341 protein-coding genes, 3 tRNA genes, 2 other RNA genes, 18 pseudogenes and 1 CRISPR repeat array (2 of these 365 running past the window's edge) are annotated in these 461373 nt (G+C 34.5%); of the genes and pseudogenes, 169 read left to right on the top strand and 195 right to left on the bottom strand.

The window, feature by feature from the left end; genetic code table 11:
• From P5P89_RS02045 to P5P89_RS01995, 11 genes are all read right to left on the bottom strand, one after another.
• A protein-coding gene (locus tag P5P89_RS02045) for a fibronectin type III domain-containing protein (RefSeq protein ID WP_278010521.1) crosses the window boundary here: on the bottom strand, positions 1 to 1558 show its start. It extends 3809 nt beyond the left edge of the window; 1558 of the gene's 5367 nt are visible here — the first part of the coding sequence; it begins with the start codon at positions 1556 to 1558; the stop codon falls past the left edge of the window.
• 56 nt (positions 1559 to 1614) lie between these two features.
• The gene (locus P5P89_RS02040; protein WP_278010520.1) at positions 1615 to 4071 is read right to left on the bottom strand and encodes a TonB-dependent receptor; all 2457 of its coding nucleotides are present in this window, start codon (positions 4069 to 4071) and stop codon (positions 1615 to 1617) included.
• 83 nt (positions 4072 to 4154) lie between these two features.
• Positions 4155 to 6242 (bottom strand): T9SS type A sorting domain-containing protein, encoded by a 2088-nt coding sequence (locus P5P89_RS02035; protein WP_278011974.1) that lies wholly within the window; start codon positions 6240 to 6242, stop codon positions 4155 to 4157.
• Between the two features lie 23 nt (positions 6243 to 6265).
• Positions 6266 to 10474: a SprB repeat-containing protein gene (locus P5P89_RS02030; protein WP_278010519.1), complete on the bottom strand. Its 4209-nt coding sequence runs from the start codon at positions 10472 to 10474 to the stop codon at positions 6266 to 6268.
• Positions 10425 to 10697: a hypothetical protein gene (locus P5P89_RS02025; RefSeq protein WP_278010518.1), complete on the bottom strand. Its 273-nt coding sequence runs from the start codon at positions 10695 to 10697 to the stop codon at positions 10425 to 10427. The genes P5P89_RS02030 and P5P89_RS02025 overlap by 50 nt, the downstream gene beginning before the upstream one ends.
• Positions 10698 to 10784: 87 nt before the next feature.
• Positions 10785 to 11750 (bottom strand): hypothetical protein, encoded by a 966-nt coding sequence (locus P5P89_RS02020; RefSeq protein ID WP_278010517.1) that lies wholly within the window; start codon positions 11748 to 11750, stop codon positions 10785 to 10787.
• Positions 11751 to 11855: 105 nt separating this feature from the next.
• Positions 11856 to 12449: a hypothetical protein gene (locus P5P89_RS02015; RefSeq protein WP_278010516.1), complete on the bottom strand. Its 594-nt coding sequence runs from the start codon at positions 12447 to 12449 to the stop codon at positions 11856 to 11858.
• Between the two features lie 3 nt (positions 12450 to 12452).
• Positions 12453 to 14147, bottom strand: a complete 1695-nt coding sequence (locus tag P5P89_RS02010; protein WP_278010515.1) for a hypothetical protein — start codon at positions 14145 to 14147, stop codon at positions 12453 to 12455.
• Between the two features lie 54 nt (positions 14148 to 14201).
• Positions 14202 to 16271 (bottom strand): fibronectin type III domain-containing protein, encoded by a 2070-nt coding sequence (locus tag P5P89_RS02005; RefSeq protein ID WP_278010514.1) that lies wholly within the window; start codon positions 16269 to 16271, stop codon positions 14202 to 14204.
• 2 nt (positions 16272 to 16273) lie between these two features.
• Positions 16274 to 21064, bottom strand: a complete 4791-nt coding sequence (locus P5P89_RS02000) for a hypothetical protein (protein ID WP_278010513.1) — start codon at positions 21062 to 21064, stop codon at positions 16274 to 16276.
• A 303-nt stretch (positions 21065 to 21367) separates the two neighbouring features.
• Positions 21368 to 21985, bottom strand: coding sequence for an alpha-ketoglutarate-dependent dioxygenase AlkB family protein (locus P5P89_RS01995; RefSeq protein ID WP_278010512.1), 618 nt, complete (start codon positions 21983 to 21985; stop codon positions 21368 to 21370).
• 86 nt (positions 21986 to 22071) lie between these two features.
• Here P5P89_RS01995 and P5P89_RS01990 point away from each other — a divergent pair, with 86 nt between their 5' ends.
• Complete coding sequence (locus P5P89_RS01990) at positions 22072 to 22839, top strand: XRE family transcriptional regulator (protein WP_278010511.1); 768 nt, start codon at positions 22072 to 22074, stop codon at positions 22837 to 22839.
• Between the two features lie 32 nt (positions 22840 to 22871).
• Here P5P89_RS01990 and P5P89_RS01985 read toward each other — a convergent pair whose 3' ends face one another.
• Positions 22872 to 23051: a hypothetical protein gene (locus tag P5P89_RS01985; protein WP_278010510.1), complete on the bottom strand. Its 180-nt coding sequence runs from the start codon at positions 23049 to 23051 to the stop codon at positions 22872 to 22874.
• A 396-nt stretch (positions 23052 to 23447) separates the two neighbouring features.
• Here P5P89_RS01985 and P5P89_RS01980 point away from each other — a divergent pair, with 396 nt between their 5' ends.
• Entirely contained in the window at positions 23448 to 25049 is a 1602-nt protein-coding gene (locus P5P89_RS01980) for a Na+/H+ antiporter (RefSeq protein WP_278010509.1), read from the top strand.
• Between the two features lie 67 nt (positions 25050 to 25116).
• Here P5P89_RS01980 and P5P89_RS01975 read toward each other — a convergent pair.
• The 3 genes and pseudogenes from P5P89_RS01975 to P5P89_RS01965 form a co-directional block, all read right to left on the bottom strand.
• Positions 25117 to 27566 (bottom strand): annotated as a pseudogene (locus P5P89_RS01975) (AAA family ATPase).
• A gap of 6 nt (positions 27567 to 27572) precedes the next feature.
• The gene (locus P5P89_RS01970) at positions 27573 to 27926 is read right to left on the bottom strand and encodes a hypothetical protein (protein ID WP_278010508.1); all 354 of its coding nucleotides are present in this window, start codon (positions 27924 to 27926) and stop codon (positions 27573 to 27575) included.
• 77 nt (positions 27927 to 28003) lie between these two features.
• The gene (locus P5P89_RS01965; protein WP_278010507.1) at positions 28004 to 28624 is read right to left on the bottom strand and encodes a PKD domain-containing protein; all 621 of its coding nucleotides are present in this window, start codon (positions 28622 to 28624) and stop codon (positions 28004 to 28006) included.
• A 305-nt stretch (positions 28625 to 28929) separates the two neighbouring features.
• Between P5P89_RS01965 and P5P89_RS01960 the strand changes: the two genes are divergently transcribed.
• The 33 genes from P5P89_RS01960 (at position 28930) to P5P89_RS01800 (ending at position 58067) form a co-directional block, all read left to right on the top strand.
• Entirely contained in the window at positions 28930 to 29571 is a 642-nt protein-coding gene (locus tag P5P89_RS01960) for a C40 family peptidase (RefSeq protein WP_278010506.1), read from the top strand.
• 1 nt (position 29572) lies between these two features.
• Positions 29573 to 30499 (top strand): type VI secretion system baseplate subunit TssG, encoded by a 927-nt coding sequence (locus tag P5P89_RS01955; protein WP_278010505.1) that lies wholly within the window; start codon positions 29573 to 29575, stop codon positions 30497 to 30499.
• Between the two features lie 2 nt (positions 30500 to 30501).
• Positions 30502 to 31452 (top strand): TssN family type VI secretion system protein, encoded by a 951-nt coding sequence (locus P5P89_RS01950; RefSeq protein WP_278010504.1) that lies wholly within the window; start codon positions 30502 to 30504, stop codon positions 31450 to 31452.
• Positions 31453 to 31476: 24 nt separating this feature from the next.
• Positions 31477 to 32550 carry a LysM peptidoglycan-binding domain-containing protein gene (locus P5P89_RS01945; protein WP_278010503.1) on the top strand — a complete coding sequence of 358 codons (1074 nt, stop codon included), beginning with the start codon at positions 31477 to 31479 and terminating at the stop codon, positions 32548 to 32550.
• A gap of 81 nt (positions 32551 to 32631) precedes the next feature.
• A complete protein-coding gene (locus P5P89_RS01940; RefSeq protein ID WP_278010502.1) occupies positions 32632 to 33126 on the top strand; it encodes a DUF4280 domain-containing protein in 495 nt (164 codons plus the stop codon).
• A gap of 12 nt (positions 33127 to 33138) precedes the next feature.
• Positions 33139 to 35814, top strand: a complete 2676-nt coding sequence (locus P5P89_RS01935) for a peptidoglycan-binding domain-containing protein (RefSeq protein ID WP_278010501.1) — start codon at positions 33139 to 33141, stop codon at positions 35812 to 35814.
• Positions 35801 to 36703 (top strand): hypothetical protein, encoded by a 903-nt coding sequence (locus P5P89_RS01930; RefSeq protein ID WP_278010500.1) that lies wholly within the window; start codon positions 35801 to 35803, stop codon positions 36701 to 36703. Before P5P89_RS01935 ends, P5P89_RS01930 begins: the two co-directional genes overlap by 14 nt.
• A 298-nt stretch (positions 36704 to 37001) precedes the next feature.
• Positions 37002 to 37364 carry a PAAR-like protein gene (locus P5P89_RS01925; protein WP_340696538.1) on the top strand — a complete coding sequence of 121 codons (363 nt, stop codon included), beginning with the start codon at positions 37002 to 37004 and terminating at the stop codon, positions 37362 to 37364.
• A gap of 33 nt (positions 37365 to 37397) precedes the next feature.
• A complete protein-coding gene (locus tag P5P89_RS01920) occupies positions 37398 to 37754 on the top strand; it encodes a hypothetical protein (RefSeq protein ID WP_278010499.1) in 357 nt (118 codons plus the stop codon).
• A 119-nt stretch (positions 37755 to 37873) separates the two neighbouring features.
• A complete protein-coding gene (locus tag P5P89_RS01915) occupies positions 37874 to 39853 on the top strand; it encodes a lysozyme family protein (protein WP_278010498.1) in 1980 nt (659 codons plus the stop codon).
• Positions 39854 to 39888: 35 nt separating this feature from the next.
• Positions 39889 to 40239, top strand: coding sequence for a hypothetical protein (locus P5P89_RS01910; RefSeq protein ID WP_278010497.1), 351 nt, complete (start codon positions 39889 to 39891; stop codon positions 40237 to 40239).
• 10 nt (positions 40240 to 40249) lie between these two features.
• A complete protein-coding gene (locus tag P5P89_RS01905; RefSeq protein WP_278010496.1) occupies positions 40250 to 41167 on the top strand; it encodes a hypothetical protein in 918 nt (305 codons plus the stop codon).
• A gap of 83 nt (positions 41168 to 41250) precedes the next feature.
• Positions 41251 to 42414, top strand: a complete 1164-nt coding sequence (locus P5P89_RS01900; protein ID WP_278010495.1) for an XAC2610-related protein — start codon at positions 41251 to 41253, stop codon at positions 42412 to 42414.
• Positions 42415 to 42570: 156 nt separating this feature from the next.
• Positions 42571 to 43731, top strand: coding sequence for a tetratricopeptide repeat protein (locus P5P89_RS01895; protein WP_278010494.1), 1161 nt, complete (start codon positions 42571 to 42573; stop codon positions 43729 to 43731).
• Between the two features lie 29 nt (positions 43732 to 43760).
• Complete coding sequence (locus P5P89_RS01890; protein ID WP_278010493.1) at positions 43761 to 44930, top strand: hypothetical protein; 1170 nt, start codon at positions 43761 to 43763, stop codon at positions 44928 to 44930.
• Positions 44931 to 44952: 22 nt separating this feature from the next.
• On the top strand, positions 44953 to 45465 hold the full coding sequence (tssO, locus tag P5P89_RS01885) for a type VI secretion system TssO (protein WP_031457441.1): 513 nt from the start codon (positions 44953 to 44955) through the stop codon (positions 45463 to 45465).
• A gap of 54 nt (positions 45466 to 45519) precedes the next feature.
• Positions 45520 to 45969, top strand: a complete 450-nt coding sequence (locus tag P5P89_RS01880; RefSeq protein ID WP_278010492.1) for a hypothetical protein — start codon at positions 45520 to 45522, stop codon at positions 45967 to 45969.
• Positions 45970 to 45988: 19 nt separating this feature from the next.
• Positions 45989 to 47365: a DUF5458 family protein gene (locus P5P89_RS01875; protein ID WP_278010491.1), complete on the top strand. Its 1377-nt coding sequence runs from the start codon at positions 45989 to 45991 to the stop codon at positions 47363 to 47365.
• 94 nt (positions 47366 to 47459) lie between these two features.
• A complete protein-coding gene (locus P5P89_RS01870; RefSeq protein ID WP_278010490.1) occupies positions 47460 to 47990 on the top strand; it encodes a hypothetical protein in 531 nt (176 codons plus the stop codon).
• Between the two features lie 75 nt (positions 47991 to 48065).
• Positions 48066 to 48458 (top strand): type 2 periplasmic-binding domain-containing protein, encoded by a 393-nt coding sequence (locus P5P89_RS01865; protein ID WP_278010489.1) that lies wholly within the window; start codon positions 48066 to 48068, stop codon positions 48456 to 48458.
• Positions 48459 to 48472: 14 nt separating this feature from the next.
• Positions 48473 to 48778 carry a hypothetical protein gene (locus tag P5P89_RS01860; RefSeq protein ID WP_278010488.1) on the top strand — a complete coding sequence of 102 codons (306 nt, stop codon included), beginning with the start codon at positions 48473 to 48475 and terminating at the stop codon, positions 48776 to 48778.
• A gap of 11 nt (positions 48779 to 48789) precedes the next feature.
• Complete coding sequence (locus P5P89_RS01855; RefSeq protein ID WP_278010487.1) at positions 48790 to 49221, top strand: GPW/gp25 family protein; 432 nt, start codon at positions 48790 to 48792, stop codon at positions 49219 to 49221.
• A gap of 98 nt (positions 49222 to 49319) precedes the next feature.
• Positions 49320 to 49706 (top strand): type VI secretion system tube protein TssD, encoded by a 387-nt coding sequence (gene tssD, locus P5P89_RS01850; RefSeq protein ID WP_110345063.1) that lies wholly within the window; start codon positions 49320 to 49322, stop codon positions 49704 to 49706.
• Between the two features lie 128 nt (positions 49707 to 49834).
• Positions 49835 to 50230, top strand: a complete 396-nt coding sequence (gene tssD, locus P5P89_RS01845) for a type VI secretion system tube protein TssD (RefSeq protein ID WP_223682522.1) — start codon at positions 49835 to 49837, stop codon at positions 50228 to 50230.
• A gap of 28 nt (positions 50231 to 50258) precedes the next feature.
• Positions 50259 to 52061 carry a type VI secretion system Vgr family protein gene (locus P5P89_RS01840; protein WP_278010486.1) on the top strand — a complete coding sequence of 601 codons (1803 nt, stop codon included), beginning with the start codon at positions 50259 to 50261 and terminating at the stop codon, positions 52059 to 52061.
• Between the two features lie 2 nt (positions 52062 to 52063).
• The gene (locus P5P89_RS01835; protein ID WP_278010485.1) at positions 52064 to 53413 is read left to right on the top strand and encodes a hypothetical protein; all 1350 of its coding nucleotides are present in this window, start codon (positions 52064 to 52066) and stop codon (positions 53411 to 53413) included.
• Positions 53414 to 53517: 104 nt separating this feature from the next.
• The gene (locus tag P5P89_RS01830) at positions 53518 to 53760 is read left to right on the top strand and encodes a hypothetical protein (protein ID WP_278010484.1); all 243 of its coding nucleotides are present in this window, start codon (positions 53518 to 53520) and stop codon (positions 53758 to 53760) included.
• Positions 53761 to 53788: 28 nt separating this feature from the next.
• Entirely contained in the window at positions 53789 to 54070 is a 282-nt protein-coding gene (locus P5P89_RS01825; RefSeq protein ID WP_278010483.1) for a hypothetical protein, read from the top strand.
• On the top strand, positions 54048 to 54749 hold the full coding sequence (locus tag P5P89_RS01820) for a hypothetical protein (protein ID WP_278010482.1): 702 nt from the start codon (positions 54048 to 54050) through the stop codon (positions 54747 to 54749). Before P5P89_RS01825 ends, P5P89_RS01820 begins: the two co-directional genes overlap by 23 nt.
• Positions 54750 to 55000: 251 nt before the next feature.
• Positions 55001 to 55189 (top strand): hypothetical protein, encoded by a 189-nt coding sequence (locus P5P89_RS01815; RefSeq protein ID WP_278010481.1) that lies wholly within the window; start codon positions 55001 to 55003, stop codon positions 55187 to 55189.
• Positions 55190 to 55251: 62 nt separating this feature from the next.
• Positions 55252 to 55380, top strand: coding sequence for a hypothetical protein (locus tag P5P89_RS01810; RefSeq protein WP_278010480.1), 129 nt, complete (start codon positions 55252 to 55254; stop codon positions 55378 to 55380).
• A 202-nt stretch (positions 55381 to 55582) separates the two neighbouring features.
• Positions 55583 to 55762, top strand: coding sequence for a toxin-antitoxin system YwqK family antitoxin (locus P5P89_RS01805; protein ID WP_278010479.1), 180 nt, complete (start codon positions 55583 to 55585; stop codon positions 55760 to 55762).
• 466 nt (positions 55763 to 56228) lie between these two features.
• Positions 56229 to 58067, top strand: a complete 1839-nt coding sequence (locus P5P89_RS01800) for a type VI secretion system baseplate subunit TssF (protein ID WP_278010478.1) — start codon at positions 56229 to 56231, stop codon at positions 58065 to 58067.
• A gap of 89 nt (positions 58068 to 58156) precedes the next feature.
• Here the strand turns inward: P5P89_RS01800 and ypfJ are convergent, their stop codons facing one another.
• The 8 genes and pseudogenes from ypfJ to P5P89_RS01760 form a co-directional block, all read right to left on the bottom strand.
• Entirely contained in the window at positions 58157 to 59002 is an 846-nt protein-coding gene (ypfJ, locus tag P5P89_RS01795; RefSeq protein ID WP_278010477.1) for a KPN_02809 family neutral zinc metallopeptidase, read from the bottom strand.
• Between the two features lie 86 nt (positions 59003 to 59088).
• Complete coding sequence (locus tag P5P89_RS01790) at positions 59089 to 61200, bottom strand: ATP-binding protein (RefSeq protein ID WP_278010476.1); 2112 nt, start codon at positions 61198 to 61200, stop codon at positions 59089 to 59091.
• Between the two features lie 23 nt (positions 61201 to 61223).
• Positions 61224 to 63002, bottom strand: a complete 1779-nt coding sequence (locus P5P89_RS01785) for a PAS domain-containing protein (RefSeq protein ID WP_278010475.1) — start codon at positions 63000 to 63002, stop codon at positions 61224 to 61226.
• Positions 63003 to 63170: 168 nt separating this feature from the next.
• Positions 63171 to 63962, bottom strand: coding sequence for a hypothetical protein (locus P5P89_RS01780; protein WP_278010474.1), 792 nt, complete (start codon positions 63960 to 63962; stop codon positions 63171 to 63173).
• A gap of 122 nt (positions 63963 to 64084) precedes the next feature.
• Positions 64085 to 65412: pseudogene (locus P5P89_RS01775) on the bottom strand (aldehyde dehydrogenase).
• 75 nt (positions 65413 to 65487) lie between these two features.
• Positions 65488 to 66177 carry an RluA family pseudouridine synthase gene (locus P5P89_RS01770; RefSeq protein WP_278010473.1) on the bottom strand — a complete coding sequence of 230 codons (690 nt, stop codon included), beginning with the start codon at positions 66175 to 66177 and terminating at the stop codon, positions 65488 to 65490.
• Between the two features lie 181 nt (positions 66178 to 66358).
• Positions 66359 to 67177 carry a 3-methyl-2-oxobutanoate hydroxymethyltransferase gene (panB, locus tag P5P89_RS01765; RefSeq protein WP_278010472.1) on the bottom strand — a complete coding sequence of 273 codons (819 nt, stop codon included), beginning with the start codon at positions 67175 to 67177 and terminating at the stop codon, positions 66359 to 66361.
• A gap of 86 nt (positions 67178 to 67263) precedes the next feature.
• On the bottom strand, positions 67264 to 68691 hold the full coding sequence (locus P5P89_RS01760) for an L-serine ammonia-lyase (RefSeq protein ID WP_278011972.1): 1428 nt from the start codon (positions 68689 to 68691) through the stop codon (positions 67264 to 67266).
• A 299-nt stretch (positions 68692 to 68990) separates the two neighbouring features.
• Between P5P89_RS01760 and P5P89_RS01755 the strand changes: the two genes are divergently transcribed.
• Positions 68991 to 71138 carry a cation:proton antiporter gene (locus tag P5P89_RS01755; protein ID WP_278010471.1) on the top strand — a complete coding sequence of 716 codons (2148 nt, stop codon included), beginning with the start codon at positions 68991 to 68993 and terminating at the stop codon, positions 71136 to 71138.
• Between the two features lie 13 nt (positions 71139 to 71151).
• On the opposite strand, the gene P5P89_RS01750 is transcribed toward P5P89_RS01755, so the two are convergent.
• From P5P89_RS01750 to P5P89_RS01700, 11 genes are all read right to left on the bottom strand, one after another.
• Positions 71152 to 71841 (bottom strand): 2'-5' RNA ligase family protein, encoded by a 690-nt coding sequence (locus P5P89_RS01750; protein WP_278010470.1) that lies wholly within the window; start codon positions 71839 to 71841, stop codon positions 71152 to 71154.
• A gap of 6 nt (positions 71842 to 71847) precedes the next feature.
• Positions 71848 to 72231, bottom strand: coding sequence for an iron chaperone (locus P5P89_RS01745; protein ID WP_278010469.1), 384 nt, complete (start codon positions 72229 to 72231; stop codon positions 71848 to 71850).
• Between the two features lie 18 nt (positions 72232 to 72249).
• Positions 72250 to 72717: an SRPBCC family protein gene (locus tag P5P89_RS01740; RefSeq protein ID WP_278010468.1), complete on the bottom strand. Its 468-nt coding sequence runs from the start codon at positions 72715 to 72717 to the stop codon at positions 72250 to 72252.
• A gap of 19 nt (positions 72718 to 72736) precedes the next feature.
• Positions 72737 to 73423, bottom strand: a complete 687-nt coding sequence (locus P5P89_RS01735; protein ID WP_278010467.1) for a DUF2490 domain-containing protein — start codon at positions 73421 to 73423, stop codon at positions 72737 to 72739.
• Between the two features lie 95 nt (positions 73424 to 73518).
• On the bottom strand, positions 73519 to 74100 hold the full coding sequence (locus P5P89_RS01730; RefSeq protein ID WP_278010466.1) for an LOG family protein: 582 nt from the start codon (positions 74098 to 74100) through the stop codon (positions 73519 to 73521).
• 64 nt (positions 74101 to 74164) lie between these two features.
• Positions 74165 to 74719, bottom strand: coding sequence for a GNAT family N-acetyltransferase (locus P5P89_RS01725; RefSeq protein ID WP_278010465.1), 555 nt, complete (start codon positions 74717 to 74719; stop codon positions 74165 to 74167).
• Between the two features lie 18 nt (positions 74720 to 74737).
• A complete protein-coding gene (locus P5P89_RS01720; RefSeq protein ID WP_278010464.1) occupies positions 74738 to 75865 on the bottom strand; it encodes a lactonase family protein in 1128 nt (375 codons plus the stop codon).
• Positions 75866 to 76045: 180 nt separating this feature from the next.
• On the bottom strand, positions 76046 to 77143 hold the full coding sequence (locus tag P5P89_RS01715) for an MBL fold metallo-hydrolase (RefSeq protein ID WP_278010463.1): 1098 nt from the start codon (positions 77141 to 77143) through the stop codon (positions 76046 to 76048).
• 5 nt (positions 77144 to 77148) lie between these two features.
• Complete coding sequence (locus tag P5P89_RS01710) at positions 77149 to 77574, bottom strand: DUF1801 domain-containing protein (protein ID WP_340696509.1); 426 nt, start codon at positions 77572 to 77574, stop codon at positions 77149 to 77151.
• A 4-nt stretch (positions 77575 to 77578) separates the two neighbouring features.
• Positions 77579 to 78619: a serine hydrolase domain-containing protein gene (locus P5P89_RS01705; protein ID WP_278010462.1), complete on the bottom strand. Its 1041-nt coding sequence runs from the start codon at positions 78617 to 78619 to the stop codon at positions 77579 to 77581.
• 61 nt (positions 78620 to 78680) lie between these two features.
• The gene (locus P5P89_RS01700) at positions 78681 to 79049 is read right to left on the bottom strand and encodes a nuclear transport factor 2 family protein (RefSeq protein WP_278010461.1); all 369 of its coding nucleotides are present in this window, start codon (positions 79047 to 79049) and stop codon (positions 78681 to 78683) included.
• A 457-nt stretch (positions 79050 to 79506) separates the two neighbouring features.
• Between P5P89_RS01700 and P5P89_RS01695 the strand changes: the two genes are divergently transcribed.
• Positions 79507 to 79833 carry a transposase gene (locus tag P5P89_RS01695; protein WP_278010460.1) on the top strand — a complete coding sequence of 109 codons (327 nt, stop codon included), beginning with the start codon at positions 79507 to 79509 and terminating at the stop codon, positions 79831 to 79833.
• A 453-nt stretch (positions 79834 to 80286) separates the two neighbouring features.
• On the opposite strand, the gene P5P89_RS01690 is transcribed toward P5P89_RS01695, so the two are convergent.
• The 3 genes from P5P89_RS01690 to P5P89_RS01680 form a co-directional block, all read right to left on the bottom strand.
• On the bottom strand, positions 80287 to 80868 hold the full coding sequence (locus tag P5P89_RS01690; protein WP_278010459.1) for a hypothetical protein: 582 nt from the start codon (positions 80866 to 80868) through the stop codon (positions 80287 to 80289).
• A gap of 203 nt (positions 80869 to 81071) precedes the next feature.
• On the bottom strand, positions 81072 to 81800 hold the full coding sequence (locus P5P89_RS01685; protein WP_278010458.1) for a hypothetical protein: 729 nt from the start codon (positions 81798 to 81800) through the stop codon (positions 81072 to 81074).
• Positions 81800 to 81991 (bottom strand): hypothetical protein, encoded by a 192-nt coding sequence (locus P5P89_RS01680; protein ID WP_278010457.1) that lies wholly within the window; start codon positions 81989 to 81991, stop codon positions 81800 to 81802. The genes P5P89_RS01685 and P5P89_RS01680 overlap by 1 nt, the downstream gene beginning before the upstream one ends.
• A 936-nt stretch (positions 81992 to 82927) precedes the next feature.
• On the opposite strand from P5P89_RS01680, the gene P5P89_RS01675 reads away from it, so the two are divergent.
• Together P5P89_RS01675 and P5P89_RS01670 are read left to right on the top strand one after the other, a co-directional pair.
• Positions 82928 to 83761: a tyrosine-type recombinase/integrase gene (locus P5P89_RS01675; protein WP_278010456.1), complete on the top strand. Its 834-nt coding sequence runs from the start codon at positions 82928 to 82930 to the stop codon at positions 83759 to 83761.
• Complete coding sequence (locus P5P89_RS01670; protein WP_278010455.1) at positions 83746 to 84855, top strand: IS91 family transposase; 1110 nt, start codon at positions 83746 to 83748, stop codon at positions 84853 to 84855. Before P5P89_RS01675 ends, P5P89_RS01670 begins: the two co-directional genes overlap by 16 nt.
• 209 nt (positions 84856 to 85064) lie before the next feature.
• Here P5P89_RS01670 and P5P89_RS01665 read toward each other — a convergent pair whose 3' ends face one another.
• On the bottom strand, positions 85065 to 86186 hold the full coding sequence (locus tag P5P89_RS01665) for a hypothetical protein (RefSeq protein WP_278010454.1): 1122 nt from the start codon (positions 86184 to 86186) through the stop codon (positions 85065 to 85067).
• A gap of 322 nt (positions 86187 to 86508) precedes the next feature.
• Here P5P89_RS01665 and P5P89_RS01660 point away from each other — a divergent pair, with 322 nt between their 5' ends.
• Together P5P89_RS01660 and P5P89_RS01655 are read left to right on the top strand one after the other, a co-directional pair.
• On the top strand, positions 86509 to 87342 hold the full coding sequence (locus tag P5P89_RS01660) for a tyrosine-type recombinase/integrase (protein WP_278009934.1): 834 nt from the start codon (positions 86509 to 86511) through the stop codon (positions 87340 to 87342).
• Positions 87327 to 88436: an IS91 family transposase gene (locus P5P89_RS01655; RefSeq protein ID WP_278009935.1), complete on the top strand. Its 1110-nt coding sequence runs from the start codon at positions 87327 to 87329 to the stop codon at positions 88434 to 88436. The genes P5P89_RS01660 and P5P89_RS01655 overlap by 16 nt, the downstream gene beginning before the upstream one ends.
• A 226-nt stretch (positions 88437 to 88662) precedes the next feature.
• Here the strand turns inward: P5P89_RS01655 and P5P89_RS01650 are convergent, their stop codons facing one another.
• The 34 genes and pseudogenes from P5P89_RS01650 to truA form a co-directional block, all read right to left on the bottom strand.
• On the bottom strand, positions 88663 to 89532 hold the full coding sequence (locus P5P89_RS01650; protein ID WP_278010453.1) for a restriction endonuclease: 870 nt from the start codon (positions 89530 to 89532) through the stop codon (positions 88663 to 88665).
• 153 nt (positions 89533 to 89685) lie between these two features.
• Positions 89686 to 90084, bottom strand: a complete 399-nt coding sequence (locus P5P89_RS01645; protein WP_278011970.1) for a tyrosine-type recombinase/integrase — start codon at positions 90082 to 90084, stop codon at positions 89686 to 89688.
• Positions 90085 to 90207: 123 nt separating this feature from the next.
• Positions 90208 to 90729 (bottom strand): site-specific integrase, encoded by a 522-nt coding sequence (locus P5P89_RS01640; RefSeq protein WP_278010452.1) that lies wholly within the window; start codon positions 90727 to 90729, stop codon positions 90208 to 90210.
• 264 nt (positions 90730 to 90993) lie between these two features.
• Positions 90994 to 91188, bottom strand: coding sequence for a hypothetical protein (locus P5P89_RS01635; protein WP_278010451.1), 195 nt, complete (start codon positions 91186 to 91188; stop codon positions 90994 to 90996).
• Positions 91179 to 92132, bottom strand: coding sequence for an IS110 family RNA-guided transposase (locus tag P5P89_RS01630; RefSeq protein ID WP_278010450.1), 954 nt, complete (start codon positions 92130 to 92132; stop codon positions 91179 to 91181). The genes P5P89_RS01635 and P5P89_RS01630 overlap by 10 nt, the downstream gene beginning before the upstream one ends.
• Positions 92133 to 92469: 337 nt before the next feature.
• The gene (locus tag P5P89_RS01625) at positions 92470 to 92853 is read right to left on the bottom strand and encodes a DUF5367 family protein (protein WP_278010449.1); all 384 of its coding nucleotides are present in this window, start codon (positions 92851 to 92853) and stop codon (positions 92470 to 92472) included.
• Positions 92850 to 93698, bottom strand: a complete 849-nt coding sequence (locus tag P5P89_RS01620) for a Rossmann-fold NAD(P)-binding domain-containing protein (protein WP_278010448.1) — start codon at positions 93696 to 93698, stop codon at positions 92850 to 92852. The genes P5P89_RS01625 and P5P89_RS01620 overlap by 4 nt, the downstream gene beginning before the upstream one ends.
• A 72-nt stretch (positions 93699 to 93770) precedes the next feature.
• Positions 93771 to 94649 (bottom strand): helix-turn-helix domain-containing protein, encoded by an 879-nt coding sequence (locus P5P89_RS01615; RefSeq protein ID WP_278010447.1) that lies wholly within the window; start codon positions 94647 to 94649, stop codon positions 93771 to 93773.
• Positions 94650 to 94699: 50 nt separating this feature from the next.
• Positions 94700 to 95032 (bottom strand): hypothetical protein, encoded by a 333-nt coding sequence (locus P5P89_RS01610; RefSeq protein WP_278010446.1) that lies wholly within the window; start codon positions 95030 to 95032, stop codon positions 94700 to 94702.
• 176 nt (positions 95033 to 95208) lie between these two features.
• Complete coding sequence (locus tag P5P89_RS01605) at positions 95209 to 95808, bottom strand: nitroreductase family protein (protein ID WP_278010445.1); 600 nt, start codon at positions 95806 to 95808, stop codon at positions 95209 to 95211.
• Between the two features lie 351 nt (positions 95809 to 96159).
• A complete protein-coding gene (locus P5P89_RS01600; RefSeq protein ID WP_278010444.1) occupies positions 96160 to 96576 on the bottom strand; it encodes a hypothetical protein in 417 nt (138 codons plus the stop codon).
• 180 nt (positions 96577 to 96756) lie between these two features.
• Positions 96757 to 97401 (bottom strand): suppressor of fused domain protein, encoded by a 645-nt coding sequence (locus P5P89_RS01595; RefSeq protein WP_278010443.1) that lies wholly within the window; start codon positions 97399 to 97401, stop codon positions 96757 to 96759.
• A gap of 11 nt (positions 97402 to 97412) precedes the next feature.
• On the bottom strand, positions 97413 to 98162 hold the full coding sequence (locus P5P89_RS01590) for a DUF2314 domain-containing protein (RefSeq protein WP_278010442.1): 750 nt from the start codon (positions 98160 to 98162) through the stop codon (positions 97413 to 97415).
• 281 nt (positions 98163 to 98443) lie between these two features.
• Positions 98444 to 98845 (bottom strand): hypothetical protein, encoded by a 402-nt coding sequence (locus P5P89_RS01585; protein ID WP_278010441.1) that lies wholly within the window; start codon positions 98843 to 98845, stop codon positions 98444 to 98446.
• 61 nt (positions 98846 to 98906) lie between these two features.
• Positions 98907 to 99371: an RNA polymerase sigma factor gene (locus P5P89_RS01580; protein WP_025572586.1), complete on the bottom strand. Its 465-nt coding sequence runs from the start codon at positions 99369 to 99371 to the stop codon at positions 98907 to 98909.
• Between the two features lie 309 nt (positions 99372 to 99680).
• Positions 99681 to 100814, bottom strand: coding sequence for a DUF4932 domain-containing protein (locus P5P89_RS01575; RefSeq protein WP_278010440.1), 1134 nt, complete (start codon positions 100812 to 100814; stop codon positions 99681 to 99683).
• 403 nt (positions 100815 to 101217) lie between these two features.
• On the bottom strand, positions 101218 to 101763 hold the full coding sequence (locus P5P89_RS01570) for a hypothetical protein (RefSeq protein WP_278010439.1): 546 nt from the start codon (positions 101761 to 101763) through the stop codon (positions 101218 to 101220).
• Between the two features lie 193 nt (positions 101764 to 101956).
• Complete coding sequence (locus P5P89_RS01565; RefSeq protein WP_278010438.1) at positions 101957 to 102436, bottom strand: hypothetical protein; 480 nt, start codon at positions 102434 to 102436, stop codon at positions 101957 to 101959.
• A 329-nt stretch (positions 102437 to 102765) separates the two neighbouring features.
• Complete coding sequence (locus P5P89_RS01560; RefSeq protein ID WP_278010437.1) at positions 102766 to 103722, bottom strand: DUF6620 family protein; 957 nt, start codon at positions 103720 to 103722, stop codon at positions 102766 to 102768.
• Positions 103723 to 103746: 24 nt separating this feature from the next.
• On the bottom strand, positions 103747 to 104685 hold the full coding sequence (locus tag P5P89_RS01555) for a hypothetical protein (protein ID WP_278010436.1): 939 nt from the start codon (positions 104683 to 104685) through the stop codon (positions 103747 to 103749).
• An 11-nt stretch (positions 104686 to 104696) separates the two neighbouring features.
• Positions 104697 to 104939 carry a hypothetical protein gene (locus P5P89_RS01550; protein ID WP_278010435.1) on the bottom strand — a complete coding sequence of 81 codons (243 nt, stop codon included), beginning with the start codon at positions 104937 to 104939 and terminating at the stop codon, positions 104697 to 104699.
• On the bottom strand, positions 104939 to 105892 hold the full coding sequence (locus tag P5P89_RS01545) for an SPFH domain-containing protein (RefSeq protein ID WP_278010434.1): 954 nt from the start codon (positions 105890 to 105892) through the stop codon (positions 104939 to 104941). The genes P5P89_RS01550 and P5P89_RS01545 overlap by 1 nt, the downstream gene beginning before the upstream one ends.
• Positions 105893 to 106109: 217 nt before the next feature.
• A complete protein-coding gene (locus tag P5P89_RS01540; RefSeq protein WP_278010433.1) occupies positions 106110 to 106643 on the bottom strand; it encodes a hypothetical protein in 534 nt (177 codons plus the stop codon).
• Positions 106644 to 106934: 291 nt separating this feature from the next.
• Positions 106935 to 107720 (bottom strand): hypothetical protein, encoded by a 786-nt coding sequence (locus tag P5P89_RS01535; protein ID WP_278010432.1) that lies wholly within the window; start codon positions 107718 to 107720, stop codon positions 106935 to 106937.
• Between the two features lie 272 nt (positions 107721 to 107992).
• Positions 107993 to 108688, bottom strand: a complete 696-nt coding sequence (locus P5P89_RS01530) for a hypothetical protein (protein ID WP_223682471.1) — start codon at positions 108686 to 108688, stop codon at positions 107993 to 107995.
• A 331-nt stretch (positions 108689 to 109019) separates the two neighbouring features.
• A pseudogene (gene lpdA, locus P5P89_RS01525) lies at positions 109020 to 110407 on the bottom strand (dihydrolipoyl dehydrogenase).
• 318 nt (positions 110408 to 110725) lie between these two features.
• Complete coding sequence (locus tag P5P89_RS01520) at positions 110726 to 111310, bottom strand: NUMOD4 domain-containing protein (protein ID WP_278010431.1); 585 nt, start codon at positions 111308 to 111310, stop codon at positions 110726 to 110728.
• A 220-nt stretch (positions 111311 to 111530) separates the two neighbouring features.
• Positions 111531 to 112295 (bottom strand): LytR/AlgR family response regulator transcription factor, encoded by a 765-nt coding sequence (locus P5P89_RS01515; protein WP_278010430.1) that lies wholly within the window; start codon positions 112293 to 112295, stop codon positions 111531 to 111533.
• Positions 112296 to 112471: 176 nt separating this feature from the next.
• On the bottom strand, positions 112472 to 113791 hold the full coding sequence (locus P5P89_RS01510; protein WP_278010429.1) for a RagB/SusD family nutrient uptake outer membrane protein: 1320 nt from the start codon (positions 113789 to 113791) through the stop codon (positions 112472 to 112474).
• Positions 113792 to 113803: 12 nt separating this feature from the next.
• A complete protein-coding gene (locus P5P89_RS01505) occupies positions 113804 to 117142 on the bottom strand; it encodes a SusC/RagA family TonB-linked outer membrane protein (RefSeq protein ID WP_278010428.1) in 3339 nt (1112 codons plus the stop codon).
• Between the two features lie 21 nt (positions 117143 to 117163).
• Positions 117164 to 119758 (bottom strand): zinc-dependent metalloprotease, encoded by a 2595-nt coding sequence (locus P5P89_RS01500; RefSeq protein ID WP_278010427.1) that lies wholly within the window; start codon positions 119756 to 119758, stop codon positions 117164 to 117166.
• Positions 119759 to 119842: 84 nt separating this feature from the next.
• On the bottom strand, positions 119843 to 121423 hold the full coding sequence (locus tag P5P89_RS01495) for a histidine kinase (protein ID WP_278010426.1): 1581 nt from the start codon (positions 121421 to 121423) through the stop codon (positions 119843 to 119845).
• Positions 121424 to 121449: 26 nt separating this feature from the next.
• On the bottom strand, positions 121450 to 123204 hold the full coding sequence (locus P5P89_RS01490) for an ABC transporter ATP-binding protein (RefSeq protein ID WP_278010425.1): 1755 nt from the start codon (positions 123202 to 123204) through the stop codon (positions 121450 to 121452).
• A gap of 88 nt (positions 123205 to 123292) precedes the next feature.
• Positions 123293 to 124033, bottom strand: a complete 741-nt coding sequence (gene truA, locus P5P89_RS01485; protein WP_278010424.1) for a tRNA pseudouridine(38-40) synthase TruA — start codon at positions 124031 to 124033, stop codon at positions 123293 to 123295.
• Positions 124034 to 124496: 463 nt separating this feature from the next.
• On the opposite strand from truA, the gene P5P89_RS01480 reads away from it, so the two are divergent.
• On the top strand, positions 124497 to 126419 hold the full coding sequence (locus tag P5P89_RS01480; RefSeq protein WP_278010423.1) for an SPFH domain-containing protein: 1923 nt from the start codon (positions 124497 to 124499) through the stop codon (positions 126417 to 126419).
• A 170-nt stretch (positions 126420 to 126589) separates the two neighbouring features.
• Positions 126590 to 127087, top strand: coding sequence for a metallophosphoesterase family protein (locus P5P89_RS01475; protein WP_278010422.1), 498 nt, complete (start codon positions 126590 to 126592; stop codon positions 127085 to 127087).
• 56 nt (positions 127088 to 127143) lie between these two features.
• Here P5P89_RS01475 and P5P89_RS01470 read toward each other — a convergent pair whose 3' ends face one another.
• Together P5P89_RS01470 and P5P89_RS01465 are read right to left on the bottom strand one after the other, a co-directional pair.
• The gene (locus P5P89_RS01470) at positions 127144 to 127665 is read right to left on the bottom strand and encodes a sensor histidine kinase (RefSeq protein ID WP_340696537.1); all 522 of its coding nucleotides are present in this window, start codon (positions 127663 to 127665) and stop codon (positions 127144 to 127146) included.
• 331 nt (positions 127666 to 127996) lie between these two features.
• Positions 127997 to 128884, bottom strand: coding sequence for a hypothetical protein (locus tag P5P89_RS01465; protein ID WP_278010421.1), 888 nt, complete (start codon positions 128882 to 128884; stop codon positions 127997 to 127999).
• A gap of 161 nt (positions 128885 to 129045) precedes the next feature.
• Between P5P89_RS01465 and P5P89_RS01460 the strand changes: the two genes are divergently transcribed.
• Positions 129046 to 129195, top strand: a complete 150-nt coding sequence (locus tag P5P89_RS01460; protein WP_278010420.1) for a hypothetical protein — start codon at positions 129046 to 129048, stop codon at positions 129193 to 129195.
• Between the two features lie 86 nt (positions 129196 to 129281).
• Here the strand turns inward: P5P89_RS01460 and P5P89_RS01455 are convergent, their stop codons facing one another.
• From P5P89_RS01455 to P5P89_RS01445, 3 genes are all read right to left on the bottom strand, one after another.
• The gene (locus P5P89_RS01455) at positions 129282 to 130409 is read right to left on the bottom strand and encodes a sensor histidine kinase (protein ID WP_278010419.1); all 1128 of its coding nucleotides are present in this window, start codon (positions 130407 to 130409) and stop codon (positions 129282 to 129284) included.
• Between the two features lie 740 nt (positions 130410 to 131149).
• Positions 131150 to 131815 carry a response regulator gene (locus tag P5P89_RS01450; protein ID WP_269236795.1) on the bottom strand — a complete coding sequence of 222 codons (666 nt, stop codon included), beginning with the start codon at positions 131813 to 131815 and terminating at the stop codon, positions 131150 to 131152.
• Positions 131816 to 131980: 165 nt separating this feature from the next.
• Entirely contained in the window at positions 131981 to 132394 is a 414-nt protein-coding gene (locus P5P89_RS01445) for a DUF4293 domain-containing protein (RefSeq protein WP_278010418.1), read from the bottom strand.
• Between the two features lie 184 nt (positions 132395 to 132578).
• Here P5P89_RS01445 and rho point away from each other — a divergent pair, with 184 nt between their 5' ends.
• Entirely contained in the window at positions 132579 to 134408 is a 1830-nt protein-coding gene (gene rho, locus P5P89_RS01440) for a transcription termination factor Rho (RefSeq protein ID WP_278010417.1), read from the top strand.
• A gap of 127 nt (positions 134409 to 134535) precedes the next feature.
• On the opposite strand, the gene P5P89_RS01435 is transcribed toward rho, so the two are convergent.
• The 4 genes and pseudogenes from P5P89_RS01435 to P5P89_RS21590 all read right to left on the bottom strand — a co-directional run bounded on the left by P5P89_RS01435 (position 134536) and on the right by P5P89_RS21590 (position 137925).
• Positions 134536 to 135552: a M28 family peptidase gene (locus P5P89_RS01435; protein ID WP_278010416.1), complete on the bottom strand. Its 1017-nt coding sequence runs from the start codon at positions 135550 to 135552 to the stop codon at positions 134536 to 134538.
• A gap of 9 nt (positions 135553 to 135561) precedes the next feature.
• A complete protein-coding gene (locus P5P89_RS01430; RefSeq protein WP_278010415.1) occupies positions 135562 to 136533 on the bottom strand; it encodes a DUF3667 domain-containing protein in 972 nt (323 codons plus the stop codon).
• Between the two features lie 33 nt (positions 136534 to 136566).
• Positions 136567 to 137340, bottom strand: a complete 774-nt coding sequence (locus P5P89_RS01425; RefSeq protein WP_278010414.1) for a dienelactone hydrolase family protein — start codon at positions 137338 to 137340, stop codon at positions 136567 to 136569.
• Between the two features lie 133 nt (positions 137341 to 137473).
• Positions 137474 to 137925 (bottom strand): annotated as a pseudogene (locus tag P5P89_RS21590) (Lrp/AsnC family transcriptional regulator).
• 150 nt (positions 137926 to 138075) lie between these two features.
• Between P5P89_RS21590 and rocD the strand changes: the two are divergent.
• Both rocD and P5P89_RS01405 read left to right on the top strand, forming a co-directional pair.
• Positions 138076 to 139328: pseudogene (gene rocD / locus P5P89_RS01410) on the top strand (ornithine--oxo-acid transaminase).
• Positions 139329 to 139522: 194 nt separating this feature from the next.
• On the top strand, positions 139523 to 139975 hold the full coding sequence (locus P5P89_RS01405) for a DUF1810 domain-containing protein (RefSeq protein ID WP_278010412.1): 453 nt from the start codon (positions 139523 to 139525) through the stop codon (positions 139973 to 139975).
• A 126-nt stretch (positions 139976 to 140101) separates the two neighbouring features.
• On the opposite strand, the gene P5P89_RS01400 is transcribed toward P5P89_RS01405, so the two are convergent.
• From P5P89_RS01400 to P5P89_RS01380, 5 genes and pseudogenes are all read right to left on the bottom strand, one after another.
• Positions 140102 to 142000 carry a family 2A encapsulin nanocompartment cargo protein cysteine desulfurase gene (locus tag P5P89_RS01400; RefSeq protein WP_278010411.1) on the bottom strand — a complete coding sequence of 633 codons (1899 nt, stop codon included), beginning with the start codon at positions 141998 to 142000 and terminating at the stop codon, positions 140102 to 140104.
• Positions 141984 to 142904 (bottom strand): family 2A encapsulin nanocompartment shell protein, encoded by a 921-nt coding sequence (locus tag P5P89_RS01395; RefSeq protein WP_031455760.1) that lies wholly within the window; start codon positions 142902 to 142904, stop codon positions 141984 to 141986. Before P5P89_RS01395 ends, P5P89_RS01400 begins: the two co-directional genes overlap by 17 nt.
• A 131-nt stretch (positions 142905 to 143035) precedes the next feature.
• Positions 143036 to 143943 (bottom strand): annotated as a pseudogene (gene cysK, locus P5P89_RS01390) (cysteine synthase A).
• A gap of 242 nt (positions 143944 to 144185) precedes the next feature.
• Positions 144186 to 145010, bottom strand: coding sequence for a serine O-acetyltransferase EpsC (gene epsC, locus P5P89_RS01385; protein ID WP_278010410.1), 825 nt, complete (start codon positions 145008 to 145010; stop codon positions 144186 to 144188).
• Positions 145011 to 145599: 589 nt separating this feature from the next.
• Positions 145600 to 147398 (bottom strand): annotated as a pseudogene (locus P5P89_RS01380) (glycoside hydrolase family 15 protein).
• An 81-nt stretch (positions 147399 to 147479) separates the two neighbouring features.
• On the opposite strand from P5P89_RS01380, the gene P5P89_RS01375 reads away from it, so the two are divergent.
• Positions 147480 to 149684, top strand: coding sequence for a bifunctional alpha,alpha-trehalose-phosphate synthase (UDP-forming)/trehalose-phosphatase (locus P5P89_RS01375; RefSeq protein WP_278010409.1), 2205 nt, complete (start codon positions 147480 to 147482; stop codon positions 149682 to 149684).
• Between the two features lie 118 nt (positions 149685 to 149802).
• On the opposite strand, the gene P5P89_RS01370 is transcribed toward P5P89_RS01375, so the two are convergent.
• The 11 genes and pseudogenes from P5P89_RS01370 to P5P89_RS01320 all read right to left on the bottom strand — a co-directional run bounded on the left by P5P89_RS01370 (position 149803) and on the right by P5P89_RS01320 (position 168478).
• Positions 149803 to 151458 (bottom strand): arylsulfatase, encoded by a 1656-nt coding sequence (locus P5P89_RS01370; RefSeq protein ID WP_278010408.1) that lies wholly within the window; start codon positions 151456 to 151458, stop codon positions 149803 to 149805.
• A 48-nt stretch (positions 151459 to 151506) separates the two neighbouring features.
• Positions 151507 to 152964, bottom strand: coding sequence for a RagB/SusD family nutrient uptake outer membrane protein (locus P5P89_RS01365; protein ID WP_278010407.1), 1458 nt, complete (start codon positions 152962 to 152964; stop codon positions 151507 to 151509).
• A 12-nt stretch (positions 152965 to 152976) separates the two neighbouring features.
• The gene (locus P5P89_RS01360; protein ID WP_278011968.1) at positions 152977 to 154665 is read right to left on the bottom strand and encodes a SusC/RagA family TonB-linked outer membrane protein; all 1689 of its coding nucleotides are present in this window, start codon (positions 154663 to 154665) and stop codon (positions 152977 to 152979) included.
• A complete protein-coding gene (locus tag P5P89_RS01355) occupies positions 154571 to 156025 on the bottom strand; it encodes a SusC/RagA family TonB-linked outer membrane protein (RefSeq protein ID WP_278010406.1) in 1455 nt (484 codons plus the stop codon). Before P5P89_RS01355 ends, P5P89_RS01360 begins: the two co-directional genes overlap by 95 nt.
• 678 nt (positions 156026 to 156703) lie before the next feature.
• Complete coding sequence (locus P5P89_RS01350) at positions 156704 to 157966, bottom strand: YeiH family protein (RefSeq protein WP_278010405.1); 1263 nt, start codon at positions 157964 to 157966, stop codon at positions 156704 to 156706.
• Between the two features lie 67 nt (positions 157967 to 158033).
• A complete protein-coding gene (locus P5P89_RS01345; RefSeq protein ID WP_278010404.1) occupies positions 158034 to 158753 on the bottom strand; it encodes a thioredoxin domain-containing protein in 720 nt (239 codons plus the stop codon).
• A gap of 4 nt (positions 158754 to 158757) precedes the next feature.
• Positions 158758 to 159819: a sterol desaturase family protein gene (locus tag P5P89_RS01340; protein WP_278010403.1), complete on the bottom strand. Its 1062-nt coding sequence runs from the start codon at positions 159817 to 159819 to the stop codon at positions 158758 to 158760.
• 230 nt (positions 159820 to 160049) lie between these two features.
• Positions 160050 to 161972 (bottom strand): arylsulfatase, encoded by a 1923-nt coding sequence (locus P5P89_RS01335; RefSeq protein ID WP_278010402.1) that lies wholly within the window; start codon positions 161970 to 161972, stop codon positions 160050 to 160052.
• Between the two features lie 294 nt (positions 161973 to 162266).
• Positions 162267 to 163833: pseudogene (locus P5P89_RS01330) on the bottom strand (arylsulfatase).
• Between the two features lie 27 nt (positions 163834 to 163860).
• Positions 163861 to 165333: a RagB/SusD family nutrient uptake outer membrane protein gene (locus tag P5P89_RS01325; protein WP_278010401.1), complete on the bottom strand. Its 1473-nt coding sequence runs from the start codon at positions 165331 to 165333 to the stop codon at positions 163861 to 163863.
• 19 nt (positions 165334 to 165352) lie between these two features.
• On the bottom strand, positions 165353 to 168478 hold the full coding sequence (locus tag P5P89_RS01320) for a SusC/RagA family TonB-linked outer membrane protein (RefSeq protein WP_278010400.1): 3126 nt from the start codon (positions 168476 to 168478) through the stop codon (positions 165353 to 165355).
• Positions 168479 to 169392: 914 nt separating this feature from the next.
• Between P5P89_RS01320 and P5P89_RS01315 the strand changes: the two genes are divergently transcribed.
• The 9 genes from P5P89_RS01315 (at position 169393) to moaA (ending at position 176748) form a co-directional block, all read left to right on the top strand.
• Positions 169393 to 170565: a molybdopterin molybdotransferase MoeA gene (locus tag P5P89_RS01315; RefSeq protein WP_278010399.1), complete on the top strand. Its 1173-nt coding sequence runs from the start codon at positions 169393 to 169395 to the stop codon at positions 170563 to 170565.
• A 130-nt stretch (positions 170566 to 170695) separates the two neighbouring features.
• A complete protein-coding gene (locus P5P89_RS01310; RefSeq protein WP_278010398.1) occupies positions 170696 to 171442 on the top strand; it encodes a sulfite exporter TauE/SafE family protein in 747 nt (248 codons plus the stop codon).
• Positions 171443 to 171472: 30 nt separating this feature from the next.
• The gene (locus tag P5P89_RS01305) at positions 171473 to 172045 is read left to right on the top strand and encodes a molybdenum cofactor guanylyltransferase (RefSeq protein ID WP_278010397.1); all 573 of its coding nucleotides are present in this window, start codon (positions 171473 to 171475) and stop codon (positions 172043 to 172045) included.
• Between the two features lie 6 nt (positions 172046 to 172051).
• Entirely contained in the window at positions 172052 to 172840 is a 789-nt protein-coding gene (gene cobA, locus P5P89_RS01300) for a uroporphyrinogen-III C-methyltransferase (protein WP_278010396.1), read from the top strand.
• 2 nt (positions 172841 to 172842) lie between these two features.
• Positions 172843 to 173079: a MoaD/ThiS family protein gene (locus P5P89_RS01295; RefSeq protein WP_278010395.1), complete on the top strand. Its 237-nt coding sequence runs from the start codon at positions 172843 to 172845 to the stop codon at positions 173077 to 173079.
• 10 nt (positions 173080 to 173089) lie between these two features.
• Positions 173090 to 174166: a HesA/MoeB/ThiF family protein gene (gene moeB / locus P5P89_RS01290; RefSeq protein WP_278010394.1), complete on the top strand. Its 1077-nt coding sequence runs from the start codon at positions 173090 to 173092 to the stop codon at positions 174164 to 174166.
• Between the two features lie 240 nt (positions 174167 to 174406).
• On the top strand, positions 174407 to 174838 hold the full coding sequence (locus tag P5P89_RS01285; RefSeq protein WP_278010393.1) for a molybdenum cofactor biosynthesis protein MoaE: 432 nt from the start codon (positions 174407 to 174409) through the stop codon (positions 174836 to 174838).
• A 1-nt stretch (position 174839) separates the two neighbouring features.
• Entirely contained in the window at positions 174840 to 175754 is a 915-nt protein-coding gene (gene moaCB / locus P5P89_RS01280; RefSeq protein WP_278010392.1) for a bifunctional molybdenum cofactor biosynthesis protein MoaC/MoaB, read from the top strand.
• Complete coding sequence (gene moaA / locus P5P89_RS01275; protein WP_278010391.1) at positions 175741 to 176748, top strand: GTP 3',8-cyclase MoaA; 1008 nt, start codon at positions 175741 to 175743, stop codon at positions 176746 to 176748. Before moaCB ends, moaA begins: the two co-directional genes overlap by 14 nt.
• 188 nt (positions 176749 to 176936) lie before the next feature.
• Here the strand turns inward: moaA and P5P89_RS01270 are convergent, their stop codons facing one another.
• The 3 genes from P5P89_RS01270 to P5P89_RS01260 form a co-directional block, all read right to left on the bottom strand.
• A complete protein-coding gene (locus P5P89_RS01270; protein WP_278010390.1) occupies positions 176937 to 177518 on the bottom strand; it encodes a hypothetical protein in 582 nt (193 codons plus the stop codon).
• 356 nt (positions 177519 to 177874) lie between these two features.
• The gene (locus tag P5P89_RS01265; protein WP_278010389.1) at positions 177875 to 179152 is read right to left on the bottom strand and encodes a DUF2130 domain-containing protein; all 1278 of its coding nucleotides are present in this window, start codon (positions 179150 to 179152) and stop codon (positions 177875 to 177877) included.
• 167 nt (positions 179153 to 179319) lie between these two features.
• A complete protein-coding gene (locus P5P89_RS01260; RefSeq protein ID WP_278010388.1) occupies positions 179320 to 180201 on the bottom strand; it encodes a LysR family transcriptional regulator in 882 nt (293 codons plus the stop codon).
• A 204-nt stretch (positions 180202 to 180405) separates the two neighbouring features.
• Between P5P89_RS01260 and P5P89_RS01255 the strand changes: the two genes are divergently transcribed.
• Positions 180406 to 181113 (top strand): class I SAM-dependent methyltransferase, encoded by a 708-nt coding sequence (locus P5P89_RS01255; protein ID WP_278010387.1) that lies wholly within the window; start codon positions 180406 to 180408, stop codon positions 181111 to 181113.
• Between the two features lie 47 nt (positions 181114 to 181160).
• Here P5P89_RS01255 and P5P89_RS01250 read toward each other — a convergent pair whose 3' ends face one another.
• The 3 genes from P5P89_RS01250 to P5P89_RS01240 form a co-directional block, all read right to left on the bottom strand.
• Complete coding sequence (locus P5P89_RS01250) at positions 181161 to 181439, bottom strand: putative quinol monooxygenase (protein ID WP_278010386.1); 279 nt, start codon at positions 181437 to 181439, stop codon at positions 181161 to 181163.
• Positions 181440 to 181441: 2 nt separating this feature from the next.
• Positions 181442 to 182047 carry an NAD(P)H-dependent oxidoreductase gene (locus P5P89_RS01245; RefSeq protein ID WP_278010385.1) on the bottom strand — a complete coding sequence of 202 codons (606 nt, stop codon included), beginning with the start codon at positions 182045 to 182047 and terminating at the stop codon, positions 181442 to 181444.
• Positions 182048 to 182405: 358 nt separating this feature from the next.
• Positions 182406 to 183392: an aldo/keto reductase gene (locus P5P89_RS01240; RefSeq protein ID WP_278010384.1), complete on the bottom strand. Its 987-nt coding sequence runs from the start codon at positions 183390 to 183392 to the stop codon at positions 182406 to 182408.
• 113 nt (positions 183393 to 183505) lie between these two features.
• On the opposite strand from P5P89_RS01240, the gene P5P89_RS01235 reads away from it, so the two are divergent.
• The gene (locus P5P89_RS01235; protein WP_278010383.1) at positions 183506 to 184351 is read left to right on the top strand and encodes an AraC family transcriptional regulator; all 846 of its coding nucleotides are present in this window, start codon (positions 183506 to 183508) and stop codon (positions 184349 to 184351) included.
• A 147-nt stretch (positions 184352 to 184498) separates the two neighbouring features.
• On the opposite strand, the gene P5P89_RS01230 is transcribed toward P5P89_RS01235, so the two are convergent.
• The 3 genes from P5P89_RS01230 to P5P89_RS01220 form a co-directional block, all read right to left on the bottom strand.
• The gene (locus P5P89_RS01230; protein ID WP_278010382.1) at positions 184499 to 185560 is read right to left on the bottom strand and encodes an SMI1/KNR4 family protein; all 1062 of its coding nucleotides are present in this window, start codon (positions 185558 to 185560) and stop codon (positions 184499 to 184501) included.
• Positions 185561 to 185599: 39 nt separating this feature from the next.
• The gene (locus P5P89_RS01225; protein ID WP_278010381.1) at positions 185600 to 186361 is read right to left on the bottom strand and encodes a C40 family peptidase; all 762 of its coding nucleotides are present in this window, start codon (positions 186359 to 186361) and stop codon (positions 185600 to 185602) included.
• A gap of 66 nt (positions 186362 to 186427) precedes the next feature.
• Positions 186428 to 187606 carry an acetyl-CoA C-acyltransferase gene (locus P5P89_RS01220; protein WP_278010380.1) on the bottom strand — a complete coding sequence of 393 codons (1179 nt, stop codon included), beginning with the start codon at positions 187604 to 187606 and terminating at the stop codon, positions 186428 to 186430.
• 240 nt (positions 187607 to 187846) lie between these two features.
• Between P5P89_RS01220 and P5P89_RS01215 the strand changes: the two genes are divergently transcribed.
• From P5P89_RS01215 to P5P89_RS01205, 3 genes are all read left to right on the top strand, one after another.
• A tRNA-Ser gene (locus tag P5P89_RS01215) sits at positions 187847 to 187930 on the top strand.
• Positions 187931 to 187943: 13 nt separating this feature from the next.
• Positions 187944 to 188018: transfer RNA gene (locus P5P89_RS01210), tRNA-Pro, on the top strand.
• Between the two features lie 30 nt (positions 188019 to 188048).
• Positions 188049 to 188122 (top strand) — tRNA-Arg (locus tag P5P89_RS01205).
• An 82-nt stretch (positions 188123 to 188204) separates the two neighbouring features.
• Here P5P89_RS01205 and P5P89_RS01200 read toward each other — a convergent pair.
• A complete protein-coding gene (locus P5P89_RS01200) occupies positions 188205 to 188468 on the bottom strand; it encodes a hypothetical protein (RefSeq protein ID WP_278010379.1) in 264 nt (87 codons plus the stop codon).
• A gap of 767 nt (positions 188469 to 189235) precedes the next feature.
• Between P5P89_RS01200 and P5P89_RS01195 the strand changes: the two genes are divergently transcribed.
• The 3 genes from P5P89_RS01195 to P5P89_RS01185 all read left to right on the top strand — a co-directional run bounded on the left by P5P89_RS01195 (position 189236) and on the right by P5P89_RS01185 (position 194414).
• A complete protein-coding gene (locus P5P89_RS01195) occupies positions 189236 to 192556 on the top strand; it encodes a LodA/GoxA family CTQ-dependent oxidase (protein WP_278010378.1) in 3321 nt (1106 codons plus the stop codon).
• Entirely contained in the window at positions 192456 to 193550 is a 1095-nt protein-coding gene (locus P5P89_RS01190) for an NAD(P)/FAD-dependent oxidoreductase (RefSeq protein WP_278010377.1), read from the top strand. The genes P5P89_RS01195 and P5P89_RS01190 overlap by 101 nt, the downstream gene beginning before the upstream one ends.
• 570 nt (positions 193551 to 194120) lie before the next feature.
• Complete coding sequence (locus P5P89_RS01185; protein ID WP_278010376.1) at positions 194121 to 194414, top strand: AAA domain-containing protein; 294 nt, start codon at positions 194121 to 194123, stop codon at positions 194412 to 194414.
• A gap of 228 nt (positions 194415 to 194642) precedes the next feature.
• Here P5P89_RS01185 and P5P89_RS01180 read toward each other — a convergent pair whose 3' ends face one another.
• Positions 194643 to 195209, bottom strand: coding sequence for a DUF417 family protein (locus P5P89_RS01180; RefSeq protein ID WP_278010375.1), 567 nt, complete (start codon positions 195207 to 195209; stop codon positions 194643 to 194645).
• A gap of 69 nt (positions 195210 to 195278) precedes the next feature.
• The gene (locus tag P5P89_RS01175) at positions 195279 to 196133 is read right to left on the bottom strand and encodes a helix-turn-helix domain-containing protein (protein ID WP_278010374.1); all 855 of its coding nucleotides are present in this window, start codon (positions 196131 to 196133) and stop codon (positions 195279 to 195281) included.
• A 204-nt stretch (positions 196134 to 196337) separates the two neighbouring features.
• Here P5P89_RS01175 and P5P89_RS01170 point away from each other — a divergent pair, with 204 nt between their 5' ends.
• Positions 196338 to 198437 (top strand): alpha-L-fucosidase, encoded by a 2100-nt coding sequence (locus P5P89_RS01170; protein WP_278010373.1) that lies wholly within the window; start codon positions 196338 to 196340, stop codon positions 198435 to 198437.
• Between the two features lie 145 nt (positions 198438 to 198582).
• On the top strand, positions 198583 to 200496 hold the full coding sequence (gene nagB, locus P5P89_RS01165; RefSeq protein WP_269236716.1) for a glucosamine-6-phosphate deaminase: 1914 nt from the start codon (positions 198583 to 198585) through the stop codon (positions 200494 to 200496).
• 115 nt (positions 200497 to 200611) lie between these two features.
• Here the strand turns inward: nagB (P5P89_RS01165) and P5P89_RS01160 are convergent, their stop codons facing one another.
• Positions 200612 to 201325 carry a LytR/AlgR family response regulator transcription factor gene (locus P5P89_RS01160; RefSeq protein ID WP_278010372.1) on the bottom strand — a complete coding sequence of 238 codons (714 nt, stop codon included), beginning with the start codon at positions 201323 to 201325 and terminating at the stop codon, positions 200612 to 200614.
• A gap of 66 nt (positions 201326 to 201391) precedes the next feature.
• Positions 201392 to 202448, bottom strand: a pseudogene (locus tag P5P89_RS21750) (sensor histidine kinase).
• Between the two features lie 122 nt (positions 202449 to 202570).
• Between P5P89_RS21750 and P5P89_RS01150 the strand changes: the two are divergent.
• From P5P89_RS01150 to P5P89_RS01055, 19 genes and pseudogenes are all read left to right on the top strand, one after another.
• Positions 202571 to 204811: a GH92 family glycosyl hydrolase gene (locus tag P5P89_RS01150; RefSeq protein WP_278010371.1), complete on the top strand. Its 2241-nt coding sequence runs from the start codon at positions 202571 to 202573 to the stop codon at positions 204809 to 204811.
• Between the two features lie 153 nt (positions 204812 to 204964).
• Positions 204965 to 206842, top strand: a complete 1878-nt coding sequence (locus tag P5P89_RS01145; protein ID WP_278010370.1) for a sodium:solute symporter family protein — start codon at positions 204965 to 204967, stop codon at positions 206840 to 206842.
• 284 nt (positions 206843 to 207126) lie between these two features.
• Positions 207127 to 208092 carry a glycoside hydrolase family 130 protein gene (locus P5P89_RS01140; RefSeq protein ID WP_278010369.1) on the top strand — a complete coding sequence of 322 codons (966 nt, stop codon included), beginning with the start codon at positions 207127 to 207129 and terminating at the stop codon, positions 208090 to 208092.
• Between the two features lie 8 nt (positions 208093 to 208100).
• Entirely contained in the window at positions 208101 to 209168 is a 1068-nt protein-coding gene (locus tag P5P89_RS01135) for a carbohydrate-binding family 9-like protein (protein WP_278010368.1), read from the top strand.
• Between the two features lie 50 nt (positions 209169 to 209218).
• Entirely contained in the window at positions 209219 to 210364 is a 1146-nt protein-coding gene (locus P5P89_RS01130; RefSeq protein WP_278010367.1) for a glycoside hydrolase family 18 protein, read from the top strand.
• A gap of 2 nt (positions 210365 to 210366) precedes the next feature.
• Complete coding sequence (locus P5P89_RS01125) at positions 210367 to 211446, top strand: putative glycoside hydrolase (RefSeq protein WP_278010366.1); 1080 nt, start codon at positions 210367 to 210369, stop codon at positions 211444 to 211446.
• Between the two features lie 31 nt (positions 211447 to 211477).
• Positions 211478 to 212506 (top strand): isoaspartyl peptidase/L-asparaginase family protein, encoded by a 1029-nt coding sequence (locus P5P89_RS01120; RefSeq protein WP_278010365.1) that lies wholly within the window; start codon positions 211478 to 211480, stop codon positions 212504 to 212506.
• Positions 212507 to 212866: 360 nt separating this feature from the next.
• Positions 212867 to 215179: a beta-N-acetylhexosaminidase gene (locus P5P89_RS01115; RefSeq protein WP_278010364.1), complete on the top strand. Its 2313-nt coding sequence runs from the start codon at positions 212867 to 212869 to the stop codon at positions 215177 to 215179.
• 135 nt (positions 215180 to 215314) lie between these two features.
• The gene (locus P5P89_RS01110) at positions 215315 to 217168 is read left to right on the top strand and encodes a glycoside hydrolase family 35 protein (RefSeq protein WP_278010363.1); all 1854 of its coding nucleotides are present in this window, start codon (positions 215315 to 215317) and stop codon (positions 217166 to 217168) included.
• Between the two features lie 55 nt (positions 217169 to 217223).
• Complete coding sequence (locus tag P5P89_RS01105; RefSeq protein WP_278010362.1) at positions 217224 to 218702, top strand: alpha-L-fucosidase; 1479 nt, start codon at positions 217224 to 217226, stop codon at positions 218700 to 218702.
• Positions 218703 to 218713: 11 nt separating this feature from the next.
• On the top strand, positions 218714 to 220960 hold the full coding sequence (locus P5P89_RS01100; protein ID WP_278010361.1) for a GH92 family glycosyl hydrolase: 2247 nt from the start codon (positions 218714 to 218716) through the stop codon (positions 220958 to 220960).
• A 155-nt stretch (positions 220961 to 221115) separates the two neighbouring features.
• Positions 221116 to 223632 (top strand): glycoside hydrolase family 3 N-terminal domain-containing protein, encoded by a 2517-nt coding sequence (locus P5P89_RS01095; protein ID WP_278010360.1) that lies wholly within the window; start codon positions 221116 to 221118, stop codon positions 223630 to 223632.
• A 257-nt stretch (positions 223633 to 223889) separates the two neighbouring features.
• Positions 223890 to 227219 (top strand): SusC/RagA family TonB-linked outer membrane protein, encoded by a 3330-nt coding sequence (locus tag P5P89_RS01090; RefSeq protein WP_278010359.1) that lies wholly within the window; start codon positions 223890 to 223892, stop codon positions 227217 to 227219.
• 30 nt (positions 227220 to 227249) lie between these two features.
• Positions 227250 to 228839: a SusD/RagB family nutrient-binding outer membrane lipoprotein gene (locus P5P89_RS01085; RefSeq protein ID WP_278010358.1), complete on the top strand. Its 1590-nt coding sequence runs from the start codon at positions 227250 to 227252 to the stop codon at positions 228837 to 228839.
• A gap of 138 nt (positions 228840 to 228977) precedes the next feature.
• Positions 228978 to 230674 (top strand): annotated as a pseudogene (locus tag P5P89_RS01080) (PNGase F N-terminal domain-containing protein).
• A gap of 2 nt (positions 230675 to 230676) precedes the next feature.
• The gene (locus P5P89_RS01070; protein WP_278010357.1) at positions 230677 to 231765 is read left to right on the top strand and encodes a sialidase family protein; all 1089 of its coding nucleotides are present in this window, start codon (positions 230677 to 230679) and stop codon (positions 231763 to 231765) included.
• 147 nt (positions 231766 to 231912) lie between these two features.
• On the top strand, positions 231913 to 232806 hold the full coding sequence (locus tag P5P89_RS01065; RefSeq protein ID WP_278010356.1) for a M20/M25/M40 family metallo-hydrolase: 894 nt from the start codon (positions 231913 to 231915) through the stop codon (positions 232804 to 232806).
• A gap of 247 nt (positions 232807 to 233053) precedes the next feature.
• Positions 233054 to 237472 carry a type II CRISPR RNA-guided endonuclease Cas9 gene (cas9, locus tag P5P89_RS01060; protein WP_278010355.1) on the top strand — a complete coding sequence of 1473 codons (4419 nt, stop codon included), beginning with the start codon at positions 233054 to 233056 and terminating at the stop codon, positions 237470 to 237472.
• A gap of 97 nt (positions 237473 to 237569) precedes the next feature.
• Positions 237570 to 239712: direct repeats of the CRISPR family, unit length 36 nt; unit sequence GTTGTGGTTTGATTAAAGATTAGAAAACACGATATT.
• 494 nt (positions 239713 to 240206) lie between these two features.
• The gene (locus tag P5P89_RS01055; RefSeq protein ID WP_278010354.1) at positions 240207 to 240812 is read left to right on the top strand and encodes a transposase; all 606 of its coding nucleotides are present in this window, start codon (positions 240207 to 240209) and stop codon (positions 240810 to 240812) included.
• Here P5P89_RS01055 and cas2 read toward each other — a convergent pair.
• Positions 240809 to 241138 carry a CRISPR-associated endonuclease Cas2 gene (gene cas2 / locus P5P89_RS01050; protein ID WP_269236691.1) on the bottom strand — a complete coding sequence of 110 codons (330 nt, stop codon included), beginning with the start codon at positions 241136 to 241138 and terminating at the stop codon, positions 240809 to 240811. The genes P5P89_RS01055 and cas2 overlap by 4 nt on opposite strands.
• Complete coding sequence (gene cas1 / locus P5P89_RS01045) at positions 241114 to 242028, bottom strand: type II CRISPR-associated endonuclease Cas1 (protein ID WP_278010353.1); 915 nt, start codon at positions 242026 to 242028, stop codon at positions 241114 to 241116. Before cas1 ends, cas2 begins: the two co-directional genes overlap by 25 nt.
• A gap of 263 nt (positions 242029 to 242291) precedes the next feature.
• Between cas1 and P5P89_RS01040 the strand changes: the two genes are divergently transcribed.
• Complete coding sequence (locus P5P89_RS01040; RefSeq protein ID WP_278010352.1) at positions 242292 to 244601, top strand: PAS domain-containing protein; 2310 nt, start codon at positions 242292 to 242294, stop codon at positions 244599 to 244601.
• Between the two features lie 200 nt (positions 244602 to 244801).
• Positions 244802 to 245545 (top strand): sensor histidine kinase, encoded by a 744-nt coding sequence (locus P5P89_RS01035; RefSeq protein WP_278010351.1) that lies wholly within the window; start codon positions 244802 to 244804, stop codon positions 245543 to 245545.
• A 120-nt stretch (positions 245546 to 245665) separates the two neighbouring features.
• Here the strand turns inward: P5P89_RS01035 and P5P89_RS01030 are convergent, their stop codons facing one another.
• From P5P89_RS01030 to P5P89_RS01010, 5 genes are all read right to left on the bottom strand, one after another.
• On the bottom strand, positions 245666 to 247117 hold the full coding sequence (locus tag P5P89_RS01030) for an FAD-dependent oxidoreductase (RefSeq protein WP_278010350.1): 1452 nt from the start codon (positions 247115 to 247117) through the stop codon (positions 245666 to 245668).
• Positions 247118 to 247213: 96 nt separating this feature from the next.
• Positions 247214 to 249331, bottom strand: a complete 2118-nt coding sequence (locus P5P89_RS01025; protein ID WP_278010349.1) for a cation:proton antiporter — start codon at positions 249329 to 249331, stop codon at positions 247214 to 247216.
• Between the two features lie 3 nt (positions 249332 to 249334).
• Positions 249335 to 249910, bottom strand: coding sequence for a hypothetical protein (locus P5P89_RS01020; RefSeq protein WP_223680571.1), 576 nt, complete (start codon positions 249908 to 249910; stop codon positions 249335 to 249337).
• 270 nt (positions 249911 to 250180) lie between these two features.
• Positions 250181 to 252226 (bottom strand): transketolase family protein, encoded by a 2046-nt coding sequence (locus P5P89_RS01015; RefSeq protein ID WP_278010348.1) that lies wholly within the window; start codon positions 252224 to 252226, stop codon positions 250181 to 250183.
• A 50-nt stretch (positions 252227 to 252276) separates the two neighbouring features.
• The gene (locus P5P89_RS01010) at positions 252277 to 254898 is read right to left on the bottom strand and encodes a glycoside hydrolase family 3 protein (RefSeq protein ID WP_278010347.1); all 2622 of its coding nucleotides are present in this window, start codon (positions 254896 to 254898) and stop codon (positions 252277 to 252279) included.
• Positions 254899 to 255143: 245 nt separating this feature from the next.
• Between P5P89_RS01010 and P5P89_RS01005 the strand changes: the two are divergent.
• From P5P89_RS01005 to P5P89_RS00955, 11 genes and pseudogenes are all read left to right on the top strand, one after another.
• Positions 255144 to 256174 (top strand): annotated as a pseudogene (locus tag P5P89_RS01005) (LacI family DNA-binding transcriptional regulator).
• A 293-nt stretch (positions 256175 to 256467) separates the two neighbouring features.
• On the top strand, positions 256468 to 258633 hold the full coding sequence (locus tag P5P89_RS01000; RefSeq protein WP_278010346.1) for an alpha-glucuronidase family glycosyl hydrolase: 2166 nt from the start codon (positions 256468 to 256470) through the stop codon (positions 258631 to 258633).
• 195 nt (positions 258634 to 258828) lie between these two features.
• Positions 258829 to 259857: an endo-1,4-beta-xylanase gene (locus P5P89_RS00995; protein ID WP_278010345.1), complete on the top strand. Its 1029-nt coding sequence runs from the start codon at positions 258829 to 258831 to the stop codon at positions 259855 to 259857.
• Positions 259858 to 260307, top strand: coding sequence for a glycoside hydrolase family protein (locus tag P5P89_RS00990; RefSeq protein WP_278010344.1), 450 nt, complete (start codon positions 259858 to 259860; stop codon positions 260305 to 260307).
• 589 nt (positions 260308 to 260896) lie between these two features.
• On the top strand, positions 260897 to 263986 hold the full coding sequence (locus P5P89_RS00985; RefSeq protein WP_278010343.1) for a SusC/RagA family TonB-linked outer membrane protein: 3090 nt from the start codon (positions 260897 to 260899) through the stop codon (positions 263984 to 263986).
• A gap of 12 nt (positions 263987 to 263998) precedes the next feature.
• Positions 263999 to 265942: a RagB/SusD family nutrient uptake outer membrane protein gene (locus P5P89_RS00980; protein WP_278010342.1), complete on the top strand. Its 1944-nt coding sequence runs from the start codon at positions 263999 to 264001 to the stop codon at positions 265940 to 265942.
• Positions 265943 to 266330: 388 nt separating this feature from the next.
• The gene (locus tag P5P89_RS00975) at positions 266331 to 267557 is read left to right on the top strand and encodes an SGNH/GDSL hydrolase family protein (protein ID WP_278010341.1); all 1227 of its coding nucleotides are present in this window, start codon (positions 266331 to 266333) and stop codon (positions 267555 to 267557) included.
• Positions 267558 to 267591: 34 nt separating this feature from the next.
• Positions 267592 to 269067 carry a sialate O-acetylesterase gene (locus P5P89_RS00970; protein WP_278010340.1) on the top strand — a complete coding sequence of 492 codons (1476 nt, stop codon included), beginning with the start codon at positions 267592 to 267594 and terminating at the stop codon, positions 269065 to 269067.
• Entirely contained in the window at positions 269042 to 270298 is a 1257-nt protein-coding gene (locus P5P89_RS00965; protein ID WP_278010339.1) for an alpha/beta hydrolase-fold protein, read from the top strand. Before P5P89_RS00970 ends, P5P89_RS00965 begins: the two co-directional genes overlap by 26 nt.
• A 38-nt stretch (positions 270299 to 270336) precedes the next feature.
• Positions 270337 to 272862 (top strand): glycosyl hydrolase 115 family protein, encoded by a 2526-nt coding sequence (locus tag P5P89_RS00960; protein WP_278010338.1) that lies wholly within the window; start codon positions 270337 to 270339, stop codon positions 272860 to 272862.
• Between the two features lie 51 nt (positions 272863 to 272913).
• A complete protein-coding gene (locus tag P5P89_RS00955) occupies positions 272914 to 275625 on the top strand; it encodes a T9SS type A sorting domain-containing protein (protein WP_278010337.1) in 2712 nt (903 codons plus the stop codon).
• 292 nt (positions 275626 to 275917) lie between these two features.
• On the opposite strand, the gene P5P89_RS00950 is transcribed toward P5P89_RS00955, so the two are convergent.
• The 18 genes and pseudogenes from P5P89_RS00950 to P5P89_RS00865 all read right to left on the bottom strand — a co-directional run bounded on the left by P5P89_RS00950 (position 275918) and on the right by P5P89_RS00865 (position 306840).
• A complete protein-coding gene (locus P5P89_RS00950) occupies positions 275918 to 278080 on the bottom strand; it encodes a beta-glucosidase (RefSeq protein WP_278010336.1) in 2163 nt (720 codons plus the stop codon).
• A 341-nt stretch (positions 278081 to 278421) separates the two neighbouring features.
• Positions 278422 to 279978, bottom strand: a complete 1557-nt coding sequence (locus P5P89_RS00945; RefSeq protein WP_278010335.1) for a vanadium-dependent haloperoxidase — start codon at positions 279976 to 279978, stop codon at positions 278422 to 278424.
• A gap of 1 nt (position 279979) precedes the next feature.
• Positions 279980 to 280885 carry a hypothetical protein gene (locus P5P89_RS00940; protein ID WP_278010334.1) on the bottom strand — a complete coding sequence of 302 codons (906 nt, stop codon included), beginning with the start codon at positions 280883 to 280885 and terminating at the stop codon, positions 279980 to 279982.
• A gap of 43 nt (positions 280886 to 280928) precedes the next feature.
• Positions 280929 to 282377, bottom strand: a complete 1449-nt coding sequence (locus P5P89_RS00935) for a RagB/SusD family nutrient uptake outer membrane protein (protein WP_278010333.1) — start codon at positions 282375 to 282377, stop codon at positions 280929 to 280931.
• 15 nt (positions 282378 to 282392) lie between these two features.
• Complete coding sequence (locus tag P5P89_RS00930; RefSeq protein WP_278011966.1) at positions 282393 to 285164, bottom strand: SusC/RagA family TonB-linked outer membrane protein; 2772 nt, start codon at positions 285162 to 285164, stop codon at positions 282393 to 282395.
• Positions 285110 to 285541: a carboxypeptidase-like regulatory domain-containing protein gene (locus P5P89_RS00925; RefSeq protein ID WP_278010332.1), complete on the bottom strand. Its 432-nt coding sequence runs from the start codon at positions 285539 to 285541 to the stop codon at positions 285110 to 285112. Before P5P89_RS00925 ends, P5P89_RS00930 begins: the two co-directional genes overlap by 55 nt.
• A 47-nt stretch (positions 285542 to 285588) precedes the next feature.
• Positions 285589 to 286149 (bottom strand): hypothetical protein, encoded by a 561-nt coding sequence (locus P5P89_RS00920; RefSeq protein WP_278010331.1) that lies wholly within the window; start codon positions 286147 to 286149, stop codon positions 285589 to 285591.
• A gap of 9 nt (positions 286150 to 286158) precedes the next feature.
• On the bottom strand, positions 286159 to 287364 hold the full coding sequence (locus P5P89_RS00915; RefSeq protein ID WP_278010330.1) for a hypothetical protein: 1206 nt from the start codon (positions 287362 to 287364) through the stop codon (positions 286159 to 286161).
• A gap of 472 nt (positions 287365 to 287836) precedes the next feature.
• Positions 287837 to 289534, bottom strand: coding sequence for an FG-GAP-like repeat-containing protein (locus tag P5P89_RS00910; RefSeq protein WP_278010329.1), 1698 nt, complete (start codon positions 289532 to 289534; stop codon positions 287837 to 287839).
• Positions 289516 to 291132 carry an FG-GAP repeat domain-containing protein gene (locus P5P89_RS00905; protein WP_278010328.1) on the bottom strand — a complete coding sequence of 539 codons (1617 nt, stop codon included), beginning with the start codon at positions 291130 to 291132 and terminating at the stop codon, positions 289516 to 289518. Before P5P89_RS00905 ends, P5P89_RS00910 begins: the two co-directional genes overlap by 19 nt.
• Positions 291133 to 291225: 93 nt before the next feature.
• The gene (locus tag P5P89_RS00900) at positions 291226 to 293436 is read right to left on the bottom strand and encodes a CRTAC1 family protein (protein WP_278010327.1); all 2211 of its coding nucleotides are present in this window, start codon (positions 293434 to 293436) and stop codon (positions 291226 to 291228) included.
• 31 nt (positions 293437 to 293467) lie between these two features.
• Positions 293468 to 294943 (bottom strand): vanadium-dependent haloperoxidase, encoded by a 1476-nt coding sequence (locus tag P5P89_RS00895; protein WP_278010326.1) that lies wholly within the window; start codon positions 294941 to 294943, stop codon positions 293468 to 293470.
• A 170-nt stretch (positions 294944 to 295113) separates the two neighbouring features.
• A complete protein-coding gene (locus P5P89_RS00890; protein ID WP_278010325.1) occupies positions 295114 to 295656 on the bottom strand; it encodes a hypothetical protein in 543 nt (180 codons plus the stop codon).
• Positions 295657 to 295909: 253 nt separating this feature from the next.
• Positions 295910 to 297394, bottom strand: coding sequence for a RagB/SusD family nutrient uptake outer membrane protein (locus P5P89_RS00885; RefSeq protein WP_278010324.1), 1485 nt, complete (start codon positions 297392 to 297394; stop codon positions 295910 to 295912).
• A gap of 13 nt (positions 297395 to 297407) precedes the next feature.
• On the bottom strand, positions 297408 to 300410 hold the full coding sequence (locus P5P89_RS00880; protein WP_278011965.1) for a SusC/RagA family TonB-linked outer membrane protein: 3003 nt from the start codon (positions 300408 to 300410) through the stop codon (positions 297408 to 297410).
• Between the two features lie 649 nt (positions 300411 to 301059).
• Positions 301060 to 305196, bottom strand: a complete 4137-nt coding sequence (locus P5P89_RS00875) for a hybrid sensor histidine kinase/response regulator transcription factor (protein ID WP_278010323.1) — start codon at positions 305194 to 305196, stop codon at positions 301060 to 301062.
• A gap of 179 nt (positions 305197 to 305375) precedes the next feature.
• Positions 305376 to 306137 (bottom strand): MFS transporter, encoded by a 762-nt coding sequence (locus tag P5P89_RS00870; protein ID WP_278010322.1) that lies wholly within the window; start codon positions 306135 to 306137, stop codon positions 305376 to 305378.
• 29 nt (positions 306138 to 306166) lie between these two features.
• A pseudogene (locus P5P89_RS00865) lies at positions 306167 to 306840 on the bottom strand (MFS transporter).
• 282 nt (positions 306841 to 307122) lie between these two features.
• Here P5P89_RS00865 and P5P89_RS00860 point away from each other — a divergent pair.
• The 9 genes and pseudogenes from P5P89_RS00860 (at position 307123) to P5P89_RS00815 (ending at position 321644) form a co-directional block, all read left to right on the top strand.
• A complete protein-coding gene (locus P5P89_RS00860; RefSeq protein ID WP_278010321.1) occupies positions 307123 to 309237 on the top strand; it encodes a thioredoxin domain-containing protein in 2115 nt (704 codons plus the stop codon).
• 626 nt (positions 309238 to 309863) lie between these two features.
• Complete coding sequence (locus tag P5P89_RS00855) at positions 309864 to 312455, top strand: glycoside hydrolase family 31 protein (RefSeq protein ID WP_278010320.1); 2592 nt, start codon at positions 309864 to 309866, stop codon at positions 312453 to 312455.
• Positions 312456 to 312509: 54 nt separating this feature from the next.
• A pseudogene (locus P5P89_RS00850) lies at positions 312510 to 313468 on the top strand (glycoside hydrolase family 43 protein).
• Positions 313469 to 313582: 114 nt separating this feature from the next.
• Positions 313583 to 314875 (top strand): family 8 glycosyl hydrolase, encoded by a 1293-nt coding sequence (locus P5P89_RS00840; RefSeq protein WP_278010317.1) that lies wholly within the window; start codon positions 313583 to 313585, stop codon positions 314873 to 314875.
• 24 nt (positions 314876 to 314899) lie between these two features.
• Entirely contained in the window at positions 314900 to 316024 is a 1125-nt protein-coding gene (locus P5P89_RS00835; RefSeq protein WP_278010316.1) for an alpha/beta hydrolase-fold protein, read from the top strand.
• A gap of 188 nt (positions 316025 to 316212) precedes the next feature.
• A complete protein-coding gene (locus P5P89_RS00830) occupies positions 316213 to 317376 on the top strand; it encodes an alpha/beta hydrolase-fold protein (RefSeq protein ID WP_278010315.1) in 1164 nt (387 codons plus the stop codon).
• A 65-nt stretch (positions 317377 to 317441) separates the two neighbouring features.
• Positions 317442 to 319625 carry a TonB-dependent receptor family protein gene (locus P5P89_RS00825; protein WP_278010314.1) on the top strand — a complete coding sequence of 728 codons (2184 nt, stop codon included), beginning with the start codon at positions 317442 to 317444 and terminating at the stop codon, positions 319623 to 319625.
• Positions 319626 to 319831: 206 nt separating this feature from the next.
• Positions 319832 to 320935 (top strand): fatty acid desaturase family protein, encoded by a 1104-nt coding sequence (locus tag P5P89_RS00820; protein ID WP_278010313.1) that lies wholly within the window; start codon positions 319832 to 319834, stop codon positions 320933 to 320935.
• A gap of 46 nt (positions 320936 to 320981) precedes the next feature.
• Positions 320982 to 321644 carry a M15 family metallopeptidase gene (locus P5P89_RS00815; protein WP_223680497.1) on the top strand — a complete coding sequence of 221 codons (663 nt, stop codon included), beginning with the start codon at positions 320982 to 320984 and terminating at the stop codon, positions 321642 to 321644.
• A gap of 3 nt (positions 321645 to 321647) precedes the next feature.
• Here P5P89_RS00815 and P5P89_RS00810 read toward each other — a convergent pair whose 3' ends face one another.
• The 8 genes and pseudogenes from P5P89_RS00810 to tsaD form a co-directional block, all read right to left on the bottom strand.
• Positions 321648 to 322211 (bottom strand): hypothetical protein, encoded by a 564-nt coding sequence (locus tag P5P89_RS00810; RefSeq protein ID WP_278010312.1) that lies wholly within the window; start codon positions 322209 to 322211, stop codon positions 321648 to 321650.
• A gap of 2 nt (positions 322212 to 322213) precedes the next feature.
• Complete coding sequence (locus P5P89_RS00805; RefSeq protein ID WP_278010311.1) at positions 322214 to 323398, bottom strand: THUMP-like domain-containing protein; 1185 nt, start codon at positions 323396 to 323398, stop codon at positions 322214 to 322216.
• 2 nt (positions 323399 to 323400) lie between these two features.
• Positions 323401 to 324492, bottom strand: a complete 1092-nt coding sequence (locus P5P89_RS00800) for an AI-2E family transporter (protein ID WP_278010310.1) — start codon at positions 324490 to 324492, stop codon at positions 323401 to 323403.
• A 107-nt stretch (positions 324493 to 324599) separates the two neighbouring features.
• A complete protein-coding gene (locus P5P89_RS00795; RefSeq protein WP_278010309.1) occupies positions 324600 to 325559 on the bottom strand; it encodes a zinc metalloprotease in 960 nt (319 codons plus the stop codon).
• 156 nt (positions 325560 to 325715) lie between these two features.
• On the bottom strand, positions 325716 to 326210 hold the full coding sequence (locus P5P89_RS00790; protein ID WP_278010308.1) for a TrmH family RNA methyltransferase: 495 nt from the start codon (positions 326208 to 326210) through the stop codon (positions 325716 to 325718).
• 10 nt (positions 326211 to 326220) lie between these two features.
• Positions 326221 to 326859 carry a DUF4159 domain-containing protein gene (locus P5P89_RS00785; protein WP_278010307.1) on the bottom strand — a complete coding sequence of 213 codons (639 nt, stop codon included), beginning with the start codon at positions 326857 to 326859 and terminating at the stop codon, positions 326221 to 326223.
• 17 nt (positions 326860 to 326876) lie between these two features.
• Positions 326877 to 327591: pseudogene (locus tag P5P89_RS00780) on the bottom strand (16S rRNA (uracil(1498)-N(3))-methyltransferase).
• Positions 327592 to 327593: 2 nt separating this feature from the next.
• Entirely contained in the window at positions 327594 to 328616 is a 1023-nt protein-coding gene (gene tsaD, locus P5P89_RS00775) for a tRNA (adenosine(37)-N6)-threonylcarbamoyltransferase complex transferase subunit TsaD (protein ID WP_278010306.1), read from the bottom strand.
• A 191-nt stretch (positions 328617 to 328807) separates the two neighbouring features.
• Here tsaD and P5P89_RS00770 point away from each other — a divergent pair, with 191 nt between their 5' ends.
• The 5 genes from P5P89_RS00770 (at position 328808) to P5P89_RS00750 (ending at position 336976) form a co-directional block, all read left to right on the top strand.
• On the top strand, positions 328808 to 333304 hold the full coding sequence (locus P5P89_RS00770) for a translocation/assembly module TamB domain-containing protein (RefSeq protein ID WP_278010305.1): 4497 nt from the start codon (positions 328808 to 328810) through the stop codon (positions 333302 to 333304).
• A 248-nt stretch (positions 333305 to 333552) separates the two neighbouring features.
• Positions 333553 to 334539: a 6-phosphofructokinase gene (pfkA, locus tag P5P89_RS00765; RefSeq protein ID WP_278010304.1), complete on the top strand. Its 987-nt coding sequence runs from the start codon at positions 333553 to 333555 to the stop codon at positions 334537 to 334539.
• Between the two features lie 72 nt (positions 334540 to 334611).
• A complete protein-coding gene (gene gap, locus P5P89_RS00760) occupies positions 334612 to 335616 on the top strand; it encodes a type I glyceraldehyde-3-phosphate dehydrogenase (RefSeq protein ID WP_278010303.1) in 1005 nt (334 codons plus the stop codon).
• 124 nt (positions 335617 to 335740) lie between these two features.
• The gene (locus P5P89_RS00755; RefSeq protein ID WP_269236644.1) at positions 335741 to 336592 is read left to right on the top strand and encodes an N-acetylglucosamine kinase; all 852 of its coding nucleotides are present in this window, start codon (positions 335741 to 335743) and stop codon (positions 336590 to 336592) included.
• A gap of 9 nt (positions 336593 to 336601) precedes the next feature.
• Positions 336602 to 336976, top strand: coding sequence for a methylglyoxal synthase (locus tag P5P89_RS00750; protein ID WP_278010302.1), 375 nt, complete (start codon positions 336602 to 336604; stop codon positions 336974 to 336976).
• Here the strand turns inward: P5P89_RS00750 and P5P89_RS00745 are convergent.
• On the bottom strand, positions 336957 to 337337 hold the full coding sequence (locus P5P89_RS00745) for a RidA family protein (protein WP_278010301.1): 381 nt from the start codon (positions 337335 to 337337) through the stop codon (positions 336957 to 336959). The genes P5P89_RS00750 and P5P89_RS00745 overlap by 20 nt on opposite strands.
• A 28-nt stretch (positions 337338 to 337365) precedes the next feature.
• The gene (locus P5P89_RS00740) at positions 337366 to 340080 is read right to left on the bottom strand and encodes a putative LPS assembly protein LptD (protein WP_278010300.1); all 2715 of its coding nucleotides are present in this window, start codon (positions 340078 to 340080) and stop codon (positions 337366 to 337368) included.
• An 81-nt stretch (positions 340081 to 340161) separates the two neighbouring features.
• On the opposite strand from P5P89_RS00740, the gene P5P89_RS00735 reads away from it, so the two are divergent.
• From P5P89_RS00735 to P5P89_RS00700, 8 genes and pseudogenes are all read left to right on the top strand, one after another.
• Positions 340162 to 341292, top strand: coding sequence for an N-acetylmuramoyl-L-alanine amidase family protein (locus tag P5P89_RS00735; protein WP_278010299.1), 1131 nt, complete (start codon positions 340162 to 340164; stop codon positions 341290 to 341292).
• Positions 341293 to 341343: 51 nt separating this feature from the next.
• Positions 341344 to 342309, top strand: a complete 966-nt coding sequence (locus P5P89_RS00730; RefSeq protein WP_278010298.1) for an MlaD family protein — start codon at positions 341344 to 341346, stop codon at positions 342307 to 342309.
• 5 nt (positions 342310 to 342314) lie between these two features.
• Positions 342315 to 343643, top strand: a complete 1329-nt coding sequence (locus tag P5P89_RS00725) for a 4Fe-4S dicluster domain-containing protein (RefSeq protein WP_278010297.1) — start codon at positions 342315 to 342317, stop codon at positions 343641 to 343643.
• A gap of 73 nt (positions 343644 to 343716) precedes the next feature.
• Positions 343717 to 344507, top strand: a pseudogene (locus P5P89_RS00720) ((Fe-S)-binding protein).
• 5 nt (positions 344508 to 344512) lie between these two features.
• Positions 344513 to 345112 carry a hypothetical protein gene (locus tag P5P89_RS00715; protein WP_278010296.1) on the top strand — a complete coding sequence of 200 codons (600 nt, stop codon included), beginning with the start codon at positions 344513 to 344515 and terminating at the stop codon, positions 345110 to 345112.
• 45 nt (positions 345113 to 345157) lie between these two features.
• A complete protein-coding gene (locus P5P89_RS00710; protein ID WP_278010295.1) occupies positions 345158 to 345640 on the top strand; it encodes an ABC transporter ATPase in 483 nt (160 codons plus the stop codon).
• A gap of 374 nt (positions 345641 to 346014) precedes the next feature.
• Complete coding sequence (bshA, locus tag P5P89_RS00705) at positions 346015 to 347151, top strand: N-acetyl-alpha-D-glucosaminyl L-malate synthase BshA (RefSeq protein WP_278010294.1); 1137 nt, start codon at positions 346015 to 346017, stop codon at positions 347149 to 347151.
• 21 nt (positions 347152 to 347172) lie between these two features.
• Positions 347173 to 347598, top strand: a complete 426-nt coding sequence (locus P5P89_RS00700; RefSeq protein WP_278010293.1) for a protease complex subunit PrcB family protein — start codon at positions 347173 to 347175, stop codon at positions 347596 to 347598.
• A gap of 51 nt (positions 347599 to 347649) precedes the next feature.
• On the opposite strand, the gene P5P89_RS00695 is transcribed toward P5P89_RS00700, so the two are convergent.
• Together P5P89_RS00695 and P5P89_RS00690 are read right to left on the bottom strand one after the other, a co-directional pair.
• Positions 347650 to 348147 carry a hypothetical protein gene (locus tag P5P89_RS00695; protein WP_223680451.1) on the bottom strand — a complete coding sequence of 166 codons (498 nt, stop codon included), beginning with the start codon at positions 348145 to 348147 and terminating at the stop codon, positions 347650 to 347652.
• A 151-nt stretch (positions 348148 to 348298) separates the two neighbouring features.
• Positions 348299 to 349123, bottom strand: coding sequence for a UDP-2,3-diacylglucosamine diphosphatase (locus P5P89_RS00690; protein ID WP_278010292.1), 825 nt, complete (start codon positions 349121 to 349123; stop codon positions 348299 to 348301).
• Positions 349124 to 349309: 186 nt separating this feature from the next.
• On the opposite strand from P5P89_RS00690, the gene aroC reads away from it, so the two are divergent.
• Positions 349310 to 350368: a chorismate synthase gene (gene aroC / locus P5P89_RS00685; protein WP_223680447.1), complete on the top strand. Its 1059-nt coding sequence runs from the start codon at positions 349310 to 349312 to the stop codon at positions 350366 to 350368.
• A gap of 49 nt (positions 350369 to 350417) precedes the next feature.
• Complete coding sequence (locus P5P89_RS00680; protein ID WP_278010291.1) at positions 350418 to 351701, top strand: dicarboxylate/amino acid:cation symporter; 1284 nt, start codon at positions 350418 to 350420, stop codon at positions 351699 to 351701.
• Positions 351702 to 351746: 45 nt separating this feature from the next.
• Here P5P89_RS00680 and P5P89_RS00675 read toward each other — a convergent pair whose 3' ends face one another.
• Positions 351747 to 352997: a DEAD/DEAH box helicase gene (locus P5P89_RS00675; protein ID WP_278010290.1), complete on the bottom strand. Its 1251-nt coding sequence runs from the start codon at positions 352995 to 352997 to the stop codon at positions 351747 to 351749.
• A gap of 134 nt (positions 352998 to 353131) precedes the next feature.
• Positions 353132 to 354169: a formimidoylglutamase gene (locus tag P5P89_RS00670; protein ID WP_269236629.1), complete on the bottom strand. Its 1038-nt coding sequence runs from the start codon at positions 354167 to 354169 to the stop codon at positions 353132 to 353134.
• Positions 354170 to 354265: 96 nt separating this feature from the next.
• Here P5P89_RS00670 and P5P89_RS00665 point away from each other — a divergent pair, with 96 nt between their 5' ends.
• A complete protein-coding gene (locus tag P5P89_RS00665) occupies positions 354266 to 355144 on the top strand; it encodes a hypothetical protein (RefSeq protein ID WP_278010289.1) in 879 nt (292 codons plus the stop codon).
• 49 nt (positions 355145 to 355193) lie between these two features.
• Here P5P89_RS00665 and hutI read toward each other — a convergent pair whose 3' ends face one another.
• Both hutI and P5P89_RS00655 read right to left on the bottom strand, forming a co-directional pair.
• The gene (gene hutI, locus P5P89_RS00660; protein ID WP_278010288.1) at positions 355194 to 356432 is read right to left on the bottom strand and encodes an imidazolonepropionase; all 1239 of its coding nucleotides are present in this window, start codon (positions 356430 to 356432) and stop codon (positions 355194 to 355196) included.
• Positions 356433 to 356532: 100 nt separating this feature from the next.
• Positions 356533 to 357585, bottom strand: coding sequence for a glutaminyl-peptide cyclotransferase (locus P5P89_RS00655; RefSeq protein ID WP_278010287.1), 1053 nt, complete (start codon positions 357583 to 357585; stop codon positions 356533 to 356535).
• Between the two features lie 88 nt (positions 357586 to 357673).
• Between P5P89_RS00655 and ffs the strand changes: the two genes are divergently transcribed.
• From ffs to fsa, 4 genes are all read left to right on the top strand, one after another.
• Positions 357674 to 357771, top strand: an RNA gene (ffs, locus tag P5P89_RS00650) — signal recognition particle sRNA small type.
• 150 nt (positions 357772 to 357921) lie between these two features.
• A complete protein-coding gene (locus P5P89_RS00645; protein ID WP_278010286.1) occupies positions 357922 to 358725 on the top strand; it encodes an SDR family oxidoreductase in 804 nt (267 codons plus the stop codon).
• Positions 358726 to 358728: 3 nt separating this feature from the next.
• A complete protein-coding gene (locus tag P5P89_RS00640) occupies positions 358729 to 358929 on the top strand; it encodes an ATP synthase subunit B family protein (RefSeq protein WP_278010285.1) in 201 nt (66 codons plus the stop codon).
• A 145-nt stretch (positions 358930 to 359074) separates the two neighbouring features.
• Positions 359075 to 359731 carry a fructose-6-phosphate aldolase gene (gene fsa, locus P5P89_RS00635; RefSeq protein WP_163399817.1) on the top strand — a complete coding sequence of 219 codons (657 nt, stop codon included), beginning with the start codon at positions 359075 to 359077 and terminating at the stop codon, positions 359729 to 359731.
• 145 nt (positions 359732 to 359876) lie between these two features.
• Here the strand turns inward: fsa and P5P89_RS00630 are convergent, their stop codons facing one another.
• The 3 genes from P5P89_RS00630 to P5P89_RS00620 all read right to left on the bottom strand — a co-directional run bounded on the left by P5P89_RS00630 (position 359877) and on the right by P5P89_RS00620 (position 363261).
• Positions 359877 to 361346 (bottom strand): MFS transporter, encoded by a 1470-nt coding sequence (locus P5P89_RS00630; protein ID WP_278010284.1) that lies wholly within the window; start codon positions 361344 to 361346, stop codon positions 359877 to 359879.
• Positions 361347 to 361517: 171 nt separating this feature from the next.
• Positions 361518 to 362219, bottom strand: a complete 702-nt coding sequence (locus P5P89_RS00625) for a LytR/AlgR family response regulator transcription factor (RefSeq protein ID WP_278010283.1) — start codon at positions 362217 to 362219, stop codon at positions 361518 to 361520.
• Positions 362209 to 363261, bottom strand: coding sequence for a sensor histidine kinase (locus P5P89_RS00620; RefSeq protein WP_278010282.1), 1053 nt, complete (start codon positions 363259 to 363261; stop codon positions 362209 to 362211). Before P5P89_RS00620 ends, P5P89_RS00625 begins: the two co-directional genes overlap by 11 nt.
• 262 nt (positions 363262 to 363523) lie before the next feature.
• On the opposite strand from P5P89_RS00620, the gene P5P89_RS00615 reads away from it, so the two are divergent.
• The 6 genes from P5P89_RS00615 to P5P89_RS00590 all read left to right on the top strand — a co-directional run bounded on the left by P5P89_RS00615 (position 363524) and on the right by P5P89_RS00590 (position 375575).
• Positions 363524 to 366559, top strand: coding sequence for a SusC/RagA family TonB-linked outer membrane protein (locus tag P5P89_RS00615; protein WP_278010281.1), 3036 nt, complete (start codon positions 363524 to 363526; stop codon positions 366557 to 366559).
• Positions 366560 to 366570: 11 nt separating this feature from the next.
• Complete coding sequence (locus P5P89_RS00610; protein ID WP_278010280.1) at positions 366571 to 368139, top strand: RagB/SusD family nutrient uptake outer membrane protein; 1569 nt, start codon at positions 366571 to 366573, stop codon at positions 368137 to 368139.
• A gap of 103 nt (positions 368140 to 368242) precedes the next feature.
• A complete protein-coding gene (gene nagB, locus P5P89_RS00605; RefSeq protein WP_278010279.1) occupies positions 368243 to 370180 on the top strand; it encodes a glucosamine-6-phosphate deaminase in 1938 nt (645 codons plus the stop codon).
• Positions 370181 to 370325: 145 nt separating this feature from the next.
• On the top strand, positions 370326 to 372389 hold the full coding sequence (locus P5P89_RS00600) for a beta-N-acetylhexosaminidase (RefSeq protein ID WP_278010278.1): 2064 nt from the start codon (positions 370326 to 370328) through the stop codon (positions 372387 to 372389).
• A gap of 521 nt (positions 372390 to 372910) precedes the next feature.
• Positions 372911 to 373684, top strand: a complete 774-nt coding sequence (locus P5P89_RS00595) for a TlpA family protein disulfide reductase (protein ID WP_278010277.1) — start codon at positions 372911 to 372913, stop codon at positions 373682 to 373684.
• Positions 373685 to 373955: 271 nt separating this feature from the next.
• Positions 373956 to 375575, top strand: coding sequence for an ABC-F family ATP-binding cassette domain-containing protein (locus tag P5P89_RS00590; protein ID WP_278010276.1), 1620 nt, complete (start codon positions 373956 to 373958; stop codon positions 375573 to 375575).
• A 66-nt stretch (positions 375576 to 375641) separates the two neighbouring features.
• On the opposite strand, the gene P5P89_RS00585 is transcribed toward P5P89_RS00590, so the two are convergent.
• The 4 genes from P5P89_RS00585 to P5P89_RS00570 form a co-directional block, all read right to left on the bottom strand.
• Positions 375642 to 375812 carry a hypothetical protein gene (locus tag P5P89_RS00585; RefSeq protein ID WP_167343461.1) on the bottom strand — a complete coding sequence of 57 codons (171 nt, stop codon included), beginning with the start codon at positions 375810 to 375812 and terminating at the stop codon, positions 375642 to 375644.
• 105 nt (positions 375813 to 375917) lie between these two features.
• Positions 375918 to 376550 carry a class I SAM-dependent methyltransferase gene (locus tag P5P89_RS00580; protein WP_278010275.1) on the bottom strand — a complete coding sequence of 211 codons (633 nt, stop codon included), beginning with the start codon at positions 376548 to 376550 and terminating at the stop codon, positions 375918 to 375920.
• A 446-nt stretch (positions 376551 to 376996) separates the two neighbouring features.
• The gene (locus P5P89_RS00575; RefSeq protein WP_278010274.1) at positions 376997 to 377392 is read right to left on the bottom strand and encodes a VOC family protein; all 396 of its coding nucleotides are present in this window, start codon (positions 377390 to 377392) and stop codon (positions 376997 to 376999) included.
• Positions 377393 to 377443: 51 nt separating this feature from the next.
• Positions 377444 to 377830 carry a helix-turn-helix domain-containing protein gene (locus P5P89_RS00570; RefSeq protein WP_278010273.1) on the bottom strand — a complete coding sequence of 129 codons (387 nt, stop codon included), beginning with the start codon at positions 377828 to 377830 and terminating at the stop codon, positions 377444 to 377446.
• A gap of 382 nt (positions 377831 to 378212) precedes the next feature.
• Between P5P89_RS00570 and P5P89_RS00565 the strand changes: the two genes are divergently transcribed.
• The 8 genes and pseudogenes from P5P89_RS00565 to P5P89_RS00530 all read left to right on the top strand — a co-directional run bounded on the left by P5P89_RS00565 (position 378213) and on the right by P5P89_RS00530 (position 384792).
• Positions 378213 to 379409 carry a DUF418 domain-containing protein gene (locus tag P5P89_RS00565; protein WP_278010272.1) on the top strand — a complete coding sequence of 399 codons (1197 nt, stop codon included), beginning with the start codon at positions 378213 to 378215 and terminating at the stop codon, positions 379407 to 379409.
• Positions 379410 to 379476: 67 nt separating this feature from the next.
• Positions 379477 to 380016, top strand: coding sequence for a bifunctional pyr operon transcriptional regulator/uracil phosphoribosyltransferase PyrR (pyrR, locus tag P5P89_RS00560; RefSeq protein WP_223680401.1), 540 nt, complete (start codon positions 379477 to 379479; stop codon positions 380014 to 380016).
• 30 nt (positions 380017 to 380046) lie between these two features.
• A complete protein-coding gene (locus P5P89_RS00555; protein ID WP_278010271.1) occupies positions 380047 to 380688 on the top strand; it encodes a DUF6891 domain-containing protein in 642 nt (213 codons plus the stop codon).
• Between the two features lie 84 nt (positions 380689 to 380772).
• Positions 380773 to 381699, top strand: a complete 927-nt coding sequence (locus P5P89_RS00550) for an aspartate carbamoyltransferase catalytic subunit (protein ID WP_278010270.1) — start codon at positions 380773 to 380775, stop codon at positions 381697 to 381699.
• A gap of 284 nt (positions 381700 to 381983) precedes the next feature.
• A pseudogene (locus P5P89_RS21570) lies at positions 381984 to 382315 on the top strand (ribonuclease Z).
• Positions 382316 to 382446: 131 nt separating this feature from the next.
• Positions 382447 to 383367 (top strand): ribonuclease Z, encoded by a 921-nt coding sequence (locus P5P89_RS00540; protein WP_278010268.1) that lies wholly within the window; start codon positions 382447 to 382449, stop codon positions 383365 to 383367.
• 120 nt (positions 383368 to 383487) lie between these two features.
• Entirely contained in the window at positions 383488 to 384132 is a 645-nt protein-coding gene (gene pdxH, locus P5P89_RS00535; protein ID WP_278010267.1) for a pyridoxamine 5'-phosphate oxidase, read from the top strand.
• A gap of 162 nt (positions 384133 to 384294) precedes the next feature.
• Positions 384295 to 384792 (top strand): CAP domain-containing protein, encoded by a 498-nt coding sequence (locus P5P89_RS00530; protein ID WP_278010266.1) that lies wholly within the window; start codon positions 384295 to 384297, stop codon positions 384790 to 384792.
• A gap of 122 nt (positions 384793 to 384914) precedes the next feature.
• Here the strand turns inward: P5P89_RS00530 and P5P89_RS00525 are convergent, their stop codons facing one another.
• From P5P89_RS00525 to P5P89_RS00515, 3 genes are all read right to left on the bottom strand, one after another.
• Positions 384915 to 386840, bottom strand: a complete 1926-nt coding sequence (locus tag P5P89_RS00525) for an OmpA family protein (protein WP_278010265.1) — start codon at positions 386838 to 386840, stop codon at positions 384915 to 384917.
• A gap of 11 nt (positions 386841 to 386851) precedes the next feature.
• On the bottom strand, positions 386852 to 387769 hold the full coding sequence (locus P5P89_RS00520; protein WP_278010264.1) for a PorP/SprF family type IX secretion system membrane protein: 918 nt from the start codon (positions 387767 to 387769) through the stop codon (positions 386852 to 386854).
• Between the two features lie 145 nt (positions 387770 to 387914).
• On the bottom strand, positions 387915 to 393932 hold the full coding sequence (locus tag P5P89_RS00515) for an HYR-like domain-containing protein (protein ID WP_278010263.1): 6018 nt from the start codon (positions 393930 to 393932) through the stop codon (positions 387915 to 387917).
• Positions 393933 to 394508: 576 nt separating this feature from the next.
• On the opposite strand from P5P89_RS00515, the gene P5P89_RS00510 reads away from it, so the two are divergent.
• The 6 genes and pseudogenes from P5P89_RS00510 to P5P89_RS00485 all read left to right on the top strand — a co-directional run bounded on the left by P5P89_RS00510 (position 394509) and on the right by P5P89_RS00485 (position 399806).
• Positions 394509 to 394994, top strand: a complete 486-nt coding sequence (locus tag P5P89_RS00510) for a SixA phosphatase family protein (protein WP_278010262.1) — start codon at positions 394509 to 394511, stop codon at positions 394992 to 394994.
• Positions 394995 to 394999: 5 nt separating this feature from the next.
• Positions 395000 to 397077, top strand: a pseudogene (gene ppk1 / locus P5P89_RS00505) (polyphosphate kinase 1).
• Between the two features lie 39 nt (positions 397078 to 397116).
• Positions 397117 to 398007, top strand: coding sequence for a Ppx/GppA phosphatase family protein (locus P5P89_RS00500; RefSeq protein ID WP_278010261.1), 891 nt, complete (start codon positions 397117 to 397119; stop codon positions 398005 to 398007).
• A gap of 13 nt (positions 398008 to 398020) precedes the next feature.
• Positions 398021 to 398602, top strand: coding sequence for a TMEM175 family protein (locus tag P5P89_RS00495; RefSeq protein ID WP_278010260.1), 582 nt, complete (start codon positions 398021 to 398023; stop codon positions 398600 to 398602).
• Between the two features lie 6 nt (positions 398603 to 398608).
• Entirely contained in the window at positions 398609 to 399169 is a 561-nt protein-coding gene (locus P5P89_RS00490; RefSeq protein WP_278010259.1) for a Crp/Fnr family transcriptional regulator, read from the top strand.
• A 58-nt stretch (positions 399170 to 399227) separates the two neighbouring features.
• On the top strand, positions 399228 to 399806 hold the full coding sequence (locus P5P89_RS00485) for an NAD(P)H-dependent oxidoreductase (RefSeq protein ID WP_278010258.1): 579 nt from the start codon (positions 399228 to 399230) through the stop codon (positions 399804 to 399806).
• A 42-nt stretch (positions 399807 to 399848) separates the two neighbouring features.
• Here P5P89_RS00485 and P5P89_RS00480 read toward each other — a convergent pair whose 3' ends face one another.
• The 3 genes from P5P89_RS00480 to P5P89_RS00470 form a co-directional block, all read right to left on the bottom strand.
• Positions 399849 to 400553 carry a DNA polymerase III subunit gamma/tau gene (locus P5P89_RS00480; RefSeq protein ID WP_278010257.1) on the bottom strand — a complete coding sequence of 235 codons (705 nt, stop codon included), beginning with the start codon at positions 400551 to 400553 and terminating at the stop codon, positions 399849 to 399851.
• On the bottom strand, positions 400534 to 401607 hold the full coding sequence (dnaX, locus tag P5P89_RS00475) for a DNA polymerase III subunit gamma/tau (protein WP_278010256.1): 1074 nt from the start codon (positions 401605 to 401607) through the stop codon (positions 400534 to 400536). The genes P5P89_RS00480 and dnaX overlap by 20 nt, the downstream gene beginning before the upstream one ends.
• A 62-nt stretch (positions 401608 to 401669) precedes the next feature.
• The gene (locus tag P5P89_RS00470) at positions 401670 to 402323 is read right to left on the bottom strand and encodes a hypothetical protein (protein WP_278010255.1); all 654 of its coding nucleotides are present in this window, start codon (positions 402321 to 402323) and stop codon (positions 401670 to 401672) included.
• A 272-nt stretch (positions 402324 to 402595) separates the two neighbouring features.
• Here P5P89_RS00470 and P5P89_RS00465 point away from each other — a divergent pair, with 272 nt between their 5' ends.
• Positions 402596 to 402757 (top strand): hypothetical protein, encoded by a 162-nt coding sequence (locus P5P89_RS00465; protein ID WP_278010254.1) that lies wholly within the window; start codon positions 402596 to 402598, stop codon positions 402755 to 402757.
• Between the two features lie 173 nt (positions 402758 to 402930).
• Here P5P89_RS00465 and P5P89_RS00460 read toward each other — a convergent pair whose 3' ends face one another.
• Entirely contained in the window at positions 402931 to 403161 is a 231-nt protein-coding gene (locus tag P5P89_RS00460) for a hypothetical protein (RefSeq protein WP_278010253.1), read from the bottom strand.
• A gap of 218 nt (positions 403162 to 403379) precedes the next feature.
• On the opposite strand from P5P89_RS00460, the gene P5P89_RS00455 reads away from it, so the two are divergent.
• The gene (locus P5P89_RS00455; protein WP_278010252.1) at positions 403380 to 403859 is read left to right on the top strand and encodes a BON domain-containing protein; all 480 of its coding nucleotides are present in this window, start codon (positions 403380 to 403382) and stop codon (positions 403857 to 403859) included.
• Positions 403860 to 403865: 6 nt separating this feature from the next.
• Positions 403866 to 404237, top strand: coding sequence for a LysM peptidoglycan-binding domain-containing protein (locus tag P5P89_RS00450; protein WP_278010251.1), 372 nt, complete (start codon positions 403866 to 403868; stop codon positions 404235 to 404237).
• Positions 404238 to 404344: 107 nt separating this feature from the next.
• Here P5P89_RS00450 and P5P89_RS00445 read toward each other — a convergent pair whose 3' ends face one another.
• A complete protein-coding gene (locus P5P89_RS00445) occupies positions 404345 to 404638 on the bottom strand; it encodes an SH3 domain-containing protein (RefSeq protein WP_223680356.1) in 294 nt (97 codons plus the stop codon).
• A gap of 124 nt (positions 404639 to 404762) precedes the next feature.
• Between P5P89_RS00445 and rnpB the strand changes: the two genes are divergently transcribed.
• Positions 404763 to 405090: RNase P RNA component class A (gene rnpB / locus P5P89_RS00440), an RNA gene on the top strand.
• A gap of 30 nt (positions 405091 to 405120) precedes the next feature.
• Positions 405121 to 406368, top strand: coding sequence for a cation:dicarboxylate symporter family transporter (locus P5P89_RS00435; RefSeq protein WP_278010250.1), 1248 nt, complete (start codon positions 405121 to 405123; stop codon positions 406366 to 406368).
• Between the two features lie 104 nt (positions 406369 to 406472).
• Here P5P89_RS00435 and P5P89_RS00430 read toward each other — a convergent pair whose 3' ends face one another.
• Positions 406473 to 406667 carry a hypothetical protein gene (locus P5P89_RS00430; protein WP_223680352.1) on the bottom strand — a complete coding sequence of 65 codons (195 nt, stop codon included), beginning with the start codon at positions 406665 to 406667 and terminating at the stop codon, positions 406473 to 406475.
• 178 nt (positions 406668 to 406845) lie between these two features.
• Between P5P89_RS00430 and P5P89_RS00425 the strand changes: the two genes are divergently transcribed.
• Positions 406846 to 407394, top strand: a complete 549-nt coding sequence (locus P5P89_RS00425; RefSeq protein ID WP_278010249.1) for a hypothetical protein — start codon at positions 406846 to 406848, stop codon at positions 407392 to 407394.
• Positions 407395 to 407510: 116 nt separating this feature from the next.
• On the opposite strand, the gene P5P89_RS00420 is transcribed toward P5P89_RS00425, so the two are convergent.
• Positions 407511 to 408116, bottom strand: a complete 606-nt coding sequence (locus P5P89_RS00420) for an RsmD family RNA methyltransferase (RefSeq protein ID WP_278010248.1) — start codon at positions 408114 to 408116, stop codon at positions 407511 to 407513.
• Positions 408113 to 408934 (bottom strand): DUF3822 family protein, encoded by an 822-nt coding sequence (locus P5P89_RS00415; protein ID WP_278010247.1) that lies wholly within the window; start codon positions 408932 to 408934, stop codon positions 408113 to 408115. The genes P5P89_RS00420 and P5P89_RS00415 overlap by 4 nt, the downstream gene beginning before the upstream one ends.
• Positions 408935 to 409274: 340 nt before the next feature.
• On the opposite strand from P5P89_RS00415, the gene P5P89_RS00410 reads away from it, so the two are divergent.
• From P5P89_RS00410 to kdsB, 4 genes are all read left to right on the top strand, one after another.
• The gene (locus P5P89_RS00410) at positions 409275 to 410684 is read left to right on the top strand and encodes an ATP-dependent DNA helicase (RefSeq protein WP_379680525.1); all 1410 of its coding nucleotides are present in this window, start codon (positions 409275 to 409277) and stop codon (positions 410682 to 410684) included.
• 88 nt (positions 410685 to 410772) lie between these two features.
• Complete coding sequence (locus tag P5P89_RS00405; RefSeq protein WP_278010246.1) at positions 410773 to 411264, top strand: hypothetical protein; 492 nt, start codon at positions 410773 to 410775, stop codon at positions 411262 to 411264.
• Complete coding sequence (gene ygiD / locus P5P89_RS00400; protein ID WP_278010245.1) at positions 411261 to 412091, top strand: 4,5-DOPA-extradiol-dioxygenase; 831 nt, start codon at positions 411261 to 411263, stop codon at positions 412089 to 412091. The genes P5P89_RS00405 and ygiD overlap by 4 nt, the downstream gene beginning before the upstream one ends.
• A 149-nt stretch (positions 412092 to 412240) precedes the next feature.
• On the top strand, positions 412241 to 412975 hold the full coding sequence (gene kdsB, locus P5P89_RS00395; protein ID WP_278010244.1) for a 3-deoxy-manno-octulosonate cytidylyltransferase: 735 nt from the start codon (positions 412241 to 412243) through the stop codon (positions 412973 to 412975).
• A gap of 170 nt (positions 412976 to 413145) precedes the next feature.
• Here the strand turns inward: kdsB and P5P89_RS00390 are convergent, their stop codons facing one another.
• The 4 genes and pseudogenes from P5P89_RS00390 to P5P89_RS00375 all read right to left on the bottom strand — a co-directional run bounded on the left by P5P89_RS00390 (position 413146) and on the right by P5P89_RS00375 (position 420617).
• The gene (locus P5P89_RS00390) at positions 413146 to 415557 is read right to left on the bottom strand and encodes an alpha-ketoacid dehydrogenase subunit alpha/beta (RefSeq protein ID WP_278010243.1); all 2412 of its coding nucleotides are present in this window, start codon (positions 415555 to 415557) and stop codon (positions 413146 to 413148) included.
• 188 nt (positions 415558 to 415745) lie between these two features.
• Positions 415746 to 418494, bottom strand: a pseudogene (locus P5P89_RS21745) (gluzincin family metallopeptidase).
• 270 nt (positions 418495 to 418764) lie between these two features.
• A complete protein-coding gene (locus P5P89_RS00380; protein WP_223680337.1) occupies positions 418765 to 419493 on the bottom strand; it encodes an LOG family protein in 729 nt (242 codons plus the stop codon).
• A 230-nt stretch (positions 419494 to 419723) separates the two neighbouring features.
• Positions 419724 to 420617, bottom strand: a complete 894-nt coding sequence (locus P5P89_RS00375) for a dienelactone hydrolase family protein (RefSeq protein ID WP_278010242.1) — start codon at positions 420615 to 420617, stop codon at positions 419724 to 419726.
• A gap of 138 nt (positions 420618 to 420755) precedes the next feature.
• Between P5P89_RS00375 and P5P89_RS00370 the strand changes: the two genes are divergently transcribed.
• From P5P89_RS00370 to P5P89_RS00355, 4 genes are all read left to right on the top strand, one after another.
• A complete protein-coding gene (locus P5P89_RS00370) occupies positions 420756 to 422201 on the top strand; it encodes an ATP-binding protein (protein ID WP_278010241.1) in 1446 nt (481 codons plus the stop codon).
• Between the two features lie 57 nt (positions 422202 to 422258).
• Positions 422259 to 422690 (top strand): response regulator, encoded by a 432-nt coding sequence (locus P5P89_RS00365; RefSeq protein WP_278010240.1) that lies wholly within the window; start codon positions 422259 to 422261, stop codon positions 422688 to 422690.
• 103 nt (positions 422691 to 422793) lie between these two features.
• Positions 422794 to 429150: a HAMP domain-containing protein gene (locus tag P5P89_RS00360; RefSeq protein WP_278010239.1), complete on the top strand. Its 6357-nt coding sequence runs from the start codon at positions 422794 to 422796 to the stop codon at positions 429148 to 429150.
• A 6-nt stretch (positions 429151 to 429156) separates the two neighbouring features.
• Positions 429157 to 430401, top strand: a complete 1245-nt coding sequence (locus P5P89_RS00355) for a hybrid sensor histidine kinase/response regulator (RefSeq protein ID WP_278010238.1) — start codon at positions 429157 to 429159, stop codon at positions 430399 to 430401.
• A gap of 65 nt (positions 430402 to 430466) precedes the next feature.
• Here the strand turns inward: P5P89_RS00355 and P5P89_RS00350 are convergent, their stop codons facing one another.
• Positions 430467 to 430856, bottom strand: a complete 390-nt coding sequence (locus P5P89_RS00350; RefSeq protein ID WP_278010237.1) for a hypothetical protein — start codon at positions 430854 to 430856, stop codon at positions 430467 to 430469.
• 267 nt (positions 430857 to 431123) lie between these two features.
• Here P5P89_RS00350 and P5P89_RS00345 point away from each other — a divergent pair, with 267 nt between their 5' ends.
• Positions 431124 to 431570, top strand: coding sequence for a response regulator (locus P5P89_RS00345; protein ID WP_278010236.1), 447 nt, complete (start codon positions 431124 to 431126; stop codon positions 431568 to 431570).
• Positions 431571 to 431609: 39 nt separating this feature from the next.
• Here P5P89_RS00345 and P5P89_RS00340 read toward each other — a convergent pair whose 3' ends face one another.
• From P5P89_RS00340 to P5P89_RS00285, 12 genes are all read right to left on the bottom strand, one after another.
• Entirely contained in the window at positions 431610 to 434879 is a 3270-nt protein-coding gene (locus tag P5P89_RS00340; RefSeq protein WP_278010235.1) for a CheR family methyltransferase, read from the bottom strand.
• A 122-nt stretch (positions 434880 to 435001) separates the two neighbouring features.
• Entirely contained in the window at positions 435002 to 435394 is a 393-nt protein-coding gene (locus P5P89_RS00335) for a response regulator (RefSeq protein ID WP_278010234.1), read from the bottom strand.
• 497 nt (positions 435395 to 435891) lie between these two features.
• A complete protein-coding gene (locus P5P89_RS00330) occupies positions 435892 to 436572 on the bottom strand; it encodes an SRPBCC family protein (protein WP_278010233.1) in 681 nt (226 codons plus the stop codon).
• A 197-nt stretch (positions 436573 to 436769) separates the two neighbouring features.
• The gene (locus tag P5P89_RS00325; RefSeq protein ID WP_278010232.1) at positions 436770 to 437153 is read right to left on the bottom strand and encodes a hypothetical protein; all 384 of its coding nucleotides are present in this window, start codon (positions 437151 to 437153) and stop codon (positions 436770 to 436772) included.
• A 324-nt stretch (positions 437154 to 437477) separates the two neighbouring features.
• Positions 437478 to 437960, bottom strand: coding sequence for a CinA family protein (locus tag P5P89_RS00320; RefSeq protein WP_278010231.1), 483 nt, complete (start codon positions 437958 to 437960; stop codon positions 437478 to 437480).
• A 101-nt stretch (positions 437961 to 438061) separates the two neighbouring features.
• The gene (locus tag P5P89_RS00315) at positions 438062 to 438502 is read right to left on the bottom strand and encodes an adenylyltransferase/cytidyltransferase family protein (RefSeq protein WP_223680308.1); all 441 of its coding nucleotides are present in this window, start codon (positions 438500 to 438502) and stop codon (positions 438062 to 438064) included.
• A gap of 336 nt (positions 438503 to 438838) precedes the next feature.
• A complete protein-coding gene (locus P5P89_RS00310; RefSeq protein ID WP_278010230.1) occupies positions 438839 to 439342 on the bottom strand; it encodes a DNA-deoxyinosine glycosylase in 504 nt (167 codons plus the stop codon).
• Between the two features lie 95 nt (positions 439343 to 439437).
• Entirely contained in the window at positions 439438 to 440037 is a 600-nt protein-coding gene (locus P5P89_RS00305; RefSeq protein WP_278010229.1) for a YciE/YciF ferroxidase family protein, read from the bottom strand.
• A 17-nt stretch (positions 440038 to 440054) separates the two neighbouring features.
• On the bottom strand, positions 440055 to 442196 hold the full coding sequence (locus P5P89_RS00300) for a catalase (protein WP_278010228.1): 2142 nt from the start codon (positions 442194 to 442196) through the stop codon (positions 440055 to 440057).
• 236 nt (positions 442197 to 442432) lie between these two features.
• A complete protein-coding gene (locus P5P89_RS00295) occupies positions 442433 to 443089 on the bottom strand; it encodes a DUF6766 family protein (protein ID WP_278010227.1) in 657 nt (218 codons plus the stop codon).
• A 147-nt stretch (positions 443090 to 443236) separates the two neighbouring features.
• Positions 443237 to 443482 (bottom strand): hypothetical protein, encoded by a 246-nt coding sequence (locus P5P89_RS00290; RefSeq protein WP_278010226.1) that lies wholly within the window; start codon positions 443480 to 443482, stop codon positions 443237 to 443239.
• Positions 443479 to 444069 carry a DUF6934 family protein gene (locus P5P89_RS00285; protein WP_278010225.1) on the bottom strand — a complete coding sequence of 197 codons (591 nt, stop codon included), beginning with the start codon at positions 444067 to 444069 and terminating at the stop codon, positions 443479 to 443481. The genes P5P89_RS00290 and P5P89_RS00285 overlap by 4 nt, the downstream gene beginning before the upstream one ends.
• 532 nt (positions 444070 to 444601) lie before the next feature.
• On the opposite strand from P5P89_RS00285, the gene P5P89_RS00280 reads away from it, so the two are divergent.
• The 6 genes from P5P89_RS00280 (at position 444602) to P5P89_RS00255 (ending at position 449800) form a co-directional block, all read left to right on the top strand.
• Complete coding sequence (locus P5P89_RS00280) at positions 444602 to 445123, top strand: RNA polymerase sigma factor (protein ID WP_278010224.1); 522 nt, start codon at positions 444602 to 444604, stop codon at positions 445121 to 445123.
• Between the two features lie 45 nt (positions 445124 to 445168).
• Positions 445169 to 445384: a hypothetical protein gene (locus P5P89_RS00275; RefSeq protein WP_278010223.1), complete on the top strand. Its 216-nt coding sequence runs from the start codon at positions 445169 to 445171 to the stop codon at positions 445382 to 445384.
• Between the two features lie 5 nt (positions 445385 to 445389).
• A complete protein-coding gene (locus P5P89_RS00270) occupies positions 445390 to 446232 on the top strand; it encodes a FecR family protein (RefSeq protein WP_278010222.1) in 843 nt (280 codons plus the stop codon).
• Positions 446233 to 446418: 186 nt separating this feature from the next.
• Positions 446419 to 446664: a hypothetical protein gene (locus P5P89_RS00265; protein WP_278010221.1), complete on the top strand. Its 246-nt coding sequence runs from the start codon at positions 446419 to 446421 to the stop codon at positions 446662 to 446664.
• Positions 446665 to 446699: 35 nt separating this feature from the next.
• Positions 446700 to 448952 (top strand): TonB-dependent receptor, encoded by a 2253-nt coding sequence (locus tag P5P89_RS00260; RefSeq protein ID WP_340696555.1) that lies wholly within the window; start codon positions 446700 to 446702, stop codon positions 448950 to 448952.
• 5 nt (positions 448953 to 448957) lie between these two features.
• Entirely contained in the window at positions 448958 to 449800 is an 843-nt protein-coding gene (locus P5P89_RS00255) for a DUF4249 domain-containing protein (protein WP_278010220.1), read from the top strand.
• An 83-nt stretch (positions 449801 to 449883) separates the two neighbouring features.
• Here the strand turns inward: P5P89_RS00255 and P5P89_RS00250 are convergent, their stop codons facing one another.
• The 8 genes from P5P89_RS00250 to P5P89_RS00215 form a co-directional block, all read right to left on the bottom strand.
• A complete protein-coding gene (locus P5P89_RS00250; RefSeq protein WP_278010219.1) occupies positions 449884 to 451188 on the bottom strand; it encodes an ATP-binding protein in 1305 nt (434 codons plus the stop codon).
• Between the two features lie 31 nt (positions 451189 to 451219).
• Complete coding sequence (locus P5P89_RS00245) at positions 451220 to 451720, bottom strand: hypothetical protein (protein WP_278010218.1); 501 nt, start codon at positions 451718 to 451720, stop codon at positions 451220 to 451222.
• On the bottom strand, positions 451707 to 452699 hold the full coding sequence (locus tag P5P89_RS00240; protein WP_278010217.1) for a tetratricopeptide repeat protein: 993 nt from the start codon (positions 452697 to 452699) through the stop codon (positions 451707 to 451709). Before P5P89_RS00240 ends, P5P89_RS00245 begins: the two co-directional genes overlap by 14 nt.
• 22 nt (positions 452700 to 452721) lie before the next feature.
• Entirely contained in the window at positions 452722 to 456732 is a 4011-nt protein-coding gene (locus P5P89_RS00235) for an eCIS core domain-containing protein (RefSeq protein ID WP_278010216.1), read from the bottom strand.
• Between the two features lie 45 nt (positions 456733 to 456777).
• A complete protein-coding gene (locus tag P5P89_RS00230) occupies positions 456778 to 457497 on the bottom strand; it encodes a DUF6402 family protein (protein ID WP_278010215.1) in 720 nt (239 codons plus the stop codon).
• A 551-nt stretch (positions 457498 to 458048) separates the two neighbouring features.
• Positions 458049 to 459284, bottom strand: a complete 1236-nt coding sequence (locus tag P5P89_RS00225) for an eCIS core domain-containing protein (protein ID WP_278010214.1) — start codon at positions 459282 to 459284, stop codon at positions 458049 to 458051.
• A gap of 3 nt (positions 459285 to 459287) precedes the next feature.
• On the bottom strand, positions 459288 to 460748 hold the full coding sequence (locus P5P89_RS00220; RefSeq protein ID WP_278010213.1) for an eCIS core domain-containing protein: 1461 nt from the start codon (positions 460746 to 460748) through the stop codon (positions 459288 to 459290).
• Positions 460749 to 460761: 13 nt separating this feature from the next.
• Positions 460762 to 461373 carry the 3' portion of a contractile injection system tape measure protein gene (locus P5P89_RS00215; protein WP_278010212.1) on the bottom strand. It continues 876 nt past the right edge of the window, so the window shows 612 of its 1488 coding nt (coding positions 877-1488); its start codon lies off the right edge, out of view — the gene reads right to left on this strand; the stop codon is at positions 460762 to 460764.

Raw genomic sequence — 461373 nt, 5'->3', positions numbered from 1 at the left:
CATATGCTAACTTGCCCTCGATAGGCTTACCGTTACTTCCTGCAATATCATTAGTAATTTTATCGACATCAAGCATTTTATCCCAGTTATCTTTATCATAACTAGCCACAATTTCACCCGAAATCAATTTGAAATCGGTATTGACGCCAATATTATTGAAAGTAATTTTGATACGGGAGAACTGACCAATATTGATCTTTTCACCTCCAAGGGCATCAGCAGCATCAATCAGCTTTCTGAATTTCTCTAAGAAGGGAAGCGTTACATAACCGTCTCCGGTAAAAGTTCCGTTGCTACCGGTACTGTGCAGGACAACTATAGGAAAATCACCTGCCGTAACAACATCATTTGCAAAAAGTTCCTGAAGCGGATTTTTATTGGCTAAATCTGCTGGATCCGGTTTAATGCCGCATCCCTGAAAAGCAATTTCGTCTTTAACAAGGGTTGTAAATTCCTTAATCGTGCTATGGGTATATTTTCCAACTTCACAGGATGCTCCTACGGTGTATTCGTAAACAGCATTTGGTTTTAGATTGCTAAGCGTTATATTTTCTCTTGGAGTAACGAGTTTATACCATTCTGAATCAGCATTTTTTTCACGATAATTCACCTGATAATCATAATTGTCAATATTACCACTCCATGTTATTTTGGCCTGGTTCTCACTGACTCCTGAAGTAGCTATGGCAAGTGGGGCGGTACAATAAGCTTCATAATCGAAAGAAAAAATTTCGCTGTATCCGTTATTTTTGAAAACACCTATTTCTTCGGCACCAAAAATTGCCTTCGCTTTGACACGCCATGCGTATTTTTTTCCGGGAATCAACTGCGGTTCATTAATGCCATATTGCAGTGTTGTGTTTCTTGTGGTAGTAGTATATAATGGGGGAGAGTAGGCAAATGCATTTTGAATGGGAGTATATTTGTCCCAGATTTCTACTAGTGAGAATTCGTATTCTACATTGCTTACATTGATGCTTCTTGGCGTCCAGCCGAAAACTATATTCTGAATATTTTGCTGCATAAAAGAAGCATTATTCAAAGGCAGATTTAAAAATGGAGGATCGTTCTGAAAAATAATAGTATTCGTGCCAGTTTTATTAGAAAGCTTTCTGCCGGTAGCAAAATCATAGACTTCGACATAAATATTATAAAGTCCTTCCGGTAAAGGCTGCGCATATTGATTAGGAGTAAGTCCCAGTAGATTCTGATATTCAAAATAAGGAGCCAGATCTACATTGGTTAACTGTAACGGAACTCCTCCTTCTAGATACAGCGGACGGGCACCTGCAACAAAATCATTGGTATTAAACGATATTCCGTTGCCCTGAAAGTAAATTTTCAGTTTTACCTGTCGGTTCGAAATGGTTAAATCGTTTAAAACAATCTGAATTTTTATCGGACTGTTAATTGTAGACGCATCGGCATAATGGCTTAGATAAATAGGAGAGGGCTGCTTGATTTGTGTTGATACCGATATGGGATAACTCTGTGCATAGCTCTCAAAACTAACAAAGGAGCTTAACAGCAAAATCAACAGATATATTTTTTTTAGCATTTTAGGTAAGTTAGGCTTGTCCATTATTTTGGCGGTTTAATATCCTGGGATGTACTTTATTTTTGAATATATTTTAAATCAATTTCATCATTTGAGGCATTTTTAACTGCCAGATCATAATAAAACGGAATTATTTTTAGTTCGATGGCTTCCACTATTTCGGATGCATTCTTTTTTTCTTTGATCAATTTAAAAATGGCTTCAATATTTTGTTTGCTGAATTCGGCTGCATTTTCATTTTGCTGCATTTCTTGTGAAGGGATTTTAGAAAGTACTGCCATTTCACGCAGCATCCATCGGTGGTTTTTTAGTTGGTTGCGGCTGTTGTTGCTTCTTTCTACCAGTTTTAAATATGAGTTATAGCTGTTTCTGTCAGTAATATCGGTTTCATTTATATTATGAAGCTGGTGACTGTTTACTCTTCCAATAGCTGCTGTGTAAGCATTTTCAAAACCTTCATCTTTTTGGCTCATTTCTTTTTCCAGTTTCTGGGCAGTTTCAGCTAAATAAGTGTTGTATTTTTCTGAATTATCTTTTTCTTCGGTAAATGCTTCCAGATAATCCAGCACTTTTTCTTTCAGTTCCTTATCGTCAGGCGTAAGGGAAGGCAGTGTTATTAAATGCTCTAAACGCTCTTTTTCGGCTATTGGCAAAGAATTTAAAGAAAGTTGTTTTTCTTTCAGCTGGGCTATAATATCTTCACGGGTTCCTTCAAATAGCTGATTCTTAAAATTAATTTTTAAGACAGGTGCAGAAGCTGTTTTATCCTGATTTTCAGAAAGAGGTTCTCTCTTCGGACGCATTTTAATTTTATCAAAGGAATACGTATAGGCTAAGGTTGCTGTAAGATCATTATTCTTTTGGGTTGCTGAATTGCTGAATAAAGCAATTACACCCATATTGAAATTGTGGTTTTGAAGATAAATATAAGATCCGTTTAACCTGAAATTGATGATGTCATTTTGTTTATCTCCATTGTTATAACTGGTATTGTAGCTTGTAGAAGCATTGGTGGTCAGTTTTTTGTCAAAAAAGAGTTTTGACGCACCAATTGTTGGCCCAATGATGAGGTTTTTTCCGGAATCAGTCTTACCGTAAGTATTATTTAAGGATCCTGTAAAATTCAAATCTTTGTCAGGATAACCTACCGTATAGGCAATACCCGAGTTGTAGTAAGTTGAAGCACCACCTTCAATTGTTCTTCCCTGTTGTTGGTTTACGGCGTCCTGCATAGAAAAATTAGCATTTATGGCTCTTTTCAGATGCTTGTCGTTCTTTATGAGATAATTGATGTTTAAAGCTGCATTTTGATTGACCTGTCTGAAGTTTAAGGTATCCAGATAGTCATAATCAGAAACCTGATTGATGTAGTCAAACTGGTTTCGGCTGTTGGTATAAGACTGAAAATTAGAGTAGTTTATATTCAGGTTTAGTTTTTCATTCGGTCTGAAATCGGCAGTAACAGAAGATACCACGCGTTTCATCTGGCTTTGTTTTTGTTTGTCCAGATTGTCTTTTTGGAGACCCAGGTTTAAGGCTAATGAAACTTTATCCTTTACTATATTCTGGGTTGCATTTACGGTAATGTTTTCCAGATCATTGTTGAAATAATAACCTCCTAAAGTTCTGTAGTTAGGATCAATTCTTTCGTATCCGAGTCCAAGGGTTCCTTTCCCGGCAGGATAAGTAAGCTGACCTTTAAAAGCATCGTAGCTGCTTGTAGTGCTGTTTTTATTTAAGAAGAAAGAGGAGAGGCTATTTCCTGTTCCATTGCCATCAGCACGTAAGTCTTCCGTAATGCTGCTGTTGGCATATTCAGCAAAAACCTGCATTTTTTTTAGTATTTTAAAAGAAGATTCAATACTTATAGCGGCATTGTCTTTTGGAGTTAGACCTAATTCAAATGGAACAGGGTTAAATAATGATCCTGCTTCATCTTTTGCTTTAAAAAAGGTAACACCCAGATTTACTTTTTCAAAAGCGTATGATGTTTTAAAACCATATCCTAACCTTTTATAAGTTGGAACAATTTCCGGATAAAGATTGTTATACTCGCTGCTTTTTAATAAACGTCCGTACATCGCACTAATCTTAAAGTTGCCTTGTGGAGTAAGGTCAACACCTACTCCTGAAAATTGATGTCCGCTCAGGGTGTAAGGAGAAAAAGTCATGCTTACATCTCCAATGTGCCCGGTAATCCATTTATAAGACGGATGAATACTCAAACGATTCATCAGTACCGGTTTACCATAGCCCAGCTTTTGATTGGTGTATGAAAATGAAAAAGGTAAATTGTATAAACCTGCTATATTTACATTAATGTTTCCGTTCAGAAAATAACTGAAAGGTTCTCTTGCAGCATTCCCTGAATAGAAAACAGTATTGGCAGATGCACCACCGCTAACATTGATTAATTTGGCTTTGCCCAGTTCCTGTACATTAAAGTTTTGCGAAAAACCAAATGCACTTAGTAAGAGCAGGTAAGTATTAAATAATATTCTTTTTAAAGTCATTCTTTATAAGCTGTGAGCATCGAATTCGAAAATCCGCTCTTTTTCATTATTAAATTGATGTTTGTTGCCAGATCAGTCTAAGATTACTGAATAATGATTTTTCTTAGTTTACTTCCTTGCTGAGATTCAAACAGTACAAAATAAAGTCCTGGTGGCAATCCGCCTAAATTAAAGTTGAACAGGTAATTGTCTTTTCCTTCTTCGGTTTTAGAATCAATAAGCAGGTTGTTATTTAAGTTATACACCTTCACGTGAGCCGGCATAATTTTATCCAGTGTTACATCAACTGTAAAAATTCCCTGTGATGGGTTCGGATAAATTTTCAGGTCAAATTTTTTCTCTGTAATAGGACCCTCGTCAGGATTTTCTTCATATTCTCCTTCAGTAACCAAAATTTGTTTAGTCTGGAAAGCGGTACAATTTCCTTTTTTAGTGTTTAAAGTAATTTCATACTCTCCGGTTTCACTAAAACTGATTTCAGCATAATCCTTATTTTTAGTCACAATGTTTGCTTTAGCCGGTAAAATCCATTCAATTTCATCAGCTTCAGGGTTACTGATATCCACAATTATAATTTTTTCATTTTTGAATACCTGGCTTGACATTGCAAATTCAGCGCTAATAGCTGTGTTTTGACTCAATATCTGAATGGTATCTGTAGCTTCGCAGCCTAATTTATTGGTAACAGTTACAGTGTAATTAGCAGGCTCAGAAACAGTAATCATAGCTTTATTGCTGGAAAAACCTTTATCAGATTTCCATGAATAAGTTGCTTTGTCATCGTCAATCGTAGCATTAATGGTCAAAGTCTGATCAAAGCATAATGTTACGTCTTTACCAAGATCTATAACATCTTTTGGAGGATTTACAATTGAATAAGTTCTTGAAATAATACAGCCTTTAGCATCTGTAATTTCAATTGTATAGTCACCTGCTGACGCATTGCTTAAAGTGTTTGTTTTTTCTCCGGTATTCCATGCATAAGTATAGGGTGCGATTCCGGCTATAGGAGTTACTACTATTGTAGCATCAGAACCTCCATAGCAGGTTGGAATTTTTATATTTTCTACTGCATCCAGATGAGCCGGTGCTGTTGTAGTAATGGTTTTTGTAATTGTACAACCACGGCTGTCGGTTACCACTGCAATATAATTTCCGGGAGGAACGTTTTGTATACTGGCTGTTTTAGCTCCTGTATTCCATGAATAATTATACGGCTGGGTACCACCGGACGGTGTTGCATTTATAGTCCAGTCATTATAATCTCCGCATAATACATAATCAGATGTCAGGATATTGGTTAAAATTGCAGGTTCTGTTACAGTCAAAACTTGACTTGTAGCCTTATTACCATTAGAATCAGTAGCAATTACATAGTAAGAACCTTTACCAATACCGCTTAAAATTGCAGTTGATGCAAGGGTGGTTGGATTTCCGTTTTCAAACCACTGATAAGTGTAATTTTCTCCGGACTTTAAGAATCCTCCTATTGTCGTTGGTTTTAAGCTTCCGTTTTTATCACCATTACACAAGATAACATTTTGAACTGCAATACTTGTTTCCAGTAATGGCGGTTCTGTTATTTCTAATAATTCAGAAATCAATTCACAGCTTTTTGAGTCTGAAACTACAACATAATATTTGCCTGCAGCCAAGTTTGCTGCTGTATTTGTATTTTGATTGCTATTGGTATTATCACTTTTAAACCATTTATAGGTATAGTTGCCGTTACCGCCCTGAGCAGTAATTGAAGCAGATCCGTTGCTTAAACCCTTTCCTGTAGCGGCAGAGGTGACAGCAGTTATGCTTAATGCTGTTGGAGTAGTAATTTTTACAGTCGTATTTGCACTACTACATCCCTGAGAATCTTTTACATCAATTATATAGTCTCCTTCCGCTAAATCTGAAATAGTTGTATTTGTTGCATTGGTAAAATTTTGCCAGTCTTTAACTAGTAAACCTTTATGAAAATAGCGATAGCTGAAATTTCCATTTCCTCCAGAGGCTGTCACAGTTATTGTTCCGTTGCTGTCTCCGAAACATTTTACAGGTTCCTGTGTTGTTGAAAATACTAACGGATCAGGCTGTGTAACAACGATTGTATTGCTGGTTACTTCTACTTTTTTGGAATCTTTTACAACAACATAATAACTACCCGGTTTTGCATTCACCAAAACATCTTCGGTTTCGTCAGCTAATAAAATAGAATTGCGGTACCATGAATATTTTTTTGACCAAATCCGCCAGCTGCATTTGCTCCTATAATACCGTTGTTTGCATCATAACAGCTAATATTTTGAGTCTGGTTTACACTTATAGTTAAAGGATTGTCCCTGAAATCAAAATCAGCATATTTGATACATCCGGTTGCATCTTGGGCAGAGATATAATAATGATCCTTTGTTAATCCGGAAAAATCAGCTGTCATTAAGGGGCTGTTGGAAATCGTTTGTATTATTGTTTCTGCGCCTGCACTATTTTTTGTATAAAATTTATATTCATAGTTAGCTTTTCCACCTGTGATTTCAAAGTGCAGACTACCATCATTTCCATTTAAAGCAGTAGGGTTGCTGTACGTTATTTTTTCGATATCAAAACCAAAATCGGCAGGTTGCGTAATTTCGATGTTTTCTAAAACACCAATACAATGAGTAGCATCGCCAATATTATAATTTGCATCACGAACTTCAACTGCATAGATACCTGCTGGGAAAGTATTTAATGACGTTGGGGTAAAGTTTTCGTAAATAGAGTTGGAGAGGTTTTTCTTTTTCCATTGGTAACTGTATTCTGGCGTTCCGTTTACTATTAATGGCGTTCCGCCTGATGCAGAAAGAACAATTGCTCCGTCTTTATCTCCAAAACATCTTACGTTTGATTTTGAAGCTAATGAAACAACAATCGGCGTAGGTTGTTTAAAAACAATATCAATACTATTAGATTGAATTCCACTTGCATCAGTTGCAGTAAGTGTATAATCTCCATCAGCTATGTTAGCAAAGTTTGCTGTATTTCCGTTAATGCTGATAACGGCAGCCGTCGCTTTATTTTTTAAATTATAGGTGTAAATTTTATCCGCCTGATTTTGATTATAAGTTGCCCCGCCATTGGCTGTAGCAACTAGCGAACCTAATAAGCCATTACATTTAGCCTGCAGATGTGTTTCAGTAAGTGCAGGTTTCGTAGGCTGCTCAATTATATATGTTTTTGAATCAAAACAATGATTAGAATCGGTTACCGTAACACTGTAAATACCAGCAGGAGCATTAGAAAGCACAGGATTGTTTGTACCCACAATTGTCCCTGCATTATTTTTCCATTGGTAGGTGTAAGGTAATGTTCCTCCCACTGCGCTTATTTCTATTTTTCCAGTTGATAAACCAAAACCCGTAGTTGGTGTAACTGTTGCATTATCTTCTATAATTACGGATTTAGCAGGCTGGGTAATCTGAATAGTTTGTTCAACAGGTCCGCAAAGATTTTTGTCAGTTACTCGTATTGTGTAAGTTCCTTCAGAAAGTCCTGAAATGATTCCGTTCTGATAATCTACAGTTCCTCCAGTGCTAATTATAGAATAGGGTTTTGTGAGGTCAGTATCTTTTGTTCCTCCAGTTATATGGAGTGTAATCGTTCCGTTATTTCCTCCAAAGCAGGAAACATTTTCTTTTGTGTATGTAAAAGCCAATTGATCTGGTTCAGTAATAGTAAAAGTATTGGTGCCAAAAAGAGCATTGCTATTTGCATCTTTAACAGTAACCACATAACTGCCTGCACCTAACCCAGAAGCTTTTGAAGATGTTGAAGCAGCAGAAATGATCTCGGTAGAAGTATATTTTATTCCGGTTGTAGTGTTGATCCATTCAAAACTATATTCTTTAACACCACCTTTTACAATCATTGTATATTCTCCTGAAAAATCTCCCTTACAAAGAATATTTGTAAAAGGAGTCTGGATTAAACTAACCACTTCAAGTTTATCAGGCTGGGTAACAGTATAATCAATTTGAGGTAGTGTACAGCCATTAGCATCTTTTACAATTAAGTGATAGATGCCGGCGCTCAGATTAGCTATTGACGCTCCAGTACCAATTATTGAAGCTGCACTGCCTTTTCTCCATTCGTAGCTATAATTTGGTTTTCCACCGGTAACAGTAACGGATATACTTCCATCATTGGTTTCAAAACCTTTTAGATGTACAGGTCCCGGAGTTGAAACCTGAAGTGGGGCAGTGGGTTGGGTAATTTTGACTGGCTGGCTAAGAGTTGCAGTACATTCATGTCCAATTGCATCTTTGACAATTACATTATATTCACCAGCTTCAAGCGTATTTAAGTTTCCTGTATAACTTGTGCCATCTTTTGTCCATTGCTGGGTGTAAGGTGCAGTTCCTCCTTCAATTGCAATTTCGATTGCGCCTGTTGCCTCACCAAAGCATAAAACATTGGTTTGTTTAGCAACTGATACTTTTAAAGCGTCAGGCTGTGCTAATGTAAAATTGATTTGTTGCGCAGAGGCAAATGGTCCCGGATCAGGGTTTGCACTGTCAGTTACATAAACACTGTAGTTGCCAAATCCTATACCTGAGAGGCTTGCGGAATTTTCTCCGGTTAATGTAGTTCCATTTTTTTCCCATCTGTATCTATAAGGAGCTACTCCTCCTGTAACTTCTGCAATCAGCTGACCATTAGAGTCCCCGTTACATTTAATAAAAGCAGATTCTTTAATAAGTACTTCAAGTTTGGTTTTTTCCAGAACCGTAAAATTGTATTGTACAGACTGACATAAGTTTTTATCGGAAATAGTTAAGTAATAAATTCCTGCCCTGACTCCGTTTAAATCTCGTATACTTGCTGTAAAGCCATTATTGGATGTCCATTTGTATGTATAGCCGCCATTACCCCCCACAGAACCTGATGGGAAAATGACAGATCCTGTACTTTGGCCATTAATCGCAACATGTGTTAGAGACGGGGATGAAATAGTTATTTTAGTCGGATCTGTAATTATAATATCAGTAAGGCTTTGTGTACATCCGTTTGCATCTGTAACAGTTACAGAATATGTTCCCGCTGATAGTCCGTATCGGTCTTTGCTGACAGGTCCGTCATTCCATTTATAAGAGTATGTTGGAGTACCACCGCTTACGTTAATTTCTATTTTTCCATCACTTCCCCCATTACACGAAACATTTTGCTGCTGGGTTGCAGCATTACTTGTAACGGATAACGGCTGTAATGGTGATGTAATAGTATAAACAGCCGAGGCCACAGGTACCATTTTGTCATCCATTACCTGAACAGAGTAAGAACCTCCTACGAGATTATGTATTGTTGCATTTGTTTCGTTATCTATTTTAGTGGCACCTTTGTACCATTGATATTGGTAAGCAGAGGTATTGGCAAGAGTTCCTCCTGATGCCTGTACAGTTATTGTCCCTGTATTTTCTCCGTGACATTTTACATTTTGCTGGCTGACAAAAGTTACCGCTAATGCTTCTAATTTTGCTACAGAAGGTAAAGAAGTACAATTGTTACTGTCTTTTACCACAACCTCATAAGTACCATTTTCAAGATTGGTAATGATATTGTTACTATGTGAGGATGTAACTCCGCCTTTCGTAATGAAATAGGTATAAGTACCAGTACCTCCTGAAGCAGCAATAGTTATTTTTCCGTCAGTGCTATTCGTGCCGGATGGCTGCGTTGTTGTTAAAGAGGTAATACTTATCAGAGAAGGAGCTGTGATGATGATGTCATCAGTACTGTTATAGGTACAGCCATTTGCATCGGTAATAGTATAATAGTAATTTCCTGGAGGTAAACCTGTTCTGTCTGGTTGTCCTGCGATATGGGTTGTGGTAAAGGTACCATTCCAAAGAATTGAATACCCTGGAGTACCACCATTAATATTTAGTGAGATAGTACCATTATTGCTGCCATTACAGGTTACGTTAGTTTGTGTTTCTGCAACAGATATAGCGGCTACAGGCTGCGAGATATAGAATTCATTAGACCATTCTGAATTTTTGTCAGGGTAGGCGCTGTCGGTAATTTCTACCTTATAAGTTCCTGAATATAAGTCATTAGTAATTGATTCTCCCCTTAAACCAGTATCCTCAAAAGTAGTTCCATTACTTTTGAACCATTTATAAGTATAACTTCCAATTCCTCCTGATTTGTTAGTTACATAAAGCTCTCCGGTATTTTTACCATGACATAAAATGGCTTTGCCAGCAATAGTAACTTCAAGTTTACCAGGCTGCCCGATTGTAAAAGGATATTCCACACTTTCACATACACCATTTTTATCTTTTGCTTTTATAGTGTAGTTTCCATATGCTAATTTTGACCAGTCAGATACAGCTGTAATCAATGAACCATCTTTTTCTCCAGATATAGTCATAAGTGCCAGTTCCGCCTTTAAAGACTACAGTCAATGTACCATTTGCCAGACCGAAGCCTGTCGCATCTGTTTTGTTGAGTACTCCATCAATCTCAATAGGAGCAGGATTAACAAAAGTTACAGTTCTGGCACCGTCAACAGCATTCGGGGTAACAGTAGCCAGAGTTTGTGAATAACCCCAAAAACTTGTGATAAGCAATAATAATAGTAAATGTTTTTTCATAATTTTTATCTTAGGATTATTGCTCAATACAGTTATTTGAATCTGTTACTTTGATGTTGTACTCTTTTAGTTCTGCCTGTTGTATGGTTACAGTTTTTTTATTTTTGTCAGATGGATCAAACTGAATTTTTTTACCTGTGTTACTCCGTTGATAATTTCAGTTTCTCCATTTAGGTTATTATAAAAATAAGGAGGAGTGCCGCCATCGGCTTCAATAGTTAGATCTACTTTGTCGTTATTACATTTTGGATTGTAAGCTCTAACATTAAAAGTAAGTGGCATAACAGCATCAATTGTAAAGTGGTCACTATTGTTGTCACTAAAAGGGGTAGGGTTGCCTTCTTGAAATGTTTGGTAACGTAAATAAAAAGTTCCTGAATCTAAACCAGTAAAGCTAATTTTTCGATCTATATAGTTGTCTTTGTAAACATATTTGACTTGTGGTGGTACAGGAGTACTATTTGCTGTTATAGTCATTAAATTCAATAAGAAATATTCGTTGGTTTGTAGATCCCTGTCAAATAAAAATGTAACTTTTGCATCATGGTTTTCAAAACAAGTTGATTTTGATGTAATCGGTACACTAGCTAAATGAGGCGAACACGGAATTATATAATAATATTGCGTTGGTATTCCTATACGTCGAAAATTGCATGGGATTGGTTTATTGGGGGGAGTTTGGGCTATTTGTTTTTCGCAGTTATCAACTAATAAATTAGGATTAGGATGTGAGCCTACATTTGTTAATGCTTCACCTTTTATGTAAAGAGGCCCCACATACGGTGATACACTATCATCATCAACAGATATAAATCCTCTAATATCGTCTTTGACAGTAAATATTAATCCCTCTCTATACTGTTCCTGTGTGTGGTTGAATAAGTTCCAATTTAATCCATCAAAACTATAATAATACAATACTAAATCATTTGAGCCTGGAAAAGATCTTATGTCGTCAATCTTTATAATTTCACAATCACCTTTGGTAGTATTAATTTGGCCATAGGTAAGTGCATCAATAATTAAAAAAAGTATGATGAGATGTTTTTTCATGATTTTTCTTTAAAGCTTATTATTGTTCAATGCAATCATTAGCAGCAATTACTTTTATGTTGTATTCTTTACACTTTAATTGTTTTATGGTAACAGTCTTAGTATTTATGTTTGATGAATCAAACGGAATCTTTTTATCTTAGTGAGCATTTCAGTTTCTTCATTTAGGTCATTATAAAAATGGGGAGGCTTACCCCTGCCGGTTTCAATGGTTATATCTACTTTAGCCTTATAGCATATTGGATTATCAGCTTTGATTTTAAAAGGCAGAGGAGGCAACGTATCATACGAAAAGAAGTTGCTAATTCCTGAGACCCTTGGTTTATTATTTTTAAAAGCCCAATACTTTATTTGATAATTTTCATTTGGAAATAATGTAGTTTCGCTGTATAAAGACATATACTTTAATTCTTCTTCTTCCAAATCTCGATCGAAAGGTATTTTTATTTCTTTAATTTTTTGATAATAACAAATTGGAGTTTTTAGCCTGATATCGCCGTAAACAATAGGTTCGCATGACAAGTATAGAACACCATAATCAAGACTTGCATATGAAGTATTAGCTTGGTAATAATAACCTGTGTCGGGATCATTCAAAACTATAGGAATATTATAATTAAATTGAAAAAAGATTATTTTATTATAATAATCATTATGATTTTCATCAGTAATTTCTTCTATAAAGTAAAGCTTTTTCATAAACTAAAGCGATTTTTCAATACAATCATGTTCATCGGTTACTTTTATTTTGTAACTCTTTTTGGTATCGGAAACAGATAAGTTTAAGGGCTGACTTGCACTTCGGCTTATAGTTGTAATATTGTTAGTAGTGGTTGAAGTTTCAGCTGTTGTAACGGTAAAGGGAATTTTGGTTCCTTCGTCTAAAGAATAAAAATATTTCCCAGAACCTCCTTTAACGTTTATAGTCAAACCTCCTTCTTCATTATGGCATAATGGGTCTGTAGGATCTATAGTAAATGTTAAGGGCTCAGGATCCTGATATACAAAAGGTTGTTCGGAAAGGAGATAACCTCTGCCAACTCCATTAACCATGCCTTGATATTCAACTGCATAGCTGGTATTATTTATAAGTTTGTTATTGATGGTTGTAATGATGAAGGAATGTTTGTATTTTCCTTTTATTGGATCATAAACCAGATTGGTTACCACATCTTGTGACAACTTAGGCTGGTCTTGGGCTATTTTAGGATAACGAATAATTTGAAGAGGCCATATTGACTCTCCAGGTTCTAATTTTCGGTCAAAATACACATCAAGACTTGTTACAGCATCACCACTGCATTTAGGGGCTACATATTCTACTCCCGTTACCACTGGTGCTCCGGCTTTATAGTTAAAGTGTAGGATATTGGTAAAAGTTCTGTTTCCGGTTCCGTATCCAAGCCTGAAAGCGATAGGGCCAAAAACACTAGTATGTGCATCACCAAGCATTTCCTGCATCGTAAAAACAGTATTGTTAGTTTTGTTTATTTTAAGACCGTTAACCAACTTATCCGGTACACTTTCCCATGAAATTCCTCCATCCGTACTGTATTGCCAGTTGTACACAAAATCTGGAAATAAACTTGTAGTATGTGCAGTGGGAGTGGTGGCTTGTAAACGTATTTGTTCGCCTGCCAGTATGTCTGTTGAGGCCTTGTCCATTCGGGTAATCAAAAGGTCGTTAGGAAAAAAATTTTGTATTGTAATATGACCGTCTGGAGTATCATCAACACCATCATAAGCAATGCCTCCTGTAATAATAGAACATTCTATACAATAATCACGATCAAGAGGATCGCTTGCAATTGTATTTTCATTTCCCTGATAGGGAATACGGCTATAACAATTTGAACCGGATACTCTGGAAAATGGTATTTCCACAAATAAATCATCATAAGTATCTGTATCACCTAAACGATTTGATCCGCGATATCTAACTTCATAATTCCAGTTAATATATCGATCCTGATAAAAAATACGACCTTTCGCTTCGCCATAATATAGATCAGAATGTGGATTTGGATATTGTCCAGGCCAGTAATAACGACTGTATTGTGTTTCTGCATTTCTTCCAGGGAATTTATCCCCTATAGGATTAAAAGAATTATCATAATCATAATGATATCTCAGAATAAAATCATCATTGATAGGTATAGTATAAGTTCCTTTTATAGGTGTATCCCTTCGGCCTCGAAAATCCTCAGTAGAACCAAAACTCCAAAAATAGGAATTAAAGGTTTCACTACTATAGTACCAACTACCTGAAGTTGAATTAGGCGAACAATAATTAGAAGATAGTCCGCAAGCATAATACTCCACATCAAATGTATAGGTAAGCTGTCCAAATGTCCAGTAAGAATTTATAAAAACAAAAAGGAGTAAAAGTTTTTTCATATTCGATTTCATAGTATCATTGGGTAATGATTTCAAAAAGTTGTTAGTCGGGGCTTAGAATTTTAAACTAAAAAAATCCATTTTAGAAGTCCTCCCATCTTTAAATACCGCCCTAATCCCATATTTATAATTGGTATTAATAGTAATCGTAGGATCAGACAAACGTTTTATTTTTCCATTCAGCACCTGAATCAACTGTAAAGCTTCAGTATCTGATGCCTTATAAATTTCAAAACTGTTTACCTCGGTATTCGCATATTCCCATGACAAATCAATAGTATTGGTAGTTTTGTTTACTTGTGCAAAAAAACCTTTGATAGCAGGCATTACTGAATATTTAGGCACGAACATGGCTACTTCTGGGGATGCTTTAGAAGTTAAATTACTCTCATCCTTGGCAAAAATGGCATAGCGATAGGTATTACCTTCAACAACGGTTTTGTCCTGAAACTTTTCTTCCTTGTTTTTGGTATCCAGAATAAGCGTCCAGTCTTTCTGGTCGTTTTCTTTCCTGTATATCTGATGGCTGACCACATCTTCGCTCTGGCTATTAACCCATTCCAGGAAAACTGCTCCCTCTTTTATTTCGAAATTTGAAAATATAGGAGAAGTAGGAGGGATTACATCAGGTTTCTTGATGATTAGTACTTCTGAAAAATCCGACATATTATAGCGGTTATCTACTGCAATTATTTTATAATATACCTTAGGGTTTAAGTTTTTAATTTGTACTTTATCTTCGTAAGTAATAGATTCGTGTGGGCTCACTGTAATCTGAGTGAATTCTTCGTGAGGAGTATTTCCTTTGTAAATACGGTACCCTAACAAATCCTTTTCTTTGTTTGCAGTCCAGGTTAGCTTTACTATGCCTAAACTGTCAATTACACCTTTTAATCCGATAGGTTTTGAAGGTGGTATAGAATCTACAGGCTGTACGAGCATGGGAAAAGAAGTTCTATTACTCCCTTGCTTACCAATGGCAGTAATAGTAAAATAATTTGTTGAAGAAAGTTTATTATACGTCACCGAACGGTTTTTTGCAGGTATATTTTTTATTACGGTAGTATAGTTGATATCATCGCTGTCAGAACGGTTTAATTCAAACCCGGAAATTTCAGCATCGCCTTCTACCGGGAATTCCCATGTTAAGGTAACAGTTGTATCATCTTTAAAATCCTTAACTTTTAGATGAGGCACAAATTTCAAAATGGTAGTTCCTTTTCCGGTAATAACTTCAGAATAAGGGCTTAGTTCGCCAAATGGAGAAATTCCCTGTATTCTGTAGCTGTACGGTTTATTGTTGGCAATAGAATCGACATAAAAAATACGGTTGTTATTTGCATTTTCCTGATTTAGGGATGTATAGGGCTTATCAGTAATTCTTTCAAAAGTCTTCTTATCTGTGGAGCGTTCTATATAATAACTTCCATACACTTGTGATAAGGTTTTAAAATTCCAGCTAAGCATACTGCTTTTATCCGTAAAGTGAACAGTAAAATCAAGTGGTTTTGGTAGGGGTTCATATTCTTTAAGCCCCACGAATATTCCGCCATAGTCTATATTTAGTTCATTTTCAGGAACATTTGAAACTACTCTGTAGGCATATTTTTCATTTATTTTGGCTGTTTTATCTTCAAATCCCAGACCAGCTTTTCTGGCAATTTCAAAATCTTTATCGGCACTAAATAAGGCAAATGTAAAACGTTGTTCATTCTCTTCAGAAAGGTTTACAATGTTTTGAATAGTACCACCTCCTTCTACAGCAAAGCTCTCACCATAAATAGCCTGTGCAATAATAGCGGCATTATCATTATTTTCAATAACTTTTTCCCATGATTCTAGCGGTTCAGGCTTTATAACTTTGGCAAGAATCAATTTTTCAGGTTGCGTTAAGGTTTTATTGTCACGTGTCACGGTATATCTTTCTAATCTATAACCATAAGTATTTAATTTTTTCCAGGCAATTGGGGTCGTAACAGCCCATCGCAATAAGATCCTGTCTTTTTGCACTCTGGCTATAACTTGAATTTCGGGTTTCTTTTCAGTTATAGTATCTTCTTTACTTTGGGAAAAACTGGTAAAACCTATTGTAAAAAAGAATAGGATTAAAAATAGGGATCTCATGCTTAATTTGATTTGTTGAAAGTAAAAATAGAACTCGTTCCTGCCTGACCTCCGGGAAGTGTATAATTCAGTTTAATGTTGTAATTGCCTTTTTTTAAATATGGAAATTCACCGTTAATGATATAATTATATTTCGCTATCATAGCCTGATTTGAGGTATTCAGATATTTATTTACGATTTTATATCTTAAATCAATAAAATCATTTTTATAGTAAAAAGGCAGGTTGTAGCGATAAGGCAGATATTCTTTAATCATGAAACTTGTAGGGTTGTTAAAAATATAATCCTGATACCAGGCCATCGTTTCTACACCTTTTACTGGAGGGACGCCCAAAGCAATATTGCTGCTTTTATTCAGTTTTAAATCAGCTTCCAGAGGATATCCCTGATAAATAAGAGGATAAATCTCATTGTTGTAATAACTGTTGTCTAAAATAGCTTCTGTGCTTACAAGTGGTTGAAATAAAGTTTTCGAATTACCAATAAGTTCTGCTTCATCAAAAGGTTCAGTAGAACTGTTTAAGGATTGTAAAGCATGTACATCAGAATAGATAATTTCCACTAATGTTTGTTTAGGTTTTTTTGCAGCCATTTTTTCCTGAAAAGTATTGTATTGGCTGGTGTTAAAGTTGTATTGTACCAACTCAATAGCTTCTGCACCGGAAACCACTTCTTTAAGTTCATTGTCTTTTACATCCACATTGTTATCGTCCGCCAGATTTTGAGTCTGGTAATTTTCGGTTAAATTACCATTGGCTTCATTTTGTTTTTCTAGTGTCATTAACGATAAATTGTAAGGCTTTGCCTGTTCTAACACAGGTAAGTCAACAATTACTTTTTTCAAATCAGAATTATATCGGATAGCGGTGTTGGTTGTTTTATTTCCGGTTTTATAAAAGGCTTGTTGGGATTGACCAGGTTTTAATTCAAATAAATAAGTCTGACCTTGTTTCAATACGATATAAGCTTCCTTACTTTCATTTTGATATACATATTTCTGATCAAATACAGGATAACTGTAAGCAATATTGTTTACCGGGATGTTTTTAGGTGCTACACCTGTAGTAAAGTTTCGAACCTCATTTTCCATAGCAACCTGGCCTTCATCCATAATGGTTTTCCACGTACCGTTTACATTTTCCTGGAAACTTACTTTTGCAGTTATCATTAAATTAGAGTTCTGAGGTAAAACTTCACTGGAATTAAAACTTAATAAGTCTTTTGTACTATTCCAGCTTATGGTACCAATAACCGGAACACCATCTTTTTTTATTGTGTATTCTTCAAGTTTGAGTCGGTATGTTTTTGTTCCTTTATCATCTTCGAGTGTAAAGTTTTTATCTACAGGCATATTAAAGGCAACTTGCGGAATCGCAAAAACATCTACATCTTTTGATCCTTCAGTTGGCGTAATGTCAGCAATAGATTTTAATCCTGCCAATGGATCTGCATTTATAAATTCACATTCTTTTCCAAACTGTAATTTAAATCGAAAACTACCTCGTATCGCTCCTCCAAGAATACTAAAATTACCGGCCATGTAACCGCGTATCCATAAAGGGTTTGGTAGTTTGGCCTGTAGTAAAACAGCGCCTCCTCCCTTTATGATAGATATTTTCTTGCGTACGAAAAACAATTTGATATTAATGCCCAGTTCCCCTTGAAGGTATGCATAAGATTGCCCATTTGCATACCAACCGTTTAAGCCAATTTGTCCGGAACCCTTACATTCAGCGTCTCCGTAATCTTTTACCATAATATCGAATCCAAATCCGGCTTGAAAATTAGCGTAAAACATTAAAAAGCTTAAATTCCCTGTTTTTATGCTAAAATCTGCACCAAACGCAAATCCTCTTCCTGCATCAATCATATTTTCATTACGCATGTAATCCAGTTTGGAAGCATCTACTCCCAAAAGCTGTGCAACAATAGCAGGTGGCGGCGGACTTCCCGGAATATCGTCACCCAGCATGAAGTAACCACCGGCTTCCACTTCAATTGATCCTATGGCTAATTTAATACCTAATCGGTCGGTCGGTTTTCCCATATGGATGTACCATTTATCAGGGCCAAAATGTAAAACAGCCCATCCGGCTCTATTTCCGGATGCTCGACCTTTTATAAAACCACCGGGTGTATCAATATATAGATCAAATGAGCCATGTAAAGTTTTGGCTCTGAAGTCATATTCAATAGCAGCAAAAGCATTGATTCCCATAGAACTTTTTACATCATTCGGATACAACGTAGCCGCAGCTTCTGATAGATTTGATGTTTTTAGAGCTTCTAAAGCTACTTTTGACATAAGGCTTTCATTTTCTGCGACAGCTTTTAAAGCGCCTTGCAATTCTTCTGCACCCGGTATCTCAAATGGCTGCATTACATGGCCTTCACCATAAATACTGATTCTGTTAAGACCGCCATGATTGTTAAAAGCGATTTCAAAACCGGCACCTCCCCAAAAAGCATCGGCAGTAGCAGTTCCGGCAAATTTAATCATGGCTTTTACCCCAAGACCGGATTCGGAATCTGGAACATAATTAGAGCCTGAAGCAGCAAATCGGTTGCTAAAACCGTCTTTTTTCATTCGGTAATAAGCACCTCCGCCAAAGCCTTTAAAAGTTATCGCACCTGCAGGAATATTCAGGTTATCCACCATAGCATCTACATACCAGTACCTGAAAGTGGTAGAACCAAAAATAGCATTGGCTTCAACAGATATTCCTCCTGAAAAATCAGCTTTTAGCGATCCTTTAAAACCTTTGCCGTAAACAGGGTCATTGTCCATTATCTCAATGCTTCCCTTGAATTTCATACCGCCTAAGTCAGCAGCAATGTCTACACGTTCAAATTTTAAATGAGAAAATTTCCACTTTTGTATGCCGTCGTCTTTTCCAAATTTACCTACGACATTAAATCTTGTTCGCCCGCTAAATTGATCTTTCATCAAATTAACAGACAAATCTATTTTTAGGGATGCGGATGCATCATCAGCTATAAGTGCAATCTCATGGATCGTGATTGGGAAATTGGCTACTTTAGAAGAATTAGGATCGGTTTCAGCCTCATTTTTATAGCCAAAGTATTTCGCTTTGAAAATGGGGGTTACCGTTTGTAATTCTAAATCCTGAAATAAGATGCCCTGAAAAGCAACGGCACCTTTTTCATCTTCATCTTCATCTACTGTTTGAACTGGAGTTGGAGTTGTTGTAGTGGTTTTAGTTTGTGTGGCTTGTGCCATCGGTAGCCCCATTGAAGATAATGTAGGCCCGGAAGCTTCCGGTTCCTGATCAGCATTTGGCTTATTACTTCCTTTTATGGTAATGCTTCCATTTAAAAAAGCTTTCGGTAAAAACTTGCCTTCTTTTACCTTTAACTCGATGTAAGATCCCTTATCAAATCGAGCGGTAGCTTTAAACGCCTGAAAGCAGACATTTTCGCTTACTTCCGCTTTTAATAAATATTCATCGTCAACAGGATTAATAAGGGCATTATACGCAATTTCACCACGTGTTTTAGCTGCGCATTTTTTGGATTTATCAGACAACGGTAAAACAATAGCTCCGTTAAATTTGGCATGCATTAGTGAATTTGCCCTGAATTCCATTTCAATATGATCAACAGAAAATTGCCATCCTGCAGCACTGCCTTTTCCTAAATCCAGAACATTGTCGGCAGAGAAATTTCCGGAAACACCCATTCGGTCTATTAACAGATTGGTTGCTTTAAATGTAAGTCGGTTATCGGTTCCTTTCTCCTTGAATTGGGAAGGAAGGACTACTTTTAACGAACTTACAAATAATCCTCTCCATAAATTTTCATTTCCAGGCACCAGATAATCTTTTTGATAATCTTTGGGCCAGACAATAGAACTGGAATTATGAAGGTCGCTGAAATCAATTACGGCTTTGTTAAGTTCAAAACAGGTTCCTTTATAATTGGTCAGTTGAAAAGTAGGCAGTGATATTTCTACTAAAATATCATTCCAGTTCGATACAATAGTTTTAAAAGAAGCCTGAACTCTTTTTTCAGCAGGAAGAGGATTGTAACTGGCATCGACAGGCTCTAATAAATTTCTCGAAAAAACAACATCAGCTTCCAGTCCCAATTCCTTAAAGCCGTTACAATCTATAGTTACATAAGTTTTATTCTTTACTTCGCCGGTCGACATTTCCATGCCGCCTTTTAAAATCAGCAACAAATTCTCACCATTGATTTTTATAGGGACATCACCAAGTAAAACCAGATTAGTAGCACCAACTAAGCCGCCTTTATGGGAAAGTTTGATATTATTGGCTCCAAAAAATAACTGCTTTTGTTTCCCTGTTTCATCAGTTTGAGGAAGAGTAATCCTTACAAAAGCGGTCAGTTCAGTATATTCCGGAGTAAATTTGGCATTGCTGATTCCTAAAAGGTATTGTATGCCGCCAATAGTTTTTTTGATTCCTAATGGCAGTGTCGAAAGCTTTTTGGGCTCCAGAAAATCCGTCAGGAGGCTCATATTCTTGTCAATTTCTTCACAGGTAGACATCGCCTTGCCTAGGTCATTGCTGGTTTGGGTCGTAATTGGGAAATGGCTTTGAATAAAAGAACTGGTAAATTCACTTTCTGCTGGTGCCGATATCGAAAACGGACTAAGGGAAGGAATCTCTTTTTGCGATATATTTTTTAATAAAAGAGATTGTTTTTTTTGAGCAGTAATAGTATCATTTGCATGGGCAAAAGTGCCAGAAATGATAAATAAAATAATATAAAAAAAGAAATAAGTGAACTTTGGGGTAGTTTTTTTCAATTGCAAACAGGTTAAGTGATATCAAGTGATTCTTTGAACAATATGTTTTGTAGAGAAAGACTTATTATAATAGATTTTACGGCGGTCAAATATAAAATAAATTTAACAGGAAAAAATAGAGAATTTAAACTTTTTTTTAACATGTTTTTTAATATTAATAAAAGGGTATAAAAATGCTATTATAGAGTGTTATATCATAGAATACAGCAGTTTTATGAGGTGTAAATGGAAGTTATAAACATTTATTTCTTTACTGGAGTATCGTCAAAAGTAGAGCTTTAGTAAGGTTTTTGTGTGCCTTAATTATTTAAGAATCCTCCTGAAAGTAAGGTTAATTCTAGGTAGTACATCTCTGGAGGTTTTAGGAACCTGATGCTGCCAGAAACTGTTTGTAGTGCCTGTCATCATTAAAAAGGTGCCATGATGCAGCGGAATCTCAATTTGCGGAATCTCTTTTCTAAACTTGTGTCTCAGTCTGAACATTCTGGTTTCTCCAAAGGTAACAGAGGCAATGTCCATGTCCTTGTTGCTGCTTTTTGTCTTGTCGCTGTGCCATCCCACACCATCTTTTCCGTTACGGTAAAGATTAAGCAGTACGGCATTAAACAGTATATGGGTTTCTTTTTCTACACGTTCTCTGATGACTTGCAGTTCACTCGGCCAGCTTTGACTGGATTCAGTTGCATCTAAATTAACGTCGCTGTACCACGAAATCATTCTGGGGGCGGTAACTACTTTATCATACATAGGCATATCATATTCACGCCATTGCGTTTGATGAAGTAAGGTAGTGTAATAATAATCAGACTCTTCTTTCGAAAAAAAATTGTCGATTAAAAGCAGGTCAGCATCAGGAACATCAAACTGTTTTTTGCCTCCTGTACCGCTCGAAAACAATTCGGTATCATTGAAAAGCGTCATTTTCATTGTTTTTGGAATATACAAAATTAATACAGATAATAACAATTTTTTCTATATTTGTGGTTATAAATTGTAACAAATAGATTATGTCCTTATTTTCAGATAACATCAGGGTTTTAAGGGTTAGGCAAAAAATCTCGCAGGAAAAATTAGCAGAGAATCTTCAGATTACCAGAGGCAGATATGTTAAATATGAAGATGGTACTTCTGAGGCTCCGTATGAAATCTTAAAGAAAATAGCCCGATATTATCACATGAGTATTGATTTACTGCTTTCGGTCGATATCCGAAAAATCGATATGCAGCAGTTACTGAAACTCGAAAGCAACAGATTGGTCTTGCCGATTCTCGTAGATCATGGAGGGGAAAATTTTATTGAAATCGTAACACAAAAAGTAAAAGCAGGCTATCTTAATGGATACGCGGATCCGGAATATATTGAAAGCCTCCAGCAGATTTCGCTTCCTTTTCTCGGGCCGGGCAAACACAGGGGGTTTCCTGTTGAAGGAGATTCAATGCCACCGCACGAAGACGGAAGTATTATTGTAGGACGTTATGTAGAAAGGCTGGGAGATGTACAGGATGGCAAAACGTATATACTCATTACTAAAAATGAAGGAATGGTATATAAACGCCTCAATAAAAATAAAAAAAACGCTTTGGTTTTAGAATCAGACAATAATTTCTATCCAAATTATGAAGTCAGACTCTCAGATATTATCGAAATCTGGGAATACCGCTGCAATATAGGGCGCACAGACAAAAAACAGGAATTGAATGAAATTCAAGACCTGAAAGAATTAATTTTAGATGTAAAGAGAGAAGTAAACGAAATACGGAAGAATAAAGGATAAGTAGATGATGTAAAGCAGAATTTTACTTCGGGTTACTCAACTGCCGCTACAAGTACAGATTCCATAAATTTTCCGGTTATGATAGTCCCTTCCTCATCTTCCCATTGGGTAATAACATTTTCAATCAATTCAGGTTCAAAGCCAATTACCTTCATGACAGGACCGCCAAACTCTTGGCGTACTTCCTGATTTTTTTTAAAAGTGGAGTTCATATAATGTATCTTTAATTTGACAGTTGTATTTTAAAAACATTTTACGTTGATTTCATTAATTAAATTGACCAACTCTGGAAATTCAAAAATAACAGCAGCAGTACTAAATCATTTATAAGATAAGGTTGTTTTTGTTATCAAATTATAAGGTAAAGGAAGGAGTAATAAATGAATTCTATTAAAACAGAACTAATCTGGAAAAAATGACCCAGAATAATACATAGGGGAGTATTCCCGGCGAGTTGTAAATACTGAACGTCAGTTAACATACGAAATCACATAGATGCATTACTTTATTTTACAAATTATCTTCTTAAATAAAATTTTGAACGAATAGTGCCCAAAGTTTTAAAATAGTATATTCGTGCTCTTAAATAATACACCAACAACAGTAAAATGGAAAATATTACCATAATTATTATGCTACTATTTGGGGTTGCATTCTTGAGCCTCATAAGCAAAAGATACAATTTCCCCATTCCTATTGTACTGGTAATTTGTGGGCTTATTATTAGTATCATCCCCGGGCTTCCGGTAATTGCCCTAAGTCCTGAAGTCGTTTTTATTATCTTTCTTCCGCCACTTTTATATCATGCGGCATGGTACACCAGTTGGTCTGATTTTAAAGGAGCCATTCGGCCTATTACTTTGGCTGCAGTGGGTTTAGTACTTTTTACAACCGTTGCGGTAGCAATTGTTGCCCATATGCTTATTGATGATATTTCCTGGCCGTTAGCTTTTCTTTTAGGAGCAATTGTTTCTCCTCCTGATGCGGTTTCAGCAACTTCAATCACAAAAGGACTGGGTTTACATCCCAGATTGATTGCAATACTTGAAGGTGAAAGTCTTTTAAATGATGCCAGCGGTCTGGTGGCATACAAATACGCGCTGACAGCTATTACAGCCGGGAATTTTGTATTATGGCAGGCAGGATTGAATTTTGTCGTGATGGCTGTTCTGGGAATCGCTATTGGTTTGCTTGTGGGGTACATAATGAGTTTTATTCATAAAAGGTTTGTGTGCGATGAAGTTATCGAAGCTACTTTAACATTACTGACGCCCTTTGCTTCGTATTTAATTGCAGAACATTTTAAAGCTTCGGGGGTTCTGGCAGTAGTAGCAACCGGGCTTTTTCTTTCCGCAAGATCGGGTACGATTTTCTCGCATGAAAGCAGGATAATGACAGGAACAATCTGGAATGTTTTAACCAATATTTTAAACGGATTGATTTTTGTCTTAATTGGTTTGCAGTTGCGCCAGATTATGTCAGGAATTCAAGATTATTCCGGCTGGTCGTTATTTGTATGGGGCTTTCTGGTGAGTGTCACCGTGATTGTGGTGCGTTTTTTATGGGTGATTCCCGCAGCTTTGCTTCCCAGGATAATTAGTAAAAAGATTCGTCTTCAGGAAGAATTCGATTACCGGAACATGATTATTTTCGGCTGGTCAGGGATGCGGGGTGTGGTATCGATGGCAGCTGCTTTGGCACTTCCGCTGATGATGAACAAAACAGATGAATTTCCTTTACGCAGCCTCATTATTTATCTGGTATTTTGTGTCATACTTTCTACTTTAGTTATTCAGGGATTTAGTTTGCCATGGCTGATAAAAAAATTGAAAATTGAAAAATACTCCATTCTTGCAGAAGAATATGAGGTTCGAAATATAATCGTTTCTCAGACCATTACCCATATCGAAGATAATTTCTCACTGATCAATGACGACTTACTCCACAATATTAAAAGTAAATATGAAGTAAAATTCAATCGTCTCCAGAAAACGGAACTTCCTGCCAACTTTTTCGGAAAAGGAAATCTGATAGGAGGTGAGATCTTCAATGATTTTACGAAGCTTCAAATCGATTTGCTGAATGTAGAAAGGAATAAACTGGAGTCGATGCATAAATCAGGTGCTGTCAACGAGGAAATTTTCAGAAAAATTGAAAAAGAACTGGATTTGGAAGAAACGAGATTATGGATGGAGATGTATGAAGAGTAGTCGGTGCTGGCTATCTTTAAAATATTTAAATAAAAAAGCATGATTTTAGAAACCATGCTTTAAAATTTTATACTATCAAGATATCTTCTTTAACCCATTTGACTTCTCCATTTTCCATAGCAACAATCATTTTATCTCCATCTTTCACTTCACCAGAAATTATTTTCTTTGCCAAAGGTCTTCGCAAATGACTTCTGATGATGCTTTTTATGGGTCTTGCGCCGTATTTCGCATTATATCCGTTTTCAGCAAGATAGAGTTTAGTTTCCATCGGGATTTCAACTTCGATTTTCATGTTTTGAAGTAAATCAGAAAACTCTTTTTTGAGGTGGATTTCAAATATTTTTAAAGCATTTTCTTTACTGATAGGCGCAAAAGGTACAATTTCAGTTAATCGTCCTAAAAATTCCGGTCTAAAATAATTAGCCATGATTTCCATTAGCGAAGATGAACCCGGAATCTGACCATTATTGAAATTTTCTACAATATGATCTGACCCAATGTTTGAAGTAAAAAGAATAATGGCATTTGAAAAATCGCCTTCTTTTCCAAGGCGGTCATGTAATTTTCCTTCGTCCATAATTTGAAGGAAGACATCATAAACAGAGGCATGCGCTTTTTCGATTTCATCAAATAAAACAATAGAATACGGTTTTTGCCTGATTTTATTTACCAGTAATCCGCCTTCTTCATAACCTACATATCCCGGAGGTGCTCCATAAAGCAAGGCTGCTGAATGTTCTTCCTTAAATTCAGACATGTCAAAACGGATAATCGCATTCTCATCCTGAAAAAGAAACTCCGCCAGACTTTTGGCCAATTCTGTTTTCCCCGTACCTGTCGGTCCTAAAAAGAAGAAGGATGCAATAGGCTGTCCTGCTTTGCTCAATCCGGATCTAGATTCTAAAATTGATCCTGCAACTGTTGCAATGCAATGGTCCTGACCAATTACCCTGCGATTTAGGACTTCTTCAATGTTGTTCAGTTTTTGTTTTTCTTCTTCTTTTAATTTACCGGCAGGAATACCGGTTTTTTGAGCAATTATAAGCGATAAATCAAAAGCCTCAATATGGATACGTTTATCAAGTGCTCTCTCTTCAAGGATATTGATAAGGCCTTCAATATGTTTAAGGATAGCTTCAGAAGTTTGAAAAGTTTGTGGTTCATTTTCATCATCTGCAATCATTAAAAATGTTGTTTTACGAGTCAGATCAGAAAGAAACCATTGGTATTCTTTTAGCAACTGCTCTTCAGGTAAATCATTGTCATTCTGTTTCAAAAGCGATAATTTATCCAAAAGGGATTGTTTTTCTTTTAAATAAGTTTCACCTGATGTCTTTAGAACGGACATGGTATGATCAATAAGGTTTATGGCAGATTCCGGCAGGCTTTTCTCTTTTAAATACCTTCTTGATAATCGGATTGATTCTGTAATGGTCTCGTTATCAATTTGAATTTTATGATGCTCCTGATAGGGTTTTATCGATTCGCGAATCATTCGGAATAACGTTTCATCATTAGATTCTTCTAATTTTACAATTTCAAACATTCCGGAAAGTCCCTGTTCTTTTTCAATTCTCTTGGAATATTCTTCAATTGTAGAAGTAGCAATGATATTTAATCCTTTTGATAATTCGCCTTTCAACACGTTGGATACACCCGAGTCTCCTCCGTTTTTATCCAGTAGAGTATGGATTTCTTCGATAATTAATATTGCTTTAGGAAATTGTTTTAATTCCTGAATACAATTTTTTAAGCGGTCTTCGATTTCTCCTTTGTAAGATGCACCTGCAATTAGTGTGGATAAATCCAATTCAAAAAGCTGCACTTTACTTAACACCTCAGGGACCTGGTTTGTAATTACATTTTGAACAAGTGTATCGATTAAAATTGATTTTCCGATACCTCTGTCACCAATTAATAAAATATTAGGCTTAGAAAATCGGCACAGGATTTCCTTCATTGTATTTAACTCTGTTTCGCGGCCAATCGCCAAAATCCTTTTCTTTTTTCAGCATTTTTGTGGATACAATATTTACTCAGGAAACCTTTTTTTACTTCCTGATGAGGAATGTTAACGCTAGGTTCAGCTATTGCAAGATTTTCTAATAATTCGTTTCTGGAAATAGGATACGTCTTCATTTGGTCGAAATTAAAACCAACTCCCGGCGAGCTCAAAGCGACCAATATCGCATAAAGACTAATGTCATCTTCATTTAAAAGTACACGTACCGATTCTGCTTCTTTTATAATTTCATCAATCAGATCACTTGGTTCAGAATCAGATATATTTGTTGTTTTTGGTTCATCCTCCATACGGACTTCTGCCCATTCATCAAGATAGTAAACATCCTTGCCTATAGCCTCAAGACGTTTTAATAGAGATAAATCCCGGTTCAGGATGGCTTTTAGCAAATGTGATGCAGAGTAAAATTTATTTGAATTGTTTTTAGCAATTTTTTTAGCAATTTCAAATGCACTGAGTAATTCTTTACTGAAAATATTTTTTTCTTCCATCCTTATTTAATCTTTAGACCAGATCAGGTATTTTTTTACTTTATAACTAATATTTAATCCTTTGATGCAATTATTTTGTTTGTCTTTGTTAAGACGAATAGATTCGATTCTTATTTTTTTTCCTTTAATGGAGGCACATAGTTGAGAAAATGTCAATAAATCTGTGTCGTTTTTCACAATTGGAATGTCTAAATCATCGCATAAATATTCTGAAAAATCATCTTTTACTTTACTTCCTTCGGCCACTTTGTTAAGTAAGATTTCAAATTGGTCTTCGGATATTTTAGGTGCTTTTTTAATTGCTATAACACTGTCTTTTTGTGTTCTGGTTTTAGGAGCTACGGGTACATATTGCAGCATGTCTTCAAGAGGGTCTTTTTTTGCAGCACCTCGAGGCAGTGAAAAAGCTTCTGCTTTTTTTTCGAATTCGTAAGAAGTTATATTAAGAGGATTTGTTTTTTTATTACTTTGGGATGTACATAAATTATCTTCTTAGCAACTGTACCAAAGTTTCCGTTAACAACAAGGGTAACTGTTTTTTCACCTGGTGTAGAAAAGGTGTAAACAGGATTAGCAGAGGTATCATCAATGCCTTTATTTTCTCCAAAAGCCCATTCCCAGGTTTTAGCATCTTCAGATTCTGAATTGAAATAGGTAGGCTGTCCTGCAGTAATAATTTTAGAAACAATAATTTTAGGAGTTCCTATTTTATCAGTTAAGTATTTATCTTTAATTGTAATTTCTTTATTATGGATGCATTCCCCATTTATGGTTAAGGTAATTAGGTATTTACCCGGTTTTTTATAAACGTGAAAGGTATGTTTTCTTACATCGGATTCTGATCCATCCCCAAAATCCCATTTCCATGATTTTGCATTTGGTGTCTTATCAAAAAACTCAATCGATTCCTCGGTCCTTGGGTTTTCTGCCAAAACATAAAACCGTACATCTTCACAGTCAACGTGGTTAAAAAATTGAATTAAAAAAGCAATAATTCCAATTAATAGTAGGATCACAAAGAAAAACACAACCCTGATATCGATATTTTTTTTATTCATCTTTTTTTTAGTGGCTAATAATTAAGTAAGATATTTTTTATAAAGACGCTGGCAAAAATAGTTTTTATTATTTTAAAATTGTAAAAAAAATACCGTAAATTTTTATAAATTTCATAACAATTCTTACAAAATAATTTCTTAGGTTTGCGACCTCAATATTTGTGAAAGGAATTATTTCACGATTAAAAAAACATATCAACTGACAAATACCACTTCAGTCAGTTCCTGATCCGAAAAGATTAATAAGTTAAAAATGATTTTATCATTGCCATCAATTACATGGCATAACAATAAGTATTTTTTTTATGAATAAAACAATTGTATTAGTGCTCATAATACTGTTTGGTATAGGATGTAGCAGTAAGAAATATATTTCTCAGGTTCCTTTTAAATATGATTATTCTTTGGAAGCATTGAAAAAGCAAGCTAAAATGGAGGATTCAGGTTTGAGCAATAAAACAGTTGTAAATGATAATTCAGAAAATTTAAGTGATGCTACATTGGCTTTAAAAGAAAAATATTCTATAGTGCTGGGCGTAATACCAAATAAGATTACGAATTACAAATTATATTCATACATAGATCCTTGGGTAAATACGCCTTATAAAGAAAAAAGTTTTTCCAGCACAGGCGTTGATTGTTCTTATTTTGTTCAGTCACTGTATAGTGAAGTTTATAAAGTTACGCTTCCTAAAGACCCAGCCGGTATGTGGAAATCAAAATCAATACAGATTTTTACCGGAAGAAGCTTTTTGGCAGAAGGAGATTTGGTTTTTTTCAGATACGATAAGGATCATCCAATTTCAGATGTTGGGATATACCTCCATAATGACAGGATTTTGGCATGTACAAGCAAGGGAATGGCGATTTACAATTTTAACGACGAATATTTTCAGTTGCGATATATAGGAGCAGGAAGAATCAATGAGGACACAAAGAAAAAATAATATGAATCTTGAAGATCTTGTTCGGCAAATAGAGAATATTTCAGACGATATAAGGGCTGAGGTTATCGCTAATGAGCTTTTGGAAAATACTGCTGTTGCTCAGGACGAAATTATGATTTCTAATCAGGGGCAGTTTTCACGGGCTTTCAGAAGTGATATTTTAGGAGCAGGGATTAAGGATGATAATTACGATAAACGTGAATATCTTACTATACTCTTGTCGAGAGACAGCATTTATGATACGCTGCCCGAAGGATATATTCATAGTTTAAAAGAGAACAACGCTGATAAATCTGTTCAGCAGATGATCAGGGAACATAAACATCAGAAAAAGCAGGAAGCTGAAGCACGTAATTTTTTTAGCCCTTTTGAGAATGAAATTTTTCATTACAAAACCAAAATAGAAAGTGTAGAAAGAGATTTTTTATATAAACTTAATTCAGGTAAGTCGTTAGAGTTTTTCTATGATTTTTGGGGTCTGCCACATATTTATCCGGCAGTGTTGGTTTCAAAATTTATTCGGCTTTTGCCTTATGCGTATAAAATTGTTGGCGATATTGATTTGGCATGTAAATGTTTATCAATGATTATAGAAGAAAAAGTGAATTTTGAAACCACAACATCAAAAGAACTTAGTGAAGAAGGAGAGCAGATTATATTAGGCGAAAACAGATTAGGAGTCGATTTTATCAGCGGAAAAAATTATACGGATTATTCTATGAATGTAACCATAGAAATTGGACCGATAGTTAATAAACCCTTTCATAATTATATTAATGAAGGAGATATAAAAAAGTTTATAGACTGCTTTTGCGAACATTTTTTTCCGATGGAAGTAGAGGTAAAAATAGTATTGTTGATAAACAACGAAACAGAAAAGTTTAATTTTAATAATGAGCCTGTGTTGGGCTATTCAACACGATTGTAGAAATGGTAAAAAAGCATTTAGGAGCACTTATTGACGTCAGGCTCATTGTATTTTTGGTTGTAATTATAGCCGTAAGTATTTTGCTTACAATGGTTTTTAGTGATAAAGTAAAAGAATTTGCAGTAAAATATAAAAAGAAATTTTATATCTATATTTTCTCAGCTGTACTTATTTATGCTTTGGTTGGTTTTTTAGGCTACAATAAATTATTTACTGAAGTATCAGATGAATTCCTTTTTTACCAGATAGCTTCTTTACTATTCGGAACGCTTCATGTTTACTTGTACCGCATTTATTTTAATGAATTTAATCAAAAGCTGGTTGCTAATGAATTGTTGTTTGCATGTTTGATCATGCTTTATTCAAGCGTATTGTTCATTATCATTTATACAGCATTAAGCGGTATTGGACTTACTTTTTTGATGTGTTCACACTTTCTGGTTTTTATAGTTCCAACTGGCGTTTATGCAGTGTTCAATTATATGCTGCAGATTCCGCCAAAAGAATACGTTACCTGGAAAATTCCGGAAAGAGAAAACCCTTTTCCGGTTATAGAGAATGTCGAAATGAAAGACCTTTTACTGATTACTTTATTGATTCAAAAAGATGCTGATAGTGAAACCTACACTTCACTTAGATCAAAAGGGCCGGTAAGAATTGATTTTGGTGCTTTGTTTTATCATACCGTTACCGGATACAATAAACACAATGCCGAGAGTAAGATACAATTGAAATATAAAGGAGAAAATTGCAATTGGGTATTTTTTCTTCAGCCAAAATGGTATCAGGCAGCCCGATACGTAGATGCAAAATATACATTAGGAATGAATGGTATCACAGAGAACTCGGTTATTATCTGTAAAAGACAAAAAGAAAAGAAGGTTGAAATAACCAAAAAAGATAAAACAGAAGAACCTGAATTTGTATACGGTGCAAATGCAGGAATGAATTGATAAAATTTAGATGTATCTGAACAAATGTATTATATAGAAGAAGCAGAAGTTTCATTTCACGGCAGGCACCGTACTTATAAAGTTAAAAAAGGAGATACTCTGGAGAGTGTTTCCCTTGAACTTGGTATTGCTGCCAGTGAACTCAGACGGTATCATAATATATATTGTGAAATTCCTGATCTAATCGAAGCAGATTTTAAAAGACATTTGGAGTTTTTGATTTTGGCTCCGGAAAAAAGTGAAGCTGAAATATTAGAGGCAGAAGTAAAAACAAAACAAAAAGTTAGTTTAGGTAAAGAGTATAAATTACCCTTTCTGCCTCAGGAAATTAGTAAAGAATACAAAGTACAATATACCACTGAGGTTGGTGATCAGATTGACACTATTGAAATGGAGGTAGGTGTAAAATGGCTTGCATCGGATAAAAATAAATTTCATCTGTTTGAAATAAGAAGGCAGTCTATCCATATCAATAACGAAATACCGGATACTGTTATGGATGAACTTGCAGCAAAAACAGCGGAAGTTTTATATCCTTTGGAAATAGTGGTTGACGAGTCTGGTAAATGGATTGATGTTCATAACTATAGTGAAATTATAAACCGTTGGGAAGGAGTAAAAACAGAAATTCTGGATTATTATGAAGGTGAAGTAATTCAAATTTATATTGACCATACGGAATGTGCATTAGAAAATATAGATACATTGTTGAAGTCACTGGCTTCAGATTATTTTTTGAGAGTTTTTTTTAATGCTATACATATAGGTTACACAGCCAATTATGAATTTAAAAACAATGTTTCCTTTCCGTTAGAAAAAGATGAGGAATCATTATTTGAAGTCGAACAAAAGATTGATCCCTTTTTAGATGAATCTTATTTAGTGAAGGTGGAACAAAAAGGAGATTATAAAGACAGTGAATCTGAAGCCAATTTTGGATACGATCCTAGGAAAGGATATTATAATGCAACATATCTTTTGGACAAGGATTCATATTGGATTGAAAAGATAAAAATGGAATGCAGTATTGACTATGATGATCTAATAAAGATTTCAATATCGGTAGAGTCTTTAGAAAAACAAAAAGAATTAAATTGATAGTTAAATGTAATAAACATTAGAGAATAGAATAGGTAAAGGAATTAAGAACGACATTTAATATTTCAAAAAGGTAAAGCCATGAGTGAGAAACACCTAGTAGTACAAGGGGCTACGTTAAAATGTAAGTTTAGTGTTGAACCAAAAAAAGATACACTAAAGGTAAAATCTCAGCAGAAACATTATGCAAATGATAAAGATGCAGCAAATAAACTCATTGCAACAGACAAAGAAATTGGACAAACGCTTGAGAAAAATACTTTTGGTAAATGTAAAATGCAGCCCAACGGAAGCGGCGATTACCTGCCGTGTCAGGCAGTAATTACAAAATGGAGTAGTTTTTATGAAAAAGTTACCTTGTCTAATAAAGGAAAAATATTATTGGAAGACAGCAAAGCAACCTGTCCTATTGGAGGACCGGATTGTATAGAAGTAGATAAACACGGGCAGAAAGCAGGGGCAGGCAAAGGAAATGCAAAAAAAGCGAAACCGCAGGTAAGCAACCAGATAAATCCTTTGGTTAATACAGGTGAATTTCAAGAGAGTTTAGAAGAGAGTGATTCTATTTGTAAATAAAATAAAAATAGTATGTCAGAATTTAAAATAATTGGAAATCCGGATCCTATTGTAGGAAAGGAAGAATTTTATTATGTAAATAGTTATTTACCGAATATTTTGCCTTTTCAAAATTCAGCTTCTAATAATAGTTTTGAGCAGCTTGTAAAATGGGAAATATATATTCTAGAAAATGGGAGATGGCGCAAGACAAAAGAAAATGATAAAACAGGAAAAAAAATATCATATACCTTTTTTCAGAAAAGTTTAGATAGAAAAGGTATCCGTATTTTAGCAAGAAGAGGAGATGAGGTAGCTCGTCTAAATATAAAATCACATCCGGCCGAAAAACCAAAAATAGATAGTATTGAATTACTGGATAAAAACGGTAAAAAGCCTCAAAAACCGTTATCGTATGGGCAAACGCTTAAGGCGAGAGTTCACTGTCTGCACATGGAGAAACGTAAAGTAAACGTTACGCTTTGGGAGGATGATGCAGTTGGTAGCGGACATGATAAAGCAAATACAAAAAATATAATAGAAACACTTTCAGGTGTTGTAAAAAATGGAAAAGCAGATGTCAATTTTCTATTAAGACCCAGTATTGCAGAAATTGCAAGAAAGAGTAAAGATGAAGGTAAAGTACATGAATATTATGTAACAACAGATTTTAATAAAGAAAAAATTGCGAGTAATAATGTTAATGTAAATGATCTGGAAGTACCTGTAGCACCGTATAAGAGGAAAATACCTGTACAACAGCCTGCACAGCCCAAAACAGCGGTACAAAAACCTGTACAGGAAAAGACTAATACATCAGGTTCTTCCGCGCAGCCACCAAAAACGAAGGCAGAAATTACGAATGTACATCTTACAGATACTGCCGGACATAAAATACAAGGGACTTTTAAGGAAAAGCAAATTAAGGTTTGGATAGATTCTAAAGGGTTGATTGGTAAAGAAATTCGCTTGAAATTATATGATGAAGACGGGATTTCAGATGATGAATTATTCAATGATAAATTCATTATTAGGTCAAACATATATTCTGTAGTAATAGATCTTAATAAAATCCCGAGAAGTAAAGGTGGAGGTTATTGGGGAGAAGGCGCAGAACAGGAAGTATATGCAGATGTTGAAGTAATACAAACTAAACAAACTAAACCAAGTAAAATTGTTAATGTTGATGCTACTGTGTTTAAGCCAGATCCAATTGAAGTTACTAATAAGGTTGCGAAGATTGGTAGCGGAAGTGGTAATGAAGGGAAAAATTGTGGAGAAAAATTTTGTATAAAAATAGGATCTCCAAATAGTGAACTTATAAGAGAAATAAATATTCGTTTAGCGGGATTTGGCGGGAATGTACCTACTGATAAGTTTACAGATCGTACTGAAAAAATGATCAAACAATTTCAGCGAGATTATATGAAAGTTCCTGAAACTGGTAAAGTCTGTGGTAATGTTTTAAAAGCTATTGATGAATTTCAAAAAAAATATCCTATAAATTTTGAGGAGATAAAATGTAAATGTGGTACTTGTACTGGGTATGGCAATGGAAGAAATTCAGATGAATATCAGAATAGTTCTGTTTTAGAACCATACAGAAAATATGAGTATCCAGGAATTCACAGAAGCTTAGTTTGTGCTTATCGGGCTTCTATTTTTTACATTAATAGAGATAAACATTTAGATTATAAAACAAAATGGATAGATTCTGGTTATAGATGTCACAATCACCCCATTTACTTATCTACAAAAACGACAAATCATTGTGGAAAAGCTTTAGATATTCATTATAACTTTATAAGTACCGGACAACGAGCAAGAAGTATTCCAGATGTTGAAAGAATACGGGAGAAAATTTTTAATAAATATTTAGGAGCGAAATGGGACTGGAAACCTGGTCAAAATGATATTTTTAATTTAGAATCAACTGAGAAAGGCGCAGTATCATGGGTTCATGTTGATGTAAGGGAGTTTTCTCAAAAATATTTAAAAAATGAATACTTCATAAAGACTTTAAGTCAATTAGATGGTAAAAGTATAGTACAATTGGCAAAGGATTTAGGTTTTAAAGATACTTGTAATTGTTTACGAGGATCGAAGAATAATGAGCAAAATAAAAGTACTGTCAGCAAATATAAATGGTCACACAGTGAATTTGGAAATTTAATTGCGAACCATGAATCAGGCAATAATTACAATAAATGCAATCAAACTAAAGGAGGATTAAAGGTCATAGATAATGTGAAAGTAGTAGATCTTACTATTAAAGAGATTCAAGATAAACAAGAAAATAGAGATGTTTTTGCTGTAGGTAGATATCAATTAATACCAATTACTCTAAATGATGCAATTACTCGTTTATCTTTAGATATAAATCTTAAATTAAATGAAGAAATGCAAGATAAAATTTTCGATGAATATCTGATTAATCTTAAGAGACCTAAAATTATTGCCTATCTTGAAAAAAGTGGAGAAGTAGAAGATGCAATGTATGATTCGGCAAAAGAATGGGCGAGTATAGGTGTAGAGGTAGGAAAACGTATAAGTGATAAAACAGTTAAAAAAGAAGGGAAGACTATCATTGTTAAAAGATACGCTAAAGGAGGAGAATCATATTATGCGGGCGATGGTCTAAACGAAGCACATATCAGTCCTGAGCAAATAAAACAAACATTAATAAATTCAAAAAATGCAAACAAATAAAAAAATTATAACTTCTATTCTATTATTGTCAATATTTATAATAGGATGTAAAAAGAATGAGCCCAAAATAGAAATAGCATCTATTAAGGATACTACTAAAATTGTACAGAAAAAAGAAGTTGTTTCAGCTCCATTAAATGAACGAAATAGGTATACTAATGAATCATTTGTGATAAGTTGTGGCTCAGGCTGTGCAATGAATTACGCGCCAGAGGATGTAACAAAACAAGATAAGACAATAAAAGTAAAATTTAATGTAAAAATGTATATTAATGAAGCATTGTCAGATACTTATTATGAAACTTATATTTTTTATTATGATAATGACAATAAATTAGATAATATAAAATTTGAAGGAAAAAGTGAAGATATTTTAAAAACACTTATGCCTGATGCTCAGGATTCTTTTAAAAATTTTGGAGCTATCATTAATAATGACCTTATTCCTAGTAATGATTTAAAGATTAGTTGCTTTCAAATGAGTAAAGTGAAATTACCTTATAATGAGGTGATTAATATTAAAACAGTGAAATATAATCTTCTTAATTGTAATTCAATTAAAGGAATTGAAAAATACAATTGTGGAGAAAATAAGCTTAGATATTTATCGCTTCCAAATAAAGGGGATGTTACTATTATTTTAGTGCCTCAAGATTGTGGAGATTTTAATTATAGATATTATTTAATAAGTGTTAAAAATAATATTGTCATGGGAGAATTATATGTTGAAGGAGAATGGTATGAACCAGAAAATTTTAATGAAAAAGAAGTAACATCATTTTCAATTGATGAAGGATATAATATCATAGTAAAAACCATAAGCTCTAAATCTACTTTAAAAAATAGCTATATTTTAGAGAATGATGGAAAAATAGTTAAAAAGTCCTAATAAAATAAAACCCATTGATATACAATTCTCATTTATAATCTAATGAAAAGGATAGAAAAATATTCAAACTAGAAGCAGCTAAATAAGAATAAGAAGAAAAAAATTTAAAAATGATGAAGATAATTGAAGATTATAATTCTGAAACAATCTTAGAAAAATGTAATAAGTAAATTCACTTTCATAGTGATTTGTAATAATACTTATAAATAATCAGTTCCTTGACGTATTGAAAAGAAAAGCCTCAGTTAGCAAGAATGGAGATGTTCTTGTTAGCTGAAGGAATGCAGCAAATAAACTCATAGCAACCGATAAAGAAATTGGACAGACATTAGAGAAAAATACTTTTGGTAAATGTAAAATGCAGCCCAACGGAAGCGGCGATTACCTGCTGTGTCAGGCAGTAATTACAAAATGGAGTAGTTTTTATGAAAAAGTTACCTTGTCTAATAAAGGAAAAATATTACTAGAAGACAGTAAAGCAACCTGTCCTATTGGAGGCGCTGATTGCATTACTGTTGACAAACATGGACAAAAAGCAGAAGTAAGTGAACAGAATGTAAAGAATGCCAAACCGGAAGTCCAAAATCAAATAAACCCGATGGTAGATATAGAAAATCTATTTGCAAGGGAGCATACAGACGAAGGAATATTATATAGTTAAAAAGTAATTTCATTATTTTTTAAAAACATAGAAATGGCAAAAGGGGTAAAAAAAATAAAGAAGTTATCAAACAGCTTGGAATTTGACCATTATTATAATAGTGGCGATATAATTTGTATAAATCCAAATCAAGAGGCTTCTTTTGTCGTTGGCGAATGGTTTAATGAAACTACTGAGGAAGAAAGAAGAAATATCAACTGGCTGTGGATGGATCATAATAAGATAAAAAGTTTTAAAGAAACAAGAAAACCAGCAGGAGAACCTTATGGCCTTACCTTTCCTAAAAAACTATGTGGGAATTATGCCTACTACTTAGAAACCAGTTTATCTGGTGAACATGATCCAAGAAATACTGGGGTATATGTATTTGGTAAATGTGAAAAAAAATAACTTCTGCCTCTTGGAGTAAAAAACAAAATACAGCAGATCATAGTGAAATAAATTATGGACAGGACTTATTTATTACATTAGAAACAGAGGGTTTAAATGGTGATACATTAAAATTAGAATTGTATAGTCAAAAAGGTTCTAAACTTATAGATACTATAAAAGAAAATTGTACTGATGGAATTTTCAAAGGGAAGTTCAAAATTAAGTCCTTTTATAGGGAATTCCCAGGATTACCTGAAACTTTAGAAAATTTTTATGTAAAAGTAATTAATATTGAAAATGAGTATATTAAAAATGCAAGTGGAAGTGACAAAATACTTTCGTTTAAAATAATAAAAAGGAACAGTATAATTACGATACCAGAATTTGAAATACCAACTAACACAGCTCCTTTAACAGTGGCTGAAATCCCTGCAGTAGAAGTAGTGAGAACAGAAGGTATTTTTGCTGCTTATTTTGCTAAAGAAGAATTTACAAAAGAAACCACAGTGATTGATGGCCAGCACGAGTATAAATTTGCCAATCCTAATATCAAATATGATAAGAATAAAATTGCGGGTATCATTAAGAGTAAAGTTGACGAACTAGTCAAAGCAGATAAAAAATATGCAAAACTTGATGATATTAAAAATGCTCTTGTAGAAGAATCGTATGAAAAAGATGCTACCATAACATTTAATTTATGCAAATTAGGAGCTGAATACAAAAAAATCAATAGTGCACCACTGGAAGAGGAAGTATATGTGGTTGCAAAAACATTTTTATTAGATGGAAAAGAAGTATCGATTCAAATAAAAGAAAAAGATGCTGTTTTAGGTGAAACCGATGCAGATTTGACTGTCTTAGAAGCCAAAGAAAATGGAGAAGAACTTACCATACTAAAAGCAACTGTTGAAAACGGCATCGCAAAGGTAAAGGTAAAATTGCGCCCCAAAGCCGATGAAGATTTAAAAGTATGGAAAGAAAAACTGCTTAAAGGAAAAAAAGAAGAAGCTTATACCTATACATTTAAAAGTGAAAAAACAACTATTACAGATGACAACAAAAAGAAATTTGCAGCAATAATACTAAAAAATGCAAAAGAAGGAAAACAAGGCAATACCAAAATAGCAGCCGGAAAAACAGCCTTTGCAGACGATGTAGAAAAAGCGTTAGTAAGCAAAGATTACATTAGTGGTGACACGATTAGTTTTGATACTTACAAAACACAAGCCGAAAGTCTTTGGTTAAAAGCCGAATGCCAGGGTGATACTTTAAAACACGAAAAGGAATTTTTGAAAAGAGATGGGGAATATTTTGTGATTGGGAAGAAATGTGAATGCGAAGCACGAGTAAGAGCGTTTATGAGAATGTTGAGAGTAGGTGAGGGAACAGGAGAATTAATAAAATCTTATGATTACAATAAAAAAGAAACAATATATATTCCTCATGATTTCGAGCAAGCATATACTACAGCGTATAATAATCATAAAATAACGGATTTGAGTACACACCCTCAACTAATATATGATGGAGATTCATCTGCGGCGGGAGCATACCAAGTCATGCGATATGTATGGTGGGAAATATCTGGATTTGAAGTTGTAAATAAAAGGAAAACAGGTAAATATACTGAGAAGTTTGACATTTTAAAAAAGCATAATATTTCTAACTACAATGCTGAATCACAAGATAAAATTTGCCTCTTAATTGCCAAAAAGCAGCGACCAAATTTATTAGAAAAGATTATAAAAAATGATATAAAAAAGGCAATTCAAGAAGATGGGTGTTTCATATGGGCAAGTTTACCCGAAGACGAAACACATAGTCATTATAAATTAAATGGAGAATTGCAATCTGCAACTCCAATTGTTGATTGCTTAGAACATTATAATAAATTTTTAAAAGAAGAATTGGCTGACAAAAGCCCACTTCATTTGAAGAAAGGATTTCTACAAGAGCTTGGATATAATTGTTGTGAAGAAAGTGAAAAACACGGACAAATTTGTTCAGTGTGTAATGAAAATCATTATGATATTGCAAAATCGGAAAATTGGATTCACCAAATCCGAGTGAATGTTGGCAAGCAAGTATTGACATACTTGCAAAATATGGTTTGAAAAATAACAGTGGTTATCCTCAGAATAGAATTATTATGGCAGATCAAGAGAATACTTCTTTAGTAGCAAAAGATACTCAAAAAGGATTGGATTATCTTGACTCACAGTTAAAACTAGGAAATCCAATTGTGGTAGGACTTGACGATAATTTAAGAAAGAGCACATATAATACACATAAAGCTACAGAACATTTTTTTGTAATTGTTGGAAAAGGTTGTGAGAAAGGCCAAGTTTATTATCGTTTTTTTGATGTAGGATCTAAAGCATTAGACGAGGGAACAGCTGAAAAAAATAAATTATATTTATTAGAGAACAAATTATTATCAGGAAAGAGCTTTGGAGGGATGCATGATTATACTGTTACAGAAATAAGAAGAAATTATTAAATTATACAAAATGAAATTAAAAGTTATATTCAACATAATATTATTATCTATTATAATTTCATGCAAGGATAAAATCGATAATAAAAGCATTGGGAATGAAAGTGAAATTATAAAAGAATATTCTAAAATCGATGTTGAGGGGCACACATTTTTTAAAGTTACTGAAACTGATTCTGGGAAAATATTATTTAAACCTTGCGGAGCAAATTTTGAAAAATATGTAATGTTTGGTGATAGTATTTTTCATCATTTAGGTCAGGAACATTTTATGTTTAAAATTACTTCCAAAGAAATTTCAGAAAATCAAATTATTTATAAATTAATTTATAAATATAATCTTGAAGTTCCAGATACTGCAGATAGTCTTATAAAAATAATTCCATTAGATAAAAATCAAAAATATTGGAAAATAAATAATGATATATTCATAGATAGTATTTTTTCTAATACTATTCCAATACATAAAGAACTGCCATGTGATGAAGTTTGTTATGATTGTCCAATTATTGATAATTTAAAAGGGAATAAAAAAATTACAGGTACTTGGAAAGTTAATTGTGAAAATGGAAATGCTAGTATTAAAATTGAAGAAGGTAGTGCATTTTTAGAGATTATGTTTAATCAAATTTATATTGACATGATTGAAATTAAAGGCAATAATTCTGAGAAAGAAATAAGATACAAACTTAAAGAGAAACCAGAAGATTTGGGGAGTTTTGCAACAAAAATGGATTGGGAAAATTTTGTTAATGATAAACCAATCGCTACCATTAAAGAGATAAATGAAAAAACAATATATTTTTATTGGTATGGGTTTTATAATAGTAAAACAAAAAAGAGAGAATTTACCGAATGTGAGTTTCAACAAGAAATTAATGAAAAAAATGAAGGCAATATCGTTTTAGTAAAATGTAAATCCGACCAATGAATAGGTTTATTTTTTAATCAATCATAGTAATTGAATAGGAATGGATTACAATCCACGCTATCGGGTCAGTAAAATTTACAATTATGAAATACATTAAATACATTTTTTTATTAATTATTTTATCCTCTTGCAAAAAGGATAAAATGAATTCTGTATCAAGTTTGTCTAAAGCTAATATTAAAGCGATAAATAGCAAATTGATTAATTCAAGTTATTCACAGATCCCAATAAATTGTGATGATGAACAATTTTCTCCCACGAATTGTGGGAATAATGAAAAGAATTTATTTTATAAGTTTTCAGTTATTAATAATAAATCAGTTATTGAGTTTAAATATAAAAACAAAACTTTTAATCATTCACTCACTGAATCCATCTCAGAGTTAGGTATTAATAGTTTTCTCTTTGAAAATGAGTCAAAAATGATTTTAATTATAGATTCTTTTTTAGAATATGGACATACTTTTTATGTTTATCAATTAGATATAGATAGTATAAAATATATTGGTAGTAAAAGTTTTGATGTGAAACTTGATAAAAATGAAATAGAATTAAAATACAATTTCAATTTATCAGAAACAAATAATAAGTTAATATTAAAACTAGGTAGTGGATACGATGATATAAATTTCATTATAAGTAATTCCATCATATTGTCTATAAAAGACAATATTTTACCAGATGTAGATTCAAAAACCGAAAATAGAACCTTGTTCAAAAAATTTATTTTTAAGTTTTCAATATCAAAAATTGTAAATGAAGACGGAAATGAAACAAAAAAGATTAGGATAAACCTCAAAAATAAGGAAACAGATAAAGTTCAGCAAATAGATTTTGTCCCCGGGTCATTAATGACAGAGTTTGATGTAAGCTCATCAAGTACTGTCTCATATTTTGATATGGAAAAATCGATTATAAATAGTTATCAGGAAATAGAAGGGGGTAATATGCTAATAGCTTTAGATGTAAACTTTGATGGATTAGAAGATTTTGCAATAATAAATTATCAAGGAAGTAATGGAGGTCCACAATATGCTTATTATGTTCAAACAACAAATCAACAATTTGTATTAGATTCATATTTGACTGATATAGTGAGGTTTTGTCCCTCCGAAATCAATAAAAATAAAAAGACATTGACAATTACACATCCCTCAGGATGTTGTCAAATACAGACATATAAGTTTCAGATTCAACGTAATGGGGAATGGAAAGAAATCTATTCAAACTTAGAAGATATTAAATAAGATAAGAATAAGGCTTTTGAATATGATTCTAATAATTTGCATAATCTAATTTTTTTAAGATTAAACTTGTTTAATTTAAAAAATTAACCCAATAAATCTTTAAATAAAATATTTAATGTAGATATCAACACAGGTAATTTTAATAAAAGAGTATAAATGAAATTTAAATTAGTAATCCCTTTTTTAGCACTTGTTTTTAGTAAAAATGTAAGCGCACAAAACATATCTGTACAAGTATTATCAGCAGTCGAAAAAGATAAAGTGATTAGTAATGCAGAAGTAATGATTCAGAGAAATGGCGAATCATCAGCAAAGAGCTTGACAAACAATCAAGGGAGAACCACAATTAATAGTGGATTTCCGGATGATTCAAACACATTATTAATTATCAAAAAAGACAACTATTCGAGTTTGGTGGTAAAATGTCCATGCAACGATATGACGTATGCGTTGAGTCCGTATATGAAAAATTTAGACGGAATGAGAATCGTATTGAACTGGGGTAAAAATCCGTACGATTTAGATTCGCATTTAACTTTTCCGGGGAATCACATCTTTTTTCAGCATCAAATAGGATCTTCCTCTAATCTGGATGTAGATGATACTGATAGTTACGGACCGGAAACGATAACAATTGAAAACAAAAGATTTGGAGAAACCTATCATTATTTTGTTCACGATTTCAGCAATAAGGATGATCTCAACTCAACTCAACTATCAGCGAGTGATGCAAAAGTCTTTGTATACGTAGGACAATCGTTAGTAAAGACGTATTACATTCCTAAAAATAAGACGGGTAACGTTTGGAATTTATTCAAAATAAATGAAAATGGAGAAATCATAGATATCAATACGGTTATTTCGAAGACTACAAAAGATATTGGGATCAATGACGGTGATAATGATGTTGAAGAACAAGTATACGTTTCAAATGAAGATAAGAAGAGAGCACTGCAGTTAAACAGAAAAGGCGATCAGGCCTATCAAAATAAAGATGTTGATGCAGCTTTAGAATTTTACAAGCAAGCGATAGAATACTATCCAACATTTGGTCAGGCATACGGAAATTTAGGTCTTATGTATATCAAAAAAGGGTATAAGGCAGAAGCGATTTATGCAAACAGGAAAGCGATAACATATGCATCGGGCAATTCAATAAACACTACAAAAGCCAGTGCTTATTACAATATTGCTAAAATTTTTGAAAACGAAAATGATTTTGAAGAAGCGTTAAACCACTACAAACTCGCTAAAGAATTAAAAGAAAATACGGTTTATGATAACGCCATTATCAGAGTTAAAGGTAAAATGCAATAAAGCTTTGTTAAAAGAAATACATAAAAGATATGATAGAAAAATTAAATCATTTTCCCGTAAACTGGATTGACGGGATGAAAATAAACAAAAGCCATTTCTTATCTATGCAGAACAATGTTTCTGAATTGGTAAATGATGCAATAGGAATTCATACCACACCCATGAGTTATGGATTACTAGATTCAGGAAATCAAAATAAGGAGGCTACAAAAATTACACTCGGAATCGATAATCACAAATTATTGCGCGTACGGGTAGAAGAATGTCATGCGATTACTCCAAACGGATCCAGAATTGAAATCAGCAGGAGCAGTACAGACACATTAGACCTTCAGGTTCCATATCCGGAAGATACTTATGAAATTAAGGATGGAGAACAATTAGTATTGCTGGCATGTATATCGGTTAATTCTAAAAAAAGAATTCCGTTTGGAGAGCCCGATCCTGAGGAAGTTCCGCCAAGATATCCATACACGCAACCCGAATATAAACTTCATCTGATTAAAGCAGAGGAGTTTCGTTCCGGAATAGGCTACGGAGGTTTTTATCTGGCTATCGGTAAAGTTTTAATTGGGGATAACACAATTCTTGACGAAAACTATATTCCGCCATCAGTAACTGTTTCCTGTCATCCAAAACTGGTTGATATGCACGCACAGATCGCACGTACATTTGGTCAGATAGAAATTTATTCGGTTCAGATTTCTCAAAAAATTAACCGTATTCAACAATCTGGAGTTTTGCCTCAGACTGTAATTCAGTTAACAGATACGACGAGTTACTATTTAGGAAGTTGTCTTACACAGTTTCGTTGGTTCGCTTTGCATCAGCATCCTGCAGCAATGCTGACTACTGTAGTTTCATTTGCAAGGGTCATCAAAAACTTTATTGATTCAAAATCGGGAGCGGGTAAAGAGGAGCTGCTGAACTATTTCGCTGAATGGTGCGATATATCACAAGGAGAGTTAGAAATACTTTTTACATCTCTTATTAACTCAGGATACGATCATGTGCATATTGATAAAACAGCAACATTGGTCATGAATTTCCTTGTTAAGATTGAAAAATTATACGAAACCCTAAACAAACTGGATTACATAGGTAAGAAGAAAGAAAATATTGAATTGTTTGTTGCCGAAACAGATCAGAAAGATATTGTTCATACTTCTAAACGACACAGTTTCTTTATAAAAGATTAAAAAATAATTACGAATAATAAATATGGAAGTATTAAATAAACAAGAACGTCAAAAAGCATTTATAGCTTTTTTAATAGCCTTTATCCTCACTTTTTCAGTGATGTTAATTGCAGTATCCTTTAATTTTTATATGCCAAAAGCAGAAAATAAATTGCTTAAGGCAGAAAACGAAATGATGAAAAGGGAATACGATTATCAAACCAATTTTTCGGTAAAAATTGACAGTATCAGAATGACAATTGATTCGATCAATTCACCAAAAGTAGATAACGATTTTCAGCAGCGTTTGGCGAATGTTATGATTGCCAATATGTATCAGAAAATTCCAAAAGATACTACAGACAATAAAAAGCTGTATAACAATATCATTCTCGCATACAAGAATATTATCGATTATAAAAAGCAGATCAGAAGCCTTACGCATAATTCACACCTTATAGACAGTTTGAATCAATCAGCAAAAACATATAAAGAGGAGCTGGAAAAAGTAAGCAGGGATCTGGATGTCTGCCGTCAGATTTATCAAAATCAATAAATAGAATTTAGAGTAAAAAAGAATTAATAGAATAATCACTAAAAATTAAAAATTATGTTATCAAATTATGGAATTGGAGGTAATGAAGTTAAATTAGATGCTGATGAAGCAATCATTGCGATCCCTCAAAACAGAACACTTGTTGCTCAGAAATTAACAGTTGATGCACCTATTAAACCAGAATTGGTTGAAGGAATTACAAGTATCGAAAAAGCATTTGAACACTTTAAACCACAAGTAAAGGTGAATTTTGAAACTGCTGAAGGAGCAACAAAAGTGGAAGCCTTAAATTTTAAAAACCTGGGAGATTTTGGAATAAAAGGAATTACATCACAAAGTAACTTTTTATCTGAACTGGAAACAGAAAAAGACCAGTATCAAAAAATCATCCGTCAGTTAAAATCTAACAAAATCCTGAAAGCGGCTTTAGAAGACGGAGAAGCAAAAAAAGCTTTATTAGAAAGTCTTGGAACGCTTATCAATGAATTAAAACAAAATAAATAAAATTTTAAAATACGAAGAGATGTCAAATAAAGAAGCATATAAAAATAACGACGGCGATACTGCAGTATTAGAACCTAGAGTAATTGCCGGAGCAGGTTCAATTGAAAAAAATGTTGAAAAACTGGCTAAGTACGGCGGTTTTGATTTATTGGAAATGTCAATTGAAGGAATTCAGAATCTTAATCCTGAGAGAAAAGCAAGAAGAAAAATCTTCCTTGGAGAAGTAAACAAAGCAAAAGAAAGAGAAACACTTTTAAAGACTTTAGAATTATGGTCTTCAGTTTTAAGCAACAATGAAGCTTTGACTGATATGGTGGCACAAAGTGAAGACAAAAGCAAAGAGTCTGAAGCATTGTTGAAAAAGAATCTTGCGAAAGCAGTTGAAGATACAAGAGAAATCGAGGCAGCTTACAGAACAGTTGCATTGTTCTTCAAGAACACTGAAACCGATAAAGTAAAAAATGTAACGATTGTAAATGCTGATTTAGAGCAATTAAAAGATCTTGATAACACACGTTTTATCGATGCAATTCATTCAGAACTGGTTGACAATTACGATCGTTTAGACCTTAAAAACAACTACGGTATTTTGGTAATTCCAGGCTATTTAGGTTCAAATAAAGTAATCGAAAAATGGGCAAAAATTGCACATGAAAATAAAGTAATGCTGGTTACCGATTTCGAACACCTTGACGAACCGGATGATGTAATGGAAATGTTTGATGCGGCTTCTTTAACAGGTGGAGATGTGTACCGTTCTAATGTAATTATGACTTGTAACTGGTTAGTAGGACGTGGCAGATTTGACCAGATTGGTGAAAATGAAGACTTACACATAGCTCCTTCTGCAGCACTTGCCGGAAAAATTTACAAAACGTTGATGTCTCAGGTTACAGCTGGTAAAAAATTCGGTGGAATCAATGAAGTTGACGGAGTAAAATTTGATCTTAAGAAAAGTGAAATTGCGAACCTTGAAAACTTAGGACTGGTTCCTATGGTAAACGAGTACGGAAAAGTAATGGCTTTCTCTGCCAAAACATTATTCAGCGGTGATAATTTAGGATTACAGACCTATTCAGTTGTTCGTGTTTTTGATTATGTGACCAAAGTATTAATGGATTTCCTTAATCGTCGTGCTTTCGAAAACTTTACAGCAAAAACGCGTAAAGAAATCATGAATCAGATTGTAGCTTTCCTTGACGGAATCACAGGTCCTGATAAATTGATTGAAAATTTTGAAATCCGCAGATTCGAGCAGGATCCAATTCAGAAAGACAGAATTTATATGGATATCCATATGAAACCTTATTTCCCGGCAAAAAACTTCCTGATCAAAATGGATGGACACAAAGGAGATGACGGAACTGAATGGGATACTGATTACGAGCAAAAATAATAGTAATAGCTCTATAAAAAGGAAACATATTTTATGTTTCCTTTTTAAACAAAACATTGATCTTTTGAATGGTCAAACCAAATAATTCAAATTTATGAACCTACTTAAAATTTTCCTTGCAATCATTGTATTGTTAACAGCTTCAAATTCGGTTAAAGCTCAAAAAATACCTGTACTAAGTGAAATAAACTGCCCTGTTTCGCAAAATGATTTGTTGCTTTCGGGGAAACTTTTTGCAAGTGCACCTCCAATTTTGTTGAGAGTTTTTAATGAAGATTCTGAATACGCGGTATTGCAGCTTGGGAAAAGAAAAGGTAGTTTGTATCTATACTTTAAAATATTTACAGATAATGTTTGTGTAAAGCAGGAACAACCATTAGAACTTTATTTCAAAAATGGAGATATGTATATTTTAAAGAATTCATTTTCAGTAAATTGTGACGGTACAGCTGTTATGGAACTCACAGGTGCAGATATAAAAAAGCTTAATGCTAACACCATTAATTCGATAAAATTTTACACGCTTAAAAGAGATTATGAATTTAGTCCGAGTGCTGTCGATAATGAGAATTTCAAACATTATCTCAATTGTTTGAAAGTATATAAGATTAGAAAAAAGAGTTAGCTTAAAATTTCAGATAGTTTATAGATAAGCTTTCTTTTTTATAAAATTAAAATTCATCACCTAAATAGCTAAAATATGCCATTTCCAGAATTAAATCTTTCATTAGGACTTACAGACAATAAAGGTTCTGTTTTTTATGCCGGCAGCGGAGAAGGGGATGTGGTTGTCAGAACAGATTCAGCTTTAAAGAAGCATACGATCAGTATCATAATTTCAGAGCAGGAAGTGGGAACAGTAAATCTCAAAACATTTTTTGAAAGCTCTGAAATTCCTGTAGAAATTGAAGTTCCAACATATCAAATGATTGTAACCGATGATAAAACCAATGAAAAAGAAATATATAAAGTTACACGTGATACATTTTTTTATAAAGAAAAAACCACAAAAAAAGGAATTTGGAGTTTTTTTGGACTGAAATTTTTAGCTCCAAAGAATTTTCTTTTGAAAATATCCCTTTTGAACCTTTAAAAGAAGAAATAGAAGTGTTTGATATTTCGAAATTCAGAAAATTAAATGACGAAGAACTCTGGTATACTTTTCAAAAAGAGAATCAAAATATTCAGCTTTTTGCAGGAGATATCAATACACTCAAAATTGAAAAAGGAACAAGTTATTTTATTGTTGTTGACGAAAATAAAGGCAAACGTTTTATTGGTGATATTTTGTACCGGGAGAAATTTTTGAAACTTACACCAAAAGTAACACTTAGTATTATTAAGAGGAAAAAAGTTTCTAAAGCTATAGAAACAGGATATAATGGAAAAACAGACAGGGTAATTTATATTTAATTGAGGAAGATATGAAAGGAGCTTTTTATAAACTGCCGATAGATTTTAATGCCATCATTCAGAAAAAAGAATTAGAAAAAACATCCATTGAACATTCTATTGCCCAACAAATAATTTTGCTGGCTACAACTACATTTGGCGAATGTAAATTTGATGAAACTTTTGGATCTAAAATATGGGAGATCGATTTTGATTTACTTATGAATGAAAATACGCTTAAAGAAATAATATCGAAAACCATGAAACAATCTTTGCTTTTACATGAGGGCAGGATTAAACTTAATGATCTCAGGGTAGAATTGTCAGAAGAAACTTTTTTTGTAGATGATATGAGCAGGGCAAAGAAGAAGGTTGACATTATAATAGATGCCACAATAAAAAGTACCAATAGAATTTTCGATTTTAAGGGATACTTTTTTGTAGGCCCATTATCTTATAAATAAAAAAGTAAATAAAATAGTGTTAATTTATTTTTAATTGTAAGAATTATTTTTATATTTGCCCTATGAATAAATAAATTAATAATTAAAAAAATTTTATTATGTCGTTTTTAACATCGTTGTCAGTAGCCGGAAAGGATTACAAAGTATTGAATGTGAGTTATGATTTAGCTCAGGAAACAGATGCTTCAGGGCGTCCATCCACAGTAACTCGTGGAGGAAGAATTATGCTTGAAGTAGAATCTACAGGAAGTACTGAATTGTTTGAGTGGATGACCAATAATTTCGAAAGAAAAGATGGTTCTGTAAAGTTCATCAAACGTGATTCGAATGCTACTTTAAAAGAGCTAAAGTTTACAGAGGCTTACATGGTTAAGTACAAAGAAAACTTTGATCATAACAGTGATACTCCTTTAACGGAGACTTTTATGATTTCAGCACGCAAAATTTCGATGGGCGGAGGGGAATTTGATAATGCTTGGGTATAATCCTTTGGACTTTATCAAACTTTTTTAAGCTTGAAACTATTAAAGGGAGTCCTGCTATGGGACTTCCTTTTTTGTTTAATCAGCACTAAATCTATTTCAAATCTTTTAATAACCTAACAAATCTACAAATGAGTTTTTTATCTAAATTAAATATAGACGGAGAAGAATATAATGTCCTTGAATTTAATGTAAGTTTCAGACAGGAAATTGATAATACAAGTAAACCTACAGGAAATGCGAAAGGCGGAATTATTAAAATGATAATTGAGGCCACTCAAAACAGTAATTTTCTATCCTGGATGTTAAACGGTGATTTAACAAAAGATGGTAAAATCATTTTTTACAGAAGAGATGCTATGAGCAAAATGAAAGAGCTTACGTTTACGAAAGCATTTTGTATTGGTTATGACGAACAATTTACGAGTACTACCGAAGTGCCTATGAAAATTACTATAGAATTAGTGGCTAAAGAATTGACTTTTGGCGATGCGAAATTTTCTAACAACTGGATTGCCTTAAGCTAATTGTAAAGAACCAATAAATAATAGTATTATGGGACATTTTTCAGAACAGGTTCATATCAGCATAGGGAGTTTTACCCAAAACGTCGTTTATCATAATTTAGAACTGTCACAAAAGATGGCCGATCACCATCATTTTTCTTTTGTATGGCAATACACAGGCAAGGCGATCATCAATCCGGCAGATCAGGCAAAGGCATTGCGAACGTATCTTGGAGATGAAGTTATCTTTACCTTTAAAAGCCTTACCGGAATCAGGTTGATGAGCAAAGGAATCATTACAGAACTTTCTTCTATAGATCTTCATGGCAGCGCCGAAGGATTGCATGTAAAAGGTATCAGCCATACTATTGTTCTGGATGACATGAAAAAATCGAGAACCTACCAGCAAAGAAGTATGAATGATATCGTGCTGGATATTTTAGCCGAAGGTCCTGGAGAGTTTTATGAAAGAGATGCTATAAAATCTACCTATCTTCAGGAGTTCAAATACATGGCCCAGTATAATGAAACCAATTTTGATTTCTTAAAACGATTGGCCAGACGTTACGGACAATGGTTTTATTTTGACGGAATGCGAATGCAGTTTGGACAGACCAAAACCAGTAAAATAAAACTCATCAACGGGTCTTCGCTGCATGGTTTTAAAATCCAGACCAATATGGCTTCCCATAAAATTTCTTTGGGAGGGTATGATTACAATGGAGCATCCAATATTCGTAATTCGGCAGCAAGAACATCCTCAGGAAGTAAAGACAGTTTCTCTGCCGTTGTAGGACACAATCAGGGAACCGTTACCCAAAACGATTTGAATAATGGAGCTTACACGACCAATGCCCAAAGCAGTGAAGAAATCGAAGAAATGGTCAGACTGCAAACAGCAGGCAGCGACGCCAATAGTGTGTATTACAGCGGAACCTCTTATTTTCCGTTAGGACTTGGACAGGTTTTCAGCATCATAAACCAGACTGTAGAGCATGAACTGATTGTGACAGAAGTAACACATATTTCTCAGGTCCATGGAAATTATTCCTGTAATTTCAAAGCCATTCCGGCAGACGTTGCAGCCCCTCATTATACAGAGGTAAATGTATTTGCAAAAGCAGAAACACAGCCTGCCAAAGTAAAAGACAACAATGATCCGGAAGGATTAGGGCGTGTAAAAGTACAGTTCAACTGGGCAGGCGGAAACAATTCAAGCGAGTGGCTAAGAATGATACAGCCACATTCAGGCTCAGGAAAAGGATTTTACTTTATTCCGGAAATCGATGAAGAGGTTTTGGTAGGTTTTGAAGGAAGTAATGCACAGAATCCGTATGTTTTAGGGACTCAATACAATGGAAGTGCTACCAGCGGTTATGCAGACGGTCAGAATAATGTTAAGGCGATTCACACGCGTTCAGGAATCAAATTTATTTTGAACGACGGTGATGGAAGTATTTTAATTGATGATCCGAGTGGTAATACATGGAAAATGGATGGTCAGGGAAATATTGATGTAAATGCGCCAAAAACTTTTTCTGTGAATGCTTCTGATATTAATTTGTCAGCAAGTAAAAATATTAGTGTGAACGCTGGAATGAATATTTCTGAAAGTGCAGGCGGTGACAAAACTACTACTGTCGGCTTGATGCATACCTTATCAATTGGAGTGGATTATATGGTTAATGTGAAAGGACAATTATTTGAAATTGTTACAGGCGAAAGAAAGTCTCAGGCAAAGAAGGCTGTAAATAATCACGAAAGCCACGAAATGAATGTTGAAAAAGATAAAAATATTCATTCAGAAGGAGAGTTCAAAATTAATTCAACTGAAAAATCTAACATGTTTTAATTATGACAATCTACAGATCATCAGGAAAGAACACAGAAATTTACGAGGAATATGAATTGTACACCAGAGAATATACGGAAAATGTAGGTGGTAAATCTACTTTCACAGCTAAGGGAGGTACAGCTTTTGGTGATGAACCAGAAACTGCAAAACCTTTGGAAATAACAAATCTATATGTAAAAGTAAGATTAAATGACAATTACAATGGAGAATTCGGTTTTGACTGGGTCGATGTAAATCCAGAAACAAAAGAGATAGAGAAAATGCAGGATGTTCCTTTCTCTGAGGTGGAATATTTTTATAAAAAAGACCCTGCCAACCCTTTGGGAGGAGATATAGTAGAAAAAAGTACGGATGAAATTGGAGCAAAACACGCAATACAGGATCATTATAAATTTAATCCTATTAGTAAACATGTTGATATACCGTATGTTTTAATTAAACCGGGACAAAGTATAACGTTAAGTGCTGAAATAATGCTTTGGCAAGCTGAAATAACAGATGATGTTATTGCTATTACGGGAGACGAATTTTATGAATTTGAAATCGTTGGTGGAGAAAAAGAAGGCAAAACAGCTAAGAAAAAGTTGACCGAAGCAGGAAAGCTTGATTTAAAAATAACATGCTTAAAAGCTGGGTCTGAAAAGACGTATGATTTCAATCACAGTAATTCAACGACAGGTTCTCATGCCGTAGGTGGACTAACAATGATGGAAAATAAAGTATTGACTTTAAAATTTAGAGTTATTGCTTTAGTTTCTGCTGATGGTACTCCAAATGAAAAAGCTAAAGCTTTATTTCAAAAATTTAAGGATAACGATATCAAGAAATATTTAAACGAAAAATCTCTTAATCAGGCAGGTTATGAAATAGAAATAGAAAATCAGTTAATGTTTGATCAGCTTGATAGTACAGATCTTGATGATTATTTCTATGCATTTGATAAGGAGGAATGGGGAAAGAAGGAATTGTTTAAAGAAAACCATGTTAAGACTAGAAAAAAATTACAAATTTCATATACTAAAGATGGAAAAGAAGTTAGAACTGAAACAGAAATACAAGAGATTAAAGATGTAATAAGCGAAGATACGATTGATTATACAACAATTAATTTATATAAGGAAAAGCTAAAATCGAAATCACAAATCTATAATAAAGCATTAATTGTTTTAGCAGATTATGAATGTGAAAAAGATAAAGTAGGTGCATTCAGTAGAACTTTCCCACTTGATCATAATGCCCTGTTTGTTTATTCATCGAATAAAGATGGTGGAACTTATGCTCATGAAATTGCGCATATGCTTGGATTAACTCACACATTTATAAGAGAGAAAAACAAAAAGAGTTTCTAGATAGAAAAGATTATATCGAAAAGTATAAAAAAGAGACTATCGACGCATGTATTGAAAAAATTAAAAATGAGTATCAAAACAATATTGATAAAGTATCAAAAAAGTTGAAATCATTATTAGCAAGATCATATTCAACTAGTCAATTTACAGAGTTTCAAATAAGAAAAGGTACTTTGATTAAATGTATTGATAATTCAAATTTATATTATGAGGCTAGGATAAAAGATTATAATAGTAGAATTAATGACAAAACTTTGTATTCTTCATATTCTTGGGGTGGTAAAGTTGTTTCTAAAGATATATATATAGAAAACTGCAAAACAGAAAAAAAGAAATACGGATTATAAAAAATATAACTTAGAAGCTAAAATTAAATTGCAGGAAATTGTAAATGAAAAAATATTTAATTTTAAAGAAAAGTTTAACTTAATTCAAGAAGACTGTTTAAAATTATATGAAGAAGTATTAAAATATAGTTTAGAAATTGAATATTTGCAATTGATATCAAATTATATTTATTTTAAGGAAAATAGCACTAAAAATACAATGGATTATACTGAGCCGATTTATAATAATGGAAATTGGGAAGTTCAATGTTTTAAGTTTTTACATCATCAAATTAAAATAATGCGTAATGATTACGAAAATAACAAATAGTATTTTTATTATAATTGCTTCGGTAATATTGTTTGGATGCAAAACTAAATATGATACAAAAGAATCTGTAAAAGTTTCAGCAGTCGATGTTAAAATTCAAAATTCAGATAGTTTAAGACAAATTATTTTTAAAGGTATAAGTGCTGAAATAAGTATTGAGAGAGTTATTTACAATTTTTTTGATCAAAAGAATTATTATGTAAAATTTGTAATAAAAAATATTAGTAATAAAAAAATCGGGGTTGATTTAACAAATTCAATAAAACAATTCTATCCAAATCATTATTGTTTTTATTGTTCTAATAGCGAGGGGGTTAAAGAAGGTCGTACTATTCAATCAAATAATGATTATGACCAATTAAAAAATGATTTCAAGAATGGCAGGCTTACTATAATAAATGCGAAAGAGGAATTTCATTATTATAGAAATATTTGCAATTATGATGATGAAAAAATAAATTTTGATAAGATAAAAAGACCAGAGGATTTTTTCAGAATCCGTCTAGATGGACAACTAGTTGTTACAAATGGTAATGAAGTAGAAGAATACAGATTAGATGATAAAACTGTAGATAAAAGACTGGTAATATTTACTATTCCAATTCTAAATAAAGAAATACCCAACACTGAAAAACAATTTGTATATAAGGTTTTAGATGTAAGGCCTCAACCAGATTAAGTTTGTCAGGGAAGAGACTTTTCTTTATATGTTTATTTTTTTAAGTTTAATTTAAATGGAAATAAAAAAAACACCATTTTTTCTTGTTTTAACTTCCGTGATATGTATATCATGCACAACTGTCAATTTTCCAAAACATCCTCAGTGGCTTTGTAGTAAGAAATATGCTTGTTTAAAGTATCCTAGATTTGAAGAACCAATTAAAAGTGAATTTATTGGATTTTATGATAGTTCCATAAATGATAAAGTGTATGAAGATTTTCCCTTATGAAGATACAACTTTTGCTAATGTAGAATACAGAAATTCCATTAGAGAAGGAAAAATTATTAATGGTTTCAAAGAAGGTCTTTGGCAATCGGCAATTGTTAAATATGATACTATTACAAAAACGAAAGAAGTAGAAAGATTATTTACAAAGGAATATTTAAGCATGGCTTAAGAGATAGCATTTTCAGACAGTATGACAATAAAGGTAATATTATTTATTCTACTTATTTCAAAATGGGAACAGGTCTCTGGAAAGAAGTTCATAGCAATGGAACAATTTATTTTGAAATAGAAACTAAAGATGGATATTTCACAGATACTTTGAAATTATATAATGATAAAGGCAGGTTAATTGAAAAATGATTTTATATAAAAGATTCTCTTGTAGATACTAAAAACTTAATTATGGATGAAAATACAATGGAAAACAAAAATTGATTATTCATATCATAAAAAAGATAATGGAATCATGATAGTATCATTAGAAAATTGAATGGGCATATAAGTTTGGTCTTTGGTAAAGACACTAGTTGTTTGGAAATAAATAACGAATGCCAAGTTTTAGATGGTATTACAATTATTTATTCCAGGAGACGATAATCCTTCTTTTGTTCCTTATATTTATGCAGAAGGAGAATTTTCAGAAGGAAAATATAATGGAGTTTGGAAATTTTATGATGAAAACAGTAAAGTAATTAAAATTGAAAACTGGAGTAATGGTATTTTAATTAAGACTAAAAATTAATTTAAAACATAGGAGAGAACCTTTAATGATATAGAAGCTGCAGAAGTCAAGGAAAAAAGAGATTAAAGCAACTCAAAAAAAAGATACTATTGAGCATTTTGATAAAAAGATTAAGAAGGCTTAATGAAAAATCCACAGTTCGCTTCTAATGGATATTATTTTGATAATAATAAAGATAAGATTCAAGTTTATTCGAATAGTACAAAAGGTTTTACTAAAAGGATAAAAAAATAGTTCGCCATATACACAAATACACTCTTTTTATGAAAATGGAAATTTATAATTTGAAGGATTGCAATTTTATGTTTTTTGGGTAGGCATTGATAAAGAATATAATGACATAGGAAAATTAATTAAAGAAACTAACCATGATTTGTTTTGTGAATTTTCAATAGAAGATTTGAGAGAAAAAATAAAAAGAGAATATAAAAATGCTGAAGACTCTAAGTTTAAGACAAAATAAATTATGAGACAAGAACGAATAAAAGACAGGGTATTAAAAAGAGCAGCCAGATCATGGGGTTTTTCAGATGTGGAAATGGAAACTTCATTTGATCCTGTTGTGTCCATGATGCTAAATGCATTATCGTATGAATTAGAAAAAGTGGCACATGAACTTGAAGACTCTAAAACACGGGTAGTCGAAAGAGTTCTGGAAATTATGTTTCCTGAAGTTGCTGCCGGTGCTAAACCGGCCAGAGCAATCATGTATGCTTTGCCAATAGATAATAATATGAAAATTTCTCTGCAGAACCAAATGACGGTGAGCAGAAGGCTGCACAATATTTATAATCCTTTGGCACCTATTACTAAAGAAATTGTTCTTTCGCCAACCCTGGAAGTAAAATTATCTTCTTGTGAGGTTAGATATGTAGCGTACGAAAGAAATCTGTATGAGGTTTCTAATCTGTTTTATAAAGATGCAGTTAGAGATTACAAGCATTCACTGCCCTCCGGAGAAGTATTTTTGGGTATCGAATTAAAAGATGCAAATGTATTTGAGTTGGAGGATTTGATGCTGTATATCGATATTAAAAATATCCACCAAAAAGAAATGTTTTATTATTATCTAAAGCAAATGAAATGCTATCATGATGATATAGAAATTAAAGTAAAAGAGGGGTATAATGTTCCGGTAAATAGTCTTGATATCGAAAACATAATAAACCGCAATTATACACACCTGAGTGAATTGATGCAGGAAGTAAACGAGTTTTATTTTGATAATTTTTATACGCTAAAAGGAGTATTAAAACATAAAAAAATAAACGAATATAATCCTGAATATAAGTTTTTTGAGAATATAACAAATCATAACGGAAGTCCTGTTATTTGGATAAAAATGGTTTTTCCGGAATCTTTAATTCCTCAAATATTAGATAATGTATCTTTTACGGCAAATTGTTTTCCGGTGATTAATAAAAAACGTCATGTGATAAACAAAACTCTTGGAGGGTTTTTGTCGTACGTAGCATTAGATACAGGTAATGATATTTATCTGGATGTAGATGCGATTGTGGATACATATGCAAATCATTATGAAATTAAAGATTTTAGCGATGATGTACTCGAAGAAGGAAATGCGGTATTACGTACAGGAGGAGTTTCGAGATTTGATTCAAGATCAGCTTCAGAACTGCTTCAGAATGTATTGGACTTATTAAAAGATGAAAGTTCTTCTTTTGCCGGTTTAGGAAAAGATTTTATGAATAGTTCTTTGATAGAGATTAATCAATTACTAGCCTCTGTTGAACAGCAAGCCAAAGAAAGTAATTTTTCTAAAAATAATGACCCTTATTTAATGATTAAACCCAAAGTGAATGAATCTTCCGGGAAAACATTTACAATCAGTTATTGGTCAACTTGTGCAGAAGACGGTAATGACATTAAAGCCGGAACAGTTTTGGAGGCCAAAGATGATTTGTTTTTTATGAGTAAGGAAACAATCCTGGTTACCAATACAGTAGGAGGGACAAACAAACAAAATAATAAAGACCGAATTTTAGAATACAGAAATGCTTTGTTGACAAGGGGAAGGATAGTAACTTTTGCAGATATAAAAGCATTTAGTTTTAATCATTTTAAAAGTTATATTAATGATGTTAAAATTGAAAAAGGTACCCGAAAAGAAATTTCAAGTAAAGCAGGTTTTAGCCGCACTGTTGATATTCATATAAAAACCAATCAGGCAGAAAAAGAATCCTTATCAATAACAGAATGGGATTATTTGTGTGAAAGCTATATGAAAAACCTAATAAACAAATCTTCAAATGTATTTCCATATAGATTGTTTATAGAAAATTAGTATCTAAGCAAAGTTATAAGTATTCAAAATAAAAAAAGCATGACGTTAAATCATGCTTTTCTGGTTATTATTGGTTGGTTTTAAAATGATTAAATGTCTTCAAAAGTATTTCCCTGATGAATATCACCGCTGCTAAATCCTTTTTTAAACCAGTACATACGCTGCTCAGAAGTACCGTGTGTAAACGAATCGGGTACAACCTGGCCTTGCATTTTACTTTGGATAGCGTCATCCCCAACGGCATTCGCAGCACTCAGGGCTTCTTCAATATCGCCGGTATCTAGGTTTTCTTTATTATAATGGGTCCATACTCCGGCATAAAAATCAGCCTGTAGTTCCAGGGCAACAGATAATTTATTGGCCTCGGCCTCGCTTTTTCCTTCTTGGGCTTCACGCATTTTGGCTGAGGTGCCTAACAGCGTCTGCACATGATGGCCTATTTCGTGGGCAATGACATAAGCAATGGCAAAATCTCCGCCTTTTGCACCAAACTTGGTTTTAAGCTCATCAAAAAAATCAAGGTCCATATACACTTTCTGATCACCCGGGCAGTAAAAAGGTCCTGATGCCGAAGAGGCACCACCGCAGGCAGTTTGCACAGATCCTCTAAAAAGGACCAGTTTTGGGTTTTTATAAGTCATGCCGTTTTCAGCAAATATTTTACCCCAGATGTCTTCATTATAAGCTAGTGTAACACGTACAAAATCGCCCATCTTTTTATCGGCTGCACTTAACGGGGCTGCCGTCTCAGTTTGTTGCGTACTGCCTTGAAGTTGCTCTAAAGCACTTCCAACAGTTTTTCCGGTTTCACCCCCAAAAACATTCAGCAGTAAAATAATAATCCCGATAACGCCGCCTCCCAGAACAGCTTTTCCTCCGGAGAAACCTCTTCTATCTTCAACATTGTCACTTTGTCTTCTTCCTAACCATTTCATAAAAGAATATAATTTTTAAGTTAATTGGGGAATTTATCCAACACTAATTTATATTTTTTTAAGCAATTGACTAATAAAAAAAGGAATTATTTTAGCCATTTTTTTAAGATTTCTTCTACAGAACCTTTCATAATTGGCTTGGGGATATAATCATTCATGCCTGAGGTAATGCATTTATTGCGTTCTTCTTTTTCAGTACCTGCTGTCACGGCAATAATAGGGACTTGTTGCCCGTTTATGGAATTGCGTATGGCTACTGCAGTTTCATAGCCGTTCATGATAGGCATTTGAATATCCATAAAAATGAGATCAGGGGTGACGTTCTCGAATACTTTTAAGGCCTCGTATCCATTTTCGCACTCATAAATATGGACATTTGGGTACAGATTTTTGATAATGGTTTTAAGCAGTAACATATTGACCTTGTTGTCCTCGGCAATCATAAAAGTCAATTTGGCCGTATGGGTACTGGCAGGAATCTGTACTGCTTTAGTATTAAAATGATTAAAATCGGTATTGTAGTTTTCGTTGGTGTTATGTGCGCTTGTTTTTAGGGTCAGGTCAAAATAAAAAGTGCTTCCCTTTTCTATTTTGCTCTTAAGCTGCAGGCGGCTTTCCATAAGGGCAAGCAGGTGGTTAGAGATGGTAAGGCCAAGTCCGGTTCCCCCAAATTTTCGTGTGGTAGAACTGTCCTCCTGCGAAAAAGCCTGAAAGATTTTCTTTTTGTTTTGTTTTAAGATCCCGATGCCCGTATCAGTTACAGAAAATCGTATGACGCAGATATCATCTTCTTTTTTTTCTAAAACCACAACATCAACCGTAATGGAACCGTGATTGGTAAATTTTACAGCATTAGACAGCAGGTTGATCAGGATTTGCTTAAGCCGTACAATATCAGTCCAGATGTATTGAGGGACGTCCGGGGCAATATGAAGTTTTAAATCCAGTTTTTTTAGGTTAGATTCATATACAATCAGGTCAAAAACCTGGCCTACAATTTTATGGATATCGTACAAATCGATAAACAAATCTAGTTTTCCAGCCTCAATCTTAGAAAAATCCAGGATATCGTTGATGATTTCCAGTAACGAATGGGCAGACTGGTTAATGGTGGTCATATATTTTTCCTGGATTTCCCCAAGTTCAGTCTTCATGAGAAGATCGGTAAAACCAATAATTCCGTTAAGCGGCGTTCTGATTTCGTGTGACATATTGGCAAGAAAATCCGACTTTGATTTACTCGCAGCTTCTGCAAGCTGTTTCGCTTTGATGGCATCCTCAGTTTGTTTTTTATTGGTAATATCAAAATAGATACCGCCAATAAATTCAATTTCATCGCCTTTTTTGATCACATCCCCAAATTCTTCAATCCAGATGTATTCTCCACTTTTGCGCTTAATTCTGTAGGTGTTGTGCAATGCTTTTCCGCTTTGTAGATTTTTAAGCTGGCTGTTGATGACTTCTTTTTTGTCATCAGGATGGATAAGCGAGATAAAAGAAAGGTTATGTTCCAGAAATTCCGCTTTTGAATAGCCGGTAAGGTTAAAAATTTGGTCATTCAGGAATATTTTGGTAGAAAAAGTGTCAAATTTAGAGAGGTAAACCGTACCGGGAATATTATTGGTGATCAGCTTAAATTTCTCTTCGCTTTCGATAATTTTGCTCTGGTTTCGGTTTCTCTCCAAAGCAGAAGAAATATTGTTGGCAAGGGTCTGAAAAATATAGATTTCTTCTTCAGACCACTTGTGTTCAGTATGGCAGTCATCAAAACCGATAAAACCGCTAAAAACATCCTCAACATACAAAGGCAGGATCAGTATCGATTTTATATGATGCGTTTCCAGTAAATTTTTAAAAAACGTATCATCAAGTTGTCGGGTCAGGATATTAAGGATTTTTTTATTTTCTGCCTTTTCGATAATTTCTTTTAAATTTTCTTCTGTAAAATTCTGAAGGATAATGCTTTCATTGGGATTCTCTGTTTTTGACCATTTATATTTTTGGCTAATAGTATTGGTGTCAAAATCTTTCTCGTAATAATAAATATGATCCGCATGTGCGACTTTTCCAATGATATTATAGGTCTCTTTGAACATTTCTTCACTTGTCTTGCTCAGTAAGAATTTTTCGGTACAAAGGGCCAGGGCAGACAATAATTGGCTTTTCAATTCTAATTTTCGTTCGGCCTTTAAACGCATTTGTGATGAGATGGCAAGCGAGATTATGTCAGCAATAGTGCGGGCATAATTAATGTCCTCATTATCCCATTCCCTTTTTTTATTGTACTCTCAAAGCATACTACACCTGCAAGCTTTCCATTAAAAAAAATAGGAACATCCAGCATAGACTGAATTTTGTTTTTGATAAAATAGGCTTTCTGAAATTCAGAGGTTTCCAGTTTATTGAATACGTCGCTTGCGTTAATGACTGTTTTGTTTTCTAACGTCTCAAAATAAATAGGATAGGAGGCCTTGTCCATGACCTCTTTGTAATAAACATCAGATTTGTCCCGACTGTAAATATTTTTACAGATAATGGTATTATTATAATACTTCCAGAAGCTGATTCTGCTGGCTTTTGAAACAGCGGCCTCTTCAATAATGAAATTGATTACGCTGTTTAAGCTTTCATAGTGGCTAAAATCGGTAGTTGATAATTTTTTGGTAGAAAGGGTATAAGCCTCAATTTTTTCAAGCCTGATTCGTTTTTCCTTTTCATTATTCTTAAGCTCGGTAATATCCCTGGCGATACCGGCAAAACCGATAGTGTCTCCCATATCGTTTTTGCGGATGATAACCTTTTGGGATATCCATATGGCATCACCGTTTTTCTTTAAAATAGGAAATTCAATAGTGTCATGATTAAATTCCTTTTCTTCAAGGTTTTTATAAAAATCAGCAACCTTTTTTCGATGAGCAGGGTGGATAAAATTAGCATAATGTTTAGAGATGACTTCTTTTTCGGTATAATGTAAAACAGAAAAGGCAAATTCATTTATAAAAGTGAAATTGCCATCGGTATCAATTTCAAAAATGATATCTGCAGCAGTCTGGATCAGGTTTTTATACTGATCGTGAAGTTTGATCTGCTCAGTGATATCCTGTCCTATACCAATAAATAAGTCTTCAGAAAAACGTTTGTCTTTCCATTGTATGTACTTGTAATCACCATTTTTACATTTTAATTTCCGTGTGTACAAAATATTGTCCTGATATTGGTCCAGAAATTGTTCGCTAATAAAATCAGGGTCTTCTGTGAGCTGCCAGAAACCCATTCCCATAACTTCATCAGGCGTATAGCCCAGGATTTCCAATATGGATTCGCTGCAGAAAATGAGTTCACCTTTTTTGTTTGAAGCGATAGTCAGGGAGCTTCCTTTATGCACAATCTCATTGGTAAACCTGAAATTGTCACGGGTATTCAGAAAAATAGCATATTTTACCTGATTAATCACAAAAATGACTAGGGAATAGGTAAGAAGTAAAACAGAAGATTTCATCGGAATGAAATCAAAAGCCAGATTGATGATATGAAAAAGAAATAGAGCCCCGGTATAATACCAGTAAATTTTGATAGGTCTCAGAACACTGTACGAAAAATAAAAAGTAATTAAAAGTGCAATAATAGGAACAATATCATGGGGCTGAATGATAATGTTATGTGCAATGTGTCCCGTGAATAATATGAATATGGAAATAAAAAAGACTGAAATCTTATTTCTCAGATATTCAATTTTAATCGCCAGATAATAAAATAACAAAATCAATCCGCCAATCGTTAAATTGACATACAAAAGACTGTGGGGGCGTAATTTAAAAATTTCATTAATGATTTCGATTACAATAATAGTAATACTGAAAAACAAAAGATACAGCTGATATTCTTTAGGGGAAACTTCTTTTTCCTTATTTTTTTCGATGAAAGAACCAATTTTATTTTTGATATTAAAAAATTGGTAAATGAGAAAACCCATAAAAACAATCAGGCATATCTCTAACATGATTAATTTAGGGTTTTCGTAAAAAATAGAACTGGATTTTAAAAAATAGTGTATACAAAATGATTTAAGACCACTTCCAAAAAGGGACAGCCCGGAAAATAAAAAAATTAAAAAACTACAGCTGGATACCATAGAATTTAAGTCTTGGTTTTTTAAAATAATCTCTATCTATTCCGGATCAGACTGGCCGATGGCATCAATGGAGTCCGGGTTATCAATTTCCAGAATAGCACTGTATATAGCATATTTTACAGAATACGTAATGGGAATGGTAAATACCACACCAATACAGCAACCAATAAAGCCAATTGCTGCACCAATTCCGGCCACTATAAATAGCAGGGCAATAACAAGAGGCTGTTTGCCAACAATGATGATACTGGATCTTATTGAATCTGTTATATTTAAATTTCCAAAAACGATGAGTGGGACAGTCATGGAGGTAAATAATGAAATAATGATGGCAATAATACTATCGATAGCGGGAATTCCAATAAGATTGAATACCACAGAAATACCTCCGCTGATTAGGCCAATCAATAAAGCAGTAATAAAAAGACGTGAAAAATAAGGAGCTTTGTAATACGTAAAAACGGTTGAGAAATTAAAGGTTTCATCCTTGTCAGCACTGTCTGCCATTTTCAAAAATCCTGCAGTAAAAGGTGTCATGAGCGCAGTTATAAAAGTAATAACAAGTGTGTAGATTAGTAGGGATGTTCCCTGTGGCTGATTGTGTTGTAAACTTTCAAAAAATTCTTTGTTGAAGTGTTCAGCTCCGTATAGTGCAACTAATATGCCACCCCCAAGGAAAAAGCATAGTATAGAAACGACTAATAAAATGAGTCCTGCATAAACGGCTATCTTTTTATAATTCTCAAAAGCATGATTAAAAACATTCGAAAAATCTAAAGAATATCCGTTGTTTTTTATGTCTTCGATTTGATTAAGAGTAGATTTCATATTGACTGGAATTGTTTTGTACTTTCAGTGTTATAAATGTATTATTTAAACGTAAATATAGTACTTTTAATCAATTTCATTTCATAATATGTTATAATAGTACAAGTCTGGCTTTAGTGCTTTTAAATCCAGTCTAATAATTTCTTAATCGCCTTTAATTTATCTTTGTAAGGGGCATAACGCATAGGTAGATCAAGCCAGTTGGCTTTTTTAACAATTGATTTGTGATGGGAGAAAATATCAAAACTTAGTTTTCCGTGATAAGCACCCATTCCGCTATGGCCTACTCCTCCGAAAGGCAGCCGTTTATTGTTAAAATGAGCTACAGTATCATTGATGCAGCCGCCACCAAAAGAATAGCGTTTAATCATTTTTTTAGCAAAAGAATCATTTTCGCTGAAAATATAAAATGCCAGCGGTTTTTCATATTGGCGAATTACTGCATCAATATCATTCTCAGATTCATAAACTAAAATCGGCAATATCGGACCAAAAATTTCTTCTTTCATGACAAGACTGTCTAATGCAGGTTCATCAATAAGAGTTGGCGAAATGTAAAAATCATTAGCATCCGATTCTCCTCCAAAAATTAATTTTTCTGAAGCAATCATGCCGGTTAAGCGTACCCAGTTTTTACTGTTGATGATCCGGGCATAATCAGGGAATTCTTTATTTTCTTTCCATAAGCCTGGATAATATCTTCAATCAGATACGTAATAAAATTGATCTTCATGTTTTTTTGGATCAGAATGTAATCCGGGGCAATACAGGTTTGTCCGGCATTGATAAACTTTCCCCAGACGATACGCTTGGCAGCCAGTTTTAAATTAGCGGTCTGATCAATGACACACGGATTTTTGCCACCTAATTCTAAGGTAATGGGCGTGAGATGTTCTGCTGCAGCTTTGGCTACAATTTTGCCAACCGCAACACTGCCGGTAAAGAAAATATAATCCCATCGTTTGGCCAGCAGCTGATCAGAGACTTCAATACCGCCCTGAACAACTTCCACGTGATTGATGTGAAATGATTTTTCGATGATTTTGGTAATGATGGCAGCTGTATTCGGACTAAGTTCTGAGGGTTTTAAAACCACTTTATTCCCGGCAGCAACTGCAGAAATCAAGGGACATAAAGCAAGTTGAAAAGGATAATTCCAGGGAGCGATGACTAATACGTTTCCATAAGGTTCGTTATAAATGAAATCGGTAGAAGGAAAATTGAGCAGGGAAGGAAAAACACGTACGGGTTTCACCCATTTGTCAATATTTTTGATGGTGTTTTTTAATTCTGAAATAACATAATTAGTTTCTGTTAAAACAGCTTCAAATTCTGGTTTTTTAAAATCATCAAACAAGGCTTTCACAATTAAGTCCTCATCCTTCTGAATATTGAAAAGTAATTTTTTAAGCGTTTCTTTTCGGTACTTTATATCGTTTTTATAGTCCATTTTAGTGAAAACTTAAATTTTGGCTATGCAAGTTAACGGATATAAATTGAAAATCTGACAATTAAATCATAAAAATCATACAGCATTCCATATGGTTTCATCCGGAGTGGGTGCTGTTATAATTATGTTTTCTTTTGAAACAGGATGGATGAAAACTAATTTTCGGGCATGCAGGTGAATCCCTCCATCAGGGTTGCTTCTGTCAGCCCCATATTTTAAATCACCTTTTATGGGAGAGCCAATAGCCGATAATTGGGCACGGATTTGGTGATGGCGTCCTGTATGAAGATTAATCTCTAAAGCAGTATAATTTTGGAGCTCTTTAATAATTTTATAATCCAGACTGGCCACTTTGCTGTCCGGAACTTCTTTTAAATGCGCTTTTGAAGTATTGTTCTTTTCGTTTCTTTTTAGATAATGAACGAGTTTGGCTGCTTGTTCCTGAGGTTTGTTTTTTACAACAGCCCAATATGTTTTTTTAGTTTCACGGTTACTGAACAATTCATTCATTCGTGAAAGGGCCTTGCTCGTTCTGGCAAATACCACAATCCCTGTTGTGGGACGGTCTAGCCTATGAATTACACCCAGAAAAACATCGCCGGGTTTATTATATTTGTCTTTGATGTATTCTTTTACAATATCAGATAAAGGTTTGTCGCCTGTTTTGTCGCCCTGAACAATATCGCCTACACGTTTATTGACTACAATAATATGGTTGTCTTCGTGGAGTATTTGCAGGTTGCTTTTATTGGAAAGAATTTTCATTTAGAAATTTTAGATTTTAGAATATCAAGTAAGTTTGGCTAAAGCCTAAAACCGAACTTAAAAAAGACCTCCAGCTAAAGCTGGAGGCAATTGAAATTATTTTGAAAGACTTTGAGTCTTTGTAACTTTATGGTTGAAGAGCTTAACAACTCTGAACCATAGAAACTTATTAGTTCAAAAACTAATACTGTTCCTTCTCATTAGGAAAATCCTTCGATTTTACATCAGCAGCATACTGACCTATTGCTTTGGTCATTTCTTCATACAAATTCAGATAACGGCGAAGGAAACGCGGGCTGAATTCATTGTTCATCCCTAACATATCATGGATAACCAAAACCTGTCCGTCAACACCACCTCCGGCTCCAATTCCGATAACCGGGATGGAAATACTTTTGGCTACTTTTTCTGCTAAATCAGCAGGTATTTTTTCTAACACTACTGCAAAACACCCCACTTTTTCCAACATTTTGGCATCTTCAATCAGTTTTTCGGCTTCTTCATCTTCTTTGGCGCGAACACTGTAAGTACCAAATTTGTAAATGGACTGAGGTGTTAAACCTAAATGGCCCATTACAGGAATTCCCGCATTTAATATTTTCCGGATAGACTCTTTAATTTCCTTTCCGCCTTCAAGTTTTACAGCATGCCCTCCGCTTTCTTTCATGATTCGAATAGCAGAGCGCAAAGCTTCTTTAGGATCAGACTGATAACTTCCAAAAGGTAAATCAACCACCACAAGACCTCTTTCTACTGCACGGACAACTGATGAAGCGTGGTAAATCATTTGATCTAAAGTAATAGGAAGGGTAGTTTCATGTCCTGCCATTACATTTGAAGCAGAGTCGCCTACCAAAATTACATCTACACCTGCAGTATCAACAATTTTTGCCATTGTATAATCGTAAGCCGTCAGCATAGAAATTTTTTCTCCATGGCTTTTCATTTCGATTAACGACTTTGTAGTGATTCTTTTATAATCTTTTTTTGCTACTGACATTGATACTTTTTTTAGTTTTTTTGAATAGTATTAAAGTTGATTTTTCTTTAAAACGAAATTTTTCTGCGAAATTAAGCAATATTATACTAACAATCGGCCATATTTACTGCAATTGCCAAACCGCCTTCTGAAGTTTCTTTATACTTTGAATTCATATCTTTTGCCGTCTCCCACATAGTATTGATTACTTTATCCAGTGGCACTTTCGCATTTTTAGAATCGGTTTCAAGCGCAAGTTCGGCTGCGTTGATGGCTTTTATGGCACCCATTGTATTTCTTTCGATACACGGAATCTGAACCAGACCGCCAATAGGATCGCAGGTTAAACCTAAATGATGCTCCATGGCAATTTCGGCAGCCATTAAAACCTGGGCAGGAGTTCCACCCATTAATTCGCAAAGTGCAGCAGCAGCCATTGAGGACGAAACGCCAATTTCGGCCTGGCATCCGCCCATTGCTGCAGAAATTGTAGAACCCTGTTTGAACAAACTTCCTATTTCTCCGGCTACCATCAAAAACTGTTTGATTTCTTTTTCACCTGCATTATGGTTTTCGATAACTAAATAATACATTAAAACTGCCGGAATTACGCCTGCGCTACCGTTTGTAGGAGCCGTAACAACGCGTCCTAATGATGCATTGACTTCATTAACAGCCAAAGCAAAACAGCTTACCCATTTTAAAATCTGACGAAATTTTACTTCGGTTTTCCTGATTTCTTCCAGCCAAGATTGCGGATTATTATAATTGGATAAACCAATCAGATTCTGATGCATATCAAAAGCTCGTCTGCGAACATTCAGTCCTCCCGGAAGTATTCCTTCAGAGTGGCAGCCAATGTACATACATTCCAGCATAGTCTTCCAGATTCGCATTAATTCGGTATGAATTGCTTCTTCAGAGCGCATTGATTTTTCATTCTCATATACAATTTCAGAAATCTTTTTGTTTTCCTGAATGGTATACTTCAATAAGTCATCGGCATTATCAATCATGAACGGAAAAGCACATTTAATGGCAATCTTATTTATGGCATTGGTGCGTTCTTCTTTCACTACAAAACCGCCACCGATAGAATAGAAAGTAGATTCGTATTCAGCATCATCATTTTTATAAGCTGTAAATTTTAATCCGTTGGCATGGAATGGAAGGAAGTCTTTATTGAAAACAATATCCTGAAGAAAATAAAACGGAATTGTAAGCTCATTGCCCAAAACAATCTCGTTTTTGGTTTCAATTGTTTTGATAATTCCTGAAATATTCTCTACCGGGATATATTCGGGATCCTGACCGCTTAGCCCCAGCATAACTGCTAAATCGGTAGCATGGCCTTTTCCTGTAAGTGAAAGTGACCCGTAAAGATCAACTTTAACTTTAGTGATCTGATTTAAAATGGATTGTTCTCTCAGCTCTTTTAGAAAACGCTCCGCTGCCCTCCAGGGTCCCAGTGTATGGGAACTCGATGGCCCAACACCAATTTTAAGCATGTCGAAAACAGAAATACATTCTTCCATTGTTCCAATTTTATTCAAACAAAGATAATTGAATAATGCAAAGAAGTTTCTTTTTTATTTGTTAATGTTGCGGTTTTGTTAAAAAATATATTAAATAATAATAATTTATCAATGAAATAAAATTAATTAGTTAATATAGGGCTTTGATAAAAAGTTCAGCCCTTTTTTGGGTATTTTTGTAAAGAGAATTTCTCTAAAAAACTCGCTTTTTAGTTTTTTTAAAATTGATATAAACGGCAACTTTGAGTATCTGGTTTGACTTAGAAAGCAATACTATACCCAGCAGCTAAAATTACACTATGATAGAATTTTTCAGGCATTTAATACAAGAATTTGAACTACCGCTTAACAATCCCGTATTAATTTTTTCGTTGATACTTTTCATAATTTTATTAAGTCCCATTTTACTTAAAAAAATTAATATTCCGGGAATTATTGGTTTGATTATTTCAGGTGTGGTAATTGGACCTCACGGACTTAATATTCTGGCCAAAAACTCCGCAGTCGATTTGTTTTCAACTATTGGTTTGCTTTATATTATGTTTATTGCAGGTCTTGAACTCGACATGAATGAGTTTAAAGCAAACCGCAACAAAAGTTTATTATTCGGTTTTTTTACTTTTATTTTTCCCCTTACTATTGGGTTTCCGGTTTGTTATTATTTACTGCAATATGATTTTAACGCCAGTTTTTTAACTGCAAGTATGTTTGCAACGCACACGCTGGTGGCATATCCGATTGTAAGTAAATTAGGGATTGCTAAAAACCAGGCTGTTGCTATAACTGTTGGAGGAACTATTCTGACAGATACTGCTGTTTTGATTATTCTGGCTGTCATTATGGGAAGCAGTGAGGGAAATCTTAATCAGGCTTTCTGGATAAAATTAACCATTTCGCTGGCTATATTTTCAGCCATCATGTTTTTGGTGATTCCAAGAGTGGCAAAATGGTTCTTTAAAAAACTGGAAAGTGAAAAACATGCGCATTATATTTTTGTCCTTTCCGTTGTTTTCTTTGCTGCATTTTTAGCCGAAGTAGCAGGAGTAGAGCCTATTATTGGTGCTTTCGTTGCAGGTTTGGCTTTAAATCCTTTAATTCCGCACTCTTCTGCTTTAATGAACAGGATTGAGTTTATCGGGAACGCTTTGTTCATTCCGTTTTTTCTGATTTCTGTGGGGATGCTTGTTGATATTAGTGTGATTTTAAGTGGTCCAACAGCTCTTATTGTTGCTGCGACTTTGAGTGTAGTAGCTATTTTGGGAAAATGGATTGCCGCATTTTTTACGCAGATTGTTTTTAAATACACGAAAACCGAAAGACAGCTTATTTTCGGATTAAGCAGTGCACATGCTGCGGCTACACTGGCAGTCATTCTGGTTGGATTTAAAGCAAATATTCTGGATGAGAATATATTAAACGGAACTATTATCTTGATACTGATTACCTGTATTGTTGCTTCTTTTGCCACCGAAAAAGCCGCTAAAAAAATTGCGATTTGTGAAGAAGAGATTTCTCCTCAGGATGCTCATAAAGATCAGATTTTAGATGAACACATTTTAATTCCCTTAGCCAAAACATCGGCAACGGAACCTTTACTGGATTTTGCTCTTTTAATCAAGGACAAAAAATCAGCCAATCCAGTTACATTATTAACCATTGTTCCTAATAATGATCAGGCCGAAATTAATATTTTAAAATATAAAAAAGCAGTTGATAAATTTGTTATTCAGGGATCTGCTTCTGAAATTAAGATCAATACCATTGCAAGAATAGATCACAACCCGGCTAGTGGTATAGCAAGGACCTCCAAGGAAATTATGTCTGATATTGTAATCATTGGATGGCCAAGAAAAACAGGTTTTCTCGACAAGATTTTTGGAGAAAATGTTGATTCTATAATTAATAATGTTGATAAAAACCTTTTTATCTGCAGGTTTCAAAAACCTTTTGTTGAAGAGAAAAGACTGGTTTTCATTTGTCCGCCTTTTTCTGAAAGAGGAATCGGATTTCAGCCTTTAATCCAGAAAATATGCAGGTTAGCACAGGAACTAAGCACTCAGATAGTTATTTATGGTGAATATAAAACACATCAGGCAATTCAGCAAATAGTGAATAACCTGAAATTAAATACAAAACTGGCTTTCAAAAGTATTTTAGACTGGGATGATTTTGAAGCTATTTCGGATGAAATTAAACCAACAGATTTGATTGTGTTTAATCTGTCAAGAAAAGGGTCTGTTTCTTATCAGTCTATCTTTGATAAATTGCCACAGAAATTTGAAAAATCCTTCAGTGATAATAACCTGATCCTTGTTTACCCGCAGGATGGACGAAAAGAAAGTGCAATGGATGCTTATGAAGACTTTACCGCAACTCCATTGACAAAAGGTATAGAAGCGATTGAACAGATTGGAAAAGGATTAGGAAATATTTTGAAAAAAGGTTAAAAAGAAAACAAGTCTAAAAATATTTCAGATAAAGATCGCACATATTTACAGTATTTTTTTCACGCTGATACCAGTCGTTAAAAACTAATTCAATTTTATCGACGGTGAATTTTCCAAAATTGTGATTTCTGAATTTTTCAACAATTTCAACAAGCTTTTTTGGGTTTTGTAATTTATTCTGAAAGCGCATAATTGTTGAATGCGCAGCGGTTAAAGTGTAACGGCTGTCCATACTTTGCGGGAGGGAAGATTTTTTAAAGTTTTCGCGTAATTTGTTACGGAAGATATTCAATGAATCGTCAGATGGAAACCCCTGAACCATTATCGCTGAGGGAGATAGCGTAACGCCCCGGTATTCTATCTCTATTTCATTTATATCTACCAGGCTTTTTTCAATAATTTCAATGTATTCTGACGTAGGAAACTGATTCAGTGTAAAACCTTCAGTACACGAAATAATGGATAAAACAGTTATATGAATATCAGCATTTGAATAGTAGTATTGCTCCGGTTCTGCTTTTTTTATTTCTTTTAGGAATGCCTGAATATTATTTTTTATTTCATCATTCGGGCGAATTAGCAAAGTAATGCCAAATCGTTTATCTGAATCATCCCTAATTTTAGAATCTATAGAATAAGTTTCAGATAAAATCAGTTCAGATGATGTTTTGAAAAGCGTATTGTAATGTTGAGATAAATTCATAATTGATTATTTATTTTTACTTTTTACTTTTTCAAGATTTTCCTGTACTCTGAATTTTACAATCCTGGTAATTAAATCGAATGGTATTGGCTGATTTAACGGAAACTGCACAGAACCTTTACCCGATTTGTATTTGGATAGCGCTTCTTTAAATGCTGAATGACCACTTGGTAATGCATAAAGACCAATGTGATTTTTAAATGCTGCAAAGTACACCACGATTCCGTTTTGCTCAAATGCCGGCATGGAGTAACTGATTTTTTCCTTAGCATCAGGAGCTGCCTTATGAATTGTTATTCGGATTTTTTCTAATACTTCCTGAACATTGTTTGGGAATCCTCCAATATATTCATCAATATTTGCAGGTTTAGGAGTAGGTACAGCTGCCATGACGTTATTTTTTGGTGATTAACTCAAACCTTTTGGAAATCTGTCCAAAACTAAATTCAATTGAATATTATGCTCCAAAAAAGCTTTTGCACCGGCTAAAACCAATGTGAAACCTTCAGTAGAATTACGAACTTCAGAGAGTATTGTATCAGCATCGCCTTTGAAATTATAATTAGTGATGCTAACAAAAGTTTCTTTTTCATCCAAAGCATTAAAAATCCATTCTACAATGGTCTCTTCTCCGCTATTTCCCCATTCAATGACAATTCGTTTATCTTCTTCAATTACTTTAGTTAAAACAGTAAGCGAGAAACCATACATTTCCCAGGTCCATTCAGACGATTTTCCTTCTTCTAATTTTTCGGATCCTTTAGTAAACCAGAATTTGCTCGTAATTTCAGGGTTTATAAAAGCCTGAAAAACTTCTGAGACGGGTTTTCTGATCAGCATTTCGGCTTTTGCAAAATTATTATTTACTGTTGCCATATCTACGGATTTTGAAAGGTTATTTACTGCTGTTAAAAGGTATAGTATTGTAAACTGCAATCTGAAATTGATTTCGTCCGGTTTTTTCCTGGATTTGTCTCATAAAACCTGCTTCAACCCTGAAATTCTTATTGATCACATAACCTAATGCGCCATAAACACGGTCTCTGTCAAAAACAGGAGATTCTGCATTTATAAAAATTTCGTTATATGCTGAAAAATAAAAGGCCTTATCTTCCATTTTGGCTTTATTTATTGGGACATTCAAAGCTAAAAAGTAACGAAAACGCATTTGAAAATCATTTTCCAAAAAGCGTTCTTCAACGCGATAACGGTGCTGCAAATAAATCCTTCCAAAATTTTGGCGTGTTATAAACTGCTGGAAAATACGATGTTCGTTATTACCTTTCTTGTCATCAGTTCCGGGAATATAATTTTGTGAATTGATAAAACCGTAACCTAACAAAATATTGTTATTGTTTTCGGTAAGATTGTAGCCAATTCCCGTTCTTAATAATAACTGCTGAGTATCTCCTGCAAAATTATAATTACGGTATTGTACTTCATTATGCCAGTTCCATTTTTTGTTGATGGCCTGATTTCCAAAATACATAAACCAGTTTCCGGTATCAGTATCCTGAGCATTTATTAAATTTACAGATAGAATAAGGGCGAATAGAAGGTAATAGGCTTTTAAATATTTCATTTTGGATAACGGATTTTCAGTTTTTTGGAGCCACAAGATAAGAAAGTTATTCCGGAAATTGTGTTAAAAACTGAAAATCACCCTGTCAAAAGAGACTAAACTTCTTCTTTTTCAATCCATTTTCCAACAGTTGGAGCTTTGTAATTCTTCATTTTATTCAATAAATCATCAATGTTATCACTTACTAAAAGCATCTGCTGATTCACGTCTTTCAACAAGCCTTTGCTCACCATATTTTCAATTAGTTGAATCAGGGAATCATAAAAACCGTTGATGTTTAAAATTGCGATTGGTTTTTTATGCAATCCTAATTGAGCCCAGGTAAGCATTTCAAAAAGCTCTTCAAGGGTTCCAAATCCACCCGGCAGTGCAATGACACCATCACATAAATCATTCATTTTGGTTTTTCTTTCGTGCATGCTTTCAACCAGAATAAGTTCCGTTAATCCCAGATGCGCAATTTCTTTTGATCTTAAAAAATCAGGCAGAACGCCAATTGCTTTTCCACCGTTATTTAAAACGCCATCTGCAACTGCACCCATCAAACCTACATTAGCACCGCCATAAACCAATTCTATATTTTGTTTTGCTAATGTTTCTCCTAATAATACTGCTTGTTCTGAGTAAATTTCTTCAGTACCGAAACTGGATCCGCAAAAGACTGTTATTCTTCTCATTGTTTTTGATTTACAGGTTATAGTCATAAGTTAAGAGGTAAGATCTTAGTACATATGACTGTATTTAGCTGCAAAAATACTCATTTTTAACTTTTTCTTTACGCAATTCATATTCGAAATGAGGTAAATCGACCCCATTATGAGGAAAAAACATTTCGTTTATTTTTACCGCACCCAATTTTAACACAGCTTTTTGAGAACGGATATTTTCTGCGCCAACATGAAAAAGGATAGAACTAACGGTTTCAAAAGCATAATCAATGAGCAGTTTTTTTGTTGCTGCATTATAAGGACCACCCCAGAATTTTCGACCAATAAAAGTATAACCAATCCCTACATTAAATTTTTCAGGATTGTAATCATAGAACCGCGTAGTGCCGATAACTTCGTTTGTTTTTCGGTCTAAAATTAAAAAAGCACCTTTTGAATTTACAGCCGCCTCAAAAAAAGGCATAAATTTTTCTTTTTTATACCGGTCTTTAATGGGATGCTGTTCCCAAACTAAAGGGTCTGAGGCTAATTCATACAAAGCCTCAAAATGATCTTCCTGAAGCGGAATTAATTTTATGGTTTCGTTTTCTAAAATTTCCGGCTGTAAATTAAAATTTGCACTTGTCATTTTTAAGAGTTTTATAGATTATTGTATCTTTTTAATCTGAACGCAGGAAACATTTTCCATTTTTATTTCATTTCCGGTCTTATTGAGTAATCCTGTTTTTGGGTTTCTTTTAAAAACAATTACATTTCCGGAATTTACATTTGTCGCAATCAAAAAATTCCCTGTTTCATCAATGGCAAAAATTCTGGGATGATTTCCAAAAGTTGATTGATAACCGATATTTTTTAAAATGCCGTTTTTGGCAATAGAGAAAATAGCGATGTTATTTTCTTTTCCACGGTTTGAAGCATATAAAAATTTTCCGTCAGGAGAAATGTGAATGTCAGAGCTTTCTAAAACGCCCTTTGTTTCTCCTGAATATGTATTGATGCGCTGTATTTTTGTCAAACTACCGCTTTCATACTGATAAACACTTACGGAACCTGATATTTCTTCAATACAATACCCGTATTTTTGATTGGGATGAAAAGTAAAATGTCGCGGTCCTGCTTCTAAATCTGTTTTGGTAAACGTATTTTTTGTTTCTGTTAATGGTTGTTTGAGCGTTTCATCAAAACGATAACAGCGTATTTTATCAGCACCTAAATCGGGCAAAAGCACATAATCAAATTCAGGAGAAAATATAGCAGAATGCACATGGGAGCGGGTTTGTCTTTCTTTATGAACACTTCCGTCAGTATATTGAAAATTTTGTGCAATCGAATCGATTTTTCCGTTTTCTAATAACGGATGAACAGATACACTGCCTTCTGTATAATTAGCGTTTACAAGCCATTTACCACTTTTATGAACCGAAACATAGACAGGATTTTCACCTCCGCTTCCCTGTTTGTTTAAAAAAGTCAACGATTTATTTTCGGGATTAAATTCAAAACTGCTGACACTTCCTGAATTTGGTGTTTTTGTATCTGTGCAGGCATAAACATATTTTCCGTTTGGAGAAACAGTCAGATAAGATGGATTGATAATATCTTTTGCAGAAGTAATTTTAATTAAATTTCCATTTAAAGAATCCAACTCATAAACCTGAATTGATTCTGCAGTTTTATCTTTATTGTAGGATCCTAAAAAAACATATGTATTTTGCGAAAAAGCATGAAATGAAGTAAGAAATGCAAATGAGAGAAAAGTAATTTTTAATTTCATTTTTTTAGTTTCAGATTTTAGTTCAATCTTGTCATTTAGATGAAGAAGACTCAAGCGATAGCAAATATATCCGTAAGTCTGGAAAGATTGGCGATAGACTTTACTGAGCCTTTAGTATGACTTCTTGCAAAAGGTAGAAATAATAACTTTAAGTTGACAGTTTTACATTTCACAAAATTACTATTTTACTCCTTTCCACCACTGTTTAAATTGTTGTTCGTTATTTTTAAGTTCAACTTTTTCTCCGATGATCGGTGTGATTAAAGGAATCGGATTTTCTGAATTTGCATTCAATTCCGTTATTTTTATTAAAGGCTCATCCCAAGGATGAAGAGACAAGGGAAATTTTGAATTATGTACAGGAAATGCTCTTTTTGCTTTCAGGTCTTTCATTGCATTTATTACATCTTCAGGCATATTGTGAATGTATTTCCACTTTTCATTGTACTGACCGTTATCAAGCAGGACAATATCAAATGGCCCATGTTTCTCTCCAATTTGCGCATAATGAGAATCGTAACCACTGTCTCCGCCCAAATACATTTTGAAATCTTTGCTTTCTAATACAAATGATGTCCAGAGCGTATTACAGCGATTGATACTTCTGCCGGAAAAATGTCTTGATGGTGTTGTATAAAGTGTTAAGTTTTGATCTAATTCTACTTTTTCGTGCCAGTCTTTCTCAATAATATTTTCGACAGGAAATTTCCAAAACTCAAAATGGGAACCAACCCCTAACGGGCAGATCACTTTTCTTGTTTTAGATTTTAAGTCCATAATGGTTTTATAATCAAGATGATCGTAATGATCATGAGTAATTAATAAATAATCAATTTCAGGAAAATCATCTGTTGTATAAATATCTGTTCCTTTGAATGATTTTGTACTGCCATAAACGGGGGAAGCATTGCCGCTGAAAACAGGATCGATTAAAAATCGTTTTCCTTCCAGTTGAATAAAGTAAGAAGAATGACCAAACCAGACCATTATATTTTCCTCAGGAGAAAGTTCTGATAAATTGGTTTTTGTGGAAGGAATAGTATCAGTTGGAATTTTTCGATCTACCTTTTTAAAGAAAAATTCATAAAAAACTTCAAAATAACCATAACCCTCAGCAAGTTCAGGAGTAAAACTGATGTTTTCGAATCTTCCATTTTTAAATTGAGGCGATTTTTTAATTAACGCAAGTCTTTCGCCAGAAGGTTTTTTCCCGAATCGGGGATGTAGTAAGAAATAAAAAAGAATGGCAAGTAAAAGAATACTGATAGTGATAATCATGAGAGTTAATTTGAAGGATATGATTTTTTTAAATAGTCAACCGAAAGCGAAATCATTTGTTTTAAAATCTCAGCATTGATATCGGTTAATTTTTTGATATAAATACAGCCTTTTCCGGCTTTATGTTTTCCGAATTTAGAAAGAAGTTCCTCTTTATTTTCGAAAGAAGAACTAAGGTAAAGTGAAACCGCATCTTTTCTGGGAGAAAAACCTGTTAATGGAGCTTCTCCTTCGTGCCCGCTTTCGTATTTATAATGATAATTTCCAAAACCAATAATACCCGATCCCCACATTTTAGGTTCGAAGCCTGTTACTTCCTGCATTATTTTCAGAAGTTCAAGAGCATCCTTTCTTTTTGCTTCATCAGGAGCGGTGTTAATAAAATCAATAACGCTTCTTTCCGTTTCTGTGGTTTTGTTTTTACCCATCATGGAATTAGTTTTTATTGAAGAGATTACTTTTCAAAAGAATATTTTTGATTTTGAATGCTGATGCATAAAACAAATTAGAATCTTCATTCATCTGATTTTCTAAAACAATCAAACTTATATCACTTTCGGGGAAATACAAATTTACAGAAGAAAATCCATCGCCAAGGCCAGTATGTCCCAAATGTTTTACAGAATCTTTTTCGATAATTCTAATTCCGTAGCCGTAACCTTCTTTTTCTTTTCCGAAGAAATTATGTTGGGATAAAATGGTATTAGTTGTCATCATTTTGTACAACTCAGCCTTTAGAATTTTTCCTTTATGGAGATTGTTGTTCCAGATAGCTAAATCTTCAGCAGTTGAAATTATGCCGTCTGCGCCTAAGTTTTCGGAGTTAATCTGACTGGAATTAACCGGATTCAGAACATTTTTTGCATTGTAATATCCTGTTGCCAGATTTTGAGTTTTATCTTTAGAATAACAAAAAGTATGGTTCATTTTTAATTTTTTAAAAAGTGAATCTGCAACTTCCGAATAACTTTTTTGGGTACTGAATTCTACAATCTTTCCAAGCAGGCTAAAATTTAGATTTCCGTATTTAAATTGTGTTCCGGATTTAAATTCTAAAGGTTTTTGTAAATGAATAATGCCGTGTGAATGATTTAGAAGCTGATGAACGGTAACAGAATCTGCCCAGGGCTGGATAAGTTCCGGCAGATATTTTTTTATTGGAGAATTCAGATCGATTTTACCTCTTTCGACTTCCAATAAAATCAGGACTGCAGCAATTTGTTTGCTGTTCGACATAATTTCAAATTGAGTGTCCGATTTTAATGGCTTTTTGGTTTCAAAATTGCTAAAACCATGAACTTTAGAATATAATTTTTTCCCTTTTTTGGTAATTAGAACGACACCATTAAATTTAGGTTCGGCAAATTTAATTAAACTGTCAATTTGGTTTGTATAGTCTTTTTTTTGAGCGAATGAATTGCAGCTGGACAGAAGAAAAAACAAAGAAAATATAAAGGATATTCTAATTAGCTTCATTACGGTGATTTTGTTTTGATGATTTTTTATTCTGTGTATTCTTTCTATGTTAAAATTTAGTTTAAAACATTCCATTTTCATTAATGCTTTTCTTTGGAATAGGCTGTCCTAAATCCCACAGCTCAATTATTTTATCTGATTCAAAACGAAATATATGAACCACAGCTACACCTGAATCTGTTGAATTTTGTTGAACATGTGAATGCACTGCGACCATATCACCATCACTTAGAATATGATGAATTTTAAAAATCTTATTCGGATTGGTCCTTGCAGATTCTTCCATAGCCAGCATAAGTGTGTCGGCATCACCTTTAAAATAGGCATTATGGTGTTTAAAATCCTTGCTTACATATAAACGAAATGCTTCATGGGAATGCCCTGTCGCAGCGAGCTTTAAGAAGTTTCGGGCTATGGATTTCTTAGTCATGGCATGTCGCTTTAAAAGAAATCTAAGTTATGAAATAAAGTTTTTATAATGTAATAATATTTCCAAAGCTTAAATTTCAGGCAAAATTAAAAGTAGGAGGCTTATAAGTTTCGTATTGTACGGATGTTAACAATAAGAAGCTTATTCATAAACTGAAGTTTTTCGTATTGTTGATGTGGTATTTGAAACCCGTTATCTCCACATTTGCATTAATGTCAATTGCATTTGTCAGTTTTGGTATTGATCAGAAATGGCTCGCAACAAGAACGACTACAATGCCTTAGCAACAATTGCCCTTAAAACCAAAGAGAATCTGGTCATTAAAACTTATACCGCTTAGGCAGACAAAGGCTACCATAACGGCAAACAAATAGAAATCTGCAAACAAGCCAACATCATAACAATTGTGGCACAGCCCGAACAAGGAAAAAATAAGGAAAATATCCATCCCGATTATTTGGTCTCCAAGTTCCAATACGATCAAACTACAGATGCCTATACTTGTCCACAGGGAGAAACGCTCAAAACTACAGGTCATTGGCATAAGAAAACGACAGACAGGGACAGTTATGAGTTTAAAAGATACCGAACCCCAAAATGCAGAGAATGCCCAGCAAAACATTTATGCACAAGCAGGTCAGCAGGCCGTGATATAGACCGCAGCCAATATGCCGATGCAGTTGAAGAGAACAACAAACGCTATGCAGAAAACCCAACTCTACCGCAAGCGTCAGGAAATCAACGAGCATATCTTTGGTACGATCAAACGGCAATGGGGCTATAACCACACCAACTAACGGGACTCGAAAAAGTAAACGGAGAGCATAGCTTAATCATGCTGGTGTATAACATCAAACGCAGTATCAATATACTGGGCGTTGCTGATCTGATAGCCAAACTTCAAAAATGGAACTCACCCTACAAGGCAAAAGTCTTGCTTTTGCTAAAAATGGGTTATTTAAAGCTACATACAACGCGCGATTTTTATCCAATGAAATTTGCAACCTAAAAAAAGAACCTTCTCACAAGGCTTTATTTGAATTGTAGTGTCATTAATTTTTAAGGAAATAATGAAAAAAGGAGGTTTTTTCACAGCCTGACGTTCTGGTACTACAGCGGGTTTGGGGTTAAATTAAGCCCATTTTTCGGATTTGCCAAATCATTCCAAATACAAAACCATTTTTCCATTAAGCCTATTGCCCAAATCCGTTGTAGTAGCTGTTATGCGTTCGGTTTTTTATTTATCCGCCATTATTTTGTTATAATCTTTATATCTTTCGTCAGTTCCTATATATTTTGCTCTAATGAAATTTGTGCAATCTTTTTCAAACTCATTACAAGAATCAAATAAAATCGTACTCCCATTTTCTTTTTGGTTTTGCTTTAGTATTTTATAAATTTCAATTCCGCCAATAGGATCAACACCGAGTAAATCTATTATTATGTTTTTTGTAAAAGTCAATGTTTTGTACAATGACAATAATCTTCTGTAACTGCCTGCAAGAGAATTAATTTTGATTTCAGGTTTCATCCATTCAATCTCATAAATTTTATTCTTGTAAGTTGAATTTTTGTCACATTTTTTTAAATATTGACCAATTGTTGTTGGAAACAATTTATTTAAAAATGAATTTTCTTTAAAATGTTCTACATACTTAATTTCTGAACACATTTCGGTTAAAATTTCAATTAATCTTGATGAAATTTTTTGAAATTCTACGCCGTTTGGAATTTCAAGAATAATAATTTCACCCTCGTTTAATATAAAAGAAGGAATTAGAAAATCTTCAATAATTTGTTCCTTAAAGCTTAATAACATTTTATTTTAAAGTTTGTGAATTTCTATTTCTTTTCGGCACTCTTTTGTTCTAAACTGACGCATAACGTCTTGCTACTAGGCGATGTAGCGGGGTTAAAATTCCTTGTTTTTACTGTTTTTCGCCGATTTTCCCAGTACAAGATTATGTTTAAATTCAAGACCAAAACCGCTATATTGCTTAGTAGCTGTTGTAGGTAGTTGTTTTATGCGGTTTTGTTCTTTTTCTTTTTTGGCTTATTAAAAAGATTAAATACATTTTGGTCATATATACTTGCCGTAAGTATTTCATCTTGCTTTATTGTAATATCAATATCGTAAATATCAAATTTAGGACAATCGGAAGTAAATATCTTTAGTACTTTAAAATATTCTGTTGTTATAGTAAGGTTCTTGGTTTCAGAATCCCTGTAACCACTCATAACAGGTGTTATTTTTAAATAGTTTGTCTTTTTAGGTTCTGGTAATATATCTGTGAAACCTATATAAACTTTATTATTATTTAAAGTGATTTGCATTAACTCTCCTGTTATAGCCGAATCTTTAAATAATTGTTCGATTTCATCTCCTTCTTTTTCGATAGCTTTAGCTAACGTATAAGCTTTCCCTTTGTTTTTGATTATATACCAATTAATTATAAAAGTTAATGATGAAAAAACAACAAGTGTTATAATAGATGTCCATAAATACTGAACTTCTTTTATTGGAAAAAAAGAGTATAACCACTTATAAAGTGTAATTTCAAAATTATTGAAGATAGTTTTTATGATTGCTCTAAATAATAAAGTAATACTTGTAGCAATTAATCCTGCTAAAATAGAGCTAAGAAGAAGTCTTTGAGAGTTGAGTCTTTGATATTTATATTTAAATAAAACAAAATTTATTAATATAATATACCCCGTTAATATTGGAAGTATGAAAATATTATACGGCATTATTTTTTATACTTTCTGTTAATAGCAATATGTGCTTTTAATTCCTTAGATTCCATAACATTTTTCAAAACATTTCTAACATCAGGTCTGCTAAAGAAAACTTTCTTATCGACATACATCTTACCTTGAAATGTAGCTCTTACACCAGTGTCATAACCATCTTTTACAATATGTGCGTCTTTAACTTCCATGATTAAATATATTAATATATCAAATATAGCATAAATTTTATTCCAAAGCATTTTCTTTCGTTGTTTTTTAACGCTTCGGCTCTTTACAATTACCTACAACGTTTCGCGGCTTTGCGAAGTGCCTTCTCTTCGTCGCTCACTAATTAAAGCTAAAATAGCCAAATTTTTTAATTTGTTCTATTTTATCCAAAAGAGCGAAGGCATTTTGCAAAACCGCTGTTGGGAGTAGTTACTGATCTATTGACAATCCAAATTTTTATCAGTAACGGAGTTGGATAGACTACTCGAATCTTTCTTTCAACACAATCAAAATCAATGAAACCAATTATTTATTTTGCTTAGCAAGCCTGCTAGGCGAAGTTAATAATTGGGATTTTGGGGCGCTATTATTTTTGAGATTTTAAGTTAGTAAAACTAAATGCTTTATTCTGCGGTATTGACTTTCTCATTTATTTTTAATAACTTAACCAAGTCTTTTACGTTGTCAAACGTATTGAAAGTGAGCTTTCTACGATTCCCAATCGAAAGACTTGAAGCCTAAATGCTTTATTCTTCCAGAATTCCAAAAAAATATCCCCAAAATTCATTGTGCAAGAAACTCCGTAGTCTACTGCCAATTACGCCCAACGTTCTGGCGCTACAGCGGGTTTGGGACTAAATTAAGCCCTATTCTCGGATTTGCCAAATCATTCCAAATACAAAACCATCTTTCCATTAAGCCAAATGCCCAAATCTGTTGTAGTGGCTGTTGAACTAAACCTTCGGTAGCACTTACCGTGATTTTGTACCTTACGAATATAATTAAATTCGGTAAGATATGACTACAAAAAAAAGAATGTTGAAGAATTAAGAGAAAACAAAATTCTCAACCAGGCTAAACGAGAAGTTCCAGGATTTGAGGAACTCATCAATCGTTTTGAACGTACTATTTCGGTATTGGGCAGAAGTCAAAGTACTTTTAATAATTATTCTCGACATGTTGCTTCTATATCATTGTATTTTGGGAAAATCCCAACGGATTTAGATCCTGAACAAGTACAAGATTACTTGTTTTACCAGCAGAAAAAGTCCAAAACCCCTTCACAAACTTATTTCAAACATTGTGTTTATGGTCTTCGCTTTCTTCTAAAATCAGAAGGCTTGCCTTATGAGTACTTGGGTTTACCGTTCATAAAACACGAGAAAAAACTACCCGTTGTTTTGAGTAAAGAAGAAGTTTGGGGCATGCTTCAAGGGGCTAAATTACTCAAACATCGCATTCTTATTGGATTGCTTTATGGTTGCGGATTGCGTTGTATGGAAGCACGTTCTGTACGATTACAAGATTTAGATTTCGATAGAAAGCAACTCAAAGTAGTGCAAGGCAAAGGCAAAAAAGACCGCTATGTTCCTTTATCGGTTCATTTAATACGAGGGCTCAAAAAATATATCGAAGCCGAAAAACCACAAGATTACCTTTTTAATGGGCAACCTTTGCCTAATGGAGCAGGAGGTGATTTTGACAATCGGTACAGCCAGCGAGGCGTGCAATGGGTAGTGAGGCAAGTGGCCAAGGCATCTGGTGTCAAAAAAGAGGTTCACACGCACACACTTCGGCATAGTTATGCCACGCATTTACTCGAAGATGGCATGGATATTATAACCCTCAAAGACCTTTTAGGACACCAAAACCTAGAAACCACTTTGGAGTATTTACAGATTGCCCAACTCGAGAGCCAACGCATCTTTAGTCCACTGGATACCCTTTTCGAGAAATGCCACCGGAAGTAGCCGATGTACTGCGAAATATTGCCTCAAAAATCGAAAACTACGGCTTGAATACTTGGCAACTGCACACGCTTTCTGCCATCAAAAAATGTCGAACGGCCGATTTGGGCGGTCATATCGATGGGTGTGATGAATGTGGAAATCTGACCATTAGTTACAACTCTTGCAGGAACAGACATTGTCCCAAATGTCAGGGTAACAAGCGAGAGGATTGGATGGAAGCCCGAAGTACAGAACTCTTGCCAGTGCCATACTTCCACGTGGTTTTTACCTTGCCCGACAGTATTAATTCTTTAGCAATACATCAACCAAAAATGGTGTATGACACCCTGTTTGAAGCGACTTGGGAAACGCTTCAAAAATTTGGCAAAGCCAAAGAAATACAACTGGGAATGATTGCTGTTTTGCACACCTGGGGACAGCAGTTGAGCCTTCATCCGCACCTGCATTGTATTGTGCCTGGCGGAGGAATCGATAAAGACGGACAGTGGAAAAACAGCCGAACGGACGGCAAATTCTTGTTTCCCGTAAAAGCTTTATCGAAAGTGTTTAGGGCAAAATATTGCCAGAAACTCAAAGCAAAAGAGCCCATAAAATACGAGCAAATCCGGCAGCATTTATGGCAGAAGTCTTGGGTAGTTTTTGCCAAAAAGCCTTTTGGAAGTCCCAATTCGGTGGTGGAGTATCTGGGGAGATATACCCATAAAATCGCCATCAGCAACCACCGAATCAAAAGCATTGACAACGAAAACGTGACTTTCGATTACAAGGATTACCGAGTGGCGGGAGTCAAAAAGCAAATGACATTGACCCACGGCGAGTTTATCCGTCGGTTTTCGTTGCATATTTTGCCCAAACGCTTTGTCAAGATTCGTCATTATGGCTTTTTGAGCAGCACTTGGAAGCGTGGGAAGCTAAAGCTTTTGCAAGCAAAACTCCAAGTAAAGGTCTTGGAAAAAGTAGCAAAAAAAACATTTTTGCCCAAATGTCCGTGTTGCAAAACGGGCAATTTGCACCCAATAGCGGTTTTTGACCAACGAGGCCCACCTGCTTGGTATCTTGGCGGATGCCAAAACCCAATTCCCCGTGAAAGTTAATTTTACGGGTAAGGGAACTTATGTCCTAAGGTGAAGGAAAACACGAGAAAAACCAATGAAAATCTACTCCAAAAAAAAGAGGCTCAGTTGCCTCTTGTAACTCTCTCTCAAAACTTTACGATAACTCCATAGTGTTGACGGCAGGTACTCCGGTTCCCTTCAACAGGAGTTTCATTGTTCGGCTTGCAGCCGCAACGAAACTCTAGCTGTTAGGCGAAGTATTTGTTCATCTTGTATAAATAGTAAATGCCATCTTTTTTTGCTTCTTTAATTCTAGCGTAGTGCTCTAATCCAACATTTAATCCAACCATACCGGCGCTAATTAACAAAATCATTGAGTTTGATATTTGGTCCGAAAAAGTAAGTAGAAGAGGTGAATAAGATTTAGGGTCTCTCGCTTCTTTAATTAGTTCTTGAATAACTTTGTATTTAGAATTATCTAAAGTATGATTGATATTTTCAATTAGTGGACGAATTTTTAAATCTGCAATTTTTTGAGCATTTGTATTAATATAATTATAATCGTAATTATTTAGTAAATCGAAAGTTAAATTTTCTAATTTTGATTGAAACTCCAATAATTCATCTTTTGAGTTTTCCTTAAATCTTAAGATTTCTTCAGGAGGAAATTTGCCTAAATTTGGAACGCCCAATTTAATAGCTTCAAGAGCAAATGTAGGCGTTACGTTGAATTCATTTTTAAATGCAATTTGAGCATTTTTAAATCTGTCAGTCTTGTTTATTTCTTTGAAAAGATCATTTATATATTTACTAGAGGTTAAAACATCTTTTCCTTGTTCATAATAGTTAACAAAGGTTTTAAAAACTCGAGCATAATAAGATAGTAGTTCATTTACATTATCAGTTTTGTTGAAAAATCTTTCTGAAAGTATTGAAGATTCTTTATTCAACTCTAAGTCGTAACTTAATACTATTCTTCCTTTTTTATCAACTATTTGTTTTTCATTATGCTTTTTTCCGACTAGTTCTGAATGAAAAAGTACTAGGTCATTTATTTGCATATCGCTACTTACTGAACTAATTCCTTTTTCTGGGCTTTGTCCAACGCTATCAATATCAATTTGATACTTTATGTTTTTGTTTTTTTCAAACTCTTTTAAGTGTAATAAAAAATTTTCATCCGTAAAATCATTTGTTGAAATTACTTGAGCTTTCAACTTTCCGTTTTTGTCAGGTTTCGCATTAGTTGGAGCCACAATATGAAGATGCCTTTGTTCGATAATGTTTATTTGGTCAAAATACAATACTAAGGCTTTTATTTCCTCAATATTATCTTCAAGCATATGTGATATGTAGTTTACTGTTTTCATAATATTTCGCCTAACGTTCCGGGGCTTTGCGATGGTGGGGCAATCGAAGCACAAATCTTCAATTTTGTACAACAGTTGAACCGAAGAACTGCCGTTGAACTTTGCAGTTTCGTCCCACTATTGCAAAACCCTTGTTGAACTAAACCTTCGGTAGCACTTACCGTGATTTTGTACCTTACGAATATAATTAAATTCGGTAAGATATGACTACAAAAAAAAGAATGTTGAAGAATTAAGAGAAAACAAAATTCTCAACCAGGCTAAACGAGAAGTTCCAGGATTTGAGGAACTCATCAATCGTTTTGAACGTACTATTTCGGTATTGGGCAGAAGTCAAAGTACTTTTAATAATTATTCTCGACATGTTGCTTCTATATCATTGTATTTTGGGAAAATCCCAACGGATTTAGATCCTGAACAAGTACAAGATTACTTGTTTTACCAGCAGAAAAAGTCCAAAACCCCTTCACAAACTTATTTCAAACATTGTGTTTATGGTCTTCGCTTTCTTCTAAAATCAGAAGGCTTGCCTTATGAGTACTTGGGTTTACCGTCCATAAAACACGAGAAAAAACTACCCGTTGTTTTGAGTAAAGAAGAAGTTTGGGGCATGCTTCAAGGGGCTAAATTACTCAAACATCGCATTCTTATTGGATTGCTTTATGGTTGCGGATTGCGTTGTATGGAAGCACGTTCTGTACGATTACAAGATTTAGATTTCGATAGAAAGCAACTCAAAGTAGTGCAAGGCAAAGGCAAAAAAGACCGCTATGTTCCTTTATCGGTTCATTTAATACGAGGGCTCAAAAAATATATCGAAGCCGAAAAACCACAAGATTACCTTTTTAATGGGCAACCTTTGCCTAATGGAGCAGGAGGTGATTTTGACAATCGGTATTCGCAACGAGGCGTGCAATGGGTAGTGAGGCAAGTGGCCAAGGCATCTGGTGTCAAAAAAGAGGTTCACACGCACACACTTCGGCATAGTTATGCCACGCATTTACTCGAAGATGGCATGGATATTATAACCCTCAAAGACCTTTTAGGACACCAAAACCTAGAAACCACTTTGGAGTATTTACAGATTGCCCAACTCGAGAGCCAACGCATCTTTAGTCCACTGGATACCCTTTTCGAGAAATGCCACCGGAAGTAGCCGATGTACTGCGAAATATTGCCTCAAAAATCGAAAACTACGGCTTGAATACTTGGCAACTGCACACGCTTTCTGCCATCAAAAAATGTCGAACGGCCGATTTGGGCGGTCATATCGATGGGTGTGATGAATGTGGAAATCTGACCATTAGTTACAACTCTTGCAGGAACAGACATTGTCCCAAATGTCAGGGTAACAAGCGAGAGGATTGGATGGAAGCCCGAAGTACAGAACTCTTGCCAGTGCCATACTTCCACGTGGTTTTTACCTTGCCCGACAGCATTAATTCCTTGGCAATGCATCAGCCAAAAATGGTGTATGACACCCTGTTTGAAGCGACTTGGGAAACGCTTCAAAAATTTGGCAAAGCCAAAGAAATACAACTGGGAATGATTGCTGTTTTGCACACCTGGGGACAGCAGTTGAGCCTTCATCCGCACCTGCATTGTATTGTGCCTGGCGGAGGAATCGATAAAGACGGACAGTGGAAAAACAGCCGAACGGACGGCAAATTCTTGTTTCCCGTAAAAGCTTTATCGAAAGTGTTTAGGGCAAAATATTGCCAGAAACTCAAAGCAAAAGAGCCCATAAAATACGAGCAAATCCGGCAGCATTTATGGCAGAAGCCTTGGGTAGTTTTTACCAAAAAGCCTTTTGGAAGTCCCAATTCGGTGGTGGAGTATCTGGGGAGATATACCCATAAAATCGCCATCAGCAACCACCGAATCAAAAGCATTGACAACGAAAACGTGACTTTCGATTACAAGGATTACCGAGTGGCGGGAGTCAAAAAGCAAATGACATTGACCCACGGCGAGTTTATCCGTCGGTTTTCGTTGCATATTTTGCCCAAACGCTTTGTCAAGATTCGTCATTATGGCTTTTTGAGCAGCACTTGGAAGCGTGGGAAGCTAAAGCTTTTGCAAGCAAAACTCCAAGTAAAGGTCTTGGAAAAAGTAGCAAAAAAAACATTTTTGCCCAAATGTCCGTGTTGCAAAACGGGCAATTTGCACCCAATAGCGGTTTTTGACCAACGAGGCCCACCTGCTTGGTATCTTGGCGGATGCCAAAACCCAATTCCCCGTGAAAGTTAATTTTACGGGTAAGGGAACTTATGTCCTAAGGTGAAGGAAAACACGAGAAAAACCAATGAAAATCTACTCCAAAAAAAAGAGGCTCAGTTGCCTCTTGTAACTCTCTCTCAAAACTTTACGATAACTCCATAGTGTTGACGGCAGGTACTCCGGTTCCCTTCAACAGGAGTTTCATTGTTCGGCTTGCAGCCGCAACGAAACTCTAGCTGTTAGCGGTAGTATCTTTCTATATATTCTTGAACCACTCCGATTTAATTTTCACATCTTCCACAAGTTCAACATTAACTCCCAATCGCAAGTCCTTTAGTTTTTCTGCGAATTCATTTCCGTCAATTAAGTCAATTTGTTTTGCGCCATCTCGTTGTGCTTCTTTTTTTGCTTCTCTGCTAAAGCTTCCTGTAGTCATAATCAAACCTTTTTCTGCTCTACCATCCATCGCACCTCTAAAGTCCCTAATAACTGAAGGCGACACTGTTCCTTGGTATCTTTTTGCTTGAAATACTACGTGAAATGATAATACTTCGCCTATTTTTATTATTCCTTTCCCATCAATTCCCCCATCGTTGGATTTTCCGGTTACTTCAACATTAATAAAGCCAAGCTCTCTTAATAACCGTTGACAAAGTCTTTCAAATTGTGCGGGCTCAATAGTTCTGATTGTTTCTAAAAGCCTGTCTTGCCAAGTGAATTCTTCAATCTCTTGCGGTTTGTCATCAATTTTAGGATTGTCTGTTATTGTTTGTTTAGTTGGTTTTTCAAGCCTTTCTTCTCTGTCCTTTTTAACTACAAACCTTTTTACTTTGTCTTTATTAACTTCATCAGATTTTTGTCCTTCTTCAGTTAAAGCCCAAACACCTCGAGAAGAATTTTCTAAAATTCCATATCGCTTTAAGTAATTTCTCGCCCAAGCTAAGCGATAAGTAAGTTTCGTTGTACTTTCTCTATGAATTTCGTTAATAGCATCCTCTGTAAGATTTAAAACTTTAATTACTTCTTCTTCAATTTCTGTAACTGAACCAGAGTCGCCTAAATTTTTAAGTGCTTTAATTGTTGGATTGAATAAATCGTCGTACTTGTATTTAAAATATTTGTCCATTTTCTAGTTCATAAATTTATTGTCGGTTGCGTTGTTGTGATATTACCGCTAACTTACTTATATCAGCCATAAAAGGGCTTAAATATGCTCTTTTTTGTTGGCTTTGTGCCATAAATTGGCTTTTTTATCGAATACTAATATAGAAAATTTTTACTACAAATCATCAAACGGACTTTTTATTTGCTGAAGACTTTTTGTGCTTACATGGGTATATATTTCTGTAGTTCTGCTGCTGCTATGCCCCAAAAGTTCCTGAATAAAGCGTAGATCGGTTCCTGATTCCAATAGATGTGTGGCATAGCTGTGTCTAAGCCAATGCAAGCTTACAGGTTTTTTAATATTACTTTTTGTCAGGGCTTGCTTCAGCACGTTTGATAAGCTGCGGGCATCGTAGGGTTCGTTTTCGTTTCGCCCTTCAAAAAGCCATTTTTTTGGTTTATAACATACATAATAACTTCGCAGCATTTCTAATATTTTTGGGGATAGGGGAACGATGCGGTCTTTTTTGCCTTTGGATTGTTTTATCAGGATTATGTTTCGTTTGGAGTCGATGTCGGCAGGTTTTAAGTTTAATAATTCACTGCGCCTTAATCCGCTAGCTATATATTAATGAAAGCATGGTTTTGTGTTTGATGTTAAAGTGAGCGTTTAATATAAGTTTCACTTCTTCTTTGCTCAATACATTAGGTAATTTTTTTCGCCTTTTGGTCGATGAATGTTTTCTACATACATTTTCTTGTTTTCTAAAGTTTTGAAAAATAATTTAATAGCATTCACAATCTGATTTTGATAGGAAGCCGAAAGGTTATTTTTTAAAATATAATCGTTATTGTATAGTATGATATGCTCATTTGTGATTTCGGAAACAGGAAGTTCCCGATGAAAAACCAAAAAGGACTTTAAAGCTTCAGTATATGTTTTTACAGTATTGGGACTGTAACGTCTGGAAGTAAGCCAATTACTAAATTTTTGGATGGCTAAAATTCCTTCTTCTGATGGTAATGATAAATAGGCAGCGGATATTTTAAAATGAATCCGTTTCTGTTCATTGTCCGGTAAATGCCAGACTTTTAAGGTTTGGCTCCATTTTGCGCCTTCAAATTGTTTGATGCGTGCAATCAATTTTGCATTTTTTTCAAAGTAAATTGCTATTCGGAGTTCTTTTTTATGGAGAATTAATTTGGATGACCAATTCATTTTTTTAAATTAAAATACGGGTTAAATATAAGAATATTCTGCTTTATTTTAATTTGGATTGATGTTTATAAATTTAATTTTGACAACCTTTTTGTATTGAAAAGTGAAGTTTATTATGAAACCAACTGTCGCATGAGGGATAGCAGCGGTATCTCCCGATTTAGAAAAACAAGGCTTTTTAGCCGTAGTTTTTGTTAATCGGGAATTTAGCGAATAGGTACTATCTTGAATTCCAAATTTTATTTTACTTATTTTTTATATTTGTCAAACTATAGAAAGCAGTTCATTTTCAAAAATGAATTGTTTATCTGCTGTAGCCTCAACTTGATTGGGGCTATTTTTTTTAACTGAATTAGCATCTACTATATTGATTATATCCTCTTGAGTTGTTTTCTTTTTTTCTGCGTAATCAGGATCATATGCCTGGTCTTTTTTCCAGATATGATAAATTAAAACCAACAGCTTTTTTGGACTGCAACATAACTCTTCATCTTAATGCCATGTTTCTCAATAGTTCGATTATACAAATCTACTACGGGTTTTTCTTTGTGTTTTACAGCCGTAAAAGCAGGCATAAATAACACTCTGCGGATATGACTATTTCCTTTTTTTGATATTTTTGTTTTCCCTTTACTCATTCCTGATTCTCGCTCAACTACATCAAATCCAGCATAAGACACTAGCTGCTTGTAGTTTTTAAATAATTCAAAACCATTTGTTTCAGCTAAAATTGTTGCTGCGGTAAGCATCCCTATACCTTTTATTTTACAAACATTAGCAAACCTCTGTTTTATAACTTGATCAGAATCGATTAAAGTATTCATTAATTTTTCGAGTTCTTTAAGTTGTTTATCAAACAATTTAAGAGTGTCTTTCTGCTGTTTTATCATGGCTTTGTTTTTAAACATGGAATGTTCTAAGGCATGCAGTTGATTATTAAAGACTGTTTTTTGCTCTTGTAAATTCTCATATTGGCGTGTATATTGGCGCAATACATAGAAAAATCTGCCCATAGGCTGCCATAATTCTAAACATTGTTCTGCTCCCATTTTAGATAGTCCTTTGGCATCAATGCTATCGTTCTTGGATTTTAACCCCAATGAAATCAAATAATGTTTTGCCTTGTTGGCTAAAATTATCGATATTTTATAGTTTCTTTCATGAAAATAAAGTGCACAATTCTCGTGATAAACCCCAGTGGCTTCCATACATAAAACTAGCTGGACATCTTTCTCCTTGTGATTTTTTATAATCCAGCTTTCCATATCTTTAAAACCATTTAGGGTATTTAAAAATGATTTGCTGGATACTACTTTTACGCTTTGATTGCTATTTATTACTGATATGCAAATGTCAATTTTTTTACTAGCAATATCCAATCCTACCGAGTACTTCAAATTCATAATTCTTTTTTTAGGATAACAAAATATTGCACATGCCTTTGCTCATTTTTTATACAACATCTAAACTAAAGTATAGTGCTTAAGTACTTATTGAGGCTTATATGTAATAAAAACAAAGCTGATCTTCCTATCTCGTCAATATCATTATAATGTATCTGGTCGGACCACGATTATGCAACTTTGTTTTGTTATCAATTTTATATTTTCAAAGATACTTACACATTATTTTGTATTCAATACAAAGATATGAGCCCGACCCGCTTTTTCTGCGGGGCATGCCATAAAAAAATCCGATCAGCTTATCGCAAATCGGATTCTTAAATAGTATTTTTTAGTTTCAGTTTATTTTGGTATTTCGCTTTAGATATACATACACTGTAAGAACATTAATGACCGCCAGAATCCATAATATAGGATTGCTGAAAAAGGCCTGATAACTGCTTCCTTTTGGAATTTCGATAAGCGGAACTGTTACTAAAACGTCAAGAACCAATGCGGTTCCGGTAATGACGATTCCCACGAGAAGCCCCGATTTTTTTGCTGCTTTTTTATAATAAAACCAGGCGGCAAACCAGGCATAAAAAATAATGGTAAAAGCGGCAATGAAGGCCTGAGCTGTAGTCGATTTTTTAAAAAAGGGAATGTGTTCCAGAACATAAAAAGTGATCACAACACAAAGCCATGCAATGATACCAGCCAATATGGATCTTGGATAATTCATGGCGTTTCTGCTAATTTTGGTGCATCCCAAATACCTGTTTGTGCTGTTTCTTTTACGTAGTCGGTAAAATCTTTGGCTTTTCGGCCTAAGACTTTTTCAATATCGCTGGTGATGCTGGAATTTCGGCCATCCAGAACTTCAGTAAAAAGATAGTTAACCAGCCATAATTCGTCTTCCGGTACCTGATATTCGCGCAGCATACTAATATATTCGTCTACAGAAAGCGGCTGAAACTGAATTTCCCTGCCTGTAATCTGGGCTATTTCGGCCACGGCCTGTTGAAAGTTAAGCAGTCTCGGACCGGTAAGCTCGTATGTTTTTCCGTTGTGTTTTTCGTTTAAAAGTGCTTCGGTTACCACAGCTGCAATATCATCGGCATCAGTAAATGGTTCTGGTGTTTTAGCACGTGCAATGGCTACGTAACCCGCGAGAATAGGTTCTAAAAAGATGCTTTCGCTAAAATTCTGACTGAACCAGCTAGCTCTTACAATCGTCCAGTTTTTTGCGGTTGATTTTACAATTTCTTCGCAAACCTTCGCTTCTTTTTCGCCTCTTCCGGAAAGAAGTACTATTTTCTGAACACCGTTTTGAGTGGCCAAAGTTGTAAATTTCTGAATGGTTTCCGGCGCTGACGGAATGGCCAAATCAGGCTGAAAAGTAATGTAAACCGTATCAATACCTTCGATTACCTCAGACCAGGTTTCTGGATTTTCCCAGTAAAAAGCAGGGATGCCATTTCTGGATCCGATGTAAACTTCTGTGTTGCTTATTTCTTTTAACAGTTTTGTCACTCTGCGGCCTGTTTTTCCGTTTCCGCTAAGGACTAAAATTTTCTGATTTTCCATGTTATATGATTTTAAGATTAATGATACAGCAAAGTTGCATGGATCATAACCAAATCATTTGTCGGAAAAGAATTAAGATTTGTTTGAAAGGAATTGTTTTTTTACTTCGTTGGGTCTTGAACTAAACTTTTTCTGAAAAGCATTCGAAAACGAACTCAGGCTTTCGTATCCAACTTCCCAGGCCGCTTCCTGAACGGTTTTCTCGGTTTGGGAAAGCAGTTCATACGCTTTGTTCAACCGTTCTTCGTGAATGTATTTGTAAATAGGAATACCAAATAACTCCTTGAAATTCTTTTTTAATTTGGTACTGTTGAGTCCGATAAGTCTTGACAATTCCGAAATAGTAGGAGGTTTTGAATATTGTGCGCTCACGATTTCTTTTGCCTGAAAAAGTTTTTCTTTGTCCTTATCTGTCAATTCTACTTTTTTATCATCAGACAAAAGGGCAAAATAATGTGAAAGTAATTCGTTGACCTGACTTTTTAAGAATAACAGCCTTGTATTGCCGGAGTAGGGGGTATTGAAAATCTTCTGAACAGCAAGCTGCATGTCAAGCGTCATGAAAAAAGTAGGGCCTTTTACAAAATGCTCCTTCGGATTCAATAATTCGGGCAATTGTTTTTCGAAAATTTCTTTTTCAACCTGCGATAACGTATGTAGGTTTTTAAGTTTCGTAAAAATACTAATGGACTGCAGCGGTTTGTCCGGAGCAATTTTATGGGCAAATTCAACTTTTTGATTCCCAAAAAATGAAATTGCCAGTCCGGTTGTATTCGTTAAATATTTTGTCTGATTGTTGTGTTTGATCTCTAACTCAACATTGCCGGAACCATAAAAAGCAAAACCCACCGCATCTCCGTCAATCTCACATTTCTGAACAAAGGTTTTCTCTGCATTTGAATGTTCGATCAGGACGATAAAATTGTTTAGTTCTATGATGTCGGTGGTCATGTAGCGAGTGCTATTTTGTATTGGTAAAATTGTTTTAAATCAAATAATTTTCACTTCTGGTGAATTTCATTAAATTTTACTTTCATTACTTTTGATTTATTATATTGATTATTTTTATCTACTTCAAATAATATTTGTTTATCAGCAATAATGAATTTATCAGTGTTCAGATATTCTTTAAAATCCTCATTTATAAATTCATTGGAGTTTTTTTCGATTATTATTGTATCTCCCGAAATATGATATTTTTCATTTAAAATTATTCCTGTTTTACTATTCCCAACATTAATTTCAATATTTGCTTTGTCTAATAAATCTATTTTACAATAGTCTGTTCCATTTCGGTACTCAGCAGATAGTATTTTATTATTTTTCCTTTTCAAGTTTTCTTTAACAGTTTTTGGATCTTTGCGTCCAACAAAATCAATATTTATAAAAAATATATAAAAAGCACCGAAAAAAAACAAGAAAATGCCAATTACCGTAATCCCAGCTATAGCTGCTCTCCTCATAAATTGATTTCTATTTGTTTGCTATTTTAGTCTGGTCTGTAATTGTTTTAGATACTCTCAATCACACTGTCCAGTAATCTTCTCGATTTTGGCATTACTTCGATTCGGTTAAAATCATCTTCGGCACCATAACCAACTGCCATGGCAAATAAAGGTTTAAAAGCCGACATATTTAGGATTTCTTTGTATTTATCAGATTCAATCCCTTCCATAGCGGTAGAATCCAAACCTAACGCAATACTGGCTGTTAGACCAACTCCCAGAGCGATATATACCTGCTGAGACAGCCATGTTTTTAATTCGGCTTCAGGCTTACTGGCTTTAATCTGATTGTACCAGTTTCTGCGGGCTTCGGGCATTTGGGTATCTACTATTTGCTGAAAAGCATCCAGATCATCGGCAACACTAAAAACCACTACCAGCTGTGCCTGATTTACTTTTTCCTGATTGTGCATCGAAACTGCAGCTAATTGTGCCTTAACTCCCGTATTTTGGACAAATGTAAATTTCCATGGCTGAATATTTATAGAAGAAGGGCTCAGGTATAAAACCTCTTTTAAAGCTTCGATTTTTTCCTGCGGAATAGCTTTGTCTGCATTGTACTTTTTCGCAGAGTATCTTTTTTTCATTAATTCCAAAATATCCATGTTACTGTATTTTAACGTTTTTAGTTTTATAAACTGCAAAGTTAAGCTGATAAGCTGAATATTTCGTCAATTATGATGGGAGTTTTGTAACGGAGTATATTTTATTGTTGGTTTTTCGAACAGTATTATTTGCCAGCACTCAGTTTTCTTTCGTTTTAAAGACAATTTTAGCCTCAATTCGGACAATTTGTGTGATGAATTTTAGAAGCAGAAATATCTTTTTTCATCAGAACTTTTGTCCTGCTCTTCGCTAAATCTCTGCCTGCAAACACTGCAGCCAGAGGATACCGCTTCGATCAGGGCTAGGATAGAGGTTTCGATTTTATAAGGATTTAAAAATGAGAAAAAGCATCATTTTATACGTTCATATTCAGATGTAGAACAATCAACACACTCTTGTCTTAAATAGAGTTTTTTACCAATAATTTCAAAAGACTGGTCAATGAAAGCCTCAGCAGTATCTGAATTCCCTTTGTCGATTATAATTACTTTTCGATTGCCGCCAAAAATTGATGCTTTGATTTGAATAGAAAATTTTTGGATTTTTGAAAGATTGCCATTAATATACGTTTTTAAAGTATTGCCTGAGAATTCAATAATCCGGGTTTGATTTGTTGTTTTAGGGGTTTGTGCGCCTCCTCCAAACCCTCCGGATGATATAAGCCAATTCCATTTGCCATTTAAATTATTTTTAGAAGACACATCATTGTTATCATTACTGCAGGAAATTAGCGACACGAAAATCAATAGTAAAGTAAATTTTTTCATGGGTTACATTTTAAGATAGTTTACTTAAAAAGATATAGATTTAGCTAAAAGGTTGCGTAGTAGCTAATTATAATTACGCATTATACGCTGTGATTTCCTGGCAGTGTCTATGGCTTCTTGTGCAATCCCGCTAGTTTTTTTGGCAGAATAAAATCAAATGTGAATATAATGATTGTGCCATCATTTCCTGTTTAAATCTGTTATTAGTAGTGGATTGTTTTCCTTCAATTTATTTAAAAGTCCTTCCGCTGTTCCGGGGTTCTCTAAAAGTAATTCATATTCTGAATTCGTTATGCCGACGATCTGTAAAAATGAAACTTCTCCGTGAGGCGTTTGTTTTTTAGATATTTCCGGATCTTCAACAAAAACCAAAGCTGTAATTTCAGTGTCGGTCTCCAGTCGGATTGGACCATTGGCGGGCATGAAATGAAATTCTTCAAACCATTTCCCGCTGCTAAAAACGTACTTGGCAATATTCTGCAAAAGCGCAATTGCCCACGAAGGGTTTCCGTTGTCTTTTTCGTAAGGCTTTAATCGAAAAGTAAGTTCAAATCCCCATTTGCTGAATTCGCCTCCTGCTTTTTCTTCATCATAATACAATTCCGAAAATCCATAAGTGACAAAGTGGAAATGGTAAGTTTGTTTTTTACTTTCGTAAACGCTGACGCCATCAAGCGGATTGTCACCTCCAAGCATATAACTTATTGCCGGGGCATAATGTTTAGGTTCCTGTCCGGGATAAAGATGTTCAAACTCTCTGTCTATTTCGAGCCATCCGACAGCATCATCTTCTGTAAATTGCTTTTTGTATTCTTCTAATGTCATATTTAGCTGTTTTAGTTAAAAAGCGGAATCAAATGTTCCCAGTTTAGTTGTTTAGCGTAATCCAGTGCTGTTTTGCCGTTGTTGGTTTTTGTAGTAACATCAGCTCCGGAGTTTATTAAAACTTGCACAGAAGTACTATTTCCTGCTATTGTTTCCCGATGTAAAAATGTATATCCGAAATCATCTTTTTTATTGATTTCCTCCGGATTTGTTTTCAGGAAATCAATCAGGCTCTCTTTCATGTTTATACTCATCGGATGTTCAATTAAATTTTCAGGTTTTTCTTTTTGCTCAGAAACGACCTCAATATCATTGAAATCCCCAAAGTCCATTCCCCATGCGTCATCATGCTCCTGTCTTTCTGATTCAGTCATTTCAGAGCGCATGGCATGTATCGTAAATCCGCCGTATGTTTTGCCCTGGCTTGCGAATAACCAGTCGCTGATTTGATTGAAGGGGATTTCTACTTCATCGCCGTTGCTCACATTCGTTAATTCATTAGGATCATTTACTAAAATGCCATAGATTTTTTCGCCATCAAAGTTGATGTCATTGATCCACATGTGTTCTACAATGGTTTCATCATCAGTTTTCTGTGTAAAAGCCAGCTTTACGCAGGCAACATCCAGTCCTGGAATGATGCGGCGGTATTCCCAGGATAACTCTCTCCAGAAATATTTAAAGTTTTCCTGAGCTTTTTTGAAGGCGTCAATCATTTTCGGGCTTTCGCCGTCTGCAAAAAATATAGGGGTGTTTTCCATTTTAATAATTTTATAATTATATAAATTTATTTTTATTACAGCAAAAAAGCAATTTTCAAGTCATTTAATTAGAGAAGAAGTTTAAATTTTGACAATGTTTTAGTAAAGGTTGACTTAAATTCAGGTTTGCTCGTTTTTCTTACTCAATTTACTACTAACACTTTTTAGTTTTTAGTATACTAATAAAAAGTCTAGAGTGGATTAGTTAAAATTTTCGATTTCGATTTTTAACTTTTCCAGCCAGGATTTCCAAATTCTGGATGACAAAAATAGTAGTTGGATTAGTACAATAATACCAAATAGCAGGATCCATTTTTTTCTCCTCTAAAATTGATTTCAAACCCAAAAAAGAGTAACAGACTAGCAGTGTATATTATTGTAATGCTCAAAGAAATTTTTGAAATAGTCTTTACTTTTTTATAATAAGTGTAAATTGATTCCTTTAAGTTTTCCCCCTGAATTGGTTTTTGAATTACCTGTAAACTCAATAAACCGTTGATAATATATGCAATGGCACTAAAAATAAGAAGAATATTAGCGTAAAGAGGTTTTTTATCACCGTCTAATCCACTGTAATATGTTAGCAAGAAAATGCTAATAGCCAAAGTTTCAATTATAAGTTTTGTTTTTATTTTTTTCAAGACAGGATGATTTTTTATTGAAGTCATTTTTTCTAATTCCATATCATTTTTTGGTAAATAGTTCATTTTACTCCAGTTTGTTTTTAAGTTCTCTAAGTCCATATTATTTTATTTTTAATTTGTTTTTGATTCTGTTCAGTTTGACTCCTACATTATTTTCGGATATCCCAATTATAGTCGCAATTTCTTCATAATTGTAATCTTCGAGATAAAGTGTGATAATAGATTTTTCAATACTATTTAATTTACTAAGAAGTTCAAAAATGCGTTCTTCGTTTTCCGAATATGAATTTTCTAGTGTAGGATGGAACTTTTCGGGAATATTTTTATAGTTAGAAATAGAGATTTTATTTTTTCTAAATGTAACTATTGAGGTATTAAAAGCAACCCGGTATATCCAGGTGCTTATTTTTGATTCTCCTTTAAATTTAGGATATGATTTCCATAATTGATAAACTATTTCCTGAAATAAATCTTCACGGTCTTCATGGCTGTTTCTATATAGCCTGCAAATTTTGTGAATTATATTTTGATATTCATTAATGGATTTTATAAAGTCTTCTTTCATCAATCAAAGTTTAAAGTTATTTGATTATTCTAATAATTTATTAGTTGTCATGTAGATAAAAAAAATTACACTATTTAAAAAAAATCTATAAACAATGTACTTTTAAGTTTCTAACTTCGGCTTTGCCGATTCTGGCGTCAAACCGAACAAAAATTTAGCGAATAACCCAATCCGGCTTTTCTGCTGTGAATGCCCATAAAAAAATCCGGTCTGCAATTGCAAATCGGATTTTGTATATTGGTTGTTTAATTCTTTCAGTACTTGACCTGATGAAAGCATTTTAGAATCATATGGTATAGATACAGCTTTTTATTTTCCGAGTTGTTTAATAAATTCCGGATACCATTCTTCTATTGTTTTGTTTGGGTTTTTAGAACTAACATCAAAAAGAGAGTCTGCGAACTCTTGCATTTTTATAAACCCTCTTTCTGTCATTAAATCGATAATATTTTTAGTTGTCTTTGCGGTTGTATTTTTATCAAAATGGTCTTTGCAATATAATAAAAACACACCATATGTCATGTATTCATCAAAAACTCGTTCAGCATTTGGATAATATTCTGTACCATACTGTTTTGTATTAACCCATTCTTCTCTATTTCCAAGAACTTGATTTATGATATCAATATTGTCTTTCGTTGGTTTTCCTACATAATTGTGGTCAATTTCGGTAAACATTGTTCTTGTATTAAATACAACTTTTTCAGAGTCTGTCATATTTGGTAATTCTTCAAGCGGTGGCAAGACCATCATAATTTGTTTAAAATTATTATCAGTATAACTTGTCGTATAATTCAATCCATTAATCAGAGGTGAACACATTATCGTATAATTATTGACTATTGTAGAAAATTGCTTTTCTAACCAGCTCCATTGTTCTTTAAGATCTGCGAATTCGTTGTAATCTGAAATGATTTTGTTATAATATTCATTATGCTTTTTATAGAACTTTCGAAATCCTGTTTTTTTTGCAAAATTCTCAATCTCTTTTTTGTAAGTTGTAATTGGATTTACTGTGATTGTAGTGTGAGAAGAAACATTCTGAGCTGGAAAAAGATAATATTTATTGGCTACTAATTTGTTTCCTTTGAAATCGTAACTCAAAGCATTACCTGAAAGAAAAATGTAATTTAGCGGATTCGCTTTCATTAAAGAATCAAACTTTGTAATAATCTGTTCATCTTTGAAAGGCTTGAAATCTTGAATAATATCTTTATAATAAGTTCCGGTTTGTGCAACCATATCATCATTTTCTAAACCAACTTCAGTTATTGCTATCATTATATGTATTAATTCCTTGACTTCATTGATTTTAATTTCAGCTTTTCCTTGATTTTCTTTTTTAAATTTTTCGTCGAAGTTTACTTCCTTAAATTTTTCCTGTGCATATATACTCATTGAAGCTAAATTCAATAATACAGCTAATAAGAAATTTTTTCTCATATAATTTTCATTTTTTTGATTACGTGTTCATTTTTAGAATTGTTGCCACATTGTATTTATGTCTGAAAATATCCCATTTATGTACTTCAAATTGGACTATAATATCTATAAAGTATCAGATTTTGTTGCCACCAAATATATAATAATTCTTATGAATCCTCAAAACGATTCTTGATTAGACAAGCTTTTCTGCGGGGCATGCCCATAAAAAATCCGATCTGCAATTGCAAACCGGATTTTGTAGATTGTTTTTGGACAGTGTTTTATTTCGGCCAGTTAGCATATAATAATTCCTGTCGTTGTCTGTTGATTTATTGTGAATAGTGTTTTATAAAATTGGTTGTAATGTTGCAGCATCTGTCTAAGAAAATATTGTAGAGTTACTATGTCTGCAATGGTTTGATTATATCCGAAATTTTTCATTAATTATTCTTGTTATTTCGTTTCCTAATTTTCTTGCCTTTTCGGCATATAAATTATCCATTTGAAACTTCAGAAGAATAATTTCGTTGTTTAAATCCTGAAGAAAATGCGTAACGACAATAAAGTCTGTTCCTATTGTCCCAACACGTTTTATCTTTATTGTTTCTGTTCTCATTTTGATTTCCATACTTCTGCTTAAAGGAAGTGTTGTCTTCTTAAGATTATAACGAAATGAGAAAGTATTATCTTTGATTTTTATTCCATCAGTAAATTGCCGAATTAAAGTCAGGATAGATAAAGCTACCAATAAAAGTCCAATTACAATTCCTAAAATTTTTGCAGTGGTGTCTGAAGTTTTAATAAAAGGTAAAATAATTAGTAAAAGTCCGCCACATAAAAAGAATAGAATACCCCAGGTTGATTTGTCAGCTAAACGTAATTTATGTTTTATTTCGACTTTTTTGTCATCAGCAATTATATTTAAATTGGCGTGGGTTGCAATTTCTAAAATCTCACTATTGACCATTGTTTGTTTTATTTTCTTTTGATTATTTATTAGAATAATATTTTGGTAATCAGTGGTTTTTAAACTAAATAAAGCCAATTCTTCGAATTTGCCACCTGAGCTTTTAACAGATAAAGCAAATCATCAAATACAAAAATATCTTTCCAGTAAGTCAATTATCGCAAATCTGTTGTAGCTGTTGGCAGAAGGACTTTTATTTCTTGGGATATTTAAATGGACAATTTTTATTCATTTCTGAATTCGAGCCAGTCATTATCCAAATATCATAATCTTTAAGAATATAAGTTGGAGCTTTTTCAATTTCACAAATATCCAATATTTTAATTACATCTTCATATTTTGTTTTTTTACTCAATTTTATGCGAATTCCATTTTTAGAATCATTACTTCTAATAATGTTTCTAACATTAGTTTGAATCTGGCTAAAGTTGATTTTATTTTTGTCTGTATTTTGATTTAATTCGAATGATTTAAAATTTCTGAAGCTTAAAAGTTTTTCAAGTGAGCAACCACAAATATCTTCATAGAAATTTTCAGGTGGCAAACTTAAATTAAAGGAATATTCTTTTTCGAAGTTTTTGTTCCTAAGCATAATTAAAATGCAAAGAAGTATCAACAGAAGAGTAAAAGTTGAAATTATTGAGATGACAAATATTTCCTTTTTTGTAGTCATGTTTTTTTAGTCTTTCTGCTAACTTATATATATGTCTGACAACATGAGACTTATTTACCTCAAATTGGGTAGCTATATCTGAAAAGTATAAGTTTAATGTTTTCAAATATATGATAATTTCTTATAAATCCTCAAAAAGAGTCCTTGATTAAGATTGATTCAATTATGAAACCGGATGCCGCATGAGGGATAGCAGCGGTATCCTTTTGTGAAGAGAAACGGAACAAAAGATTTAGCGAATAGCGCGACCCGCTTTTTCTGCGGGACATGCCCATAAAAAAATCCGATCTGCAATTACAAACCGGATTAATTGATGTACTGGAAATAGTTTAGAATTCTACGTCGTCCGCTATATTGCCGCCTTGTTCTGCGGCGAATTTTGCGGCGTATTCTTTTTGTTTTTCCTGCTGGTAATTTGAAAACGCCATTATCTCTTCTGAGTTCCAGTTTTGATTCTGTTCGGTCATCCACTGCATGGCAACCGACTGGAAATCGGCCAGATTGATTCCGTAGTTATCCAGGATCCATTGTGCTCCGTCGATTCCGTATTCGTAAGCTGCCTGTCTCGCTCCGGCAAGTTCCTCGTAGAAATAACGGTCGGTTTTGATTCTTTCAAGATTTGCAACTCCTTCTTCTGAAACCTCGGCTTTGATATTTTCTAATTGCGGAATCGTAACGTTTTCTGCATAATACTGACCGAATAAAGTGGTAACTGTAAACGAAGTATCTTCGCCCATACGCTGTGGCCAAATGGTATTTAATTCTTCCCAGATTACAGATTCAATACCCATTGCTCTGCACACTTCGTTGTAATCTACACCTGCACTAATTTTCAGGCACATGGCTGTATAATCTCTCAATGAAATCCCGTGCACAGGCTCAAGAAACGGATTGTTGTCCTCTACTTTTACAAACCCTGAAGTCTGAACGCCGCTGTATTTTAATGAATTAGCATGCTCAAATCGGATCATTTGATCAGAATCGCAGTTATTCCATTCTTGGTAAACTTGTCGTCTGTAATTGGTATAAATGCTTTTGATGTCGCTTTCCTGTAAATTTTCCCCACTTTCACGTTCATCCTGAATCCAGGCTTCTGCTCTTCTTTCTACTTCATTGTCAAAATCTTCAATAGCGTAATGTGTTCCGTGCAAAGTTTCAGGGTCGTATTCTGTTTCCTGATACTCGTTTTCATAATTATTCTCATAATTATCATTTGAAGTTTGTGCATCAATCTGATTTTCTTGTTTGTTGTCTCCGGTTAGGGAACCAAAAAGTTTTTTAAACATTTTTCTGTTTTTAAGGTTATTAATTTATTTGTAGTGTAATTGATTCTGATACATTTTTTCGTTGTGCTCTTTTAAATCGGGTGTGATTTTGTTCCACTCGTCATACATAGCTCTTAAATACACCTGATGTAATTTTGGTGCATTCTCTATTGCATTTTGTCTTTCGTTTTCCAACTGATCCATTTTGGTATTGATTTCACTCAGGACTTTACTGTCTCTTTCATGGATTTTACTCAGGCTTAATTCATGCCGCTGATGATACAGTTCGCGCTCTTTGTTGTTTTCAGTTTGAAAAGCTTCGTATAAATGAACTGTTCTTTGTTCTGCAAGGCCTCGCGCAATATTTTGCAGCATTCGGGCCTGCGTGCTCGGTGCAAAAGTATTTTGAGACCTGCAGTACGGACATGCAATATAGGTTTCAATTAAAAAAATCTTATCAATAGTGATATTTCCTCCACATTGTTTGCAGCTGAATTTATCTTTAATAGCTTCAAATTCATTGAGAATTTTTTGGTACTCGATTTCCAGGTCACGTTCCTGGGTTTTTTCGATTTGGTCCCTCCAATAGTCAAATTTTCTTTCAAATTCATTATGTCGGTCTGAGCAGACCGTTCTGAAATCATAAAGCAAATAATGATGCTGGTTTAAAACAGAAACCTGAGTGTTGAGGTCGTAATAAAGAGTGTTTATTTTTTGTTCGTAAGTATCTCTCGCTTTTTCCCTGATGTTGTTTAACTGACCATTAACTCCCGATAAAACTCTGTGAAAAGTTCGTTTATAAAGGTCGTCATCGTCCTGTAAGAGCTGCTTTAATTCGGGAATTGCGGCTGTTGCCAGTTCTTCCATTTTGGCTTCCAGTTTTTCCAGAAAAGTAAACCATCTTTCTTTTGATTCCTGAAGTTCTGCATTCCATTCAGGAATTGCAGTTTTTTCATTATTTTGTTTATTGAATAATCCGAACACTTTATTGTTTTTTAAATTGAATTATCTTCCTTTTTGATGTAAAATCCGTCTGTAAGCTTTACCTGTATGAATTCATATCCGCAATAGGCGCAATTTGTTACACCATCTTGTTTTGCTCTTCCGGAACCGCAGTTTGGGCAGTCTCTCAGGCTCATTTGAGCATCCGTAATTTCAGTCTCGCCTCCATAATTAGATTGTTTTTGCGCCTTTTCTTTCAGCTTATCGAGAAACGAAGTCATTTTTTTTTCTTCCATTACAATTGGTTTAATAATTCTGATTTCTTGGCTTTGAACTCATCTTCTTCGATTAAACCGGCATCAAACAATGATTTCAGTTTTTGAAGTTTAGAAGTCAGGTCGTCTTTGGGTTCTTCTTTTGGCGTTTCTTTGTTTTGCTGGATTTGGTTTAAAAGAATTCCCATACTTAAGGCATTTTGGGTGGCATCGTGCATTGCGGTTCCTTTTTCTCCAATTGCCGTTGCGGTATTGAATTTGGTGAATTTATCCATATCGGTTACCATATTCATATTGGTGATTTTGTCGTAGTGGGCGGTAACTTCTTCCGGTAAGGTTACGCTGGTGATGACAAATTGCGTTAATTCGATTCCGAATTGCAGAAAATAGGGTTTGAGATACGGTTCAATCTTTTGGCCCAATTGGGTAATGTTTCCCGCAACATCTGTAATGGTAATGTTTTCATTCGCCAGAACCTCTCCAAACTTTGGGGCTACAAAATCCCTTAATTGGTTTTGGAGTTCAAAAATGGTCAGCTGTTCGAAAGTACCGGCGTATTGACGGAAGAATTTGGCAACATCAATTATCCTTATATCAAAACTTCCAAAAGCCCTTACCCTGATTTGTCCAAATTGTGGGTCATGGAGCAGGATAGGAGCGGGAGTTCCCCATTTGTTGTTGATAAACTGATGTGTATTGAAAAAGTAAACATCCACTTTAAACGGACTTTCAAATCCGTATTTCCATCCTTTGAGGGTACTCAGGATAGGAATGTTTTCTGTTGATAAGGTGTGAAGCCCTGGCGAAAATACATCAGTAAGCTGTCCTTCATTCAACAGCATCACCTGTTGGCTTTCGCGTACGGTTAATTTTGCCCCGTTTTTTATTTCTTTGTCTTCATCATGGAATTTCCACATTAACAAATTTGGGTTGCTTGTGGTGGCTTCAATTATTTCTATAAAGGGTAATTTCATACGGTATTTTTTACTGGACTAAAAATAGGAATTTTAATACAGTGTAGAAATTTTTTTCTATGAAATTTTTACTATTTTTTTGTTAATGATGGGAGTTGTTTGGAAGAAATATTGTTCGGAGAAGATTCGATTGGTTTTTCATGCCGGATTAATTTGATTTAACATAATCAGGTTAATAGTAACTAACGTAATATGAATGTTCAAATAGTTACAGTTTTTACCGGTTGTTAAGTTTTTCTATTTCTTGTCTGTTTTCTTCAATTACTATTTCTAAAATTTTTTGGACTTTTTCTTTCTGATTTGGTAAAAGCTTTTCTAACCATAAAAGACCTGGTTCTGGAGGTAAACCTCCGTAAGGTTCAGCATTCTTGGCTAATATTCTTTTGTCAATAAATTGTTTAACTGTAAACCAATCGATATCATCTCCAATTGAATAAACTATTGCTAATAAAGGACGTTTTAATAATGTTTCGGTTAAATTTGGTCTGAATTGGCAAAGAACAGAAATAAAAGTCCATTCAAGTTCTGCAATAGCAAATGAATTTGATTGCATCTTATCAGAAAAATTAAAGTAAGCATTTAAAATGGCTTCATCTGTTAGATAGTCTTTGTCTTCAAAAAGATTTTCAAATACTTTTTCAAGATAATTGAATCGTTTATCTGAAATTATTTGATCAAAACGAAGTCTGTTTTTTTTCAATAAATTTTCAGATTTACTTTTATAATTAAGTATATTTTTAAAATTTTTCAAAAATATTTTTTGGTTAATTATCCAATAGAACTGATTTGTAATTCGTGATTGCAAAGATTTTTTTTTGTTATAATATTTAGTATTGTTCTCAATCTGGTGTTCGTTTGCAACGAGTATCTGTTTACTTATGGAAATTAAATAAAGCGTTTACAACGCGGCTTTTCAGATAAATTTATAAATAAGGGTTTATAAGAAACTGTTGTTTTATTAGCCGCGTTACAAACGCTACAATTTATCTTTAAATTTATGTAGGTACTCGTTGCAAACGAGCACCAGAGGATGGCAGGCTGTCTACATAATGTCAGCTCGTTTAAGTCGTTCTGTTCTGATTCGTCTAAATGAGTCTGAAAGCCAATTCATCAAGGAGGCAATGTGTCTCATATCAGCGTATAACTCGTCTTGCGGTACAGTTTGACCGTATCTAAATGCAGTTCCTTTTGGGTCTGAATAGTGAAAAGCTTGTATTATATTTTCAAACCATTCAGGAGGAACGACATTAAATTCATTTTTCAAAACCGTTTTAAGCTTTTCCGCTAAGTCCCGCAAGTCATGATTAATTTCTTCACCGATTATCGCTTTGATATACAGCTCTGTCGCATGACGATAATTATAAATTGCCGGTTGGAATAGTTCTCGTTCATAATTTTTATGAGACATTTCAACAAGTTTGTCACCTGCTAATTTAAACGAGTCTGCCGTTGTGAATATATCTCCTAATTGAAACTCACCACCGAAAACCACGCCTCTGCATGTTTCGTCAATGTCTTCTGGCATCACTATGAACAAAGGTGTAATACCCGTTAAAAAATTGTCAATCGTTTCATACTCGAAATGACTATTAGAATTAAGACCATATTTAATGTTTTCCATGTCGGGCTTATCCTCCCAATACATTAGAACATAAGCGAAAACCCGAATATCACTTATCAGAAAATGTCGAATCTTTCCTTTACCAGGATTTGCTTCAGAACTTAAATAGTCTGAGAAAGTATAAGCCCAAGTTTTTATCGTTTCTTTATCCACATTTAATAAATGTGCTGTTTCAGAAACACCATATTTCATTGAGTAGTTAATCATCGGAGAAATTTCTGCTTGCTACTAACGTTCCGTAGCTTCGATGCCAGCGAACGGATTATTTTCTGCTAAAGATAAACGTTTTTCATGAACACATAAAAATAAAAACCAGCAATCGCGCCAAACCACTGTTGTGCAGTTTTATTTAAAGAGATAAAAAAAACTTTTCTAAAAGTGTTTCCTTTCTTTCAATAGTATTTACATTAGCTTCTAGTCTAGTTTGTTATTTACTAGGCTTATCTTTCTTCTTCTTCTTCTTCTTCTTTGCTAGCCTATTATGTTTTCCTCTCCTTTAAAATTTCAAAAAAAGTATTTTTATTTGGTATGTAATAATCCAGTAAATATTCGTTAAGCTGACGAACCAGATGATTTTCAGTTCTATACAGATCAATTTTTGATACTATTTCGTTTAACCCTTTCGCCCAGGCAATGTATTTATTCCTGATATAGGTTTCAGAATCTTTGATTTCATTTGAAACAAAATGAAAAGATGCTGTTTGGTTTTGTAATGTTTTTCTAAAAAATGCATTCATTAAATCGGTAAAGGATTCTGTTCTAACTGATAAATTTTCTCCATCACTTTCATCCCAATATTCACTCATTATCCAAACTGGAGGATTCTCTTCTCCGGTAAAAATTAAAGAAATATAATCACTTCTTCTTTCTGATATTACTAAAAACTCCTTTTTGGGTTTTAAAGAATTATTTTCAAATACTTCCTCTGCAAATTCATTTATATAATCTAAGTCTTCAAATGCCATATCTTCAGCATCCATGAATTCAAACAAAAATTTTTTACCAATATTCCGAAGATATTCCTCATATACAATCGGAAAATTTCCTTTTGTAGACTTAAGGCTATCGATTTCTTCTTCAGAACAACCAACAACTCTTTCATCTTTATCAATGTCAAGAATCGTCAGATAAGATTTTAGCGTCTCAAAATATTCTTTATATATGTTTTTTGTCAATTTTTTTAATTTTTCGGGGTTTGTTTCAGATTTTATGGTTCTCAAATATATGATAATTTCCTATAAATCTTAAAAAAGGATTCTTGCTTGGAACAACTTCTTAATATTAAGGAATAATTCAATCATGAAACCGGATGCCCGCATGAGGGATAGCAGCGGTATCTCCCGGTTTAGAAAAACAAGGCTTTTTAGCCGTAGTTTTTGTTAATCGGGAATTTAGCGAATAGCCCGACCTGCTTTTTCTGCGGGGCATGCCTATAAAAAAATCCGGTCTGTCTGTACAAACCGGATTTCTTAAATTGAAAATTATATGTAACCGTAAAACGGTATTTTACAAGTGAATTACTTCGCCGTAAGCATCTGCAACCGCTTCCATAACTGCCTCGCTCATGGTTGGGTGAGGGTGGATCGATTTCAGGATTTCGTGACCTGTAGTTTCCAGTTTACGGGCTACGACAGCTTCCGCAATCATGTCTGTAACTCCTGCACCAATCATGTGGCATCCTAACCATTCTCCGTATTTAGCATCAAAGATTACTTTTACGAATCCGTCAGCATTTCCGGCAGCTTTTGCTTTTCCTGAAGCTGAGAATGGGAATTTACCAATTTTTAATTCGTATCCTTTTTCTTTAGCCTGTTTTTCTGTTAAACCAACAGAAGCGATTTCAGGAGTTGCATACGTACAACCCGGAACGTTTCCGTAATCGATTGGATCTACGTGTAAACCTTTGATCTTTTCTACACAGTTGATTCCTTCAGCAGAAGCTACGTGAGCCAAAGCCTGACCCGGAGTAACGTCTCCAATGGCGTAATAACCAGGAATGTTGGTTGCATTGAAAGCGTTTACTAAGATTTTATCACGGTCTACAGCAATACCCACTTCTTCTAAACCGATATTTTCGATGTTGGTTTTGATTCCAACTGCAGAAAGTACGATGTCTGCTTCAAGGATTTCTTCTCCTTTAGCTGTTTTTACTGTTGCTTTAACACCTGCTCCTGAAGTATCTAATTTCTCTACAGAAGAGTTGGTCATTACTTTGATACCTGCTTTTTTCAAAGATTTTTCAAATTGTTTTGAGATATCTTCGTCTTCCACCGGTACTACATTTGGCATAAATTCTACAATAGTAACATCTGTTCCCATTGAGTTGTAAAAGTGAGCGAACTCAACTCCAATTGCACCTGAACCTACAATGATCATAGATTTTGGCTGTGTTGGCAAAGTCATTGCCTGACGGTAACCAATTACTTTTACACCATCCTGAGGCAGGTTTGGTAATTCGCGTGAACGTGCTCCTGTAGCAATAATGATATGGTCTGCACTATATTCTGTAACTTTATTGTCTTTATCTGTAACGTCAAGTTTTTTTCCAGGTTTCAGTTTTCCGAAACCTTCAATAACATCGATTTTGTTTTTTTCATCAGGAAAGTAACTCCTTTGCTCATTCCTTCTGCAACTCCACGGCTGCGTTGGATAACTGCAGGGAAATCTTTATCGAATTCAGAAACGGTTAATCCGTAATCAGAAGCATGTTTTAAATAATCAAAAACCTGAGCCGATTTTAGTAATGCTTTTGTTGGGATACATCCCCAGTTTAAGCATACACCACCTAAGTTTTCTTTTTCAACTACGGCTACTTTAAAGCCTAATTGTGATGCTCTGATGGCTGTTACATATCCGCCGGGACCACTTCCTAAAACAATAACGTCGTATTTCATTTTATTTTTGCTTTTTAGTTTTATTATTGAAATTAAGGGTCGTTTTTCCGAAACCCAATTTCAATAATTCACGATTATTTGTGCCTGCGAATTTAAGGATTTATTTTAAAAAACACTTGTAAAATTGTTTTTACGATTGGAAATTTTAATCTTTTCACAGAAAATGAGGGAATTGTTAATTGTAAATTGTGAATTATGAATTGTAAATTAAAATTTTGAATATAAATCTGAAAAATAAAGGCGTTTCAAAAAAAACAAAGTCCAGGAACTTTTACAGCTCTTAGACTTTGGTAATCGTGATATATTAATAATTCACCATTAAATTTTTACATGTCCCCAGTTTTCGCCGCTGGCAATTCTTCTGATCTGCATTTCACTAACCCCAAATTGTTTGGCAATCATTTTAAGGCGTGTTTTTTGCTCGGGACGGGCTAATATTTTTTTGATCAGCATTACTTTGGTAGTAGTCAGTTTTCTGCCGTCTGATTTTATATTGTGTTCAATGAGGTTCTTTTTAGCCTGAATAACGTGTGGGCTTTTACGGCTGTGCGCTATCATTTCTTCTCTCGTAGCCCAGCGCAGGTTGTTCACATGATCGTTGTTTCGTACATAATCCAGATGAAGGACATAGGTTTGTTCTTCAGATTGTTTTGGAAGAAAATAGTGGGCAACTAATTTGTAGAGAAAAAGGTATTTATTGACAATTTTATCATCCTGTCTGATTTTGAAACGAAAAGTAGGATATCCGTCGCTCAGTCCGCCTTTTAAAAGACGTCCGTTTTGTATCTCATCTGTAAAGCTAACTAATCTTCCTTTGTTTGAAATGGCATATCTAAATTGTAAAGACTCATTAATATCTATTTCTTTGAATTCTTCATTTGGATAAAATCTAATCTGTGGCATATTCTTTTGCATTTAATTCTATTATTCCAAAGATACAATTTCAAAGAAAAAAAAGCTATTTGCCTGAATATGAAGTGTAAAATTTATGATTCTTATAACGCTTTTTTAACTTTTACAAAGAATATGGTGCTGTATTTGTCAGTTAAATACAGGAATTAACATAATTAAATGCTTTTTTAGATATATTCCAGTATCTATTTTAGGAATTATATGCCTGATTTTATTGGTCGAGCCAGTTTTTAAAATTATTTATTTCTTTTTTACTAATTATAATAGGATCGTTTTCTATAGCGGGGACAGTAAGAATCAATTCGATTTTCTGATTGGAATGTTTTACAACTTCCTTGATAATTTTTCTGCTTACGATATATTTCCGGTTTACTTTAAAGAATAAAAAAGGATCAAGAGCGTGAATTATATCTGTAAGTGTATTATCGTATAAGTAACTATTTCCCGATTTAGTATAAATAAACAGATGCTTTCCGGAGGCGGCAAAATAAGTGATTTCTGTTTCATTTATCGAAATCAGCTTATAGCCGTAATTCACCAGAAAATGACGTTGTATCTTAGATGTTTCAGGACTTTCTATTGCTACAAGCGACTGCAGGGTTGCATCGGTATTGAAGCTGTCTTTGATTTTTTGGAACTTGATTAAGGCTTCTAAAAGTTCCTGCTCTTCGAAAGGCTTTAAAAGATAATCAATCGTAAAATGCTTAAAAACTGAAATAGCATATGAATCATATGCGGTAATAAAAATAACCGGACAGGAAACCGTGGCTTTCTCGAAAATTTCAAGGCTTTTTCCGTCACCTAGATGAATGTCCATAAAAGCCAAGTCGACATTGTTTTCGTTAAAAAATGCAACAGCTTCTTTTACAGATTTTAAAACGGTAGCCTGAGTTATTGGTAAAACATCCTGCTGCCCTAAAATGGATTGTAAATAACTTGAAGCAAGATGTTCATCTTCAACAATGGCAATTTTCATTCTTTTGAAAGTAAAGTTACTGAAGCTGCAATCCTGAGAAGCTGCTTTTAAATTTTTGCAAATATATTTAGTTAAGGTTTATAATTATTTAAAGTCGAAATATTTTTATTTATTTTAAATTAACAAAAAAGGCCCAGTTTAAAACTGGACCCTTTTGCAAAAACAATAATAGGTAATTATAGATTTGGATTGTTTAATCTCGCGTTTGCCGGGTAAGGAATGGTATAGCGCGGATCGTTTTGTATTAATGTATAATTTTCTCCATTGAAAGTGTGAACGATTTGTTTTTGGGAAGTTCTCCTTAAATCAAACCAGCGTTGTCCTTCAACAGCAAACTCACGGTGTCTTTCTTCTAAAATGAAGTTTGTTAAATCTACAGTATTCATAGCATTAACATTGCTTTCAAGCTGTGCATATGCTGTTGCTGTATATCTGTTTTTGATGAAACTTAAAACAGTTGTTTTAGCATCAGAAATTTTATTCAGTTTTACTGAAGTTTCTGCTTTTGTAAGATATAATTCAGAAGTTCTGAAAGAGCATCTTTGGTCATCGTTGCCCCCTTTTTGAATTCTGTAACGGCTTCCGCTTGCTAAAAAATAAAGAGGAAAACGTAAATCAGTTGTTTTATTGTACGATGCTATTAAATCCGCTGATGCATATACAGTACCTTTTAGATTATTGATTAATCCATCCTCAAGAGCTAAGACAGACTCAACAGAAGTGTATTTTGTAGCCAAAGCAGGAGTGGCTTTTAAGTCAATTAATGCATTATTGATTGCTAAAGCTTTTTCTGCAGCGTCAAACGATTTTTGCCATTGTTGCTGATATAAGTAAATGCGGCTTTCAAAAGCGTATAAAGCTGCTTTCGAAAAACGATAATTTTTACCAGTTGGCTGCGTATTTAAATTGATCATTTCTTCAGCTTTGTTGGTATCTGAAATAATTTGATTGTAAATTACTTCAACACTTTGAGGAACGAAAGCCTGCTCTAAATCAATCTCTAGTGCTAATGGTACCCCCTTATCTGTAGCAGCTGTTGCTGCATTGTAATGTTTTCCGAAAAGGTTAACCAAATCAAAGTAAGCCATTGCTCTTAAAGCATAAGCTTCTCCAATTAGTTGGTTTCTTTCTTCTGACACTTCCAATTTTTTAGAAGCTTCATTGATAATAACATTTGTATAAAAAATTACCGTGTAAAGATCCTGATAATGAAAAGTGGTCGTGATACGATCAGGATTAGCATCTTTCCAGATATAAATATCGCGGTAATAAATTATATCGTCACTAAATTCATTTAAAGCCAATTCATCTGTACGAACTGCTGTTAAAGATTTGTGTTGAGGGTAAGTGTGGTATCCTTTGGTTAAAACTGCACGATATTGATCTAACGTTTCCGGAATAACACGCCCTACCGGTTGGATATCCAGATAATCATCGCAGCTTGTTACAGCCATAGCAGCAACAAAAAGTAGTATATATTTTGAGATTTTTTTCATCTTTAATTGTTATTAGAAAGTTACATTACATCCTAAAGTAAATGACTTAGGAACTGGTTGAGCATAGATGTTTCCGAAAGTTTCCGGGTCAAAATAACCTTTATAGTCAGAACTAATTACGAATAAGTTTCTTGCCTCAACATTAAATCTGATGCTTTGAATATTAAGATAATCTGTAATTGTTTTAGGGAAAGTATATCCCAAACGCATACTGCTCAATCTCATATAACTCATTTCACTTGTCCATGTATCTAAATAATTGTAAGTAGTTATTTGATTTTGTCCTGAATACCACAAATAGGCCATGTAAGAATCACCGGTTCCAGAATCTTTACTTGTAATTCCAGGTAAATTAGATGATGTATTGGTTGGAGACCATGCGTCTAAAATATCCCTGCTGTAATTTTGACCTCTGTCTACGAGTGTTCCGTTGTATGGAGGTGTTTTTGTAACAGTCTGTTTAATATTGAAAGATGCTGCTATGGTTAAGTCAAAATTGCTTACTTTAAATGTGTTAGTAATACCACCTGTAAATTTTGGATCTCTGTCTCCTAAATAAGTAAACAAATTTCTAAATTCACTGGCAGTTAAACTTGATTGTGTAAGTTCTCCAGGGAAAAAGTCAGCAAAAGGATCGAATAATCCAAAAAAGGTCTGTGTATTTACTGTTTCTCCGTTTTTATTTACGAACAAAGGATATCCGTTCTCGTCAATACCGTTTGTTTTAAATCCGAATACTGCATTTACTGGAAGACCTTCTCTGCTTGGCATGTAATCAGTATCACGAACTTCTATACGGTCAACATTACTTTTGTTGTGAGAAAAGTTAATGCTTGTATTCCATTTAAAGTTGGGACGATCAATGTTTTTAGTAGACAAAGTAATCTCGTAACCTTTATTACTTACTTGTGCCCAGTTTAAGTTGCTATATTCAAAACCATTTTCTAAAGGAAGTGCTCTTAATCCTATTAAGTCAGAACTTTTTCTTCCGTATAAATCAGTTACAATGCTGATACGATTATTGAAAAGGCCTATGTCAGCACCAAGGTTAACGTTTTCAGTTTTTTCCCAGCGTAATTTGTCATTAGGCGGACTGTCAATCACAATTACAGGCTCTGTTTGTCCAGGTAGAATTACTGCACTATTATTTCTACCCATTACATAAGGAGAAGTGCCCTTGTCAATGTTACCTTGTAAACCATAAGAAGCACGAAGTCTAAGGTTTGAAAGGGTTAAGTTTTCTTTTAAGAAATCTTCTTCAGATACTGTCCATGAAGCAGATGTTGACCAAAGTGGTAAATATTTATATTTTGGATCTACACCAAATAAATCAGAACCATCATATCTAACACTTCCAAATATACTGTACTTTCTGTTATAAGTATAAGCTGCTGTTGCAAAAAATGAAGCAAATGCATTCTCATTTTCATTTTTTACATAGGTTTTATAAATTTCATACGTAGAAAAATCTGTATTAGGGAATACAATTTGCTGAGTAGTCAAATTATTTTTATCAAAACCAAAACCTTTAGTTCCTACAAATGTTGTGTAACTTCTTCTTAATTCATTACCAACCATTGCTTCAATTTCATGTTTCTCTGCTAAAGTTTTCTTGTAGTTAACCATTGTTTTCAGGTTATATTGGAAGAAGTCTGTGTTGGAATTTTGAATAATACCACCTTCAGGAAGGAAATATTTGTAGGTTCCGTTATTAAAGTAACGAGATCCTTCCTTTTGTTTTCTGGTGTAATACGTGTCTTTATCAGCAAATTTTTCGCTTGAAGAATTGTCTAATTGTAAACCTAACTGTGAAGTAACTTTTAGAGCGTCTGTTATTTTATATTCTGCATCAAATAAAGCTTTTACAGCTCTTGACTTTAAATCATAAGACGTGTTTTGTCTTTCTTCCAGAATGTTAAAAGGAACATAACGGTCAGAGTATCCCGCAATATCCTGATCATATTTATAACTGCCATCAGCATTATATGGAGTTAAATATGGGTTTACGTTTCTTGAGTAATTGGCAGGGTTTGTAAACAAATCTGTATCTGTTAAATAAGATGATGTTTTGCTTTCTGAACCAAAAATTCCAACACCAATTTTAAATTTGTCTGTTAACTCAAAGTTGTTTTTTAAGGTTAAGTTGTAACGCTTGAAACCGGTTCCAACTGTAGTTCCTTTTTCATCATAGTATCCTACAGAAAAATAGTAGTCTGATTTTTCCCCACCTCCGGATAAACTTAAACCATGCTGTGTATTCACCGCGGTTTGATATAATAGGTTACCCCAGTTTGTATTGTTATTTCTTAAATCATTGATAGATTGCTGAGTTGCCGGGCTCAAAGAAGAGAATCCTCCAGATCTGAAGGCTGCTAATTCGTTAGATCCGTTTAAGATGCGGGTAATATCTCCACCGGTATCCCTGTATGTTAAATCCGCACGGCTTGCCATGTCAAGTTCCAAATCAACTTTTTCAGAAGAATTCATCAAATTCAATTTAGAGAAATCAGGTCTTTGTGTGATGAAAGTGTTTGTGTTGAAACTTACGACCATTTTACCTGCCCTACCTTTTTTAGTAGTTACCACAATTACGCCATTTGCAGCACGGGCTCCGTAAATAGCTGTTGCGGCTGCATCTTTTAAAATGGTAATATCTTTAATGTCATCCGGGTTTAAACCAGAAATAGAGTAGTTGCTTAATACGTCGATATTATCCTTATCAAAGTTTTTAGGAACTTCATTTCCTTCTAAAGGCAAACCATCAAGTACCCATAAAGGATCTTGTGTACCATTAAGAGAAGCTGTACCCCTGATTCTGATTCTTGCAGGTGCTCCAGGTGCTCCGGATGGTGTACTTACAGCAACACCGGCAATTTGTCCTACTAATAACTGGTCGATACTGGAAACCCCTGTCTGCTGGATCGCAGCCATATCTATCTTAGAAACCGCAGCAGTAAGTTTTCTTTTCTCGATTTTTTGGTAACCTGTAACCACAACTTCCTGAAGTTTTGCAGTTTCAGACTTTAAATTAATAGTGTAATCTCTCTGTGCAGAAAGGTCTAAAGTATAAGAAACATATCCCATAAAAGTTACTCTCAGGGAAGTTACATTTTTGGCTATTTTTAATTGAAATTTACCATCAAAATCGGTAGTAGTTCCTATAGTTGAACTCTCAATAATTCCAGCCATTGAAGTTTTATTGGAAATCGAATTGTTTTCGACAAAAATAGAAGCTCCCGGAATAGGGGATTTGTCGCTTTCGTCCAGTATTATTCCCGTAATTGTTCGGGTTTCCTGCGAGTATCCTGCGATGGCCAGGAACAGCAGTAAGGCATGTAAAATTTTTTTCATGTTTTTGGAATTGGGTTTGTATTAAAAGGTTGTATTATTTAGGGCTTTTTCGATTCGTTGTATCAAATCGCGGTAATGGTTTTGGGTCGACTGATCTCCTATGCTTCTTTTTGTTCTTAACAATTGAAGTACTTTGCCCAATTCTCCTTTTTTATCAGAAGTTACTTCCGTAACTCTTTTTAAAAAAGACTGATTGATGTTTCTTGCCATATGTTCATCATCAAGAGAACATAAATGAGGCATTTGTAATGTTTCTCGTAAGTCGATTATGTTTTTAGGGTCTGTTTTTTCAAATAATTTATTGGTCGAAATAATTAAAACATCCACATAATTCTTTTGCGTCATACGCTCCAGAATGGTAAGCGATTTGTTTTGAATAGTTCCTAAAAATACACTCTGATGCATTTTTTTAAACAACTCATTTACGGTAAAAACCTTTTCATTGGTTTTATTTCGCTGGTATAATTCGTTTTCTGTCATTCGAAGTAAACGCTCATCACCTAATAATTTATACATGATATCGTATTGTAATTCTCTTGAAAGGGTATAAGGAGTGTACTCATAAGGTCCAAGAGGAGTGTCTTTCAGCGGATTTGTCTTGTCTAAAATGGTATTGAAAAACAACCACTGCGGAATCGTAAGTACATTTTTAACTAAATAATCAGCAGCTTTTTTTTGCATGGCTGCAGGAACCGGAACATAACTTTGTTTGTTATCGCCGTGAACAGTTGGGTTTAAGTAAATACCGCCAATATTGTTCATTACATGACGGTTGTACATTTGCCATTGTCCGATAGCTCCAATATACAGTTTACCTGTTTCGTAGTAAGGCTGGTCTTTATCGTATGTCCAGCTTAAGATATTATCGACAACACGTTTTAAGTTTTTCAAACCGTATTCGCTTGCTTTTACAGCATCATTTCCTAAATCTTCAGACTGTGAACGCGGGTCAATTACCTCGCCCTGCTGTTCACCATAAAAATAAACAGGATCGTTTTGGTGTTTGGCAATCAGAGTGTTTAGTTTAACAGTTTCGTTTTCATTAGGTGGGTACCATCTGTATCCCCATTCAATTGCGTACTTATCGTATTCTCCAATTTTAGGAGTGATAACCGTAACACTATCTTCCGGCTGTGCTACATAATTGTATCTGGCATAATCCATTATAGAAGGAGCAGTGCCGCCCATTTTTGCCGTAAATTCTTTAGACCGTAAAGATTCAACATCATAAGCAAACGAAGATCCCATATTGTGTTTTAAACCAAATGTGTGTCCTACTTCGTGAGACGATGCAAAACGTACTGCTTCTCCCATATGCTCATTACTAAAAGTATTTGCTCTGGCTTTCGGATCAATCGGGCCGGTCTGGATACGCATCCAGCTTTGAAGGGAAGTCATCACATTGTGCCACCATATAATGTCTGCTTCAATAATTTCACCGCTTCTCGGGTCAACAACAGATGGTCCCATAGCATTGGATTTTGGAGATGCTGCATAAGTAATTACAGAATAACGAACATCATCAACATCAAAATCTAAATCATTTTCAGTAGGCTCTTTTGCAATAATAGCATTTTTAAAACCGGCTTTTTCAAAGGCCGTTTGCCAATCGTGAACACCGTCAATAATATATTTTCTCCATTGCTTTGGGGTTGATGGATCAATATAATACACGATTGGCTTTTTAGGCGCTACTAATTCTCCTTTCAAATATCGTTCTTCATCTTCTTTTTTGGGTTCTAAACGCCAGCGGGTAATCAATTCTTTTTCAAGCATCGCCTGCTGTGCATCGGCAAAATACCAATGCTTTTCAGTGAAATATCCAATACGGGTGTCAGAAAAACGAGATTTCATTGGGGTTTTGTCCAATAAAATAATATTACTTGTTACGCCAAGCGTTACTGATGCTGGAATTCCATCTTCCAGAAGAGAAGTCGTTAACTGCGACTTTACAATAATGTTTTTTGGAAATGATTTTGTACTTTCTATATAAGATAAATCAGATTTTACAGAACTGCTTAATCCAACATTGCTTATTAGGTCATTGAAACTCTTCTGTTTACCGTCAAAAATTTTATTTACTTTAATAACAACCGAAGTCGAGTCGTTATTTTTACTTTCAATATCAAAAACCTCAATGATAGACTCCGCAAAATTATCTTTTACAGAAGCTGTTATGGCATCATCCTTAGGAGAAGAAACTTTTGGAAGATAAGACTTCACCCAAACTTTGTTTGCAATTGTATCTTTATAAAAACTGATTACTTTGTTCTCATAATTCATCCCTTTGTTTAAGCCATATTCGTTTATCTGAAAAGGAACCTGTGATACTTTGTTTACAACTAAAAACTCTCTTTTAAATAAACTGTCATGAATTTCAAAATAAACATCAGTTTTAACTTGTATAATATTGAAGAGACCCTTTTTTACAGTTCCTTTTTTTATAAGGTCATTGTATTTTTTTCCTTTTTTGGCGTCAGTAGAATCTTTTTTTACTAGTTCAGTCTCTGCGTCTTTTTTCTTTTTCTTTTGCGAAAGAACCGTAACAGGAATGAATAATAGTAAAATTAATAAGCAGAATAATTTTACATGATGTAGGAATGCCTTTTCCCTCATTGTTGTTAATTTTAGGTTAATTTTAACGCGAAACTATTAGTTTCATGTTCAAATAAAAAAGGAAAGGGAGTGAGTGGCTTATTTTTAGGAGTGAATGGATATTAATGGCAGAATGCATACAAAATTGCCGTCTTTTTCTGAAGTTTCAAAATTGGTTCTGGAATAAAAAGTATAAATACTCGACAGGTATTTTAAGCCAAAATTGGCACCAGGTTCGCTGTGTGTCTTTTTTTGGAGATTGTTACTAATAATGACCTGATCTTTCTGGATTATAATTTGAGTTGTTAAAGGATTTTCCTGTGTTGCCATATTGTGCTTGATCGCATTTTCGACAACAACCTGAAATGCCAGATACGGAATAAATTTTTCCAGTGCAGTTTCGTCTTCAATTTTGATAGAAAAAAATAATTCTTCCTTAAAACGGGTTTGCTGTAAAAAGATATATTTTTCAATAAATAATAATTCGTCCTTCAACGGAACTATATTCTTTTTTGGAGGATCGATCAGATAACGATAAATACGGGATAAGTTCAATGTAAATTTCTGTGCTGTTTTCACATCGGTTCCCACCAGCATATAAAGAGAATTGAGCGAATTAAACAAAAAGTGCGGATTAATTTGCTCCTTTAATTGCTGAAGCTGGATCAGAGCTTTTTCTTTTATAATTTTTTCGTTCTCAACCAGAAGTCGGTTTTTTTCTTTAATAGCGATTCCCTTTTCTCTGTAAGCACGTCTGTTGGCATAAGAGAATAAATAGAAAATCAACAATAACATTACAGTTGTTATAGAATAAATCCAGGTTGAATATTTTTTTATCAGCGTCACATTTTCGTCAATAACATTTTTTGGAAAACTAACACATATAAACCAGTGAGAACCTTTGACATCAAGCCTTTTTGTAAACCGAATCACATCCACTTTCAAGAATTCAGACATCGTAACTCTTTTTACAAAATCCTGCTTTTTAGTAAAAATGGTGTCAATTGATCTGGTAGAAGAAATCTCATAAATATTTTTTCCTATAAAGTTAGATTCCGGATGATAAATACATCTTCCTGATTTATCAAAAATGAAAGCATAATTTGTTGCCGACCTGGACTTATCTACTTTAGAAAAATAATCGTGAAGTTTTTTTAGGCTGATGTCGTAACCAAAACGGACAGTTGTATGATTTTTAGAAATTAGTTTAAAGTAAATCCGCCAGATCCATTCCTTTCCAAAAGGAACAATTTTACTTATATAGTTTGCATTTTTATGTTGAAGAACAAAATTTTCAGTATCATTAATTTCTGCCTGAGTAGCAGTAGAATCAGTTCCAAACTGAATTCTTTCATCATTAATCTGAAACCAGTTATTTACGATCAAAGAATTGGTTGTCTGTACCGATGACAAAACCTTTAAATTAGAAGACAAATTTTCCGGATTGCTAATTTTTAAAACGTGTCTTATTATGTTTTCCTGTTCGAGCAGGTTTGAAAACTCTTGGGACATGAATTCCTGTTTCTTGATAAAATTACGTTGTGCCCCTTCCTCATTTGCTTTTTCGGTAAGATCTGTAATTAAATTACTTAATATGTAAACAGAAGAAACCGTAATGAGAATAGAGACAATCACATAAATTACGAATGCACGGCGTGACGTTATTTTTTTTAATTTAAATTTCAAGTGAACAATATAAAGATACGACTGTTTTAATTAGCAACCGAAAATTGCGAGTCGTACAGATTTTTGTAATAACCATCAGCTTTATTGAGTAATTCCTGATGAGTGCCTTGCTCAACTATCAGACCTTTATCCATCACCACAATTTTATCAGCATTAACAATAGTAGCCAGACGATGTGCAATAACAATAGAAGTACGGCCTTTGGTAATTGTTTCTGTAGCGCGCTGAATCAATTCTTCAGAATAGGTGTCGATTGAAGAGGTAGCTTCATCCAAAATCAAAATACTCGGATTGCTCACATACGAACGTAAAAATGCAATCAGTTGTCGTTGCCCGGAAGAAAGCATAACACCTCGCTCTTTTACATCAAAGTCATAATTATCAGGCAGGTTAATGATAAAATCGTGCACGCCAATTTTTTTAGCGGCATCAATAACCTGTTCACGAGTAATTTCGGGATTGTGTAAAGTAATGTTATTGTAAATGGTATCGGCAAACAAAAAAACATCCTGTAAAACCACCGCAATCTGTTTTCGCAAAGAGGCCAGAGTATAGTTTTCTATATTATTTCCGTCGATAAAAATGCTTCCGCTGTTAATTTCGTAAAAGCGGTTTAGTAAATTTATAATAGTAGATTTTCCGGCTCCCGTCGAACCCACAATAGCGATTGTCTGTCCCGAAGCTACAGATAAATTAATACCTTTTATAACTTCTTCTTCCGGAATGTAACTAAAACGAATGTCTTTAAATTCTATGCTTCCCTGAAAAACAGGTGCCTCGAGGGTTCCGGTGTCCTGAATGTGATCCTGTGTGTCAATAATATCAAAAACACGATTGGCAGCAATCATTCCTAATTGCATCTCATTGAATTTATCCGCAATCTGACGAAGCGGATTAAACAGCATTCCGATGAACATAGTATACGAAAATAAATCCCCGAAAGTCGTAAAGTTATCTCCGTTCAGAATTTTAAATCCACCAAAAACAACAACCAGTCCTAAAGTGATAGACGAAATAATATCGGCAATCGGAAAAAAGATCGAGTTATATAAAATCGTTTTGATCCACGCAACACGATGTTTGTCGTTAATATTTTTAAAGTTTTCTGCTTCGATTTTCTCACGGTTAAAAAGCTGAACTATTTTCATTCCCGTTACACGTTCCTGAACAAAGGAGTTCATATTGGCAATCTGTGTACGGACTTCCTCAAAGGCAACCTGCATTTTACGTTGGAAAATTCGGGTAATATAAACCAGGATCGGCATAGCAACCACCACAATCCAGGTCAGTTTCCAGTTCATATAAAACATAAAAATCAGTACCACCAGCATTTTCATCAAATCACTGATGATCATAAACAATCCCTGACTGAAAATACGTGCAATCGATTCAATATCCGAAACAGATCGGGTCACCAATTGCCCAACCGGAACCAAATCAAAATACTTCATCCTGAAACTCAAAATGTGCTTGAAGAGCTTGTTCCGAATGTCTTTCACAATATCCTGACCCAGCCAGTTTGCCCAAAAAACAAAATAAAACTGAGAGAATACTTCCATAAGCAACACAACTCCCATCAGGATAATGTACATCAACAAGCCGTATTTATCATGTGTTTTAATGTAGCCGTCAACAGTTTGTTTCAGTAAATACGGGCGAAGTGCAGCAAATATCGATAATGACACTGCAAAAAGAATAACGCCGTAATAGCGCCATTTATAAGGTTTGGTATATTTTAGGATTCGTTTAAATAATCCGGTGTCAAATGCTTTTGCTTTCATTTATTTTTAGGAGCTTCTTCCTGCTTTTCACTTCAATCTTTTTTGTTTTTAAAGAAAAAACAAAAAAGGATTTCCATTGCAATCAGGGCTATTTTATAATATAATCGTACTTAATTTCGGTTAAATATAAACCATGTGCCGGAACCGAAAATCCTGCTTTCTCTCTGCTTTTACTTGCAATGATATTCTCAAAATCAGTCAGCGAAATTTTGTGCAGACCAATATTTACCAAAGTCCCAACAATGGCCCGAACCATATTTCTCAAAAAACGGTTTGCCGAAATAGTAAAAATCAGTTTGCTGTTTTCTTTTTTCCAGTAGGCCTCAAAAATCGTGCAATCAAATGTATTCACATCCGTATTTACTTTCGAAAAACACTGAAAATCGGTATGTTTTAATAAAATCTTAGAGGCTTCATTCATTAAATCAATATCTAATTTTTGATTCATATACCAGCTCAGTCCTTCTAAAAACGGATTTTTAACCGTATTGATATGGTATTCATAAGTTCTTTTTGTAGCGTCAAATCGGCAATGGGCATCATCATGAACCACAATAATGTCAAAAACCGCAATATCTTTTGGTAGGTACGAATTGAGTTTGTGGATCAAATTCGGAACATCAATAGACTTTTCAAAATCAAAATGCCCGTACATTTCAGAAGCATGAACTCCGGTATCGGTTCTTCCGGCACCCATTACATTTATCGTAGAATTCAGCAAAACAGAAAGTGCCTTATTTAAAGTCTCCTGAACTGACGATGCATTCGGCTGAAATTGCCAGCCATGATAATGTGTTCCGTTATAAGCAAAGTGAATAAAATATCTCATTTGAAGTGCAGAGGTTCTAAGGTGCAAAGGTACAAAGGTTTTTTCTTTTTACAGGACAAAGATGCAAAGGTTCAGAGATGCAAAGGTTTTTCGTCTCGTTTATTTTGTAGAGAAGCACAGTAGTGCGTCTAACCCCAGATTAGAAAATCACACTTATATAGGTATAATATTTCGATATAAATGAAAATATAGATTAATATGCATCAGAATCAAATCCAAAAACAAAAATGTATAGCCATAGTATTTTAGCATCTCAGAAACTTTGTTAAAATCCTTTAAAACCTAATATGCAAATCATAGTTTGTTTGGCTAAAAATCGTGTCAGAAATTGACAATTCCAACGATATAAGTGAAACCATTTTTTAACATTTTTAAGCATGAAACTCCAAATGTTAATTTTAATTTTTTTTAATTTTAACAGGAAATATTTCTGTTATGTTTGTAGTCTAAATAACTAATAATCATGAATGAAATTACTTCTTACTGGTGGATAATTTTAATTTTATTTGCCATTGTTTTTTACAAATTTATTTTGCGTGTTTTCTTCGGAATGGTTATCGTTCCCGAAGACAGAATTGGTTTAGTGACCAAAAAATTCGTTCTGTTTGGTGCAGACAAATCATTGCCAGATGGACGTATAATTGCCACAAAAGGCGAGGCGGGTTATCAGGCACAAACATTGGCTCCGGGTTTGTACTGGGGAATGTGGATCTGGCAATATTCAATCGATATGACCGGATTTACACTCATTCCGGAAGGTAAAATCGGATTGGTTTTAAGTAAAGACGGAAAGGAAATTCCAACCGGAAGAATCCTGGCCAGAAAAGTAGAAAGTGATAATTTTCAGGATGCTACAGCTTTTTTGAACAATGGAGGTCAAAAAGGGCGTCAGACGGCTTTTATTACCACAGGTTCGTATCGTATTAATACTTTTCTGTTCGAAATTGTAATTGCAGATCAAATCAAGATTTACGAAAACATGATTGGTATCGTAACGGCACTTGATGGAGAGCCGATTCCGCAAGGGCAGATTGCAGGTAAATTTGTCGAAGGGCACAATAACTTTCAGGATTTTGATAAGTTTTTGGAGCATGGCGGAAATCGTGGTTTACAGCCTCAGGTTATGCTGGCAGGTTCTTATTATATCAATACATGGGGAATTTTAATTGAGCAAAACCCAATGACGGATGTGCCGATTGGTTATGTTGGTGTAGTGATTTCGTATATTGGTGAAGATGGTCAGGATGTTACGGGGGACACTTTCAAACACGGAAATATTGTTTCTAAAGGACAGCGTGGTGTCTGGATGGAACCATTTGGACCAGGGAAATATGCTTTAAATAAGTATACCACAAAATTGGAACCCGTTCCCACAACGAATTTAGTATTGAACTGGGCAAATGCCAGAAGTGAATCGCATGACTTGGACAAAAACCTTTCGACCATTACGGTTCGTTCAAAAGATGGTTTCCCATTTAATTTAGACGTGGCACAGATTATTCACGTTCCTGCAGCTGAAGCACCAAAAGTAATTGCGCGTTTTGGAAGCATGAATAATCTGGTTTCTCAGGTTCTGGAGCCTACTATTGGTAACTATTTTAGAAATTCAGCTCAGGACAGTGATGTAATTTCGTTCCTGACAACCAGAAAAGAGCGCCAGGAATCGGCTAAAAACCACATAAAATTAGTTCTTGATGAATATAACGTAAATGCAGTTGATACCTTAATTGGAGACATAGTTCCACCAGATTCGTTGATGAAGACTTTGACGGATAGAAAATTAGCCGAAGAAGAACAAAAGACATATCAAATCCAAAAAATGGCACAGGAACAGCGTCAGGGTATGGAAAAAGAAACTGCGATTGCAGATATGCAGAAAGAGATTGTTCGTGCTTCTCAGAGTGTCGAAATTGCACAAAGAACTGCTGATGCAACCGTGAAAAAAGCAGAAGGAGATGCAACCAGTTTGAAACTGAATGTAAATGCTGAAGCCGAAGCTACAAAAATGCGTGCAAATGCCGAAGCCGAAGCAACAAAGGCCAGAGCAGGAGCGCAGGCCGAAGCAACTAAACTAAATGCCAGTGCAGAAGCTGAAAGAATCTCAAAAACTGGTTTGGCTGAAGCCGAAAAGATTATGGCAATTGGTAAATCAACAGCTGAAGCGTATCAGCTTCAGGTGAGCGCGATGGGTGGAGATAACTTTACCCGTTATAAAGTGACCGAAGAAATTGGTAAAGGAAACATCAAAGTAATTCCTGATGTTTTAATTTCCGGAAGCGGAGGATATGATGGTTCTATCAGCGGTTTATTGGGTTTGAAACTAATGGAAATGATGGATACTAAAGACACGAAAGATCTGAAAGACGTTAAAAAACCAAAGTCCTAAAAACCAATAATTTATATTTAGGATACAATCTAGAGATGCAAAGAAGTGCATCTAACTGAATCGTTGTGGAATATAAAAATCCGATTGTGAAAGCAATCGGATTTTTTTGTTGAATAACATAGTATTGAAAATCTCATTATCTTAGCCTTCCAGAATCTTAGTTTCTCAGAATGAAAAAAATCCTCCTCCTTTCCGATACTCACAGTCATATTGATGATACTATTTTAAAATATGTTGTGCAGGCTGATGAAGTCTGGCACGCAGGGGATATTGGAGATCTGCATGTTACTGATTCTATCAAAAAATTAAAACCGCTTCGTTGTGTTTATGGGAATATAGATGATGCGCAAGCCCGGTTAGAATTTCCGCTTCACAATAGGTTTTTTTGTGAAGAAGTTTCAGTTTGGATTACCCATATCGGCGGATATCCCGGAAAATATAATCCAGCGATTAGAGAAGAAATACAAACCAATCCCCCAAAATTATTCATTTGCGGGCATTCACATATTTTGAAAGTGATGTTTGATAAAAAAAATAACCTGTTGCACATGAATCCGGGTGCAGCCGGTAAAAGCGGTTTCCATCAGGTAAGAACAATGTTGCGCTTTGTAATTGAAGGAGATAAAATAAAAGATTTAGAAATCATTGAAATAGATAAAAGGGTTTAAATATTAGTGACTCAAAACAAAAATAACTAAGAATTAACCACTAAAGACTAAGAAACTCAATCGTCAAGAGGAACTGTTATTTTAATAGAAGTCCCCTCGTTAATCTTTGATTTCACATCAAATTGTCCATTCAGGTTATTTATTCTGGCTTTTATCTGATTAAGTCCAAATCCTTCAACAAAATTAAAATCATTAATATCAAATCCTTTTCCGTTATCTGTGATTTTGATAATCAAATGTTTATGGTTTTCTGTTTCTGATAATGAAACTTCAGCCCGGGTTGCCTTGCTATGTTTTATAATGTTATTGAGTAGTTCAGAAATAATAAAATAGAGTCTGGTTTCAAATTTTTCAGCATATCTTTTTTTACTTGAAATGGTATTCTGATATTCAAAATGTAATGTAGAATTTGAATATTTTTCGCATAAATCATCAAGGGCATATAATAATCCGAAACGAACTAATAAAGTAGGAAGGAGGTCATGTGAAAGATCTCTAACTTTATCATGTGTTTCGTCCAGAATAAATTTTGTTTTTATGATTTCATCAGGAACAGTGCTGTTTTGAGATAAAAACACATTCAAATGCATACCTGCAGATGAGAGTGAGGCACTAATGGTGTCGTGTAAAAATAAGGCAACTCTTTTCCGCTCACTTTCCTGTCCGTCAATACTCGCGTTAATTATATTCTGATGTATTTTATTCTGAATATTTTTTATCCTGTTTTTTTGTTTCAGTTTTGTGTTTTGATAAAAAAAATAAAAAAGAATAGTTATGATGAGAAATAAAACAACAATTATACTGAATACCTTTTTGTGCCGTGATTGTTCTCTTTGTAATATTTGTTGCTTTTTTTTGTATTCAGCCTCTATTTTATCAACTTCTCTTTTAAATTCGTCCAGCTCAAGATTAACCCCGGCAAGTTTTGTTTTTTTGTTTTGCTAAATCAGCAATTTCATTCGTAATGCGATTGAATTCTATTATATTTTCGTAGGCCTTTTTATAATTCTTATTTTTAAATAAAAAAGAAGCATATTTTTGATGGGCTATCGATAAATCAAACTTCTCATCACTTTTATTTCCTAATGCAATTGCCTTCGAGAAATAAAAATTTGCTTTTACGGTATCATTTTTATGATCATAATAAATTCCATTTAACATATTAAAGGCAACCTGGGTTGATTTATCTCCATGTTGTTTAAATTCATTTATATATTTGAAATATTCTAAACTTTCTTTGAAATTTCCTACTTCAAAATAGGCCCAGGTAATATTAAGTTTTCTAAGATATATTTTAGCTTTATCAGATGCTTTATTGCTGTATTCAAGAGCTTTTTTATAATGAAATATACCTTGATTATATTGCTTCTTTTCAAAAAAACAGATATTAGCTAAATTGTTATGGATTTTACTTTTTAAAATATTATTTTCTGTTTTATCAATATAATATAAAGCTTTTATATAAAATGGATATGCTTTATCAAGCATAAGCAAGTCATCAAAATTTACGCCAATTAAATTGTAACAACGTGCAATTAGATAATTATCATTAATGACAATAGCGTTTTTTAAAGCAGTTCTGGATTGTCTCAATGATTTTTCATAGTCATGTATTTTCCAGTTTTTAGTCGCATCTGTTACTAATTTCTCAATCTCATTTTTAGAAAGAATTTTATTTTGAGAATAAAAATTGTTGCTAAAACAAATTAGTAAAATAAGCGATAGAAAAATAACCCGGGTTTGATGCATTTGCAATAGAATTATTTGTGTGGTTTGTTTTACAACATTTTGTTTCAAATTTAATAATTAAATTTATTCTTATTAAAAAAAATAGATTATTATTGTAATGCAATTATTATTAAGTAGTAAGATTGGATTACGTATGAGGTATCAATTAGGAATATCTTGAAATTGTAAAATGAGACTAAAATTTAAATATTAACTAAAACAAACCAATTATGACAAAGAGATTTTTAGAAGTAGAGGAAATTCAAGATTTAGCGGATGAAGAACAAACTACCTATTTTTTTGCAGATGAAGAGGAAACAAAAGAGGAAGAAAAAAATCAACCAGAAGATGATAGAAAAGGCGGAAAAACGGATGCCTAGATAGTTGCAATCTTTAAAAAAATCTTTTTTAAAGATTGCATAACATTAGAGAAATAAAAAAGGCGCTTCATTTTTGAAGCGTTTTTTTAGCTATTTAAAGGTACACTTATATTAATTGATGTTCCTTCATTAATTTTAGATTTGACATCAAATTGTCCATTGAGATTGTTTATTCTAGCCTTTATTTGATGAAGACCAAATCCTTCCACAAAATTGAATTTGTTGATATCAAATCCTTTTCCGTTATCCGTAATTTCAATAATCATCTCGTTATGATTTTCAATCAGGCAAACTAATGCTTTACTGGCATCACTATGCTTTATGATGTTGTTCAAAAGCTCAGAAATGATAAAATAAAGCCTGGTTTCAAATTTTTCGGTATATCTCTTCTTGATTGGAATGGTATTTTGGTATTCAAAATGTAATGTGGAATTTGAATATTTTTCGCATAAATCATCCAGCGCATATAATAAACCAAAACGTGCCAATAAGGTAGGAATAAGATCATGGGAAAGATCTCTGACCTTATCATGGGTTTCGTCTAAAATTAATTTTGTTTTTGTAATCTCAGCAGGCAGGCTACTGTGTTGAGATAAAAAAACATTCAAATGCATTCCGGCCGAAGATAATGAAGCACTAATAGTATCATGCAAAAATAAAGCAATCTTTTTCCGTTCGTTTTCCTGACCGTCAATAGTAGCATTGATTAGGTTTTGATTTATTTTATTCTGAATGTCTTTTATTCTGTTTTTTTGTTTCAGTTTTGTGTTTTGATAAAAAAAGTAAAATAAGATAAGGCTAATAAGGAATAATGATAAGATGATAGTCGTCATCTTGTTTTTGCGGGCACTTTCAGAGTGAAATAATTTTTCCCGTTTTTTACTTTCAATGCCCATTTTGTCTATCTCTCTCTTGTATTCGTCAATTTCGAGATTTATTCCTGCAATTTTTGCTTTTTTTGCTTTATCCTGAAGATTAATTTCGTCGTTTAATTGCTGAAAGGAGCTTAAGTTTTTATAAGCGGCTTCAAAATTTTTATTTTTAGATAAAAATTTTGAATATTCCTGATAGATGTAAGACAAATCAGTTTTCTCATCGTATTTTATGGCATTTTCAATACCCTTTTTGAAATTGTAATCTGCTTTAGGATTATCTTTTATATAACTGTAGTACATGCCATTAAGCATGTTGGTAACGGCGGCTGTGGTTTCCATGCCGTATTTATCGTTGTATTTATTAATATATTTTAGATAAGGATATCCCTCTGAGAAACGTCCAATATCAAAATAAGCCCAGGCTATATTAAGCTTAGTGAAAAAAACTTGTGAAGAATCCTTGGTTGATCTGCTGAAATATAATGATTTAATATAATAGGAAATTCCTTTTTCATATTTTTTTTTATCAAAACAATAAATGTTTCCAATATTGTTGTATAGCCAGTTCTGAAGTTCTAAATCATTTGATTTTTCAGCATATATTAAGCTTTTTTGATAATAAAAAAGGGCTTTGTCTGGTTCTGAGATGCCATCAAAATTAGCTGCAATTGTATTGTATGCTTTTCCTATTAAATTATAATTCTGTAATAAAAGAGAATGATTTAGCAGTAATCTGGATTGTATTAATGATTTTTCATAATCTTCATTGTGAAGATTTATAGTTGCCTGGTTGTAAAGTTTTAATAATTCTTTTTCAGTAAAAACTTTCTTTTGGCCAAATGCAGCGATACAAAAAAATAAGATAAAAAAAGAATTCTAAAATTGCGAAAATCCAACATATTAAAAAATTATTGGATAAAAATATAGCTTATAAAGTTAAAAACAAATTCATAAATAATTGAATGTGTTATTTTTTCTAAAAATGTTTTTTAAAGAACTTACATTATCCAGATCAGGGGACACTCAGGAAGAAGCACTATTTCTTACAGGTATTGTATGAATTTGAGGAGAGGATAGTTTTAGGATTTAATCAAATTGTTTTTGATAGCATATTTTACAAGTCCAATAGTATTTTTTGTCTGCAGCTTTTTCATAATATTTTTGCGATGGGTTTCTACAGTATTGGTGCTTATAAATAATTGTTCACTTATTTCTTTTCCACTATACTCAAGTGAAATTAGAGTTACAATTTCTAATTCCCGGCATGTTAAAATTGAATTTTCAGGAACGATATTTTTTTTATTTAATTTAGGATTGTTTTCAGTAAAAGTATTGAAGATTTTTTCTCTTACAGAGTTGCAAAAATATTCTTGTCCTTCATTGACTACTTCAATGGCTTCGATTATATTTTCACCTGCACATTTTTTAGTCAGATAGCCGCTGGCACCTAAATTCATTACTTCCCTGATTATTTTTAAATCATCATAGCTGGACAGGATGATAACTTTACAAGGATATCCTTTTTGCTGAAACTCTTTTAAAACTTCAATACCATCTTTCTCAGGCATACTAAGATCAAGTACTAGAATATGGGCATTGTTAGTTGTTACTTCATCGAAAATATTCAAGCCATTAGAGGATGAACCTACAATCTCGAATTCAGAAACAGTACTTAATAAATTTATCAATCCATCAATAAGTACTAAATGGTCATCTGCTAGGTGTATTCTTATTTTATGTGCCATAAATAAATTGAAATAACAAAAGCGAAATTATGAAAAATCTACTTACAACATGGTGTTTCTTAAATTTATTTTCTGTTTTTGTTATTAATTGTAGTATGTTTTTCACAAAAAAACCCGAATCATACAATTCGGGTTCTCTTCGCGCAATAAACTAAGTTTATAGGTTTATCTCAAACGGTCAACAGATTTTACAAGATCTTCGTCCTTTTTGATGGCCTTATTAGCTAAAACTAATAACACGATAGCAACAATAGGAAGAAACATCCCAATACCTTTCTCAGAAACAACATTAGTAGTTTCTCCAGATAAATTTAGTGAACGGTAAACAAATAATCCTAATAAAATTAAATTTAATATGATGTTCAGCCTGCCCATGACAAACTGATTTTGTCTTTTTTTATATGATATAATACTAATAATAGTTAACATTGTACTCAAGCCTAATAATATGGTGTAGACCTGATCCTGCATAAAGTAAAAATCTTTTCCGTTTACTGTCCAAAGCGGAACAAAAAAGAGTAAAACTCCGGTTACCAAAAAGGTGAGTAGCAGATATATTGTTTGAATTCGTTGTATCATAACCTAAAATTGTTTTACAAAAATATATTTTCTTTTTTATAAATACTATTGTATGATAAAAATTTATTCGTATTATTGCATCATATTACCGTAAGCACTTCATACTGCGGTTCATTCAAAATAATTATCTACCTATTCTTTTTACAGTATTTTCCTTTAAAATAATTAAATTCATAGAACATTCATGTTTGATATTTCTGCATTAAAAGAAATGAAGCTTTCTGAGCTTCAAGAAATAGCTAAATTAGCTAAAACTATAAAGTTTAATGGTGTCAAAAAAGATACTTTGATCAGTCAGATTTTAGCGCATCAGGAAAAAACGACTTCAGAGCAGTCAATACCTGTTGTTGCAAATGCAGAAATAGAAGATAAGCCAAAGAGAGCAAGAATTGCTCCGGTAAAAAAGGCAGCAGCAATTAAAAATGCTCCTGTTTTAGAATTTGATAAAGTGGAAGAACCACGTGAGGAGATAAAAACTCCGGCTTCAAAACCAAATGCTAAAATCCAGCCAAAGCCAAAAGCAGAGGAAGTTGTTGAAAACAAAGGAGTAGAGGAAAAAGCATTAGATAAAAAAGAACCAAAAATCGTTAAGTTTAATAAATCAGCATACGAGAAAAAGGTTGCTTTGCAGAAAGAGAAAGAAACTGTAAAAGAGGAAAGTGAAGAAGCAGTAGAGTCAGAAACAGGTGTTCCTGCTACTCCCATAGCTGAAAAAGAAGAAGAAACTGTTCCGGTAAAAAAGATTAATCCTAATCAGAATAAAAAACAAAATCCGAACCAGAACCAAACTCAGAATCAAAATCCGAATCAAAACGGGAATGGTAATGGAAATAACGGAAACCAGAATCCAAATCATAAGAATAAAAAGAATAATAATTTCAGGGATTCAGACTTTGAGTTTGACGGAATTATAGAAAGTGAAGGCGTTCTTGAAATGATGCCGGACGGATATGGATTCTTACGTTCATCAGATTATAATTATTTAGCTTCTCCAGACGATATTTATTTGTCAACTTCACAAATCAGGTTGTTTGGACTTAAAACCGGAGATACTGTAAAAGGGGTTGTACGTCCTCCAAAAGAAGGTGAGAAATTCTTTCCTTTGGTTCGTGTTCTTAAAATTAATGGTCACGATCCGCAGGTAGTTCGCGACAGAGTTTCCTTTGAACACCTTACACCGGTTTTTCCTTCTGAAAAATTCAAATTAGCCGAAAAAGGCAGTTCTGTATCAACCCGAATTATCGATTTATTTTCTCCAATTGGAAAAGGGCAGCGTGGTATGATAGTCGCACAACCGAAGACAGGTAAAACCATGTTGTTAAAAGATATTGCTAATGCAATTGCAGCTAACCATCCTGAAGTTTATCTAATCGTTCTTTTGATTGATGAGCGTCCTGAAGAGGTTACAGATATGCAAAGAAGTGTACGCGGAGAAGTTATTGCTTCGACTTTTGACAGAGAACCGCAGGAGCATGTGAAAATTGCCAATATTGTACTTGAAAAAGCGAAACGCCTTGTTGAATGCGGACATGATGTTGTGATTCTTTTGGATTCAATTACACGTCTAGCAAGAGCTTACAATACTGTCCAGCCAGCGTCAGGAAAAGTATTAAGCGGAGGAGTTGACGCTAATGCACTTCAAAAACCAAAACGCTTCTTTGGAGCTGCAAGAAATGTTGAAAACGGTGGTTCATTGAGTATCATCGCAACAGCATTGACAGAAACCGGCTCTAAAATGGATGAGGTTATCTTTGAAGAATTTAAAGGTACCGGTAACATGGAACTTCAGCTGGATCGTAAAATTGCGAACAAACGTATTTTCCCTGCCATCGATCTTACATCATCAAGTACACGTCGCGACGATTTATTATTAGACGAGAAAACATTACAGAGAATGTGGATTATGCGTAAATACCTATCTGATATGAATCCGGTAGAATCTATGGACTTTGTAAATGACCGTTTCAAGAAAACCAGAAATAATGAAGAATTTTTGATTTCGATGAATGACTAGATAAGAAATAAAGGTTCAGAGAAACAAAATGACACAGTTTTTATATCTAGAGTTTTTCAAAAAAATAGCAAAAGGATGAGTTTTAGCTCATCCTTTTTTGTTTGACACAGATATGAAACCTTTGTAACTATTTCTTATCCACTACCGGTCTGTTTTCTCTATTGGCCAGTTCCCACGCAACAACAAAAGCTAATTTTGTTCTTTTTGTTAAAGCATCATATTCGATTTTTTCTGCTATATCGTCTTTGCCATGGTAATCTTCGTGAACGCCATTGAAGAAGAAAACTGCCGGAATACCGTGTTTCGCAAAATTATAATGGTCAGAACGTTCATAAAAACGATTTGGGTCTTTAGGATCATTGAATTTAAAATCAAGATCCATTTTAATGTATTTGTCGTTTTGTGAAATAACTGCATTATGTAAATCCGATGATAATCTGTCGGCTCCGATAACATAGACATAATTGTTTGTTTTAGCATGTTCTGTATCACGGCGGCCAATCATGTCAATATTAATATCAGCAACTGTATTTACTAAAGGAAACAATGGGTTTTCAGAATAATAACGAGAACCATGCAATCCATGTTCTTCTCCGGTTACATGAAGAAATAAAATGGAGCGTTTAGGTCCGTGTCCTTCTTTTTTAGCTTTTGCAAAAACCTTAGCCATTTCTAATAACGCTACTGTCCCGGAACCATCATCATCAGCTCCGTTGTAAACTTCTCCATTTTGAATGCCCACATGGTCGTAGTGGGCTGAGATTACCAAAATTTCATCTGGCTTTTCTGAACCTTCAATGTATGCCCAGATGTTTTCTGAATCAGGTAAGTTTTCGTTATGTCTTGCATTTAAGTACGATGCAGGAATGTGCTGATAGTAATCAGTTGCTCCTTTTGGAAAAGGAATTCCATTTTTTTTATATTGCTCTATCATGTAAAGTCCAGCCTTCTTTTGTCCTTTCGAGCCAGTTTCACGGCCTTCCATTTCATCTGAAGCTATTCTGTAAAGCATTGTTTTTAAATTTGTTTCGGAAATTTTTTCAGTGTATTCAGAAGGATCGGAATTGTCCTTAAAGGCAATATTTTGAGTATTTTTACATGAAAATGCAGAAACAATCAATAACAGAAATGCAATTTTTTTCATTATTCGTTTTTAATGTATGTTGATAAATGTATAGAGAATATACAAGGTTAGCAAAAATAAAATAAAAAGAGAGTTTATAATGAATAACAATACACTTTTAACAAAAGAAACTATTCTTGATTCACCATAAAAACGATGATGAGCCGGATAAAAATAATAACACATCCAGATTGTTCCGACAATGCTGGTAATAGTGGAAATAATATTCAGGGGACTATCTTCACCAAAAAGACCGACAACACGGTCAATAATAAACATTACAAGGAAAATTAATAATAAAAAAGAAAAATAGTGAAGTGTAAAAATGCCATGATCAAAATAATACCATTTTTTTTTATTGTGAAAAAGCCATAAGAAAAAAGCAAAAAATGGCATAATGATAAATAAAATTTTAGGAAGATTATGAAAGAAAGATTCTGTAAATTTTGTAAAAATTTCTTTTTTGGTATATTTTTCACTGATGTGTATTGCTTTTTCAGCAAACCAGTAGCTGGTAGCATTCAGTTTTTCTTCTTGTTTTCCATATTTCTGAATAGAATCAATTTTCTTCATGTTTGAAAAATGGAAGTATTTATTATTTTCTTTTTTGATGTTTAATTCTTGTGTAGCTTTAGCGATTTCGTCATTTATTTCCTTTTCACTTTTATTACTATTTTCGTTGACTTTAACTGGAAACATAGCAATTAATAAAAACGTAATGAAACTGATGAAAATATATAAACGAACCGGAGCCAAATAGGAAAGTCTTTTTCCCGACAGATATTCTTTGGTTAAAGTTGCCGGTTTAAAAAGTAGATTTCGTATCGTTTTCCAAAAGGCATTTTCGTAATGTGTCAGATCTTCAAAAAAGTGGATAAACAAATGATGAAATGTTTTTCTGCTGTCTGAATTCTCTTGTCCACAATTGGGACAAAACTTTTGTTCTACAACATGACGACAGTTAAGACAGGTTTTATCTTCTCTGATTTTATTATGTGACATTGGTTTTTGGTTTAGTTTTGGTTGGTTTGTCGGTTACTTTTTAAGTACCTCGTTCAGGAAAAGCAGTAAATGTTCAAAAGATCGTTTTGCAGCAACCGGATTGTAAGCAGCACCTTTAGAATTGTCATTTCCTGCTTCTGGATTTGTGAATGAATGTACAGAATTTGCATAATAGATCATTTGCCAGTCTGCTTTAGTGTCTCGCATTTCTTGTTGAAAGGCAGCTATTTCTTCTTTTGAAACAAATGGATCGTCTGCTCCATGACAAGCTAAAACTTTGGCTGTGATAGTTTCAGAAGGTCTGGCAGCATCTTTACCTAAACCGCCATGAAATGATACCACACCTTTTACATTTAATTTACCTCGGGCAGCTTCTAAAACTCCGGTTCCTCCAAAACAATAGCCAATAGCCACAATATTATCACCATTTGCACCGGATTTGATTAACTGTTCTAAAGCCAGTTGAATACGTTTTTGATATGCCTCATAATTTTTTTTGTAAAAACCGGCTTGTTTTCCTGCTTCAGATGTGTTTTTAGGATAATTTCCTTCACCATAAATATCGGCTATAAAAACAGTATAGCCCAGCTTGGATAAATTTTCTGCTATTTCTTTTGAAGCATTGTCAATTCCAAGCCATGCAGGCAAAAGTAATATACCTGGATTCTGACTACTTTTTTTTGCAGCTTTAATTGATAGTCCGTTTAAAACCTGATTTCCATCGCTGTATTTTACTGCTTTTAATTGTGCGTTCATGGTGTTGAAATACAAGGAAATAGCTAAAATTAAGAGTGTTGATTTTTTCATGATTTTTTACAATTTTAAACAAATATCTGAAATATAATCGTACAAAAAAATCTCAAAGCTTTTTTCTTTTGAGGTTTGTCTATAGGAATTAAATTATTGAAAACTAAAATTTTAAATTTAAATATGCAAAACTTTAAAGTGTAATATTTCTTTTAAAAGCACATCCCAGTTCTACAATTGAATCGGTTTTGGCGATGCCTGAAATCCGGTCTATTTTTTCGTAAAGTACATTTCTCATATGTTCGTGGTTTTTAGCTATGATTTTGATGTAAAGCGTAAAAGATCCTGTAACATAATAGCATTCGGTGATTTCCGGAATAGTCTTTAAAGCTTCGATAATCCTTTCTGAATCCGAATCTTTATTAAGTGTTATTCCGGTAAAGGAAGCCCAGTCGTAACCAATTTTTTTTCGTTAACTAAAGGTTTTATCCCTGAAATAATCCCTTGTTCTGTTAAACGATTAACACGCTGATGTACCATTGTATTTGAGATTTTCAGATTTGCTGCAATGGTAGAAAAAGCCATTCTGCCGTCTTTTTCAAGCTCTTTTATAATTCTGATGTCAAATTGGTCTAATGAATCCATTTCTATATTGTTTAAAATTAAAATTTACTTTTTTATTTTGTAAATTTTATTAAATTGACTTTTTATTTGATATATAAAGTCAAAAGTAGTGTTTTTTATTGTAGAATAATATAATATAATTATTTTTGTAAAAGTTATAAATACATAATCATGGCACATACACAAGAAACTCTTTCATCTAAATCAGAAGTTTTAATAGAGAAAGAAAATAAATACGGAGCTCATAATTATCATCCGCTTCCTGTAGTTTTAGACAGGGGGAAGGTGTCTATGTCTGGGATGTGGACGGAAAGAAATATTATGATTTTTTATCGGCTTATTCTGCCGTAAACCAGGGACACTGCCATCCTAAAATTGTGGGGGCAATGGTAGAGCAGGCGCAAAAACTGACTTTAACTTCCCGTGCATTTTACAATGATAAATTAGGAAATTACGAAGAGTACGTAACCAATTATTTTGGTTTTGATAAAGTCCTGCCAATGAACACAGGTGCCGAAGCGGTAGAAACAGCTTTGAAATTGTGCAGAAAATGGGCTTATGAAGTAAAAGGAATCCATGAAAATCTGGCACAGATTATTGTTTGTGAGAATAATTTTCACGGAAGAACTACAACCATTATTTCGTTTTCGAATGATGAAAGTGCCCGTAAGAGTTTCGGTCCTTTTACAGAAGGCTTTATAAAAATTGAATATGACAATCTGGAGGCTTTAGAAAAAGCATTGGAATCCTCAAAAAATATAGCCGGTTTTCTGGTAGAACCGATTCAGGGAGAAGCGGGAGTATATGTTCCGTCTGAGGGTTATTTAGCGAAAGCAAAAGCCCTTTGCGAAAAACATAATGTATTGTTTATTGCCGATGAGGTTCAGACCGGAATTGCAAGAACCGGAAAACTTTTAGCAGTTCATCACGAAAATGTTCAGCCTGATATTCTGATTTTAGGAAAAGCCATTTCAGGAGGAGTTTATCCTGTCTCTGCGGTTTTAGCAAATAACGAAATAATGAATGTAATCAAACCGGGACAGCACGGATCTACTTTTGGCGGAAATCCGGTTGCAGCTGCTGTTGCAATTGCTGCACTTGAAGTGGTAAAAGACGAAAATCTATCTGAAAATGCTGAACGTCTGGGAATTATTTTACGAAAAGGTTTAAACGAAATTGCTAAAAATAATAATTTGATTACACTGGTTCGTGGAAAAGGTTTACTAAATGCGATTGTAATCAATACTGATGAAGAATCGGATCTGGCCTGGGAAATCTGCCTGAAATTCAGGGATAACGGATTATTGGCAAAACCAACTCATGGAAACAAAATTCGTCTGGCTCCGCCTTTGGTTATTACTGAAGATCAAATTAAGGAATGCCTTTCTATTATTGAAAAATCGTTGTATTATTTCAAAAATTAAAATTCTTTTTAATTGTATATTTTTCTCGAAACAGCTGCATTACTTGTTTTTGCAGCTGTTTTGGTTTTTATAAATTGAAATTATATAATGTAACTTTAATAATTATATAAAACTTTAAGCCCGGAAGCTGAGTAGTTTTGGAGGACTTTATAAACAAACCTAAAAAATTGTTTAACCTTATAAATTATTTCAGAATGGCTTACGCAAATAATGATTTAACACGCTTTTTAGATGCACAGAACAAACTTTACCTTACTGCTTACTCCGAATTAAAAAAAGGGAAGAAAGAAACGCACTGGATGTGGTTTATTTTTCCTCAGTTGAAAGGCTTGGGCAAAAGCACGATAGCTAAATATTATGCGCTGGCTGATCTTAAAGAAGCAGAAGATTTTTTAAATCACCCTATTCTGGCGAAACACCTGATTGAAATTTGTAATGTTTTATTGGAATATAAAGCAAAATCAATTGAGGCTATTCTTGGAGAATTAGATGCAAGAAAGCTTCGTTCTTCAATGACACTTTTTTCTCAGGCTCAAAATGCTGATCCTGTATTTCAGGAAATACTGGATGTTTTTTTCTTAGGATATTCGGATCCTCTTACTTTAGCAAAAATAGCTGCACCATTAGAAATTGCTATGGCATCTTAAATTTCACTTTCTTTCTTAGTTATATAAATCAAAAAGCGATTGTCCGGAGACAATCGCTTTGGCTATAATTGCTTAAAATATCAAAAAAAGCAATTATGAGTTTGAGTTAAGAAACTCCTGTTTTTATTAAAATCTAACTTTTTTAAGTTCCCACAAAGTTTCGATAAATTTATCTACATCCTGAGTGGTGTTATAAAAAGCCAGTGAAGGACGAACTGTAGTTTCAACTCCTAATCGGCGTAAAATTGGCTGTGCACAATGATGGCCTGTTCTTACAGCGATTCCTTCTTTGTTTAAAGCCTGACCCACCTCGTCATTGGAGTAGCCCTGCAAATTAAAAGAAAGCACACTTGCTTTATTGGCAGCAGTTCCTATTAATCGAACGCCTGGAATCTCTTTGATCAGTTTCGTAGCGTACTCTAACAAATAGTGTTCGTATTGCCCGATTGCGTTGATACCGATTTTTGTAACATAATCGATAGCGGCTCCAAGTCCAATTGCATCGGCAATATTACCAGTTCCGGCTTCGAAACGATTTGGTGCTTTGTGGTATTTTATTTCCTCAAAAGTCACATCCTGAATCATGTTTCCGCCCGATTGGTATGGCTGCATATCGTTCAGCAAATTTTCTTTTCCGTATAAAACGCCAATTCCGGTTGGACCAAAAAGTTTATGACCTGAAAAAACCAGCCAATCGGCATTTAAATCCTGAACATCTACTTTCATATGCGAAACAGATTGTGCTCCGTCCAATAAAACTTTAGCTCCAACGACATGTGCCATTTCAACCATTTTCTTGGCAGGCGTTACAGTCCCAAGAGCATTAGATACCTGTGTAAAAGCCACAATTTTAGTTTTCGAGTTCAGTAGTTTTGCATATTCATCCAACAGAATCTGTCCGTCATCATCAACCGGAATTACACGTAGTTTCAAACCTTTTTTGTCAGCTAGTCGTTTCCATGGGACAATGTTGGCGTGGTGCTCTAAATTACTCACTACAATTTCATCTCCGGCTGACAGATTGTTTTCTCCCCAGCTTTGAGCTACCAGATTGATTCCTTCAGTAGCACCGCGCACAAAAACAATTTCGTTGATAGACCCTGCATTTAAAAACGTTTTTACTTTTTTCCTTGCCGCTTCGTACGCATCTGATGCCCTAGCAGCCAGTTCATGTGCCGCACGGTGTATATTCGAGTTTTCATGTTCATAAAAATAAGCAATGCGGTCGATTACCGATTTGGGTTTTTGTGTCGTTGCCGCATTATCAAACCAAATCAATGGTTTTCCGTTTACTTTTTCACTTAGAATAGGAAAGTCTTTTTTAATCAGATTAGCATCAAAAGGAGCACTTTCTAACTGATGAATTCCATGAAAAGAACTTCCTGTACCTGCTGTTGGAAACAAATTCTTTTTGTCAAACGCAAAAGGATTATTCTCAAGGAAATAATACGAATTCTGTGCTTCTACCGGGTTTAATGTCAAAGCAGACTGGATTCCGAATGCCGTGTTGACATTTGCCAATGCTTCTCTCAATTCACTTTCAAAAGAGGAACCCTGCGTTTGAAAAGGAAGATAATTGTCATTCAAAGGAAAAGAAGAAAAAGCATTATTGTCATTGCTGTTTTCTTTTAAATTAACATCATTGAAACCTGTATGAGGATTATTGATGTTGAAATTTTTGTCGTTAGGAAAAACAGTATCCAGATCTGTAATCGGGTATAAACCGACAACACCTGTGTTTGCATAGTTTCCAACTGAAGGCGATACTCCAAAACCACTCACAGGTGAATGAGAAGGGTAGGCGGTTGTTGGATTCTGTAAACTGGTATTTGGCGTAAACTCGGCCAGATTTCCTGCACTCAATAGCGTCTCTACAACTTTCGTAGCTTTTGGATGATCGTTATGGTCCGGACTCAGTGAAATTTCCTTTGGAAACTCATTGGGCAGGGCTTTAAACAACTCATTGGCTATGTGCTGCAGATCCTCTACGTTGTACAAGCCGTTATTGTTAATATTTGTACTCATGATACTTTCCTATTTCTACATCTTCTAAAACTGCAATCGCATCATCTACCAAAATGGCCAATGAGCAATAAAGCGATACTAAATAAGAAGCAATTGCTTTTTCGTTTATTCCCATGAAGCGAACGGATAATCCAGGTGACTGTTCGCCTTGTAATCCAGGCTGAATCAACCCAATAACACCCTGACGGCTTTCGCCTGTACGTAACAAAATGATTTTTGACTTACCATTTTGAATAGGCAGTTTATCAGATGGAATAAGCGGAATACCTCTCCAGGTTAAAAACTGAGATCCAAATAAAGAAGTAGTGGGAGGCGGAACACCACGGCGTGTGCACTCACGTCCAAAAGCAGCTATAGCTAACGGGTGCAATAAAAAGAATCCAGGCTCTTTCCACACTTTTGTCAATAATTCGTCTAAATCATCAGGAGTTGGCGCGCCGGTTCTGGTTTTTATAATTTGAGAAGGAGCAACATTGCTTAATAAACCATAATCTTTATTATTGATTAATTCGCTTTCCTGACGCTCTTTGATCGTTTCGATTGCCAGACGTAATTGCTCTGTAATCTGGTTGTAAGGTTTGCTGTATAAATCAGAAACACGGGTGTGAACATCTACAATGGTCTGAACAGCTGCCAGGTTATATTCTCTTGGATTGTCAATGTAATCCACAAAAGTATTTGGTAAAATTCTTTCATCCCTTGCCGAGCAGTCCACTTCGATGTGGCTGCCGTCTTTTACTTTATTCAGACGATAAACCCCTGATTCTACCGGAGTCCAGTGTAAAAGGTGTGTTAGCCAGCGTGGTGAAATAGTTCCGATTTGAGGAACCGAACGCGTAGCAATCGCTAATTGTCTTGCAGCTACATCGCCTAATGCTGTCTGTTGTTTTTTTAATTCTGCCATAATTTAATTTTTAAAGATTAATTGATTGGTTTATTTGCTATTATGTTTTATGAGTAAATTTATGTTAAAATAATCTATTGAATATTTTAATTTTAATTGCTTGAATGTTAATATGTTAAATTTTAAAAGCATTAATACAGTTCATCAATAGAGAGATACCTTTCGCCAGTGTCATAATTGAAAGTCAGAATCACAGCATTTTCAGGAATATCTTTCAGTTTCTGAGATACGGCCGAGAGCACAGCTCCTGTTGAAATTCCTGAAAAAATTCCTTCTTCACGTGTTATTTTTTTCGCATAATTAAAAGCAGCATCTTTTTCAACAGTAATAATTTCATCGATATATTTTCCATTAAAAACGCCTGGAATAAATCCGGCACCAATGCCCTGAAGGGGTGGGGAGAAGGCTGACCTCCACTTAAAACTGGCGATAAAGCAGGTTCTACAGCAAAAGTTTTTAAGTTGGGAAACTGCTGTTTTAAAATTTTAGAAACTCCTGTAATATGCCCGCCTGTTCCAACTCCGGTTATCAGATAATCTATGCCGTCCGGAAAGTCTTTTATAATTTCCAATGCAGTAGTTCTTTCGTGAATTGCAACATTCGCCGGATTTTCAAATTGTAAGGGGATAAATGAATTTGGGATTTCTGCAGCCAGTTCATGTGCTTTTTCTACAGCGCCCGAAGTTCCTTTTTCCCTTGGTGTCAAAACAAATTCGGCACCGTAGGCATTCATGATTTTTCTGCGCTCCAGACTCATAGATTCCGGCATTACCAAAATCACTTTATAGCCTTTAACAGCTCCAACCAAAGCAAGTCCAATTCCGGTATTTCCCGAAGTGGGCTCGATTATAACTGAATCGGTGTTTAAAAGTCCTTTTTTTTCCGCATCTTCAATCATAGCCAGAGCAATACGGTCTTTGATGCTTGACCCGGGATTTGTTTTTTCGAGCTTGATCCAGACCTGATGGTTTTTGAAAAGTTTATTTAGCCTTACGTGTGGCGTATTGCCTATTGTTTCCAGTATATTTTGATATTTCATAATTGGTTTTGGTTTTTCTCACCATTTAAATGATATAAGTTCATTTTAGTTTTAGGTTGTTATACAATAGTTTAATTTTTTTTCACGCAGATTTTAAAAAAGATTTGAGTATATTATTGTGGATTTTTCTTACAATATAGTATCTAAATTAAATCTGCCATAATCTGCTGAATCTGCGTGAAACATTTTTTTTAGTCATTACTTTTAAATGAACTTATATTACTTATATGATTTAAAATTTTTTAAATCGAATAAAAAATAGGTTCTGGAAACGGATTATTATCCTTGATTTTCATTTCGTTTTTATGATATACTACAGAATTTGAAGGAACCGTATAGGTAAGCCAGACATTCCCGCCAATAATTGAATCCCTTCCTACCGTCGTCTGACCACCAAGGATAGTGCTGTTAGCATAAATAATCACGTTATCCTCAATTGTTGGATGTCTTTTAACGAAAGCTTCTTCTTTTTTTACACTTAAAGCACCAAGCGTAACGCCCTGATAGATCTGGACATTATTTCCAATAACAGCCGTTTCGCCAATTACGATTCCGGTTCCATGATCTATGGCAAAATCATCTCCAATCTGTGCTCCGGGATGAATTTCGATACTGGTTTTAATGTGGGCATATTCAGAAATAGTTCGTGCCAGAAGTTTCAAATCCTGTTCCCAGAGCTGATGGGAAAAGCGATAAATTGCAATTGCAAAAAATCCGGGATAGGAATATAAGACTTCCTCTAAAGTTTTGGCAGCAGGATCTTTCGCAAAAATAGTTTTGGCGTCGTCTATGACTTTTTTATGCAAAGCAGGCAATGCTTCAAAAAACGTTTTGGTCTTCAGATTACTTTGGTTGCTTTCAGGAGCAAAATCCAATACTAATTCATTGAACTGAATCTCTAATTCAGTGAATTTACCTTCAATAATAGTCACGTTTCCTAACGATTTTGAAGTCGTTGAAAATAAGACACAAAATAATTCATCAATAAAATGATGTATTAATTTCTTTGGAGGCAGAATCAATAAGTTCTGATGCTGATTGGCTATTTCATGATAAAATGAGTTCATACCGATTTATTTTTGGAGTTAATACAGCTTTTAGCCTGTGGCAGCTGTCTGGTTTAGTTTTGTAATGTTTTCTGTTACGGCAAAATAATTTTGGTCTGAATGCAAGATCTCGCATCAAAATCATTAAATAAGCAACATGAAAGAAATTGTTTTTTAATTCTTGACCGTTTATTAAAAATCAATTTAAAAATGAATGGAAGGAAGGTTTAACAACAGAAGCACATATAACAAAATGTGTTGTAAGTATATTTTTTACCAAGAGTAAAATGTAATGTGTTTGTCGTTGTTTTCAAAATATAGTTTTTTGATATTTTATAAACTCTACTAATTCTATAGACAAAGTTAAATTTAAAATTTTAAAAACCAAATATTTTTTAAAATTTCTTCAAATAAGAATAAAAAGAGAAGTGTTTATGAATTTAATGTTCTGTTTTTTAGTGTTTTTTGTGTGCATTTTGAAATAAAAAAAGACAGGAAAATAAGTGCGAAAAATTCACTTATTTCCTGTCTTAAAAAATCCTTAGTTTTTCTTTAGCCATTTCGAAGTTATGAGCTTCAAGTGACACGTCTTTTTATTAAAACTAAATATTTAACGGATTGCATCGAGTACAACCTCTTCATTAGTAATTCTGGAAAGATTTATAGCTGTTTCAATAAGGGCTAAATGAGAATATGCCTGAGGGAAATTCCCTAAAAGACGTTTAGTTTCAAAATCGATATCTTCACTAAATAATCCTAAATGGTTACTGTAAGAAAGTAACTGTTCAAAAAGTTTTTCCGCTTTTTTTTCTTCTCCTATTTTGTACAGGCTGTTAATGAACCAAAAAGTACAAATTGTAAAAGAAGAGGAGGGAAGACCAAAATCGTCCTTGTTTTTATAACGGTATAAAAGTCCGTCATTGCTCAGGTCACGCTCAATTGCTTTAACTGTTGCTACATATTTGGGATCCATCGCTTCAATAAACCCGTAACTTTCCATTAAGAGTACTGAAGTGTCAAGATCGTTAGAACCATAAGACTGTGTAAAAGCCTGAACGGATTCATTCCAGGCATTTTCCATAATGTCATTTTTTATAGTAGCAGCCAATGGTTCCCACTTTTCTGCTTTGTGTTTTTTGCCCAATATCCTGGCAACTTTGATGGCTCTGTCTATGGCTGTCCAACATAGTATTTTAGAAAAAGTAAAATGCCTTTCTTCTGTCCTGAACTCCCAGATTCCTTTATCAGGTTCCTGCCAGTGTTTGTCGACTACCCAGACAATACCTTTGGTAATATTCCAGAGTTCTTCGCCATTTTCAGTATCATTACTAAACGTAATAAGCTGTTGGTGAATTACATCCATAAGAATGCCATAGATGTCGTTCTGGCGCTGTGAATAGGCTGCATTACCAATTCTTACAGGTTTGCTGCCCATGTAGCCATTTAGATGGTCGAGAGTTTCTTCTGTTAGTTTTTTTTCTTTATTGATACCATACATGATTTGCAGTTTCTCATCTTTATTAGGAACTAAATCAATGATGAACTGCAGGTAATCTTTAGCAAGTTTCTTATGCCCAAGTTCAGAAATGACCTTTACTACCATAGAAGCATCCCTAATCCAGCAGAATCTGTAATCCCAGTTTCGCACTTCGCCAATAGTTTCGGGAAGGAAGTTGTGGCTGCCGCCAAAACAGCGCCAGTTTTTTCGTAACTAAGTAATTTAAGCGTAATGGCACTGCGCGCAATCTGCTCATTGTACTTTTTATATTCTGTTGTTTTATCACTCCAGCTAAGCCAATATGTTTTGGTTCGTTCAAACTCAAGGTTTATTTTTGTGAGCGTTGGAATAAAAATTTTCTCATTATAAGCCATTAGCAAATAACCGTCTCCCTTAAGCGTGATTTCGTTTCCATTAGCGATACTTTCCAAATCTAAATTGCTGTAAAGGAAAAGGGAATCGAATTTTATTGTACCGGTAAGGCTGACAATATGATTTTCTTTAACATAACTGCTTGTTACACCTGATGCGTAATCCAGACGAGGATCATAAATTATCCTGAACGAAGGATTTCCTGATAGCTTTTTAAAATACCGGATAATTTCCGGAGGCGCCATATACCCTCCTTTTTCTTTTCGGTATCGCGGCATGAAATCGTTAATTTCAAAAGCATCTGTACCATTAGAAAAGGTAGTTACTACTATACTTGTGTTTGGTATATATTTTTGGGTAATTGTATAATCTTCAGTCACCTGTATTTCAAAACTTCCGCCAATTTCCTGATCTAATATTTTTGCAAATACCGATGCAGAATCAAATTCCGGAAGGCAGCACCATTCGATAGCTCCTTTATCCGAAACCAATGCTGCACTTCGACAATTACCAATTATACCATAGTTTAAATTCTTCATAAAGTCATCTTTTAGTTAGGTAAAAGGGTATTAATTATTTAAATTTACTAAAACGATGTTATTAATCCAAACCATTTTTTGATGAATAAAACAATTATAGTTTCCAATCGCCTTCCTGTTGACCTTAAATTTGATGACCAAAAGCTAGTAGTAAAATCAAGTGTTGGGGGACTTGCGACCGGAATGAAATCAGTTCACTCTGAAGGAAACGGAATCTGGATAGGCTGGTCTGGACTTACAGACGAACAAATTGAACCAGAAAGAAAAAATGAAGTTGAAATTGCACTGGCAAAAGAAAAATGCATCAGTGTTCCCCTGACAGTGTACGATATTGAGAACTATTATTATGGATTTAGCAATACTGCGCTGTGGCCTCTTTTTCATTATTTTCAGGCCTATACAGAATTTGAAATTATACATTGGGAATCTTATAAGCAGGTGAATCAGAAGTTTGCTGATGTTATCCTCCAAAATGTAAATGAGGGAGATACTGTATGGATTCATGATTATCAGCTATTATTGCTCCCTGAATTATTAAGGCAGAAAATGCCAAACCTTACCATTGGATTTTTTCTTCATATTCCGTATCCGTCATTCGAGCTTTTCAGGACTTGTCCGTGGCGTGATGAATTGTTATATGGTATGCTTGGTGCTGATCTTATTGGCTTTCATACCTATGATTATGTAAGGCATTTTATCAGTTCTGCGTCCAGGATTGCCGGACTTGAAATTCGATTTAATGAAATATTTTACAAGGGCAGAATTGTAAAAGTAGATTCTTTTCCTATGGGAATTGATTATGACAAGTATTTTAATTCGGCTCTTGAACATGCTGCGCGTCCGGATGCCAATAAGTCAGAACTGATGCATAGTCTCGAACTGCATAATATGTCTTTCTCTGAAAGTAAGCTTATTTTGTCAATCGACAGAATGGATTATACAAAGGGAATTCCAAACAGAATAAAATCATTTGAGTACTTTCTTAACAAATATCCTGAATACCAGGGAAAAGTACGTCTCGTGATGCTTTCAGTACCCTCAAGAGAGAATGTTCCGCAATACCAGCGTTTAAAGCGGGAGACAGACGAATTAGTAGGCAGGATAAACGGACAGCTGGCAACGGTAAACTGGACACCTATCTGGTATTTTTACAGGTCAATGCCCTTTGATGATCTCATTGATTTATATGTTGCCGCTGATGTAGCGCTTATTACGCCAACAAGGGACGGAATGAATCTTGTAGCCAAAGAATATGTAGCAACAAAAACACAAGGAAAAGGCGTACTTGTTTTAAGCGAAATGGCTGGTGCTGCTAAAGAAATGTATGAGGCACTTTTAGTAAATCCTAATAATTTTGAGCAGATTGCGGATACGCTAAAATATGCCCTGGAAATGCCTGAAGCCGAACAAAAATCGAGACTGGATTCCCTCCAAAAAAGAGTATCCCGATATAATGTCGAAAAATGGGCAGACTCATTTCTGAATGCTCTTGAAATGACTAAAACTTCAACCCCCGTCACCATTACAAAAAAAATGAATCCTGAAATACTTCATGATATTTCACTGGATTATAAGAATTCCGGCAAAAGATTGCTTTTACTGGATTATGACGGAACTTTGGTAGGATTTAAGAATATACCCGGAGAGGCAAGTCCGGATGATGAATTATATGCCCTTCTGGACAATATTGCAGCAGATGAAAATACAGAAATTGCCATAATCAGCGGACGTGACCGTAAAACACTCGAAAGCTGGTTTGGACATAAAAACTATACTTTAATAACGGATCATGGAGTATGGCTTAGAAAAAAAGAAAAAGAATGGATAAGCCTGGAACATATTAAAACAGAATGGAAAGAAAATATCCGGCCTATTATTGAAAGTTTTACAGATAGTACTCCAGGTACTTTTATTGAAGAAAAAAACTATTCTCTAGCCTGGCATTACAGAAGAGCTGATGCAGACCTTGCGAATTTGAGAACCATGGAACTCAAACATGTCCTGACAAGCCTTTTGGCTAATAATTCACTTTCAGTGCTTGAAGGGAATAAAGTGCTTGAAGTGAAGAGCAGTAATGTAAATAAAGGACGTGCAGCAGGAAGACTGGTAACTGAGGGCAATTATGATTTTATTTTAGCCATTGGAGATGACTGGACTGACGAATTCATGTTTCAGGAATTAATGGATAGTGCTTATACCATTAAAGTAGGAAATGCAAAAACAGCGGCGCGATATTTTGTCAATGATATCTCAGAGGTTCGACAGATTTTACAGCAAATAAAATAAGGTCCCATTTTTTAAGATTTGAAGAAAAGCGGAAACCAGTATTTACACATACAAAAAAAGGCGATTGGATCAACAATCGCCTTTTGTTTATAATTGCTTAAAATATCAAAAAAAGCAATTACTTTTTAGCCGCTGCACCTGGAATAAGTTCATTTTTTTGTTTGAATTTGCTGTATTCCACCACGCCGGTTTTGTCTGCCCAGTCAAAATATTTTGCCGAAAGCTCATTTACAATTCCAGGATTTTGCTGCGCTACATCTTTAGTTTCACCTCTGTCATTTTCCAGATTGTAAAGTTCCCATTGGTAAGAAGGGTATATAGAAACCAGTTTCCATTTTCCATCTCTTACAGCTCTGTTTCCGGCTCTCTCCCAGAATATCGGAGCACCGCGGTTTACCTCAGATGCACCATCAATTAAAACTGGCAGTAAACTTTTTCCGGGAAGCGGATTTGAATTTACGCCATTTAGCTCTTTTGGATACTGAATTCCGGCTAATTCATAAAAAGTAGGAGCAAGGTCTATCAAATGCCCGGTTCCTTTATCAATTCTCCCTGCTTTAATTTTGGATGGATACCACGCAATGAAAGGCGAACTGAAACCACCTTCGTGCATATTGTTTTTATAATCCTGTAATGGTGTATTCGACAAATAAGCCCAGTTTTGTTCCTGATAATCGAAAGAGCCTGAAGTTCCAATTGGTCCGTCATTTTTTACAAGTCCTCTTCTTAACGGATTATAAGTATTGAATCCGCCTTGTGCACCATTATCAGAGATGAAAATAATCAGTGTATTTTTGTCTTTTTTCAGGGCTTTTAACTTATCCAGAACTTTCCCGACATTCTGGTCCATGTTGTCCACCATTGCAGCGTAAACTTCCATTTTTGCTTTCCAGAATTGTTTTTCGTCGTAGGTTAATTTGTTCCATTCTGGTACTTCAGGATCTCTTGGAGCGATGGTTTGGTCTGATAATAAAATCCCGTTTTCTTTCAGTTTTTTGATTCTTTTTTCTCTTAGAACATCCCAGCCTTCGTCAAATTTCCCACGGTATTTGGCAATGTCAACAGGTTTTGCCTGTAATGGCCAGTGCGGTGCTGTAAAAGCTAAATATAAAAAGAACGGTTTGTTTTCTTTGTTCTGTTCATCCAAAAATTGTACGGCATTGTTCCCTATTTCATCTGTAAAATAATAGGAATCTGCTTTTGGATGCAGTTCTTCATTATTACGAATCAAAGCTACAGGATAAGGGGATTTTCCAAAAGGCAATCCGTCTGTATTAAAATAATTGGCAGCACCTTTTAAGATTCCGTAAAACTTATCAAAACCTCTTTGGTTCGGCCATTGTGCTTTATCTTCAGAACCTACATGCCATTTTCCGGACATTAAAGTGCTATATCCGCCGGAACGGAAAACTTCTCCTAATGTCAAAGATTCTTTGTTAAGATACCCCTGATAAGCTGGTAATCCTAAGTTTACATCAAAATAACCAACACCTGCTTTGTGCTGGTATTGTCCTGTTAATAAAGAAGCTCTTGTTGGCGCACAGATGGAGTTGTTGTAAAACTCGCGCAAACGTGTACCTTCTTTCGCTAATCTGTCGAGGTTTGGCGTATTAATTTCGGAACCATAATTTCCTAAGTCGGAATAGCCCATGTCATCGACCATAATCAGGATCACGTTTGGTTTTGACAAATTGGTTTGTGCACTCAGTTGATAAGATCCCAATGCCCCGATCAGCAGGGCCGAAAGTAAAGTTGTAATTCTTTTTTGATTCATCTTATTGTAATTTTATATTAATCTTTTTGTTTGTATAGTCTTTTGTGATCAATTCACTTTATCTCTCCATGCCGGAACCTGTTTCAAATTTTTATTCAAATCCAGTTCTCTCTGGGGAATTGGAAAATGGACATGTTTTGGCTGTGCATTCGTTTTACCCGCTGCTTTTAATTTGGCAACAAAATAGTCAGGGCCTCTTCTCGCCAGGTCAAACCAACGTTGGTATTCGTACACCAGTTCTTTTCTTCTTTCTTCAAAAACGGCTTCCCTAAAATCATCCTGACTAATGGACGGAGAAGTTACCGACAGCAAATCAACTCCGGCTCTTTCCCTCACACGGTCGATTCCTGCAAAGGCTTCTGTTGTTGGTCCGTTAAGTTCATTTAGGGCTTCTGAATTGATTAATAATATTTCTGCAAATCGGATAATGGGTGTATTTTTCGAAGACTGTCCCGGTGATGCCGGAGTTGCCGGATCAAAATATTTATTGAAATGCGGACTCACTTTGTACGTTTTTCCATCTGTAGGACTGACAAATTCTACTGCAAAAGTGATGTATTTACGCTTATCGGTTTCGGCAAAAGCCTCAAATAAACCTCCGGCAGTATGTAAAGCATCCGCCTGATCTCCTGCAATTCCGGGAACCGAAGTTGGTGCAGCCGTAGAAGCAAGCATATTTCCGTTCCAGTTGGTAAGCCCTTTAAACTGTGCTGAGAAAATATGCTCTTTGCCGTTTTTGGTGGCCACATTAAATACATCAGCAAAATTTTCAAATAAATCATAAATCTTGCTATCAATCACTTCTTTGCTTTTATCAGCTGCTTTTTGCCATTTTTTCTGGGTCAGATATACTTTAGACAATAAACTTTTTGCAGCTCCTGAAGTGATTCTTCCTTTAATTGGCTGTATTTCCGGCAAGGCTTCAGCATCTAGCAAATCGGCTTCAATCTGTGCATAGACATCAGCTTCCGGAGTATTAGAAGGGTTTATTGCTTCCGGAGTAAGTGAAGTAGTTTCGTGTAAGACCAAAGGTACATCTCCAAACCATCTCACAATATTGAAATACAAAACCGCTCTCAAAAATTTAGCTTCATTAATTAAATCCTTATCCTTTTGCGAATTTAAATTCGGATTTTTAGCAATATTATCAATGGCCACATTTGCCCTGTTGATTCCGTCATAACTTTGGCGCCAAATCTCTAACATACGGTCATTTGAAGCATCATGCGTCAAGTTTGATAAAGCTCTAACATGCGCATTTCTGGCTCTTGGACCCGCTTCATAATCATCTGTTGCCATTTCAGTCGAAATTTGAATCAGACGATTGTAAAGTGTGTGTGTACTGCTGTTGATTGCGTTGTAAATGGATAGTACGGCCGCATCAGCATCTTCTGTTGTATTATAAAAATTGCCTGAGCCTATAAAAGCTTTCGGATTTTCATCCAAAGGATTACAAGCACTTATGATAAAAAGAAGTGATAAACTATATAGGATTGTCTTTTTCATGATTGTGTTTTTTTAAAATGTTACAGTTAAACCTCCCGAAATTGTTTTGGATGCGGGATAAATTCCAGTATCTGTTCCTGGAGAAATGGTAGTTCCATTAGTTACCTCAGGATCAAATCCTGTGTATTTGGTAAATGTGAAAAGATTTTCTCCCACGACTCTGAATTTCACAGAAGTCAGAAGCAGTTTTTCTGCTGCCTTTTTAGGTAAATTATAGCTGAATGTGATGTTTTTGATTCTCACAAAAGAACCATCTTCCACAAAGCGGTTTGAGAAAACGGGAGCAGGATCCAGTTTAGCACGAGGTGTTGTTGTACTTGGATTTGTTGGCGTCCAGGCATCTAAAGCACTTGTTGAAGCATTTTGTTGTCCGTTGTACAATTCAAGAGCCTGAGCATTTCCGTTTAGAATTTTATTTCCCACAGATCCGTTGATCAAAGTTGATAATTCAAAACCTCTGTACTTGAAAGTATTAGTAAAACCAAAGATAAAATCAGGTTGTGCATCACCAATGCTGGTTCTGTCTGCAGCTGTCGTAAAAGCACCATCACCATTAATATCTTTGTACAAACGGTCACCTGCCTTAGGCGTTGCATTTCCTGTAAAAACTCCTTTTGTGGCAATATCTGCAGGCTGCAATATTCCATCGGTTACAGCGCCATAAAAAGTACCTAATGATTCTCCTTTTTTCAGGATATAATTTCCGAAAGTATAGAATTCGGCATCATTTCCTAAAGCTATAATTTTATTGCTGTTGAATGAAATATTAAAATTCGAAGTCCATGAAAATGCTGTATTTCCAAGAGCTGTATTGATTCCTAACTCAATTCCCTGATTTTGTACCGTACCAAAGTTTTGTAAAGAAGACGTAAATCCGGTGGTGTACGGAATCTGAACAGCCAATAGTAAATCTTTCGTGGTTTTGCGGTAAACATCAACAGTCAGGTTTAATTTATCATCAAAAAAACCTATGTCAACACCTGCATCAAACTGGTTGGTCAACTCCCATCCCAAATCATCATTTGAGATTCTTGTTGGCGTAAAGCCGGTGTAAATCTGGTCTCCAAACAGGTATTTTACACTGCTTAATGTCGAAAGTGACTGGTATTCCCCAATTTCCTGATTTCCTGTAGCACCGTAACTCGTTCTTATTTTTAAGCTGTTGATAACGTCTTTTACAGGTGTAAAAAAGTCTTCATTACTAATCTGCCATGCTGCAGCAAATGAAGGAAAGTAACCCCATTTATTGTTTTTTCCAAACCTTGAAGAACCATCGGCTCTTAAACTTGCCGTCAGGAAATATTTTGAATTATAATTGTAGTTTACTCTTGATAAGTAGGAGTTAAGTGCCCAGGTACTTTCTCCAGAAGTAGGCATTAGCGCCACATTTCCACTTTGAAGACTGTAATAATAGGTTACATCATTTACAAACTGCTGTGATCCTGCCGTCACAAATTCCCTTACCGAATTTTGCTGTGTATAACCGGCCAGAACATTCAGACTGTGTTTTTCTGCAAAAACTTTAGAGTAGGTCAGAGTGTTTTCGTTTAACCATGTTTTAGAATCTGCTGTACCGATTTTTCCTTCTCCATTAGTAATCAAACCTTCATAAATAGAGGATGGAAGGTAACTTTTCTCTTTGTTGAAAATAAGGTCGGTTCCAAAAGATACTTTGAAAACCAAGTTCTTCAAAAATGTCATATTCACCATAAATAGTCCCGAGGATACGATCTGTAATTGCTTCATTTTTACGTTCGTTTAAGGTTGCAATTGGATTTGCAAAGATGTTTTCAAACGGATTACGCAAAGTGTAGCTTCCGTCCGGTTCGTAAATTGTGGCAGTAGGAGGCATGCTTAGTAAAGAAGTGATCAAACCTGCCGGAGCAACTTTTGATTTTGTTTCTGCAATAGTAAGATTCAAACCAAATCTTGCTTTACTGCTTATTTTGGAAGTCAAATTGACTCTTCCGCTCAGCCTTTCAAAACCGGTATTTTTTATAATTCCCTCCTGATTGTAATAGTTTCCTGAAACAGCATATTTTGTTTGGTTATTACCGCCTGAAACACTTAACTGATGATTCTGTACAATTCCTTTTTGAAAAGCTTCTTCCTGCCAGTCAACACCTTTGCCTAATGCGGCGATTTGAGCATCGGTTAAATATTGGTTGGGACCTAAAGCAGGATTTGTATCATATAGTGCGGCATTTCTAAGTTTGGCGAAACCTTTTGCATCTAAAACGTCTACTTTGTTGCGAACTCCCTGCTGTCCAATTGTAAAATCATAATTTACAGTCATGGCATTGGAAGAACCTTTTTTGGTAGTAATAATAACAACACCATTAGCACCTCTGGATCCGTAGATAGCTGTAGAAGATGCATCTTTTAAAACCGTGATCGATTCAATATCCGCTGGATTTATCGATGATAAAGGATTGGTTGGCGTACCGCTTAGAACTCCGGCTGTAAAATCGGAATTGTAAAGCGGAAAACCGTCCACTACATAAAGAGGCTCATTTCCTCCCTGTATTGAACTTCCTCCACGAATTCGGATACTCAAACTGGCACCCGGCTGACCTGAAGTTTGTGTAACATTTACACCCGCCACAGATCCCTGAAGCGAACTCTCAAGCGTTCTTTGCGTTCCTTTTAATGCTGTGGAAGAAACGGTTTCGGCAGCACCTGTATAATCTTTTTTGGTCGTACTTCCGTATCCGATAATTACCAGTTCGTCAAGTTCCTTGCGGTCTTCTTTTAATGAAATCTGAACAAAATCGGTATTTGCAGTGTGTTCTGCAGTAACATAACCAATATAACTTACGATCAGTATGTATGGGAATTTCTGACCTGTCTGGAAATAAAACTTTCCGTCTAAATCGGTTACCGCAGTGTGAGTAGTACCTTTAATTTGAATATTAACTCCCGGAATGGGCTGATTGGTGACCTGATCAATAACAGTCCCGTTTAGTGTAGAGTTGATTGTTGCTTGTGTATTTTGGGCATTAATTCCGACTGAAATCAATAAAATGCTAATCCATAAAAGGATGTTGATATTTTTTTTCATTACGTTGTTTAGGTAATTATACAAGGAGTCCTGAAAGTTTATTTTTAAACTCTCTGTAGTCCTTTCATTTAGCGATAAATTTTCTTTAATCCTGATATTTCCGTTGCCGCAGAAATATTTTGTTTTTTAGCAGCTGCTATACATTTTCTTCATATTATTGAGTTTAAAATTTGTTTTTGAATATATTTAAATATGCTTTTTGCCCATAATTGAAGCAAAATGCGTGGTATTTACATTAAATTTTTTGATGAGGTAATGATTCGCCTGAAATCAATTATAAAAAAAAGTAATTGGCAGACGTAATCGCGAAGATTTAGCAACAGCCACACATACAAGAAGATGTCTTATAAATGTAATTTTCAATAAGAATGTAATGGGTTGTGCTACCTGTTGTTTTCAAAATATTATTTTTTGATAAAATTTATAACTCTACTAATCCTATAGACAAAGTTAAATTTAATATAATGATATCCAAAAGTTTTTTTAATTTTTTTTTAAGGTGGGGAGGAAGAAGTGAGTATTATATATACAAAATTTGTTTTAAGTTATTGATTTTTAAGTTTTTGTTTTTAAAATAAACAAGAGCGTCAAATACCAATTTAGGTATTAGACACTCTTGTTTCTGTAGTTTTTAAACTACTATTACATCATTGAAAAGGAAATTTTTATAGTTCTTAATTATTTTCCAAACAATAAAAAAGCAATAATCAGTGTAATAACCACATTAAAAAACTGCGCAATCAAAAATGCATACAATGGTTTTTTAGTGTTGTTGCTGAATAAATCTTTAAAGTTCGTTTCTAAACCGATACTGGTAAAAGCTAGGGCAAACCAAATTCCCTGTATATTTTTCAGACTGTCTTTTACGGTATCTCTCGTTTCAGAAGTAATCAGGAAAGAAAATATAACTGAAGCCAAAATAAAACCAATTACAAATTTTGGAAAACGTTCCCAGATCACTCCTAAAGTTGGTTTTGAAGCAAGAGCTTCTTCTGATTTATTATGAGTATAAGTCCAATAAACCGATATAGCGAAAGCAGCCAGTCCCAATAAAACATTTTGAGAGAATTTGACAATGGTACTGATTTTTAAAGCTGTTTCTCCCACCAATGTTCCTGATGCCACAACAGCTCCGGAAGTATCGATACTTCCCCCCAGCCATGCTCCGGTTACTTCTTCAGGAAAATTGAAATATTTTGCAATAATCGGCATGAAGATCATCATCGGAATGGCCGTTACCAATACCATAGAAATCACATACGACAGTTTTTTCGAATCGCCTTTAATTGCTCCTGAAGTTGCAATAGCAGCCGAAACCCCGCAAATAGAAACAGCACTCGAAATCATCATCGTCAGTTCATCATCGACTTTAAGTTTTTTACAAAGCCAGAAAGCAAAATACCAAACTGATAAAACGACAACTAAAGCCTGAATTAATCCTAAAGAACCCGCTTTTAGAATATCTGAAAAAATGACGCTGGTTCCCAATAAAACCAACCCGATTTTTACAAATACTTCTGTAGAAAGTGCTGAGCGAAACCATTCCGGAAGTTTGAAAAAATTACCAATTGCCAGACCAATTATCAAACTAAAAATTACCGCTTCTAAATTGAGTCCTTTTATAAAACTATTTCCTGCTATAATCAAAGCTAAAACAGTTAACAGATAAACGATTGGGAAACCCAACAAAAAATTTTTTACAGATTTGCCAATTAAAAAAGCAGCGATACTTCCGATAATAAGCAGATAAATAAACTGAACCAACAGAACTTGCATATTTCCGATAGCAAATACATCTTTTAGTAAATCAGATCCGTTGGACCATTTGAATACTGGTACTTCTGGAAGAAATACAAACAGCGAAATGCCGATGATTAAGAATCCTAATAGTACGACTGTCCAGTCTTCATGAAGGTTAAGTTGTTTAGTTTTAATTGACATTGGTTATTTTTTTACAGCTGTTTTGATTTGAATTACAAATTTAGATTGTATTAAAACTTGTAGCAATTTAATTATTTTGTGCCAAAGCCACATCAACCTCTTTTTTCAAATCGGCTGTACCTTCTTTTTTGAAAACTATTTTGCCGTTTTTATATAAAATCAAGGTTGGAAAAACTTTTATTATTTTCAAGTCGGCTATGAATTGCGGATTATCTTCAAGATCAATTTCTATTACTTTCAGATTCGTGCCATATTGAGTTTTGATGGTTTCCAGAACAGGTTTAACTTTTTTACAGGCACCACAATAAGTGGATCCAATATCTACCAAAACATCTTTATTTTCAGAGATTATGGTATTGTATTCTGCCAACGTTAATTTACTTTTTGAATTAGCATAAAATGGTTTTCCGTTGCCAATCCAGTTTGCAATTCCACCCTCTAAACTATAAGCTTCCTTAAAACCTTTCTTTAATAAATCATCTGCCAGCCACACACTTCTTCCTGCTCCGATAGAATAGGTAAAAACGGGCCTTGTTTTATCTAATTTCGCAATCTGCTGAGCATAATCTTTCGATTCCAGATTAAAATTTACCGCTCCGTTAATGTGGTTCAGGGCAAATTCTTCAGGCCCTCTTGCATCAATTATCTGTGGGTTTTTCTCATTTTGAATTTTACTGTAATAACGATCCAGCGAGATTGTATTTGAACTTTTATTTTGTGCAAAACCAATAATTGTTACAAAAAGGGTTAGGGCAGAGATGCTGTTTTTAAATATTTTATTTTTCATGATATTAGGATTGAACGGTTTCTAGTACAGGCTGATTTTCAACAACCGGAGTTTGTTTTAAGGGTACAGAAAGAACTCCTTCTGCCAGTGCGCTTCCTTCTTTTTTAGATTTGAATATCGGCCAAAGAAACTGTGCGTACCATTCTTCCTGCTTGTAGGATTTGATTCCGTACGATTTTGGAAATTGTCTGGTAATTAAACCTGTTCCGAAAATGACATCCCAGATAAAAAACATGTTTCCGAAGTTTCCTTTAAAATGACCAACGCCATCACCGCTTGTATCTGCATGGTGTGCGTGATGCGTAGCCGGAGTCGAAATTAAACGTTCTAAAACCCATGCAATCGGATGTAAAACTTTGTATTTGTAAAACGGTTTGTCCCAGGCGATACTGGAGTGTGCCGTTAATGTGATGATGCTTTTTATAACCAATACAAACAAAGCGGGAAGCCCTAAACCTAAGAAGGTTAAAGTGGCTGTTAAGTAAATCTGAGAGAAAAAGATCGTGTAAATAAAGTTTTGTCTTGAAAGCATTGCCATTCCCATATATGGAGCCGAATGATGTGTTCTGTGAAAACGCCACAAAAAGGGAACCTGATGATGTAAACGGTGATACCAGTATTGGGTCAAATCATCTGCAACCGCTATTAAGAAAAAACCTCCCCAAAACGGAACCCAAGAAAGTGCATTTTCAAGATTCGGAATCAAAACTGGTAAAACCTGTAAGCTGAAAAAAGAAATAACCGCTGGTAAAATTAATTTTGGAGCAAGGAAACTAACAATGTCAATTTTGCGTTCTTCGCCTGTCCATTCATCATCGTAAAGACCTGCTGTAAATTCTATAATGCCCAGGACAATCATAAAAACGGTTAATCCCCAGGTACGGATGTTTTGGAAAGCAGGTTTTGCAAACTCCAGAAAAGCGGGTAATGCAATGTGCGATTCGCTTACCACGTTATTACTTAATTTAAAATACAGGTAAATTGCAAATACCGGTAATGCGTATATAAAAAGACTAATGCTTAAATCTCTTTTCAGATTTTTGTTTGAATTTTGAACTGTTGCCATGATTTCTTATTTTAAAAATTGATTGATTAATGTTAAGCCGCCCGCCAAAATCACAAGCGGAACCAAAAAAAGAATCGCCCCAACGACAATCTTTTTACCTATAATTTGATAATCTACTAGTTTCATAATCGTTATTTTTGATCCTACAAGGTTTCCAAAAACCTTGTAGGTATTTTTTTAAGCTTTTAATTTAAATCTACAAGGTTTTGGAAACCTTGCAGGTTGTGTAATTAGTTATTGGTTCCGCCTGGTTTAGTTGCTTGTTTGATGAGGTCAGAAACTGTTTTTCCTTTATCGGCACCTGTATTGTGAATTCTTCTATTGTAAACATCCTGCCAGTCAATCAATGGATAAACATTGTTTTCTTTTGCTTGTTCGTCAAATAATTTTTGAAGTTCAGCTAGTTTTTCAGGATATTTTTTCGCCAGATTATTACGTTCATTAAAGTCTTCGTTGAGGTTATATAATTCCCAAACATCGGTATCGAAATTGCTTGGAGCAGGTTTTTCGTTACTACCTAAAGATTTTTTTACCGCGAAAGAATCTGGCAAATGCGCTGCGGCTGCTTTCCATCCATCTTTGTAAATGGCTCTATTTCCAAAAATATAGTAGTATTGCACTTTGTGTAACGACTCTGCTTTAGCATTATTTAAAGAAGTATATAAAGAAGAGCCCTGGATGACATCCTGTTTAATTCCTTTAATATATTCCGGAGCTTTGATTCCTGCAATATCAAGCGTAGTAGGTAAAATATCGTTTACGTGGCTGTATTGATTCCTGATTCCGCCTTTATCTTTTATTCCGTTTGGATAATGAATAATCAAAGGATTACGCGTTCCTCCTTCTGACTGAGCATCCTGTTTCCAGTTTTTAAACGGTGCATTCGTAGCTTGTGCCCAGCCCAAAGGGTAATTGGTATTACGTCCCTGAGGAGTTCCAATTTCACCGATGTTAGCTAAATTATCCTGAAGGTTTTTTTCGTCAGATGTGCCCTGAGCAAAAAGACTTTGGTTGATAGTACCTACCAGACTGCCTTCTTTACTGGCTCCGTTATCACCAATTGCAACAAAAATTAAAGTGTTATCAAATTGATCGGTTTCTTTGAGGTAATTTACAACTCTTCCAATTTCAGCATCGGTATACGTCAGGAATCCTGCATAAACCTCCATAAATCTTGCGTATACCTTCTTTTGATCCGGAGTCAGTTTTTTCCATTCCCCAATCAATGGGTTACGCTCAGGTAAAACCGCATTGGCAGGAATTACACCCAGTTTCTTTTGGTTTGCCAAAACTCTTTCACGATACACATCCCACCCTTCGTCGAATTTTCCTTTGTATTTATCACTCCATTCCTTTGCTACCTGATGAGGTGCATGAGCTGCTCCGGGTGCATAATATAAAAAGAATGGTTTTCCGGGAGCTGCTTTTTGTTGTTTCTGAATATAACTTATTGCTTTATCGGTAATTAATTCGTTCAGATGGCGGCCGTCAGGTTTTATATGCACCTGATCTTCTACCAAATCAGGATTGTACTGATCGGTTTGTGATCCTAAGAAACCATAGAAATGATCGAAACCTTTTCCGGTTGGCCATCTGTCAAACGGACCTGCATCTGTAGCATCTTCATCCGGAGTTACACCGTATTTCCCTACTGCAAAAGTGTTATAACCACTTTCTCTTAAAATCTCTGCAATAGTTCCTTTATCAGATGGAATTCTTCCATCCCAACCTGGGAAACCTGCAGACAAAATCGTATGTGAAAATCCGCTAACGTGAACTCTTCCTGAATTTCTTCCAGTCAATAAAGCCGCACGGGTAGGGGCACAAATAGCGGTTGTATGAAAATTGGTATAACGCAATCCATTATTTGCCAAAGCGTCAAAAGTAGGTGTGTCAATTAACCCTCCAAAAGCACTGGAAGCGCCAAATCCTACATCATCCAGTAAAATCCAAACCACATTTGGAGCGCCTTTTGGGGCTTTTAACGGCTCAGGCCAATATTCTTTTGAATCTGCCAATGTTTTACCAAAAACTCCTTTAAATTCTGCATTTTGATTCTCCTGTGCAAATCCAAACTGAGTTGCTAGTAGTGCTGTAATCAAAATCCCTCTTGTTGGACTTTTGATTCTACTGTTGTTTTTAAATTTTTTCATTGTTTTATATTTTAAGTGATTAATTAAAAGTTTATTAGTTCTATGTTTTTAGTATAATTTGTTATTCTAGTCTTTTGATAAATTATAAAGTAAGGAATTAGGAATAACTATTGTTTATTTTGTTTTTACTAGCTTATTGATCTGTTTTTTTATAAAACGGATTATAGAAAAAATACCCATTAAAATCGACAAGGGCACCAGATAGATAACAGTCCATACTAATTTCATTTTCTTTTGATTTCAAATGATCATTTTACTTTTGAGTATTTGATTGTAATATTATTTTCAGTACTGTTATTTTATTTTGTTCCAATCTTCAACACCTACTTTTGCTGACCATTGCTCATGTAATTCAATCAGGTTTTGAAGGATTTTTGGTTCTGATTTTGTCAGGTTCTTTGTTTCGGTCCGGTCTGCAGCAAGATTGTACAATTCCCACGGCTGATTGTTTTCGGCTACTGCTTTCCATTCACCTTTTCGTACTGCTTTACTGCCTTCATGTTCCCAAAACAAAGCTTCATGTGTAGCAGATTGCTGTCCTTCAAACTCCTTTTTTAAACTAATACCTTCTAAGGCTGTGAGTTTTTTTTCCTCAAAAGAGTCCGGATATTGAAAACCGGCATACTCCAGACAAGTCGGAAAAATATCAATCAAATGGCTTACTCTGTTACTTAGTTTGCCGCCTTTGATATGCGTTGGATAATAAGCAATAAAGGGCGAAGCAATACCACCTTCGTGAGTGTTCTTTTTGAATAATTGAAAAGGTGTGTTGCTCACATTTCCCCACGGACTTTCATAACTGTCAATTGATGCTGCTGAACCCGGTGTTCCATTTTTTTGGGTAACATAATTCCAGTTTTTCACATCATCGGCACTACCGCCATTATCAGAAAGAAAAGAATAAGTGTATCGTCTTCTTCTCCCAGAGATTTTATTTTTTGCAGAATTTCTCCAATTCCTGCATCCATTCGGTCAATCATAGCGGCGTAAATTGCCATTCGGGTATCCCATTTGTCTTTTTCTTCGGTACTTAATTTTTCCCAATCCGGTACTTTTTCAAAACGATTGGACAAGTCCCAATTTTTATCAATGATGCCTTGTTGTTTTAATTTTTTAAAACGGCTTGCTCTCAGTTTATCCCAGCCGTTCAGGTATTTGCCTTTGTATTTTGCAATATCTTCCGGTAATGCCTGAATGGGCCAATGAGGCGCATTATAAGCAACATAGAGAAAAAAGGCTTTTGCTCATGGCGATGTTTTTCTAAAGAATTAATGGCAAAATTGGTTATTTCCTGAGTCAGATAAGTAGATTTATCTGTTCGGATAATTTCCTGATCTCCTTTCAAAAAAGTAACTTTCCTTCCATCATTATACAAAGGTTCCGAGTTGAAATAACTGCTTCCATTGTTTTGTAAAGTAAAAGATTCATCAAACCCTCTATTAACCGCCCAGGCTGATGGCACCAAACCAACGTGCCATTTTCCGGAAACGATAGTGTTGTAACCTGCCTGTTTGAGTGCCTGCCCAATCGTGATGCAATGCTCGTTTAAATATCCCTGATACGCAGGAAATCCCTTGTCCTGCACCATGTCCCCAATGCCTGCCTGATGCGGATATAAACCTGTGAGCAATGAAGCGCGTGAAGGACAGCAACGCCCGGCATTATAAAATTGCTTTAGAATAAGTCCGTTTTTAGCAAGCTTATCCAGGTTTGGAGTTTTAATTTCTGAGCCAAAAGCACCAATATCTGAGAAACCTAAATCATCCGCCAGAATGACGATGATGTTAGGTTGCTTTTTCTGCGCAGACAGCTGTAATTGTGCAACAACCAATAGGGCGATAATAAACAGTTTTTTTATCATTTTATATACTAGTATGTAATCCTTTTATTAATAGCCTGGATTTTGGGGTAATCCTACCGGATCAATATTTCTTTCGCTTTGCGGAATTGGATACAGATTATTACGTTCTGAAACTGAATTTTTTGCAGTTACCTTTTTGATTTCAGTAACTAAAGTTCCCCATCTTACCAAATCAAACCATCTTTGACCTTCCTGAACAAACTCTTTTTTGCGCTCTTCCTGAATCGCTGCTCTGAAAGTGGTTTGGTTTAATCCAACTAAATCTACTGTTGAGTCTGGCGTTGTGATTGGTTTTCCAAAAGCTCTTCTTCTTACCTGATTAATCAATTCATAAGCTTCAGCAGTTGGCGCTCCTTGTTCATTGATAGCTTCTGCCAGAGACAATAAGATGTCTGCATAACGAATAACAGGAAAATTAATAGCTACATTTGAAGGAGTTGCTAAATTGGTCAGGTCAAGATATTTGCTAAAAATAGGTTTTGGAAAAGTATAAAGTGTTCCTGTAGCGGGATTCAATAATTGTTTTTTATAACTAACATCTCTTCTTACATCTCCTGCTGCATAAATATCATAAAACAAAGCTACATCCGAAATAATATCTGCCGGTTCAGTAGCAGTAAATCCGGTAAATGAAGTTGCCTGAAATGTGCTTCCGCTAGAACCGTTTCCTGCCTGGTTTGGCTCAAACTGAACAGAGAAAATATGTTCTTTTCCATTCTTTTTTGTTTTCGTGAAAATATCCTGAAAGTTTTCGAATAAAGCATAACCATATCCGCCGTTGATAACTTCTCTGGCTTTCAAAATAGCATTTGCCCAATCTTTTCGGGTTAAATATACTTTGGCTAAAATCGCTTTTGCAGCTCCGGAAGTGGCGCGTCCGGCATCAGCAGTTGTATAAGATGCAGGTAAACTTTCTGCATCTGTAAGATCTTTAATAATCTGAGCATAAACTTCGTCTACAGTTGCTCTTCTTGATTTTAAACTTTCTAATTGAATAGAAGTTGGTTCGTGTAAAACAATTGGAACACCGCCCCAAATACGAACTGCCTGAAAATAAAGTAATCCACGGATAAACTTTGCTTCGTTGATTAATCTTGTTTTTACAACTTCAGATCCTGTAACTTTTGGGATATTATCAATCGAAACATTGGCTCTGTTAATTCCCGCATAAATTTGTCTCCAAGCCACCTGAACACGGTCTGAAGTTGCATCGTGCGTTAAACTGCTCAAAGCTCTAACCTGTGGGTTTGTTGCAGAAACTCCGGCTGCAGCATAATCAGAACCCATATCTGTAAGGAAATAAAGGTTTCTTCCAAATAAACTCTGCTCTCCCGGATCAAGGCTTAAAGAAGCATAAACCGCTGTTACACTCGCAACAGCATCATCCTGAGTGATGAAGTATTTATCTTCGGTTACAAAAGAGGTTGGTGTTACCTCCAGGTCCGTGCACGATACAAATAGTCCGGCACTTAAAAGGAATGTTATTATAATCTTTTTCATTTTGATATATTTTTTTTACTTAGAAAGTTACGTTCAGGCCCGAGATGAATGTTTTTGAGTTTGGATAAGAACCAAAATCAATTCCCGGATATAAGTTGTTTTGTTCATATGAACTTACCTCAGGATCATAACCAGTGTATTTTGTCCATGTAACAAGGTTTTCTGCAGAAACATAGAATTTTACACTTTTTGCTCCCAGTTTTTTAGAAGTGCTTTTTGGTAATGTATAACCAAGCGTGATTAGTTTTAATCGTAAGAAAGAAGCATCTTCTACATAACGCTCAGAAACAATTCCTAACGGTGAACTTGTTGCTCTCGGAATTTCATTACTTGGATTTGTAGGTGTCCAGCGATCTTCTAAAGTCACATTTGCATTTGTTCCAAGAGTTGAAATTTCTAACTGCTGATTTAAAGCATTGAAGATTTTTGCACCGTAAGAACCTTGAAAAGAGAAATTTAAATCGAAATCATTGTATGAAATGGTATTGCTGAAACTTCCAACAAATTTTGGCTGTGAAGAACCTAAATTGCCTTTGTCAAGAGCTGTAATTACACCGTCTCCGTTTGTATCAACATATTTTCTGTCTCCTACTTTTGTGTTGGCTAAACTGTTGATTTTTGGCTGTGTGTTGACTTCTTCCTGAGTCTGAAAAACTCCGTTTGTTCTATATCCCCAGAAAGTTCCTAATGGCAGGCCAACTTTTACCGTAACAGGCTGCTGCTGCAATAAAGATCCGTTTGGAACTACTGGAAAAAACTGATTGACTCCGTTTCCAATTGCTACCACTTTGTTTCTGTTAGCAGAAAACACAAGGTTCGAATTCCATGAGAAATTTTCTGTTTTTAGGTTTTCTGTATTTAAACCAATCTCAATACCTTTATTTTCAACACCTCCGATATTTTGAAGTACACTTGCATATCCGGAAGTAAGCGGCACCGGAACGCTGATTAACAAATCGTTTGTTTTTTTGTAATACACATCAAAAACAAAATTGATTTTTCTTTCAAATAATGATAAATCCAAACCAACATTATACTGTGTTGTTTTTTCCCATTTCAAATCCGTATTTGATAATCGGGTAGGAGCAAGTCCTGTGTATAATATTCCGCCAAAAGAATAGTTTACAGAACCCATTTGAGCTAACGCCAGATAGTTTCCAATTTCCTGATTTCCTGTTGTTCCGGCAGTAATTCTAAGTTTTGCCTCAGTTACACCTTTGATATTGTTTGCAAATTCTTCATCTGTAATATTCCATGAGAAACCTGCTGACGGGAAATAACCCCAGCGTGATTCAGAACCAAATCTTGAAGATCCGTCGGCACGGGCAGAAAGTGTAAAGTTGTATTTTCCTTTATAAGAATAATTAACTCTTGCAAGCCAGGATTTTAAAACACTTTCGTAGGCGTCACTATATGGTTTTACTGCTACACCATCTTGTAAAGCATTATAAGTATTAGCATCATTTACAAACGTATTAGCACCGGCATTTACAACTTCTCCTTGCGTATATTGAAGTGTATAACCTCCCAAAGCCGAGAATTTATGGTTTTCACCAAAGTTGGTATTGTAGTTCAGCGTATTTTCATTTAAAACAGAACTTACTAATCTGTCTCCAACTGAAGCAGAACCTTTTGTTCCTGCACCATTTGATGTATTGGCAGGGGCATAATAGTTTTGTTTTGTATCGATTATATCACCGCTTACAGCCACTTTAGCAGTCAGTTTTTTAGTGATTTTATATTCACCAAATAAGCTTGTTAGAATCCTGTTGATTTTAGTTTCGTTAATTGTATTTTCCAAATCATTAATAGGGTTTGGAACAAAACCGTTAACAGAAGTTGCATATGGATTGTTAGTTACGTTATAACTTCCGTTTTCATTTCTAATTGGCACTACAGGAGCAGTTAACAAAACACTAACCAAAGGGTTTGGATTTCTTCCGCCGCTTCCGTTATTTGCTATGCCATTAGAAAGTGAGTTACTATAATTGGCATTAATACCAAATTTAAAGTTTTGAGAATAGTTTCTTTCGTAATTGATACGAAGAGAGATACGTCTAAAATCAGATCCCAAAACAGTACCTTCCTGATCAAAATATCCTGCAGAAACCGCATATCTTGATCTTTCGTCTCCGCCTGAAAATGACAATTGATGGTTTTGAACCGGAGCCGCAGTTCTAAACGCTGCATCCTGCCAGTCGTAGCTTCCAGAAGTTTTAAATGCTTCTATCTGTGCTGCAGAAAAAGATGGAGCCTGACCAATACTTGCCTGTACATCATTTCGTAAACTTGCCCATTGGCTGGCATTCATAACATGAAGTTTTTTAGAAACATTCTGAAACCCAAAATAACCTTGGTAAGAAATATTATCTTGTCCTTTTGTTCCTTTTTTAGTGGTAATAATAACAACACCATTAGCACCACGAGAACCGTAAATTGCAGTTGCAGAGGCATCTTTAAGAACTTCAATAGATTCAATATCAGCAGGATTTATAGTAGACAAAACATTTAAACTTGCTCCGGCATTTGATATTCCGGCAGAACTGTTATTATTATCATTGTAAATTAAAATTCCGTCTACTACATATAAAGGCTCGTTACCCGCTGTGATTGAGTTTCCTCCACGTATACGTACACTTGAAGATGCACCTGGACGTCCGGAACTTTGTGTTACTACCACTCCGGCAACTGCGCCTCGCAACAGATTATCTGCTGATGAAGTTACCTGAGATAAATTTGCTTTTGGTACAGAAGCTACAGAACCGGTAATGTCTTTTTCTTTTTGAGTTCCATAACCTACAACAACTAATTCATCAAGTTCTTGTCTTTCTTCTTTTAAATGAATCGTTACGGGATTTTTCTCTACTATAAATTCTAATTTCTTATATCCTATGTAACTTATGATTAAGGTGTAAGGAAATTTCTGACCCGTTTGAAAATAAAATTTTCCTTCAGTATCTGTCTGAACCCCGTGTGTCGTTCCTTTAATTATAACTGAAGCTCCAATAATGGGCTGGTTTGTAATGTCATCCACTATTGTCCCATCCAGTTTAGACTGAATAAGGGGAGTTGTATTTTGTGCATTTATTCCTGATAGAAAAAACAGGAAAAATAATAATGTGTAAACATTTATATTTTTTTTCATTTCTTTGTATTGGTTTAAGTAATTAACAAGAAGCCCTGAAAGTTGATTTTTCAACTCTCTCGTGTTTCTTTTATTTAGCGATAAATTTTCTTTAAGCCACGCCATTTCTGTTGCCGCAGAAATGGCTTTTTTTCTTTATTTACAGCAGCTGTTGTGCATCTTTTTCATTTTTTCATTTTTAATTTAATTTTTTTGTTTTCAGATATAGTTTCAAATGCTGTTTCGGCACAAATAATTGTGTGGAACAGATTTGCAGTAAACAATAATTTTTGAATTATGGTGATTGTTTATTTCAATTAGAGTTTAGAATTGAAAATGAACAAAGAATTGCTTTCGCAATTAGCAACAGAAGCACATACAACAACAAGATGTGTTATAAGTATTTTTTGTAGAAGAGATAAAATATGATATGCTTTCGTTTGTTTTCAAAATGCAGTTGTTTATGGTTTTAAATAAGTTTTAAACTCTATTAATCCTATAGACAAAGTTAAATTTAATATAATAATATCCAAAAATTTGCTGCATTTTTTTTAATAATAAATTGAAAAAAATAAAATTTTCCTTTAAGAAAAGGGTTTAATATTTTGATTATTAAGTGATTATTGTTTTTTATGAAGTCAAACAAATGTTAAAAAATAAAATTTATTTAGGAATTAAATGTAGTATTTTATACCACATTTATTCATTTTTATTATTATTTAAATTGTAAAAAAATTGTAGGTAAGTCTTAAAAAATCTCTTTGAATCTAAATTGAAGAATTTTAAGCCCAAAACAACATTCAATTTTAAGCCGTGATTTTAAATAAATTAGAGTAATTTTATGGGGAGAAAAATAAATTAAATTTTTTAATCATACTAGTAAAAAATACTTATATTTGTATTAAGTATTTTTACTTAGTTTTATATTTAGTTAAATGATACAAGTAAATGAAGCTTTAACAATCGTAGCTGAAAACAGTTCGAAAATGCCATTGCAAAAAATAGCAGTGAGAAAAGCACTGGGATATGTTTTAGCGGAGACGGTTTATTCGCCAATTGCAATGCCGCCGTTTCGCCAGTCCGCAATGGATGGTTATGCTTTCATTCACAGCAGAAAACATCAATACGATGTGGTAAGCAGTTCACAAGCGGGTGATCATTCTAATATAAAACTGAAAGAAAATGAAGCAGTAAGGATTTTTACTGGGGCTTTTGTTCCGGATGATGCGGATACAGTTGTGATGCAGGAGCATGTTATGGCGAATGAAAATTCGATTTTGATTGCCCAAATGCCGGAAAAGTTTGCAAATGTCCGTGCAAAAGGAGAACAGATTAATAAAGAAGATGTTGTTTTTGAAGTGAATACTTTAATTACACCGGCTGCAATTGGTTTTTTGGCTTGTTTAGGAATTACTGAAATTACGGTTTACAAAAAGCCGAAAGTAGCCATTTTAGTTACTGGAAATGAATTGGTAAAGCCAGGAAAAAAATTGCCAAAAGGAAAAATTTACGAAAGTAATTCCATAATGCTTCAGGCGGCACTTCAAACGATTGGTATAAAGAAAACAAAGGTTTTTAAGGTAAAAGACAATCTTAAAGCGACTAAAAATGCTTTAAAAGACATACTGGAAAAATATGATATAGTTTTAATTTCCGGTGGAATTTCAGTTGGGGATTATGATTTTGTTAAAGAAGCATTATTGAAAAACGGAGTCAAAGAACTTTTTTATAAAATCAATCAGAAGCCAGGTAAACCGATGTTTTTCGGTTCTAAAAATGAAACTTTGGTTTTTGCTTTACCGGGAAATCCGGCTTCATCACTGACTAATTTTTATGTATATGTGTATCCGGCAATCCGAAACCGAATGGGATTTTCGGATATTCATCTGCCAAAATTAGTCCGAAAATTAAACGCCGGAATTTCTAATAATTCGGGAAAAACATTGTTCTTAAAAGCTTTGTATGATGAAACCCATGTAACGGTTTTAGACGGCCAGAGCTCAGCAATGCTCAACACTTTTGCAACAGCAAATTGTTTGCTCATTGTACCAAATGATTTTGAAAACCTTAAAAAAGAACAATTGGTAACATTATTGCCGATTGATTAGAATAAAGAATAAAGAATAAAGAATAAAGAATAAAGAATAAAGAATAAAGAATAAAGAATTTCAGTTTTAAAACGCAGTGTGTAAAAATAAACATATAGCGTAACCTGAAACAAAGAAAACCTGAAACAAAATGAATTTACTTACTTCCGAAAATATAATCTTATTCAGCTTCGCATTAATCGTGATTGCGTTTTTGTACTCAAGTGTAGGGCATGGCGGAGCATCAGGTTATTTGGCTTTAATGACGATTTTTGCTTTTCCGGTGGCGATTATGAAACCTTCAGCTTTGTTACTGAATTTATTTGTTTCGAGTATTTCATTTTTGTTTTATTACAGAATGAATTATTTTAAACCTAAGTTGTTTTATCCGTTTGCGATAGCTTCTGTACCGGCAGCTTTTATTGGCGGATTTATTACGCTGGATAATACAATTTATAAAGTTATTTTAGGAATTGTTCTGGTATTTGCAGCTTTAAGACTGTTCGGAATATTTAATTTTAAGGAAAAAGAAGCCGTTAAGATTCAATTACCTTTTGCGTTGGCAATCGGATTTGTAATTGGTTTGTTGTCAGGGATGTTGGGTATTGGCGGTGGCATTATCTTAAGTCCGATTTTATTGTTTCTGGGATGGGCTTCAGTAAAAGAATCAGCGGCTATTTCGAGTCTGTTCATATTTGTCAATTCATTTGCCGGAATGTTAGGATTTCTTTTGGGAGGAAAAATTATTCCGATAGAGAGTTTTTATCTGGTTCCGATTGCAGTCATAGGCGGAATGTTAGGCGGATTTTACGGAAGTGGTTATTTTTCGAACAAAACCTTAAAAATAGTGTTAGGAACTGTGATTTTGATGGCAAGTATAAAATTGATTTTTCCTTAATCGAATTGTAAAACCAATAAATAATCTGATATGAAAACACTAACAGCATTTATTCTTTGCGGAGGAAAAAGCTCCAGAATGAAGTCAGAGAAAGGATTGGTTTTATTTCAGGAGAAACCATTTATAGAGCATATCATTCAGGCGATTTTACCTGTAACTAAAAATATTCAGTTGATTACGAATACGAATGATTACGATTATTTGCCTTATCAAAAAACAGCAGATATCGTTAAAGATAAAGGGCCTTTGGGTGGAATTTATACAGTATTGGAGAATTCTGAAACCGAATTTAACCTGATCCTGAGTTGTGACATTCCGTTGATTTCTTCAGAATTGTTGACTGAATTGATATCAAAACACAATCAGGAAGCCCAAATTACCATATTTGCGACAGAAAGCAGAATACATCCTTTAATCGGAATTTATTCGAAAAAAATAATTCCACTCATAAAAGAAGCGATTGACAACAATGAACTGAAAATGATGGATTTTCTATCGAAAGTGCCTCATCAGATTATAAAAATAGACGAAAGCGAAAACTTTCCTTTAACTAATATTAATTCGGCCGACGAATTAAACGACCTGAATATCAATTTAAGTTAATAGATTATGCATAATGTAAGAACACCAAAATTAACAGTAGTAGGCGCAGGGCCGGGAGATGTTGAATTGATTACGCTAAAAGCAATTAAAGCGTTAGAAAATGCCGACGTAGTTTTGTATGATGCGCTTGTCAATGAAGAATTATTGCAATATGCAGCTCAGGCAGAGATTGTTTTTGTAGGGAAACGTCTGGGATGCCATGCTTATACACAAGATCAAATTAACGAATTGATTGTTTCGATGGCCAACCGTTACGGACATGTGGTTCGTTTGAAAGGTGGAGATCCGTTTATTTTTGGACGCGGAAGCGAAGAAATCGAATATTCAGAAAAATTTGGTTTGGAAACGGCAGTTGTACCGGGAATTTCATCAGCATTAGGTGTTCCTGCTTCAGTAGGAATAAGCCTTACACAACGAAAAATAGCAGAGAGTTTCTGGGTAATTACAGGTACAACTTCCAGTCATGAATTGTCAAAAGATGTACATTTGGCTTCAAAATCAGCTGCGACAGTGGTTATTTTGATGGGAATGCACAAGTTAGATGAAATCATTTCCATTTATAAGGAAAACAGAACTGACGATTTACCGATTGCCATTATCCAAAACGGAACTAAAAATTCAGAACAAAAAGTAGTGGGTAACATTAGTTCAATTACTAAATTAGTTGCTGAAAAAAACATTTCATCACCAGCGATTATTGTAATTGGTGAAGTGGTAAAAAATACTTCAAAACTGACCTCTTATTTTCAGGAACATTTTGAAGACGAATTTATATTTCAGAATTTAAATCTATAATAATGATTGAAGTTAAGTATTTTGGAGCTGTTGCCGAAAAAACACAATGCACTTTTGAAAATGTGGTTTCTTCGAATATTTCACTGCAGGATTTATTGCAGGGTTTAGAAGAAAAATACCGTTTTGAATCGCTTTCTTTCAGCGTTGCCGTCAATCAGAAAATAGTTTCAAGAACAACCGATTATGCTTTAAAGTCTAGCGATATTGTCGCTTTATTACCTCCTTTTGCGGGAGGATAATTTACAATTTATGAATGCATCTTCCCGTTATAACCGACAAATAATGCTTCCCGAAATTGGAGAAACAGGCCAGTACAAATTATTAAAATCCAAAGTTTTAATTATTGGTGCAGGAGGTCTGGGTGCTGCGATACTGCCTTATCTGGCAGCTGCCGGAGTTGGTGAAATCGGAATTGTTGATGATGATGTTGTGGAACTTTCAAATTTGCAGCGTCAGGTAATTTATAAAAATTCATCTGTCGGAAAATATAAGGTTGAAGAAGCCAAATCAATGGTAACAGCATTAAATTCCGACGTTAAAGTAAATGCTGTTGCTGAAAAACTTTCAGGTAAAAATGCCATTTGTTTATTCGAAAAATATGATATTGTTGTGGATGCAACTGATAACCTTCAAATAAAATACCTGATAAATGATGCCTGTCTGATTACGAATAAACCAATGGTTTACGGATCAATTTTCAGGTTTCAGGGGCAGGTTTCGGTTTTTAATTATCAAAACGGCCCAACCTACAGATGTTTGTATCCTGATGAAAACAGTTCGTCTGTAAATTGTACGGATGCGGGAGTTATCGGAATTTCAGTTGGAATTATTGGAATGCTGCAGGCCAATGAAGTCATAAAAATGATTCTGGAAACAGGAGAAATTTTAAGTGGAAAGATATTGGTTTATAATGTTTTGAATAATGAACAGCAGAAATATGATTTTGAAAAAAATGATTCTTTTGTAATGGACAGAAATATTTTTAAAGGAAAATACTCTCAGAAAGAAAATACTGTCGAAGAAATTTCAACTGAAGCAGTTTTGAATCAAATTGATAATGAAGAAGTCTTGTTTTTAGATGTTCGTAATGAAGATGAACTTCCAAAAATAACATTCAGGAACAGTCTTCAGATTCCGTTAATGAATCTGGAAAATGAAATACAAAAACTGAATCCGAATCAAACGATTTATGTTTTCTGCCAATCCGGAATTCGAAGCAAAATGGCTGTTGAATTGCTTCAGAATAAAGAGTTTAAAGATCTGAAAAGTGTTGAAGGCGGTGCGTTGGCAATGAAAGAATTATTAAAAAAAGAAATAAAAATATAGTCAAAGATTAAAAGACACAATTGTCTGCACAGTTTGTCATTCTGAGGAACGAAGAATCTTCACAAGTAACTCGGTATAGAATGTCGTCAATCTTTGTAGAGTTTTTTACGAGGATTTCTCCTCCGTCGAAATGACAATATTGCGATTATTCTTTTTGTAGAATTAAGTATTGAAAATTCGTATAATTTGTGGCAAATAAAACTTTTAATCTGTGAAATCTTTGATATAAAAATAAAAAAAATGAGTAAAAATGTATTTGTAGAAGGGCCAATTTCTCCCGGGTTTATTGCGGAGTCAATTGCCAAGCATCAATCCAAACATACAATTGGGGCACACAATATTTTTCTGGGTCAGGTTCGTGCCGATGTGATCCATGACAATACGGTTGTTGCGATTGACTATTCTGCTTATACGGATATGGCGAACGAAGCTTTGCACACAATCCGGGAAAAAGCATTTGCTAAATTCGACCTGACCTGTATGCATATTTATCACAGTTTAGGAGTTGTAAAAGCGGGTGAAATCTGTTTGTTCGTATTTGTATCGGCAACACGCAGGAAACAAGTCTACGAGGCCACAGAGGCTATTGTGAACTGGATTAAAACCGATGTGCCGATTTTTGGCAAGGAAATGTTTGAAAACGATACATTCACATGGAAACAAAACACCTAAAATGGTAGATATTACGCATAAAATAAGCACATTAAGAAAAGCAACCGCAACAGCAATTGTCAAAGTCAGCAAACAGGAAACAATTGATGCAGTGGTCAATAATCTGGTTCCAAAAGGGAATGTGCTCGAAATGGCCAAAACGGCCGGATTATTTGCGGTAAAAAACACGCATTTATCGATTCCGGATTGCCATCCATTACCAATTGAATATACGTCGGTTGAATATAAAATTGAGGATTTAACGATTCAGATTATTTTTAATGTAAAAACAGTTTACAAAACCGGAGTAGAAGTTGAAGCGATGCACGGGGCATCAATTGTAGCGCTTACGATGTACGATATGCTGAAACCAATTGATAAAGAAATCGAAATCTCAACCATCAAATTAATCAACAAAGAAGGCGGTAAATCGTCTTTCAAAAATAAATTTCCGTACACAATAAAAGCAGCAGTTTTTGTTTGTTCCGACTCTATTTTTGCAGGTGATAAAGAAGACCGATCCGGAAAAATCATTGTAGAAAAGTTAGATTCTTACGGAGTTGAAACGTCTCATTACGAAGTTATTCCGGATGAGTTAGAAATTATTCAGGAAAAAACGAAGGCTTTCGTCAAAGAGAATCATCTGGTTATTTTTACAGGAGGAACAGGGTTATCGCCAAGGGATGTAACGCCCGAAGCGCTTACGCCATTATTAGAAAGCAGAATTCCCGGAATCGAAGAAGCTATCCGTGATTATGGTCAGCAACGAATGCCTTATGCCATGTTATCCAGAACGGTTGCAGGTACTTTAGGGAAAAGTGTGGTTTTGGCTTTGCCGGGATCAACAAACGGAGCGAGAGAATCTATGGATGCTGTTTTTCCGCATTTACTGCACGTTTTTCATATTTTAAAAGGAAAAAATCATGACACCCTCTAAAACCATTTTAACGGATGATTTTGGGCGAAAACACAATTATTTGCGTATTTCGCTGTTAGAGAAATGCAATCTGCGTTGTACCTATTGCATGCCCGCTGACGGAATCGTATTGTCTCCAAAAGCCAGTCTAATGACCGCGGATGAGATTTTTTCCATTGCCCAAACCTTCGTACAAAATGGTGTCGATAAAATCAGATTAACTGGCGGAGAGCCTTTGTTGCGAAAAGATTTTCCTGAAATTGTTTCGAAATTATCAGCCTTAGAAGTTTCACTTTCCATTACAACCAACGGTATTTTAATCGACCGGCATATTGACGTTTTAAAACAGGTCGGAATCAAAAAAATCAACCTGAGTCTGGATACACTGGTAGCATCAAAATTTCATTCGATAACGCTTCGAAATCAGTTTGAGAAAGTGATTGATAATCTGCATTTACTGCTGAATCATGATTTTCAGGTGAAAGTAAATGTTGTTTTGATGAAAGGTTTTAATGATAACGAAATTACCGACTTTGTCAATTTAACAGAGTTTTTGCCCATTTCTGTCCGTTTTATTGAGTTTATGCCTTTCGCCGGAAATGAGTGGGACAGAAGCAAAATGGTATCACAAAATGAAATTTTATCAAAGGTTGAAACTTGTTTTACTTCTGATAAAATTCAGAAATTGGAGGATGAAAAAAATTTTACCGCCAGAACCTATAAAATCAAAGGTTTTCAGGGCGATTTTGGAATCATAAGTTCAATTACAAATCCGTTTTGTGACAGCTGTAACCGAATCCGCCTCACGGCAAACGGAAAAATTAAAAACTGTCTTTTTTCCAATTCTGAAACCGATTTGCTGACTGCTTTCAGGAATGGCGAATCAATTACCGAATTGATTTCGGCTTCTGTAAAAAGCAAGAAGAAAGTAAGATCTGGTATGGCCACGATTTCTGAAATGGATGATCCGAAACTGCACTTCGATAATCGCAGTATGATTGCGATTGGGGGGTAAGCTAATATTTTTGCCAATAATTATAAGGAATCTTGTCATTTCGACCGAAGGGATAAATCACAAACGGGATTCGACAAAGATTGGAACTACACTTTATGGAGTTTCTAGTGTGATTTCTCCCTTCGGTCAAAATGACAAAGAGTGGGAACAAAAAAAGGTTCAACTTTAAAGTCAAACCTTTATTCATATTATTTTTTCTTTTTAGCTTTTGCCTTCTTTTTAGACTTTGCTTTCTTTTTTGCTATTTTTTTAGCTTTCGCTTTTTCCTTAGCTTTTTTTGCTTTTTCTTTTTTCTTGGCAGCCGCTTTTAGTTTTGCTTTTTTCGCTTTTTCTTTCTTTTTGTCTTTTTTAGCTTCTTCTTTTTTCTTAGCTAATTTCTTTTTTGCTTTTTCTTTTTCTTTGTCTTTCACTTTTTTCTTCTTTTTATCGGATTTGTCTTTTGAAGTTTCTGTAACAGCAACTTCGTTTGTAGTTTGAATTGATTCAGTAACAGCAGATTCTGCAGCTATTTCTTCTGGTTGTTCCGTTGTAGATACTATATTTTTTGCAGGAGCTTTTTTTATTTCTGCCGTTTTAGCAGATGCTGTAGATTTTACAGGGGTTTTTGCTGTGCCCGCTGTAGCAGATTTAGCAGGAGTTGCTTTAGCCGGAGCTCTGCGGACAGGCTTTTTTATTTCCGGTTGATTTTCGTTTTGTGTAGCCGGCTGAATATTTTCATTTTTTTGAGAATCAATTTTCTCGGGAGTTGTTTCTTCGGTCTTGTTTTCCATATTATAAGTGCATTTAATGAGAATTATCTTTACAATGTAACTAAATTGTTAACTGATGGTTAAGTAAAGATAATTATAAAACAAGCTTTCCAATGTTAAGTTTTTAGTAAAAAAAAAGAAATAAGTCTTTGAAAACTAATCACTTGAATTTTTAGCTAAAAATAAAAATCAAAATTTCTTAACAATTCTACATGAAAAATTGGACTATAATTTGGAAAAATAATGCTTTTGAATTTTTAAAGGTCATAATAAATGACAGCCTAGCCCAGATGGGAACGGCATCCTTTTATGGCAGGGTTTGCCATAAAAGATAGAGTGTACAGCTGGAATAAGCTCCTGATAGTTATCCTAAAAAATTATTCTAATTCTTTAGGATCGTCATTAGCATCTTCGATAAAATCGAGTTCTAAAGCTTTTACGGTCTGAACTGCATTTCCGGCAATACCGCGAATACAACCGTACATTCCTAAGGTGTTATGGACCACTTTTTCGATTTGTTTTTCACGTTGTTTCCAGATTCTTTGCATGGCTCTTTTTTCAGCATCTAAATCGCCCTGCATCTGGGTAAATCCTTCTACAATTCCTTCAATCTGCAAGCGGAATTCATTGCTGGTTAAAAAATCGTACAGCATTGACATTTTATCGCCTTTGTTTTCCTGTGCCTGAACGGCCTGGCTCACCTGAATTATTGACTGGCGCAGAACTGCGCTCAAGCCTTTAAACTCGTCATAAGTACAAATCCAGATGCCGTCACGCATGCCCATTCGCTCCATTCCGGCCGGCATTACTTCGGTAACTAAAACCCCGATATTGGCTTTTTTGGTTCTGATATCGTTTTTGAATTTCTCAATCCAGGAAGGCTGAAACGCTTTGGTACGTTTGCTTTCGTAATAAATCGAACCGCAGTTTTGATGTTCTCGTGTATTCACAATTTGAAGGCAATCGGCACCGTTGGCGCCTTTTTTAACTTCGTCAATGCTGTCCAGCGGGAAGTTATTCGCAAGCCATTCTTCGATCGCCAGTTCCATTACTTCGCCCTGCAATTGCATGGATCCTTGTTCCTGCTTGCGTTTCATTTCTTCCGTCAGTTTTTTTTGTTCTTCGAGCTGTTTCTGAAGTTCTTTGAATTTTAGTTCGTTTTTATCGTCTTCCTGCTTTCTGATTTTATCGCGTTCCAAAGCCAGTTGTGCATTCAATTGCTTTTCGGCTTCGGCCTGGATTGCTTCTTTCATTTCCAGTTTTTCACGCTGTAATTTGGCAATTTCGCCTTCCATTTTGTTTAATTCCCTGATTTTTTCAGATTTTTCAGAGAGTTCTTTTTCCATCAATAACAAACGGTCTTTGTTTTCTTCTTCCAGTTTGGTTTTCAGCTTTTCTCCAATTTCTTTTTCCGCTGCTTTTTTTTCACGGTCCAAACGCTCGGCAAAAAGTTCGTTTTCCTGTTTTTTCTTCGCTTCAAATTCGGCTTTGGCTTTTTCGAATAGTTCGTTTTTAAGCTCTAATTCACGGTTTTGAATATTGGCTTTTTGTTGAAATTCTTTACGGATGCTATCTTCCAGCTGGTGTTTCAAAACATCATTTACATCGATAGGAGTTCCGCAGTTCGGGCACTGAATTGAAGATTGTTCAGCCATTTTGTATTTGATTTTATTGAGTAGAATTATAATTTGCTAAGGTATTTAAAAGTTCTCTTTTTATGGTGTGGATTACTGTACTAAATTGTAACGAATTTTTTGTATAAGGATGAATTGCTTTCACTTTTTTGTTTCGCGCAGATTTTAAAATGTAAGAACTTAGCATCCTAACGCCTTTGTGGCAACAAAAACTCTACAGCCGATTGCGTGATTTCAGAAAGATCATCTTTTGAGGTTATTAAAGAAACATTCGTAAACAGATTTACCTTTTTCAATTCAATAAATCCAATCTCAGAATCGGAATTGTTTTTTGCAATATTTGAAGGTACAATCGAAATCCCCAATCCGTTTTTGACCAGTTGTACAATTGAATTAATATTGTTTGCTTCATGAATAATCTTCGGCGTAAAGCCATAAAAAGCACAGAGTTCTAATAAGACTTCATGATAATGCGGTGCGTAATCTTTATTGAAAAAAACAAACGTTTCATTTTGTAGTTTTAAGATTTCGGTTTCTGATTTTATCTGAAAAGTGTTTTTATTGTAAACCAATGAAAATCCGTCTTTAAACCATAAATGCGATTTTATTTTTGGTGAATGAATCGGCGATCTGATGATTCCCATCTCAATTTTTCTCTGTTCTAAAGCATCGATTTGTTTGGTGGTTGATACTTCGAAAAGTTTGAAATTTACATACGGAAACTGTGTTTTCAGATGTTTTATTAAATCAGAAATGATTGAGGAATAAATCGAACTGATATAAGCGATTCTGAATTCGCCCGAAACGTTCTCCGCAATTTTTTTTGTTTTCACAGAAATGCGTTCCAGATTCTGAAAAAGTGCTGTTACTTCATCTCTAAAATATTTTCCTGCTTCGGTGAGTTCAACTTTTTTGTTGTTTCGAATAAAAAGTTTTGCCTGAAGTTCTTCTTCTAATTCAGCTATTTGCCGGCTTAAGGGAGGCTGAGATATAAAAAGTTTTTCTGAAGCTTTGGTGAAGTTCAGCTCTTCGGCTACAGCCAGAAAATATTTTAGGTGACGTAATTCCATGATACTTTTAAGGTATTATTAATTGATAAAAATAGTATTTTTAAAGTATTTATGAAAGAGATAGTTTTGAAAAAGAAAAAACAAGTCTCTCGCAGATTGAGCAGATTATTAATTTAGATGAATGATTCTAAATCACAATAATTTCCTGATCATATAATAGCAAAAAGATTCGCGAAATCTGTGAGAGATTAAAAAAACAGGACCATGAAAAAATCAACTATTGAAGAAATCAAAGAACGATTTGACAATGATGTCGAACGATTTTCAAATTTAGAAACGGGACAAGTGGCCACAATCGATGCTACTATTTCTTTAGAATTAATAACAGAAGCTTCAAAACGAATTGTTCCGAATGCTGCAACTGTTTTGGATGTCGGATGCGGAGCAGGAAATTATACTTTAATGATGTTGTCTAAAGTACCGGATTTAAACTGCACTTTGGTCGATTTGAGCTTGCCAATGTTGGATCGGGCTTTTGAAAGAGTTTCGGCTGTGACAAACGGAAAAGTACGAGTTAAACAAGGTGATATTCGCGAAGCAGATTTAGAAGAAAATAGTTTTGATATTATTTTGGCCGGAGCAGTTTTGCATCATTTGAGAGACGATCAGGATTGGGAAACGACTTTTACTAAGTTGTTTAAATTGTTGAAACCGGGAGGCTGCTTGATGATTTCGGACTTAATCACGCAAGATACAGATTTGTTGAATGAGTATACGTGGCAGCGTTATGGCGAGTATTTAGAAGAAATCGGAGGAGCAGAGTATCGCCAGAAAGTTTTGGATTATATCGAAAAAGAAGATTCACCAAGATCGATGAATTATCAATTGGATTTGATGAAGAAAGTGGGTTTTTCAAAAGTCGAAATTTTACATAAGAATATGTGTTTCGGGGCTTTTGGAGGGATAAAATAAAGTTTGTTTTGACCTGCAAGGTTTCCAAAACCTTGCAGGAATAATATTTATAAAATCTGAGAGGTCTTGTAAACCTGAATCGGGTCTGAAACGAGATCTCTGATTTGAGAAATAAAATCGGCTAAATGGGGTTGTGAATTGTGTATGTCAAGTCCCGGCTGGTCTTTCCATTCTTCCCAAATGATGAATACATTTTCGGCTGCATGTAAATCGTAACGGAGACAGGCAGTTTCTTTTCTGGTCTCAGTAACGAGATGGTGCATCATCTTTTGTATTTGATCGTTATGTTCCGGTTTACCTTTGAAGATGGCAGTAATTGAAATCATGATTATAAAGTTTTAAAAATTTCTTTTAAATGATTGGTATAATTTTCTTTAAAGATAACAATATTTTCAGGTGTTGCGCCTTTTTCGACATCATGAAAATGAAATCCGTTTACTTTTTGCATGCCTGTAAATTGGTTCATTTTGTGGAAACCAAACATCACACCGTCGTCTACAGAAGTTTCGTTGAAGAATTCGCCAGGAAGTGTAAAAGCGGTTGCAGGCGCGTTCCAGCTTGTGGTAAGCATGTATTTTCGTCCGTGTAAAAGTCCGCCGGTTCCGTAATTGATGTCGGGATTTACGCGACTTCTTCCGTCGCTTTTGTAGATTCCTTTGTTATGACCTTCTGTGAAAACGTCGTCGATGTATTTTTTGAAAAGGTTTGGTAACTGAAACCACCAAACCGGTGTGTGGTAAATGATTAAATCTGCCCAGACGAATTTTTCCACTTCTTCCTGAAGATCAATTTCGTTTTCGATATGAGTTGTTTTTATTTCATATGTACTGTCTTTTGAAAGAAATTCAACTGTCCAGTCCTGAACGGTTTGGTTGAATTGTCCACCTGAATGTGCGAATTTCTGTCCGCCATTAATTATAAATATCTTTTTCATTTTTAATTGTTCTTGTGAAAACGGATTTGTGAGGGATTGAGGCGATATCCTTTTGTGGAATGAAATGTAGCAAAAGATATAGCCGAAAGCCCGACCCGGAGGGACACACCCAAATTATTTTAATTGTTGTGAATTTGTTTTTAATACATAGAAACATAGGTTTTAAAAACTAGTTTTTCGCATAAAGTTCTCAAAGTTTGTCATTCCGAGGAACGAGGAATCTCCGTAAGTAGCTCCGCATAGAGAGTCGCTAATCTTTGTAGAGTTTCTCGCGAAGATTCCTCGTTCCTCGGAATGACAAGATTGAGCAGACTATGTTTGTTTACAAGGAAATTCTATGTTTCTATATGTTTAAAGATTATTTTATTTTAGCAATTGCCTGATTGATAAACTCTAATTCTGAAGATGATAAATCGAAATCCATTGTTTTGGCGTTTAAAATGGCTTGTTCTGCGTTTCTGGCGCCGGCTAAAACTATTGCAATTCCTTTTTGTAAAGTCGTCCAGCGTAAAACTAACTGCGAAATTGAAACGTGTTTTGAATGGGCTAAAGAACTCAATTCCTCGATTAAGGTTTTCACCTGCTGAAGATCGAATTTTCCGAAATAACCATTTCTGTGGTCGTTTTCTTTTAATTTGCTGTCTAAGAAATATTTTCCAGTCAGTAAACCTCTTTCCATAGGGCTGTAAGCGATGATTCCTATGTTTTCTGCAAGAGTAAACGGAATTAGGTCATCCTCAATTTTACGGTTCAGCATACTGTACGCAACCTGATCAGAAACAACCTGAACTGTTTTTTGCGCTTCCTGAATTTGTGAAATATTATAATTACTTACTCCGAAAGCTCTTATTTTTCCCTGCTGAATTAGCGTTTCAACAGCTTCCATGGTTTCAGAAATTGGCGTTGTAACGTCTGGCCAGTGAATTTGCAGTAAATCGATATAATCGGTTTGAAGGCGTTTTAAGCTTTCTTCGATTTCTTTAATTACGTTTTGTTTAGATGAATATTTGTAAATCGGCACTTTTTTCCCGTTGTCATCGGCATCGAAAAAGTAATCGCCTTTTCCTTTATTGCTTCCGTCCCAAACCAAACCGAATTTAGTCAATAACTGAATTTTTGAACGATCGTGACTTTTGACAGCTTCGCCAATCATTTCTTCGCTTAAGCCGAATCCGTAAAAAGGCGCAGTGTCGATTGTGGTAACACCATGATCGATTGAAGCGTGAATGGAGTTGATTGAATCTTTCTTATCTGTTCCTGCCCACATAGTTCCGCCAATTGCAAAAGCACCGTAAGTGATTGTTGATAATTCAAGTTCAGAGTTGCCTAATTTTCTATATTCCATGATGGTGATTTTTTGTTTTAAATTAATAAGGCAAAATTATACTGTTTTAATGGTTGTTAATTGGTATATTTTTGTCTTTTTTAGGTATATTTGCATCTTCAAATAATTTCTACATGAAAAAAGAAAATTTATATGAGCCTTTTACGGTTTCGTTTGAAACACTGGATGAATATCCGGATGTAGGCGATCGTCATAATTTTTTTGAGCTGGTTTATATTTTGGAAGGTACAGGTTCGCAGTGTATCAACAAAAATATATTTAGGTATGATCTGGGACATTTGTTTTTATTGACGCCTGAGGACTGTCATAATTTTACAATTGAAACCGAAACGAAATTTTTCTTTTTGAGATTTAATGATATTTATTTGAAAAATTCGAGTCTGCAGAATGAAAGTATTCAGCGATTGGAATATATTCTTCAAAATGCAAACCATCAGCCGGGCTGTATTTTAAAAAATGATCCTGATAAATGCCTGGTGAAAGTGATGATTGAAGCCATTTGTAGAGAAAAGAAAGATAAGGATATTTACAATCAGGAACTGATTCAGCAATTGGTCAATACACTGATTATTATTGTAGCGAGAAACATTGCGAAATACCTGCCTGAGCAGGTTAATATTGATACTGAGGCAAAAGCGATGGATATTCTGCAATACATTCAAAACAATATTTATTATCCGGAAAAGATCAAAGCGGAATCAATCAGCGATTATTTCGGAATTTCGAATACGTATTTAGGGCGTTATTTTAAGAAACACGCTAGCGAAACGATGCAGCAATATATCAGCAATTATAAAACCAAATTAATTGAACATCGACTTCAGTTCAGCGATAAACGTATTAATGAAATTGCTTATGAATTTGGTTTTACGGATGAAAGCCATTTTAATAAGTTCTTTAGGAAGCAGAAAGGGTATAGTCCTTCTGAGTTTAGAAAGACAATTCGGTTGAGTGCTTAAACACGGATTGCACTAATTATTACTAATTTTTTTGAAAAAGAATTAGAAAGATTTTCTTTTGCCGCTTATTATTTGCTCTCGCAGATTTTACTGATTTAAAGAGATAAAAAAATCTGCCCGATCTGCAAAATCTGCGAGAGAAAAAATTTAACTCTCTTTTCTAATAATAAAATCAAAATGTTCCGTTTTGCCTGCTTTTAAATTATTGATTTCGTTTTCAATCAATTCTTCTAATGAATCGGCGACAATGTTTCGTTCCCAGGATTCATTTTGAAGTTCTATTATTTGTCCAAATTTTCCTTTTGAAGCCGGATCTGTGTCGAAGAGTAAATAATCACCGTTTCTTCCTGTGGCAAAAGGAATCCATTTTGGATTGGCGTAGTTGTCAGTCTGGATTTTATCGAAATCTATTTCTTCTTGTTCCGGGAGATCGTCTTCCTCAAATTGTAAATCTTGTATAGATTCCCATTCTTGTTTAATATCCTGAAATGGAATAAGATCGTAACTGAAATTATTTACGCCAAACTGAAAAGCAGAAGTTACGGGGTCATAATCTACGTTTTGAACTTTATAGAAGTTTAATAGAGCAGGAGGAATGGTTATATCGTCCTCAAGAATTGTATGTTTTTTTATGTCTTCTTCGGTAATTCCGTCTGTAATATTGTAGTAATCATTGTCTGTTGAAACAATTTTATTGATTTCTGAAATCCATTCCTGCCATAAAGGTTTAAATATTTTGAACTCTTCATCAACAGGTAAATGTATTTTGGGAATCGTTACTTTTTCTTCGTATGATGAAATATCCAGAGCAGTTATTTTGCCATCTTCTTTGTCAAACCAAACACTGATTCCGTTAAGAATGAAAGCGCCGCTTCTGTCACCTTTAAAAAGTTTTACGGGTTTATTTTTACCGGATTTGTATAATTCGAATAACTCCTGACCATCAAAAATAAATTCTCCGGTAAAGATGCTTTTTGCACAATAATCATATTCCCTAATCTCAAGTTCAACGGCAAGACTTTCTGCTTTATTTCCTTCTTTGGAAAAAGCGATAATTCCCAGATCGTCCCAGGTATAAGTGTGATTGTATTTTTTTTTGTTGTATCGGTAATCTCCTAAAGCTTGTTGTAAAATTGTAATGTCAATTGGAAATTCAAGAGTTATATTATTAATCTGAAAGCCTGTTTTGGATAATTCAATTTTGGTCATTTTGCTCTTTTAGAAGTTGCTATGTGAAAAAACGGAAATCTAGATAATCTTTTTTATTACTCTAAGGTTATGCGTATGTTTTTTTAATTCGGGATTGTAAATTCCTAAGTGGTCTAAGCGGTCAATGCGAACTTTTCCACTTGCGTGAATGATGTAGTTGTTTTCCATTATGATTCCGACATGAATGATATTTCCTTCTTCATTATCAAAAAAGGCGAGATCTCCTGGTTCACTTTCTTCAATAAAGCTTAAAGGTTCACCATCATTTGCTTGCTGAGAGGCGTCGCGATGAATTTTATAACCATTTAATTTGTAAACCATTTGTGTAAAGCCCGAACAATCAATGCCAAAAGGTGTTTTTCCGCCCCAAAGATAAGGAGCATTCAGGTACATAAAAGCAGTATTTATTATGGCGCTTTTAGGCTTTATACCACTCGTTTTGGTTCCTTCAAAATCAAAATTTGAAGTATTGATTTCGCTGTTGTTTAAAAACGATAATGAAGCTCCAAGCGGAATAGGAAGCAATAAATTATCCGGTGCTGTGATATAATCAATTAAATCGGCATTTAAGATAATGGCTTCTTTACTTAACTGATTAAATTGTTCTTTGGTAATTTCCTGATATTGTTTAGAATCTACCCAGCCTTCGTAATCATCAAACTGAATCCTGATTCGCGCCCATTGATTTTTGCGTTCTAAAATTTCGATATGTTCTCCAAATAAAAGTTGTGTAACGATTTCACTCCTGTCACTTGCTTCAGATCGAACTGGTACTATGGCTAAATTGCAAATTCCGTACATGTATGGAAATTTATAAGTTAAAAATCAGGAGTTATTCGATTTATAACTCCTGATATGAATATTTATTTAAGCTCTCTCAATAACAATGGCAGATGCGCCGCCGCCGCCGTTGCATATTGCAGCAGCTCCGGTTTTGGCATTGTTTTGTTCTAAAACGTTTAGTAGTGTAACGATGATACGTGCTCCTGAAGCACCCAGAGGATGGCCTAAAGAAACTGCTCCACCGTTTACATTTACTTTATCATTATCAAGATTTAAGATTTTTGCATTGGCTAATCCAACAACAGAAAATGCTTCGTTGAATTCAAAATAATCTACATCTGAGATTGAAATTCCGGCTTTATCTAAAGCTTTTGGAAGTGCTTTTGCAGGGCTTGTAGTAAACCATTTTGGCTCCTGTGCCGCATCTGCATAGCCTTTAATGTAAGCAAGCGGTTTTAAACCTAATGCATTTGCTTTTTCTTCAGACATTAAAACTAATGCTGCAGCCCCGTCATTGATTGTTGAAGCATTAGCGGCAGTTACCGTTCCGTCTTTGGTGAAAACGGCACTTAACGAAGGTATTTTATCCAATTTTACATTAGTGTATTCTTCGTCTTTTGAAAATATAATCGGTTCACCGCGTCTTTGCGGTACTTCAACTGGAATTACTTCATTATCAAATTTTCCGGCATCCCATGCTTTTGCACTTCTTTCATAAGACTGAATAGCGAAAGCGTCCTGTTCTTCACGGCTGATGCTGTATTCAGTGGCACATAAATCAGCACAAACTCCCATTGCGTTGTTATCGTAAGCATCTGTCAAACCATCCTTCTGCATTCCGTCCAGCATAGTTGCAGGGCCAAATTTATTTCCGGCACGCATTTGTACGTAATGTGGAATCAAACTCATGCTTTCCATTCCTCCGGCTACTACAATTTCAGCATCTCCGCAGGAAATTGCCTGAGCAGCGAACATGACAGCTTTCATTCCGGAGGCGCATACTTTGTTTACGGTTGTGGCAGCAACTTCTTCAGACAAACCGGCAAATAATGCTGCCTGACGAGCCGGAGCCTGTCCAACGCCTGCCTGAATTACATTACCCATGAAAACTTCATCGACCAATTTTGGGTCAAGATTAATTTTTTGGAGCGCTCCTTTTATGGCAGCGGCTCCTAATTTTGGTGCGGGTACGGTAGATAAACCTCCCATGAAACTTCCGATAGGTGTTCTAACGGCAGAAACGATAACAACTCTTTTGTTCATGTTCTGTTTAATATTAGTTAGTAAAGCAAATTTACTGTTTATTTGAACAAATTCAAATTTTGTATGGAATAGGGCAGATTTTAAATTTAGATGATTTTTTTGTTAATTCTATTTGTTTGATTGTGAAGTGTTTTTGGAAAAAGATTGAAAAAAGATTGAAAAAAGCTCAAAAATAGTTGTGAGATATCGAATGTTGTCTTACATTTGCAACCGCAAAACGGGAAACAATTCCTTGAGCATGGAGAGGTGCCAGAGCGGTAATGGAGCAGATTGCTAATCTGTCGACGGGTAACCGTCGCCAGGGTTCGAGTCCCTGTCTCTCCGCTTAATTTTGCCTCGGGGTGTAGCGTAGCCCGGTTATCGCGCCTGCTTTGGGAGCAGGAGGCCGCAGGTTCGAATCCTGCCACCCCGACAAAACTTTGCCATAAGTTTAAAAAGAAATGGTTCCATAGCTCAGCTGGATAGAGCAACGCACTTCTAATGCGTAGGTCGAAGGTTCGAATCCTTCTGGGATCACTTGAGAGGATAATCGTAACTGATTATCCTCTTTTTTTTACGTTATTTAATTTTTAAGATTGATCCGGATCACAAAATACAGCTAGTTTCTATTAGATAAGTTAAGAAAGCTTTCGTCTGTATGCTCGTTTAAAATAATCAGTTTAATGTGAGAAAGAAAGATTAATGAATTCATTACCTTGGTTTTATATTCAATTTCGGCAGAAAGCAAATCATTAGCATCACCTACTTTCAGATCAGCAGGATAAATGAGGTTACAAAGTTCTTCAAAATGAAGTGACTGTCCTTGATTTTCGGTGAGACAGCGGTAAATTTTTGCAGTCAGGTGTAGTGAATTAGTATTCATAATATTGTGTTTTATAAATATATACGGAATTTAGTTAGACGCGGTTTGGTAAAGCCTGTTTTCCTAAGTGTTCTTATAAAATGCTGAGAAGAACGTCTCTGACTTCGCACTTTCAATATTCTGTTTTGTCATTTTTTAGTCTAATTTTTTCTTTTTTACTGAGACGTAAAGAATTAACTCAAACATATAAATAAGTACTGTATTTGAATATAATTGATATCCTGGTTTTTGAAGTTCAGCTGTAATGAACTTTGAGACATAGCGTTTTAGGAGGAAATAAATATTACTCTAATTTCTTCTTTGACCATTTCCATTTTTGCCGTTCGGAAGCATGTTGGTATTTCCAATTATCACAGTCGCCTAGCATACACCAACACTTTTTACACATTAGAAGCTTGTTATTTTAATTTTTGAGCTACTTCAGTCATTGTTCACTTTCGAAACTTAACAGGAAAGCTTCCAATTTCAAATAAGGACATACAAAAGGGACGAACCACATTATTCAAAACCGTAAATCAACTTTTTTGAGGTTCTGTACCTAAATAAAACACTCTTGTGACATTTAGATGTTTTTTACTGAATAATTTTTCAAATTTTGGAGTATAAATAAACAGATAAAACTATCTAATCTCAACTATAAGATAAGTTTGTATTTGTAAGTTTATTATTATTAATAACAGTTAACGATTGCCCTATTTTGGTTGTCATAATAGAAGATAATCATAAGATTTCCACTAACTATCGTAACTAACCAATAATTATAAAATATGGACAACAAAAAACGAATCATTGAAAAGCCTACTGCAAACAACGTAAAATGTTGGGACAGTACCGGCAGTACTGAAATGGTGACACAGCGACTGAAAGAGATGTTTGTAGAAATGGGCCAAAAAACACGAATTGAAAAAGGTCAGAATCCAGCGGAACGTGCTGTTTTTAGAAAACAACATGGGATTACTTATGGTCAATTTGTAATTAATGAAGATATTCCTGAAAATTTCAAAATAGGCATTTTTGCCGGCTCTCGTTATGATTGTGCTGTTCGTTTCTCCAGTGATACGGGTACTACATCACCTGACTTACACTCCACTATTGGAGTCGGGTTGAAATTGTTTGGTGTAGAAGGACCGAAGCTTTTTGGGGAAGGCCCTACTGCCGATTTCATTTTTCAGAATATTGATCGATTTTTTGCTCGTGATGCACAGCAAATGTGCACGTTTACAACTGCCGGTGTTATTGACAGGGATTATGATACTTATATCAACAAACATCCTGAACTGGCTAGTATTCTGCAAGCTATGCAAAAAGAAGAAGCAAGTGTGTTAAGTACTGGTTATTGGGCTATTTTGCCTTTTCAGCTAGGCGAAAATCAAATTGTTAAATACCGTTTAGTTCCGGAGGACACTTATAAAGGAGCTCCTTTTGATGATGATAATTATTTACGACTGGATTTAGAAAGACGTTTACGCAATGGGGTTGCTGCTTTTAGATTTGAAATCCAATTGCGTACTAACGATGCGACCATGCCTCTTAATGATGCACAGGTAGTCTGGAATACAGAGGAAAGTCCGTACATCTGTATTGCTAAGCTGCATTTACCACAACAAGATATAACAGCGATTGGTCAGTCTGAATTTGGAAGCAATCTTTCATTCAATATTTGGAGAACTTTAGAAGCTCATAAACCTCTAGGCTCAATTGCAGAGGCACGTAAAACAGTTTACGCGGCGAGTGCAGAAACCAGGCATCAGGCCAATGGACAACAGCTACAGGAACCTAATGCTATAAATCCACATTTTAGGGGTAATACAGACGAGGATAGTACTTGTATTGTTAGAGCCGGTATTTATCCCCCTATTGGTGTGATGCGTGTGGGAAATAGTGAAGAAGAGTATTTCATAGGTCCTTTAGTAGATGAGCCAGAAGCAAAAGAGGATGTATATGCTTATCGCGACAAAACAGGAGCCATCAAACGTCAGGCTGCACAGTTTCGCATTTATGGTTTCAATGCTGCCGGAAAAGCGATTAAGGAGCTCACTATGGAAAATGCTAAAATTACCTGGCATTCGCATTTGGCCAATCAAAAAGCATCCTGGTATCAGTTCCAGATTGCCTTAGATATTCCGGATGCTGCCGATCCTAATGTTCCACCTTCTTTATTGAGAAATATTGATGTAAAAGACCGCAGCCAGTTATTGATTGACGGTGGTGGCGAAAGTATTTCAAAACCTAATGTCACTGAAGGAAAAAAGTTCACAGGTAAGTTCATGGGCAAACAGGTTTATTTAGGAGAAATGCATACCGATGAAAAAGGACGCTTAATAATGCTGGGCGGTCATGGTAAATCGAAAAATATCAATGGCGACAGAGCCATTACCTTTGCCAACAATGAAGGCTGGTATGATGATATGTCAGATGGGCCTGTTACAGCTACAGTAGAATATGATGGAGTAGCTCTTAATGTAGATCCTGCCTGGGTAATTTGTGCTCCACCTGATTATGCCCCTATGCAAAAATCGGTTCGTACGATGTGGGATTTAATGCGGAGTGTTGCTGTAGAATCGGGAATGTTAGTAAGACCAGCAAGACCCTCTTTCTGTAAAGATATCTTGCCTATTTTTGAAAGAATGACCAACTTGCAATGGGTAAATGCAGGATTTGCAGCAGCTTTTGGATGGGGCGGACAATTTAATTATACCAGCGTAGCATGGGTAAAAAAACTAAATGACCCTTCTTCTGCCAACTTAGAAATGCGTCGTACTATATCCAATAATTTCCGTAGGTTTGATCAGTCCGGAGCAGAAGCCCCACAGCTATGGCCCTGGTTATATGGTGATGCGGTTGCGATCCCTACTACAGGTTCTGTGCGGCAGCATTCTACTTTATCTCATTTGCAACTGGAGTTTTTAGATCAATGGGTCAAAGGTGATTTTGATGCTGATTTTGTAGACAAAACAGGATGTCCTTATGTTCCGCCTGTTAAAAAAATTGATGACTATCCTATTGCTGAACAACCGGATATGCTAACTAAAGCAGCTATGGATTTCTGTCTGGCAGATGCTTTCCATCCGGGCTGTGAAATGACCTGGCCTATGCGAACTTCTGGTATGTATATGGCTCCTTTTCGATTGAAACATGCTCCAAAAACACCAAAAACCGATTATCATTATTATGGGTCTACTATGAATAGTGATGTCCTGACTTTGCCTGCTGGTCCTTTACTAGGAGGTCAGGTACCAGGCAGTGTAACCAGATGGATGGCTATTCCCTGGCAGACCGATACAGCAAGCTGCAGAGATGGTTATACTACTGCATACGATCCTTATCTGCCAACATTTTGGCCTGCAAGGGTTCCAAACAATATTTTGAGTGAAGAGCGTTACAAAGAAACTTTAGATACGTATTTAGCAGAAGAAACCCGTATAGAAGCTTTTGCATTTCGTTATTTTTGGCTGGATGATTTGCCTTTAGATGGCGAAGCGCCAACACAGACCAATCAGATCAATGCAATGGTGAAATATTTTGACAAGTTAGCAATTGTGCAGCCACGTCAAGGTGTACCTGATAATGCTAATTTTCCACCAGAAATGCAAATTGGTGTAGTTCCTAATGAAGAACAAAATCAACTGTTGTTACAAGAGACAGAAGCCCGATTAAGAAAAATCTTAAATAACAATAAACACTTGAATAATAAGGAAGAATCCTTGCTACATACTACTCTCGAACATTTATCTAATGAAGGTTTGTTTACTGAACAAGTTGTAACAGAAAGTACTCGCGAACAACTGCTGAAATTGGTTGAGGACAAATTGGTTCAGGATGAAGCATTAGCAAACGAAGTTGAAAAACTGGTTGATTTATTAGCTTCTAAAGTACATAAATTTACTAAAACAAGAACGGTTCCTCATTCCAGACAACCTAGAAAAGATGTGGGTGTTCCTGAACAGTTGGTACGTTTCCAGCGTTTTATTCCAAAAAATATTAGGTTTGGCAACAGAAAAAACAGATATATTAATTATAGGTGGTGGCATTGCAGGTTGCATTGCCGCCATTTCTTTGATAGATACCTATCATGTAACATTAGTTGATAAACTTCCTGAACCTATTGAGCGCATTGGGGAATCTTTAGCTTCTGCTTCGCAACGTATTCTAAAACAATTGGATTTATTAGATGGTTTGGAAAATAAAGTAGGCACTTTGTATCAAAAAAACGTTGGTATGCAGTCCTATTGGGGAAGTAATCAGGTACATCTTGTAGATGATTTAAGAAATCCGGATGGTTTTGTTAAAAATTTGGACCGACAGGCTTTTGAAACCTATTTAAGAAGAGTTGCAGACAGCCGTGGAGTCCATTGTTTATGGGATTTCAAACTGTATAATAGTTCTTATGAAAATTCTCGTTGGGAGGTGCAATTGAGAGCTAGTGATGCCTCTTTATCTGTTTCAACGATTTCTGCCTCTTTTGTTATTGATGCAAGTGGGCGCCAATCGCATTTTGCAAAAAGCCTTGGCATTAAACGGGAAGTCAAAGATAAATTGATTGCTTGTTGGATTACTTTACCTAATACACGTACCAATATCATGAGTACTATTTCAGCCAGTGAAAATGGTTGGTGGTATAGTGCTGTTGTTCCTAATAACAAACGAGTAGTGGCTTTTCATACTGATGCTGATTTAGTGGCTAAAAATGAACTTAAGACTATTGCCTCTTTTTTAGAATTGGCAAAAGAAAATCCTGTTATTTTATCTTTACTAAAAGAACATAAAAATGCTATTGTTTTTAAAGGTTCAGTTGCTGCTAATTCGACTAAATTAGAAAAAGTAGCCGGGCAACAATGGGCTGCTTTAGGTGATGCAGCATTAAGTTTTGACCCATTATCTTCTCAGGGCATGTACAATGCAATGGCCAGTGCCATGCAATTGCAAGCTTTACTATTACAGTATGGCTTTACTGAAACACTTCAAAAAACACATACAGAACAAACAGAGCACATTTGGCAACATTACCTAAAACATAAAAGTATTTTTTACCAGACAGAAACCAGGTGGAAAACTGCTGTTTTTTGGGAGAGACGGTTGTGATGGTTACGTTTGTTTGAGTTGTTCTTTCCAATACAGAGAAATCAGGCAGTAATTGTGGGTGATATTAAGCAAATTGAGCCTGTTTGGAATATAACTAATAAAATTGATATTGGGAATTTAAAAAAATGAAATATCATTAAAAGTTATGATGATTCTATTTATGAAAAAGAGTTTGTTCCTAAAGGTTTTCCTGCTTCAACTGTAAGTATAATGAAAATGGGCTCAAAATGCCAGTAATATTAGATAATCTGGCACAAAGGAAAAGGTATTATGTTGGTTGAGCATCGTCGCTGCTTTGATGAGATAATTAATTATTTGCAATGTATTAGCATACGATGGAAAGTTGATTTCACTTGAAGGACCGGCAAAAAATGATTTACTATTTCCTCCAATGTATTGTATTCATGTGAAAGGAAACTCTATTGTGAAAAATTCAAGTCGTTACAGTGAAAACGAAGTAATTGCAATAGTTAATTGGCTATTTCAGAACAAAAGTAAGATTGAAGAAAAGTAGGGAAAAGTTGAGGATTCTATTGGTATTATTACTCCTTTCGTTGGTCAAAAAACACTTTGAGATACGCATTAAAAAATGCAGGATTTAATGTTGATAAATTAAAATTAGGAACAGTTGATACACTTCAAGGTGCAGAAAGATTAATCATTTTGTTCTCAATGGTTTATGGGAAAAGTGATTCTGGTACGATGTTTTTTGATAGGGACAATAAACCAAATATGCTAAATGTTGCAGTTTCACGAGCTAAAGATAATTTTATTGTTTTTGCAAATACAGAAATACTAGACAAAAGAAGTAAAAATCCATCTGGTATACTATCAAATTATTTGACTTATGAAACCGAAAAGTAATTTCCTATTACAACATTTAGACATTTTTGGTAGTTAACTACAATCTTATTTTATTAATTTCATATTATTAAATATCTTAAAAAGATACGGCTAATATTTTTAAATCTTTTAATAAAAGGTTCGAATTTTGCCGAATGACGTTCACATCAAAATCAACTCAAATGAGTGTTTTTTTAAATTCAGTTTTTTGGGATCAAAAGTTGAGAACCCCAAGCTAAGTAGGTTGTGTTATGATCCCTTTCTTTTTAGATAAAGCGCTGCAGATTCACTCATCGTTATTAATGATGCGCCAAGTATAACAATATCTTTAAGAACCAGTCTTCCTCTTCCTGTTAAGTAAGGGAAGCCAAATTGATGATCTGTCAGATGAGGAACCCAGCTTTCGGGTGTAGTAATTAAAAATGAAAGTGTTCCGATGGTGAGTATAAAAACCAATATACTGCCAATCATACTGGCCAGTGGTGCCCAATTATGAATTGCAATCAAAAATGCAATGCCTATCAACAAAATACCGAGACCATTTGAAAAAACGTAAGTGTTATTGTTTATGTGCCACTGGTGATTTTCAGCAATTAGTTCACCTTCTTTGTTTGTATAATTTTGATAATCTGAAGGGGTTTCGTAAAAAAAAGACATAAATGGACTGTTTGCTACAAAGGGTACAATTCCATCAGCTTCGTAAGTGAAGAATTTGAGTCCGCCAATCCACAGAAAAACAATAACGATGCCTGCTCGAACCATCTTTTTTCCGGCTTTGTCCAAATTTGCTATTGTGTTTAGAATGCTACTTTTCATTGTTTATTTTTTTATAGTTACAATGCAAAGCTAATTCAGTAAATTGATTGAAAGGATGGACAAAAAATGTTATTCCTTAGACAAATCTGCTACAATGGATATGCCGGTGGTTTTTCTAAACATTTGAGGTGACATTTTTGTCATTTTTTTAAATACACGACTGAAATAATATTCGTCCTGGAATTTTAAAGCAAATGCAATTTCTTTAATGCTCAGTCTTGTAAGGTGAAGATGTTTTTTAGCCTCAAGAATTAAACGTTCCTGAATCAGTTGTGTTGGTGTTTTACCAAAGCGATTATTACACTGTTTGGTAAGGCTGTTTGGCGTAATGGATAACAATGATGCATAATCACCAGGTTTATGCAGGGTCAGGAAATTTTCTTCCAGCAGTATTCTGAAATGATCCATTTTTTCGTCCTTCTTCAATTTCAGTCTGTCTGAACTGTTCATCTTAATACTGCTTGACTTGGCTAGAAAAAGCTGTAAAAGCGCCCGAAGTACAATTTCTGAGGGTTCTCTCTGCAGTAATTCCTCAGCAATATTGGCTGTTATCTGCGTATAAAAGGTATGCTGTTCATCCGTTAGTTTTACAGAAGGTTCCAGATAAATATTATTGAATAACAATCCGTTGCAGGCTACCTCATTTCTGTGAAATTCAATACAGTAAAAGTCTCCGTGAAATTGTAAAGTTGTTGAGGTTATTTTTTTAGTTTCTCTGATATAAATGCACTGCTGAGGTGTAGAGAAAAGTACAACAGGAGCTTTAAATGCAAAAGAAGCAAAGTCTGCATGATAAATTCCTTCACCTTCACTAATAAATATAACAGTATATACACTAAATTGAACAGGGCTATCCAGTAACTGAGTTTTTTCAAATTCCAGGCCAAGTAATAGTGTTCCGTTATCAGAATATATCCTGTTCATGATTCTAATTGTGAGATGCTGACAAATATAATTATATAATGATTAAACTGAATCTAAAAATAGAAGGAAGCTATCATGTAATAAAGAATGACTCCAATACTCCTTTAAAAATGTTGTTGGTCGAAATAGTATGAAACAGAATATTGATTTATCTTAAATTTATATTTTAATTATCTTACTAACAAAATATTAATTAGAGTTCTAATGAAAAATATTTTTTTATTTCTGAGTTATTTTTTAATAATAATGCCAATTTGTTCTCAGGAACTCGTGAAACCTCCCGAGCCATTTGGTCCATTGCCAACACACAAACAACTAGATTGGCATGAAATGGAATTTTATGCTTTTGTTCACTTCTCTTTAAATACGTTTACCAACAAAGAATGGGGTTATGGAGATGAATCGCCGGAATTGTTTAATCCAACAGCTTTAGATGCACGACAATGGGCCCACATTGCCAAGGAAGCAGGAATGAAGGGAATCATTCTGGTAGCTAAACATCATGATGGTTTTTGCTTATGGCCATCAGCTTACACAGAACGTTCTGTCAAAAAATCTCCCTGGAAGAACGGAAATGGTGATGTTGTAAAAGAATTAGCAGCAGCCTGCAAAGAATATGATTTAAAATTAGGATTGTATCTTTCGCCATGGGATAGAAATCATGCTCAATACGGAAAACCTGAGTATATTACTTATTTTAGAAACCAGCTAAAAGAGTTGCTTACTAATTATGGGGATGTTTTCGAAATGTGGTTTGATGGTGCCAATGGAGGTGATGGGTATTACGGTGGAGCTAATGAAACAAGAAAGATCAATACGCTGGAATACTACGATTGGGATGAAACCTATAAATTAATTTACAAAACTGCACCTAAAACTTTGGTTTGGGGAGTTGGTCCTTCAGAAGCGAGATGGATTGGAAATGAAGAGGGACGTGCCGGAAAAACCAATTGGTCGCTTTTACGCCAGAAAGATGAATTAGCTGGGAAAGTTCATTATACCGAATTTATGTCGGGGCATGAAGACGGCGAAAAATGGGTTCCGGGAGAAGCAGATGTTTCCATCAGACCCGGATGGTTTTATCATAGTATTGAAGATGATAAAGTACGCTCACTTGATGAAATGGTTGATATTTATTATGAATCCATTGGCCGTAATGCGAATTTATTATTGAATCTCCCCGTTGACAGAAGAGGTTTGGTTCATGAAAATGACGAAGCGCGATTAAAAGAATTGGTATCGACCATAAAAGCCGATTTTAAAACGGAATTATTAGCCGGGACAAAAGTTTCTGCTGATAATGTAAGAGGAAACAGTTCTTCATTTGCAGCAAAAAATGTAACAGACGGAGATAGAAATACTTACTGGGCTACAGACGATAATGTAAAAAAAGCTTCAATTGTATTTGATTTTGGAAAACCTGTAGCGATCAATCGGATTCTGCTTCAGGAATATATAGAATTAGGACAACGCATTAAGGCTTTTACGGTTGAAGCCAGGATTGATGGAAACTGGAAAACGGTTTCCAATGAAACCACTATTGGCTATAAAAGAATTTTAAGGATAGACAGAATTAAGGCCTCGGCACTTAAAATAAACATTACCGACTCAAAAGCGTGTGTTGTAATTTCGAATATTGAAGCTTATAATGCGCCAACTTTTGTGAAGTCTCCTGTCATTGGGCGTGATAAAAGTGGAAATGTATCTATGAAATCTGAAGAAGGTAATAAAATTTATTATACTACTGATGGTTCTGAGCCGTCTGTAAAAAGTAACTTGTATAAACAGGGTTTTAAGTACAATAAAGCAGTAGTGATAAAAGCTATAGCAATCCATAAAAATGAAAATAGCAGCAGTGCAGTCACAACAGCAAAGTATGGAGTTTCAAAAGAGAAATGGAAAGTTGTGAGTGCCTCGAGCGGAAACATGAAGTCGGTAGATAGGATAATAGACGGAAACCCTGATACAGACTGGAATTTTGGTGGCGGGAGTAATAAATTTTCGGAGGAAGTAGTGATTGATATGGGAACCACGATCAAAATAAATGGCTTCACTTATATTCCCCAGCAAGTCGGAAATAATCTTAACCTGATATCCAAATATGAGTTCTATACCAGTTTAGATAATATCAAATGGACCATGCAATCTCAGGGAGAATTTTCGAACATTAAAAATAACCCCATAGAGCAAGTAAAGACATTTACGCAAAGCAAGGCAAGATATCTACGATTTGTCGCTAAATCAAATGATGCAAGAAAAGGTCAGGTATTTTCTATTGGTGAAATAAATGTAGTCGAAAACTAAATACAAACCAACAATAAATGACGATTCCTCTTTTTTGTTTCCGATTTTGTCTTTTGCCGAAGCTAAGAGGTTATTAGTCGAATTTTTAATTTTACAGATAGATGAAGTGTTAATTTTATACTATTATAATTAAAGGAACAGGCAAATGATTAAAGAAGGTATAAATTTTAAAGAAGCTGGAAAATTTGAAGAAACACGATTTGAGAAGATTCACAATGTAATTTTCGAATCATCTCAGGAAGCTTCTGTATTAGTAGCACAGGAAATAGCAAACATAATTCAAAGGAAGGAAGAATTAAATGAACCTTGCGTTTTAGGATTAGCAACAGGATCTTCACCGGTTAAAGTTTACGAAGAGCTTGTAAGACTGCATAAAGAGGAAGGTTTAAGTTTTGCTAATGTGGTAACTTTCAATCTGGATGAATATTATCCAATGGAAAGAAACAATATTCAGAGTTATTGGCATTTTATGCACGAGCACCTTTTTGATCATATTGATATTTATCCCGAAAATATTAACATCCCTGACGGAAATATCAGTAATGAAGATTTACAGCAATATTGTATCGATTATGAAATGAAAATCAAATCATACGGTGGTTTAGATTTTCAGCTTTTAGGAATTGGAAGAACAGGTCACATCGGATTTAACGAGCCTGGATCTCACGTAAATTCAGGAACAAGAAGCATTACGCTGGATCATTTGACCCGTATTGATGCAGCATCTTCATTTTTAGGAATCGATAACGTACCCCGAAAAGCCATTACAATGGGAATTGGTACTGTAAAAACGGCCAAAAGGATTGTACTTCTGGCATGGGGAATAAGTAAGGCTGAAATCATTAAAAAAACGATTGAAGGAGAGATTTCTGCACGAGTACCTGCAACCTATTTGCAACAGCACAGTAATACCACATTTGTTTTAGATACGGAGGCTTCATCAGAATTAACGAGAGTAAAAACACCATGGCTGGTAAAATCAGTAGTGTGGGATGAAGAGTTAAAACTGAAAGCTGTAGTCTGGTTAAGCGAATTAACGAAAAAACCTTTTCTTAAGCTTACTGATAAAGATTATAATGACAACGGAATGTCAAGTGTCCTGAGTGAAGAGGGAACTGCTTATCATTTAAATATTAAGATGTTTAATAAAATGCAGCAGACTATTACTGGCTGGCCCGGAGGAAAACCAAATGCAGATGATACTTACAGACCTGAACGCGCAACTCCGGAAAGAAAAAGAATTATCATATTCAGCCCGCATCCTGATGATGATGTGATTTCAATGGGAGGAACTTTTGACAGGCTGGTAGATCAGGGACATGATGTTCATGTGGCTTACCAGACATCCGGAAATATTGCGGTTTCTAATGAAGAGGCATTAAAATTTGCTGAAATTTCGAAGGCATTAAATAAAAACTCCAGTGAATCTGAAAACATAATCAACTTTTTAAAGAATAAAAAAGCGAATGATATTGATTCATTAGAAGTTAGAAAATTAAAAGGACTAATTAGAAGGAGTGAATCTTTAGCGGCTACAAGATATTTAGGCTTACAGGATTCAAATGTTAACTTTCTCGATTTGCCTTTTTATGAAACAGGTACAGTTAAGAAAAATAATCTCGGTGAAGCCGATATAGAAATTATGTGCGATATTATCGAAAGAATAAAACCACATCAGATATATGCTGCAGGAGATTTAGCAGACCCGCATGGTACACATAAAGTTTGTTTAGACAGTTTGTTTGAGGCTTTAAAACGATTAAAGCATAAAAGTTTTATGGATGATTGCTGGGTCTGGTTATATAGAGGAGCGTGGCATGAATGGGAATCTTACCAAATTGAAATGGCGGTTCCAATGAGTCCTGATCAGGTACTGAAAAAACGTCATGCTATTTTCTATCATCAGTCTCAAAAGGATGGAGTAATGTTTCAGGGCGATGACAGTAGGGAATTTTGGGTAAGAGTTGAAGATAGAAACAGAATGACAGCAGAAAAATACCATGCTTTAGGATTAGCAGATTATTCGGCTATCGAAGCATTTAAGCGATATCATTTCTAGATTGTAAAATCTTTTTTAAAATATAATAAACTATTTCATGTGGTTTATTTTGGTTAGTTACCAATGTGAAAATGCAGTCGTTTATGACTGCATTTTTTGTTTTTTTTGCGTTTAACTATATAGAAGAATTTAATATTCGTTGTTTCACATGATCAATGTAAGATCTTCCAATAACATATCTCAATCCTTCAATCTCAATACTATTTCCTTCAACAGCATCTATTTTATCAATTGCAATCGTATATGATCGGTGTATTCTCAGGAAGTTTTTTTCGGGTAGTAAATCAGTAAAATCAGATAAGGTACTGTGAATTATGTATTTGCCTGTTAAAGTGTTTATTTTTAAATAATCTTTAAGACTTTCGATAACCAGAATTTCGTTGAAGAAGATTTTCTTCATTCTTTTTTTGTCAATTTTAACGAATATAAAAGGGCTGTCGGGTTGGCTGTCCTGAGTTCCATTCTCTTTTTTCTCAATCCTTTTACTTACTTTATTTAACGTTTTCATCAATCTCGGAAACTCAATTGGCTTCACTAAATAATCTAAAACGTCAAGTTCATAAGTTTCTATGGCAAACTGGCTGTAAGCACTTGTGATTACAATTAATGGAGGATTTTCAAGACTTTTTATAAAATTAATTCCATCAAGAACAGGCATGTTTATGTCCAGAAAAATAACATCGACATTATTATTTTTAATAAAATTCAGGCCTTCAATCGGATTACTGAAAGTATTTATTACCTCAAAATTTTCAAGTGGCTCTAAATAATTTTTAATAATATTAATTGCCAATGGCTCATCGTCTATAATCAAACAATTTATTTTCATTTCTTTAATCTTAGTTATTCGAGCGAAATAATTTTGCGGGCAAAATTAATAAGGAGGGTATTTGTTTTAAGTGACTTTAATTACAAGCTTTACGACAAAAATATTCTTTTTATTTTTAAAAGAAAGCTTGTAATCATTTTTATTATAGCCTAATTCAAGTCTTTTTTTACATTTTCGAGACCTATACCACTTGACTTGTTAAAATTGTCTTTATGCTGCGTAATTTCGGGTGTAGGATTTGAAATTTTGAAATGCAGATAGTCACCTTTTACATTAAAATCAATATCAATTTTTACTTTTCCGGTGTTTTTATTTACACCATGCTTAAAAGCATTTTCAATAAAAGTCAGTAATATAACCGGAGAAATTTCTTTATCATGAATATCTCCCGAGACAGACATGTTTACTTCAAGCCTTTCATCATTCCTGATTCGTTCCAGATCAAGATAATTTTGGATGCATAAAATTTCATTTTCTAAAGATTGTTTTTTGCCCTTTGTATCATAGAGCATATACCGCATTAGTTCAGAAAGCTTAAGGACAATTTTGGGTGTTTTGTTTGATTTTTCTACTGATAATGAATAAATATTATTCAATGTATTGAAAAAAAGTGTGGCGAAATTTGAGATTTAAGAAAAAGTAATTCGGTTTCTAATTGAGACTTTTCAAGATCGGTTACTCTTTTTTGTTCTTGCAAAAAATCAAATGTAATTTTGATTGCTGTTACAAAAGTGATAACATAGAGTTCTCCCATCATCATATCTATCGTATAATTGAGTGTTAATTTATCTATAGTCTCAGGTCCTTCAGGCCAGACGTTATGCGTTATTAATAAGTATGTAAGTTTGAATTTAATAACCACCATTAAAAAAATGGTTGATAAAACAGCCAATACATACAATAGATATCTTTTTCGATAAACCAGATAAGGCATGAAAATTAAAATATTCAGATAACATAATGTCATGTGAATTGGAAAGCCTAATAAGTTTGTTTTTAATGAATACAGGTAATCATTAAAATAGCTTCCCCAACGAAATGTATTAAATAAAAAATAAGTAAGCCAAAAAAAGAAGTGATAATGCAATGGTAACCGATAAGATTTGCCCGAATTTAAATTCATAATAATGATATGTTTTTATGATTTTTTGATGTTTATCCTAGTTTATATGTCGTCCGTCTAAATTACTTTTAACGAAAAGTTGAATTTGTTTAAATTTAAAATTAAATTAAGATTGTTTTTATATGAAGAATTTTACCCTGCTTTTTTTGGTTGTTATTTTAATTGCAAGTTGCAAAATAAATGTAAACAAAAAGCATCATCACGAAACACTTTTTACGGACCACGTTAATCCTTTTATAGGTACTGGTGGTCATGGGCATACGTATCCGGGAGCGACTCTTCCTTTTGGAATGCTTCAGGTAAGTCCTGATAACGGAATTTCGAACTGGGACTGGTGTTCAGGATATCATTATTCAGATTCTGTTGTGGCCGGTTTCAGTCATTTGCATTTAAGCGGAACGGGTATTGGTGATTTGGCAGATATCTTATTTATGCCAACCAATAAAAAACTTGATTTAACTGCAAAAACAGCTTCACGGGATCAATTACCTTATAAATCTAAATACAGTCATGTTAACGAAAAAGCAGCACCGGGCTCTTACCAGGTTTTTCTTGAAGATCCTAAAATCAATGTAGAATTAACTTCTTCACAAAGAACAGCATTCCATAAATACACATTTTCCAAAAACGATAAACAATCAGTCATAATCGATCTGGGATTTGCCATTAACTGGGACAAAGCCCTGAAAACGGGAATCACCATTGAGGATGAGCATACCATAAGCGGATATCGTTTTAGTACTGGCTGGGCAAAAAATCAGAAAGTATTTTTTGTTGCTAAATTTTCAAAACCAATTACGGAATCGGTTTTATTGGCTGATAAGCAGGTTATCGAAGGAAACAAAGCAGACGGAGAAAATACTGCAGCACAATTATTTTTAGAAAGCAGTAATAGCAATGAATTAGTGGTAAAAGTAGCCTTGTCATCTGTTAGTGCGGCTAATGCCAAAGATAATTTAGATGATGAAAAATCAACGTTCGACAATACAAAATCGCAGGCAGTTTCTATCTGGAATGCTGCTTTAAATAAAATTGAAGTTGAAACACCAGTAGATTCGTTAAAAACGATGTTTTATACTGCATTATATCATACAAAAGTTGCCCCTGTAACCTATAGTGATAAAAACGGTCAGTTTAGAAAAGAGGATGATCAAATTGTTAGAGCAAAAGATTATACCGCTTATTCGACCTTATCACTATGGGATACTTTTAGAGCCCAAAATCCTTTATTGACTTTATTGGCGCCAGACAAAACTTCAGACATTGTAAACTCAATGCTGACGTATTACGACGTTAAAAAAATACTTCCGGTTTGGACATTATATGCTAATGAAACCAATACCATGACAGGTTATCACTCCATTCCTGTAATTGTCGATGCGTATTTAAAAGGTATCAAAGGTTTTGATGCCGAAAAAGCATATCAGACCATGAAAACTACCATGATGCAGGACGAAAGAGGATTGAACTTCTATAAAAAATACGGCTACATTCCGTACAATTTATTAGACGAATCGGTAACAATTACTTTAGAATATGCGTATGACGATTGGTGTGTGGCGCAGATGGCAAAAGCATTAGGAAAAACCGAAGATTACCAGTTTTTCTTAAAACGTTCTCAGGCGTATCAATATTTATTTGATTCAAAAACAGGATTCATGAGAGGAAAATCAGAAGATGGAAAATCATGGAACGAACCTTTTGATCCTAAGCATTCTAACCACAGAGAACACACCGATTATACCGAAGGAAATGCATGGCAGCACAGCTGGTTTGTACCTCATAATGTCGATAATTTAATTTCGATTCATGGTGGAAATGAAATCTTTACAAAACGGTTAGAACAACTATTTACAGAAAGTTCAGAAATTACAGGAAACAATGTTTCGGCAGATATTTCGGGATTAATCGGACAGTATGCACACGGAAACGAACCAAGCCACCACATTGCGTATATGTTCAATCACGCGGGCCAGCCTTGGAGAACACAATATTGGGTACGCCATATTTTAGACACACAATACAATACAACACCAAACGGATTAAGCGGTAACGAAGACTGCGGACAAATGTCGGCCTGGTATGTTTTCAGTTCCATGGGATTATATCCAATGAATCCGGCTTCTGGCGAATACGAAATCGGAAGTCCAATTTTCGAAAAAGCCACCATCAATCTTGAAGGGGGAAAAGCATTTGTAATTGAAGCAGAAAATGTTTCGGAGAAAAATTTCTATATCCAATCGGCAACACTCAATGGTGTTCCATTCAATACAACAACAATATCACATCAACAAATAGTGCAAGGCGGAATTTTACATTTTGTAATGGGATCAGAGCCCAATAAAAACTGGGGAAAGAAGTAGTTAGTGTTCAGTTTATAGTTTACAGTTTGTAGTAATCAGTTATCAAAAAAACTATAAAAAACAACCAACAAAACCATAAGCTAAAAAACTAAGGATTAAAGACTAATAACTAAGGACTAAAAAAAGAACTAAACTAATTAACAATTAAAATTAATGGATATCATTGACGTATCAATTATCGTAGCTTATATTCTCCTCTCTGTCGGAATAGGAATCTGGATTTCAAGAAAAGCATCAAAAGGGTTGGATGATTATTTCCTTGGCGGAAAAACAATTAAATGGTATTTTTTAGGTCTTAGCAACGGATCAGGAATGTTTGATGTTTCCGGAACTTCCTGGATGATTGGGGTCTTATTTCTGTACGGAGTAAAAAGTTTTATGTTCATGTGGCTTTGGCCGATTTGGAACCAGATTTTTGTTATGATGTTCCTTGCAGTCTGGATCAGAAGGTCAAAAGTAATGACGGGTTCTGAATGGATTTTAACCCGTTTTGGAAGCGACAGGGCCGGAAAAGCATCTCATATTATTGTAGCCATTTTTGCCATTATCTCAACAATTGGTTTCATCGCCTATTTTTTTGAAGGAATCGGAAAGTTTGTAACCATTATTCTTCCGTGGGATTTAACGCTGCATTACGGAGATATGATTTTATTGACATCAGAGCGTTCTTATGCCTTGTTAATCATTTTCTTAACGACAATTTATACCGTAAAAGGCGGGATGTTCTCAGTAGTTGCGACAGAAGTTGTGCAGTATTTAATTATGATTACAGCCGGAGTTTTAATTGCGGGTTATGCATTCCTTAATTATACAGATATTCAGATTAATGCGGTTATTACCGAAGAATGGAAAAACGTCTTTTTCGGATGGCAGTTTGAAACCCAGTGGAGTGATAAGTTTCAGACATTCAATAATTTAATTGATTCAGAAGGTTACAAAATGTTTGGTGCTTTCATCGGAATGACGTTGTTCAAGGGTTTCTTCGCAAGTGTTGCCGGACCAACGCCAAGTTATGATTTACAAAGGGTTCTTTCAACCAAATCGGTAAAAGAGGCAGCATATATGAGCGGTTTTACCAACCTAATTTTATTCATTCCGAGATATTTATTAATTACCGGAATCGTGGTAATTGCCTTAGTAAACCTAGCGCCTGAGTTAAATGCAAATGTTGGATTAAAAGGGGCTGATTTAGAATTATTAATGCCAAAAGTGGTGAATTTATACATTCCCGTTGGAATTAAAGGAATTCTTTTAGCCGGTTTATTAGCTGCTTTTATGTCGGGATTCTCAGCATTCGTAAACGCTGGACCAGCTTACATTGTAAATGATATTTATAAAAAATATTTCAAACCAGTAGCTTCAAATGCACATTATATTAAAGTAAGCCAGATTTCGTCTTTCCTTGTTGTGGGTTTAGGTGTTTTCATGGGATTCTTTGCAGATTCTATCAACTCTTTAACGCTGTGGATTACAAGTGCACTGTATGGAGGTTACGTAGCAGCGAATTTCCTAAAATGGATTTGGTGGCGTTTTAACGGATGGGGTTATTTCTGGGGAATGTTCGCCGGATTAATCATTGCTTCACTGCAGTTTATTTTAGGGATGAACAAAGCCAATTTAACCGAAGGTTCTTTCTTATACGATTTGTCAAAAGTTCAAGCCATTTACCTGTTCCCATTAATATTCGGATTCTCAATTTTAGGTTGTCTTTTAGGAACATACTTGAGCCAGCCGACAGAAATGGAGGTTTTAAAATCGTTTTATTCCAACGTAAGACCTTGGGGATACTGGAATCCGGTTTATAAACAATTAAAAGCAGAAGATCAGTCTTTCGAAAAAAATAATGATTTCTGGCTGGATATGATGAACTGTGCCATCGGAATTGTGTGGCAGTCGAGTATGATTCTGCTTCCGATATTCTTCATTATCAGAGATTATCCAAAAGCAATTACGGCATTGGTTGTGTTTTTAGTAACTACAGCGATATTGAAATTTACCTGGTTGGATAAAGTTCGCAGAATAGAAGATTAGAGAATTAGAAAATTTGATAATTAGTCAATTAGAAAATATAAAATGCAGGACAGCTTTGTTAAAGTCTTAAACGTTCATTTTGTCATTTCGACAGAGGAGAAATCACATGCGTAACTCGACAAAGATTGACGTCACAGTTTGTCATTCTGAGGAACGAAGAATCTTTACGAGAAACGCTACAAAGATTGGCGAATTTCTAAGTGGAGTCACTTACGAAGAGCCTTCCTTCGTCAGGATGACAAAACAGAGAGAATAAAAATAAAAAACAATAAAAAAATAAAAAAATGAGCAGTATTCCTTGGCAAGACAGACCCGAAAACAGTAAAGATGTAATGTGGAGATATTCTGAAAATCCAATTATCAACAGATATGCGATTCCATCTTCAAATAGTATTTTTAACAGTGCAGTAGTTCCTTTTGAAGAAGGATTTGCGGGAGTTTTCAGATGTGATAATAAAGCGGTTCAAATGAATGTTTTTGCCGGATTTAGTAAAAACGGAATCGATTGGGATATTAATCATGAACCAATTGTAATGCAGTCAGGTAATACTGAAATGATCGAATCTGCCTATAAATACGATCCGCGTGTGGTTTTTATAGAAGACCGTTACTGGATTACCTGGTGTAATGGCTATAATGGCCCAACAATTGGTATTGGCTACACGTTCGATTTTAAAGAATTTTTTCAATGCGAAAATGCCTTTTTACCCTTCAACAGAAACGGTGTTTTATTTCCACAAAAAATAAATGGGAAATATGCCATGCTAAGCCGTCCGAGTGATAACGGACATACGCCTTTTGGAGATATATGGATCAGTTACAGCCCAGACATGAAATACTGGGGCGAACACAGATTAGTAATGAAACCAAGTCCGTTTGAGCAAAGCGCATGGCAGTGTACAAAAGTAGGAGCAGGACCAATTCCTATTTTAACTAACGAAGGCTGGTTAATGATCTATCACGGAGTTATCAATACCTGCAACGGTTTCCGTTACGCAATGGGATCAGCACTTTTAGAGGTAGATTCTCCAGATAAAGTAAAATACAGAACACAGCCTTATTTATTAGGACCTGCAGAGATTTATGAAATGGTGGGAGATGTGCCAAACGTAGTTTTCCCATGTGCTGCTTTGCATGATACAGAAGAAGATAAATTAACCGTTTATTATGGTGCAGCAGATACAGCAGTTGCGATTGCTTTCGGAAAATTAAGCGAAGTAATTCAGTTTACAAAAGATAATAGTTTATAAAAAAATCCATGTTTCTAAAATTTAAGTGGTTAACAATTGTTTTAGTTTTTTCTTCGGCGCTCGTTTTTTCGCAGCCGAAGAAAAAAACAATTGTGCCTAAAACGTACACAGCCTCAAAAATCACAACTCCTATTGTTATTGACGGTGACGAATCTGATCCATCATGGAGCAAAGCAGATTGGACAGATCTCTTTGAAGATATCGAAAACAATATTAAACCAAAATATGCAACAAAAGTTAAAATGCTCTGGGATGAAACCAATTTTTATATTTTAGCAAAAATTGATGAACCGCATGTTTGGGCCAATTTAAAACAACGTGACACGATTATTTTTTACAACAACGATTTTGAAGTTTTTATTGATCCCGACGGCGACACTTTTAATTATTATGAATTAGAGATAAATGCTTTAAATACAGCCTGGGATTTGTTTTTGTCAAAACCTTACAGAGAAAATGATAATGTTGTTTTAAACGACTGGAATATTCCAGGTCTGAAATCGGCGGTAAAAATCATCGGAACGCTTAATAACCCAAATGATACTGATGAAGGTTGGGTTTTAGAAATGGCAATTCCCTGGGCATCTTATAAAAAATCTTACAACGAAAATAATGTGCCGGCAGATAAATTCTGGCGCGTTAATTTCTCAAGAGTAAACTGGCAGCATACAGTTGTTGATGGTAAATACGAACGAAAAAAAGATGCTGACGGAAAATTTCTGCCTGAGTACAACTGGGTCTGGTCGCCAATGGGCGTAATTAATATGCATGAACCTGAAAAGTGGGGATATGTTTATTTTTCTTCGAAAGAGGAAAAAGACACTTTTACAATTCCGCAGGACGAAAAAGTAAAATGGGAGCTCTATAATTTATATCGGGCTCAAAAAGAATATTATCAAAAAAATAAAGTCTGGGCAAAAGCATTAACGGATTTAACGAAAGAAACAATCAAAGTCGATGGTAAAGTTTTAAAACCTATATTAGAAAATCATTCTTCGGGATATAATATTTTGGTAAAAAGTCCTTTTTCAAACCAAACTTTTATCATAAAAGAAGATGGTCAGTTTTTAAAATAAAAAAGCAATTAGATAATTTATCAGTAATGATTCATTTTAAACAATATAATATGGCAATTAAATCAGTTTTTTCAATCCTGATTATTAGCGCTTTTTTTGCTTGTTCTTCATTAGAAAGAAAACAAAATAAGCCCAAAGAGGATTTTAAAATAATTGGATATGCTGCCGGCTATGAGAATTTTGATCTGTCAAAAATTGATGCAGGCAAGTTGACTCACCTTAATTATGCCTTTGCTAATATTGTTGATGGTAATGTTCAGTTTGAGCTGGCTACTGATAAAGCGAAAATAGAAAGTATAATGGCGCTTAAAAAGCAAAATCCCGGTTTAAAAATATTGTATTCTATCGGCGGTTGGGTTTGGTCAGATCAATTTTCAAATATAGCTGCTTATGCTCAATCAAGAGAAAAATTTGCTAAAAGTGCTGTTAAACTAATGAAAACTTATGGTTTTGACGGAATTGATATCGATTGGGAATTTCCAGGACAACGCGCAGAGGATAATGCTTTCAGACCTTCAGACAAAGAAAATTTTACTTTACTATTAGGCGAATTGCGTAAACAATTGGAAATTGAAACTAAGGTAGATAATAAGCATTATTTACTCTCTATTGCAGCAGCAACAGATCAGGAATATATCAATCATACTGATTTAAAAAAAGCACATCAATATCTGGATTTTATAAATCTGATGTGCTACGATTTTTATAATGGCTGGTTCTATCAAACAGGACATCACGCTAATTTATACCCTTCAAAAGAAGAAAAATTTGGAGGAAACAGTATTAGTGAGTCAGTAGATAGATTCTTCAAAGAAGGTGTACCTGCTCACAAGCTTATTTTAGGAATCCCTTTTTATGGAAGAAAGTGGGAAAAAGTAACACCGCTAAATAATGGTTTATATCAGTCAGCTTTAACGGGTAGTGCTATTGTGTCATCCTGGGAAATTGCTGCGGAAATAAAATCAGGAAAATTTCAGGAATTATATGATAATTCGGCAAAAGCATCTTATTTATGGAATGCCCAGGACAATATTTTTATTTCTTATGAAACTCCAAAAGAAATTGCTTTAAAGACGGCATTTATTAAACAGAAAAAATTAGGCGGGGCTATGTTTTGGGAATATAGTTTAGACAATAAACAGGAGTTATTAAACAAATTGTACCAAAGTGCAGGTCAAACAAAACAAAGAAATTAAATATGAAACTAACAAAACTATTATTTTTTTTACTGGCAATTAGTGTTCTTTCATGTGGTAAAAAAGAAGAACAAACTACTTTTAAATTTGGAGTCTGGACTTCTGCAGATGCTAAAAAATCTGATGCGGACTATACAAAAGAATTTAAAAAATACAAAGACGGAGGAATTGACGAAGTATTAATTAATACAGGAACAGATCCAAAACTTTTAAAACGAATAGCGCCTTTAGCTACAAAAGAAGGTCTAAAAGTGCATGCCTGGATTATGGCGATAAACAGACCCGGAGATTCAGTTGCATTACAGCATCCGGACTGGTATCAGGTTAGTAAAGAAGGAAAATCCTGTTTTGATAATCGCCCTTATGTCGATTATTACCAATGGCTTTGTCCTACAAGAAAAGAATCTAGAAATCACGTTTTGCATTTAGTCGAAGAACTGGCAAAAGTTGAAGGAATCGAAAGTGTTCATTTAGATTATATCCGCTTTCCGGACATCTTTTTACCAATCAGCTTATTGCCAAAATACAATCTTGTTCAGGATGTAGAGTTGCCTCAGTTTGATTTCTGTTATTGTGACGAATGTGTAAAAGCATTTGAAAAAATACATCATAAAAATCCAAAAGAGAGTCATAATACTTCCATCGATATGGAGTGGAAAAACTTCAGACTCAATGCGATTAAAGCCGTTGTTGATGATGCATACAAAATTGCACACCAACACAACAAACAATTAACGGCGGCCGTTTTTCCTTATCCTGAAATGGCAGATCACATGGTGCGCCAGCGTTGGGACAAGTGGAATATTGATGAAGTTTACCCAATGATTTACCATAGCTTTTACGATGAAGAAATTGACTGGGTGGGTTATGCTACAAAACAGGGCGTTGCTGATTTAGAAGATAAGAAAACGAAAATCAATACAGGAATTTATATTCCGGGCTTGAAAAATGATAAGGAATTGAAAGAAGCTATTTTACTTGCAAAAGAAAACGGAGCAATTGGAGTTTCTTTCTTCGACGGAAATGCTTTATCTGAAAGTAATTTAAAAACCATTAAAGAAACAAAAGCAGGTTTAAAATAATTCTGAAGATTTCATTTAAAAGTAAAATACCATGTCAAACAGAAGAAATTTTATAAAAAAAGCAACTTTAGGTACATTAGCAGTAAGTTCTGTTTTAGGATTTAGCGGATCCGCGAAAAATCACGAAGAGGAGACAGAAGAAACACTGGAATTTCCTTCAAAAAGGGTAAAAAAGCCAGTTGTTATTTCAACATGGAATCATGGTTTACCAGCCAATCAGGAAACCTGGAAACAAATGAAAGCCGGAAAATCAGCCTTAGATGCACTTGAAGCAGGTTTGAAAATTCCTGAAGCCGATCCAACTGTTCGTAGTGTTGGTTATGGAGGATACCCGGATCGTGAAGGAAAAGTAACTTTAGATGCCTGCATTATGGATCACAACAGCAATTGCGGTTCGGTTTGTTTTTTACAAGGTATTATGCATCCTATCTCTGTAGCAAAAAGAGTATTGCAAAATACACCTCACGTAATGTTAGCAGGGCAAGGAGCATTACAATTTGCTTTATCAGAAGGTTTTAAAGAAGAAAATTTACTGACTCCAGAATCTGAAAAAGACTGGAAAAAATGGCTGGAAGATTCTAAATACAAACCCGTTATTAATATAGAAAACCACGATACTATAAGTATGCTAATGTTAGACCAGGATGGAAATCTTGCCGGAGGCTGTACAACAAGTGGTGCCGCCTGGAAAATGCACGGGCGTGTTGGTGACTCACCAATTATTGGTGCGGGTCTTTTTCTGGATAATGAAGTAGGAGCAGCTGCTGCAACTGGTTTGGGTGAAGCTGTTATCAGAACTGCTGGAAGTGCCATGGTGGTCGAATTAATGCGTCAGGGAAAATCGCCTTATGATGCCTGTAAAGAAATCACAGAACGTATTTACAAAAAACATAAAAATCACAAAGACATGGAATATCTGCAGGTTGGTTTTATTGCTTTGAATAAAAACGGAGAGTATGCAGGTTACAGTTTAAGATCGGGATTTAATTTCGCCGTTTCTGATGATGAAAAAGGTCACAGAATGGAGGATGCAAAATTTAAAATGTCGTGGGATAAATAGTTAGTGCCTGAACTTTGACAAAGTTTTTATTTACTACAACTGAGAATTTTTTAAACACATAGAAACATAGATTTTTATGTATTTAATAAGAGAATAAAAAGGAAACTCGTTTCCTAACATATAACTAAGTTATGCGCAAAGTATTGTCATTTCGACTGAAAGGAGAAATCACACTCGTAACCACAAAGATTGTAGATCATTGTTGCGGAATTTCTAGTGCGATTTCTCCTCCGTCGAAATGACAAACAAAACGTTTACTATGTGAATTAATGCAAAGTGAAATGCCTTTTCAACACAACAAAAACTATGTCTCTATGTGTTTAAGAAATAACCACAAAGTGACAAACCAAAAAATAAAGAATGAAAAAAATACTATTCCTACTAACCCTAATCACTTCAATTTTCTCGACAAATGCGCAGAAAATTTACACAGAAAGTGATATTCATATCATTCCGAAACCGAGTCAGACTTTTATTAAAACAGGTGTTTTTGAATTTACAAAGGATACAAAGTTTGTCGTAAACGGTGATTTCCAAAAAGATGCCGCAAATGCTTTGGCTTCTAAATTTGAAGTGGCTGCAGGATGGAAACCAGAAACGACAACTAAAGCGCCAGTAAGCAATTTTGTTCAGTTTAAAGTTGACCCGAACGTAAAAAATGAAGCTTACATTTTAGATGTAAATCCGACGAGCATTGTTATTTCTGCTAAAGGAAATGTTGGATTTTTATATGGTTTAGAAAGCGTTAGACAATTACTTCCTGAAGCGATTGAAAGTAAATTTGCAATTACTTCTGCAAAATGGCAGATTCCGAGTTTAACAATTAACGACGAACCTCGTTTCAAATGGAGAGGTTTAATGTTAGACCTATCTCGTCATTTCTTCGATAAAAATTATGTTCTGGCTACAATTGATCGTTTGGCAATGCACAAAATGAATGTGCTGCACATGCACTTAGTTGACGATCAGGGCTGGAGAATTGAAATTAAAAGATATCCAAAACTAACAGAAGTTGGCGCTTGGAGAGTAGATCAGGAAAACTTATCCTGGAATGCAAGACTTCCGGTAACAGCAGATCAAAAAGGAACTTACGGAGGCTTTTTTACTCAGGAAGAGTTAAAAGAAATTGTAAAATATGCCGCATCAAAAAACATTGAAGTAATCCCGGAAATCGAAATGCCGGCACACGTAAGCAGTGCTATCGCCTCGTATCCTGAACTGGCATGTTTTGATCAGAAAATTGGTGTTCCGTCAGGCGGATTATGGCCAATTACAGATATTTATTGTGCAGGAAAAGAAACGACGTTTGAGTTTTTAAAAAATGTAATTGACGAAGTAATTACGATTTTCCCTTCAAAGTATATTCATATTGGCGGAGACGAAGCTACTAAAACCAATTGGGCAAAATGTCCGCATTGCCAGAAAAGAATCAAAGACGAGCGTTTAAAAAGTGTTGACGAATTACAAAGCTATTTTGTAAAACGAATGGAAAAATACATCAATTCAAAAGGTAAAAGAGTTATCGGTTGGGATGAAATTTTAGAAGGCGGTTTGGCTCCAGACGCAACAGTAATGAGCTGGAGAGGAATGAAAGGCGGAATTGAAGCTGCAGATCAAGGTCATGATGTTATTATGACTCCAGAATCTCCTTGTTATTTCAACTTTTACCAAGGTCCACAAAACGAAGAACCTTTGGCTTTTGATGCTTATAATCCGTTAAGCGAAGTATACAAATTTGATCCTGTAATTTCAACAATGACACCACAGGAAGCTGCACACGTTTTAGGTGGACAGGCTAATTTATGGGCAGAACATATTGCGGGACCAAAAGATTCTGAATACATGATTTTTCCAAGATTGGCAGCATTATCAGAAACTTTATGGAGTCCGAAAGAGAAACGCAACTGGAATGATTTTACAACAAGATTATTTTCATTATTCAAACGTTACGATTATTTAGGAATCAATTATGCGAAAAGTGCTTATTTGGTTACCGCTTCTTCAACAGCTGATTTGCCTAATAAACAAATCAAAGTAGAATTGAAAAACGAGTTTCCTAATCCAGATATTCGTTATGCTTTAGGAGATAAAAGTATCGATCATCACGCTGTAAAATATACGGCTCCAATTGAGATTAAGGAAACAACAGTTTTAAAAGCTTCTTTATTTCAAAATGATAAACCAGTAGGAAAAACATACACAGATACAATTGTTTTCCATAAAGCATTTGCACAAAAAGTGAAATACTTAACACCTTATAATCAGAATTATAAAGGAGATGCAAATACAATGGTGAACACTATCAGAGGAAGTAAAAATTTCCATGACGGACAATGGCAGGCTTGGTTGGTTAACGATATGGAATTGGTAATTGACCTTGAAAAAGTTGAAAGTATAGAGCAGGTAAGTGTTGGTGCTTTAGAAAGTCAAGGCGCAGGAGTTAATTTCCCAATTGAAGTAAAAGTATTCATTTCTGACGACGGATTTAAGTACAGACAAGTTGGAAAAATAACACGTCCGTATGCTGTAAATGCAGTTCCAGAATTGAAAGATTTTAAAATTAATTTTCAAAAACAAAATGCACGTTTTGTAAAAGTTATCGGCGGTAACCTGAAGAAAAGCCCAAAAGGAGAAAGTTCTTGGCTGTTTGTTGACGAGATTTTGGTGAATTAAATATTTTAAACGCATAGAAACATAGATTCTTTTTCTTTTGAAACTTGGTATAAGAGTTTAGAAAGAAACTAGTTTCTAACACATAGCTTGACTTGAAATGCTGGTTAAGTTTATAAATGCATAATCTGAAAAAGAATGAATAAGATATTATTTAAACTCGGAGTATTATTGATTTGCTTGATGCCGTTTTTTTCTATGGCACAAAGCAAAGGATTTTCTATATCTAATGGAGAATTTAAACAAGATGGGAAAATTATTAAAATACATTCGGGAGAAATGCACTATGAGCGTATTCCTAAAGAGTATTGGAGACATAGGCTGCAAATGATTAAAGCTATGGGATTGAATACCGTGGCAACCTATGTGTTTTGGAATTATCACGAAGTAGAGCCAGGTGTATGGGATTTTAAAACAGGAAATAAAAATTTAGCAGAGTTTGTTCGTCTTGCTAAAAGTGAAGGATTGTATGTAATTCTTAGACCAGGCCCGTATGCCTGTGGTGAATGGGAATTTGGAGGATACCCTTGGTGGTTGCAAAATAATCCAGATTTAGTAATTCGTACCAATAACAAAGCATTTTTAGAAGCTTGCAAAACCTATCTTGAACATTTGTATGCAGAGGTAAAAGGACTTTTTGCTAATCAAGGAGGACCAATTATTATGGTTCAGGCTGAAAATGAATTTGGTTCTTATGTTTCTCAAAGAACCGATATTAGTGCTGAGGATCATAAAGCATATAAAACTGCAATTTACAATATGCTTAAACAAACGGGGTTTCCAGAGCCTTTTTTTACTTCTGACGGTACTTGGTTGTTTGAAGGCGGTGCTGTTGAAGGCGTGTTGCCAACTGCAAATGGGGAATCTAATATAGAAAATTTAAAGAAACAGGTTGATAAATATCATAAAGGACAAGGGCCTTACATGGTAGCAGAGTTTTATTCAGGATGGTTAGATCATTGGGCAGAACCATTTATTAAAATTGGATCTGAAGAGATTGCAAGTCAAACTAAAAAGTATCTTGATGCAGGTGTTTCTTTTAATTATTATATGGTGCACGGTGGTACTAATTTTGGATTTACCTCTGGAGCAAATTATAATGAAGAAAGTGATATTCAGCCTGATATTACAAGCTATGATTATGATGCTCCTATTAGCGAAGCAGGTTGGGTAACACCAAAATTTATGGCTATTCGTGAAGTAATGCAAAAGTATTCTAAAACGAAATTAGCACCGATTCCAGAGAAAATACCAGTTACAAAATATCCTAATCAGCCTGTCAAATCAAGTATGGATGTTTTAAGTTGGATCAAAAAAGAAAAAGCAGTCGTAAATGATCAACCTTTAACATTTGAAAAGTTAGGTCAGGGAAATGGATATGTTTTGTATCGTAAAAGATTTACGCAGCCCATTTCTTCTGGCAAATTAAAGATTGAGGGATTGAGAGACTTTGCTACAGTTTATGTAAATGGAGTTAAGGTTGGTGAATTGAATAGAGTTTTCAAAAATTACGAGTTGACACTTTCTATTCCTTTTAACGGTATTTTAGAAATTCTGGTTGAAAATATGGGACGTATTAATTACGGAGCTGAAATAGTGCATAATACGAAAGGAATTATTTCTCCAGTATTTATTAATGAATATGAAATTAGCGGCGGATGGGAAATGCATAAAATGCCGATGAATGAGGTGCCAGTTATTAAAAATGAAACAATAAAACCAGGTCGACCAGTTTTATATGAAGCTACAGTAAACATAGAGAAACCAGCCGATACTTTTCTTGATATGACAAATTGGGGAAAAGGAATTGTATTTGTTAACGGCCACAATCTTGGTCGCTACTGGAAAGTAGGTCCGCAGCAAACGCTTTATGTACCAGGATGCTGGTTGAAAGCGGGCGAGAATAAGTTTGTTGTATTGGAGCAGCTTAATGAAAACACCCAAAAAGAATTAACTTTTACAGATCAACCGATACTTGATAAATTAAATTAAGATTACCTATTAAACCAGAAAAACAAAGAATAATAAATTATAAATTAGATTAAAGATGAAAAAAGGAATATTCATAATCGCCCTTTTATTTTCAGCTCAGATATTCGCTCAGGCGATTTATGAAGATGAAAGATACGTACCAGAAACTGATCCGTTAGTTTTAAAGAACTTAGACGAGTGGCAAGGCAAAAAATTTGGTTTGCTAATGCACTGGGGAACTTACAGCCAATGGGGAATTGTAGAATCTTGGTCTATCTGCCCTGAAGATTACGGATGGTGTGAACGTAAAAAAGGAAGCAATCCGTCTAATTATAATGATTATATAAAAGATTACGAAGGTTTAAGAAAAACGTTTAATCCTGTGAAATTTGATCCTGCAAAATGGGCTAAAGCAGCAAAATATGCTGGAATGAAATACATGGTTTTCACTACAAAACACCATGACGGATTCAATATGTATGATACTAAATATTCTGATTACAAGATTACTAGTAAAGATGTTCCTTTTCATACCAATCCAAAAGCGGATGTTTTAAAAGAAATTTTCAACTCATTTAGAGGAGAAGGCATTTCAACTGGAGCTTATTTCTCTAAACCAGACTGGCACAACGAAAACTACTGGGATCCTTATTTCCCTCCATTCGACAGAAACGTAAACTACGATCCGTCTTTATACCCTGAAAAATGGCAAAAATATGTTGATTTCACTCATAACCAAATCTTAGAAATTCTTTCTAACTACGGTAAAGTTGATATTTTATGGTTAGATGGAGGATGGGTTAGAAAAAGAGACCAAGTAAACATCAAAGAAAACTACGACGAGAAATTTACTGAAAACGAATCTAAAAACGGTTTCATCAAACACAGAGTGGTAGACCAAGATCCAAAAATGGATGAATTGGTTATAAAAGCGCGTCAGAAACAACCAGGTTTAATTGTTGTAGATAGAGCGGTTCACGGTAAAAACCAAAACTACTTAACTCCAGAAGGTCGTGTTCCTGCTAAAACGTTGCCTTATCCTTGGGAATCTTGTATTCCTGCAGGCGGTGGATGGTCTTATTCTCCAGGTGCTGAATACATGACTGGAAGACAAGGTATTCATATGTTAGTGGATATTGTGGCAAAAGGTGGAAACTTATTATTAAACGTTGCACCAAGTCCGGAAGGAGAATGGGATAAAGGCGCTTACGATTTATTACAAGCTTACGGAGACTGGATGAAAGTAAACAGCACAGCGATTTACAACACAAAACCAATTGAACCTTACAAAGAAGAAAACATTTGTTTTACACAAAATAAAGCTGGAAATGTATTTGCATTTTATTTAGCTAAAGAAGGAGAAGATAAAATTCCTGCTGAAGTTACTGTAAAATCGATCAGCCCTAAAAAAGGAACAAAAATTACCATGTTAGGATCTAAAACTTCGTTGAAATGGACAAAAGAAGGAAACGGATTTAAAGTTGTGATTCCGGAAAACTTAAGAAATAATTTACCATGTAAAGAAGCCTGGACTTTAAAAATTGAAGCTATTTAACAGATAAAAGTATGTTTTCAATATCAAAAAAAACAATATCCAAAACAGCATGTATTTTGTATATGCTGTTTTTTAGCATCCTTATTTTTGCACAGAAAGAACCCGCAGATTTTGTAAATCCGTTTATTGGAACTTCAAATTACGGAGCCACTTTTCCCGGACCAATTGCACCAAGAGGAATGGCGAGTATAAGTCCGTTTAATGTTGCCGGGAAACAAAATAAATTAGAGAAAGACAGTCAGTGGCTTTCTAATCCGTATGTAAACGAAAATACTTTTTTAACCGGATTTAGTCAGGTTAATATAAGCGGTGTTGGCTGTCCAGATTTGGGTGTTATTTTATTGATGCCAACAACGGGAGCTGTAGAAACAGATCATTTAAAATACGGGTCAACTTATAAAAATGAAGTGGCAAAAGCAGCGTACTACAGCGTAGATATTGACAAATACAATGTAAAAGCAGAGTTTACATCATCTAAAAGAGTGGGCGTAAGCAAATTTACTTTCCCGAAAGGGCAATCAAACATTTTACTGAATCTTGGCTTAGGCTTAACCAATGAAGAAGGGGCAATGGTAAAAGTGGTTTCGCCAATAGAAATTGAAGGAATGCGTTCTGTTGGTTCATTTTGTTACAACAGCCCGGAAGATGCTTACCCGGTTTATTTTGTAGCTAAATTTTCCAAACCAGCACACAAATTCGGAGTTTGGAAAAAGCCTTCAAAATATGAAGGTCTCGAAGCACAATGGATGACGTACAACGGAAAAACCAGAATGATGGATAATAGCATCAAAACGGTTGTTGGTGATAGTATTGGAAGTTATTTTACGTATAAATTTGATAAGCAGGAAACCGTTGAGGTTAAAATTGGAATTTCGTATGTAAGTATTGCAAATGCAAGAGAAAATTTAGAAAAAGAAACCGGAAACAAATCTTTTGAAGCTGTTTATAAAAATACTTACAACGAATGGAATGAAGAACTTTCTAAAATTTTGGTTGAAGGAGGATCAAATGACGACAATACGATTTTTTATACGGCATTGTATCACACTTTAATTCACCCAAATACTTTAAACGATGTCAATGGAGAATATCCTGTGATAAAAAGGACTAAGATTGCAAAAACAGAAGGTACTCGTTATACCACTTTTTCATTGTGGGATACGTATCGCAACATGCATCCTTTAACATCTTTGGTTTATCCTAAGCAGCAATCGGATATGATAAAAAGTATGTTGGAAATGTATGATGAAAACGGCTGGCTGCCAAAATGGGAATTAAATTCAACTGAAACTTTTACCATGGTAGGAGATCCCGCAACTATTGTGATAGTTGATGCCAGCTTAAAAGGAATTCAGGATTTTGATTTTCACAAAGCCTACTATGCCATGTTAAAAGGTGCTGATCAAATTGAAAATAATCCACTGCGTCCGGGACTTAAAGAATATGTTGAAAAAGGATATGTATCAACAAATTATCGCGGTCCCGTTTCTACAACACTGGAGTACAATACTTCAGATTATGCGATTTCACTTTTAGCGAAAGCTTTAGGCGAAAAAGAAGACTATAAGCGTTTTACAAAACGTTCATTATCCTACCGAAAATTATATGACAAGGATTTAAAATTACTTCGGCCAAGAACAGCTAACGGAAAATGGTATGAACCTTTTGATCCTGAATCAGGAGCTAATTTTCAGGAAAATGTTGGTTTCATTGAAGGAAATGCATGGCAATACGCTTTTATGGTACCGCATGATATTAGAGGATTAATCAAACTTATGGGTGGTGATAAACCTTTTTCGGATCAGTTACAAAAGGTTTTTGACAGCAAACAATTTGATATGGCAAACGAGCCGGATATTGCATATCCGTATTTATTCAATTATATAAAAGGAGAAGAATGGAAAAGTCAGGAAATGGTAAAAAAACTGGTTGCACAATATTTCAAAAATGAGCCAAAAGGATTACCCGGAAATGATGATACAGGAACAATGTCGGCCTGGCTGGTATATTCGATGATGGGAATTTACCCAATATCGCCAGGTGATCCAATTTACACCATTACAACGCCAATGTTCCATAGAGTAACAATCAAATTAGATCCGAGATATTATAAAAAAGAAAGCATTGTAATTGAAAGACAAATCAATAATGATGGGAAAATCAATTCGATTGAGCTAAACGGAAAAACACGTAACAGCTTCTTTATCTCACATGATGATTTTGTGAATGGTACAAAGCTTAAAGTGATTCAAAACTAAACACACACAACTATGTTACAATTAAGAATGAGAAAAACGGCCATTATTTTTGTAATGGCTGTTGGTTTTTTAACCAAATCCATGCCCAGAAAAAGTATCTGTATCAGGATGCCAAAGCGCCTGTTGAAGACAGAGTAAAAGACTTGTTAAGTCGTATGACACTTGAAGAAAAAGTGCGTCAGATGGATATGTACAGAGGTGATTTTTTTAAAGAAAAAGAAGATTTTGCTAAAGGTAAATCGGCTGATAAAATTGGGAAATTAGGAATTGGAGCGATTCATGATTTGTATCCGCGTTCAGCGAAAATGATCAATGATTTGCAAACCAATGTAATCAAAGGAAACCGTTGGGGAATTCCAGCATTGATTATGTGTGAAATGCTTCACGGATATTTAGATGAAGGAAGTACCGCTTTTCCAATGAATATTGGGCTTGGGGCAACTTGGGATACTTCTGTTTTAGATAAAGTTGGAAAAGTAATCGGTATGGAAGCCAGAGCGCACGGAGTTCATTTTGGTTTTGGACCAAATTTAGATTTAGGTCGCGAGCCAAGATGGGGGCGTGTTGCTGAAACTTTTGGTGAAGATGCTTTCTTGAACAGCGAAATTGGTTTGGCTTTTATTAAAGGATTGCAGGGAGACGATTTAAAATCAGATCGTTCTATAATCGCTGAGCCAAAACACTTTGCGGTTCACGGTATTCCACAGGCAGGAGGAAATTCTTCGCCCATTTTAGTTGGAGAACGTTCTGCTCGTGAAGATCATTTGCCTTCATTCGAAAAAGCATTTAGAAAAGGTGGTGCTTTAGGAACCATGTGTGCCTATTCGGAGCTAGACGGAATTCCTTGTGCGGCAAATCATTGGTTATTGACGGATGTTTTGAGAAAAGAATGGGGATTTAAAGGGCTTGTAGTTTCAGATTTAGGAGCTATTAAATATATCCAAACTACGCATAAAGTTGCTGATTCTCCCAAAGAAAGTATTAGAGAAGCGGTTTCTGCAGGAGTTGATATGCAGTTTTACGATTTTTCAAATGAATTCTGGCAGAATACGATTATTGAATTAGTTAATGAGAAAAAATTAACTCAGGAAAATATTGATCGTGCAGCTGGAGCAGTTTTACGTTTGAAATTCTTATTAGGATTATTTGAAAATCCGTTTACAGATAAAAACCTGATCAAAGAGCGTTTTCATACGAAAGAAAATCAGGCTGTAGCATTGGAAGCTGCTCAAAAATCGATGATTTTATTAAAGAATGAAAACAATATTCTTCCATTAAAAAAAGACCTTAAAAATATTGCTGTTATCGGACCCAATGCAAATGCTTCAAGACTTGGAGGTTATTCTCCTAAAAACAGTGTTGGAATGACTGTTTTTGAAGGTGTACAGCAATTAGTGGGAAAAACAGCAAATGTTATTTATGAAGAAGGTGTACCGTTGATTATAAAAGGACAGGCTATTCCATCTAAATATTTATTTATTTCAGACGGATCTCAAAATGGATTAAAAGGAGAATATTTTAATAACAGAAATTTAGAAGGAACTCCAGCTTTAACTCGTATTGACAGCCAATTAGAATTTGACTGGCCTTGGGCGCCTGGTGACGGTGTTAATGTGGATGATTTCTCTATTCGCTGGACAGGTTATATCCAATCAGACAAATCATTTGACGGCTGGTTAGGTTTAAGTTCAGATGACGGAATCAGAATGTGGGTTGACGATCAATTGGTTATCGACAACTGGACAAAAGGAGCTACAAATATTGTTACCACTCCAAAAAATATCGAAGCAGGAAAAAAATACAAAGTCCGCATTGAAATGTGGGAAGGAGGCTGGGGAGCCAGAGCTCACTTACGCTGGAACTTAGAAAAAGTAAACATGCAGCCAGCAATCGAAGCTGCTAAAAAAGCCGATGTTGCGATTGTGGTTTTAGGAGAATCAAACGAATTGGTGGAAGAAAACCGAGATGTTGCCGATTTGAATTTACACGGAATGCAGCAGGAATTGATTGAAGCCATTCAAAAAACAGGAACTCCGGTAGTTTGTGTGTTATTAAACGGACGTCCGTTGTCTACAAACTGGATCGCTGATAATATTCCTGCGATTATAGAAGGTTGGTTCCCAGGTGAAAATGGAGGTAGGGCAGTTGCTGATGTTTTATTCGGAGATTACAATCCTGCAGGAAGACTGCCAATTACGGTTCCGAAATCGGTTGGACAGTTACCTATATATTATAACCAAAAACCGTCAGCGATACACAGATATTTGGCAGAGAGCGAAAATCCGTTATTCAATTTCGGTTTTGGATTGAGTTATACAAAGTTTGAATACTCTAATTTGACGCTTAGTTCAACAGAAATCAAAAAAGACGGCGAATTGAAAGTAAGTGTTGATGTGAAAAACGTTGGAAATTTTGATGGAGACGAAGTGGTTCAGCTTTACATTAATGACGTTTACAGCAGTGTTACAACTCCTGAAAAAACATTAAAAGGTTTCAAAAGACTCAACATCAAAAAAGGGGAAACTAAAACTGTTGAATTTACCCTTACACCAGATGAATTATCTCTTTGGAACAGAGAAATGAAACGAGTTGTAGAACCTGGAAATTTTGAAGTGATGGTGGGAGGAAATTCTATAGAATTACAGAAGCTGAATTTTACTGTTATAGAGTAATGCTTTAAATGCAAGTCAAAATAAAATATTTAATGTTTTGGTTGTTTTGCTTAGAATAATTTTGTGAATTTGATAAATCACAAAGATTAATTAAATACTGAATAGTAAAACGTAAGGATTTTAATAGTGAAATAGAACTTTTTTGGCAAAAAAATGCCCAACACCTTTTCAAAGATGTCATTTGTCGAAATAATGATTTAGTTAACAAATCAGATTCATAAATTTAACATGTTATTAACTCAAAAGACAATTAAACTATGAATCAAAAAGTATTAAAATTACTGTTTTTGTTTTTCCTGTTCGGGGTTCAAAATCTTCAGGCTCAAACAGCTACAGTAACAGGAACAGTCACTGATTCTCAAGGGATGCCAATTCCAGGAGTGAATGTGAATGTTAAAGGAACTAAAACAAATACATCATCAGACTTTGATGGGAAATATACTATCCCTGTTCCTAATCAATCAGCGATTTTGATATTTTCTTACGTAGGTTCTGCTACAAAAGAAGTTTCTGTAGCAGGGCTGACTACTGTTAATGTAGTTTTAGGAGCAGATAGTGAACAATTAGGAGAGGTTGTTGTAACTGCACTCGGCCAGTCAAAAGAGAAAAAGGCTTTAGGTTATGCTACGAGTGTGATTAAGTCTGAGGCACTGGTTAAGACTGGTTCGCCTACTGTGGCCAATGCTCTGTATGGTAAAGCACCAGGAGTTCGTATCACTTCTACTCCGGGAGGAGCTGGAAATATTAATATCAATATTCGTGGGATTAACTCAATAACAGGTAAAAATCAACCCCTTATCATTATGGATGGTGTGCCAATTCGTGATGGAGCTGCAACAAATAATGATTATTGGGGTGATCAGCGAATTAGAAGTAATGGTCTGGCAGATATAAATCCGGAAGATATTGAGAGTATCTCTATTCTTAAAGGAGCTTCTGCTGCTGCACTATATGGTTCTGAGGCTGTAAACGGGGTGGTATTAATCACATCTAAATCTGGTAAAGGAAAAAAAGGATTAGGTGTAGATTTTAGTACTAGTTACTCAAATAACTCAATAGCGTATTTGCCACGATTTCAATATGAAAGAGGTCCTGGTTGGACAAATGCAAATTATTCTACGGGATATTTAGCTCCTGATGGTTTCGCTCATTATGATACAAATAATGACGGAATTGCTGATACCAGAGGTGTTTCAGCCAGTACTAATAACTTTGGACCATGGTTCGATGGTCAGCCAATTATGTCATGGGATGGAGTTGTTCGCCCTTATTCAGCTCAAAAAGACGGTTACAAAAATATGTTTCAAAATTCATGGGATGGAGTAACAAACATTGCACTTTCCAACAATACGGATAATAGCAGTATTCGTTTTTCTTATACACACAATGAATCGAAAGGGTTGAGTATGGGTAATATGAATAAAAAAAATACCCTTAACCTCAATGCATCGTTCAAGACAAGTGAAAAATTGAAAACAGATGTAATTGTGAGTTATATGAACCAGAATGTTCACAACCGTGCTGTTGGTACAGATCGATTAATCAATAACTTTACTGGTATGATAAGTCCGTTTGATAATGGTGATTGGTATAAAGCTAAATACAGAACGAGTTTAGGATACAAATATGTAACGGGTTCAAATCAAAGTTTGACTCCGGATGAAAATATTATCCGTAATGGTTTCAAGGCAGATGTAGGTGATTATTTCTGGAATACGAATGCAAATCAGCAGGAAGAAATTACAAACCGTTTGATTGCCAGTGTTACTGAAACCTATACTATTTACCCAGATTTGAAGCTGCGTGGTCGTGCTTCTACAGATTTAACTTCGATAAATGTAGAAACTAAAAATCCGGTTGAAAGACCTTTGGTGTACGGATTTGGTACTGGTTCTTTTCAAATAGATTCTAAAGATTATAATATTCTTTATGGAGATTTAATGTTAATTTATAACAAAAAAATTAATGATAAGTTTGACATTGGAGCTACAGTTGGTTATACCGCATCAAAAGAAACGGGTTTGAGTTTGTCACAATTTACAGATGGAGGGTTGAGTGTTGAAGGCTGGTACGATTTGAATTCTTCAGTAAACAATATAAAAACTACCAATAAAAGAGATAAAGTTGTAAAAGACGCTGTATTTGGAACTCTGACCGGAAACTATAAAAACTATTTGTTCCTCGAAGGAACAATAAGAAGGGATCGTACTTCAACGATGCATCCTGATAACAATGCTTTTACTTATCCTTCAGTCAATTCTTCTTTCATAGTATCTGATGCGTTTACATTACCGCAAGTAATCAGTTATGCAAAACTTCGTGCTTCCTGGGGAATTGTGGGTAACTATGCAGAGATGTACAGGGGTAACGTAGCTTTCAACCAAACTACATTAGGAAATCAGGGAACAACTACTCCAGTATTAATTACAACTTCTATGGATAAGTATGGTAATGAAAGTTTAAAACCTGAAATGAAAAACGAATATGAGCTTGGTTTTGAAACTAAATTCTTTGGAAATAGGCTAGGGCTAGATGTCTCTTACTATAATGCACAAGTTAAGGATCAAATTTTAGATTTGACATTGGCGCCTACAACCGGAGCTTCATCAATAATAGCGAATGTTGGAGAATTGAGTAACCAGGGTATTGAAATAGCTTTGACTGTGACTCCGGTAAAAACAGCATCATTCTCTTGGGATCTTACTTTGAACTGGTCTAAAAACGCAAACAAAGTGGTAAAATTAGCTAACGGTGCAAAAGAATTACTACACGCAGATTATGATGGCTCAGCAGCTCAATTAAAATCAGTAGTAGGTGATCCGATGGGAGGTATTTATGCACATCCTGTTAAGACAGACGCTAATGGAAATAAAATGGTTGATTCTGATGGATATTATATGATTGATGGCGATAAATGGGAAAAATATGGTACTGCTATACCAAAAGGTCTGGGAGGCTTATTGAATACATTTACTTATAAAAATTTTACTTTAGATGTTAATATTGATTATTCTTATGGAGGGTATTTAATGCCTACAGGTATTAACTGGATGACTTCTAGAGGATTGACCGAAGAAAGTTTGAACTATAGTACTAATGAGCGTGGCGGTTTAACCTATTATATGGATGCTAATGGTAAAGGGGTTCAGGTTCCTAACAGTGCTACTTCCGGACCAACTGGTCAAACATTATATCGTGATGGTATGCTGATGACTGGTGTTACAGCAGATGGCGCAACAAATACAAATGTAATATCTCAGGCAGGTTACTATAATATGACTTATAACTGGGGAGGCCCTCAATACAGCAGCTCACGTTATGAATTGTATATCAAGGAAAACAACTATGTAAAATTGAGAGAAGTCTCATTAACTTATAGTTTACCAACTAACTGGGCTGCTAAAATTGGTGCTTCTAAATTAAATTTTTCAGCTTACGGACGTAATTTGTTCTTCATCTACAGATCAATTAAAGATATGGATCCTGAAGCCACTACAGCAGGCTCTAAATGGTCTCAAAATATAAACAATGCAGGAACCAACCCGGCTACCAGAAGTATTGGATGTATGTTAAGGGCATCTTTTTAATTTGATATTTCATAATTTAAAAAATATAACATGAGAAAATTATTATATATATCGCTAACAACTGCAGCTGTTTTTTTTAGCTCTTGTTCAAAAGACGATTTTGCAGATGCGTATCCAAATCCGTCTACTGTTGAAACAACTACTGTATCTAAACAGTTTGCCGGATTCATGAAGATTAACTTTGAGGATGTAATTCCTTCTTATTGGAATTACTATACCGTTCTAAAATCTACTTCTCTTAGCTATACGCAGGCACATGGATTTATAAACTCATCCGGTCGCTATGTTTCAGGAGCTGCACCAGTTAACAGATGGGATAGATTTTATAAGTTTATGGCTCAATATAGAGAGTTGGAAAAAGTGATGGCTTCTTTGCCTGCTGCTATGCAGACTGAAAACAGAATCTATACCATTACTTCAACTATTTATTTATACGATCATACTCAAAAAATGATTGATAACTATGGAGATATTCCTTTTTCACAAGCAGGTAAAATTAGTTTAACAGGAGGTAATTATGGCGCAGCATTAGCAAAGTATGATAATCAAACAGAACTATATACCTTAATGTTAGATCAATTGAAAGCTTTTTCTGCTGAATTGAATTCGATTACTTTGTCTGCTGGTGTAGCATTAGAATTCAAAAATCAGGATTTGATCAATAAAGGAGACTTGGTAAGCTGGAAAAACTATTGCAATTCTTTGCGCTTAAAATTGTTGAACAGAGTTTCTGCGGTTCCTGCTTTTACTGCAAGAACAAATACTGAAATGGCTGAAATCATTGCAAGTGGACAAATTGTAGATGAAAATTCTGAAAATATTGCTTTCAGGGTTTATACTCAGGATGGTGATTTAGATACTTCAGGTTTTATTAATGCTTTAGAAGATGATTTAAACAATCTTGCTCCAAAACCAATGATTGATCACATGAATGCCAATAATGATCCTCGTAAACCATGGTTGTTTGAAAGAGGATCACGTACAGTAAACAATGTGGTGATAGTAGCTCCAACTTATGAAGGACTGGATCCGACATTGGCATCCGGTGCTCAGACACAACTAATAACTGATGGTAAGATTGCTGTATACAATCGTTCCGTTCTAAGTAGAAATAAATGGTTGCCGGGTACGTTAATAAATGCCCCTGAAATAAACCTGCTTCTTGCAGAATACTATTCAAGAAATGGAAACGCTGCAACAGCAAAAACGCATTTCGAAAAAGCCATCAGACAATCTGTAGAGTATTATGTAAGATTAGGTGATAAAGCAGATGTTTTGACATGGAAACCAACTACAGAACCAACAACGGCTGAAATTGACGCTTATATTACTGCTATAAACTTTGCCGGAGCTACAACACCAGCAGCTCAATTGGAATTAATTGCTTTTCAAAAGTACATTCATTACAACATCATGCAGGCTGATGAATCCTGGGCTGAACAAAGAAGATTAAAACTTCCAGCATTACAATTCCGTGAAGATGAAACAAGCAGTATCAGAAAAACACCGCCAACACGCTGGACATATCCAACTTCAGAGAGTGTATACAATCCGGATAATTATAATGCTGTAAAGGCAAACGATAATCTGAGTACCAAAATATTCTGGGATGTAAAGTAAAATTTAAATAATTATGTGCGATTAAAGCACCTGTAACAATTATTAAACAGAGGTGAGAATGTTGTTCTTGCCTCTGTTTTTAAGGTTTTATTCAGTTTAGATTTTGCCAAAAATTAGATAATAAATTATTCTGCATACATGATAAAATTTTTTAGTGCCATATTATTGTTTTTTTCTTTAACACTCGTTGCACAAACCAAATCAGATGTATATAAAATTACGTATGATAAATTCGAAAACGGAAAAAAAACAGAAGGGAATACCGAAATCTATGTACACAATCAAATCATTTTTTTATCAAAACCTACTGATAAAATACAGCAATACATTGATTTAAAAAACAATTATAACGTTAGCACCATTAAGAATGGAAATACTGTTTTCAAAAAAATAACTCCATTTGACAGTCTGCCTGTTCCTAAAAAAGAAAATGATACCCGTGTGATACTGGGATATCATTGTAAACATGTTTCTTTTTCTTATTTTTCAAATAGAATTGATGTCTGGTTTACTGAAAAAGCTGCTGCAAAAGGAACTCCTAATAGTAATTATTTGCCTGATAAAAATGCACTTGTACTGCAAATGGTTTACAATGGCAATCAGACCTTGACAGCCAATGCTATCACTAAAGTTAAAAATTTTCAGCCACTTGTTAATTATGATGATAAGACAATAGTAGTAGATAAGTCAGAATTTGAAGAAATTCTCATTAACTCCAGATATACTAAATTACATGTTTTTGAGAATGAAAACATAAATTACGACCCTAAGTCAGTAATTCCAAATGAGAAAGACCTTATTGCAGACAAGGTTTTTCATTTTTCTAAAGGAAGTGTGGTTTTGAAAAAGATAAAAATTACTCCAGAACTTAGAAACAGCAGTTCGATTTTTGCAAAATTAACGTGTAAGTCTAATGGGGATGCGTATGACAGGACTGGTTCAGTATTCATTATTTCAAAAAATAATGGAAACACAACTACATTATTAGATGCTTATTTAAATGGATTAGACAGATTACCAGTTTATACAGACAATCAAAAAAATAAATATCAGGGAATTAAAAAAGAAAAAAACTATAAACCTGCAATAGAAATACTTCGTTTTTTCACACCATTTGGAGTTAATTATTTTAATGATAAGCGAAAAATAAATAATTACAACTGGGTAAAAGAAGTTGTTTATAAAGAAGACGTCACATCTCTTATTCCTATTGATGAAGATGAAATCTGGATGGGTGTTTTTATTGGGAATTATGATGCTGGAGGACATACAATAAGTCTTGAGTTAGATGTTTATCCATCGATGAACAATAAAGAAGACAAACCCGCTAAGAAAAAGTATGTAGCGCCTTTATTTTCAACAGTAAATACTATGGAAATGTCGGGTCAAAATTATGGAGGTCTTTTTGCGAATGATACTTTAAAAGTAAATTTCGAAATTAAGGATGAGGTACAAAACTTACAACTTTTGTATACCACAACAGGTCATGGTGGCTGGGAAAATGGAGATGAGTTTGTACCAAGAATGAATAAAATATTGGTTGATGGTCAGGAAGTTTTTAAAGTTATCCCTGGCGAACTGATTGTGCAACGTATCGATTATCTAATCCTGCTTCAGGAAATTTCCCTGATGGATTATCTTCCAGTGATTTAAGTCGTTCAAATTGGTGTCCGGGTACATTAACACCTCCTTATGTTATTCCAATGAAGCTTCCTAAGGGCAATCATATAATAGAAGTAGTTATAGAACAAGGTCCAAATGAAGGTCCCAGCACAAACCATTGGAATGTTTCTGGTGTTTTGGTGGGTGAATTGAAAAAATTAATTGCGAAATGAAAATGCCTTTGAAATTTAATTGTGTAGTGCTGTTATTCCTTCTGACAGCTTTTTCCTGTAGGTCATTACAAACTATTCCGGAAGCCGTTACTATCACTCAAAATTACATTACCGAAAATCCTGTTACAACAATGAGCCACGCCTCAACATTGGTTGAAGTAGAACCTAACGTTCTCTTGGCTGCCTGGTTTGGCGGAAAATATGAAGGTGCGAAAGATGTCAGTATTTATATGTCTTCTTATAAACAAAAAAAATGGTCGGCCTCTAAAAAAATTGTTGAACCATTAATTAAAAATGGAGATACACTGCCTTGCTGGAATCCGGTTTTATTTAAAAGTAAGGCTCAAAATTTATATTTGTTTTATAAATGGGGGAAAAATCCACGAGAATGGTTTGGAGCCATGATAGTTTCTAAAGATAACGGAAACACCTGGAGCGAGGCAAAATATCTTCCAAAAGGAATATTAGGGCCAATTCGAAACAAACCTCTGGAAACTACTCCCGGAGTTATTTTATGCGGAAGCAGTATCGAAAGTATCGATGATAATAAATGGAGAGTATTTATAGAAACGTACACCGAAGCAACAGACAGCTGGACAATAACGGATATTAATGACAGGAAGAATTTTGATATCATACAGCCCACTTTTTTAGTTCATTCGGCTAAAGAGATTCAGATTTTATCACGAAGCAGGCACAATAAATTGATTTCAAGCTTGTCAGAAGATAATGGCAAAACCTGGCAGAAAACAGACAGTATAAACGTTGTGAATTCGAATTCGGGAGTAGATGCACTAACTTTATCGAATAAATCATTTTTATTGGTTAATAATCCTTTAAAGATGGGTAAAGACTGGTTTAACGGAAGAAATGTTCTCGATGTAGAATATTCTAATGATGGTGTGTCATGGAAGAAATTATTTGATTTAGAAAATCAAAAAGAAGGCGAATTCAGTTATCCCGCCATTATCCAGACCTCAGATAAAAAGGTACATATATTATATACGTATAATCGTATATTTATTAAGCACACTACTTTTGATTTAAAAAAAAAGAATGAAAAAAATGTCTTGTTTTTAACTAATGAATAAAATCTTCGAACTCAAAGTGACTTTTAACGAAGTTAGTAATGTTTAGACAATCAGAATAAAATTATGAAGTTTTTGCAAAATATAAGTTTTAGAATTGTTTTAAGTTTTTTTCTTTTCAGCATGATTGTAAATGCCCAAAAAAACAATTTGGCACAGACATTCTATAAACACGACAAATACCTTTCTTCGGATAAGTTAGAAGGGCGTTTTCCGGGAACCAAAGGCAATAATGAAGCGGCTGCTTACATCAAAAAATATTTTAAGAAATACGGTTTAAAAAAATTTGATAATAATTATTATCAGCCTTTCAGCCTTTTTGTGAAAGAAGGAATAAACAAGATGAAATCAGATAGTGTTTCGACTCAAAATGTTGTCGGATATCTTGAAGGTTCCGATGAAAAACTGAAGAACGAATATATAGTAATAGGCGCTCATTATGATCATTGGGGATGGGGAGGACAAAATTCAGGCAGTAAAAAGAAAGAAGCTTTCGCAATTCATAACGGAGCAGATGACAATGCTTCAGGAGTTTCGGCTTTACTCTGTATACTTGAGGAATTATCAAAAGCTAAAGTCAAGCCCAAAAGAAGTATCATTTTTATCTCTTTTAGTGGTGAAGAGGAGGGACTGTTAGGTTCTAAATATTTCGTATCTCATTTGCCGGTTCAAAAAGAGGCTGTAAAAGTAATGTTGAATATGGATATGGTGGGAAGGCTAAATGAAGAAAAGCAAATTTACATGGGAGGTGCCGGAACTTTTCCAGATGGAGTAGAATTGATGAAGAAATTAGGAGAAACCAGTAACCTTAATCCAGTTGTGCATGCGGGTGAAGTAGGAGGCTCTGATCATGTCTCGTTTTATAAAGCTGGTATATCTGCTGTGGGATTTCATACCGGAGGCCACCCACAATACCATACACCCGAAGACGATATTGATTTCATAAATAGTCAGGGAGGCGCTTTGGTAACGCAATACATTTACAATGCTTTAATAGCCATTGCAAATAATCCGCAGCAACTCTATTTTATCAAGCAGGATTAGGGAATATTTTATCTAATTATCTCTAAGAGAGAATCTTATTTTTTTTTTTCTAAATAAAAAAGTCCCACCGAAGCAGGACTAAAGATTTTCATCTACGGCATATAGCCTTATTGTGATAAGATTAAAGATTAGAAATTTTAATCAGTTACAAATGTAGAGAAAAAGTAAATTAGTTTGAATAAGGAAAACCGTATTTGTCTTAATTTATTTTGTCTTATATTTCGTTCGTGTTTAAAATTTAGGAGATATGGCAAAAATTTTAGGATTAGATTTAGGAACGAACTCGATTGGGTGGGCGATTAGAGATACTGAAAATGAAGGCAAGGAGCAAATTATTGATAAAGGAGTTAGGATATTTTCCGAAGGAGTAAAATCTGAAAAAGGTATTGAAAGTTCGCGTGCTGCTGAAAGAACAGGTTACAGAAGTGCAAGAAAAATAAAATACCGTAGAAAATTAAGGAAATACGAAACTTTAAAAGTTCTTTCTGTAAATGGGATGTGTCCTTTGTCGATTGAAGAAGTTGAAGAATGGAAAAAATCTGGTTTTAAAAAATATCCGCTTAATCCTGAATTTCTGAAGTGGTTGAAAACCAGCGATGGCGATAATATTAATCCTTATGTTTTTAGGGATAGAGCCAGTAAACAAAAAGTAGCTTTATTTGAACTTGGACGAGCTTTCTACCATATTGCCCAAAGAAGAGGATTTTTGAGTAACAGACTTGACCAATCAGCAGAAGGAGTTTTCGAAGAACATAATCCCCAAATCCAAGCTTTAATTGAGGATTTAGATAACACAAATTTGATTTTGGAAGAATTAAATGGTTATTATCTGAATATAGGAATCATAGAATTAACTGAAAAAGTTGTTTTTAAAAAAGATTTAGATGAAGGTGAAAAAAAACTGAAAACACTTTATAATTCTTTAGTTGCCATAACAAAGAAAAATGAAGGAGATATTGAGAAATGTAAAGAAGAACTCATTGCCAGATTAAATAAAAAAGATGATTTAGGAAAAGTAAAAGGTGAAATAAAAGATATTTCACAAGCAATGCTTGATCGGAATTTTAAGACTTTTGGGCAATTTTTTTTTAGTCTTTATAACAAAGGAAAAATCAGAAATCAATATACTTCAAGGGAAGAACATTATCTTAAAGAATTTGAAATAATTTGTGAAGTTCAGGGAATAGAAGGAATTGATAATACCGAAAAATTACCCGAAAAGAAATTTACAGGTTTAGCCAAAGATTTGTATAAAGCCATTTTCTTTCAGCGACCATTAAAATCACAGAAAAGCTTGATTGGTAAGTGTTCTTTTGAAAAAAGCAAATCACGTTGCGCAATCACTCATCCGGATTTTGAGGAGTACAGAATGTGGACGTATTTGAACACCATTAAGATTGGAACCCAAAGCGAAAAAACATTGCGTTTTCTGACACAAGAAGAGAAATTGAAATTGATTCCGAAATTCTACAGAAAGAACGATTTTAATTTTGAAATTTTAGCCAAAGAGCTTGTTGAAAAAGGAGCAAGTTTTGGCTTCTATAAATCCTCAAAGAAGAACGAGTATTTTTATTGGTTTAACTACAAATCAACTGATACTGTTTCTGCTTGCCAGGTTTCAGCTTCGTTGAAAAATTCTGTCGGGGACGATTGGAAAATAAAAACATTCACCTATCAAACATTAAATGCAAAAAAAGAAGAAGTAACCAAAACCGTTGATTACAAAGATTTGTGGCATTTGCTTTCTGTTTCGACTTCGGATATTTATTTATATGAATATGCAAAAGAAAAATTAGGATTAGATGATAAAAGTGCAAAAGCTTTTAGTAAAATAAAATTGAAAAAAGATTTTGCCAGTTTGAGTTTATCTGCAATCACTAAAATTTTGCCTTATCTAAAAGAAGGGCTTTTGTATTCTCACGCAGTATTTATGGCAAACATTTCAACTATTGTGGATGCCGAAATTTGGAAGGATGTTGAACAAAGAAACTATATTCAAAATAAAATCGCAGAAATTATTGAAAATTACACTTTTGAAAAAGGTTTGTTGGAAGTAGTTAATGGTTTAATAAAAGAATATAAAACTGAAAATGAAGATGGTAAAAAAGTATATTATTCAAATGAAGCAGAACCAGAATTTGCAAATGATTTGAAGAAAAAATTACTTGGTTTTTACAAATCAAATAAGATGGAGGATGAAAGAGAGCAACAAGCCATTTTCAATCATTTGTTACCAATTTTTATCGATCAATTAAAGAAATATGAGTTCATCAAAATAAAGAGATTAGATGAAAAAGTTTTAGAATTTCTGAAAGGAGAAAATGAAACTGGTCAAGTATTTTGTAGTGAAGAAAAAGGAACAGACCAGGAGAAGGAAAAGAAAGTAAATAATAGGCTAAAAAAACTATATCATCCATCAGATATCGAGGTTTTCAAAAAGAAAATTATCAAAGATGAGTTTGGAAATGAAAAAGTAGTTTTAGGAAGCCCTTTGACTTCATCCATTAAAAATCCTATGGCAATGCGAGCTTTGCATCAATTGCGAAAAGTTTTGAATACGCTTATTCTTGAAGGTGAAGTTGATGAAAACACAAGAATTCACATTGAGATGGCTCGTGAATTGAATGATGCGAATCGAAGAAAGGGAATTCAGGATTATCAAAAGGAGAATAAAGATTTCAGAGACAATGCCATAAAAGAAATCAAGAAATTGTATTTGGATGAATGTGGTAAAGAAGTAGAACCAACGGAAGACGATATTCTAAGATATCAGCTTTGGATTGAGCAAGATAAATGTGAGATATACGAACAAGGCAAAAATATACGGATATGTGATATAATAGGGAGTAATCCTGCTTATGATATAGAGCATACCATTCCAAGAAGTATTTCACAGGATAATTCTCAAATGAATAAAACGCTTTGTAGTCAGAGGTTTAACAGAGAAATAAAAAAGCAAAAAATGCCAATTGAGTTAAGTAATCATTTGGAAATTTTACCAAGAATTGCGCATTGGAAAGAAGAAGCAGATAATTTATCAAGAGAAATCGAGATAATTAGCCGTTCCATAAAAGCAGCATCAACAAAAGAAATAAAAGATAAAAAAATAAGAAGAAGGCATTACCTGACTTTGAAACGAGATTATCTTCAAGGAAAATATGATAGATTTATTTGGAAAGAATCAAAGGTTGGATTCAAAAACAGCCAAATCCCGGATACAGGAATTATTACCAAATATGCGCAAGCTTATTTAAAATCGTATTTTAAAAGAGTAGAAAGCGTAAAAGGTGGTATGGTCGCCGAATTTAGAAAACAATGGGGAATTCAGGAAAGTTATATTGATGAAAACGGATTCAAGCAATACAAAGAAAAAGACCGAAGTAAACATACACACCATACAATTGATGCCATAACGATTGCCTGTATGACCAAAGACAAATACGATGTTTTGGCTCACGCATGGAAATTGGAAGACGAGCAAAACAAAAAAGAGGCAAAAGCTATAATAGAACAAGCCAAACCTTGGAAGACCTTCAAAGAAGATTTACTAAAAATTGAAGAGGAAATTTTAGTTTCGCATTACACTCCTGACAATGTTAAAAAACAGTCTAAAAAGATTGTTAGAGTTCGTGGGAAAAAGCAATATGTAGCCGAAATAGAGCGTGATGAAAAAGGAAAAGCAATACCAAAAAAAGATGCGAATGGGAATGTAATTTATAAGTTAAACGAAAAAGGAGAAAAAGTCCCAAGATTGCATCAGGGAGATACGATAAGAGGTTCTTTGCATCAGGATAGTATTTATGGAGCGATTAAAAATCCATTAAAAACTGATGAAATTCGTTATGTTATCCGTAAAGATTTAGAAAGTTTAAAAGCCAACGATATTGAAAACATTGTTGATGAAACTGTAAAAGAGAAAGTAAAAGAAGCCATTGCCAATAAAGTTTTATTACTTTCTTCGAATGCGCAACAGAAAAATAAAATTGCCGAGAATAAAAAGGTTTGGATGAATGAAAAAAAGCAAGTTCCGATAAAGAAAGTTAGAATTTACGCTAATTCAGTCAAAAATCCTTTACACATTAAAGAGCATAGTTTATTGTCAAAATCACGTCACGAACACAAACAAAAAGTTTATGGACAAAATGATGAAAATTTTGCAATGGCAATTTATGAAGGAATTGATAAAAAAGGTAATACTAAAAGAAGTTTTGAACCGGTTAATTATTTAGATGCTGGAAATTATTATAAGCTAAGCAATAAAAATAATAACAACAATACATTAGTTCCTCTAATTCATTTAAAATCTCAATTGCCTTTAAAATATGAAGTTAAAAAAGGTGATTTAGTTTTATTTTATAAAGAAAGAACAGAAGAATTAAATGACTTGAATGATACAGATCTAACAAAGAGATTATATAAAGTTATAGGCTTTGAAGGTGATGGAAGGATTCAATTTAGACATCATAAAACTGCAATGCAACAAAGTAGTTCCAATAAAGAAGAATTAACAATTGTTAAATTTATGGCTGAAAACAATTTAAAGAATTCTCAAATTGATTTCGACAATCCAGTTCCTTGGTTAAGGTTGAGAGTATCAAATTGTGATTTTTTGCTAAATAATAAAGAATTTAAAATTAATTCATTAGGTAAAGTCATAATTCTATAACAGATGAAAATAAGTTCTTTGACATAAGTTTTTCAATCTCTTAAACAGCTCAAACCACAACGGAAAATCATCCTGATTTTCTGCCAACGGATTTTCCGTTGTGGTTTGATTAAAGATTAGAAAACACGATATTAAAAAAGAAGAAATCACAGAAGCAATAGGGTTGTGGTTTGATTAAAGATTAGAAAACACGATATTAGTAATACCGGAGGTAATTACAGTTCTCCTGTTGTGGTTTGATTAAAGATTGGAAAACACGATATTTCATAATAATTTTATTTTATTGGTTACTTAGTTGTGGTTTGATTAAAGATTAGAAAACACGATATTTCCGGTCAAAGCATTATGTTCGGGAACTGAGTTGTGGTTTGATTAAAGATTAGAAAACACGATATTTTTTTAGTCTGTACGCATTCATCATAATAAGTTGTGGTTTGATTAAAGATTAGAAAACACGATATTGTCTGTAAAAGATAATCCGGTGCCAACACAGTTGTGGTTTGATTAAAGATTAGAAAACACGATATTACGTAGTTTTCCGTCACGTTCTGGTATTGGGTTGTGGTTTGATTAAAGATTAGAAAACACGATATTCGGAGTCAATCCATACGTTAGAGCAACATGGTTGTGGTTTGATTAAAGATTAGAAAACACGATATTCCTGTCAAACAACCTATAGGCAGGTAATTGTTGTGGTTTGATTAAAGATTAGAAAACACGATATTCATGATGCGTGAAAGGTTTGATTTAGATAAGTTGTGGTTTGATTAAAGATTAGAAAACACGATATTCATTAAAAGAGCGTTTGGTTGAAATGGATAGTTGTGGTTTGATTAAAGATTAGAAAACACGATATTTATTTTTATCTTAACTAATTCACGTCCTCTGTTGTGGTTTGATTAAAGATTAGAAAACACGATATTGGATGTTTCACGAACATGTTTTGAAAGTTAGTTGTGGTTTGATTAAAGATTAGAAAACACGATATTAGTAATTAATTGCAGATGTACTATTGCATTGTTGTGGTTTGATTAAAGATTAGAAAACACGATATTAGCAAGCTTTGCAAAAACATCGCTAACAGGTTGTGGTTTGATTAAAGATTAGAAAACACGATATTAAGTCGTTTTCAATATCTTCAGCGGTACAAGTTGTGGTTTGATTAAAGATTAGAAAACACGATATTTTAGAAACCTTAATAATGTTTTCGGAAATAGTTGTGGTTTGATTAAAGATTAGAAAACACGATATTTATCTTCTATAGTTTTACAACCCCATGCTGGTTGTGGTTTGATTAAAGATTAGAAAACACGATATTACAACGGTTTAATATTCAAAGTGTAATTCGTTGTGGTTTGATTAAAGATTAGAAAACACGATATTAGTAGAGGACGTGATACATGTAAAAACTGTGTTGTGGTTTGATTAAAGATTAGAAAACACGATATTGATAGAACATTACGGAATAAATGAATGCGGGTTGTGGTTTGATTAAAGATTAGAAAACACGATATTCATCCGGTGAAAACTGTTTTATCAAAGTCAGTTGTGGTATGATTAAAGATTAGAAAACACGATATTAGTATTCTATCCTTTAATTGATGAAGCATAGTTGTGGTTTGATTAAAGATTAGAAAACACGATATTATGAATTCGCATGATAGATATCCTTATTTCGTTGTGGTTTGATTAAAGATTAGAAAACACGATATTTTATATGAATGGCAAAACTGCACCCCAACAGTTGTGGTTTGATTAAAGATTAGAAAACACGATATTGTTCCATTTATAATTTTTCTTGCGCCTACAGTTGTGGTTTGATTAAAGATTAGAAAACACGATATTTGAAAATCGGTGTCCTATTATTCACGAACGGTTGTGGTTTGATTAAAGATTAGAAAACACGATATTAGTAGGTGATGTACATGAAAATGAATATGTGTTGTGGTTTGATTAAAGATTAGAAAACACGATATTGGTTTTTTTATTGGGTAAAAGGCAAAACTGTTGTGGTTTGATTAAAGATTAGAAAACACGATATTTTTTAGAGCTTTAAAGTTTTTACCTGGCTTGTTGTGGTTTGATTAAAGATTAGAAAACACGATATTTGGCAGCTATAATGGCTTTAGGCGGTTCTTGTTGTGGTTTGATTAAAGATTAGAAAACACGATATTTATCTTATTTCACAGCGTCCAAATTCCTTAGTTGTGGTTTGATTAAAGATTAGAAAACACGATATTAGTTGGCCTGTTTCCTTCTGATAATCATATAGTTGAATCGAAATATCGTATAAAAAAATGCCTCTTTTTTGGATTGATACCCCAGGATTGAGGCATTTTTTTGTTTGTAATAATTTGAATTTGAATGTTTTTATCATGATCATGATGGTTTGCGAAGGGACAGCTCGCGAGCTGTCCGTACTTTGTTAATCAAAAAATAGTGATAATCGGTTTCATTAGTATATTTCGGATTTTTCGATTTGATTAAAGATTATAAAACACGATATTTTAGTTGGTCTTTTTCCTTTTGATAATCATAGGGTTAAATTGAAATATCGTATAAAAAACGCTTCTTTTTTGGATTGATAACCCAGGATTGAAGCATTTTTTTGTTTGTAATAATTTGAATTTCAATATTTTTATCATCAAATAATGATTGGTCTGCGAAGGGACAGCTCGCGAGCTGTCCGTACTGATATGCATGTTTGGTAAATGCAATTATAAATTGAAGGATAATGAAAAATAGAAAAAGAAATAGAATGCAGGGATTTGATTATTCCAGCGATAATTTATATTTCGTCACGATATGTGTTCAGGATAGAATTTGTTGTTTTGGATCTGTGGGGACAGGTCGTGACCTGTCCGTACATCATTCCAATGAAAATCATTCCAATGAAAATCATTCCAATGAAAATCAGTTCGAAAATAATTGTGCAGATCTAAAAATGGATTTGAATGAATTTGGAAAAATCGTAAAGCAGCAAATTGAATGGCTGGAGGAACAATATAAATATGTTGAAATTCATAATTATGTTGTAATGCCCAATCATGTTCATATGATTATAGAAATTGATAAGAATAAATTATTAATAGGGACAGAAGGGACAGCTCGCGAGCTGTCCGTACAGGAAATCAAAATAAAATCATTATCAGGTTTAATAGGAGCGTTTAAAACCACATCATCAAAATTGATTCATAGGGCTGGTTTTGAAGATTTTTCCTGGCAGCGTTCTTTTCACGATCATATCATTCGAAACGATAAATCATATCACAACATTAGTAATTACATTGATTTGAATCCTGAAAAGTTGGTATCAGATACTTTTTTTGCTAATCGTTAAAACAATTCTAATTGTGTGGGCTGAGGTGCAGACGGTACAGCTGCTTTACCCCAGAAATTCAAAATATTACCAAACTGTTTGTCGGTTATGCGAAGTATGCTTACCTTTCCTAAAGGTGGGAGCAATTTGTGAATTCTTTTCTCATGAACATCGGCACTTTCGCCGCTGGCACAATGGCGAACATAAACAGAATATTGCATCATCGAAAATCCATCTTTTAATAAATTATTTCTAAATCCAGATGCATTTCGTCTGTCTTTTTTTGTTTCTGTTGGGAGATCAAAAAAAACAAAAAGCCACATTATTCTATATCCGTTAAGTTCCATAAAGCAGGATATTTAATTTTTTTTCGATTTCCTGTGAAACATTGTTGAAGCGAACTTGCCGTTTTTTGCAAAGCGATCATTAAAGGACTTTTCTCCTCTTTAAAATAAACTGTTCGGGTTAATATTTGTAATAATTCAGCCTTAATAATGGTGTTTAATTCCTGTTCCTCAAAACACTGCATAATTTCAAATACCTTTTCATCAACAATAGGCCGGAATGGCTCCATAATGTCATCCGCAAGGGCAAAAGCATTATATTTACTTTTATGGTGAATTCCTAATGTATTCAGTAATCCGCTTCCGGAAAGCGCCCGGGCAGTTGCGGCTCTTAAAATGGCGTAACCGTAATTCAGAAAATTGTTAGGATAGTCCCCATAGCGTTCCCTTTTGATTCCGTCAAAATCTAAATGTGGCCGGGGGAAGTATTTCCAATACTGTTGTGCAGCAACTCCTTCCATGTTAGAAGAATCGCCACTCAATACTTTACTGGCCAAAAAAGGGAAACTATTTTTGGATTTGGTTATTTTTTCAAGTAACAGCCCCTGGTTTTTAATCTTTTCAATTATGGTTTGCTGCCATAATTGTTTTTTTAATGGTATGGAAGCTTCAATTTGATTTTTGAAAATTTCCTGCTGAATATGATGACTGTTGAGGTTTAAAATCATGCCATTAGGAAGATGATTTTTTCCGCAGATTACAATAGATGTATTGTTTTCAACAAGTAAATTCATGGCAGGAATACTCAGGTAGATTTCATTATGATCGAGAACAAGAAATCCGATATCTTCAATAGGAATTGTGCTCTCCCGTATTTCTGATTTCAGTACCAGCTGATTGTTTTTTGCCGTAATAGAAAATTTGTTTTCAATTAGAATAGTTCTTTTTAGCATAAATTCAATTTGAAATTAAATAACCTTACATTCAACTTTAAGTTGATTCTTTCATTAATAACCTTAAAGTTCGACGTAAAAGAAATACGGTGTTTACGGTTTTCCATAATTTACAGATTTTTAGTTTCGAATATATTTATGAATTATGCAAACGGTAAATTATTTTATTCTTCCGAGAAAAATCAGATATAAATAATAGTAAAAAGCAACGACTTCAAACCTAAATTTATACTACCTTCACATTAGTAATAAGAGTGAAATAAATGAAGGAAGTACTGGAAGAGAATAGTGGTTTGGAATACGCATTTTTAAAAAACGGAGGAGAGACAGGTGTTCTTCTAAGTAACTTAAACCATGTTGATTTGGGACATGTTTCAGATTGGTCTGAAAGTCTTAGGACTGCGGTAGGAATTATGCTTACTTCTCCTGTTGCTATGTTTATTGTCTGGGGTAATAAAAAACACTTCTTTTTTAATGATTCATTTAAGAACTATCTAACAGTTGGAGATAAATTTTCTGATTTATTGGGCCAGCCTATGGATAAAGTATTAACTTCTCACTGGCATACTATCGCTGAAACTATAAATACAATACTTGATGATAGTATTTTTAAATCAAAAGATGCTTTAGACTTAACATTAATTAGAAATAATGACATATTGAGTCTCCATCTTTCTTTAGCTTATAGTCCATTGTATACTTCATTTAATAACATTGAAGGGGTTTTTGTAACCTGCACAGAGAACCCATCTTATACCTTAGATAATATCGAAACAAATAAAAGCGAGTTTGCGTCTATTTTTGAGGATTCACCTGTGGGTATTGCGACATTAAGCGTTGATGATGAGTTGATTTTTCAAAGTGCAAATATTTTCTACTGTGAATTGGTTGGACGAAACCGCGAAGATTTAATTGGGAAACCTTTGTTAAAGGCACTGCCGGAACTTCAAGGACAGGGTTTTGATGATCTTCTGAGAGAAGTGATTATTACAGGAAATCCTTATATAGCTAAAGAAGTCGAGGTTGAGCTTTTTCGTAGTGGAGCATTGGAAAATATTTATGTAGATCTTACCTATCAGGTTAATAAAAACGGATTTCAAAAAACAAACAATCTTCTTGTTGTAGCAACTGATGTAACAAAGCAGGTTTTGAGTCGCCGTGCGGTGGAAGAAAGTGAAGCACGGCTAAAAAGCCTAATTGCTGCTGCTCCTGCCGGGATTGGTTTGTTTGTAGGTCGTGATTTAATCGTTGAAAATCCTAATCAGACTTTTATAGATATTGTTGGAAAAGGCCCGAATATTGAAGGTCTGCCTCTACGTGAGGTGATGCCTGAACTTATTACTGAGGGCCAGGCCTATCTTAAAATACTCGATGATGTTTTTACAACAGGCATTCCTTTTATTTCCCCTGCATCTCTTGTCAAAATTGTTCAAAACGGAATACTAAAAGATAATTATTATAATATTTCTTATACGCCAATAAAAAATAAATCAGGGGAAATTGATGCCATATTAGATATTGCTATTGATGTAACAGCACAAGTTCACGCGCAAAAAGCATTAGAAGAAAGTGAGGCACATCTGGAATTATTAAGGGATACAGTGCCCGCCATGATTTTTTATCTCGATCGGGAACAGCGTTATCAGTCGTATAATTCTGTTTTTATGGATTGGTTTTCGGTTGGCGAAAAGGAAGCCATTGGTAAAACAGTACGGGAGTTTATAGGAGAAGCAGGCTATGAGAAAGTACTGCCCCATCTTAAAACTGCCTATTCGGGCCAGCAGGAAAAATATGAAATGTTTGCACCTTCAAGAATGGGGACCGACAGATGGCTTAGTATTGTTTATACACCACACATAATTAGTAACGGAAATGTAGCTGGACTCATTGTTCATGCTACAGATATAACGCAGAGTAAAAAAACTGAAATGGCTCTTCGTGAAAGTGAATCTAATCTTCGTGCGGTAATTGCGGCAGCACCAGTTGCAGTTAGTTTATTTGTTGGGGAAAATTTAATTATAAAGAATGCTAACCAGTCTTTTATTACCTATGCCGGAACAACTGCCAACCCTGAAGGTAAAATGCTTTCTGATGTTTTTAAAGATCATGGTTCGGAAACTTTTCTCAAAACAGTAAAAGAAGTTTATCAAACAGGAAGAAGTTTCTCTGCCAGCGGGATTCCAGGCTTAAATACAAAAGAAAAAGAAACACATTTTTATAAAGTCAGCCTTACCCCATTATTAGATGGAGAAGGAAATATTTATGCTGTATTGTATGTTGGTTCAGATGTGACCTCTGAACTTGATTCTATAAGAAAAGTAGAGCAGGCAGAAGCAGTAATGCGTTCTGCCGTTGAACTTGCCGAATTGGGTACATGGTCGATGGATGTGCAATCAGGTGTTACCACGATGTCGCAACGACACGCTGATATGTTTGGTTTTAAAGAGATCGTAATGACATCAGAAAAGGCAAGATCAGTTATAATACCAGCGGATCAAAACAGAGTGGAAGAAGCTTTTTTCGCTGCTCAAAAAAGGGAACTTCCGGAAAATATGAAGCCGAATATAAAATAATTCACGGGATCACCGGCAGGGAAAAAATTATACATTCAATTGGTCAGACTTTTTTTGACGATGAAGGTCAACCTCTACTAATAAACGGTACAGCACAGGATATAACGATTCAAAGACAATTACAGCTTGCATTAGAAAACGAGGTAGAACAGCGGACATCTGAATTAGAGACAACTTTAAAAAAGCTGCAAATTTCAAATTTGGAACTTGAAAAATCTAACGATGCCCTTAAACATTCTAATCATGAACTTGCGCAATTTGCCTATGTTGCGAGTCATGACCTTCAGGAACCACTACGCAAGATTCAAATTTTTGCAGGACTGCTTAAGGATGGAAAATCCAGCATGGCTCCTGAAACAATTGTCAGCAAAATTGCATCTTCCAGCGCACGAATGAGCATGTTGATCTCAGATTTGCTTGCTTTTTCACGTCTTCTTAATCCTGAAAAATCATTTAAGCCAGTAAATTTAAACCTGGTAATTAAAGATTTGTGGAATGACTTTGAAATTGCTGCGCAGGAAAAAAATGCAACATTAATTGTAGAAAGTCTTCCGGTAGTAAATGCTTCAAAACTCCAGATGAATCAGTTGTTTTATAATCTGATGAGTAATGCTCTTAAATTTACAAAAGCGGGTACTCGCCCTGAAATTAACATAAATGTTGAAACTGTAGCCCGAACTTATCTCGAGAACATTACTAGAGATGCGATTGTTTCAGATAATTACTATCATATTACTTTTACTGATAACGGAATAGGTTTTGAAAAGGATTATGAAAATCAGATTTTTGAAATCTTTAAACGTCTTCATGAACAGCATATTTTTCCGGGAAGCGGTATCGGGCTGGCACTTTGCAAAAGAATTGTGATGAATCATCAAGGTGTAATGTATGCAGAATCAGAACCGAATAAAGGGACAAAATTTCATATTTTCCTGCCTGTTTAGAATGACAAAAATTACATTTTCTTTTAATTTTTAAAGTAAAATCCAAAGACTAATGCATTTCACTGGATCATCAAAAAGACAGCATTGCTTGCAAAAGAACAGAAGTTTAAAAAGATAATATTATTGATCATTCTTGAACCATCTTCTGGGCGCATCACTTTCATGAAGTACAATTTCAGAATGCAGGAACTTTGCAGCGTCTGCGGAATCTTGTACTTTAATTGCACTGCGTTCTAACATTTCTGATTCAAATTCCATTAGTGCACTTTTTCGTATTCCTGCTTTTCTCCAGTCAGATGAAGGTCTGCATCCTTTAAAAATGCTTCGTGCCAATGTAAGTGCGTCAAGAATTGCCTGATTGGCACCCTGCCCTTTAAACGGGCTCATTGGGTGTGCAGCATCTCCAATCAGTGTTACTGATCCTGATTTTTCCAGTAATTTGTGTTTAAGCAATTCACGGTCATAAACAGGATATCCGGAAATACAGCTTTCCTCAGTTGCTGATACAATTTGAGGAATAGGATCGTGCCATTGGGTTCTTCTGCATGATTCTTCTTTGAGAGCCTTAGCTCCTTTAGTACTTAATGATTTAGCTTCTTCTTCAGCCATCGGAAAGCTAAGCTGCCACATTACTGAATCTGATGAATAAGGCATAATGTAGATGCGTTCGTTGCCATTGGCAGTCTGAAATATGGTTGCCGAGTCCAGTAAAGGACTATTAAGATGTTCTAAAGCATGTAATGGACAGATACCTAAAATTACTATACATCCCAGATAATGCAAAGGCGTAGTGGTTTCTCCAATAAGCAGCTTTCGGACAGAACTTCGAATACCATCGGCTCCAACTACAAGATCTGCTTGTGTTTTCTTAATTTTTCCATTAACCTGAAAACTGAGACAAACACCTTTTTCAGACTCCTTAAAATCTATTAACTGATGTCCCCATTGTATTTGATTACTTCCTCCAAGCTGCTCCAGTAAAGCTAATCGTAAAGATTGACGTGCAATATGCACATTCGTACGTTTGGAAGATGTTTTTGTATCAGACTGAAGCCATTTTCTGGTTCCCCATTCAGCAATTACTTTCCCATCCGGAGTATGAACCAGATGCCTTGTTGAAATCACCCCATCTTTTAAAGAGAAAATCCCCAATCCCTGAATTGCTTTGCTGGCTTGTTGTAAAGTGAGTCCATAGCCCTGAGATCGCGCATTAAAGTCTTTGTCACGTTCGTACAGTGTAAAAGGAATTCCCCGATGCAAACACGCTACCGCAAGAGCAATTCCACCAATTCCGCCGCCAATAATAGCAATGTGTGGAAATTCTTTATTTGCTACTGGAATATTTGCAACAGCTTGTAACCCTGATCCGGAACAGTCTGGACATGAATACAGGTTTCCTTTTGGCGGAAGCGGTGCCGTACCTTTGCCTTGTATTTTTTGAAATTCCTCCAATGTAATCTGGTAAAGAAGCCGTGTTTTTTTGCTTATTCTTCGGCTTTTTTTTCCGCGTCCCTGGCATTCCCGGCATATTGTCCAGCTTACAGGTTCATTTTCCACTTTTTCTACTTTCAATTTTTTACTTGATAATTATTATCGGTATTTAAAAATGCAAAGTTAAGATAAAATGAAAGGGATTATTAGTTAACAGAGAGTATAAATCTTATTAGTTTACTTGAAAATCCTTCCAATAATTTTTCCAATATCAGCAAAATCATCCAGATTACTCACAGCTCTTTTTTCGGTTACTGTATTATCAATTTTTGAAAAAGGATAAATAAGGATATAATTATTGTTGCTGAGGTTTTTGTTTAATATTTCCGGGACTTTTTGCATTTGCGAAAAATAAGACTCCATACCTCTCTCTGCCATTAGCATTATCAAACCTTCGTCATCTTCTAAACTAAAAGCTGCCTGCTGACCTTCTTCCCATGTTGTAATGGTATTAAAAACGGCTTCAATATTAGCTTTTTTAATAATACTTTTTAAAATCTGGTTCGTTTTTTCATTGGCATAGAAACTCATTTTTGCTCCTGAATTTTTGCCAATGTTCCAGACTTTTAGAAGAGAAAGGAAAAATCCTGGCTCACGCTCTGCATTTGCAGGAATAAGAACGATATATTTTTTTATCGTTGCTACGGGCTGTATGGCATGATAAATAATGATGTTGATTTGCTTATTGCGTAAATAACCATTGTAGAGATTGTAAAGAAAAGAAGATGAAAAACCTTTTTCTTCCAGACCAATGATTAAATCTGTAATGTTTTGTTCTTTGACTACATTATTTATTCCGGATACTACATCATTGTCATGCCTTGTAATCGGATTTAGTTTTACATCTGCACCAGCAGCTATTTCTACCGCTTCTCCTAATAATTTCTCTGCATTTTTAGTAGAGGATTCGCTTTTTTCTTCATTTATAATATTTAGTGCAAAAAGTCCGTCTTTGTTAGTTTGTGTTTTAATAAGAAGTCCCAGGTTGACTAATTTCTCCACGGTATTTTCATGATTTATAGCCATCAGGATGTTTTCTTGTTCATGACTAGCTCCTGCAACAGTTTCTTCTTTGTCAGAATCTGCAATCCTTTGGGCACTTGCCATTGAAACAAATGATGAAATGGTACAAGAAACCAGGATCAGTAAAATACTTCCATTAAGGACATGCTCATTCAACAAACGAATAGGTTCTCCTGCTTCATTTTCAGATAAAATGATATTGTAGCCTACCATTACAGAAGCCAGTGTTGCAGCGGCAGAAGCAGAGCTCATCCCAAAAATTAGCGTCCCTTCATCATTGGTGAGCCGGAATGTTTTTTTGGTAAAAAAAGCAGCCACATATTTTCCTCCAATAGAAGCTACCAGCATAATAGAAGCTACACCCAAAGTTTCCCAACTCTGAATAAAAGCATTAAAATCAATCAGCATTCCTACACTGATCAGGAAAAACGGAATAAAGATCGCATTTCCAACAAATTCAACCCGATTCATAAGTGATGATGTAATCGGTATAAGTCGGTTTAAAGCAAGACCGGCAAAAAAGGCTCCGATAATCGCTTCAATTCCTGCCAATTCTGCTAATAAAGAGGCCAGATAAATCATTACAATGACAAAAATATACTGAGAGATTTTGTCTTCTACATTTTTAAAAAACCATCGTGCAATGATTGGAAATACAAGTAAAACGATCAAGGCAAAGACTAGCATCGAAACCGATAATTTAACCCAGAAAGAAGTCCCGACTTCTCCTTGTGACATGCCTACCACTACAGCCAAAACGACAAGTGAAAGCACATCTGTAATCATTGTTCCGCCGACAGTAATATTCACTGCCAGTTTTTTTGCAATTCCCAGCTTACTTACCATTGGATATACGATGAGTGTATGAGATGAAAAAAGGCTGGCAAAAAGAACTGATGTTAACAAGGAAAAATGTAGTATATAATAACCGCCAATAAGTCCAAGAATAAACGGGAATATGAAAGTGTAAAGTGAAAAAGTAATGCTCTTCCATTTATTCTTTTTAAAATCGCCCATGTCAATCTCAAGTCCCGCTAAAAACATAATATAAAGCAATCCGGTTGTTCCTGTTACGACAACACTGCTGTCGCGGGCAAGGACATTAAATCCGTTTGGGCCTATTACGGCACCAGCTATGATAAGACCTAAAAGATGGGGTACTTTTATTTTATTCAATAAAAGGGGAATACATAAAATTATGATAAGTTCTATTAGGAATTTCAGTAATGGATCTTCTACAGGAAGACTAACGTGTTGAATACTTAATAACATAAATTATTTTTTTTGGGGAAGGGTAAGTTCTACTGAAAATTTTGCTGTGCAGTTATCTTGTCTCGTTATTGTCTGTGTTCCTTTAATGACGTTTTCTTTGATGTCATCCAGAACTACATTCATTTTTATTCTGTTTTTTGAAATACTGTCACTGTTGAATTCGAGCTGTATCTTATCGTCGATATACCTGGCTTTAAATACACGTATAAGTTTTTTGTTGTTCAAAACATTCATATAAATCCCGCTAGAATCAGATAAAAACTGCCAGGTCTCATTTCGTTGATCACCAATAACATATTGATTACAATTGGACTCCCTGCAAAGCATTTTACTGTTCCAGATGCCCTGAATGTTTTTTGGCCATTCTTTTATTGGTTCAACAGGATTATTAACAGTATCTTTTAAGGCTATTATGCTGTCGCGGAATATGAGCAGGGCCTGGTAATCTGCTTCCTTGTCAGCTAATTGTTCTTCCCTTAAGATTAAAGCTTTTTCTCTGTTTTGAAGTTCTAGTTCTTTTTTGTTTTCACAAGAAATAAACACACATGTAAAAAATAATAGCAGAAGATTTTTTTTCATGAAACAGGTTTTGTGATTTATATTTATTCAAATAAAAAATTACACAGTAAGAGTGCAAAATATAACTTAACTACTACAAGTTACTAAATTAATTGCGAAGACGCCAGTTTTTTGTTTTTTTAAGATTAATTTAATTTCAAAAAGTCGTATAAAAAATGAGTGTGCTTTACACCAAAAAACGAAATAAAAAAGCCTCCAAATTCATCGACTTGGAGGCTCATTAATAAAATAGAATAATTGTATTTTCTATTAAATCATTTTTTATTTTATTTAGTTTGACTTATTTGCATCTAAATATTTAATGATTTCATCGCAGGCATTTTTACTGGTAAAGCCAAATTTTTCATCCAAAATATGGGCAGGAGCAGAGTAACCAAAATGATCCAGTCCGAAAACTGTTCCACGGCTTCCCGCAAGATTTTCCAGATTGACCGGAAGCCCTGCTGTCAGTCCAAAGACCAATCCGTTTGTTGGAATAACACTTTCCTGATATTCTTTTGGCTGTGACCTGAAAAGTCCTTCAGAAATTACAGAGGCCACGTTTATTTTTAGTTTAATGCTGCTTTCTAATTCAACTGCTGCTTCAATAAGAGTCGCTACTTCAGATCCATTTGCTATTAAAGTGATATCAGGATTTTGAACAGCTTTTACAAGGTAGCCTCCTTTTTTTGCTTTAGAAGCTTCTTCAAATCTTGAATTCCCTGAAGTTGGAATGTCGGTAATGTTTTGTCTCGAAAGAATTAATCCTGTTGGTGTTTTTTTGTTTTCCAATGCCATTTGCCATGCTACCGAAGTTTCAACAGCATCTGCAGGTCTCAGGGCTAATAAACTTTGATCTCCTGAGTGATTTTTGATTTTTTCCAATAATCTAATCTGAGCTTCCTGTTCAATTGGCTGATGCGTTGGTCCGTCTTCGCCTACGCGGAAGGAATCATGGGTCCACACATATTTTACTGGAAGTTCCTGAATTGCTGCAAGTCGAATGGCAGGTTTCATATAATCAGAAAACACAAAAAAGGTAGCTACAACCGGAATAACTCCCCCGTGAAGGGCGATTCCGTTTGCAATTGCTGCCATGGTAAGTTCTGCAACTCCAGCCTGAAGGAATCCACCGCTAAAATCATCCTTTTTCAGAACCGAAGATTTTTTTAAGAAGCCATCAGTTTTGTCACTATTGGATAAATCGGCAGAAGAAACAATCATATTTTCTACATTTTCAGCCAGATATCCCAAAACTGCTGCCGAAGCATCACGTGTAGCCGAATTGGCTTTTTGTGCTATCGAACTGAAATCGAGTTCCGGCAGGTCACCATTAAAAAACTGCTGGATTTTTTTTGCCAGTTCAGGATTTTGCTTTTCCCAGGCAGCAATTTTTGTTTTTGTTTCTGCTGCTTCTGCTGTTTTTCTGGCTAAGACGTTTTTGTAATGCGCAGCAACGTCTTCGTAAACAGCAAATGAATCTTCCGGATTTGCTCCTAAATTGAGTAATGTTGATTTAAAACATGCTTTTGTCCCGCCAATTGGTTTTCCGTGAAGTTCACACTGTCCTTCGTACATTTCTCCATCAGCTGTAACGCATCCTTTGCCCATAATGGTTCTTCCAATAATAAGTGTAGGTCTTTCTAATTCTGCATGAGCGGCATTGAGCGCAGAACGGATATGAGTATGGCTATGACCATCGATAGTGATGACTTTCCATCCCCAGGATTCATATTTCATTGCAGTATCTTCGGTCGTAACTTCATCGGTCATTGATGATAGTTGCACATCGTTTGAATCATAAAACATAATGAAATTATTCAGTCCCAAATGCCCTGCAATACGACCAGCCCCCTGAGAAATCTCTTCCTGAACCCCTCCGTCTGTTATGAATCCGTAAATTTTATGATCGAATAAATTATTAAATCTGGCAGATAAAAACTTTGCTGCAATAGCGGCACCTACACCCATAACATGCCCCTGACCCAAAGGGCCTGAAGTGTTTTCGATACCTCTTTTTACATCAATTTCAGGATGTCCTGGCGTAACAGAACCCCATTGTCTAAAATTCTCTAAATCTGTTTTTTCATAATTGCCTAACAAATGATATTGGGCATACATTAAAGCAGAAAGGTGACCGGCATCCATAAAAAAACGATCCCTGAAAATCCAATGCATGTCTGATGGATCGTATTTTAAATATTCTGTATAAAGGATATGCATAAAATCGGCTCCGCCCATAGATCCGCCTGGGTGGCCTGAATTTGCTTTTTCTACCATTGAAATGGCTAATGCTCTAATATTATCCGCAGATAATTGGTCTATTGTCTTGTTCATTTTTTGTTAATTAATGTAATCTTGAGTTGTTATTAAACTTAGATTTATTACTAGTCTATTTGAATAATCTGGGTTACAATATTGTTTTTTATTTCATTTTTTTCATCTGGCTGACAGCCCCCGATAGCAAGTTTTATTTTTCCGGAAAATTGTTTCAGGTTACCTTCTGTATTAATTGAAGAAAGGTCTTCAGGAGAAAGTGTAAAACTGATTATTTTGCTTTCACCTGATTTTAAATTAAGCCTTTCAAATCCTTTGAGGCTTTTTAAAGGTGCTTTTACAGATGGATTTTGGTTGATAATATACAATTGGGTAACTTCTTCTCCTTCCGATTTTCCGGTATTGGTTATTCTTACTGAAACTGAAACAGGCTGTCCTTTCTTTATTTTGGAAGAAACTTTTAACTGATCGTATTTAAATGAAGTATAACTAAGTCCATACCCAAAACCATAAAGCGGATCACCTTTAAAATAGCGATACGTTTTGTTATCCATGCTGTAATCAACAAAAGCAGGCAGGTCTGAATCGCTTTTGTAAAATGTAACAGGTAGTCTTCCTGCAGGGTTATAATCTCCGAAAAGGATATCTGATACAGCATTTCCAGCCGCTTGGCCTCCATACCATGCATTGAGTATTGCCGGAATATTTTCCGCCTCCCAAGGGATGGCTATAGCGCTGCCTGTCATCATGACAAAAACGACTGGTTTTCCAGAGGTTTTCAAAGCTTTCATCAGCTCGGTCTGAACTTTTGGAAGTAGGATAGAGGTACGGTCACCACCTGCAAAGCCTGGAAAGTTTACAGGCATTTCTTCGCCTTCCAGCTGTGGGGATATCCCGCCAACATAAATGAATGCATCGGCGTCTTTATTGTTATCCACTATTTTTTTGGAATCCGTTTTTTCAAAATTACCAGTATTCAATGCAACGTTGGCTTTTCCTTCACCCTGCCAGTATTCTAAAACCAATTTATAAACGGTGTTTTTTTTCGTTATTAATTTAAACGTTTTTTCTCCCCATCTGTTTCTGTCCCATGCATTTATAACTTGTTTTCCATCTATTAAAAAACGATACCCATCATCTGCACTAACTTCAAAAGTAACAGAGCCATCCTTTTCTGCTGTAAAGTTTGTGGAATAGCGTGCAGAAAATTGGTTCGCTTTAATGTTTTTTATAACAACTTCGCCTTCCTGCCAAAAGTTGTTGATTTCTGGTTCGGTTCTTACAGCTTCAGGTTCACCGGAAAGATTTTTGTTATTATAATATTCGGCTTTAAAACCCTGTTTTCCTTCGTAAGCGTATTGATTTTTAAGATTCTGATATACTAATAAAGTGTCATTTGTAAAGTTGACTGCTTTTTCATAAACGATTTCAGTATTAGGACCTGCTTTTTCTTTAATTCCCTGTAAAACTGTTGTTAACTTGCTCGGAGTTCCGTTGTAATTTCCTAAAATGGATATAGAGTTATCCGCATTAGGACCAAGTACCACAATTTTTTTCAGGTTTTTATTTAGTGGTAATACATTTTTCTCATTTCGAAGCAAAACCATAGATTGTCTCGCCATTTTTAAGGCATGCTGCTGATGTGCCGTATTTTCTAAAACAGAAGCCGGTGTCTGTGCATACTTTACCATTTCAGCAGGATCAAACATTCCAAGCCTGAAACGAATCATAAAAAGGCGTTTTACAGAGATATCAATTTGTTTCTCACTTATTTTTCCGTTTTTTACAGCCTGAACTAAAGCTTTATAGGCATCAGTACCACAGTCAATATCTGTTCCGTGAAAAACAGCATCTGCTGAAGCAGATTCAGCATCCGGATGTGTTTTATGGTTTTTGAAAAAATCATCGATTGCCCAGCAGTCCGAGGTCACATAGCCATCAAATTTCCATTGATTTCTTAAAATATCTGTCATTAATATATCACTGGCACAACATGGCTGTGTCCTGAAGGCATTATAAGCACACATTACACCAGCAACTTTAGACTCTGTTACTAATTTTTTAAAAGCAGGGAGATAGGTGTCCCAAAGTTCATATGGTGTTACATCAACATTAAAAGTATGGCGTAAAGATTCAGGTCCGCTATGCACGGCATAATGCTTGGCGCATGCAGCAGCTTTTAGGTATTTAGGATCATCTCCCTGAAGGCCTTTTACAAACGAATCGCCCAGAACACTTGCCAGATAGGGATCTTCACCATACGTTTCCTGTCCGCGTCCCCAGCGTGGATCGCGAAAAATATTAATATTAGGTGTCCAGTAGGTGAGCCCTAAATAGCGTTCATTGGTTCGGCCTGTTGCTACGGCTTTATTGTAAATGGCTCTTCCTTCAAGTGCTGAATAGTCTGCCATTTTAAAAAGTGAATTTTTATCAAATGTGGCCGCCATAGCTATTGCCTGAGGATAGACAGTTGTTTTAAAAGGAGTTCTGGCAACTCCATGTAAAGTCTCATTCCACCAGTCATATGCAGGTATTGCAAGTCTTGGAATTGCCGGAGACGAATTTAACATCTGGGATACTTTTTCCTCTAATGTTAACTGGCTTACAAGGTCATTTACCCGTTCTTCAAAACTTAATTTGGTATTTTGAAACCGGAATTTCTCCTTTTCTTGTGCTAAGCAATAGCATGAAATTATCAGTGCAATTAAAGTTGTGATTTTTTTTGTTTTCATTAGCTATATTTTATAGAGATGTGGAACTTAATTAAATAATTATAATTAAACAACCGATTGTGTAAAGGAATAACTTTTTTTTAAAATAAAAAAATTATGTGCAAATAGATATTTAAAAATATGACAAATTAATATTTTAAAGACTATTATTTTTGTAAAAACCTTTATTATATCCTAAATAAATGCAGAATTGATTGTTGTAAGATTAAAATAAGTACATTTACGTCTATTTACTACTCTAATTCATGGAAGAACACAGACACGTAACAATTTATGATATTGCAGAAAAACTGAATCTTGCAGCATCAACAATTTCGCGGGCTTTAAAAGACCATCACAGCATAAGTGAGAAAACAATTAAAAAAGTAAAACAGACAGCTAAAGAAATGGGTTTTGTGCCTAATACTTTAGCAGCAGGGCTTCGTGGTAATGTAACGAAAACAATTGGAATTTTGATCCCCACTGTTACACAGCCATTTTTATCATCATTAATTAGTGGTATTGAGATTACCGCCCAAAAATCTAATTATTCTGTAATTATTATGCAATCGCATGATTCATACCAGATGGAGGTTGATATGGCTAAGTCCTTATACAGTAATAGGGTAAGTGGAGTTATTTGTTCGCTTGCAATGGAAACTAAAGATACTTCACATTTTAAACAATTTTCAAATAACAACATTCCTTTAGTGTTTGTTGACAGGGTACCAAAAGATTATGATACTTTTCGTGTTGTAATCAATAATTATTTAGCGGGATATAAGGCGACAAAACATCTTATAGAACAAGGATGTAAAAGAATTGCTCATTTAACTGCCGGATCAGAATTCGGGACACTTTACAATGAACGTAAAAGAGGGTATATCGATGCTTTATCTGAGCATGGCATTCCCGTTGAAGAAAATCTTATTATTAGTTTAAAGGAAATGACTTACGAGGATGGTGTAAAAGCCTGTAATCAGTTGTTTGACTTGAAATCACCACCAGACGGACTTTTTGCTCCAGGAGATATTCTTGCAGTAAGCGCAGTTCAAACCGCAAAAAAAGAGGAATTAAGGTACCTGATCAATTTGCGGTAATTGGATTCAATAATGACCCTATCTCTGAAATAATTGAGCCTAACATTTCTACTATTACACATCCAGCTGAGAAAATGGGTAAAGCTGCGGCCGAATTAATTATTAAAAATCTCAAATCGGTTAAAGAAGAGGATGCGAAAGAAATTACATTCTTAAATACTCAGGTGCTTATACGTGAGTCTTCCAAAAAAATATAAAAAATATACAAGTACCAAGCTATTTGGCCACTGTTATTATGTCTTATATTAACTGTTTTTAAATTTAATATTCTATGTCCTGAAATTATAGGATTTATGGTGTTAATTTTTTAAAATAAAGCATAAATAAGATTTTTTATTTTTTAATTGCTTTATTTTTGTATTTTAGCACAACCGATTGCGAACACTTTGATATTTTTAATACTGTATTTTTTTAGTATTTATATTGCTAAATAATCAGTCTATTAATAAGATGATGTTTGTAGCTAATTAAGCAGTAAAAAGAAGAAATAATGAAACCTATAAAGAAGACTTTTTTCAAATTGAGCATATTGTTTTTTGTATTCTGTTGTCCGGCATTGGCACAGAAAGATTACAAATTGTGGCTGCAATATGAAAAGAAAACTAATTCAAAAACAATTTCAGATTACTTATCAAATATTAAAGGGATAGTAGTATTAGAAGATACTGAAACTTTAAAAATCGCTAAAAATGAATTGCATACTGCTTTGAATGATATGCTTGGAAATAAAATGCAGGCAGGAGCAAAATTAGAAGGGAATAATACTATAATTTTAGGCTCAAAATTGGCCTTAAGTCCTGAAATTCAAAAAGAAATTGGGTCTGGTTTCGATCTTATAAATGATGAAGGTTTTATTATCAAATCGATTTCGGTAAGTAATAAAAACCATATTGTTATTACTGGTAAAAAAGATATTGGAGTTTTATACGGTGTTTATCATTTTTTGCGATTAATCCAGACAAATAAACCAATACAAAATTTAAATATTGCTGATAGCCCAAAAACAAATATCAGGATTTTAAATCACTGGGATAATCTAGACCGCACTATCGAGCGTGGCTACGCCGGTTTTTCATTATGGAACTGGCAAAAACTTCCTGGTTTTATTGATCAGCGATATGTTGATTATGCCAGAGCAAATGCATCAATTGGAATAAACGGAACCGTTTTGACCAATGTAAATGCAAACGCTCTAATCTTAACGCCTCAATATTTAGAAAAGGTTGAAGCTTTGGCTAACGTGTTTAGACCGTACGGAATAAAAGTTTATCTGACAGCGCGTTTTTCAGCACCAATTGAAATCGGTGGATTAAAAACTGCAGATCCAAAAGATCCTGGTGTGGTAAATTGGTGGAAAGATAAAGCTAAAGAAATTTATAAAAGAATTCCGGATTTTGGGGGCTTTCTGGTAAAAGCAAATTCAGAAGGTCAGCCAGGGCCACAAAATTATGGAAGGGATCATGTTGACGGTGCCAATATGCTTGCCGATGCCGTTGCGCCATTTGGCGGGGTAATTATGTGGAGAGCTTTTGTCTATTCTGAACATGATGCCAATGACAGGGCAAAACAAGCTTATGCTGAATTTGTCCCTTACGACGGAAAATTCAAAGAGAATGTAATCGTTCAGGTAAAAAACGGAGCAATCGATTTTCAGCCACGCGAACCTTTTCATCCTATGTTTGGGGCTATGCCTAAAACGCCATTAATGATGGAATTTCAAATTACTCAGGAATACTTAGGTTTTAGCACACATTTGGTTTTTCTGCCTAAATTATTTCAGGAAGTTTTAGAAGCAGATACTTATCAAAAAGGAAAAGGAACAACCGTTGCTAAAGTAGTTGACGGTTCTTATATAAAAACGAAGCTAACAGGTATTGCAGGAGTTTCCAATATCGGAAATGATTTGAACTGGACCGGTCACCCTTTTGCACAGGCTAACTGGTATGGCTTTGGAAGACTTTCCTGGAACCCCAATTTAGATTCTGAAACTATTGCTGATGAATGGCTGAGATGTACGTTTTCGAATGATGAAAATTTCATCAGCCCAATTAAAAAAATGATGATAGAATCTCGTGAAGCAGTTGTTAATTATATGACTCCACTTGGATTACATCATATTATGGATACAGGGCATCATTATGGACCAGGTCCTTGGGTTTCTAATTTATCCAGACCGGAATGGAATCCGGTGTATTATCACAAAGCAGATAAAAACGGTATTGGTTTTGACCGCTCTAAAACCGGAACAAATGCAACATCACAATATGCCCCGGAAGTAGAAAAATTGTTTGATAATGTGAAAACCTGTCCTGAAAAAGATTTACTATGGTTTCATCATCTTGACTGGGATTATAAATTAAAAAACGGGCAAACACTTTGGGATGGTTTAGCTTTGAAGTATCAGGAAGGTGTTGATCAGGTGAAAAATATGCAAAATATTTGGAATAAAGCTGAAAAATATATTGATAACGAACGTTTCAAAGAAGTTCAGATGTTGTTACAAATTCAATATAAAGAGGCAAAATGGTGGCGGGATGCCTGTCTGCTTTATTTTCAGCAATATTCGGGTAAGGAATTGCCTGTGGGAGTTGAGAAACCAGCACAATCCTTAGATTATTTTAAATCATTAAAATTCCCTTTTGCGCCCGGAAATTAAAAGATATACAACTATAATTATTATTACTTACGGATTGTATTAAATGACAAATGAAAACTGTACAATAATTCAACATAAAAAAACTATCAACCTTAAAAACCATAAAATGAAATTAATTAATCATTATTTACTGCTTTTACCTCTAATCATCTTCACCAGCTGTAATGCACAAAAAAAGAAAAAAATGGTATTTCATTGAAAGACAGTTATAAAAAAGATTTTTATATCGGTACTGCGTTAGATGTAAATCAGATTGAAGAAAAAAATGCCAAAGAAGATTCTTTAATCAAAAAACAGTTTAATGCTATTACAGCAGAGAATATCATGAAAGCGATGTTTTTGCATCCTTCTAAAGATAAATATGATTTTGCAACGTCTGATAAATTTGTTGCCTATGGAGAAAAGAATAAAATGTTCATACATGGCCATACTCTAATCTGGCATAGTCAATTGGCTCCATGGATGGCTGAAATTAAAGACAGTACAGAAATGAAAGCTTTTATGAGAGACCATATCACAACAATTGTCTCAAAATACAAAGGAAGAATTGATTCCTGGGATGTTGTAAATGAAGCTTTGAACGAAGACGGAACATTAAGAAAATCAGTTTTTTTGAAGACACTTGGAGAGCAATATCTTGTTGATGCTTTTAAACTGGCAGCTGCTGCAGATCCAAAAGTAGATTTGTATTATAATGATTATAATAATGAAGAACCGGCAAAAAGAAAAGGCAATATTAATTTAATTAAAAAAATCAAAGCAGGAGGAGGAAAAATTGATGGAGTAGGAATACAGGCTCACTGGCGATTAGAAAGTCCTTCTATAGAAATGATTGAAGAAAGTATTTTGGCGTATTCTGCTTTGGGCTTAAAAGTTGCTTTTACAGAATTGGATATTACCGTTTTGCCAAACCCTTGGGATTTAAAAGGTGCGGATGTGAACCAAAATTTTGAAGGAAGTGCAAAAATGAATCCTTATCCTGAAAAACTTCCCGATTCTGTTCAGGTGAAACTAGCTGAGCGTTATGCGTCAATCTTTAAATTGTTTTTAAAACATAAAGATAAAATCAGCAGGGTAACATTTTGGGGTGTTTATGATGGACAGTCCTGGTTGAATGACTGGCCAATAAAAGGAAGGACAAATTACCCATTATTATTTGATAAAGATTTAAAACCTAAGAAAGCGTATGATAGCGTATTGAAGTTAAAAGAAATAAAAAAATAATTGGATACTATAGTAGAAATGTTTGCAGATGATATTTTGGAACTTGCTGAAGATCTCAAAGAAATTAAAATTCTGGACGAACAAGGAGCTGTTATGCTGTCTTCAAATAATTACAAATCTTTTTTCGAAGCTTCATGGATTCATAAATATAATGGTAAATTTTATTTCTCTTATTCAATACAAGACAGTAATTTTATTTTCTATGCAATTGGTGATAGTCCTTATGGATCTTTTACATATAAGGGAAGAATATTTAATCCGTTTGCAGGCCGGGCTGTTTATCATTCTATATATGAGGTGGATAATGAATGGTATTTGTTCTGTCATAATTCCACTTTTTTAAACCCAATACAGGATTTGAGAAATATAAACCTTACTAAAATTGATTATATGAAAAACGGTAAAATTGTTACAATAGATTCTTACGGTATAAGAAGAATAAATGAATAGCTTGTAGTTGAGTATAAAATAATTAAATTATTATTGATAGCTACGAAACGTTTTATCGTGGCAATAGATATTTAAATTGTTGTAAATAATTATATCATTTGTTTTTATAAATTGTATATATGAAAAGCATAAAAATTGCGACTTCAAAAGCTCCTTTACTCAGGGAGCTTTTTTTGTTAAATGAGCAACCGATTGTATTTTGTTTTTAATGTCATTTTTAAAATTTCATCTGATTATTTGTGTTTTTTATTAAGAAATCAATTATACCAAGCTCAGGCAACGCTATTTTAACAATATTTTACTTTTTAATTTTGATGCTTCAGGAAAAATATCAATATTATGATTTATGTACTTAATTGACATATTCACTTTTAAATCATTATTTTTAATCCCGAAATTCGTTTAAAAATATATATAATGTATTTTTTATAGCATTATATTATATACAATGTTTTTTATTAGGATATTATTATTAATAATTTAAAAAAAAAATAAACAACCGATTGTGTATTGATTGTTTTTTTCTACATTTGTTACATACACTTAATGACTAAACCAAAATGAATTTTAATTATTTAAATCAATTTTTATGACTAACTATTTTGTTACAATTAAATCGAAGCATTTAAAATGCTTTTGTTTTTTGATCTTAATGCTTGGCTTATCACTCCATGCGGGTGCGCAAACGAAAGTCAAAGGGACAGTATCGGATGCAAATGGCCCTATTCCAGGGGCTAATGTAAATTTAAAAGGTACTAAAACTGGCGTAAGTACAGGTTTTGATGGTACTTACTCTATCGATGTTCCTTCAAACGGAGTACTTGTTTTTAGCTTTATCGGTTTAAAAAGCAAAGAAGTAGCTGTAAATGGCCAAAACCAAATCAACGTAAAGCTTGAAGAAGAGTCAGGCGTTTTAAAAGAAGTTGTGGTTATTGGATACGGTACACAAAGAAAAGAAGCGGTAACCGGATCTGTAGCTTCAATTGGAGGGAAAGAATTAAATGAGGTACAATCTGCCAACGTAACACAGGCATTACAGGGTCGACTTGCAGGTGTTGAGCTAACACAAACTTCAACAAAACCGGGAGCAGCTATGCAGATTCGTATACGTGGAACAAGATCTCTTACAGGGGATAATGATCCGTTAATTGTACTGGATGGAGTTCCATTTGGCGGACAAATTGGAGACATCAATCCAGTGGATATTAAGTCTGTTGATGTTTTAAAAGATGCATCTGCAACTGCAATTTATGGTTCCAGAGGTGCAAATGGAGTTATATTGATTACAACCAATAAAGGGCGTAAAAATCAAAGTGCTACATTTACTTACAATGGGTTTACAGGTATTAAGCAGATTTTTGGTCAATATGATATGATGGACGGTGCAAAATTTGCAGCATTGCGTGATTATTCTGGTCGTTTCACTGATGGGGTTGATGAATCAAGAGATACTAATATAAACTGGCAGGATTCTCTTTATGGTTCTGGCGAAATGATTAGTCATGATGTGAGTGTTTCAGGAGGTACAGAGAGCGGTAGCTATAATGCAGGTTTAGGATATTATAAAGAAGAGTCTGTTTTGCCAGGCCAAAAGTATGAACGTTTCAGTCTTAGAGGCGGGCTAGATCAGCAAATTGGGAAAATTTTCCGTGTAGGATTTACTACTAATAGTAATTATAGTGTCACAAATGGTGATAATATTGGTACAGGTACTATCTTAGGTACTTCTCCTTTAGCAAATCCATATAATCCAGACGGATCTTTGAAAAGGACAGTTAAAATGGCAAATGATGAAAATTGGGTGTATACAAGAAATACTATAGAAGGTTTAGGAGATTCTTATGTAAACCAAACCAGAGCTTTTAGCTCTTATAATAATATTTTTGCAGAGCTAAAAATACCTGGAGTTGAAGGTTTAAAATATCGCATGAATGGTGGTTTGAACTTTCGTACATCTAATAGTGGATATTATGAGGGATATGGAGTGTTTGATGTAAATCCAACAACTATTTCAAATGCTTCTATCGGTAATTCACTTGCAACACAATGGCTTATTGAGAACTTGTTAACTTATGATAAAACTTTTGCTAATAAACATACTATTAATTTTGTTGGGTTGTATTCAAATGAACAGCGTACAAGTAATAGTTCTCTTATAAGAAGAAATGGAATTACTTCTGATGCATTTCAGTTTTACAACTTAGGACAGAGTGAAGAAGAAGCAGTTATAAATCCGGCAGATCAGGATTATACACAATGGGGATTAACTTCTTATATGGCCAGATTGATGTATTCATATGATAATAAATATTTTATTTCGGGAACAGTTCGTTCTGATGGTTCATCAAGATTAGCGCCTGGCAATAAATGGTTTACCTATCCGGCAGTATCTGTAGGATGGACAGTTTCAAATGAATCTTTTATGAAAAATATTTCATGGGCTAATTTAGTAAAATTGCGTGCCGGTTATGGTACAACTTCTAATCAGGCAGTAGCTCCATATTCTACTTTAGGAGCTTTAGGTACAAGACCTTACAATTTTGGAAGTACAAACTCTACAGGAGTGTATGTTACTCAGGCACCTAATCCTAATTTAGGTTGGGAATTTTCTACCACATGGAATTATGGATTAGATTTTGGATTCTTTAATAATCGTTTATCTGGTACAATTGAATATTATAAAACACATACTACCGATGTTCTGCAAAGTGTTAATCTACCACCAACAGGAGGTGTAAGTAATTATATTGGAAATGTTGGAGAGACTGAAAATAAAGGTTTTGAAATAGCATTAAACGGAGTAATCCTTGATAATCCAAAAGGATTGAGCTGGACGGTTGGTTTTAACTTATATGCTAACGATAATAAATTAGTCAAACTGGCTTCAGGAGCTACAAGAGATGAAGGAAACTCTTGGTTTGTTGGTCATAATATCAATTCTATTTATGATTACCAAAAAGTGGGTATCTGGCAGGAAGGAGATCCTTATATGTCAATCTATGAGCCTGGACCAACAGGTATTAATCAGCAAGGAACAGTAGTAGGGTCCATTAAAGTAAAATATACAGGTGATTTTAATCCAGATGGTTCGCCAACACGTGCAATTAATGCAAGTGATAGACAAATTATAGATACTGACCCGGATTTCCAGGGAGGTTTCAATACAAATTTAACCTACAAAGGGTTCGATTTTTCTGCTGTAGGAGCATTTAGAAGTGGTGGTGTCTTGATAAGTACACTTTATGGAGGAGCAAGTTATCTTAATCTTCTTGATGGTCGTAGAAGTAATGTTGATGTAGATTACTGGACACCGGATAACAGAGACGCTGAATTTCCTAATCCAAGAGGTATTAGAAGCGGTGATAATCCAAAATATATGTCAACAATGGGGTATTTTGACGCATCGTATGTGAAAATCAGAGCACTAACATTAGGTTACACGTTAGATCAGCAGTTTATGAGAGATTTAGGAATTCAGAAGCTTAGACTTTATGTAACGGCACAAAACCCTTTTGTACTTTTTTCTCCTTACCATAAAATGTCTGGAATGGATCCGGAAACAAACTCATTAGGTGATGAAAATCAGGCTGTAGCTTCATACAATAGAAGGTTTTTGGTTATTGGAACCAATACACCTACTACCAGAAATTATTTATTCGGACTTAACTTAACATTTTAATAAGGAACAACCATGAAACGATATATTTTTAAAAAATTAATTATAGGATCAGTAGTATTGTTCTCTTTTGCAGGCTGCTCTGATATTTTAGAAGAAAAACCACACGACTTTTATGAACCAGGGTATTTTAAAACAGAAGCAGGTGTAAAACAGGGATTAACTTCTCATTATGCACATTTACGCTGGATATACGGACAGGCATATTATTATAATTCTGTTCAAACCGGTACAGATGAAAACACTTACGGGCAACAGGCCGACGGAAACTTCAAAGATCATGATTTATCAGGTGTTGGAGTAATAAATCCAAATTCAAGCCGAGCTGATGTAGTTTGGAACAATTCATACAATGATATTAATACTGCCAGCGGAATTATTGAAAATGGTGCAGCAGTAGGTGTAGCAAGCAGTTTAATTGCTGAGTCAAGGTTTTTTAGAGCTTTTGATTACTTTTTATTGGTACAGAATTTTGGAGGTGTACCTTTAGATTTAGGTGCAGGCGAACTGAAATTTAACACTAAGCCTTCTAGGTCGTCTAAACGTAATACGGTATCAGAAGTTTATACTAAAGCTATTTTTCCGGATTTGGTATCAGCTGTAAATGATTTACCTGTTGCACCTAGATTGACAGGTACAGTGACTAAAACAGTAGCTCGTCTATTTTTAGCAAAAGCCTATCTGACATATGCCTGGTGGTTAGAAAATCCAAATAATATCCCAACCTATCCTGATACGCCAAGAGTAGATCCAGATGGACACAATGCTCAATGGTATTTTCAAAAAGCTTACGATATAGCTTTAGACGGAATTAATAATCCTGGTTCATATGGATTATTGGATTATTATTATGATGTTAACTTGGGTTCTAATGACCGTAATAAAGAGGTAATGCTTTACGCAGACCATACTGAAGAAAGTGAATATTACAATGGTGCTAGTCTTACTTACGGAAGTGGAGGTTCACCTGATAATTTTGCAGGATGGATGGGTACATTCAATTACACTGCAATAAGAAGTAAAAATGGAACAACTTCAGTTTCGTCTGTACAAAGAGCTGCTGATCAATTTTTAGGACGTCCGTGGGTAAGAATGGCACCACCTATTGAAGTATTCACCAATACATTTGCAGACAAAACTAATGACTCCAGATATGATGGGACATTTACGTCAGTTTATCGAGGAAATTGGAATTTACTTGGTACGGGACTAACAAATGTAACTACACTTACTAATGCTAATGGATTGTCTGTGACGCCTAATAGTGCAATTTTAACTTTCTTAAATGATGAACCAGGGACACCAATTACATATCCTACAGGAGCAGGTGACAGCGGAGTTGGTGGAGGAGTTTTACCAGGTAGAGCTGATTACGTTATTGCACCATCCGGAATAAACAGAATAGTTTATCCAGGTTTATGGAAGTTAGGGCCATATCGTACTGATAATGCAGGAGGATTAGGGCAGCCAAATGCAGGTAGCACCAGACCTTTTCCGATAGCTAAATTTTCAGAATTCTATTTTGTTGCCGCTGAAGCTGCAGTAAAAGGAGCAACTGGTTCAATGACTGCCAGAAGTCTTATCAATGTAATACGTGCACGTGCCGGAAAATGGCGTTGGGATAATAATGGGAATGTTGCAAAGAGTGCTGACAATAGCGCTTTATTAACCAGTACAACTCCTGCTGTAATTACAATTAATTATATTCTCGCTGAACGTTCTCGTGAGTACTATGGAGAGGGATACCGTTGGTACGACTTAATAAGAACTCAAAAATGGAATGAACTTGCAGGTAAATATTCAATTGGCGGATCAAATTATGTTGATCATACACCACAAGTTGTTACCAGAACTATTGAGCCGCATCATTATTTGCGACCAATTCCTCAGGGACAAATAGATTTGATGGAAATGAGTGCTGCTGAAAAAGCAGAATACCAGAATCCAGGTTACAATTAAATTGATTTAAATACTGTAAGAATAAATCATTATTTTAGGCACTGAACCTATTGTTTAATTGGTTCTAAGTTTTTAATTATAAGCCGGGGGGTAATTCCCTCGGCTTTTAAATTCTGAATGATTGGTAGTTGCATTTAGTCAGTCACGCAAATGATTCAGATTTGAATTAACAGAAGTTATCATTAATTAGCCGTTTTCAAATACTACTTGTAAATAATATAGGAATCTGTATTTAGTGTAATTTCAATAAAATTATTATGCAATTTCATCTAAATAAAGATTTTCTGTGATTCATAATAGGTAATCAAAAAAATATAATCAATATGATAACTTTATATACACTATTTTGAAATTTTTCAAATTTGGTAATAATGTAAACTGATAAACCATGAAAAAAAGACAAATAATATCGATTCTGGCCTTAGTAAATCTGCTCATTTTTATTGTTAGTTGTAAACCTAATCAAGTAACAGCGAAAAGAACGGATAAAAATTGGGTAGGCACCTGGGCAACAGCACAAATGCTGGTAGAGCCTAACAACATGCCTCCAGAACCTGGTCTGGCAGAAAATACGATTCGACAGATTATCAGGGTTTCAATAGGAGGAAAGCAGCAGCGTATGCGTTTCTCTAATTTATTTAGTGATCAGCCAACTGTTTTAAAATCGGTAAGTGTTGCAAATGTGGTTACTGCTCCTGAGATCGATCCGGCAACACAAAAAATATTAAGTTTCAACGGAAATCCTGAAATAACAATGAATCCCGAACAGGAAGTTTTTTCAGATGTTTTTGATTTTGATTTAAAACCGGGACAGCTTTTAGCCATTACCATTCATTATGGAGCTGCATCCCATAAAACATCAGGCCATCCGGGCTCCAGGACAACTTCTTATATTTTACAGGGTGATAACATTGCCAATGCAACTTTTTCAGGTGCGATAAAAACGGATCACTGGTACTCTATTATGGGAGTAGATGTTAATAATGACAGCGCTGCCAATATTGTATGCCTTGGAAATTCTATTACTGATGGGCGCGGATCAGGAACAAACAAACAAAACAGATGGACGGACATCTTATCTGCCAGATTACTTGCCAACAAAAAAACAGATCACATAGGGGTTTTGAATTTAGGAATAGGAGGAAATTGTGTGGTTAAAGGCGGATTAGGCCCAACGGCGCTGAATCGTTTTGACAGGGATGTATTATCTCAAAAAGGCACAAAATGGTTAATGATTCTTGAAGGCGTGAATGATATTGGAGGAATTAAAAACGCTGAAGATGCTCCTCTTAAAGCTCAGGAACTGATCGAAGCTTATAAAGTAATGATTGATAAAGCACATGCCAAAGGAATAAAAGTATATGGATGTACTATTTTACCTTTTCAGAAATCGTTTTATGACGCCCCTTACAGACAGGAAGCAAGAGATATTGTAAACGAATGGATTCGAAATAGTAATGCCTTTGATGCTGTAATTGATTTTGATAAGGCAATGGCTTCAGGAATGGGCTCCAAAACTATTTTATCAGACATGCATGACGGCGACTTTTTGCATCCAAACGAATCAGGTTATCTTAGGATGGGAGAAGCAGTCGATCTGGATTTATTTAAATAAGACTTTAATGATTTTTGACAATAAAAATAGCTGTATGAAATTAATAACTAAATTTTTTGCATTTGCTATCCTTTTTTCAATAGCACAAAAAGGATACTCTCAGGATCCTGATTTTCATGTTTACTTAAGTTTTGGACAGTCGAATATGGAAGGATATGCTAAAATAGAAGCTCAGGACAAAGTAGGAATTGACGACAGGTTTCAGGTTTTGGCAGCTGTAGACTGTCCAGAGACAGGACGTAAAATAGGGAACTGGTATACCGCAGTTCCACCTTTATGCCGATGTAATACCGGACTAACGCCTGTTGATTATTTTGGAAGAAACCTGATTGCTAATCTTCCTAAAAAAGTAAAAGTAGGTGTTATCAATGTAGCAGTTGGAGGTTGTAAAATTGAGCTTTTTGATAAAAATAAGTCAGCAGAATACATTGCAACAGCACCTGACTGGATGAAGGGCATGATTAAGGAATACGACGGAAATCCTTATGCAAGGCTGGTTGAGATGGCAAAAATAGCGCAAAAAAAGGGTGTTATTAAAGGTATTTTACTACATCAGGGAGAATCTAATACCGGTGATACACTTTGGCCTAAAAAAGTAAAAATTGTCTATGATAATTTGATGAAAGATCTGAATCTGGATCCGAAAAAAGTGCCGCTTCTTTCTGGTGAGACGGTAAATGAAGACCAGAATGGTAAATGTGGAAGCATGAATAAAATTATTGCAACACTGCCAAAAACAATATCGAATTCTTATGTAATTTCATCTAAAGGTTGTACAGTAGAACCTGATTTTTTACATTTTAATGCTTCAGGTTACAGAGAATTAGGAAAACGCTATGCTCAGAAAATGCTTTCTTTGTTGGGATATCAATTCTCTGATAAAGGTATTTCTTTAAGAATACAGGCTCCTGTTGGTTTTGATCAGTTGAATGCAGACATACCCGCCGGAAAAATAGAGACCATTACTTATGAATCTAAAACCGTGGGTTCAATCCGAAAAGCTACCGTTTATACACCACCGGGATTCAATAAAAAGAAAAAATATCCTGTATTATATCTTTTGCACGGAATAGGAGGCGATGAAAAAGAGTGGCTTAACGGCGGTAATCCGCAGATTATTCTCGATAACCTTTACGCAGAAGGGACCATAGAACATATGATAGTAGTGATGCCAAATGGCAGGGCAATGAAAGACGATAGTGCTATAGGTAATATAATGGCTCCGGATAAAGTACAGGCATTTGCAACTTTCGAAAAAGATTTATTAAATGACCTAATTCCTTTTATTGAAAAAAAATATCCGGTTCTCAAAGATAGAGAACATCGCGCTATTGCAGGATTGTCAATGGGAGGCGGTCAATCCCTGAATTTCGGATTAGGTAATTTAGATAAATTTGCATGGGTTGGCGCATTTTCTGCTGCTCCAAATACCAAAATCCCTAAAGAGCTTCTTTCTGATCCTGAAGAAGCAAAAGAAATTAAAATTGCTCTGGATTTCCTGTGGAGATAACGACTGGCTTATTAGTAACAGCAAACGCACCCACGATTATCTATATAAAAATGATGTTCCACATGTTTATTATATAGAACCGGGCGTTCATGATTTTAAGGTATGGAAAAACGGTTTGTACATGTTCTCACAGTTTTTATTCAAGCCCGTAGATGCTTCAAGTTTTGCGAAATATACTGTTTTAGGAACACAGGCAGAAACGAATATCCGTACTGCTAAATATCCTCAAATACTGCCGGATAACCGGGTCGTTTTTAAAGTAAAAGCACCACAAGCTACAAAAGTGCAAATTGATTTAGGAAAAAAATATGACCTGATAAAAGATGAAGAAGGAACATGGAATGTAACTACTGATGTCGTTAATAAGGGATTTAATTATTATTCACTGCTTATTGATGGCGTTGCTGTTGCTGATCCGTCAAGCGAAAGTTTTTATGGTATGGGACGTATGGCCAGCGGAATTGAAATACCTAATAAAGAAGGGGAGTTTTATGCTTTAAAAGATATTCCACATGGTGATATCAGGATTAAGAAATATTTTTCAAAAGGTAATAATTCATGGCGTGAAATGTATGTTTATACACCGCCGGGTTATGAAAATGCTCCAGAAAAATTTCCTGTTTTATATTTATTGCACGGCGGAGGTGAAGATCAGAGAGGATGGGCCAATCAGGGCAAAGCTAATTTGATTTTAGACAATCTGATAGCTGAGAATAAAGCAAAACCAATGGTAATAGCTATGATTGATGGCAATATGGGAGGAACTGAAGGTTTTAATGAAAATTCCCTAAAAGCTTTTGAAAATGAATTGAAATCTGGAGTAATACCATTTGTAGAAAGTAATTTTAAAGTAGCAGCTGATGCTAAAAACAGAGCTTTGGCCGGATTATCAATGGGTGGATTGCAGACTCTTTATACTGGTGTTAAAAACTCAGATATGTTTTCCTATATAGGCGTTTTTAGTTCAGGCTGGTGGGCTAATAATCAAACATTGTCAGAACCGCAGTATGAATTTATGAAAAACAATACTGCCATTATTAATTCGAATATTAAAGAATTTTGGATTTCTATGGGAGGCAAAGAAGATATTGCTTTTGAAAATTGTAAAATAATGCTAAGCAGGTTTGACAAGATTGGAATAAAATATAAATACAGCGAATATCCGGGAGGTCATAGCTGGCCAGTGTGGAGACACGATTTATTTATGTTTGCGCCTCTGTTGTTCAAATAGAAAAAATAATTTTTGTAATTGATTTTTAATACAATACAATGAAAAGATTTTCAATATTTATCATAACACTGTTTACCATCTGTATATCGGGCAAATCAAAGGCTCAGTCTTTTATAACAGATAAAAAAGGCAGTGATGTTATTATTCTGAAAGAGAAATCAAACTCTCTTTCTTTTTTTGTCAATACAGGAACAGATCCTGGTATTGGGCGCGCGGTAAGCAATCTTCAGTCAGATTTTGAAAAAGTAACAGGTCAGAAGCCAACGATTTTTAATCAGAATCCAAATTCGCCTTCAGCATTGATCATAATTGGCGTAATCGGTACGAATTCTATTATTGACGATTTAGTAAAACAGAAAAAAATTGACGGAAAGCTCCTTAAAGGTAAAAATGAAAAATTCGTTATCCAAAGCGTTAAAAATCCGTTCAGGGGAGTGCAAGAAGCTCTTGTAATTGCAGGCAGTGATAAACGCGGAACAATTTACGGAATCTATGAATTATCCCGACAAATAGGTGTGTCTCCATGGTATTACTGGGCTGATGTACCTGTTGCGCCAAAAGAAAATATCTATTTTCTGAAAGGAGTATACAGTGATGGTGAACCTGCCGTAAAATACAGGGGTATTTTTATCAACGATGAAGCACCAGCATTAAGCGGTTGGTCTAAAGCAACATTTGGTGGCTTTAATAGTAAGTTTTATGAAAAAGTTTTCGAATTACTGCTTCGTCTAAAAGGCAATTATATATGGCCGGCGATGTGGGGAAATGCTTTTTATGATGATGATGTCGCCAGCGGGCCTCTTGCTAATGAGATGGGAATTATTGTAGGTACTTCGCATCATGAACCTATGGCTTTGGCTCAGACCGACTGGCGTCGATATATTAAAAAAAACAATCTTCCAAATGTTTGGGATTATGCTAAAAATAAAACTGTTTTAGACGAATTCTGGAAAGGGGGAATTGCGCGCAGTAAAAATTGGGAGAAATTAGTAACAGTTGGAATGCGAGGAGACGGGGATGAAGCGATGAGCGAAGGAACCAATATAAGTCTTCTGGAGAATATTGTAAAAGAACAGCGTAAAATTATTGCAGAGGTTACTCATAAAAAAGCCGAACAAACACCTCAGGTATGGGCATTATATAAGGAAGTACAAGACTATTATGATCAGGGAATGCGGGTTCCTGACGATGTTATTCTGTTGTTTTGTGATGATAACTGGGGAAATGTCCGAAAACTCCCTGATCTGACCAAACCTTTACACAAAGGCGGTTACGGAATGTATTACCACTTTGATTATGTTGGAGCACCAAGAAATTCGAAATGGATCAACATAAATCCGATACAAAGAGTCTGGGAACAAATGAATCTTAGCTATGAACATGGGGTTGATCAAATATGGATCGTCAATGTTGGGGATCTTAAACCAATGGAATTTCCGATCAGTTTCTTTTTAGATATGGCCTGGAATCCTAAAAAGTTCAATTCTCAGAATCTTTTTGAATTTACCGAAAAATGGGCAGCTGATCAGTTCGGAAAAAAACATGCTAAAGAAATCGCAAGACTATTAAATACATATCCAAAATTCAACAGAAGAGTTACTCCTGAAATGCTGGACAGCAAAACGTACAGTCTTGAAAATTATAATGAATTCCAAAATGTTGTCACTGATTATAAAAACCTGTCACTTGATGCTTATCGAATTTATAATGATATTCAGCAACAATACAAAGATGCGTATTTTCAGCTTGTTTTATACCCTATAGATGCCTGCAGCAATCTTTACGAAATGTATTTTGCACAAGCAAGGAACAGAAAACTGGCTTCAGAAAAAAACATTTTAGCCAACACTTTTGCAGATCAGGTGAAAAGCACTTTTGCAAGAGACTCTATTCTTCAAAACAAATACAATAATGAAATTTCAGGTGGAAAATGGACTCACATCATGGATCAGATGAGAATTGGATACAAGTCATGGAATGATACTCCTAAAAATATCCTTCCCGAAGTTACCTATGTGGCTGAAGAAAAAATTTCTAAAAAAACTGTTTTCCAGGAAAAAAACGGCTATGTCTCTATAGAAGCTGAAAATTATTCGGTTTTAAACAATTCTAAAAATATTCACTGGGAAGTCATTCCTGACTTTGGGAAAACAAAATCAGGTATAACTACTTTTCCTCAAAATGCCTATCCAAAAAACGATGAAAATATTTTTCTGGAATATGAGATCAATTTTGAATCTAAAGGAGAAATGAGTGTTCAGCTCTGGTTAGCCCCAACCCTCAATTTTAATAGCAACAAAGGACTCAAATATGAAATTTCTTTTGATAGCAATGAGCCTCAAATTATAAATTTTAATGGACACTACAAAGGTGAGTTAGGAAAATGGCAGGCAGAACATATTATTAAATCCATAACGAAACACAATATTTTGAATTCAGGCAAACACACATTGCGTATCCGCGTATTAGATCCAGGAATTGTACTGCAAAAAATCCTTATCGATTGCGGCGGTTTAAAGCCAGCTTATCTTGGCGCTCCCGAAAGTGATATAGTGTATGAGTAAATTCTAATTTTTCAGGTGATTCAATTTTAGTAACTAATAAAAGTAAAATATATGAAAAAATTATACCAATTAAGTTCAGTATTGTTTGCAGTTTTTTTTGCGTTATCTTCCAGTTTGCATGCACAGAATGCAAAAGTTCAAATTGATAAAAATAAAACTTACCAGAAAGTCACCGGTTTTGGAGGTTTTGTATGCAGTCCACAGTTTGGATATAATTACATGTCAACTGACGAAATTAAAAAAATGTGGGGGACAAATAGTGATGCCGGTTACAATATTATGCGCCTTTATATTCCGGGAGAGAGTAACTGGCCTTCAACGCTTGCAACTGCAAAATTAGCCAAAAATGACCTGGGATTAAAGATTTTTGCGAGTCCCTGGACAATGCCTCCTGAATGGAAAACAAACAACAGTGAAGTTGCAGTTTTTACCGATGAAAACGGAGTTAAGCAAATTGGCTATCTGAAAGAAGAACATTATGAGGATTATGCTTTGTATCTTAATCGTTATGTAACGTATCTTCGTGATAATGGTGTAGAACTCGATTATATTTCAATTCAAAATGAGCCTGATGAAATGGCAACTTATCAGGGTTGTATATGGACACCTGTACAAATAGCTACTTTTGTTAAAAATTTCGGTCATCTTATTAATTGTAAGGTTATTGCGCCTGAAAGTGTTGGTTATTCTGATTCTTTTGCAAATGGTTTTCTGGATGCCAGTGTCATGCAAAATTTTGAAGTTTACGGCGTTCATCAGTATGGTGGTATTCAGTCCAAATACAAACAATTTCAGAATTATAACAAAGAAATATGGATGACAGAATATCTTATTAACTGGAATTCGGGAAGTACAGTTCGTGATTTCAATTGGGGAATCGATGCTTTTAGTTTCGCAAACAGTGTCAATGATGCGATGCTCGGAAATGTAAATGCCTGGATTCACTACGCCACTAAGCGATATTACGCTCTGATGGGGGATGGATCAAACGGAACAGTTGCCGGAGAAATTACCAAAAGAGGACACATACTTTCGCACTATGCAAAATTCACTACAGGTACAACACGTGTAGAATCAACATGGAGCGATGCTACGGCACAGCTTAAAGGTTCTTCGTACATTAATGATGCCGGTGATAAAATTGTTCTTACTATAATTAATCCATCGCAAAACACGTATAATCTGACTGTAGATTTACCATTTTATGCTGTAAAAGGAACTAAAACAATTACGACTCAGAGTATTGATTGGCAGAATACAGCGGTTAATTTTGCAGAAACATTCCGTCCGGTAGTGAGTATTGATCCTTCTAGTTTTATTACTTTAACTTTTGAAAAGAGTAAAGACAGGATCGCTTCACAAATGACCAGTAAAGAAGTTCATTACGCTAAGATCGAAAACCAGTCTGTTACAAATCCTGCATTTGGAACAACATACCAGATTAGTGGCAAAACTGTGACATTTGCAAACGCAAATCCGCTGATAAGTGCTAATATGACCGATTCTAATGGATATTTGAAATTAGACAACCGTTATAATAAACTTATAATGCATGTTAAAAGCTTTACTACTGCAAACCAGGCTAATACTGACAATACAACGCTTTATTATATCAATGATAATGGGCAGGTAAAGTCTAAAAACTATGGAAAATTCAATTTCCCTACAGGCGTTGAATTTGATTTGACATTTGATATATCTAAAGCCGTTTTAACAGATGGATGTACCGGAATTATTGGCCTGAGAAATTCTAATTACAGTTCAGTACTTACTTTAAATTTAGGGGATGTATATTTTAATATTGCTGACGAAAAAGCAGCCGAATTTGGAGGTACATATTCAGATGATGACAGTCTTTTTATGGATGCACTGGAAAGTGCGAAATTTGTGTCATTAGATTTTAGAAATGCCACAGGTATAAGTTCATCTCAGGACTGGCATGCCAAATCAGCCAATAAAAATAGTATTTTTTATGTAACGGCGAATAATACTGCTATGAATGTTGTTTCCGGAAGTGTGAGCAATAATTTAAACCTTATGGATCTGGGTGGTGATTTTAATGTTCCTTTCGCTTTTTCAGCCACAGCAGCATCTTTTACCAAAACAATTGCAGATTACGATGTTTTGGTGCTTCCATTTGAAGCCAGTATACCTCAAGGTGTTACAGTTTATACAATGAATCCATCATCTGCTAAAATAGTATGTAATCAAATTGAAGGTACAATTCCGGCTAATACTCCTGTTTTATTGAGTGGTTCAGGTACATTTGTTTTTAATGGTACCGGAAATGTTTCAACACCAAAGGCCTTAACTGTTAATCAGATGAATCCGGTTTACATTGGTATTAAAGCTCCTGCCGGAAGTTACACATTGAAGACGGTAAATAATGTTACGGCATTTTATCCTGTAACTGTTGGAAGTGAACCCTTAATTTCATCATTCCGTTTTTACTTAAGTGAAAAAAGTGGATATAATGCTGCGGTTCTTCCTTTTGAATTTAATACATTAAGTACAAATAAGAAAGAATTCAGCAAGGCGGATTTCACATTATATCCAAATCCTGCAGTAGGGGAAATTTTTGTTGATATGCTGTCTTCTGATTTTGATTATAAAATTTTTAATATCCAGGGAAGTTTAGTGAAGTCAGGGACTTTGAAAAACGGCAATACCAAAATAACAATAGAATCTCTACCTGCCGGGGTTTATTTTATTAACGGAGTAAACGGTCAATCTAAAATAACGAAGAAGTTTATAAGAAGATAAAATTACTGGCCGGGAAAAAAATGAAGATTTTAGATTAATAGTAAATTTAAAATCGGAAACTGAAATATTTTACCCCTGCGATAATTTACTTATTACAGGGGTAATTTTTTTAACTACTGTGAAATAATAATTAATAATGTTAATTCATTCAATTTCAGATTGTTTTTATGTAGTCTTAGAGTATCATGAAAAATTAAAGTGTATTGGCTTTTGAATTAAATGAAAAAAATCGGAAAGGCAACTTTTTTCTTTACTTACAGAGAGTAATTTTTAATATTAGACAATGTATTTATTATTTGACAGTCACAGACAAACTACTCACAATATTTTTGGCAGATGTTGCAGTATAAAGCATAAATTCACCAGGTTCAATTTTCCATCCGGAAGTTTTTTCATCATAGAAAGCCAGATCTTTTACTTTTACTTTTAAGTCCACAGTTTTTTGTTCTCCAGGAGCAAGGAATATTTTACCAAAAGCTTTTAATTCCTTTTTAGGTCTTAGAACAGATGCATTAGTTTGTCCAACATACAATTGAACAACTTCAGCACCGTTTGATTTTCCTGTATTTTTAATATTGAATTTGACTGTTATTTCATTATTAACTTCATAGACTTTTTTGTCAGATGTAACATTAGAAATTTCAAAAGAAGTATAAGATAAGCCATAACCAAAAGGATGTTGAGGCTCAATTCCTTTAGTGTCGAACCAACGATACCCTACCAGAATATCTTCATCATAATTTACTTTCAAATCGTGTCCCGGGTAGGCTCCTAATGCATGAGCGGGAGACTGGCTTAAAGTAACCGGAAGAGTAAATGGCAGTTTTCCTGAAGGAAATTCTTTGCCACTCAATACATCAGCAACAGCATTACCTGCTTCCATTCCGCCATACCATCCCCATACTAATGCTGGAACGCGGGATTCAATGCCCGCCAGTTCAAGTGGTGATCCTGCAATAATTACGACAATCGTTTTAGGATTTGCTTTAGCTACTTCCTGGATCAAAGTCTCTTGTCCGTATGGCAATCGCATATGCAATCTGTCAAAAGATTCTGAATCAAAATCATGGTTTAAACCTGCAAAAACGATTGCTACATCTGATTTTTTAGCTTGTGCCACGGCTTCATTGATTAATTTCCAGTCTATTTTATCGGTATTTAATTGACCTGCACTGCTTCTTTCAACGACATGGGATTGTTTTTCATAACCTTGTGCAAAATTGATCTGCATCGACTTTCCGTATTTCTTGGTCATAGCCTGAAGTGGCGTAACTTCATATAAAGCTTTGATTTCTGAACTAAAGCCACCTTCACAATGCGTGCGGGTCGCATTATCACCAATAATAGCGATTGATTTAATGGCACTCATGTTCAAAGGCAGTGTTTCCTTTTCGTTTTTTAATAAGACAATAGCTTCTACAGCAGAACGATAGGCTGCCTCCTGATGCTCTTTTGTATTTATAGCACCTTTTACACGCGTTTCAGGATCTAAAACTTTGGTTTTAATCATGACTCTCAGAATGTTTGCCACTTTTTCATTAACTACGCTTTCTTTTACACGTCCTTCTTTTACCGCTTTAATCAAAGGATCAGCAAAGTACCAGTCATTATAGTTATCTTTTTCAGTTCCCATTTCTAAGTCCAGACCAGCCAAAGCTGCTTTTTCTGTACTGTGCACAGCATCCCAGTCAGACATGTAAACACCTTTGAAATTAAATTCATTTCGCAAAATTGTTCTTCCCAAATAAGTATTTTCGGTACAATATTCACCTCTGAATTTATTATAAGCACCCATAACTCCTAACGTTCCGGCATCAACAACGGAAGCTTTAAAACCCGGCAAATAAATTTCGCGTAAAGCCCTTTCACTCATCGTTACATCTACTACAAAACGATTTTCTTCCTGATTATTGGCTACGAAATGTTTTACACAAGCTGCAACATCTTTTGTTTGTAAAGCCTTGATGTAATTTATTGAAAGTTGAGAAATAAGAAAAGGATCTTCACTTAAATACTCAAAGTTTCGACCACAAAGAGGAGAACGGATAATATTGATTCCCGGGCCAAGCAAAACATCTTTTTTACGAAAACGTGCTTCTTCACCCAAAACAAATCCACGCTGTTTAGCCAGTTCCAGATTCCAGCTTGCCGCCATAGCTGTTCCGGGAGGAAAAGAGGTAGAGAAATCATCGGTTTGCCCCGTATATTTCCAGTTATGACGATTCATTTCTGCCCTGACTCCGTGTGGACCGTCAGATAAAGCCCATTCCGGAATACCAAGATGCTTTATTTGTTCAGTGTAAAATTTTGAATTTCCATGCAGCATACCAACCTTTTCTTTCAAAGTCATTTTCTTAATTAACTCCTGAATTCTTTTTTCAACAGCATTATCTGTTTGTGAAAAAGAACTTTGAAATGCTGAAAACAAAACAATAGCCATAAATCGTAATCTCATTTTATATGTTTTAGAAAACCTTTTGGTTAAATTAAATAATTTGGTTAATGATAAATTCGGAAATAAAACCCGATTAAAGTTTTCAAAAGTAGCCGAATGACGGATATTGGAATCATACAAATCAAGCATTTTATATAATAAATGAAGCAGACTTAAATGAAAAAAAGCTAAATTTTTAAACATGCATAAAAATGCATCATCCCTGTTGTGCAGTATGAAACTTTACAGGATTTAACTTAGCAATTGATTAAAAAACGGTTTGTTTTATAAATATAAAAACCTGGCAGATGTAACGATTACCAGGTTTAATTTGGATTATGATGAATATTAAGTCAGTACTTCTATTCTGCCCCATCAGTAGCAGCCCTTGCAACGGCAAAACCGCCTACTTTTTTGCCTAATTCCAATCCTTTTTCGCAATCACTCCGGTAATGGATAGCACCATACATTCTTGAGTTTGATGCTTCTAATGCCATTGCTTCATATTCATCTTTTTTAGACGGAATAAAGTGTGACAAAACTGCACAGGCGGCAGCACTAAAAGTAGAGTGACCGGAAACATATGCCGGGAAATTAGGAACTCCTGTTGTTGTTTTAATAGAAGGATCCATTTGGCAAGGGCGTGGATTACAATAAGTGTATTTAGCATCCCAGCAGCTAATAGCAGCATCCATCATCGCAATGTTTAACAGCGCCATATTTCTTGCCCATCGGACCTCGCTGTATTGTAGCTCTACAAAAGATTCGGACGCAATAGCATTCCAGTGTCCCGGTGGGGTAGAAGTATCGACTCCGTCAGCCCAAAAACTGACAATTTCCAAATGCTTTCTGGAGTTGTCCTGACTGTATTTTTTTATTTCAGCTAATTCTTTTGCAAAAGCATCAGATTTGGTAGAAGGAGGGGCAGGAGGACGATTTGCTACAACATCAGCTTCGGTCATTAAAAACGACTTCACTTTTCCGAATAATGGAAGCATAGGTGGTCTGGCAGGAACTTCTAATGATTTCCATGGAGTTTCTCCTGTGGCAGCTGTTTTTGATTCTAATAATGCCCAGATTTCAGGGGTTCCAATTGCTGCTCCGGCACCATCTGTTGAAGCACGAGTTATAAATTTTGTGGCAACTTTCCTGCCTAAAATTATTCCGGCATCAATATCAGAACGTACATTGGCGCCACTGATTAAACGGTATAGTTTTTCTTCTTCAGCTTTTTTATTTACGTAAGCGATTTCAGTCGGAAATAATAATTTCAATAATTCGACAGTAACTCCAGTTACGACAGCATCTTCTGAAGGATAGGATGGCAAAGTACTTTTGGGAATTAGAACCTGTAAGGTTGGATCAATTACATATGGTGCGGATCTGTTGTACAGTTTTTTATAATGCCATGCTGCAATCAAAGCATCGTATTGGGCAGCACAGACATATGCATAAGCTCTCGCTGCATAAGGCGGATTAGAAAATGGAAATTGAGGATACGCAAATGGATTGGTTGCAGATGGTGCCGGATAGGTTCCGTCTTCATTTTGATAAGGCGGACGATTGTGTCTGGCTACTAATGTTCTCAAAATTTCATTCCAGCGTAAAACACTCCCGGCACTCCAATAATTGATGATTTTTTTTTGTTCATTGGTAATCTCAGCCTGAAAACTCTTGATTTCGTTTATTTCTCTTGTATATGCTGGAGTATTGGTGGCAACAGGCATATCTATTGAAAATTCGTCAGGTGTTGTTAAAAGAAAGGGTTTCCAGGTGCCTGCCGAAGCATCTGTATCTGCAGGATTTAACTTTGGAAACTGTTCATTGCGTTCCGATATTTCATCATTACACGAATATGTAAGTGTAATTAATAAAAGTATAAGGTTCTTAAAGATAATTTTTTGAATGGTATTTTTCATCTTATTTGTTTTTAAAATTAACCAGATAGAATACTCCCCCGTAAAAGGATGCTGCTTCTCCAACATTTCTGCCTTCTGTAACTACATTATAACCACCAACAATTGCCAATTCAGGAAGTTTTTTGAGCGTATATTTTGTACTTGAGCCTAATCTGAAAGCATTCATTGTATTACTTGGAAAGGGCATGTTATTTTTTGTGATATCAAAGCCTCCTGACTGCGTAATGGTATGATCAACAGTAGCCTCAGCAATTAGCCATTCAGATCGGTAACCCAATCTTAAATTGAAGTTTATAACATCTGGCATATTTACTTCATTCGTATAATGAATCTCATCTGTTAAATATGAATTTCGATCAATTTTGATATTCGATCGTTTAATGTAGGCACCTGATAAAGTGGTGAAAAAATTTCTGATCTGTACATCTCCCATCAGTCTTAAAGTTCCTGTTTTGCTCTGAAGACCTATGCTTAAGGGTAAATAATCAGCAGTATAATCACTTACAGGCATGGAATAACTTCCTAAGACAAATAAGGAATAAGTAGTGTTGTTTACTGTCTTTTCAAGAGGCATGTATTTTAAAGTCAAAACTAAATCCTGCATTCCTTTTTGACCTTTCATCGTTCCTGCTGTAGCTTTAGTTTCCAGATACGGAACGCTAAAAAGAAAGTTCAGTTTATTTGTTATACCGTAATTTCCCATAACAGCAATGCCCTGAGTAGATACTCTACCCAGATTAAGATTCTCTCTTTTAAAAGTACCTTCCCAGTATTTTTTCCAGCTGCTGTATTGATAAACGGCACCGAAACAAAAATTATGTTTGCCCATCATAATGGCATCGATATCGGTTTGTGCGCTCATGAGAAGTGGAATCATGAAAAGGCCGCACAGGTATAATTTTCTCATTTTTATATTTTTATGGTTAATTGGTAGCTTAATAGTTATATCTCTAAGGATTTGGTTCCATTAAATGGTTGGTCGATATTTCTCCGCTAGGGATTGGCCAGATATAATTGCTGCTGGTTGGCAGTACCAGCGGAGCAGTCCCAATGGAGCCTTTTTTTGCGGGCAGGGTTTGTACTTTTCTTTGTAAATCCATTAATCGGAAACCTTCTCCTAAAAGTTCAATATCTCTTTCTTTTTGTATGGTCGTAATCAGTGCTTCTTTGGTTGCAATCTCATTTTCGGGAAAAACATAACCAGGATCTGCGCGGTTTCTTACCGCTTTCAGCAATGCCTTTGATGTTTCTAAATCATTTATATGGGCTGCTGCTTCGGCATAATTAAGTAGTATTTCTGCATAGCGGATTACAGGCACATAGTCTCTAAAAGGTGCTGTAGTGACACTGAATTTTTTTAATACTTTTTGATTCGCTGCGCTTTTACCAATAAAGCTTGAGCGTATATCAGTAGCAGAACTGAATGCCGGATCACTCACAATACCTTCTGCAGCCAAAAAAATAATGGGCTGTGCTAAATAATTATAAGCCAGAGAATATTGTGCAGAAGGAGTTTCGGTCGTTGAGTTCGCGAATGGAATGGAAAAAATGGCTTCAGTTCCCGTATAGCTTCCTGCAAAAATAGCACTAAAGTTAGCTTCTAATTTTTGGGTCAAATTTCCTTCTGTATATTGAAAAGGCAGGGTAGAAGAAACGATTTTTTTAGATTCTGAGATTACTTTCTCAAAATTATTCTGAACCAATAAAACCCTTGTTTTTAAAGCAATTGCTGTACATTTTTTGGCTCTGGAAGTATTCAGTAATGGAGTAGAGTAGCTAACTGGTAAGTCTGTTTCGGCTTCATCTAAATCTTTTAGAATTTGTGTGTACACCATTTCTACAGAGCTTCGGGCCAAATCATTATTACCGGATGTATTAATTGGTGTTAATCGCAATGGCAGACCTAAAGAACTTTTATCCTGATTATAAGGTTTGGCATAGGTCTGAACCAAATTGAAATAGCAAAGGGCACGGACAAATTTGGCTTCAGCAATGTAGTTTTTCGCCAGCTCTTTAGAAATTACCGTAGTTTCATTCATTTTACTGATTAAAATATTGGATGCATTAATGGCGGTATATCCAACGGACCAGACATTATTTACAAAATCATTTGTTGATGCTACATTTTGATTCCACACAGCAGATCCGGTTGCTGCATTTCCGTCGTTTTGCCCAAACTGATCGGCACGTTGTTCATTAAAAACAATGAATCGGCCTCCGTAAAAACTTTGATTTTGCAGCTGCTTGTATAAATTATTGGTCTGTGCTAAAATTTTAGCCGGAGTGCTAAATGCAATTGATTCGGGAATGCTGGTTTCAGGCTCCGTGTCTAATAAATCGTCATTGCAGGCTGAGGTGAATAACAAAATAACCCAACTGATTAAAATATATTTTTTCATTGTTTTTGCTTTTAATTAAAATCCAATATTGAATCCCAAAGTATATACCTGGGCATTTGGCGGGACATTCTGATCTTTTCCTGAATTAATAGAGTTTCCATTGATAGAAACTTCAGGGTCAGAACCTCTGTATTTGGTAAAAGTGTACAAATTGTTGCCTTGTAAATACACGTAAATAGAGCTGAATGTGTTTTTTAGAAAAGAAGCTTCCATAGGTACATTGTATCCTAAAGAAACATTCTTCAGTTTTACAAAAGAACCATCTTCTACTTTTGAAGTACTTGAAAATGAAAAACCAGCCGAAACATTATCACCATAATACAACTTTTGGATATCTGTAATCTGTCCTGGCGTTGTCCATCTGTTTTTTATAAACTCCCCATTATTAAAATAACGCTGATCAGAATTGGTGGCACGTGTTCCGTTGTAGAGTTTGTTTCCTTGTGAGAAAGTCAAATTTACAGCTAAAACAAAATTTTTGTAGTTGAAAGTATTGTTTAATCCTCCAAACAGTTTTGGCAATGAAGGTCCTTGTATGACACCATCTTTGTAATTGTCTATTGCTGGAGCAGCACTGCCATCGAGGTACGTCCATTTTGGTGAACCAATATGATTGTACTGCACTTCTTTCCCTTCACTGTTTATGAAGATCATTTGTCCGTTTTCGGGATTTACACCTTTATTTGGTACAGCAAAAACAGACCCAATTGAATAACCTACTCTGGTCATATTTTGTACCCCAAATACACTCGGAACAAATACATCGCTTGCTAATGATGTTACTTTATTTTTAAGTGTGGAAAGATTTAGATTCACATTCCAATTGAAGTTTCTGGCAGTAACAGCAAGCGCATTTATTCCCATTTCAAACCCTGTATTATACATACCGCCCACATTTTCGTTGATGTAGTTATTCGGAATTCCGGCGGAAAGTGACTGCGGTGTTTTCAGGATTAAATCCCTGATTTTATTATTGTAATATTCGAATTCTACTGAAATACGATTGTTTAGCATAGCGAAATTCAATCCCAAATCAAGTTTTGAACTGGTTTCCCATTTTAGATTCGGATTGGCAGTTTGTGAATAACCTAACGTTGGTGCACCTCCATAAGTAGATGAATTATAAGCTCCAATAGAAGGGTAGTTTCCTATTTCGCTATTTCCTACAATTCCATAACTGGCCCTAATTTTCAAGTTATTCAGAAATCCTTTTAGTTTTGAATCATTAAAAAAAGATTCTTCGAGCAGATTCCAGCTTACAGAGCCTCCTCCAAAATTCCCGTATTTATTTCCTTCAGACAATGCAGATAAACCATCAATTCTATAGTTTAAGGTCAGGAAGTATTTGTTTTTATAATTGTAGTTTAAGTTGGTAAAATAAGATACTAAGGCATTTTCTGAAAGTTCGTTGCCAATTGGTGAAATATTGGCATAACTTCCTTGGTAATTTTTATAATAAGTGTCGGTTACATTGCTTTGTGTTGCGCCCCAGCTTTCGAAAGTGGTTTTAATTCTTTCATAACCAGCCAAAATCATCAAATTATAATCCTCATTAAAAGAATCTTTATAGGTTATGGTATTTGCCCAGTCGGTTCTTGATAAATCAGTAGCGATATTGGTTGCCACACCATTGTAAGTAGCACCTCCTCCGTGAAGTGGATTTAAAAACAACTTGTTTTCGACACCGATACTATTCAAACCAAAACTCGTTCTGAAAATTAGCTTTTTGGTGATATCAAACTCTCCATATACATTGCCTAAGAGCGATTTACTAATTGAAGTAGTCAGGTCAAGTTCCTGGACCATCGCTAAATTATAGGCATTGATTGTACCAATAATAGACGGGATATTAGCCCCATAGCCTACACTTATACCATTCTGAATGCTGTAAGATCCATCGGGATTATAAACAGGTACATTAGGAGGCAAAACATACGTCATCCTGCCTAATGGTTCATTCGTAATATACTCAGTGTTATAGGTTGATGAAGATAAAGTGTTACCGGCAACAGCACCCGTATTTGGTCCGACATTTTTTGCGTTGCTGTAAGAAAGATTCACACCTGCCCTGATAAACTTATTAAGCTCATGACTGATGTTTAATCGTGTCATGTAATTTTGAAACGTATTGTTTTTTATAAAACTATTTTGATTGGTATAGTCTAATGAAAAATAATATTGTGTCGTCTCATTTCCGCCGGAAACATTAATGTTGTGATTGCTGGAATACCCCGGTTCGTAAGCGACGTCATACCAATTTGTATTTACGGTACTTCCGTCAGCGTTTTGAGAAAGGAAAAAACCGGGTGCTTTGCCGGCATTAACGAGAGCTTCATTTTTTATCATCGTATAATCCTCAGCATTTAATAATTTAGGCAGATTGTAAGGAGTGCTTCGACTGAACCAGTTGTTGTAATTGAATCTGGTTTTACCTTTTTTGCCTCTTTTGGTGGTAATAACCATGACGCCATTTGCTGCTCTGGATCCATATATAGCAGAAGCAGAGGCATCTTTTAGTACATCAACAGAGGCGATATCATTGGGATTGATTCCTGATAGCGGATTGTTGCCAATAAATCCACCTAATGATCCGGTAAAAACAGCCACACCATCGACCACAATTAATGGAAAAAGCCCGGATGTAATGGTGTTTAAGCCGCGAACCCTAATAACAGGCGTGTTATTCAATACGCTTGTAGACTGAATTACATCTATTCCGGTTGCCTGTCCGCCTAATAACTGATCAAAACTGGTTGAAGGACGGTTCTGTAATTGTTTCGCGGAAATTTTGGAAACTGAACCTGAAAACTCAGATTTTTTTGCGACAAATACCCACTGGAAATCAGGATTTCATCTAACTGATTTGATTCTTTATTTAGTTTAACTGTCACTAAATCAAATGAGCGTACCACAATCTCATGCGTCGTATATCCGATATAACTCAGTTTTAATGTTAATGGTAATTTTTGATTTTCAATAACAAATTCACCCTCTTCGTTGGTAATAACTTCTTCAGTTTCTGACTGAACTCTTACACCATTTAAGGGTATATTATCTTTAGCATCTATAACTTTTCCTTTTATGTTTTGCTGTTGGGCAAAAAGCTGTAAAGTAAGAAAAAAGAAAAAGGGGAGCATTAATTTTAAATGTTTTTCTAATACCATATTATTAAATATTGATTTTATTTTTTTTAATTTAAATTATTCACAAGCTAGTCGATAGCTGTCCTATGCTCTAAATTTTGCGGAACATCATGTTGCTGGTTCAAAATTTCATGATTGCCTGTTTGAATTGTTGCTACAAATTTGTCCTGCTCTTTTTTCAATTTGATTGCAGCATAATAATCCTCATTGTATTTTCCGGAAATCACTAGTGCACCAGCAACCAGAACAAGATTTTTGATAATATACTGACCTGCCAGCGTAGGCTCGAAAGGGAAATTCTCAAAACAGCTCGATTTCAGAATAAAAATAGGAGTGAGGGTGGCTATCATGTGAAGTAAAAGCAAGAGGATAGTTTCTGGAATCCATTTTCTGATAAGCAGCCCTAACCCGATAAAGACTTCACAAACTCCAAGTATTGGAATGAAAAATTCAGGTTTAAACCAAAAAACGGTTTGCTCTACTAAATCACCCGCAGGACTTACTCCGAAGATTTTCAAAACGCCAAACCAAATGTAAATTGTAGACAGCGCTATGCGCATCAGATTAACACTATGCTTTCCTATTTTATCACTTAATAAGAAATAGAAAAAGTTAAAGGTAGTTTTCATAATAATACATTAATTAAGCATCGTTACTTTCATTTTTTTTCCTAAGCTAAAGCGGTAAGAATATCCTATATTCACAGAATAATCTGCGAAAGCGGCATCACCTTGTACATGAACATATTTTGAAGGATCAGTAATAACCGAATTTTGCAGATTCTGGCTGGCAATATCTGCAGCACTCTGAATACGGTTTTTCACGATATTATAAGGTATAAACAAACTAAAATTATGTTTCCCGACATGATAAGAAAAACCATATTCTATTGCGATTACATATCCTGGACGACGATAAGCTACCTGTCCTCCAAAAGCATCATAAGCAGGAATACCTTCAATTCTTCCGGCAAGGGAAACATTAAAGTTTTCCTTTTTGTCTATCCCTACAGAGACACCGGCCCTTGCAAAATATTGATCCGGACTGGCATAAATTTCATACCCTTCTAAACCTGCTTTTGGAGCCGATTTGAATGTGCCATTTGATTCTTTTGGGTTAAATAAATAATAACCGTTGGCAAATCCGTACAAGCGTCCTGTTAATTGTCTGAATACTTGTGCCTCTATAGAAATTCCAACTCCGCCGTCACCGGGCTGGATGGCCTGGTCCATTACCACACTTTTCGTTGTCCCATCTGCTTGGGGTGCATCATCCATTCTGTCATGACTTCCGGTATTTAATTTTAACCCAAGTCCCAACATTAAATTTCCTTTATGAGCTGTTTTTGGGTCAAAAAACCAGTAATTTACACTAAGTCTTGCATCTGCAATGCCTTGCGCATAAACGCTGTATCTAAGCGTATCTTTTACAGGAGATGTTTGCCTTAGGACCTGAGAACGCTCATTATGGACATAAGGCAAAGTAGCATTTATCTGGACTCTGCTGGTTATTCCATATGAAAAATTGAAATCTACCGCATGTGAATAAATGTTTACGGCATTTCCTCTCTCAACACCATTTTTGTCGTGACCACCACCCGAAGTCTGACGCTCTAATTGCTCTTCTTTGCCAACAAAATGTCTCCATGAATGAAAATAACGGTAATTTGTTCCTACCTGAAATTCACCTTCGTTTAAATTGTAAGAACTAGCAGAATTCATATAAAGTCCGCCCATTTGACGAACAGCGACACATCCCTGAGCAGAGATTTTTTGCGCAGTAAAATTGATCAAAACAAATGTTATAGAAACAAATGCAGGATATAATGATGGTGTTTTTTTCATGGCTTGATTGCTTTAATACAGTTAATAAGCATAGGATTGACAATCAGTTTTACAAATCTGACTGAACATTAAAAACAAACATGATGGGATTTATTAATCTCAATGAAGCATTACCTAACTGGTCTGTTCCTAAAAGAAGATTAAATGATTGAATATTTAGCTGTTGATTTTAGAAAAGCAGATTACTTAGTTAGAAAACATGATACAAGGAGATAGAGTGCGTATCAATTAATAGAACAGACTTGAATTATTTAACAATTGGTTAATCACAACCTTTGAGATGTTTCTATTTCGAATTTTAGAAAAACAATTCCTTACAAGATCAAAAAGAGACCTTGTAAGTATTGTTTAACTTATATATTTGAAGGTGAAATATTCTGCTAGAAGAATTTCAATTCATATTAAATCTATAAATCAATTGTCCTAAGATTTTAGCACTAATACTATCGCCTATACATCTTGTATAAAGCTTCTAATTAATTCTGATAGTTTGCAAAAATGAATTGTTTTTGGTTATCAGAAAGTAATTTTTGTCTTTTACTTTAATTTTTTCCATGTTTTTCACATCTCCAGGAGTAAAGAATCCGCTTTTAACTGCTGAAACCGGCGTGAATGCACCTTTGCCATTTCCTTTTAAAAACAAACCATGACCAGCATCGTTCCTTGGTGTTTCCACTTCAGAGTTAAACATATTGCCTGTAATTAAAGCATCAAGGTTACCATCCTTATCAAAGTCTTCAACTGCTATTTGATTGATGCAGCTAATCTGTGCCTGAATAGGTAGTTTATGGATGATAAATTTTCCATTTCTATTTTCCAGATAGATACTTGCAAAAGATTTAACTTTATAATGTAAAGCTTCTTTAAGTGATTTTTCGGTATAAACATCAACAAGTGTTGCTTGTGAAAAACTTTCGTAGTCTTTGAATTTTTTCTTGATATTTGGAATTTGCTGAGAGGAACAGCCACGCCCACGCACTGGATATTGTTTGCCATCATTATAGTAGCTTAATACAATATCTTTGTGTTTGTCATTATCAAAATCTTTTACAAAAATGTCAAAAGTTTCATTTGGAGTAGCCTGATATTTATAATTCAAACCATTGTTTCCAACAATATAATCCATGTCGCCATCTTTGTCAAAATCGCCTTGCTGAATGCTCCACCACCAGCCGGTAGTGTCATTAGTAAGTCCCATGTTTTTTGTGACTTCTCTGAAACCTGTTTTTGTATTTTGGAAAACGCGGATAGGCATCCATTCGCCAACAATAATGATGTCATCTGAATTGTCGTTATTAAAATCAGTGATTACAGCACTTGTTGCCATTCCTAAATTTATGAATTCTTTAGGTGCTTTTTTAGAAAGTTCAAATTTGGGTTGAGCTGCTGTACTAATGTTATGTAGCAAATAAGTTGTTGTGGGTGACGGATATTGCCCGGGAACCTGCCTTCCTAATACCAAAAGATCTTTTTTCCCATCTTTATCAAAATCGATTGGATATACTTTTGAACCACTGGTTATCATTGTTGGCAGTACTCCTTTTGGCGCTTTAGTAAAATCTCCTTTTCCGTTGTTGAGGTATAATCTGTCTTGTAGTTTTGGATCGTTTATCAAAAATTCGTAACCTCCGCTTACTACATATAAATCATTATCACCATCGTTATCAGCATCAAAAATCAATGACCCTGTATCTTCACTAAATTTGTCTTCCTCAAATGCCGGAACTTTTTTTTCTGTAAATCCATTTTGAGTTTGCAAAAATATTTTTCCTGTATAACCTGCAGAACCTCCAATGAAATAATCGTCAAGACTGTCTTTATTCAGATCGCCAACACAAATAGTGGGTCCGAAAGTAGACATTTTATGAGGCAGCAAGACCTGATCTTTAAAATCATCGTATTTGTTCTCTTCATGTTTAAAAACCGGAAATACACCATTTTCTGTTTTGAAAAGAGTATTTTTAGCAATTGTTTTTGCAGCTGTTTCTTCTTTTGCATCCTGTTCCTTGAAGTTTAGTGTTTGGTTTGCCTTCACATTATATAATTTTTGAACTTTACCGTTTGTCCAGACTACTTTTACTTCGTCGATAGTTTTGTCTTTTGCTAATCCAAAGTGCAATTCAGGAGCTACTGATGACTGAAAACCTCTTGTTAAAGTAAGTTCCTGCATTTGGGTTCCCTTTTTGTTTTGATGTAAACACGGTTTCCTAAACCATACGTGTTTTTTGAATTTCCTTTGAATTTTATCTTGATGTAATTATTGATTTTAGAGCTTGAATTTTCAAAAACAGAGGCATAATCATCAATATTGTTTACAACCAAATCTAAATCGCCATCGTTATCTAAGTCAACATAAGCTACACCATTTGAAAAGCCTTTGTATTCAATTCCCCATTTTTTATTAACCTGTTCAAAATGCAAATTACCTTTATTCTGAAACATAAAATTATCAATTTTCTCAGATGGAATTTCCAGAGATCTTTTAAGTAAATCATTCGGTTTTAAATTTAATGCTTCAAGTTTATTAAAGTAATCGTTATTATTAATTTCTCTTCGGGTTCCATTACTTACAAACAAATCTTTGTTTCCATCGTTGTCAAAATCAGCAAATAAAGGACCCCAGCTCCAGTCAGTAGAGGAGGTACCTGTAATACGAGATATATTTCCGAAATGTGGTATTCCGTTTTCATAAACTCCTGTATTCAGCTGCATGCAGTTGTGCATGTATTGGTAATTAAAACCGGCATCAACGACATCCCAAAAAAGTTTTGGGTTCATGCTGGACATATTCGCTTTTTTACGGCGATTGTCTTTGGCATCCATATCTACCTGAAAAACATCTAAATTTCCGTCATTGTTAAAATCAGAAATATCAACCCCCATTCCGTAGAAAGAATTATGAGACATTGCTTCTTTTACAACTTCCTTAAAAGTACCATCCTGATTATTGATGTACATGAAATCAGGTGAGTTGAAGTCATTCGAAACGTAGATGTCTGGCCAGCTATCATTATTCAAATCACCAATCGTTCCACTTAACGATAAACCATAGTTTTTTACTCCGGCTTCCTGGGTAACATTGGCAAAATGATTACCATCATTTCGATATAGATGCCCTGATTCATTATCTTTGACATGAAGCATCATCTGTACATAATCTCCGGTCGCCGAATTGAATTTGGTAGGAGGGTAGTTGGCCACAAACAAATCTAAATCACCATCTTTGTCATAATCAAAAAAGGTACCCTGAACACTATTGCCTATATCATCAATGCCATATTCTTTGGCTTTTTCTGTAAATGTACCATTACCATTATTGATATACAATTCATTGTTTTTTGGTCCAAATTTCCCACCCACACTGCAATAAATATCTAAAAAGCCATCAGCATTTACATCTGCCATAGTGACTCCTGTGTACCAGCGACTGTCACCTTCAACACCGGCTTTTTTACTAATATCTTCAAATTTCAGATTTCCTTTATTTAAGTACAGCTTGTTGGGTACCTGATTCCCTGTGAAATAAATGTCCACAAGACCGTCATTATTGATATCCCCTGTAGCGACTCCTCCTCCCAAATAAATATAGTTGTAGGTAAAGTAATTTAGGGAATCATTTTCTGTCAGATTGTTACTGAAATTAATTCCTGTGTCAGCACGGTCTAATGTAGAAAATATCACTTTATCTGATTCTTTATTGGAACAGCTGGCAAGTAATATTAAGCTTAACAGACCCAAAAAGACTGCTTTTATTTTTATATTTTTCATTTTTATAAATAATAATTTTATCATTTGTCTATTTAATGTTTGAGTAATATCACGAAGTCTAAGTTTTATATTCTTATCTTCACATATACTTATTTAAATACATATAGAGGATTTCGCTCCAGTGGTTGGGAAAACTGTTTTTTTGATATTTATTTTTGAAAAGTTTTTTTCTCCCTCTGTAATTTTAATGAATTGATTAGGCTGAATGTTTTTAAAGACTTGCTTCTTCTGACTTTTAGGCCAGGTAATTTCAATTTGATCAATAACTGTTGCCTGTCCAATTCCAATTTCCATTCTTAAAGCTGATGCCCCAAAACTACCGCCTGAATTCACTATCCTGAATACAGATCTGGAAACACCTTTTTCTTTGAAACTGACTTTTATTTTTGTTCCAATAGCTGAGCGGTTGCTGTCTATACCTTCTAACAGTAATTTTATCCATCGATTGTTATTCTGACCCGGATTCAGGTATAAAGAATTATTGAAAAAATCGCCGTTATAAGCGCCTCCAACTTCAATAAAAATATCGGTATCGCCATCATTATCCAGATCGTTAAAAGCTACGCCATGGCCTTTTTGTAAATTTCCTACACGGCCTGAAACCGTAACATCAGCAAATTTTCCATTGCCCATATTTCTGAACAGTCTGTTGGGAGTTAATGATGCGTAATCCGGATTTCCCGTTCCGAGGTACATGTCTAAAAAACCATCGTTATCAATGTCCCCAAAATTAGAACCCATTGCAAATACCGTTTTATTTAGTCCGGATGCTTTTGAAACATCTGAAAAAGTACCATTATGGTTATTGCGATACAGATACATTTTACTGCTATTATTTGGGATATTAAGTGCTTCCATAGCTGTTTCGCCTGCAACAGAGCCCATAAATTGATAACCGCAGACAAAAATATCCTGCCAGCCATCATTGTCATAATCCCAAAACCATGTTGGAAAAGTCATTACATTAATTCCGGCTAAACCTGCCTGATCTGTAACATCTGTAAAATGCGGAATGCCATTTTTGATTCCTGTATTTTTCAATAATATTTTTCTTTTATTCATTCCTGAAAGAAACAAATCAATGTCGCCATCATTGTCATAATCTGCAGAAGTTGAGCCCTTTATATAAGAAATAATATCACATTTTGCTTCCTTTGCTACATTAGTAAATGTGCCATCCTGATTATTGAGATATAGTTCTGAAGGGTAGGATTCGTTATCGGATGACTCGTTACCAATAAACAAATCTAAATAGCCGTCATTATTAAAATCATTCCAAGTACCTGCCTGGGTAGGAAATTCTGAATATAATCCGCTTTTAATCGTTACATCAGTAAAAGTACCATCACCATTGTTACGTAACAACGAGTTGGGCTGTCTGCCAAATTTACGCATCCAGGCACCTCTCATTACAAAAATATCAGTATCTCCATCATTGTCATAGTCGGCTTGCATCATACTCAGACCTCCTTTGAAACGCCCCAGTTCTGATGCTTTGGAATAATCAAAATATTTCCCTTTTTGATTATTTTGGTAATAATGCATCACTCCATCCAGACTCCAGTCAGAAGTTACAATATCCAAATAATGATCATTATTGAAATCATCAACAATAACCCCGCCTGACATATTTTTGCTTGTTATGCCAACATTTTCGGCAACATCTACAAATGGTTTTATACTATATTCTGAATTATTTTTATCCAGATCAGGTATCAGCCATTTTTTAGGAACATCTGAAGGATATCCCCCTATCGTCATATAAGCAATATTTAACAGCCATCTTGATTCGTAATCATTAGGATCTATTTCCAGTAGTTTTTTATAAATTTCAATTGCTTTTTGAGAGCCCTGTCGTATAATATGAATGCCGTTTTTCTGTATAGGCATGATACACGATTCAGTATTATGGTAATTGACACAATTTTGTCTTTCGCCCAGTCGCATATAGGCAATTGCCAAAAATTTCAAAGATTTAGGATTGTCTTTACCATCAATTTTTTTCATTCTGTTGATGGCATTTTCTAAAGTAGATACAGACTCAGTTTCTTTTCCTAGTTTCAACAATGCATTTCCTTTATTCAATTCATTATATAATTTAAAAAAACCTTCATCGGAACTTTTAATTATGGAATCGTAATAAATTACTTCTGCTTTTGAAGCAAATGGGTTATTTTTTACATTATACATCATTTTTCGTGACTCCAAAATTTTAATCATTTTATCATTCGGGTTAGAAAAATAATTACAGGACAGTACTAAAACAGAAGTAATAAATAGCAGTATTAACCGTTTAATTTTCATAATTAAAGCTTTTTAGATAGTAATTGTGCTATTATTTATTGAAGTTTTTATTTCCTATATGAAGGTTATAAAACTTCCATACTTCATGCGCTACATTTCTGCCTAATTTTAAGCCTTCAATATTATCAGATTGAATATGATAGCCTCCCATAACCCTTGAAATCCCAGCCATATTAGCTGTTTCTGTGAATGTTGGAAATTTTAATACTACAGGTTTTCCAATATTATTGGGTTCTGTCATGGCCCCTGGTTCATTCCATGTTGCAGATTCTCCGAAGGTGTCACTTCCGGTCCATAATTTTAATGCTTCGCCACAGCCTCCACTAATTGTACTGTGTCCTGAAACATAACCCGGAAAAGCAGGGCATAAAAATATATCCGGTGAATAAGGTCTCCAGTCTTGTCCTTTCATTTCTATATTTCCAAAACCAGGACCGCCCCAGGCTTTTATATTTTGATCTTTATAATAGTGATGGACCAAAGCATAAGGGCGTGCAAAATCATAAAACATTTTTGTATCCCAACAGGCTATAAAACAATCCATAGCGGTTACCTGATTGTAAAAAAACATTTTGACATCCTGATCTAAAGTATGATGATCACGTCTCGAAACATCCTGGGCAAATTTCAGCCAGTGTCCGGCCTGTTGTACAGATTTTGGTCCATCACGCATAAATTCTACCAGTGCTTTTTGTTCGTTGGTTAAATTATATTGTAAATCAAGTAGTTCTTTAACTTCATTTTTAAGTTGTTCTGAATCTAATGAAGGTGGGGGTACAGCACGAAACTGATTTCCTGATTTTAATCCGACAGGCTTAACTTTGTTCCAGAATGGAGTGGCACAGCCTGGTGCAAACTTACCGCCTTTTCCATCTGAAAAATATTTAGGCTGCCAATGAATAACATCAATCATTTCGTCTGGAGAATTGACTGGCTTGTAATTTACATAATTAAAATAGGGAGTGCCGTTCGAACCATCTTCTTCTCCATATTGATTTGATCCGTCATGTTTTCTGGCTTCAATTACAGCTTTCGCAGCTAAATTTCCTATTCCCACTGGAGTTGTAGGATCTAATGATTTATCATTTGGATCCAGCCCTAATTTAACCATAAAGTCGATAAACAATTGTTTGTCTGAAAAATAATATTCGCATAACGCATTATAAGCAGCGTAGCTAATGGCAATCTCTTTATTTTTTAAAGTCTGTTCATTAACTGGTCTTCTTTTTGTATCTTTTAAATAGACCGGAATTGCTTTTTGATCGTAACGACTCCAGGCGTCAAAAACCGCAACAAATGTGAGCCCTAAGTAGCGGGAAGTAACAGTTGGTCTTGGTTTAAATCTGTCAGTATCATTACCTGTGGCAGTGATTGCAATTTGAGACCATTTATAGGCCATATTGTTTTCTCCGGTAGGTTCATTAATTTTATCTTTAGTTTGAGCCAATAGAGGAGTGGTTAAAATACTACATAATAGTATTTTATATACTAGTTTGTGAATTTTCATTTTGGTGGTTTTATATGGTTTTTTGATAGTTTTCTTTATCAATTAGTATTAATAATTGAGAGTTGATGTTAAACCTCAAATAAACGTTTCAATCTTGAGTAGAGACTAAGATGGAATTTCAGAACATGTTTATAATCAGGTCTGTTATTATGTTTTTAACATCTGAAATACTATACCATATCAGGAGGAGGGTAGTTAGTAGTAAAATACCCTGAAAGGAGTTTTCCTTTTGGATTGTATGAATTTAAAATAATAGTATAGAATAATTTAGTGTCAGTAATTGCTAAATTAATTCTATCATTAGGAATATAATCCTGTATAAAGGATTTCATTAATTTTTTACTTGGATTTTCTTTATTTGAATCAGTATCAAATATTTGACTGTCTACAATTTTTTTTAAATCATCATTCAACATCTGACGATGAGAATTCTTTAGACAATATAATTTTAAAACGTTGTTTATAATTCTTTTCTTAAAGACATGATAGGTTTTATTTTCTATCACAAAATCCTCATTAGCTTCCTCAAAGCCAGAATCTACAACATATGCATAAGGATCAATTTTAATTTCAATTACTTCAAAATTGGAGTTATCAGTTTTCTCCATAGCATTCACCCACACTTGCTGTTGTTGTTCAGCAAACATGATATAAAATCCTAAAACATTGTAAAACAACGTTACGATTAAAAAAAGCGATGCAATTTTTTTCATATGAAATAAAAACGGTTCAGTGTTCTTATATTATTTAATAATTGGTATTCTGTTTTTTGTAATAATTAATCATAGGAATTGTGAGAATAGATATTCTAGGGCTATTTTCTAATGGAATTAAAAATTAAATTTGGTGTGTAAGTTTAAAAATATATTCAGGCAGATAATTATTTTATCAGTTTAGTAAATAAACAGCGCATTTAGCATGCGCTGTTTATCAAAACACTAACTCAACCTAACTAACTTAAATCATTTAGTAACCAGGATTATTATCACTTGGTTTTATATTCGGATTAGAAGATGTTTCTCTGTTTGGTATTGGCCACAACTCACTTTTACCAGTTTGAAAACCAGTTCCGGCTAGCGCTGTATTTGCAATGCCCCATCTAATAATATCATCAAAACGAACTTGTTCGCCAGCTAATTCTACTTTACGTTCGTGAACAAGGGCGGTGAAAACCTGATCTTTTGTAAGTGTAGTTGGCAATAGAGGTACATTTGCTCTAAAACGAACTTCATTAATATAGCCAATAGCGGTTGACTGAACACCTCCGGTTCTTAGACTTTCACATTCAGCTTTCATAAGTAAAACATCTGAGTAACGCATAACTTTGAAGTTAATACTTGAATCAAGATTTTCATCAGTACGCTTATAATAGTTTTGATATTTTTTCCAGCCTGCTCTTCTAATCCCAGCTGAAGAGGTAAAGTTTGCAGCTGTCATTGTATTGTTTCCATTATTGTATTTTGATCCAGGAACATAAAAAGTATCTCCAAAACGTTTATCTCCTGCTTCATATTCATCCAGTAAATTATCTGATGGATATACATTGAACCATCCCAGATTTCCATATTCCTGGCCTCTAAGAGTTGATTCTGCAACACCGTCTCCAGCTGTATCGCTTCCCCATTTATCACCTACTCCAAGAGTTTCATCGTATTCAATCTCGAAAATAGATTCAGGACCATGTTCCGTTTCATCCATAAAATTGTTGTAAAAATTAGTTTCCAGGGTAAATCCTGTTACTTTATTAAAAGCTGTAAGAGCTTCATCATACTTTTTTTGATACAACAGGACTTTTCCCAGATAAGCAAAAGCAGCTTCTTTAGTTGCTCTTCCTTTATCTTCTACAGTTTTGCTTAAAAGATTTTTGGAAGCAAAATCAAGATCAGCTTCAATCAGTTTATAAACTTCTTCTTTTGAGCTTCTGGCTTTACCTTCAGTAGTCTGTGTAGTATAAATAGGTAAATCGCCAAAACGAGGTACTAAAAGGAAATAATAATAAGCTCTTAGAAAATGAGCTTCACCTAAAAATTTATTTTTTTGCTCTTGCGTTAAAATGGAATTAGGTAAAGCCTGAATTTTTTCTTCATTATCCAGTAAAAAATTAGTTTTTGATATTCCTAAGAAACATGTTTCCCAAAAGTACTGAATAATGTCGCTGCTTGCATCAAAAGTAAAATTGCTAAAAGGAACTTTATTACCTTCTAATTGTGGATTTCCTTTAGCTTCCTGAGACATAAGGTCTAATGCAAAGAAAATATGGCGCGCATAGAGTCCTCTTGTCTGCAAGTTGGCATAACAGGCATTTACAGCAGACTGTACCTGATTTTTCGTTTTAAAGAAAGTTTCAGGAGACAAAGCATTTGGATTATTTAATTCTAAATCCTTGGTGTCACACGAATTTATGGCCAAAATTCCAGACAATACTACAACTATATATTTTATTTTTTTCATTATCTTTTATATGTTAAAATGTAACTTCAAGACCAAAAATTACTGATTTTGGTTGTGGATATCTTCCTATATCAATACCTGCTGAATTTGAATTTGCATCCACACGTGCAATTTCAGGATCAAGACCAGAATAATTTGTAATAGTGATAAGGTTTTGCCCACTTACATAAAATCTTATGTTAGAAAAATATTTAGCAAATGCATCTCCTGAAAATGTATATCCTATGGTGATATTTTTTAATCTGGTATAAGAGCCATCTTCAACATATCGCTGACTGGCTGATGCCCAGTTTTGACTTGCACCAAGTGCTCTTGGCAATGTAGCAGATGGATTAGTAACGCTACCATTTACAACAACTGCTCTGTCTAAAACTTGTGTGCCAGAATTAAACAAACGCTGCATTGCTTCTAAGTCGAATTTATTTGAGTTAAAAACATCATTCCCGGATACTCCACTAATAAAGCAGTTAAAATCGAATTTTTTATATGCTGCTGTAAGGTTTAAACCGTATGTGAAATCAGGATATGGATTTCCAATGTTTGTTTTATCTTGTGAATTGATTACTTTGTCTCCATTACGATCAACAAATCTAATGTCACCTGGCTGGAAGGTAGTTTGCCCCGGAACTAAAACCGCATCGACTTCTGCCTGATTTTGATAAATTCCATTGGTTTGATAACCCCAGAAATAAAATAACGGCTGACCAACTTCTAATCTTGAGAATTGCTCTAAACCAGCTCTTCCTGATGGACCGCCTAAAACACTAGTTACACCTGGTGCTAAATAGGTAACCTCGTTTTTGCTGGTGCCTAAATTAGCTGTTGCAGACCAGGTAAAATCACCTTTTCTGTCATTATAACCCAATGTTACTTCGTATCCGCTTACTTTTACATCTGCAATATTACGTATTTGTGTTCCTCCTGGAGAACCAGTAGATGCTGCAAGTGGTACTGCAAAAAGGATATCACTACTTTTATTGTTAAAATATTCAACAGATCCTGTGATTGTTTCATCGAATAAACCAAAATCCAAACCTATGTTTCTGTCTAGTTTAGACTCCCATTGCAAATCTGGATTAGCAGCGCTTCCTGAAGTTGTTCCTATTCCTGCCTGTCCATTAAATGGATATGTATAATTAGTAGCTAAACTTGAGCTGTAACGATAATCTTCAATCTTATCATTTCCTGTTGTTCCTGTAGAAGCTCTAAGTTTTAAAGTACTAAAAATAGAATTTTCCATAAACCTTTCTTTGGCAATATTCCACCCTAAAGCGACAGAGTAGAAATTACCAAAGCGTTTATTAGCTCCAAATCGCGACGAACCATCTCTACGTCCTGAAACTGCAAAAAGATATTTATCATCATAATCATAATTAATACGAGCGATATAACCTAAATTGTTTGTCTCAAAATTATTTGAACTTAAGTTAGCATTCTGAAGACTTAACTGATCAATTTCATCAGAAATTAAGTTACGGCTTCCTGCGGTTACATTTCGGCTTTTATTCTCAATTTTGGTTATTACCCCTAATACTTCAATATTATGTTTATCTGCAATGGTAGTCTTATAAGTTAAACCATTATCAAACACAATAGTCTGCCCCTGAGAATTTATTTCTGCAGTTGTGGAGTAATCCTGAAAATGTGCTGATCCATCACGGAAACTAGGCACAAATGTATGATCTCTGGTTGAGTAATAATCTAAAGAAACCTGTGATCTGAATTTTAACCCTTTGTATATTTCTAATTCTGCGAAGATGTTCCCAATTATAGATACTCCGTTAACTTTTTGGTATCCATGATTGGCCACACGTACAGGATTTTCAGCATCTTGTCCATCAGCTGCTGAAGGACCCTGATATCCGCCTAAATTACTGGAATTGTAAACTGGTAAATATGGAGCCATTTTAATAGCATGCTCTAATAAAGTTCTTCCTCCTGCACTACGCTCCGGATTAGTAGTACTAAAGGATACTCCTATATTACTTCCAACGCTTAGTTTACCAATTGTTTGTGTGTTATTAGCACGGAAAGAATAGCGTTCAAAACCGGTCCCAATTAAGGTACCTTCTTGTTTTAAATATCCTGCAGAATATCTACTTGAAGAATTTTCAGAACCATTTGAGAAACTTAAATTATAATCCTGCATTAATCCACTCTGAAATATTTGATCCTGCCAATCGGTATTTATATTGCCAAACTCGGCTGCTCTTGCAGTTAAGTTACTTCCTAAATCGTTTGCATACTTAAGATATTGCTGTGTGTTTAAAACATCATATCTTTTGGTAACAGTTTGGCTCCCAACATAAGAACTAAAAGTTAATTGACCAGGACCTTTTTTTCCTTTTTTAGTAGTTACCATGATAACTCCATTAAAAGCCTTTGAGCCATATAATGCCGTTGTTGAAGCATCTTTCAAGACAGACATAGATTCAATATCGTTTGGATTTAATCCTGATAAGTTACCTACTAAAACCCCATCAACAACATATAAAGGATCACTATTATTCATTGTGGCTAATCCACGAATTTTAACCGTAGGGCTTGAACCTGGTGAACCATTTACTACACTAACCCCAGCAGCTCTACCTTGTAAAGCCGATTCAGCATTAGTAATAGGCACTGCTACAATATCTTTTGAGTTAACCGTTGAAACTGCTCCGGTAACTTTAGTTCTCTTTTGAGTACCGTAAGCTACAACAACTTCATTTAAGGTCTGTGTTGATTCTGCTAATTTGATATTGATAACAGTCTGTTCTCCAACGGTGACTGTTTTTGAAGTTAATCCAACGTAGGAAAATGTTATTTTGTCTGTCGCACTAACTCCTTGTAATGCGTAGTTACCATCAAAATCAGTTGATGCACTATTTTTGGATCCTTGTACATTAATACTGGCACCAGGCAATGGAACCCCGGAAGGATCCGTAACGACACCTTTTATGGTTTTAGTTTGTGCCATCACATTCTGAGTGCTAACTATAAGCAATGCGATTATTGCAAATTTCAATTTTAACATCATAGTTAATTGGTTTTTTTTGTTTAGTTAAATAATTGTTCGGTTGTAAAATTTGTTATTGTATTGAATTGTGTTTTCTGTTCTTTAAAATTTTAGAAATAGTAAATAATATGTTTTCTCAATTTATATTTTCAAATCATATTTTTTATTGTTCGTTTTTTTATTTTAAAATGGTATTCAATAAAATAATTGGTTTTCATTTCATGCTTTAGGTTTGTTTTAATTGTTAGTAATTATTTTTAGTTATTTGATAATTGTTAAACCCAAAAATATCACGTTAACATAAATTTCACATATCACAAATGATGCAAAAACTATCAATTTTGTAGCATAAGATGTACAAAACCAGTAAAACCAACATTTAAAGATGGTATCATGTAAGGAAATGTAACTTAAAAATTATTAATATTTTTATATTATTTTTTTAGTATCAGAAAAAATAAAAGATATTTTTTTTGTATTTGATAATAGTGGAAAATTAAAATGTAAGAGAAAAATTAGAAAAAGAATGAATTTATATTAGATATAACTAGAATGATTTAGTTAAAAAAATTAGATAAAAGAATACTCTAAACAGACACTGCCTCTAAACAAAAAAAGCTGTCCTTTTGAGAGACAGCCACTTTTTAAATGTTTTAATTTTTATTATTTATTGTTTATTATTATGTGTTGGTAGATATCCGTATTTTTCTTTATAGCATTTTGTAAAATAGGAAGGAGAACTAAAGCCAACCTTATAACTAATCTCTGTTATATTATCATTGCCCAGTTCTATTAGTTCTTTTGCTTTTTCTAAACGAACGTTACGTATAAATTCATTTACAGATACACCCGTTAGCGTTTTAATTTTTCGATACAACTGACTTCTGCTCAAAAATACTTTCGAAGCCAAAACTTCAACGCTTAGCTCGGGTTCACTAATGTTTTCATTAATGTAATTCAGGGTGTTTTTTATAAATTCGTTATCTAAGGTAGTTGTTTTTTCTTTTGCTTTTGGCGTAATTCCATTGTAGAATTTGTTAAACATAATCTGCCTGCTGTTGATTAATTGTACCAGACTTGATCTCAAAATGTCCATGTCAAAGGGTTTACTCAGGTACATATCCGCACCAGAATCAATACCTTCTAATTTATCTTTAATCAGGGCTTTAGCAGATAGCATCATTAATGGAATATGACTTGTTTTTAAATTGGACTTGATATTTTTGCACAATTCCAGGCCACTCATTACAGGCATAATTACATCTGTTAAAATTAAGTCAGGCAATTTTTGCAAAGCTAATTCCAAACCAACCTGACCGTTTTCAGCGACTAAAACTTTATATTCTTTTTTGAGTTCGTTTTTTAAATAATTTCGAAGTTCTACATTGTCTTCAACAATCAAAATAGTATAAATCCGATCTTGCTTTTCCTGATCATCTTGTGATTGATCCTCTGTTTTTTCAATTACTGGTGTATAGCTTATCTTTTTCTCTTTTTTATATTCCTCTAATGATATTTCGTTCTCATTAAAAAAATCTTTCCCAACGGGAAATATTAGTTTGAAAGTGGTGCCAACTCCCAATTCACTTTCTACTTCAATCATTCCTTTATGTAGTTCCACAAATCCGCGTACAACTTCTAATCCTATTCCGGTACTTCCATAATAAGCCTTATTTAAGTTGTTGACCTGATAAAAACGGTCAAATATTTTCTTAATATCTTTTTTGTCAAGTCCCGCGCCGTTATCTTCCACAATAATTTCAAATGAAGGATAAGTGTTGGTGGAATTGATCATCGGAAAATTTATAAATTCCTCATTCACCACTATTTTTACCTTTATTTTTCCATTATCGGGAGTAACTTTAAAAGCATTTGAGACTACATTAAAAATAATTTTCTCGAACATTTTAGGGTCTATCCAGTCTTTTAAAGATGTTTTGTTGGACTCAAACTGCAGATGAATACCCCTGCTGGATGCTTCCTCATCAAAATAACTGACGATTTCTTTCGTAAAGCTTATAATCTCAATAAACTGAAGCTTAATCGTCATTTGGTTAAACTGCAATTGGTTGAAATCCATTAATTCATTAATTAATCTGGAAAGCCTGTCTGAACTTTTTTGAATAGTTTTTAATTTACTTACCACACCTTCAGGTAATTCTGTACTGTTATTTTTTATTATATCTCCTAATGGATTTAAAATTAAAGTAAGCGGAGTCCTGAACTCATGTGATATATTGGTAAAGAATTGTAATTTTTTATTATTTAATTTTTCAATTTGAATCGCTTTTTTCTGTTCAAACTCTATCATTTGTTTTTGTTTAAAACGATTTTGATAGTATTGATTTGCAAAATGGACTGCAGCGAATAATAATAAGGAATAAAAAAGATAAGCAAAAGATGTTTTCCACCAGGGTGGTAAAATTTCCATTTTTAATTCTAATGGTTTGGTATTCCACACCCCATTTTTTTCTGATGCTTTAACCTTAAAAACATAATTGCCTGGTGCTAAGTTAGTGTAAGTGGCAGAACGTTTACTGCCAACATAATTCCATGAATCTTCAAATCCCTCTAAATAATAAGCAAATTCATTTCTGGCAGGAAAAGAATAATTTATAGCAATGAAATCAATTGTAAATACAGACTGATCATGTTTAAGGATTATTTTTTTTGTTTCTGATAATACTTTAATCAGGGGTGAATTTTTTTCGAGTGGCGCTACTGACTTGTTAAAAAGTTTTAAATCAGTCAGGTAAATTGGAAGCTGTTTTTTGCTTCTGACTAAACTTGCAGGATCAAAGTAATTTACGCCTTCGTAGCTTCCAAAATAAAGCAGTCCATTTTTATCTTTTAGGACAGAATTATTATTAAAGTCGTTTCCAAGCAATCCATCATATGTAGAATAATTGAGTGAAATTTTGTTTTTTAAATCAAGTTTGGTAATTCCTTTTTTGCCACTTATCCAAATAGATCCGTCATTCGATTCAGAAATGGACGAAATAGATTTTTCATGTAGTCCCTTGAAATTAATATACCATTTTAATACATCTGTTTTTTTATTGTAGCTAAATAGTCCGGCACCATCAGTACCAATCCAGATTTCTTTGTTGCTGGCTTGATATAAGGTGTTGATGGTATGTGTACTTTTATGATTTTTAAGCTTTTCAGACATTTTATTCCGAAAAGAAGTTACTGAAAAAGTGACAAAATCATCCGTATTAACTTTGTAGAGACCTGTTGTTGAACCCACCCAAACAGCATTGTCAGAATCAGCAATCACTTTTCTGATATCTAAATTAGTCAGGCCATTTGTATAAAATGGTTTAGAGTCGCAATGGTGAAATTTTCCATCTGATGGCGTATAATAATGAAGCCCTTTCGCAAAAGTACCTATCCAGATAACACCTCTGGAATCCTGAGCAATACTCATAATATTGTCTGAAGTCAAACCAGGAGTATTTTTTGTATTGTAATTAATAAAATTTCTGCTGCCTTTTTTTAAAACAAAAATGCCCTCATTCCAGCTTGATAACCAAATGTCCTGATTTTTATCTATAAATACGTTTGTGATATTGTCATTGGTTAATCCTGAATACAGGCTGGTATCAGATTTTGTAATATGTCTAAAAAGTTTAGTTTTCGGATTATAAACATCAACACCGCCGCCTTCCATAGAAATCCATAACTGGCCTTCACTATCCTTTGCGATACCGGTCACACAACTAGTTTGTAATGATTGGGGATTTCCCGGGAGACTTTCTATAATATTTACTTTGCTGTTTATCTTATCAAAAACGCCAAGACCTTTGTTATAATAACCCAGCCAGATTCTTTTTTCTTTATCTAAAAATAATGACCAGACAGAGTTTGAGCTTAAACTGCGGCTATTGAATTTGCTGTTGACATATTTTTTCTGGATATCGCCCTTATCATCTACAATAATTAGCCCATCGTTTTCTGTGGCACACAAAATAGTTTTAGGGTCTGTTGCCAGTATAGACATAATTCTTTTTGTGGTTATGGGATACAATATAGCTTGTTTGGTCTTCTGATTTAAGTCTACTTTTACCAGCCCTTTATAACCATTACCAATCCATAAATTTTGTTTACTGTCAATGCACATCGATACTAAAGTCCCTTTAAGCAGTTGATCGGCATAGTTGATTTTAACTTTTTTGATTTTATTTCTTATTGGATCAACTACTTTCAGGCCAAAATTAGTTCCTAAATAGATCGTACCATTTTTATCTTTTGCAAGACAATTAATAAGGCAATTTTCTGAATTTGGGATGTCCAGTTTTATTGAAGTAATTTTTCGGGTATTTGTATTTAGTTTTAATAGGCCGCCATTAAATGTTCCCAAAAAAAGATTTCCATTATTATCTTCTATAATACTTTTAACAGAAATTACCGTTTCGTTTCCGGTTTTCTTTTGAATTTCAATATTCTCAAAAGTATTCAAATTTCTGTTATACAGGCATAAACCTTCGTCTGTGCCTACCCACAATCGGTTGCGCTTATCTACGTAAATAACGTAAATTAAATTGCTATTAATAGAATTGGTTATTTTAGAGTTTTGCTCATAAGCCACATAGTTAACTCCATCGAATTTGTATAGACCAGCTCCGTTTGTGCCAATCCAGATAACTCCGGACTGATCCTGTGCAATGGTGTAAATGCCGCTCTTGGAAGTTTCTTTACTTACGAGTCTAAACTGGTAGTTTTCAAATGTATTTTGAGAAAACAAACAATGAATTGTAAAGAATAAGATGACACAGATTCTAAAACATTTTTGTGGAAGCATTTATATTATAATTAATGAAATTAGAATTAAATATATACTATTTTAATTGAAAACCAACTATTTGTTTTTTTAGGATTCAATTTTAGTACTATTTTAAAGATATTTTTATGTGTGTTTTTTTATCATAAATGAATAAGATTAGTCTAAATAACCTGAATTTTATGTTGTCCAAAACCATATTACTTCTCTCTTCTTTCTCTTAAATCATTTTCAATTTCAATTTCCATATCTTTATCAATTACATAAAAGCACAATAAAACAGCACTTATAATAAATATAAAACCAGGATAAATACTTATTGATAATTTAATTCCTTCAAGAGCTGCTGATACCTGATGAACTTCTTCTGCTACATAACCATATTTGGATAAAAAAGCGGCTCCCAAAGCACCTCCAATACTTATTCCTATCTTTAATCCGAAAATCATTGCCGAAAAAATTGTTGCTGTTGCTCTTCGGTTGTTTTTCCATTCGCTATAATCCGCTACATCAGCGATCATTGCCCATAATAACGGAATTGTTATGCCATAAATAAATCCGTGTATTAATTGCGTAACAAAAACCATTGTAATAGCTGTTTTGCTGTAAAAATTAAAAAGCAATAAGCTTATAGCTGATAAAAATATGAAGGTGATGTAAATATTTCTTTTTCCAAATGCATTTGCAAGTGATTTTGAAAACATAATTCCAAAAATCATAAAAAGAATTCCACCAGCATTAAAAAGACTAAAGGCAGTAGTAGGAACATCTTTTGGCCACTGAAGATCTGTTAATCCAATTCCAGTTAGCAAATTATTCACTGAATCAATAAATGCAGTAAAGCCAATATCCTTTAAAAAAAGAGTTTGTGCAGCAGGGTCTAAATAATATTTAAAATAAAAAACATACATTCCGCCCTTTAAGGACAAGGTTATAAAAACCAAAATAGTAACTAATACCATAACAATCCAGGGGCCGTTTTTAGATAAATCTATAAAATCCTGCTTAACGGTAGATTCCTGATTTTTTTAGGAACGATTCTTTCTTTCGTTGTGAAGAAAGTAATCAGCAAACAAATTACCCCTACAACAGCAAATAATAGCATTGTATTTTTAAAACCAACAGCTTTATCACCGTGCCCCAAAATTAAAACGAGTGGCAATAAAAGCGACTGAATTATAAATTGAGCTATCATTACAGCTACAAAACGATAGGAAGAGAGACTGTTTCTTTCTTTCATATCGCCTGTCAACACACCGCTTAAAGCAACATAAGGTAAATTGTTTGCGGCATAAATTAAGACTAGAAAAAGTAAGTAAGGAATGTATAGGCTATTTTGCCTCTCAGCCCAAAATCCGGGGTTAGAAAAGACAGGACTGATGCAATCCCAAAAGGAAATGCGGTCCATAATATCCAGGGTCTGAATTTTCCCCATTTGGTTTTGGTACGGTCAGCAATAATTCCCATAACGATATTGAAAAAAGCACCTATAAAACCACCAATAAAAATAATAACACTTGCTGTTCCGGCTGGAATTTTATAAACATCTGTGTAAAAGAAAGCCAGAAAGGTCAATAATGTCTGAAAAATCAAATTTGCTGCAAAATCACCTAAACCATAACCTATTTTTTCTATTACTGAAAGTTTTTGTGATGTGTTATTCATATAAGACGCTGTTTTTTATTGGTAGCTATACCAATTTGAAAAATATTATTTAAATAAATTTTATCAGAATGAACATGTTTTTTATTCATTTTCGATAAAAACTAATCGGTAAAAATAGCTTGAAAGTTGAAATATGATTGTCAATTTTGAAGCGTTTAATAGCATATTTGAAGCATAATTTGACAGCATTGAATCTATTAAATATAAATTGTTATTTTAGCTTCTTAGTTAAAAACATGCCCTCATTTTCATATAATTAATCACTTGTTTTATTCAATTTATATGCGTTTTTTATCCCTTTTATTAATCATTTCGTGTCTTATTATCAGCTGTAATAACAAACAGAATAATCAGGAAAATCATAAATATACCAATGACCTCATTGATGAAACGAGTCCATATCTTTTACAGCATGCACATAATCCGGTAAATTGGAAAGCATGGAATAATGAAACCCTTGAAAAAGCAAAGAAAGAAAACAAACTCATTATTATTTCTGTAGGTTATTCGGCATGTCATTGGTGTCATGTGATGGAAGAAGAGAGTTTTGAAAACCAAGCTGTAGCGAAATTAATGAACGATAATTTTATCAGTATAAAAGTAGACAGGGAGGAGCGTCCTGATATTGACCAAATCTACATGAATGCAGTACAATTGATGACAGGAAAAGGTGGTTGGCCATTAAACTGTATTGCGCTTCCTGATGGTCGTCCTATTTTTGGAGGAACATATTTTACAAAAGAGGAGTGGACTAAAGCGCTGACTGAAATCTCTGATTTGTATAGAAACAATCCCCAAAAAGCTATTGAATACGCAGATAAATTAGTAAAGGGAATTAAGGAATTACAATTAATTACAGTCAATAACGATGAAGCCAGTTTTAAAAAATTAGATGTTTTTAAAACTGTAAAATCATGGCAGAAGGATTTGGATTATAAAGAGGGGGGATTAGTTGGTGAAACCAAATTTCCAATGCCGGGTACATTAAATTTTTTGCTTAGATACAGTATTCAGAATAATGATAAATCCATTGAAAAATATGTAGAAACGACACTTACCAAAATGGCTGACGGAGGAATTTATGATGCGATTGGTGGAGGCTTTTCAAGATATTCAGTAGATACAAAATGGCATATTCCTCATTTTGAAAAAATGCTGTACGATAATGCACAGTTAGTAAGTTTATACTCTGATGCATATCTGGTTACCAAAAATGAGTCATATAAAAAAGCAGTTCATGAAACACTGGATTTTGTAGAGAGGGAGCTTATGGCTTCTAACGGTGCTTTTTATTCTTCTTTAGATGCAGACAGTAAAAATAAGGAAGGAAAATTAGAAGAAGGGGCGTATTATATCTGGACCAAAGAGGAGTTACAGTTTTTATTAAAATCGGATTATGCTCTTTTTCAAAAATATTTTAATATTAATGAAAACGGGTTATGGGAGAATCAGAAATATGTTTTGTTTAAAAATCAATCAGATAAAGATTTTGCGATAAGTAATAAATTGAATCTGAAAGAACTGGAAGCCAAAGTAAAAAACTGGAAGCAAATAGTATTAACAGCCAGAAACAAAAGATCCCGGCCTCATTTGGACAATAAAACCCTTACTTCCTGGAATGCTTTAATGATAAAAGGATACGTTAGTGCTTATCGTGCATTCAAAAATCCGCATTACAAGCAAATCGCATTAAAAAACGCCAGTTTTATTGTAAATAACCAGCTTAAAAAAGATGGAAGTTTAAATCACAGTTATAAAGAGGGAAAAAGTACTATCACTGGTTTTTCTGAAGATTATGCCACAGTTGCAGATGCATTTATTGCAATTTATCAGATTACATTAGATGAACAATGGTTACGCAAAGCCAGGCAATTAACAGATTATGCGATGAAACACTTTTGGGATAAAAAATCAAATATGTTTTATTTTACGTCTGGCAGTTCGGCAAGTCTAATTGCTAGGAAGATGGAAATTGCTGACAATGTGATTCCAGGATCAAATTCAATTTTTGCCAATAATTTATTTCACTTGGGGCATTATTATTCTAATGATGTATATGCCAAAACAGCTGAAAGAATGCTAAATAATATAAAAAATGATGTATTGCAGTCACCAGCAGAATATTATAACTGGTTGAATTTAATGCTGAATTATACCGATAATTATTTTGAAGTTGCCATTTCGGGAAAAGCTGCTATGACTAAAGCAGTTCAGTTTCAAAATTACTATTTGCCCAATATTCTTATAGCCGGTTCTACAAAAGAAAGTAGTCTTCCAATTTTAAAGGATCGTTTTGTAGATAATGAAACCTATATCTACGTTTGTGTAAATAAAGCTTGTAAGAAACCCGAAAAAGAGGTCAGTACAGCTGTTACTAAAATAAAAAATAGTTTATAAGGATTTAGTATCTATACTGAACGCTATTAATAATGAATATTGTGTTTTTTTAACTATATAAATACATACAATGTTTTTTAACTGTTGTATTTGTTTAAAATTAACAATTAAAATATAAAACAACCGATTGTTTTATGAAATGTTTTTGTATATTTGTAATAAATACACTTATTGTCTACGATAGTTTATTTTTTATTCGACATAGATTATTTTTAAGTTTCTCATAATAGAATCATAATATAAAGTTTGTGTATCATTTGATAGGAATTTGAATGCAGTTTAAAAAGAGGATGCATCTTTTTTATTTGTATTCTATATAAAAATATAGTTGACGTCAGAAATAAGTAAAATTATTTTGAGCAGGATTTAAAAGTTTAATATTTGGTTATATTCCTAGTTGTATAGATAGTTTATAACTAATGTTAGTTAGTGTTAGTTTTTTAAATTAAAGCCGGAAGTTCAAATCCCTTTCGGCTTTTTTATTCCAAAATTATAAATGAATTACCAAACGAAGCCAGGAGTTTTCAATTGTATGGGATGATACAAAACTCATTACTTCTTAGGTGAGTTTTTTTAGTTTCATTAATACCAATCGAATAAATGATAATTTAATATATAAAATAAAAATGCAAAAAACAGTTTACATTTTAATTTTAGGCTTTTTATTCACTTCAATTAGTGCACAACAATATAAAAAGCATACACTTAGTAAAGATAAATTGGCTATTGAATTATCTGAAGGTGTATTAAACATAATTCCTCTTACCGAAAAATCAATACGAATACAATATGAAATAGGAACGTTAAAAGAAAAACAAGAGTTCGTCCTGATAAACAAACCAAAGGTTCCTAATTTTAAATTTAAAGAATTCTTAGAAAATTTACAACTGGCTACAAAAGAGTTAACTGTTTCATTTAATAAAAAAACAGGGGTTATTACATACAGTGATACATCAGGAATTTTTCTAACTGAAAAAGCAAATTCACGAATATTAAAACCTAATACTGTTATGGGTGAATCGTGTTTTGTAGCTGAACAGGGTTTTGAATCTCCTAAAGATGAATATTTATTTGGATTAGGACAGTTTCAGGATGGTTTTTACAATTTAAAGAATGTAACCAGAAAGTTAATACAGGTTAATACACAGATTGCTATTCCGTTTTTAGTATCCAATAAGGGATATGGTTTATTATGGCATCAGTATGGTGTAACTTATTTTAATCCAACCAATAAAAATATCGACTTAATTAGAAATACAATAAATGAAGGTGAAAAACGTGAAGTTGAAGTAACTACAACTTCAGGTACACAAAAAGTTTCGCAACAACAATCTGTTTACTCCGGAACTTTTTCGATCGCTAAAGAAGGAAAATATTCACTAATGCTGGATCTTGGAGACATGGACAGCCGTCATTTAGTTTTGATTGATGGGATAGATGTAATCAATCAATCTAATTTATGGCTGCCGCCAGCAGTAAGTAAACTGGTTGAGTTAAAAGCAGGTGAACACACTGTTAAAGTGGTTTGTAAATCTAGTAATACACCATCTCTTAGTTTAAAACTTACTAATAATGAAACTGTTTTTAATTCACCCAATGCCAAATCGCTTGATTATATTGTTTTTGCAGGAAAGGATACGGATGAAATCATAGCTAATTATCGTAACCTTACGGGAAGTGTACCAATGCTGCCTAAGTGGGCATTTGGATTTTGGCAGTGCCGTGAGCGATATACTTCTGGTGAACATTTGGTCTCAACAATCAAAGAATTCAGAAAACGTAACCTGCCTGTAGATGTAATTGTACAAGACTGGCAATATTGGGGGAAATATGGCTGGGGTGTTCCTAAATTTGATGAAACACATTATCCGGAACCTGAAAAATTTATAAAAGAAATCCATGATTTAAATGCTCACTTTTCTATTTCTGTTTGGGAGAATTTAAATAAAGAATCAGAAATTGGTAAAGAATATGTGTCAAAAAACTTATTTATTCCTAATAGCCCATGGATTGACATTTATAATCCGGAAACGCAAAAAACACATTGGAACGCACTTAATAAAAATTTATTTGCGCTTGGCGTTGACTCCTGGTGGATGGATGCAACTGAGCCCGAAAATGATGCGTTAAGAGGTAAACAAACTTATTTTGGGCTGGGTGATTTTTATCGTTTAACATATCCATTGTTTGTAAGCAAAGCTGTTTATGAAGGTCAAAAAACTACAAATCCTGAAAAAAGGGTAACGATTCTAACCCGTTCAGCATTTTTAGGACAGCAGCGATATGGAACAATTAATTGGTCAGGCGATATAGGATGGGACTGGGATGCTTACAAACGCCAAATCGTTGCAGGTTTAAATTACAATGTAACAGGAATGCCTTATTGGACAACCGATATTGGTGGCTTTTTCCGTCCAGGATCAGAACAGTATAAAAATGAAAAGTATCATGAGATTCTGACTCGCTGGTTTCAATGGGCAGTTTTTAATCCAATATTCCGTATGCATGGTTATCAAACTGAAACTGAACCGTGGAGGTATGGAGAAAAGGTGGAAAATAACATGCGTTCTATGCTCAATCTTAGATATCAGCTAATGCCCTACATCTATTCAGAGGCCTGGCAAATATCTAAGTATAACTCAACTTTAATGAGACCATTAATAATGGATTTTAGTAATGATACAGTTGCTGTAAGTCAGGCATATCAGTATATGTTTGGAAAATCATTATTAATAGCGCCAGTTACAGCACCTGAAGTAACGAAATGGGATGTTTATTTACCAAAACAAAACGCATGGTATGATTTCTGGACCGGCAAAAGATTCGAAGGAGGACAAACAATAGAATCCCCAGCTGCTTTAGACAAAATACCGGTTTTTGTAAAAGAAGGCTCGATCGTTCCTATGGGAAATGTGATTCAGAATACGCAAGTGAAGCAGGATGAACTTGAAATTCGTATTTACACAGGTAAGGATGCAAGTTTCACTTATTATAATGATGAAGGCGATAACTACAATTATGAAAAAGGAAAATATATCGAAATTCCAATAACCTGGAATGAAAAGAATCAAACTTTAACTATAGGAAAACAAATTGGCAGTTATAATGGTCAGACAAAAACATACACAATGAATATTGTATGGATATCTGCAAAACAAAAGAGTGATATTCCTAAAAAAGTAAAATATACAGGTAAGCAGGTGCTGATTAAAAAGTAATGAATTAAAAAAAAGAAAACCACATAATTATCTATAACCAAAAAAACTATAAACATGAAATTAAATATCAGGATTTTATTGATGTTTTGTTGTGTTTCAACATTTGAAATAACAGCACAAAACCCTATCATTAAGCACATTTTTACTGCTGATCCTTCGCCTATTGTTCACAAAGACACTTTGTTTTTGTACACAGGACATGACGTAGCGACCGAAGCAGATACTAATTATAAAATGGCCGATTGGCATGTGTTTTCCACAACCGATATGGCAACGTGGAAAGATCATGGGGCGCCACTTTCACCAGGTACTTTTTCATGGGCTACAGGAGATGCCTATGCCGCTCAGTGCATTGAAAGAAATGGTAAATTTTATTGGTTTGTTTCGACATTTCATAAAAAAGATGAGGTGAGCGGAGGCGGAGCTGCTATAGGTGTTGCAGTTTCAGACAGACCAACTGGCCCTTTTAAGGATGCAATAGGTAAAGCTCTTGTAATTAATGAAATGACAACTGATATGAAACATTCCTGGGATGATATTGATCCTACAGTTATGATTGACGACGACGGGCAGGCCTATATGTATTGGGGAAATGCTAGCTGTAAATGGGTAAAGCTTAAAGAAAACATGATTGAGATTGATGGTCAAATTAACTATTTAAAACCAAAAAACTTTATAGAAGGGCCGTGGATATACAAAAGAAAAAAATGTATTATTTAGTATATGCCAGTAAAGGAGAAAAGGCAGAAACAATAGAATATTGTACATCAGATAGTCCAACCGGACCTTGGAAACATCAGGGTTTAATACAAGAAAATGTAACCAATAGTTTTACAACACACCCTGGAATTATAGATTACAAAGGCAAATCATACTTTTTTTATCATAATGGAAGTTTGCCTACTGGAGGAAGTTACAGGCGTTCAGTATGTGTGGACTACATGTATTATAATGCAGATGGAACTATTCAAAAAGTAATACAAACTACTAAAGGGGTAGATAAAATAAAATAATATTTCTCATTTAATTGAACGAAAATAAATCATTCTCATCTCTATTTGAATGGAAAAACTTTGGCTTCGAAGTTTAAGTTCATTCCAGATTAGAATTAAGATAAAAAATATAAAATGAATAAAAAATTTAAAAGAGACACACATGTTAAAATTCGTATTTTAATACTGATTTTCGGGTTTTTTGTACCCGTTTTAGCGATTTGCCAGAATAAAAAGAAAACAGAAAAATCAGAGTCTAAAATACCGCATTATCGTAATCTATTTAAAGAAGCAGGATATAGTCAGGACGAAATAGATAAAAAAGTCTCCAAAGCTTATTATGATGTATTTGAAGGGCCAAATAAAGTTTATTTTGAAGAAGGTGATTCTTTAGGATATGTTTCTGATGTAAAAAATAAAGACGCACGTACTGAAGGAATGTCATACGGAATGATGGTTGCAGTTCAGCTCAATAAAAAAGATGTTTTTGATCGTCTCTGGCGATGGTCAGTAAAATACATGCAACATCAGGATGGACCAAGAGAAGGCTATTTTGCATGGAGCGTAAATCCTGAAACCAAAAAACAAAATTCGCCTGGCTCTGCATCAGACGGAGAGTTGTATTACATTACCAGTTTGCTTTTTGCTTCGAACAAATGGGGGAATGATACTGGGATTCATTACTACAATGAAGCAAGAAGAATATTAGATGCCATGTGGAAAAAAGATGGTACTGGTAATATCCATAATGTCATTAATACAGAGCATAAACAAATATCATTTGTGCCGGAAGGACGAGGATACGAATGGACAGACCCATCCTATCATGTTCCGGCATTCTATGAAATATGGGCTTTGTATGCCAAAGACGGACATGAACAGTTTTATAAAGAATGTGCTGAAGTTTCCCGTAATTTTCTGCATAAGGCATGTCATTCCGTAACAGGCTTAAATTCGGATTATACAGAGTTTAGCGGAGAACCACACCCTACACCATGGATGCCTCCCGCATTTCGTTATGATTCCTGGCGTGTTCCTATGAATATCGCTATGGATTATACCTGGTACGGAAAAGATAAAAAGTGGCAGGAAGAATATGCTGTAAAATTTCAAAACTTCCTTAGATCTAAAGGAATAGAAATGTTTGTAGACCAATACAATCTTGATGGTTCCACACCAGATTTTATTCTACAGGCCGGACCAGTCAAAAAACTCAGACACTCAATAGGATTAGTTGGAACTTCGGCCACAGCATCATTGGTCAATCAAGATAAAAAAAGCCTAGATTTTGTTCATGCACTTTGGAAAGCTAAGCTTGAACCTTATGAAGATGGCTATTTTGATCCTTATTATGATGGGCTAATGTATCTCTTCAGTCTGATGCATCTTAGCGGTAAATACCAAATCATAACTCCGACAGTTAAATAAATTTTAATCTAAAAAAATAGAAATATGAAACAATATGCAGTTGCAATGCTATGCGCATTTATTTTATCAGGTTTTGCAGGTTTTTCACAAACAAGTCAGGCTTCCATTGTTGAGGATTTCAAACCTTCATCAGTTAATCAGCCAGGTCAGGAATATCCGCAGGTTAATTCTCAGGGTTATGCTCGCTTTCAAATTTTGGCTCCTGAAGCTAAATCTGTCGTTGTCAGTCTTGGCTTAGGTGGTGCAAAAGGAGGGACTGCTCTCACCAAAAGTGAAGATGGCTATTGGAGAGGAACTACAGCCAATATCATGGATGAAGGTTTTCATTATTACCATGTGACTGTCGACGGAGGTGTTTTTAACGATCCGGGGGCACTCAATTTTTATGGCTCTACACGCTGGGAAAGCGGTATCGAAATTCCGGCACATGATCAGGATTTCTATGCACTAAAAGATGTTCCGCACGGAAATGTACAGCAAATTCTTTTCTCTTCAAAAAGCACTAATACATCCCGCAGGGCTTTTGTTTATACTCCGCCTGGTTACCATAAAGACAAAGCTAAACAATATCCGGTTTTGTATTTGCAGCATGGCTGGGGAGAAGATGAAACGGCCTGGAGCAATCAGGGACGTGTAAATTTAATCATGGATAATTTGATTGCAGAAGGAAAAATTAAACCATTTATTATTGTAATGACTTACGGAATGACAAATGAAGTGAAATTTGGTGGTTTGTCAAGTTTCAAAATAGAGCCTTTTCAAACGGTTCTTGTAGATGAATTAATTCCGTATATTGATTCTAATTTTCGCACAGTTGCTAATCATAGTAATCGTGCAATGGCAGGTTTATCAATGGGAGGGATGGAAACAAAAAGTATAACACTTAATAAACCTGAAGTTTTCTCTCACTATGCACTCCTTAGCGGAGGAACTTATAAACCAGAAGATATTAAGGATAAATCAAAAGTAAAACTTATCTTTTTAAGTTGTGGAAGTAAAGAACGTCCTGACGGTGTTAAAAGCGCTGTGTCAGGCCTTAAAAATGCCGGTTTTAATGCAGTTTCCTACGTTTCTGATAATACCGGACATGAATTTCAGACCTGGCGCCGAAGCTTTAAAGAATTAGCTCCACTTTTATTTAAACAGTAGATTTTTAATTGTATGAATCTATTGATCTGAATAAGTACAAAATTGCTGATGAATTATTAGCGGAATAGCTAATATTTCATCAGCACTATTCTTTTAATTCAAAAAAGAATTTTATCGAAAGTGGCAATACTTTTTAGCTTACTGATTTGTCTGTAAAAAAAATAAATTTAAACTTTAAAAAACTAAAAATGAAAAATAATCTTATTATAGTCCCTATAATTTTCTGCCTATATTTTCAATCAGTTTTGGGGCAGGAAACAAAAATAACGGAAGATTTTAAGCCTTCATCAGTCAATCAGCCTGAAAAGAAATTTCCTCAGGTTAATTCTCAGGGTAGGGTTCGTGCCAGTATTGCTGCTCCAAACGCAAATAAAGTTCAGCTTGATCTGGGTGGTGTTAAGTATGATCTGGTAAAAGATGCCAATGGCGTATGGACAGGGGATTCTAATCCGCAGGATGAAGGATTTCATTATTATCAGCTAAATATAGACGGGGCTTCTGTTCCGGATCCGGGAACCTTATATTTCTATGGTGCCGGCCGATTAGGAAGCGGAATAGAAATTCCTGCGAAAGATCAGGAATTTTTTTCGCTGAAAAATGTGCCTCATGGTCTTGTCAGTGAAAATATTTACTTCTCAAAACTAACAAATTCATTTAGACGCTGTTTTATTTATACACCACCTGGTTACAATGAAAACATTAAAACACGTTATCCGGTTCTTTATCTACAACACGGAAGTTTTGAGGATGAAACAGGGTGGGCTTCCCAGGGCAAAGCAAATTTAATTTTAGACAATCTGATTGCTGCAAAACAAGCAAATCCTATGATTATGGTTATGGATAATGGATATGCTTATAAACCACAAAATAGTCAGCAAGACAAAAAAGAAAAAATGTTATCTGTATTCGAAGAGGTACTAATCACAGAAGTAATTTCAATGATTGATGCAAAGTTTCGAACTATCTCAAATCGCGAAAACAGGGCAATTGCCGGCCTTTCTATGGGTGCAAATCAAACGATGAGAATTATGATGAACCATCTGGATACTTTTTCTCAATACGGCGGATTTAGCGGTACGTCAAATTATCCTAATACAGATGCAATTGATGTTTCTACATTTTTAGACGGAAAATATAAAGACGGCAATGCTCTCAATAAAAAAATAAAACTTTTTTGGTTAGGCTTAGGTACTAAAGAACCTGTTCCTTTCCCAAAATCTGTTGGCGCATTCCGGGCGATGTTAGATCAGCAAAAAATTAAATATGTATATTATCAATCCCCTGAAACAGCTCATGAATGGCTTACATGGCGAAGATGTTTATACCAATTTGCTTCAAAATTGTTCAGGTAAAATTTGATATCAAATAATTACGCAATTTTAGTTTTGTGTTACTGAAAAAAATCAGGATTATAATTATGAAGAGTTTTTTATTCATCACGGGAATTTTGGCTAATGTAACTGTTGCGTTTGGACAAACAGCAAATGACACAGTAAAAACGCACCATCTTGCTCCTGTAACAATTGAAGGCAATAAAACAGCACAAGATATTCAACGGCTCGAACCCATTCAAGGAACTTATATTTTCTCAGGAAGAAAAACGGAAGTGATTGATATGACACAAAAAAATGCTGCCATAACCGAAAAATATGGCCGGCAGATTTTTGCGAAAATTCCCGGAGTATTCGTTTATGATATGGACGGGACAGGCAATCAGTTAAATATTTCTACCCGCGGACTTGACCCTCATCGGAGTTGGGAATTCAATATACGTAAAGATGGGATTATTACTAACTCTGATATGTACGGCTATCCGGCCAGTCATTACAATATTCCTATGGAAGGGGTAGATCGTATTGAATTAGTCAGAGGAACAGGGTCGCTTCAATATGGTGCACAGTTTGGTGGTATGCTTAACTACGTGAGCAAACAGCCGGACACGATTAAAAAAATTACTTTTGAAACGATAAATACATTAGGATCATACGGTTTGGTAAGCACTTACAACAGTATATCTGGTAAAATAGGCAAGTTTCGGTATTCCGCATGGATAAATGGTAAGTGGATAACAGGTTACAGGGAAAACAGTGATTCGAGTTTTGATGCTCAGGGCGTATCTCTTTTTTATGATGCTACAAAAGATATAAGCTTTAAATTAGAATGGACACATTCAAACTATATTACACACATACCAGGACCGTTGACTGATAATATGTTTATGGACAATCCAAAAATGTCAACACGCTCAAGGAATTATTATCAGCCAAATATTCACGTTCCTTCTTTAACAGCTGATTGGAACATCGCTTCTTCAACAAAACTGCGATTCACAACTTCGGCTGTTCTGGGAGAAAGAAATAGTGTGATGTTTGACAAACCCGCCAACGTTACTGACGAGATTGTGCCTGCTACCCTTGAATATAATAACAGACAAGTTGATATTGACCATTTTAATAGTTATACAACAGAGTTGAGGGTACTTCAGTCTTATAAATTCCTAAATAAAACCAGTTCAATTGCGGCAGGAGTACAATATATGAATAATGACTTGCACCGACAGCAGCAAGGCAAAGGAACAACGGGAACTGATTTTGATTTATCGCTTGTATCACCAGGCTGGGGCAGAGACCTGCACTTTAAAACGAGCAATATTGCATTTTTTGTAGAGAATAGATGGCTGCTTACCAGACGATTCTCCTTAAACACAGGAGTTAGAATAGAAAACGGTGAAACCAATATGACTGGTATTATTAATAATTATTCAGACACGGAACTGCCAAATAAAATCAAGCATAGCTTTCCTTTGTTTGGTGTAAGCACACAATACGACATAACAGGCGATATCAATATTTATGCAGGGTGGTCACAAGCTTACCGCCCTGTTATTTTCAAAGACATCATTCCACAATCTGTTTATGAAGTAAGTGACAAAAACTTAAAAGACGCTTACGGATATAATACAGAATTTGGTTTTAGGGGAAAATATAAATTTCTTAAATGGGATGTTACGGCATTCTGCGTGCAATATAACAATCGTATGGGAACGCTTGCACAAACTGACACAGATGACAATCTGATTATTTTCAGGACCAACATTGGTGACTCACGAACTAAAGGGATTGAATTCTTTTTACAAGGAGACTTTTCTTTAGGTAAGAAAACCAGTTTATCCCTTTTTACATCTACTTCTTTCATGGATGCGCGGTATCAGGATGCTACAATACGATCAGGCAATAGTAATGTAAGCATTAGAGGGAACAAAGTTGAAAGTGTTCCTAAATGGATTTCAAGAAACGGGATTACTGTAAATTATGATTTAGTTAGTTTATCGGCATTATACAGTTATACTTATGAGAGTTTTGCGGATGCACTTAATACTACTGTCCCGTCTGCAAGTGGCGCAGTGGGATTAGTACCAGCATATCAGCTGCTTGATTTAAATCTTGCAGTCAGAATTACAGAAAAAATAAAGTTTCAATTTAATATTAACGATGTCTTGGATGAACACTATTTTACCAAGCGACCACAATTTTATCCTGGGCCGGGTATATGGCCATCAGACGGAAGAACTTTTTCCGGAACTCTATCGATAAAAATATGACAAAATCCCAAAATGGCCTACACCATTGTGAACTGACTCTAAGTCGATTTGTTGTTATATCTGTACAAAAATGCCTTTACCAGTTTTCATCTCTTCTTTAAAGTAAATTAATTTTTAGGTAAATTTTATTGATGTAAAGTATTGTTTATGTGTGCTTTAACTTTTTTTTATTAAATTTGATATAAGAATTTAGGTCGATAATCATTATGGAAAAGTTAAAACGCCCGGTTTATTTAAAACCTGATACTGATGATTTTTTTAAAAAGATTCGAAAAGAAGTTAATGAAACTGTTTTACAGAACTCATCTTTATACCTATTAAATGTCATAAAGTCTCTGGGACTTGTCATTTCCTTCTTTTTATTTTATGCCTGTATTCTCTGCTTTGGAAACAGTACTCCTTTATTATTTTTATTTTATATTTTGTGTGGGGTTACGATGATTGTACTGTTTATCAATGCATTTCACGATGCTGCACACGGAGCATTGTTTAAAAAGCAAAAGCATAATCAGTGGTTTATGTATGTTTTGGAGCTTTTTGGAAGTAATCACTGGCTTTGGACCCGCCGTCATATTAATCTTCATCATGCTTATCCCAACATTCCTGATTGGGATGTTGATATAAGGCAAAGTGATATCATCAGAATATTTCCTAACAGCCCTTTATTTAATTATCATAAATATCAGCATATCTATATGTGGCTTATTTATCCATTGTACAGTCTCAATTGGATTTATATAAGGGACTTTAAAGATTTTTTTGGTAAAAAAGATAATTACGTAAAAAAAATAGTAGATAAAATTCCAGTAACAGAGGTTTACTTGTTATTTGCAGCAAAATTGGTTAATCTTTTTTATTTGCTTTTCCTTCCGATGTTTTTGTTAGACCAACCCTGGTACATGGTTTTACTTGCATGGATTGCAATGCATATGTGCGGAAGTGCTCTTGGTGTTGTGGCACTCGTTTCGACTCATGTTGATGAAGATGCACAGTTTCCTGTTGCAGATGATGAAGGGAATCTTTCTGCTACCTGGGCTTTGCATCAGATGATCGTGACTAAAGATTTTAGTACCAACAGTAAATTAGCTAACTTTTTGTATGGAGGTTTTACTCATCACGTGGCACATCATCTTTTTCCTGGTGTTGGACATACTTACTATCCTTACATAACCCCTATAATAAAGCGATATGCTAAAGAATATAATCTTCCTTATACTTCTTATCCATTTTATCATGCTGTAAGGTCCCATTTCCGAATGCTTAAGAATAAAGGAATAAAAGAAAATATTATGATGGCAGGAGAGATATAAAAAAAATGTTTTGTTTATATTTACCTAAACACAGTGAATTTTTACAATGAAGTCAACAGTACAGGTAATTTCATATTCAAACTTTTTGTTTTTTTTAGTTTCTTTTTTTTGGATAATTTCTTCAAGCGCTCAGAATGAGGTATATGAAGATGTCTCTCTGACTGATACTACTTTCGTCAATTTAAAGGATTACAGTAAAGATTTTATCTACGATATGAAATATGCTACTGAGGATAATTTTTTAAAAGCAAAAGTGTATGATTGTGCCGAATGTTTTTTGCGTTTAAAGACTGTTCAGGCTCTGATAGAAGCCAACAAGGATTTTATAAAGAAAGGCTATAAAATTAAACTTTATGACTGCTACAGACCATTATCTATTCAGAACAAAATGTGGCAGATAGTTTCAAATCCGGAGTATGTGGCAGATCCAAAAAAAGGCTCCATCCATAACAGAGGAGGAGCCGTTGATATTTCTTTGGTTGATTCTAAAGGTAAAGAAGTTGATATGGGAACTCCCTTTGATTTTTTTGGGATTCAGGCAAGTCATAATTATACTAAACTTTCTAAAGAAGTATTATCGAATAGAAAATTCCTTAAAAAAGTAATGATTAAAAATGGCTTTAATTCTTTTGATTCAGAATGGTGGCATTATAATTTAAAAACAGGTTTAAAAGATAAGGTTTCTAATCAAAAATGGGATTGCGAATAATAATTATTCCACACATCTGATATTTTCCATAAAATAAGTAGCAGGCTTGTATGTTTTTCCGTTCATCTCTGATGTAATTTCACCTCTTATGATATAATCTTCGGTTGCCGTTAAATATTTAATTCGCATAATGGTTACAGGCGATTTCTTCAGTTCTTCATAATTATCTTTCATAAACATAAAAATACCGGTATTGATCCGGTTATTAAAATCTTTATCATGAAGGAGGGTTCCGCAATTTTCCTGATTGACATGTAGCAATGTAACAACTTTACCATTCTGTAATTGTAAAAATACTTTTGAGTTTTTATCAAAACAATTTGCTTTTATAAAATCCTTGCTTTTTTGGATCAATTGTAAGTTTAAAGTTGGCAAACCGTCAGTTTGTGCCAAAGAAAAAAAGATATAATCAAAAGTGTTTCCAAAGTATTTTTCACTTACCAGGTATTCATTTGTAACTTTATAAGTACCAATTGAATCTGTTACGTTTGTACTGTATTCGCAAGGTTTTTGGGCAAATGTGCTATAAGTTAACAGAAAAAAAGCTAGTGTAATTAAGTATTTCATTTTTAAGTTATTTTTCTGCAAATTAAAACTATTTTACTATTATTTTTATCAGTTGTAAAAAAACAATACAAATTCCCTCCATTTTTTATTTTCCATTTTTTTCGAATGTTTTCTACTGTGTCAGGAAAATTACGTGTTGTAACATTTGACTGTTGATTTAAAAGTGCTGTTTTCATATCATTTTTGCTATATGAAATTACTTTCTCGATCTCAAAAGTTCGTCCCGGAAAATCAATTAATTCATCTGAAGTATATAAATGGGAATTTTTGTGTAGTTTATTTATTTCGAATGAATTGCTAACTTCATCAAATCCTCCTGACTTCATAATGGCCGAATTAGGCTCATACAGAAACTTTTGAGGTAAATGGTAGGATGGATACTCAAATTTACCCATAACAAATTCGAAAGTTTCAGTTTTATCCTTTAAAAGATTAGCTGTTTTTATAGTAATGTCACCAGAATAGTGATTGTGTATTTCAAAAAGCAATTCTTTTACTTCGTTTTCCAACGCTATAACATGGATGTTTTTTACAAATTTCAATTCAGATAATCCTGCAGATATATCTAACAATGGTGCGGTTTTAATTAAAATTGAATCCGTTTTTTCGAAGTAAAAATCCAGTGATTCCGGAACATTTGGCAAACAGTCTTTCAGCATAAAAACCTTGCCTTTAGCATCATTTCTTCGGGAAGGATCAATGTAAATCCAGTCCCACTTAAAGCCTGGTTCAGATTCATTTAAAATATTTGCAGAATCATCTGCATAGCAAAAACAATTTTTGATATTTAATTGTTCAAAGTTATGTTTTACAATTGCAGATAAATCTTTGTTTATTTCGCAGTGCGCAACAACTTTGAATTTTTTAGAAAAATAATAATCATCGACTCCAAAACCACCAGTCAGATCTATTAATGTGTTTCCTGTAATTAAAGAAGCTTTGTAGGCAGCAGTTTTTTCTGAAGAGGTCTGCTCAATAGAAATTTTACTCGGATAAATGATTTTGTCAGTTGAAAACCAGATTGGTAATTTTTCTTTTGCTTTAGTCCTGGCTTCAATCTGATTTAAAATTAAAATCCAGTCAACTTCAGGAAACGGGTTTTTCTGAAGTGCTAATTTTGTTACATCTGCTCCAGTATTTTGAATTATAAATTTCTGTATATCTGGATGCAAAATAGAGGTATTCAAAGCTAAATTCTTTCGGTTAATACGGACACAATTTTATTGTCAGGAAAAAATTCTTTTAGAATTACTTTAATCATTGTAAATGCCGGAACTGCTATTATCATACCCACAATTCCAAATGTGATTCCGCTGATCAGGATTATCAAGAATATTTCTAACGGGTGCGAATTTACGCTTTTTGATGAAATTATAGGTTGGCTAATATTATTGTCAATCGCTTGTACTATCAAAAAGCCTATAATTACATAGATTGTTTTTGGTACTATTTCAGATTGAAAATCCTGACCAATCATACTGATCATCGTTAAAATTCCCGCCAATGTTGTCCCGATAATTGGCCCTAAATATGGAATTATGTTTAGAATTGCGCATAAAAAAGCAATGACAAAAGCGTTTTCATTTCCAAATATTAGCAATACAATTAAATACAGGACAAATACCACAATTAATTGTAACAGCAAACCAATAAAATAGCGTGTTAATAAGTGGTTTATTTTTGTGATAGAATTCAGAATTTTATCTTCATTTGAATCAGGAAGTACTCTTCTGGCCTGATTTTTAAAAATATCCTGATCTTTAATAAAAAAGAAAGTGATAAAGAAAACAGAAACCAATCCCATTCCCATATCGGCCATGAAATTAATAATTGAATTGATAAATCCGGTAAAATAACTAAAATCCAATACCGAAGTAAGTTTAGAGTCTTTTATAATTTTATTTAAGTCAATATGCTGAATATTAAAGTAATCTTCAAGATGTTTCTCAGTTTCTATGAATTTTGTTTGAAGTTGAGCTGTATCTAATAGCGCCAAATTATTTGCCTGTGAAATAATTAAAGGAACAAACAGAAGTATAAAACCCACAATCAGAAATATAAAAAAGACGATAGTTGTTGTTGCCGCCATCGAATTACTAAACTTCAGTTTATTTTTTAAAAATAAAACTAAAGGATTTGCAATTAAACACAATAGTAAAGAAATGCATAAGTAGACAATTACGGTTTGTATTTCGTATAAAAAGTATAAAACAAGACCAATTATTAAGATTGTGGCTAAGGCTCTTAAAATACCGTTCGAAATAGTTTTTGATGTTACCATGTTTAATATTTAGACTATAAATGTAGTAAAACCATTTTTAAAATTTAGTCCTTAAATCAAAAAAGCGGGATTATTAATCCCGCTTTAAGTGTTGTTTTTGCCAATAATTATTGAGCAAATGAAGCTCTTGCTCCTCCCGTTGTAAATATGGCTGATATTCGGGTTTTTTGTCCATTTGTAAACATATACATAGCATTATCATTGGTGTAATCCATGTAATTCATTGTCATTTCTACAGGATTTCCGGCACATGTGCTATAATGAGGATAAGCCGGTACACCATAATTTTCTTCATTATGGGTTGGTGTGTCAGCTACTAAATCGCTTCCGCAAGTTGCATCTCCCCAAATGTGACGTAAATTCATCCAGTGACCTACTTCGTGAGTACCTGTTCTTCCTAAATTAAATGGAGCATTAGCTGCACCAGATAAACCAAAATAGCGGTAATCAATTACGACTCCATCTGTTGATGATGGTCCTCCCGGAAATTGTGCGTATCCCAAAATATCATTACCAATCACACATGACCATAAATTAAGCTTGGTTGTAGGTGATGTTGGTGCCAGACCGCCCTGAGCAGTTTTTTTCATGGCGTCATTTGTACCCCAGGATGTTTTTGTTGTAGATTTTCTAATGACCTGATCTAAAACGAATGTAATTCCGATATTCGCTTTTACACCAGAAAAGAGTGCCGGAACATTATTATAATCTGAATTCAGGGCGTTAAAGTCTTTGTTAAGAACATCAATTTGCGATTGAATCTGTGCATCAGAAATGTTCTGTGCAGTGGTTCTGTATAATACATTTACTACCACAGGAATTTCGATTTTACCGTTTACTAAACGACCTGTAAATTTATCTAAGGAATGTTTAGCAGTAAAAGCTTCAATTTCATTCATTTTAAGAGCTAATGCGGGGTTAGCTTTTAATTGTCCTTCTAAAACTTCTTGCGACGCACAGCCACGTCTTGAAGCTACATTTAAATCAGGATCTGAAGATTCTGTCTTATCATTTTGACAAGAAAACAGCATTATAGCTGTAACGGCGGAAAAAAGAATTTTTTTCATAATAAAGGGGTTTTGTTATAAAATGATTAATTAGTTAAATTCTTACACAATTTTATAACAAAAAATATAATTGTCAAAATTTTTATAACAATTTGTTCGCCAGAATATTATAAACCCTTATGTAGTCTACTTCTTATAAAAATGTTAAATATTAATTTAAGAAGTTAATTCGTACAAAGCTATACTTGTTGCCTGAACAACATTCATGCTGCTGTTTTTTCCAAACATCGTAATATGGACAATTTGATTTGAAATTTTTAACAGATTGCTAGAAATTCCATCAATTTCACTGCCTATCAAAAGTGCTATTTTTTTATCATCAGGAATTATGATTTCTTTTAAAGGCTTGCTTTTATGTGTAATTTCTAAAGCAATAATTTCAAATTGATTTTCAAGTAGATAATCAATTAATTCATCTGTCTCTTCAATAACAGTATGAGGAACACGAAGATGTGTACTTCTTGAAGTTTTATTTATTTTTCTGGGATTTAACGGAATATCTTTTCCTGAAAAAATGATTTTTTCAATCCCAAAAGCTTCACTAATTCTAAAAAGAGAACCGATATTTTGCTGAAAGTAGATATGATCGCAAACGAGGGTTATGGGAAATGTTTTACTTTCAAATTGATTTTCTTCGTGAGTAAGCTGCACTTTATATAGATTAATTGGTGAAAATATAATTGATGATGTTGGCACCCATTTTTAATGCCTTTTGGCGTACTTCGGCCGGATCATTATTTACTTCTGGATCTTCCCAGCCGTCACCAAGATCACATTCGTAAGTATACAGTAAAACCAGCTTGTTTTCTACAAAAATCCCAAAAGCCTGAGGTCTTTTAGCATCGTGTTCATGAATTTTTGGCAGCCCGTTCGGAAAAGGAAAAGGTTTTTGAAAAATAGCATGATTAGCCGGAATCTCAACTAAATTATTATTTGGAAATATTTTTTTTATTTCTTTTCTAATATATTGATCCATCCCGTAATTATCATCAATATGCAGGAAACCGCCTCCGTTTAGGTAGTTTCTAAGATTTGTTATATCAGCATCACTAAAAACAACATTTCCATGTCCCGTCATGTGTACAAAAGGGTAAGAGAGCAAATCAGGATTTCCTGGTTCTACTGTTGAGGGTTTTGCTTTTATTTGAGTATAAATGGTGGAATTACAAAACCTAATTAAGTTTGGCAGTGAAGTAGGATTTGCGTACCAGTCTCCGCCGCCACTATATTTTAATAAGGCAATTTCTTGTGCAAAAGAAGAAATAGAAGCCAATAAAAACAGACACAATATTTTTTTCATATCAATTTTAAAGTCGGTTAATTTGATTTTTCATTGAAAAACACAACACTATGGCATGCGACAACTGCAGCGGTTTCAGTGCGTAAACGCGTATTTCCTAATGTAACGGGCTGGAACTTATTTTCAACCGCCAAGGCAATTTCTTTTTCAGAAAAATCGCCCTCGGGACCAATCAAAAGGGTTATATTTTTGTTTGGCTTTAATAATTCCTTCAGCGACTTTTTTATCTGTTTCCTCACAATGGGCAATGAACTGTAATCCTTCGTTTTTTTGTTTGATGAATTCTTTAAAAGAAATTGCTTCGTTTAATTTTGGCAAAAACGTTTCATTTGATTGTTTCATTGCTGAAAGAATGATTTTCTCAAATCGTTCCTTATTAATAACCTTTCTTTCAGACCGGTCGCAGATAATTGGTGTGATTTCCTGAATTCCGATTTCGGTTGCTTTTTCTAAAAACCATTCAAATCGGTCATTCATTTTGGTTGGTGCCACCGCAAGATGTAAATAAAATTTTGGTTGAGGTGATTTTTGTATGGAGCGAACTTCTACAATACATTTGTTATCTGAAGCGAGCGTAATTTCGGTTTCAAATAATAATCCCAAGCCATTTGTAACATGAAGGATATCTGAATCTTTTTTTCGTAAAACTTTAATGATATGACGGCTTTCTTCTTTGTCGAAAGAAAAAGTTTCAGTTGTCTCGTCTATATCCGGATTGTAAAATAACTGCATAACTAAAATTGAATTCGTGCTTTAGAAACAACAGCTGAGGTTTCAAAACGGCCTGATAAATATTTTTGATATCCTACAATTCCTATCATTGCAGCATTATCTGTTGTATATTCAAATTTAGGAATAAACGTTTTCCAGCCATATTTGCCTTCACTTTCTTTCAAACGGGTTCTGATTCCTGAATTAGCAGAAACACCTCCGCCGATAGCAATTTGTTTAATCCCGGTTTCTTTTACCGCTAATTTTAATTTATCCATCAAAATTTCAATAATTGTATATTGAATTGATGCACAAATATCATTCAGGTTTTCTTCAATAAAATTTGGATTTTCCTGTTTGTTCTTCTGGATAAAATATAAAATGGCTGTTTTTAGACCAGAGAAACTAAAATCTAAACCGGGAACTTTTGGTTTTGTAAACTGAAAAGCTTTTGGGTTGCCTTCTTTGGCATATTTATCAATCAAAGGACCGCCAGGATAAGGAAGTCCAAGAATTTTGGCACTTTTATCAAAAGCTTCCCCAACAGCATCATCCGTAGTTTCACCAATGATTTCCATATCAAAAAAGCCATTCACTTTTACAATTTGGGTATGCCCCCCACTAATGGTTAGCGCTAAAAACGGAAACTCCGGTTTGTCGAATCCTTCTTCATCAATAAAATGCGCCAAAATATGAGCATGCATGTGATTTACAGCAATCAATGGGATTTTTAAAGCCAGCGACAATGACTTGCTAAAAGAACTTCCAACCAATAAAGAACCCATTAAACCAGGACCTTGTGTAAAAGCAATAGCTGTTAATTGTTCTTTTTGTATATTAGCTTTGCATAATGCGGCATCAATTACAGGTACAATATTTTGTTGATGTGCCCTCGAAGCGAGTTCAGGAACAACACCCCCATATTGATTGTGAATTAACTGATTTGCCACAACATTTGAGAGTACTTTGTCGTTATGTAAAACCGCGGCAGCAGTATCATCGCAGGAACTTTCAATGGCAAGAATAAAAACCTCTGAATTTTGCATATAAAGGCACAAATTTTGAATTATATTTGACAAATCAAATTTTTAACTTTGTTTAATCGTAAAAGGAGGAGCCAAAATTAAAGAATTTTTATCAAAACAGCCGTTGTTTGTCTGTTCAAAAATAAATTTAAAGAAAACTAAAAATAAAAGCAGTTATTAAAAAAGTAAAGAAAATAATATCCAGAACCCTTATGGGGTTAGTTTTACTCGTTTTGGTAATTGCTATTACTTTGTCTTTGCCATTCGTGCAAACAAAAATTGCCCATTACATTGCGGATAGGCTTAATACTGATTTTAAAACGAATATCAGTATCGAAAAGGTGGCAATTAATGCTTTTGGAGGCGTTAAACTTAAAAAAGTACTAATTTTAGACCATCACAAAAAAACGTTAATCTACTCCGACATTATTACCACAGATGTGTTAAGCGTAACGAGATTAATTGATGGTGATTTAATTTTTGGCGATGTTCGTTTGACAGGATTAATTTTTAACCTGAAAACATATAAAAACGAAGATGAAAATAATATTAATGTTTTTATACGATTATTTGAATCAGGAAAGCCTACAAAATCAAGCAAACATTTTCTTTTAACAGCAAAAAATGCTTACATATCGCAAGGTTCATTTTCTGCAGTTGACGAAAACAAAAAGACTCCAAAGATTATAGATTTTAAAAACCTGAATACTTATATCAGTGAATTTAAAATATACGGTTCTGAAATTAATACAAATATCCACAGATTTTCTTTTCTGGACCATAGAGGTCTTTATGTTTCAAATTTAAGTTCAAAATTCAGTTACAGCAAAAAACAAATAAAGCTTGAAAATTTAGCCATTACTACTAAAAGATCGACTATTTATGGGAAAGCTATTTTAAATTATCAAGTAAAAGATTTCTTGGAATTTACTGACAAAGTTAGGTTTGATGTAGTGTTAGACTCAGCTTCATTGGCTTCAAATGATATTCGTTATTTTTATGGAGGATTAGGTAAAAATCAGCATTTTAAAGTAAAAACTACAATACAGGGGCCACTGAATAACCTTAATTTAAAAAAGCTAAGATTAAGTGATACAAACGGGACAAGAATTATTGGAAATATCAATTTTAAAAATCTTTTAGGAAGCAAATCCCAAAAATTTTCGATGGATGGTAAATTTGATAAACTCATTACCAGCTATGATAATTTAGTCGTTTTGCTGCCAGATGTTTTAGGTAAAAAGCTTCCTAAAGAATTAAAAAGAATTGGTAAAGTTAATATAGTTGGAGCTATAAAAGTATCAACCACAGATTTAGAATCAAAATTTAAAATGGCTAGCGATCTTGGTAATGGAGAAATCGACCTGCATATGAATAATATTGATTTTATAGATAAAGCTTCTTATTCAGGAAATATTATTCTTAATGATTTTGATCTGGGAACCTTATTGCAAAGGAAAGATATAGGTAAAACGACTCTAAACCTAAATGTTGATGGTATAGGGTTCTCTAAGAAATATTTAAATACAATTGTAAAAGGGGATATCGTAAAACTCGATTATAACAAATACACTTACAATAATATTGTTGTAAATGGCAATTTTAAACTACCATATTATAAAGGCCAGATTTCTATTAACGATCCTAATTTAAACCTGACATTTGATGGTTTAGTTGATTTAAGTAAACGGGAAAATAAATATGATTTTCATATTAATATCGAAAATTCAGATTTGAGAAAACTGAAATTCGTTAATGATTCAATTTCCAGTTTTACAGGTGATGCAATTGTACAGGTTAGTGGGAATTCTCTGCAAAGTTTACATGGAAATATTTTTATAAAAAATGCTGTTTATCAAAATCCAAAATCAACATATGCTTTTGATGAAATAACTGTAAATTCAAGTTTCGATTCAGACAATTTGCGTACTATAACTGTTAATTCAAATGATGTTGTAAATGGAAAAATTGTTGGTAAATTTCAATTTGACCAATTAGACAAATTGGTTATGAATTCTGTCGGAAGTCTTTATACGAATTATAAACCTTACAAAGTTAAAAAAGGTCAGTTCCTGCGTTTTAATTTCCATGTGTACAATAAAGTGGTTGAAATGTTGTACCCGGATATTGAAATTGATTCGAGTACTGTAATGCGCGGTAAAATCGATTCTGATAAACAAGAATTTAAGTTCAGGTTCAATTCACAAAAAATTACAGCTTCAAAAAATACATTCGATAATATTCGCATTAATATTGACAATAAGAATCCGCTCTATAATGCTTTTATCGAACTGGACAGTATTAAAACTCCTTATTATAAAGTTCGCGATTTTAATTTAATTAATGTAACATCAAAAGACACTTTGTTTGTTCGTTCTGAATTTAAAGGTGGAAGCAAAGGAGAGGATTATTTTAATCTGAATCTTTATCATACAATAGATAAAAATAAAAACAACGTAGTTGGGATCCATAAGTCAGAAATGAAATTTAAGGACTATTTATGGTATTTGAATGAAGATGAAGAAGATGATAATCAGGTAGTTTTTGATAAAAAATTTAAAAATTTCAACATTGACAACATTATATTGTCACATGAAAATCAAAAAATAGATTTAAACGGAGTTATAAAAGGAACAGATTATAAAGACCTTGTTCTGAATTTTGAAGATGTAGATATCAATAAAATTACTCCTTTAAATAAAAAATTTGTTGTTAACGGTAAATTAAACGGAAATATAAATTTTAAGCAGAATAAAAATATCTATCAGCCTACTGCTAGCATTGAAATTGATAATCTAAATTTGAATAAGATAGATTTAGGGACTTTAAAGTTTGATATCTCGGGAGATGAAACATTTAAAAAATTCACTATAAATTCTTCTATTCAGAATAATTTTGCCGAATCCTTCAAAGCCGAAGGGAATTTTTCTATTCAAAACAAAGAAACTTTATTAGACTTAAAGTTAAAGCTTGATAAATTTAATCTGGCTGCTTTGAGTACAATTGGTGGAGATGTTTTGTCTAATATACGAGGTACAGTATCCGGAAATGCTGCAATAGCAGGTAATCTTAAAAAGCCTGAAATTAATGGAAGACTTTATGTTGAAAAAGCAGGGATGACAGTTACTTATCTTAATACAGATTATGAATTAAACAATAGAACTGTAGTAGATTTAACTGATGAAAAGTTTCTATTTAGGAATAATCAGCTGACGGACACCAAATTTGGAACAAAAGGCCTGTTAAACGGAAGTATAGAGCATAAGAATTTTGGAGACTGGAAATTAGATTTAACTATAACTTCAAAGCGACTACTGGCATTAGATACAAAAGATAGTGATGATGCTGCCTATTTTGGAACAGCTTTTATAAATGGTACTGCAAGTATAAAAGGGCCAACTGAGGCATTGTTTATTAAAGTAGATGCAAAATCTGAGAAAGGAACTGAGATAAAAATTCCAATCAGCAATGTTCAAAGTGTTGGAGAAAAAAGTTTTATACATTTTATAACAGCTAAGGAAAAGTATAATTTAGCAAATGGTATTGTCGAAAAGACAAAAAACTATAATGGTCTCGAATTAGAATTTGATTTTGATATTACACCAGATGCGGAAATTGAAGTGATTTTAGACAGGGATTCCGGACATGGGATGAAAGGGAAAGGATATGGGTCCTTACTGTTTAAAATTAATACGCTTGGTAAGTTTAATATGTGGGGGGATTTTCAGGCTTATGAAGGAACTTATAATTTTAAATACGGCGGATTAATTGATAAAAAATTTGCCGTTAGAAAAGGTGGTTCAATTATTTGGGAAGGAAACCCTATGAGAGCACAATTAAATTTAGAAGCTGTATACAGAACAATAGCTAATCCTGCAGTATTATTGGAAAACTCTTCATTTAATAAAAAGGTTCCTGTTGAAGTAGTTATTGGTTTAAGAGGCGATTTAGCCAGTCCGGAACCTAATTTTGATATTCAGTTTCCTTCTGTAAGTAGTGTTTTAAAGTCAGAAATACAATATAAACTGGATGATAAAGACATTCGTCAGACCCAGGCTTTATATTTATTATCAACGGGTTCTTTTATGAGCACGGATGGTTTTAGCCAGGGAGATTTATCAGGAACATTTGCTGAAACTGCTTCCAGTTTATTAGGGGATATAATTAAATCAGACAATGATAAAATTAATGTTGGCTTTAATTATGTTTCTGCGGACAGGCGTATAGGACAGGAAGCTGATGGTCAGGTAGTAGCAACAGTATCATCACAAATTAATGAACGCATTACTATTAATGGAAAAGTTGGTGTGCCTGTAGGAGGTATAAATGAATCGGCAATAGTAGGAGATATTGAAGTACAATATCGTATTAATGAAGACGGTACAGCTAATTTGCGTTTGTTCAATAAGGAAAATGACCTTAGCTACGTAGGCCAGGGTATTGGCTACACGCAGGGCGTAGGTATTAGTTATGAAGTAGATTTTGATACTTTTAGCGAATTAGTTAATAAGATTTTTAAGAAGAATAAATTAGGAAAAACAAGTAAAGGCTCAAATGATATACAGGATTCTAATCTAAATCCTGATTACATCAATTTTACTAATGCTAAAAAAGAAGCGGAAAAGGACAAAAGGAAGCCTGAAAAAAAGGATGAAAAACAAGAGAAAAAGAATAACAATGAAGGATTAATTCCGGATAATGATTATTAAACAGAATTTAAATTTTATAGATTTGTTCATGATTATCATAAAATAGATTTTTATAACACTTCATTTGCTGATTGTTAATTTTGCATTTTTAATTAAAAAATGGCACTTTTATTATTTTAAATGAATTTTTAACTATAGAAAAACTTATTAACCGAAAACGTTTGAATTAAGTTTTTTTACTAATTTATTATAATCATCAACTGGAAAGTGATCAATGTTTGCTAATTTTACACTTTAATACTTAAATAATGCCAAAAACAATAAAAAAAGTAGGTGTTCTTACTTCAGGAGGAGATTCGCCAGGAATGAATGCCGCTATTCGATCAGTAGTTCGAACGTGCGCTTATCATAATATAGAATGTTTAGGAATTTATAGAGGGTATCAGGGAATGATTGAAGGAGACTTCAAAGAAATGGGACCCCGAAGTGTAAATAACATTGTAAACAAAGGAGGCACGATTTTAAAATCGGCGCGCTCACTTGAATTTAGAACACCTGAGGGTAGAAAAAAGGCACACGATAATCTTGTAAAAGCCGGAGTTGATGCTTTGGTGGTTATTGGAGGAGACGGAAGCTTCACCGGAGGGTTAATTTTTAATTCTGAATATGGTTTTCCTGTAATGGGAATTCCAGGTACAATTGATAATGACATTTTTGGAACAAGTCATACTTTAGGTTATGATACTGCTTTAAATACCGTTGTAGATTGTATAGATAAAATTAGGGATACCGCCAGTTCACATAACCGTCTGTTTTTTGTAGAAGTTATGGGTAGGGATGCAGGTCATATTGCTCTTAATGCAGGTATTGGTGCAGGAGCAGAGGAAATTCTTATTCCTGAAGAAGATTTAGGGCTTGACAGGCTTTTAGACTCTCTTCAAAAAAGTAAAGCTTCAGGAAAATCATCAAGTATCGTAGTTATTGCCGAAGGTGATAAAATTGGTAAAAACGTATTCGAATTAAAAGATTATGTAGAGGCTAATTTACCAGAATATGATGTGCGTGTTTCAGTTCTTGGGCACATGCAGAGAGGTGGTTCTCCATCATGTTTTGATCGTGTTTTAGCAAGCCGTTTAGGAGTAAAAGCCGTAGAGTCATTAATAGATGGTAAATCAAATTACATGGTGGGTCTGCAACAGGACAAAGTGACTTTAACGCCACTGGAACAGGCAATTAAAGGGAAATCTGAAATTGATATGGAGTTACTAAGGGTATCTGATATCATGTCAACATAAAAAGAAACGAAGTTTATAGTGAGAAATTAAACTTTAAATCAGTTAAATAAAAACAAAACAAAATCGAGTAAAATGTCAAAAGTAAAATTAGGAATAAACGGATTTGGACGTATTGGAAGAATCGTTTTTAGAGAATCTTTCAATAGAGATAATGTAGAAGTTGTTGCAATCAATGATTTATTAGATGTAGATCATTTAGCTTATTTATTAAAATATGATTCAGTACACGGTCGTTTCGACGGAACTGTAGAAGTTAAAGAAGGAAAACTTTACGTAAACGGAAGAAATATCCGTATTACTGCAGAAAGAAATCCAGCTGACTTAAAATGGAATGAGGTTGATGTTGATGTAGTAGCAGAATGTACTGGTATCTTTACAACTATCGAAACTGCAAGTGAGCACTTAAAAGGTGGTGCTAAAAAAGTAATCATTTCTGCTCCTTCAGCTGATGCTCCAATGTTTGTAATGGGAGTTAACCACGAAACTGCTAAAGCTTCTGATGTAGTTGTTTCTAATGCTTCTTGTACTACCAACTGTTTAGCGCCTTTAGCTAAAGTAATCAATGATAACTTCGGTATTGTTGAAGGTTTAATGACAACTGTTCACGCAACTACTTCAACTCAAATGACAGCTGACGGACCTTCAAGAAAAGACTGGAGAGGTGGACGTGCAGCCGCAATAAACATTATTCCTTCTTCAACAGGTGCTGCTAAAGCTGTTGGAAAAGTTATTCCTGAATTGAACGGAAAATTAACAGGTATGGCTTTCCGTGTTCCTACAGCAGACGTTTCTACAGTAGATTTAACTGTAAAAGTAGCTAAAGAAACTTCTTATGAAGAAATTATGGCTGTGTTGAAAAAAGCTTCTGAAAATGAATTGAAAGGTATCTTAGGATATACTGAAGACGCTGTTGTTTCTCAGGATTTTATTTCTGACAAAAGAACTTCTATTATCGATGCTACTGCAGGAATTGGTTTAAATTCAACTTTCTTCAAATTAGTATCTTGGTACGATAATGAGTACGGATATTCTAGTAAATTAATTGATTTATCTGTGCATATCGCAGGTTTAAAATAATATATTATGAAGTGAGAAAATCCCGTTATTTTTAAATAACGGGATTTCTTATTTTGTAATGTCTTTAATTAATGTGAAAAACACACTTTTAATTGAAGAAACTAAACTAAAAAACTAAACTAACATGAAATTAATAGTTGATAGTGGATCTACCAAAGCTGATTGGATTGCAATTGATGATAGTGGAAAAGTGTTATTCACAACACAAACTTTAGGGCTAAATCCGGAGATCCTTGATGGTCCGGAGATAATTGAAAGAGTAAATGATCGTTTTGATATTTCACAGAACAGAAAAGAAGCTACTCATTTATTTTTTTATGGTGCAGGCTGTGGTACTGACAGAATGAAACTGTCTTTATCACAGGTGTTTCAGGGATATTTTGAAAACGCTATTGTAGAAGTTCAGGAAGATACTTATGCTGCAGTATATGCTACTACACCTAAGGGAGAAGAAGCAATTGTCAGTATTTTAGGTACAGGATCTAATTGCAGTTATTTTGATGGAAAAGTGTTGCATCAAAAGGTGCAATCATTAGGTTATATTGTAATGGATGATTGCAGTGGAAATGTTTTTGGAAAAGAACTGATCAGAAAGTATTATTTCAATAAAATGCCTAAAGAACTGGCTGTTGAGTTTGAAAAAGAATACGATGTGGATCCTGATTTTATTAAAAATAAATTATATAAAGAACCAAACCCAAATGCCTATTTAGCAACTTTTGCTAAATTTCTTATTCAGCATAAAGATTCCGATTTTTGCAGAAAAATCATTTTTAAAGGAATGAAATCTTTCGTTAAAAATTATATCAAACAATATGATAATTGCCAGGAAGTTCCCGTTCATTTTGTTGGATCTATAGCTTTTTATTTAAAGGATGAGCTGCAGGAGATATTTGATAAATATGAACTTAAATTAGGAAATGTTTTAAGACGTCCAATCGACGGGCTTATTGCATATCACGTTGCTAATAAATAAAGAATTAGAATGGAAATTGCAATTATTGCACATGACGGTAAAAAAGCAGATTTAATTAATTTTTTAATTAAAAATACCGAGGTTCTGCAAAAGGAGAATATAAGTTTAATTGGTACAGGCACAACCGGAGGAAAAGCGGAAGCAGCAGGTTTTAAAACAAGACGAATGCTCTCTGGACCTTTGGGTGGTGATGCGCAAATAGCCGGAAGAGTAGCAGAAGGCTTAACGCATATGGTTTTCTTTTTTAAGGATCCTTTGTCTAGCCATCCACATGAGGCAGATATTAATATGCTAATCAGGGTTTGTGATGTGCATAATGTGCCGCTGGCAACTAATGAAGCAACGGCACAATTATTATTAGATGCTATTGCACTGCAATTATAGAAATCTCAACATTTACATTTTTTGGCAAACATGCCACCTGAACCGTTTCACGTGCTGGAGCGGTTTTTTCATTAAAATAAGATCCGTAAACAGAATTGATTGCTGAAAAATTATTCATATCCATTATGAAAATAGTGGCTTTTACAACATTTTCAAAAGTCATTTCTGCAGCTTCTAAAATAGCAGCAATATTTTGCATAACCTGATGGGTTTCATCATGGATGTTAGCAGTAACAAGTTCTCCTGTAGTTGGATTTAGAGCTATTTGACCTGAAGCATACAAAGTGTTTCCTGATAATATAGCCTGGTTATATGGTCCGATTGGAGCTGGTGCCTTTTCCGTAAAAATTACTTTTTTCATATCAAAATATTAAGTTTTTTATTGAAGATTATCGGTTTAAAGTACTTCGTTTGTTCCATTTGATGTCACTAAGCATTCCTGATTTTATTCCAATAAAGAAATTCCAGTTTGAATATGCCCCAAGAGGTGTCCAGTTAAAAGACATTCTCCAGCTTAGCAAATCTCTTTCAAAACGCAATTGTGTAAAAGTAACCCCTTTTTGTACAAAATCATAACCGCTTGATATTCCGCCTTTCCATTTGGGTGTAATGTCCATATTTGCAGAAACCATGATGGAATTTCCTGTAATCTTATTTTCTCTTTGAGCATTTGAATAAGTTAAAGAATAAGCCATAGTCATATCCCAGGGAAGTTTTGAATTAAAGAACTCAGTAATTACATTCTCAGATTCTTCTTCAGAAAATTGACTTTTTCTTGTGTCATTCAAATCCGTGTTTGTGCCAAATAAATCGTCACTACGTCCTCCGTTTCGCTCGCTTTGTTTGTTTTCTTCTTTTTTGTCATTTTTGTTTGAAAACGAATAATTAAGTGTCATGTTAGCACTTGTCATTCGAAATAAACTTCCTCCATTGTTAATGTTGAATACATTAATTTGTTGCCCTGAGTTATCGATAGCATACGGATTTAAAGTCGCGGCAAAATTGACATTCATCTTGTTTTCAAAAAGCTGAGTTCCTCCACTCACGCGTACAGGCTCAAGGGCAAATGTTGTCTTTCCGTCAGCATTGAAATTATAACTGGTGCTGAAATTCAGATTATTTAAAAGCATGACCTTCTTAGGTTCTGTTTTAGTGCTGTCTTTGTCTGTTACTTTAGCTTCAAAAGTATTACTTAAATCAAAACCTATTATGTTAGAATTTGATTTGCCAGGCTGTCCGTAAACGCCATTTTCAAATCGGGTGTAATCCTTGTAGGTTGTACCAGTGGCATCTATTGCATAAGTGTCATAATATTTTTCAAAACTTGGTGTGTAGGAGTAGGAAAATGACGGACGCATAACATGGCGTATAGCTTGTATTTTCTTTGTGTCGCCAAATTTGAAAGTACCATAAATTGTAGTCCCTAAACTTGAACTGAAGTTATAAGTTCTAAAAGCATCAAAACCATTAACTGTTTGGTCAACAACCTTATTTAAATCCTCGTCATAAGATTTTTTAATTGTTTTTGTTACCCAGGTTTCCTGATAGTTTGTAGAGGCACTAGCACTAAAATACTTGAATATTTTAAAATTGGTGCTAAGCGGGATACTGTGCTGCATTCCGATTTGTGCATCCCTAAACATTTGTGGTTTGAAAAATAATGAATCAGTAGTTACAAAACTATTTTTACCGCTCAGATTGTATTGTAAATTGATATTTTTGATTAATCCTTTTTTTGCACCATCTTTTCCAACAAAAGGATATATACGATCAATGCTTCCTTGCAAGGATGGCAATGTCATATTGATTTGTTCTGTTTGTGTGTTTTGAGAATGTGTTGCTGTTAAAGCAATACGTGCTTGCGGAATTGTATTAAAAGTTTTATTCCAGGAAATAGAAGAACTAAGAGTGTTGTTTAAATTTGAACCAATATTAGCCTGATTAATAGATTGCTTAAAATATTTACTGCTTCCCATATTAACAGAGGCAGAAAAACTTGAATTTGGATTAGACTTTGAGTCTTTTGAATGTGACCACTGTAAGTTGTAGATGTTTTGTTTGGAATAATCAGGATAGCCTCTCTCACTTGAAATTAAATTCTCAAACCTAAAATTGACGTTTCCTCTATACTTGTATCTTTTGGCATAAGAAGATTCAAAACGCATGGCATAACTTCCGTTTGTGTAATAATCTCCTAAAACCGTTAAGTCGTAATTGTCACTCAAGGCAAAGTAATAACCTCCATTTTGCAGCGAAAACCCTCTTGTGTTAGAATCATTATAACTTGGTATGATGACTCCTGAAACACTTTTTTCCTGGCTCATCGGAAAATAGGCATAAGGCAATGCAATAGGAGTAGGTACATCTGCAATCACCATATTAGTCAATCCGACCACTACTTTTTTTCCGGGAACAAATTTTACTCTGCTGGTTCTAAAATAATATTCAGGGTTGTCAACATCTGTAGAGGTAGTAAAACGTGCTCCTTTTAAAAAGTAAACAGAGTCATTTTCTTTCTTGGTTATTTGTGCTTTTATTTTAAATTCTCCCTGTTCTGTTCTTGAATTATAAATTAAAGCTTTTTTAGTTTTGAAATTAAAACGAATTGAATCTGGCTGAACCTCATTAGAACCCTGTTTGAAATTCGGATATTGTATCAAAACACCTGCAGAATCTTTTATTCTTCCGGCATATACTTCATCTTTATCATAATTAAGGACAATAATACCCGATTTTAGTTCTATATCCTTATAATACAATTCAGCCTCATCGTAGAGTGTAAGTGTTTTGTTTTTCTGATCGATTTTCTGATAACCTTTTGCAGTACGTTTCACTATTCCGTCTAAAAAAGCTTTTTTCGGTTTTATACTGTCTGTTTTAATTGTATCTGTAGCCGTTTTTGTAGTATCTGTGACAGCTTTTTTAGTCTTATCTGTTTGTCTTGCAGAAGGTACCTGGGATTTTTTAGTCTTTTTTTCTTGTGAATATAAATTACCACATCCTACACTTAGGAAAAATGATAATAAAACGATATTAAATAAGTTTGTGTGCAAAGGTTTAAATGCTATTTTTGTAAAAGTATGGCTTGTTTTTTGACATGTCAAACTTACATATAATTTTTTGGCAAAAATAATCAATTGTAAAAATTATAGCTTTGCATTTTATTAAAATTAACTTTTGGATTTATGAATGTTTTTAACAAAACTAAACTACTATTTATTTCTTTTCTAACGATAACGTCTTTTTGTGCTTACTCTCAGTCGAATGTTTTTAAAGTAACACTTGATGCAGGACACGGAGATCACGATTTCGGGGCCGTTTATAGTGGTCGTATTGAAAAAAATATTGCTTTGGCTATTGTACTTAAAGTTGGAAAAATATTAGAAGCTAGTCCGAATGTTCAGGTTATTTATACCCGAAAAACAGATGTTTTTATAGATTTGGTTGAAAGGGCGAATATTGCAAACAGAGCCAACTCCAATATTTTTGTTTCGATACACTGTAATGCAAATAAAAATACAGCTGCAGATGGAACAGAAACTTATGTAATGGGTTTAAGTAAAGTTGCCTCGAATCTTGAAGCTGCGAAAAAAGAGAACTCGGTTATTACTTTAGAAAAAGATTATAAACGTAAGTATGAGGGCTTTGATCCTAATTCCCCTGAATCGATGACTGCAATGATGCTTATGCAGGAAGAATATCTTGATAATAGTATTTCGTTAGCCAGCAAAATTGAGGACAATTTTGAAAAATTAGGAAAAAAGCTTCGTCACGGAGGTGTAAAGCAAGCTCCTTTCATGGTGCTGCATAAAGCTTATATGCCAAGAGTTTTAGTTGAAACTGGTTTTGTATCTAATCCTACTGAAGGAGATATTTTAAATTCAGAAGCTGGTCAAAACGATATTGCAGAAGCTATTGCTCAGGCAATTTTAAGTTATAAAAGGGAATATTTTGGCACAGGAGCCCCGGAAATAAATGAAGTTAAACCTGCAAAAGATACTTCTGTTCCTGCAAAGCCAAAGACAGTTGAAGCCGCTCCAAAGGTTGTTAAAGATTCTCCTAAAGGAACTTTATTTAAAGTGCAGCTTATTGCAAGTATAAAAAAAACGCCATTAGAGCCTAAAAACTTCAAAGGTCTGAAAAACATAACCATGATTTATGAAAATAATATTTATAAATATTTCTATCAGGAAACTTCAGATTACGAAATGGCTAAAAAATACCTGCAAGAAGCTAAGAGTAAAGGATATGGTGCTTCATTTTTAGTAGCAACGAGAAATGGGGAAAAAATCAATATTCAGGACGCTATCAAATAATACTGATAAGTTCGAATATTTATATTATTTTTGTATTAAACACTTACAATTTTGAAACTAACAAGAGAAATCAAAACGGCTATATTAGTCATCGCGTCAATTCTATTATTTATTTGGGGATATAGTTTTTTAAAAGGCAGGGATCTTTTTACTAACTACAAAACATTATACGTGGAATATGATAATGTTGAGGATTTGGCACAATCAGCTCCCGTAACTTTAAACGGACTTGGAATTGGTAAAGTAAATAAAATAACAATTAATGAAACAACAGGGAAGTTATTGGTAGAACTTCAGTTAAAAACTGATTTTCCAATTTCTAAAACCAGTAAAGCGTCACTGTATTCACCGAGTTTGATTGGAGGAAAACAAATTAAAATTATTCCAAATTTAGCTGATAAAATTCCTGCAGAGGATGGACAGACCCTTGAGTCAACAGTTGAGTTAGGATTAACGGAGTCTTTAGGAGGTAAAATTGAACCGATTCAACACAAATTAGATCTAATGCTTGCGAACATTAATACGCTGGTTTCGGGCTTAAACAATGTTTTGGATAAAAAAGGTCAGGAGGATTTAAAAAAGTCATTGTCAGAATTGAGTGAGACTATGGAACAGTTTCACAGAGCTTCGGGAAGCCTGAATTCTATTTTGGATACTAATAAAGGGCAGATTAACGGAATTGTGACAAATTTTAATAAAATGTCAGGTAATTTCAATAAATTATCAGATTCTTTAAACAAGGCTGATTTAGGTAAAACGGTTAGGAACTTAAACCAGACATTGGCAAAAGTTGATGGCATTATGAGTAATTTGAACTCAGGTAAAGGAACCGCAGGTAAATTACTAAATGATGATGCATTGTATAATAATTTGTCTAAAACTTCAAAAGAATTAGAATTATTGCTACAGGATGTGCGTCTTAATCCAACACGTTACGTAAATGTTTCTGTTTTTGGAAAGAAAAACAAACCTTATGTAGCTCCCAAAGAAGAGGAAAATCCGACGAATAATAAATAAGAGAGATGAGCTATCTAGATAATATTTTGTTTGCTATAGTTTTGATAGCAGGTTTTGCTTTTTTTGCTTCCGGAGTAAAAAAAATCATCAGAAATATCAATTTAGGTATTGACGTAGACAGAAGCGATAATCCTAAAGCACGCTGGAAAAATATGGCCATGATTGCACTCGGACAATCTAAAATGGTGAAACGTCCTATAGCAGGAGTCCTTCATATTTTTGTGTATGTTGGATTTATAATTATCAATATTGAATTACTCGAAATTATAATTGATGGTTTATTCGGAACACATAGAATTTTCGCGCCTTATTTAGGTGGTGTGTATGATGTCTTGATAGCTTCTTTTGAAATATTAGCCATACTTGTTATTTTTGCTGTAACCGTTTTTTGGATCAGAAGAAACCTGATTCGGCTGAAACGTTTTATACATTCTGATTTAAATGGCTTTCCAAAAAATGATGCTAATTATATCCTGTACTTTGAAACGGTTCTGATGATTTTGTTTTTATTGATGAACGCTTCAGACCTGCATTTACAAAATGTTCCGGGAGGGGTTTTTCATAAAGCAGGAAGTTTTCCGGTAAGCCAGTTTATAGCACCAATTTTTAACGGAATGTCAAATGAACTGGTTGTCATTTTATTTGAAGTGTTTTGGTGGTTGCATATTGTAGGTATTTTGTGTTTTATGAACTATTTGTATTTTTCAAAACACCTGCATATTCTTTTAGCATTTCCAAATACTTATTTTGCCGATTTGAAGCCAAAAGGACAGTTTGATAATCTGGCATCTGTTACTAAAGAAGTGAAATTGATGATGGATCCAAATGCTGATCCGTTTGCATCACCAGTAGATGAAAATGCAGTACCTTCAAAATTTGGCGCTAGTGATGTTCAGGATTTAAACTGGGTACAACTATTAAACGCTTACACATGTACAGAATGCGGGCGTTGTACATCGGCTTGTCCGGCTAACCAGACTGGCAAAAAGCTTTCTCCTCGTAAAATCATGATGGATACAAGGGATCGTTTGCAAGAAGTAGGAAAAAATATCGATGCCAATAAGGGAGTTTTTGTTCCGGATAATAAAACATTACTGAACGATTATATAACGCCTGAAGAGTTGTGGTCTTGTACGTCTTGTAATGCCTGTGTAGAAGAGTGTCCGGTAAATATTAGTCCGTTGTCTATTATTATGGATATGCGTCGTTATTTAGTAATGGAGCAAAGTGCTGCACCAATGTCACTAAATGCAATGATGACTAATATCGAAAATAATGGTGCTCCTTGGCAATACAGTCAGCAGGATCGATTGAACTGGAAAAACGAGAATTAAAATTATAGGTAGTAGGTTACTTTTACGGATGTAACTGAATTTAAAATATCGATTAATAAATCAACAAAAGAAGATGTCAGAAAGTTTAGTAGTACCAACAATGGCAGAAATGCTGGCCGAAGGAAAACAGCCTGAAGTGTTGTTTTGGGTTGGTTGTGCAGGAAGTTTTGATGATAGGGCAAAAAAGATTACAAAAGCTTTTGTGCGAATTCTAAATCGTACAAACGTTTCTTTTGCAGTACTTGGTACTGAAGAAAGCTGTACCGGTGATCCGGCAAAAAGAGCCGGAAATGAATTTTGTTTCAGATGCAGGCTATGATGAATATCGAGGTTTTAAATGCATACGAAGCTAAAAGAATAGTTACGGCATGTCCACACTGTTTTAATACTTTGAAAAATGAATACCCTGAATTAGGAGGAAATTACGAAGTTATTCACCATACCGAGTTTTTGAAATCATTAATAGATGAAGGAAGACTTACTGTTGAAGGCGGGCAATTTAAAGGAAAAAAAATAACTTTTCACGATCCGTGTTATTTAGGAAGAGCGAATAAAATTTATGAAGCTCCAAGAGATTTGATTCAGAAACTAGATGTTGAACTGGTTGAAATGAAGCGTTCAAAAGCTAATGGATTGTGTTGTGGAGCAGGTGGTGCACAAATGTTTAAAGATGCTGAACCGGGTAATAAGGAAATAAATATCGAAAGGACGGAAGATGCACTTGAAACCCAACCGGATATTATTGCAGCAGGCTGTCCGTTTTGTAATACCATGCTAACCGACGGTATTAAGAACAAAGAAAAAGAAGGACAGGTAAAAGTGATGGATATTGCTGAGTTAATTGCGAATGCACAAGATTTGTAAAATAAATGAAGAGAATACTATTTTTACTGTCAGTCCTTTTTAATGTTGTTTCGTATTCACAAGATGTTTTAAGTGTTATTGCTAAAGAAACATGTGAATGTCTGGATAACAAAAAAAGTAAATCGGATAATTTTACGGGAGATGAATTAAAAACAGCTGTGGGGTTGTGTATGATTAGGAGTTATTCTGATCATATGTCTGAGTTTAAAGGCGATGAAAAAGTGAAGTTTGGGGATGAAGGAGGAATGACCAAATTAGGTGAGGATGTTGCTGTGAAAATGCTCGAAACTTGTCCTAATATGATTATGGAATTAGGAAAGGAATCTAAAAATGATGTAGAAGCTGAAGCAGAAGATGTTTCTGTTACAGGGGAAGTAACCGATATAAAATCAGAACAGTTTTTGACTCTGCAGCTAAAAGATAAAAACGGAAGAAGTTATAGTCTTCTTTTGCTGGATTATTTTGAGACCGCATCATTATTGACTAATAATGAAATTAAAAAAAGGGATAAACTTAAAGCAAGTTATACAGAAATTGAATTATTTGATGTGAAAGCAAAAGAATTTCGATATTATAAAATCCTTACTAAATTAGAGAAACAATAATAGTTCTGTTTTTGAACTGAAACAAACAAATTAAGAAAAATTAAAATGTATATACCTTTTGAAAATTTACCTGGTGAATCCAGAGTCTGGATTTATCAATCGAACAGAAAATTTTCTGAGGAGGAATTTTCGGAAATAGAGACTGACTTAAAAGCATTCGTAGAAGGCTGGGCAGCTCACGGAACAAGTCTTGAAGCTTCTTTTTTGCTTAAATACAATCGTTTTATTGTATTAGCAGTTAATCAGGAAGTACAGGCAGCTACAGGCTGTTCAATTGACAGCTCTGTAGAATTCATTCAAAGTTTAGAGAAGAAATATAATGTCGATCTGCTTGATAAAATGAATGTTACTTTTAAGCTTGGAGAACATATTGCGCATAAACCATTGATCGATTTTAAGAAGATGGTAAAAGACAAATCAGTTTCTGAAAATACGATTGTATTTAATAATCTGGTAAACAATATTGAAGAATTCAACGAATCCTGGGAAGTTCCTGCGGCTGATAGCTGGCACAGTCGATTTTTTTAATAGAAACTTAAAGAATATTTTAAGGCATGAAATTTAGGTTTTGTGCCTTTTTTTATGCAGTTTTCTGATTTTTAATTGGTTATGGTTTTTTTGTTGAATAGATTAAAATATATGAAGTCATTATCAAGTAAATATTTCTAAACTAGCCCAGATGGCAGTGGCATCCTTTTGGGCCGGGGTTCGGCACAAAAGATACAGCGAACAGCGGGACAAGTGTTTCTTTTGAAAATAAATTTCTCTGCTTCTGATTAAAATTAGAATCAAAATTCTAACTGTCTAATAATCTGATCTCTCTAAAATTCACAAAAATCTAACAAATCAAAGGGCAAATTAAATGCTATTTTTGAGTATTTTCGTAGAATTAAATTTAGTACATGAAAATAGCAATAGTTTGTTATCCGACCTTTGGAGGAAGCGGTGTAGTAGCCACTGAATTAGGTCTTGAATTAGCCAGACGCGGGCACGAAATCCATTTTATTACGTATAGCCAGCCTGTACGATTGGCGCTTTTAAATCCAAATGTCCATTATCACGAAGTAAACGTTCCTGAATATCCTCTTTTTCATTATCAGCCCTATGAACTGGCTTTGTCTAGCAAACTGGTTGATATGGTGAAATTATACAAAATAGAGCTCCTGCATGTACATTATGCTATTCCGCATGCTTACGCAGGCTACATGGCAAAGCAAATGCTGAAAAACGAAGGAATTAATCTTCCGATGGTTACAACCCTTCACGGAACCGATATTACGCTCGTTGGAAACCATCCTTTTTATAAACCTGCTGTAACTTTTAGTATCAATAAATCGGATTATGTGACTTCAGTTTCACAAAGTCTTAAGGATGATACGCTGAAGTTATTCAAAATTAAGAATAAAATTAAAGTAATTCCGAATTTTATTGAATTGGATAAGGTCGTTAAAGATCCGCAGGCACCATGTCATCGTGGTGTTATGGCAAATGAAAATGAACGGATTATTACCCATATCAGTAACTTTAGAAAAGTAAAACGAATTCCGGACATTATTAAAATTTTCTATCATATTCAAAAAGAAATGCCGGCGAAACTTATGATGGTTGGCGATGGTCCCGAAAAAGAAAATGCAGAACTGTTATGTCAGGAACTAGGAATTCTGGATAAGGTAATTTTCTTTGGGAATAGTAATGAGATTGATAAAATTTTACTTTTGACGGACTTGTTTTTACTACCATCAGAAACAGAAAGTTTTGGTCTGGCGGCTTTAGAAGCAATGGCTTGTGGAGTTCCGGTAATTTCGAGTAATTCAGGAGGTTTGCCGGAAGTAAATTTCGACGGTGTTTCAGGATATTTAAGCGATGTAGGGAATGTTGAAGAAATGGCCGCAAATGCCATTAAAATTCTTAAGGACGATAAGGTTTTGAAAGAATTTAAAAACAATGCTTTAGAAGTTGCTAAAAAATTCGATATTAAAAACATATTACCTAAATATGAAGCGTTATATCAAAAAGCAATAGACGACTATAAAGAATAGATAACTTAAAATAAGCGGTGAATGAAAAAAGTAGTTTCGGTTTTAGCGGTTTTTATTTTGATTTCCTGTGGAGCAAAAAAAACATCAAATTCAAATATTCCATTATATGAAATCCTGACAGAACAGTCTAACGGAGGCGGAAATATCAAGTTTTTTGAAATTTTGACTGAACCAAATGAAATCATGATGCTTCATAATGATCCTATTTTAAAGGATAAAATGAAACATGATGATATTGCTACTTCTAATTATGTGATTTTGAATATGGGTGAAAAAAATACAGGAGGATATTCAATAGGAGTTGAAAAGGTAGAAGAAACGGATAAAAATATTATTATTACTGTCAAAGAGAATGCTCCTGCGAAAGACGCTATGTTAATGCAGGTAGTCAGTTATCCGTATACAGTTGTTAAAATACATTCTAAGAAAGAAATTATTATTAAGTAAAAAAAACCTGTCGCTTTTAAACGACAGGTTTTTTTGTAAAGTAGGTTTTTATTAGAATCTGAATCTTGCTCCTAAACCTACATCAAAACCAAAGTTGTCATCATCATAATATCCTGATCCAATTTCAGGTCTTGCATCTATTGATAAAGTAAGGGGAAATTCTTTAAATCTGTATTCTATGCCAATATCTCCGGCTGCAAAAACATAAGTTCCGCTGTCATCAAAATTATTTCCAGGGCCATCATAATTGTAATCCCAGGCTGCAATACCACCCCCAACACCAGCGTACCAGTTAAAACCTCCTTCAATGTTCCAGACCCACTGATAAAGGGCTACACCTTTTATAGCGTCAACATATCTGTGGTCTCTCCATCCTAAATCGAATTCTAGTCTGTTTTTTTGGTTTAAGCCTAATTGGTATGAGATTTCTCCTCCAAAACCGTTATTGTCTCCGAGACGTAATCCTAATGCATGCTTAGAAATTTCTTGTGATTGCGCAGTAAACGCTATACCTAATAGCGTAATAGCAGATAAAATGATTTTTTTCATAAAAATGGTTATTAATTTTTGTTCAAAATTATAATTATTGTTCAACTCAAACGTATAAAATTGTTCGAAATTGTTATGTAATTCCCATTTTTGATAAAAGCATATATCTATTTAGTGTTATTGTTTTAGTAAGTTGTTGATTGTTAAAATGTTACTTTTTAGTTATTGAAGTAAATAATTCTGAAGTTAAAATATCTTCCATTTCAAAGAGATTTTCTTCGGCTTCCGCAAAGTCAGCATTAGAATATGAGAATAATTTCCAGCGTTTTTTGTGATATTCTAAAGCTGTTAAATTTTCGATCCAGTCTCCTGAATTTAAATATAGAGTTGATCCATATTTGTTTTCCTTTTCAATAATTTTAGGCTCATGAATATGTCCGCAGATTACATAATCGTATTTTTTTTCAATTGCCAGATCAGTCGCAGTAGTTTCGAAATCAGAAATAAATTTAACGGCTTTTTTTACACTGGCTTTTATTTTTTTTGAAAATGAATAAGGTTCTTTTCCTAATTTGGCTAAACACCAATTTGCAAATCGATTACACAAAATCAAATAGTCATAACCAAGGCCGCCTAGTTTTGCAATCCATTTTGAGTGTTGTACTGATGCATCAAAAACGTCTCCATGAAAAATCCATGCTTTTTTATCGTCTAGTTCTAAAACCAATTTGTCTACTAAAGAAAAATTACCCATATTCATATCACTGAATTTTCTCAGGATCTCATCATGATTTCCGGTGATATAAAACACTTTAGTGCCTTTTGAAGCCATTCCGATAATACGTTGAATGACTTTTAAATGGGATTTAGGAAAATATGATTTTCTAAATTGCCAGGCATCGATAATATCTCCGTTTAAAACTAATGTTTTGGGTTTAATGCTTGAAAGGTAGTTGTTTAACTCCTTGGCATGGCTGCCGTAAGTTCCTAAATGCACATCTGAAATGATGACTAATTCGACATTTCTTTTTTTCAATTTTTCTCAATTTGAAGTTTAGCAAATTAAGTAAATCAAAATAGGTTTTATTTTATCAAAATGTTATCAATTGGATTTTAGTTTTAATAAATTATGATTTTTTTAAAGAGTGCTATTGTGGTCAATACTGATTTTAAATTTTTTAATTTAATTCATAAAACTTACATTTGCTCAAAACTAATTATAATGGCAGGAAATAGCTACGGCACACTATATAAAGTTACCACATTTGGAGAATCTCATGGGGAAGCTTTAGGCGGAATCATAGACGGTTGTCCATCAGGAATTCAGCTTGATTTTGAGGCAATTGAGTTGGATATGGCGAGAAGAAAACCAGGACAGTCAGCAATTGTTACGCAAAGAAAAGAACCGGATGCGGTTCAGTTTTTATCGGGTATTTTTGAAGGAAAAACTACCGGAACTCCAATCGGATTTATTATTCCGAATACTAATCAGAAATCAGATGACTATTCACATATAAAAGACAACTACAGACCAAGTCATGCAGATTATGTGTATGATCAGAAATATGGTTTCAGGGATTACCGCGGAGGCGGAAGAAGTTCTGCACGTGAAACAGCCAGCAGAGTAGTGGCAGGAGCGATTGCAAAACAAATGCTGCCTGAAATAAAAATTAATGCCTATGTTTCATCTGTTGGTCCAATTCATTTAGAAACGCCTTATCAGGAATTGGATTTTTCTAAAATTGAAAGTAATCCTGTGCGTTGTCCCGATGAAAAATCAGCGGCAGTTATGGAAGAATACATTCGTGATATCCGTAAACAGGGAGATACTGTAGGCGGAGTAGTTTCATGTGTAATTCAGAACGTTCCTGTTGGTTTAGGAGAACCAGTTTTTGATAAACTGCATGCCGAATTAGGTAAAGCAATGCTTTCAATCAATGCCGTAAAAGGTTTTGAATATGGAAGCGGTTTCTCGGGGTCAGAAATGAAAGGAAGCGAGCATAACGACTTATATAATACAGACGGGACTACAAAAACAAATCTTTCCGGTGGGATCCAAGGAGGAATCAGCAACGGAATGGATATCTATTTCAGGGTAGCTTTCAAACCAGTTGCAACTATTATGCAGACCCAGGATTCATTAGATAATAAAGGTAACATTACACCAATGACCGGAAAAGGACGTCATGACCCGTGTGTGGTACCAAGAGCCGTGCCTATTGTTGAGGCTATGGCAGCTATTGTTTTAGCTGATTTTTATTTAATCAACAAGACATATTAATTTAAAAGCAGGCAGTGAGGGTCTTTTTTTAATTTAAATTCAAAAAATAATGGATAAAATCCAAAACCAAAAGAAATCTTTTTTTTCCGGACTGACAGGTCAAATTTTAATAGCAATGGTTCTTGGAGCTACTTTAGGAATTATATTACACAATATGATTTCACCTGAAGCTGCCCAATCATTTAGTACAAAGATAAAAATGCTTGCTACTATTTTTATTCGATTGGTACAAATGATTATTTCTCCTTTAGTTTTTACCACTTTGGTAGTAGGAATTGCAAAGTTGGGAGATATTAAAACTGTTGGAAGAATAGGGGGAAAAGCACTAGGATGGTTTTTTACAGCTTCCTTTATATCTTTGTTAATTGGATTGTTTTATGTAAATATTTTGCAGCCAGGTGTAGGTTTGAAACTCGATAATGTTGATATGGCAACTGCTTCTGAAGTTACAGGCAAAACCCAAAATCTTTCTTTTGAAAATTTTGTTGAACACATTGTACCTAAAAGTATAATAGAAGCAATGGCAACCAATGAAATCCTTCAGATTGTAGTTTTTTCTATTTTCTTTGGATTAGCAGCCGCATCGTTAGGTTCGACTGTTAAGCCTATTATAGGTGCTTTTGATAAATTATCACACATCGTTCTAAAAATGGTGAATTATGTGATGAATTTTGCCCCGATAGGTGTTTTTGGTGCTATTGCAGCAGTATTTGCGGTAAGAGATGCAGAGGAATTGGTCATTACGTATTTTAAATTTTTCGGGTCTTTTTTAATCGGAATAAGCACATTATGGGTTTTGTTAATTGCGGTAGGATATGTTTTTCTGAAAGGAAGGATGACAGAGTTATTGAAACGTATTACCGGGCCATTAGCTATTGCTTTTGGTACTACGAGCAGTGAAGCAGTTTTTCCTAAGTTAACAGAAGAATTAGAGAGTTTTGGGGTAAAAGACAAGATTGTTTCTTTTATGCTTCCGCTGGGTTATTCTTTTAATCTTGACGGAAGTATGATGTATATGACTTTTGCCAGTATTTTTATTGCTCAGTTTTATAATGTACATTTAGATTTAGGAACTCAGATGGCAATGCTTTTGGTTTTGATGTTAACCAGTAAGGGAATTGCAGGTGTGCCAAGGGCAAGTTTGGTAGTGGTTGCGGCGACTTGCGGTATGTTTGATATTCCTGTTGAAGGTATTGCTTTAATTTTGCCAATTGATCATTTTTGTGATATGTTCAGAAGTGCGACAAATGTTTTAGGAAATGCTTTGGCAACTTCAGTAGTTGGACAATGGGAAGGTAATAATGATTTAGGATCAGATTCAGAAAATAATTAGTAAGATATATTTATTTCACGATATTTAAATAAAACAAAACGCTGGTTAATACCAGCGTTTCTTATTTTGTTTAGAAGCATTTGATTTTCTTGATTTATGAGCACCGCCGCTTCTGTTTGAATTTTTAGGCTTTTCAGCAGTTGCGTCAGGACTTCCGGCATGCCATTGATAGGGATGGTCGCTAATTGTTTTTACATCTACTTTTATTAATTTCTGAATGTCTTTCCAATATGGATGCTCATCTTTACCGCAGAACGATATCGCAATTCCGCCATTTCCTGCACGTCCTGTTCGTCCAATTCTGTGCACATAGGTTTCCGGTATATTAGGCAAATCAAAATTAATTACAAACGGTAACTGGTCGATATCGATTCCTCTGGCTGCAATGTCGGTTGCAACCAATACGCCCACTTCTTTGTTTTTAAAAGCATCTAAAACGCGTTGTCTTGCATTTTGAGATTTGTCCCCATGAATTGCCTCAGCAGGAATATCCTTTTTGCGCAATGCTTTCACAACATTGTCAGCTCCATGTTTGGTTCTTGCAAAAACCAATACATTCGATAATCCTTCTGTTTTAATTAAATGATATAGTAAATTTCTTTTTTCAGTTTTGTCTACAAAATAAACACGCTGCTCCACATTTTCAGCAGTTGAAGAAACTGGAGATACGGTTACTGTTTCCGGATCTGTCAAAAACATTTCAGCCAGTTCACGTATTGCTATTGGCATAGTTGCCGAAAAAAATAGTGTTTGTCTGTTTTTAGGAGTTAGCTTTACGATTTTTTTCACATCGTTTACAAATCCCATATCTAGCATTTGATCTGCTTCGTCAAGCACCAAAACATGTAAATGATCTAAATCCAGAAAACCTTGTTTTTGTAAATCTAAAAGTCTTCCGGGTGTGGCTACTAAAATATCAACACCTTTTTTTAAGGTATCAACCTGCGGATTTTGGGAAACACCGCCAAAAATTGTCAATTGGGTCAGGTTTGTGTATTTGGCATAAGTATCAAAACTTTGTCCAATTTGTACTGCTAATTCACGGGTTGGGGTAACTATAAGGGCACGGATTTGTTTAGCTTTTTTTGATGATCCTACAATTCGGTGTAACTGATGTATGATTGGAATGGCAAATGCAGCTGTTTTTCCGGTACCAGTCTGCGCACAGCCAATTAAATCTCTGCCCGCCAAGACAATCGGAATAGCTTGTTCCTGAATAGGGGTGGGATTTAAATAGCCTTCTTCAAATACGGCTTTTTGTATACTTTTTGAAAGTGATAAATCTTCGAATAACATATCTTAGGTATTAAGAACTTAGTTTTAAGTACTAAAATTCTGTGCAAAGATAGTTTTATTCGGGCAATGGTTTAATTGATTTTAGGTTTATTTGGCAAAACTGATAATTACAAATTGTTAATAGTACTCCGATTTTAAACTTTTTCGTGATTTGCTTTAATAAAATCAGTTACAAGATAACCGATTAATTTGCCTATTAAATGATTGTTAGGAGAATTATCTAAATCAGGAGCCCCTTCACAAATATGCAGATAAGCAGCATTTTTGTGTTGTCCAAAGTAAGAAACAAACTGTCGCAACTGTTCAATTGAAAAACCACTGATTGTCATGGCACTGCTTGCAATATTCGGGATGGCATCCAGGTCAATCTCTATTCCAAACGAATCTGTTTTTATGAATTCAAGTGCTGAAATCATTTCGTTTGTAAAATCTTTCTCTTCACGTATGCTTATGCTGTCATATGTATTATAACGTACCCGGTCTTCAAGTTTTTTTATAATGTCTAAAACACTTTTTGAAGTGTAGTTTTCGTGCAAACCAAAAATGAAGTATTTTTTAAGAAAACCTTCTTCGTAGGCATAAGAAAAGCCATTTCCGCTATGTCGTCCTTCAAGTATTCTGAAATCTGAATGAGCATCAAAATTGATTGCGTTTATTGACTTACCTTTGGCCAAAGCCGTGCCTTTTATATTTCCATAAGCATTGTTATGGCCACCTCCAATTATAATAGGTGTCTTACCAGCCTTAATTATAGTGAAAATAACATGTGATACTTCTTTGTCAATTTTTTCAACCAGCTGACTTAGCTTTGAGCGATCATCTATATCATTGAAATCAAGATTTTCAACCTCGCGCATTAGCTCGGAAACATTTATTTTACCTAAAACAATAATCTGACTGCCTTTGCAAAAACGATTATGCTGGATGTTTGCAATACTTTTTATAGCAGATTCCCAGGCAGAAGCTGCTCCCGGTCTCCCATAATTAGCGCGTACGCCAATATCTTCAGGAATCCCCAAAATAACATATTTAGCTTCACTCTCTTTTATAAACTCATGTATATCCACTCCTTTCGGAATAGTAATCATTTTTTCTCCAAATTTTATTTCACCGCTGCGGTGATTGGTGACTTTTGCTAAATCACTAACAGTAAAAGGGATTAATTTGTCCATAAAAAAAATTATTATCCAAAAATAATATAATTGTGGCAAGTTACGTTATTAGGTTATATTAATTATTTAAATTTGTTTTTAAGAAAATTATTAAATATGGAAAACCCAAACAAAAACAACTCAAGTCTAAAGGCGGTAATCGCTGTTTTAGCAGTCCTACTAATTGGTAGTTTAGTGTACATTTTTAAACTTTCTTCTGATTCAGATGTTGTAAAAACAGAACTAACATCAACATTGACAGAAAAAGAATCTGTAATGAAGGATCTTCAGGAATTGAAAGCAACATATGATGCTGCTATTGCTGAAAATACATCGATGTCAGATGAATTAATTCAGGAAAGAGATAAAGTTGTAGCTTTAATGGATGATTTGAACAAGTCAAAAGGTGATGTTTCTAAATTCAGATCACAAGTTCAGGGATTGCAGACTAAAATGAAAACGTTGGTTGCTGAAAACGATGAATTAAAAAAACAAAATGGTGTTTTAACAGTTCAGAGAGACAGTACAATTGTGGTGTTGGGAGAGTCGAAAAAATTCAATGAAGTGTTAGTGGGGCAAAACGAAGCATTGTCTAAAACAGTTGAAAAAGGTTCCAAATTATCTGTTTTAAATACAAAAACTGCCGCTTACAAATTGAAAAGTTCAGGTAAGCAAATTGAAACAGATAAAGCAAGTCGTGCTGATGTTTTAAAAGTTAGTTTTACTATTGCTGAAAACCAAATTGCAAAGTCAGGAGATAAAACTTATTATGTGCAGGTAATTGATAGCAAGAATAATGTGTTAGGTGACAAGAAAACAGAAACCTTTGGAGATAATTCATTAACCTATAGTTTTAAAACAACAGTACAATACGAAAATAAAACTGTAAATGTTTCAGAAGATTTACCAGGTAAGGATTTTGCAAAAGGAACTTATTTTATTAATATTTTTGATGGTGGAGATTTAGTTTCTAAAACAAGCTTTTCTTTGAGATAACATATTGAAGCAACATATAAAAAAAGAGGAGATAAAAACTCCTCTTTTTTTATACTAAAAATTTACCTTCAATAAGGACACTTTCAATCAGGTTGCTTCCAAAAGCATAGGGGATCTGGTAAAATGAGGAAACAGGTTTTGTGATAATCAAATTAGCTCTTTTGCCTTTTGTGATACTTCCATGCGTTTCTGAAAGTCCCATTGCATATGCACCATTTATTGTAGCCGCATTAATGGCTTCTTCGGGAGTCATTTTCATTTTAATACAGGCGGTTGCTACGACAAAATTCATATTGCCGGATGGAGTAGAGCCGGGGTTGAAATCTGTTGCTAAAGCAATTGGTAAACCTGCACTGATCATTTCACGGGCAGGAGTGTAAGGAATGCTTAAAAAATAAGAACATGACGGTAAAGCTACCGGCATAGTTTCGGAATCTTTCAGCACTTCAATATCTTCTCTGTTCATGTTTTCAAGGTGATCTACAGAAAGGGCTTTGTGTTTGACACCTGCTTTTACACCTCCAAGTGATTTAAACTGATTTACATGGATTTTTGGGGTCAATCCAAACCGGATTCCGGCTTCCATTATTTTTTCAGTTTCTTCTACTGAGAAATAGCCACTTTCACAAAATACATCAATATACTCTGCCAGTTTATTTTTTGTAATTTCAGGAAGCATTTTGCTTATTATTTCATCAATATAACCTTCTTTATTTTCTTCGTAATGTAACGGGAAAGCATGAGCACCCAAAAAAGTCGCTTTTATAGAAATTGGATAATTGTCGGCAAGTTTTTTAATGACCTGGAGCATTTTTAATTCACCTTCAACGGTTAATCCGTAACCTGATTTTATTTCGATAGCTCCGGTTCCTAAATTCATCACTTCTTCTAAACGTAACCTCGACTGCTCGTAGATTTCTTCTTCTGAAGTTTCGTTTAATTTTTTAGCAGAATTTAAAATTCCACCGCCTCGATTTGCAATTTCTTCATACGATAATCCATTAATTCGGTCTACGAATTCCTGCTCGCGGTTTCCTGCGTAAACAATGTGTGTATGACTGTCGCACCAACATGGAAGTACAATTCTTCCCGTTGCATCAATAATTTGATCAGCTGTAACATCCGGAAGATTTTCCATTGCACCAAAATCAGCAATGAGATTGTCTTTTATAATTAAAAAGGCATTTTTTATGGTGGGAAGAATGGCCATTTCAGCTCCGGAAACTTTAGAAACAAAAGTTTCCCGAACCTGAAGTAATTCTTTTATGTTGGTAATAAGAGTTGTCATTCTATAAAATTAATAAAATTAAAAACACGAATTTCGCAAACGTCACTTTGTAATTAGTGAAATCTGTGAAATTCGTGTTTTAGGTTATTTTTTGTCTGATTTATTCTGAAACGGTTATTTCGAACATTTTACTCCAGTTTTTACCGGTAACAAAAATAGTTTTGGTTTTAGGATTGTAAGCAATTCCGTTTAAGACATCATCTTTTGTAATGTCAGTCATTACTTTTCTTAAACCAGACAAATCTAGAATTCCTTCAACTGCTCCAGAATTAGGATTTACAACTGCAATAGCATCTTTAAACCAAATATTAGCATAAATTTTTCCGTTAATCCATTCCAACTCATTAACAGCTTTAATTTTAGAAGTTCCGGAATAAACGTTAATATAATCTATCATTTTTTGCGTAGAAGGATCTACTTTCCAGATTTTTTCAGTTCCATCGGTTTGATAAATTTGTTTGCCATCATTTGTCATTCCCCAACCTTCAATATCTTTCTCGTAATCAAAAGTTTTTTCAAGTTTTAATGTTTTGGAATCATAAATAAACCCTTTTTTGTTTTTATAGGTCAATTGAAATAATTTACCGTTTAGGAACGTAATGCCTTCTCCAAAGTATTTTGAATCTAAATCAATTTTTTTGAAAACTTTGCCAGTTTTATAATCATATTTTTTTATAAATGAAGCTCCTTCCTGACCGGTGCTTTCGTATAAAGTATCATTGTAAAACTCCAATCCTTCGGTAAAATCCTTTTTGTCATGAGGAAAAGTATTTACGATTTTATATTTTAATAATTTAGGATTGACATTTGAAACTAATTCTACTCTTTTTGTAGCATCAGACGAATCGCTGCCAAAATAAACAGTTGCTTTTAGGTATTGATATCCTAATTTTTGGTCTTTTAATTCGAATTTGAATTTTTCAGAACCTTTAGTGCTTCCGACTTTTTTGTCGTTTACAAAGTAGGCTATGCTGTCTATTTCTTTTGATTTTGGATTTAAAACAGCAATTGAAACAGCTTCCTGAGGCAGAAAATGTGCCGGAAAAGCAGAATCGTCTATAGTAAATAAAGAATTTTCACCTTTATTTTTATCGCCGCATCCAATTAATGTGATTCCTAATAAAATGGCAGCTAGGAAGTTATGTTTTTTCATAGTCTAAAATTTGAATAGTCCAATATACAACGATATTTTTATAGCAACAAAGCTCTTGCAAAAATATAAAAAGATTGTATATTTGCACCGGCAAGTCCTACACGACCAGCTCCTGCAGACTCCCCCAGGATGGGAACATAGCAAGGGTACGTGGTTGAGCGGTGCGATGTAGGTCGCTTGCCATTTTTTATTTTTAGAATTTATACAAAAGTAGTCTTCCTTCGGGAGGATTTTTTTATTTTTGGACCTTTCGTATTGTTAGAAGTTAAATGTTAGCAGTAAAAAGATTTCACTACATCAAACTTATAACTCATAATTTATAACTCATAACTCAAAATGAATAAAGTCGTTTTAATTACAGGAGGATCCTCAGGGATTGGGAAATCAATTGGAGAATTTTTGCATAAAAAAGGTTTTGTGGTTTACGGAACAAGCAGGAATCCTGAAAAGGTATTAGATTCTGTTTTTCCGCTTGTGGCTCTGGATGTTCGAAATGCGGAATCAATTAAAGCTGCTGTCACTAAAATTATAGAAACTTCGGGAAGGCTGGATGTTGTAATAAATAATGCCGGTGTTGGGATTACCGGTCCTTTGGAAGAAATTCCGATGGAGGAAATCAAGAATAACTTTGAAACCAATTTTTTTGGTCCGATTGAAGTGATGAAAGCGGTTTTGCCACAGATGCGAGAACAAAAATCAGGTTTAATTATTAATATTACGTCGATTGCAGCTTATATGGGATTGCCATATCGCAGCGTTTATTCGGCATCAAAAGGGGCTTTGGAGCTGATTACGGAAGCTTTGCGAATGGAAGTAAAACAATTTGGAATACAAATTACAAATGTCGCACCTGGTGATTTTGCTACCAATATTGCCTCAGGACGTTTTCATGCCCCAGTCATTAAAGGATCAGCTTATGAAAAAGTTTACGGTGATACACTTGCTACTATGAACGAACATGTAGATGCAGGAAGCAATCCGAACGAAATGGCCGAAGCAGTTTATAAAATTATGCAGGAGAAAACTCCAAAAGTGCATTATAAAGTGGGCGTTTTTATGCAGAAGTTTTCTATCGTTTTAAAACGTGCGCTTCCGGATAAAGTGTATGAAAAAATGTTAATGAATCATTATAAATTGTAAATTATGCAGAAGGTTACAGAATTATTACCTGCTATTTTTTCCATTTTAGTTTTTGTTGTTATTTGGTTTGTAATTCGAAGAATATTAGGTTCGATAAGTGATAAAATCAATAATTCTGAAGTTTATAAAGAAGATACTTTAAGGGTTTTAGAAGAAATTAGAGATGAATTGAAAGAATTGAACAAAAACAATTCTTCTAAGTAATTTTAAATTGTAATTTTGCACCGGATTTGCGTGAGGGGGTGAAGCGACATCCTTTTTGTTTTTTCTTTAAAAACAAAAAGATACAGCGGAACACCCGACCCTTGGGGCACGCCCATAATACGAACACAATTAAATAAATATAATTATGAAATTTTTTATTGATACGGCTAATTTAGCTCAAATTAAGGAAGCACAAGCATTAGGTGTTTTGGATGGTGTAACAACAAACCCGTCTTTGATGGCAAAAGAAGGAATTACAGGTAAAAACAACATTTTGAAACATTATGTTGACATCTGTAATCTTGTTGATGGTGATGTAAGTGCTGAAGTAAATGCGCTGGATTTTGAAGGAATGGTGAAAGAAGGTGAGGAATTAGCTGAATTGCATGATCAGATCGTGGTAAAATTGCCAATGACAAAAGAAGGGGTTATGGCTGCAAAATATTTTTCTGATAAAGGAATTAAAACAAACGTAACACTTGTATTCTCTGCAGGTCAGGCTTTATTGGCTGCAAAAGCAGGAGCAACTTATGTTTCACCTTTTATTGGACGTTTGGATGATGTTTCTACTGATGGTCTGAATTTGATTCAGGAAATTAGAGAAATCTATGATAACTATGGTTATGAGACTCAAATCTTAGCAGCTTCTGTGCGTCACACCATGCATATTGTAAACTGTGCTAAAATTGGTGCAGATGTGATGACAGGACCATTGTCTGCTATTGCAGGACTGTTGAAACATCCTTTGACTGATATCGGATTGGCTCAGTTTGTAGCTGATTTTGAGAAAGGGAACAAATAGTTTACTTTTAAAAAAATAGTTAAAATCGTCATTTTTATTAGAATATGGCGATTTTTTATTTGATAACTTTTAAAGGAATAAAAAAATCCGTTTTACTTTTTGTTGAAGTAAAACGGATTTTTTTATGTTTTGGAAGAACTGAATTTTAATGTCCTCCGCTTTCGCTTATTACGTGACTAACACCTTGTTTCTTTAATATTTTAGGGCAGTAGAAACCGTAAAATGCAAGATAGGCGAAACCAAGAAGAGGCACGATATATGAAAAATGTGTATATGTTATCCCTAATATTCCTTTCGGATGTGTGGCGTCTAAATCGCAGATACTTCCCTGAACCAATGGGATAACTCCTCCTCCAAGAATCATCATGATTAAGAACGAAGAAGCTTTTCCTGTGTTTTTTCCTAATCCTGCGATAGCTAAATCGAAAATTGAAGGCCACATGATAGACAGGAACAGTCCTCCGGAAATAAAGAAGAATTTAGCAATTTCAGGATTTGGCCAAAATAATCCAAATACCATCATTAATAAACCTGAAATTCCGAAAAGCATTAAAGTTTTCCCGGCATTTTTACCTCCAACAAAACTTACTGCTATAAATAGTAAAATCCAGATTGGATAAATGTAAAATGCGGAAACATCATGTGCAGCAAAAATATTGGCTCCAATGATTACTCCAAAAGCAAGGGCTGGTACTATAAATTTAAGTGCAGTATTTACAAGGTTTGAGGTGTTGAAAACATTCACACCTCCATTCCAGCGTCCGATCATTAAACTTCCCCAATATAATGCGATGAATGGAGCAATGGCATCTTCCAATATATTTCCGAATTCAGCTGTGTGAAGTAATGCAGGCAAGTTACTGATGATTGTAACCTCTGTTCCAACATAAATAAAGATTCCCAACATTCCCAAATACAGCTGAGGGTAGTCAAGAATATTAAAATTAGTATGTTTATTCTCTATTTTAGCTTCTTCAATTTTAGCCGGATCTTCAATTTTAGAAAAGTACATGAAAATGGCTACCAATATAAAGGCAGCACCTAAGATGATAAAAGGCAATTTGATGTCTTCAAGAGAAAGGTTTGTTTTTTTGTTATCTCCCATTCCAAATAAGGCGATTCCTAATAAGATTGCCCCAATTGTTGTTCCGAAAGAATTGATGCCTCCGGCCAATGTTAAACGGTGTGCTCCAGTTTCAGGACTTCCCATTTTAATGGCTAAAGGATTAGCGACAATTTGCTGAATAGAAAATCCTAATCCAACTGTAAACAGGGCAGTTAAAAAGAACGGAAAACTTTCCATTGTAGCAGCAGGAACAAATAAAAATGAACCAACTGCAGATAGCAGTAAACCTGCAGCAAGTGTTTTTTTATATCCAAATTTTTGTAAAACATCTGATTTTAGAGACACTAAAAAGAAAATTATAGATCCCACAAAATAAGCGGCATAGAATGCCCATGCAACTAATTGAGATTGTACCTGGGATAAAGTAAATACTTTTTTGAAGACTGGGATCAGGATATCATTGGCAGAACCAACAAAACCCCAAAAGAAAAAGACAATTATCAGTGAAATAAATTGCCCCCATTTGGTTTGTACATTTTCTGAATTCATAATGTAATTAAGTTTTTTTTAGTTTTTTTTAGTGGTTTTTAAAGTGGTAAATATATTTGTTACAACTTTTAAAAAAAATAAAAAATCATAAATAATGAAGAAATTATACAAACAACATAATTTATTCAACAATGTGTTGTTATTTTGAGAGTAGCGATATCGATTTAGTGATTATTCCAAAATTTTGGCTTTTACATCCTTACTGTAGTTTCGGCCTATCGGAATTGTATGTGACATGATTTGAATCCTGTTTCCTTCAATTGACTTAACTTTATTAATCGCAATTACATAGGATTTATGAATGCGTATAAATTTATCTCCAGGCAGTTCTTCTGATTGGGCAGTAATAGATTTATGAGTAATGTAAGTTTTATCAGAAGTAACAATTTTTATGTACTCTTTCATTCCTTCAACGAATAAAATTTCTTCGATATTAATTTTCATCATTTTTTTATCAACTTTGATGAAAATATGCGAATCTACCTTAGGAATTTCAGTTTTGATATTGTTTTTTAAATTGTATTCGGCAGTGATTTTGTTAATACACTTAATAAATCTTGGTAAAGGAATAGGTTTTACGAGATAATCTAAAACATCAAGATCATAGCTCTCGGCTGCAAATTCCCTAAAAGCGGTTGTAATAATTACTTTAGTTTTGTTTTCGATTAAGCTAATTAGTTCAAACCCTGTCATCATGGGCATATTAATATCAAGGAAAACAGCATCGACAGGTGTACTGTTTATAAAATCCAGTGCTTCTAAAGAATTATTGAACGTACCTATAACCTCAAAGTCAGGAAAATTGGTGAAATAATTTTGTAAAACTTTAATTGCTAAAGGTTCATCGTCGATTAATAAGCATTTAATCTTCATTATGAATAGGTATTTGCAAACTTATTATATAGTAATTCAGCTTTGTTTTGTATTGCAGGCTAAAATTATTCCTGTAAATTAACTTCAATCGTTTCTTGGTATTTAATAAACCGATACCGCCTTTAGGGTTATTTTTTTGTGAAATTACAAAATTATTAAGTATTTCAAAATGAAGCATTTTATTGTTAACAATTTTGAAGTTTATCTTAATTTTTAGATTCTGATTGTTTAATCCTCCGTGTTTAAAGGCATTTTCAACTAACGAAATAAAGATTAAAGGCGGCACCTTGATATCTTCAATATCGGATTCAAGGTTAATAGCGACCTCAACATTTTTAAAACGAAGCTTTTCAATTTCGACATAATTCTGAATGTAATCTATTTCTTTTATTAATAATATAGATTTGGTTCCTTTTACATCATATAAAACATATTCCATTAGATTTGATAATTTAATAATTACATCAGGAACTTTATCAGAAGATTCTAATGATAATGCATATAAATTATTTAATGTATTAAAGAAAAAGTGAGGCTGAATCTGATTTTCGAGGTATTTAAGTTTTATTTTAAATTGATTTTCCCTCAACGACCTGTTTCTTTCTCTCTCCCGCAGCCAAGTTAGCGTCAGATAAATAGAAGATGCCATTGCCAAAACATACAGTTCGCCAATACAAACTGCAAAAATATGATTGATATCAAAAGGCTTATATTCACGATTAGCTTCCGGCCATATATTTTCTGAAATAATATAATAGGTTAGGGCTGTTTTGAGTAAATAGACAGCAAAAAGACTAATTAATAACGCGATGGTATATTTAAAATATTTTTGTTTTAAAACATAATTGGGTACCAAAACAAAAAGATTGAAATAGACTAATGGTATATGTAGCGAAAATTCAATCAGGTTTGACTTAAATGAATAATCGTAATCATTAAAATAAGCACCCCATCTTAAAAAATTAAGAGTAAAATAACTTCCCCAGAACCAGATGTGATTTTGAAGTTTAATATCAAAATTTAATTTTTGAATTTCACTCAATGTAGTGATGGATTAGGTCGATTATGGTTAGCTTAATTATCATGCAACTTTAAACAATTCTTTAATGAAACGCAATTTTTTTAAATAAAATTTTATAAAATAATAGAAAACGTGTGTTATTTTGTTAAGATAACGTTTTCGTAAAACGCATTATTGATTGTTTTATGTCGTTGGTTTAAAGTTTTTCGCAGTTGGTTTAAATTATTTTTTTTAACAATCCCTTAAGGATAAATTTACACCATAACTAACAAAATAAATAAACATGAAAAAAATTTTATTAATCTTTATGATTGTTTTTACAGCGCAGGTTTCACTTGCTCAGGTAAAAAATGTCAAAGGTTTGATTACAGATTCTGATGGGATGCCGTTACCAGGGGCATCTGTTTCTGTAGAAGGTGGTCAAAAAGGCACTACTACTGATTTTGACGGTCTATACTCAATTGATGTACAAAGCGGACAAACACTAATTTTTAGTTATGTAGGTCTTGAAACACAAAAGATTGTTGTAGGAGAGTCAACTGAAATTAATGTTAAAATGGCAACTGCAGTGTCAAATGCTTTAAATGAGGTTGTTGTGACTTCATTAGGTATAAAAAAGACTAGAAAATCTTTAACTTATGCAGCTCAGGAGCTTAAAGGTGATGAACTTACGAGGGTTAAAGATGCTAATCTTATTAATACAGTTGCCGGTAAAATTGCTGGTGTGGCAATTACAAAAAGTTCATCCGGTGCCGGGGGATCTACAAAGGTCGTTATTCGTGGTAATTCATCTTTTACGAATAACCAGCCATTATACGTTATAGATGGTATTCCTTTGGTAAGTTCCGGGGCATCTCAGCCAAATGGAACCTTTGGAGATCTTGCAGGGGGTAATCGTGACGGAGGTGATATTGTTTCATTAATAAATCCGGATGATTACGAAGGAATGACAGTACTTAAAGGCGCTGCTGCTTCTGTTTTGTATGGGTCTCAAGGAGCAAATGGAGTAATTTTACTTTCTTCAAAAAAACCAAAAGCAAGCTCAGGTACTTTTAATATAAACTCTGTAACTACTTTTGAGTCTGCAGCTTATTTGCCAAAATTTCAATCTGATTATACTTCCAATGTTGGTGATGCAAGAAGCTGGGGGGCTAAAGAAAAGGTTCAGGGTGATGTAGATGATTTTTTTGAAACTGGGGTTAATCAAATTACTTCTATGTCTTTTTCTAAAGCTACTGAGGGAAATACAACTAGCTTAACTTATGCAAATACAGATGCGTCAGGAATTATGCCCGGAAATCATTTGAAGAAAAATAATTTCGGGATTCGTCAGACAAGTACTTTTTTCAAAGATAAATTAAATGTTGCCGTAACAGGAAATTATGTTGTTCAAAAAATTGACAACAGACCTACAAATGGATTGTATTTTAATCCAATTAGTGGTGTTTTTTCCCATCCAAGAGCATTTAGTTTAAATGATTTAAAAACATATGAAGTTTATGATCCTGTAAGAAACATGATGATTCAGAATTATCCTGGTTTTGCTACTGTTAACGAAAGCAATGAGAATCCATATTGGCAAATAAACAAGCAAAAATCTGTTGATACCAATAATTTTTTCAACGGAGCTATTGCTTTAGATTATAAAATTGCAGATTGGTTTCATTTAACATCTAGATACAGCTATAATAGAAGTGAGAACAATTTCCAAAAAGAAATGTTTGCCACATCTGCCACTTCATTAGTACATACAAATGGTAGATATCTTAATTCGACTTTAATTTCGAATCAAAATTATGCAGATTTGATAGGCTTAATTAATACAAAATTTTCTGAGCATTTTTCATTCAACGCTACAATAGGTGCCAGTATCAATAATGGTAAAAGTGCTGGTGTAACTCTTGATTCAGGAATCGGTGGAGGATTAAATTATGCTAACGTTTTTACATTAGGAAATTTTGCAAGTAATAATGGGAATGTACAAACAGCATATCAAAGAGAAGTACAATCATTATTTGCTGCTACAACTTTTGGATATAAGGATTATTTGTTTTTAGATGCAGCTATAAGAAAAGACTGGTCATCTACTTTAGTTAATACTGATTCACCAGGGTATGATTATCCTTCAGTAGGTATGACGGCTATTGTTAGTGAAATGGCTACAATGCCTGATTTTATTAACTTTGGAAAAGTTCGTGCTACTTATGCACAAGCCGGTAATGATATTACTGCATTTATTACAAATCCAACTGTTACTATCGTCGCAGGAAGCATTGTACCAACTAGTGGGCCAATACCAGGAACTACATTAAAACCTGAAATGAAATCTGAGGTTGAAATTGGTACAGAGTGGAGAATATTTAATAATAGATTAGGATTTGAGTTCTCATATTATGATTCTGAAACCAAAAATCAATTAATGCAGGTTCCTGCAGGAACTACAAATACTAATGGTTATGTAAATTATCTAATCAATGCAGGTAGTATTTCAAATAAAGGTTTTGAAGTTGTATTATTTGCGGATATTATAAAAGGGGATAAATTCAATTGGGAATCCAGAGTTAATTACTCACAAAATAAAAGTAAAGTAAATGACATTCCTGCAGATCAAGGAGAAGGAGGAAGAATAACACTTACAGATCCAGGTTCAAATACTTATAGGTATGCACTAATTGAAGGAAGACCTTTTGGAGTTATCGAAGGGATAAAATTTAAAAAAGATAATCAGGGAAGAATATTGGTAAATGATGATAATACTATTCAAAGAACAGATTGGGAAGAAGTGGGTAATGCAAATCCTGATTTTATGTTAGGTTGGTCAAATACATTCAAAATAGGTTCATTTACTGCCAATGTTTTACTTGATGGACGATTTGGGGGTGAAGTTTTAAGTTTAACTCAGGCAATCAATGATTATAACGGAGTGTCTAAGGCAACTGGTGATGCCAGAAATGCAGGTGCAGTAAAAATAAATGGAGTAAAAGCTAGTGATGGTACTACTCCGGTAACCTCAATGGATGCCTTTGATTATTATACTAACACAGCAGGTAGAAATGGGGTTTCAGGCGAGTATGTTTATGATGCTACAAATGTAAGTGTAAGAGAGGTTTCTATTGGTTATACTTTCAAAAAAGATAAATTGCCTTTAGTAGAGTCGGCAAGTATCTCATTAATTGCAAGAAATTTATTCTTTATCTACAAAGATGCTCCATTTGATCCAAACGTAGCTTTAAGTACTGGAGAAGGTTTACAAGGTGTTGATGTTTTCGGAATGCCATCAACAAGAAGTATTGGTATTAATTTAAACTTAACTTTCTAAATCTTACAATCATGACAATAAATAAAATAAAAACAACTGCATTATGTTTCTCTTTACTTGCAGCGATGAGTTGTACAGATAATTTTGAAGATATAAACACTAACCCAACAGGGGCTACAACTGAACAGTTAGAGCAAGATTATAATAATATTAAAAGTTTGTTTAAACCTTCTTTTAGTAGAATGTATATTTCTGATATTACCTGGCAGTACCAATTACAACAAAGTTTACAAGCTGATGCGTGGTCAGGTTATATGATTACTCCGGTACCATTTGGAACACTAAACAACTATGATTATGCTTTAAATCCCGGGTGGAATGGCTTTGCATGGGATACAGCTTATCTTGATGTTATTTCAAATCTTTATAAAGTTAAGCAAAGAGCCGAAGGAAAATTTGATCAATTCTATGCATGGTCATTAATTATAAAAGTGGCACAAATGCAAAGAATAACTGATATGTACGGCCCTGCAGTATATTCTAAATTTGGTGACTTAGGCGCAGTTTTGTATGATTCGCAAAAAGATATTTATACACAAATGTTTAAAGATATTGATTTCGCAGTTGCTGAGTTAACAAAGAGAATTAATGAAAATGAACCTTCTGCATTTACTGGTACAGATTTATCTGCATATGAAGGAAGCTATACACAATGGGTGAAATATGCAAACTCGCTTCGTTTGAGAATGGCTATGCGTATTTCTAAAGTTGATCCGCAATTGGCTAAAATAGAAGCTGAAAAAGCTGTAAATAATCCAATTGGTGTTTTTAAAGTTAATAGTGATGTAATGAAAGTTAAATCTCCTGTGGATCTTAACGTGATTGATGTAATGAGTCATTCCTGGGTTGGACTATTTATGGGAGCTGATATGCAGTCTATCTTAGGAGGTTATGGAGATCCACGTATTGCAAAATATTGGGAAACTGCTGAAGTTACTCCCGGACAGTATGCATCGGTAAGAACAGGAGTTACTTATCCTTCAGGGACTACTTATGCTAAATTTTCTCAAACCGGACCCAGAACAAAAACTGGCGAAGTTACCTGGATGTCTACCGCTGAGGTTTATTTTTTAAGAGCAGAAGGTGCTTTAAGAGGCTGGAATATGGGAGGGACTGGCAAAGAATTGTATGAAGCCGGTATAGCTGCATCATTTGAACAAAATGGTATTGAAGGGGCAATTGCTTATGCTGCGGATAATACAAAAAAAGCGATGGATTATGTTGATCCTTTATTTCCTGCTAATAATAGACCTGCAGTTTCAAAAGTTACTGTTGCCTGGGGTGCAGATAAAGAAACAAATCTTGAAAAAATTATCACTCAAAAATGGATTGCTACTTATCCGGATGGTCAGGAAGCATGGTCAGAATTTAGAAGAACTGGTTATCCAAAATTGTTTAGAATTACAAACAACAAAAGTGGCGGTATAATTAGTACTGAACTTGGAGTTAGAAGATTGCCTTTTGCTCAAAGTGAAGTTGCAAATAACCCCAAAGGTGTTGAATCTGGTTCTGCTGTACTTGGTGGCCCTGACAATGGAGCAACAAGACTATGGTGGGATGTTGACGCTCCAAATTTCTAAAAATAAAAAAATAAGTATGGTTGTAAAATGGTATAAGTGATGAAAGTTACTTATACCATTATATTAAAAACTTTACCTTTATATAATACCAAAAAAGAAAAAAATGAAAAGTGCTTTAGAAATAAAACCTGATATCAGCTATAAAAGTGCAGGGAAATTTGAAGAGACAAGATTTGAGAAAATTCACAATGAAATCTTTAAAAGTTCAGCAGAGGCTTCTGTAATTTTAGCACAGGAAATCGCACAATTAATCAGATCAAAACAAGAAAAAAATAAAACCTGTGTATTAGGTCTGGCAACAGGGTCTTCTCCTATAAAAGTGTACGAGGAATTGGTAAGAATGCATAGAGAAGAAGGATTAAGTTTTAGAAATGTAATCACTTTCAATCTGGATGAATATTATCCAATGTCAAAGGAGAATAATCAGAGCTATCACTATTTCATGCATCAGCATCTTTTTAATCATATTGACATAAATCCTGAAAATATTAATATTCCCGACGGTACTGTTGCAATTGATGAGCTGAATCAATATTGTATAGACTATGAAATGAATATCAAACAAGCCGGAGGTCTTGATTTTCAGTTATTAGGTATCGGACGTACAGGTCACGTAGGTTTCAACGAACCGGGATCACACATCAACTCCGGAACCAGAATTATTACACTGGATCACATTACAAGAGTAGATGCTTCATCTGACTTTAATGGTATTGATAACGTTCCGAAAAGAGCAATTACCATGGGAGTTTCGACCATTATGAGATCGAAGAGAATTGTACTAATGGCATGGGGACAAAACAAAGCCGATATCATCAAGAGGACCATTCAGGGTGATATCAGTTCTGAAATTCCGGCCACATTTTTACAAAACCATCCTAATGCAACCTTCGTTTTAGATCAGTCAGCGGCTTCAGAATTAACACGTTTCAAAACACCTTGGTTAGTGGGTGAATGTATCTGGACACAGGAATTAAAAAGCAAAGCCATTGTTTGGTTGTGCCAAAAAACAAAACAGTCGATTTTAAAATTGACAGATCGTGATTACAACAACAACGGAATGTCTGATCTTCTCGCACAGGAAGGTTCTGCGTACGATTTGAATATTAACATGTTCAACGTATTGCAGCATACTATTACAGGATGGCCTGGAGGAAAACCTAATACGGATGATTCACATCGTCCTGAAAGAGCCAATCCGGCAAAAAAACGAGTGATTCTTTTTAGTCCGCATCCTGATGATGATGTGATTTCTATGGGAGGAACTTTTTCAAAATTAATTAAACAGGGGCATGATGTACACGTAGTATATCAAACCTCAGGAAATATAGCGGTTACAGATGACGAAGCATTAAAATTTGCTGAAGTATGTAACGATTTTGTTGGTAATGCCGATGCTAAAATTAATTTCAAATCCGTAATTGAATTTTTGAACAACAAATCTGAAGATCAGGTAGATTCATTGGAAGTTCGAAAATTAAAAGGACTGATTCGAAGAAGGGAATCGTATGCTGCAACAAGATATATCGGACTAAAAGATGAAAACACGCACTTTTTAGATCTTCCGTTTTATGAAACCGGACAGGTAAAGAAAAAACCGTTAGGTCCTGAAGATATTGCAATCGTAAAAGATGTTATTGCTCAAATAAAACCACATCAGGTATTTGCTGCTGGTGATCTTGCTGATCCGCACGGGACGCATGAAGTTTGTCTGAATGCAATATTTGCTGCGATGAAAGAATTAAAACCACAAAAATATATGGATGACTGTTGGTTATGGTTGTACAGAGGAGCATGGCACGAATGGGATATTCACGAAATAGACATGGCTGTTCCGCTTTCTCCATCTGAAGTATTACTGAAGCGTCATGCGATTTTATATCACCAGTCTCAAAAAGACAGGGTTATGTTTCAGGGGAATGATTCAAGAGAGTTTTGGGTTAGGGCAGAAGACCGAAACAAAAACACAGCCATTCTATACGATGAATTAGGTTTGGCAGAATACGAAGCTATTGAGGCTTTCAAACGTTTTGATTACTAAGATTATTTTTAGGATTTGATTTAATCAAATGACCAAATTCAGATTGATTTCATACTGATAGTGAGGATCAATAGAGTGATCATTCTGGATTTTTTATCTATTTATTAATGTTGTCTCAGGATAACCATTTTTCAAGCGCCATAAAATGAAATACATACTAGTCCTACTATTAGCAGGTTTAACTTCTAGTGCTCAGATTAAAAAAGAGCAGCTAAATCTTATGCCCTGGCCGCAAAATGTTGTTTTAAATGACGGAAGTTTTACTTTGAGTAAAAATTTTAAAGTAAATATTACCGGCAATCCAAATCCGAGAATTTTTGGAGGGGTAACCCGTTTTTTACGTCGCTTAGATGGCAGAACAGGTCTTTTTTTCGGACAGGATTTTGTTTCAAAACTAAACGAAGTTCCAACAGCTGAACTTCAGATTAACTGCATTAAAAGCGGAAAAATTGGTTTGTATGAAGATGAAAGTTATCATTTAGACATCAAACAAAATAAAATTACAATAGAGGCAACCAGCGATCTGGGAGCTTTACATGGCCTTGAAACGTTATTGCAGCTGTTGCAGAATAATAGTAAATCATTTTATTTTCCGAACGCACAAATTTCAGATTTTCCACGATTTACATGGAGAGGTTTGATGATTGATGCTGCAAGGCATTTTCAGCCGGTAGATGTTATCAAAAGAAATCTTGACGGACTGGCAGCTATGAAAATGAATGTTTTTCACTGGCATTTAGTGGATGACCAGGGCTGGAGAATCGAAATGAAAAAACATCCAAAACTAATTGAACTGGCTTCGGATGGAATGTATTATACACAGGAAGAAATTAGAAATATCGTAAAATATGCTGATGAACGCGGTATTTTGATTGTTCCGGAAATTGATGTTCCGGGTCACGGAACTGCGATATTGACTGCTTATCCTGAAATAGGAAGCAAAGCAATTACGGTAAAAGGCGGAGCAGAAAAAAATATTCAGGGAACAGCAATTGCAACCTATACAGTCGAAAGAAATGCAGGTATTTTTACGCCTACATTAGATCCCACAAACCCACAAACATACCAATTGTTAAGCGAAATCTTTGATGAGGTCTGCCCATTGTTTCCCGGAGATTATTTTCACATTGGAGGAGATGAAAATGAAGGGAAAGACTGGGATGCCAATCCTAAAATTCAGGAATTTAAAAAGAAAAATAAATTAGCAACAAATCACGAATTACAAACATATTTCACCATGCAGCTGGCTCCGATGCTAAAAAAACACCGTAAACAGTTGATGGGCTGGGAAGAAATTTTAACCAAAAATCTTTCAAAAGAAGCAATCGTTCATTCGTGGAGAGGACCAAATGAAGGTATTCTGCCAGGCCAGTCTTTAGCAGAAGCGGTAAAAAAAGGTTACAAAGCAGTCTTGTCAAACGGATATTATATCGATTTGATGTACCCAATTGAAAGCCATTATTTGAATGACCCAATGCCGAAAGGAGTGGAGTTGACAGCAGAAGAAAAAGCTAGAATTTTAGGTGGGGAAGCTCCAATGTGGACAGAATTGGCAACGCCGGAAACAATAGATTCCAGAATTTGGCCCAGAACAGCTGCAATTGCCGAAAGACTTTGGTCAGCCGAAAATATTACAGATGTAGCCGATATGCGCAGACGCCTTGAAACGGTTTCATTCCGGTTAGAAGAATTAGGGCTGACACACATTCGCAACAAAGATGTGATTTTAAGAAATATTGCAAACAATCAAAATGTAAAATCCCTTAATGAATTCTCAAATGTTTGCGAACCTCTAAAAGGATATACACGAAACAAAGACGGAACAGAATATCAAACCTATTCACCGTTCACTCTTTTTGCAGATGCCTGCACGCCGGATGCAAAAGATGCATTGGCTTTTGATAATGCTGTAACGCAGTATATGGCAAGTAAAACACCTGAAAATAAAGCAAAAGTTGCTGCATTTTTCAGCAAATGGATTGCCTTAGATAAAGAATTAAATGACTTAAGTGCCAATGCACCATTAGTACAGCCAGTTTTGCCTTTAGCTAAAAAGCTGAGCGATGCGTCACAGGAATTGTTACGCGTTTTAGATAATAAATCAACTTTAAAATCAGCAGATTTAAAAAGTTTAATTGAAGATTGTAATACAAAAGACCATGCCGATGTTGAGCTGGCAGTTTATACAAGTCTTAAAAAGTTAATATAAAAGTTTGAGTTAGTAAAGTAGTTTAAGTGAAGTTGTGTTAATTGGTAACAGATCTCTCTGCCGGCATAAATCCGGTGGAGATATTCATCCCAATTAATAAGTTGAATGTTTTAAAATTAAGGAAATAAAAAATTGGTAAGGTTAAAATTGAGTTTGGTTATTTATTTTTTAATCTGATTTATATTTCCACAATGTATCGATTTTAGGTAATTTGTTATTTGGTTTTTGCTTAGAGGAGAGCATTCTAAACCTGGCAAGTAATTGTCAGGTTTTTTTATGTTTAAGTTTAGGAGCTGTTTATTTCGTCACTTCGCTATCGCTCGTGTCCTGCTCTCCGCTTAATCTTTTGTGGCTCCCGATAGTTATCGGGACCGCCACAAAAGGATAACGCCTCGATCAGGGCTAGGGCTTTACGTTTTATAAGGAAGTTTGCCAAATCAATTTATCTCCAAAATCTGTAAAATCTGCGGGAAACATTAATTTTGCGTACTTTTGAGCCTAAAATTATTCGATTAAATTTCATGCAAAAACCAATCATCTTTATAGTAACATTTCTAATCTTTACTATTTCTTCAGCTCAAAGTAAACTGAGAAATCCTGAGGTTAATCCCATCCAAATTCAAAAGAATTTTACCGAATGGTCAGCATATCAAAGCAAAAACATCATGCTTTCCAGAGATTTCACCGCCTTTGATCATCTTTCAAAAGAAATCTCAAAAGAAACATTTTTAAATCAGTTAGTAAACGGAAATTTAATCCCAATCCGATTAAAATCAGCTGATTCGGTTTTCTATTATAAATTATTCAAAATTCTTCCAAAATCAGATACCAGTATAAAAGCCACAATCAATCAGCAGGCTTTTGATGCTTTGCACAATTTTAAAATGGAAGGAACCTCTTTTCCAAATTTTTCATTCAAAGATTTAGACGGAAATGTAGTTTCAAACGAATCTATGAAAGGAAAAATAATCGTAATCAAATGCTGGTACATTCACTGTGTAGCCTGTATAAAAGAATTTCCGCAGGTCAATGCCTTGGCTTCAAAGTACAAAGCCCGAAAAGATATTGTTTTTATAAGCCTTGCCGAAGATACGCCAGAGCAATTAAAAACGTTTTTAGCAAGAAAACCATTGTCGTATTCCGTGATTCCAAACATGAAAGAATACATGAATGAAACGCTTCAGTTGAATGCTTTTCCAACGCATTTTATCCTCAATAAAGAAGGTTTGATCAAAAAAGTAGTTTCGAATTTTGAAAGTTTGGAAGTCGCTCTAGAGAAAGAAAGCAAACTTTGAAGTTTTTTATCATATAAGTTATATAATGTAATTACTGTTTGAATAATTCTCGCAAATTCGCTAAGACGCAAAGTTTTTTCTATTTTAGGGAACATCTTTATAAATAGCTTTGCGCCTCTGTGACTTTGCAAGATTAAAACATAACATACAGTTTATATGAACTTATATAACTTATATGGTTCAAAAACACAAAAAAACTTAGCACCTTAGCATCTTTGTAACTTAGAACCTTTTTCCTTACTTTTGCACCAAATTAATAAAAAAGACATTCATGTTAACAGTCAATAATTTATCAGTACAATTTGGCAAACGAATTTTGTTTGACGAAGTAAATACAACTTTTACTCACGGAAACATTTACGGCGTTATTGGAGCCAATGGTGCTGGAAAATCTACTTTTCTAAAAATCATTTCGGGCGATATGGACCCAACTTCGGGACATATCCATTTAGAACCAGGAAAACGTATGTCGGTTTTAAACCAAAACCACAACATGTTCGATGAGCATACGGTTTTGGAAACAGTTTTGATGGGAAATAAAGTTTTGTATGCTGTTAAAAAGGAAATGGATGAACTTTATTTAGACTACAACGATAAAAACGCAGACAGAATAGGGGAGCTTCAGGTTCAGTTTGAGGAAATGAACGGATGGAATGCTGATTCTGATGCTGCTGCGATGTTGTCTAACCTAGGAATCAACGAAGATCAGCACTATACTTTGATGGCTGATATGGAAGGAAAAATGAAAGTACGTGTGCTTTTGGCGCAGGCGCTTTTCGGAAATCCGGATGTATTGATCATGGATGAGCCTACCAACGATTTGGATTTCGAGACAATTGCATGGTTAGAAAACTTCCTTGCAAATTATGAAAATACTGTGATCGTTGTATCTCACGACCGTCACTTTTTAGATGCGGTTTGTACTCATATTTCTGATATTGATTTCGGAAAAATCAATCACTACTCAGGAAACTATACATTTTGGTACGAATCCAGCCAGTTAGCGGCAAAACAGCGTGCACAGCAAAACAAAAAAGCGGAAGAAAAGAAACAGGAATTAGAAGAATTTATTCGTCGTTTTAGCGCGAACGTTGCAAAATCGAAACAGGCAACTTCTCGTAAAAAAATGATTTCTAAATTGAATATTTCAGAAATTAAACCTTCAAGCCGCCGTTACCCAGCAATTATCTTCGATCAGGATCGTGAAGCCGGAGATCAGATTTTGAATGTAGAAGGTTTATCTGCTTCAGTAGATGGGGAAGTTTTATTCAAAGATGTGGATTTGAATATGGCAAAGGGCGACAAAATCGTTCTTTTCTCTAAAGATTCACGTGCAACAACTGCTTTCTACGAAATCTTAAACAACGAACAAAAAGCAGATTCTGGAACTTTTGACTGGGGAATTACAACCAATCAGGCATATTTACCGGCAGAAAACCATAAATACTTCGAAAATGATTTAACTTTGGTAGACTGGTTACGTCAATATGCTAAAACAGAAGAAGAGCGTGATGAGGTATTTATTAGAGGTTTCTTAGGGAAAATGATTTTCTCCGGAGAAGAGGCTTTAAAAACATCCAGAGTTTTATCAGGAGGTGAAAAAGTGCGTTGTATGCTTTCCAGGATGATGATGGAGCGTGCTAACATTTTAATGCTTGATGAGCCGACAAACCACTTAGATCTGGAGTCTATCACAGCTTTCAACAACTCATTGAAAAACTTTAAAGGTTCTGTAATCTTCACTACACATGACCACGAGTTTGCACAGACTGTTGGTAACCGAATTGTAGAATTGACACCAAACGGAGTGATCGACCGTTATATGACATTTGACGAATATCTTGATGATGAAAAAATTCAGGAACAAAGAAAGAAGATGTATAATCTTTAATCTATAAATAACAAATACTAAAAATCCCAAATTCCAATTAAAAATGAATTTGGGATTTTTTATTTTTTACCTTTTGAAGACTTTGGCAAAGATCCAGATAATAATCGCAATTATAAAAATCACGATAAAGATTCCAACACCCATTCCGGCTTTAAAAATGTCTCCAACTAATTCGCAGCTTGTAAATGAAAATAGTATAAACAATACCATTAACAATCTTGTAATTTTATTTTGCATGATTCTGAGTTTTTAAGTTCAGAAATAAAATTACTTTAGCAACAAGGAAAATGTGTTATACAATTTTAGCGAAAAGTTTTATCATTTTGATTTTAACTTCAAATATTAGAAAGTTTTGTCTTTTGCAATTATGATGATGTGAATTTCAACATCTTCAGCTTTGGGATAATTTATTTCGAACAATTTTATAATTTCAAAATTATTTTCAAGAAGACTTGTTTTTAAATTTTCCAAAGAGTGATAATAAAAATAAGTACGATCTCCGGAACTTCCGGAAGTAAAGCCTGATTTAGAAGCATCGCCTTGTACAAAACTTAAGTACAAAATTCCATTTTCAGTAAGAATTTGTGCAGAATCATTAATAAGTTTCGAACAATCAGATTGGGATAAATAGGGCAGGCAAAAACCGGACATAATGGCGTCAAATTTTTCATTTAACTCATTCAGTTTTCGGGTGTCCATTATTTTAAAATCAGCTGTAGGATTATTTATCTTCGCTAAGTCGATCATTTTTGGTGCAATGTCAATACCTGTAATTTTTAATTCAGGCTTTTTAGATAACAAATATTTGGTAATGTTTCCCGGCCCGCAGCCAATTTCAAATACTTTCTGATTGTCTTTTAAAAAGCTGCAGAAGAAATCATAAGTTTCATCATAAATACTCAGATTCATAAACTTATCCTCGTAGAGTTTTGCGATTTTGTTCCAGGTTTCAAACGTTTCTTTGTATTTATCCATGTTTATTAGAGTAATTGTAACCTTTGAAAAGTGTGCTACTTTTCTCTTATCATTTTTATTTCCAGAAAAACAATTCCGGTGATCACGCCTATTTCTCCTAAAAAGTAAACAATACCAAATACAGAAATACTTTGGTAATAATAAAGTATAATTCCTAATGTAAGAAAGCAATAAAGAATATTAGCAGTACAGATTATTTTTAGAAACCATTTCAGGTTTTGTCTTACTAAAAAGAAGCAGCTGATCGAGAAAATAAAGAAAATCAAAGCAATTAATGAAAGGTATTCGAAAATATCTTTTGATAAGCCGAAAAAAGTGTTGAAGTTTCTAAGAAAAAAATAGAGCAAAATAGTAGTTAGCAAAGCACCAAAGCTGTCTAATAGAAATAGGCTTTTAGGGTTAGATATGAATTTTCTATTACTTTCTTTCATCGGGTTCATTGAGTTTTACAATATTTCAATAAGCTGAATATTATTTCCGCAAATATCATTTAATACTGCAATTTTAACTGTTCCCATTTCAGTTGGTTTCATGCTAAATTCTACACCAAGATTTACAAGTCTGTTGTATTCTTTTTCGATATCATCAACGTTGAATTGTGTGTATGGAATTCCCGCTTCAAAAAGGGCTTTTTGATAGATTTTAGCCGGTTCAAAATGATTTGGAGATGGTTCTAATAAAATCTCAGTTCCAAATTGTTCTTCTTTCGAAACTAGTGTTAACCATCGATTAGTTTCGCTCAATTGTACATCATGTTTTTTTATAAAACCTAGTTTTTCCGTATAAAATTGTAATGCAATTTCCTGATCCTGAACTGGAATCCCGATAACTTTTACTCTCATCTTTTATGTTTTTAAATTGATTGATGCAAAGTTTGTAAAATCAATTCCGATCTACTTTGCGAAAATTGCTCTTTTTTGAAATTCTACTGGCGCAATCCCAATTTTATTTTTAAATAAAGTACTAAAAGAACTAGGACTTTCAAATCCAATCGCAAAACAAGTTTCAGTTACTGGCATTCCATTTTGCAGGTATTCTTTAGATTTTTCTATTCTTCTGTCAATTAAATATTGTATCGGTGTCATGCCATAATATTTTTTAAATAAGCGCAATAAATGAAATTTCGATGTGAATTGAGCATCGGAAAGAACATCAAGATTAAGTTCTTGTTCGAAGTTAGTTTCAATAAATTTCTTAGTCCGTATTACGGTTTTGATCTGACTTTCGTTTTTATAACAGATTTTGCTGATGCGATGTATTTCTTGTTGGTAAAAATTCATTTTTATTCCTCAATAGTTCCAGTTTTCACATCACCTGCTGGTTTATAACTTCCATATTCAAAAACGCCAGAAGTATCTTCTTCAGTCCTTTCATTGTTTACATTAAACCACCGATGATAATCAATGGATATGGTGATTATGTTTTATGATGTTTGGTGTTTTTTGTTTTACTCAAATATAAAGAAAACTTATATAATAAAGGATATGCTTTTACAACAGGCAAAGTTTTTACAGGATTAGTTACAATTATAGCCTACTAAGCTATTTTTGTTGATTTGTTAAAATTGAATGTTTAATTAATATAAAATAAGCATCTGTTTGGTATTTGTTAGTCTTTTTAAAAAATAAAAGTATTTTTGGTAAAAAAAATATCGAAGAAATTATGCCAAACAGTACTTTAAGTATCAAAGCACCACGAATTGAAGTAGTGGATGCCTTAAGGGGATTTGCTATTATGTCTATTATGTTTTTGCATAATATTGAACATTTTGATTATTATTACTTACCCGAATATTTGCCGGAATGGATAAAATCCTTAGATAAAATAATTTGGGAAACATTGTTTTTTCTTTTTGGAGGAAAATCCTATGCTATTTTTGCCTTACTGTTTGGTTTTAGCTTTTATATTCAAAATGATAATCAGGAAAGAAAAGGTAAAGATTTTAGAATGAGATTTTTATGGAGATTATTACTCTTGTTAGGCTTTGGTATTTTTAATACTATTTTTTATGAAGGTGACATTTTGGTGATTTATGCTGTGTTGGGAATTGTTTTGATTCCGGTTTGTAAATGGAGTGATAAAGCTGTTTTTGTTACTGCTATTATTTTAATGTTGCAGCCTTTGGAGTGGATAAAGTGTTTTTATATGCTGTTGCATCCGGAATATATTCCGGGACCCAATATCTCAAATGCATATTTTAAATTGATGGGGGAATATTTAAAAAGCAATTCTTTTATGGATCACGCAATTGGGAATTTAAAATTTGGACGATGGGCATCAATTTTCTGGTGTTGGGAAAATGGCCGTTTTTTTCAGGCTCCCGCTTTATTTATGTTTGGAATGTTAATGGGACGCAGAAAATTGTTTATCGCATCTCAAGAAAGTAATTTGTTTTGGAAAAAAGTACTGCTTTTTTCTTTTCTTCTTTTTCTCCCTTTATACGGTTTCAAATTTTTTTCATCACAAATTATCGAGCACAAATCGATGCTTAAAACCCTTTCTGTAATTGTAAAGTCATGGTCTAATTTTGCTTTTATGATGTTTATGGTAGCTGTATTTGTACTATTATATCAAAAAGAGCGTGTGCAAAACATTCTTTCAGGACTAATTCCGTTTGGTAAAATGAGTCTGACCAATTACATAATGCAGTCTATAGTAGGCTCTTTTATTTACTATCGATACGGATTGGGACTTGTAGAATATACCGGAGCGACTTATAGTTTATTAATTGGTATTGTTTTGTTTCTATTACAATTATGGTTCTGTAAGTGGTGGCTTAATAAAAATAAACAAGGACCGCTAGAATACATCTGGCACAAGGCTACATGGGTTTCTTTGAAAAAAAATAATAATTTTTAAGAAGTATTAATGAATAAATCCTAAATCGGAATTTGTATATTTGCCCGACCAATCATTACAATTAATTATGAGCCAGAAAGTATTACTTAATTCAAAAGAAGTTACTATCATACTCCATCGTTTGGCTTGTCAGTTAATCGAAAAACACCTTGATTTTTCAGATACAATTTTAATCGGGATTCAGCCCAGAGGGGTCTTTCTGGCGGAGCGTTTGAAACAAATTTTAGAGAACGAATACAAAACACCTGAAATTTCGCTGGGTTATCTGGATATCACTTTCTTTAGAGATGATTTCCGCAGAACCGATAAACCGCTTGAAGCCAATAAAACCCAGATTAATTTTATAGTCGAAAACAAAAAAGTCATTTTTATCGATGACGTTTTGTTTACCGGACGCAGTATTCGTTCTGCCTTAACCGCAATTCAGTCTTTCGGAAGACCTTCAGAAATCGAATTACTGGTGTTAATCGACAGACGTTTTAGTCGTAATTTGCCTATTCAGCCCGATTATCGTGGCCGTCAGGTAGATGCGATTAATGGCGAAAAAGTAAAAGTGAGCTGGAAAGAAAATGACGGCGAAGATGTGGTGCATTTGGTTACCAATTAAAAGAAATCGTTAAAAATTGAAAACACAGTCATGACAGAAAACGAAGCGTTCATTTATGAATCAATTTTTAATCAGGTAAGAATGGGATTTCTTTCTATTGATGAAATCAAAGAGAACATTATAGAAGAAATTGAAGATAACGAATTTGATGACGAAATTTCAGAAGCATGGGCTTTTGAAATAATCGACGAAGAATACAAAAAACTGCTGGAAGAAAGCAAGCACTGGAAAACGCCAACAGATACTGAAAAGCTGATAAAAGCGTTTGATGAATTGGCAGACGAAAACATCATTGCGCTTCACAATGCCGGATATACCACAAGTGACGGCGAATACGAAGTAGTTGAGGTAGAAAGAGAACTTCAGGAAAATGAAGTAGAATCTGATGGGTATTGCTTTTATCACGAACAGGATTTAGCAAGAGCGGTTTCTATTGAAGATCCCAGTTTATATATCGCTTTTCAAAAAGTAGATAATTCAGATGAAGCAACTACTATCGCTGTAGGAAAGAAAGTTGCGGAAGTGCTAAGAAACAACGGTTTTGAAGTCAACTGGAATGAATCGGCAAGGACAAAAATTGAAATTCCGGGTTTCAGATGGCAGAATGTTTTTGATGAAGAGGCGAGAGATTTACAGGATTACAGTGAAGTTGTAGACCGAATGATCCAATAAATAGAGTAGCTGCTCTTTAAAGAAGTATTGTATGCCGGACATTTCGTCATTCAGAATTTGACAAATAATATTAAAGAAACAAAAATGAAAGAATTAAGCGTAAATCATTTATTAGGAATTAAATATATCAATGAAAATGATATAAACCTGATTTTTGAAACGGCAGATCATTTTAAAGAAGTGATTAACCGGCCAATTAAAAAAGTTCCTTCATTACGAGATATTACCATTGCCAATATTTTTTTCGAAAACAGTACCAGAACCAAACTTTCCTTTGAATTAGCACAGAAACGTTTATCTGCAGATGTGATTAGTTTTTCAGCAGCCCAATCTTCGGTTAAAAAAGGAGAAACCCTTATTGATACTGTAAACAATATCCTTTCAATGAAAGTAGATATGGTTGTCATGCGCCACTCCAATCCCGGAGCGGCTTATTTTTTATCCAAAAATGTCAAAGCCAGTGTCGTAAACGCAGGCGATGGTGCTCACGAACATCCAACTCAGGCATTATTAGACAGTTATTCAATCAGAGAAAAACTGGGTGATGTTGCCGGAAAAAAAGTGGTGATTGTGGGTGATATTCTGCATTCAAGAGTAGCTTTGTCTAATATTTATGCTTTGCAGATGCAGGGCGCTGAAGTTAAAGTCTGTGGACCAAAAACGCTGATTCCGAGATATATTGAATCGCTAGGTGTTACCGTTGAACCAAATTTGAGAAAAGCTTTAGAATGGTGCGACGTAGCCAATATGCTTCGTGTACAAAATGAACGTATGGATGTAAACTTCTTCCCGTCAACTCGTGAATACGCACAGCAATACGGAGTTGACAAACCGCTTTTGGATTCGCTTGGAAAAGAAATCGTAATCATGCACCCGGGACCCATCAACAGGGGAGTAGAAATCACTTCTGAGGTGGCTGATTCAGATCATTCTGTAATCTTAAATCAGGTAGAAAATGGTGTAGCGATTAGAATGGCGGTTATTTATCTTTTGGCTTCTAAGATTCAATAGATTTAGTTTTGTTTCAAGTTTAATGTTTCAAGTCGCGTAACGTTTGTCATTTCGAGCGAAGGGAGAAATCACACTACAAAACTCCGCAATATATGAGCCAATGTTTGCCGACTTATGAGTGTGATTTATCCCAAAAGGTCGAAATGACAAAACTTTTTCTAACAAATATTCAAGACAAGCAAAACCTGAAACTTGAAACCTGAAACTTGAAACAACAAATAAAAAAACTTCGTAACTTTGCGTTCAGAAATATCAATTTTTATATAAGCCCCACAAATTATAAAATGAAAGTAGATCAGAAAGGACATACCGTTACTATTAAAGATACTCAGGGAGATTTTAAATCTTTTTTGGATAAAGTGACGCAGCAGTTTAAGACCTTTGAAAAACAAAATATTATTATCGATTTAACTTCGGATTCCAATTTATCTGAAAGTGATCTGAAACTTTTTTTACCACTTTCCAAACAGCAAAAAAAGCAAAGAAATCATTTGTAATTGTAGCTTCGGAGCTTGATTTCAATGCTATTTCTGATAAATTAACCGTTGTGCCTTCTCTTTTAGAAGCTCATGATATTATCGAAATGGAAGAAATCGAAAGGGACTTAGGCTTCTAAAAACTCACCTTTTGTATTTATTCGTTTAAATAAATTAATCGATTAAATTTATTTGGCTGTTTAATCGATTTTTTATCTATTTTTAGTCCTTGGCGATTAAAAGATTTACCTAAAAACGAATAAATATAAAATTGAAGTTAACTATACTAGGCTGCTATGCAGCTACTCCCAGGACAATTACAAACCCTACCTCTCAGGTTTTAGAAATTAAAAACAGGTTGTTTTTAATTGACTGTGGCGAAGGAACGCAGGTTCAGCTTCGGAAAAATAAGATTAAATTCTCAAAAATTAATCACATTTTTATTTCCCATCTTCACGGAGACCATCTTTACGGATTGATTGGAACTGTTTCGACTTTTTCCCTTTTGGGAAGAACTAGCGATTTACATATTTATGGTCCAAAGGGAATTAAAGAACTTATTCTTCTTCAATTGAAATTGACGGAATCATGGACCACTTACAGTTTGTTTTTCCATGAATTAGAATCAAAAGAAAGTGAAGTTATTTTTGAAGATAAGAAAGTTATAGTGAAGACAATTCCGTTAAAGCATCGCGTTTACACTAATGGTTATCTCTTTACAGAAAAACCGGATGAAAGAAAGTTAAATATTGAAGCGGTTCAGCGTTATAATATTCATGTTGCTTATTATCAAAAAATAAAAAACGGAGGAGATATTACGCTTGATGACGGAACTATAATCGAAAACGAAAAACTGACTTTTGATCCAATTCAGCCAAAAAGTTATGCTTTCTGTTCTGATACTGTTTATAATGAAGCTATTATCCAGATTATAGAAAATGTAGACATTTTATATCATGAATCTACATTTTTGGAATCTGAAGCTCCTTTGGCACAAAAAACATTGCATTCAACGGCGAAAGAAGCCGCAACGATTGCTTTAAAAGCGAATGCAAAGCAATTGATCCTGGGGCATTATTCAACAAGATACGAATCAATTCAACGTTTTAAAGAAGAAGCTGAAACAATTTTTCCAAATGTACTTTTAGCAGATGACGGAGTTTCGTTTGAGTTTAATGATGTAAAAAAGTAAAAAGTAAAAAGTAAAAAGTAAAGAGTAAAGACTGAAGAGTGAAAAGTAATATTTTTTTAGTTTTACTGTTATTATTTTGCATTTCACATTTTACAATTAACTTGTAACAAAAAATAAAAAATGAACGATTTAAGCAATTATAGGCGATCTTACGAAAAAAGTGAATTACTGGAAGATTCTATTCCTGAAGATCCAATTAACCTTTTTAACCGGTGGTTTCATGAAGTAGAAGATTTTGGCGGAAGCGGAGAAGTAAATGCGATGACTGTTTCTACCATTGGATTAGATGGGTTTCCAAAATCGAGAGTGGTTTTATTAAAGAAATTTTCTGAAGAAGGATTTATTTTTTATACCAATTATAATTCGGAAAAAGGAAAAGCGATTGCAGCAAATCCGCATGTATGTCTGTCTTTTTTCTGGCAGGAAATGGAACGTCAGGTCATTATAAAAGGAATTGCCCAAAAAACTTCTGAAATTATCTCAGACAATTATTTCGATTCTCGTCCTGACGGAAGTAAATTGGGAGCTGTTGTTTCGAATCAAAGCGAGGTGATTCCGTCAAGATCTTTTTTAGAAGAAAATTTAAAAAAACTGGAAACTACTTTTGAAGGAAAATCAATATCACGACCCGAGCACTGGGGAGGTTATATTGTTACTCCATTAGAAGTTGAATTTTGGCAGGGCAGAGCTAATAGACTGCATGACAGAATTTGTTATAAAAGTCAGCCAGATTTTACTTGGAGTATTCAGCGATTATCACCTTAATTGTAAGTATTATATTATAAATAAAAAATAGTAGTGCATTTCATCGATTAAATTTGTCATTTAAACGATAATTTTGTTTTTTTGAAGTGTAAATTAATAACGTTTCCAAATATTAAAACGAATTGTCCCAAATTCTGCTTTATATTTTAACCTAATTATTTTATGAAGAAATTGCTTCAGACAATCTTGCTTTTGGCTGTTGTCTATATTTTTGGTTCTTGTTCATCAGAGTCAGTTGAAAGCACTAACACTGCTAAGTCTGAACTTGTAACAGAATATAACTATAATGCTTCTGAATTAGAGGTATTGCAGTTAATAAATAAGTATCGTGTAAGTATAGGATTGAATAGTTTAATAACAGTCAATCACATCTCTTTCAAATCTGAAGAACACGATAATTATATGATTGCAAATAAAGCTATAAATCATAATGATTTTGTAGCCCGGTCTGAGAATATTATCGCTGTTCTGGGTGCTAAAAAAGTTGGAGAAAATATTGCATATAACTATCAAACCGCTGAAGGTGTTTTAAAAGCATGGTTAGATAGTCCATCACATAAACAAAATATCGAAGGAGATTATACTCACTTTGGTATTGCTGTTAAAATTGATGCAGAAACTGGTAAAAAGTATTATACCAATATTTTTGCAAAAATTTAAAAAAGAGAGTTAGTATTCAGGTTTAGTTATTAAGTCGTTGTAAAGTGATGTTTGCAACGACTTATTTTTAAGAAGCTACCCCGAAGGGTAGCTGAGGTGAATTGGTTTTTGGTATTTTAGTTTTATAAAGCGGTTATAATAAATTCGCTTCGTCTGTTTTCCTGATGTTTTTCTTCGCTGCATTTTACACCATCTGAGCATTCGTTTACAAGTTGTGTCTCGCCGTAGCCCTTGCCTGTTAAACGGTTTTTGTCAACACCATTTGTAATTAGCCATTCGATGGTTGATTTTGCTCTTCGGTCTGACAAAGATTCATTGTATTTATGGCTTGCCCTGCTATCTGTATGAGAACGGATATCCAGTTTCATTTTAGGATTTTGATTGAGTACATCTAATATTTTTTCTAAATCCAAAGCAGCTTCTTCTCTGATGTTGGATTTGTCCAGGTCAAAATAAATCATTTTGATACCGAAACATTTTCCTAAATCATCCCCAATAGTAACTTTGCATTTAGCACTTTCTAAAGCTATTGGAAGATTTGTTCTGCCGGTTTTATCAGGAATTTCAATGCTTACTTCTTTGGTGTTATATTCTGGTTTTTCTGCCCTCACATAATACGTTTCTTTACATTCAACTTTAAAATTATAATTTCCGGTATCATCAGCATATATCGTGCTTTTTAGATTCAAATCCCGGTCATATAAACTGACTTTTGCCCCAGGTAAAATCATTCCGGTAGCCTGATCAGTAATCAGGCCATATAATTCCTGACTGCATTTTAATCTTCGTGTTTCCAGAAATTTATAAATGTCATCTGAGCCCTTACCACCATCTTTATTGGAACTAAAATAGCCTTGTCTTGTGGCTGTATCAATTATATAGGCAAAATCATCTTTAGGCGAATTGACATCAGCTCCTACATTTTGGATATCACTGATACCCCCGTCGGGATCAATCTGGCCTACAAAAACATCCAGTCCTCCAAGTCCGGGATGACCGTCTGAAGCAAAATAAATTTCATTTTCATTACTGACATACGGAAATGTTTCCCTGCCTTCTGTATTGATTGATGCTCCTAAATTTTGAGGTTTACCGTATTCACCTTTTTCATTGATACTGACTTTAAACAGATCAGACTGACCAATACTTCCGGGCATATCAGAAGCAAAATATAAAGTTTTTTCATCAGGACTAAGTGCAGGATGAGCAGTACTGTAATTGTTGCTGCTGAAGGGAAGCTCTCTAATATTAGTCCATTTGCCATTTTCAAGAGTTGCTTTGTAAATTTTGATAAAAGTAATTTTGTCTTCATTTTTTCCTTTTTTTCCATCTAAATAATTATTACGTGTAAAATAGATCGTTTTTCCGTCTTTGGTAAGTACAGGAGAAGATTCGTGGAATTTAGTATTTAGTGCAGTTCTAAACTTTTTTACTTTTGCAGAATCTACATTTGTAACATATAAATTAGTAAAATATTCACCTGTCCATTTGTGTTTACGCTGCGAAAAATTACCGGTGTCACGAGCCGAAGCAAAATAAATTTTATTGTTGGCTACAAAAGTACTGTAGTCAGAATATTGTGAATTGATTCCGGCATCTTCAATAGTATAGCGTCCTGAATTGGCTTTGATCTTATCAAGGTAATTTACATTTTCTTTGTAAAGTTTGCCCCGATTGTCATTTGGATATTTTGAGTTAAATTCGTTAAGAATTTTATTAGCCTGATCCGCTTGTCCTGTTGATTTTAGAGATTGGGCATATCTGTAATAAAATTCAGGTTCAGGATTTATATTTATCGCAAATAACTCTCCATACCATTTTGCAGCTCCTTCAAAATCAGAATTGAAGTAATAAGAATTCCCTAGTTTCTTAAACATATCTTCGGACTTGTATCCTTTCCGGGCTAGTCTCTCATAGGTTTTTATGGCGTCGATGTAGGCATAGCCATCGTATTTTTTTTCAGCAGCATTTACTTTCGATTGTTGGGCATAACATCTGAATGAAAAAACACTTACTATTGTGAAGCAAAGTAGTATAAACTTTTTCATGATAACTATTTTTAGAAGAAACGAGGAGTTGTTATTTTACCATTTTTAGTAAAGAATTCATAGCGCAGGAATATTTCATGCGACCCAGAATTATAATTGTTTAAATTCGTGGTTTCACGATCGTAACCATATCCGAGATAAAGACCTTCAGAAATCTGAAATCCAACCATAGCGCTTAATGAAGCACTCCAACGGTAAGCAACACCCACTACAAATTTGTCAATAAACATAAAATTGGCTGATACATCTACTTGTAGTGGGGCTCCTTCTACCATTTTGGTTAATAAGGCTGGTTTAAATCTTATATACTGGTATTTATCAAGGTCAAAAACATATCCGGCCATAAAGTAATAATTGATCTTATCTCTATAAATAACAATATCATTATCATTGAAACGATTTGTTTCGATAAAATTAGGTACGGATAAACCCAGATAAGCTTTATCCGAATGCCAGTAAACTCCGGTACCTATGTTAGGAGAGAGTTTATTGTTAAAATCCTGAAATTGGGGATCTCCAGCAACATCCGGATTCAGTTTATTAACATCTAGATTGAACATGTTTGCTGTTCCTTTAATACCAAAAGACAATTTAAAATCAGCCGATGTCTGTACGGTATAAGAAATATCAACAGAAAAGTTGGTTTCATTTGTAGGGCCAATTTTGTCATTGACCAAAGACCCGCCTATACCTAAATTACTGTTGTTTATTGGTGTGTTGACTGATAAACAGCCTGTTTTCGGAGCACCATCGAGTCCAACCCACTGCGTGCGGTATAAGCCGAAAACACTTAAAGCTCCACGTGAACCTGCATAGGCAGGGTTGATGTTTATGGTGTTGTACATGTATTGCGTAAATTGAGCATCTTGCTGTGCAAAACTTACCATGGATACGAACATAAAAGCGAAGGAAAATAATTTTGTTCTCATAGTAGCTATTTTTTTTGCAATTATTACTAATGATTTTTATCAATAAAATCCTTAACAATAAGCCCTGATATTCACTTACTCAAACAAGGATTTTTATTATTTTATAATTCGGTGTAAACTCCTTACACCGAATTACAAATAGTGTTTATTTAGACAAATAAAGAAAACCGTCTTTTCTATTAGACTGCAGTACATTATTACCGTCTAATGACTTGTAATTAATGATATAAAAGTATGTTCCTGTAGGTAGTCCTTCAGATTGCTTGATGGTTGTTCTGCCTCTGGAAGTTCCGTCAAAAGCGTTGGTGGTATTGTTATAATTTGTAGTTTCAAATACCAGTATTCCCCAGCGATTATAAATTTCTACAGTGTTTTCAGGATAGCATGTAGTCTGATCAATATTGTCAATTTTGAAAAAATCATTGATACCGTCACCATTAGGAGAGAAAGCATTATGAACTAATACATTCTCGCATGCTAGTACTCTGCAGTCATCATTTACGAGTAAATTTAATGAGACACTTCTTGGACAATCTTCGTTAGTGGTCTTATATTCAAAAGTATAACTGCCTAATGTAAGACCAAAAACAGTAAGTATATTTCCCTGTAATGCATTAGTACCGCTTTTATCTGTCCAGATTCCTGTTCTGGAAATGCCTTCAGGCAATAAATTGGAAAGGTTTAGTGGTGATGAATCAGCATTACAGGCATCACTGTTAAGGTTGACAATAACATTTTCAGGTTGTGTGATGGTCACAGTAGCTGTTGCTGAACAAATCTGGTTGTTATTGTTCACCGATGATGTTGCTGTGAGTGTGTAGACTCCGGCGCGTAAATTAGTATTACCTACCACTTCATTGTTTTGATTTCTTATGACAACTACAGAACCTGGGCTGCTAGTCACTAAAATAGAGCCATTACTGCCTTCAAAGCAGGTAACATTTGAAGCTGTCCCCGTTACTGAAATTTTATTTTCGACAGTAAAGGTTTGTACCAGTTCAGTTTTGTTGCCTGCACAATCTGTTAAGGCATAGGTTCTGGTTAAGATATAAGCATTTCCATCACAGCCGCTTCCTCCATTATTCGAATCAGTTATCGAGATGTTTACGCTTTCGCTGCAATTATCTGCTGCATCTGTTATATCTTGTGGGCTTCCGGCGGGTATGTTGGCAATACTTTGTAAACCAGCTACACTTGCAGGTGCGGTTCCTGTAGGTGCAGTTGTATCTCTTACAGTTATAATTTGAAAATGTGAAGCAGTATTTCCGCTGCAGTCACTTGTTGACCATATACGTGTTAACGTGTAGTTGCTTGGGCATTCATTTTGAATATTACTTTTTGTTTCAGAAAAGACAACTGGTAAATTACTACTACAATTATCTGAGACTTGTAATGTTGCTGGTTCAGGGACTGCATCGCAGGAAACTGTAATATCTGTAGGAAGATTTCCTGTAAACATTGGCACCATTGTATCTTCCAGAGTAATCACTTGCGTGAAAGTCTCAGAAGTATTGCCGCAATCGTCTTTCACGGTCCAGGTGTTGGTATAGGTTCCTGCATTTGTGCATCCTTCAGCAGCGATGAACTGACCGCTAACTTTTACGATATTGGACACATCGGCATCACAAAGGTCAGAAGCTACAGGGAACATTGCCTGCGCGTTTGCCAAACCTGAAAGATCACTGCACTGAAGGGTTATATTCAAAGAAGCTGTTTCAGTTGTCCAGGTTGGCGCAGTGGTGTCTTCGATTGTTATTATTTGAGTGAAAGTCTCGGAAGTATTGCCGCAATCGTCTTTTACAGTCCATGTATTGGTATAGGTTCCTGCATTTGCGCATCCTTCAGCAGCGATGAACTGACCGCTAACTTTTACGATATTGGACACATCGGCATCACAAAGGTCAGAAGCTACAGGGAACATTGCCTGCGCGTTTGCTAAACCTGAAAGATCGCTGCATTGTAAAGTCACATTTAAAGAAGCTGTTTCAGTTGACCAGGTTGGCGCAGTGGTGTCTTCGATGGTTATCACTTGCGTGAAAGTCTCAGAAGTATTGCCGCAATCGTCTTTCACGGTCCAGGTGTTGGTATAGGTTCCTGCATTTGCGCATCCTTCAGCAGCGATGAACTGACCGCTAACTTTTACGATATTGGACACATCGGCATCACAAAGGTCAGAAGCTACAGGGAACATTGCCTGCGCGTTTGCCAAACCTGAAAGATCACTGCACTGAAGGGTTATATTCAAAGAAGCTGTTTCAGTTGTCCAGGTTGGCGCAGTGGTGTCTTCGATGGTTATCACTTGCGTGAAAGTCTCGGAAGTATTGCCGCAATCGTCTTTCACGGTCCAGGTGTTGGTATAGGTTCCTGCATTTGCGCATCCTTCAGCAGCGATGAACTGACCGCTAACTTTTACGATATTGGACACATCGGCATCACAAAGGTCAGAAGCTACAGGGAACATTGCCTGCGCGTTTGCTAAACCTGAAAGATCGCTGCATTGTAAAGTCACATTTAAAGAAGCTGTTTCAGTTGACCAGGTTGGCGCAGTGGTGTCTTCGATGGTTATCACTTGCGTGAAAGTCTCAGAAGTATTGCCGCAATCGTCTTTTACAGTCCATGTATTGGTATAGGTTCCTGCATTTGCGCATCCTTCAGCAGCGATGAACTGACCGCTAACTTTTACGATATTGGACACATCGGCATCACAAAGATCAGAAGCTACAGGGAACATTGCCTGCGCGTTTGCCAAACCTGAAAGATCACTGCACTGAAGGGTTATATTCAAAGAAGCTGTTTCAGTTGTCCAGGTTGGCGCAGTGGTGTCTTCGATTGTTATTATTTGAGTGAAAGTCTCAGAAGTATTGCCGCAATCGTCTTTTACGGTCCAGGTGTTGGTATAGGTTCCTGCATTTGCGCATCCTTCAGCAGCGATGAACTGACCGCTAACTTTTACGATATTGGACACATCGGCATCACAAAGGTCAGAAGCTACAGGAAACATTGCCTGCGCGTTTGCCAAACCTGAAAGATCACTGCACTGAAGGGTTATATTCAAAGAAGCTGTTTCAGTTGTCCAGGTTGGCGCAGTGGTGTCTTCGATTGTTATTATTTGAGTGAAAGTCTCGGAAGTATTGCCGCAATCGTCTTTTACAGTCCATGTATTGGTATAGGTTCCTGCATTTGCGCATCCTTCAGCAGCGATGAACTGACCGCTAACTTTTACGATATTGGACACATCGGCATCACAAAGATCAGAAGCTACAGGGAACATTGCCTGCGCGTTTGCTAAACCTGAAAGATCGCTGCATTGTAAAGTCACATTTAAAGAAGCTGTTTCAGTTGTCCAGGTTGGCGCAGTGGTGTCTTCGATGGTTATCACTTGCGTGAAAGTCTCAGAAGTATTGCCGCAATCGTCTTTCACGGTCCAGGTGTTGGTATAGGTTCCTGCATTTGCGCATCCTTCAGCAGCGATGAACTGACCGCTAACTTTTACGATATTGGACACATCGGCATCACAAAGGTCAGAAGCTACAGGGAACATTGCCTGCGCGTTTGCTAAACCTGAAAGATCACTGCACTGAAGTGTCATATTCAAAGAATTGATTTCTGTTGTCCAGGTTGGCGCAGTGGTGTCTTCGATGGTAATCACTTGAATAAAACTATCCGTAACATTTCCACAATCATCTTTTGCAATCCAGCTATTGGTATAAGTTCCTGCATTGGCACAGCTTTGAGAAGCTGTGAATTCGCCACTGGTTTTAATATAAGTAACTATAGTACAATTTGCAGTTGCAGCTGGAGCCTGATTTTGAGCGGCTAGTAATCCAGAGGCGTCGCTACATTGTAAAGTAACATTTAAAGTACCTGCTTGTGTAATCCATGTTGGTGCTGCATTATCTTCGATGGTTATTACTTGTGTAAAAATAGTAGAAGTATTTTGGCAAATATCTTTTGCTTCCCAGGTATTGGTATAAGTTCCTGTACTTCCACAGTTTCCTTTTTGTAATTCTCCGCTTGTTTTGGTATAGGTTATGGTTCCTCCACAATTATCAGTAGCTACGGGAGTCTGAGCCTGAGCTGTTGCCAAGGCAGAAAGATTACTACATTCAAGAGTCACATTCAAAGCATTAGCAGCAGTTGTCCATATTGGAGCTGTGGTATCCTGAATAGTGATTACCTGAGTGAAAGTTGTTGATGAGTTGTTACAAACATCTTTGGCAACCCATGTATTCGTGTAAGTTCCGGAGTTGGTACAAGAACCTGCCATAAAGCTTCCACTTGTTTTGGTATAGGTTATGGTTCCTCCACAATTATCAGTTGCTACGGGAGCCGGAGCCTGAGCTGTTGCCAAGGCAGAAAGATCACTACATTCAAGAGTTACATTTAAAGCATTAGCAGCAGTTGTCCAAATTGGAGCTGTGGTATCCTGAATGGTGATTACCTGAGTGAAAGTTGTTGATGAGTTGTTACAAACATCTTTGGCAACCCATGTATTCGTGTAAGTTCCGGAGTTGGTACAAGAACCTGCTGTAAAGCTTCCGCTTGTTTTGGTATAGGTTATGGTTCCTCCACAATTATCAGTAGCTACGGGAGCCTGAGCCTGAGCTGTTGCCAAGGCAGAAAGATCACTACATTCAAGAGTTACATTCAAAGCATTAGCAGCAGTTGTCCACATTGGAGCTGTGGTATCCTGAATGGTGATTACCTGAGTGAAAGTTGTCGATGAATTGTTACAAACATCTTTGGCAACCCATGTATTCGTGTAAGTTCCGGAGTTGGTACAAGAACCTACTGTAAAGCTTCCGCTTGTTTTGGTATAGGTTATGGTTCCTCCACAATTATCAGTAGCTACGGGAGCCTGAGCCTGAGCTGTTGCCAAGGCAGAAAGATCACTGCATTGTAAAGTCACATTTAAGGCATTTGTATTAGTTGTCCAGATTGGAGCCGTTGTGTCGTTAACAGTAACTATTTTTTCACAAGTAGAACTGCATCCGTTTAAAGTAGTAGTTAATAATAATTTAAACGTTGTATTGCAAGTGGAACCAGCTAAAACAGTTACGTCTTGTGCATTTGAAGCAGATGTGATTGTAGCACCATTTGCAGTTGCTGAAGGCAAAGACCACGCATAAGTAGTCATATTGGCTGGAGCCGTATAAACATTAGAAGAAGACAAACATACAGGACCGGAAGTACCAGCAATAGAACAACCAGTAGGAGTATTTACCGTTACAGTTGCTTCACTTGTAGCAATAGCATTTCCAGAGCATAAACCTGAATTAGAAAATATTGCTCTGAATTTTGTAGTTTCTGTTAAATTAGCTGTATTATAAGCTGTTAAACCTGCAGTATTAGGAATATCTACCCAAACTGAAAATGGAGCAACAGATGATTGCCACTTACTTACAGTAGAATTAGCATTGAGACCGGTTATTGTTAAAGCGATGCTAGCCCCTGAACAAATAGTCGCGTTTGGTCCAACTGTTCCTTTTAGTGGAATTCCAAAAGTAAGCGGGGTATTAATACATTGACTTGAATTAGGTGAGTTCCCACTAACAGATGCTAATTTTGTAATATTGATTATACCAGGGTTATTTGGATCACAAATATTAATTCCTAAACTTCCAAAAGGAATATTAAACTCTAAAAAGGTAGCACCAGAATTACAATTTGCGTTACCAGACTGCGCAGCAAGGCCTGGAGGGATAACGTTAGTTTGAGTTTTAACATTTCCATTTCCGGTATATAAAGTAAAACCATTTCCGTTAGAATTAATCTCTAAGATATATTCAGCACCACCTACACTGATGGTACCTCCAAATGAGTCTGATGTTAATCCGGTTAAAGGATCATTATTGGTATCTAAGTACAATCTAAAAAGAGCTGAACCACCATTACCAATGTCCATTCCTAATCTTAATACTTGATTTTGAGTGTCAACTTTAGCGTGAATCGTTCCAATTTGACACGTTGAAGAAGGATTGGCTAATAATAGCTTGCTGTAAACAGTGCCATTTGCATATTCATCACCAACTGTATTGGGGCCCGGGCAATAATCTCCATCAAATGTATTTTGAGAATAGCCTTTTGTAATAAATATTAGCATGAACGTTATGAAAACGTTTCTAATATTTTTGAATGTAAAAAAATAAGTAATGATTTCCATAATCTCTAATTTTATTAAGTTAGGATTAAAATGTTTTTGGACTTCTTGCCTTTTAATGAATTTTTTGGGTTATTCAGTTAAAGTGCGTTTTAGATTTAATAAAGGCGGAAAAGTGGTATTATGATAATCTCAAAATTTTAACATTAAATCTATGAATCAAAGTTATATACATTGGTTAAATTATGTTTTCTTTATCTGTGACTAACCTGAAAAAACGTTTAAGTGCATATTTTTTGTTAAATATGTATTCTAAAATTTCTTTTTTTAATAGAATTATAACAAGTTAAAAAGTGATTTTTTTAGTTTTTTTAATGGTTTTAAAAATTATTTATTTGTATAATTTATTATATATCAATTTTTTATGATGTTTTTTTGTTTTTTTAGAAATATCAATTAAGTGATTGTTTTAAGAGATCAACAGCGCTTTTTTAATAAACAATTTATCCCGCATTTTGTTTGGGCTAATAATTATTCTTAAATGTTAACAGAATAAAAAAATCATAGGCTATTAAAATATCTTTTGTAAATTAGGAATTGAATTATTCCTGGTATCTATACTTAAAAATATCCTTGTTTATGAAAAATTTAATTTTAATAAGACATGCAAAATCCAGTTGGGAAGCTCCTCTGAAAGATTTTGACAGACCTTTAATGAAAAGAGGTATTTTAGATGCCCACAGCGTTTCAGGTGTCATTGCGGAATTTCTCCCTAAAACCTATACAATCTGGAGCAGTACTGCAGCCAGAGCTTCAGAAACGGCCATAATTTTTGCCCAAAATTTATCCTACCCATTAGAAAGTATTTTATTCAAAGACGAATTGTATACTTTTGATGAAAGACATCTTGAAAAAGTTATCAAATCATGTGATAATAGTTTAGAAAGCGTTATTCTTTTTGGACATAACGAGGCTATTACAAATTTTGTTAATAAATTTGGGGATGTTTTTATAGAAAATGTTCCAACTTCAGGTTTCGTATCACTGCAATTCGATTCAGAAAGCTGGGATACGATTGATAAAGGCAAAACCCATAAAACTATTTTCCCCAAAGATTTAAAATAAATAACGTGCACGAACAGAAATATATCGACAGAGAAAAAAGCTGGTTAGCGTTTAATGCAAGAGTACTTCAGGAAGCCGGTGATAATACGGTTCCGCTTTTAGACAGACTGCGTTTTGTTGGAATTTTTTCAAACAACTTAGATGAATTTTTAGAGTTCGATATGCTGCAATACGGAGACTGAGCCTTTCAGGTATTTCAGGCGAAAAATATTTAGGCGGTATTTCTGCACATCAGTTAATTAAAGATATTACAGAAATTGTTATTCAGCAGCAATCTGAAAGTTTGCGTATTTTAGGGAATATAGAAGCCGAACTTGAAACTGAAAATATTTTTATTATAACGGAAGATCAGATCAGCCCAAAACAGGAAGCTTTCTTAAAGGACTTTTACATGCAAAAGTTAAGTCCGGAACTGGTAACGATTATTTTGAATGACCTAGCCGTTTTTCCGGTTCTCAAAGATACTTTGGGTTATCTGGCTGTGCGTTTAGAACTGGCAAATGATGAGATTCGGTATGCTTTAATTGAAATTCCTAAAAACATAAACAGGTTTGTTGTTCTTCCTTCAGAAGACGAAAAACAATATGTGATTCTAATCGATGATGTTATTCGCTATAAACTAAAAAGCATCTTCAATATATTTGATTTTAAAAGTGTTTCGGCACACATGATCAAAATTACACGTGATGCTCAATTAGATATTGACAGCGATTTGAGTAAAAGTATGCTTGAAAAAATTGCTTCATCTGTAAAAGACCGCCGAATAGGGGAACCGGTTCGTTTTATCTACGACAGCCAGATTGAAGATGATACGCTGCATTTCTTTTTAGAGAAAATGAAAATCGTAGAAACAGATAGTATTATTCCGGGCGGAAGATACCATAACCGCCGTGATTATATGAGTTTTCCAAATTTAGGGCGTTACGATTTACTCTATAAACCAAATGAGCCTTTGCCGGTTCCGGGTTTGAGTCTCGACGGAAGTATTTTAGAAAAAATAAATAAAAAAGACTATTTGGTTCATGCTCCATACCAGTCTTTTTCCTACCTGACTAAGTTTTTGCGAGAGGCAGCTTTAGATCCAAAAGTAACGAGTATTAAAATTACTTTATATCGTCTGGCCAAGAACTCACAAATTATTAGTTCTCTGATTAATGCTGCCAAAAATGGTAAAAGGGTAGTGGTTCAAATAGAACTTCAGGCACGTTTTGATGAAGCTTCAAATATTTCGTATGCAGAACAAATGCAGACTGAAGGGATTGAACTTATTTTTGGAATGAAAGGCTTAAAAGTCCATAGTAAAATATGTGTTATTGAAAGAGTAGAAAACGAAAAAACACGTCGTTACGGATTTATTTCTACCGGAAATTTTAATGAATCTACAGCCAAAATTTATACTGACGTAACGCTTTTTACCTGTCATCAGGGAATTTTAAAAGATGTTTCTAAAATTTTCGAATTCTTCGATATCAATTACAGAATACACAGATACAAACATCTCATTGTATCTCCTCATTATACGAGAAGCAAATTTATTAAACTCATAGACCGTGAAATTTTGCATGCCCTGGCAGGTAGAAAAACTCACATTAAGTTAAAAATGAATAGTTTGTCTGATTTTAAAATGATTGATAAGTTATATGAAGCAAGTAATGCAGGAGTTAAGATTCAATTGCAGGTAAGAGGAATTTGTTGTCTGATTCCTGGAATTCCGGGCATGAGCGAAAATATTGAAGCAATCAGTATCGTTGATAATTATCTGGAACATTCAAGAGTATATATTTTTGGAAATGCGGGCTTAACCGAAGTATACATTTCTTCTGCTGATTTTATGACCAGAAATCTTGATGGAAGAGTAGAAGTTACTTGTCCAATTTATGATTTATCCATCAAAAAGGAATTAATAGATAATTTTAATATTGCATGGAAAGGGAATGTAAAAGTGAGATATCATTCTTATAAATTAGACAACAAATACAAAGCCCGAAATCATCATGCTCCTTTCAGAGCACAATTGGAAACCTATAAATATTATCAGAATAAAATCGAAATAGCTGAAACAGCTGTCCAAAAAACAAATTAATAATTACACAAATTTTAAATTTCAAATCATAAAGTGAGCATGATTAAAATAAGGAAATACGCAGCAATAGATATCGGTTCGAATGCCATGAGGCTTCTCATATCGAATGTTGTTGAGCAGGAAGGCAAAGAGCCTCAGTTTAATAAAAGTTCACTTGTTCGTGTACCAATACGTTTAGGGCAGGATGCTTTTACGGTTGGTGAAATTTCGGAAGAAAATATAGAAAGAATGGTGGATGCCATGAAAGCATTTAACCTTTTAATGAAAGTTCATAAAGTAGAGCGTTATATGGCCTTTGCAACTTCTGCTATGCGGGAAGCTTATAATGCCAAAGAAGTGGTAGGCCTGATTAAGAAAAAAGCCGACATAAAAATTGAAATTATAGACGGAAAAAAAGAAGCAGCTATTATTGCTTCAACAGATTTACATCATTTGCTGAGAACAGACCAGACTTATCTTTTTGTAGATGTTGGCGGCGGAAGTACTGAATTTACGCTTTTCTCTGATGGGAAGATGATCAATTCAAGATCATTCAAAGCAGGGACAGTCCGTTTGCTCAATAATATGGTTCATGATGTGGTTTGGGATGAGATTGAAAAATGGATCAAAGCCAATACCAAAGATTATGAGGAAGTTACCCTTATTGGTTCTGGTGGAAACATTAATAAGTTATTTAAAATGTCCGGAAAGCAGCAGGAAAAACCACTTTCATACATTTATATCAATTCACAATATGCATTTTTAAATTCGTTGACTTATGAGCAGAGAATTGCCGAATTAGGCCTGAATTCCGACCGTGCCGATGTAATCATCCATGCCACACGTATTTATCTGAATGCAATGAAATGGAGCGGGGCACGTCAGATTTATGTTCCAAAAATCGGACTTTCTGATGGAATAGTAAAAGCAATGTACTACGGTAAAATTTAACTTAGAATTATAAATGAACAAAACTAGACTTGAAGCATTTAGTGATGGCGTTTTAGCGATTATTATTACCATTATGGTTTTAGAAATTAAAGTGCCGCATGGACATGAGTTTGCAGATTTAAAACCACTTATTCCTAAGTTTCTGAGTTATATTATTAGTTTTATATATGTTGGTATTTATTGGAATAACCATCATTATTTACTTCATGGTTTGTCTAAAGTAAATGGAAAAATTCTTTGGGCTAATATGCATTTGCTATTTTGGTTATCCTTAATTCCCGTTGCAACAGGGTGGATGGGAGAGCACAATTTTGAACAGGCATCTATGACTTTATATGGTGTTGTTTTGTTTTTATCCGCAATTGCTTATTTCATTCTGCAAAGGCTGATCATTATTAACGAAGGAGAAAATTCTGTGCTGGCAAAAGCGATAGGAAGCGATTTTAAAGGAATTACTTCTACAATTTTATATGTTGTAGGTATTGTTTCTTCTTTTTACACTGAATGGATTTCAGGTGTAGCTTATCTGGCAGTGGCTTTATTATGGCTTATTCCGGATAAGAGAATTGAAAAGGTTTTCAATTCAAAAGATTAATTAAGCATGAAAACTGTTTTTCAGTCGATTCAGAATTTTACTGAAGATGAATTAAGCCTTTTAGATAGTTTAATTACGTTTCGAAAACTCAAAAAAGGCGATTTTTTGCAGAAAGAAAATGAGGTTTGCAATGACGTTGTTTTTATCAAAAAGGGAATTCTGCGTTCTTTTTTCTTTAATCATAAAGGAGATGAAATTACGAATTGTTTTGCTTTCGAAAATGAATTTATGGCATCTTTTGCCAGTTTTATTACAGAAGAAAAAGCAGAGGAAAACATTCAGGCTTTAACCGATACAGAAATACAGGTTTTAAGTCGTAAAAGTTTGGAAAAATTGTACCAGTCGGGTTATAACTGGCAGGAAACCGGAAGAAAGTTAACCGAAATAGAATTCGTAAACCTGAACAAAAGAATGATTTCCTTTCAAAAATTATCAGGTAAACAACGCTACGAAGAACTTTTTCAGCAACACCAAAAATACCTGAAGTTAATTCCGTTGCAATATTTAGCCTCTTATTTAGGAATTACGCCAAGACATTTAAGCCGTATTCGGAAAACGATTTTATAGGACATTTGTCCGGTATGATTTTTCATGTAAATATTATTTTTGTTTAAAAATATAGAAAATGAAAAAAATACTAATCATAAACGGACATCCCAATTCGGAAAGTTTCAATTTTGCTATTGCTAATGAGTACCATAAAGGAGTACTTGATTCTGGCTCTCAGGTTGAAACCATAACCCTTGCCGAATTGCAATTCAATCCGAATTTACAGTTTGGTTATCAAAAACGAACCGAATTAGAACCGGATTTAGCTGAAGCCTGGAAAAAAATCCAAAATGCCGATCATTTAGTCTGGGTTCATCCAGTTTGGTGGGGAGGCCTACCTGCAATTACTAAGGGGTTTATCGATCGCTTATTTTTACCCGGAATGACATTTCAATACCGTGAAAACTCGGTTTGGTGGGATAAACTCCTAAAAGGAAAAACAGCTCATATTATTACCACTTTAGATCAGCCCGGCTGGTATTATCAATTGGTTTATGGAAGACCAAGTGTGAATCAGCTAAAAAAATGTACCCTGCAATTTTGTGGTGTTACACCGGTAAAAGTAAGTTATATCGGAATCGTAAAAACAGCTGATGAAGGGCAAAGGAAAAAATGGTTAAAGAAAGTTTATAATTTCGGTTTAAGAAATAAGTAACTGTGCTTTTCAATAATAAAAATCAGGAATAAAAATAGTCTGCTACGGCAAATCCAATCCAAATGTAGAACGTAAAAGTTCAATATTTGGGTTGATTTCCAATAAACGATTGTATCGGTCCTGATCGTTAAAACTTCTTTTATTCTCTATTGTTTCATTTACAAGTACTTCAATCGTAATATCATGATTGTGTAAATGTCCTTTTAAATAGCCTAAAAGCCCGTTAACCTGACTTTCAAAATCTAATTTCGAACCTTCATTCGGCAATTCAATTGTGATGACAGTACCGTTTAATTTTGGGTCGTTAATCAATAATAACGATTCCATGATTTTGAAACCTTTTTCACCTAAACGCTGTGCGTATTTGTTCCAGTACAATAGCATGTCTGTTTCAGTAAATTCTTCTGTAAGCAGAACCGAAGTTGGTTTTACATAAGATTTACCATTGGCTTCCAGCTCTTTTTTCTTTCGGATACTTGCCAGGGAAAAAGCAGAAACTTTAGGTTCACTACTAACTTCAGATTGAGCAGCAACAGGAGTTTGTGCTTGTGGAGATGCAATTGTTTCTACTTTTTGTGAAGCTGTATTTTCAGTTATAGTTTCTGAATTTTCAATTTTAGATGTTGGAATTTCAGCTTCAGCAGGAGGATTTTGGACTTTGGATTTTGGACTTTCAACTATAGAATACCCTCCTTTTTTAAAATATGTGGGCGGAATTATAAATTGCTCAGCTTTTTTTTTCTCCATCAAAGTTGATAGAGGCTAATTGCATCAGACATAATTCGACCAAGAGACGCTGATTCTGGCTTAATTTGTATTTTAAATCACAATCGTTAGCAATATCTATTCCCTGCAATAAAAAATTCTGAGAACATTTTTGCGCCTGTATGCCGTACATCTGCTGTGCTTGTTCGCCGACTTCAAGCAAACTTAAAGTAGCAGGCGTTTTGCTTACTAATAAATCCCTGAAATGCGAAGCTAAACCGGCAATAAAATGATGCCCGTCAAAACCTTTTGCAAGTATATCGTTGTATGCCAGCAAAAGTTCCGGAATTTTATTTTCTAAAAGCAAATCGGTAATCGAAACATAGGTCTCGTAATCTAAAACATTCAGGTTCTCTGTTACGGCCTGACGCGTTAAATTGGTTCCGCAGTAGGAAACCACGCGGTCAAAAATGGATAAAGCATCACGCATCGCACCATCTGCTTTTTGAGCAATAATGTGCAAAGCATCATCTTCAAAACTTATTCCCTGACTTTGTGCAACGTCAGCCAGATGTTCTTTGGCATCTTTTACTGTAATTCTTTTGAAATCAAATATCTGACAGCGTGATAAAATCGTCGGAATGATTTTATGTTTTTCTGTTGTCGCTAAAATAAAAATAGCATGCTTTGGAGGTTCTTCTAATGTTTTCAGAAAAGCATTAAAAGCAGCCGAAGACAACATATGAACCTCGTCAATAATATAGACTTTATATTGTCCGGTTTGAGGCGGAATTCGAACCTGATCGATTAGGTTACGAATGTCATCAACCGAGTTGTTTGAAGCGGCATCCAACTCAAAAACGTTGAAAGCAAAATCTTCATTAGGGTCATCATATCCAGGCTGATTTATTTTACGTGCCAGAATACGTGCGCAGGTTGTTTTACCAACACCACGCGGTCCGGTGAATAAAAGGGCAGAAGCAAGATGATTGCTTTCTATGGCATTTAGCAAAGTGTTTGTAATGGCTTTCTGCCCCACAACATCCTTAAAGGTCTGCGGGCGGTATTTACGAGCCGATACTACAAATTGTTCCATATTCTGTTTTTATTCGATAGCAAATATATGACTTTTGTTCCGTTGTTTAAAGTGGAATTTAGTTATTTGACTAAATTCTTTTTTCTTAAAATCACAAAAATTAAAACTAAAAACAATACGATATTGACAATCAAAGAAATGATAATGTATTGGCTATATGTTGCTATTTTTGTCTCTGTTTTTTCTTTTTCAGATTTTTGATTTTCTAAAGATTTATATATTCTAAGTTTTTCTAATTGATAAATCCAATCTTGTAAATTTCGATTTTCAAATTTCAAATCCCAAGCATAAAAAGATAATGTTCTTATTTGATCATCTATCTTTTGAGAGATTTTTATTTTTGGTGGAGGAGGCATGGAACCACTCCCATATGGTTTAAATCCGGTACTTGGAGAACAACTTACATCTATTGTTTTATCGTTATTTAATGTAGCATATATAATCCAAAGTTGTTTTGCTGATGGGATAATAGAGCAATTGCCAGAGTACTTTTGCGTAATGAACTGAGAATTATATTTTCCTTTAAAGAGTTCTATAATTCTAAAAGTATAAGTTCTTTTTATTGAATCTACTTTTATAACTTCTCCGTAAAATACGATTTCAAATTTTAATCCTGTTTCTACCATATTTTCCCGATCAATTGGCTTGCAATCACAAGAAAAAGAATAATTAGAAATAAATAAAAACGATAAAATAAAAAAGTGTTTTAGTTTCATACGCAGATTTTTATACAATAATAGCTTTTTTATGCTTTTATTCATTATTGTAGTTCTAATTATTAATAAATAAAAAGATTACTTTAGCGTACTAACTAGTAGAGGTTGTTTTGAAGCCTGTAACTAATAATGAAACTTATGAGTAATTAATTATGAATCAGAATAATTTATATTCACTTTTAGATTTAATAAGATAGAAGCCTTATTTATACATTGGAAATAAAAAATTTTCAACTTTGTATGAGAATATTAATGGATACAAGCTGTGTTGTTTGCATAATAATATAAATGAAAATCTGAGTCCCGACTGGAAAGAGTTTCATGATTTTGTCGTTAAAGAATTGAATTATGCTGAATCAACTTCCGGCTATTATCGCATGATTCTTGAAAAATGCAATTTTGATGAAGAAAAAGCGTTGATTGAATTTTTATAAATACTGATTTTAAATAGACTTTAATTGTTGACTAGAATTTTTTTGTCTAGAAGTAATATCCCAAACTTGCTATTAAACATACAATACTCTTGCTACTCTCGCTGATCCAAGCGTCACGTTAGTCAATGCTAGTTTGATTACTTCAAAAACATACTAAACACTAAAGTAAATTATTAACTAACTTCTTTTTTATCTTCAAAGTTATTTTTTCTAAGATTCATTCCGTATGTGTAATTTGTAGAAAGAATTACATCGTTACAGTCAAAATGCTTGATAACTCCATTTTCTTGTAAAGCTACAACCCAACACGTATTCTGATGCATTCCGTAATCGATAAGAAAAATGGCCTGGCCAGTTCCTAGTGGTGTTTCTACTAATATTGAAGGTTTTAATTGATGTATCATGATTTCTAATTGTTTTTATAAAAATACATCTGCTTAGAAATAAAGGAGTTATATTATTATTCAAATGCTTTACAGAATTAATGGTGCACACTTTTGATTTTCAGAGTTTGAAAAGACGGATCTACTGAAAACCATATAAATCTTTAACGATAATCATATAAAATTTTGATTATTACTCTGTTTAATTTTAAAACAGATAATTATTAAAAAATAGTATTATGAAATTCAAATCAATTGCATTGGGAATAATTCTTGGTCTTGTTTTACTGGCTTGCACGCCTAAAGATGCAGATATTCAAAAAGAAATCAATGAAAAATTAGCAGATACACCTGAAGTGCAGGTTACGATTCATGAAGGTGTTGCAACCATTGTAGGAACCTGTGAGGATGATGCTTTTAAGAAAAACATTGAACGTTCTGTGAAAGCCATTAAAGGAGTAAAATCGGTGGTGAACAATTGCCAGATTCCGGTTCCAAATGAAGAACCTGCCGCTGCAGCTGTTATTATCAATTCGGATGCTGATTTAGATAAATCGGTTGGTAAAGTAATCAAATCTTATGATGGTGTTAGTGCGACAGTTGTGGGTGGTGTCGTTACGCTTTCCGGAGAAATTAAACGAAGCCAATTGCAGCCTTTGATTCAAAGCATACAGGAATTGAAACCTCAAAAAGTCGATAATAAATTAATAATTAAATAAAACGTTATGGGCTTACAGGAAAAATACAGCGAATTAATTAATCTGGCTACCGATTTAGGAGTAGATAACTTGCAGGTAAGAGAACAAAACAGCGTGTTATATATTGATGGCAACGCTAAGTCAGCAGCTGATAAAGACAAACTGTGGGATACTTACAATAAAATAGATCCAGATTACAGATCAGCGGATGTAGTAATGAATATTGAAGTTGCGCAGGGAGTTTTAAGAGAATATACTGTTGAAAATGGTGATTCCCTTTCTAAAATTGTAAAAGCATACGATGTTTCCTGGCAGGATATCTTTGAAGCCAATAAAGATATTATTTCAAATCCGGACCTGATTCAACCGGGATGGAAACTGAAAATACCAACACTATAAAATTGAGAAAAATTCAATTTAAAAAATTCCAAATTCCAATAGTACAAATGTAACATTGGAATTTGGAATTTTATTTTGTCTAAGTTTAACAATTGGAATTTAAAATTTTACCTCCCCCTAATACTTAAATCAAATAAAAATTTAGCGGTTTCCTGATCTGAATCTGCAGAAAAGCCAGCTACATAAACGCCTTTTTTGCCTGTAGTCGATTTAATTCCGTATACAACTGCCTCATCGCCCGGGTCTGATTCCCCTTCGTATCGATACACATGAACAATTTCAAATTTCTCAGGATTTTTTTTAATCACGTCTGCATTTCGATTGAAATCGCACGTAAACCCTTTTTCATGCAATTGATCTAAAGCTTTTGAAACAGTTGCGTAATGATACATTCTTTTCATAATAAACTGTATTTAAAATTATAGAATCTTAAAGATAACCAATTTGAAATTAATTGGTTAAGAAATTGTAAGGAAATCTGAAATTTATATTTTAGCTTCTTCGGTGATAAAGTGTTACTTTTGCACAGCAGACCGCCTTATCGTCGTCCCGTTTTATCGGGAGGGAGGAAAGTCCGGACACCACAGAGAAGCATAGCGGGTAACACCCGTCGGTCTTAGCAATAAGGCAAGGACAAGTGCAACAGAAAGTATGTACAGGTAATGCTGTAGTGAAACCAGGTAAACTCTATGCGGTGAAATACCAAGTATATCAGCATTTAAGGGCTTCTCGTTCGTTGCTGAAGGGTAGGTAGCTTGAGTTCCGAAGTAATTCGGAATCTAGATAAATGATAAGGTATTGTTTCGTTTAGGCGGGACAAGAACAGAATCCGGCTTACAGGTCTGCATTTTTTATATATTTGTGAAAGCGCTAACTCATTTTCATGAATGTAAATTCTCCCAATTTTTCTTCAAAAACTAAGAAATCACTTTTTCGTTCAGTAGTAACTAATCTTACTTTCTGGGTTTTAATTTCGATTATTGCAGGTGTTTTGCTCGGACATTTTTTTCCTGAAAATGGTGTGAAAATGAAAATTGTTGGTGATACATTTGTTGATATTATAAAGTTGTTTATTGGTCCGATTATTTTCCTGACGATTGTTTTGGGGATTTCCGGAATGGGAAACCTGAAGAAAGTGGGACGAATAGGGGTAAAATCTTTGGCTTATTTTGAAGTTGTTTCAACTATTGCTTTAGCAATTGGTGTGGCAGTGGCTTATTTATTTCAACCCGGAAAAATAGATAAATCAGGATTGGATCTTCAGGATGCGAGCAAGTACACGAATCATGCGGCAGAAAACTTTTCGTGGCTTCAGTTTTTCTTTTCGAATTTTACGCTGCAGGTCCTTTTGACTGCAATTTTTTGTGGTATTGCTTTGAATTTTTATAAAAAGAGAGAGCAGACGATTTTGGTTTTGGAACGTTTTTCAAAAGTTGTTTTTACCGGATTAAAATATGTGATGTATTTTGCTCCGCTTGGGGCTTTTGGAGGAATGGCTTACACAATTGGAAAATTTGGTCTGGAAACTTTGATCCCGCTTGGGAAGCTGATGTTGTGTGTTTATATGACAATGGCTTTATTTGTATTTTTGATTTTAGGCAGTCTTTTGAAATATTACAAAATCAATATGCTGTCGATTTTAAAATACATCAAAGAAGAACTTTTATTGGTTCTTGGAACTTCTTCTTCTGAGGCCGCTTTGCCAGGTATAATGGTAAAACTGGAGCAAATGGGTTGCAGCAAATCGGTTGTGGGATTGGTAATTCCGACAGGTTATTCTTTTAATTTGGACGGAACTTCGATTTACTTGTCGATGTCGGTAATTTTCTTAGCACAGTTGTATGATGTGCATTTGAGTTTCTTTGAAATCCTGACCGTCATCGGAATTTTGATGATTACTTCAAAAGGAGCTGCTGGGGTAACCGGAAGCGGTTTTATTGTTTTAGCTTCGACTTTAACCGCACTGCACAAAATTCCGGTTGAAGGACTGGCTTTTTTGCTGGGGGTCGATAAATTTATGAGCGAAGCAAGGGCAATAACCAATTTGATAGGAAATACAGTCGCAACCATAATAATTTCGAAAACGGAAAGGGATTTTACAGAGCTGAATCTGAATCCGGTTCATGAATAATTTTTATCATAAATACAAAAAGCGCTAAGTTTAATACTTTCGTATCTGCTTAAGCGCTTTGTGAGTTTAGCTTGTGGTATTTAGAGTGTGGTATTTTTAACAGTCTAAGATTCGTCTTTAGTTGTGCGTACTAAACTGATTCCTGATGTAAAAAAAACAATTCCAAGTATTCCGTAAATAATAAGCGATTTAATATCACGTGTTCCTCCGGAAGTGTCTGCAAAAATTACTGCAGTATAAATAAGTCCAACTATTCCGAGAATTGTCAGTAATCCTCCGAAAAATCTTTTTAGGTTCATGATTTCTTGATTTTAATGTTCAATTCAAATTTATCCTATAAAATCTTCTAAACTGTTATACAATTATTTACAAAGCTTATATGATTTTCAGACCGCAAAAATGTAAGAAAATAATATTCTTTTTTTAGTTTCATGTTATTTAAATATTACTTTTGCGCCTTCCTCTAGAAACTAAAAAATGAAAAAAACGTACTTATTTTTACTTTTGTCTGTTCTTTCAATAAATGCTGTTCAGGCTCAGGATGAAACTTCGGTTTCTGTAGCAAAAAACCAATTTAAAATAAATGTTTTATTCCCCGGCTTTGTTTACGAACATGGTTTTTCAGAAAAAAATACTTTATATTCTGAAGCTAGTTTGAGTTTAGGGTACAGTTATAGTGACTTTTATGGTAAGTCAAATGTTTATATGATTCCTGTAATTACAGAGCAGCTTCGTCATTACTATAATTTACAAAAAAGATCAAATAAAGGCAAAAGAACTGAACGTAATTCTGCAAATTATTTAGCATTAAATGCTTCTGGTTACTTCAAGCCTCTTTCAGGAGATACAGAGTATTTTACATACGTTCCTTCATCAACTGTAGCAGTTCTTTGGGGATTGCAGCGTACTTATAAAGGAAGGTTTAATTTGGAATTTAATATTGGTCCAGGCATAAATTTCAGTGAAATCGAAACAAAATTTGCACTTCCTGTCAACTTTACTTTAGGGTGGATAATTGGAAAATAAATTCGTGAAATATAATAGAGACCTTGACAAATCAAGGTTTTTCTATTTTGAATAAAATAAAAAGTTCCCTTGAATACTAAATTTCAGGGGAACTTTTTATAATTAAAAAAAGAGAATTATCCTTCGTCTTCTTCTGTTGACTTTACGGATGAATCTTCAGGAAGTTCTTCATCGTCATCAGTTGAGTTCAATTCGAAGAAACTAAAAAAGGATCCTCCATAACTTTTCTGAAAAGAGAAATTACTTAAATGATCCATTTTGGTATATTTAGAATGTTCAATAATCATCATGCCGTCTTCATTCAATAAATCCCTTTCGAAAACTGTCAGAACAATTTTTTCAAATGCGACTTGATCTAATCCATAAGGTGGGTCGGCAAATATAATATGATAAGAAGTTTTGCAGTTTTCCAGAAATTTATAAACATCACTTTTGGTGGCTGCAATATCAAAATCATATTCTGCTGCTACTTGTTTAATAAATTTCACACATCCAAAATCGCCATCGACAGCCGTAACTGGGGCACTTCCGCGTGAAGCAAATTCATAACTGATGTTTCCGGTTCCCGAAAATAAATCCAAAACCTTTAAGCCATCAAAACTAAAATGATTGTTCAAAACATTAAATAATGCTTCTTTGCTCATGTCAGTCGTAGGTCTTACCGGAAGGTTTTTTGGCGGAAAAATGCGGCGTCCTTTGTATTTTCCAGAAATGATTCTCATGATTGAAATAAGATATAATGTTTTTGATTTTCTGCAGTCGAGAAGTTATTTTTTTGCTGTAAAGCGCTTACATCCAAAAAGGATACATTTCGGATGTATTTATATGCAATAGCATAAAAAGGATCATTTTTATTGATAGTGCCTAATAATTCGAGCGGAAAAATTTCCGGATTCAGACTCAGTTGTTCGGCCGTAAATAGTAAATAATAAATAAAATCTTCCGGGGTCTGATATTCAAAAGAATTGAATAACAGTAGTTTTTGATTTTCAACGACAATTATTTCAAAATGTTCCGGATTAAAGTTGACAATCATTTTTTTGTCATCATTATTTTTTGAAGCCTCAAGTAATTTTTCGACTAAAATGCTGTTGACATGTTTGTAATCAAAAGATCCAACGTTGTCAATCAAAAAGTTATTGATGTTTATATACGGAATATAAACAGCATTCATTTGGTAATTGGAAATTTCGTCGTAGGTAAAAAAATCAGTTTCAAAAACTTTTGTGGTGTATTGTAAATAGCTGCCAAGATAATTTTCATCAAAAAGAGCCGCAGGTACAAAAGTCGAAAGATTGTTATTATGAATAACCATAATATCATCATAGGTATCTTTTAATTCGGAATGTTTTTTGAAAGCTTCCGCGAAATGATCTTCTATCTTCGTCGTTTTTTTTGAAGAGTCAAATTTAATTTCACTGAATGAAGTAATCCTGTCGTTGAGGGTATCGAAACAGCAAAATGAAAATCCGTTCAGAGAAACCTGAATGGAAAGTTTTTTATAAAGTTTTGATGTAATATTGGTGTTTTGAAATGCCATAATTGTATTTACGATTCCTTACCTGTTGCAGTTTCAGGGAAAAAATTAATTCGATCACAAACTTACAAATAAAATAAATAACAAATATCAACGGCAAATATCAATGTCAAGATCAAAAATCAATATCAATTACAAAAGTCAATTTCAATGTCAAAGGTTAATCTACTGCAATGTCATAAACAATAAATAACCCGGGCAGATAGTTTCTATTTGATTGTTTTTTGAATTATTATTTCAGTGAGAATTGAATTTTTTTTGCAATTGTCATTGCCATTGATATTGAACTTTGATTTTGCCATTGCCATTAAAAAAACCGACCTTTGTATTTCAATTTCACCTTATGAATTCAGCATTATTTTATAGTGTTTTGCAAAAAAGATTTCCCTTTGCACCAACATACAAACAGGACATTTTTTTTCAGAAAATCGCAATTTTTTTAACAGAACCACAAAACGATACCATTTTTGTACTGAAAGGATATGCCGGTACGGGTAAAACAACTGTGATTTCGACCATTGTAAATAATCTTGGGGACATCAATAAGAAGTTTGTTTTGTTGGCGCCAACCGGCCGTGCGGCCAAAGTAATCGCTAATTATTCAAACACACCGGCCTTTACTATTCACAAGAAAATATATTTCCCTAAAAAATCATCGGGAGGAGGAGTAGCTTTTACCAAGCAGGTCAATAAACATAAAAATACCATTTTTATCGTTGATGAGGCTTCAATGATTTCAGACAGTACTTTGGACAGCGGTTCTCTTTTAGACGATTTGATTAATTATGTGTATTCCGGAACCAACTGCAAAATGATTCTTTTAGGTGACACGGCTCAGCTGCCTCCCGTAAATTTAGACATTAGTCCGGCTCTGGATATCCAGACTTTAGGAGTTCATTACGATAAAGAAATTGAGCATATCGAACTGGATGAAGTAATGCGTCAGGAAGAAAGTTCAGGGATTTTATTTAATGCCACTGAATTGCGTGAGTTATTAAAAGAATCATTTATAACCGAATTCAGGTTTAATGTAAAAAAGTTCAAAGACATTGTTCGTTTAACGGATGGTTACGATATTCAGGATGCAATTAATACAGCATACAGCAATTATAGTATTGAAGATACTGCTTTTATTGTACGTTCGAATAAAAGGGCAAATCAGTACAATGAACAAATTCGGACCAGGATATTGTTTAAAGAAAGTGAGCTTTCGGTAGGAGATTTTTTGATGGTAGTAAAGAACAATTATTTCTGGCTAAAAGAAAACGATGAAGCCGGATTTATTGCCAACGGAGATATTATTGAGATTCTGGAACTTTTCGGAATTAAAGAATTATACGGATTCACTTTTGCGAAAGTCAAAATCAGAATGGTCGATTATCCGGATCAGAAACCTTTTGAAACGGTTTTGATTCTGGATACCATAAAAAGTGAGTCACCTTCTTTAACATATGAAGAATCAAATCGTTTGTATGAAGAAGTGATGAAAGATTATGAAGCTGAAACAACAAAATACAAAAGATTCCAAAAAGTAAAAGAAAACGAATATTTTAATGGGCTGCAGGTTAAATTTTCTTACGCCATAACCTGTCATAAATCGCAGGGAGGGCAATGGAATACTGTTTTTATCGAACAGCCGTATTTGCCAAACGGAATAGATCGTGACTACATCAGATGGCTCTATACCGCTATGACACGTGCCAAAAATAAGCTATATTTGATAGGATTTAAAGACGAGAGTTTTGAGGAATAGTTTTATTAGCCACGAATTCACGAATTTTATTTCAGTTGTAAAATGAAAAGAATCACATTAATCATTTTATTAATAAGTTTCAGTTGTTGTGAAAAACATCAAGAAAAAAAAAGCTGTTTTAAAGAATAAGACCGTAGATTTTTTTGATCCAATTTATTTAGGAGCTTCTGGCGTAGATGCCAATTTTAATATTAGTGCTTCTTTTAGTGAATGTGGAGAATGGGGAGGTCATCAAGAAGACTTGAAAATATTTTCTAAAGAAAGTAATTATAAAGATTATTTCCTGAATTATACCAAAACCAGTATTGATTGTGATAAGCAGGATTCAAAAGGGCTTAATTTGCAAACAATAGTTGTTCAAAAAACAATAAAACTTACAGAATCTGATAAAGAATCTATAATTGCATATATGAAAAGGATGATTGAATCTAAGGTTAAAGAAAGATTTCCTGGGCATTCAGGAGACTCGTTTTCAATAATAAATGCTGATTCAACTTTGGTAATTAAAGTTTATGATAGTAATTCTAATAACCTGAAAAGTTATAATCAATTGTTAAGTGATTTAAAACTAAAAGAATGACAACACTAAACGACTTATATTCGATTTCATCTGCGTTTTCGAATACCGATAAAATGCCGGTACTGTTTTTGGGACATGGCAGCCCGATGAATGCAATTGAAGAAAATCAGTTTGTGACCGGTTTTCGCAATCTGGCCAAAACGTTGCCTCAGCCGAACGCGATATTATGTATTTCGGCGCATTGGTTTACGAAAGGTACAAAAGTGACTTCGATGCAGATGCCAAGAACGATCCATGACTTTGGAGGTTTTCCGCAGGCGCTTTTTGATGTACAATATCCTGCAAAAGGAAGTCCGGAACTGGCCTTGGAAACCCAAAAAATATTAGATCCGGTTTTGGTAGATTTAGACGAACACTGGGGATTAGATCACGGTGCCTGGAGCGTAATCAAACATTTATACCCAAATGCAGACGTTCCGGTAATTCAGCTGAGTATTGATTATACCAAATCGGGTCAGTATCATTTTGAACTGGCAAAGAAACTGCAGTCGCTTCGTTACAAAGGTGTTCTGATTATCGGTAGCGGAAATATCGTTCACAACTTGCGATTGGTTGATTTCAGGAATTTCGATAAAGACAATTACGGTTTCGACTGGGCAATTGAAGCCAGAGAAACGGTCAATAATTATCTGTTAGACGGAAATTTTCAACCTCTAATTGATTTCGAAAAAATGAGTAAAGCGGTTCAGATGGCAATTCCTACTCCGGATCATTATTTGCCTTTGCTTTATACTTTAGGATTAAAGGACAAAACGGATGAATTGGATTTGTTTAATGATAAGTTATTAGCGGGTTCGTTAAGTATGACTTCTGTAAAAATTATGTAAAAAACTTTTTGATTCTTTGTGGAATTTGGTGAATGTCTGTAAAAAAAGTTATTACACAAAGTCGCACAAAGATTTCACAGAGATTTGCAAAAGAAAAATAAATTAATAATGAGGACAAATTGTTTCGTTCCTCGCAATGACATGAAAAAATGAAAATAATAGCTGTAATTCCGGCACGATATGCATCAACACGTTTCCCTGCAAAACTAATGCAGGATCTTGGTGGCAAAACGGTAATTTTAAGAACGTATGAAGCCTCTGTTGCCACAAAATTATTTGATGATGTGTTTGTTGTAACCGATTCTGATTTGATCTACAATGAAATTGTTTCGAATGGAGGAAAAGCCATTATGAGTATCAAAGAACATGAATCAGGAAGTGACCGAATTGCAGAAGCAGTTGCGAACCTTGACGTTGATATAGTGGTAAATGTTCAGGGAGACGAACCTTTTACAGAAGCAGGACCTTTAGAGCAGGTTTTGTCTGTTTTTAAAAATGATGAGAATAAAAAGATTGACCTGGCTTCGCTAATGCGTGAAATTACAGATGAAGACGAAATCAACAATCCGAATCATGTAAAAGTCGTGGTGGATCAGTCACAGTTTGCATTGTATTTTTCGCGTTCTGTGATTCCGTATCCGAGAGATAAGGATGCTGGTGCGCGTTATTTTCAGCATATCGGAATTTATGCTTTTAGAAAACAGGCTTTATTAGACTTTCACAGCCTGCCAATGAAATCTCTCGAAGCTTCAGAAAAACTAGAACAGCTACGATATTTGGAATTCGGGAAAAAAATTAAAATGGTAGAAACAACCCATGTCGGAATTGGGATTGATACGGCAGAGGATTTGGAAAAGGCGAGAATGATGTTGAAGGATATTTAATTAATTGATTCTAATATCTTTATTGACAGAGATTAGCGAATTACTGGACGGAGTTTTTTGCGAAGATTTCTCCTTTGTCTAAATGACAAACAACATGTTTACTTTGTATAAAAAAACAAAAAAAGCTCCAAAATTTTGGAGCTTTTTCTATATCTGAAATATTCTAAATCTTAGTATAAGTTTGGAAATTTACCAGGATTAACCTCATGCATCATATCATAAACTTTCTCAAAAATATCTTCGGCAGAAGGTTTCGAGAAATAATCACCATCAGTTCCGTAAGCAGGTCTGTGCGCCTTTGCGGCAAGGGTCTGTGGTTTGCTGTCAAGATATTTGTAAGCATCCTGTTCTTCCAGAATTTGCTGCAAAATGAAAGCCGAAGCCCCACCCGGAACATCCTCGTCAATTATTAATAGGCGGTTTGTTTTGGAGATACTTTTTACAATATCCTTATTAATATCAAACGGAAGCAATGACTGGATGTCAATCACCTCACAGTCAATTCCTAAATCTAAAAGTTCATTCGCTGCCTGTTCAACCAGTCTTAAAGTCGATCCGTAAGAAACTAATGTAATATCAGTACCTTCTTTTAAGGTTTCTACAACTCCAATTGGTGTTTTGAATTCACCAAAATTTAAAGGTGTTTTTTCCTTTAAACGGTAACCATTTAAACATTCAATTACTAAAGCAGGTTCATCACATTCTAAAAGTGTATTGTAGAAGCCCGCTGCCTGAGTCATGTTTCTCGGAACCAGAACGTGGATTCCACGAATAGCGTTAATAATCATTCCCATTGGAGAACCGGAGTGCCAGATACCTTCCAGGCGGTGTCCGCGGGTTCTGATGATTAATGGTGCTTTTTGTTTTCCAACGGTTCTGTATTGTAAAGTAGCCAAATCATCACTCATGATCTGAATGGCGTACAATAAATAGTCCAGATACTGAATCTCAGCAATGGGTCTTAAGCCTCTTAAAGCCATACCAATTCCCTGCCCAATAATGGTAGCTTCACGAATCCCGACATCGGCAACACGAAGTTCACCATATTTTTCCTGCATGCCTTCTAAGCCCTGGTTTACGTCGCCAATATTTCCAACGTCTTCACCAAAAATTAAAACCTCAGGATATTTGCTGAATAAGGCGTCAAAATTATCACGAAGTATCATTCTTCCGTCTAAATCAGGTTTGGCATTTTCGGGATACACAGGAAGTGCTTTTTCAACAGAAAAAACGTTTTGTGCTGATTCAGAATGCTGGTTACTGCTAAATTTTTCCTGCGTAATTTCGATATAATTCCTGATCCATTCTGACAATAATACTTTACTGTTTGGAATTTCAATAAAGCGTAAAATTTTACGGGCTATAACCAGCATTTCCTTTTTTAAAGGCGCTTTGATTGCTTTTAATTCGCTAATGTATTTCTGGATTTTATCTTTATGATTGATACTGGCAGCTGAAATTTCTTCCAATAAAGCCAAAAGATTTTTTTGGTCTTCAATAATTGGGTTGATAAAAAGATTCCAGGCTTCTTTTTTAGCTTCCAGAACTTCTTTTTTTAATTGGGCATCAATTTCATCCAGTTCTTCAGGGGATGCGATATTGGTGGCAATCATCCATAAACGCATTTGACGGATACAGTCATAATTCTTTTCCCAGGCTAATCTTTCTCCATTTTTATAACGCTCATGCGATCCTGAGGTAGAGTGTCCCTGAGGCTGTGTAAGTTCATTTACGTGAATTAAAACCGGAATATGATGCTCACGTGCAATGGCACCGGCTCTTTCGTAAGTAGAAACCAACTCGGCATAATCCCAGCCTTTTACTCTTAAAATTTCATATCCTTCAGAATCTTCATCGCGTTGATATCCTTTTAGGATTTCAGAGATGTTTTCTTTAGTAGTCTGGTGTTTAGCGTGTACAGAAATTCCGTACTCGTCATCCCAGATACTCATTACCATCGGAACCTGTAAAACTCCTGCAGCATTTATGGTTTCAAAAAACAAACCTTCAGAAGTACTGGCGTTTCCAATAGTACCCCAGGCCACTTCATTTCCGTTTACAGAAAATTTGTCTTTGATTTCGATTCCGTCAACGTTTCTGTAAATTTTTGAAGCCTGCGCCAATCCCAGTAATCTTGGCATTTGTGCGGCTGTAGGAGATATATCTGAACTTGAATTTTTTTGTTTGGTTAAGTCTTTCCAGGAACCGTCTTCGTTTAAACTGTGTGTTACAAAGTGTCCGCCCATTTGTCTTCCGGCCGACATTGGATCAAAATCTAAATCGGTGTGACCATATAAACCTGCAAAAAATTGTTTAGGAGTAAATTCGCCAATAGCCATCATAAAGGTCTGGTCGCGATAGTATCCTGAACGGAAATCACCATTTTTGAAAGCTTTTGCCATGGCCAGCTGCGGTACTTCCTTTCCATCACCAAATATTCCAAATTTGGCTTTTCCTGTCAATACTTCTTTTCGCCCTAACAGACTGCATTCCCGACTTGTAACTGCAATTTTATAGTCATTTAATACTTCAGTTCTAAAATCCTCAAAGGTTAATATAGTATTGCTTTTTTCTGTAATCATAATCTGGAAGGGTCATGTTTAGGTTGCAAAATTACTCAAAATCTACCAATAATCATAATTCATTAAAATAAATATAATTTAATTATTTGTAGTTAAATTCAAAAAACTACGTATTTTTTTTGAGTAATTTGTATTAAAAACAATAGTAAGCTAATAATTATTCATGTTTTTGTTTAAAATACGAATGATTAAAGCCACTTTCGGGTGAAAAGATTGACTAATGTTTTGGGAGACAAGGTGATAACAAATCTGATTTTTTGATTGTAATTTGGCTGGGAAATTTCCCATCCGTTATTCGAATACACAGGAAAAAAAACCTCAAAATAGTCAGGTAAAAGGTTTAAACGTATCCCACTGTCGTACACAAAGTGTTCATTTTGATGTTTGTTTTTTGTAAAGCCCAGGTCGCCGTAAGCTTCAATCCAGTTCCATATCGAATAGCTGGCATTTAAAGTAGTCATCCATTGATTGGCATATCTAGGCTCGATAATAGATTTGAATCCTCCTTCGGCAATAACATACTGCTGACTGAAAAAACCTGTACTTTCAGATCTTCCGTAGAAATTATAGTCAAATAGATAATCGGTTGGACGGTCTAAACCAAAACTGAAATAATCTGAATTGGTTGAATTATATAAAAAACTTCCGGCATATAATCTCAAATTTAATTTACGATTATTCTCAAATAGCCTTCTGTATTCAATTTCTCCTGCTAATTTTCCAAAGTTCCCTGAAAACTGTGCATCTGTCATGAAACTAAAATGGTTAATCAATTCTGTTTTGGTATTCACATAACGGAGATTAAAAACAGAATAATTTGGAGTAGAATTATCAGTAATATATTCCGTTGCTTCACGATTTACGATTACCTGTCTTGCGATAATAAACTGTTTTCGGTTATCTCTGAAATTATCTTCACGAATTCTAAACTGAACCATTGGATTTAGTCTGAAATAAGCCGCATCCGGAGCATAATGAAAATAATTCTGACTGATAGAATATCGGATATTGTATAATCTGCTTTCCCTGTAATAATGATTTAATGAAAAAGCAGATGATCCTGAAACTGTTCCTGCTTTAATAGAATAAGCCGGGTTAATATCAAATGTAAATGGTTTTTCTAATATGGTTTTGTTATGTAAGCGTATTCCGGGCGTAAAACCATCGTAATAATTATAAGTAAGTGTTGGTACATATAATATTTGATTGTAATAAGGGTCTTCTAAATCTTTGGAGAAATTAAATTTAATGGGGCGATTTGTAATGACCAGACTTTTCAATGACTTCCAGTTGTTTCGCTGATTATATTCAGGAACTTCATTATTGTAATTCAAAACAATTTTATCTGCATTTTTTCTTTCGAAAACGTAAACAGAATCATTTTTTTGGGGTTCAATCCATTGTTTAAAAACAATATTGTTCTTTTTAAGTCCGTAAACAGGTACCGGAACAAATGTGTTTGTTTTATTCTTTATCGAAAAATGGATGGAATCTTGGGTTCTGGAAACATTTGAAAACTTATAATCGATGATTTCGCGTGAGCCAATAATGGTTTCAAAAAACCAGTCAATTTTTTTGGGCTTTTCTGGGTCAGTATTTTTTCAAAATCAGATCGGTTTACCTGTTGTATCTTGTTTAAGTTATAAAATTCCTGAAGACTTTCAGGTACGATATTGTGATTTAAGTAATCATCCAGGTAACTCAGGCTTAATCCCGCGCGATATTTGCCTGCAATCTGTTCATTAAATTTAATGAGTGTATTTTTTGGATCACCCAATGGCTGATCGAGGTTTTTTCGGGCCATCAGCATGTAATAATAGCTGTATTGCTCATTAAAAGTAAGATTGGTAATGTTATAACTTTTAAACAGCTTCATTTTGGAAAGCCTGCCCAGCATTTTTTGATCCATGTGGTTTTCTTCCATGAATTTCATCATTGCATAAATCTGGATTCCATCATAAATCCAGTTGTCTTTTCGGGGATCTAGGCGCAGGCTGTATTGTAGGTAATTATTTAAAAATGTTTTTAAAAATGTTATTTCAAATATAAACTCATCCGGAAACGGACTCATAAAAGAAGGAAGCTGATTCAGTCCGTAAAAAGGATTCCGGTCATAATCTGTCTGCGATACCGTAATTTTTTTATGTGGATATTTTCCAAGAAAATCATTCGCAAAAGTGATTATTTTATTGATGATTATTGCTTTTTGTATCTCATCAAGTCTTTTGTTTTTTAAATTGGTAAGAACTTCAAGCTCACCATTATTATAACTCTTGAAAGTATTTTGCTTTTCAATAAATAAATTAAAATCTGTTCTGCTGTTTCCTGAAAAAAGTAGGTGCTGAAGGCAGTGGAAGAAGAATCTGTTGAAACGGAATCCAGATCTGTGGTAATGGTATATTGATTTGGGACTTTTATTTCTAATTCGTAATCAGTTACAGCATTTGCAATATCATCAAGGTTATAGTTGTGGTATTTTATAAAATCATGATTTTCAAAACGTGCGGGACTCAAAAACCAGTTTCTCAGGTTCATATCGCCATTTTGATTATAGCCGTAACGTGTAAATTTATCGCTCGGAATTTTGGCAATATAGGTAAGATGTAAATCAATTTTGCTGCCCGGAGGCAATTTGTTTTTCAGTTTAATTACAATAAAATCAGGATTTTCATTTGTTCTTTCCCATTCCAATGCCATAAACTGCGCATCTGTCAGCTCAAGTATGGTTGTGTTTCCGCGTTCTTCCGGTTTGGCTAAGTGAAAGCCTTTATAAAATTCATCTGAGAAACGTAAAGCCAGTGGCGTGTTTTTGTCAGAAAACGCATTATTCCAGTCATTTAAGACAATAGAACCTAAAGAATCGTTTGCAGTATTATAATAAGTAATGTCTTGTTTTATGTGCAGTGTTTTAAGCTCAGTATTCACCGCCACCTCGATCTTAGACTGGTGCTGCGCGAATTGTTTTAATGAGGACATCAAAACAAAAATGGAAACAAAGATTTTAAAAAATGGTTTCAATACAGGCTTACATTTAGGTGTATAATAGTACTTACGTGCTTATGGCTTTTTGGGTTTTGTTGTAAAAATAGTATAAAAAAAAGCTGTTTAAAAAGACAGCTCTTATTTTTTGTAACTCCACCATATAAATAATATAAAAATTCTAGGTTTTTATACGGTTCAGTTAGTGCACTTATATGGTGAAAAATATTAAAAGTTTGGACTTAAGTCGTATTTCTTGTAGAATTTATCCAGCACATCAACAACTTCGTCTTCAGTATCTACGATTTTAAATAGGTTTAAGTCATCAGGACTCACTGTATGCATTTTTTCCACTAGCACTGTTTTTACCCATTCAATCAGTCCTGACCAAAATTCAACACCTACTAGTATGATAGGGAATTTTCCAATTTTTTTAGTCTGGATCAGGGTTATTGCTTCAAACATTTCGTCTAATGTTCCAAATCCTCCGGGCATGACTACAAAACCCTGTGAATATTTTACAAACATTACTTTTCTAACAAAAAAGTAATCGAAATTCAGGTTTTTATCATGATCAATATAAGGGTTGAAATGCTGTTCAAAAGGCAGTTCGATATTTAAACCAACAGAAGTTCCTCCGCCCAAATGAGCGCCTTTGTTTCCTGCTTCCATAATTCCTGGCCCGCCACCTGTAATAACGCCATAACCTGCTTTACTAATTTTATAAGCAATTTTTTCTGCCAGTAAATAATATTTATCGTCTGGTTTTGTTCTTGCAGATCCAAAAATAGAAACACATGGACCAATACGCCCCATACTTTCGTATCCGTTTACAAATTCGGCCATGATTTTAAAAATTGCCCAACTGTCATTGGTCCTGATTTCATTCCACGTTTTTTGTTTCAAACGATCCTGAATTACTTTATCTTCATCATTATCAAAATCTTCTAATCTCATTATGTGTATTATTAATTTATTATTTGCTGAGAATTTTTTAGCTTTTATGGTTTTATGCCAGAAAATAACAGCTTTGACATGTTTTAAAACACTGACAAAGCTGTTGCACTAAATTAACTCTTTTTTTGAAAATTGTTATAAAAATGTGGTTTTTGTTCCCTCGTGTAAAAAACATTTCTGTTAACTGTTTAATTATTATTGTTTTATGAACAAAAAATGCTGGTTTAGATTTATTTTTTTATCAGTTTTTCTTTAAAAAAATCAATGGTTCTTTTCCATGATAAATTTGCGGCTGCTTCGTCATACCTTGGTGTTGTATTGTTATGAAAACCATGATTTACACCCTGATAAAAATAAGCAGTATGTTCGACTTTGTTTAGTTTAAGTACTTCCTCAAATGCGGGCCAGCCTTCGTTAACACGTGTATCCAGACCTGCATAATGCAAAAGGAGCGGAGTCTTTATTTTTTCTGCTTCTTCTTTGTTGGGCTGTCCGCCGTAATACGGAACAGCAGCTGATAAAGAAGGTATTTTTACTGCCATCATATTCGAAATCCATCCTCCAAAACAAAATCCGACAACACCAACCTGACCATTACAATCTTTGTGTGATTTCAGATATTCGTATGCGGCAATAAAATCCTCCAGCATTTCTTCACGTGTACGTTTTTTTTGGAGTTCACGTCCAGCATCATCATTGCCCGGATATCCGCCTAATGGAGATAAAGCATCAGGTGCCAAAGTAATAAACCCTTCTATTGCAGCCCTTCTTCCCACATCTTCAATGTAAGGATTTAATCCCCTGTTTTCATGTACGATAATAATTCCGGGTAATTTATTTTTGGTTTCAGCAGGTTTTGACAGTTGACCTTTGATAGTACCTCCGCCTTTTGGTGAATCGTAGCTGATGTATTGTGTTTTTAGTTTTGGATCGTTAAAAGGAATTAAAATGCTATCCGCATAATTTGGGCTCATGAAGCTTAGGAGAGACGGGAGGGTAATAGCTCCTACAGCAAAAACAGATAGCTTTTCTATAAATTGTCTTCTTCCGATTTTATTATGGGCATAATCATCGTATAAATCAAACACTTCCTGAGAGATATCTTCTTTGGTTAATTTTTGCATAGCGGTTAATTTATGAGTAGTTTTAGTAAATAAGATTTATAAGCAGTATAAAAGTAAAAAATATAGATTTAAGAATCTTTTTTTATTATTTTTATTAGCTTAGAAATCCCATATTCGCAAAAAGTTTAAATTTTAATAATGAAATTATCGTATCAAATACTTTTGGCATTTACCCTGATAATTTTATTGTCTGTTGCTGATTCCTATACTAATTATATGTTGTCTAAAAAGGTACAGCGAAATTCACAGTTTCTTGCCAGATCAGAAGAGATAATTCGAAACTCGAATAAAACACATAAAGCTATTATTGAAATGCAGAGTGCTTTTAGAGGATACTTGCTGACAAATGACGAAACTTTTCTGGATTCTTATTTTAAAGGACGTGAAATTTTGCCAGGTCTGATAAAAGAACAGCAATACAGGATTGGTAGTCATAATAAGCAGCGGGAAATATTAGATTCAATCAGCAGCCTTCACAACAGCTGGCTAAATTATTCTGCTAAATTGATAATTTCGCGTGAAAAGTTTCCTGATTCGTATCAAAATCTTTTTGATAATTCATTAAAAAGGCACATTGGAAAAAAAATAAATGATGCCATTAATCTCAAGTTTTCAAGATTTGATAAAATAGAATATAAAAGAAGGAAGCTGCATACCGATAGATTGTTGATTTCCTTACAAAATGCGCATACATTTTCTTTTATCTTCCTCACGTTAACAATTGTGGTTGGGATTTTTAGTACAGCATATATTCTGATAGTCACTACTAAAAGAATTAGTTCGATGGTAAGCCTTGCCGAAAATATATCGAAAGGTAATTTTACCAGTGTGAAAGATACGGGTAATGACGAATTATCTGCTTTGGCTGTTTCCCTAAACACCATGTCTGAAAAGTTGGATAAGAACATTCATGAATTAAAAAACAGAAATGCAGAGTTAAATAAATTTGCTTACGTAGTATCTCATGATTTGAAAGCTCCTGTGAGGGGAATTCATAATGTTATTTCATGGATTGAGGAAGATTATGCTGATCAGCTTTCACCCGAAATCAAAAGATATTTGAACATTATACCGCAAAAAACACAGCGTATGGAAGCGCTTATTAATGGTTTGCTGGACTATGCACGACTAAACCTTAAGACACCGCCAGAAAGCATAAAAACAAATGAACTTGTTCAGGAAATTGCAGATTCTATTGTTCCAAGATCCTTTACTCTTGAAATTGGTGATCTGCCTGATTTATTTACAGAAAGAATTAAGCTCGAACAGGTTTTTGCTAATTTGATCAGTAATGCAGTAAAATATACACCAAAAGAACAAGGTGGAATAATCCAGATTAAATGCAAAATATTTGCGGACTTTTATGAATTTTCAGTTAAAGACAATGGTATTGGTATTGCCGAAGAATTTCATCAAAAGATATTCGAAATATTTCAGACACTTCGTGAGCAGAACGAGCAGGAGAGTACAGGAGTAGGTCTTGCAATTGTAAAAAAAATAATAGATGATCAGCAAGAATCCATCACAGTAAAATCGGTATTAGGAGAGGGTGCTGAATTTATTTTTACGTGGCGAAATAGTTAAAATATAAATATCAGGAGTAAATACGTATTCCTGCTTAAAAATAAACATTTTATAAGGATGAAAAAACCAACGATCTTATTAATAGAAGATGATGAACTTGACATCATAAGTGTGGAGCGCTCATTGAAAAAAATTGATAGTGAATATGTGCTCCATACCGCTTATAATGGAATTGAAGCCTTAAAAATCCTTAGGGACAAAGATTCAGGATTAATTCCGGATGTCATTCTTCTGGATATTAATATGCCCAGAATGAACGGCATAGAGTTTTTAAAAATTATAAGAGAAGATAAAAAACTAAAGAATTTAAAAGTTTTTATAATGACAACTTCTTCTGAAGCTGACGACAGATTTGAGGCAGAAAAATTAGGGATATCAGGATATATTATCAAACCTCTGAATTATACCGACAATTCAAAAAGACCGGATTCTATGGAGGCTTTTGTACAATTTCATTTAAGGAAAATATTACTTGATGAAAACATGTAAAACCTGTTTTTAATGCTAAATTAGAGGTTTATAACTGGAATTTAAAAGTGCAATAAATTGGTTGGCAGATTTTTTTAAATCATTCTTATAAAGAATTGAAAACATGAAAAAAATAAAAAATAATACAGAAAATCCCGAAAGTGTGATAGTAATTCCGGTAGTTGCCGGAGAAAAATCTCTAAAGACTAAAACTAAAAAAGCAGATGTAGAGGATTCTATTTTAACTGATGCGGAGTTTCTGAAAATTTTGCTTAAGGTTAAAAATGGTAATTTTGCCCAACGCTTTCCAACCGATCAAAACGGTACTAAAAGATCGATTTGTGAAACTTTAAATGAAATCATCGATCTTAATGAACGCATGGTTTTTGAATTCCAAAAAGTTGGGAAAAGCATCGGTAAACAGGGAAAACTAACCAATCGTGTCGCACTCGACGGAGCAAGAGGTTCGTGGAGTTCCTGCGTAGATTCGGTTAACACACTAATTTCAGATCTGGTACACCCGACAATTGAAATTGCACACGTAATTACATCGGTGGCAAAAGGAAATCTTTCACAGGAAATGCCGCTTTCCATTGAAGGAAATCCGCTTCAGGGAGAATTTCTCAGAATTGCAAAAGAGGTAAACGGAATGGTAAAACAGCTGAACCTTTTCTCGATGGAGGTAACCCGTGTGGCGCGTGAGGTAGGTACAGAAGGTAAACTGGGAGGTCAGGCAAAAGTGCGTGGTGTTGGTGGGGTTTGGAAAGATTTGACCGACTCGGTAAACAAAATGGCATCGAACTTAACCGGTCAGGTACGTAATATTGCCGATGTAACCACGGCAGTAGCAAAAGGTGACCTTTCGAAAAAAATTACTGTTGACGTAAAAGGAGAAATCTTAGAACTTAAAAATACCATCAACACGATGGTGGATCAGCTGAATTCGTTTTCATCTGAGGTAACGCGTGTGGCGCGTGAGGTAGGTACAGAAGGTAAATTGGGGGGACAGGCGCAGGTAAAAGGTGTCGGCGGAACCTGGAAAGATTTAACAGACTCTGTAAACCAGATGGCATCAAACTTAACTGGTCAGGTACGTAATATTGCCGATGTAACAACCGCGGTTGCAAAAGGAGATTTATCTAAGAAAATTACCGTTGACGTAAAAGGAGAAATCCTTGAACTTAAAAATACTATTAACACGATGGTAGATCAGCTGAACTCGTTTTCTTCTGAGGTAACGCGTGTGGCGGTAGAGGTAGGATCGGAAGGAAAACTGGGAGGTCAGGCAAAAGTACGAGGTGTTGGTGGGGTTTGGAAAGATTTGACCGATTCGGTAAATCAAATGGCAAGTAACTTAACCGGTCAGGTACGTAATATTGCCGAAGTAACAACAGCAGTGGCAAAAGGCGACCTTTCGAAAAAAATTACAGTAAACGTTGCAGGAGAGATTCTGGAACTTAAGAATACCATCAATACGATGGTGGATCAGCTGAACTCCTTTGGTGCCGAGGTAACCCGTGTGGCACGTGAGGTAGGATCAGAAGGAAAACTGGGAGGTCAGGCAAAAGTAAAAGGAGTTGGTGGAACCTGGAAAGATTTAACGGATTCGGTGAACCAGATGGCATCGAATCTTACTGGTCAGGTACGTAATATTGCTGAGGTAACAACCGCGGTGGCAAATGGTGACCTTTCTAAAAAAATTACAGCCGTTGCCGAAGGAGAGATTCTGGAGCTTAAGAAAACGATTAATACGATGGTGGACCAGCTGAACTCCTTTTCATCCGAGGTAACCCGTGTGGCACTTGAGGTAGGAACCGAAGGAAAACTGGGAGGTCAGGCAAAAGTAAAAGGAGTTGGTGGAACCTGGAAAGATTTAACGGACTCAGTGAATCAGATGGCATCGAACTTAACCGGTCAGGTGCGTAATATTGCCGAGGTAACTACTGCAGTAGCAAAAGGGGATTTATCACGTCAGATTACGGTAGATACAAAAGGGGAAATCCTGGAACTTAAAAATACGATTAACACGATGGTAGGTCAGCTGAACTCCTTTGCATCGGAGGTAACCCGTGTGGCACGTGAGGTAGGAACCGAAGGTAAATTAGGAGGACAGGCACAAGTAGAAGGTGTTGGTGGAACCTGGAAAGATTTAACTGATTCAGTAAATCAGATGGCGGGGAACCTTACCGCACAGGTACGTAATATTGCAGAAGTAACTACCGCGGTAGCAAAAGGGGATTTATCACGTCAGATTACCGTGGATACGAAAGGAGAAATCTTAGAGCTTAAAAATACAATTAATACAATGGTGGATCAGCTCCGTGACTTTGCATCGGAGGTAACAAGGGTATCCAGAGAGGTAGGAACTGAAGGGAAATTGGGAGGTCAGGCGAATGTGCCCGGAGTTGCCGGAACCTGGAAGGATTTGACCGATTCGGTGAATCAGATGGCGGGTAACTTAACCGCTCAGGTACGAAATATTGCCGATGTGGCAATTGCCGTAGCAAATGGGGATATGTCCCGAAAAATTACGGTTGACGTACGTGGAGAGATTCTGCAATTGAAAGAAACCTTAAACACGATGGTGGACCAGTTAAGGGAGTTTGCCTCTGAGGTAACCCGTGTGGCGCGTGAGGTAGGAACCGAAGGGAAACTGGGAGGACAGGCCAACGTACCAGGTGTTGCCGGAACGTGGAAAGATTTGACCGATTCGGTGAATCAGATGGCGGGTAACTTAACCACCCAGGTGCGTAATATTGCCGAGGTAACAATCGCGGTGGCAAATGGTGATATGTCCAAAAAAATTACTGCAGACGTACGTGGAGAGATTCTTCAATTGAAAGAAACTGTAAATACGATGGTGGATCAGCTTCGTGCCTTCGCCTCTGAGGTAACCCGTGTGGCGCGTGAGGTAGGAACTGAAGGAAAACTGGGAGGACAGGCTTTTGTACCAGGAGTTGCCGGAACGTGGAAAGATTTAACGGACTCGGTGAATCAGATGGCATCGAATTTAACAGGTCAGGTACGAAATATTGCAGATGTAACCAAGGCCGTAGCAAATGGTGACCTTTCGAAACAAATTACCGTTGACGTAAAAGGGGAAATCCTGGACTTGAAAAACACCTTTAATACGATGGTGGAACAGTTGAATTCATTCTCTTCTGAGGTAACCCGTGTGGCGCGTGAAGTAGGAACCGAAGGAAAACTTGGAGGACAATCAGAAGTAAAAGGGGTTGCGGGAACATGGAAAGATTTAACAGATTCGGTTAACGTAATGGCATCGAATCTAACAGGTCAGGTTCGTGGAATTGCAAAGGTTGTAACCTCCGTTGCAAAAGGAAACTTAAAACAAAAACTATCAATTGATGCCAAAGGTGAAGTAGCACAATTGACCGATACAATCAATGAGATGATTGATACCTTAGCTACCTTCTCTGATCAGGTAACTACTGTGGCCCGTGAGGTAGGTGCTGAAGGAAAACTGGGAGGGCAGGCCAATGTACCTGGTGCTTCAGGAACCTGGAAAAACTTAACAGAAAACGTAAATCAGCTCGCGGCAAACTTAACAACGCAGGTGCGTGCGATTTCTGAAGTAGCATCGGCGGTAACGCAGGGGGATTTAACCCGAACCATTGGTGTTGAAGCCAAAGGCGAGGTAGAAGCTTTGAAAGATACTATTAACCAGATGATTTCGAATCTTAAGGCAACCACTTTAAGAAATCAGGAGCAAGACTGGCTGAAATCGAATTTGGCTAAATTTACCCAAATGCTTCAGGGACAAAAAGAATTGCATTCGGTTACCAAGAAAATCCTTTCCGAGCTGGCAACCGTTGTAACGGCACAGCATGGACTTTTCTATATTTTGCAGGAAGATGAAAATTTCGAGAATTCAAAATTAAATCTTATTGCATCTTATGCATACATCAAAAGAAAAAATTCACCTACGCAATATGCAATGGGAGAAGGCCTTATAGGTCAGGTGGCTGTTGAAAAAGAACGAATTATTTTAAGCAATGTTCCTAAAGATTACATCAAAATTAATTCAGGACTTGGAGATGCAAAACCAAAAGATGTTATTATTTTACCGGTATTATTTGAAGGACAATTAAAAGCGGTTATTGAACTGGCTTCACTGGATACTTTTAGTGAAACACACCTCGATTTCCTTGAAGGGTTAACAGAGAGTATCGGAATTGTACTGAATACCATCGAATCAAATTCAAGAACAGAGGAATTACTGGTTCAGTCGCAATCATTGGCAAATGAGCTTAAAAGTCAGCAGGAAGTACTAAAAATTACGAACGAAGAGCTGGAAGAAAAGGCTATTTTATTGGCTAATCAAAAAGAAGAGGTAGAGCTTAAAAACCAGGAAGTTGAGGTTGCCAGAAAAGCATTGGAAGAAAAAGCCGATCAGCTGACTTTAACATCCAAATATAAATCGGAATTCTTAGCGAACATGTCACATGAGCTACGAACACCGCTGAACAGCTTGCAGATTTTGGCTAATGAATTAATTGCGAATCGTGACGGTAATTTATCTGAAAAACAAATTCAGTTTGCTAAAACTATTAACTCATGTGGTGATGACCTTATTCAGCTGATTAATGACATTCTGGATCTTTCGAAAATCGAATCCGGATATATTTCTGTTGATTACAATCCAATCAGTTTTGACGATATCAGCAGATTTGTTGCTTCTACTTTCAACCCTATTTCTGAAGCCAAACATGTTCGTTTTGATATTATTATGGACGAAGATCTTCCTGAAGTAATGGAAACCGATTCGCAGCGTTTGAATCAGATTTTAAAGAACCTGCTTTCAAATTCATTCAAGTTTACCGAAAAAGGACAAGTAAAACTTAAAATTTATAAAGCAAATAACAATTGGAAAACCAATAATTTAAGTCTTGAAAATGCTGAAGCGGTAGTAGCTTTTGAAATTTCGGATACGGGAATTGGTATTTCCAAAGAAAAACAAAATATCATATTTGAAGCTTTTCAGCAAGCAGAGGGTTCTACAAGCCGTAAATATGGAGGAACAGGTCTAGGGTTATCTATCAGCCGTGGACTTTCCGATTTATTGGGGGGAAGTATTGAATTAGAAAGTGAAATTAATGTAGGAAGTAAATTTACCTTATTTCTTCCTATAAAATATGTCCATATTGCCGAAGTACAAGATATTGATGTAAATGAAGACAATGATGACAAAGGAAAAATTAAATCATTACCATCAGAAAAATTCAACAGGTCCGATATAGAACTGTTCTTTGTGGATGAGGTGGGAGATGACAGAACGGATATCAAACCCGATGATAAAGTACTTTTGATTGCAGAAGATAATTTAATCTTTGCCAAAATTATGCTGGAACAGGCGCATAGCAATGGCATTAAAGCTATTGTTACTACAAAAGGAAATGATGTCATTGATTTTATTAACCAGTTTAATCCTCATGCAATCACTATGGACCTAAACATGCCGGATACCAGCGGATGGAAGATTCTGGACCGTTTAAAAACAGATTTTAACCTGCGTCACATTCCGGTATATATTATTTCCGGAGAAGATGAGAGAAATAAAGGCCTTAAACGCGGTGCAAGAAATTTTTTCGTAAAACCGGTTAAGAGTGATTCATTGAATTATTTATTTAATGATATTCATGATTTTAAAAACAAAAAGATAAAGAACCTCTTGGTAGTAGATGATAATCAGACAGAATTAGAAAGGATTATCAAAGCAGTTGACGGTAATGACATCACGATTTTTAGTGCGAAAACGGCTAAAGAAGCAGTAAAACTCATACAAGAAAAGTCATTTGACTGTATTATTTTAGATTTAGTGCTTCCTGATGCTGATGGTCTCGATATAATTACCGATCTTGAGAACAATATTGCAGGACAGGAAACGGCTATTATCATACATTCTGCAGGAGATGTTACTAAGAAACAAAAGTCAAAACTCAACAGATTTGCGCATAGTATCATTACAAAAAGTGTAAATTCTTTGGAAGAATTAGTAGATCAGACCGCCTTATTTATGCACCGTGTTCATAAAGAACTCCCTGAGGCTATGCGGGAAACCATAGAGTCATTTTATTTGAAAGAAGATGTCCTGCCGGGCAAAAAAGTATTACTGGTTGATGATGATGTTCGAAACCTGTTTGCGCTCACTACTGCATTGGAGCGTTATGGATTAAACGTTATCAGTGCAGAAAGCGGCCAGGAGGCTATTGATTTGCTTAATGAAGATAAAAATATTGATATTGTTTTGATGGATATTATGATGCCTGAAATGGATGGTTATGAAACGATGAAACGTATTCGAAAAGACACAAAACATAAGGATCTTACTATTATCGCAGTAACGGCAAAAGCGATGAAAGGAGACAGACAGCGCTGTATAGAATCAGGAGCTTCAGATTATATGACCAAACCTGTAAATGTTGAACAGCTCTCTACACTAATGCGTGTGTGGCTTAAATAATTCGAATTGTATTCAATAAAAAACAGAATGGGAGACAACAGCTCAATAAAAATTTTAATTGTGGATGACAAAAAGGAAAACCTGCTTTCTTTACAAGTCATCCTGGCTGATCCTGGTTATCAGTTTGTTGAAGCAACATCAGGAAAAGATGCCCTTCGGATTCTGTTGAAAGATCAGGATTTCGCCATTATACTTATGGATGTGCAGATGCCCTTGATGGATGGTTTTGAAACAGCTGAATTAATACGTCAGAGTGATAAGCTTAAACATGTTCCTATTATTTTTCTGACTGCTAATATGAATACGAATGAGTATATATTTAAAGGCTATCAGTCTGGTGCGGTTGACTATATGATAAAACCTCTTTCACCGGAAATTTTGCAGGCCAAAGTGATGGTTTTTACCGAATTGTTTCGAAAAAACCAAGAGTTAAAAAAGAAAGAAGAAGAAACTCATGCCCTGAATGAAATTATTTTAAAGACAAATGCACAGCTGGCTTCACAATATGAAGCAATAGAAAAGCATGCAGAAGAACTTAAAAAGAAAAATATGGAGCTTGATGCCTTTACCTACATATCAAGTCACGATCTTCAGGAGCCGCTCAGAAAAATCCAGACTTTTGCGAATCTGATCCTGGCAAACGAATATCCAAATTTATCAGAAGACGGTAAAGCCAAGTTTAACAGGATTCTTTATGCATGCAACAGAATGCGAGATCTTATAAACAGCCTTCTTGCTTTTTCACGCGCAACTCTTGATGACAGAAAGTTTGAAACAGTAGATCTTAATGTTGTTATTGAGGATGTAAAAGCGGCATTACATGAAAATCTACAGGAAAAAAATGCAGTGATTGTGACTGATTTTCATGATACTGTAAAGGTTATTCCGTTTCAGTTTGTTCAGCTAATGGAAAACCTTATTCATAATGCAATTAAGTTTGCACAGGCTGAGGTTCCATTGCAAATTACAGTAAAAAGCTGTTTTGTGAACGGATCTGAACTTGACTTTCAATGTTCTCCTGAAAGTAAGTATTGCCATATTAGCTTTGCAGATAACGGAATAGGATTTGAGCAGGAGCATAATGAAAAAATATTTGGGGTTTTTCAGAAACTTCACAGCCGCGATATATATGAAGGAACCGGTATTGGACTGGCCATTGTTAAGAAAATAATTGAAAACCATGATGGTTTTATAAATGCGACGGGAGAACCTATGAAGGGAGCTACATTCAATATATATATACCTTTTTAATGCATTCCGAAAATGTATATCAAAAATTAAAACCATTAGTTTTGGCTAATGGTTTTTTATAAAGGTTAATATTGGAAATTTCGGGGATGGTTTACAGGGTCTGTTTCTTCAAGATCCTGATCTATATCATATTCCAGATCGAGAAGGTCTTTGTTAGTGTTTTCTTTTGCAAAATCATTTATATCCCTGTCATTTTCATCATAATCTTCTTCAAGATCATCGATATTATCTGAGTCATCTTCATAAAAATTATTTATCCCCTCATCTTCATTATTGACAATATCATCATCCTGATTTACAATTTCATCATCATCATCATCATTTTGTCTTTCGTATTCATCCGCATAACTTTGATTAGCTTGGTTCGTTATATCCGAAACTGGTTTCATATCATCTTCCGGGTGATGAAAACTACGAACATCCCGACCGTAATTTTCCCTGTTTTGTGTTGTCATTTGAAATGATTTAAGTTAATAATTTATCAAACTGTACAATCAAAATTAAATGTAAATGAGACTTTTTGTTTATAGAATTAAGGGTTGCAATTATATAATTATAAGTGCTGTAAGTTATTAGGATGAATTTCATCAATAATGATAATTATATAAATACACATGGGGATTTTGTAAGTTTTTATGATCGTTTTTTGAAATATTTGAAAAAGTATCTTTTATTTTTAAAGTTACTCAGCCATTTCTTTCGTCAAATTTAATGTATAGCTTATGAACAAAAAAGGACCCATAGTAATTATTGAGAATAAACAGGGAGATCGTAAGTTATTTATAGAGGTTTTTTCCGAATTGAATTATCCAAATCAGATAATTTATTTTAACAACCCCGAAACTGCCTGTAATTATTTGCTTAGACATAAAATCAAGCCATTTCTTTTCTTTTCTGATATTGTTTTAATGAATGTAATGAATCATAAAGTAATTGAAAATAATCTTGACAATGTAGGGACATTATTTAATTGTCCTTATCTGTTTTTTACAACATCATTTAATCAGACTTACGTAATTGATCCTTACTCAATACCTATTCAGAGTTATTTTACCAGACCTTATGATTATCTTGAATTCAAAAAAATGATAAAGACAATAATTGACTACTGGTTAAAATCAAAGTCAGTCATTCAGCATCCTAAAAAAACGATAAAGACCAAATCGTAATTTTACTAAAAATGAAGGCACCATTTTTGGTGCCTTTTGTTATTCAGGTAAGTAAATGTGCACAGTAGTTCCCTGATCGACTTTACTAAATACTTTTATAAAACCTTCGTGGTTGGCAACAATTTTCTTTACAAGTGTTAATCCTAAACCACTTCCATGATATTCATCATTGTTGTGTAATCTATAGAAAGGGTCAAATATTTTGGTTGCATATTCCTGATTAAAGCCAATACCATTGTCACTTACCGTAATTTTTACGTAATTGCGATCTTTATTTCCGTCAATTTCAAGTATTTCCTCAGCTAAAGGCTGTGTTGTTTCAATTTTAATTTCAGGTATAATATTTTCTTTGGTGTACTTGATAGCATTAAGAATTAAATTTGTAAAAAGCTGTTGTATCTGATGGGAGATAATATTTAATTGTGGAAGAGGTGAAATAGTAATTATGGCTTCTTTTTCTACAATAGAATCCCTGATATCTGCAACTGTTTTTTTCAAAACAACATTTAGATCTGTTTTTTTATATTCTTTCTTTACAAAGGTAATTTTTGAATAATTAATAAGGTCGGCAATTAACTGACTCATGTTGGTAACTGAGAACAGTACTCTTTCCAGATTGTGTTTGGCAGTTTCGCTCAAACCTTCTTCATTTTCAAAAATTCTTTTGCAGAACATGTGAATCTTTCGGAGTGGTTCTTGTAAATCATGACTTGCTGCAGAAGTAAAAGCTTCAAGCTGCTCGTTATGCTTTTGTAATTCAATGTTTTTATTTGTCAGCAATTCATTTGTGGCTACTAAATCCGTAATATCTTCCATTGCCAGAAGAATTAAGCCTTCAGGGGTTGAGTCAGCTATAAGGCTTGCATTTACTATAATGGTTTTTTTATTGTTGTCAGGACATACAACATCTACTTTTAAGTTATCTATAGAGAATTCAGCATCAATTTTAATCAATTGTTCCTTAAATTCAGGAATGTCCCATTGGCAATTTCCAATTTCAAAAAGACTGTGACCCTCAGTAATTTTATCCCTTGTATTAAAATAATCGTAAAATGCAGGATTAGCACTTTTAATAATAAAGTCTTTACTTGTAACTAATAGCGGCTCACGAATGGTATTAACAATTAATTCGGAATAATTACGCATAGAAATAAGCTGTTTCTGGCGATCTATAAGTTCGTCATTGAGACACACTAATTCTTCATTATTTGACTGAAGTTCTTCAGTTGTTGTTTCAAGTTCTTCATTCATCGCCTGCAGTTCTTCACCACTGCTCAGTAATTCTTCATGGCTTGTTTGTAATTCTTCAAAAGCAGTTTGTTGCTCTTCCGTAATTCTTTTTATGTTTTCCCTTAACTGTGTTAGTTCCTTCTCAAGTTCATTAATACGTTTTTGCGCAGATTTATCATGCAGTTTTTTATCTGAATCAGGGAGTGGCATCTTGTAAAAAAGAACCATAAGGTGTTCATCGTCATTTGGAAGTAAAAATATTTCGAAAGAAATCTGATAGGGCTGTCCGTTGACCTTAACGTCGTCTTTCCTGATGTTTTCTTTTTCTTCTTTTATTTTTGAAATAGCATTCTGTAATTCGAATGAAATACCTTCACGTGCCATTTTTAAAATGTTAAAATTTGGCTTTCCGGGTGAAGGGGCTAAAAATGGACTAGTGTCACCATGAAAATGTACAATGTCGAGGTTTTTATTGATAATAACACTGGCCGGAGTATATTTCGTTAATAAGATTTCTGAAGTAATTTTCCTGAAATCATCTTCCGGTGATGCTTTCATTTCAGTTGTATGCAGTTTTACCTGCAAATTGCCCGGAACGGGTTTAAATGACTGTGTCGTATATCTTCCCGGTACAAACTTACGCGCATATATTCTTTCATGTTTTTTTATGCTCTCAAATAAATCCGGAGAGTGGGTTACTGATTCTGATTTTCCCAGAAATAGCATACCTTTTTCTTTTAAAGAATAATGAAAAGTACCTAAAACTTTATTTTGCAGGTAAGGATCGAAATAGATAAGTGTATTGCGGCAGGTAATTAAATCGATTCTTGCAAATGCAGGATCTTTTACAAAATTATGAACGGCAAAAATACACATGTCGCGAATGACTTTGTTAATATGGTAATTGCCATCACTTTTAGTAAAATAGTTTTGAAGTCTTTCTTCTGAAACGGTCTGAACATCCTGGTAAGAGTATATGCCGGATCTTGCTTTTGTAATACATTTTTCTGATATGTCAGAAGCAAAAATCTGTACCTTAATATCGTTGATGTTGTTTTTTAAAAAATATTCATGAAGAAAAATGGCTAAAGAGTACGCTTCTTCTCCTGTAGAACAACCCGCTACCCAGATTCGTAAGTTGTTATTTGTAATGTTTTTGATTAAGGATGGAAAAACAGTTCTGGACAGATTTTCAAAAGCTTCCTCATCTCTGAAAAAATAGGTTACGTGAATTAAGAAATCATTAAATAATAAATCCTGTTCATTTTTATTGTTTCTTAAAAAATTATAGTAATCTTCTATGGTATTTTTCTCAGCCAGAACCATCCTCCGCGCTATACGGCGTCTTATCGTAGGATGTTTATAGTGTCTAAAATCATTGCCTGTTCTTGAAAAAATAAGGTTGATGATTTGTAAGATGATTTCCTCGTCATTTCCCGGGATATGTTCTTCTTCTGTGTAACCATAATTAGAAATATAACTGTTTCGTATTTCCATCAATTGTGACGGAATTTTTTCAGGAGCCAGAATATAATCGGCTGCATCAGTATCTATAGGGCTTTGAGGCATTCCTTTGTAAGCAGCCGTTTCAGGATCCTGAACTATCGTAGCACCTCCAAGTTCCTTAATTTTTTTGAATCCTGCAGTACCGTCAAAACCAGTGCCCGAAAGTATAACTCCAATAGCAAAAGTCCTGTACACATCAGCAAGTGATTCGAAAAAAACGTCGATGGTATTATTTCGTCTTTCGCTTCGTGTTCTCTGCTTAAGTCTTAATGAGCCTTCTTCAACTATAAGGAGGTTATTCTCAGGAATAACGTAGATGTTATTCGGTAAAAGGGTTATATCGCTAATTATTTCATGTACAGGTATAGGCGAGTATTCTGATAGAATTTCTGTAAGACTGCTAGGATGATCTGGTGACAAGTGTTGTACAATAACATAAGCCATTCCTGAATCTGGCGATATTGCAGAAATTACTTTTTTAAAAGCATCCAATCCTCCCGCAGATGCACCAATACCTACAATTGGAAATTTTTTAACTGTATATCGGATTTCATCAGCTTCGGTTACTTTCATGAGAAAAAAATTTTCAACAAATATAACCAGTGTTTTACTATAAAACCAACGCTTTTAGTATTAAGTGGGAATTATGTAATATTTACACTTAAAATTGCAAGATTATTATTAACAGCCGTTTGTTAATTGTTATAAAAACCTAAACAATTTTGTAAAATCGTTTTCATAGTCCCAAAATCATGTGGTTTGATGTAATAGCCTGTCGCTCCCAAATTCTCAAGTTTAGTTGCAAAATCTAACGGTATTGAGGTAGAAAGTATAATTACCGGTATGTCTTTTATGAGTCCTTTTTTATTCATTTCAACTAACAGCTCCATACCATTCATAACAGGCATGTTAATGTCAAGAAAAATAACATCTGGATGTATTTCATTACAAACAAGTTTTTGTAATGCCTGAACAGGATTATGAATTGCAGTGTAGGAGGCGGTAGCTGATACTTCTTCCAGCGCTTCCAGAAAGAAATCACAGTCATCATAATCGTCATCAATCTGTAAAATATTTTTATATCTCATAATTGTTTTGATTGAATTATTTTCAAAATAATTACTTTAAAAATTATTCTTTAAAGGTAGATTCAACCGTTAAATTATATAGAAGGGTAGAATTTTTTCATACTAAGAAATTAAAGTTTAAAAATCTTTAAATAGTTGGAATTACATTAATCGATCAGGATTTTAATCGAATCTTTCTGATGCAGAACTGTTTCCTTTTGATCTCTTGTATAGTCTTCATCATCACAATGAGGAGAACAATTACTACTTATAAAGGCGATAATTGTAATGACTAAAATAATGTTTAACTGTGTTTTTTTCATAAGTTTAAATTTGGTAAGTCAATTAATTCTTATAAAAATATTTCGCACATTAACATTAAATTTATATAATTCTGTTATTATGTTATATAATACCCATATAGGTATAAGTCTTTTTTTTATCCCTTGAAAATAAATAACCCTGCAAATGAGATAATTTACAGGGTAGTTTTACAATGAAAAGTGTGATATTTAATGCTAATTTGATTCTAAATAAGTTTTAAAATTTAAAATATCATCTTTTACCATTTTTTCAAAATAGGGATTAAGAAGTTTTGCAGCGCCTTCGCCTGCAATTCCAAGTGGTGCATGATAAGAGATGGTCACGATGATTTCTGTGCCTTCGCCACTAGGTCTGAAAACAACTTTTCCAGCATTTTTGATTGATGAATCAGGAAGTGAATTCCAGCTGATCATTCTTTCCTTTTCGTCTTTAACAATTTCAGCTATCCATGAAATTTTCCCTATTCCTGCCGGACCTTTAGCCGTCCATTTAGAAGTGGTATAACTTAATGGTTTAACTGAATCAAGATGATTCATGAATTTAGGTAAATTTTCAAAATCACGCCAAAAAGCATAAACTTCACTTATAGGCTTATTGATTGTACTGTTAATTCTGATATTTACATTTGAAGCTTTATCATTTTTTAAATGATCAACCGCATCATATATTGGGCAATATCCGGACAATCCCCTTAGCAGCATGGTACCGCCTGTGCCTATTTGTACAGGACTTTTCTTTTCCTGCGACAAGCCTTTGTATAATAAATACGTTCCGCTGGTTATCATCGCGATTCTTTCGAGTGTCGATACGTTAGTTTTTAATTTTAATTTTAATTTTTTTTGTGTAGGTGCCTGTGTAAATGTGTTGGTTTCCATAATTTTTATTTTTTTATTTTATTATTTCTTGATTATATTTTTTTTCTGCTTAAGCATTAAAAATAAGTAGATTAACGAAATTTTGGATTACACGATTTTACAGATAAATTACAAAATTTTGTGTAAGCTATATTTTAATGATTCTATAGAATGTATAAATAAATAAACCGCTCTAAGAACGGTTTATTTTAAATTGGTTAAAGATCTCTGTCACGATATAATTCCCTTTTATTTTTAACGCTCTCATCTTCATCGAAATCATCATCATCGTCATCTAAATTATTATTTTCCAGATCATCTTCTTCTAAGTCATCTGTCTCATCATTATCTTCAAACAAATCATCCTCTTCTTCGATTTCGTCTGCATCTGTAAAATTTTCATCTTCCAGTCCATCGGGATCCATATCATCAGGATCTATGTAATCTTCATCCGGATCTTGTTGATTGTAAATGTTCTGTTCTTCGTTATTCGTAATTGAATTATCTAATACATTTGGTACTGAATCGTCATCTTTGTATTGTTTCTTATCTTGAAAATACAGATCACTTTGATCGTAGTTTTCTCTTTCGTCTATATTCATAATAACTAAATTTTGAGGTTACAGAGCTAAATTACAGGTACTAAGAATCAATAATTTACATCACAACGCAGTTGTAATTACATAATTTACAGCTTGTTAGTCTTTTAGTTGTACATCCGCGGGCAGCAGTGGTGAAATTTTTGATTCAGTATAAGTAAAAATAAAAACTTGATTTGATCAATTTGCTGTGCCAGTTTTTCAATAGAAGGTTAGGTGCAATGACGGTTTTATAATTATTTGTAGTAATTTCGCCTATATGGTCAGAATTTAAAATAAAAAGCTGTAAACTTTATATTGAATGAAGATTACAGCTTTTTATTGAAGTTATAAACTAGCAATACTGTCCATAATAAGCTTTGCCGTTTTGTCAATTGTTTTTGATACTATTTCTTCCGGAGTTCCCTGAAAAACTTCTCTATGACTTATTTTTTCAGTGGGAGTTATGATATAAAAGAAAATGGTACCTACGGGCTTTTCTTCAGTTTCACTTCCTCCAGGACTTGTTAATCCGGTGATGCCGACTGTTATTTCTGAATTGAATATTTTGGCTGCCTGCTGTGCCAGTAACTGCGTGACTTCTGCCGACTCCGGAGTGTGTTTTTCAATAGTTATGTGAGGAACATGTAAGATTTGTTCCTTTATAAATACATCATAGCAAACAATACCGCCACGCAAAATTTCTCCTGAATAAGAAGTCATTGAAAATTCTGCGCTCATTCTGCCGGCAGTAGCGCTTTCTGCAAAAGCAATATTCCATCCTTTTGCTGCAATTGCTTTACTGCATATCATCACAATATCTGAAGGCATACAATAGGTTTTAGTATATTAATTATTATTGCTCGCTATTAAGAAGCTTGTTTTTACCTTTTTTCGTTTATAAAGCGTATTAGGTATCCGAATGATAATAATCAGACTAATTTAAGGCATTCACGTTCATATACTTCTTTTCGGAGTCCGCTGCTGGAGAAGCGATGATTACGTTTGTTGAAAACAAGTTTGATTTCCATTTTTTCGCAATATTCACGGCCTGTAAAATTTTTATTTCTATATTCCTCTCCCAGAATCCTTACATCAACAGGAAGTGCCTGCAATATATCCAGAAGATCCTGTTCAGTAGCATATGGAATAATTTCATCAACAAATTTGCAGCCTTTAAGCTGTATATAGCGCTCAACAACAGATTGAGTTGGTTTATTTTTTTCTGGTCTGTCCAGCGTTGGATCGGTTTGTAATCCTACAATTAAATAGTCACAATGCTGTTTTGCTTCTTCAAGCATTCTCACATGACCTGCATGTAGTAAATCAAATGCACTAAATGTAATTCCGGTTGTTGTTTTATTTAATTTCATTTTCCTTTTTTATTACGTTTATTTAAATCTTTAAATGGTTTATTTGTACTTGAATCTCACAAAAATAGATCTAAATGCTTGCTATTTCTTACAAAACGATTTTTAAGAATTATATAATTTACATTTTTGTAATTGGTTGTGTGTAGAAATTATGTATACAATTTACTCGCTGCCTTATTTAAAGAATCAGCCATTTTTTCTGTATCCTCAGCATAATTATCGTAAAATTTGCATTAATTATCTTTCATTAAAATAATAAGACATTAAAGAGGATTTTTGCAGTATAAAACAATTTATTTATATAATTAGATGACTACTTTTTAATAAAATTTCAATCTAATTTAGCTTAAATTCATTTGCTGTTTCTGCTACAATTTTCCACATCTCGACTTTTTGATTGAAAGAGATTCCTGCATGTAAGCCACTGGTTGATGGAAGGATTTGATAAAATATACCTGCTTGTGGAGTCGAATATTTATAGAAAAATTTAGCTGCCGATTTGCTTTCAAAAAACACATAATGAATGTTTGGATATTGTGTATGAAAATTGACAAAATCATTTACTGTTTCATTGGTTATTTTAGAATCACTGCTTCCTTCCCTGACACAGGATGCTAAAACATTCCAGAGCGCAATTCTATGTTTTTTCAGAAAGATTTTGCGGTCTTCATATGAATCAATGTATTCCTCGTTAAAAATAGTAAATATGATTTTCCAGAAATGATTTCCCTTATTTCCGTAAAATTGCTGTTTAGCGATAGACTGATCGCCGGGCATTGTTCCTAAAATAAGTATTTTGTTGGAATTATCTACCAGAGGATGTAAAGCAGCTTTATACATAATAAAAAACAAATTATAATAATACAAAAAACATCTGTCGTATAACAGATGTTTTTCTAATAAATAGATATTAAATATAATTTAAAAAAATAGTATTACTCAGCTGCTACCATATTTACGACATTCAAAGCAACATCGTTAAGTATGCAATCTGCCTCTTTTTCTTCTGCAAGTGTTTGTGTTAATAGTTTTGCAGCATCATTTTCGCCCAGTGTTTTTGCAAAAGCAACCAACGTTCCGTATGTAGCGATTTCATAATGTTCAATTTTTTGGGAAGCAGCAATAATACCAGCATCCCTAACAGGTCCCGGGGTTGTTTCTTCAAGAATACTTTCGCCTTCTTTGAGTAATCCGGCCATAGCTTCGCATTTTTTTCCTTCGGCTTTTTCGCCTAAAAGGTCGAAAACTTGTTTCAGCCTTTCTACCTGAAGCTGAGTTATGTCAAGATGTTCTAAAATTGCGCTTCCAAGTCCAGGAGAACTCGCATTAGCAGCCATTTTTGGCAATGCGCCAACAAGTGCGTTCTCTGCCCAGTAAATATCTTTCAGACTGTCAACAAAAAGTTCTTTTAATTCGGTTGCAGCATCAGGAGCTGGCGCTACAATGTTGGTTTTGTCATTATTTTTTATAGCTTTTGTTTCAGTTGCTTTTCCTTGGGGCGCATTTGTCTGACCCTGTTTTTCTGAATTTTTCATGGTTATTTTTTTTTAAATTAAATATATAAATTTGGTTCACGATCCCAGAAACGGTGCATTGCCATTGCATCGATAAATTCCTGAGCAAATGCTTCAGATCCTACTTCGCTGGTAATAATAATTCCAGGATCATCATTTGTTAGTTTTGCTGCAAAAGTGGTTGCGCTCAATAATTCAGATGCTTCACCGTCAGCTCCTATAACCTTACAATGTTTGTATGCATCATTAAGATATTCCAGGGCATCATCATTTTCTGCTAAAACATTAAGTCCGATTCCGTGAGGAACATACACTGCATCAAATAAAACTGACGATGCTGTTAGGAAACTAAATTCAGCAGCAAGTGCTCCATCAGCATCCGTAAGAACAGATCCTAAATGTGGGGCAATCACACATCCTTTTGCACCTTGTTTTTTAAGGGCACTTTTGATATTCATTACTGCTGCCTCAGAAACTCCGTCTGAGCAAAGTATGGCAACTTTTCGTGATTCGATTGTAGGTGAGTTAGTTGGGTTTTTAACCATACTTAATGCTTCTGATACACTAATAGATGATTCAACCGTTTTAGGTTCCTGATTTCCGCCTTCATTTTCCGGAGAAACTCCTTTATTAGCAGGAAATTCAGGTATTGGAGGTACAGAAGCCCCTAAGCCTAATGCAACTTTTTCAGCTAATTTTGCATCCACTTGCGAAAGAAGTCCTAACATTCTTACTCTGATAGCAGTAGTTTCTACTTTACCAAGTTCAAAACGAAGCGCTTTTACAATATGGCTTTTTTCTTCAGGGGTCTGGCTGTTAAAGAATAATTTTGCCTGACCAAAGTGATCTGCAAAACTCTCGCTTCTTTCTCTCACCTTATGTGCTTCAATACGTTCGTTAAAACTAGAAAACCCGCCTTCTGCAATTTGAGCCTGATACGGACATCCTCCGCCTAGTGAATTTGGATGATAACTTACACGGCCTTTGTTAACTTCCTGACGCATAAACCCATCACGCTGATTATTATGAACCGGAGCAACGCTTCTGTTAATTGGAATTTCATGAAAATTTGGCCCGCCTAATCTGGTAAGCTGTGTATCTGTGTAAGAAAACAATCTTCCTTGTAACAACGGGTCATTAGAGAAATCAATTCCGGGTACAACATGTCCAGGATGAAAAGCAATCTGTTCTGTTTCTGCAAAGAAATTATCCGGATTTTTGTTCAATACCATTCTTCCAACAATAGTAACCGGAACTAATTCTTCAGGAACAATTTTTGTTGGATCAAGTAAATCAAATTCATATTTGTTTTCATCTTCTGATGGGATTACCTGGACGCCTAGTTCCCATTCAGGAAAATTACCCATTTCTATTGCCTGCCATAAATCTTCTCTGTGAAAATCCGGATTCTTACCAGAAATTTTTTGTGCTTCATCCCAGGCTACGGCGTGGGTTCCTAATTTTGGTTTCCAATGGAATTTTACAAAGGTAGATTCTCCAGCTTCATTGATTAATCTGAAAGTATGGACTCCAAAGCCTTCCATCATTCGATAGCTTCTTGGAATCGCCCGATCAGACATCGCCCACATAATCATGTGCATTGATTCCGGCATTAAAGATATAAAATCCCAAAATGTGTCATGTGCAGACGCGGCTTGAGGCATTTCGTTGTGCGGCTCAGGTTTTACTGCATGAACGAGATCAGGGAATTTTGATGCGTCCTGAATAAAAAATACGGGAATATTGTTTCCAACGAGGTCATAAACACCTTCCTGTGTGTAAAATTTAACAGCAAATCCTCTAACATCCCTTGCAAGGTCAGTAGATCCGCGAGAACCGGCAACGGTAGAAAATCTTGCAAAAACGGGAGTCTTAATTCCGGCTTCTTTTAAAAAACCAGCTTTTGTCAATTCTGGAATTGGATTGGTTACTTCAAAAAAGCCATGTGCTCCTGAGCCACGTGCGTGAACGACTCTTTCCGGAATACGTTCATGGTCAAAATGGGTGATTTTTTCCCTTAAAATGAAATCCTCTAATAAGGAAGGGCCTCTTTCGCCCGCTTTAAGAGAATTATTATCGTCATTAATTCGGACACCCTGATCGGTAGTGAGGAATTTGTTGGTTCCGTCTGATTTGTTTATAGACAAATCTCGCTGTTTGTCGTCTTGAAAATTTTTCATACTGATTAATGAATTTTTACATAGTTAAAATTAAAACGTGGAGGATCTTTTCGGAAATCTGTTATTTGTTGATCCAGATTAACAGGGAGTTATGTTGTAGATTTCTCCTCTTTTTTTCAAATTTAAATGATATAAAAACGGCTATTTTATACAATTGCTTAACTATATTTCACAATTACCATTAATAATGATCTCATGGAATTAGATAATAATTCAAATGCAGGCAAATAAATGTACTATACGCCTGTTTCAATGTTAGGAGAATCAACAGGCTTAGATTGTGATGATCCAATCTGCCGCAGATAAACGGAAAGTACTACAATTGCAAATACAGAGAGAAATTCGCTTTGCCAGTTCTGAAAAGATTCAAACCAGAACCTCGAATCCCCAAAATAATCTGATGCAGATTCCATAGGCAACCCTTTGAGTGATAGCTGTTCGTTCTCGTCTTTAAGACTTCCGTAAAAATGAGCTATAAATGAGGCTATAAACAATAAAAATAAAACAATGGTAAGTGAATGTTTGTAAAGGCTTAAAACCAATCCTCCTTTTTTGACAGGCCATGGTGCGTCTTTTCGCGTGGGTGATGGTTCTCTGTCTACTTCTTCTTCCTTATCAAAATCTTTAGATTCAGAAGAACTTTTCTGCATTAGAAAAATGGTAAATACAACAAATAAGGCCATTTGCAGAAATTCGCTTTCCCAATTTTCGAAAGTAGACTGGATAAAGTGGCCGGAAACAAGATAAGCCGAAAATTCAATGGCTGTACTGCCTTCTTCTATGAGCTCTTTATTATGTTCTTTAAAACCGAAAATTATCTGCCCAAGTAATGCTACAATAAATAATGCTAAAAAGCAGATACCTAAACCATTATTGCGTAAAAAAGTTTTCATAATGTCATTTGTTTTTACAAATTGACAAACTAAAAAACACTTCTCTTTATATAATTTCTTACAGAACTTACAGAATTATAAAATATATACGAAGACATAAAAAAACCATCTAATTGCTTGGATGGTTTGTTCTTAAATAAAATGCTATTATAAGGTACTATTTTGCATTTTGCTTATTTTATCTATTTTTTCGGGAGAATCAAATACTCTTTCAAAAAGCTTACTTTTTTCTTTTGCAAATTTCTCTACGGCTTCTAACTCCTGGATAGTCATCTTAGGACGACCGGCCCAGAAGTTAGTAGATTTTTCTATCTGTTTTTCTACTAAATCCCTTAATTGTTTTGCTGCCATAATGTTACAAATATACTGTTTTTTTATTATTTCAATACTCACACGTTCTTTTTTAACTTAAGTAAAACAAATTGATAATCAGATGTTTTGGATGTGTCGTATTTCTCAATGCTTTTTATTTCAATACTGTTGCTAAGTGATGCAAGATCTTTTTCCCTAATAGTCCTGAGATGTTCTCTCCCTTTTCGGGTTATGGTTTGTTTTTTTTCTATGAGCTTTATTTGTTCTTCTGTCTTTCCTCCTGAAATCTCCAGATATTGTTTTAGAAGGTTGATATTTGAAGAAATTTTTTGTTTGTACAAACGGTGTTTATGAAGTGTGTTTCCAAAAAATAAAATAGTATGATCAGGATTAGAGATGAAAAAATGAAGAATGCACATAAATACGGTAGCTAAAACTTCATCATAATCATTGTTGTTAATTTCGGCAAGATCATTAACAGTTATGGCATCTTCATGATTTTCCAGATTTCCAAAACCTACACTATACCAATTTAGTTTTTTATTTACAGGTGAGATGGAAACAATTTTCGTTATTTCCTGTATGCCTGCACTAATGAAACGAAATTGATAAACGTCATTAGTAATGCCTTCAAAATTATAGCTATACGCTTTCTCTAAAAAATCCAATTTAATTTATTTCAATTTATAAAGTAAATATAAATATCCAATTTGATTTATTAATCCTACAATAACAAATTTTATTATTTATTATAATTTGGAACTAAGAGAAGGGCTGTAGAGATGATTCTAACGAATAAAAAAAACGACAACCAGAAACTAGATAGGATTCAATGTTTTTCCAAAAACAGTTCAGTGAATTGAATTTCTCTAATTAGATTATCGTTTTCTTGTATATACGATTAAAAAGAATTTTTAGTTTTAAAACTTTTGTAAAAGTACAAAAATATTCAATTGTAGGATTTTTATTTTTAAATTATATAATAAAATTAAGTTTTAGACCAAAAAAAGCTATAGTTTATGATAAACATAAGTATTAGTTATATTTTAAAATGACTTAAAAATTAATTTTCATATAAATTTTAAGAATAAATTTCTGTTCTTTGTACTCATTGAGAATATCGCGAAATTACCGGAAGGTTATAGTATTTGAATGCAATATTATTTTAGGCATTGAGTTATCTATTATCATGTTTATATTATGGACAACAGAGAGTTTATATTAAGTTTAAAAAAAGGCAATGAAGCTGCTTTTAAACAGGCTTATTTAAATTACTACGATAAATTGATAAACATTGCCAAAAGATTTAATTTTACTGTCCTTACTCCACAGGACTTTCTTCAGGAGACTTTTTTAAGATTGTATGATAAAAGAGCATTACTTAATGAAGATGTTTTATTTGATAAACAATTGTTTACAATATGCAAAAACATTATAATTAATCACGTTAACCGCGAAAATAAAATCATCCAGCTCGATCCTTCACAATTTCACCCAGAGCAGGAAGATACTGAAACAGGAATTTTTGAAGAAAGGCAGGAAAAACTACAAACTTTCATAAATCAGCTTCCTGAGCAGCAGCAAAAAATATTTACTTTACATAAACTGGAAAACCTTAGCTATAAGGAGATTGCAGCAATAACAGACCTTTCTGAAAAAACGATTGCTAATCATATTTATCTCGCCAGTAAATTTATTCGAAAAAAAGTCGAAAACGATTAGGAACTTTTTTGCTCTCGTTTGTTATATATAAAAACGAGAACAAAAATGCATATTGAAGCATATAAAACGAATGTCAGAACAAAGAAGGATGCAAGTCTGATTGTAACCCTTTTACAATTCATTATTTCTGATTGTATTATCAATTTTGATTTTAAAAACCGAGAAAGAATTCTTAGAATAGAAACCAACAGAGATATTCAGGAAATGGTATATACTGTTTTTTCTAAACAAGGATTTTATTGCAAAAAGCTTAACCCATAAAAGTCATGGATAAAGAAAAACTGGATAAGGAATTTGAAAAATTATGGAATGAAACTCCTTTTTCGTACTCAGATGATGAAAAAGAAGCTTCGTGGGAAAAATTCCAGTCTAAAACCTTTGCTGCTAAAAAACCAAAGATTAAAATTTGGCGCTATATGGCAGCAGCAGCAATTATCATTTGTATGTTGACAGGAACTGGTATTTATCTTAACAGAAGTCCATTACAGGATACTTTTTACCTTACTTCAAATACAATTGAAAATACGACTTCTACAATAAAAATAGTTGGGCTGCCAGATAGTTCGAGCGTAGAGCTTAATCCGGATTCTAAAATTACTTATGCCAATAATTTTGAAACCAACAGAAAGATTGTAGTAGAAGGAGAAGCTTATTTTAAAGTCAAAAAAGACAAAAAATATCCGTTTCAGGTTTTTTGCAATGAAACAACAACTACTGTGTTAGGGACTTGTTTTACGGTTCAGGGAAATGTACAAAAAGGAGTGACGGTTTTCCTATACGAAGGAAGTGTCCAAATGAGTATAAAAGACCAGGACAAGAAATGGATACTTAAACCGGGAGAAAAATTTATTTATGGAAAAAATGTTGCTAAAGTTTTAGAATTTAACAGGTTTGCAGATTTTGAAAACGAAAAATTAAGCGCTGTAAGTGATTATATAATGGCAAATTATGGCTATAAAATGATTATTCCTGAACAATACGATAATCAAAGGATTACAATCCGAATCAATAAAAAAGAAGATTTAAAAACAATTGTACAATTAATATCAGAAATGTATAACCTAAACTTTGAAATAAATGAAGATTTAAAACAGATTACTTTTCGATAGAAAAGAAAAAGGATGCACTAGCCGCGAAACTAAACATCCTCCTCATAGTCAGGATAGTATAGAGCTATCCCATTTAATAATAATTCAAAAATACAAAAATTCATGAAGCATATAATTTCAACGTGCTTTTTTTTATTCAGTTTATGTATCTACTCCCAAACAATTACAGTAACAGTAGATCAAAATATGACATTAAAAGAAGTCTTTAAGCAAATTGAGAGCCAAACAGATTTTAAGTTTGCTTTTACAGATCAGATTAATACCAGTCAAAAGTATTTTGATCAAAAACATACTTATAAAAATATCGAAATAAAAGCACTTATTAATGAGCTTAACAAAAATAATTCGATTCAGTTTTCTATTGTCGGCAATAATATTTTCGTAAAGCAAAAAAATAGTAAACCCGCTACGGCCAAAAAAAAAGCAAGTTAACCGGACAGGTTTTAGATGAGAATAAAGAGCCTGTTATTGGCGCCAATATTTTTATTAAAGAACTTGAAACAGGTGTTACAACAGATGGAAACGGAATGTTTTCATTAGAATTGAATAAAGGGACTTATACGGTTATCGTTAGTTATGTTGGCTTTAAAAATGGAGAAAAACTAATAACAATTTCTGATGATGAAAGAATAAACTTTATTATGAACGCAGACAGTCAGCAGCTGGAACAGGTGATTATTACCAACTCAAAAGCAGTTGATGTGAGAAATACGCAGATGAGTGTCAATAAACTTACAATGGAGGAAATTAAAAGAATTCCGGCTGCTATGGGAGAGCCGGATCCTTTAAAATCGATATTGACATTACCGGGAGTTACAAATGCCGGCGAGCTTTCTTCAGGTTTTAATGTCCGTGGAGGTGCCGCTGACCAGAATTTAATTCTGTTGGACGGGGCTCCTGTTTATGGTGACTCTCACATGTTTGGTTTTTTCTCTGTTTTCAATGCAGATGTGATTAACGGACTTGATTTATACAAAGGGGGAATTCCTTCTAAATTTGGTGGAAGGGTTTCTTCTGTCCTTGATGTAAGTCAATTAACGGGTGATTTTGAAAATTACAAAGTCAACGGAGGAATTGGTTTAATATCAAGCCGCCTTTTGGTACAGGGTCCAATTAAAAAAGAAAAAGGTTCTTTTGTTTTGGGAGCGAGAACCTCATATGCCCATTTATTTTTAAAGCTCGCTGATAATAATAATTCAGCTATGTTTTATGATATTAATGCTAAATTAAATTATCGTCTTGGCGCAAATAATACGCTGGCGTTTTCCGGTTACTTTGGAAACGATGTTTTTGATATCAATGATCGCTTTTCCAGTACTTACGGAAATAGAATGGCGATCTTAAGCTGGAAGCATAATTTTTCAGAAAACTTAAATACTAATTTATCTGTTTTTTACAGTGATTATAATTTTAATCTTGGGATTTCAGCTGAAAATTTTGAATGGGACAATACCATAAAAAGCTATGGTTTTAAATATAACTGGAATCATACTGTATATGAAAAGCTTAAGCTAAACTACGGAATTGATAGCCAATATTATGATTTTAACCCGGGAAGAGTGCAGCCAACAAGTCCGGATTCGCAGTTTAATTATAAACAGCTGGATAAAAAATATGCTCTGGAATCGTCTGCTTATCTTGATTTCGAACATCAGATTACAGAGAAACTGAATCTTCGTTACGGACTTCGTTACAGTATGTTTTACCGTTTAGGAGGAGAGGAAATCAGTACTTATGAAAACGGACAGGCAGTTGTTTACAATCCGCTGTATAAAATTTACGAAGATGGAACTCCTACAGGAAGTATATCATATAGAAGCGGAGAAACCATAAGTAAATTTAATAATTTAGAACCTCGTGCTGCATTATCATATGCTTTTAATGACAATACTTCTGTAAAAGCAAGTTATAACAGAATGGCACAATATATTCATATTTTATCCAATACCCAGTCACCATTGCCAATGAGTATATGGACACCAAGCGGACCTTTTACTAAACCGCAGCTTCTGGACCAATATGCGCTTGGGTATTTCAGGAATTTCAGAGATAAAGATTATTCTTTAGAAGGGGAGTTGTTTTACAAAAACATTCAAAACAGAATTGACTATATAGACGGTGCAGATATACTGGCAAATAATAATATTGAACAGGTTATACTGAATGGTAAAGCCAGGTCTTATGGTATGGAATTATTATTCAGAAAAAATACAGGCAAGTTGACCGGATGGGTTTCTTATACATTGTCAAGAGCAGAACAAAAAACTCCGGGAAGAACACCTCAGGAGCCAGGAATAGCAAATGGGGACTGGTATTTGTCAGGATACGACAAATTACATAATCTAAATATTGTGGGTAGTTATCTGTACAGCCCAAAATGGTCTTTTAATGCCAATTTTTCATTACAGTCGGGTCAGCCGGTAACGTATGCAAATGGGTATTATGAGTTTGGCGGTATCAAAATCCCGAATTTTTCATTGAGAAATGAAAACAGACTGCCGCTTTTCCATCACTTAGACGTGGCAGCTACTTACACGCCTAAACCAGATAAAAAGAAAGGCTGGCAAAGCTACTGGGTGTTTAGTATTTATAATATCTACAATAGAAAAAATGCCGCTTCTATGACATTCGCGACAAATGAAGATACAGGTGCAAATGAGACCAGAAGACTGTCTATTTTTGGGATAGTACCTGGTGTTTCTTATAATTTTAAATTTTAATGAATATGCAAAGGCTTGAAAAATATATTTTTAGAAATAAAGTACTAACTTTATTAAGTGTTCTTTTTGTGCTGTTTTTTTCATCTTGTGAGGATACAGTAAACCTGGATTTAGAAACAGGTGAAACAAGGATAGTAGTAGATGCAGAAATTATCTGGCTAAAAGGAACATCAGGTAATGAGCAGACTATAAAAATCAGCAAAACAGCACCTTATTACAATAATACTACGCCAAAAGTTTCAGGAGCTCAGGTAAGAATTCAAAATAGCAATGGTGATGTTTTTACATTTAATGAGACAGAACCTGGCACTTATGTATGTACTGATTTTGTACCTGTAATTAACATGGATTATACGCTTTACGTAACAGCTGAAGGGCAAAGTTTTACAGCAGTGGAAAAACTGACTTCCGTAACACCAATTGATAAAGTAGATCAAAAGATAGTTCCCGATTTTGGAGGAGAAGATGTAATAGAACTTACTTTTTATTATAAAGACCCGGAAAATGAAACCAATTATTATCTTACAGATTATCAGAGCGATTTCCTTTTATTTCCGGAATATGAGGTAACAGATGACGAATTCTTTAATGGAAATGTAGTAAGTACAAGATTTTCAGACGAAGATAAAATGAAACCGGGAAAAACAGTTACTATTACACATCGCGGTATCTCTAAAAATTTCTATAATTATATGGATTTAATTCTGGAAATATATGGAGGAAATCCTTTTTCAGTTCCTCCAGGTAATATCAGGGGAAATATTGTAAATACAACTAATGCAAATGATTTTGCTTTTGGCTATTTCAGACTTTGTGAAGCAGATAGGGTAGCTTATCTGGTAAAATAAAAGATTACATTATTAGGTTGATTTGTAAGTACATCTGTCATTAAAAAATTTTATTGGCAGATGTGTTTTTTTATAATATCTGTCTACATCATTTTTCCTTCTTTTACATATTCTTTTTTTATTCCCTGAAGAAGGTGATTGAGGCTAATGTTTTTGTTTTCGTCTTCGAGTGTTCTCAGGCAGGCATATTGAATGATATTGACGATATTGGCACCGGTAATATCATATTTTTTTGAAAGTTCATTCAGGTTTACATCTTCAGCAATTTTGATTCCTTTTGGCAGGTTATTTTTCCAGAGCTGTAAACGTTCAGTATACGAAGGCACTTCAAATTCAATTATAGATTGAAATCTTCGGGTGAAAGCCGCGTCAATATTCGTTTTAAAATTTGATGCCAGAATGACCAGCCCGGGATGATTTTCAATTCGCTGTAGCAAATAAGAAACTTCCTGATTGGCATATTTATCATGTGCGTCCCTGACATTAGTTCTTTTTCCGAAAACAGCATCGGCTTCATCAAAAAACAAAATCCAGTCTTTATCAGCTGCTTTGTCAAAAAGAGAAGCAAGGTTTTTTTCTGTTTCACCAATATATTTCGAAATTATCATGGACAAATCAATTCGGTAAACATCCCTTTTAGTATATTTCCCAAGAAGTGAAGCGGTAAGTGTTTTTCCGGTTCCCGGTGTACCATAAAACATGACCCTGAAACCCGGTTTTATCTTAGCTTTCATATCCCATTCATGTAATAGAATTTCATTGAATTTAAGCCAGGTTTCTATTTCTTTAATCTGATTAAGGGTATTAGAATTGAGTACCAAATCATTCCACTCTAGTTGTGTTTCAATTAATTGTGCTGGAAAATTACTGCTGAGCTGTGGTTTCAGGATTTTTCCGGTCAGGAATTTTTCGACGTATTCGTCTTCTAAAGTTAGCAGACCACTTAGTTTAGGTTCTCCCACAGGAACTAAATCTAGTTTAATAATTCCTTTTTGATAAAGAAAAGACTGATTATGTAAATAATTATAAAAGGCAATCCTAATGTCAAGATCATTTCCGGCAATTAAAAACTGTGCCGTTTCACCCGTTGGTAAAATGCCACGGTGATTTTTTGATTTAATTCCGCCAAACTCGGGCAATTCGCCTCCATTAGGTAAATATTCGGCAATAATCGAACTTAGAAAATCAGGTTTCACATGAGGAACAAGAGCCAGTCCTAACAAAAGTATGTCTGTTTCACTCAGGTTATTTTCGATAATAAATTCATTAATAAAACCATTCGAATCGATTTGATTCAAAACCGGTTTTTCCGCAGGGTTTTCGACCTGAAAAAGACTATCAAGCTGATAAATGAATTGATTTTTTAAGTAGGTGAATGTGTTTTCCATTTTGCGATATAATTTAGTTTAGCAGCTTTTTTTATTTTATTTGAAAGCGTAACCCTTCAGCATTTGACCACATCAAAAATTTGTGTTTCCCTCTGTTGTAAGTGATTTCTTCATTTCCTTGTCTCAGTGTTTCTTTGTCGGGTTTGCCAAGTTTATCAATAACTGAGAGAAATAACTCTTTGATAAAATTATTAAAAGGAGTTACAAATTCGCCTGTCTTATAATAATCAAAATGAACACGTATAATTTCCAGCGGTTCATGATTAAAAAACCAAAAAAGCGCATCCAGTTTATGATGATCTCTTTTTCCCTCTGTTGGATGATCTACAGTAGCTGTATAAAGTATTGTTTGCTGTTGCTTACTTTCTGTATTGAGCGTATCCGGTTTTCCAAGTAAATCAACTACTTTTTTTAAATCTGTTTTGATTGCAATTTGTACAAAAGTAAATCCATTGCTTGCATCATAATTAAGCTGATTTATCAGGAAATCCCTTAATTCATTTAAATCTTTAAACTCATTAGTCCACATCATCTTTTTTTTGTTTAAATATATTATACAGCATTGCAGAAGCTTTTTCAGCATAATCATTTTGAAATTGAAGCAAAGTTTTCAGGATTTTTTCTGCGTCATAAAGTTTGTTTTTTTCTTCAAGATATAACACGGCCTTATAATAAAGGGCTTTGGGGTTTTTTGGTTCAAAATTCAGTACAAAATCGAGTTCATTTAGGGCTTGTTTTGTTTGTTTTTTACTAATATAAAGTATGCTTTTGTTAATTCTGACAGCATGATTCATTGAATTTATTTTTAGTATTTCATTCCAATATTTAATAGCCATTTCATTATCTAACAAACTTATCGCTATTGTTGCCGCTAGTTCAAGAGAAAGTTCTCTAAACGGATTGTGGCTTAAACTATTTTCGACAGCAGTTTTTGCAAGGCCAAGATTTTGATTTTTTAAATGAACGAATGCTATGTAATATAAGATTTCAGATTCATAACCTCTGTTATCCAGCGAGGTATATAGCATATCAAGTGCTTCTTTATATTTTTCTATTTTAATTAAAAGCTTTGAAAGCTTTATTTTGTAAACCACTTTGGAATTACCGGTTATAATTAAGGTTTGTAAAGTATCGATTGCTTTTTCAAATTGTCCGGTGTATTCATAAAGCGAAACTAAACTTTCCCAGGACTGTAAATTTGTTCTTTTTATATTAATACTTTTCAGATAATATTTTTCGGCTTCTAAAAATTGCTTTTGATATATTAAGCTATGACCTAAATTTAATGCATAAGTTTCATTTTCTGAAATAGTAAAAGCTTTTCTAAATAATTCTTCTGCTTCTTTGTTCTTTTTTTCATGAAGATATAAAAGACCTAAATTATTTAAAGTAGTAGTATTGTCTGCATCTAGGGAAAGTGCTTCTGTATATTTGTTTTTCGCCTCAGCAAAATTTTTATTCAGAAAGTGTACTACTCCCTGATTGTTGATTTCTTTAATATCCGTTTTCATAATGAATACATAATTTTAAAAATTAATCAAAAATGTCATCTTTCACATCTGAAGCTAAATCTTTTGCCATATCAATTACATCCAATTCAGGATAAATTACTTCAATATCATCAAAAGAAATATCAAATGGTTCGCCTTCTTTGTAATGAATAGGAAATACTAAACCAAACTGAATATCAGGCCCCCAACTAAATGATGCAAGGTTATACCTCCAGGTTTCGGAAATTGAAAACCATCCAATTCCAAGACTTGCTCGGGCAAAGGCATTGATATCAAATGTAAATTTAGGGTTTACGGTTATATGGCCTTCAGCGTCTAATGCGAGTCCTGTTTGGGGACTCCAGTTAAGATCGACTGAAGCTCCTGCTTCTCCTTCTAAGCCTAGTGTTCCTGCCAGTTCAATTCCGCCGGATAAGCTGGCAATTCCTATACTTAAGCCCAATCCCAAATCGCCGTGCATAGTTAAACCAGCATCAGCCGGAATAACAAATTCACCATGTCCGGTTATTGTGGTTAGTTCTTCGTGTTCTGGATTGTATGTAATTTCGGCACTCAGGTTTCGCAATTGCCCAGGGCCAAACCCTGCGGTAAAATCTAAACCACCACTTACCTGTGCCACTAATCCCAAACTTCGCGGACCTAATGGTATAGCAAATAGCGGGATCTCAATTGTAGGTACGGTAAATAAATTTCGGTCAAATTGTTTGCGTGGAAATACATCATAAGTATCGGTTGCTAATCTGGCAGTTACTTCCATTTCACCATTAGGCAAGAACTTAACGCCTGCAGTCGCTGCGAGCCATGGAGTTAATTGTAATGTTAGTGTTCCACCTCCGTAAACTCTCATAGTATCATCCGGTTCACCAGTTGGCTGGCCATCTTCGCCAATCATTCTGTTGGTTGCGCCAACAGTTGCAGTACCGCTTAGCATTCCTCTGGAATAATCTGCAGATCCTGAAAGTGTCAGTGCACCATTTTCATAAGAAACAGTTAAGGATGAATTAATACCCGGAATATTAGGCTGAGCTGTACCTGTAACACTTACATTATATCCTTCTCCGTCTTGTTTAGAAATGTTTGCAGAAACACTTCCTCCTCTGATTCCGGGAATATCGTCTTTTAACTGAAATTGCCCTCCAATTGAAAATCCGGTATCATTGTATGTTGCCTGCATGGTCCCGCTTCTGATTCCGGGAATGTCAAGTTCTGCTTCTCCGGATGCTGTAAAAGTATTTTCGCTGTAGCTGGCTTGTATAGTAGCGCTTTTTACTCCTCTGATGGTTCCTTGTATAATACCAATTCTACCGCCAATAGTCCAAATGTTATCTTTATACTCCACATTAATTTCTGCAGGATTAAAGAGCTCGCTGTCAAAATTAAATGCACCTTCAAGTGCAAATCCATTGGCCATTGAAGCAGCTGCTTGTATATGTCCGGTTCCTACATTATTAATTCCAAAATCAACCCTTCCTGTAATGCCTAATCCGTTTGTTCCAAATGAAACTTCAAGAGTAGCATTATCAATTACAAAAGGAGCAGGGAAATGGAATTCATTGGCTGTAAATAGTTTTCTTAAGCGTACACCGTCACCATCTATGACAATGTCAATATCAGCATCGCTTATTAAAGGAACTGTTGGTAATACTTTTCCGCTTCCGCTAAACCCTTTTTCGGTAAGATCCATCTGATCAATTTGTATCGGACTCATTCCTGGTAAGCGCAAGCTCTGAAAAACACCTCCGGTACCTGTAACTGCATTAGCGATGGAAGTTTGTTTATCTACATAAAAGATATAGGTATTAGGAATACGGTTTAAATTCCATGTCATATTAGGGTAAGAAGCAGATATTTTGTTTGCATTTCTGGTATCAGACGATTTATAAGCATCAACTTTTAGTGTTTGATTTTGAAAATCAGGACGTTCCGTCAAATCTACTCTTGGTAGCCAGTTCCTAACCGGATATTGATTTCCTGCTGGGATCGTTAGTCTTTGTCCTCCGTTTGGGGAAATGAATAAGGCAGGATCATCTTCGGTACCCATTCTTCTCATTTCATCTCCGGTAAGAGCCTGAATTTTATTTAAATGCTGTCCTTGTGTAATTTCGTTATAAGACCAGTATCGGTCTGGCATTCCGGATCTGGTAGGCAGTTCAAAATCAAAATCTAAAAATGAGATTTTATACCCGCCATCTTTAAAAGTATTCACATATTGATTTCCTCTTCCTGGCCGTGCGGGTAAAACCGGTTTATCTGTTTTTGTCTGATAATAAGGAGACATGAATACATCATAAGCTTCTCTTATTTTGTTGTTCATTTCCCAGGCAATTGAAGAGCCTGAGCTTCCATTGGCAGATGCTTCTAATAATTCATAATTTTGAACATTGTCAGCGCCGCCTAATTGGTGTTCTACAATATGGTCAATTTGAAAAGTTGTTGCATTTTTATCCCTGTCCCAAATAGGCAATTTTGCTAATGCCAGCAATTGATTTCGGGTTCCAAAAATATTTAAATCGGGTTTTCCTACTCCTTTAAAGAAATAAACCCGATTGGCTTCATCCTCTGTTCTGCTGAAGCCTCCGCTTCTGGTAGCTTCACTTATTTTATCATCCAAAAGCCGGTTTGCTTGCGCTTCTGTTCCGGTGTTCCAGTTTTCGGGCTGAGCAGTATTTCGATCTGACGGAACATCAAGAGGAGCTACAAATAAACGACGATTTCTTGCTTTAAATTCAGAAATACTTATCGTAGGAAGTATCAATTCCAGAGGGGATGATCTTGTATTGATGCGATAAGAAAATCCACCTTTTTCATAACTAAATTCTCCATTTGCTTCATCATGAGGTGTAACTCCGCTTGGAGGTGTAACAGTACTGCCGGCAGGAGGCGTTGTAGTTTTCTGAATCATTTTGGGCTGAACAGCAGCAGCACCTTGTTGAACAGTATGTGTTAATTCATGAGCCAGTAAATGTTTGCCTTCCTGTGAGCCAGGATTGTATTTTCCTTCGTTAAAATAAACATCACTGCCATTTGCAAAGGCTTGCGCTCCTAATTGCTGGCTCATTTGAACGGCAGTTGAGTCATTGTGTATACGAACATTGCTGAAATCAGCTCCAAAACTGGATTCCATTTCGTTTTTCACTTGTCCAGACATAGGAGTTCCACCGCCTTTACTGTTGTTTAAAGTGCTTTCAAGTTTAGAATTATCGGTAGGGTTTGCATCAGCAGCCGCGCTCATCTGCAGTTCTTTTTCTTCCTCTTTAGCCTGAATTTCCTCTTCTTCTTTAGCCTGAATTTCTTCTTCTTTTTTCTTCTGTATTTGAGGTTTTGGTGCAAGATTTTTTTCAGCGATTTTTGGACTTTCAGTTTTAACTAAATCGGTTTTATTTACAGGAGTGTTGACTTTTTCAACCGTATTTTTTTTCTGAATATCTTCTTCTTTTTTTGGTTGAACTAAAGATTTTGAAGTATTTGTTTTTTCTATTGCTTCAAGAGATTCAATTTTGTTCTGTACCGTTTCTTTTTTCTCTGGAATAACAGGAGTAATTTCTTTGGTTAAATTCTTCTCCTTGCCTGCATTTTCCTTGCCTGCATTTTCTTTCGGAGTTTCTTTTTCAGGATTGCTTTTTTGTTGAATTTCACTGGCTTGTTTTTTTTGAATTACAGGCGCAGGATTGAAAAAAACATCAGAATTTGCAAATTGTTTATTTTGAACTACTTTTAATTTCGGCTGAATAACCGGAGTGATTTCAGGTATAGCAGTTTTTTTCGGGATTTCAGTATTTTTATTTTCAGATTGTGTTTCAGCAGCCGTTTTATTTTGAACAACTGGCGATGGGGTAAAAAAAGGCTCCGTAGCAATATTCTTTTTATCTGATACAACTACATCTGCTACTTTATCGGCTTCGGCTTCATATTTATCATTCGATTTACCAATGTTGAGTTTTGCCTGCACCCCAAAGAAATCCTCTCCCTTTCTGGAATTAAATGCAGATGGGGCAGAAGGGTTTGATTTTCCTGTTTGACTAAATGCTGACATTATTCTCTTTTTACATTAGGTGTTTTTGCATGATCTTAATAATAATTACAAATCAAAGTGTTCACTGCTTGACAATGTTCTAATATCCCAATCATTTGAGAACACTAAAGCATCTTCTCCTTTTGAATTAAGCCCCCTCCAGTCTCTAAAATCCTTGTTCATGACGCGTTCCCTGCCATCCCTAGGAGTTTTACCAATGTCATTGGTGCATACATTCCAATAACCAAGAGGCTGCGGAAAAAAGCCATCATTAAAATCGTAACTGTCTCTGATATAAAAACCTACTTTGTCTATAATCACTACATCTTTTGTAACAAGAGGATCTGTCGAAATTATGTGTTGAATAACCTTTCCTTCAATCCCTAATTTGACAGTAAATGCTCCTAAAGCTGTAGAAAGGCCCGTAATAGGATCAGCAATACCTGCAGATTCAATTACACCACGCTGAACAGAAAAACCTTTTGAATCAAATGTTACAGGATTTAAAGACATATCAAAGACAGAACCTGGTTTATTAAGGCCTCTTTTGGCTAATACTTTTCTAATTTCATTTTTTGCTGCATCATTTATGTATGTTTTATCTTTAAGAATCTCGTCGATTTTATCCGTATATTTAGAAAACCCATTTAAAAAAGTTTTCGTTATTGTAGAGGAATCTGATTTTCCATAAGAAGGGGCTATTGCCGGAGCACCTATAAACCAATTCTCCATAAGTCTAGCTGCTTCATTCATTCCTTTTGCTCTCAAAACTCCGGGAATACGCATAATATCTATTGGAGAAGGTGTACAGGTACCACTAGGAGGAACAAATTTAGGTACAACAGGTGCTTCAGGATCAACTGTAAGTTTATGGGTAGTACTATCATCACAGGCGGTTACACTTACTATGATATCTTCTTTTTTACTGCTTTCTGTTTTTCCTTCGACTTCTATTTCAGATATACTGTCAGATCCAATAATTTTTGCTTCTCCCTTATCAGTTTGTTTAATTTCCCATTTAGGAGTAAGGGTGGTAGGCAGTCCGTTTGCTTTTAATTTTATGCTTTTAGACTTTTCAATGGTTTTTGGTCCGGTAATGTTTAGTGAAAAATTTTGTACTTGCTCTACAAAACGTTGTTGTATCTGTTTTATCTGGCCTTTGTGAGGCCCTTCACAGATCTTTACTTTTAACCAGTCATTTTCACTGCTCGTACTTTTTAATTTAAATTTTCCTGAGTTATCCTGAATTTCAATTACTTTAAGAACATCTTTTTCATCAGGACAGGTTTCTCCTGCAAAAACGGAATGTTTTTTAGGTTTACAGACATCGCCTACTTTTATTTCAGGTCCCGTAGACTCTGACGGAAGCGGGCATCCGCATAATTCTGTACATTTTTTTCTTTAGGAGGTATTTTACATTTAATAGCTGATTCTCCATTTGGGAGCTCAACAGTTGGAGCGCCATCTGCTGCTTTTTTTAAATCAGGAGAAAGCGTATTTAGAGGAAAAAGTGTTTTTTGGCTCGTAGGACTTTCTGGATCATCCTGTAATATTTCGCAAACATGCGGATGTACAGGAGGTATTTTGGGCTTAGGTTTAGAAAAATATTCATCCAGACTTTCCATAGTTTCAGGTCCGACAATACCGTCTACTAAAAGATGGTTTGTCGTTTGATAATTTCGAATTGCACCTTGGGTTTCCGGACCAAAGATTCCGTCAACGCCATATTTGGGTAAAGGATTTCCTGAATCTTCTAAAGCCTGTTGAATTTTACTCACCTGTTGCCCCTGGGAACCAATTTGAATATAACTTTCGTCATCAAAAGCACTTTCTAATTTTGGTTCTCCGGAAAATCGTGGGGATTTTAAATCATGACCATCGCCCATTTTTCTTTGAATAGTTCCGGTTTGCTGTACAGTATGTGTTAATTCATGGGCTATGAGATGTTTTCCTGACGTTGACTCAGGATTGTATTTTCCTTCATTAAAATAAATATCATTCCCGCTGGCAAAAGCCTGTGCGCCAATTTCCTGATTCATTTGAACTGCAGATGAGTCATTGTGGATTCTTACATTGCTAAAATCAGTATCAAAACCGGATTCCATTTCTGCTTTGGTATCTTCAGAAAGTGCTGTACCACCACCTTTTGTGCTGTTTAGTTTCTTCTCAAAATCAGCATTTGCAGTTGTTTCAGTCTGAGTTCCGTCTTCTTCCTTTTTTTGAATATTTTCGTTATCGCAATCGCATTTTTGGATTGATTGCCATTGTAAAGGATTTACTGTTGCTGCTAATGGTTTCTGTTGGACCTCATTTTCGGTCTGATCTTCTTTTTTAACTTCTGTTCCCTGATTTTTTTGAACAATCGGAGCTGCACTAAAAAATGATGTTGAAGCATTATTTTGTTTATTCGACACTACTTTATCGGCCATTCTATCGGCTTCAGCTTCATATTTATCATTCGATTTTCCAACGCTTAGTTTTGCTTGTACGCCAAAAAAATCCTCGCCCTTTTTTGCGTTAAAAGGGGATAGGGCAGGAGGAACTGAGTTTGCTATTTGACTGAATGTTCCCATTAGCTATTGGCTTATGTTATAGGATGTTTTTAATTTTGAACTTGATTTTGAGAATATTTTAACGTAATATTTATCCCCGGGAGTAACGCCTTTAATTTCTTCTGACATTTTTAAAGGAATGTTGTCTGAAGAAACTCTTTTCGAGCCAATTTTTGTATCAAAGAAAGTACCACATTTCATTACCTGAATACTTACATCTTCTTTTATCCAGTCAGGTTGCGGAGTCATATAATCAACATCTACTTCAATTTTTAAAGCACTACTTTTATCTGGCGAAAAAGTTTCTGATATACACGTGTTCATATAGTCAAAACAAGAACCGGATAAATTTAATTTTACGGCAGTACCACAGTCTTTTGACTCAGGATCTTTTTTATCTTTTAGTTCTATCAGAGTATTGTCAAGAACACTAATTGTTTCCTTACCCACTATTCCATCAATATTATCGAGCGAATTTTGGCTCTGAAAACCTATTACTGCATTTCGGGTTTCACTTCCAAAATCTCCGTCTACTCCATAATTTGGTAATTTTTGACCTGCTTTGAGCAATCCTTTTTGTAATTCTGCAACATAAGTACCTTTTTGTCCTTTTGAGACATACATTTCATTATCATTGGTTTTTTCAAGCGGATCATTGCCTTTAAATTTTGGTTCCGGTTTTTCTGATTGCAAATCTTCATGATGCGTTTTATTATTCTTAATCGATGATTTTTGTATAGTTCCTGACTTTTGTTTGCCGCCGGTTTGTTGAACAGTGTGCGTTAATTCATGTGCCAGTAAATGTTTACCTTCTTTAGAATCAGGACTATATTTTCCTTTATTAAAATACACATCATTGCCATTGGTAAAAGCCTGCGCACCCAATTCCTGACTCATTTGTACTGCGTTAGCATCGGTGTGGATTTTTACCTTACTGAAATCGTTTCCAAAACCGGACTCCATTTCTCTTTTAGTTTTTTTATCCATACCGGTTCCGCTTCCTTTTGAGTTATCCAGTTTTCCTTCCAGCTCATTGTCCTGAACTTCGGCTTCAGAATTTTGTTCTTTTTTCTGAACCTTTTTTTCTTCGTCTTTTTTGTCTTTTTTCTGAACCTTATCTTCTTTTTCACATTCGGCACATTTAGCCTGAATTGGTTTCTCTTCCTCTTTCTTTTCCGCTTTTTTCTGAACTTTTTTGTCTTCTTCTTTTTTATCGGATTTTTTTTGAACTGGTTCTTCGTCTTTTATGTCTTTAGCCTGAACAGAAGAAATCGTTTCTGAAATAGGTTTTTGTTGTACTTCATCTTTTGATTGCAAAAGCCCGCCACCAGACGAATTGTTGTTCACTATTTTATCAGCAACTCTGTCAGCTTCCACTTCAAATTGGTCTCCTGCTGTACCTGTTTTTAGTTTTTTTTGAATTTTAGGTCCAAAAAAACTGGTTTTGGCAGGGCTGTCTTTTTTACGTTGGTCAAATGCTCTCATAATTCCTTATTTTTTACCATTGGGTATAGATTAATTTTTGTATCCACGGAATTTTAACGATGCTGATATTCCACGGAATTTTTTCTAATAAAAGATCCTGCGTTTTTCGTTCAATAAACAATTTTGGGTTCGATTCGCTTAAATCTAATTTTCCTTCTCTTTGCAGAAATTCGCTTCTTAAAACTGCCGTTGAGGTATTTTTTAAAGCTGACCAGTGTAGGACAACCGAGTCTAGCATTTCCTCAACCTGCTTTTTATGTTTATCTTCAATTTTAATTTTTCTTTGTATGGATTCGTGCAGTGGAATCCCGCATAAAAACTTCTCAAAAAGCATTGAATGCTCGTAATCATTTTCTTTTTTTGTTGCAGCATAATGCAAAATATGAGCTGCTAACTCTTTGTTTAAAAGAGTGTTGTTGTCATCCATCAAATCACAGCTTTTTAGCATTTCTTTAAAAAAAGGATGCAGAATAATTAAACCTGCATTTTGAACATAGCACGATTTAGAACCGTTATCGTCATCCTGATGATTATCTTCGATTATAACTTCCTCATTTATTAAGATACTTTTTGGCTCGGGCTTGTCTTTTTTTGAATCTGAATCTGATTTTGCAATCGTTTTTTC

The organism is Flavobacterium gyeonganense (assembly GCF_029625295.1).
Lineage (GTDB): Bacteria > Bacteroidota > Bacteroidia > Flavobacteriales > Flavobacteriaceae > Flavobacterium > Flavobacterium gyeonganense.
This window is presented reverse-complemented; position numbering and strand designations above follow the sequence as displayed.

What these genes read in the sequence shown, in the direction of transcription:
- P5P89_RS02040 (WP_278010520.1), bottom strand. Translation starts at nt 4,071, where the DNA reads ATGACTTTAAAAAGAATATTATTTAATACTTACCTGCTCTTACTAAGT.
- P5P89_RS02030 (WP_278010519.1), bottom strand. Translation starts at nt 10,474, where the DNA reads ATGACTATATCTGGAGAAAAAGATGGTTCATTGATTACAGCTGTATCT.
- P5P89_RS02025 (WP_278010518.1), bottom strand. Translation starts at nt 10,697, where the DNA reads ATGAAAAAACATTTACTATTATTATTGCTTATCACAAGTTTTTGGGGT.
- P5P89_RS02020 (WP_278010517.1), bottom strand. Translation starts at nt 11,750, where the DNA reads ATGAAAAAACATCTCATCATACTTTTTTTAATTATTGATGCACTTACC.
- P5P89_RS02015 (WP_278010516.1), bottom strand. Translation starts at nt 12,449, where the DNA reads ATGAAAAAGCTTTACTTTATAGAAGAAATTACTGATGAAAATCATAAT.
- P5P89_RS02010 (WP_278010515.1), bottom strand. Translation starts at nt 14,147, where the DNA reads ATGAAAAAACTTTTACTCCTTTTTGTTTTTATAAATTCTTACTGGACA.
- P5P89_RS02005 (WP_278010514.1), bottom strand. Translation starts at nt 16,271, where the DNA reads ATGAGATCCCTATTTTTAATCCTATTCTTTTTTACAATAGGTTTTACC.
- P5P89_RS01995 (WP_278010512.1), bottom strand. Translation starts at nt 21,985, where the DNA reads ATGACGCTTTTCAATGATACCGAATTGTTTTCGAGCGGTACAGGAGGC.
- P5P89_RS01990 (WP_278010511.1), top strand. Translation starts at nt 22,072, where the DNA reads ATGTCCTTATTTTCAGATAACATCAGGGTTTTAAGGGTTAGGCAAAAA.
- P5P89_RS01985 (WP_278010510.1), bottom strand. Translation starts at nt 23,051, where the DNA reads ATGAACTCCACTTTTAAAAAAAATCAGGAAGTACGCCAAGAGTTTGGC.
- P5P89_RS01980 (WP_278010509.1), top strand. Translation starts at nt 23,448, where the DNA reads ATGGAAAATATTACCATAATTATTATGCTACTATTTGGGGTTGCATTC.
- P5P89_RS01970 (WP_278010508.1), bottom strand. Translation starts at nt 27,926, where the DNA reads ATGCTGCAATATGTACCCGTAGCTCCTAAAACCAGAACACAAAAAGAC.
- P5P89_RS01965 (WP_278010507.1), bottom strand. Translation starts at nt 28,624, where the DNA reads ATGAATAAAAAAAATATCGATATCAGGGTTGTGTTTTTCTTTGTGATC.
- P5P89_RS01960 (WP_278010506.1), top strand. Translation starts at nt 28,930, where the DNA reads ATGAATAAAACAATTGTATTAGTGCTCATAATACTGTTTGGTATAGGA.
- P5P89_RS01955 (WP_278010505.1), top strand. Translation starts at nt 29,573, where the DNA reads ATGAATCTTGAAGATCTTGTTCGGCAAATAGAGAATATTTCAGACGAT.
- P5P89_RS01950 (WP_278010504.1), top strand. Translation starts at nt 30,502, where the DNA reads ATGGTAAAAAAGCATTTAGGAGCACTTATTGACGTCAGGCTCATTGTA.
- P5P89_RS01945 (WP_278010503.1), top strand. Translation starts at nt 31,477, where the DNA reads ATGTATTATATAGAAGAAGCAGAAGTTTCATTTCACGGCAGGCACCGT.
- P5P89_RS01940 (WP_278010502.1), top strand. Translation starts at nt 32,632, where the DNA reads ATGAGTGAGAAACACCTAGTAGTACAAGGGGCTACGTTAAAATGTAAG.
- P5P89_RS01935 (WP_278010501.1), top strand. Translation starts at nt 33,139, where the DNA reads ATGTCAGAATTTAAAATAATTGGAAATCCGGATCCTATTGTAGGAAAG.
- P5P89_RS01930 (WP_278010500.1), top strand. Translation starts at nt 35,801, where the DNA reads ATGCAAACAAATAAAAAAATTATAACTTCTATTCTATTATTGTCAATA.
- P5P89_RS01920 (WP_278010499.1), top strand. Translation starts at nt 37,398, where the DNA reads ATGGCAAAAGGGGTAAAAAAAATAAAGAAGTTATCAAACAGCTTGGAA.
- P5P89_RS01910 (WP_278010497.1), top strand. Translation starts at nt 39,889, where the DNA reads ATGGCAGATCAAGAGAATACTTCTTTAGTAGCAAAAGATACTCAAAAA.
- P5P89_RS01905 (WP_278010496.1), top strand. Translation starts at nt 40,250, where the DNA reads ATGAAATTAAAAGTTATATTCAACATAATATTATTATCTATTATAATT.
- P5P89_RS01900 (WP_278010495.1), top strand. Translation starts at nt 41,251, where the DNA reads ATGAAATACATTAAATACATTTTTTTATTAATTATTTTATCCTCTTGC.
- P5P89_RS01895 (WP_278010494.1), top strand. Translation starts at nt 42,571, where the DNA reads ATGAAATTTAAATTAGTAATCCCTTTTTTAGCACTTGTTTTTAGTAAA.
- P5P89_RS01890 (WP_278010493.1), top strand. Translation starts at nt 43,761, where the DNA reads ATGATAGAAAAATTAAATCATTTTCCCGTAAACTGGATTGACGGGATG.
- tssO (WP_031457441.1), top strand. Translation starts at nt 44,953, where the DNA reads ATGGAAGTATTAAATAAACAAGAACGTCAAAAAGCATTTATAGCTTTT.
- P5P89_RS01880 (WP_278010492.1), top strand. Translation starts at nt 45,520, where the DNA reads ATGTTATCAAATTATGGAATTGGAGGTAATGAAGTTAAATTAGATGCT.
- P5P89_RS01875 (WP_278010491.1), top strand. Translation starts at nt 45,989, where the DNA reads ATGTCAAATAAAGAAGCATATAAAAATAACGACGGCGATACTGCAGTA.
- P5P89_RS01870 (WP_278010490.1), top strand. Translation starts at nt 47,460, where the DNA reads ATGAACCTACTTAAAATTTTCCTTGCAATCATTGTATTGTTAACAGCT.
- P5P89_RS01865 (WP_278010489.1), top strand. Translation starts at nt 48,066, where the DNA reads ATGCCATTTCCAGAATTAAATCTTTCATTAGGACTTACAGACAATAAA.
- P5P89_RS01855 (WP_278010487.1), top strand. Translation starts at nt 48,790, where the DNA reads ATGAAAGGAGCTTTTTATAAACTGCCGATAGATTTTAATGCCATCATT.
- tssD (WP_110345063.1), top strand. Translation starts at nt 49,320, where the DNA reads ATGTCGTTTTTAACATCGTTGTCAGTAGCCGGAAAGGATTACAAAGTA.
- tssD (WP_223682522.1), top strand. Translation starts at nt 49,835, where the DNA reads ATGAGTTTTTTATCTAAATTAAATATAGACGGAGAAGAATATAATGTC.
- P5P89_RS01840 (WP_278010486.1), top strand. Translation starts at nt 50,259, where the DNA reads ATGGGACATTTTTCAGAACAGGTTCATATCAGCATAGGGAGTTTTACC.
- P5P89_RS01835 (WP_278010485.1), top strand. Translation starts at nt 52,064, where the DNA reads ATGACAATCTACAGATCATCAGGAAAGAACACAGAAATTTACGAGGAA.
- P5P89_RS01820 (WP_278010482.1), top strand. Translation starts at nt 54,048, where the DNA reads ATGATTACGAAAATAACAAATAGTATTTTTATTATAATTGCTTCGGTA.
- P5P89_RS01815 (WP_278010481.1), top strand. Translation starts at nt 55,001, where the DNA reads ATGAAGATTTTCCCTTATGAAGATACAACTTTTGCTAATGTAGAATAC.
- P5P89_RS01810 (WP_278010480.1), top strand. Translation starts at nt 55,252, where the DNA reads ATGGGAACAGGTCTCTGGAAAGAAGTTCATAGCAATGGAACAATTTAT.
- P5P89_RS01805 (WP_278010479.1), top strand. Translation starts at nt 55,583, where the DNA reads ATGGTATTACAATTATTTATTCCAGGAGACGATAATCCTTCTTTTGTT.
- P5P89_RS01800 (WP_278010478.1), top strand. Translation starts at nt 56,229, where the DNA reads ATGAGACAAGAACGAATAAAAGACAGGGTATTAAAAAGAGCAGCCAGA.
- ypfJ (WP_278010477.1), bottom strand. Translation starts at nt 59,002, where the DNA reads ATGAAATGGTTAGGAAGAAGACAAAGTGACAATGTTGAAGATAGAAGA.
- P5P89_RS01790 (WP_278010476.1), bottom strand. Translation starts at nt 61,200, where the DNA reads ATGCGTTTAAAGGCCGAACGAAAATTAGAATTGAAAAGCCAATTATTG.
- P5P89_RS01785 (WP_278010475.1), bottom strand. Translation starts at nt 63,002, where the DNA reads ATGTTAGAGATATGCCTGATTGTTTTTATGGGTTTTCTCATTTACCAA.
- P5P89_RS01780 (WP_278010474.1), bottom strand. Translation starts at nt 63,962, where the DNA reads ATGAAATCTACTCTTAATCAAATCGAAGACATAAAAAACAACGGATAT.
- P5P89_RS01770 (WP_278010473.1), bottom strand. Translation starts at nt 66,177, where the DNA reads ATGAAAATTCTTTCCAATAAAAGCAACCTGCAAATACTCCACGAAGAC.
- panB (WP_278010472.1), bottom strand. Translation starts at nt 67,177, where the DNA reads ATGTCAGTAGCAAAAAAAGATTATAAAAGAATCACTACAAAGTCGTTA.
- P5P89_RS01760 (WP_278011972.1), bottom strand. Translation starts at nt 68,691, where the DNA reads ATGGAAGAATGTATTTCTGTTTTCGACATGCTTAAAATTGGTGTTGGG.
- P5P89_RS01755 (WP_278010471.1), top strand. Translation starts at nt 68,991, where the DNA reads ATGATAGAATTTTTCAGGCATTTAATACAAGAATTTGAACTACCGCTT.
- P5P89_RS01750 (WP_278010470.1), bottom strand. Translation starts at nt 71,841, where the DNA reads ATGAATTTATCTCAACATTACAATACGCTTTTCAAAACATCATCTGAA.
- P5P89_RS01745 (WP_278010469.1), bottom strand. Translation starts at nt 72,231, where the DNA reads ATGGCAGCTGTACCTACTCCTAAACCTGCAAATATTGATGAATATATT.
- P5P89_RS01740 (WP_278010468.1), bottom strand. Translation starts at nt 72,717, where the DNA reads ATGGCAACAGTAAATAATAATTTTGCAAAAGCCGAAATGCTGATCAGA.
- P5P89_RS01735 (WP_278010467.1), bottom strand. Translation starts at nt 73,423, where the DNA reads ATGAAATATTTAAAAGCCTATTACCTTCTATTCGCCCTTATTCTATCT.
- P5P89_RS01730 (WP_278010466.1), bottom strand. Translation starts at nt 74,100, where the DNA reads ATGAGAAGAATAACAGTCTTTTGCGGATCCAGTTTCGGTACTGAAGAA.
- P5P89_RS01725 (WP_278010465.1), bottom strand. Translation starts at nt 74,719, where the DNA reads ATGACAAGTGCAAATTTTAATTTACAGCCGGAAATTTTAGAAAACGAA.
- P5P89_RS01720 (WP_278010464.1), bottom strand. Translation starts at nt 75,865, where the DNA reads ATGAAATTAAAAATTACTTTTCTCTCATTTGCATTTCTTACTTCATTT.
- P5P89_RS01715 (WP_278010463.1), bottom strand. Translation starts at nt 77,143, where the DNA reads ATGATTATCACTATCAGTATTCTTTTACTTGCCATTCTTTTTTATTTC.
- P5P89_RS01710 (WP_340696509.1), bottom strand. Translation starts at nt 77,574, where the DNA reads ATGATGGGTAAAAACAAAACCACAGAAACGGAAAGAAGCGTTATTGAT.
- P5P89_RS01705 (WP_278010462.1), bottom strand. Translation starts at nt 78,619, where the DNA reads ATGAAGCTAATTAGAATATCCTTTATATTTTCTTTGTTTTTTCTTCTG.
- P5P89_RS01700 (WP_278010461.1), bottom strand. Translation starts at nt 79,049, where the DNA reads ATGACTAAGAAATCCATAGCCCGAAACTTCTTAAAGCTCGCTGCGACA.
- P5P89_RS01690 (WP_278010459.1), bottom strand. Translation starts at nt 80,868, where the DNA reads ATGTTATTAAGCTTTAAGGAACAAATTATTGAAGATTTTCTAATTCCT.
- P5P89_RS01685 (WP_278010458.1), bottom strand. Translation starts at nt 81,800, where the DNA reads ATGCCGTATAATATTTTCATACTTCCAATATTAACGGGGTATATTATA.
- P5P89_RS01680 (WP_278010457.1), bottom strand. Translation starts at nt 81,991, where the DNA reads ATGGAAGTTAAAGACGCACATATTGTAAAAGATGGTTATGACACTGGT.
- P5P89_RS01670 (WP_278010455.1), top strand. Translation starts at nt 83,746, where the DNA reads ATGCCACCGGAAGTAGCCGATGTACTGCGAAATATTGCCTCAAAAATC.
- P5P89_RS01665 (WP_278010454.1), bottom strand. Translation starts at nt 86,186, where the DNA reads ATGAAAACAGTAAACTACATATCACATATGCTTGAAGATAATATTGAG.
- P5P89_RS01655 (WP_278009935.1), top strand. Translation starts at nt 87,327, where the DNA reads ATGCCACCGGAAGTAGCCGATGTACTGCGAAATATTGCCTCAAAAATC.
- P5P89_RS01650 (WP_278010453.1), bottom strand. Translation starts at nt 89,532, where the DNA reads ATGGACAAATATTTTAAATACAAGTACGACGATTTATTCAATCCAACA.
- P5P89_RS01640 (WP_278010452.1), bottom strand. Translation starts at nt 90,729, where the DNA reads ATGAATTGGTCATCCAAATTAATTCTCCATAAAAAAGAACTCCGAATA.
- P5P89_RS01630 (WP_278010450.1), bottom strand. Translation starts at nt 92,132, where the DNA reads ATGAATTTGAAGTACTCGGTAGGATTGGATATTGCTAGTAAAAAAATT.
- P5P89_RS01625 (WP_278010449.1), bottom strand. Translation starts at nt 92,853, where the DNA reads ATGAATTATCCAAGATCCATATTGGCTGGTATCATTGCATGGCTTTGT.
- P5P89_RS01620 (WP_278010448.1), bottom strand. Translation starts at nt 93,698, where the DNA reads ATGGAAAATCAGAAAATTTTAGTCCTTAGCGGAAACGGAAAAACAGGC.
- P5P89_RS01615 (WP_278010447.1), bottom strand. Translation starts at nt 94,649, where the DNA reads ATGACCACCGACATCATAGAACTAAACAATTTTATCGTCCTGATCGAA.
- P5P89_RS01605 (WP_278010445.1), bottom strand. Translation starts at nt 95,808, where the DNA reads ATGGATATTTTGGAATTAATGAAAAAAAGATACTCTGCGAAAAAGTAC.
- P5P89_RS01600 (WP_278010444.1), bottom strand. Translation starts at nt 96,576, where the DNA reads ATGAAAAAATTTACTTTACTATTGATTTTCGTGTCGCTAATTTCCTGC.
- P5P89_RS01595 (WP_278010443.1), bottom strand. Translation starts at nt 97,401, where the DNA reads ATGACATTAGAAGAATACAAAAAGCAATTTACAGAAGATGATGCTGTC.
- P5P89_RS01590 (WP_278010442.1), bottom strand. Translation starts at nt 98,162, where the DNA reads ATGGAAAACACCCCTATATTTTTTGCAGACGGCGAAAGCCCGAAAATG.
- P5P89_RS01585 (WP_278010441.1), bottom strand. Translation starts at nt 98,845, where the DNA reads ATGGAATTAGAAAAAATGACTTCAATAAAAAATCATCCTGTCTTGAAA.
- P5P89_RS01580 (WP_025572586.1), bottom strand. Translation starts at nt 99,371, where the DNA reads ATGAAAGAAGACTTTATAAAATCCATTAATGAATATCAAAATATAATT.
- P5P89_RS01575 (WP_278010440.1), bottom strand. Translation starts at nt 100,814, where the DNA reads ATGAGAAAAAATTTCTTATTAGCTGTATTATTGAATTTAGCTTCAATG.
- P5P89_RS01570 (WP_278010439.1), bottom strand. Translation starts at nt 101,763, where the DNA reads ATGGTCAATAGTGAGATTTTAGAAATTGCAACCCACGCCAATTTAAAT.
- P5P89_RS01565 (WP_278010438.1), bottom strand. Translation starts at nt 102,436, where the DNA reads ATGACTACAAAAAAGGAAATATTTGTCATCTCAATAATTTCAACTTTT.
- P5P89_RS01560 (WP_278010437.1), bottom strand. Translation starts at nt 103,722, where the DNA reads ATGTTTAAAAAACTTTTTGGTTCCCTAACCGGAGACAACAAACAAGAA.
- P5P89_RS01550 (WP_278010435.1), bottom strand. Translation starts at nt 104,939, where the DNA reads ATGGAAGAAAAAAAAATGACTTCGTTTCTCGATAAGCTGAAAGAAAAG.
- P5P89_RS01545 (WP_278010434.1), bottom strand. Translation starts at nt 105,892, where the DNA reads ATGAAATTACCCTTTATAGAAATAATTGAAGCCACCACAAGCAACCCA.
- P5P89_RS01535 (WP_278010432.1), bottom strand. Translation starts at nt 107,720, where the DNA reads ATGATTAACTACTCAATGAAATATGGTGTTTCTGAAACAGCACATTTA.
- P5P89_RS01520 (WP_278010431.1), bottom strand. Translation starts at nt 111,310, where the DNA reads ATGCCACAGATTAGATTTTATCCAAATGAAGAATTCAAAGAAATAGAT.
- P5P89_RS01515 (WP_278010430.1), bottom strand. Translation starts at nt 112,295, where the DNA reads ATGAAAATTGCCATTGTTGAAGATGAACATCTTGCTTCAAGTTATTTA.
- P5P89_RS01510 (WP_278010429.1), bottom strand. Translation starts at nt 113,791, where the DNA reads ATGAAAAAAATCTCAAAATATATACTACTTTTTGTTGCTGCTATGGCT.
- P5P89_RS01505 (WP_278010428.1), bottom strand. Translation starts at nt 117,142, where the DNA reads ATGAAAAAAATTTTACATGCCTTACTGCTGTTCCTGGCCATCGCAGGA.
- P5P89_RS01500 (WP_278010427.1), bottom strand. Translation starts at nt 119,758, where the DNA reads ATGAGGGAAAAGGCATTCCTACATCATGTAAAATTATTCTGCTTATTA.
- P5P89_RS01490 (WP_278010425.1), bottom strand. Translation starts at nt 123,204, where the DNA reads ATGAAAGCAAAAGCATTTGACACCGGATTATTTAAACGAATCCTAAAA.
- truA (WP_278010424.1), bottom strand. Translation starts at nt 124,033, where the DNA reads ATGAGATATTTTATTCACTTTGCTTATAACGGAACACATTATCATGGC.
- P5P89_RS01480 (WP_278010423.1), top strand. Translation starts at nt 124,497, where the DNA reads ATGAATGAAATTACTTCTTACTGGTGGATAATTTTAATTTTATTTGCC.
- P5P89_RS01475 (WP_278010422.1), top strand. Translation starts at nt 126,590, where the DNA reads ATGAAAAAAATCCTCCTCCTTTCCGATACTCACAGTCATATTGATGAT.
- P5P89_RS01460 (WP_278010420.1), top strand. Translation starts at nt 129,046, where the DNA reads ATGACAAAGAGATTTTTAGAAGTAGAGGAAATTCAAGATTTAGCGGAT.
- P5P89_RS01455 (WP_278010419.1), bottom strand. Translation starts at nt 130,409, where the DNA reads ATGGAAACCACAGCCGCCGTTACCAACATGCTTAATGGCATGTACTAC.
- P5P89_RS01450 (WP_269236795.1), bottom strand. Translation starts at nt 131,815, where the DNA reads ATGGCACATAAAATAAGAATACACCTAGCAGATGACCATTTAGTACTT.
- P5P89_RS01445 (WP_278010418.1), bottom strand. Translation starts at nt 132,394, where the DNA reads ATGATACAACGAATTCAAACAATATATCTGCTACTCACCTTTTTGGTA.
- rho (WP_278010417.1), top strand. Translation starts at nt 132,579, where the DNA reads ATGTTTGATATTTCTGCATTAAAAGAAATGAAGCTTTCTGAGCTTCAA.
- P5P89_RS01435 (WP_278010416.1), bottom strand. Translation starts at nt 135,552, where the DNA reads ATGAAAAAAATTGCATTTCTGTTATTGATTGTTTCTGCATTTTCATGT.
- P5P89_RS01430 (WP_278010415.1), bottom strand. Translation starts at nt 136,533, where the DNA reads ATGTCACATAATAAAATCAGAGAAGATAAAACCTGTCTTAACTGTCGT.
- P5P89_RS01425 (WP_278010414.1), bottom strand. Translation starts at nt 137,340, where the DNA reads ATGAAAAAATCAACACTCTTAATTTTAGCTATTTCCTTGTATTTCAAC.
- P5P89_RS01405 (WP_278010412.1), top strand. Translation starts at nt 139,523, where the DNA reads ATGGCTTACGCAAATAATGATTTAACACGCTTTTTAGATGCACAGAAC.
- P5P89_RS01400 (WP_278010411.1), bottom strand. Translation starts at nt 142,000, where the DNA reads ATGAGTACAAATATTAACAATAACGGCTTGTACAACGTAGAGGATCTG.
- P5P89_RS01395 (WP_031455760.1), bottom strand. Translation starts at nt 142,904, where the DNA reads ATGGCAGAATTAAAAAAACAACAGACAGCATTAGGCGATGTAGCTGCA.
- epsC (WP_278010410.1), bottom strand. Translation starts at nt 145,010, where the DNA reads ATGAACTCATTTTATCATGAAATAGCCAATCAGCATCAGAACTTATTG.
- P5P89_RS01375 (WP_278010409.1), top strand. Translation starts at nt 147,480, where the DNA reads ATGAATAAAACAATTATAGTTTCCAATCGCCTTCCTGTTGACCTTAAA.
- P5P89_RS01370 (WP_278010408.1), bottom strand. Translation starts at nt 151,458, where the DNA reads ATGAATCAAAAAAGAATTACAACTTTACTTTCGGCCCTGCTGATCGGG.
- P5P89_RS01365 (WP_278010407.1), bottom strand. Translation starts at nt 152,964, where the DNA reads ATGAAAAAGACAATCCTATATAGTTTATCACTTCTTTTTATCATAAGT.
- P5P89_RS01360 (WP_278011968.1), bottom strand. Translation starts at nt 154,665, where the DNA reads ATGACATTTTTGAAGAACTTGGTTTTCAAAGTATCTTTTGGAACCGAC.
- P5P89_RS01355 (WP_278010406.1), bottom strand. Translation starts at nt 156,025, where the DNA reads ATGAAAAAAAATATCAACATCCTTTTATGGATTAGCATTTTATTGATT.
- P5P89_RS01350 (WP_278010405.1), bottom strand. Translation starts at nt 157,966, where the DNA reads ATGTCAATTAAAACTAAACAACTTAACCTTCATGAAGACTGGACAGTC.
- P5P89_RS01345 (WP_278010404.1), bottom strand. Translation starts at nt 158,753, where the DNA reads ATGAAAAATAAAATATTTAAAAACAGCATCTCTGCCCTAACCCTTTTT.
- P5P89_RS01340 (WP_278010403.1), bottom strand. Translation starts at nt 159,819, where the DNA reads ATGGCAACAGTTCAAAATTCAAACAAAAATCTGAAAAGAGATTTAAGC.
- P5P89_RS01335 (WP_278010402.1), bottom strand. Translation starts at nt 161,972, where the DNA reads ATGAAAAAATTTAAAAACAACAGTAGAATCAAAAGTCCAACAAGAGGG.
- P5P89_RS01325 (WP_278010401.1), bottom strand. Translation starts at nt 165,333, where the DNA reads ATGAAAAAGATTATAATAACATTCCTTTTAAGTGCCGGACTATTTGTA.
- P5P89_RS01320 (WP_278010400.1), bottom strand. Translation starts at nt 168,478, where the DNA reads ATGAAAAAAAATATAAATGTTTACACATTATTATTTTTCCTGTTTTTT.
- P5P89_RS01315 (WP_278010399.1), top strand. Translation starts at nt 169,393, where the DNA reads ATGATACAAGTAAATGAAGCTTTAACAATCGTAGCTGAAAACAGTTCG.
- P5P89_RS01310 (WP_278010398.1), top strand. Translation starts at nt 170,696, where the DNA reads ATGAATTTACTTACTTCCGAAAATATAATCTTATTCAGCTTCGCATTA.
- P5P89_RS01305 (WP_278010397.1), top strand. Translation starts at nt 171,473, where the DNA reads ATGAAAACACTAACAGCATTTATTCTTTGCGGAGGAAAAAGCTCCAGA.
- cobA (WP_278010396.1), top strand. Translation starts at nt 172,052, where the DNA reads ATGCATAATGTAAGAACACCAAAATTAACAGTAGTAGGCGCAGGGCCG.
- P5P89_RS01295 (WP_278010395.1), top strand. Translation starts at nt 172,843, where the DNA reads ATGATTGAAGTTAAGTATTTTGGAGCTGTTGCCGAAAAAACACAATGC.
- moeB (WP_278010394.1), top strand. Translation starts at nt 173,090, where the DNA reads ATGAATGCATCTTCCCGTTATAACCGACAAATAATGCTTCCCGAAATT.
- P5P89_RS01285 (WP_278010393.1), top strand. Translation starts at nt 174,407, where the DNA reads ATGAGTAAAAATGTATTTGTAGAAGGGCCAATTTCTCCCGGGTTTATT.
- moaCB (WP_278010392.1), top strand. Translation starts at nt 174,840, where the DNA reads ATGGTAGATATTACGCATAAAATAAGCACATTAAGAAAAGCAACCGCA.
- moaA (WP_278010391.1), top strand. Translation starts at nt 175,741, where the DNA reads ATGACACCCTCTAAAACCATTTTAACGGATGATTTTGGGCGAAAACAC.
- P5P89_RS01270 (WP_278010390.1), bottom strand. Translation starts at nt 177,518, where the DNA reads ATGGAAAACAAGACCGAAGAAACAACTCCCGAGAAAATTGATTCTCAA.
- P5P89_RS01265 (WP_278010389.1), bottom strand. Translation starts at nt 179,152, where the DNA reads ATGGCTGAACAATCTTCAATTCAGTGCCCGAACTGCGGAACTCCTATC.
- P5P89_RS01260 (WP_278010388.1), bottom strand. Translation starts at nt 180,201, where the DNA reads ATGGAATTACGTCACCTAAAATATTTTCTGGCTGTAGCCGAAGAGCTG.
- P5P89_RS01255 (WP_278010387.1), top strand. Translation starts at nt 180,406, where the DNA reads ATGAAAAAATCAACTATTGAAGAAATCAAAGAACGATTTGACAATGAT.
- P5P89_RS01250 (WP_278010386.1), bottom strand. Translation starts at nt 181,439, where the DNA reads ATGATTTCAATTACTGCCATCTTCAAAGGTAAACCGGAACATAACGAT.
- P5P89_RS01245 (WP_278010385.1), bottom strand. Translation starts at nt 182,047, where the DNA reads ATGAAAAAGATATTTATAATTAATGGCGGACAGAAATTCGCACATTCA.
- P5P89_RS01240 (WP_278010384.1), bottom strand. Translation starts at nt 183,392, where the DNA reads ATGGAATATAGAAAATTAGGCAACTCTGAACTTGAATTATCAACAATC.
- P5P89_RS01235 (WP_278010383.1), top strand. Translation starts at nt 183,506, where the DNA reads ATGAAAAAAGAAAATTTATATGAGCCTTTTACGGTTTCGTTTGAAACA.
- P5P89_RS01230 (WP_278010382.1), bottom strand. Translation starts at nt 185,560, where the DNA reads ATGACCAAAATTGAATTATCCAAAACAGGCTTTCAGATTAATAATATA.
- P5P89_RS01225 (WP_278010381.1), bottom strand. Translation starts at nt 186,361, where the DNA reads ATGTACGGAATTTGCAATTTAGCCATAGTACCAGTTCGATCTGAAGCA.
- P5P89_RS01220 (WP_278010380.1), bottom strand. Translation starts at nt 187,606, where the DNA reads ATGAACAAAAGAGTTGTTATCGTTTCTGCCGTTAGAACACCTATCGGA.
- P5P89_RS01200 (WP_278010379.1), bottom strand. Translation starts at nt 188,468, where the DNA reads ATGAATACTAATTCACTACACCTGACTGCAAAAATTTACCGCTGTCTC.
- P5P89_RS01195 (WP_278010378.1), top strand. Translation starts at nt 189,236, where the DNA reads ATGGACAACAAAAAACGAATCATTGAAAAGCCTACTGCAAACAACGTA.
- P5P89_RS01180 (WP_278010375.1), bottom strand. Translation starts at nt 195,209, where the DNA reads ATGAAAAGTAGCATTCTAAACACAATAGCAAATTTGGACAAAGCCGGA.
- P5P89_RS01175 (WP_278010374.1), bottom strand. Translation starts at nt 196,133, where the DNA reads ATGAACAGGATATATTCTGATAACGGAACACTATTACTTGGCCTGGAA.
- P5P89_RS01170 (WP_278010373.1), top strand. Translation starts at nt 196,338, where the DNA reads ATGAAAAATATTTTTTTATTTCTGAGTTATTTTTTAATAATAATGCCA.
- nagB (WP_269236716.1), top strand. Translation starts at nt 198,583, where the DNA reads ATGATTAAAGAAGGTATAAATTTTAAAGAAGCTGGAAAATTTGAAGAA.
- P5P89_RS01160 (WP_278010372.1), bottom strand. Translation starts at nt 201,325, where the DNA reads ATGAAAATAAATTGTTTGATTATAGACGATGAGCCATTGGCAATTAAT.
- P5P89_RS01150 (WP_278010371.1), top strand. Translation starts at nt 202,571, where the DNA reads ATGAAGAATTTTACCCTGCTTTTTTTGGTTGTTATTTTAATTGCAAGT.
- P5P89_RS01145 (WP_278010370.1), top strand. Translation starts at nt 204,965, where the DNA reads ATGGATATCATTGACGTATCAATTATCGTAGCTTATATTCTCCTCTCT.
- P5P89_RS01140 (WP_278010369.1), top strand. Translation starts at nt 207,127, where the DNA reads ATGAGCAGTATTCCTTGGCAAGACAGACCCGAAAACAGTAAAGATGTA.
- P5P89_RS01135 (WP_278010368.1), top strand. Translation starts at nt 208,101, where the DNA reads ATGTTTCTAAAATTTAAGTGGTTAACAATTGTTTTAGTTTTTTCTTCG.
- P5P89_RS01130 (WP_278010367.1), top strand. Translation starts at nt 209,219, where the DNA reads ATGGCAATTAAATCAGTTTTTTCAATCCTGATTATTAGCGCTTTTTTT.
- P5P89_RS01125 (WP_278010366.1), top strand. Translation starts at nt 210,367, where the DNA reads ATGAAACTAACAAAACTATTATTTTTTTTACTGGCAATTAGTGTTCTT.
- P5P89_RS01120 (WP_278010365.1), top strand. Translation starts at nt 211,478, where the DNA reads ATGTCAAACAGAAGAAATTTTATAAAAAAAGCAACTTTAGGTACATTA.
- P5P89_RS01115 (WP_278010364.1), top strand. Translation starts at nt 212,867, where the DNA reads ATGAAAAAAATACTATTCCTACTAACCCTAATCACTTCAATTTTCTCG.
- P5P89_RS01110 (WP_278010363.1), top strand. Translation starts at nt 215,315, where the DNA reads ATGAATAAGATATTATTTAAACTCGGAGTATTATTGATTTGCTTGATG.
- P5P89_RS01105 (WP_278010362.1), top strand. Translation starts at nt 217,224, where the DNA reads ATGAAAAAAGGAATATTCATAATCGCCCTTTTATTTTCAGCTCAGATA.
- P5P89_RS01100 (WP_278010361.1), top strand. Translation starts at nt 218,714, where the DNA reads ATGTTTTCAATATCAAAAAAAACAATATCCAAAACAGCATGTATTTTG.
- P5P89_RS01095 (WP_278010360.1), top strand. Translation starts at nt 221,116, where the DNA reads ATGACACTTGAAGAAAAAGTGCGTCAGATGGATATGTACAGAGGTGAT.
- P5P89_RS01090 (WP_278010359.1), top strand. Translation starts at nt 223,890, where the DNA reads ATGAATCAAAAAGTATTAAAATTACTGTTTTTGTTTTTCCTGTTCGGG.
- P5P89_RS01085 (WP_278010358.1), top strand. Translation starts at nt 227,250, where the DNA reads ATGAGAAAATTATTATATATATCGCTAACAACTGCAGCTGTTTTTTTT.
- P5P89_RS01070 (WP_278010357.1), top strand. Translation starts at nt 230,677, where the DNA reads ATGCCTTTGAAATTTAATTGTGTAGTGCTGTTATTCCTTCTGACAGCT.
- cas9 (WP_278010355.1), top strand. Translation starts at nt 233,054, where the DNA reads ATGGCAAAAATTTTAGGATTAGATTTAGGAACGAACTCGATTGGGTGG.
- P5P89_RS01055 (WP_278010354.1), top strand. Translation starts at nt 240,207, where the DNA reads ATGAAAAATAGAAAAAGAAATAGAATGCAGGGATTTGATTATTCCAGC.
- cas2 (WP_269236691.1), bottom strand. Translation starts at nt 241,138, where the DNA reads ATGGAACTTAACGGATATAGAATAATGTGGCTTTTTGTTTTTTTTGAT.
- cas1 (WP_278010353.1), bottom strand. Translation starts at nt 242,028, where the DNA reads ATGCTAAAAAGAACTATTCTAATTGAAAACAAATTTTCTATTACGGCA.
- P5P89_RS01040 (WP_278010352.1), top strand. Translation starts at nt 242,292, where the DNA reads ATGAAGGAAGTACTGGAAGAGAATAGTGGTTTGGAATACGCATTTTTA.
- P5P89_RS01025 (WP_278010349.1), bottom strand. Translation starts at nt 249,331, where the DNA reads ATGTTATTAAGTATTCAACACGTTAGTCTTCCTGTAGAAGATCCATTA.
- P5P89_RS01020 (WP_223680571.1), bottom strand. Translation starts at nt 249,910, where the DNA reads ATGAAAAAAAATCTTCTGCTATTATTTTTTACATGTGTGTTTATTTCT.
- P5P89_RS01015 (WP_278010348.1), bottom strand. Translation starts at nt 252,226, where the DNA reads ATGAACAAGACAATAGACCAATTATCTGCGGATAATATTAGAGCATTA.
- P5P89_RS01010 (WP_278010347.1), bottom strand. Translation starts at nt 254,898, where the DNA reads ATGAAAACAAAAAAAATCACAACTTTAATTGCACTGATAATTTCATGC.
- P5P89_RS01000 (WP_278010346.1), top strand. Translation starts at nt 256,468, where the DNA reads ATGAAACCTATAAAGAAGACTTTTTTCAAATTGAGCATATTGTTTTTT.
- P5P89_RS00985 (WP_278010343.1), top strand. Translation starts at nt 260,897, where the DNA reads ATGACTAACTATTTTGTTACAATTAAATCGAAGCATTTAAAATGCTTT.
- P5P89_RS00980 (WP_278010342.1), top strand. Translation starts at nt 263,999, where the DNA reads ATGAAACGATATATTTTTAAAAAATTAATTATAGGATCAGTAGTATTG.
- P5P89_RS00975 (WP_278010341.1), top strand. Translation starts at nt 266,331, where the DNA reads ATGAAAAAAAGACAAATAATATCGATTCTGGCCTTAGTAAATCTGCTC.
- P5P89_RS00970 (WP_278010340.1), top strand. Translation starts at nt 267,592, where the DNA reads ATGAAATTAATAACTAAATTTTTTGCATTTGCTATCCTTTTTTCAATA.
- P5P89_RS00960 (WP_278010338.1), top strand. Translation starts at nt 270,337, where the DNA reads ATGAAAAGATTTTCAATATTTATCATAACACTGTTTACCATCTGTATA.
- P5P89_RS00955 (WP_278010337.1), top strand. Translation starts at nt 272,914, where the DNA reads ATGAAAAAATTATACCAATTAAGTTCAGTATTGTTTGCAGTTTTTTTT.
- P5P89_RS00950 (WP_278010336.1), bottom strand. Translation starts at nt 278,080, where the DNA reads ATGAGATTACGATTTATGGCTATTGTTTTGTTTTCAGCATTTCAAAGT.
- P5P89_RS00945 (WP_278010335.1), bottom strand. Translation starts at nt 279,978, where the DNA reads ATGAAAAATACCATTCAAAAAATTATCTTTAAGAACCTTATACTTTTA.
- P5P89_RS00940 (WP_278010334.1), bottom strand. Translation starts at nt 280,885, where the DNA reads ATGAGAAAATTATACCTGTGCGGCCTTTTCATGATTCCACTTCTCATG.
- P5P89_RS00935 (WP_278010333.1), bottom strand. Translation starts at nt 282,377, where the DNA reads ATGAAAAAATATATTTTAATCAGTTGGGTTATTTTGTTATTCACCTCA.
- P5P89_RS00925 (WP_278010332.1), bottom strand. Translation starts at nt 285,541, where the DNA reads ATGGTATTAGAAAAACATTTAAAATTAATGCTCCCCTTTTTCTTTTTT.
- P5P89_RS00920 (WP_278010331.1), bottom strand. Translation starts at nt 286,149, where the DNA reads ATGAAAACTACCTTTAACTTTTTCTATTTCTTATTAAGTGATAAAATA.
- P5P89_RS00915 (WP_278010330.1), bottom strand. Translation starts at nt 287,364, where the DNA reads ATGAAAAAAACACCATCATTATATCCTGCATTTGTTTCTATAACATTT.
- P5P89_RS00910 (WP_278010329.1), bottom strand. Translation starts at nt 289,534, where the DNA reads ATGCAGGAACTTACTTTAACAAGAGGTTTTCAGTCATCAGTAGCTCCT.
- P5P89_RS00905 (WP_278010328.1), bottom strand. Translation starts at nt 291,132, where the DNA reads ATGAAAAATATAAAAATAAAAGCAGTCTTTTTGGGTCTGTTAAGCTTA.
- P5P89_RS00900 (WP_278010327.1), bottom strand. Translation starts at nt 293,436, where the DNA reads ATGAAAATTAAACGGTTAATACTGCTATTTATTACTTCTGTTTTAGTA.
- P5P89_RS00895 (WP_278010326.1), bottom strand. Translation starts at nt 294,943, where the DNA reads ATGAAAATTCACAAACTAGTATATAAAATACTATTATGTAGTATTTTA.
- P5P89_RS00890 (WP_278010325.1), bottom strand. Translation starts at nt 295,656, where the DNA reads ATGAAAAAAATTGCATCGCTTTTTTTAATCGTAACGTTGTTTTACAAT.
- P5P89_RS00885 (WP_278010324.1), bottom strand. Translation starts at nt 297,394, where the DNA reads ATGAAAAAAATAAAATATATAGTTGTAGTATTGTCTGGAATTTTGGCC.
- P5P89_RS00880 (WP_278011965.1), bottom strand. Translation starts at nt 300,410, where the DNA reads ATGTTAAAATTGAAATTTGCAATAATCGCATTGCTTATAGTTAGCACT.
- P5P89_RS00875 (WP_278010323.1), bottom strand. Translation starts at nt 305,196, where the DNA reads ATGCTTCCACAAAAATGTTTTAGAATCTGTGTCATCTTATTCTTTACA.
- P5P89_RS00870 (WP_278010322.1), bottom strand. Translation starts at nt 306,137, where the DNA reads ATGGTATTAGTTACTATTTTGGTTTTTATAACCTTGTCCTTAAAGGGC.
- P5P89_RS00860 (WP_278010321.1), top strand. Translation starts at nt 307,123, where the DNA reads ATGCGTTTTTTATCCCTTTTATTAATCATTTCGTGTCTTATTATCAGC.
- P5P89_RS00855 (WP_278010320.1), top strand. Translation starts at nt 309,864, where the DNA reads ATGCAAAAAACAGTTTACATTTTAATTTTAGGCTTTTTATTCACTTCA.
- P5P89_RS00840 (WP_278010317.1), top strand. Translation starts at nt 313,583, where the DNA reads ATGAATAAAAAATTTAAAAGAGACACACATGTTAAAATTCGTATTTTA.
- P5P89_RS00835 (WP_278010316.1), top strand. Translation starts at nt 314,900, where the DNA reads ATGAAACAATATGCAGTTGCAATGCTATGCGCATTTATTTTATCAGGT.
- P5P89_RS00830 (WP_278010315.1), top strand. Translation starts at nt 316,213, where the DNA reads ATGAAAAATAATCTTATTATAGTCCCTATAATTTTCTGCCTATATTTT.
- P5P89_RS00825 (WP_278010314.1), top strand. Translation starts at nt 317,442, where the DNA reads ATGAAGAGTTTTTTATTCATCACGGGAATTTTGGCTAATGTAACTGTT.
- P5P89_RS00820 (WP_278010313.1), top strand. Translation starts at nt 319,832, where the DNA reads ATGGAAAAGTTAAAACGCCCGGTTTATTTAAAACCTGATACTGATGAT.
- P5P89_RS00815 (WP_223680497.1), top strand. Translation starts at nt 320,982, where the DNA reads ATGAAGTCAACAGTACAGGTAATTTCATATTCAAACTTTTTGTTTTTT.
- P5P89_RS00810 (WP_278010312.1), bottom strand. Translation starts at nt 322,211, where the DNA reads ATGAAATACTTAATTACACTAGCTTTTTTTCTGTTAACTTATAGCACA.
- P5P89_RS00800 (WP_278010310.1), bottom strand. Translation starts at nt 324,492, where the DNA reads ATGGTAACATCAAAAACTATTTCGAACGGTATTTTAAGAGCCTTAGCC.
- P5P89_RS00795 (WP_278010309.1), bottom strand. Translation starts at nt 325,559, where the DNA reads ATGAAAAAAATTCTTTTTTCCGCCGTTACAGCTATAATGCTGTTTTCT.
- P5P89_RS00785 (WP_278010307.1), bottom strand. Translation starts at nt 326,859, where the DNA reads ATGAAAAAAATATTGTGTCTGTTTTTATTGGCTTCTATTTCTTCTTTT.
- tsaD (WP_278010306.1), bottom strand. Translation starts at nt 328,616, where the DNA reads ATGCAAAATTCAGAGGTTTTTATTCTTGCCATTGAAAGTTCCTGCGAT.
- P5P89_RS00770 (WP_278010305.1), top strand. Translation starts at nt 328,808, where the DNA reads ATGGGGTTAGTTTTACTCGTTTTGGTAATTGCTATTACTTTGTCTTTG.
- pfkA (WP_278010304.1), top strand. Translation starts at nt 333,553, where the DNA reads ATGCCAAAAACAATAAAAAAAGTAGGTGTTCTTACTTCAGGAGGAGAT.
- gap (WP_278010303.1), top strand. Translation starts at nt 334,612, where the DNA reads ATGTCAAAAGTAAAATTAGGAATAAACGGATTTGGACGTATTGGAAGA.
- P5P89_RS00755 (WP_269236644.1), top strand. Translation starts at nt 335,741, where the DNA reads ATGAAATTAATAGTTGATAGTGGATCTACCAAAGCTGATTGGATTGCA.
- P5P89_RS00750 (WP_278010302.1), top strand. Translation starts at nt 336,602, where the DNA reads ATGGAAATTGCAATTATTGCACATGACGGTAAAAAAGCAGATTTAATT.
- P5P89_RS00745 (WP_278010301.1), bottom strand. Translation starts at nt 337,337, where the DNA reads ATGAAAAAAGTAATTTTTACGGAAAAGGCACCAGCTCCAATCGGACCA.
- P5P89_RS00735 (WP_278010299.1), top strand. Translation starts at nt 340,162, where the DNA reads ATGAATGTTTTTAACAAAACTAAACTACTATTTATTTCTTTTCTAACG.
- P5P89_RS00725 (WP_278010297.1), top strand. Translation starts at nt 342,315, where the DNA reads ATGAGCTATCTAGATAATATTTTGTTTGCTATAGTTTTGATAGCAGGT.
- P5P89_RS00715 (WP_278010296.1), top strand. Translation starts at nt 344,513, where the DNA reads ATGAAGAGAATACTATTTTTACTGTCAGTCCTTTTTAATGTTGTTTCG.
- P5P89_RS00710 (WP_278010295.1), top strand. Translation starts at nt 345,158, where the DNA reads ATGTATATACCTTTTGAAAATTTACCTGGTGAATCCAGAGTCTGGATT.
- bshA (WP_278010294.1), top strand. Translation starts at nt 346,015, where the DNA reads ATGAAAATAGCAATAGTTTGTTATCCGACCTTTGGAGGAAGCGGTGTA.
- P5P89_RS00700 (WP_278010293.1), top strand. Translation starts at nt 347,173, where the DNA reads ATGAAAAAAGTAGTTTCGGTTTTAGCGGTTTTTATTTTGATTTCCTGT.
- P5P89_RS00695 (WP_223680451.1), bottom strand. Translation starts at nt 348,147, where the DNA reads ATGAAAAAAATCATTTTATCTGCTATTACGCTATTAGGTATAGCGTTT.
- aroC (WP_223680447.1), top strand. Translation starts at nt 349,310, where the DNA reads ATGGCAGGAAATAGCTACGGCACACTATATAAAGTTACCACATTTGGA.
- P5P89_RS00680 (WP_278010291.1), top strand. Translation starts at nt 350,418, where the DNA reads ATGGATAAAATCCAAAACCAAAAGAAATCTTTTTTTTCCGGACTGACA.
- P5P89_RS00675 (WP_278010290.1), bottom strand. Translation starts at nt 352,997, where the DNA reads ATGTTATTCGAAGATTTATCACTTTCAAAAAGTATACAAAAAGCCGTA.
- P5P89_RS00670 (WP_269236629.1), bottom strand. Translation starts at nt 354,169, where the DNA reads ATGGACAAATTAATCCCTTTTACTGTTAGTGATTTAGCAAAAGTCACC.
- P5P89_RS00665 (WP_278010289.1), top strand. Translation starts at nt 354,266, where the DNA reads ATGGAAAACCCAAACAAAAACAACTCAAGTCTAAAGGCGGTAATCGCT.
- hutI (WP_278010288.1), bottom strand. Translation starts at nt 356,432, where the DNA reads ATGACAACTCTTATTACCAACATAAAAGAATTACTTCAGGTTCGGGAA.
- P5P89_RS00655 (WP_278010287.1), bottom strand. Translation starts at nt 357,585, where the DNA reads ATGAAAAAACATAACTTCCTAGCTGCCATTTTATTAGGAATCACATTA.
- P5P89_RS00645 (WP_278010286.1), top strand. Translation starts at nt 357,922, where the DNA reads ATGAATAAAGTCGTTTTAATTACAGGAGGATCCTCAGGGATTGGGAAA.
- P5P89_RS00640 (WP_278010285.1), top strand. Translation starts at nt 358,729, where the DNA reads ATGCAGAAGGTTACAGAATTATTACCTGCTATTTTTTCCATTTTAGTT.
- fsa (WP_163399817.1), top strand. Translation starts at nt 359,075, where the DNA reads ATGAAATTTTTTATTGATACGGCTAATTTAGCTCAAATTAAGGAAGCA.
- P5P89_RS00630 (WP_278010284.1), bottom strand. Translation starts at nt 361,346, where the DNA reads ATGAATTCAGAAAATGTACAAACCAAATGGGGGCAATTTATTTCACTG.
- P5P89_RS00625 (WP_278010283.1), bottom strand. Translation starts at nt 362,219, where the DNA reads ATGAAGATTAAATGCTTATTAATCGACGATGAACCTTTAGCAATTAAA.
- P5P89_RS00615 (WP_278010281.1), top strand. Translation starts at nt 363,524, where the DNA reads ATGAAAAAAATTTTATTAATCTTTATGATTGTTTTTACAGCGCAGGTT.
- P5P89_RS00610 (WP_278010280.1), top strand. Translation starts at nt 366,571, where the DNA reads ATGACAATAAATAAAATAAAAACAACTGCATTATGTTTCTCTTTACTT.
- nagB (WP_278010279.1), top strand. Translation starts at nt 368,243, where the DNA reads ATGAAAAGTGCTTTAGAAATAAAACCTGATATCAGCTATAAAAGTGCA.
- P5P89_RS00600 (WP_278010278.1), top strand. Translation starts at nt 370,326, where the DNA reads ATGAAATACATACTAGTCCTACTATTAGCAGGTTTAACTTCTAGTGCT.
- P5P89_RS00595 (WP_278010277.1), top strand. Translation starts at nt 372,911, where the DNA reads ATGCAAAAACCAATCATCTTTATAGTAACATTTCTAATCTTTACTATT.
- P5P89_RS00590 (WP_278010276.1), top strand. Translation starts at nt 373,956, where the DNA reads ATGTTAACAGTCAATAATTTATCAGTACAATTTGGCAAACGAATTTTG.
- P5P89_RS00585 (WP_167343461.1), bottom strand. Translation starts at nt 375,812, where the DNA reads ATGCAAAATAAAATTACAAGATTGTTAATGGTATTGTTTATACTATTT.
- P5P89_RS00580 (WP_278010275.1), bottom strand. Translation starts at nt 376,550, where the DNA reads ATGGATAAATACAAAGAAACGTTTGAAACCTGGAACAAAATCGCAAAA.
- P5P89_RS00575 (WP_278010274.1), bottom strand. Translation starts at nt 377,392, where the DNA reads ATGAGAGTAAAAGTTATCGGGATTCCAGTTCAGGATCAGGAAATTGCA.
- P5P89_RS00570 (WP_278010273.1), bottom strand. Translation starts at nt 377,830, where the DNA reads ATGAATTTTTACCAACAAGAAATACATCGCATCAGCAAAATCTGTTAT.
- P5P89_RS00565 (WP_278010272.1), top strand. Translation starts at nt 378,213, where the DNA reads ATGCCAAACAGTACTTTAAGTATCAAAGCACCACGAATTGAAGTAGTG.
- pyrR (WP_223680401.1), top strand. Translation starts at nt 379,477, where the DNA reads ATGAGCCAGAAAGTATTACTTAATTCAAAAGAAGTTACTATCATACTC.
- P5P89_RS00555 (WP_278010271.1), top strand. Translation starts at nt 380,047, where the DNA reads ATGACAGAAAACGAAGCGTTCATTTATGAATCAATTTTTAATCAGGTA.
- P5P89_RS00550 (WP_278010270.1), top strand. Translation starts at nt 380,773, where the DNA reads ATGAAAGAATTAAGCGTAAATCATTTATTAGGAATTAAATATATCAAT.
- pdxH (WP_278010267.1), top strand. Translation starts at nt 383,488, where the DNA reads ATGAACGATTTAAGCAATTATAGGCGATCTTACGAAAAAAGTGAATTA.
- P5P89_RS00530 (WP_278010266.1), top strand. Translation starts at nt 384,295, where the DNA reads ATGAAGAAATTGCTTCAGACAATCTTGCTTTTGGCTGTTGTCTATATT.
- P5P89_RS00525 (WP_278010265.1), bottom strand. Translation starts at nt 386,840, where the DNA reads ATGAAAAAGTTTATACTACTTTGCTTCACAATAGTAAGTGTTTTTTCA.
- P5P89_RS00520 (WP_278010264.1), bottom strand. Translation starts at nt 387,769, where the DNA reads ATGAGAACAAAATTATTTTCCTTCGCTTTTATGTTCGTATCCATGGTA.
- P5P89_RS00515 (WP_278010263.1), bottom strand. Translation starts at nt 393,932, where the DNA reads ATGGAAATCATTACTTATTTTTTTACATTCAAAAATATTAGAAACGTT.
- P5P89_RS00510 (WP_278010262.1), top strand. Translation starts at nt 394,509, where the DNA reads ATGAAAAATTTAATTTTAATAAGACATGCAAAATCCAGTTGGGAAGCT.
- P5P89_RS00500 (WP_278010261.1), top strand. Translation starts at nt 397,117, where the DNA reads ATGATTAAAATAAGGAAATACGCAGCAATAGATATCGGTTCGAATGCC.
- P5P89_RS00495 (WP_278010260.1), top strand. Translation starts at nt 398,021, where the DNA reads ATGAACAAAACTAGACTTGAAGCATTTAGTGATGGCGTTTTAGCGATT.
- P5P89_RS00490 (WP_278010259.1), top strand. Translation starts at nt 398,609, where the DNA reads ATGAAAACTGTTTTTCAGTCGATTCAGAATTTTACTGAAGATGAATTA.
- P5P89_RS00485 (WP_278010258.1), top strand. Translation starts at nt 399,228, where the DNA reads ATGAAAAAAATACTAATCATAAACGGACATCCCAATTCGGAAAGTTTC.
- P5P89_RS00480 (WP_278010257.1), bottom strand. Translation starts at nt 400,553, where the DNA reads ATGGAGAAAAAAAAAGCTGAGCAATTTATAATTCCGCCCACATATTTT.
- dnaX (WP_278010256.1), bottom strand. Translation starts at nt 401,607, where the DNA reads ATGGAACAATTTGTAGTATCGGCTCGTAAATACCGCCCGCAGACCTTT.
- P5P89_RS00470 (WP_278010255.1), bottom strand. Translation starts at nt 402,323, where the DNA reads ATGAAACTAAAACACTTTTTTATTTTATCGTTTTTATTTATTTCTAAT.
- P5P89_RS00460 (WP_278010253.1), bottom strand. Translation starts at nt 403,161, where the DNA reads ATGATACATCAATTAAAACCTTCAATATTAGTAGAAACACCACTAGGA.
- P5P89_RS00455 (WP_278010252.1), top strand. Translation starts at nt 403,380, where the DNA reads ATGAAATTCAAATCAATTGCATTGGGAATAATTCTTGGTCTTGTTTTA.
- P5P89_RS00450 (WP_278010251.1), top strand. Translation starts at nt 403,866, where the DNA reads ATGGGCTTACAGGAAAAATACAGCGAATTAATTAATCTGGCTACCGAT.
- P5P89_RS00445 (WP_223680356.1), bottom strand. Translation starts at nt 404,638, where the DNA reads ATGAAAAGAATGTATCATTACGCAACTGTTTCAAAAGCTTTAGATCAA.
- P5P89_RS00435 (WP_278010250.1), top strand. Translation starts at nt 405,121, where the DNA reads ATGAATGTAAATTCTCCCAATTTTTCTTCAAAAACTAAGAAATCACTT.
- P5P89_RS00430 (WP_223680352.1), bottom strand. Translation starts at nt 406,667, where the DNA reads ATGAACCTAAAAAGATTTTTCGGAGGATTACTGACAATTCTCGGAATA.
- P5P89_RS00425 (WP_278010249.1), top strand. Translation starts at nt 406,846, where the DNA reads ATGAAAAAAACGTACTTATTTTTACTTTTGTCTGTTCTTTCAATAAAT.
- P5P89_RS00420 (WP_278010248.1), bottom strand. Translation starts at nt 408,116, where the DNA reads ATGAGAATCATTTCTGGAAAATACAAAGGACGCCGCATTTTTCCGCCA.
- P5P89_RS00415 (WP_278010247.1), bottom strand. Translation starts at nt 408,934, where the DNA reads ATGGCATTTCAAAACACCAATATTACATCAAAACTTTATAAAAAACTT.
- P5P89_RS00410 (WP_379680525.1), top strand. Translation starts at nt 409,275, where the DNA reads ATGAATTCAGCATTATTTTATAGTGTTTTGCAAAAAAGATTTCCCTTT.
- ygiD (WP_278010245.1), top strand. Translation starts at nt 411,261, where the DNA reads ATGACAACACTAAACGACTTATATTCGATTTCATCTGCGTTTTCGAAT.
- kdsB (WP_278010244.1), top strand. Translation starts at nt 412,241, where the DNA reads ATGAAAATAATAGCTGTAATTCCGGCACGATATGCATCAACACGTTTC.
- P5P89_RS00390 (WP_278010243.1), bottom strand. Translation starts at nt 415,557, where the DNA reads ATGATTACAGAAAAAAGCAATACTATATTAACCTTTGAGGATTTTAGA.
- P5P89_RS00380 (WP_223680337.1), bottom strand. Translation starts at nt 419,493, where the DNA reads ATGAGATTAGAAGATTTTGATAATGATGAAGATAAAGTAATTCAGGAT.
- P5P89_RS00375 (WP_278010242.1), bottom strand. Translation starts at nt 420,617, where the DNA reads ATGCAAAAATTAACCAAAGAAGATATCTCTCAGGAAGTGTTTGATTTA.
- P5P89_RS00370 (WP_278010241.1), top strand. Translation starts at nt 420,756, where the DNA reads ATGAAATTATCGTATCAAATACTTTTGGCATTTACCCTGATAATTTTA.
- P5P89_RS00365 (WP_278010240.1), top strand. Translation starts at nt 422,259, where the DNA reads ATGAAAAAACCAACGATCTTATTAATAGAAGATGATGAACTTGACATC.
- P5P89_RS00360 (WP_278010239.1), top strand. Translation starts at nt 422,794, where the DNA reads ATGAAAAAAATAAAAAATAATACAGAAAATCCCGAAAGTGTGATAGTA.
- P5P89_RS00350 (WP_278010237.1), bottom strand. Translation starts at nt 430,856, where the DNA reads ATGACAACACAAAACAGGGAAAATTACGGTCGGGATGTTCGTAGTTTT.
- P5P89_RS00345 (WP_278010236.1), top strand. Translation starts at nt 431,124, where the DNA reads ATGAACAAAAAAGGACCCATAGTAATTATTGAGAATAAACAGGGAGAT.
- P5P89_RS00340 (WP_278010235.1), bottom strand. Translation starts at nt 434,879, where the DNA reads ATGAAAGTAACCGAAGCTGATGAAATCCGATATACAGTTAAAAAATTT.
- P5P89_RS00335 (WP_278010234.1), bottom strand. Translation starts at nt 435,394, where the DNA reads ATGAGATATAAAAATATTTTACAGATTGATGACGATTATGATGACTGT.
- P5P89_RS00330 (WP_278010233.1), bottom strand. Translation starts at nt 436,572, where the DNA reads ATGGAAACCAACACATTTACACAGGCACCTACACAAAAAAAATTAAAA.
- P5P89_RS00325 (WP_278010232.1), bottom strand. Translation starts at nt 437,153, where the DNA reads ATGAATATAGACGAAAGAGAAAACTACGATCAAAGTGATCTGTATTTT.
- P5P89_RS00320 (WP_278010231.1), bottom strand. Translation starts at nt 437,960, where the DNA reads ATGCCTTCAGATATTGTGATGATATGCAGTAAAGCAATTGCAGCAAAA.
- P5P89_RS00315 (WP_223680308.1), bottom strand. Translation starts at nt 438,502, where the DNA reads ATGAAATTAAATAAAACAACAACCGGAATTACATTTAGTGCATTTGAT.
- P5P89_RS00310 (WP_278010230.1), bottom strand. Translation starts at nt 439,342, where the DNA reads ATGTATAAAGCTGCTTTACATCCTCTGGTAGATAATTCCAACAAAATA.
- P5P89_RS00305 (WP_278010229.1), bottom strand. Translation starts at nt 440,037, where the DNA reads ATGAAAAATTCAGAAAAACAGGGTCAGACAAATGCGCCCCAAGGAAAA.
- P5P89_RS00300 (WP_278010228.1), bottom strand. Translation starts at nt 442,196, where the DNA reads ATGAAAAATTTTCAAGACGACAAACAGCGAGATTTGTCTATAAACAAA.
- P5P89_RS00295 (WP_278010227.1), bottom strand. Translation starts at nt 443,089, where the DNA reads ATGAAAACTTTTTTACGCAATAATGGTTTAGGTATCTGCTTTTTAGCA.
- P5P89_RS00280 (WP_278010224.1), top strand. Translation starts at nt 444,602, where the DNA reads ATGGACAACAGAGAGTTTATATTAAGTTTAAAAAAAGGCAATGAAGCT.
- P5P89_RS00275 (WP_278010223.1), top strand. Translation starts at nt 445,169, where the DNA reads ATGCATATTGAAGCATATAAAACGAATGTCAGAACAAAGAAGGATGCA.
- P5P89_RS00270 (WP_278010222.1), top strand. Translation starts at nt 445,390, where the DNA reads ATGGATAAAGAAAAACTGGATAAGGAATTTGAAAAATTATGGAATGAA.
- P5P89_RS00265 (WP_278010221.1), top strand. Translation starts at nt 446,419, where the DNA reads ATGACATTAAAAGAAGTCTTTAAGCAAATTGAGAGCCAAACAGATTTT.
- P5P89_RS00255 (WP_278010220.1), top strand. Translation starts at nt 448,958, where the DNA reads ATGCAAAGGCTTGAAAAATATATTTTTAGAAATAAAGTACTAACTTTA.
- P5P89_RS00250 (WP_278010219.1), bottom strand. Translation starts at nt 451,188, where the DNA reads ATGGAAAACACATTCACCTACTTAAAAAATCAATTCATTTATCAGCTT.
- P5P89_RS00245 (WP_278010218.1), bottom strand. Translation starts at nt 451,720, where the DNA reads ATGATGTGGACTAATGAGTTTAAAGATTTAAATGAATTAAGGGATTTC.
- P5P89_RS00240 (WP_278010217.1), bottom strand. Translation starts at nt 452,699, where the DNA reads ATGAAAACGGATATTAAAGAAATCAACAATCAGGGAGTAGTACACTTT.
- P5P89_RS00235 (WP_278010216.1), bottom strand. Translation starts at nt 456,732, where the DNA reads ATGTCAGCATTTAGTCAAACAGGAAAATCAAACCCTTCTGCCCCATCT.
- P5P89_RS00230 (WP_278010215.1), bottom strand. Translation starts at nt 457,497, where the DNA reads ATGCGTATTCCCGGAGTTTTGAGAGCAAAAGGAATGAATGAAGCAGCT.
- P5P89_RS00225 (WP_278010214.1), bottom strand. Translation starts at nt 459,284, where the DNA reads ATGGGAACATTCAGTCAAATAGCAAACTCAGTTCCTCCTGCCCTATCC.
- P5P89_RS00220 (WP_278010213.1), bottom strand. Translation starts at nt 460,748, where the DNA reads ATGAGAGCATTTGACCAACGTAAAAAAGACAGCCCTGCCAAAACCAGT.